This is a genomic window from Alteromonas sp. Cnat2-8, from assembly GCF_022348355.1.
Classification (GTDB): Bacteria; Pseudomonadota; Gammaproteobacteria; order Enterobacterales; family Alteromonadaceae; genus Alteromonas; species Alteromonas macleodii.
Genome location: NZ_JAKREX010000002.1, coordinates 57,672 through 519,044, shown reverse-complemented (window position 1 = coordinate 519,044; position 461,373 = coordinate 57,672). Strand labels below are relative to the sequence as shown.

The following is a 461,373-nucleotide window of genomic DNA, read 5'->3' as shown; positions in this document are numbered from 1 at the left end:
CCAAATCAATTGCAGCTATATGCGCTTTACAGGCCAAGATTGAATCTAGCTCATGCTGACATACTTTTGCGCCATAAGAACGCGACAAAATACCGATGAGATTAACTTTAACATCGTGATTTTTAGTTGCGCTTTTTACACCGTCTATCACGGCCTCAACCACACCTTGAGTTGGTAGCCCGTGACTTTCACCCATAAAATAAGGACTAAAACGCAGCTCTGTGTAGTCAATACCCTGCTTAGCTGCATCTTCTACATTCTCTATCGCTACCCTTTTGCAGGCGTCGAGACTACCTAACACCTTAACGCCCCAAGTAAGCTTATCTAAAAATGACACCAAATCGGGGGCGATTTCCATTACTTGAACATGGGGTCGCAAGCCCTCTAACGAATCAGCAGGCAAACAAATGTTAAATTGCTGACCAAGCTCCAGAATGGTTTGCAGACGTACATTGCCATCTAAATGACGATGTAAATCAAGTAATGGAAAGTTTTTATTTATCATGGAAATACGATGAGTTAAGGCGTAAGCCCTACTATACCACTTGGCGCTGTAAACCTCGCATTCTTGCAGAAAATAACTTTTTTATAGCGGGACAAAACAGTGCTTTTTTTGAAACAAAATTTGTTTTAAGTTCGCTCTTGGCATCTAACTTCACTCTATCGATGCTTTTCTTGATTACTTTTCATAATTTTCAGTAGCAACGAGCCAGTTGCTCGTTGGCGTGCGCCTTGTCAACAGGCTAAATACCACCAAAGAGCAACAGGCCTCTTCATTATCACCAAAAAACACTAACAGGAGCACAGTCATGTGCGGAAAATGTATAGAAGGCTGCTATTTAGCAGGCTGGCGTAATGGCGTGTATTCATTCGAACATATGCAAGAAGAACCCGATTTTATGGGGAAAGATGTAAAGGCAGCCCATGGCTTGGTGGAAGCGGTATGCTCATTAGGTTCTTCGCTCAATGAGCTCCACGCACTTGGATTAGCGGACTCGCCAATGATAGCTTGGGCAGGATGGATTTATTCGAGAAACGAATTGCACACCCAAATCGATTTAACACGGCATGACGACGTTCTTAAATATCAGAGGGCCTTACGTCATTCAAAAGAAAGTAAATGGGCTGAGATTAATGCCCTCTATCCGAACGTTGAGAAGTTTTTAGATAACCTAACGCTTCAAGACATTGCTAATACCCTCGATGAAGCGCTTCTCGATGAAATTGAGACATGCCTTCTTGCTCTTCATGGTAACGGGTATTACACCTTTGAATTCGTAGAGTCTATGTTCGCCGCCGAAGGGCTATTCCCCATTATTGAGCTAAGTGAAACTGCAAAGCCGTCACTGTTTGTTGACCATGCACTTGAAATATTCTTACTAACCGAACATCTTTTACACTATCGCCCATTTTCTTGGGCGCTTCGTGTGGCGTTAAGTGTTGACTTAACGTGCGATTTCGACAGCTATCATATGGCGTGGCGTCGATACACCGCTAACCGCGTGTTAAACACGCTTCTAATAAATCGCAATTTGAAAGGTGTGTACGCGTTAGCAAGTACACTTGAACTCAATACCGTTCACGCTATATGTCAGCGGAACGTAGCGAATAAACACTTACTTACTCAGCTATTAAGCGTCGTAAACAACTGTAAAGGCGACACTTATATTGAACCTAAACGTCTAGCCGCGCACATCACTTCATTGATCTCAGTGTAATTGCTTACTCCTTACAGTTTGAGATAGGGTGACTTGGTGAATGGTTAAGTACAGCTCGTTATGACAGTCAAATACGTGCGAATCTAACTTAATCATTATAAGACGCGATGAAATGTAGTGCTCGATATCATAAAGTTCTTTTGGCATGCCTTACCAAGAACAACGCCTTGGTAAGGCTATTCGCATCACATTTCTTCTTTAAGGGTTTTCGCAACCGCTAAAACTAAGTCTGCCGACGGGCGAACTTTGAAGTCTGGGTTAACATAGCTAAACAAAACCTGCCCTTTTTTATTGAGCATGAAGATGCTGGGTGCTGGTAAAACACTATTACCACTTTCATCTTTTGTTAAGTTAATGCCATAGGTTTTGTACTTTAACTCAGTCACAGTATCTAAATAGAATCCAACGCCGAACTCACGAATAGTGTCTAGTTTGTCGTCGGATAAAAGCGTAACCAAGAATTCTGTTTCAAGCTTTTGCTCTTGCAAGCGCTCTGGTGATTCAGGTGAAATGGCCAAAATCTGATAGCCCATATCCACCAAGTCTTTTTCAATATCTTTAAGCTGGGCAAGCTGCTCATTACAATACGGGCACCACCCGCCGCGATAAAAAAGTACAATGCTGGGCTTTTGCATGGTAAGCGCTTGTAAGCTTACCGGCGAGCCATCTGCCATTTTAAGCGTTGTTTTAGGCGCCACTTGACCATTAAGCAACGGCGTTACTGAATCTGCATCTTCTGCAATAGTCCCGCGATCCAAAGCATACGCATTTGATGCGCCTGCTATACAGCCGAACATTAACATCGCCATAGCCACTAGTCTCTTCATCAACCCTCTCCGTTATCATTTTTGTTTGTTTAGTTTTTGGTTATCCGCGCTTTGCGCGATGTCCAATATGACCGAGAAGCTTCACTAGAAATTTCGCGCTCCAATAAATAAACCGACAAATACTTGTAATGGGCGCTACTCACCTACAGCGAAATTTGCTTTTTACTGCTACTATAGCGCCAAAACTTGCTATGCCACTTTTTTACATAGCACACGGGGTTAACTTCAAGCCTCCTAAGAACAAAGCAGGAACACCATGGCTCTTAAAGCGACCATTTTTAAAGCTGACATATCCATAACGGATATGGATCGCAATTACTATAACGACCACAACCTTACTATTGCCCGTCACCCTTCTGAAAATGACGAGCGAATGATGCTGCGCGTGGTTGCGTTTATTGTTAATGCTCATGAACGCCTACAGTTTACCAAAGGACTGTCTGACGACGACGTTCCAGATTTATGGCAAAAGAGTTTTAGCGATGAAATAGAGCTGTGGATTGAGTTAGGCCAACCCTCTGAACAGCGCATCAAAAAGGGCTGCAATCAAAGCCAACAAATGATGATTTATTCCTACGCCGACAACAGCTTCGACGCGTGGTGGAAGAAAGAACATAACAAGCTACAAACCAAAAAGAACTTATCAGTTTTTACCTTGCCAGAGTCGCTTGCCGCTACTTTGGCCAATGCTGTTCATCGCTCTATGCAAATACAGGTTACTATTCAAGATGGGCAAATGTGGCTAACCATTGAAGGTGCAGATGTCACCGAGAGCGTTGAAGTGTCTATAGAGAAGCAGTTGTAATGAAAAAACTCTCTGCCGTTCAACTCAAACAGCAAGCACTGGTTTTTAGTGTAGCCGATAGCCTTGAAGCACAAGCGCTTGAAGAGTTAAAAGGTATGCAACAGTGTTGGTTTGACGTTCAGTATCACCAATTCCCCGGCTCTTTACTGCTTCGCTTTCAATTCGAAAATGAAGAAGCGGTGTCACACGCTGAGCCCGAGCTAAAGAAGTGGCAGCGAAAATTAAGCGCAGCGCTGCTTAAAAAAGGCGTTGTGTTAAAAGATATGCGTCGACATCTTATATTCACCACACAAGGCCCAGAAGCGTAGCCTTGTCCAAATTCGCTGTACAATACCTCAGCATTCTACATGCAGTTTTGCCAGGTAAATGTTTGGTTATAATCCTTTCATTTTTCGGTATAAAGTCTACTTACACTTTATCAGATAAGTAGGCTAGACTGGTCTCGTCGAATATTCAGCTTGCCGAATATGACAATAAAACGGCAAGCGTCTTGAACGTATACAATGGATATTTGAACACACCATGTTGACCGGCTTTGAAACAAGCCACTATCCCAGCAAAAGGAGCTTCACAATGAAAACTAAAGCAATGGCGTTAGCACTGTTACTGTCTTTAATGGGCTGTACTGAGTCTAGCGAAGAGACGAAAAGCGAAGTAAAAAAAGAGATGGAAAAAGCGGGCGAAGCGACAGCAGACGCCTATGACAGCGCAAAAGAAAGTGCTGCAGATTCATGGGATAAAACCAAAGACGCGAGCTCTGAAGCTTACGAAGAAGGTAAAGAAATGGCTTCTGATGCCTTTGATGACGGCAAAGAGATGGCTTCAGACGCATACGAAGATGGCAAGAAAATGGCCTCTGACGCATACGACGCAACGGCTGAGAAAGCAGGCGAATTTAAAGACGCCGCAGCGAAGAAAGCTTATGAAGCTTGCGTAAAAATGAAAGAGCAAATGGGCGGTGACGTTAGCGAGTGCGACGATTAATTTAATCTTCCAGCGAAAAACAAATTTGAAAGCGAACCTTCGGGTTCGCTTTTTTATTGCTGTTTAATCAAACAAAAGTGAATCATTCACGCTATTCACACCCGGCTAAAATAACAGCGTCTGGTGTTATAGTTAAAGGTGCGACCCTAAGCAACGTATTAATACCTAAAATATTGTTCCCTTTGGGAAGCACGGCCACTTCCACTGGCCCCACTTCGCACGTATTTCCTATACGAACCGAGTTTAATTGATACTGAGATATTTTAACGATCTTTCCATTTGCCATTCTGGCAGCAGAGGTTCTGGTGGCAAAAAGCTTTTGATTTCTTGTTAGCGCGTCGAACGTAGCTTGATTGAGGGTTAACAAGCTTGAACCCGTGTCTAATAGAAACGAAGCCTTTATGTTCGATTCTAGGGTCGCTTCTAGATACAGTGTTCCGCCTTTGCTTTGTGAAAGAGGGATATTTTGCTCTATCGCTGACACGGCAGATGTGCACGCTAACCAAAAAGTTAGCAGAACAAATAAGGGAATTTTAGATTTTACACTCACCGCACATACACCCTTTGTCGACTCTTTACATAGGTGTTGGTTGACAGCAAGATAAAGACCAAAGGGTAAATGATTGATTTTACCGAAACTCTACAATACCAGGCGGTGCCAAAGCACCATAATAGTGCACAAAACCATCCATTCCGCACCATCGTTAAACACTCCGTTTTCAACCCAGTAGCTTCTCTTTCAATCGTTCTCCATTCTCTTGATTACTCAAATTCTCTATATCCAATTAGGTGATAGTTATCACCTATCACCAATCGTCATTGTTTAGAACTTTTTCGCTCATACAATGTAGAAAGGTAAGTATGTCAACGAGAGGACACGACATGAAATTACGCTATGTATTGGGTTCATTAATTACGGCTGTTTCACTTGGTTTTTCTGCAAACGCAGCGCAAGCTATGACATCATCAACTGATGAAACGGTTGATGTACAAGTAGTTGATTATTCAGGAAAGCCTCCATTTAAACGCAAGATCGTAAGCTTATCGGTAAACGATGTAGCGCAATTGGAATCAGTAGGGCAAGAAGCTATTGAATACGTAGAAGTGAAAGAAGTCATCATGCGCGGTAAGCCACCGTACCGCAGAGTGACAACCATGATGCCTGTGTATGACGTTGCCCAACTTGAAATGCTAGAAGAGCAAACTGACACGCAAAAACGCGGCACTCGCCCGCCGTTCAAACGCCACTAACAGCGTTTTCTACTACCAACAAACTGCACCAAAGCGATTCACTTTTGCCTGAGTGAGTCGCATTTTTATTGTGCATACTTGTTTACGCCATTTTCTATTTCGATGTATATAACACGCCCTAGTTAGCACGTTTTTATTTTTAATAACCCGTCACTAACGATAGAGTAGTAAAAAAGCAGAAAAACGAGATTATAAATGCAGCCTCACGACCATTCTCCGCTCAGTGATTTTATTGAGTACCCTGAAGAGCAAATGCTTTCCCGAAGCGAAGATTTTTTAAAAACCATGCAGCGCCGCCACAGTATTCGTCACTTTAGTGACAAGCACGTTGATAAAGCGGTAATTGAAAACTGTATTTTGACTGCTGGCACGGCACCCAGTGGAGCGAATCATCAGCCTTGGCATTTCGCCGCCATTCAGTCGCCCGAAGTAAAACAACAAATACGCGAACAGGCTGAAGCGCATGAGCGCGGCTTTTATAATGGGCGTGCTGGGCAACAGTGGCTAGATGACCTAAAGCCGTTAGGCACTGACGCAAGTAAACCTTATCTGGAAACCGCGCCTTGGCTTATTGCCGTATTCAGTCAAAAGTTTGGAGAGACAGAAACGGGCGAAAAAAGCCAAAACTACTATGTGCACGAATCGGTGGGTATCGCAGTGGGTATGCTTATTACTTCACTCCACAACGCAGGTTTGGCAACCTTGACCCACACACCAAAGCCAATGAACTTTTTAACCGAAGTCTGTCAACGGCCTGATAACGAGCGTGCTTATATGCTTATTATTGCGGGCTATCCGGCAGATAACGCCACAATTCCTGCACACGCCATGCAAAAAAAGTCGCTTAGCGAAATTGCGAGCTTTCTTTAAATTTAAAAAGCGCGCAGTGCTTGAGCATATGAAGTAAACCAAATATTTAAAGCGGCATAACTAATAAAAGCTTTGTCATAGACATGAGATACGCAGCACTTATAATGCGCCCTCGTTATTAAGGGCTGCGACCTTTTCTTTACGAATTTCGGTCAACCACGTTTAACAGTCCCTCGGAGCTCGTATCCTCATGTCATCGCGTCACGCATTCTCTCCACAACTTCCTTTTTTACTGTTAAGTCTATTAACTGGCCTAACATCGTCGTTTGTTACGCCACTGATGAGCTATTTCCTCATTGATGAGATCAACGTTGAGCCTATTTATATAAGTATTTATATGGTGTCCGTTACGCTATCAGGGTTGGTGATCAGTCAGTACCTCGGGCACTTGGCAGACAAAGGTTTTAACGCAAATCGCCTTTACGGGCTAACCATGATTTGCGTGGGCATTGCCATGGTCGCTTTTATCTTTAGCAAACAGTTTTGGCATGTATTTCTTGCAGGCGTCTTATTTATGTCGGTGGGCGCTGGAGCCGTGTCTCAAATGTTGACCGTTTCGGGATTATGGGCAAAAAACCAAGACATCGACTTAGCCGCATTTAACTCAAAAGTTCGCGCGGCCATCTCTCTCGCTTGGGTGGTAGGCCCGCCGCTAGCATTTACGCTGGTTGCCAATTTTGGCTTCGCAGCGTCCTTCTCGGTGGCCATTGCATGCGTGATTGTTGCAACGCTGTTTGTGGTGAACGTTGTGCCGCCTCAAAAAGCCAATCAACAGTCTCTCAATACAACGCTTAAAGGCTCGCTATCACTGCCGTTTTGGCTTGTGGGGTTAGCCATACTTGCCGGAATGGCAGGCAATGTCATGTATTTATCATCCATGCCTTTGTACGTAATGAATGAACTGGGGTTGCCGGAAAATTTGCCTGGGCTAATGATGGGGGTTGTGGCCGCACTTGAAATACCTACTATGCTGCTAGCAGCAAAATTAGCGCGACGCTTCCCTCCTGCGGGTATCATGGCAGTGGCGTTTATTTTCGGCTGTTGCTTTTACGTTGGCGTGTACTTTTCTCAGTCGAGTTGGGAGTTATTGACCCTTCAAATATTGAACGCGCTGTTCTACGGTTTATATGCTGGTATTGGATTGACCTTGCTGCAACAACAAGCGCCTGATTTGACAGGTTTTACTTCAGCGTTTTATTCAAACGCCACTCGGGTGGGTATGATGCTAGGCACCATTGGCGCAGGCACCGTGGCTCAATTTTTTAGCTTCAGAGATGCCACTATTGGGTCGTTGTGCATTGCCATATTTGGCTTAAACGTAATGTTAGTGTTCATGTTTATAAAACGAGAAGCACGTTAAGTTTTATTCAAAGAAAACTAGCAGATCGCTAGTTAAGGCGTACCCCAGCAGCACTTCTATCGCTTCCTTTAATTTCTTCGCACTTTCTCACAATTGACAATTGTTACAATATAACATTACACTCACAAACAGTTAATTACCCTAAAAATTTAGGAACCGTATGAAAAAGCTCCTTATTTCAGCCACGATATCTTCTATACTTTTGACAACAGGCTGCACCGAACAGGCGTCAACAATGAATAAGACTGCTACAACGCAGACTGACTCAGTAAAAGCAGAGCAGACGAACCCTTTATTTATGACAAGTTCACTGACTTACGGCGCGCCGCAATTTGATTTGATAAAGGACGAGCATTTCATTCCTGCATTTAAAAAAGGAATGGAACAGCACTTACAAGAAGTAGAAAAAATAGCGTCTAACCCTGACGCCCCCACCTTTGATAATACGCTGCTAGCGCTTGAAAAAAGTGGAAGTTTACTCACCAGAACTAGCCGAGTATTTTTCAACTTAGTAGGAACAGATAGCTCGCCTGAACGCAGAGAGGTCCAAAAAATTCTAGCGCCAAAGCTGGCGGCTCACAGCGATACCATTAATTTAAATAGTGCGCTTTTTAAGCGTATTGAAACACTATACAACCAGCGCGACGCGTTGGAGTTAGATACTGAATCAACCCGACTACTCGAAGAGTATTACTCTGATTTTGTTCGCGCTGGCGCTAAACTCAATGAATCAGATAAACAGAAGATACGTGAAATAAACGAAGAACATTCAACGTTAACCACGCAGTTTTCTCAAAACCTATTGGCAGAGTCATCTGAAATTGCGGTGGTAGTAGATGACGTAGAGCAGCTGTCAGGGATGTCAGAGCGCCAAATAAAGGCCGCATCAGATGCTGCTAAAGCTGCTGATAAAGAAGGCAAGTATCTTCTAAGTATCACGAATACTACTCGTCAACCTATCCTTACTTCACTAGAAAATAGAGCACTTCGCCAGCAAGTGTGGGAAGCATCAGCATACCGAAACCAGTCTGGGGAATACGACAACACCAAAATTATTAGCCGATTGGCAGGACTGCGCGCACAAAAAGCAGCATTGCTTGGATTTGATAGCTGGGCGGCCTACAGCCTGGACAAACAAATGGCCGGTTCGCCAAGTGCTGTATACGACATGCTAGGCAGTATGGTGCCCGCTGTGCTTAAAAACGTTGAAAAAGAAGCCGCTGACATTAAAGCAATGATTGAAGCGGAAGGTAATAACTTCGAACTAAAACCTTGGGATTGGGCTTTCTACGCAGAAAAGGTAAGACAAGCTAAATACGAGCTAGATGAAAACGAGGTGAAACAATACTTCGAGTTTAATCGCGTGCTTGAAGATGGCGTGTTTTTCACCATGAATAAATTGTACGGAGTGCGCTTTAAGCTCCGTCCAGATTTGCCGGTTTACCACCCTGATGTAAAGGCTTACGAGCTGTTCGATGTAAATGGTGACAGTTTAGCGATTTTTTATGCCGACTACTTTTCTCGCAAAGGTAAACGCGGTGGAGCTTGGATGAGTTCGTTCGTAGGACAGTCGAAATTGCTCTCGCAAAAGCCTGTTGTGGTTAATGTAATGAACATAAACAAAGCGCCTGATGGCGAGCCTACATTAGTCAGTTACGATCATGTTACTACCATGTTCCATGAAATGGGCCACGGACTTCACGGCATGCTATCAGACGTGAATTACCCAACGTTGGCCGGCACATCTGTCTCGCGAGACTATGTGGAGTTCCCTTCTACCTTCGAAGAAGACTGGGCAGCCCACCCTGACGTTATTGCAAACTATGCCAAGCATTATGAAACTGGCGAGCCTATTCCAGAGGCTCTGCTGGAAAAGGTGATTCGTTCACGTACATTCAATATGGGTTATGACACATTGGAATATATGTCTGCAGCACTGCTTGATATGGAGTGGCATTCTATCTCTGCCGATCAGGCGCCTGAAGATATCCAAGCCTTTGAAGCCCAAGCTCTCGAGAAACATAATGTTGGCTTGTCTTATGTACCGCCTCGTTATAAGTCAGCATTCTTTGCACATTCAATGGGTGGCGGCTATTCCGCTGGCTACTATGCCTATATGTGGAGTGAAATTTTAGCCGCTGATGCCTTTGCCTATATGCAAGAACTCGGCGGATTAAAGTTAGAAAACGGTATGAAATATAGAAAGGAAATCTTATCTACCGGCAATTCTCGTCCCCCGATGGAGTCTTATAAAGCATTTCGAGGAAAAGCGCCAACAACAGATGCTCTGCTTATTCGCAGAGGGCTTAAAACCAAACTCGACTAACAGGAGGCCTCATGAATTCACCGGTAATACCGTCTAACTTCGTTGAATGGCAAAACTGTATTGTCCGCGATTGTGGCATAACGTTAGACAAAGCGTTTTTAGAATCACGGATAGCGGCGCTTTCGAACATGAAGGATCAGCATACAAAGCAATTTCTACGTTTGTATGGCGAGGCACACTTTAAGCATGTTTTAGGCTGGTTTCATCAAGCCTTAGTGGAGCTGAAATGAGTAAAACGTTGACTAAAGAAGCGCTTCTTGCCGCCAGTGAAGACGACTACATGAACGATGAGCAGCTTGAATTTTTTCAGGCATTGCTCAACGATTTAAAACAGCAAACCATGGCTCATATTGAAGAGATGAAGGCATCGTTAAGCCAACCTCCTGAGATAAACGATGAAGTTGATCGGGCGCAGTATGAAGAAGAATCCAGGCTTTCTCTTCGAATTTTGGACAGGGAGCGAAAGCTACTTCCTAAAATCGATAAGTCGTTGCGACGAATAAAAGACAAGTCTTTTGGATACTGCTTGGAGACCGGAGAACCCATTGGCATTCCTAGGTTACTGATAAGGCCGGTCTCTGAATATTGCGCCGATGTGAAAATGGTAAACGAAGGCAGAGAGCAGCATTATTACTCACAAAGAAAGTAATAATACTTTCGGCCCGATAGCTTTTGAGTGAATATTTAAGTGAAAATGTGAGTGTGCGGTTAACAAGGCGCACACTCGTCTTTTGGCAAGAATGGACTGAATGCGTCTCAGCTTTTTATCATTTTACATTGAAAGCTGAGAGTTATCCGTTTTGGCAACAGTATCGAACCTCCAGTTAAACCAAGACAGTGACCGTGGTGTTGTGTGGCTTTACTTATCGCTGCACTTCACGGTAACAATTACTTATTTAAATAAAGCTCCATCTGCACATCACATCTCGCGTAAGGCGATGACGCCCCCTTAATATGCTTAAACCCTATCTTTTCGTACAAACGTATTGCGGGCTTAAGTACCGAATTGCTCTCTAAATAAAGCCGCTTTAACCCCATCAGTTTCGCTCTTTCGACAATACTTTTACCTAACAGCAGCCCTACCCCTTTGCCTTGAGCTTTGGGAGACACCGCCATTTTGGCAAGTTCAAACATATCGTCAGCTTGTTTAATAAGTGCACAGCAGCCTATGGGTTCGCCCTTATCTAACGCGAACAATATCACACCCGACTGATTCAAAATGTAGCCTTCAGGGTCGTCGAGCGCTTTAAAGTCGGGCTCTTCCAATTCCCAATATTTACTTATCCATTCAACATTGAGCGATTTAAATGCCTCGCGATACTTTGGCGCATAATCGACTACCTTAATATCAGGCGAGTCACCGTCCACTCTTGCACTAATTGGGCGATATCGAAGGTGCCGTTCAACTACGCTCACCGCTTCCCATAAATCGATGCCCGTTTCATCTTTTAGTTCGCGCATAGCAGCGTCTATGGCATCGCACTGCTTTTCCATTTGGGGCACCATCGCTTTCGCTTTATCGTTTAAAGCCACCAGCGTAACCCGTGAGTCGTCGCTCGACTTGTAACTTTCAATTAGGTCGCGTGCTTTCATTTCTTTTACGATTTTACTCACCGACACGTGAGAATGATTTATCTCTTTAGCGATATTCACAACGGAATCAGCACCTTTTGACGCGAGCACATAAAATACGGGGAACCACTTTGGCTCTATCGCAAATCCAAATTTCGCATAAGTATTTTCTGCATCCTTTGACACCTGCGCGGCTAACTGACGTAAGGCAGTACCTAATGCAATATGCCCCAATTCATTAAATGACTTCACTTCACTAAACTCCGTAACCAGTTACGGATATAATTAATTGTAATTGGAAATAAGTCAAACAGATTATTTATTGATCATAAAAAATTGGGGTAGATTACTTCGCCTGGCACTGGCTACACCAATAAAGGCGCCGCCCGTTATACGTTTGGCGTTTTATTGTAGTGGCGCAGACTCTACAAGGCTGCTCTTCCCTGTCGAACACCATAAACCGCGTACCTTCAAAGTTAACGCCTTTTGCTTCAAGCACTTCGCGTAGTTCTGTGTACACGGTATAGCCACCGGTTTCATAGCTACGTTTGCATATTGCTAAGGTGTGATGTGCCAAGCTGCGTAGCTGCTCATCATCTAACTGAGAAGGTTTGAGTGAAGCATGAACACCTGCTGCAAACAATATTTCGCTGCGAAGGTAGTTGCCCAGCCCCGCCATAAAACGCTGATCCAAATACAAGCCGCTTAGTGCGCGGTTATAAAAAGCTTTTGAACGTAAACGTTCTAATACCATTTCTTCTGACACCGAATTGTTGAGTACGTCGGGCCCAACTCTTTGTAAAAAAGGGTGTTCATGAATAGTTTGTGTTGGCCAAATGCTAATGTCAGACGCACTATATAAAATAGCACTGTGTGTTTCGGTATGAAGCCCTACCCTTAGCTGGCGGGTAGTACCCGGTATTTCGTTGCGTTTACAGGTATGCCACACTCCATAGAGTTGATTGTGTGAATATATAGAGAGCCCATTGCTAAAATGGGTAATTAGCGCCTTGCCGCGAGTTTCCATGCGCAGCACTTTTTCGCCTTCTAACTGCTTAGCGTAGGGTTTAAGTTGAGCTAATCCAAACTCTACTTTTTCTAGGGGGATATCTTTTATCACCGCTTCAACTTTATCTGCAGCGCGACGAATCTCTGGGCCTTCAGGCATGTTGTCTCAAATACCTTTTATTTCGGTTACTGTTTACTGGTTACTTCGCAGCATTTTCAGCTTCTTTGCAGCTGAATCATAACGAATACAAAAAAGGTCTGTAGCCCTTTGATGTACTTTAAACCGAAGTTTGTACATCAAAGATCAACAGACCCTTTTATTAATCAAAATTTAGCTGAAATTGCCGTATTTAAACGCTGCGCTGATTAGCCCTTGTTTGGCACAATCAGGTATTTTTCACCGGTCTTTTTAGCGTTATAAAGCGCTACATTCTCAGGCTGTAGTGCCTCCTCAAGACTCAGTTCTTTGGTGTAAGACGATGCAAAGGTAGTGTTAATTTCCGTCGCCACTTTTTGATATAGCTCGCCTACACGCTTCTTATCAAGCTTGCCTAAGAAACGCATTAATAGCCAACCACCAATGCTCCACGTCATGCCGTAAGCGCGATTCAAAATAGTTGGCGAGAAATCTAAGCCACCATAGATATACACTTGTTTATTGCTGTCAGAGCCGTAAGTGTTGAAGCCTTTTGCATCTTTGCTGCCCGACGCTTCCATCATAGTAAGAATATCGCTAACTAGCTCACCGCCGCCAATGGCGTCAAACGCTAGTGTTGCACCCGTGCTGTCGATGGCTTGATAAAGTTCGGCTTTAAAATTCTCGCTACTTGAGTCGAGCACAATTTTCGCGCCGATCTCTTTAAGTATATCCACCTGCTTTTGGCTGCGAACAATATTTACAAGCTCAACGCCCTGCTCTAAACAAATCTTGTTCAGCATTTGCCCAAGGTTTGATGCCGCTGCGGTGTGCACTAGCGCTTTGTGCCCTTCCATACGCATTGTTTCAACCATACCTAGCGCGGTCAGTGGGTTAACGAATGACGATGCGGCTTGTTGTGGCGTTGTGCTTTCTAGATGAGGCAAACATGCCTGCATAGGCACACAGGCATACTCGGTATACGCTGCCCCAGTAAGAATAGATACGGTTTTGCCCATTAAAGCTTGTGCCTCCGGGCTATCACCCGCCTTAACAACCGTACCTGCACCTTCGTTTCCGATAGGCAGAGTCTGGTCTAAACGCGACTTAATACGATTTAACAAAGGCTTATGCACCGGCGCAACCAACGCACTTTTATCTGTATCGAAGGTCGCTTTATCTAGGCTTGCTGGACCAAACATAGGCCACATATCTGACGGGTTAATAGGAGATGCTTCCATACGCACAATCACTTCGTGCGGCTTCGGCTCTGGAACATCAACTTCTTTTAACGATACCTGAAGTTCACCTTCTGAGGTAATTAGCGTAAACAGTTGTTTTGATTTATTCATGTGATTATTTTGCCCTGAAAATTAAACGCTGAATGTATTGCTAAGCTAACACGCCGCAACTATCAGCAATATTTAAATTGCGAATACATATGCGTTTCGACCACTTATACACCCAAAAAAATGGGGTCAGAGTACATTTTTGCGAGTTTTTCCGCGTAGCAACCCCACGGCTACACCAAGTAATACAGCCACTCTCCTATCTCACATTACGCCACAGTCTTTATCAATAAAGTACTCTGACCCCATTACTTCAAGTTTTGAACTGCCCCTTCAGAAAAAATGGGGTCAGAGTACATTTTTTCCGAGTGTTTCTGCTTAGCAACCCAACGGCTACACCAAGTGATACCACCGCTCTCCTAATCACACATCACGCCATGAGCTTTATCAATAAAGTACTCTGACCCCATTACTTAGATGGGTTACACTGCTAAGCCTGTATCAAATTGCTATGATGAATTAAGAAATGAAAAAGTATTGTGCGTACGTCTTACTTGGGCTTGCTGTAATAAGCAATGCTGCGCTTGCTAAAGAGGCACCGTTGGTCTCGATTCCTACTCACGATGCATTTTTTAATGCGATAAAAGCCCACTGCGGTAAAGCATTTCAGGGCAAAGTTAGCAAAGACAATGTGGGTAATACGTTCGGTAATGCGAAGCTTGTTATGCACGTACGAAAGTGTACAGACTCGGAAATTCAAATTCCTTTTCACGTGGGAGATGATGCATCCCGCACTTGGATTCTAACGAAAACCGGCGCGGGTCTTATGCTGAAGCACGATCATAGAAATGAAGATGGCAGTTTTCATACTTCAACCATGTATGGCGGCCACACTGTAGATGAAGGGTTCCCCCAAGTGCAGTCGTTTCCTACAGATGTATATTCAAAAGCGTTATTTATAAAATCGGGAATTGCAGCATCAACGGATAACGTCTGGCAAATGATGATCTACCCTAGCCGCTTTAGCTATCGACTAATTCGCCCTGCCCGCGAAGTACAGGTAGATTTTGATCTCGAAAACCCCATAGCAACGCCAAGCGCCCCTTGGGGATACGAATAATGGGGTCAGAGTACATTTTCTAATTTAAGAGAGCCAAACAAGCCATTCATTTCATTCTTTCAGCTTGCCCGTTAGACCAGTTTTGATAGGTACAGGGTTGTAGCCTTTTCTCAATTCACTCATTTTAGTAGAGAGAATATAGAAAGGAATTTGGTGAAATTATGGCAAGGAAACCTCGTTTGGCTCCCGCAGGCTATCCTCAACACGTCATCCAAAGAGGTAACAATCGCTCAATATGCTTTAAGTGTGAAAGCGACTACATCGCCTATATTAGCTGGCTTAAAAAGTTCTCTGCAAAATTTGATGTAGGCATACATGCTTGGGTATTGATGACCAATCATGTTCATTTACTTTGCACTCCTAAGCTTGATAACCTTGGCGTAAGCAAAATGATGCAAGCGCTTGGCCGCATGTATGTGAGGTACTTTAACCACATATATGAGCGCTCTGGGACGTTGTGGGAAGGAAGGTTTCATTCCAGTCTGGTTTCTAACGACGAATATCTTCTCACGGTTTATAGATATATCGAGCTAAACCCTGTAAGAGCGAACATGGTCGAAAAGCCGGTTGAATATAAATGGTCAAGCTACAGAATAAATGCGTTAGGCACACCTTCGTCACTGCACAGTCCTCATCCTGTATACCTAAATTTAGGAGCTTCAGAAAACCAGCGTCTTGCCGCTTACCGCGCTCTGTTCGATGATGAACTTTCTGAAACTGTCATAGATAAAATTCAAAGCGGTACTCGAAGAGGACTAGTACTGGGAAGCGATACATTTAAACAGCAAATTGAAAGCCTGACTGGGCACCGCTTAAAACACGAAGCGTTGGGTAGGCCACCGCAAATCAGTGAGCAGTTAACCGCTGATTGCTCGGAAATAGCTTAATGTACTCTGACCCCTTTATTTTTAAAAACGTCGCGTTGGCTCAACTAGCTCAAACCTGCGAACACTTAACCACAAACTGTTTGGAAATAAGTTAATGTACTCTGACCCCATTTTTAAATCGCGACTTGGAAGCTTATTAATGTACTCTGACCCCAATATTTTGCAGCAGCTGTTTGGTTTTTCGGCGTTTCGCGAGGGACAGAAGGAGGCAGTGGAATCACTGCTTGGTGGAAATTCAACGCTAGCGATTTTTCCCACTGGCTCGGGCAAATCATTGTGCTATCAGTTTGTTGCTACGCAATTGCCACACTTGACCTTGGTTGTGTCGCCACTATTAGCGCTGATGAAAGACCAGCTGGAGTTTCTTCATAGCAAAGGCATTGCAGCGGCCAGTATCGACTCCACGCTAACGCCCGAGCAGAACAAGCAAGTGATGAACGACGTGCGGTCAGGCCAGTGTAAAATTCTGATGGTATCGGTGGAGCGCTTCAAGAACGAACGCTTTCGTCAGTTCATTGAGTCTGTTCAAGTAAGTATGCTAGTTGTCGATGAAGCACACTGTATCTCCGAGTGGGGCCACAACTTTCGCCCTGACTACTTAAAACTTCCGGCATATCAGAAAGAGCTTAATATTCCGTTAGTACTTCTGCTCACAGCTACTGCCACTAAAAAAGTAAAAGAAGATATGGCAGCGCGCTTTGATATTGCACCAGCCAATATTATTCAAACAGGGTTTTATCGACCCAACTTGAATTTGCATGTTCGCCCTGTACATGAACCATATAAAAACCAAGCCTTACTTGAAGAAATTCAAAAACAGCAAGGCGCGGGTATTGTTTATGTCACGCTTCAAAATAGCACAGAAGAAGTAGCCAGGTTCTTACAGCAACAAGGGTTTGCTGCAAAGGCTTACCACGCTGGTCTCGACAGTGATATAAGACAAGGTATCCAGCAAGATTTTATGCACAATAAGCTTCAAGTTGTTGTGGCTACCATTGCATTTGGCATGGGCATTGATAAGTCGGATATTCGCTTTGTTGTTCATTACGACTTACCAAAGTCTATTGAAAACTACAGCCAAGAAATTGGCCGGGGTGGACGAGACGGTAAAGCCGCAAACTGCACGGTATTAGCAAACCTTGACGGGTTAGTCACCATAGAGAACTTCGTTTATGGCGATACACCAGATAAAAGCGCCATTCAACGCGTAGTAGATGATATCAGCGCACAGGCCCCCGCTCACATAAATTCAGCGGCGAACAATGATTCACCTACCAACGGCGAAAACAATGTTTACCAGTGGGAAACGCAAATAAATAGCTTATCGAGTGCCAGCAACATACGACAGCTTCCGCTTAAAACCCTGCTGGTACAGCTCGAACTTGCCAACGTTATTCGCCCTTTGTATGCCTATTTTGCTGAATATAAATTTCGCTTCATTTCAGAGAAAACCACCATACTCGGCCTTTTCTCAGAAGAACGGGCTCGCTTTCTAGACGCCGTATTCACTCATTCAAATATGAAAAAGGTGTGGGGCATTGTAGATTTCGACAGTATTTATCAGCATTACGGCGCAGAGCGTGCCAGGGTGGTGGCCGCACTAGAGTATTTACATGAACACAATCATATTGAGCTTGCCTCACGCTTAATAACTGATGTATACCGCGTTGACTACGAAAAATTGCAAAATGCCTACTTAGCCAATAATCTGGCTCGCTATTTCGCTGAAAACGAGCGCAAAGAAATAGAACGTATCGCCGCGCTGGTAGGCTTCTTCGAACTTAATACTTGCTTAAGCTATAACTTATCGGCGTATTTTGACGATTCCCAAGCGCCCAATGAATGCGGGCACTGCAGTGTATGTCAGGGAAATGTGGCTAAGCTCAGCTATTCAAACCCAATTCCCACACCGAACCCAGACCAAATATCAGAGGCCATAGCAGCACTAAGAGCCCATTTGAGCGGAAAATTTGATGGCCCAATCACATCATCTATTTGCTGTCGTTTTCTAACTGGCATGACCATGCCTTTGTTCACTCGATTTAAAGTGAGACAAGTAAAGGGCTTTGGTTCTTGTGAAAACTGCCGATACGCTGATGTGAAAGCAATGGTAGATGCTATAAATCAGTGAACGTAGCAAATACCCTAAATCTAATTTATAGTGTTGAGTGAATCACAATTAGCAAGTGGTAAAGGAAAATATGACGCTAATTCAGGGACAAGAACATACTCCTAAGGGATCGCTAGTTGTAGTTGGCACTGGAATCAGTGTTGCGGGTCAAATGACGATAGCGACCAAAAGCCACATCGAAAATGCTGACATTGTGTACATGGGGATCATGAACAAAGTTGGTGAACACGTGGTCACCAATATAAACCCGAACAGTGTGTCTTTAGACGACCTTTATCAAGAAGGGAAATCTCGCGCTGTCACCTATGACCAAATGGCCGACCGCATCGTGCAGTCAGTTGTTGAAGGTAAGAAAGTATGCGTGGCTTTTTATGGTCACCCAGGCGTATTTGTTACGCCTTCTCATGAGGCTATTCGCAGAGTGCGGGAACTTGATCTAGATGCGCAAATGCTCCCCGGCGTGTCTGCAGAAGACTGCTTAATTGCGGATTTGGGAATAGATCCCTCTCGCTTTGGCTGTCAGTCTTATGAAGCCACTCAATTTTTGTTTCGCGATTACCGCATTGACCCTCACATGACGCAAATCATCTGGCAAATAGGTTTAGCCGGAGAAGCAACGCTAAGCGTGTTAGATGCTAGTCACAGTGGATCTGGGCTTGCCATGCTGGCTGACATTCTGGCCGAGCACTACCCAGAAAATCACGAGCTAATTATTTACGAGGCAGCCACCCTGCCCCTTTGCGAGCCCAAAATACAAAAAGTGTTGCTTCGCGAATTACAATTCGCCAAGCCAACATTAATTTCGACCCTAGTTGTACCCTCACTTGGCATGCCAGCATACCGTCAGGATCGTTTGGCAAAGCTAGGTTTAACTGAGCAGCAAGTTATTAACTTTAGATCTCCAAAAGTAAACTAAAAGGAAAAACGACATGGCAAAGAAAACAATTGTAGATTTCTTGGTTGAGCTAGACAGCAACAGCAAACTAATGGATGCGTATAAAAAGGACCCTGTGGGCACTGCAGAAAAGCACGGTTTATCTGGTGAAGATCTTCAGCTAATTAAGGATCAAGACTGGGACGAAGTAGCCAAACGCTTTGATGATACTAGCAAGGCTACCCGCGTAATTAGCTACTAGTCGTTATCTTTTTAAGCTAGCTGAAGTAGAAAGTGAAGCGCCGTTTGAAATGCATTTTCGCTATCGTTTGTTTTACGATGGCGCTTCCTACTTTTGCGTTTTTAAAAGAACCACTTAACACCACATCATCAGTCACTACGCTAGACGAACTGAAGCAGCGAATTCAAAACAATGATGAGTCTGTAGAAACCACATTCACCGAGCTAGGCTATTTCTTCGACGCCCACCCGAACGCTTTTCAGCAAGCCCGTTTATTCAATCTAAGAGCTTATAAGCACATACTTGAGCAAGACCTTGTTGCGGGGTACGAAACTCTGTTGGAAGCCCGCAAGCTTGCGAAAAAAGGCGGCAACACCATGGCGCTGGCAGAGTCTTTTCGCTTAGAAGGGCTAATTTTGGACTTGTCAGGAGAGCATGCTCGTGCACTCGAAGCGCTCAACAAATCCCTTGCTGCTTTCATTGAAGTAAATAGCGATAACGCCTTGCTTGTATATAGCGCTATGGGCAATGTGTACATGTCGCTGCAAAACTACGAAATGATGTTGCAGCTAGGTCAAAACTTCCTCGCCGCAGCTCAGCGTTTAAATGATAAAGAAAACAAAGCCATTGCTTACTTTTTCCAAGGTTACGCGCAAACGGAACTGGGCGACTATCAAGACGCTAAAATAAGCCTTCTGCTAGCAGAAGAATTGTTCAAAGAGGTGCACTACCCCTTTATTGGCATTGTTCATACCAAAATGGCTGAGCTACATATCGCCCAAGGCAATTTAACTGAAGCGCTGACCATGTTGAACCGCGCTGCGGAATCAGATCGCAAAGTTGGTTTTAAATACAACGAAGGGTCTAGACTACTGCGCTTGGTCGACATCTACATTAAACGCAATCAAATAGACTTGGCTATTAGCGAACTTGAAGGTGGATTAAAAAAAGACGCCATAAAGAACGACAAATCCGTGGTGCTAAGCATGTTGGAAAAGCTCATTTCACTCCTTGAATCAACCAACAATTTTGAAGCCGCGTTAGAATATTCAAAGCTATACACGAAAACTTATGAAGAAAGTTTTAATGAACAGCAATCAAGATTGTTAGCCCTTAACCGCGTGCGACTTTCTATTTCCGAAAAAGAAGAAACCATCAAGCTTCTAGAGAAAGACAACCAGCTAAAAGAGCAGCGTAACCTTATACAGAAAAAGCAAAACACGTTTCAGCTGTATTTCATCGGTTTTGTGATCCTTTCATTAGGCTTAGTCGTTGGCCTATGGCTTAGAACTCGCCAACAACGTAAGGCGCTCGATGCACTTACTCAAGACCTTCAGAAAGCAACAAAAGCAAAATCTGACTTTCTTGCACGCATGAGTCACGAAATTCGCACGCCGCTTAACGCCATTATCGGCCTGACCAAGCTTTCGCAGCGGGCTGCAGAAGATAAAGATCAACAAACGAACCTTATTCAGATAGAAGGCGCGTCGCAAACCCTACTAAGTATAATTAACGACATACTCGACTTCTCGAAAATAGAAGCGGGTAAGCTTGATATTGAATCGACGCAATTCAATTTAGACGCGCTAGTAAACCAAACTATTAGATTGCATTTAGGGCGCGCTGAGGAAAAGCACATAGAGCTTATTCAGCACATATCACGTGACGTACCGTTAAACCTTATCGGCGACCCGTTACGCATACAGCAAATTCTAAGCAATTTAGTCAGTAACGCTCTTAAGTTTACCGAGGATGGACTGATTTCGGTAAGCGTTAGATGCACGCATAATGTAGAAGACATTCAGCTTGAATTTGAAGTTAAAGACACAGGGATTGGGCTAAACAGCACGCAAAAGGCATTACTATTTCAACCATTTAACCAAGGTGATGAGTCTATATCTCGTCGATACGGCGGCACCGGCCTAGGCTTAGCAATATGTAAGCAGTTAGTCACATTAATGGGCGGAGAGATCTGGGTTGAGAGCCAGCTTGGAAAAGGCGCAAGCTTTCATTTTACCGTAACCGTTAAACAGGATGCTTCCCAACAAATTGTATCGCCGTCTAAGCAACTTTCGTTACTTAAGGTACTTATTGCTGATGACATTGGCGTGTCGCGCGACGCTATTATCGAGTCGCTATCAGTGGCTAACATTAAAGCAGATGTTGCGACCGGCGGTAAAGAAGCCGTAGCCAAAATGCGTGCTGCTGTGGGAAACAGTGCGCCTTACGACGTACTTATTTTAGATTGGAATATGCCTGACATTGATGGATTGGAAGTCGCAGCCATCATGAAACAGGAGTTTTCAATTAAGCCACCGAAGGTGATAATGCTGTATGCATTCGAGTCGCCTCATATGCGAGAGCAGGCTAACCAACTAGGTATTCGAACCTTCATTAAAAAGCCTTTTAGCACCAGTGAGCTTGTAGATAAGCTACAAGAGCTTTGCTTAAACGTGAACACTAGAACCCTACCAGCAGATGCTGCGCCTGTGCCTAATCTGCGCGGAACGAAGATCCTTTTCGCAGAAGACAATACACTTAATCAAAAAGTAACCCTTGGTCTGTTAAACGACACCCACGCAAATATTGAAGTGGTTAGCAACGGCTTTGAAGCCATAAAAGCCTTACGTGAAGATAACAGCTATGACGTGGTATTGATGGATATCCAAATGCCCGTTATGGACGGGTTAACAGCAGCTAGAAAAATCAGAGATGAGCTGAAATTAACTTTGCCGATTATTGCCATGACGGCTCACGCCATGCAGCAAGACATTGACAAGAGCCTGGCAGCGGGCATGGACGGCCACATCAACAAACCGGTTGACCCAAACCGCTTCTTTGACGTGCTTGTTGAAGTGCTAAATAAGGGAAAGTCGACGGCGACCACTGAAGTAACCGGCGAGGCGAGAATAGAGGCATCATCATTGACATCCATAGACAAGCCTAAAGCATTACAGGCGGTAATGGGTGATGATGAACTTTATAATGACCTACTAAATGATTTTCTGGAGCTAGAAGATGAGCTTAACGCGCTTAAACAAGCCATAGATAATCGTGATTTCCCTTCTATTGCGCGAAATGCGCATATTTTCACAACTGCTCTTCGGTACATCGGCGCTTATACGCTTGCGGAATTGGCAAGTTCAATAGAATTAACCATAAAGCGTAGCGAGCACAAAACAGCAGATAAATTCAGTAATCAATTAGAAGTGCTATACAACGCTTTATTAGAATTAAGAGAAAAAGTTAAGAAAAGGTAATTTAAAGGAAGGACGCAAAGAACGTTCATTTATTCTCGCACTATGAACGTTAGTCATCATTGTGGGCTTACACAATGAGATAATGAAACCGCGAACTGATTTTTTCCTTGTTTTTTAGCTTCATAAAGAGAATTATCCGCCTTTTGATAAGCAGATTCATACTGTGCGTAAAAATCGTTAATTGGTGCAACTCCAACGCTTACTGTAACTTGGATATTCACACCATTATCTAAATAAAAAGATTCGCTAGAAACGCTTTTTACCAACCTATCAGCTAACTTTTCTATTTTATCTTCAGAGCACACAAAAATTACGAACTCTTCTCCTCCTAATCTAGCGAGAACATCTCCGCTTCTAACCACACTTGATAAACGTGTGGAAACTTCCTGAAGGACTTTATCGCCATAAGAGTGTCCATAAGTATCGTTAATCTTCTTAAAGTCGTCGATATCTACAATGAGAAGAAAGCCACTGGCATTGTCTTTTATACTCATTGCAGCTTCAAAACCTCTGCGATTAAGTAATGCAGTAAGCGGATCATGATTCGCAGACGTTTCAGCCGCTTTTAAAGCTGATACTCGCTTTTTACTCAAAATTCCGGCTATCGTTAAAAGTGAAAAGAAAAACAATAGGTTTAATGCCAATATAATAGAAAGCATGATGGTATTAGCCGCGACTTCTTGATACTCAATGACGGCATCTGACACTGCTTCTACTGCAGAGGAAGAAAACAAGACAGCCAAGAAAGATAGCTTTTTCACTGATGCCCTTTTCGCTTAAGTAAATAAATAATTTCAATGAAAAAACAAGGAATACTAAAATAGACGACAGAGATTAACCCCACAGCTAAAACAGGCCCTGTAAGTAATATAGGTAATGATGAGAGCAACACGAGCTTTGCTGCTAGAAGATGCATCCACCCCATAACAAGCAACATTAATCCACAATAGCGAAATGGCAATTGCGTCATGTTACGGTGAAAAATCAGCAACCCAATAAGGAAAATGCTTAAAGAAATGGCAGCGTATACGTTTGCTGTAGTGTGTAAATTTGCTAATAGGTTACTAACCGTTAAATCACTGAAATTCCAAAATTCAGGCAATCGAGCTAGAGCAAAAAACTCTAGATTGGCGAAGAGGTTTATAAAATCTAAAACCGGGATGGATAGCTTGTCTTCATCGATATCCAGAAGAAATATAAGCCTAGCAACAAAGAAAATTGAGAAAACAGATAAGAGCAGAGTAGTGTAGTTTAGCTGCGGTGACAGCTTTGGAGAAAAAACGACTTGTGACATTCCGTGTTCTTTTGATAACTACGTCTAATTAAAGTCTGCCATATTCCATCTAAAAATCAATCTCGGAAATTGACAATGAAGATAACTAGCGCCCGCACAATAAATGCAGGCACAGTAGTATAAACATTGAGCCAACCGCTCCCGATTATTACTCGTCTGACTCTTGCGACGCATACTCATTTTTCATAAGCCACGCATACGCCGTTGTAAAAGCGGTTTCCTGAAACTGTTTTAAACCCGTGTCAGAAAATGGCACTGCAAGCGGATTTCTACGTAGTGATTCTTTAATATCCGTTGGGCTAAATACTACAACTTGAAGCCCTTCAATCAATTCAATGGCAGCCTCTAACTTGAAGCCAATTGCACTACCTGCAAATTTACCTTTGCTTTGGCGCTGACGAATTATCACTGCATCAATTTTGTAGTCTTCTACAAGTTTAGCGAAGGTGCTTTGGAAGCTCTTTAGCCCCTTCGCACTGGTATCGGCAAGCGTTAAACGGCGCGTACGGCAATCAGGCAAATGAAACAAGCCGTCAGCCAGCGACACCAAACTAACAATTGCTTCATTACCTTTTAAATCTACACCACAGACTTTCATATTTATTCCTAATTACGTTTGTCCGGCATTATAACGCGTTTCACAGTATTTGAGTCATTCAGTCGGTAAGCTTCAACCTATTAACAGATGTTTTAGCTTAGTACCGACTGAATTGTGTCTTTTGACAAGGGCTTCACGAAATGCTGATCGAACCCTGCCGCTTGGGAGTCCTCTACATATTTCTCTGAGCCCCACCCGCTTTGAGAATAAAACTTAACATTCTCTGATTCAGGTAAGGCTTTCAGCATTTTAACCAGCTCATAACCGTCAATATCTGGCATACCGATATCAAGAAATACGAAGTTAGGTTTAAACGCCTTGAATTCAGCGACAGCCTCTTTAGGAGAAGTAATACCTAAGGCAGTCACTCCCATGGATTCTGCTAATAAACAGTATGCATCGATAAGATCGGCATTGTCGTCAACGAACATAACTTTGGTTTGGCTTTGAATAGTCGGCTCAACTTCCTGATTGTCAGACTGTTCATAAGCCATTTTAGAAATGGGAAGTCTAACTTCAAAGGTACTTCCCCGGCCTAATCCTTCACTCATCACCGACACATCACCGTGATGCAGCATTACAAGTTTACTCACCAACGTAAGCCCTATTCCCAAACCGCCTTTAGTGTGTGTAGAGTGCGCCTCAATTTGGGTGAACATATTAAATACGTCTTTAAGCCTGTCTTCAGGTATCCCCATGCCGTTATCTTTAACAGCAACGACAACCATGACACCTTCCTCTCTGATATCTACAGTTATCCTTCCCTGCTCACTCGTATATTTAGCAGCGTTGTGAATAATGTTTGAGAATATCTGACTTAAACGCGCTTTATCGCCATAAACCGTCACATCTTTTTCAAGATAATTTACGGTTATATTATGCTTTTTCGCTTTTACCTGCTGGTCAACAATTTCAAGGGAATCTGACAGCACGTCTTGAATACTCAGTTTTTCAAACTCAAGCTTGACCTTACCTCGCGTAATACGCGATACATCCATCAAATCGTTGATAAGTTTTGACATGTATTCCGCTTGACGATTAATAATAGCCGTCACTCTTTTACGCGTTTTATCATCGTCAACCGTTTCTAAAATACTTGCGCCAGACATTATAGGCCCAAGCGGATTTCGCAATTCGTGAGCTAACGTGGCAAGAAATTCATTTCTGTAATTATCTTGTTTTTCAAGCTCTTGAATACTGATATGCATGCGTTCTTGCACATCAAGTGCATAAACAAGAAACATCCTGTTCAGGCGATTGGCAGTATCAACATCCGCCTTATCAAAACTTGTCGAGCGCCCTTTAATAGTGCGGGTATGGATTGTGAAAGAAGCTCTGGGTTTAAGCCGCTGAGCTTTTGGTGCATCTTCAGACTTTTCATCTTCAGCGCCTATCCACTTTTGGACGCGGTGGGTTTCCTTCCTGAACCAGGCGGTAAAGTATTGCTTCTTTTCAAACAGTGGAATAATCATTATGCCAGCAATACCGTACTGTCGTGCTTCTGGGTAATCGTCATAAAGCGCGTCGTTGGTATATGGGAATCCACCTTGGCTGCTTGCTTTGGAAAAGATTTCCTTGATGAGTTCTATCGGTAAAGTAGAACCGAGGGTAATGGTCTCGTACTGAGAATAATAAACAAACCCTGAACTATTAAGCGCTTCCAAAAATGCTTTTTCACCACTTTTAACTACGCGACTGATAGGATTTGCTGGACCTATTCTGTCTAGCATGGCATCAACTGCTTCGTCAGTTGCATACTTCTTATGCTTTGCAATTTCCTCTTCTTTCGCCAATAAATGCCAGCTAAACAGCTGACTCAGGTTTTCGCACTGAAGCCTAACATCTTGTGGAATATAACTAGGCTCGCGATGGTGGCAAGAAATTAGCCCGTAAAGCTCGCCGTCCGTTACTAAAGAGATCGAAAATGAAGCCCGCAAACCTTGGTTTCTAATGTATTGAAGATGAATAGGTGAAAAAGTTCGCAGCAGCGAGCGAGTGAGATCCAGCGGCTCTCTGCCTGACGCTTCAGTCGATGGAACTAGCCTTGCAGGAGGTAACTCAGTATCAGGGGTTAGTCTTACCCAGTTAGTTTTGTAAAGCGCTCTAGCCTGTGCAGGAATATCTGACGCAGGAAAGTACAAGTCTTGATATGAGTCCATATCATCGGCTTTAGCTTCTGCGATAACCTTCCCTGAGTAGTCATCATTGAATTTGTAAAGTACTACCCTGTCCATATTTGTGAGATACCGAATGGTCGAGACCATTTCTTGGGCCATCTCTCTTAGTGACGTCATTTCTTTAAAGCGCGGAGCAATAGACATAGCATAGAGTTTGATAAATTGCTCTGCGCTATAGGTATCTCTGAATTCGGTAGCGGGCTCTAGCTCAACAACATAGTTGTGACCGGAATCATAAACCACCGCCAAATAATCTATCGCCGCTCCTTCCTCTAACATCGAGGCTTTTAAGTGAAGCTTAATGGGCAGCCTAATCTTGGTTTTTGTAACCCTATCAAACGTTTCTTCAAGAAATGCCCGTTCATTCGTATCTGATGAGAGTATTTCTAAAAAGTGTTTACCAATAAGAGGCTCAGTGAACACTGACTCGCAGTTGTCACTGACAATCGAAATCTTCAAGTCCTTGTAATTAAACGCAATAAGAAAACCATAACTTTGTATACTTTCGGGAATATGTATTGGCTCGTCTTCGCAACGTTCAAAGTTAATGTTTTGGGGGGGCTGTGACATGAGGATCCTGAGGTTCGAATAGGTTAAATTATACTTTCGTCTAAAGAGCAACGTATCACATCGCTCAACGGGTTGATACTAAACTCCTCCATTGATTGCTCATGGCGTAAAGGTGCTCGCAGATACACCTAAACCATTTGCGAAACCGTCTTGTTCTTGCAATACACTTTTCCTTTGGGGTGTAAAAATGTGGCCCAACTTAGAAAAAGCGTCATTTAAAAGAAAAAGGCTTTAAAAAGTCACTCAAGAACAAGACCTGATGAAGCTATCGCAGCTTGAGAGCACTCATTCTCATCACTTATCGATGTGTATTTATGTGCCCTCAAAGCTTCTGTTTCAGTCTTATTCTGCTTACATGGCGTCTAGTTTAGTGAATTGAGTTTTATCAGCCTTCCGCCTTCTTTATCTTCAAGCACATAGATATTGCCCTTACTGTCTTGCTCAACCTCGCGTACTCGCTTACCCCATTCGTAGCGCTCTGCTTCTTCCACCTTCCAGTTGCCTTCATCGTCTTTATTAAATGCAACTCGAACCAGCGCTTTTGAAGACAAACCGCCTATAAAACCATTTCCCTTCCAGTCGCTAAACTTATCGCCTTTGTAAATAATAAAACCGGCAGGACTAATGGCAGGTACCCACGCCAATTCAGGCGACTTAAAGATGGGGTAGTCTTCGTGGTTAGGTATTTTCACGCCTGAGTAATGGTCGCCCTGCGACACTGCTGGGTAACCATAGTTGCGACCTCGTTCAATAATATTAAGTTCGTCGCCATGGCGCGGCCCCATTTCATGAGCCCATAAATTACCTTTCTCATCAAAATCGATGCCTAGCGGATTGCGGTGCCCTAACGTCCAGATTTGTTCTGTTACGTTGCCTTGACCATAAAACGGATTATCTTCAGGCACGCTACCGTCGTCGTTTAAGCGCAGCACCTTACCTAAATTCATCGCCATATTTTGTGCTGGCGTGAATTTCTGGCGCTCGCCCGAGGTGATAAATAAATGGCCATCAGGTGAAAACGCCATGCGGTGAGAGTAATGCCCATTCCCCGTCACCTTCGGCGACTGACGCCAAATTAGCTTTCTATCAGACAGCTTCGCACCACTATCAGATAAGGTAAGCGTGGCTCGCTCTATCACCGCACCGCTGAACGCATCGTCTTTTTCATCTCGTTCAATGTACGAAATATAAATGGTGTTATTCGACGCAAAGTCAGGGTGAATAATGACATCACCTAAACCGCCTTGCCCGCGCGCAGTAACACTTGGCACATTACTAACAGCAAAACGCTTCTGCTGGTTTTCATCAAGTAGCCATAGAGTGCCAGCTTTTTCCGTTACCAAGCTGTGCCCGTCTGGCAAAAATGTCATGGCCCAGGGGTTATCGAAGGACGCCTGAACATTACCCGTTACAGCAGTGCCCTTACTGCCCTTCATTTCAATTTGTTCAGATGTGTTCGACTGAGCAAAGGTAAAAAAAGAGGTGGCAAAAAGCGTAACCAATAGTGCGGCTTTCCGACGCTTGCTGGTTTTGTGCGTGCTTGTTGTTTGCATTAAGTTCTAGCCTTTTTGAGGGTTTGCGTACTGCTGGTTGCACGTTAAGACGTTAGTTGCACGTAAACGGGCGGGGCAAAGGGTTTCAGTTAGCATTGGTTACGTAGATTTAATTAAACAGGTTTATATTATCGACTTGGTTTCGCTATTCGTGTTTTTGAGTCGTGCTCGCTTTTCCTAAACTTTCTTTAATGCAGCGACACTTTACTTAAGTTCCGCCTATGTTATTTTCCAAGAAGTTTTAGCAACGAAGATAAGGAGGTGATCATATGTCTAGAGTTAAGGTATTTGAACAGGCAGCTATGAGTGAGGGTCGTTCTAGCTAACCCCTTTTACGCAATTGCTCTATAAGGCTGCCTAGTCAGCCCAGCTCGGAAAGCCGCATCACGTTGCTGATTGCGGCTTTTTTACTCCCTTTACAGAATTTAATTACACAAGGCTAAATTTCTCGTTAGTCGCGCGTCAACACGTGAAAACCTTTCTAATATTCATTAAAGCAAATCAAAAAGATGGTAAATTGGTTAAATCGTAGAAGCCGCGCTTAAAAACTACGTAAATTAAACGCTGTTACCTTTTCTAATAGAGTCACAAAATAAAAGTACGTTTAACGCGAGACAAGGTGACGAGCGTTGAGTTTTTGCCAAGGAGTAAAAAGTTGTTCAGGGTTGGACTATTCATTTTAATAACATTAGTGAAATTTGCTCATGCAAGTTCGAGTGACATCAATGAGCAGAATAATGTTTTGGCGTTTCACGCAGACAATGCATTTCTTACTGAAAGGGTAAATCTGCAAGGCAATCCCTATTCTACTTCTGTCGATACGGTACAAATGCTAGTTGATGAAATAGGGTATACAGATCCCGTGCTTCATGTTCCACTTGTGCGTTCTTTTGCGTATATGCAGCATGGCGAAAACATTTGCGTACTTAATAAAATAAAAGCACCTGAACGCGAAAAAAATCATCTTTACTCACTACCGCTTAGCTTTTTCCAGACACAGCGTTTTTACCAACTGGCTTCACTGCCACCAATAGAAAAAGAATTTTTGGATGAAAAAGGCCGAATACTAAGCATATCTCGCGTATTAGAAGCCTTTCCAGACTCTTTTATTGTGTTACCAGAAGAATACTCATTCGGTGAAAGGATAGACGACGATCTAAAGCAAGTTAATCGAGAGCAAATCCTTCGTATAGCAAATAATATTTATTACTCTCGCTTTATGGAAATGTTTTCAAAAGGAAAGTCTGATTTTGCACTCATTTTTCCAGCAACTTTATACAGAAGTTTTGGAGAGAACATGCCTATTAAAGTGCGCAGTTACTCTATTGCAGATAACCCTGACTATGTATCAGGCCACGTTATCTGCCCCAATACTCCTCAGGGTGCAGAGCACATAAAGCGTATAAACGCTGCAATAAAACGCATCTATTTAACACCTGAGTTTATAAATGCTCATACGCGCTATTTGCCCGCTCAAGACAAACAAGATTTGCGAACTATCATCGAGCAATCTATTGAAAAGTTAATGCTGTCCAATTAATGACCTGGTTATTTTTTGACAAGTTTGAGTGACTATGACAGCTTAGGTAAATTAAATTATAAAGAGAAACTCGCGCCTGATAGCGGGAAAGGGAATTTCAAATGTATCAAAAGCTTGCCTGTGTTTTTATCGGCGCCTTACTTGCTATTAGTCTTAGCTATCACGTAAACGCAAAAGTACGTGGCGAGGCCGTAGTTACAACAATAAAGTCAGAAGTTTTGAATGAGTCACGAGAACTGCTTATTCACTTACCTAATAACTATTCCCGCTACAAAGACACCACCTACCCAGTTTTATATTTGCTAGATGGACAGCGTAATTTTGCCCATACCGTAGGCACGCTTGATCTGCTAAATCAGTCTGGAATGGCGCAGGAAATGATTGTTATCGGTATTAACAACACCGAGCGCACGCGAGACTTCACACCAACCTATGATGAAAGCTACAACCAGTGGGGAATATCTGGTGGTGCCGACAACTTTTTAGACTTTCTAGAAAAAGAACTAAAGCCTTACGTAGGGGCAAACTATCGCACCAATAACTACGCGATTGTTTCTGGGCATTCATTAAGCGCCCTTTTTACCTTATACGCACTGCAAGAGCGGCCTGAACTGTTTCAAGCTTACTTCGCATTTAGCCCAAGTTTGTGGTGGCACGACGAAGTGATATTTCCAGAGGCAAAAGCGTTCTTTGCGTCAGATAGCGACCTTAACAAATATCTATACATAAATATGGGTAACGAAGATGGAAACATGCTAAGCGCATACGAACGTTACTCTGCACTGCTAAATAGCAGCGAACGAAAAGGGTTTACCTTTGACACGGAGCTAGACACATCTGAAAGCCACAATACGACTGCGCTTGCAGGTATGAGCTTGGCGCTTCAAAAGCAGCTAAATTCGTTACGCCCAACAGGTGCGATAATACAAGAAGGTATTCCTGCGGTAGAGCAATACTATAAAGACCTTTCTGCAAAATACGCTTTTGAAGCAAAGCCAGAATATAAAGCCGTAAACCACGCGGGTTATGCGGCGCTAAACAACCAAGACTTTGACTCTGCCATTGCAATTTTTAAGACAAATATAGCTCGCTTCCCCAACAAATCTGATGCCTACGACAGCCTGGCAGACGGTTATGAAGCTAACGGTGATTTAGCCATGGCGCTTGAAATGAGAGAGAAAGCACTAGCAATGAGCTATGAAGAAAATGTTGAAAATGGTGCTTTTAAAACGCGGTTGGCAAACTTGCGAAAGAAGATAGCGGAAGGTACAGGCGACTAGCTATCAAGTGCCTGAACTAGAAAATCGTCAGCATTGACCGAATAATAGTAGGAACGTACTCTGGTACGCTCACTCGTAATGGAATACACATAATGACATCAATCAAGCTCTTCTCCTCTTTAACACTTTCGTTTTGTTTAGCTTCGTTATTGGGCTGTACAGAGCCTGAAACCTTGCCCGCCTCCCCTTCTGCTGCCGCAGAATCAAAAGAAGCCAACCTTTTAAAAACTGGGCTAACTGAACGCATTCTAATTGAAGGGCAAGAGGTTGATTACCAATCTTTAGAGCAAAGACAAGCGCATTATGATGTGCCTGGGGTATCTGTTGCGTTTATGAGAAATGGGCAACTAGCTTGGACCATGCAAAGCGGCGTTAAAGATTTGACTTCTGAATTGGCTATTGATGAAAACACGGTATTCCAAGCAGGCAGTATTTCAAAACCCGCATTTGCGGCAGTATTGATGAAGTACCGCGAAGATAACCCACTAGATTTAGATGCAGATGTTAATACCTTACTCACCAGCTGGCAGTTGCCTGAACATGAATGGACAGGGCAAGACGCTGTTTCTTTACGCAGATTATTAAGCCACACGGCAGGCACCACAGTACATGGCTTTCCTGGTTACGCAGCGGGCGAACCCGTGCCTACTTTGCAGCAGGTGCTAGAAGGTGTATTTCCCGCCAATACCGATGCCGTTGTTGTTGATATTCAACCTGGCACGCAAATGCATTATTCCGGTGGCGGCACTACGCTTGCTCAACTCACCTTGCAAGACGTAGCTAACGAGCCCTTGCCAACCATGTCACAACGGCTTTTGTTTAAACCGTTAGGCATGACGCGCTCTGGCTTCGACCAGCCCATATCGAAAAAACTATCGAACAATATGGCTACGCCTTATGACGGCGACGGCGCGCCAATTAAGGGTGGCCCGCATACCTACGCTACGCTTGCAGCAGCCGGCATGTGGAGCACACCATCAGACATGTTAAAAATGGCAAACGGCTTGCGTAGCGCGTATTTAGGGAAGAAAACCGACTGGATATCGCAAGCCACCGCGCAAGAAATGTTAACCAACAATACGCCAAGTATTGAGCCACCTAATGTTGGCATCGGCTTTTTTATCAACATGAGTGACGATGGAGAAATTCTGGGCTTTGGCCACGGCGGCGCTGATGCTGGGTTTATGTCGCAGCTATACATTGAGCTAGATACCGGCAACGGCTACGCCATTATGACGAACGGCAACAACGGTAGGCAGTTAATAACTGAACTAGAAATACGGCTAAAAGAAGCGTTGAACGTTGGTTACTCGGAAGCTGAGGTTAGGAAGTTAGTACCCATAAACCAAGAGGAACTAAGCCAATACATTGGAACCTACGTGGTGACTAACCCTGTGAGTGTTGATGTGGTGCTAGAAAAAACAGCCAATGGATTTGTGCTTAACGCCTTACCTTATGTTGAAAACGAAAAATATTTTTATGAGGGTGGCGGACGATTTTTTGCTAAGAATGGGAGCAGTGTTCGTTTTGAGGGTGATGATGAAAGTGGGTTGGTTGAGGCGCTTGTGATGGATGGGGGGATTCGGGGTGTTAGGAAAGATTAGACTATAGGGAGAGAACAGATATATGACCCAAGTCTTTTTGTGCCAGTCAACGTCGTTGACGTATTTGGAGTCAGACGGCCGCTACGTACGTATTGCGGACCTTCAAGCTCTTAAGAATGTAAAGGCAACAAATCGTGCATAGCGGTCACGGGACTATTAGATTTTCTAGATAAAGAAAAATGCATTTTTCATTCTCAATTTTTCTAACGTAGTGGACTTTAATGAGTTCAGAGTGGTTCGACTAGTGTGAAGCATCTCAAATATTATTGAGATAAAAAGTTTAAAAAGTATCCTTAATATATCGAGCCCATCGAAATATCAGTTTCAACCAAATCATGCTTTCTCTGTCTCAATTCTCAATTCTCAATTCTCGGCAGAGTCACTTTATCAAAAACTTTGAAGTAGGAAAGTTTTGTCTGTTTTGATTGTTTAACTAATCGCTCAAGCTCTTTAATAACTTCATCAGTTTTAACAAAAATGTTTGGGCCCGATACCAATCGTTCGTCGAGTGATCTGTATAAATTATCCCAATGAATAGGTACAACCAAGCTAGCATTAACTTTTTCTATTGTTTGATTCCAATAGTGTTCCACGTTTTTGGGTTTGAGTAAGCCAATCCCCAAAAACACGATGTCTGCGTTTACTCCATCCAAGTCATCTTCAGAAATGTTCGCGCTTGGAATGATCAATATTTTTGGCGGCCTAGTTTTATCATCCGGCGTTTGACGCTGAGTATCGGTTTTTAAGGTAATGAGAAAACTGTAATTAGGAAAATCTTTAGTTAAGTCTTTATCTCGCTTAAAACAAGTAAAAATATTTTCGAACACATTAACTGGAAACTTTTTTTCGACGTGTGGTGTTTCGATTGCTGTTACTACAAAGTTCCCAACACCATAAGTTGCACCATCTTCTAATATTGAAAAGCAAGCTTGAGACTGGTTCTTTTCACAGTTTGAGAACTGACTTTTCCAATTTCTACTTATGTAATCTTTGCTCGCCTGCGTCCCAAATATTTCAGTGTGGGCATTTCTTTCATTCTTCGTACGTTTGTGGAAATAATCAAGAACAAATGGCGTATCTAAAATGTGATCAAAGTGAGCGTGACTTGTAAATAATGCATCTAAGTGAGGGAGACTCAATTTTTCCAACTGTCGTCGCACTTTTGATTTTTGTGTTTCCATGCCGTTTTTGCAGTAGCCTAACGGTGATTGTCGCGAAAAAAATCCATCTATCATAATATGCGACTGCCCATCGGTGATGGTAAGCGTAGACACTCCCATAAATCGAACGCCAATATTACTGTTATTATTACCGTATTTACCTTGGTAATAAGTGCCCTCCAGTGGAGACCATGTTGAACATCCACTTATAAGCGCTAGTAAAAAAGTAACGGTCAATATGCGGTTGATTTTTTTTTTCAAGCCTTAGCTCCAATAACAACTTAAAGACTATGTGCACGTACAATTCCACATGAGCCAATGAATACTGTCTGTAAGACAGCGAAGTGCGTGAATCACTTAGCAAATTCCTACAATGGATAAAGTCTTTTATAGATTGGCAACCGCAATCATCCGGTAGAGAAGCTCCTTTACATTATCATTCCAAATATCATTGTGCCCATCAATAACATCCCCGTTTGTCCAAATATTTAGTAAAGGATTGTTAAGCGTAGTTATTTCTCTAGATGTTAAAACCGTTCTGCCAAAAATTACTGGTACAACGTTAGTTCGGTCTACTCTATTACCTTCACAATCTAATCTCGACTGTTCATATTTACCATTATTATATAAGTGCAAGTCGTGGGTAATATATTTGCAATTGTGCCCTACGGCGTAACGATCCGTTTGGGAAGTTTTCAAGGGAATGTCAATACGCCCATCGGAAGTGCAATGCGTGGCTGATGTCTTGCCATGCGTTTCAAAAAATGCATTTACTCTTCTGCCAGTAGGAAACGCCCAGCGAACGGCTAAGTCAGCGCTTGAACTTACTATCACTAGCCTAGGCTTTTGTGTTGTGGGATAACTATTACACTTAGACTGCGCTAACTCAAACAAAGACGAATGCTTTATTCCTTCAAATGCAGGATTTAGTAATACAACCAAGTCTCCAAATCCATCCGCTTCTTCCTGTGCCCCCAGTACTCTGGACGAAATTAATCGTTCTTGTAAAATATGGCTAATTCCAGAATATAAAGCGGCAGCTCCAAAGCTGTGACCCACGGTCATTAGGTGGTGATTGTATTTATCATTTGGTGCAACAGCGGCTTCTAATTCTAGCATTAAGCTTGTCATTCCTTGAACGCCTATTTCATGTGCTGTCTTCTTCCTTTCCCAAAACGTGAAAGTGTTTATTAAGTTTTTTTTATCAAGTAAAGGGACTCTTACAGAGTCACCTCTCCACCCGATGTAAACCCCAATGACTTTTCTACTTTCTCCGAAAGTATCCGCTGCGGTGGAAAGCACCTCTCTAAAACTCCGAATATTACCGTCTTCTGGGTTTCCATCAGCATTGTGATGCCACCCATGTACAAAAATTAGAAGAAAAACGTTTTGTTTATTTGCTTCATTTTTTATGTCGTCAATGACTTTGTCTTTAGTTTTTCGTCGTCCCAACTTTTCTGAATTATGTAGATACCCTTGGTCGTCAAACTCAAAAAAGTTTAAATCATAAGTGTTATTTGATGAGGTTTTCGCTGTCGTAATAGCACTATCTGGACAATCATTAGAGCTTACGTACTCGCATTTGGAACTGGTGTCTATTCGATAAGGATCGATAGTCATACAAGAGCAAAGAATAAATATTGACGTGGTTAAGGTTAATAGAGCCTTCGCAGTTTCGTATGACTTTTTGAATTGATATCCATTCATAGTATTAATCCCTTAAATAAATTGATAGCAAAGCTCTTGTGTCTAATGCGATTATCACAGCCTGTTTATTTTTTATACACACATTGAGTGGTAATGTAAACTACTAGTGTTATTCCATGATTTTCCGCTTCGTTATTAAACGTGATTGATATACTGAGTAATGACTACTTTTTCATTTTGCGGAGACTACAATCTATCAACCGAAATCATTAAGGTTGTAAAAGAAAAACACCAATGCAATGGCTTATATTAAAGACCTATAAGCGTCCGATAATTGTCTAAAACGGACTTCTAAACACTAAAACTTGAAACAAAAAAGGCGAACCCCAAGGTTCGCCTTTTAAATCAATCAATCTCTAACAGCAAAGCTGCCAATCCAGCCTACTCCTCAACATAGCTCTCAATACTAGGGCAAGAACAGATCAGGTTACGGTCGCCGTAAACGTCATCAATACGGTTAACCGTTGGCCAGAACTTGTTTCTGTGTACTTCTGGTGCTGGATACGCCGCTAACATGCGGTCGTAGCTGCGGTTCCAGTCGCTGTCGCAGATATCCGCTAGTGTGTGCGGTGCATTGTGTAGCGGGTTGTCAGTGGCATCCCACTCACCGCTTTCTACTTTCGCAATTTCTTGGCGAATGCTAACCATGGCGTTGATGAAACGGTCTAGTTCGTACTTCGCTTCTGACTCGGTTGGCTCAATCATAAGCGTACCCGCTACTGGGAAGCTCATGGTTGGCGCGTGGAAACCGTAGTCATTTAGGCGCTTCGCAATGTCTAGCTCGGTTACACCGCTTGCTTCTTTAAGCGGACGAAGGTCAATAATACATTCGTGCGCTACGCGGCCGTTGTTGCCTTTGTAAAGCACTGGGAAGTGCCCTTCTAGCTTCTTAGCCACATAGTTAGCGTTAAGGATAGCTACTTCGGTTGCACGGCGAAGGCCTGCGCTACCCATCATTTTGATGTACATGTAGCTGATAGGCAGAATTGATGCACTGCCCCATGGCGCTGCCGATACCGCACCACAGTCTTTGCCTGCAGTTTCTACGTTAACAACCGTGTGGTTTGGTAGGAATGGCGCAAGGTGCGACTTAACACCAATTGGTCCCATACCTGGGCCACCGCCACCGTGTGGAATACAGAAGGTTTTGTGTAGGTTAAGGTGCGACACGTCTGAACCAATGAAGCCAGGCGACGTAATGCCCACCTGCGCGTTCATGTTCGCGCCGTCCATGTAAACCTGACCGCCGTATTGGTGAACAATGTCACAAATCTCGCGTACGGTTTCTTCATATACACCGTGAGTAGACGGGTATGTGATCATGGCGCACGATAGGTTATCGCCCACTTCTTCCGCTTTTTTGCGAAGGTCGTTAAGGTCTACGTTACCTTTACTATCACACGCAACTACTACCACTTTAAGGCTAACCATTTGCGCAGACGCTGGGTTAGTACCGTGGGCAGAGCTTGGAATTAAGCACACGTTTCTGTGACCTTCGCCACGGCTTTCGTGGTAACGCTGAATAGCCAATAGGCCTGCGTATTCACCTTGTGCACCTGAGTTAGGCTGCATTGAAAGCGCATCGTAACCTGTTACGTTAATTAGCCACTCGCTTAACTCGGCAATCATTTCTTGATAGCCCGCTGCTTGGTCTAGTGGTGCAAACGGGTGAAGCTGACCGAATTCAGCCCATGTTACAGGGATCATTTCAGCCGTTGCGTTTAGTTTCATGGTGCACGAGCCCAATGAAATCATTGAGTGGTTAAGCGCCAAGTCTTTGTTTTCAAGGCTCTTGATGTAGCGAAGCATCTCTGTTTCAGAGTGATACTTGTTAAACACTTCGTGCGTTAGGAAGTCGCTAGTACGTACTAAACCTTCAGGAATAGATTTTACGTCTTGCGTGGTTACTTCTGCATCCAGACCTTCCACTGTTAAGCCGTGCTCTTCACCAAGCAGTACGTCGAATAGCGCAACAATGTCTTCACGTGTGGTAGTTTCGTCTAGCGACACACCTACCGCACCGTCAAGGTCTGCGCGCAGGTTCATGCCTTTTGCATAGGCTTTCTCTAGTACATCTTCTTTGTTGCTTACCATTACGGTTAGCGTGTCGAAGTACGTGCTATGCTTAAGAGCTACACCTTTTTCTGCACCTTTCTGGTTTAAACCAGTAGCAAGAATGTCGGCGAAGCGGTGAATGCGCTCAGCAATAGTTTTAAGGCCTTGTGGGCCGTGGTACACCGCATAGAAGCTTGCCATGTTGGCTAGGAGCACCTGCGCTGTACAAATGTTCGAGTTCGCTTTTTCACGGCGAATGTGCTGTTCACGGGTTTGTAGCGCCATGCGAAGTGCTGGGCGTCCACGGGTGTCTTTACTTACACCAATAATACGGCCAGGTAGTGAACGCTTGTAGCTGTCGCGTGTAGCAAAGAATGCCGCGTGTGGGCCACCGTAGCCCATAGGTACACCAAAGCGCTGTGCACTACCAAGTGCAACGTCTGCACCTAGCTCACCAGGCGACTTAAGCATTACCAAGCTCATTAGGTCAGCGGCTACTGCCACAATGCCTTTTTTCTCTTGTACTGCTGCAATGATGTCGCTGATGTCTTTTACTTCACCGGTAGAGGTTGGGTATTGAAGTAGCGCACCGAATACGTCGTGTTCTGCTGCTTCTTCTACCGCACCTTTGATGATTTCAAAACCGAACATTTCAGCGCGGGTTTCTACCACGTCAACCGTTTGCGGGTGAACGTCGTTTGCAATAAAGAACGCATTCGCTTTTTTGTTCTTAGACACACGCTTAGCAAGGCCCATGGCTTCTGCTGCCGCTGTACCTTCATCAAGTAATGACGCAGATGCTAGCTCTAGGCCAGTTAGGTCAATGGTCACTTGTTGGAAGTTAAGAATGGCTTCCAAACGACCTTGCGCAATTTCTGGCTGGTAAGGCGTGTACGCTGTGTACCAACCTGGATTTTCTAGCACGTTGCGAAGAATAACGTTTGGTACGTGGGTATCGTAGTAACCCATACCAATGAAAGAACGGTTAATTTTGTTCTTTTGCGCAACGGCTTTAAGTTCACTTAATGCTTCAACTTCTGTCGCCCCTTCACCACATTTTAGTGGCTCTGGTAGCGCAATACCTGCCGGTACAGTTTGCTCAATTAAATCGTCTAGTGAGCTTGCACCAATAGCAGACAGCATTTCTTCAATTTCGCCTTTACCCGGGCCAATGTGACGGCGGATAAATGTATCTTTTTGCTCTAGTTGAGCCAATGTAGGGGAAGTATTCGACATAACGTTGTTAAGCACTCGTAATGGTTGCCGCAAGGGCGCGTTAAATCTTTAAGTTAAAAAGGGGCTGAATTATCTTCATGCCCCTTTTCAAATTATGGTTCTTTTAAAACTGCGTAACGAATTACTCTTCGTCGATGCTGTTTTCGTAGCCTTCAGCGTCTAGTAGACCTTCTACTTCTGCCGCATCGTCAGCTTTAATTTTGAATAGCCAACCGTCGCCGTATGGGTCAGAGTTAACTAGTTCTGGTGAATCTTCTAGGTCTTCGTTAATCGCTACAATTTCACCTGAAATTGGCGCGTAAACGTCAGACGCTGCTTTTACCGATTCAGCAACACATACGTCGTCGCCAGTGCTTACTGCGTCGCCAACATCTGGCAAATCAACGAAAACCATGTCGCCAAGTAAGCCTTGTGCGTGCTCAGAAATACCTACAGTGAAAACACCGTCACCTTCAGGGCGAACCCATTCGTGCGTAGCGGCATAGCGTAAATCAGTTGGGATGTTGCTCATAATCGTTCCTGTTATTCTCTGTTAACTTATAAAACACTTTTTCCATTGCGAACAAAGGAGGGCTTAACCACTTTTACTGTAACCCACTTTTTGCGCATTTCCACTTCTACCGTTTCACCAACATCACTTGGTACTCGTGCCATCGCAATTGAGTGACCTAGAGTTGGAGAGAACGTACCTGAAGTGATAACGCCTTCGCCGCTTTCTGTTTTCACTTTAAGACCGTGACGCAGCACGCCTTTTTCAGTCATCACCAAGCCTACTAGCTTGTCGGTACCCGCTTCGCGCTGCGCTTCTAGTGCTTTACGCCCTACGAAGTCACGTTCTGCCGGTTCCCATGTAATTGTCCAGCCCATGTTAGCCGCTAGTGGTGATACGGTTTCATCCATATCTTGGCCGTACAGGTTCATGCCTGCTTCTAGGCGAAGTGTGTCGCGAGCACCTAGGCCGCATGGCTTAACGCCCGCGTCTAGTAGTGCTTGCCAGAAGCTTTCCGCTTGCTCAGCTGGCACCATAATTTCGTAGCCTGCTTCACCGGTATAACCTGTGGTGGCGATGAACAAGTCTTCTGCTTGTACTCCAAAGAATGGCTTCATGCCCGCCACCGCTTCTTTTTGCGCTGCGCTGAACAAGGTGGCTGCTTTTTCTTTTGCGTTAGGGCCTTGAACGGCAATCATGGCAAATTCAGGGCGCTCGGTGATGGTTACGTCAAAGCCCTCTGCTTTGCTCATTAACCAGTTCATGTCTTTTTCGCGCGTTGCTGAATTAACTACTAGGCGATAGTTAGTTTCGTCGAAGTGATAAACAATAAGGTCGTCTACAACACCGCCTTCTTCGTTAAGCATGCCGCTGTATAGCGCTTTGCCTTTGTCTTTTAGTTTTGCCACATCGTTGGCTAGAAGGTACTGAAGATACGCTTTGGCTTGTGCGCCTTTTACGTCAACAATGGTCATGTGAGACACATCGAACATACCGGCGTCTTGACGCACAGCGTGATGCTCTTCAATTTGTGAACCATAGTTAATTGGCATATCCCAGCCGAAGAAATCGACCATTTTCGCACCGGCTTCTAGGTGCTTTGCGTGTAGGGCGGTGGTACTAGACATTCCACTTACTCTTTTTAATTTGAAAGGTAGAAAACGAAATTGAGTATAGTGAGCTAACGTTTATGCAACAAATTGGAAATTTTTATCAATACATTTAAAAAGCAAATGTATTAAACACTGAACATCAGAAATACAAATATTCAGTATAAGTTAAGACTTAGTGAGGACTCGTCAAATTACTGCAGCTACTTGTCTTTTCTTATACGACAGCGACGACTTAACCCGACAGCACCAGTTTTAATGCAGCAGCGCAGACCAACAACAAAAAATGCGCTGAAAAGCGCATTTCTTTAAACAGTTGAACCGTGAGCCACACGGTAAAACACTGGTATTTACCAGCGTTGTTTTTTACAGCCCAATACGGCGTAATAAGCAATAAAGCAGTAGCAAGGCAGCATAATCGCGTAGGCACTTTGACCACCTACTAGCTCACTAGCTCCGCCGTAAACCATGGGCAAAATGGCACCACCTGCAATACCCATAATAAGTAGTGCCGAACCTTGTGCAGTGTATTTACCTAAATTATTTAGCGCCAGCGGCCAAATTGCAGGCCACACCATGGCATTTGCCAAGCCAAGAAGCGCAATACACGTCACGCTGTTAGGTAAGAAAGGAAGCGATTGCACACCCGTCCATCCCCACAACACTTCAGAGATCCCAGTATCAGTGTTTGAGCTCATTAGAATGCATGTGGTAAAAACTACGCCCAATACCGCAGAGCTTAGTAGCGCCGTTTGCTGAGAAATAAATCGAGGAATACAAATAAGGCCTACTGCGTATCCAATAACCATAGCAATCATGGTAAATGACGTTAGCGTGGTCGCGTTTTCTACGCCAATTGAAGAGCCATACAACCCAATGGTGTCGCCAGCAATAACTTCTACCCCAACGTAGAAGAACAGGCTTATTGCGCCCAATACTAAGTGTGGGAAATGCAGGATCTTTTTATCTTTATTTGAGGAAAGCGATGCTTCCGCAGTTTCGCCTTCTGCTTGCTCATCATTAATGGCTGGCAATGCAAGGCGCATAAATACCAGAGCCAGTACGCCCAATGCGATGGCCATTGCAACATAAGGCTGAATAAGTGAGACAGACATATCATTAATTAGCGTGGCTTTTACCTCTTGTGGCATGGCGTTTAACGACTCTTGATTTACGTCAGGCAAACCACTTAACACTAAGCTGGTGAAAACGATAGGTGCCAGAACGCCAGCCGCTTTATTAAGCAGGCCCATAAAGGCAATGCGAGCGGCAGCGCTTTCTTCGTTACCCAGGCGAACAATAAACGGGTTTGATGCTGTTTGAAGTATGGTCAAACCGCTACCTACCACAAATTGTGCCAGCAAAAACACGGGGAACATGGCGCTCAGCGCGGCAGGTACAAACAACAAACATCCCACAGCGATAATGCTAAGCCCTAGGCTCATGCCCTTCTGGTAACCTGTTTTTTCGAGGATCTTTGCCATAGGTAGCGCCATGACTACATAAGCGATGTAAAAACAAAAGGCGATAAGCAACGCTTGCATTTCTGTTAGCTCGCACACCATTTGCAAAAACGGAATTAATGCCCCGTTTAACCATGTAATGAAGCCGAAAATGAAAAACAGTAAACCGATACTTAGAATAGGTACAAAGCGCCCCATTCCTGTTGCGTTGGGTACTTGCGACTGAGCTTGTGTTGTCATAGCAAAGATCTCTTATTTATTATTATGTTGTTAGTTAGCGCAAAGGCGTTTACTTCCGTTCTGCCACACTTCTAACAGAGTATTGTCGTTGTTTATCACTAAAAAGTTAGCGCGCTTTCCTACCTCTAGTTCACCTACCCTATCATGTATTTTGGTGAAGCGTGCTGGCGTTGCGCTTGCCATGGTACTGGCATGTTCTAATGCGATATTGATGTCGTTAATGCTGTTCGTTACTGCGCCGTGCATATCTAAACAGCTACCGGCTAACGTCCCGTCGGGCGTGGTTAACTTGTTACCTTGGCGCGTGATATGAGTATCGAAGAACGCGATGGTATCGTCGCTTGCGCCCACGTGGGCCATGGCGTCAGTCACTAGCATTAATTGATGCGGCCCTTTCACCTTATAAGCCAGCTCTACCGCTTTCGGGTGAATGTGATGATGGTCCACAATTATCCCGCACACGCTGTTGTTAAGTAGCGCCGCCCCCACCATTCCAGGCTCTCTGGAAGTCAGTGGCGACATGGCGTTATAAAGGTGGGTAAAGCCTGATGCCCCAGCGTCCAATGCATTCTGCACGGTTTCAAACGGTGCGTTTGAGTGCCCTAATGCAACAATAACTCCTTGCCCCACCAAATCTCGGATGATGTCGCAAGGCACGTTTTCAGGCGCAACGGTGATAAGAACTTGCCCAATATCTCTTCGGGTATAGGTTGCCAGTTCACGATCTGAAAGTGCGCGAATATAGCGTGGCAAGTGCACGCCTTTTTTCTCAACAGAAAGGTGCGGCCCTTCAAAATGAACCCCCTCAACGCTGGGATGCGCCTGTGCAATGGCCTCGCTTACTGCATCTGCCGCTTGCTCAATGGTGTCTATATCGTCGGTAATGAGCGTTGGAAACAATGTAGTAGTGCCGTATTTCAAGTGCGCTTCGGCCATCGCGTTTATGCTTTCAATCGTGGGAGTATGATTAAACATCGCGCCCCCACCACCATTTACCTGTGTGTCGATGTAGCCTGGAATAACTGCACCACGTATGCGCTCGTTGATAACTGACGTTGCGTCTTTCTTAAAATAAGAAAGAGGTGCAATGTCAACTATCACACCCTTTTCAATGCTCAGCACCTGATTATGCTGCCAGGCACCGTTCATCAGCACCTTTTCAGCCAGAATAATGGTCTTCATTGGGTTTTCGTTACCTTGTTTAATCCGGGTGGCGTATCTGGGTTCAAACCTAATTCAACGGCAATTTTCTCTATATCCAGATAGAAGCGTTGCATTAGTAAAAGTGCGTCCAGCCTTGGGTGTGGAGACGTTACTCCGCCTTGCAGATCAATACATTCACCGCCACGGGATCTCACATCTTGCACCATGTTTTGATGAAAAGGTGCGCTCTCATCTTCTATGTTTAACGAAATAAGCTTCAGCTTTTTCTCAACTAACGTCACTGGGCCATGGATGAACTCTGCACTGCTAAACGCTTCGGCATGTATACCCAATACTTCTTTTAATTTGAGCGCTACTTCTCGCCCAACCGCATAGCCAAAGCCACGCCCTAAAACAATGGTGTTTCGCGTATTTTCTAAATGGGCTTTTGTTAGCTGAGACGGCGCATTGATCACTGCCTCTAGCTGCGAAGGCATGGCTTTTAGCGCATTAAATAGCGAGGTATTTTCGCTCCAACGAGCACACAAATGAAGAAGCGCCGACAGCGTTGCTAAAAAGCTTTTGGTAGCCGCAACCGCCTTTTCTTCCCCGGCAGATAAAGGAATAACGGCATCAGCCAGCTCGGCTAATGGCGACGTTTCATCATTCACGAAGGCAACCGTAAATGCCCCGCCGTTTTTGGCCGACTCGGTTTGCTTTAGTATGTCTGGGCTGCGACCAGATTGAGAGATGATAAAAGCTACTGCCCCCTTCAAATTTAATTGGCGTTTGAATATGCCTGCTATTGAAAGGGCGGCACTGCACACTGGAATACCCATTTCGGTTTCAAAGAGATACTTTCCAAACACGCCGGCATGATCTGACGAACCGCGACCAATGATGTAAATTAAGTTAGGGTTTAATTGCTGTAATCTACCCGCTAACTGACTGATCGCTTCATCATTCTTATCTAACTGCTGTGCAATAACTGACGGAAACTCTCTGGCTTCTTTTGCCATTATAGATAAACTCATTTCTCACCTTCTTTGTGATTAAACGCGGCTTTTGCATGATAAATAGCACCTTGCTGCGGCGTAGCTTTGCAGGGTACTAAACGCGCTTTGATGGATTCTGAAAAATAGGCTGAATAAACATTGCTAAGCCCACCTATCATGGCTAAACAATGGTTGTGATCTGCAAGAAGTCGCTTTGCCATACGCTCAATGTAAACGGCACCCTCTTCAAAAAGTGCGGTAACCTTGTTTTGCTTTGTGTATAGCAAAGGCAGCATACGTTCTACCAAGGCGGCATAGTGATGGGTGTTAAATTCCGCACATTTCGCTACAATTTCTTGGGTACATGATGATTGCAGGGCGTTACACACTTCTGCTGCAAGTTCATCCTTTTCTTCCAACTCATCTAAACACAATAGCGTGTGCTGAACGGCCTTTAAGCCTAACCAAGCCCCACTGGCTTTGTCGCCGATAGGAAAACCGTGCCCACCAACATCTTGAAAAGATTCACCTTGCCACATGGTGCCCGATGAACCCGTACCAATAATTATCGCTGCTCCCGGGTTTCCGTTATGTGCGCCAACGCATGCGGCGTGTAAATCGCTTAACACGTGTAGCGAATGAAACGGGTGCTGCCATTGTTCAAACTGTTGCTTCGCAGACTCAATATTTGCACCAGCTAGACCGGCGCCCACCACGCACTGCGACAGCGAAATTTGCTCAGATGTGTTGGCGTTCCCCGCATTCGAAATAGCGATATTAATCGCATCTACTATCGACGCTTTAGCTAAATCGCTATCGCGCATAATATTGGCAGGGCCACTTACGCCCTCTCCCAAGACATTTCCGTCAACGTCTTCTAATCGTGCTCGGCACTTGGTGCCACCACCGTCTATGCCAATAAAAAATAAATCAGAGCTCATTTAAACATCTCAGTATAGATAAATGCATAGATGCACTTGGTAAAAACATGACAACGCTGTCATTTTAACCAATAAAAACAGGCGCTTACAGCTGCACCTGTCGACTCATTTGCTGTGTTCCCGCAATTCTAGCGCGAACAGTTACCATCCCCTTCACTTCAACAGGAGCGGTAAAGGTTTCCCACCTATTACCTGAAGTTAAGTACTCCATCGTAAGACCAGACACTGGCTTTATATGTAACATACCATTGTTAATTACCGCTGCTGGCGTAGGTACACGCACATTCACTCCCTGCTGCACTAGCGCGGGTGCATGGCGGTTAAATAACGCTAACTCAAACGCTCGCCAGTCGCTTGCCTGCTGGTTTACTAAAGCGCCTTTTTCATGAAGTGCTTTCGCGTTTTGTTGCCACGGTGCGTAGTGCCAGGCCCGTTCAGCCAAAGCCAATAGTCTGGGGAATACCATATATTCCACGGCATCTTGATTCACGGTGACTTCTGACCACAGCTGCCCCTGAATACCGATTACTGATGATGTGTCTGCCTCAGCAGATCTGCTGTAACTGTGGCCCATACGGTCGGTCCATAACTCGGCATGAAGCGGCAGCTGTTCGGGCATAAACGAAAATACTTTTTCGGTATCGGTTGCCCGTGAACCCCAGTAATAGCCGGGCTCATAAGGATTACTTTGGTAAGGAAAGTCGAAATAAAGCACATCTGGAAACGAAAGTACTACCGGAATATTTTCCTTGGCGAAATGCGATACTGTTTTCTCTCCTCCCGCAGCAAGAAGATGCCAAACGTTGGTATACGCGCTGCTGTTATCCAGTGTATTTACGGCTTTTTCCATGCCATCGCTCCAGCCACCAATTGCTATATTGTGCTTTTGCGCAATTTTCTGCACTTCGGTAACAAAAGCCGGCAGTATTTCATCTGCCTTTTGACTTTTCGCAGCGCATACAGGGGATTTCACCCAAGCACCGGCGGTTTCATCGGCGCCAACATGGAAGTGCGTCAACGGAACGTTGGCCTTTTCATGCAGTGATTTCACAGAAGTAAGTACTGTTTCGATAAAATGATAGCTGCTATCTAAACAGGGGTTTATGGTGTTATCTGAATAGAATTGAACGCTTTCATATTGGGTTTTATCTTCTTTATCTACCAACAAAAATTCATTTGCAGCCTCTGAGTTGCCCTCTGCCATAAGCCGCTTGTAGCGCGTATTCATAGAAACAATCGCTGCGCGGGCATGGCCAGGCATATCAAGCGACGGAATAACTTCAATACCGCGCGCGTGCGCCATTGTTAAAATATCAATGTAATCTTGCTGCGTAAGAAAGCCGTTACCTGTAGCACTTTTAAAAGGCCCGCTCCCTAGCTGAGGCAGCAAGCACTGTGTTTCAGACAAATCGTGGCATCGAAACGCACCAATTTCGGTAAGCTCGGGCAAAGCATCGATAGCTAATCTCCAGCCCTCGTCATCACTTAGGTGAAGGTGTAGCTTATTGAGCTTGTAGGTGAACATTTGGCGAACAACGGATTCAATCGCTGCCTTTCCTGGAAAGTGGCGAGCAATATCTAAGTGCATTCCGCGAAATTCGAATCGTGGCGAGTCTGCAATTTCGGTGATAGGAAAGCGGCCTTTCTGCGCATCAAATACTTGCATTAGCGTTAACAGACCGTAGTTAGCACCAATGTTATCGTTGGCAATTATCGTAGCGCTTTGCTCTGTTATGCTAAGCGCATAGCCTTCTTTTGAGTTTATTGTTGCAGCTTCATTTGCAAGGGCGTTCGCATTGTTAGCGCTGCGAATAATAACCTTAAGTGGTAAGCCTGTTTTCTGGTTAGTGAGGCCAAAATAGGCCATTTGCTCAATGGCTGGAGCAAGCATGTCTTGATCAGACTTATCTATATTAATGCCCGCGGCAGAAACAAATTTACCCGAATCATCTCTTCGACCTACGTTGGGAATAACACGGTTCTGGGCATCACCTGAAATTAGCGCTGAATCGCCCTTATTGTATAAATACGCGCTGTCCATAAGCGGTGTATTGTCGTTTTCAGTACGTTTGTACTGGGCTTGTTTGCTCCATAAGCCAGTGTGTTGATTGATTAGCAAATTACTTCCCGGCTCTTTCACACGGGTTGTGGAGGCAACCACCACCGGTGATAAAGCAGGGTAAGTTAAGTAATAGTTCGGCATTGCGTCCGAGCGAGAGGCGTGCCAAAAGGGCGCAGATAGCGTTACCTTAACTTGCTCACTTGCGCTCACCTTTTCTTCGAACGTAAGGCGGTGCAGGTCACCGTTTATATGCTCAATGCGAATTGCATTTTTTGAGTCATACCCGCGAATAGGCGCAATATGACTAAAGTAAAGTGACGTAGAGGCTTCAATGGGGGTTGCCATGGTTGCTATCGTAAGCTCTGACGAAAAGCAGTCGCCTTTTGGAATATGTACCCGGCACAAACTATCGTCCACATTACTTAATACTTCGTAATGTATATCGAGGCTTTCTCCTAGCGCATTCAAGCTGGCTTGCTGTAGCGAAGGCGTTTCAGCCATTGCCGAAGCGCTACCCACTAGTAGTAACGATAAGCTCAAGCACGCTTTGACAAAATTCGTCGAATTGCGGATCACGTCGCACATCCTTAAATCACAATTTCAGAGTAAAACAAGGGTAAAGCAAACGCCCTACCCTATGCTATGTGAAGATAGTGAACACACGAACTATCTTCACATACTAGCAACTAGAACTTCATGCTAGCGCCAATGAAGAAACGGCGTCCATTGGCACTTTGCGTTCCACCAAGTCGCTTACCGTCACTGCTTCGAACATAGTAGTTCTCCCAGATTTCGTCGGTAAGGTTAAGGGCTTCAGCTTTAAGTGTAATGGTTTCTGTCACGTTCCAGCTTACCTGCGCATCTAGCTGTGACTGTTCGTCGCGGTACTGATCGCCAATTTCAGCTTGGGCAATAAAGTACTCAGAGCGGTAGTTGTAGTTTAAGCGCGCGCTGTAAAGATCAGTTTCGTAGAACACACCTACGTTAAACGAGTCTTTTGACGTGTTCGGGAAGCTTACTGAGCGCGTTGCGATAGTAGCACCAATGATGTTGCCGTCATCGTCTGTAACGGCAACCGCTTCATCTACTTGTGCGTCGGCCACATCAGTGTAGGTATAGTTAGCGTAGCCACCGAAACCGTTGTCGAACACATGCTGAATTTGCATTTCGATACCGTCGATAGAGGTTGAACCACCATTCTCTGGCGTTCTTAGCTGATTGATTTGCTGACCATCAATTTCACGAGATACGGTTTTGGTAAAGATAAAGTCGTTAATATCTTTCTTGAACACTGTTACTGCGGCTACCGACGATTCGCTAAAATACCATTCTGCACCCACTTCAAATTGGTTAGCAGTTAGCGGGTTTAGCTGCGGGTTACCAGCAGAGCCAGAGCTAGTTTCAGGCGTTAAGTTTACCGCAGGTGCTAACTGAAACGGTGCTGGACGTGTAAGCACGCGTGCTGCCGCCATACGTAGTAACACATCTTCAGATAAGTCGTACGATAAGTTGATGCTTGGCAGCCATTCGTTGTAACCACCATCAAACGCTACCGCTTCGCCTGTTGTTAGGTCGTAACCGTTCGAAGTTGAATCGGTCTCAACGTAACGCATACCCACATTACCTCTGAAACCATCGCCACTAAATTTCGCCATGGCGTAAAGTGCAGTAATATCTTCTTCTATCTCAAATGAAGATTCATCTAAGAATTCATCGGTACGGCGGCAAAGTATAGTAGTGTCATCAGCACATTCGGCTACGCTATATAGCGCGGTGTACATACTGTCTTTGTCAGGGAAGAAATAGCTGGCAGCCACACCGTTGGTGTTGTCGTGAGACACGTTAATCATGTCGCCATTCCAAAACGATGACGCGGGCCCAAGGCTACCTTCACCCACCGGCGCTAAGTTGGCCAAGTCAGTTCTGTAGCGAGATTGCGCAAAGCTACGATCGCGACGCTTAATACCCGTTTTGATTTCGGTTACTGCACCCCAGTCTACTGAATGCTCGTAATCAAATTGGATATAGTTTTCTTTATCTTCCGTTGCATTTAGCTGGTCGAATATTCCTCCCAACCACATTTCATCCGTTGGGTTAGCTAGCCATGGGCTTGCCGTTGTAAAATCGATATACGGGTTGTCGCCACCTGGGTTGTAAAAATCGATGGCTGCACGCGGGTCGTTTGCGCTAGCCCAAAATTCAGTAAAGAAATCTCGGTTTTCGCCTTCACCCGTGGTTGTACCTAACTGGAAGTGCAACTTGCCATCACCCATAAGGTAGTGCCCCTCAATATCTACAATCTCGGTAGACATTTCAGAACCATCGCGGAAGATGTTGTCATACGCCATAAAGCGCGCCCACTCAGGGCGGTTATCTACGCCCATCATGCTAAGCGACTCTACTACGTTGTCGCTGCTCACCGTACCCGGACTGGTGTCTGTACCTGTGTACGCCACACCGCGAAACGGAATACCAATTAAGTTAGAGTTTACGTTGTCAGCTTTAAGCGTTGACGATAGATAGTGGACAGACACATCGAAGTCGTCGGTAGGTGCCCATTGGGCAGTAACATCAAAACCAACGCGCTCACGGTCTTGCTTAAACAACGCTGAGCCCATACCCCATGGAATAGCGCCTTTTTGTGAAGCGCCAACTGGTGCTTCAATAAGTGGGTCGATACGAGGAATGCTAGGGCCGAACCAGCCGAAGTCTTCGTTAGTTTCACGCTCTACCGTTCTTTCTTGATAAGAGCCTGAGAAAAGAATACCAAAGGTTTCGTCATCGTTTTTCCAGCTGTACAAACCAGATAGCGTTGGGTCGAGTGAATCGGCGATATCACCATACTGGCCTTCTACCGAGATTTGTCCAGAATTAGCGTCAAGGTCGAACGGCTTACGTGTTTTTAGAATTACCGTTCCGCCCAATGCGCCTTCATCAATGTCTGCCTGAGACGACTTGTACACTTCTAAACCCGCAATCATTTCCGACGCTAAAATTTCGAAGTTAAAGTTACGGGTTGCGTCTGATAACACAAACCACTGACCGGTTCCCACGGCTTGACCGTTCACTAGGGTCAAGTTTTGGTCTGGCTGAACGCCGCGTATAGTTACGCCTTGCCCTTCACCAAAATCGCGGTCGATGGTAATACCCGGAACACGGGCTAGTGTTTCTGCCACGTTTTTATCGGGGAACTTACCGATGTCTTCAGCAGTGATAGCGTCAACAATGGCGTTAGAAAAACGCTTGGCATTGATGTTGGCCTTTTGGCTTCCGCGGATCCCTGTGACTTCGATGATTTCAGTTTCACCTGCTTCCTGTGCTACCGCAATAGGTGCTGAAATACTTGTTAATGCGCCCATAGCTATGGCGAGGCGAACACTTCTTGTTAGTTTATGTTGTTGGTTTTTGAACATTGTATTTACCTTCTCTCAGCCAAAAATGACAACGCTGTCATTTATTGAAATAATAAAATGACAGGCGTTGTTGTGGGGTACAGCTTTTTGATGACAACGCTGTCATTGAATGTTAACTTACATGACGCAATGTAAGGCTGCAATTAATTTTTTAACAAAAAAGTAATACAAGCTTCTTAATTGTTGAAAATTAAACCAATTTTTAGAGTGAGATCGAATTTGGCTGCTACCATCAAAAGTGTTGCCGAAATGGCGGGTGTTTCGATAAAGACCGTTTCGCGCGTAATTAACAAGGAAGGCACAGTAAAACCCGACACCTTGCAACGTGTTGAAGAGGCGATAAAGGCCTTAAAGTACACGCCGAACAAGGCAGCGCGAGACTTAGCGAGCAAAGGAGCATCGGTACTGGGTTACGTATACGACAACCCCAACGCCTACTACATAATCGATATGCAAAAAGGCATATTGGATGTGTGTCGCAAAAACAATTTCGAATTGTTAATTCACCCGTGCGATGCAAGCTCTAAAAACATAGCGAAAGAACTGGTGGACATGGTAGACACTGCTCAATTGGCTGGCCTTATCCTTTCGCCTCCGCTATCAGAAATGCCCGAGGTATTATCGGAACTTGATCAAAACCAAATAAGTTATGTGCGTATTTTATCTGGAGACGGCCTCTTTCCATCGCCCCTCCCCTACGTGTTGGTGAACGACTTCAAAGCGGCATACGATATTACTCAGCACCTTATTGGCCAGGGTCACAAAAACATTGCGTTTATTGCCGGTGAAGAAATTCACAAATCCACCATTGAGCGTTTGAACGGCTACAAAGCGGCGTTAGAAAAAGCGGGTATTGCAATTGATGAGTCGTTAATTATCAAAGGCACCTACTCATTTGAAACTGGGGTAAAAAGCTCTGAAACGCTGCTTGCCATGTCGCCGCATCCTACCGCTGTATTTGCGTGTAACGATGAGATTGCAGCGGGTACGTTGTTTGGTGCACGAATGAAGGGGGTAGATGTTCCTCAAGAACTCGCAATCGCTGGGTTTGAGAACAGTCCCTTTTCCCGACAGACTTTTCCGCCGTTAACTACGGCATCTCAGCCAACTAATGAGATAGCGCAGCATGCTGCGGCGTCGTTAATTCAGTATTTACGAGCTAAGAAAGCCAAAGCTGCCCACGACAATCTTAACCATACTTTCATCCCGGAACTGGTAGTGCGCGCGTCAACCGAGAAACAGTAATGAACAAATTACCTCAAGAAATCGTGATTGTGGGTGGCGGAACAGCAGGCTGGATGACGGCGTGCTACTTGGCAAGAACCGCCGAGTTGATGGCCAATAACAGTAATGTACCTGTCCCCGCCCCTAAAATAACACTTCTTGAGTCAGCGGTTATCAGCGCCGTTGGCGTAGGCGAAGGTTCAACGCCTTATCTGCGCCACTTTTTTAAGTTTCTAGGAATAAGCGAAAGTGAGTGGATGCTGAAATGCAGCGCCACGTATAAGATGGGCATTAGCTTTGAGCGTTGGACTACAACGGCTGAATCAAAAACAACGCGCCCCCTGTTCACCGATTCAGACAGCTATTTTCACCCGTTCTTCTCTTCTTTAGATATTCCCACCGCGGATATGTACTTCAGCGCGGTAAATGAATACAGAAAAGGCGCTTCGCACGACATTAATCCATCGCACTACTTTACTGCTGCGCACATGGTAGAAAAAGGCATTACGCCCGACGCCATTTGTAGTTCTGCAAATATTGATTACGCCTATCATTTTGATGCAGGGCTTTTGGGGGACTTCTTAAAAGAATACGCGCTGAATAAAGGGGTGTCCCATCAAATAGGCACTGTGGCAAATGTAGAATGTCATGAGCACACTATTACCGCGCTAAAACTGGATGACGGAAGTACATTAAGCTCAGACTTTTTTATTGATTGCTCGGGGTTTCGTGGGCTTCTTGGCAAGCAAGCTCTGTCGCGAAGGTTTACAAGCTATGCCGACACCTTGTTTAACGATGCTGCCGTAGCCATTGCCAGCGACGCAACAGCATCACCAGAAACTTCATTACAAACCCGCTCTATTGCGCTTAGTCACGGCTGGCAGTGGCACATTCCTCTAACTAGTCGCACCGGCAACGGTTATGTATACAGTTCACAATTTTGCACTGAAGCCCAAGCAGAAGAAGAACTTAGACTTGCATTAGAACCAGACCAATCCCATCAGCAAGCCCGACATTTGAAAATGACCGTAGGCAGACTAGAAGAACACTGGAAAGGTAATTGTTTATGCATAGGGTTGTCTCAGGGCTTTATTGAGCCATTGGAAGCCACTGCACTTATGCTGGTGCAGTACGCACTGCATCACTTTATCGATTGCTGGCAAAGTAACAATCCGCGAAGAGAGGAGCGCTATAATTCTGAGATAAACCGAATGTTCGATGGTATTCGGGACTACATTGCTGCTCATTACTATTTAAATACGCGCGACGATTCTGCCTACTGGGTTGCCTGTCGCGAAGACTTAAAGGTGCCGGATACCCTTTCTTATTTGCTGAATGCGTGGGACAAAGGCGCCAGCTTTGAACAAGCGCTTAATGAAGTAGATAACAAACTGGTTTATTTGCGACCTTCTTGGTACTGCATTTTTGCGGGAATGAAGCGCTTTTCTAATAACTCAACGCCACTTGCACAGCCCAATATCCTTGCACTTCGCACTATGCAGCAATCGGTAGACGGCGCTTATCGAGTAAGGCAACCCTAACTTGGTTAGAACGCACAAACATATAAAATTACGCCTTTCGCCCGCTTACATTTAAAAATATAATAAAAGCAGGCAAATTCATTAGAAAGTGTAATTAACTATGAAGCAGCTTTCCCTTGATACCTTACGCACCTTCGTTAGCGTTATTGAGCTTGGTGGCTACGCTAAAGCAGGCGACTTTTTGGGTCGTTCTCAACCGGCAATAAGCCTACAAATTAAAAAGCTAGAGTCGCAGTTAGACCGCAAGCTATTTACCAAAGTAGGGCAACGGCATGTACCTAGCGCCGACGGCAATTGGCTGTACCCAAAGGCGAAAGAACTGCTAGAGCTTAACGATAACATCTTTCGCAGCTTAACCCCTGCCCCGCTTAGCGGTCGCTTGCGCCTTGGCATTCCCAATGAATTTGCTTCTACATTATTGCCGGGCCTAATTGGCGAATTTTCAAAGCGCTATCCCGATGTATCACTTGAAGTGACCTCGGCCTTAAGCCGTGATTTGCTGCATCCGTCGCAGCGCGATCATTTCGATTTAATTTTGGCGTTGGTGAATCCGGGTGAGCAGACAGAAGGCGAAGTAGTGTTAGAAGATGATGTAGTTTGGGTTGGCGACACGGCTCACCCGTTGGTTGGCAACAATATTCCTTTGGTGCTTGCTCCCGACGGTTGTATGTATCGAAGCCGCGTTATTGAACAGTTAAAGCAGCAAACCTTTGCATGGAAAATCAGCTATACCAATGCAGATTTAGGTGGATTGGTTGCCGCCATTCAACAGGGGCTAGGCGTGACAGCTCTAGCAAAATCTAGCTTACCGGCAAACCTTGTAGCGCTAAACCACCCGCACCTGCCCAAATTAGGCAAGGTGAATATTTGCCTGTTCAATCAAGATACACAGCACCCAGTGATCAGTAAAACCCTGGCCGAATTCTTTAAAGTGAGGCTAACCCAATAAAAAAAATGGGGTCAGAGTACTTTTTCTGCCCCACCGTTCTTATACAATTAGCTTTAGCCATCACTCGTGATGGTTTCGATAAGCTCGCCGAGTACAGTTTCGGCTTTGCTGGTTTCAACCTGACATGTACCTGCGTTCATGTGACCACCGCCGCCATACTTCAAGCACAACTCTCCCACATTGGTTTTTGAGCTACGATTAGTAATGGATTTACCAATAGCAAATACCACGTTTTGCTTTTTCAGCCCCCACATCTTGTGAATAGAGATATTGCAGTCGGGGTACATGGCATAAATAACAAACCGGTTTGTCGCGTAAATGGTTTCTTGGTCGGTTAAATCAAGCACTACTAGGTTGTCGTATACAGTAGAACACTTGGCAATTTGCGCCTTCGCCATTTCATTGTGCTCGTGATACAAACTCACGCGCTCGGCCACGTCTTCCATTTGCAGTATTTCTTCAATGCTGTGGTCTTTGCACGCATCTATTAGCTTCATCATTAGCTGATAGTTAGAGATTTTGAAATCTCTGAAACGACCAAGCCCAGTTCGCGCATCCATGATGAAATTCATGAGCACCCAATCTGTGGGCTCAAGGATTTCTTCTTCGCTAAACTGTGCAGAGTCTCCTTTATCTACTGCATCCATCATATCTACTGAGATATTAGGAAATTTATCTGCACCACCGTAATAGTCGTAAACAACGCGCGCCGCCGACGGCGCTTTCGGGTCAATGATGTGATTATCAATATCGCCTGAGTTACGCACTGTTTCGCTTAAGTGATGGTCGAAGGCAATATGGCAACCCGCAACGTAAGGCAGGTTAGTAGTGATATCATTCTCAGTAATATCAATTTTACCGTCTTGCATGTCTTTTGGATGAACAAACAAAATATCGTCAATTAAGTCTAAATCTTTCAATAAAACCGCACATACCAGTCCATCGAAATCACTTCGCGTAACCAATCTAAATTTTCTTTCAGGCATAGTTTATCCATCATTCACTTAGGTAATAATTTTAAGTGTAACAGCTAATAAAAATTTTGAGAGACAGGTTTATTAACTTCTTATTTAGCTTTTTAAATTCAGTAATTTACCCAGCGGTTTCGCCAAACTTTCTGGCGGTTCGGTAAAGTAAGCGGGGCCCGTTTCAGTCATATACAAACAGTCTTCTAAGCGCACACCAAATTCACCCGGAATATAGATACCTGGCTCATTAGAAAAGCACATGCCTTTTCTAAGTGGCGTATTTTCACCACGCACGAAGTTAACGCTCTCGTGTCCTTCCATGCCGATACCGTGACCTGTTCTGTGACTTAACCCAGGCAATGCATAGTCTTTGCTGTACCCCTTGCTAGCATAGTATTGACGCACTGCGTCGTCCACTTTGCCTGCTGGCTCACCAATTTTAGCTGCGGCAAATGCTACGTTCTGCCCTTCCCTTACTGTATGCCATACGTCCTGAACTTTCTGAGACGCTTTGCCAAATACCAAAGTACGGCTTATGTCGCTTTGGTAACCGTGCACGCTGCAACCGCTGTCTAGCAAGATCACCGAGCCTTCTTTGATAGTTTGTGCTGCGTTTGTGCCATGAGGATAAGCACTTGCATCGTTAAACAGCGCCAAACACCATGTACCGCTGCCGCCTAAGTGCTGCTGTGCGGTGTTCATCAAACTTTTTACATCCTGCTGACTCATGCCAAGCTTTAGGTTGCTAAAAACAAATTCGTAAGCACGTAAAGTAACTTCATTGGCCTTATGCATAAGTGCCAGTTCACTCGCAGTTTTATACATGCGACAACCAAGGGTAATTGGCTCGGCGGGAACGATATTAATGTTTGGCAGCGATCGGCTGACTCCGGTAACTACAAAGTAGCGTACGCTGCTTTCAAAGCCTATATTGCCGCTTGTTATACCGCGCGATTTTAAAATATTGGCTACAACATCAAACGGGCTTTCATGCTCTTGCCACACTCTTACATCATCGCCTATGGCTAACGACTCAAGCACACTTGGCTTTTCGAAAAATGGCGTTACCACCGCCATGTCACCTTTTTGAGGGATAACCAGCGCGGTCAAGCGCTCACTACGCCACCATTTAATCCCCGAAAAATAATCCATAGCTGCGCCAGGCTCGACCAGAATCGCCGCAATGTCTTGGGCTTTCATAAGCGACTGCGCTTTTTCAATACGCGCTTTGCGTTCTTCTACGGTAATCGGCTTCGCATTTGCGGTGATATCACTTAGCCCGCTTAAACCGTTAATGTCTGTTGCATTGGTTTGATTAATTGCAGCCATAGAAGCCACAGGAGCAAGCGCAAAGCTAGCGCCCGCTAATTTTAAGAAATGTCGCTTATCCATGTTCCCTTCCTGTCGTTTTAATTAAGGTTGTTTAGCACTTTTTTGTTTTATGAAAATAACATTCAGTTGATGTTGTACTAAAAACTTCAGTGTTTAATATTGTCATTACTTTACGCCCACATAACAAAGATTGCGGCAAGCCCAATAAGAAGTAAGCCAGCAATTTCGCGTTTTGTGACTGCATTTTTTAGCCAGTAATGTGAGAGTATCAAGGTAAGTAACACCTCTAACTGCCCAAGCGTTTTTACTAGCGCCACATGTTGCAATGCCATAGCGGTGAACCAACAAATTGAGCCCAAACAGCTTACCGTGCTAATCGCTAGCACCTGCTTTTTAGCGTTGGTTAGCTGTCTGAACACGAAGGGTTTAGTTAGCGCAATATAACCACTTAAACTTATCGTTTGTACACATAGCACCCATAACAACACCCAAGCAGCAGCCACTGTATGCTGAACATTTAGCATATGGCTAGCCTCGCGCACCAACAGTGATGTAAGCGCAAAACAGGTACCGCAAGCAAGACCTATTACCATGGTTTTCACACTAATCCCATGGAGCCGATTGCCACTGCTTAACACAAATACTGCTATTGCGCCTATTACTATGCCCGCCCACCCAAGGGGCGTTAAATAACTTCCGAAAAAGAGCATGCCTACAACGCCGGCCACCAAGGCCTCACTCTTCGCTAGACCTGCGCCAATGGCAAAATTCTTCTGCTTGAACAAAATCACCATTAAAGAAGTGGCCGCTATTTGAAGTAGCGAAGCACACAATATCACTGTAATAAAAGAGCCTGAGAACTCAGGCACTTGACTGGCGCTACTGCTGTAGAGAATGAGTAAATAGACGAGAGCTATTGGCGGAGCCAAAATAAAGCGAGAGAGCGTCACCCCAGAGGTGTTAACTGCACCGCTCAGCTTACTCTGAAGTGCATTGCGCACGGTTTGCATAACAACCGCGCCCAACGTAAATAAAATCCAACTCATTAGCGTCGCTTTACCTTGTTATATCGCTACCTACAGTTAAGCGTGAATTACTTTGCCTTTTTCACTTCCATTGCCTGTGTGCGCTTGTCTTTAAAATCAGAGTCACGTTTCCAGTATGGCCACACATCGCCTTGGGCGTAATAATTCAGCATAGAGCCGATAAGTGAGAGGTCTTGTTGCACACCACCTAATGTCCAGCTTGGAAGGTAGTCATCATCTGCTTTATGATAGCGTTTGGCGATGAAGCTAGGGTCGGTATCGCCTAAGCTCATGAACAAAATTGAGGGCACGCCCTGCTTAGCAAGCGCGAAGTGATCTGAGCGGAAGAACAGTCCATTTTGAGGTCTCGGATCCATTTTGACGTTTCGCCCTTGTAGCGCGGCAGCTGTTGCTAAATCGTCTTCAATAGATAAATAACCTTCGCCGTACTGCAAAATGTAATCAACATCATCGTTTACATTCATGCCGTCGATGTTTAAAAAAGCCACCATGTTCGATGTTGGTACCGGCGGGTTATTTGCAAAATAATCGGCACCGAGTAGCCCTGTTTCCTCTGCGGTAAAAGCACTAAACATTAGTGTACGCGCAAAGCCCTCTTCGCGTTTTGAAAGCGCATCTGCTAACGTAAGCACACCTGCTACGCCTGACGCGTTGTCTACCGCACCATTGTAAATAGTGGTTTGGCCGTTTTTCTCAACTTTGCCTAGGTGGTCCCAGTGAGCGTGAAGCATTACCCATTCTTCTGGCTTATCTGTACCTTCTAAAATGCCTGCAACATTTTGCGACTCGGCACGCTCAATAGTATTGGTGAAGCCCAATGATGCTTTTGTGTTTAGCGCGATGGGCATAAATCCTGGCTTTGAAGCTTTGTTTTTAAGCTCGCCATAGTCCAAACCCACTTTTTCAAATAGCTGTCTGGCGGCATTTAAATGAAGCCAACCCATTACACCGACTTGTGAAGCATTGTTGTTGTCGTCGACTAAACTGAATTTGGTATTGGAATTTGAGTTTTCGACTACGCCCCACCCGTAACCCGCAGGCATGGTTTCATGAATAATGAAAACCGCTTCTGCCCCCTGCCTGGCTGCTTCTTCGTACTTATATGTCCAACGACCGTAATAGGTCATTGCGTTGCCCTGAAAAAGCTCTGGATCTTTAGAAGCGAAACCCGGGTCGTTTACCAGCATTACAACGGTTTTTCCTTTTACATCCAGGCCTGCGTAATCATTCCAATTGTACTCTGGGGCATTAATGCCGTAACCCACAAAAACTACATCACTATTAGCAAGTGAGTAGTCATTAACAATGCGCTGAGTACGGGCTGTAAACTCGCTGCCTGCGCTAAAATCAAGCCCGCCTATCTTTAACGATGAAATGTTCTTAGGCATTATTTTGGCTAAGGGCACAGCTTGGGTGTAGCTATCGCCAAAGGCTGGCTTTAGCCCTAGCTTTTTGTATTGGGTTACCAAGTAATCGACTGTTTTCTCTTCACCTTTCGACAAAGGCCCTCGCCCTTCAAACTCATCGCTTGCCAGCGTTTTAACGTGCTGACGATAAACGTCCAAATTGATAGAGGCATTACTCAGCGTCATCTTTTTGCTTTTTGTTGTCGCCGACGCTTCAACCGAGGCTAAAGTGGAAACCACTGCGTCGGCATTCGCCGAACTAGTAATTAAAGTAGAAGTAAGTACGGAAGCGGCGCAGACAAAGGAAAAGGCGCGATAAGGTTTGCAAAGATAAGTAAGCATAAGCCATTGGTACAAATAAAAAAGGATACCGAAGAGTATCCTGTACCGCTGACTATCTCAACGCCGAAAAGACTAAACCACAAGAATGGGGTCAGAGTACATTTCTTTGCTTTTGGAGCGAGATAGATAATTAGAAAGCTTTGCCGCCTGTTTTCTATGATGTGTGAAAAAGTACACTTCCAAGCTTCAATAATGGGGTCAGAGTACATTTATTCGGTTTTGTAATAGGGAAAGCCAATAATGTACTCTGACCCCACTATTCGAGGGTGGCGAAAAAAGTACTCTGACCCCATTATTTAAATGTACTCTGACCCCATTTTTTTGGATTTAAAGGCCCATGGCGTGGCTGACGAAGGCGGTTTTAATGGTGCTGAGTTTGTCTGTGGCTGAAAGACCAATTCCTCTGACCAACTTTTTGAGGGGGTCGTCGCCGTCGAATAAGAATTTAAAGCCGTCCATTGCGGCAATCATTTTCGTGGCTTCTGTTTTACGGCTTCGTTCGTAGCTGCGTAAGTGCTTGTACAAACCTATGTCTTTACCCGACGCCTTTAAGCTGTTTAGGGTTTCAGCCAATGCGAGCGCATCTTGCATTCCCAAGTTAGCGCCCTGCCCTGCAAGCGGGTGAATGGTATGCGCTGCATCGCCTACCAGCACCACACCGTCTTTCGCCCACTGGCGTGCATAACGCATGGTCAACGGGAAAGCGGCGCGCTTAGTTTCAAGCGAAATAGTGCCAAGAACGCTATTACTAGCCGCAGTTAACGCATTACAGAACGCAGCGTCATCCAATGCCATTAATAAGTTCGCTTGCTCTGGCGTTTGCGACCATACAATAGAACATACATTTGGCTCAGACATAGGCAGTAGCGCGAGCGGTCCCGTGGGTGTGAACGCTTGTCTCGCCACATTATTATGCGGCTCTACCGTTTTGATATTAGCGACAATCGCCGTATGCTCGTAGTCTTTAAATGTAATTGGCAAGCCAGCTTGCTTTCTCACAAACGAATTTGCGCCATCGGCGCCTACTAATAACCTGCAGCTTAGCACGTCATCATTATCAAGCATCAGCATGGTTTGGTTTGGGCCAGCTAATACTCTATCAATACCCGCGGTAATCAACTCCACGTTAGGCTGCGCTTCCACAGATTTAGACAGTGCATTGACTAAAGCCTGATTCTCTACAATCACGCCAAGCGCATCACTGCCCATTTCATCGCATGAAAAGTGAATGTCGCCAAAACTGTCTTTGTCCCATACATGCATGTCGGTGTAAGGGTTGGCGCGATCTTGCTGCAAATGCGACCACACATCAAACTGTTGCAGCGCTTTAATATTGGCCTGGTTTATGGCACTCACTCTCGCCGTTGGCTTCTCGTCCAGAGTCTGATAACACACCGCTTTATCGACTATTGCTATGCTCAATTCACTGTGTTTAAGCGCCGCTGCAAGGGTTAGCCCTACAATTCCGCCGCCCACTATCGCTATATCAACATGCTGCATTGTTATCTCTTTTTCTTAGTGGTGTTTCGCCATAGCCCGTCGTGTGTTTAACAAACGCTTTTTTCGCCTGGGGCATCATGCTTAATGCCAATAACGACACATTGCGCCCAATTACTGTTGGAAAATACTGGTTTGAAAAGGTGCGAACTAGCGTATCTGTCAGGGCTATCGTGTTATCCCTGTCATTCTTACGCGAATTGGCGTAATTCTGAGTAATGCTAAAAGCGCCTGCATCGAAATTAGCTGATGCGATTGTATCGTTTTTCTCTTCGTATGAATCCTGCTCGCCGTGCTTTTCCGCTGACGCTTGCAGCACAGACACTAAAGTACTTAAGTCGCGTAAGCCTAGATTGAAGCCTTGCCCTGCAATAGGATGTAGCGCCTGTGCCGCATTGCCTACCACCACTGTGCGATGACTAGCAACTTGCTGGGCTTTAGTAAGCGCTAACGGGTAACTTGCCAACTCACTGACTCTCAGTACTTTGCCCTGTCGATAGCCAAATGCTTCCTGTAGGGCCTTGATAAATGCGCGTTGATTTAATGCCATTAACGACTTTGCGGCGTTAGTATCTACAGTCCATACAACTGAAAAGCCGTTTCCACTAGCCTTGATATCATCGATTTCACTGTCGAAAGGCAGGAACGCTAACGGGCCACTTTGGGTGAAACGCTCGTAAGCTCTGTTTTCATGAGGGAGCTGAGTGTGAACGTTAAAAACAATGGCCGTTTGATGATAATCATTGACTGTTTTTGAAATGCCTACCTGGTCAGCTAATCCTGAACGACCGCCATCTGCCAGTACCAGCAACTTTGTGGTAAGCGATTGCCCACTATCTAGCTGCACCTCTACAAAATTGCACTGCTGTTTTACGTTCGTTACCTTGGCAGGTGCGATATATTGGTAGCTTGAGGTTGCACCTGCCGCCAATCGCGTTAGTGCGCTTAAGCTCACCACCTGGCCAAACGCGTCAATGTGGTAGTCACTGCTTTGAAGGTTTAATAGCCCCAAGTGCCCTTTGTCGCTAACCTCAATATGCTTAATTTGAGGAGGTAACTCACCGTTGTGCTGCTTAGCTACATCATCAAGGTTTAGCCCCATGTGAGACAGTTCTTCAACAGTACGTCTTGCCAAGGCAATCACTCGGGTGTCGGTAAAAGGGTTAAAGTCGACTAAGCTTTTACTGGTTTGCTCTGGGTCAGCCGCATCAATTAGGGTGACAGATAAGCCAGAGCTGTTTGCAGGAAATACTTTCTCTGCGAGTGCTTTGGCTAATACAGTACCGACAATACCACCACCAATAATTACTACATCAATCGCTGCTGCCGATTCCACTGTTTTTATATTCCTGTCGTCCAGAGGCTCTAATTATTAAAAGCGTTAATTCTGAGATTTTTTTCTTTATATTAAAGGCTAGTTTTTAGCGTAATTTAAACTGGTAGTTTAAACCGGTAACTTAAACCAAAATTCCGTATTTCACACTTATCGCAGTTTTTCAAACCTTGGTAAACCTAGCAAATTTTGACAACTAGTCTCTGCTTTCAGCCATAAGTGCTTCAATCTCATCAATGTCTTTTGGCACGTCTGCGGTAAGAATATCGACACCCGTCGCAGTAATCACCACATCATCTTCAATTCTTACACCAATGCCTTTGTATTTTTCCGGCACGTTGCTGTCTTGGCTAATGTAAATGCCGGGCTCAACAGTGATCACCATGCCAGGCTTTAACGGACGGTCTTCACCGTCAATTTTATAGTTGCCTACATCATGCACATCTAGACCTAAATAGTGCCCTAAACCATGCATGTAAAACTGACGCCACGTTTCATTTTCAAGGTTTTCTGCCACACTACCTTCAAGAACGCCAAGGTCAACTAAACCTTGAGTAATAATTTCTACGCTATGTAACATGGCTTGTGACAAGGTAACGCCGGGCGCTAACATGTCTAACACGCTTTTTTGCGCTTTTAATACAACGGTGTAAATTTCGCGCTGAGCATGCGTGAACTTTCCATTTGCAGGAAACGTTCGCGTGATATCCGCAGCATAACCTTGATATTCAGCACCTGCATCGATCAAGATCAAGTCACCGTCATTTACCTGCGCGTTATTTTGCGTGTAATGCAAAATACACGCATTGTCGCCGCTTCCAACAATAGTGCTATAAGCAGGTGAACGGGCTCCCGCCATGGCAAATTCGTGGTGAATTTCAGCTTCTAGCTGGTACTCGTAACAACCAGGCGCGGCGAACTGCATAGCTCGCTTGTGCGCACGTGCGCTTATCTCACCCGCCGCTTTCATCATGGCCACTTCACACGCTGATTTGAATAAACGCATTTCGTGTAAAATAGGCTGTAAGTCGTGAATCGCCCTTGGTGCCAGTGATTCTTTAGGCGCATCGCGCAAGGTGTTTAGCGCTTCAGAAAATAACAGGTCATTGTCTTTCTTGTGACCCAACGAAAAGTACACATTGTCTTGACCTTGAATTGACGCTAACAGCGCTTCTTCAAGTTCTTGCAACTCAAACGCTTCATCTAGACTAAATCGGGCAAGTGCAGCTTCGGCTCCTAAGCGTTTGCCGTGCCAAATTTCTGCACTTTTGTCTTTCTCTTGTACCACCATTGCACGATAACTTTCACCGTAACGAGGGTGGTTAGACAATATCAACCAAGCATTAGGCTCTTCAAATCCTGTCAAATACCAAAAGTCGCTATCTTGCCTGAATGTATATTCGGTATCGCGACTTCGGGTTACCATACCTGCTGCTGGCACAATACACACACTATTCGGCTCGCACTGTGCAAGCAGTCGGTCCTGCCTGGCGATAAACTCTTGCGCACTAATCATAAAAGAGAAAACCCTAAAAAATCTCGTTAAAACGAATGGCGACTTACGGCCACTTTTAATATCTTCAGTTAATTACTAGTGTACGGATGGCGTGTCTTGTTGATCATCTAGAAGTGATTGGCCCAGTTCGCTGAAGCATAAAATTGCTGAAATTTTCACGTATTCTTCAACCTCTAACAGCGCCTTTTCAGACTCTTCGTCCGCGTCCATTGGCTCTTCCATACGTGAAATATCTGAAAAGTCTTCAAGTGCCTCTTTTACGTCGTCAGAACATTGCATAAGGTCTTGCTGGTGTAGACCAAACCCAAGCATGAAACCTTGCACCCAGTTTATTAGTGCAGCCCCGCGATCGTTGATAGGCGCTTGATCATCAGGAAGTAACAAATTGAGCGCGAATTCAGGCTCAAGAAGCTGCTGACAGGTTTGATTGAAAAGGCTATTTAAAAGGTGCTGGGTAGGGTCGCTAAACGCATCACCCTGATTAATGGTTTCACTTAACGCTTCTAGCCATTTTTGGTCGGTAAGCGACATGCCTCCGCAAAGCATACCGCACAGAATGCCATGCACTTCTGCAGCATCAACAATTACGCCTTGCTGAGACAATTTATTACTTACGCTATCGTAATCGAGCTGTTTTTCCACGAATTGTTCTCTTTTGTTTTGAATAGTTTGAGATACAGGCGCCACTTTTATAAAGCGTTTAATTACCGTCTATTTTGGCGGCGACTTACGTCACTGTCATCTCTTGATGGAGTTAATACTAGCAAAAATCAATGTGTAACGCCTCATTTTGCCCTGCCACTGCTCTAACTTTGAACAAACAGCAAAAGTACATTCAAGGTCTAATAACACTGTGTCGTACACACTTTACACAACGGTACTTAAACGTTGTTTACTCACTGTTCAAACGATATTTAATTTGCGGCTATTTAGCTAAATTCGTTGCCGGACGGCTAGCAACATCGTCAGAATTCATCTAAGATCGCTGGTGTTGGATACGGAATTCCTTTAGCAACAGCGTGACAACGTTCATTAGCCTTTAATGCCTGAATAGCTGATTGGTTATTATTGAGCTTCTCTTATATGCGTGTATAATTGCTGACCAATTGGTCAAGAAAAGTAATATTTTTTTACCGCTTTTATAATCACCACGCAAAATAGTTATAAAGCGCTTTAGGTGATCCTCTTCACTGGATCTCGCGTTTGTTATACCCTGTTGCGTTAATACAACAACAATGTTTCCTGGGATGTTTGCTAGTTCATTCATGTCCCTGGCCGATGCTTTAAACCAAGGAAGTTGAAACAGCTGCTATTGTGCAAGCTCGACGCGTATCGAGAAGCCTACGGCAATTGTGATACTTCCGCCCTGAACTTTTCGGTTCACGGGCGAAACATGGACAGCGGCATTCTGGGAAGCGCCCTCTTTCGACGGAAGAAGAAATGGCAATAATAAATTTTGGCTCTATAAATATTGACCACGTTTATCAGGTAGATCACTTTGTACAACCTGGTGAGACGTTGGCCTCTACCCATTATCAAACCTTATTAGGTGGTAAGGGTGCAAACCAGTCTATTGCTTTAGCGCAAGCAGGTGCAGACGTAAGACACGTCGGCAGCATTCACGAAAACGACGCTTCATTTAAACAAGCTCTTATTAAGAAGGGTGTTGATTGTCGTGGCGTAAAGTGCTCAGAAGTTCCTTCAGGTCACGCGATTATCCAAGTCACGCCTAGCGGTGAAAACGCCATTGTATTATTTGGTGGTGCTAACCAAACCATTACCGCAAAAACCGTAATGCAAGCGTTAGACGATACGCGTCCTTCAGATTGGGTACTAACCCAAAATGAAACAAGCAGCATTGAAGAAGTACTTCGCCAAGCGAAAGAAAAGCAGCTTAAAGTAGCCTTTAACCCAGCGCCTATGAGCGAGTCGGTTAAACAGCTTCCGTTAGACTGTGTAGATTTACTTATTGTAAATGAAACCGAAGCTGCTGCGATCACCGGTAAAGAAGAACTTGAAGATATTGTGACAGTGTTCAAAGAGCAGTGGTCACACAGCGAAGTTATTATTACACTGGGTAAAGCGGGTGTAATGATGCTGCGCAAAAACGATGTTGTAGAAGTAAAAGCATTCTCTGTAGACGCGGTAGATACCACCGCAGCCGGTGACACCTTTATCGGTTATTTCCTGTCTGCATACAGCAACCACACCGATGCTAAACAAGCATTGCGTCGCGGGTGTGCAGCTTCAGCCATTGCGGTAACACGCGAGGGCGCAGCACAGAGTATTCCAACACAAAAAGAAGTGGATCGTTTCTTAGCGAAACACGCCAACTAGCAAGACGCATTGAGATAAATTGATGGCACATAAGATCATATTAGATACGGATCCGGGGATTGATGATGCAATGGCGATCTTTTTCGCCTTTCAGTCTCCAGACATTGAAGTACTTGGCTTAACGACCGTTTACGGTAACGTTCCAGTAACAATGGCAGCGCAAAACGCACTAACACTTTGTGAAATTGCAGGTAAAGATATCCCTGTAACTAAAGGTGTTGGCATGCCATGGGTTGGCCCAGAGTCAACGTACGCACACTTCGTACACGGTGAGCACGGCTTCGGTCATATTAAACCTGAAGCGCCTAAAACCGAGCTTGACCCACGCAGCTCTGCGCAGTTTATCGTTGATATGGCACGTAAGTACCCTGGCGAAGTTACTATTGTTGCTATTGGCCCACTAGGTAACTTGGCCCTTGCGCTTCGTCTTGAGCCAGAACTTCCTAAGTTGGTAAAAGGCGTTAGCATAATGGGTGGTGCAGCGTTTGTACCAGGTAACGTTACGCCGGTAGCTGAAGCGAACATTTGGAACGATGCACATGCTGCAGAAATCGTTTTCGCAGCAGACTGGGAACTGACCATGTTTGGTTTGGACGTAACAAACTTCACGCCGTTCTCACCAGCCTTTGTTGAAAAGCTTGAAGAGAAAAACAATACCCTTGGTGGTTTTGTGAAAGAAAGCGCCCAGTTCTACATGGATTTCTACTCGCAAAACCGTGAAGATCGCGTGTGTTTCTTCCACGATGCATTCCCGATTGCTCACCTTCGCCACCCTGAGCTATTTGAACTAACTGAAGGTCACGTTCGCGTTGGAACAGGGACACTAGATAGAGGGCAAACTGTAGTTGCGCCTAAAGGTACAACACCGAGTCCACTATGGAATGAAGCAAATACCATAAAGGTAGCGACCAAAGTTGACCACAAAAAGCTGGAACAACTATTCATAGACACCTACGCTCTATGATATGTTTAAGGGATTGTTAATACACAATCCCTTTTTTATTTACAGCTAGGTTTAAACTCAACGGTTATGAAAGCGGCGCCCCTCCCTCAAAATGAAGATGAACGTCTTGCCGAACTGCTCAGCTACGACGTACTCGATACTGAAGCTGAACAACTCTTTGATGACCTTACAGCCCTGGCCTCTCAAATTTGTGAAACCCCTATTGCGCTTATCAGCCTCATTGATCCAAACCGCCAATGGTTTAAATCAAGAGTAGGTTTAGACGCAGAAGAAACATCACGAGACATCGCGTTTTGCTCACATGCTATTTTGCAAAGCGATGTGTTTGAAATACCTAACGCTAAGTTAGACCCCCGGTTTCACGATAACCCGCTGGTGACTGGCGCGCCTGATATTCGGTTTTACGCCGGCGCACCACTGATTACCCCGTCTGGCCATGCAATTGGCACGCTGTGCGCCATTGATAGCAAACCACGCAAGCTAACCGAAACACAAAAAGCCTCGCTCCAAACCTTAAGTAAATCGGTAGTAGCACATTTAGAGTTAAAGCGGAAAAACCGAGAGCTTGAGCGCACCAGTCAATTCAAGTCTGACTTTCTTTCTTACGTAAGCCACGAAATTAGAACACCGCTTAATGCCATTAATACGTTTAGTCAGTTGCTTGAAGGCGAAGCCCAAAAGTTAAATTTACCCTCGTCATTTACCACCCCGCTTTCTCATGTAAGCCAAAGCGGTGAAAGGCTTTTAGAAATAGTAAATTCTGTTTTAGATATAAAGCAGATAGAAGCGGGGAAAATGCGTGTGATGCCACGCGCGGTGAATACCAAAGACTTTTTCACCCACTTATTTTCGCTTACTAAGATCCGCGCTGAAGACAGCGGTATCGTATTTAGCACTAGTATTGATGACGCTGTGCCCGACTCGTTGTTTTTCGATGACACCAAATTTGGTCAAGTTGCGCTTAACTTGCTATCGAATGCGATTAAGTTCACTAATCACGGCAAGTCAGTAAAAGCGCAGGTAAAATACAAAAGCGGCAAGGTAATATTTAATGTCATTGATCAAGGCATTGGTATGAGCGATGACGATCAAAAGCGGCTTTTTACACCTTTCGAGCGAATGGAAAACGCCCGTCAGATAAGTGGAACCGGCTTAGGCTTGAATATATCGAAGCGCCTTGTCGAGCTCATGGACGGGTCTATTAAAGTTAGTAGTAAGTTGAATCACGGTACCCGAATAAGTGTGACCTTACCTGCCGACGCCCTAAGCGCAAACCAGTTCGTTGAGGCACAACCGCGTAGCTTTGTTGCCCAAGTAAACATAGATAACTCAGTAAATGTATTGGTAGTTGAAGATCACTATATAAACCAAGTGGTTATTCAAACTTTGTTTGAAAAACTGGGCGTGTCGCTTTCTGTAGTAAGCACTGGCGAGGAAGGCGTTGAATACGCCAAGTCTAATCCAGTCGACTTAGTTCTTATGGATCTTAATTTACCAGGTATTCAAGGCGATGAAGCAACAGTAAAAATAAAGGGGTTTAAGCCAAACTTACCTATTGTTGCATTGACGGCCGATGTCATTACCCAGCCTGAATATTTGCGAGAACAAGGTCTTGATGACGTACTCACTAAACCGATAGATAGTAGTGAATTGGTGCGTGTGCTCAATCACTATTTAGGGCATCCAGACCAATGATTCTATTTGTTTTATTTAGGTAGCTTTATCTAAGTAGTTTTACCACAGTAATTTTACCTGAGTCATCTTTACCTAGCCCAACAAACCTTTTTTAACAGCCGTGGTAGTATAAGCTAACTCAATTGTAAGACAGGAGAACTCCTCTACCATGTCCCCCTCATCTTCAGGAAGCGGTACTTCTAGATCGTTGACGTCTAACAAGGTTAATTCAACGGAAACGGCTTCAGCACCAGCTTTAGCAATGAAACTAACGCAGATTGCGCCGTCGCAATCCATACAAACAAGCGTTTCTAAAGAAGACATGCAGGCCCGCGCTCAGCTTAGAAAAAAGCTTCGCGAGGCACGCCGAGGGTTAACTAACCAGCAACATACGGACGCCGCTAAGCGTATTTCTTCACGACTACGTACACTGCCCTTTCTTGATAACAGCACGACCATAGCCGGATATTTGGTTAACGATGGCGAGGTCAATTTAACCTATTTTATCGAGTCTATTTGGCAGTCTTCACATGATAAAAAATTCGCTCTACCTGTATTACACCCCGTATGTAAAGGACATTTGTTATTTTTGTCTTATACCCAGCACTCTCAATTGGTGAAGAATAAGTACAACATTGAAGAGCCAGTATTGTCGTGTGAAAACGTCGTTCCTGTTAGGCAATGCGACGTTATTCTTATGCCGCTTGTAGGGTTTGATGTAAACGGCAATCGCCTGGGTATGGGGGGCGGCTACTACGACCGAACTTTGAGTTTTACCCAACGCGCGCCAGATTCACATTCATTTTCGGTTAGTAAAACGCCTAAGTTAGTGGGTATTGCCCACGACATTCAAGAAGTAGATGCTCTGCCCGTTGCACCATGGGATGTCCCCCTTGATGCCATCGTGACGCCCTCGCGCACACTGCAATTCACTAAACCGTGATAGTCATTATAACAAATTGAACATACGAACTTGTGGGTTCACGTGCGCTTATAAGTTACACTTGCGAACACAATAAGTCGGAGAATGACCATGGATCAGAACGCAAAAAAACAAGCCGTAGCCAAAGCAGCCATCGAATATGTTGAAGCAGACAGCATTGTCGGTGTGGGCACAGGTTCTACCGTAAATTTCTTTATTGAAGAACTCGGTAAAATTAAGCACAAAATTGAAGGTGCAGTATCAAGTTCAGAAGCCTCTACCGAGCGTTTAAAAGCCTTAGGCATTGAGGTATTCGAGTTAAACGAAGTCAGCAACCTATCGGTTTATATCGACGGTGCCGATGAAGTGACCGAACACAAGCATATGATTAAAGGCGGAGGCGCAGCACTCACTCGCGAGAAAATTGTAGCCGGTGCGGCGACCACGTTTGTGTGTATTGTTGATGAAAGTAAGCGCGTTCCTGTGTTGGGCTCGTTCCCCCTTCCCGTTGAAGTTATTCCCATGGCTCGTTCTTTCGTAGCACGAGAGCTAGTAAAACTTGGTGGCGATCCTGAATATAGACAAGGTGTTGTCACCGATAACGGCAACGTTATTTTAGATGTTCACAACCTTGAGATTCTGAATCCTCGTGAGCTAGAACAAAAAATAAACAACATACCTGGCGTGGTCACGAACGGCATTTTCGCACTACGAGGCGCGGACATAGTGCTAAGTGCTACAGATAGTGGTGTTGAAACCTTTAAGTGATAACTGAGTAAGACGTATAGTGCGGTGAAAAGCTATACAAAATACTACTTTCAACTTAACGCGTTTTCTGTTAGTTTCCGTTTAGACGTCTAGATGTCCTTGAAAGAAGTTCACTAAGCGTCTTAACTTTTACGTTAGTTAAGGCCAATTCCTTAATAACGAAAGCAATCAACGTAATTATAAAAGCTTGGTAGCAATAATGCCCAAGCAAGGCTTTCAGAGTTGCAAAGCGATGTCGTTGCAGCGCAGGTTATACGCAGCCTTATGTTTAATAATGGCAGGTTTCTGAGAGTCTTGGATTGGCGGTGCAAGCAAACCAAAATTACATCAGTGAGAGATAGCGAGTTCATGAGCAAAGTTTCATTAGAGAAGGATAAGATCCGAATTTTGTTGTTGGAAGGTGTTCACCAAAGTGCTTTGGAGACACTAAAAAGCAATGGGTATAGCAATATTGAATTTCTCAAGACCTCTCTTCCTGAAGACGAGTTAATTGAGAAAATTAAAGACGCCCACTTTGTTGGTATTCGCTCGCGTACTCAAATTACAGAGAAGGTAGTTGAAGCAGCACAAAAGCTTGTGGCCATCGGTTGTTTCTGTATTGGCACCAACCAAGTTGATCTTGAAGCCACCCAACGCCGCGGCATTCCCGTGTTTAACGCGCCATTTTCCAACACTCGTTCGGTTGCAGAACTTGTACTTGGCCAAATTATCCTTTTGCTTCGCCAGGTGCCGAGTAAAAATGCCAAGGCTCACCGCGGTGAGTGGGAAAAAACGGCAGTCGGCTCATATGAAGCCCGTGGTAAGACACTTGGTATCATTGGTTATGGTCATATAGGCACACAGCTGAGTATTCTTGCTGAACACCTAGGTATGCGCGTTCAATTTTTCGACATCGAAGACAAGCTTGTGCTAGGTAATTCTGCCCAAGTAAAATCGCTTGAAAAGCTGCTTAATACCTCTGACGTTGTTTCACTTCACGTTCCTGAAACACCACAAACTCAAGATATGATTGGTGAAAAAGAACTGTCTCAAATGAAGAAAGGCAGCATTTTGATTAACGCGTCTCGCGGTACTGTGGTAGATATCGATGCGCTTGCGAAGGCATTGGAAAGCGGCCAACTAAACGGCGCTGCTATTGATGTATTCCCGGTTGAGCCTAAATCTAATACTGAAGAATTCGAGTCGCCGCTTCGCGCGTTCGATAATGTCATTCTGACCCCGCATGTGGGCGGCAGCACGCAAGAAGCGCAAGAAAATATTGGTATTGAAGTGGCGGGTAAACTCGCGAAGTACAGCGATAACGGTTCAACGCTGTCAGCCGTTAACTTCCCTGAAGTGTCACTGCCAGAACATACTGGTCGTTCACGCCTACTTCACGTACACAAAAACCAGCCAGGTATTCTTACTCAGATTAACCAAGCGTTTGCAGAAAAAGGCATCAACATCGAAGCCCAGTACCTACAAACTAACGCAGAAATTGGTTATGTAGTAGTTGATGTTAAAGAAGACCGTGGTTATGAAGCACTTGCAGAGCTTCAGCAAATTGATGGCACAATTAAGACACGTATTCTTCACTAAGAAGAGTTGTTTTAAGACTAAATAAAAACGCTGCACAATGTGCAGCGTTTTTTTATGCCTGTGATTTTACTTCAATGCGTTGAAGTGCCCAGCCCTACTTCAGTGCGCTGAGCATATAAGGTAGGCTTAGAAGAAGTTGTAAACTAAGCTAACTGCAGTTTCTGTGTCTAGTTTTTCAACGTCGTCGTCAACATTGGTGTTGTGATCAAGTTTGAAAGAAAGACGCATTGAAAGGTTACCGCTGATTGTAGCTGTAAGTGCAGACTCAGCACGAGATTTCGTGTTGTCAGAACCCACTTCGGTACTTACTGTTTGCGTAAATTTAGCCGTATCAGAAATTTTCCAAGAATAAGCTGATGACGCACGAACGATTACGCTGTCAAGATCTTCGCCATCCTGAGTTTCGATGAATGAGTAACCAGGACCAATTGAATATTCAAGGGTGTGGCGCTTGTTCTCAAGTACTTTTTGGTTCCAACCCGCCGCAATAGTTGATTGGTAATTAAAGTTACTAAAGCGGTCGTCTTCATATGAAGCGAAGCCGAATAAACGGTTATCAGGATTTTCTAGTTTGTAGTTACCCTGGGCTGAACCAAAGAACTTCTGTGCAGAAGTAAACTCGATATCTTCTTGCTCGCCTGCATCATTTTCTTGTTGAACAGTTTCCTGTTTGTACAGACCTTTTAAAACGTAGTCGTTACTCCATTTTTCAAGCTCTTGGTGAGCCTGTATACCCGCACTGATTGACGTGGTTTCAGTGTTACCTGAAGTCGAAATAAAACCTAGTTCGCCTTCCATTGTAAAAGGCTTAACTTCATCGTCTTGAGCGAAAGCGGCTGGAGAAAGAGAAATTGCAACTAAAGATGCAAGCACTTGCTTTTTCATTGAACAATCCTATTGATTATCGGTCCATTCGTTGTACTCGATACCTTTTGAACTGCAAGGCGGTACAACACGAGTTTTTAAAGAGATCTGCTAGACAGTGCCGCGAGGCGGCAAGCACTGCAAACAATGGTGCGCAGTGTACATTTTCAAAGCTCTCAGTCAATGCGAACACGGTAAAAAGCCAAAGATAAGCCGTTAATTTACACTAATTGACTAAAAAAACTGATAGACCAGCGCCACGGAGGTCTCTGTGCTTAAGGCTGCAACATCTTCGGCGGTGTCTGTTTCATGGTTTAGTATGAAGGATAACTTCATCGCCAGTGAACCGAATACGTTGGCTGAAAGCGAAGTTTCTGACCGCGATTTCATATTTTCTTCACCCGCCTCAGTGCTAACAAACTGCCTTAACTTGGCGCCTGAGCTCCAGTGGTATTTGTATTCGGCGGACGCTCTTACAATGATGCCATCGTTGACTACGCTTTCATTATCTTCTTCAGCTTCAATAAAACTGTAGCCAGGACCAATGCTATAGCGAAACTCACTGTCTTCACTGCGCCAGAGGCGCTGAGACCAGCCTGCTGCCAGCGAAGCACGGTGATCGTAACCGGTAAATTGATCGTCTTCGTAATCACCGTACATAAAAAGACGGCGACCAGGCGTCATTAGTTTATAGTCGAACTGCGCGCTAGTGAAAAAGCGCTGGGCGCTGATGTCCCGCTCTGTTGTTGGCGTACCGCTTTCTTTATAGAGCAACTCTGCGAAGTAGATACTGCTCCAATTTTCTGTTTCATGGTCCGCATTGACCGCGGCTTTCACACTAGCAGCTGAGGTGTTTCCGGTGTTTACAAGTACACCTAGTTCACCGTCTAGCGTAAAACGAGGGATTTCGTCATCGGTGTCGGGCGTGAAGTCTGCGTGATAGAGGGTTTGTATAAGATCCCTCGCACTTGCGTGCACACACACGCAGCAACAAACAATGCCAACAACAATGCTTGGCCGGAAGATTTTTTTGAACATAATCTGATTTACGTTGAGCTTTATAGTTTTTAGATTACGTCTTAGTACGACGCTTGTTATACCAATCCTCTGGATGAGCTTTACTACATTTTGCTAATTATCAGTAAAGTAACGGAGTTGTTGCACCGAAAGCTCAGTGAATAAGCGACACAATTTTTGCCGTTTCTTGTTCGGCGTATTCAATTGAATTACTTATCACTTCCATGTTGAGACTTACTGTATTGGCTATCTCAGGGGTAAAAAGTTCAATGTCAGCGTAACTTTCTTTATTTAACTGACTTACCGTAATTCGATTTGCTAAACACAGGACGCAGATATCTACATCAGATTTATGTTTAGCTTCATCATTCATGAACGTTACCGGATAGTACAACCCAATAGGTAAGTGCCAATTTTCTAGTATGATACCGCTGCATTGAGCAAACGTAAAACCGAAATGCTCCAACTGATTAACGTGCGGTAACGCGTTCGTCTCAGCATTCAGGTATGACTGATAGCGTTTAGTTTCTTTCTTGGCCACTACCAGTTCACTTAAGTTTTGCAATATACCCATTACAAAGAAGCGTTCTGCTCCGCGCACGTTAAGTCTCATCGCAAGACTTTTGGCCACCATGCCGCAATACACTGATGCATACCAATGTTTGTCTAAATTTATTAACTTAGTATCAAAGCGTTTAAATGCGGTGCTGGCTGTTTCTGCAATTACCAAGTTATACAGGGCCTCGCCTCCAATCACACTGATTGCTTTGGCAACAGATTCTACTTGAGAAGGAAACCGAAACAGCGAGCTATTCGCCAGCCTTAGTACCTTCGCGGTAAGAGAGGGATCAGCACTTATAAGCTCGCCAATATCCTCGGCGCTGGAACGGGGATCGTCTAATGTTGAACGCAGGCGCACGCAAATATCCGGTAACGTAAATGATTTCGCGGCATACGAAACATACTTATCTAACGACATCTAGAAACTCTCAGTCTACTTTTTACAAACTCAAGGCCGCTTATTCTGAACTTGGCGGATCATCAAACAGCGTGAACTGCCCAATTGATTCCCCCAGCTCTTTTTGCTGTTGCTTGCGAGCGCGCGTCAGCACCGCTTTTTTGCGCCGAGCACAGGCGCTGATTATTTTACGTTTAGTTGCATCATCAACCTTAAGCCAGTACAGGCGCTCGTCGCGACTTCGATAGCACCCTTTACAGAAACCCCTTGGACCTGACTCACACACACCAATGCATGGGCTTGGAATTTCAAAAAACTCCAGCTGTTGGGATTGTGATTTTTGTTCCGTCATGTCAGTGGCATAACCTTCAAAAGGTGAAACGAATACCACTTAGGCTGCATTTTCAAGCAAGCAACAGTGGCCACGCTTTAGCTTTATCAATATAAATTAAAACGCATACTCCAACATCTAGCCACTAGACATTAGCAGTAAGGCATTCCAATCATCTAAGCCACGCTGCTTTAAAACTAAGCAATTCGACTCGCAGGCCTTTTCGATATGACAAAGCATAGCACGAAATACGGCCTGTTGACTGCTACACCATGTTCGAAAGCCTGATGCGCTAGTCGATAAGTGTGTATTCGATAGTAGAAACCACGCGCACTTTCTTTATATGTGGATGATGACTATCGCGACTAGAAATACTGAACTGCCCTTGGTTAGCGCGCTTAATTTTGCCCAACGTACTTTTTGAATCTTTGGCAAATTTTTCCGCAACCTCTCTCGCATTGAGCGTAGCTTCTTCAATCATTTCCGGCTTTACTTCGTTTAAGCGGGTAAATACATAGTCGGGCTGAGCGCGGTAGCTTTGGTCTGATAATACAATACCAGTTTTAATTAACTCCCCAATTTGTTGCATAAGCGCTCGCACCTTTTCAACATCATTTGAAAAGACAGTAACGGTTTGAATGGCACTGTAGCGAAATGGCGCTTTTTCACTACTTCCGTATTGTTGCGCCAATTTGTCATTTATTTCAGGCTTTCCAATAGTAATGCTTTCTGCTGAAATGCCCTTCTCTTCTAAAAAGCTAGCCACCTGAAGGCTATTCTTTTCAATATGTTCATACAGTTGAGGTAAGTCATTGCCCGCGTCGACAAATTGAATAGGCCAAATAACCTGATCAGCAATGTATTCTCGCTCTGACAATCCTTTTACGGTTACTACTCTATCCCACGTTTGCATATCGTTCATGGCAGAAGACACCTGAACACCAAGCAAAGACACAGCAACCACCATGCCCATCGCCATTACTATCGCCGCACCTATTTTCATTCGAATCTCCATTCTTTCTGTTTTCAACAGGATACAAGCGAATATAAGCTTTTCGGTTTCACAAAACGAGATAAAAGCTGACCAATGGTGGCAAAAAAAAGGCCACTCAAATGAGTGGCCTAAAGAGCCCCTTAAGAGGGCAACGCTTGGGTAGACGGGAGAGTTAACCTTTACGCTGTATCAGGTAATAAAATACCGGAGTTAAGATAAGTCCAAATACGGTAACACCAATCATGCCTGAGAATACTGCTACACCCATGGCCTGACGCATTTCAGAGCCGGCACCGGTTGATACCGCCATTGGCAGTACACCCATGATGAAAGCAATGGACGTCATTAGTATTGGACGAAGACGTAAGCGACTTGCTTCTTTAATAGCTGAAAGCGCGTCCATCCCCTTGTCTTGTAGCTCTTTTGCAAACTCGACAATAAGAATGGCGTTCTTCGTTGCAAGGCCAACCAGTACAATCAAACCTATTTGGGTAAAAATATTGTTGTCGCCGCCATAAACTTGCACACCAATAAGCGCGCTCAGCAAGGTCATGGGAACAATCAATATGATTGCCAGTGGCAAACGCAGGCTTTCGTATTGCGCGGCCAGTACCAAGAACACTAAAAGCACTACCAATGGAAATACAAACGCTGATGCATTACCCGCTAATATTTGCTGATAGGTGATCTCAGTCCACTCGTAAGTCATGCCAAGTGGTAACGTTTCAGCCAGTATTTCTTCAATAGCTGCCTTCGCTTGGTCAGACGAATAGCCTGGCGCTGCTGCACCGTTTATTTCAGCGGTGACGTATCCGTTATAGTGCATAACACGGTCAGGGCCTGCACTGTGCTCAATGTTCAAGAATGAGCCAAGCGGGATCATCTCACCTTGTGCATTACGCACTTTAAACTGCGTAATGTTCTCAATATCCTGACGGTATTGGGCATCAGCTTGTACATTTACTTGGTAAGTTCTACCGAACAAGTTGAAGTCGTTCACGTATAACGAACCTAAGTAGCCCTGCATGGTGGTAAACAAGGTATCGATGTTTACACCTTGGCTTACCGCTTTTTCACGGTCTACATCCACATCGAGCTGAGGTACAGCAACAGTGAAGCTGGTAAATGCATCGGTAAGCGCTGGGTGTGCCCACGCTTTGCCAATCACTTCTTGCGTTACGCGCTCAAGTTCTTCAAAGCCTAGGTTCCCTCTGTCTTCGACCTGTAAACGGAAACCACCAATCGTGCCTAACCCCATTACTGGTGGCGGCGGGAATATTGCCACAAAGGCACCTTTTATAGACCCAAAGTTCTGGTTAAGCTGTGCAGCAATAGCGCCACCAGATAGATCAGGCGTCGTTCTTTTATCAAAGTCAGTCAGCGTTGCAAACAACACGCCTGAGCTTGGACTATTGGTAAACCCGTTAATATTCAAGCCAGGGAATGCAATTGCATCTTCAACACCAGGGTGTTCCATAGCAATACGAGACATTTCACGGATCACTTCTTCAGTTCTGTCTAAGCTTGCTGCATTAGGCAGTTGAGCAAAGGCGACCAAATACTGCTTATCCTGCGGTGGAACGTAGCCTGTTGGTGTATTGGCAAACTGGAAGTACGTGAGTCCTAGCAGACCCGCGTAAAGCACCATGATGATACTGCTCTTGCGGATAAGCCCACCCACAGCACCAGTGTAGCGCTTTGAGTTGCGGTCAAAGAAACGGTTAAACGGTGAAAATACAAAGCGGCCAAACACTTTATCCATTAAACGGGTTAACCAATCATTCGCTTTACCGTGAGGTTTCAACAGTAATGCAGATAATGCAGGGCTAAGCGTTAACGAGTTAATTGCAGAAATTACCGTAGAGATAGTAATTGTTAGCGCAAACTGCTTATAGAACTGCCCGGTAAGACCGCTCATGAAAGCAGTAGGTACGAATACCGCAGCAAGTACCAATGTTGTGGCAATAATAGGACCGGTTACTTCTTTCATTGCCTGTACGGTGGCTTCAAACGGCGCTTTGCCTTCAGAGATATTACGCTCTACGTTTTCGACAACAACGATGGCGTCGTCTACTACAATACCGATTGCCAACACTAGACCAAACAGCGACAGTGCATTCAGCGAGAAGCCCATTAGCTGCATAAAGGCGAACGTTCCCACTAGTGAAATAGGCACTGCAACGAGTGGGATAATAGACGCACGCCATGTTTGTAAGAACAGTACAACAACAAGTACAACTAACAATACAGCTTCAAGAAGTGTACTAATTACCGCTTCAATCGAACCGCGAACAAATACGGTAGGATCGTAGGCAATTTCGTATTCAAGGCCTTCAGGGAACGCCTTAGACAGTTCCGCCATACGAGCGCGAACGTCATCTGAAATTTGGATTGCATTAGAGCCTGGTGCTTGGAAAACCGGAACCGCTGCCGCAGGGTTATTGTTAATAAGTGAACGCAGTGCATAAAACTCTGAACCTAGTTCGATACGCGCAACGTCTTTAAGACGGGTTATTTCACCATTCTCACCCGACTTAACAATAATATTTTCAAATTCGGCTTCATCTTTTAAACGGCCGCGCACATTGATAAGCAGCTGAAATTCGCTGGTACCCGTAGGCTGTGCACCTAGGCTACCTGCCGCCGCTTGCTGGTTTTGGTCGGCAATAGCTGCTGCCACATCACCAGGGTTTAACTGGAGCGCAGCCAGTTTGTTAGGCTCTAACCATACTCGCATGCTGAATTCACCAGCACCAAACAGGCGCACTTGCCCAACGCCATTGATTCGCGCTAGCTCGTCTTTAACAAACTGATCAGCATAGTTTGAAAGATACAGCATGTCATAACGATTATCAGGCGACGTTAAATGCACTACCATGGTTAAATCTGGTGACGATTTTTCAGTTACCACACCTAAGCGCTGCACTTCTTGAGGTAAACGCGGTGTCGCGCGATTTACACGGTTTTGTACCAGCGTTGTGGCTTCATCAGGATCAGTACCAATGGCAAACGTAATTGTTAGTGTCATACGGCCATCACTGGTTGCCTGTGATGACATATACAGCATGTTTTCAACACCGTTAATTTCTTGCTCTAGCGGCGTTGCAACTGTTTCCGCGATAACTTCTGGGTTTGCACCGGGATAATTCGCAGTTACCACCACGGTAGGCGGCACTACTTCTGGGTATTCAGTGATAGGCAGTTGCCAGACAGCAATTGCACCACCTATAAAAATAAGTAGGGAAAGCACGCCCGCAAAAATCGGGCGGCTAATGAAAAACTGCGAAATGTTCATTACTTAAGACCTGCTGTTGCTGTACCTGTGGCAAATGAACCACCAGATAAAACATCTTCATACTGCGCCATGTTTTGGGTTACTTGTGTTGCATTATCAACACGTGACTGCCAGCTAGATAAGTTTGCCAAAGCATCTTCATCACCCATAGGCACTTCGTTAGCAGCAACTTGGGCACCAGGGCGAACGCGCTGTAAGCCATCAACCACAATGGTGTCGTTTACATTCAAGCCGCTTGTGATGATGCGCATGCTACCCACTTTGTCGCCTAGCTTAACCGCACGGTATTCCACTTTACTTTCGTCGTTTACAACCAGTACAAACTTATTATTAAGATCTGTGCCGATAGCTTTTTCTTTAATAAGAATGCCCTGTTCATCGGTGTCACCTGCCAATTTTAAGTGTGCAAACAATCCCGGAATTAAACGACCTTCTTCGTTATTAAATACGGCACGAACGCGAAGTGTGCCGGTGCTACCGTTAACCTGGTTGTCGATGAAATCAATTTGACCCCAGTGGTTATAATCAGACTCGTTAGCAAGGCGCATCGCTACCGGCTGCTCGCTCACTGCTGTTGAAGCCGCTGATTTATCGGTTAGATAGTTTAGGTAGGTCTGCTCATCAATATCGAAATACGCATATAAACGGTCGGTCGATACGATGCGAGTCAACTCTGTTTGTCCTGCGGTAACAAAGTTACCTTCAGTAATGTTTGCGCGAGAAATACGTCCAGAAATAGGAGCTTCAACACGAGCAAAGCCTCGATTCAGGCGCGCTACTTCAAGTGCGGCTTGCGTTTGGTTTAAGCTTGCAAGCGCTTGGTTTTTCTCAGCTAAACGGGCATCAAGAACTTCTTCAGAAACCGCCTGGGTTTTACGAAGTTTAAAAGCACGGCTATAGTTTTGCTCAGCCAACTGAACGCGACTTTTGGCTTCTTCAAGCTGTGCAGTCAATCGATCAACTTCTGCTTTAAACGTGCGGTTATCAATTAAGAATAAGGTTTGCCCTTGTTCGACATATTCGCCTTCGTCAAATGCAACAAAGTCAATATAGCCCGACACGCGAGGGCGAAGCGCAACAATTTGCGGAGACTCTAAACGACCTGTAAAATTATCCCACTCGGTTAAACGCTGAGACACTACCGTTGCCACATCAACAGGAACACCAGCATTTGCGCCAGCGCTCATTGATTGACTTGGATCCTGCTCGTCACCACCGCATGCAGCGACAAGCGCAGTTAGGCTTACTATTGCCAATAAACGGGTAAAAGTTTTCATTGCAAGATTCTCTTAAAAATTAAACTAAAGTTTGATGCTGTGCATTATGCATCGCCACCAACAATAAAAATAATTATCTTTTTATATGCAACACATCACATGATGTTATATATTGAAGATCGGGCTGACAGAGACAACTGCTTTTAAAGATTTAGAAGAATGGTTTTGCAGAGAAAATGAGAATAACCGTATAAAAAGCGAGAGCTTAGGGAAATCAACGGTTACAGCGATATAGTGTACCAGTGTCGCTCGTCGCATTCATTTGGAAAATAAATGCTTTTAGCTATAACCTATAACTAAACTATGTCAGTTAAATTACATAGCCAAAAAAGAAGTAAACGGCAGCTTTTTTCATCGTTCGGTAGATGAAAGTAGATTGTCCGCAATAGACACCGGAGACAACCATGCGTCCACATGATTTAAATTTATTGATGATTTTTGATGCCATCATGACCGAAGGTGCAATTACCCGCGCAGCTGACAGGCTGTCGATGACGCAACCTGCGGTATCTAACGCACTCTCTCGTATGCGCACAGCCTGGAAAGATGAACTGTTCGTTAAAGACGGCCGTGGTATTCAACCTACCTCATTTGCTAAAAATTTATGGAGCCAGATTCAGGGCCCTTTAGGCGAGCTCGAAGTCGCCGTTAACCCAACTGACTTTAACCCTGCAACAGCTAAGCGTACCTTTCGTATAGCTGCAACTGACAGCATCGTTTCTATGGTGTGGGGGCCGCTCCGCAAAGTTATTGAGAATGAAGCGCCTGGTATTAACATCCATGCCATTCCTAATTACGACATGGAAACCGATAAAATACTCAAAGATGCTGAAGCAGAGCTCACTTTCTCTAAATATCAGGAGCCTGGCTCTGTTATTCGTGCCGAACATGTTCTCGACCCAAGCTGGGTTGTGGTAATGCGCCCCGATCATCCATTAGCAAAATCTCAATTGACCTTGGAAGACTTTGTTGCGGCTGACCACCTTCTAGTTTCTGTTACGGGTGATGTGACTGGCCCTACGGATCAGGTACTGGCGAATTTAGGCCTTAAACGCCGCGTGGCAATGTCAGTAAACCAGTTTTATAACGCTACACCATTACTAAAAGAGAGCAACCTTATTTGTGTAGCACCGTCTTTGGTAATGGAAAAAGAGATTTTCTCAGGGGAATTGGCCGTATTTGAAACACCAATAGAAATTGTCAGCTCTCCGCTATCTGTAATGTGGCACAAACGTCAGGATCAAGACGCGGGCTTACAGTGGCTTAGAGGTCTCGTAGTCAGATTTATTCGCGAGCGCGTACAACGTCATGAAATGCTGCTCTCTCAATGCTGTAGAAAAGCCTATTGCGCCGAAACGGTTAAACGCTTTATGGACCAGCGCAATATGGACTGTGAAGAATTTACGCCAGCGCATTTGAAAACACCCAGCAATGATGAAATGGAAGAAGAACGCGACACTGTAGTGGTTGGAAAAGAAACGGCTTAATACCAGTCTGCTTAGATAACTAACCACTCAGCGAGACTTAACATGTTCGTCATCGCGTCGTGTTACCGCAAGTAAAGTGCTTCTAAAACATTCAAAGCCCTAATAAAAAAACCGCTCAAAGAGCGGTTTTTTCGTAGTTCGAACAAAGAAGCTAATTTACTTCTTTTTCTTTGCTTTCGGGTTTGGCAGGTCAGTAATACTTCCTTCGAAGATTTCAGACGCAAGACCAATTGATTCGTTAAGCGTTGGGTGAGCGTGGATAGTCAATGCTACGTCTTCAGCGTCAGCACCCATCTCAATAGCTAGGCCGATTTCGCCAAGCATTTCGCCCGCGTTGGTACCTACCATAGCACCACCGATTACGCGGCCCGTTTCTTTTTCGAAAATCATCTTAGTCATACCGTTAGTTGCATCAGATGCAATTGCACGGCCTGAAGCAGCCCATGGGAACGTTGCTGTTTCATAGCTTACGCCCTGCTCTTTCGCTTCTTTTTCAGTTAGACCAACCCAAGCAACTTCTGGCTCAGTGTACGCTACTGAAGGAATAGCACGTGGGTCGAAGTAATGCTTCTGTCCAGCAATAACTTCTGCAGCAACGTGACCTTCGTGAACCGCTTTGTGCGCAAGCATTGGCTGACCTACAAGGTCACCGATTGCGAAGATGTGGTCAACGTTAGTACGCATTTGCTTATCAACGTTGATGAAGCCACGCTCGTCAACGTTTACGCCAGCTGCATCTGCGCCAACTAGCTTACCGTTTGGCTTACGACCAACAGCAACAAGTACTTTGTCGTAGCGCACTGGCTCAGCAGGTGCGTTCTTACCTTCAAATGTTACGTACAAGCCATCGTCTTTTGCTTCAACCGCAGTCACTTTGGTTTCAAGCATGATGTTAAACTTGTCTTTGTAGTCTTTCATGAACACTTTCATGATGTCTTTGTCAGCGGCTGGAATTAGCTGATCTAAGAATTCAACTACATCAATGTTCGAGCCAAGTGCTTCGTACACAGTACCCATTTCTAGACCGATGATACCACCGCCTAGTACTAGCATTTTCTCTGGAATGTCTTTCATTTCCAGTGCGCCAGTTGAGTCGATTACACGATCATCTTCTGGGATGAACGGTAGGCTTACTGGCTCAGAACCCGCAGCGATAATTGCTTTCTCGAAAGTAATAGTAGTAACGTCGTCACCATTTTTTACTTCTAGGGTGTTTGCGCCTGTAAATTTACCGAAGCCTTGTACATGCTTGGTTTTACGCATTTTAGACATACCGCTAAGGCCATTTGTCAATTGCTTAACAACGCCGTCTTTGTATTCGCGGATTTTATCTAAATCGATGGTAGGCTCGCCAAACGATACACCGTGGCTAGCAAGGTGCTTCGCTTCTTTCATCACTTTAGCAACGTGAAGAAGGGCTTTTGAAGGGATACAGCCAACGTTAAGACAAACACCACCAAGCGTGTCGCGAGAGTCTACGACAACTGTTTCAATACCTAAGTCAGCCGCACGGAATGCTGCTGAATAACCGCCAGGGCCGCCGCCCAGTACCACCAATTGCGTTTTAATTTCGCTCATTGTGAACCTCAATCCTGTTCTTGTAGGGTCATGCTATTACTTTTGTGTAATAGCATAACCTAAATGCCACCAAATGGGCTTATAAAATCGTCGAAAATGTTACTGATATTGTAAACTTTTTCGACCTTTTATTTAAAGTATGATTCTGCGTAAGTCAGTTAGGTTTGCAGCAACCTCAGTAGAGAATCTTGCACCTACCGCACCATCGATTACTCGGTGGTCGTATGACAGGCTTAGCGGCACCATTAAGCGCGGCTCAAACTCTTTACCATTCCACTTAGGCTTCATCTCAGACTTAGACACACCTAATATGGCGACTTCTGGTGCATTTACAATAGGCGTAAACGCCGTGCCACCAATACCACCTAGACTAGAGATAGTGAACGTTCCACCCTGCATGTCGGCCGCTTTAAGCTTGCCTTCACGGGCTTTCTTAGATGTTTCGATAAGTTCTTGAGACAGCTGCTCAATACCTTTCTTATTCACGTCACGAATAACAGGTACAACAAGGCCTCCCGGTGTTTCAACCGCAATACCAATGTTGATAAATTTCTTAATGATTAAGCTCTCGCCATCATCAGACAGTGATGAGTTGAATACTTCGTATTTCTCAAGCGCTTTCGCTACCGCTTTCATAACGAATACTAGTGGTGTGATCTTAAGACCAGACTTAATTTTCGCGTGGTAAGCGTTTTGCTCTTTACGGAATTCTTCAACTTCAGTGATATCTGCTTCGTCGAACTGCGTAACGTGCGGGATAGTCGCCCAGTTACGGTGTAAGAATGGTCCAGAGATCTTTTGAATTCGAGAAAGCTTTTGTTCTTCAATCTCACCAAACTTGCTGTGATCAACAGGTTTAACTGGCACGATTTGAAGTACGTTGTCGCCCACAGGCGCACTGCCTGAAGCTGCTGCTGTGCGAGGTTTCGCAAGCTCAGCTTTCACATAGGCTTGAACGTCTTCTTTCAAGATACGGTTTTTAGGGCCAGAGCCGTTAACTTGAGTGAGGTCTACACCAAACTCACGAGCAATACGGCGAACCGAAGGAGAAGCATGTGCTTTACCTGTATTCTTGGCTTCTGGCGCTGGAGGCACTGGAGAGCGACCTTGCGAGGCTTCCTGCTGTGACGCTTGTTGAGTCTCGTCTTGCTGTGAGTCTTGTTTAGTCTCTTCTTGCTTAGGCGCTTCAGCAGGCTTTTCAGCTGCACTTGAAGACGAACCACCGCTGGTCTCAAGCTTAACAACCAAGGTGCCTTGCTTAACTTTGTCACCCGCTTTGATAAAGACTTCTTTAATCGTACCTGCATGTGTTGAAGGCACATCCATGGTCGCTTTATCAGTTTCTAGCGTAATTAGGCCGTCTTCTTTTTCAACGGTATCGCCAGCTGATACAAGTACGTCGATAACGTCAACTTCACCGTCTTCACCAATGTCTGGTACAGCAACTTCGATAGTCTCGCTACTTGCAGACGCCGCTGGCGCTGATTCTTGCTTTGCACTTTCCTGTGCAGACGCTTCAGAAGAAGCATCGCTAGACGCCGATTCACTTGAAGACGAGCCTGAACCCGCTACTTCAAGCTTAATAACAACTGTGCCTTCTTTCACTTTATCGCCAGTACTGATGAATACTTCTTTCACCGTACCTGCGTGTGTTGAAGGAACATCCATGGTTGCTTTATCGGTTTCAAGAGTAATTAGCCCATCTTCTTTTTCGATGGTGTCGCCCACTGAAACCAATACGTCGATTACGTCTACTTCGTCGTCAGAACCGATATCCGGAACTGCAACTTCAATCACTTCGCTGCTGCCAGACGCAGCTGGCGCTGCTTCTGACTTGCTTTCGTCTTTTGGTGCTTCTTGCTTAGGTGCATCTTCTTTAGAAGATTCATCTGAAGCGTTTTCTTCAGACGCGCCTTCATCGGCACTGTCACCATTGGCAACTTTCATTTCACCAATCACATCGCCTTCTTTGATTTTATCGCCTACTGATACAGACAGGCTAACAATCTCACCTTCAAACGGTGCTGGGATGTCCATTGACGCCTTGTCACTTTCAACAGTAACAACGCCTTCATCAGCCTCAATGTTGTCGCCTACGGCAACACATAGCTCGATAACTTCAACTTCGTCACCGCCTACGTCGGGTACGATAATCTTTTGAATATCTGACATATGTAAAATACCTTATCTGGCTTACGCGTAAAGTGGGTTAAGTTTTTCAGCGTTAATTTCAAAACGCTTAATGGCTTCTGCTACCACTTTCTTCTCAACGTCACCGCGCTGAGCCAATTCGTAAAGTGATGCCACCACAATGTATGACGCATTAACTTCAAAGTGAGTACGCAAGTTTTCACGGCTATCGCTTCGACCGAAACCGTCTGTACCTAGGCAGCGGTATTCAGTTTCGATGAACGCACGTACTTGGTCTGAGTAGTTCTTCACATAGTCAGTGGCAGAAATCGCAGGACCTGCGTCTTTCGTAATTACCTGACCAATGTAAGGTACTTTTTGCTCAGCTTCTGGGTTTAGCATGTTCCAGCGTGCTACGTCTTGACCTTCACGTGCTAGCTCGTTGAACGAGGTCACTGAGTAAACGTCAGAAGATACGTTGTAGTCGTCACAAAGAATCTGTGCCGCTTTACGTACTTCGTTCAAGATAGTGCCTGAGCCCATCAACTGAACATTCAGCTTAGACTTGTCATTTTCAACGCGCTCTAGCTTGTAAATGCCTTTGATGATTTGCTCAGCAATATCATCGCCTTCAGGCATTTCTGGGTGTTGATAGTTTTCGTTCATCAACGTTAGGTAATAGAAAATATTCTCGTTATTACCGTACATGCGACGTAGACCGTCTTGAACGATAACTGCTACTTCGTAACCATACGTTGGGTCGTAAGTAATACAGTTAGGAATTAGGTTCGCTTGAACATGTGAGTGGCCGTCTTGGTGCTGTAGACCTTCACCGTTAAGTGTGGTTCTACCCGCAGTTGCGCCTAAAAGGAAACCACGCGCTTGGCTATCGCCTGCCGCCCATGCAAGGTCACCAACACGTTGGAAACCAAACATTGAGTAGTAAATGTAGAACGGAATAGTGGTAGCGTTACACGTTGAGTAAGACGTACCCGACGCAACCCACGATGCCATTGCACCTAGCTCGTTAATACCTTCTTGTAATACCTGACCTTTCTTATCTTCGCGATAGTAAGCGACTTGGTCGGCATCTTGCGGTACGTATTTCTGGCCTTCATTGGCGTAAATACCTACCTGACGGAACAAGCCTTCCATACCAAATGTTCGGGCTTCATCAGGAATAATTGGCACAATACGCTTACCAATTTTCTTATCTTTCAATAGCGCGTTAAGTACACGTACAAACGTCATGGTTGACGATACTTGACGGTCACCTGACCCTTTTAAGATAGCGTCGAATGCACTTAGCTCAGGAATTTCAAGCTGTTCTTCAGCCTGTTCACGGCGAGAAGGCAAGTAACCGCCTAGTGCTTCACGACGCTCGCGAAGGTACTTCATTTCTTCGCTGTCTTCGTCGAACTTGAAGTATGGCAGGTCAGCAATTTTCTCGTCTGCTACAGGAATATTGAAACGATCGCGGAACGCTTTGATTGAATCAACGTCCATTTTCTTAACGTTGTGCGCTACGTTTTGTGCTTCGCCTGATGCACCTAGACCGAAACCTTTAACCGTTTTAGCAAGGATTACCGTTGGACGACCTTTCGTATCAATGGCTTTTTGGTAAGCCGCGAATACTTTAACTGGATCGTGACCACCACGGTTCAAGCGCCAGATGTCGTCGTCAGACATGTTCGCTACAAGTGCCGCTGTTTCAGGATACTTGTTGAAGAAGTTTTCACGGGTGTACTTGCCGCCTTTGGCTTTACAGTTCTGGTATTCACCGTCTACCGTTTCACCCATAAGCTGAATTAGCTTGCCAGATTTATCACGAGCTAATAGCTCATCCCAGTAGCTACCCCAAATAACTTTCACAACTTCCCAGCCAGCGCCGCGGAATGTGCCTTCAAGTTCTTGGATAATTTTGCCGTTACCACGTACCGGGCCGTCTAGACGTTGAAGGTTACAGTTGATAACAAACGTTAGGTTGTCTAGGCCTTCACGAGAAGCAAGACCAATTGCACCCAAGCTTTCTGGCTCATCACACTCACCGTCACCCATGTAGCAGTAAACGCGCTGACCTGAACAGTCTTTGATACCACGGTTAGTTAGGTACTTAAGGAAGCGCGCTGTGTAGATAGCTTGAAGTGGACCAAGACCCATAGATACGGTTGGGAACTGCCAGTAGTCTTTCATCAAGTGAGGGTGTGGGTAAGACGACAGACCATCGCCAGCACACTCTTGACGGAAGTTGTTTAACTGCTCTTCAGTTAAGTTGCCTTCCATATATGAGCGCGCATAAATACCTGGAGAAATATGGCCCTGAGCGAAAATAAAGTCGCCGCCTTGGTTCTCGTTAGGCGCTTTGAAGAAGTGGTTAAAGCCAACATCGTAAAGCATAGCCGATGATGCGAAGCTACCAATGTGACCACCAAGCTCTAGGTCTTTCTTAGATGCACGCAATACAATCATCAATGCGTTCCAACGAATTGCCGCACGGATGCGCGCTTCGATGGTCAAGTCACCAGGCATTTTTGGCTCTTGCGCTGCTGGGATAGTATTGATGTAGGCAGTAGTTGCGTCATACGGTAGATGCGCTCCGCTGCGACGAGCTTTATCAATAAGTTTTTCGAGTAAATAGTGGGCGCGTTCTACGCCTTCCTCTTCTAAAACCGACTCAAGCGCATCAATCCACTCTTTAGTTTCTTGAGGATCTACATCTTGGTGCATCATATCAGACATGGTGCCATCCTATTTTTTGCTTATATAGAAAATCCTCCCTTAGCATTGCCTATACTCTTAAAGGCGCTAAAAGAAGGAAAACTAAATTACGTTGTACTCACAGTGACCCAATCTGGCTCACCTGCTTTTGCAGTGGCACAGGAAAAACCTGACCGGCCTCTGCGAATGAATAGCTATCTAGCCCTTATCTTATAAAAAGTCAGACTAGTAACTAAATCTCTAATCGTCGCAATGCGCGCTGTACGCGGGTATCGCGTTGATTAATGGTTAATAGCGTTTTTTCAATAAACGCCAAATGCGTATTACATGCCTGACGCGCAGCTTCAGGGTCGCGAGAAGCAATGGCTTCTACAATTTCACGACGCTGCTTAGCAATGTCTTCCACCGCTTCAGGGTGCGCTGCCAGCATGTCAAAGTTTCGTTCAATATTGTCCACCAGCATGCTTTGCATGGTGCTCATTACGTGCAACAACACCATATTGTGTGATGCTCTTGCCATAATGATATAAAACTGTCCTAGCGCCTCAGCTTGGGCACGCTTGCTTTCGTGCGCTTTAGGCGTAGGTACGTCGTTCAATGCTTGCTTCAATGCGTTGTAATCTTCAGGTTGACCACGAAGTGCCGCGTAGTACGCCGCCATCCCTTCAAGCGCATGACGAAATTCAAGCAAATCAAATTGAGTTTCAGGACGCTGGCTAACTAAGTCCATTAGGGGGTCTGTCATGGCAGAATTAAGGTTGCGATTAACAAACGTACCGCCGCCTTGCTTGCGTTCTACCAACCCACGTGCCTGTAAATTACCAATGGCTTCCCTAAGCGAAGGTCGCGATACATCAAATTCAAGCGCAAGCTCTCTCTCTGGCGGTAATTTCTGACCAGCCAATAACGTACCGTCGAGTATCATTGACTCGAGTTGCTCGGTAATCACATCAGAGAGTTTTTTTCGCTGCTGCCGCATGCGCGCTACGTATCCTTCTATTTAAACCGTGCTCTATAACAATAGCGACGTTATAAGAGCGGTGAATGTAAAAAATAATCGTGGAATATTTAATCACAAACACAATTGGTAATACCATTTTACCTATCTAGTTTAAGGCAGATCGATTTCGAGGTAAATACTCACAAGCATAGCAAAGCATTTACCTTTTGCTGGGTGTTAAGCTTTATTGTTGAATTTGTTAAGAAAAATCAGTAACCGTAAACTGGTCTGATGAGGAAGGGAGAATACGGTAATTGGGGCAAAGCGCCTGATCTACATACAATTAATAAATAGACCAAACGCCCTTCTAAGCCGAGTAGACTAGTAAATGTTAAAAATAATGACTATGCAAGACTGCCTACAAGCGTGAGCGCTGATGTTATTACAAGAAGAAAAATAACATTACGTTTTGCTAACTTTACAAGCACCTTCGGTTCTATTGCTGCATTTTCAGCCTGCAACTGCTGTTCATCAGGCGTTAGAATCTCAGCTTTCGAAGAAATTTGTGTAAGCACATCGTATGCAGGTACATCGAACTGAAGTGCATACTTAATCCACTCAGGCAACGCTCGTGAGAAATGTCCCATCATCAGCATGCCAAAAGCGGTAACGCGAACAGGGATATAATCAAGCGCAAACATCAATCTTCCCGCTGCGGCTTTTAAAGGGTGATTTGCATCACACAATGCCTCGGTTGTGCTTCGACTCAAGCTATAAAACAGCGCGCCGGGTGCACCAAAAGCAATAAACCACAGCATCACAGCGGCATAGTGTTGATAGTTAAGCCAGGTAAGGTGTTGGCCAAAAGTTTTGCCTTCTGTACCTGCACTTCCGTCACTGTCTGTTTGACTTGCACAATGCCCTAATTGGTCGGTGTACATACTGCACGCCTGAAGGTCACCTCGGTCTGCAGCATTCAAAAAACTCTTGTAGACGGCTCGCAATGCGGGGCAGCCAATACAGATGAACAAAATTATGCTTTGCTCTATAAACGTAAGAAATGCGTCGAGTACCCAGTATTCAATTGCTCCCAGCACTACTGCGGGAAGTAAAAGATAGAAATAAAGTGCTGTGGATGAGACCTTTTTACTCCCCTCCTCACCTTCATTTCCTTCTTGAAACTTAATCAACCCTTTATCTTGAAGAAAAGCACGATATTGAGCGGCATACTGTTCAATATGCCAATTAGGTGTTTTTGTTATCAACCGCTCGAGGCTGAGAACTAATAGCAAGCTCATTAACATCATAGGTATTGAGTTTCCTTTTTTCTGCAGTGCGGATTAGTTAAATTATTTAAACCCAGCAACGCGCATTCTATATCTTGCCCAATCGAAAGCTGCACCAGGGTCAGTTTTTCGCCCTGGTGCTATATCATTATGGCCTACGATACGCCCTAAAGTGATCCGAGGATAGTATCTCGTAATAAAATCAGTGAGTTCGCCAAGGGATTGGTACTGTGCATCGGTGTAAGGCAACGTATCAGTACCTTCAAGTTCAATGCCTATAGCATAGTCGTTACAGCGGCTGCGGCCTTGAAATGAAGACAGGCCCGCGTGCCATGCCCGCTGTTCAAAGGGCACAAATTGCTCTATTTCACCCGTTCGATAAATTACACAATGAGCAGAGACCCGTAACCCAGCAATTTCTCTATAGAAAGGATGTTCATCAGGATTGAGGGTGCCGGTAAACAATTGGCGAATGCCCGGCGTACCAAACTGTGAAGGAGGTAGTGAAATATTGTGAATCACTAACAGGCTAACGTCTGTGCTGTCAGGACGAGCATCATAATGCGGACTTTCTGTGTACTTTGCTTCGTTGTAAAGCACCATAGTATTTGCTTCGATAATTGATTTTCTGGGTAATAGCCTACATTGTATATGGATATAAGTGTATAGGGCTATACATTGCATTCTAGCAAGCTAATCAGCACGTTAGTCCTTTGCTTAAGAGATCACGCCGAGTATTTAGCGATACGAAAAGCGGTGCACCACTATTATAAGAAAGGTAGAAGCATGAATGAACAACAAGACCCGACAGCGTCAACGGGTAAATGGATGGTTGCGCTTGCTTGGATTTGCGGTTTTGGTCTACTGGTTTTTATTTTCTCAGATCTTCTAGAAAAACAAATTAACCCAAATAGCGAACCAACATCAGAGCGTATTGGTTCACAGACCGAAGTCCGACTTAAGCAAAATCGCCAAGGTCACTATGTGACAACAGGTTATATTAATGGTGAGGAAGTCGTATTTCTTGTTGATACGGGTGCAACTGACGTAGCCGTTCCCGCTCATTTGGCTAATAAGCTTCAACTCAAAGCTGGTCGAGAAGGGTTAGCCAGCACAGCTAACGGCGTTGTAAGAGTCGCCGAATCGACCATTGAAACTTTGCGCATTGGTGAAATTGTGGTGCGCGATGTAAAAGCAAACTTAAACCCCGGTATGCAAGATGACCATATATTGCTGGGAATGAGTGTTCTTCGCCAATTAGAGTTTACTCAGCGCGGAGAATGGTTAATATTGCGTACCCTTTAAATACACAGATAGCATAGATCATAGCGATGAAGATGACATCACCAGACATGCAAGCGATTCGAGAGCAAGTATCGAACGCGCTTATTGAAGATCTTGGCGGCGAATTAAATGCTGCAAACGACATTACGGCGAATCTGATAGATGAAAGCGTTAATGCAAAAGCCACTATTATTACGCGAGAGCCTTGCGTGGTTTGTGGAATCGCATGGGCAAACCAAGCATTTGCACTAATCGACGAGTCGGTATCGCTAACGTGGCATGTAAAAGATGGTGACAAGGTTGATGCCAACACCGTACTGGTTAGTTTGGAAGGCTCTGCTCGCGCGATATTGACGGCAGAACGTACGGCGCTTAACTTCCTACAAACCCTGTCGGCAACCGCCACTGTTACTGCCTTTTACGCTAAGTATTTAGATGGCTCCAACACCAAAATTCTCGATACCCGCAAAACGTTGCCAGGTTTGCGGCACGCGCAGAAATACGCGGTGCGTTGTGGTGGTGGTCAAAACCATCGTGTGGGTTTGTTCGATGCATTCTTAATTAAGGAAAACCACATATTTTCTTGCGGAAACATCGAAAAAGCCGTAAGCCGAGCGAAAACAATGATGCCGGGCAAGCCCGTTGAAGTAGAGGTAGAGAATTTAGCCGAGCTTGAACAAGCCCTTGGTGCAGGTGCCGACATTGTCATGCTGGATAATTTTTCTAACGAACAGATCCAACAGGCAGTAGCACTCAACAAAGGTCAATGTAAACTGGAAGTATCAGGAAACATTACTGATGAACGACTGGCTTCTCTCGCTAAGCTAGGCGTAGATTACATTTCATCTGGAGCTTTAACCAAACACGTTCAGGCCATTGATTTGTCGCTGCGCATTAATTTGTCATAGCAGAGCAAGAAAGATAAAGAGCCAAATTAAAAGCTGTAAAGGTGGATTTAACATTAGGTAAGCGAATGTGTTGCTTATCCCCTTGTACTTCCACCTTTATAACGCGGCTTCTTTGTTGCACGTGTTTTATTATAAAGCTACAGTGTTTCAGTGAAATTTACGTTATCGCAATTATCACTTCCCTATACTGTGGCTTTAATTACTGAGACCTTAATGATTGAGGTTGCACAGTGATTTTAAATCACCGAGTAGATGTATAATTTACAATACGATTACTCGTCATTCTGTTCAGTCATTTCTCGATAATGCTTTTTGTGTATAGATAGGCATACGCACTTAAGTCATTAACTTTTATACGAAAGTTCAAGTGATAAAGCCTGCCAAGGCGCGGCGAACCGTGTCATACTGAAAAAGCTAGACATAGGTATATTTGCCTATACTTGTCAGTAACAAATAAAATTCTATACTGAGTATCAAGTACCAGGGGCGTTAAATGGACGACTCGGGTATAAACGTCAATTTGAATTAGATTTAAACTTTACGTGTTATACACGTCCCGGAGAAAAACCATGATGAACATGAATACTAAAAACCAAAAAGGTTTCACCCTAATCGAACTAATGATTGTTGTTGCAATCATCGGTATCCTTGCAGCAATCGCACTTCCTGCTTACCAAAACTACACAGAGAAAGCTCGCTTTACAGAGGTTGTAAACGCTACAGCGGCAGCTAAATCTGCAGTTGAAGTTTGTGCGCAAACTGAGTCAGGCGCTGATGCGGCTGCTATACTAGACGCTTGTGACAGCAACGCGAAGGGCATAGCTGCAGTAGTAACCGCAGCAGATGGTGTGGTCGGTTTAGCTGTTGCTGACGGTGTGATCACTGCAACAAAGCCTACTGACTCATCTATTACTGGTGCCGGAACTTATGTAATGACTCCAACAGTAGACGTGGCGACTCGTCGTGTTACTTGGAATACTGTATGTACTCCTGCAACACTATGTTAATAAACCATGTTGTTACAAAAAAGGTCCAGTGAACGGGCCTTTTTTGTTATAAAAACGATAGAGGACTTATTTTGGCAAAAGCACTTATAACTTTTGTGTGGCAAGGGAAAGACCGCCGAGGTCAGTCAAGGAAAGGTGAAATATCCGCAGCCTCTTTATCAGAAGCAAAAAACCTACTTCGACGCCAAGGAATCTCAGCAAACAAAGTTAAAAAGCTATCTAAGCCTCTTTTTGGCGGAAGCCAGAAAATTACTGCTGCAGACATCTCTGTCATTTCTCGTCAAATCGCCACCATGCTCGCCGCCGGTGTTACCCTTATTCAATCGTTAGAAATGATTTCCCAAGGTCACGCCAATTCTTCAATGCGCAAACTTCTTGGCGAAATAACCGATGAGGTAAAAGCGGGTAATCCACTTTCATCAGCGCTTAGAAAGCACCCCCTTTATTTTGACGATTTATATTGCGATTTGGTTTACACCGGTGAGCAGTCGGGTGCACTTGAAACCATTTATGACCGCATTGCGACCTACAAAGAAAAGGCCGAAGCACTAAAATCAAAAATCAAAAAAGCGATGTTTTACCCTATCGCAGTTTTGGTTGTTGCTTTTATTGTTACGACCATCCTTCTTATATTTGTTGTGCCGCAGTTTGAAGAGATTTTCAGCAGCTTTGGCGCAGAACTCCCTGCCTTCACCCAGTTCGTATTGGCTATTTCACGGTTCGTCCAAGACTACGGTATTTTTATCGCCATAGGTATTGGCGGTGCTGGGTTTATGTTTATGCGCACCTATAAGCGAAGCCAGAAGCTACGTGACGCGGTGGACCGCAACATTTTAAAAATTCCCGTCATTGGCGAAATATTAAAAAAAGCCAGCATTGCGCGCTTTACCCGAACCCTAGCCACGACCTTCGCAGCAGGTGTGCCGCTTATTGGCGCACTAGAATCCGCTGCCGGAGCTTCGGGCAACGCAGTATACCGCGATGCCATTTTGTACATGCGTAAAGAAGTGGCAGGCGGTATGCCTATGCACGTTGCAATGCGCGCTACACAAGTATTCCCTGACATGGTGACGCAGATGATTGCCATTGGTGAGGAGTCGGGCGCGGTTGATGAAATGCTCAGCAAAATTGCCACCATATATGAAGCTGAAGTCGATGATATGGTAGACGGTTTAACTAGCCTACTTGAACCTATGATCATGGCCGTACTTGGCGTGGTAATCGGCGGCTTGATTGTGGCTATGTACCTCCCTATATTCCAGATGGGTAACGTGGTATAACGTGGCTCAGCACCAAAAGAACGAAAATCAACAATTATAAGAACCACATACCATGGACGCGATAATTACGCTTAGTCAGCTTTACCCTGCTGTATTCTATTCCCTAGTCTTTTTTGTAAGTTTAATGGTTGGCAGTTTCTTGAATGTGGTGATTTACCGCTTGCCTATTATGATGGAACGCAGCTGGCAGCAAGAGTACCAAAGCTATTTTAGCGAGGGTGAGCCGACACCTAATGATAAAAACTCATCAGCGAAAGAAGAAGTATTTAACCTTGTAAAACCAGACAGCACATGCCCTAGCTGCGGCCACAAAATTCGCGCATGGGAAAATGTTCCTGTTATTAGCTACCTGTTCCTTAATGGTAAATGCGCTAAGTGCAAAGTTGGAATATCAGTTCGATACCCGCTGGTTGAATTGTTTACTGCTTTAGCCTGTACGTTTGCGGCCTATCAATTTGGTGTCACATCGCAAGCACTATGGGCCGTATTGTTTACTTACATACTCGTTGCTCTGCTGTTTATTGACTTAGATAAGATGCTATTACCTGACCAGTTGACACTGCCTCTACTGTGGTTAGGGTTATTGTTGAGCACGCAACACATTTTTGTAGGCACCACCGACGCTATTATTGGCGCAGCGGCGGGTTATTTAAGTTTATGGTCTGTTTATTGGCTATTTAAACTTGCCACTGGCAAAGAAGGTATGGGCTATGGCGATTTCAAGCTGCTCGCCGCACTTGGCGCTTATACGGGCTGGCAAGGTTTGCCCATTATTATTTTGCTCTCTTCGTTTGTTGGTGCAATTGCAGGCATACTCATAATGGTGATTCAAAACAAAGGTAAGTCGCTGGCAATTCCTTTTGGTCCCTATCTCGCAGTGGCGGGTTGGCTGACACTGCTTTTTAAAGATGCCATTATTACCACCTATCTTGATTACGTACTTTAGTTAGAAGGTGCCGGCATTATGAATAAGCAGACTCCCTTTGTAGTAGGCCTTACTGGCGGGATAGGTAGCGGTAAATCTGCTGCCACTGATATTTTTGCGTCGTTAGGCATAGACATCGTGGATGCCGATGAGGTCGCAAGGGATGTGGTTGCCGTGGGCTCACAAGGGTTACTTCAAATAGCTGAGCATTTTGGCGAGCATATTTTGCTTGAAGACGGTAGCCTTGATCGCGCCACACTTCGAGAGAAGGTTTTTGCTAACCCAGATGAAAAAACCTGGCTGAACAGCCTTCTCCACCCGCTTATTCGTTCTCGCATGCAACAGCTAATCATGGAATCGACTTCCCCCTATTGCATCTTGTCTGTTCCACTATTGGTTGAAAACAAGCTTACTGAAATGTGTAACCACGTAGTAGTGGTTGACTGTCCTGAAGCGCTTCAGCTTGAACGCGCCTTAAAGCGAGATGGTAGCTCTGAAGCAACGATAAAAAGTATTATGGCGTCACAAGCTAGCCGTAAAGAACGGCTGAGCGCTGCAGACCATGTACTAGACAATAGCACCAGCCTAAACGCCCTCTCTTCGCAAGTTTCGGCCTTGCATGAACACTTACTTTTGCTATCTAAAGCGTGAAGTTGATAGACGGAGTTAACGCAAAAACACATCCCTAATAACTAAATTCACCATCTAAAAGCAGGGCGTTGCAGCCTTACGGATTGATTTTTTTGAAACTTTTTTGACCAATTAACGTCAAAGTAAAGATTTGGCGAACAAGTATACTTGGCTTAAACGCTTTGATGCTTTAGGCTTGTTGCCTTTCATTGTTCAGCTAAATTTTTAGCGACATTTCTCTAAGTCTATGTGTTTTAAGGGGTTCCATGGGTCACGCTGTTTTCGAATTTCCACTAAAGGAAAAAGTACGTAACTATTTACGTGTTGAGCAGCTGCTTGGACAACTTAAAATTACGGCTAAATCAGAACATACTCATCTGCAGCTGGTGTTCTTTGAACAGCTTTTCGAATTACTTGATCTCATTGAAAGACTTGATCTTCGCTCCGATCTTACCAAAGACCTCGAAGCCCATGAAAAGAACTTGGTGTATTGGTCTAAGCACCCGAAAATTGACAGCACCGCCTTAGAGCAAGCACTAAAAACCGTGCTTACCCTAAAACAAAAGCTAAAAACAGACCGCCGTTTTGGTAGTGCTTTGAAAGAAGATAAACTGCTAAGCGCAATCAGGCAGCGCTTTGCCATTCCAGGTGGCGCGTGCAGCTTCGATTTGCCCAATCTTCATTTTTGGTTACAACAACCCCTTGAACAACGCCTCGCTGAAATAGCGCAATGGCTTGAAACGTTAGCCTTACTCGATGATGCTATTGCTGTTAGCCTGTCGTTCATTCGCGAACGAGGTCAATTTGTCAACGTGGTTGCTGACAACGGTTTTTACCAAGGCGCTGCAGAAGATAAAAACGAGCTAATTCGCGTTAAATGTAGCGTTGATGAAGGGTATTACCCTACGCTTAGCGGCAATAAATACCGTTACGCACTCCGCTTCATGCTATTTTCTCCTCAAGAGGGCCAATCTGGCGCAGTGGAAAGCAGTATTCAGTTTCGTTTAGCTGCCTGTTAAACTTAAGACCTGTTGATGTTTGATGTACCGCAAAGATCAGCAGGCCCGAGTCTTTAATTTATTATTTCCCGTCTGCGGTGGTGATAGCAAATCGCAAACTTCGCCGTTTAGACGTATTTCACTGGAGTAAATAATGGAAGTGAAATGTCCTATTTGTGCCAAGCAGGTTGTTTGGGCACCAACAAGCGAATATCGCCCTTTTTGCAGTAAAAAATGCCAACTTATCGATTTAGGTGAATGGGCCGCTGAAGACAGAAAAATAGCCGGCAAGCCTGCAGAAGACGCAACGCCCAAGCATATCGATGTTGAAGAGATAGAGGCGATGCTAGCACAGCAATCAGATGACTTCTTTAAGCACTAATACGCGATGTCATTCCCACACAATTTGGCAAACATCAGTATTTAGGTAAATTCCACTAAGACGTATTCTCGTACAAAGCGCAGTGGTGTAGTATCGGTTTACTTGGTCTCCAAGTCGTAGGTAGATGCTCAGCAATCGAACGTATTAATTCGTCACAATATTAATCAATAGCTCGCTGCGCAGCCTTCCTCATCCTCAACCTATACAAAAAGGAACATGAATGTTTAATTCTATCGCGCTTGTTGGTGGTACTCATGGAAATGAAACCAGTGGTATACAGCTTATTCGAAACTGGCAACAGTTTGGGCTACCTTCGCGATTTAATGAGCTAAATGTTTCGTTAAGCATCGCCAATGAAGCGGCCATTGCGGCAAACGTTCGTTTCGTAGACGAAGACTTAAACCGTCAGTTTACCTTTGAACGTTTATCGAATAACAATTCTGCGAAAGAAGCTGAGCTTGCTAAGGCTCTTAACCAACAGTTAGGGCCTAAGGGTGATTCGAACACAGATTTTGTGATTGATATTCACAACACCACCAGCGAAATGGGTGCTACGCTTATCATTTTGGAAGCGGATGAATTTCATATTCAGCTGGCGCGATACGTAAAGCAACAAATGCCAGAAGCCAACATTTTGGTAGAAGACGAAAAGCCCTACCTTGAACATGGTTACCTGTGCACCACTGGTAAGAAAGGTGTAATGATAGAAGTGGGTGGGCAGCCACAGGGCGTGTTAAGAGAAGATGTTTACCTTCTAACACAAACCATGGCTGAAGCAATATTGGATTTTTGTGCCGCGTATAATAAAGGGCAAATTAATACTGACGCTTTGCCTGCCTGTGAAGCTTTTCGTTTAGGCGATAATGTGTCTTTTCCGTTAGATGCTAATGGAAAACGTACCGCCATGATCCATCATTCACTGCAAGATAACGATTTCAAACCTCTCATACCTGGGGCACCTGTATTTCGGACGTTTGACGGCAAAGATATCGTGTGGGAAAACGAAACTGAAACCTACCCGCACTTTATTAATGAAGCCGCTTATTTCAAACTGGATGTGGCATTTGCCACCGCTGAACGAATAATGCTTTAAGCGTAAGTTATCTTGTTATTTGACTTACCAGCAAGAGAATAACAAAAGCACAGTCAGAAAGGCTATTGGGCCCTGATGGGCCCTTAGCTAAAAGAGTTCTATTTTTGGCTCTCGCGCCTCTTCAAACTCATTTTTCTCTTCTGGTGAAGATTCATTGATGTCAAAGTGGATTTTACGCTGATCTTCCATAACGTATTTTTCAAACATTTCTTTCGTGCTTAAATTAAAAGACTCGTCAAAATGTTCGCGATTATTGATGTAAGACGAGAATTGTCCGAACAGGCTAACAATGGCATCTTGCTCTAACTTCACGTGTTCGGTGCGCTGGCGAATAATATCTTGGAATTGAATCTTGGCTATTGCACCACTCACTTTAGACGCCACTTCCGTCGCGCTTTGTGAAAAACATGCCAGCATTTTGGGATTAAGTTCTTCTAACACCCGATAGTGGCTCGTAATGTTTTCTAACGATTCAGAAAACCCCGTTAATAGTTCACACGTGTCGTTAGCACGCGTTGAATTAAGCATTTTCTCTCCCTGATGATGCGCGGCATCAAGAGCGGACTTTATACCTGATTCTATTTTTTCAGCCGCTTCTGAAGACTGGGAAGACAATATACGTACTTGTTCTGCTACTACCGCAAATCCCCTTCCGTATTCTCCAGCTCTAGCTGCCTCGATAGCCGCATTTAGCGCTAATAAGTTGGTTTGTGAAGCAATATTCTTAACCAGTTCCGTAAGTTCTTTGAGGTTCTCAACTTCACGCATTACCCCTTGAATCGCTTCTGTATCTGCAATTTGCTGTTCCCGCTGGGTGCTTATCATGGCTTTAATACTCGATAAGCGCTTTGCAGCCAGCTCAAACTCATCGGCGCTTTTTTCTTTGCAGCTAAGCGCGTTCTTCTGCCCTAACTCAACGTTATCTATACTGTCTTGAATGCTACTTTCAATTTCGTACAGCGCCTTCATCAATTCCATCGATGCATCTTCTGTGATGGCGCTTATGCCGTCCATTTGGCCTTTGAGGATGGCTACATATTCACTGACTTGAGCATGTGTTTCGTTGAGTTGATCAGAGGTTTCTTGTAAGTAACTCTCCTGTTTATTAAGACTGGCTTTGAATACGCTTGTTTGCCTATGCGAATACCATGTAATAAAACTCAAGAAACCCAGTATTGTGGCAACGGTACCTGCTTGCCCATTTAATAGCTGTGGCGATATATTCAACGAAATTGCCATGCTCAATATAGACACACCAACCAAACCGCTCCAAAGTAAAAGTGAGTCCTGAACTTTGTTCGTCTTATCCTTAAGCACTTTAAACTTCTCAGCGAGTACCAACTCATAATACTGCTTTGTTTTTTCAAGTACTTTCATAATCTAACCTTATGCAGTTGGCACCAACTGCTTTACTACACCTAATAACTGCTCTGGCTCAACAGGCTTAACAAGCCAACCTGTCGCGCCCGCCGCTTTCGCTTCTTCGCGACGACTCTGTTGTGATTCAGTGGTTAACATCAACATAGGGGTGAACCTGAACTTAGACTGCTGTTTCAACGTTTTAATAAGCTCTATGCCGTTCATACCAGGCATGTTTAAGTCTGTGATAATTAGTTTAGGATTGATTGATTCAAGGGCTGTCATAGCCGCTTCCGCACTCTCTGATTTTGTGACCGTATAGCCCGCTCGTTTTAATAACATTTCCATGCTCATTAACATGGTGGCCGAGTCATCTACTAAGTGTATTGCGCTCATTGCATTACCTCTCGTGTTAGCCAATTAATTGTTTACATAATTCAGTATAGTCATGTGCGCCACGACTGTTAGGAGCATAGGCAAATACAGGCTTATTCTCTGCAAATGCCTCGGCGAGTTTGATGCTCTTTCTAATGGGATTAAGCACTTTGCTTCGTCCATAGCGCCCGTACCAGTTACTTAACTCCTGTCTGTGCAGCTTTAGATTTTGTTCTACCATGACGGGTAAAATAGTGAGTTTGGTTGCTCTAAATTTTCGCTCTGCCATTGCATTTCTGCAGGCATTGAGCAGCTTCTGAACACCGTCACTTGCCAGTGGAAGGGGTGTTGCTGGAATAATAATGTCGGTCGCTGCCGATAGCGCAGCCATAAGCTGCGGGCTCAATGTTGGCGGTGTATCAATAAGAACAATATCGAAATGTTTTGTTACCGCTTCCGAGTCGCACCAGTTACGCAATACATCTAGCGTGATTTCTTCATTTGTATTCGCATTACAAGTATCAACATCGGTGGCATAAATGTTGTCAGCGCACTTCACAATAGAGGTAAAGAAGGTGTTGAGAGGCAGTTCTGTTATATCGCTTTGTTGTACGCACCCTAGTGCTTTTAAGCCATGCATAACATGACCTTGATTATCAAGATCCAACACAATGACCCGTTTATTCGCTTGTGCGAAGCCATAAGCGAGATTTACCACCGTGGTGGTTTTCGCCGTACCGCCTTTGCGATTAGCTACCGTGATCACTCTCATTCGAACCACACTTTACTCTGCTTGTTTTGCATCATTTCAGTCAGCCAATATAGTGCATCAGCTTCAGGCCACACGCTCACTTTTGGCTTCTTAGCTAGCAATACCTGGTACACAGCGGTATGTGCGCTGCCTAAGGCTTTTAAATTAACTTGTCGGGAAGTCTCTTCATTCAACCAAGCAAAGAGCGCTTCAGCTTCTTCTATTTCACAGTGCCCGGTCATGACCGCGACTTTCTTTTTGTAAGCTATAGGCATTTTGCTAATACCTCTTGAACGTTGATAATCAATAACACACGCCCGTCGCCAAGCAGCGCCGTTCCCGAGAAGTGAGCGTATCCGGCCAACACGCCTTCAAGGGGTTTTTGAATAACGTCAATCCCTTCGTGAAATTTATCAATGATTAATCCAAACTCTCCCTGAGGCGTTGATACCACAAGAATTGAATGCTCTTCCCTTTCTTCGGCTGCTTCGAAACCTAACGCTTCACGCAAGTCACAAAGAGGTATGAGCTTTTCGCGGATAACCAGTACGTGTTCGTTGCGAATACGCTGGATATCGGCAGTAGGCACTTTGACAGTCTCAACAACGGCATCCATTCCAACACCAAACATTTGATCATTCACTTCGAACATCATTACTCGGTTCACTGACATAGTTTGGGGCAGCAATAGTTTGAAAGTACTTCCTACTCCCACTTCGCTTTGCATTTCGATTGTGCCGCCGGCCTGGCTAACCATTGTTTTTACCGCATCCATTCCAACGCCGCGCCCAGATAAATCTGACACTTGCTCAGACGTTGAAAAACCAGCGGCAAAGATTAACTGTAGCGCTTCATTATCATCCAAGTTTTCAAGCTGCGTTTCGCTGATAACCCCTTTTTGAAATGCCAAAAGCTTTATTTTTTGAGGGTCAATGCCTTTACCATCATCGCGAATCTCTATGATTACGCTATCATCAAGCGGCGTTGCGATTAGGTCGATACGACCTACTTCAGGTTTTCCTGCTGCAAGTCGCTCTGCAGGAGACTCTATGCCGTGATCTATGCTATTTCTTAGCAAGTGAATAAGCGGTTCAGATAAGGATTCAATTAAATTTTTGTCAAACTCGGTATCTTCCCCCTGCATACACAACTCGATTTTTTTATCGAGCTTTCTGGCTAAATCCCGCACTAAGCGAGGGTAGCGTTGAAATACGTGGGAAACAGGCACCATACGAATCTGAAGCACTGCACTTTGGAGCGATTCTGTTAATCGGTTAACAATGGAAAAATGGGCTTTGATTTGCTTACTGAGCTTTCTACTGCCTCCCTCTTCTTCTGCCTGCTTTGCAAGATAAGGCAGAGAATTTTTGGCAACGGTTAGCTCGCCAACAATGTCCATTAAGTAATCTATTTTTGACTGGTCGACCTTGAGCATTTTCACCGCTTGGCGTTCAGCTTTTACAGGAGCAGCTGTGTCTTCTGTCGTTTCTAGTGCGTTAGCTGACTGTGTATTAGCTGGCTGTGTAGCCTCAGCTGTCACGTTATTCGACGTTTGTTGCGCTTGCTCGTCATTTGCTTGCGCTTGAATTGTTTCCTCATCTAACGCGTTACTAATGGCAACCGCCAGCGCGTCCTCATTTTCAAACTCAGCGCCCAGAATATTACCCACCAGCCCTGCGATAGAAGGAAACATGAACTCAGATTTATAGTTATCCGAATTTAGTAGCGTGAGCTGTTGTGTCAGCATTGCTCGTTCATGCAACGCTAAGTTTTTTGGCTTAGGCGCTTCTCTCTTCGAGTCGCCTGATTCGCTTGCCGAACTATTACTGACTTCAGGAGACGCATTCGTACTGGTGTCTTTACCTGAGCATCCATCCTCTCGAATCTCGTTATTAAGAAAACTCAAATCGTCGATTGAAGATAGCAGGCTCAGCACAGCCCTATTAGCGCTATCATCTTCGCTGTCGTCAAAGTTCAGTGAGGCAAGCAGTAGTCCAGCGCTAGCATGCACTTGCTCTATATCTGTGTTATTCAGGGCACTGTTTAAGGTTTCGTCGTCGATAGTCTCGACGCACTTTTGAATTTTACCGGTGCATGCAGCTTTTAAGGCTTGAGTGGAAAAACTAACGCAAGAGTACTGCCCCTCGTAATACGCCATATGCTGTTTAATTTCATCTTCGCCGGCAACGCCAAGCGCTTTGATTGAAGTGAAACAGTTATAGATATCTGCATCTTCGCCTAATTCGGGCATTTCAATATTAAACGCCTTTATTCCAGGTAAGGCTACGGTGACATTTATTGGGTCTTCTCCGCGAAAGAAGCAGCCTTCGTCGGGCGTGTACTGAATGAAATAGCAGTCTGGGCCAGTCGCTTTACAAAGTAGGTCTAAGTCGGCGTTTCTACCAAAATTGGCGATCAGTGCTATGTGCTCTTCGCTTAGCGTTTGCGGGTCGGCTATTGGGCTTTCGTTGTTAACGGTGGCGCTGCTTTCATCGACTTCACTCGATGCTGTCGGGTCGATAAAGTGTCTTAATTGAGCACTAAGCTGTGTCGATATTGGTTTCCATTGCTCTACATTCTGAGAACCTACTTCGAGCTCGTCGAACCATATTGAAATTTGGTCTAAGGCTTCAAGCAACAAATCGCCTATATCATCGCTGTAGGTAACCTCGTTAGACCTTACACTATCAAGCAAATCCTCTGCTGCGTGAGCCAAGCGAGTCAAAGGTTTAATATCAAATAAATCAGAAGAACCTTTAATGGTGTGCAGGTCGCGAAAAATTTTGTCCACACGCTCAGAAGCAGGGCCCGACGACTGAATTTCTAAAAGCTCTTGGCTCGCTGACTCTAAATTCTCGCGGGACTCGCCAATAAACACATCAAGTAATTCACTCATTGGCTTCCCCCCCAATCACTGCACTTACTACTGACTTCAACGTGTCTGCATCCACAGGCTTCGTCATGTAATAGTTTGCTCCACATTGATAAGCTCGCTCAGCATCTTGATTAGCCGACTCAGTACTTATCATGATAATGGGGACCGCACGTAGTGCCTCATTGAGCCGTATTTCCTTACATAGCCTATAACCGTCCATCTTTGGCATGTTCACATCAACAAGGAACAAGTCCACATTTGTACCTATAGCTTTCTCAAGCGCTTCTACGCCATTCTCCGCCTCTTCGATAATTCTGTCTGGCGAAGTCACCAGCATTTTGTGGAACATTCTTACCGTAGAGGCATCATCAACAATCATTACTGTTTTCATGTTATGCCCCTCCTGCAAGTGGCTTCTGGTAAGCAATCACATCACCGAATTTGCGTACTTTAAACATAGACGAAATACGGCTCATAGATTCGCTGTGCCCTAAAAAAATGTATCCACCTGGTTTCATCGCATCAAAGAGTACCTGCGCCGCCTTCTTACGCGATTCATCATCAAAATAAATGAGCAAGTTTCGGCAAAAAATGAGGTCAAAATGCCTAAACTGCTTCATATTATTTGCGGATAAAATATTCGCGAGCGTAAAGGATACGGACTCACGTATGTCATCACTAAGCTGGAATTGCCCATTGATTTCTTTGAAATATTTCTTCACCAGTGGGAGCGGAATGTTCTGAACAGAGCGCTTGGAATAAAGCCCTTTTTTTGCTGATGCCAGCACGTTGCTGTCAATATCAGAAGAGATGAGCTCTACATCTCTGTGCGCCAACCCTTTCCAATACTCGATAAGATATATCGCTATTGAGTAAGGCTCTTCGCCCGTACTCGAGGGTACTGACCAAATGCGTAAATCTTCTCCGGCAGGACGATAACCGTCTAACTCATCCATTATTTCTCTTGTCATCGCTTCAAATTGATATTCTTCGCGAAAGAAATACGTTTCGTTGACAGTCATTGAATTCACGAGGTTTTGAAATTCTTCACCTGACGCTTGGAATCGCATGTAAGTGAAGTAACCTTTAAAGCTCGTATGACCTGTAGCCTTCATGCGTTCATGGAGACGTTTGTCTACAAAATAGCGCTTCGAGTCTTCGAAGTGAATCCCGGTTTTTCGGTAAAACATAGAGCGAAACCGTTCGAAATCGGCAGCACCTATTTTGTCTAGTGCTACACTATTCATCGGCGTTTCTCACTTGATTACGAATTAGTGAAATAACAAACTGAATGTAGTTATGATTCGGAAATCGGCTTTCAACAGTTTGCAAAATATCCAAAGTAGACACATCAGCAATTTCAGCCAGTTTGTCCAGTGCAGTACCCACAACGTTTTCATTGTCGTCATTTAGAGCGAATTGGTGCAGCCAGTTCACTGCATCTATGTGAGCAACCGCACCTATAATGTCTACGCAGAAAATACGGGTGTCAGGATCCTCGTCGTGCATGAGTAAATTGACATTCGCAGCAAAAATATCAGGGTTTTGCTGCATAAGCTCAATAGCCCCATTTCGCAATTGCACGTGTTCGCTTTTAAGCATGGTAATAACCTGCGAGGCATGACTTTGAGTCATATCATGCTCGAGCGCGCTAAATAAGGCCTCGATCACTGTTGGGTCATCTTCTTGTGGCAATCGATATATAAAGGCGTCGTGCGCATCTTTTTGGCCACTCAAATCTCTTACTGCCCACCGGCGCACATCACTGTCGCTCGAGTTTAGGTCGCTAATGAGTTGCTCTTTCGTTCGAGGGTGTTCGCGCTTTTCCTCAAAGTCATCGGAAACATCGGCAATAGGTTCTACTTTCTTCTTGAGACCCATAATTACTTCTCCTCTTAACGACAAAGCGCATTCAATTTAGATGCGACTTTGGGACTATCTAGTACGAAGCTGGCGCAACCCGCTTCAATAAGCTCTTTCGGCATACCGAAGACAACTGAGGTCGCCTCACTCTCTGCGATCGTTGTCGCACCTTCTTTAAACGCTTTGCTCATAGCGGCAACACCATCACACCCCATTCCGGTCAGCTGTACGCACAGCATAGAAAGTGGCTTGTAGCAGTTAAGTGCGCTGTCTACCATACGATCCACACTTGGATGCCACAGAAAACTTGGGCTTGATGGCACAGGGCGCGCTGAGACTTCACCGCCGACTTTTGAGAAGGCAAGATCAGCATCCCCTTTTGCAAGATAAACATTGCCAGCCTTTATGGGCATCTTCGCATTCACCTCAACCACGTTGAGCGGACTGATTCCGTCCAAGCGCTTAGCCAGCGCACTGGTGAAAGAGGCTGGCATGTGCTGTGAAATAACGATAGGAACCGGAAATGCGGGGCTTAAGTTAGCTACCAGGTGTTCAAGCTTTTTGGGACCACCAGTGGAAACACCTACCAGCACGACTTCAAAGGGTACGCTCGTTTTGTGGCGAACAACTTTTTGTGTCACGACTGGGGGCGGTTTAATTGTAGGACGCTGTGGTTTGCCAGTTTTGGCTAGGGCGTGAATTTTGTTTATTAAAGGCGCCTCTAAATCTGAAATATCCCGCGAAACAGTGCCCCCTGTTTTTAACACAAAGTCACTTGCGCCAAGCGCGAGTGCCTCTAGGGTAATGGTGGCTCCCTTTTGCGTGAGCGAAGACACCATGATAATAGGACAAGGATAAAGTTTCTTGAGCATCGCCAGACACGTCATGCCATCCATTACCGGCATATTAATGTCCAGTGTTATACAGTCTGGCTCGAACTCTACAGCTTTAGTTAGCGCTTCTTCGCCGTTACGTGCTACTTGAACAATAAAGCCCTCTTTCTCGAAGAGTTGCGTGAACAGCTTTCGCATTAACGCGGAATCGTCGACGATAAGTACTTTTACTGTCATAAATAACCTCGAATATTAGCTAGCATTGCTCTTGAGCTTTAGATACCGCATTGTCATCGAGCAAGACTTTGGGCTCGATAATTTGAATAATGCGTTTTTCATCATTCAGCTTAATCAGGCGGTTTAAGAACTCAGATTGCATCTCAGAAAGAGAAGGCGCTTCTTCAATAGTCTGTCTAACGACGGTCTTCACTTCGGCAACACCATCAACGATGAACCCAGTACGCTGTTTATCTTTAGTAAGAACAACGATGCGCTGACGTTCTGACGTTTCGCTGCACGGCATACCTAAGCGGCTGCGCAAATCGATAACCGGCAACACCGTACCGCGAAGGTTAACAATGCCTTTCAGGTAATCTGGCGTACTCGGCACACTTTCAAGCTTTTCAGGTACTCGCGTAATCTCTTGCGTATCGTCAATGCTTACACCGTATTCTTGCCCATTAATCCAAAAGATGACGTATTGCTCGCAGTCATCTTCATCAATTGCTAAATCGTTGCCATCATTCATTTGAGACTCCTGCTGAATATCGGCATCAAGACTGGTTAAAGCGCTCATCAGCGCACGGCTGTAGATGTTAGAAAGGTTGATAATAGACACCAGACGTTTGCCGCCATCGCTGCGGTAGACCGCTTCAAGCAGCCCCGATTCCGCGCCGTCATTACATACCGAAGGAACAGATTCCAGTTCAGCTTCAGAAATAGACACCACATTACTGACTTTGGCTACCACAAAGCCAACGCTACCAAACTCGCTGTTTTGCGTTACTACAATGCGCGATGCTTCGTTAATTTCAGTGCGCATCATGCCAATGGAGTTCGACAAGTCGACAATGGGAATGATGCGGCCGCGCAGATTGACCAGCCCCAAAACAGAAGGTGCACTATCCGGAAGTTGCGATATCTCAGCGGGAACACGCACAATTTCTTCTACATCTTGAAGGTGAAATGCGAACTCTTGTTCCTCTAGTGAGAAGCACACTAACTGCTGTAAATTCTCGTCCTCTTGAGAGTCTTCAGGCGCATCGTTATCAATATGCTGCATTCCCGATAGCTGCATAGTATTGCCATCTTGCTTGATGACTGCCTGTGCTTTTGCAAGCGCAGAAACATCAAGGATTTGCTCTACAGGCTGGTCGCTTTGTTTAATGATGCCCTGCATATAGTCGTAGGCGATAGAATCCGTCATTGAAGTTTTATCGATAACAGCATCGCTGCTAACACTGTAGACGCGCAGTACTCTGTCTACCAGAAATCCTACGCTACCGAGCTCAGACTCCACTACAACTACGCGGGTAACGTCACTCTCTTGTGACTTCGCTCCAAGTAAGATTGTGCTTAAGTCATACACGGGCAATACGTTCCCACGTAAGTTTGCTAAGCCAATCATTTGTGCGGGACCAAGGGGGACAGACACCATAGTCGGTACGCGAATGATTTCGCCCACCGCAAGCATAGGAAAAGTGAAACGCTCCTCGTTGACCATGAAGGACACGAACTGTTGTTCACCACCTGACATTGGCTCAGTTTCGTTTGCGGTCTCGTTATTCGTATTTTCGTTACTCATGAGGCAAGCTCCTCTATTAGACACAAGCGCTATGGATTAGCCGTTTTGCATTTCGTCAGCCACTGAAGCAATTTCTTCAATGGACTTGGCCAACACTTCCATGCCTTTACTTTGCTGGTCTGCTGCGTTAAGTGCCTGCTGACAGTTACTGCTCGCTTGCTCATTTGCCGTCGCAATTTGCTCTAGTCCCCGCTGGGCCTGTGTAACACCCGCGGCAATTTCTTCACCCCGCTCTTTCATTGCCTGGTTATATTGCACAACTTCGTCGATATCAGTCGCAATTTGCTCGACATCTTGCGTAGTTTGCTTCGCTTTCATGACCTCTCTAGATGCACTTTCAGCAACATTAGTTAAGTCTGTTTTTACGCTCATTGTCTGGTCTTGAATGGCTTTGATGAGGTCTTTTATCTGCTCTACATTTTCAGCAGCTTCATCTGCTAGGCTTTGAATATCTGCAGACACAACCGCAAAACCTTTGCCATACTCACCTGCTCGCGCCGCTTCTACTGCGCCGTTTACTGCCAACATGCTGGTTTTCACTGATACCGTGGTAATAGTGTCGATAACCTTGTCTATTTGGCGCGTCATAACTTCCATCTCACTGATAGCACTAACATTTTCTTTGCTAGTTTCAAGCGCCAGATTTATGCCGCTAACCATTCCCTCAATCAGCGCACGGTTTTCTTTAAGTAATCCAGTAATAGCATTGCCTTTCTCTAACGCTACATCACACTGCGCAGAGGCTTTATCAACACCTTCTCTTAACAGGTCGATATTTCCGACGGCTTGGTCGACAGAGCTTGCTGCCTGCTGCGAACCGTTATTCACTTGAGTCAATGCCGTCATGATTTCACTTGATGAGCGATTGATTTCTTCAAGGGTTGCTGACAACTCTTCTGCAGAAGACGCCACTTCTTCTGCACTCTTGTTAATGTCTGTGCTGTTTTTCAGCTCTTCAGTAATTATTTCTAATGACTGCGCAGCCTGTTCAGCTTGAGACAAGGCCACGCTCTGCTCAGAAACATTAGACGACACTTCTTGGGCTGCGGTAGATTGCTCGTCGGCAGCACACGATATTGCTTCTGAACCAGTTTGAATTTCTTTAGCCGCTGCATCCATCGATTTGACTTGTGCCTGTAGTTCACCCGCACCGTCAGCAATGCTCTGCATGTCTGATTTTATGGTGATAAGTTGCTCGGTAACCGCTTGGCCTTTGGTCACTTCCTCAAGCGCCGCTTGCGATGATGATTTAACGGCATCAGAGACACTGTTAGATTGCTGTTGAATACGCTCTATCTGCTTAGCTATATCTGCAGCACTTTTGTCTGACACTTCTGCGAGCGCGCGAACCGTATCGGCGACTACAGCAAATCCCTTTCCGTGCTTACCAGCCCGTCCCGCTTCAATAGCAGCGTTAAGCGCTAGCAAGTTCGTCTGATCGGCAATGCGGGTCACTTGTTTGACAGCTTCGCCGATGTTTGATGCTTGTTGCTCTAACTCGCTCATCATGACCACTGAGCGTGATTGATGCTCAGATGCGGTTTTAACGCTGGTCATCATGGTGCTTAAATCACCGACAACGCGTTCAAGATAGGTTTGAAGCTCGTTGGTTTTGTCCATTGTCGAGCCTGCCAGTTCAAGCTGTGCAACAAGGCCACCTGAAATCTGAGTGATAGCCGCTAAGCTTTCTTGGCTTGCACTGCTCGATTCCTCGGCGCCTGCTGCAATTTCGTTAACTGCAGTGGATAACTGATCGGTTGCGCTTGAGGCCTGATTTATACCACTTGCTAATTCAGTCGTGGCGGAAGCAACGCGCTCTGCGGCTTGCTGCTGCCTCGCGAGTGTTCTTGCTTTGCGGCGCTCCTCTTCCGCTTCTTTACGCATCTTTGCATCAACTCGCACTGCTGGTGCGACTGTTTGTTCGGTAGATTTTTTGAGCGCCATAAGTAACCTCGATATGTGAATGGCTGTAAAAACACTATTCAAATATCGTTGAGAACCGGGCGCATTAATGTATTAAACGAAATACGTTTGTATGGAGAGGGGTACGTTGTTTCCGTAGAAACATAATTCAACGGCAAAATGGCGCAAATGTCGTAAATGACACTTTTTTACATATCAATATAAAATCAAAAACTTATATACGCGTGTTCTAGAAAGATGATGCTAGCGACTTTGTCAAAGTACAATAGTCTAATGCGCTTCTGAGGATTGAGATTAATTTTCAAAAAAATTACTGAGGAATTAGCAACTTATACTTAGGTATAAGAAAAAAGCGGCTGAACGCCGCTTCACTTTGTACGGTGGATAACGCAGAACTATTGTAAAGCGTTAATTATGGGAACGTTTGCTTTAGGAAAGTCAGAGGCGTTTAGTGACGTTACCTTGACCCACCGCGACTGTTGGCCTTCTTTGCCGTGCGGCTCGCCGGTAAAATCACACACGCGATGAACATCTAGTTTAACTTGCTTGTCGCCGTAATCATGGGTGATCACAATCACAGGCTCGCTGCGGTTCACAATAATCCCAACTTCTTCAGCAAGCTCTCGCTTCAGCGCCTGTAGAACGGTCTCACCGTCTTCTACTTTGCCGCCGGGAAATTCCCATTTTCCGCCCTGATGAACATTGTCAGGGCGAAGAGTAATGAATATTTCATCGCCGCGGGCGATAACGCCCACAGCAACATGTACTACTTTCATTACTTGAGCTTGCCGTGACACTGCTTATACTTTTTACCAGAGCCACAAGGACATGGGTCATTACGGCCCACTTTCGCACCTTCGCGAACTTGCGTACGTACTTTGTCACTTGCCTCTTCTGGCGTTGCGTTCGCTTCTTCGTGCTCGAAGTTCTTTGGCACATCGTCAGCTTGACGACGTTGTTCTTCTACTTTTTGCACGTCTTCTTCAGCTTGTACTTTTACACGCGCAAGAATAGTGATCACTTCAACTTTAAGCGCTTCTAACATTTGTGAGAACAAAGCAAACGACTCACGCTTGTATTCTTGCTTAGGATTTTTCTGCGCATAGCCGCGTAAATGAATACCCTGGCGCAGGTGATCCATTGCCGCCAAATGCTCTTTCCAATGGCTGTCTAGGTTTTGAAGCATTACCGCTTTTTCAAACTGGCGCAGTACCTGCTCGCCCACTACCGCTTCTTTCTGCTTATAAGCATCAACGACTTCGCCAAGAATACGCTCGCGAAGCTTCTCTTCGTAAAGTTTGTCGTCATTTTCAAGCCAAGTCTTGATTGGCAAGTCTACGGCGAAATCGGCACGCATGCGCTCTTCAAGTCCGCTTACATCCCACATTTCTTCTAGAGACTGTGGCGGAATGTACTCATCGACAACACTTGAAATAACGTCTTCACGAATAGCCGCGATAGTCTCGCTAATATCGCCTTCATCAAGAAGCTCATTGCGCTGCTCGTAGATGACTTTACGCTGATCGTTAGCCACATCATCGTATTCAAGCAACTGCTTACGAATGTCGAAGTTACGACCTTCTACTTTGCGCTGTGCATTCTCGATGGCGCGAGTTACCCACGGATGCTCAATGGCTTCACCGCGCTCCATACCTAAACGCTTCATCATGTTGCCCATTTTTTCAGAGGCAAAGATACGCATAAGTGCATCGTCTAATGACAGGTAGAAACGGCTTGAACCGGGGTCACCCTGACGGCCTGAACGACCGCGAAGCTGGTTATCAATACGGCGAGACTCGTGACGCTCTGTACCAATAATGTGTAAACCACCTGAGGCAAGCACAGCGTCATGGCTTTCTTTCCATTCGGCTTTGATCTTCTCGATTTGCGCTTCAGTTGGATTTTCAATCTTTTCTACTTCTGCCTGCCAGTTACCACCTAACACGATATCGGTACCACGACCTGCCATGTTAGTCGCAATCGTAACCGCGCCTGGCTTACCAGCCTGAGCGACGATATCTGCTTCGTGTTCGTGGAACTTAGCGTTAAGCACTTTATGAGGAATTTTCGACTTCTTAAGAATGCGAGAAATGAGTTCTGAATTCTCGATAGACACAGTACCCACAAGCGTAGGTTGACCGCGTTTAACGCACTCTTTAATGTCTTCAACAATGGCTTCGTATTTTTCTTCTGCCGTTAGGTAGATGAGGTCAGCCATATCTTTACGCTGCATAGGACGGTTTGTTGGGATAACTACCGTTTCTAAGCCGTAAATATGGTTAAATTCGAAGGCTTCTGTATCTGCTGTACCTGTCATACCCGCAAGCTTGTTATACAAGCGGAAATAATTCTGGAAGGTAATTGACGCAAGGGTTTGGTTTTCGTTTTGAATACGAACCCCTTCTTTCGCTTCTACAGCTTGGTGTAAACCTTCAGACCAGCGACGGCCTTCCATCGTACGACCCGTATGCTCGTCAACAATAACGATTTGGTCTTCTTTAACGATGTAGTCTACGTCTTTAGCAAACAACTTGTGTGCACGAAGCGCAGCGTTAATATGATGAAGCAGTGAAATATTACCTGCAGCAAACAGCGACTCGCCTTCAGGCAGCATGCCCTCTTGTTGAAGAATTTCCTCAACGTGAATTTGACCGCGCTCGGTAAGATGAATTTGTTTTGCCTTAAGGTCAATCGTGTAGTCACCATCGCCCTCTTGGCCTTCTTCATCCTCTTTTTCTTGCTGAACAAGTTTAGGAATAATGGTGTTGATGCGGCGATACAGCTCTGAGCTATCTTCGGCCTGACCAGAAATAATAAGTGGTGTACGGGCTTCGTCGATAAGAATTGAGTCAACCTCATCCACTACCGCATAGTTAAGCGGGCGCTGTACGCGGTCTTGTGGGCTAAATGCCATATTGTCACGAAGGTAGTCAAAACCAAATTCGTTGTTCGTACCATAGGTTACGTCAGCTTGATAAGCTTCACGCTTTTGCTGCGGCGACATACCAGGCACGTTACAGCCCACACGCATACCTAGGTAAGTAAATAACTGGTTACTCCACTCAGCATCACGACGAGCAAGGTAATCATTCACAGTAACAACGTGAACCCCTTTGCCAGACAAAGCATTAAGGTAAGTTGGCAAGGTAGCAGTTAGCGTCTTACCTTCACCCGTGCGCATTTCTGAAATTTTACCTTGGTGAAGTACTTGACCACCTAGCATCTGAACGTCGAAGTGACGCATGCCGTATACGCGTTTACTTGCTTCACGCACAGTAGCGAAGGCTTCTACAAGAATATCGTCAAGGGTTTCACCCTTTTCAATACGCGCTTTAAATTCGTCTGTCTTAGCCTTTAGCGCCTCATCGGAAAGCTTTTCAAATTCTGCTTCCAGTGCATTGATGGCATCTACGTTTTTGCGTAATTTTTTTAATAGTCGGTCGTTTCTACTACCGAATACTTTTCGAAGGATGCTTGAAAACATTAGCTTTATTATTCCACTACTTGTCGAGGCGCCGCACAATGTGCACAGCTAAATTAAACGTATAAAACACAACGGTAACCACGTTGTGTTTTGCGATGTTCTAAAATTATGCTTCTTCGTTTTAGATGACTTTTAATTAATAAAGGCACCGTCTACGAGAATTACCTGGCTGCTACCTATGCTACTTTTTGTAGACAAAAGGCAGAGGATCGACTTGTTTTCCGTTTCTTATTACTTCGTAGTGAACATGAACGCCCGTTGAGCGCCCCGTATTGCCCATTTTAGCGATAGGTTCCCCTTTGGTTACCACGTCGCCTATTGAGACAGTAAGGGTGTCGTTATGCCCATAGCGGGTAACAAAACCATCACCGTGATCAATTTCTACAAGTTGGCCATAGCCGTAGCGATCACCAGCCCAGGTCACAATACCTGCGGCAGTTGCCACTACGTTTTCCCCTGCCTTACCAGCGAAATCTAGCCCTTTGTGCATAGTTGGTTCGCCGGTAAACGGGTCGGCCCGCATACCATAATAAGAAGACAACCACCCTGACTCTATCGGACGACCAGATAATTGGCTCTGTTCGTGGATATGGTGACCCCTGACCAAACTTTCAAGCATAGACAACTGTTGAGACTTCAAATCGAGTGATTGCTCTAGTTTGGCTATTTCGTGAAGGATGGGATCGTCTTGAAGGTTATCCGGTATCGATACCGGTACGAAAGCGTCCAGGTCAGCCGCTGACATACCTAATTCTGTTGCGATTTGCTTACCTTTCTCGTCCAGCAATGTAGCCTGCGCAGATAACTCTGCGACGTGAGAAAGCAAAGCTTGTAATTTGACCGTTGTTTGCTGTTTTAACGCTTCAACGTCTTTTTGTCGTTCGTTGACTTCAGTCTGTGCCAAACGAACTCGTGCAATATCTTCCGATACCGATTCTGTTGAACGGCTCGACACTAGCATAAAAATAGACGAGAGCACGGTTGCGCTCACAAGCGTACGGACACTAATACTGTGCCTATAGCGTTTATTTTTACCAGCGAGTGTAATTGTTAGTTTCATACCACGAAGAAAATTGCTGTTTCACGCCACTCTTTTCATACCACTTCATACCACGATGAATGTGTTTTTAGCCAAAGGCGACAACCTTCGACCTATCGTTTTTATGTCACATGGGTGAAATTTATATTAATTATTCGGCTACTGTATCATTTATTTCAGTAATTGCCATACGAAAAAAAGCCGCCCGTAAGGCGGCTTTTTAAAATTCTTACGCTAATGCGGGCTGAGCATAACGAATTGGTGCTGTTTCCTGCGAGTCGTAGGTTACGAACTCCCAACACTCTTTTTGCGCAAGTACTGCATTTAATAGCTTGTTATTCAGACCATGGCCTGTTTTGTACGCACGCAATTCACCAATTAGACTATGGCCGCCAAGGTATAAGTCACCGATAGCATCCAAAATCTTATGCTTTAAGAACTCATCGTCATAGCGCAACCCTTCAGGGTTGAGTACGCGGAATTCGTCCAACGCCACTGCGTTTTCCATGCTGCCACCCAACGCTAGGTTGTTAGCATTCATGTACTCTAAGTCGCGCATAAAACCAAAAGTTCGTGCACGGCTAACTTCGCTTACATATGAGCATGAATCAAAATCCATCACCATATGCTGACGAGTTTGACTGATCACAGGATGATCAAAGTCAATTTGGAAATCAACGCGGAAACCGTCATAAGGCACTAATTCGGCCCACTTATCGCCATCTTCTACACGAACTGGCTTTTTAATACGAATAAATTGCTTAGGCGCGTTTAGCTCTTCGATACCGGCAGATTGAAGCAAGAATACGAACGGGCTAGCACTTCCGTCCATAATTGGCAGCTCGTTACTGTCTACTTCAACAATAATATTGTCGATACCTAAACCTGCAAGCGCAGACGCTAAGTGTTCTACCGTTTGGATAGTCACACCGTCTTCGTTATTCAGGCACGTACACAGCATGGTATTACCTACCGCATTCGCACGCGAAGGTATGTCAACATGTGGTTCAAGGTCAACACGCCTAAACACGATACCCGTGTTTGCTGGCGCAGGTCGGAGAGTCATTGTGACCTTTTCCCCTTTATGAAGCCCAATTCCGGTCTCTTGTACCGATTGCTTGATTGTACGTTGTCTAATCATCTGCTTAAGCTTTTACCTATTAAAAAAAGCGGGCGCGAATTATAGTGAGTTATTACTCACATGTCAAAAAACACCCGTTCTGACGGATTTAACTCTGTCAGATTACGTATTTAATCGACCTATCCACGCGAAATTTTTCACGTTGTATAAATACACCTTACTAGGTGAGACATCACAAACGCGAAATAATTCCCTTCCGTTTCAGGCAGCTAAATTAGTCTGCCTGCTTACGAAGAAATGCAGGAATATCTAAATATTCCAAATCATTTTCTGGCTGTGCACTGTCGTCGGCCTTCAGCGCCTGATTGCCCTCTGTACCGCCTACTGCAGAACGTGGTTCACTTGATTGCGTGTTACCGTATTCTTTTGCAGGCTGTGTTAGACGAGAGCCTTCAGAGCTTACTAGCGAAATGTCAGGCTTGCGCTCTGCGCCAATACCGGTTGCAACAACCGTTACGCGAAGCTCGTCTGTCATTTCCATATCGATCACTGTACCCACAACCACTGTGGCGTTCTCTGAGGCAAACGCTTTAACGGCGTTACCAACGGTCTCAAACTCGTCGATGGCGAAATCTGGACCCGCAGTGATATTCACAAGAATACCGCGCGCGCCTGACAAATCGATATCTTCAAGAAGCGGGCTGGCAATCGCGGCTTCAGCAGCTTCTTCAGCACGGTCTGGACCGCTTGCAGCGCCACTACCCATCATCGCTTTACCCATCTCAGACATAACGGTACGTACGTCTGCGAAGTCAACGTTGATTAGACCAGGACGGGTAATCAGTTCAGCAATACCTTGAACTGCACCACGTAATACGTCATTTGCAGCGCTAAACGCTTGAAGAAGCGGCGTGCCTGGCCCCATTACTTTTAACAACTTTTCATTAGGAATGGTAATTAGCGAGTCAACGTTGTTAGACAACTCAACAATGCCCTGTTCCGCAAACGAGGTGCGTTTCTTACCTTCAAATGGGAATGGCTTGGTAACTACCGCTACCGTAAGGATGCCCATTTCACGAGCAATCTTTGCCACTTCTGGCGCTGCGCCCGTTCCTGTACCACCCCCCATACCGGCAGTGATGAAAACCATATCTGCACCGTCTAGCGCCTGACGAATGGTTTCTCTGTCTTCTTGTGCTGCTTCTCGGCCAATGTTCGGATCAGCACCCGCACCTAACCCTTTTGTTACACTTGAGCCAATTTGAAGTGTAACGTCTGCACTTGAGCTGCGAAGCACCTGTGCATCGGTGTTAACTGCAATAAATTCTACGCCTTCAATGCTTTGAGACACCATGTGCTCAACGGCATTGCCGCCGCCGCCACCGACACCGATGACTTTGATTACGGCTTCTTCGCCGTGACTATCCATTAATTCGAACATACTTACTCTCCGGTTGTACGTCTTTTAAACACTACGCCAGGTCATTCCCTTAGGCTAATTGCTTCCTGCTAGCCTTGATGCCGTAGCTATAGCGCCCCCAAAATAAAATTAAAATTCACCTTTAAACCAGCTTTGCACTCGATGAAATAAGCTTTCACCGGTCTTCTGCGTACTGGACTTCTTATTGTCAGATTGTACTTTGCCATATTGCAGCAGTCCTACGACTGTCGCAAATCCAGCGTCATCAACATATTCGGACAAGCCTTTTACGTTGATGGGTTTGCCCACGCGCACGGGCATCTGGAAAAGTTCTTCGGCAAATTCCACGGCACCTTCCATCTTAGCGGTACCGCCTGTAAGCACAAGGCCTGCAGCGATTTGCTCTTCCAGACCGCTGGCACGAATTTCATCATGTACCAGCTCAAAAAGCTCTTGATAGCGAGGTTCAATCACCTCGGCTAACGTATGACGAGACATCACTCTAGCTGGGCGTCCGCCTACGCTAGGTACTTCAATGCTGTCTTCCATACTCACCATATCTTTCAATGCACAGGCGTAATTCACCTTAATTTCTTCTGCATTGCTAATAGGTGTTCTAAATATTTTAGCAATGTCGCTGGTAATTTGATTACCCGCAACCGGTATTACCGCCGTGTGACGAATAGCGCCATCGGTGTAGATAACCATATCCATAGTACCACCACCGATATCAACCACACATACGCCAAGCTCGCGCTCGTCGTCAGTCAGTACCGCATAACTTGATGCCAACGCTGAAAAGATCAGCTGATCGGCATTAAGTTCACAACGCTCAACACATTTCACCATGTTTTTCGCCATATCGTCGGCACAGGTAATAATGTGAGCATCCGCTTCCATTCTTACTCCCGACATGCCAATAGGGTTCTTAATCCCTTCCTGCACATCAATAGTAAATTCTTGTGGTAACACGTGTAGTAGACGACGTTCCGCTGCAATTGGCACACTGCGCGCTGCATGAATAACGTTATCTACGTCTTCTTGTGTTACTTCCTGATTGTTAATCGGTACCATGCCATTTTCATTTTGGCACTTAACGTGTCGTCCCGAGATAGACATAAAAACTGAAGACACTCGGCAATCTGCCATTAACTCCATCTCGTTTACTGCACGCTGGACCGATTTCACCACCAGGTTCAAATCGTTAACGCCGCCCTTATCCATGCCTTTCGATGCATGGGTGCCCACGCCAACAATACTGATTTGATCATCTTCTAGTAATTCACCCACAACAGCTTTTACTTGGCTGGTGCCGATATCTAGTCCTACAATCAAATTGCGTTCAGCAGGTTTTGACATGGTTTCCTTAACTCTCTTCATCTGTGGCGCTGTCGTCTTTCCATCCGACTGCTACGCCCGTGTCATAGCGAAGGTCGACGTATTTCACCGCCTTCTCTTGTTGCGCCAGAAGTGGATAAACATCAATAAAGCGTTGTAGCCTATCGATAAACTCCTGACGTCCTAAATTCAATTTAATGCCGTTTTTCAACTGCACTTGCCATGCAAATCGCTCGCTTAAGGACAGCTCGTCTAACGTCATATCCGTCGTCGCTATCAACGCGTGCATGGCGTTGTAGCCTTCAAGGGCGGTTTTTTCGCTGCCACCCGGGCCGTAAAGGCGCGGTAAGTCTAACTTCACGCCTTCGTCGTTAAACGTATCGCCATAAGGGTTTAACAACAAATCTTCATTCCATTGTGCAACCGGCTGCTGCTCAACCAAATAAATTTTTAACGTATTTGGCCACTTCTTTCTTACTGACGCGCGATAAACCCAAGGCTGCGCTTCAACAAGCTCAAATACTTCGTTGACGTCAAGCGCGAAAAAACTTCCAGGCTGCGCCTTGCGTATTAACCGCTCTAGCTTGGTAATATCGATGTGCTGATAATCACCAGAAAAATCGATAACCTGTACCGGCATTTGCTGTTCATCCTGCAAATACTGGTTTGCTTTAAGCCCACCAAACACTAATCCAGCAATAACAAACAGTAAGAAAGCGACGCCGCCCCACACTGCCGTTTTACTTTTGCCGCTCTTTGCAGAAGCGGGCTTACCTTGATTAGTGTTGGTATCAGCCACGTTTACGCCTTGTTTGCAACGTCATCAAAACTGGTAGAAAGAATACTTAATACCAGTTCATCAAAAGTTAATCCTGCAACTTTGGCTGCCTTAGGCACCAAACTTTTTTCTGTCATGCCAGGCACTGTGTTCGCCTCTAGCAAATAAAACTGCCTTTGGTTGTCCTGCATAACGTCAATTCTACCCCAGCCGCTGCCAGAAATAGCATCAAAAGCACGGGATGCTAGTTTTGCTAGCTGTGCTTCTTGCTCTTCAGACAAGCCGCTTGGGCAATAGTATTCTGTTGTATTATCCTGATATTTCGCAGCATAATCATAGAATGTATGTGGAGTAGACATGCGAATAGACGGCAACGCCTGTCCCTGCAATACAGAAACAGTGAATTCGGGGCCATCTATATACTGCTCTAACAGGACTTGATTATCGTATTTAAAGGCGTCCTGAATGGCAGTTTCGAGCTGTTTAGCGCTTGTCACTCTCGCCATGCCAATACTCGACCCTTCTCTGGCCGGTTTTACCATGACTTCATTCCCCAATTTATCCATTATAGCGCTGCACTTACCAGCTTCAAAGTGCCTTTTATCAGCAATTTCATATTTTGCAGTGGGTAAGCCTAAACTTTGCCACACTTGCTTAGTATGAATTTTGTCCATTGCCAGCGCAGAACCTAAAACTCGGCTTCCCGTGTAGGGGATTTTTAGGAACTGAAGGGCTCCTTGCATAGAGCCATCTTCACCACCGCGACCGTGCAGCATAATGAGCGCTCTATCGACGTTAAGGTCGATAAGGTCGGTCAGAGGTCGCTCTGCTGGGTCAAACGCAAACGCATCTACGCCTTGTCGTAACAATGCATTTAACACCGCATTGCCCGAATTAAGCGATACTTCCCGTTCGGCAGAGTCACCGCCGAGCAGCACAGCTACTTTGCCATACTCGTTCGGCGAGTGGGTTTTCTGTGAGTGAATACTTACTGAAGGTGTAAACATCTTATTCCCCTTCCTTTGCAAGTGTGATCGGCTCTAGCGCGTGACGAGCTAAGAGCTTAGCAATTTGTCCGATGTTGCCCGCCCCTTGTGTCATGACGATGTCGCCATCTTGCATGATATTCGCCAAAATAGCTGGTAAGGCGTCTTTGTCACCTACGTATACAGGCTCGATTTGACCACGCTGACGAATGGAGCGACACAACGCTTTACTGTCAGCGCCTTCAATAGGTTGTTCACTGGCTGCGTAAACATCCAGAAGCAACAAGGCATCAACGCTCGACAGTACTTCAACAAAGTCTTCGTAAAGGTCGCGGGTTCGCGTAAAGCGATGTGGTTGATAAACCATAACCAAGCGTTTATCAGGCCAGTTTGCACGAGCCGCAGCGATAGTCGCTCTTACTTCCGTTGGGTGGTGACCATAGTCATCCACCAAACACACCTCGCCCATACTGGTAGTAAACGTACCTAGCTGCTCGAAACGACGACCTATGCCGCCAAAACTAGCTAGTGCGCGAATGATAGCGTCGTCATCTACACCTTCATCCGTTGCTACGGCGATAGCGGCAAGCGCATTAAGCACATTGTGGTTACCGGTGAGGTTCAGCGTTATATCTAACGGTTCGCGTTCTGGGCGAATAACCGTAAAATTCGCTTTACCGAATGACAGTGAAACATTTTCTGCGCGATAGTCATTGTGAGATTCAAAACCGTAGGTCAGAATACTTCGGCCTATACGAGGGCGAATCTCTTGAATATTTGCATCGTCACCGCACACGATGGCCTGCCCGTAAAAGGGTAGGTTCGACAAGAAATCAACAAAGGTATCTTTCACCTTTGAGAAATCGCCACCATAAGTATCCATATGGTCGGCTTCAATATTGGTCACCACGGAAACCATCGGCTGCAAGTGAAGGAAGGACGCATCGCTCTCGTCAGCCTCTGCGATTAGATAACGGCTTTTACCCAAACGCGCATTCGTACCAGCACTATTAAGCAAACCGCCGATAACAAACGTAGGGTCATACTCCGCTTCTGCGAAAATCGTTGAAATTAAACTGGTTGTGGTCGTTTTGCCGTGGGTACCCGCCACCGCAATACCGTGGCGGAATCGCATCAATTCTGCCAGCATTTCTGCACGGCGAATAATTGGAATGCGCTTTTCACGAGCAACGATAATCTCTGGATTTTGCTCATTGATAGCGCTAGACACCACAATAACGTCCATGCCTTCAACATTTTCCGCACGGTGGCCTATTTTCACATCAGCACCTAATTCGCTTAAGCGCTGTGTCATTGGCCCTTCTTGAATGTCAGAGCCAGCAATAGCATAACCTTCGTTTAATAATACTTCGGCAATACCACCCATACCGGCACCGCCGATACCAATAAAGAATATATTTTTAACCCTGCGCATTTGCGGGCTTTCAAATGGGGTTTTAAAAACCATTAGTCCCCTACTCCTACCACGCTTTTAACGTGGCTTACTACATTTTCCGTGGCATGAGTGCTTGCACATGTTTTCGCAACAGCACCCATCTTTAAGCAGCCTTCAGGGTGTTGTAACCACTGACGCACCGCCTGCCCTAAATTTTCTTTTAATACAGATTGAGCAATCATCAGTGCCGCATTTTGCTTAACTAACGACTGCGCATTTTTTGTTTGGTGATCGTCTACCGCAAAAGGTAGCGGTACGAAAATCGCCGCGCGTCCGGCAGCTGCAACTTCACTTACCGTAAGCGCACCGGCTCTACAGACAACAAAGTCTGCCCATTCATAAGCTGCGGCCATGTCATCAATAAAATCACTGACATCGATTTTCGACATATCTGCGCCCACCGACGTGTAGGCTTTAATGACACCTTCACTGTTGCCTTTTCCACATTGGTGTTTGATTGATAAACCTTCTAGCACCCCGCAAGTCTCCGGCACGGTTTCATTGAGAATTTGTGCACCTAAACTGCCGCCTACAACAAGCATATTAAGACCTTGCTTATGCTCACTAGTGTTTTCAAAACGGCTTTCAAGCGTGTTTGCACGAAGGTCTGCGTCAATGTCTACAGGCTTGGGCTTCACCTGCCAAATTTCGTCACGAACAGGATTGCCCACAGTATGCACCTTAGTAGCGCCACCTGAAAATTGTTCTTTGGCATCGTCAAAGCCCAGAAGCACGCGACTTGCGAATTTACTAAGAAGCTTATTGGTCATGCCTGCCGCTGCATTTTGTTCATGCACAATAACGGGAATACCTAAGCTTTTTGCAGCAACCCCACCAGGGCCGCTAGCGTAACCGCCAAACCCAACAACGATATCAGGTTGAAGGCGCTTTATAATTCGTCTTGCAGAAAATAAGCTTTTAACTAACGCAACAGCACCTTGAAGACGTGCCGAAACACCTTTGCCACGAAGCCCTTTTACCGGAATAAAGTGAATAGGTATGTCGTGCTTAGGCACAACTTGCGCTTCCATCCGCTCGGCGGTGCCAAGCCAATGAATGTCCCAACCTTCATTTCGAAGCGCGTTTGCCACTGCAAGGCCAGGGAAAACATGCCCACCTGTACCGCCAGCCATAATTAAGCAACGCTTAGCCATTATCAGCCTCCTGCGATACCCGCGCGAGTATAGCTTTAATGCCGGCTTTTCCTTCATCTTCTGCACTTGATGTTTTGGCGCTAGGTTTAGCTTCAACCGTCGCTGTAGAAAAATCCGCTTCATCGGCCCCGCTCTCTACACTTGCCTCACCTTCAGCTTGTGACGCTTTAGTTTGCGACGCGCTTGTAGGAATAGGCTTTTTACGGCGGGCCTTGCTCTTTCCGGACTTGCTGTCGCCTCGGCCAATCGCCTGTACGCCATCAACCCGTAATTCAAAATCGATACGAAGTAATATGGCTACTGCTACTGACATGATGATAAGTGACGAGCCGCCGTAGCTAACTAACGGCAGTGTTAACCCTTTTGTTGGCAGAATACCTGCGCTTGCACCAATATTTACCGCCGTTTGGAAACTGAACCAGATGCCTATGCTGTAAGCCATGTAACCATCAAACGCTCGCCCTTTTTCAAGTGCCTTATTTCCAATGCTCAGTGCACGCAACACCATCCACAAAATAAGGCCGAGTACGGCAAGCACACCAACGAAACCTAGCTCTTCCGCTAGGATGGCCATAACGAAGTCAGTGTGTGCTTCGGGTAAGAATTCCAGTTTTTGCAAACTATTGCCTAGGCCTTGCCCAAACCAGTTACCGCGGCCATAGGCCATTAAAGACTGGGTTAGCTGATAACCAGCGCCAAACGGATCAGCCCAAGGGTCTAAAAAGGAGGTAACCCGTTTCATTCGGTATTCTTCAAACACGATAAGCGCTACAACCGCCAATATGCCTGCAAACACCAGTGCGAAGAACTGCCAAAGTCGTGCACCCGCTAAAAACAGCAAACCAATCGTGGTTGCAAACATCACAACGACGGTACCTAAGTCTGGCTGTAGCAGTAATAGCATCGCTAACGCAAAGAACACGACAAGGGGTTTAATAAATCCTTTTAGATTTTCGGTCACTTCTTCGTAGCGGCGAACCAGATAACCCGCCAAATAAGCAAAGAAAAAGAGCTTAGCAGGCTCGGCAGCTTGAATGGTTATAGGCCCAATCGCCAACCAACGGGTACTCCCGTTTACAGTTCTTCCCACTACCAGAACTGCTAACAATAGCGCGATGGCCGCGAGCAGAAGATAGGGATTGGTCATGCGCCAAAACTGCATGGGCAAATTCAGCACTACCATAGCGGCAACGATCGCCCCAACAATGTAAATACCGTGGCGAATAGCAAAATAGAAGGGGTTGTCGTGCAGCCTATCGGCCACCGGCATCGACGCCGAGGTGACGATAATAATGCCAATACTCATTAGCGCGAGCGCAATTAAGATAAGCGTCACGTCATAGGGGTGCGTTGCCGAAGGTTGTCCGTCATGCTTCGCGGCAAATAACGCGCTAAGTTTGGTAGAGGCAGCAATCATGATGTGGCCTCCACAGCGTCGTCGTTCTTACTGTGTAGATTAAGTAGGTCGTGTACATCTTGTTTAAACACGTCACCGCGATGCATATAGTTCTTAAACATATCTAAACTTGCACACGCAGGCGAAAGCAGCACAACATCACCAGGGGCAGCAAGTCTTGTTGCTGCTTTTACGGCGTCTTTCATCGTTGCCACACGAGTTGTATGCGCAAAACTCTTTTCAAACAGGTGTGCATCTTTGCCCAAAGCAAACACGTGCGATACATATTTAGTTAGATAAGGCGAGAGGCTGGCTATATCAGCGCCTTTAGCGTCACCACCTGCAATAAGAATGAGCTTCCCTTGTATAGTCGGGGCTAACCCTTCAAGGGCAGCTATAGTGGCGCCAATGTTGGTTGCTTTGGAGTCGTCGATATATCGGATGTCGTTTACACAGGCTATTTCCACACAACGATGTGGTGCAGCTTTAAAACTGTGTAGATGTTTAACCGCGAGCACTGGCGAAACACCTAGCTGTTGGCATATGCCTAATGCAGCCATGATGTTAAGCACGTTGTGCATGCCCGCCAAATGAATATCGCTAAGGGCAATAAGCTTTTCGCCTTTAAACGTTATATATAGACTTTGTTCATCGTCACGAGCCCTATCGTCACCGTCAAAAGACGCAATCGCAAACCCTGTGGTCGACTCTCCCAGTCCATATTCAACGATATTTTTTGACGCTAGCGACTCTTCATTAGACGCGGCATTAGATTCGCCATCAGATACTGCATTTGATGCAGCATTACCCTTAGCGTCAGCAATAATCTGCTCGTAAGGTGCTACAAACTCACCGTCTCGCCACACAACCGCAGATTTCGCGTTATCAAAAATGCGATGCTTGGCATCGATATAGGCTTCAAGGGTACCGTGACGGTCTAGGTGATCATCGGAAATATTAAGGACAGTAGCAGCTTCGAGCACCAAGCTAGACGTTGTTTCAAGTTGAAAACTTGATAACTCCATCACCACTACATCTGCATCACTTTGAAGCGCTTCAAGCACAGGGCGACCTACGTTACCCGCTTCAATACTTTTTACGCCGCAGTTTTTGAGCAGATGGTTCACTAATAAAGTAACCGTGGTTTTACCGTTAGAGCCGGTTATACCTACTACGCGCTTAGCTGGCGTAGCACCACTCGTGGAGGCATTTAAACGGGCGAACAATTCCACGTCGCCGATCACCTCAACACCACACTTTTGCGCTAAAGCCACTTGTTCAATATTCAGAGCAAGCCCCGGGCTTAACACCAAGGTGTCTACACCATCAAAGTAATCTTCGCTTAGAGCAGTGCAAGTGACCTTGTCTGCCATAAACGCTTGCATGTCGGTATCAAGATCAGAATCAGGGTCGGTAACTAGAGTAAAATTAGCACGGGTATCAAATGCTTTAACCGTTGCCTGCTTTTGCAACAAAAAGCGCACGCAAGCCTGACCTGTAACACCTAGGCCACCGACTACATAACTATGCTCACGTACGTTATACGACATTACGATTTATCTCTTTACCGCTTATCTAAGTTTGAGGGTAGCAAGACCCACCAACACCAAAATGATTGAAATGATCCAAAAACGCACTATTACGCGCGGCTCTGGCCAGCCCTTCAATTCATAGTGATGGTGAATAGGCGCCATACGAAAAATACGCTGGCCACGCAATTTGTAAGAACCTACCTGAAGGATGACCGACAGGGTTTCCATAACAAAAACACCACCCATGATGATTAACACGAGTTCTTGGCGCACTAATACAGCTAACACACCTAGTGTGCCGCCTAGCGCTAGTGAGCCAACGTCACCCATAAATACTTGTGCCGGATACGTGTTAAACCATAAAAAGCCTAAGCCTGCACCGACCATGGCGGTACACACAATCACCAGTTCGCTGGTAAGCGGAATATGAGGAATATTCAGGTATTCAGCAAAGTTCGCATTACCTGTCACATAGGCGAAAATGGCAAATGCGCCTGCCACCAATATAGTGGGCACAATGGCAAGCCCATCCAATCCATCGGTAAGGTTTACCGCGTTACTTGTGCCTACAATGGCAAAGTAGGTAATAATGATGAAGAACGCACCTAACTGCGGGAACACTTCTTTGAAGAAAGGCACCAGTAGTGAGGTTTCAGCGCTTATTGTTGCACTGCTGTATAAATAGAATGCGACGCCTAACGCAACCACAGATTGCCAGAAATATTTCCAACGGGCGATAAGCCCCTTCGAATCTTTGCGGATCACTTTTCTGTAGTCGTCAACAAACCCAATAATACCGTAAGCCACAACCACGGTAAGGGTTACCAACACATAACGGTTAGTCAGGTCAGCCCAAAGCAGGCCGCTTACTACAATTGCTGCGAGTATAAGTAACCCGCCCATAGTGGGTGTGCCTGATTTTGACAAATGGCTTTGCGGGCCATCGTCTCGTACAGTTTGACCAATTTGCATACGCTGCAAATAACGAATCATCTTAGGGCCAATAAGAATGGCAATAAGTAATGCGGTCAGCGTGCTTAAGATTGCACGAAGGGTAAGGTATGAAAATACGTTAAACCCTGAATCGAATTGTGTCAGCCAGTCGGCTAGCCAAATTAACATGCTATTCGCTCCCGACGGCTATCGTGCTTTCCCAGCGCAGAGGCCTCTACCGCCTCTACCACACGTTCCATTCTGGAACTGCGTGAACCTTTAACTAAAATTGAAATATCGCGCTGCTGCACTAACAAATCACTCTCCATTGCGGCCAACAAACTTTCAACATCGCTGAAATGGCCACCATTTTCATTAAACACAGCACTAGCTGATTGACTCAAAACACCCATGGTATACAGGTAATTAATTCCTTTTTGTTTAGCGTATTCCCCCACCTGCTCGTGGTAAAAACGCGCTTTTTCACCCAACTCTTTCATGTCGCCTAGAACAAGAACGCGGATACCTGAAAAGCTACTTAGCGTATCAATTGCCGCATTTACAGACGCCACGTTGGCGTTGTAGGTGTCATCTAACAGCCGAACCTGTTCGGTAAGCTGCTTTACATTCAAGCGGCCGCTAACTTGCTTCATGGCAAGTAAGCCGTCGCGCACGTTTTCTAGTGTGGCGCCAACTTGCAGCGTTAATGCCGCAGCGACAAGGGCATTCCCCACGTTGTGAACGCCAGGAATAGTAAGCTGAATAGACATATCTCCTTGCGGGCAAACCAAGTGGAATGCGGCGCACCCATCTAGCCCAATAGTGATATCTTCTGCTCTAAAATCAGCATCGTTTTTCTGCTGGGGCGAAAACGTTAGCGTTTTGGTCTGTTTAAGTTTGCCTTGCCAAAATTCAGAAAACTGGCTATCAACATTGACTACCGCCACGCCGTCACTGCCTAAGCCTTTAAAAATTTCACTTTTGGCGCGCGCTACACCTAGCAAACTTCCAAAGCCTTCTAGATGAGAAGCGGCGGCGTTTACGATAGTCGCGACGTCCGGCTTAACAAGGTTCGTGGTATAGGCGATTTCACCAATGTGATTTGCGCCTAACTCCATCACTGCATATTCATGCTGAGGTTCAAGACGTAGAAGGGTTAGCGGCACACCGATATCATTATTGAAGTTACCGTTTGTGGCTAATACATTTCCTCTTCGCTCCAAAATAGCGGCACACATTTCCTTTACGGTGGTTTTGCCACTGCTTCCGGTAATCGCAATTGTTTTGGGCGCCACATAAGCTTTTACTGCCGCACCTAACAGGCCAAGCGCTTCTTTGGTATCATCAACCATGATGACAGGTAACGTGGTTGCTACGTCTTCACTGGCAATAACCGCGCTTGCTCCCGCTTTTTCGGCCGTTGAGACAAAATCGTGGCCATTAAAATTCGGGCCTTTCAAGGCTAGATACACTGCGCCATCTTCAAGGGTGCGGGTATCGGTACTTATTGCAGACACTTCAACGTCAGCAGCGCCTTTCAATAATTTTCCATTAACCTTTTCGGCTATCCATGACAGCGTTGTTGTTATCATTTGCTGTACTCCTGTTGCAGTCGCGCCACAACTGCACGTTCGTTATAGTTAGTCTTTTTGTCACCGATAATTTGGTAATCTTCATGGCCTTTTCCGGCCACGATGATGATGTCGCTTTCATGCGCATGCTCAAGGCAATGACGAATAGCTTGCTCGCGATCGGGAATAGACACTGCCAGCTCACGGTTTTTCAAACCCGCAATGATATCCTCGGCGATAGATTCAGGGCTTTCACTGCGACTGTTATCTGTGGTGATCACAATAGCGTCAGCACCAACCTCGGCAGCCTGCCCCATTAACGGTCGCTTGCCTTTGTCTCTGTCCCCGCCGCAGCCAAACACACACCACACTTTGCCCGTTGTATGGAATTTGGCGCTTAACAGCACTTTCTCCAGAGCGTCTGGCGTATGCGCGTAGTCCACCACTAGGTTCGCCGCACCCGTTACAGGGAAAACTTCCATTCGCCCGGGTACAGACGTGATTGCATTTACCGCGTTAACCACGTCATCAAAACGCTCACCTTCAGCGAGTAACGTACCTATAGCACTCAATACATTACTGATATTGAACTTTCCGAATAGTGGCAGCGAAATAGCAGCGCTTCCCCACGAACTCACCAGTTCAAAGCTACATCCACCTGCATGATAAGAAGCATTTGTGGCGAAACAATGGCGACTTTGAGGATTGTTATGCTCTCGCAAGTACTCACTTTCACCGCTTCCATCCTGACCACTTTCGTCTATACCTGTCCAGATGCGTGTAATCGACTTATCTGCTGCACCATCCCACTTCTTACTTTCATTATCATTAGCGTTTAATACCACAGCCTTTAAACCTGGTTGCTGAAGCAGCAAGCGCTTGGCTTTGCCGTACTCTTCCATGGTGCCGTGATAATCGAGATGATCTCGAGTAAGGTTGGTGAAAACAGCGATATCGGTTTTTACTGTACCAAGCCGCCCTTGAACCAATGCGTGAGAACTTGCTTCGAAGGCCGTATGGCGCACTTCACTTTGCACAAAGTCTGCCAACAAATACTGCATACGTATGGCATCGGGCGTAGTGTTTGCTGCCGGCGTGTTCGACCACTGGGTTTCATCGCCTTCAAACACACTGCTCCCTAGAGTTCCGATGCTTGCACTACGTGTACCTAACGCATCCTTAAGCTGGGTAAGCAATTGAACTGTAGAGGTTTTTCCGTTTGTCCCTGTCACTGCTACCGTCGTCATTTTCTGAGCAGGGTAGTCGTAAAATGCAGCTGCTAATGCAGAGAGCATTTGTGGTAATTCATACAGCGAGATAATGACGCTGTGGTCACGCATTTCCATCTGACCATGGGCACTACTGTCTTCAGTTTGCGCCAGAATTACACGAGCCCCTAAACTTATTGCCTGGGGTATAAAATCTCGACCATCGCGTTCGTGGCCCTTAATTGCCAAGAACGCTAAGCGTGTATTCACTTCTCGGCTGTCTAGCGTTAAACCTTCAATGCGGATATCTGGGGCGTCTACACCAAATTTCGCCAATAAAGCTTTTATACTTTGAATAAAGGCACTAACTACCACTTTGACCTCCTTTCAATAAGCGGCTAGATGTAACCTGCTTGTCATCGGGCGTAACGTTTAACATGTGCAATGCGCCACCCATAATTGATGAAAAGACAGGTGCAGCGGTATCCCCCGCGTGATACAAATCACCGCCAGGTTCGTTGATCAATACAATAGTTACTAGCCTGGGGTCAGACACAGGTGCGATACCGGCGAAAATGTTGACGTACTCTTCGCCGTACCCGCCGGCCACCGCTTTTCGGCTTGTTCCTGTTTTTCCAGCAACGCGATAACCTGGTACCGACGCTTTTGTTGCTGTGCCGCCACGCTGGGTTACGCTTTCCATCATTTGAACAATAGCGTTAGCGTTTTCTTCGCTGATCACCCGCTCAGATTGAGCCTGCCATGAAGGTTGCTCTGGCGACTTGATGACATTAAGCGGTGTTTTAATACCGCCGTTCGCCAACGTTGCGTAAAGACGCCCCAACTGTGCAGTGGTAACCGAAATGCCGTATCCAAATGACAGCGTGGCTAGCTCAAATTCAGACCAGCGGCTGCGCTCATGAAAGATACCGCTACTCTCACCCGCCATATTAAGCCCGGTATCGCTCATTAAGCCCATATTGTAATAGGTATCCAGCAGGAACTGTTTAGGCACAGAAAGCGCCAGCTTCGACGTCCCCATATTTGAGGAATGCTGAATAATTTCTTCTAGCGTTAGTTCGCCGTAGTTGCGCGAATCTTTTACTAGGCTGCCGCCTAATCGCATCCATCCTGGATGAGTGTTTACTGAGTCTTCAGGCTCCACTTCACCGAACTCTAATGCAGTAAGGACGGCCAGCGGTTTTAGCGCCGAGCCTGGTTCGAACGCATCGGTAATAACCCTGTTACGCATTCTGTGCGCAGAAATATCGCTTCTGTCATTCGGATTGAATGACGGTGCATTCACCATGGCTAACACATCACCGCTTTTTACATCGATGACAATGGCGGAAGCCGAGCTTGATTGGTAATAAATCATGGCTTCTTTAATTTCTTTATAAGCAAGTGCCTGAATACGCTGATCAATAGTCAGCTGCAGGTCGCCAGCTTTTTCGCCTGATTTTGTTTCTAAGATCTCTACCTGACGGCCTTTCGCATCGCGGCGTATTTTACGAGAACCCGGCGTGCCCGTTAGCCACTCGTTATACATGCGTTCCAAGCCTTCAACGCCCGTGTCGTCAACATCGGTTACGCCGATTAACTGCGCTGAAACTTCACCTGTAGGATAGTAGCGGCGGCTTTCACGGCGAAGATAAATGCCTGGAATGTCCAGTTTATCAACGTACTCTGCCATGGCAGGCGACACCTGACGCTGCAAGTAAACAAAGCGGCGTTTGGGGTTTGCCACTTTTTCTTTGAGTTCATTGACGTCTTGGCGCAGTACATCTGCCAGCGCTTCCCAACGACGCTCTTCCTCGAAGCCGTTGTTTTCATGGATAACCTTAGGGTCTGCGTATATGGCCCGAACAGGCACACTCACCGCCAGCTCAACACCATTTCTATCGGTAATGAGCCCGCGATAGGTTGGCATATCACGGGTTCTTAGTGTGCGGTTGTCGCCCTGTTGTATTAGCTCGTCTGGCTCAATAACTTGAATATAGGCTGCACGGGCGGCGAGCACGCTGAAAACTAGCATAATAACAACAAGCACAACGACAAAGCGCCAGTGCACTAAGCTTGGCGTGACATTTTGTTTTGCACCGGTTTTTTTACGTTGGCGAGAAAGTGCTGTTGTACTCATTTTAACTTCACCACTACTTCATCGTCTGCGGTTGGACGGTACATTTCTAACTGTTTTTCAACCAGGTTTTCTATGCGGTTATGCTCGGTCAACGCGCGTTGCTCAAGCACGAGGTTACGCCACTCGACATCAAGCTCATCTTTCTCTTGCATAAGGTCTTCAAGGGCAATGACCTGCTGTCTGTTGTGATGACTGCTTAGTGTCACTGCCATGGCACTTGTGATAACCATTAAATACAACAAAACCCGCAACTTGTTGCGGGTCAAATCTGATACAATTATTAGCAGTAATTTAAAATTAGTGCTGGCCTTGTCTGGCGCGGCTTTGGTCATAACTTTTCTGCCACACGTAATACCGAACTGCGAGAGCGAACGTTGTTCGCAATCTCCTGTTCTGAAGGTTTTATCGCTTTGCCCAAGGCTTTTAACACTTTATCTGCATCTATTTCAGCCTGAGTAATCGGTAAGTTGTGCGGTACTGATTTCCCTTTACTTTGATCCTTAATGAAGCGTTTTACTAAACGGTCTTCAAGAGAGTGAAACGAAATAACGGCAAGACGTCCTTCTTTCGCCAACACCTGTGTCGCGGCTTTAAGGCCAACACGAAGTTGCTCAAGTTCCGCATTGATATAAATGCGAATACCTTGGAATGCACGGGTTGCCGGATGTTTAAACTTATCCTTTACAGGAACCGCTTCGTCGATAATTTTGGCTAGCTGAGCTGTGCGCGTAATGGGTGTTTCTTTTCGCGTGTTTACAATGGCATGGGCTATGCGTTTGCCGAACTTCTCTTCGCCAAACTCTTTAATAACCTGCGTAATGTCTTGTTCTTCGGCGTTAGCCAACCAGTCTGCAGCACTTTGTCCACGTGAGGTGTCCATACGCATATCCAGCGGGCCGTCACGAAGGAAGCTAAAACCACGCTCGGCATCATCTAGCTGAGGTGAAGACACCCCCAAATCCATAAGCACACCGTCAATCTTACCGGTTAGTCCCAGCGCTTCGATTTCTTCTGCCATATCACCAAATGGTGAGTGGATAATGCTAAAACGCTTATCATCGGCGAAACGTTCTGCCGCTTTGATTGCTTGCGGATCACGGTCAAAGGCGATGAGACGCCCGTGTTCGCCCAATGCATCCAAAATATGTGCTGAGTGCCCCCCACGGCCGAAAGTGGCGTCAATGTAGATACCGTTCGGTTTAATCGCTAGGGCTTCAATGCATTCATCAAGCAATACTGAAATATGTTTAAATTCGCTAGGCTGCGTCATAGAGAAAAGTCCTGTAATCGTTCGGTAAGTTCAAATTCGCCTTTGCGTTCGGTGTCTATATCAGCTTCAACTTGTTGTGCCCAAATATCGGCATCCCAAATTTCGAATTTGTTTAACTGACCAACTAACATGACTTCTTTTGAGAGTTTTGCGAAACTTCGCAGTGGAGTAGGTACAAGAATGCGCCCGCTTTTATCCATCTCACCTTCAGAAGCATAACCTAGTAGCAATCGCTGCAAGCGACGCTCGGCTGGGATCATGCTTGAAAGTTTAGAGAGTTTAAGCTCAATCTCTTCCCATTCGGGAAGTGGGTAAAGTAGCAAACAACTTTGTTGTGTATCGACTGTGCAGACCAGTTGTCCCTGACAATCATCCAGCAGCGACTGACGATACTTCGTCGGTATAGCCAGTCTGCCTTTTGTATCCAGATTGATTGCGTTAGCGCCGCGGAACATTCCCCTAGCCTTTTATTATTTGCTCTTGGTTTTCTTGTTTTTTGAGTACTAATCTGCAAAGTGATGATGATTTGATCCACAATTCGCCACATTTACCCACTGAGATACAGTTTAGGTATCAATGATCCCCACTGTCAAGTAGAAAAAAGGCGTGAAGGCCGCATAAACACTGGGTTTAAACTGGTTGGATATACAGTATTTTTAGGAAGTGTATGATTAGGCGTGTAAAAAAGATTAAAAAATATTCAGGTGAGAAAAAATAAAGGTGTAATTAATCGATGAACTGCTGTTTTTGACTGTAAATAAGCGGCGGGATCTCACGATTATGTTTAACCCTGTTTTAAGCGGTGTTGCGCGTATGCTGAGTCGTAATTCAAACAGCTGCGCCACATCAGCACGTTAAAAAACGAGTGAGTTAACACGACTAGTGCTAACTCACTGCATTTACATCAACGCGTGCTAACGCATAGCAATAATCAGGGAGTTCTTACTTAGAAACGATAGGATGCTGAAAGTGAAGCAACGTCACTGCTTTCTTCCCCATCAATATCCGTTTCATAGCTTGCTGATATTGAAAACTGTTCATTTACCCAGTAATCAAGCGCAACACCTGCGGTTTTTACATTATCGAACCCATCAGGTGCGTTGGTATAGCTGTAGCTTCCCTGAACGCTCAAACCTGGAGTGAAGAAATATCTGGCGCTGCCTGATAGAACGTCAATATCGTCTGCTACGTACTGAGCGGTAAAGTCCCAGCCTGTTCCCGCATTCCCTACCGTGGTATAACGTGTAAATACAAGTGGTGAAGTCTCATTCTCACTTTCGCTGTAATTATCTGTACCAGTATTAATGTCGTAAGTGGCACGCTGATAGATGACACCTGCACCAATTTGCCATTGACGGGATAAGTTAAATCCGACTTTTAAATCAATATTTGTGTAATCCTCTTCACTGAATTCGTCGTCAAATTTACTGTGAGCGCCTTCTATGGCAAGCATCCACGTATCGTCTAGGTAAAAAGTGCTGCCTAAATTAAATACGTCAATACCATCTAAATTGGCGTAACCACCAGATAAACTCGATACACGCTGAAGATAAGGGTTGATAAGGTAAGCGCCGCTGTTTCCGCTAACTTCTTCAAGGTAGCGCACATATCTTGCACCGTAGAGGTTGTCATCTACCCCTTCAAAATCGACAGCAGTTACCTGTACTTCGTTTTGTGTAGCTGCATGTGCTGCTGAGACTGTAAATACTGAAGCCGTGATAAGTGATAGTGCAGTTAGCGTAGTTTTTAGCTTATTAGTGTTAGTGTTCATGTCTTTTGTCCTTAAAAAATGTGTTGGGAACGAGGTGTAAGATAAGACATTAAAACTTAACGGTTTCTGAACGAAACATGACGAAGTCTGAACGTGAATTTTAGGTACAAAAAAACCCGCAACTTTGCGGGCTTTTAAACTTCAAAATGAGGGAGCGATTACGCGTTTGGCGCCGCTTCGGGTGCTGCTTCTTCTGCTTTAACCGCAGAAAGCTGCATGCTGCGAATTGGGTTTTCTGTGTCGTTAGAAAGCTCAACAAGGCGGTTTAGCTGACCAACAGACATCATTACTGCGTAGATAGCACCTAGGAAGCCTTGCTTGTGTAGCTCAAGCACCTGCTCTTCTGGCAACTCAAGAAGCTTCTTCTCGTTGATGCTCATCATGCCGGTAACATTGCGCTGTTTACCATCTTGGTAAGTAAGGCGAATTTGAATTGGATCAAGAAGGTCCAGTTCAACGACTTTCGCAACAAAACGCTGAGTTAGCATTTCGCTATTCGCAAGGTCTGCTAGGAATTTCTGACGGTTATCTAGGAACTCGCTTGCTTCACCAGCTTCGGTGAATAGCGCTTGGCCTTCGTCAGAAATAAGGTCAGAGTTTTCATCAATGTAAACGCCAAGCTTGTCGCCGTCTGGACGCACGTCGAATGGATAGCGAAGGATGTTCATTGGAACGTGAGGGCCTTTCCAGCTGTCGCCAGTTAGAAAAAGGTTTTGACCTTGTTCCATACCAAGCATAGTCACAACGTGGTGACGCTTTGATGTAGTGTCTTCAATGAACACTAGCGGCATTGTCGCAGCTAGTTGTGCAAATTCACGGATCGTTGCTGCTGCAAGGTGTGTATTTTTCGCAAAGCTGAAAGATGTATTTACCGCAACCTTTAGGTCTTTATGCTTTTCTTTATCTAGCGGTACAAAATTAATAGCCATATTTATTTCTCATACTTGTTAGCTGTGGCCCCGGCTTGATTATGTGAGAAGAGCGGGTGCCACTAAAAAATTACGTCGGCCGCGCTGATGCATAGTAGTCATCGATAATTGGCGGAGCGCTTGGGAGTATCCCGTATTCGCGCAATGAAGTCACGCAGTCTTCACCATAACAAGTTTTAAATTTTTATTGCAATGTAAACTTGAAGTAAACAAGCACAAGCGCTCTAAAAATGAGCAATATCGACTAATTTAGGGCTTAGCGAGAGCAATCTGGGGTAAATGCATAGCAAGTAAAAGCCTATTGTCGCAGTGCGCATTATCCTTTAGTCTCGTATTGCTATTAAGTTAGCGGTTGTTGACCTAAGCGATAAAAAAACAAAATAAGGATTTTCTATGAAGGGGCGCTTCCCACTCTCATCTTGCGCATTACTTATCTCTGCGCTTTTTGCTTCACACTATGTACTTGCTGAGACCTCTACTTACTCAGCATCTGAAAAAGCTATCAAGATCGCACAAGAAACTATTATTGTTGATGGACACATTGATGTTCCTTATCGCGTCAAGGAAAAGTGGGTTGATGTCACTAAAGCCACGCAGGACGGCGACTTTGACTACCCTCGTGCAGTATCTGGTGGTTTGAACGCCCCTTTTATGAGTATTTACGTGCCTGCTAGTTTAGACAACTCTCCAGAATCTACGCAGCTTGCCCATGAGCTCATCGATTCAGTAGAAGCCATTGTTGCCCGCGCACCTGATAAATTTGCCATTGCTAAAAGCCCTTCTGACGTAAAAGCCCAATTTGAAAAAGGGTTAATTTCACTGCCAATGGGCATGGAAAATGGTTCTCCTATTCAAGGTGACTTGGCGAATCTAACGGCTTTTTACGAGCGCGGGATTCGCTACATCACCCTTGCTCATAGTCAAGCTAACCACATTTCTGACTCTTCGTATGACCTGCGCAGAAAATGGAAAGGCCTTAGCCCGTTTGGCAAAACTTTAGTGGGCGAGATGAACAACATCGGCATCATGCTAGATATTTCCCATGTGTCTGACGACGCCTTTTATCAGGTTATTGAGTTAACAAAGGTGCCAGTCATAGCATCACATTCTTCACTGCGCCGCTTTACCCCTGGTTTTGAGCGCAACATGGACGACGAGATGATCAAAAAACTCGGCGAAAATGGCGGTGTTATTATGATTAACTTTGGTTCTAGTTTTGTATCTAAAGAGGCTGGCAAGTGGCGTAGTGGCCTTACTGCAGCGCGCAAAGCCTTGGTTGAAAAAGAAGGCGAAGACAGCCCTAAGCTAGAGAACTTTGAAGAGAATTATCGCAAAGAAGTGCCATACCCTTATTCAACCCTTGATGAAGTGCTTGACCATATCGATCACGTGGTAAAACTGATTGGTGTTGATCATGTAGGTATTGGTTCGGACTATGACGGTGTAGGTGACTCATTACCCATTGGCCTTAAAGACGTGGCGAGTTTTCCAAACTTAGTACAAGGATTGTTGGATAGAGGATACAGCCGTACCGACATCGAAAAGATATTGAGCGGAAACCTTTTGCGCGTATGGCAACAAGTTGAGGAATATGCGGAAGAGCATGCGGAAGATCACGCGGAAGGTTATTCGGAAGATCACGCGGCAGAGCACTAGTCGCGCAATGCTTTAAAAATGAAGCGTAGGGAAGCGTGTTATCGCTTCCCCATGCTTTATCTACTCTACTGCACTTTCAATTCTATTATTTTTTGCGTGACACAATTAAGTAAAACGCGCTTGGCAATACCAACAGCGTTAATACCAGTGCACTCGCCATACCGCCTACCATAGGCGCCGCAATTCGCTGCATCAACTCACTACCGGTTCCAGTGGCATAAAGCACAGGTAATAAGCCCACAATAATTGAAAGCGATGTCATCATTACAGGGCGAAGCCTTGCCGAGGCGGCATGGACAATAGCCGTTTTAACAAGCTCATCTTTTTTAATGTTGCCATTTTCTGTTGCGTGCTTAGTAAGTGCATCTGATACATATTGGTTTAGATAGACCAGCATGATAACGCCTATTTCTACCGCTACACCTGCTAAGGCAATAAACCCAACACCTACCGCCACCGACAGATTGAAGTTAAGAAGGTAAAGCAACCATACACTGCCCACCAGCGCCAACGGTAAGGTCGCGAGTATGAGTGCCACATCGCGAAGGCGTTTAAATGCCAGATAAAGCAAAAGGCAGATAATGGCTAACGTTAGCGGTATAACCACCGACAGTTTTGCTTTCGCGCGCTCAAGGTAAGCAAACTGCCCCGCCCACGTAATGGAGTATCCAGTGGGTAAATCAAGTTGCTCTGACAAATGACGTTTTGCGCTATCTACATAACCCCCTAAGTCAATACCCGTGGCTGAGTCTGACGAGATATCAATGTATACCCATCCGTTTAATCGGGCATTTTCACTTTTAATCCCAGCCGGCCCGTCGTCAATACGCACGGTCGCCACATCGCCAAGGGTAATGTGAACACCGCTTGGTGTGACGAAAGGCATGGATGCTAAAGATTCAGGCGTATCGCGGTAGTGCTGTAAAAAGCGCATGGCAATAGGAAAACGCTCACGCCCTTCCACTGATTGTGTAACCACTTTGCCGCCCACTGCCGAGCCTACAATACTGTGAACATCGTCTATCGTCATGCCGTAGCGCGCCGCCAACTGCCTGTCGATATCGATATAAACGTAACGGCCACCCACCACACGCTCAGCGTATACTGATGCTGTATTGGGCAGGTCTTTAAGCAGTATCTCAATATCCTTTCCTATGGCTTCAATGCCTGCTAGGTCAGGCCCCGCAATCTTGATCCCAACAGGGGTTTTTATCCCGGTTGCCAACATGTCGATACGGGTTTTAATTGGCATTACCCACGCATTGGTCAGCCCTGGAAATTGCACCAGAGCGTTAAGCTCTTCTTTGAGCTTTTCAGTGGTCATGCCCGCCCTCCACTGGGCTTTCGGTTTAAGCTGAATGAAGGTTTCAATCATCGTCAATGGTGCAGGGTCTGTGGCCGTATCTGCGCGTCCAATTTTCCCGAATACCGTTTCAACCTCGGGCAAGGTTGCAATAAGCTTGTCCGTCTGCTGTAAAAGCTCTCTGGCTTTACCCACTGAAATACCCGGATAGGTAGTAGGCATATACATCAAATCGCCTTCGTCCAGTTCGGGCATAAATTCGCTACCTAGTTGGTTTAACGGCCAGTACATGGAAAGCAATAAGCAAAATGCCCCCGCCAAGGTGAGCAGTGGGTAGTTAAGCAGCCGCGTTAGCAATGGCTGATACACACGTTCTAAAGCTCGATTTACCGGGTTCTGGGCTTCAGATCGTATTTTTCCGCGTACGAAATAACCCGCCAGCACAGGAACTAAAGTAATTGCCAGCGCCGCAGCTGCTGCCATGGCATAGGTTTTGGTAAAGGCAAGAGGCGCAAAAAGACGACCTTCTTGCGCTTCCAATGCAAAAACAGGAATAAAGGATACGGTTATAATTAGGAGCGCAAAGAATAAAGCTGGACCAACTTCGGTGGTCGACTTAATCACCAGTTCCCAACGTTTGGCTGCCGAAAGCTTTGCAGAAGTTGGTATAGATGTTTGCGACTGGGCACTCCCTGACCCAACCTGACTTGCTGAATCCCTTTGACTCGCTGAATCCCTTTGACTCGCTGAGGCTCCCTGACTTGATGAAACAGCATGCTGATGAATGTGCTTGTGTAAATTTTCAACCACAACAATAGCGCCATCCACCATTGCACCAATAGCGATAGCAATGCCACCTAAAGACATGATGTTGGCATTAAGTCCCTGCAGCTTCATTACGATAAACGCGGCGAGAATACCAATAGGCAAACTGATTAGCGCAACCATAGATGAACGTATGTGAAACAAGAAGATAGCGCATACCAAACCAACAACCAGCAATTCCTCAACTAGCTTATCGGTGAGGGTATCGACGGACTTATCAATAAGGGTGGAGCGGTCGTAAACGGGGACGATATTCACACCTTTCGGCAAGCTCGCTTTTAATGAATCCAGCTTAGCTTTGACCGCATCGATAGTGGCTTTTGCGTTTTCGCCATAGCGCATCACTATAATGCCACCCACGGTTTCGCCATTCCCGTTTAGTTCAGCAATACCGCGGCGCATCAACGGGCTTTCTACCACTTGTGCTACATCGTTAATCGTTATGCTAACGCCGTCCTTGATAACACCTGTGGGCAACGCCAGTATGTCGTCAATGTCCTGAATATAGCTTTGCGCACTAACCATGTACTCTGCCTCGGCCATTTCAATAACCGAAGCGCCTGACGCGCGGTTACCCCGTTTAAGGGCAATTTCTATCATGGATAGCTGAATGTTGTAGGCACGTAATTTTTCAGGGTCGACAATAACTTGGTATTGTTTAACCATCCCTCCAATAGACGCCACTTCAGATACGCCTTCAACTGACTGAAGCTCAAACTTCAAGAACCAGTCTTGCAACGCCCTTAACTCACCAGCATCTAGCGCATTTGGCTGACTAGCATCGTTTTCCAACGCATAAATGTAAACCCAACCTACCCCTGTCGCATCTGGACCTAGCTGGGGTGTCACGCCTTCTGGAAGTTGCGAAGACGCCTGGCTTAGGTATTCCAGAACGCGGCTTCGAGCCCAGTACATGTCTGTATCGTCATCAAAGATTATATATACGTAGGCATCGCCGAAGAATGAATACCCTCGCACCGTCTGTGCGCCAGGCACTGACATTAGCGCAGAGGTGAGAGGAAACGTCACCTGATCTTCCACCACTTGCGGCGACTGACCGGGATAGTTTACTTTCACTATGACCTGGACATCAGATAAATCAGGGATAGCATCAACGGGGGTGTTTTTCACCGCCCAGACACCCGCAATACTGAGCATAATAGCGCTCAGCAATACCAGTATTCTATTGTTTACCGACCAGCGAATTACCGATTCAATCATGGTGCATATGCTCCTTATGATTTATCGATTTTTGTTCTGCCGACTTGTGAACCAGTGACTCGTGAGCATCGCTTTGCTCTCCATCGCCCTTCAGGTTGCTCGTATCATGTTTATGATTGCTGTAACCTGAGTCATGCACCATGCCCTTGTCCATGGCATGTTCACTATGTTTACGCATATCGATAACCGTGAATTCTTCGCCAGTCACAAAGGTGAACATGATGTTGTCACCTTCTTTGAACTGAGATAAGTCAATATGCTTTGATACCGAAAATGACATTGTCGCAGGTCCCCTCCCCCATTTTTCAATCGGGCCGCGAGCGATCACTAACTTTGCGTTATTCGAAGCACCATTCTTTTCGGTGTCAGCTGGCAATTCAATTGCCTCAATAGTACCTGTTGTCGTGGCCTGATGATCGGGCGCTTTCATTCGCTCAAAGTCACTGCTTTTCGACGACTCTGAATCAATCAAAAATTGTGCTGATACCACCACATCATCCTCTGGCAGCAAGCCTTCGACGACTTCAAAATGTGTACTATCGCTTTGCCCCAGCGTTACCCGTACCGACTTAAAGTTGCCATCGCCATCACTGAGTACCACTTTTGCGCCCTCAGCCGTGCGAATAACGGCACTGCGAGGAACCAGTAACGCTGCCTTGCGTTGAGTAGGCTTTATTCCAACGTGGGCAAACATATTGGGCTTTAACGTGTGGTTGTTATTGTTTAGCGGTATGCGCACTTTCAGGGTTCGCGTTGTTTCCGACAAAGACGGATAAATATACTCTACGTGACTTTCCCATTTAGCATCGGACCCATGGTCCATTTCGTCGAGGGTAATCACAGCGCCATTATGAGGCGCTATGATTTGCGCGTACTTTTCAGGCACCTCTGCAATCACCCACACCGTATCTAGCTGTGCGATGCTCATCAAGGTTGTCCCGGGCTGAACGTAAAACCCCTCCCGAATATTCAGAGCTTCTACCACACCGCTTTGCGGCGCGTTAAATGTGACGGTTTGTGTTACTCGTCTAGTTTTTTGCAATGCTTCAATAACGCTCTTTGATAGCCCCAGTGTTCTTAGGCGCTCGGCTGCGCCCTGAATTAAACGTGCGTCTCCTCGCTTAAGGGCTAAAACGTATTCTTCTTGTGCGCTAACTAATTCTGGCGAATACAGGGTATAAAGTGCCTGTCCTTCTTCTACTTGCTCACCTTGAGATTTAATGAAAAGCCTGTCGACCCAACCTGATACTCTAGGGTGGATGTGCACAATGCTATCTTCATCGTAAGCAACGTTGCCCACCGCCGTTACGGTCTGTTGAAGTGCTCCAATGGTAACGGGCGCGACTTTAACACCTATATTGTGCTGTACATTTGGCGGAATCATTACGGTACCAGGCGTACGCTCATTACTTTTCGCAGATGTTGCGTCGTCATTGGCGTATACCGGCACCAAGTCCATTCCCATCGGTGACTTTCCCGGTTTGTCACGGCGATAGCTGTCATCCATAGGCGCTACCCAATATAAAGGGGCTTTATTATCAGTTTCGTCGCTGTGGGTGTTTACTCCGCTGTGGGCACTTTCACTATTTCCGTGTTTTGATGAATCAGACAACAATAGTGAGGCCAAGCCGAACGCTATCAGGCCGCCAAATAGCAGACCTACTAGCAAACCTTTTATTAGCGTGCTCTTTGTATCTGGCGCAGGGTGAGTTGAAGATGTCATATTAACTACTCTTTATTCGAAAAATGGGCGTGAGTGGGCAGGTACAAGTAAGCAAGTGACGCCAGTGTTCTGGCGCGCTCGATGTCGATTTTGAGTAAATCATCCTGCACTTGTACTTGCTTGAGGTTGGCATTGACAACATCACCGATATCACCTGTGTCTGTGGTGTAAGCTGTTAGCTCAGCTTCAGAAAGTTGCTGTGTTTCTCCAATTAACGCCGTTTCATAAAGCGCTTTGCGCTCACTTAGCGCTGACAAGCGTGATTTAAGCACCTCTGCATTCGCGGCAAGCTCGTTCACTTTCAAGCGGAAGTCCGTTTCAGACGCACTCATTTTGGAGGCCGCCGCGGCTATTGAAGCGTCTTGACGAGATTTATTGAAAAACGGAAGGTCTACTTGAACACCCAATGACACAAAATCAGCTCGGCTTGCGCCATTTTGCGCATCTTGTCTGTATCCATAACTTGCTTCAAATGCCCACTGAGACTTAGTTTGCTCTCGCGCTATGTTCACATTTTGCGCTTCTATCTGGGTCTGAATTTGAAGCAGCATAGCCTCAGGATGATGCTGTAGTATTGAAAAAGGCTCACTGTTCTCAATAACCGTTAAGAACGAAGAAAGGCTGAGGTTGCTGTCGTTTAAGATAGCATCGAGCTCGATACGCGTTGGATAAGAAGGCGTTGATTGAGCCAGCGGTGCGCTTACAGAGTCATCTAGCGGCGCACCAAACCATTTTGAAAGTGCCGATCTCGCTTCATTTTTTTGCTGGTAGGCCTGCACATATTTGTCGTCTAGTGACAACAATGCCAAGCGCACTTGCAGTATGTCTTGCTGGGCCGCTGCACCAACGCCTTGGCTGTATCTGGAGCCAGTAAAATCGAGTAGCTGTGTAAGCAATGATTTCTCTTTGTCCAATAATCCAATGCGACGTGTTGCATAGACCCAATCTAACCAGGTAAGGGTAACCTCACGTTTAAGCCACGCCTTTCTCGCTTGGCTCTCTACCGACATTTGATCAGCCATAACCTGATACTTTTGCTGGCTGTAGAGGTTTTCATCGCCTCGCGGTAACTGCTGCTTCAAACCAACTTTAAATTGCGTCATAGGCTCTTGGTCAAATGCGAAGCCGTCGGTAGGCAAGTTTTGTACAGAAGCTGAAACCTGAGGATTTGCCCAATATGATGACGCTTCAGCTTCTGCATTAAAGCGATCCTTTCGATGCGCATTCCCTTTAAGCAAAGGGTCGTATTGAATAGCTAACTGCAGCGCTTGTTCCAGGCTTAGGGTCTGCGCGACAACGGGCTTATTAGCCATCAAAAAAGAAGAAAGCACAAAAATTAAGGCGAACAAAGCGCTTACTTTACAAGGTCTGTTAGCGCTTTCGTTCACTTTTTTGGGTACCGAATAGTTGCTCATGTATAACATCACTTTTCAGGTGTAAGGCGTGTTGACGTTGCCCCGCTCTTCGCTAAATTCGACAAAGGGGATTAGCAAAAAGGCTTACCACGCGTTACATAGATAAAAGATTAGAGACATCTCAAAACGACAAGACGACGTCGTGACATAAAAACGTCTCTGCTGCGAAACAAATCCGCGAGATAGATCTATGCTGTGAAAAGTGACTTAGGTGGGCGAAACTGCCCGAAGTGAGGAGATGAGCGCTGCCCCAGTATAGGTGCAGTGGCAGCCATTCTGGCTACCGATATTTCGGTTTCAACGGTAGGCTGAATGAGCGCACTCGCGCTAAGATTAAAACAGTGATCGGCTGGGCAATTACATTCATCCTTGCAGCAAGACATGTCGCTCATCTGTGATGCTTTCACGCTATTCACGCCTGCATCGCTAACTTGGACGCCGTCGAACTGAGCGGGTTTGCTCTTGCTGTTTTTAGCACTTAAATCCGCATGTTGTGATGACGATTCTTGGTGCTGACAATGTGTATTAGCAGACTCAGGCATTCGAACCTGATGGTTAGCATGAGCAGCATCCGACTGCGCTGTCATCACCGACATTGAATGGGCATGCTCGTATGAATGTTCGATAGATACAGCGCTACCTGACGACACGAGAGCCACCATTAAAAACAGTGTAAGGATAAACGAACTTGCATTCGCCGACCTATACCGTTTGCGCGTTAACCTAATCCGAAACTTTCTCAAATACTGTACTCAAAATATTGCTGTCTATTGTGCAACGAAATAATAGCGTGATGTAACCAAGCAGTAAAGCTAGCCGTTAATGTCGCTAAGCTAGGGCCTGTTGACCTTTGTTGTACACCAGAGGTCAACAGGCCCCAGTAACTTATTCAAACTGAGACAGGTAATCTCGCAACATAAGGCCCATGGTTGAAAATAGCGGGTTTGCTTTAGGTACCGCACACTCTTCTTGCTGATTAACCATGCTTGCGTTGAAATTCATTTTATTGAGCAAGCTTGTATTCACAACTAAATCTGCATGGCACAACCCGTACGATTCATCGATAACGAAAAAGGTATTCGGACCTTTACTTGCGTCCATTAACTGCTCTATGCCGCGAATTGGCGTGGTTACATCAGCTTGAGAATGAGCGGCAAATAGCGGCACTTCAATTTGCTGTCCTTCCTCGACTTTGTCCCGAATGATGTTTATTAAATCCATCAATTCCAACCCTGCTAAACCTGCCACATTTGGATACTTATAAGGGTTGGGGCCATGAGTTTGATAGGTTCCATCAATAATTCTGGCTAAAAGTTTAATGCCCCAAATTCGAGACATACTTTCAGCATTATCAGACAGCGCCAGCGCGCCAGAAAATAGCATAAGACCATCAATATTATTTACTTCGTTTCCTGCACTATCCAGATAATGTTCAACCGCCAGCGCACCACCTGTAGAGAAGCCACCTACAAGCAAAGTATCACCCATGCTATCAGCCAATTTAATGACTTCATCAACATGCCCCTGCCAGCGCTCAGCTAAATCCCAGTCAGACATGTCATCGTCGGCATCTCGTTTACCATGCCCAGGCAAAAGCGGCACGACTACAGTGAAACCCTGTTCAAATAAGATGTTGGCGATTTCACGCATGAAGAAAGGTGAGTCGCTTAAGCCGTGGATAAGCACTGCCACCTTGCTGCTTGATTTGTTGGTCAGCATGAAAGGCGAATTGCCTTCATTGCGCAATACGTTGCTGCATACCGAAAAACGATTGAGTGCCGTTTCTCTACACGGCTGGGTTTGGCCCCACTCTTTTTCGTAAAATGCTTTGAACTGATTTTGAAGGTCTGAAAAACTTCTGCTTTTCATTTCGCTCGTATCGGGTATAGATAAATTTGCGGCTATAGCCATATTTACACCTAAAAGCGCAACAATACCTATGAGCATTTTTACAAAAAACTTCGATGACACTATTATTCTCCGCTACGGATAATTAATAAAAAACGGGAGCAGTTTACCATGCTCCCGTTTCTTGTGACGATTAATACGTATATTACGTTAGCTAAAGTAAACCTCTAGATCGTCAGAACCACCGATATGTTTACCACCGATAAAGACCTGCGGCACAGTTTCTCGACCGCTAATCGCCGTTAAGCTGGTTAGTGATGCATCTTTGCCCAACACTATTTCTTCGTACTCGTAGCCTTTTTCATCAAGCAGTTTTTTCGCTTTAGCACAGAAAGGACAACCCGGTTTTGTGATAATAGAAACAGGTGCGTTAGTTTGCTCCTCTGGCGCAATGTAAGCCAGCATGGTATCTGCATCCGACACCTCAAACGGGTCGCCAGCTACATCAGGTTCAATAAACATTTTGTCTACCACGCCATCTTTCACTAGCATCGAGTAACGCCAACTTCTTTTGCCGAAACCCAAATCCGCTTTATCGACTAGCATACCCATGCCATCGGTAAATTCTCCGTTACCGTCGGGAATAACGGTTATGTTAGCGGCTTCTTGATCTGCGGCCCATGCATTCATAACAAAAGTATCGTTTACCGATACACAAACAATCTCATCAATGCCGTGTTTCGCAAACTTTTTCGCTAAAGCGTTATAGCGAGGCAAGTGGGTAGAAGAACAGGTTGGTGTAAAAGCACCTGGAAGTGAGAACACCACGACATTTTTGCCAGAAAATAATTCATCTGTCGTTTTCGTTACCCACGTCTCACCTTCTCTGCACGGAAATGAAACGCTAGGTACTTTTTGGCCTTCTTTGGAAGTGAAGCGACTTTCTGACATAACAACCTCTTATCGGTAATCTCAATTATAAAGTAAGAAGACTAGAATGAGTTTTTGCACAAATCAATAGGTATTGCCTTACATTCGTTAATATCGATTTTGATGCTGAACCTAGCTGATAGCCTGCCTATGCTTTGAGTGGAGGTTAGGTACGGTCGTGACACCATTCACGACCCACCGTAACGCTCAGTATTTTAACATAAGCGATATTCGAGGGTTATCACCATGATTATTTTGGTTGGTGGAGAAAAAGGCGGTAGCGGAAAGAGCTGCCTGGCGCAAAACATTGCAGTGTATCTTCGCACTGAAAAAGGTGCCAAGGTGTTAATGGTCGACTGTGACCCGCAGCGAACGACCTCAGACTGGATCCAAGAGCGTAAAGCTAACCCTCGTCTCGCTGAAATTAACTGTGTTCAGTTATACGGTAAAATACGTAACGAATTACTTAGCCTGCGTCAGTATTACGATTACGTTGTAATAGACTGTGGTGGACAAGATAACCTAGCGCTTCGCTCGTCAATGGCGGTTGCTGACCATATACTGATTCCACTTAGACCCAAACGTCGCGATCTCAAAACGGTACCTCACATGGAAGATATTTTATCTACCTGTAAAATGGTTAACCCGAAAATGAACGCCGCGTTCGTTATCACACAGTGCCCTTCTCTACCTAGCCTGGCAAACCGTATTCTAGAGGCAAAAGAAGTGTGTCGCTCATTTGGTATTCCCGTCCTAAACTCTGTTACTTTTAGTAGAAACATGTATGACGATTCAGAAGAGTCAGGGCAGTCAGTTATTGAGAGTGAACCAGAAGGTAAAGCGGCCACAGAAATAAGAACCTTGTTTGAAGAGCTACTAGCTGGCAAAGTGGAGGATGCTTATGAGTTTACTCAACCTCAAAAAGTCGAAGCCGTTAGCTAAGCCCAATCTACGAACTGTAGAAGATTTTATCGACGATGCGCTGCTTTATGCCCAAGGTAAAGTGGATAAAAAGCAACCATCGGCGGCAAAAAACGATTTAAAAGACGTTCGTACAGAGCGCGTTGTGCCGATAAGAAAGCCTGTAAAATCAGAAGGTATGCGACATGCTACCTTCACGTTAACACCGCAATGTATTGAAAAACTTGCAAACATTGCCCAAAAGACAGGTAAAGCCAAGTCTGCACTGATTCGAGAGTGGATTGAAGATAACAGCATAAATTAGACTAAAGTATAAATCCAAATACGTATTTCATTCGTTTTATCCTTCACAATAATAATGTTGCCTTGGCGTTAGCCTACTGGGATACTCACCGACAGCATGTTCTGACAGCGTATAGGAGATACAATCGAATGGGCCGTGAAGGATTTAGCACAGTGCGCGTGCTGGTGTGTGCCCTGCTAATTGCTGTGCATGGCGCACAGGTAAAAACGGTAGAAGCGTTCGAGCTTTTCAATACCGAAATTGCTGATGTCGAAAACCTTTTAAATGCCAAGCAATATGCTGACGCCGATAGCAAGGCACTGTTGCTTTTAGAGCAAGCGCTACAACAGCAACAAATGTCTGCTGATACATTTTCTGCCCTCGGACTCTTACTTCAAAACGCATCGCGTTTTGAGGTGTCAAAAGCCATTTTTAATGCCGCCTTAGAGCGCTACACCACAGATGGTGAATTAAACAAAATGGCGTCAACGCTATTACAACTAGCCACCTCAGAAAGACACCTCTCAAATTATGCCATTGCACTGACTTATGTGCGTCGCGCTATGTCTATTGCTCAAATTGAGCGTAATGAATTACTTAAGGCTCAATTGAACCTTGAGCTAGGCATAATTCAACAAGAACAAGGCGAAATTGAAACCGCTTTGGAACCGTTAAAGCAAGCGCTACGTTACTTTCGTGAAAATAACATGGCCAGTGAAATGAGTGTTACGTTGCTGCGCATCGGTGAGATATACAGTTTGCTCAACCAAGCTACGTTGGCTCATACCTACTACCAAGACGCTTTCGACAGTATCGAGGAAACACAGGAGACCCGATTACTTGGTGTGATCAAAACTCGTATTGGTGCCCTGTCTCTCAAAACAGGCTCTGTAGACCAAGCGATAAGAGCAATTAACGAAGGTCTTGAACTCCTGCTATCCACCTCTGATGTAGGGGCCATAGCCGAAGCAAAAATGCTATTGGGAAGAGCACTGGTTGAAAACGGCGATACAGCTAAAGGGCGAGAGTTATTGCAAGAAGCCATGCAATTTGCCGATTCATCGGGTCAGGCAAAATTGGTCAAAGAAGGCAGACTCGCTTTAGCGCAAGCCTATATGAAAGAGCAGAGTTTCGAATTAGCCTTAGAAGAGGCCCGCACGGGTACCATTGACGCGAGAAAAAATAGAGACCTTAGAGGACAGCTTAGTTTTCTTTCGTTACAGCTAAGCGCCTTTGTATCACTAGGCGAATTCAAAAAAGCCCTAGATATTCAATCTGTTATGCAGCAGCTGCGTGAGGTACTACTTGATTCAGAAAACAAGTCTGCCATTGAAGGTCTGCAGGCTGAGATTGAGCTTGTGAGGCAATCTAGGACGTTGGAGAAACTGGAAGAGTCCAAGCAGCTGGCGTTAGCGCAAGCTGAGCGAGAAAACCTGCAGACAACTCTTTTTTGGAGTATATCATTAGCAGCGTTACTCTTGACGTTTTTAGTGTGGAGTCGCTACAAACAACGTCAGCAAACGATTATTTTGCGCCGAGAAGTACGCCAGCAAACACTCAATCTTCAAGAAAAAAATCAAGAACTGGAAAGAGCCTATAAAACGCTAGAAGAGGTAAGCCTGCGCGATCCGTTAACGGGTTTGTACAATAGGCACTACCTCGAATCGCAGCTTCCCGGTGAAATAAGGCGCAGCCAGTTCTCGGCAAAACAAAGCCCCAGTACAGGAAAGACGAAACAAGACTTACTTTGCTTACTTATTGATATCGACCACTTTAAGCGCATCAACGACGACTATGGGCATATTGCCGGCGATAAAGTGCTATCAGCGTTTGCCAATGTCCTCAAAGAGGTGTTCAGACAAACGGATTTAATTATTCGATGGGGAGGCGAGGAGTTTTTGGTGGTTTGTCGCCAATCTACTCGTGAAGAGCTCCCTGAGGTTGCCGAGCGCTGCCGAGAAATGGTCGCAAACACTCCTTTTGATATCGGCTTAGAAAAACCAATCAATATTACTTGTAGCATTGGCTTTTCGCTGCTTCCTCCAGATAGAGAGGAAGACTTTGATACCGCGTGGAAACGCACATTCGCCGTTATCGATTACGCGCTGTATGCCACCAAATTATCAGGGAGAAATGGATGGGTTGGCGTAATCGAAACGCTTAAAACTCCAAGGGAATACCCCACTCCACTAGATACGAAGTTTAATTTTCCTGGTTCGAGAATTGCCACATCGTTCAACAACGTGGCAAGTATCAAATGGCCGGAGACCCTCGAGAAATAGCAGTAGAGGAATAGAGATATGTACAGAGGAAGCTGCAGCTGCCAAGCAATTCAATATGAAATTGATCATATCGGAGAGCTTGACGCCGATGACGAAACGCTAAGCCATTCAGATACCAGTGAACTGCGCGTTACAATTGAAAAAGAGCAGCTGGTTATTGACTGTGCACCGTCAGCGCTAGCGGAACTACACGAGGCTAATAACGAAACCCACCACGTGTGTAACACTTGTGGGAGCGTTATCTTTGTTGAGCGTGGCTCTAACCAAGTGTCGGTTGAGGTGACCTTCAGCGGTCATGACGTCTTAGCAGAGTCTCACTGCCAGTTTGTCTTTTAGGTGGGTACACAAGGATAAAGGCGAACTGCGAGTTCGCCCAGATACCAACAGGTGAGAAGTACATTTCTCTCCTGTTTGGTAGTCATGTCTACCCTAGTCGCTATTTTTGATGTCTTCCATATGGTATTTATCAATGAGCGAATACAACGTGGGACGAGTGACGCCAAGTAATTCTGCCGTTTTCGACATATTCTTATCTGCTTTTTGATAGGCCCTGCGAATAGCTCGACTTTCAGCAATTTCTCGCACTTCACGCAGATTCAACGTTTCAGGCTCATCATGAGCATCTACAGGCATCAAGCCTAAATCGTCAGGTTGAATTACCGTACCTTCAGCCATAATAACCGCCGACTTTAGCTTGTTTTGCATTTCTCGAATGTTGCCCGGCCACTTATGGGCTAGCATGGCGTTAACTGCAGTTTCTGAAAAGCTCTTCGCTTTAGCTTTGAATTCTTCGCGATAAATATTCAAGAACGTACGTGCAAGTAAAATAATGTCTTGGTCTCGTTCACGTAAAGGAGGGATCATGATCGGCATTTCCCCCACACGGTAATATAAATCTTCCCTGAACGTTTCTTGCGCCACCATAGCCTGTAAATCGCGGTGCGTTGCACAAATTACGCGTATATCAACGGGAATTTCATTGCGTCCACCAACGCGCTCGATCACGCGCTCCTGCAAAAACCGAAGCATCTTAGCTTGCAGACCAATGGGCATATCACCAATCTCATCTAAAAACAGTGTTCCGCCTTGTGCTGTTTCTATCTTGCCGACGGTGGTTTTGTTCGCGCCAGTAAACGCCCCTTTTTCGTAACCGAACAACTCACTTTCTAGTAAGTTCTCTGGGATAGACGCACAGTTAATAGCAACAAAAGGTTTGTCTTTTCTAGGGCTGTGTTCGTGAATACTGCGCGCGAAAACTTCTTTACCTGTGCCACTTTCACCAAGTAACAGAGTGCTTATGTCGGTATTGGCAATTTTCTCAGCGCGACGTACCACTTTTTGAATAGCTTCGCTGTTACCCACTATTCTGGACATGCCAGAACGGGTGCGGGCAAGAATGCTATTCTCATGCTCTAACTTAGACAGGTTAAGCGCACGGTGCACCAATAATTTGATGGTATCTGAATCGATAGGCTTCTGATAAAAATCGTATGCCCCAAAATCGATTGCTTTTAATGCGTGTTGTTTATCGTTATTACCTGTAACAACGATAACTTTGGTTCTAGGCGCTAGCGCAATGATGTCGTGAAGAATACGCAAACCTTCCGACGCATTCGCTGGATCTGGCGGAAGCCCTAAATCTAGGGTAACAACCTTAGGTTCAAAACGACGGAGCTGGGCTATGGCAGATGTGTGATCGTCCGCAAAAACAACGTTGTAATCGGTAAGACTCCATTTAAGTTGCTTTTGGATACCTAAATCATCATCTACTACCAAAATGGTATCGGTCATTTCATCATCCTATTATTCTACTTCATCCATCGAAAGGGAGTGGATTTGATAATATCCACTTTTTAGTTATACACCCTATCCTATCGGAAAATACAGCGTAAAACAGCTACCGCGTCCAGGTTCACTTTGAACAGTTAGTTTGCCACCGATAGACTCGATATATGTTTTTGCATCATATGCACCAATCCCCATACCAGCATTGCCTTTCGTGGTATCAAATGGCTTGAATAGTCGCTCTTCAATAAACGCTTTATCCATACCTGACCCTGTATCTTCTATCAAAACTAGCTGCGTTTTGTTGTCAGAATTTCCAGTAATCACCACGTCGACTTCTCCGTCATCTGCGGTTGCCTGCTGAGCGTTGCTGATTAGGTGATAAAGCACGTTTGCCACCTTATCCTTATCAACCGTCACGGCCGTTTCTTTTAGCACATGAACTGTTGGTAGCGGACGTAAACCTGAACAGCGGTTGTTGACCACATCTTTGGCCAGCTCCGAAATCAAAAATTCTGAGTTTACACCTTCTTCAACGGCCTTCTTATCAGTCAGCTGCTTGAGCATTTTTTCCATTCTTGCCTTAGTATGCTCCAAGGTTTCGAAGGTGTCTTCGATAAATTCAGGGTTGTGTTTATGCTGTTGAGCATTGGCAAGAATAAGGTCGACTTGAGCTAGTACATTTTTTAAGTCATGTAAAACGAACGCAGACATTCGATTGAATGCCGCAAATTGGGCGTTTTCTGCTACCACTTGAGCGGCCTCGTGGTGCTGCATGTACGTGCCTACTTGCTCAGATACGGCGGTTAGATAGTCTTTCACTTCCCAATTTAAAGTGATTTTTTCATTGTCTCCTGACGCGAGAACAGCAAATCCCCACAGTTTACCCTCTTTTAAGAAAGGCACGAAGAGTTGGTAGCCCCATGCTTTTAGTGCCTCTCTATCTAGCTTTAACCCCTCGTAATCGAATGGTTTGACGAGGTAGGCGTCCGTATCAATGATCCAGCCATTTTTGTCGCTGTAACTTGCAAGCGTTTCCAACGTTGTACAGGTAGCGTTGTTTTCTTTCGAACCAGTTGACGATTCATTGTTATCTGTTAACGCAGTGTTTGTAATAGGTGATGCCTTAGCCACGCATTCATAGCCATTCTGCGTTACTTTAAACAGCAGACCTGACTCATATTGAATGGCGTTAAGCATTCCTGTTAGGCCAGCGTGGTAAACATCTGATGAGGTATCCCCTGCACGTGTTAACCACTGCGTTAATTTCACCCATTCAACGCGGTAGTCGAACTGATTCGCAAAGAAATGTTTAGTGATAAATACTTTTATCTTAGTGCGAAAGCCGTTGGACAAGAATACAGTGGCGAGCAATGCGAATGACATCACAACCAATATGATTTGAACCGTCGCTCCCCAGTTGCCTCCCATATAATTTATGGCGTAGCCGACAACAGCCATCACAAAAAGATAACCGCCCGCCACTAAGAGTAGAGAGCTGTGCAATACCACGTCCCGCGAGATAAAGATATCAATGCCCCAGTGATGAATTCGTCGAATCGATATGACGAGTAAGGGCATTAACAAGAAGTAAATATAGCCTCGTGCCGCTATGTAGCCAATTTCAACCTGGTTTACCATGGTAGCGTTTGCATAGGTAACGAACTCAAACAGGTTGGTTGCTCCCAGATAAATAATAATGGGTTTAAACGCCCACTGCTCACGCCCCGCCTGTCGATACACAACTTCCAGAAGAACAAGCACTTCTAATGACAGCACGATCAGTACAAGAAAGCTCCACGCGGGATTTACTACCAATAGATAAGGGGCTAGCAATGCTGCTAGTGCGGGGGCAATAATAATTAACGTTACAGGTCGTTTTAGAACGTCGAAGATATTACTAAAGCTGGTCTGTATACAGCCAGCCAAAAAGAGTAGCCATGCGAGCTGCTTAAGCACGTCAGCGCTGAGTAACCAGCTTAGCGAGATAGGTCCAAATAGCGAAGTGATTAAGGTTGTAGACCATAAAAAGGTGGCTGCGGTCGCCAACACCAATAAATGCTTGGCTACGCCGGGTTTGCGTACCGTTAACAACAGCAATAAAAGGGCTAAGTGCGCCAGACTATTTAACCCATAGCCTACATCTGAAATCATCCTTTTATCTCACCTTTATTATCATTATTTAGGAGATGAAATACAGGGAGGCGCATTGATGCAACGTCCCTGAAACCTTCGATATACAGCACATAACGTTTTCAGCTAGGTACGGTGCGCAGGCATCGCCCGCGCTATGATAAAAACTATCGTTTACGGATCACTAGTGAGCCAATTGAATACCCTGCACCGAAAGAGCAAAGTACTCCCACGTCACCGGCAACCAGGTCTTCATGGTTTAAACCAAACGCAATCACAGAACCCGCAGAAGCCGTGTTGGCATACTCGTCCAACACAATTGGCGCTTCGGTACGGTCAGCATCGCGACCTAACAGGCGTTTGCAAATCAAGGTGTTCATATTGATATTAGCTTGGTGAAGCCACCAACGCTTGACGCCTTCTGGCGTAATGTCGTGACTCGCTAAATGCGCTTCAATATGCGCTGCTGCCAATGGACACACTTCCTTGAAAACTTTGCGACCCGCTTGATGGAACAGCTTATCAGGTCCATACGGATCAACGTCTTCGGCACGTGTCATGTAACCAAAATTAGAACGAATATTGTTTGAGAATTTCGTCAATGCTTTGGTGCTTAGCACGTCGTACACGTGCTCACTTTTGGCGGTTTCAGCAAGCTCAAGCACCGTCGCCGTAGCCACATCGCCAAAAATAAAGTGACTGTCGCGATCAGCGTAGTTAATTTGCGGTGAGACCAACTCAGGGTTAATAACCAACACGCGAGTCGCATTTTTCGCGCTCAGCATTTCATAGGCGCGATGCATACCGAACGTTGCTGCAGAACAAGCAACTAGCATATCGAAACCAAACCCTTCAATATTAAGAGCTTCTTGTACTTCAATTGCAATCGCAGGATAAGCACGCTGGGTGTATGCACACGACACAATCACAGCATCAATTTCATCGGCCGTAACATTGGCGGATGCCAGAGCTAACTTGGCTGCTTCGACGGCAATTTCAGCTTGGTGAGAAAGTTCGTCATCTGCTCGAGGGGCAATCTTAGGCTTCATTCGAGTGATGTCTAGCGCACCCTCTTTTTGATAGATGTAGCGACTTTTAATTCCTGATGCTTTTTCGATGAACTCTGCACTTGAATAAGGCATTGCTGCTACATCACCTGATTCGATTTGCGCTTTATTTTCTTCGTTAAAAGCATCTACGTAAGCATTGTAGCTATCTACGAGCTCTTCGTTAGTTATACTGTCTTTAGGGTGCCATACACCCACACCACTAATCACAACTTGCTGAGACATAGGCATTCTCTATTATTTGATAGCACTACGGTGGTATTGAGCATTGCGTTACTCTGTGTCCTAAACGCATCTATACCAGTGCAATTGAGCCTAATCGTATTTACCTTTAAAAATACGACTGCGTTTTATGGGTTATAGCTTACCCTAATCCTTAAACGGTGTAACCATAGTGAACGCAAGGAAAGCTCTATTCCTCCGTTTAATACCAGCCCGCATAGATAATTACCCACTCAGCGAGACTTAAAATGTTCGTAACCGTGGCGTGTTTTCGCAGGTATAGTGGCTCTACATCAAGGTGACACAAAAAAGAGTAAGGAGACTTTAAACTCGGCCTTCGGGAAGGTCTGGCAAGCTACCAATAAAAAACCCCGCTTCAAAGCGGGGTTTCATGTAATCAATGCGGGAGCTTACAGCTGGTTGATTTGCCACACCGTTACTGTGCCGCTAACTTCGTTGCCTACAACAAGAAGAGGCACACCGCTTGGGCTGTCTTCAGCGCTAACAAAAACCAGGCTTTCTGGTGCTAAGTCACCAATGACATCGTCGCTTGTCAAACCTTCGGTTAGGTCACGGTTAATTACATATTCTGCAAATTGAACGTCATAAGGGTTAGTAACGTCGTATACGAAAATACCGCCCATGCGCTCTGTGCCGATAAACGCGTAAGTGCGATCGCCAACTTGACCCACGGTTAACGCTTCTGGCTCAGGACCTTTATTCTCCGAGCGCGAGTCGCTTGCATTTTCATCGTCACCATTGTTGAACTGCGCCCCATGAACCGACGCTGTAATACGTTCAAAATCATCACCCGAGTCATAAACCACTAAACCGTTTTGATCCCAGATTGTGAATGAACGTGCACCGTAAGCGTACGCTGCATCGTACTCTCCGTTTCCGTCAGCATCACCCATAGCTGAAGTTACACGTAAGTCGTCCGCTTCACCTGTCGCCTGTAGCATAGCTAATTCAGAGTTGGCGGCAGCGGTAAGATCTTCTACTTTAACTTCGTCTGTATAAGCTAGACAGCCATCATCTTCGTCAAAATCAACACCACCTGCAGCAGTACATGCCGCCTCATCAGCAGCGTCAAAGAAATACTCACGGGCATCGCCTTCGTTAGCGGTAAGAATGAAAGTCGCATCCTTCCACGTAAAATTAGCAATGGTATCAGGCTGGTATACACCATAAATACCTGTGTACTGACCAAAACTCACCGCATCATTTTCTTGGATATCAATATTAAGTCCAGCCCAAGACTTAGTTCCTAGGCCGACGACATCTACCGTTAACTCTTCCAAGTCAATAATCGCAAGGCCATTGTTTTCCTGAAGGCTAACGTATGCAACGTCGTTAGTAGCGGTGATGTATTCTGGTTCCAGATCTTTCGCTACCGTTGAGGTAATAGCTGTGCCGTTAATCGTGCGTCCTGCTGGGTTAGGAAACATCATTCCCTGCGCCATCAAATCTGCTTCAGTACCGTTTAGAGCAGTAAAGCCAACGGTCGTCCCCGTTTCTTCTGGCTCACCACTTGCTAGAATATTAATGACGCTAACAGATCCTTCAGGGTCAATGGTATAGTCATCAGAAGGCTCACCCTCGTTCGCTACCAACACTTTGCCACCATCTGGCGTAAAAGTGACCATATCCGGTAGTGCGCCAACCTCGACAGAATCCAAAAAGGCTGGAGCAGAACTGTCTAGCCCGTTGTAGAACAACACATAACCGTTATCAGTTTTAACGTCTGCAGGTACAGCTACAGCCATAAGGTCACCGCTAACCGCAATACTTGTTAAGCTACCTAAAGTCACACCATTTATATCGGCAGGCAGTGCGATAGTGGTAAGCGTTAGCGTAGTGGTGTTTATCGGATCAGCCATAGTAGCCGTGCTTACGCTAGAGGCATCAATAACTGCTATTGTATTCGTCTCGCCGTTTGTCGCGTAAATCGTATTGGTCTCAGCATGGTACTGAACAATTTCTGCGGCCGTTTGATTGCCTAAGAAAGCACGACCAACGATATCCATTGCAATGCCGATTGACGCATCGGTACCATCACTTCCGTCTGTCCCTGGGTCACCTTGTTCCCCTTGAGGTCCTTGAGCTCCTGTTTCGCCCTGCGCACCGTCGTCACCATCAAGGCCACATCCCGTGAGCGCCGCTGATACTAAAAATGCAAGTAACCCGTATTTAAACTTATTACGCACTGCCATTTGATTTCCTTTTTATTTGTATTTTTGTCGTACGTTATGAGGCTCGAGAAACCCAAGGATTTTTCCACCTTGTTCTCGCAAAGCGAAGGAAGAAAACAGGGATCCCTAACCTTAGTACACCAGAAATTTTATGTAACTTCTATGTATAAATTAGAATCAGTTTATGACACAAATATTAAATAGGCAAAAGCGCGTAACTTTTCTATAACAATAGATGGCACACACGCCGCTTTAAATATGGACAGCACGGAGCAGTAGGCTCAAAGTAATCACACTTCGTTCATGCAATTGTAAGCATATATTTCAAATATCCTAATGCGTGTAAGGAAAAACGGTTTAGCTTAACAGCGGAACACGCTTCGCTTTTTCAAAGGTATAGTTTTATTTATAAGCACTATCTGATACTAATATTGCCAAATAGACGTATAAACTGAATGGGATTGTGCTTTAGCGCGCAAAAGTGAGCGAAGCGAGAACATTCAGTGATAAAAAAGGATTAACCATGAAATTGAAATTCACAGCTTCGGCAGTTATTGCCGCAGCGCTTACTTTAACAGCCTGTGCAACATCTCCTACGGGTAGAAATCAAGTGTTGCTCTATTCTGAAACTCAGCTCGCGCAAATGGGTGATCAGGCATTCACGGGCATGAAAGAAGAATTAAAAATTTCGAATAAAGCGGTTCAAAATTCTTACGTAGAATGCGTTGCAAATGCCATCACTGCTCAAGTACCAGCCACGGTATTCAATGGTCAATGGGAAGTCGTTGTATTCGACGATGAACAAGTTAACGCATTTGCGCTACCCGGTGGAAAAATTGGTGTCTATACAGGCTTGCTCAACGTTGCAGAAAACCAGCATCAACTTGCTGCTGTCATTGGCCATGAAGTAGGTCATGTTATTGCAGAGCATGGTAATGAGAGAATGTCGCAGTCAACATTGATAAATATGGGCAGTCAGGCGGTAGGCCAAGTTTTAGCCGCGAATGAAGTGCCTCAGTCGGGTCCCATCATGGCTGCGATCGGATTAGGTGTTCAAGTCGGTGTCCAACTTCCTTTTAGCCGAACTCATGAATCTGAAGCCGATGTCATTGGTCTTCAGCTAATGGCAAAGTCTGGGTTTGACCCAAGACAATCTGTAAACTTGTGGCAAAACATGGACGCAGCAAGCGGCGGCAACCGCCCAATGGAACTTTTGTCGACTCACCCAGCACCTCAAACCAGAATTGATAATTTACAAGCGAACATGCCTAACGCCTATGCAGACTATCAAGCTACTGCTTACCGCCCGAACTGTCGCTAAAAGTAAGTAATACCATTTCGTATATGTCATTACCCGCTCAGCGAGAGTTAAAATGTTCGTAATCGCGGCGTGTTACGTCGCTCTTAATCTTAGGATAAAAAAAACGCTGCGAAATGCAGCGTTTTTTGTTTGAAACCAACGAAATTATTCGCTGTCTGCTTTGTGAAGATGTACATCCATTTGTGGGAATGGAATTGAAATACCCTCTTCATCAAAACGCAGTTTAACGTTTTCAGTGAAGTCGAATTTAACACCCCAGAAATCGGCAGAATTCACCCATGGACGAACAATAAAGTTCACGCTGCTGTCGGCCAGTTCAGATACTGCAATTTTAGGCGCTGGCTCTGCAAGAATACGCTCATCAGCCGCCACCATTTCTTCAAGAATTCTTTTCGCTTTAAGAAGGTCAGCGTCGTAACCAATACCAACAACCATGTCCACACGACGCGTGTCTCTTGCTGAATAGTTAGTGATGTTGCCACCGTAGATGTTGCCATTAGGAACAATAATTTCTTTATTGTCTGGTGTGTTCATTGTTGTGGTGAAAATACCAATCTTAACAATAGAACCAGCAGTACCTGCAGCTTCGACAAAGTCACCCGCTTTAAATGGTTTGAAAACTAGAAGCATTACGCCAGCTGCAAAGTTCTTAAGCGAGTCTTGCAATGACAAACCAATAGCTAAACCAGCAGCACCTAATATAGCAACTAATGACGTTGTATCTACGCCTAGCTGATCAAGCGAAGCGACAATAACAAACAGCATTAGAATGGCGCTAAGGATAGCTTCCAGGAAGTCCACTAGCATGTTGTCGTATTTAGACTTGGCCATTAGGCGTCTAAATACAGATAAAATGAATCCAACTACGATCCTACCTATTACATAAATCGCAATTGCCATCAGAATGTTAATCCCCCACGGGATGGCGTAATCGTTTATGTACCTTTCAACATCGCTTGCAGAAAAAAGCGAAAGTTTTTCTTCCATAATATGGTCCTTGTCATGGTTAGTTGATAATCGCTCAAATACGGTAGCAGCTATTTGATTTAAGACCAATATAATATGGGCTCAAACACAGTAAATTTGCTCTAAAGTCTAAGCTACATGGGTGTTTAAGAGCGTTAGTATTATACAAAAGTAGAGGAAATTTATTTGTTTTACTTTAGGATCTTCTGTCCTTTTCTGTACATTTTTGCCGCGGTTTGTTGGCCATCTAGGCAAGGCGGATGTTTGACGGTGTAGTGGTTCTAAATCGACAAGTTTCTATGCCGTATAGGTGGCACACAGGCGCTAGAATGAAAAAACAAAAAATGAACGCTTTTTATTCGCTTGTCACACGCTTGTCACTCAACAAGCGCATCCTTCATCACGAAGCTTAAATGCGCTTTGTGTTTCTTTTCCATTTTTTGGAAGTTACCGAGTTATAAGACATTTTTTTTGATGATTTTTTAGCCTCAAAGTTTTAGACTAAAGTCTCATGAAAGTTGACTGTTCACTACGCCTCATCAGTGTGTGTTGAGCAACTTCATGAAGGAGCTTTAGCAAACTATGTCACGTAAAGGATTAACGCATGTTGCTTCTCATAACCCTGTTTTCGGTGGTTTTGTGTTTATTTTTATATTCACTGCGCACCGATAAAGGAAAACATACTAAGTACGCAAGAGCGGACTACCGCCCAGCAGCCCAATCGAAGTCTTCATCCAACGTGTTGAAATCTACTTCGAGAAACTCTTCGCCTTCCGCGGCCTAGAGAGTGAGTCATGTGATTCTTAAATAGGCAGCATGCTGTCGTTTGCGTAAGTTTTTGCATATTTACTTACGCGATGTTGTCGACAGCATTGCAACCTGTATCCACACACGTATTATACGCGTTAAAACTACACATCTGATTTGCTATGCGTATACCAAGAGTTTATTACCCCAATCCAATCCCGTTAGAACAAGAGTTTGAGTTAACTGAAGACGCCGGTCATCACATCGCGACGGTACTGCGCATAAAGCCCAATCGCCCTATTGTGCTTTTTAATGGCGACGGCAATGAATACAGTGCGCAAATTATTAGCGTTCAAAGAAAAAAAGTGACGGTTGAAGCCGACGCTTGTTTATCGCTAGCGAAAGAATCCCCGCTTCATTTGCACTTAGGTCAAGGGGTATCTAAAGGCGATAGAATGGATACCGTGCTACAAAAAAGCGTGGAACTTGGCGTATCAGAAATAACGCCCGTCATCACTGAACGCTGTACGGTTAAACTCGACGAGTCGCGCTGGGAAAAGAAAATTCAGCAATGGCAGAAGATTATTATTGGCGCCTGTGAACAAAGCGGTCGCAACATTATTCCCGCGCTCAACGCCCCGGTTAGTCTTAATCAATGGTTGTCGTCTTCAACCAATACCACAAGATTAGTTCTCGCACCTGGCGCAGAGCAAAGCTTGGCAAGACAACCTTATAATGCTCAAGGCTTTCGTTTGCTTATTGGCCCTGAAGGTGGGTTATCTGAAACAGAAATTCATCAGGCAAACGAAAACGGCTATCAGTCAGTAAGTTTGGGCCCACGTATTTTGCGCACCGAGACAGCAGCGATTACAAGCCTAAGTATTCTTCAAGCTCAGCACGGCGACTTCTAAGTCAGTATTTTAGGCAGCTATATAGCAAGCATAGTGCTAGCTCAGTAACTTGAAGAATTCAGGTGTGCCCCCATATATGTTTACAATCAGCTGGGCCATCTGAGCCGGCATTTTATCAACATTCAAGGTGAAAACATTATGCAATATACCGTTGGCGTAATTATGGACCCCATCGCGAGCATTAAGCCACATAAAGATACAAGTTTTGCGATGATGCTTGAAGCTCAGCGCCGCGGTGCAAAGGTTGTATATTTTGAATTAAAAGACCTGTATTTAGACAATGGTAAGCCTATGGGTTTAGGTAAAACCGTATCGGTCAAGGATCAAGCTACAGATTTCTACACCATTGAAGACGAGTCGACCTTGCATTTAGGCGACATTGATGTGTTACTCATGCGCAAAGATCCACCCTTTGACAGCGAGTTTTTGTATGCGACTCAGGTGCTGTCGCTTGCGCAGGACGCGGGAGCGCTAGTTGTAAATAACCCTCAAGCGCTTCGCGACTACAACGAGAAGCTGTTTACGTCGTACTTCCCAGAACACATTCCCAATACCTTAGTCACGAACAACCAAGCGCTTATCCGTGAGTTTCACGCCAAGCACCAAGACATTATTTGCAAACCCTTAGACGGTATGGGTGGCGCGTCTATCTTTAGAGTGAAGCCTGATGGCAATAACTTAGGCGTTATTATTGAAACCCTAACCAAGTTAGGCACGCGCTACATGATGGTGCAAGAGTACCTTCCAGAGATTAAAGACGGCGACAAGCGCGTACTCATCGTTGATGGTGAAGTCATGCCGTACTGCTTAGCGCGACTGCCTACAAAAGGGGAAACCAGAGGTAACCTAGCCGCTGGCGGTACAGGACGCCCTCAGCCAATCTCAGATTCTGACCGCGCCCTAGCCGAAGCCATCGCTCCAACGCTCAAGGAAAATAACATTTTATTCGTAGGACTTGATGTTATTGGCAGCAAAATTACTGAAATAAACATTACTAGCCCAACTTGCGTAAGAGAAATAGAAGCAGCTTACGATGTTAATATAATGGGTGCGCTGTTTGACGCCATTGAAAAGCGCTTGGCCAGTAAATAAAGTAAGGTTGTATTGGTAACACAGTGCAGTTCGTATCGTAAAAAGCAAATATGAGTGGATAGAGCGCCTTTAGCTTCAATAGTGTAAAGGCCCTCACAGAGCAAAAGATAGTAGATAAAAGACAAACTATGACGGAATTAAAAAGCCTACAAAATCATTTTCTGGTCGCGATGCCTAGTTTGGACGATCCGTATTTTTCTCGCTCACTCATTTATATTTGTGAACACAACGCTGAAGGTGCTATGGGTATTGTAGTAAATCAACCCTCCACCATGAACGTGAAGCAGCTTCTTGAACAGACTGACAAAGAACTCACTGTGTCTGACGACAAAGCAGAGCAAATCGTGCTGGCTGGCGGTCCTGTAAGCCAAGAGCGAGGATTTGTGCTGCACTCGTCGCAAAGAGAGTGGGCATCTAGCTTAAAGCTTGCACCAGGGGTTATGGTGACCACCTCCAAGGACATTTTGACTGCTATTGCCAATGATGAAGGCCCTGAAGACGTTTTGATTGCTTTGGGGTACGCGGGCTGGACAGCCGGTCAGCTTGAGAAGGAAATGCAGGAAAACGCATGGCTCACCATCGAAGCTGACGAAGAAATTCTGTTTAACACGCCTATGCACAAGAAATGGCAAGCAACAGTAAATAAACTCGGTGTGGATGTATGGCAGCTAGCACCGGGAGCGGGACATGCCTGATATAGGAAATCGTACGGTACTTGCGTTTGATTTTGGTACCAAAAGCATTGGCGTGGCGGTAGGTCAGGAAATTACCGGTACGGCTTCCCCTCTTGCAGCGCTGAAGGCACGAGACGGTATTCCTGACTGGACGTTAATAGAAAAGCTTTACGAAGAATGGCAACCGCATATCGTGGTGGTGGGTTTACCGCTTAATATGGATGGTACTGAGCAGGAGATGACTCAACGCGCCCGCAAATTTGCAAACCGTCTACATGGGCGTTTTAAAGTGGCCGTTGACACCTGTGATGAGCGACTGACTACCACAGACGCTAAAGCCATGCTGTTTGAGTTAGGTGGCTATAAGAAACTGACTAAAGATAAGGTTGATAGTGTGTCGGCCTGTGTAATATTCGCTAGCTGGAGCGAGAGTCAGTACGAATAATTGTTAGGGCCTGTTGACCTTTGTATGCTGCTGGCTCTTGCTATTATTACTTTTCTGCCCCACACTGCCAGCAGACATCAAAAGCAGCGCCGTTTTGTTCACTGCACTCACCACAAATCCAGTCTTCACTAGATAATGCCTTATCGTTTGATTTCTGAATGAAGAGCTCAATAACTTTCGACGCTCTTGCATACCAGCTGTCGTCAACAAGCCACACTTCCTGCTGAGAATCTTGCCAAGGCAGCTCTCCGATTGCGCCACTGGCAAACTCATTTTTTACCATATAAGGAATAGATAAAGCATCAAGCTCGCTGCGAACCGCTTGAAGTTCAAAAGCGTCTTGTGAAGTGAAGAGTTTTTTCAATGGCTACCCTCTTGTTAAACACAAAAGCAGCCCGTGGGCTGCTCATCATGCGAGAAAAACGTGTCTCTCTACTGCTTTATTTCAGTAAGCGTTTCAAATGCAGCTCCCCCTAAAGGGATTTCAGCATAAAGCGAAAGCAATTAGTCATCCATATCAATAGATACATTTGACAGTGTACCTAAGCTAGAACCGTCGCTGGTATCAAGCTTGATCATTAAGCGCAAATCGTTGGGCGAGTCGGCGTGGTGCAGCGCTTGGTCCATATCAATCTTACCCGCTTTGTACAAATCATACAGCGCCATATCAAAGCTCTGCATGCCCTGCTCTTTGCCTTTTTTCATTGCTTCTTTTAACGCGCCTATTTCATTGCGCTGTATTAGGTCGCGCACTAGCGGCGAGTTTAGCAATATTTCTATTGCCGCAACCCTACCCTTGCCGTCTGGCGTAGGTACTAGTTGCTGCGCAACAATGGCGCGGATGTTTAAGCTTAAGTCAAAGCGCAACTTATCGTGCTGATCTTTCGGCGCTAAATGCATAATACGTTCAATAGCTTGGTTCGCGTTGTTAGCGTGCAGCGTAGCCACACACAAATGCCCTGTATCAGCAAACGACATGGCATATTCCATGGTTTCCATTGAACGAATTTCACCAATAAGAATGACATCAGGCGCCTGACGTAGCGAACTTTTAAGGGCGTCGTCGAAAGACTGAGTATCTATGCCCACCTCGCGCTGGGTAATAACACAGTTTTTATGCTCGTGCACAAATTCAATGGGGTCTTCAATAGTCAGTATATGCCCGTGCGAATTTTCATTTCTATGCCCAATAAGCGCAGCCAATGACGTGGACTTACCCGTGCCTGTTCCACCTACAAATAGAACAAGACCGCGTTTAGCCATAATAATTTCTTTTAATACTCGCGGCAGACCCAAATCATCAGCTTTCGGAATTTGAGTAACGATGCGGCGAATCACCATGCCCGCTTGGTCACGCTGCCAAAATGCAGAGCAGCGGAAACGACCAATGCCCTCTCGTACTATGGCGAAATTACATTCTTTGGTCGTGTGAAACTCATTCTGCTGTTTTTCAGTCATCGCTTCGTGAACTAGCGCCAGCGATGCCTCTTCCGAGGTCGCGCTTTCCGTCACTGGCGTAAGTTTGCCGTTAATTTTGGCACTTACCGGAAACCCCGCCGTTACGAATAAATCCGATGCGTTGGTATCGACCATTTTTTGTAGTAGTGAATCTAACATATTGGCCTCTAGAAACTGTTCATCGACTGTTTATCAACTGACTTTGCTGCGGCGTCTTGTTTGGTAATAACCCCCATCGCCACTAAGCGCTGAAGACACTGATCCATGGTTTGCATACCGTGAGCCTGACCCGTTTGAATAACCGAGTACATTTGCGGCACTTTATCTTCTCGAATAAGGTTACGAATAGCGGGGATCCCCACCATGATTTCATGAGCCGCAACTCGGCCCCCGCCTACTTTCTTAAGCAGTGTCTGTGAAATAACCGCACGCAATGATTCCGACAACATAGAACGCACCATGGCTTTTTCTTCTGCCGGGAAAACATCGATAATACGGTCAATGGTTTTTGGTGCAGAGTTGGTGTGAAGAGTGCCGAATACTAAATGGCCGGTTTCGGCAGCTGAAATGGCAAGGCGTATGGTTTCTAAGTCACGTAGCTCACCGACTAGAATTACGTCTGGGTCTTCACGAAGCGCCGAGCGCAGTGCGTTATTAAACGAGTGCGTATCGCGGTGTACTTCCCGCTGGTTTACCAAGCTAAGCTTGTTGTCGTGCACGAATTCGATAGGGTCTTCAATGGTAAGAATATGTTCACGCTTGTGGGTGTTGATATGGTCGACCATGGCCGCAAGCGTGGTACTTTTACCCGAGCCGGTGGCACCTGTCACAAGTACAATGCCAGTAGGCTGATTTATAATTTCCTTGAAAATTTCAGGCGCGCCAAGGTCGTCTAAGGTTAATACTTTACTGGGGATAGTACGTAATACTGCCGCGGCGCCTCGGTTTTGCACAAACGCGTTAACACGAAAGCGCGACAAGCCATTAACTTCGAAAGAAAAATCGGTTTCCAGGTTTTCTTCGTATTCTTTGCGCTGCATGTCATTCATAATCTCATAAACGAGACCATGTACTTGCTTGTGATCGAGGGCTGGCACATTCAGTTTACGCATTTCGCCATCTACACGAATTATTGGTGGTAGGCCCGCTGATAAGTGTAAATCTGAGGCGTTATTCTTAACACTGAAAGCCAAAAGTTCGGTAATATCCACAACCACTTCTCCAAAACAAGGTGAATAATGCAAACAATAGCAGAAAGACTAGATTCCGCACGAAAAGGAATAGACCAAGCCGCTACCAGTGCACATCGTCCACCAAATTCCGTTAAATTGCTAGCGGTTAGCAAAACAAAACCCGTATCAGATATTATGGAAGCGTATGAAGCCGGACAACGTATGTTCGGCGAAAATTACGTGCAGGAAGGTGTTGAAAAGGTTCAGGAACTTTCTCACTTAAGCGATATAGAGTGGCACATGATTGGTCCAATTCAGTCGAATAAAACCAAGGTAGTCGCCGAACACTTTGATTGGGTTCAGTCTGTAGACAGAGAAAAAATTGCCCGCCGCTTAAACGAACAGCGACCTGACTCAATGCCGCCGTTAAACGTGTGCATTCAGGTTAATATTGATGACGAAGAGAGTAAGTCAGGGGTAGCCCTAAGTGAATTAGATGCGCTAGTGGAGTTTATTAACTCTCAAAAGCACCTGACCTTGCGTGGACTAATGGCCATTCCCAAAGCAGATCCTAGTGAAGAACAACAGCGCGCCACACTGTCTAAGCTAAAAGAATTATTCGACCACTACCATACATCATTGAGCAATTTTGATACCCTATCCGTAGGAATGAGTAGTGATATGACAGAAGCGATTCAACACGGGTCGACTATGGTGCGCATCGGCACCGCTATTTTCGGTAAACGAAACTAGCGCGCTAACCCAACGGGTAGCGCTTCGCCTCGCTACACAGACTTAAACGCAACCAACAAATAGGATTTACATGCAACAGAAAAAATTAGCATTTATTGGCGCGGGTAACATGAGCCGCAGCATCATCAGTGGTCTTATCAAATCTGGGTACGCGAAAGAAAACATCCTTGCGGCAAACCCTTCCACACCAAAGTTAGACGGCCTGAAGGCCGAGTTTGGTATTCACACCACACAATCTAATGATGAAGCCTGCCAATTCGCTGATGCCATAGTCCTTGCGGTAAAACCACAAATAATGGGCGATATGTGCGGCGAGCTTCAGAAAAACAATGACCTTTCGGGCAAGTTGTTTATGAGCATTGCAGCTGGGCTGCCGGTAGCTAGATTGCAAGAAATGCTAGGTGGTGAATACCCTGTTGTTCGTATTATGCCAAACACCCCGAGCTTGTTAGGCAAAGGCATGTCTGGGATGTATGCCGACGACACGGTTTCTGAGTCAGACAGGCAATACGTTGACGATGTAATGAACAGCGTTGGCGAAACCGTTTGGGTAGATAAAGAAGAGGGTATTAACGGTGTTATCGCCGCAGCGGGCAGCAGCCCAGCTTATTTCTTCTTGTTCTTACAAAATATGCAGGAAGAAGCCATGAACATGGGCTTTGACAAAGCGCAATCTCGCTTAATGGTCCAACAAGCCATGTTAGGCGCAGCCGAAATGGTTTGTAACAACCCAGACCTTGAATTAAGCGAGCTTCGTGCCCAAGTTACGTCTAAGGGCGGCACTACCGCAGAAGCCGTTAACACTTTCATTAATGAAGGTTTAAAAGATATTGTCAGCAAGTCGATGCGCGCCGCCGTAGCACGTGCTGAAGAAATGGCAAAACAGCTATAACGTTTTAGGAAAAACACAACATGAATGCAACGGTATTTTTGGTTGATACCTTATTTAGCCTTTATTTGATGGTGGTTATTCTGCGCCTTTGGTTACAAATGGTTCAGGCAGATTTTTATAACCCACTCAGTCAATTTGTAGTAAAAGCAACCCACCCTATCGTGGGGCCGTTGCGCCGTATTATTCCGTCAATCGGCAGGTTCGACACCGCTACCTTTGTGTTAGCGGTAGCGGTATGCGCGCTTAAGCTAATAACCCTAGGGTTAATGTTTGGCGGTAGTCTAAACCCAGTCGGCATTGCGATTTTGTCAGTAATTGGGGTGATAAAAGAAACCCTGTCGTTAATGTTCTGGGTGTTGCTACTACGCGCTATTTTGAGCTGGGTGTCACAAGGTCAGTCTCCGGTTGACTATGTTCTGTATCAACTAACCGAGCCGTTTTTAGCGCCAATACGCAAAGTCATTCCACCATTGGGCGGGTTGGACTTATCAGTGCTTATTGCCATCATCGCATTACAGTTTTTACAGCTTCTGATCCAAGACACTTTCCCTATGTAACTAATGTCAGTTCAAGACACTGTTAGGGAAAGCATTGGTCTTGCAGTTTGGTTCATAGAGCAAAACAAGCTGTAATGGGTAAGAATTGAAAATAAGATGAAGGCAGAGGTAGTTTCTATCATGGGTAGAATAAATCAAATCAAAAAAGCTTACGTAGCACTTCTTGTGATGGCTATGTCATGCTTAAGCTTTTCCGCATTTGCCGAGCAGAAGCAAACGCTTGGTGAATGGGATGTTCACTATATGGTGGTGAGTACGCCATTTCTCACACCTGAAGTGGCGGCTAGCTACGGCATTGTGAGAAGTAAGTTTAATGCGCTGGTTAACATTTCGGTGTTAGACAAAGTCTCCGGTGAAGCGCAACGGGCAGATGTCACAGGTACGGCTAAGAATCTGTTAGGTAACTCGCGTAAGCTGACTTTCAAAAAGGTGGAAGAAGGTGATGCTATCTATTACCTTGCCGTGCTGCCATTTCGCGATCAGGAAACCTTTAGGTTTGAGATTGACGTTCAAAAAGATAGCAGCAAACAAACGCTGAAGTTTCAGCAAAAAATGTACGTTGACGAGTAATTTATAAGGCGAGCACTGCTTTAATAATGCCAACATCATAAGTAAGCGCTCACCTGTAACGCATTCATGCTTGTGATGAAAAGCACTGATTAACGAAGCGAGATATCCGTTAGCCCGGTATCTCGCTTTTTTATTATGTTAAAAATAGGGTAACTGCACTTTACCAATTGAATGTGGTGGTAAATAATCAAAGCAACTGGTCGGGCAAGTTAGTGTGATCGGATTATGTGTAATCATTAGCACTTAAATCATGAAAGACAGATGAGCACTGCGCCGCAGCAAAGAGCGACATGCACTAACTGCCTTCATAGCAAATAAAAAGAGAACAATTATGAATACGCCCTCGTCTCAGACAGCTACACCGCAGTCTGCCCACAATTCAGAACAACTCTCACCTTACTTCCCTAACTTATTAGCTCCGTTGGATTTGGGTTTTACTCAACTTCGCAACCGTACCCTAATGGGTTCAATGCATTTAGGTTTGGAAGAAGAGAAAGGCGGATTTGACAAACTTGCTGCGTTTTACGCTGAGCGAGCAAAAGGTGGTGCGGGGCTAATCGTAACAGGTGGTATTAGCCCGAACATTTCAGGTTGGGTAGCGCCCTTTGCTGGCAGAATGACCCGCTCTCGCCACGCGAAAAAGCACCGTGTTATTACCGACGCTGTGCATAAGGAAGACGGCAAAATTTGCATGCAAATTTTGCATTCAGGCCGTTACGGTTATCACCCACTTGCTGTTTCGGCTTCACCTATGAAGTCGCCTATTACCCCTTTTAAGCCTCGCGAACTGTCCTCACGTGGCGTAAGAAGCACAATTAAAGACTACGTAAAATGTGCAGCCCTTGCCCAGCAAGCAGGCTATGACGGCGTGGAAATTATGGGTTCTGAAGGCTACCTCATAAATCAGTTTTTCTGTGAGCGCACCAATCATAGAAATGATGAATGGGGTGGCAGCCTAGAAAATCGTGCTCGTCTGGCAATAGAAATAGTAAAAGGTGTACGCGAGAAAGTGGGCACTAACTTCATTATTATTTATCGCCTGTCTATGCTGGACTTAGTCGAAGGCGGCGCTAAGTGGGACGAGGTTGTATATTTAGCCAAAGAAATCGAAAAAGCAGGCGCTACGCTAATTAATACCGGCATAGGATGGCACGAAGCAAGGGTACCCACTATCTCCACATCCGTACCTCGCGCGGCGTTTACTTGGATAACCGAACGCATGAAAAAAGAGGTGTCTATCCCTCTTATTACCACTAACCGTATCAATACGCCTGAAGTTGCAGAATCGGTACTCGCACAAGGCCATGCTGATATGGTATCGATGGCGCGACCTTTCTTGGCTGACGCTCACTTTGTAGCGAAGGCTATGCGCAATGAGTCTAAGCTAATCAACACTTGTATTGCCTGTAACCAGGCTTGCCTAGACCATGCATTCGAACAAAAGCGTGCAAGTTGCTTGGTAAACCCGCAAGCGTGCTACGAGACCGAACTTACCTTTCCCCCTACTCACAATAAGAAAAAACTAGCGGTAGTAGGTGCAGGGCCTGCGGGTTTGGCGTTTTCCATGTATGCCGCAGAGCGCGGTCACGAGGTACATCTATTTGATAAAGCCAGTGAAATTGGCGGTCAATTTAATTACGCCAAGCAAGTGCCGGGTAAAGAAGAGTTTTACGAAACCCTACGCTACTTTGACAATCAGTTAGCTCGCGTGGGCGTTACGGTTCACCTTAACACCCAAGTAAACGTAGAGAACCTCTCAAACAAGGGGTTTGATGAAGTGGTGCTAGCCACCGGTATTAATCCTCGTACGCTTACAATTGAAGGGCACGACCACCCTAAAGTGATGAGTTATTTAGACGTATTGCGCGACCACAAGCCAGTAGGCAAGAAAGTGGCTATTGTTGGCGCCGGCGGCATTGGTTTTGATGTAGCGGAATTCCTGGTAGAACACGAAAATCTAGCCAAAGATAAAGAAAAGTGGCTAGCGCACTGGGGTATAGATAAAGATTATTCTGCTCCTGGCGCACTAAAAGAAAAAGCCATAGAGCCTTCTGAGCGGGAGGTGTATCTGCTACAACGTAAAACGTCTAAAGTGGGCAAAGGGCTGGGCAAAACTACGGGCTGGATCCACAGGCAATCATTGAAACACCACAATGTTCAAATGATAAATGGTGTGAGCTACGAGAAAGTAGATGATGAAGGCCTGCACGTGCTGATTAACGACACGCCCAAAGTATTGCCGGTCGATAACGTCATTGTATGTGCTGGTCAGGAGCCGTTTAAGCCTCTGCAACAACCTCTAGAAGAGGCAGGATTTACCGTGCACATTATCGGCGGTGCTGACGTAGCGGCTGAACTTGATGCTAAACGCGCTATTCGTCAGGGCGCTGAACTGGCAGCGCGAATTTAAAACTGATCGAACATGATAGCGTTGCCGTCCGGGTCTTTAACAATTAGATGCCCGGGGCCGCTATCGCCTTTCACAGGCACGTCTAAAGCGATGCCTTGTTCAACTAGATTTGCCTGAAGTGCCCTAACATCACTTGGGTTGAAGGTCATAATGTTATCTTCAAACATCCCTTCGAATAACCCAATCATGGTGGTGCCATTTTTCATCATTAACCATTTATCTTCCACCGAGCCGCATGAAGGCATGGCTTCAAAGCCCAAGGCCTCATAAAACGTCTTCGACTTGCTGATGTCTTTAACCGTTAAACTTAACGAAAATAGCCCTAACTCCACTTTATTCTCCCTTAAATTTCGTAACCATTGTTCACGTATACCAATCCGCATAGATAATTGCCCACTCAGAAGGCGCTGGCAAGTTTCCTAGCAAAGCGTGGGAATGCAGGAATGGCTGTTCCCTTTCAAATTCCCAGAATGAAGCTAGGAAGCTTGCCAGACCTTCCCGAAGGGCGAGTTTAAAATGTCCGTACTCTTTGTTGTGTCACCTTGGTGTAGTACCACTATACCTGCGGTAACACGCCGCGATAACGAACATTTTCAATCTCGCTGCGTGGGTAATAATCTATGCGGATTGGTATTATTACTCTAGTGAAGCTTTTGAACATTATCACTGCCATTAGTCGCAAAAAGAAAAAAGCCAGTAATACAGAATATTACTGGCTTTACGTCAAATATCGGCTTTTTACTGTTCTTAACCTAACGCTGATTACGCAGTAAAAAGTTTAAATAAAAATATTATTCCTTAACTTTTTTGACTAGCGATCCAGCGATCAATTTTCTGCTCAAGAATAGCAAGTGGAATGCCGCCCGTGTTTAACACTTGTGCGTGGAACTCACGGATATCGAAATCATCACCTAATGCCTTCTCCGCGCGCGCGCGCAATTCTTGAATTTTAAGCGCGCCCACTTTGTAAGATAGCGCTTGCGACGGGATCGCAATATAACGCTCTACCTCGGCAACAACTTCTGTGCGGGTCATGCCTGAGTTATCAAGCATAAAGTCGATGGCTTGTTCGCGGGTCCAACCTTTCGCGTGAATACCTGTGTCTACCACCAAACGCATGGCGCGCAACTGCTCATCTTGAAGCGTTCCATAACGATTCCATGGATCGTCAAAGAACCCCATTTCATACCCTAGCGTTTCAGAATACAGCGCCCAACCTTCACCGAAGGCTGGTAGGAAGCTAAAGCGCATGAATGAAGGTAGCGCTTCATTTTCTTGCGCTAGACTCACTTGGAAATGGTGACCTGGAGCGCCTTCGTGTAGATACAAGGTAACGTTGCCGGTGGTTAAGCGGCTAGGCAAATCGTAGGCATTAAAGTAGAAAGTACCTGGACGAGAGCCGTCTGGCGTGCCCGGCTGATATGATCCACCTGCACTGAATTGCTCGATAGCAGGGTCGTAGGGTTTGATTTCTAGCTCAGACTTCGGCAACAGTGAAAAATACTGATCAATTTTCTCATCAACTTCACGGCCAATATCGTAATAGCTCTGTGTTAGCGCTTCACGGCTTTCAGGCTTGAACTTAGGATCGGTACGTACATAGTCGAAGAATTCGTTTAATGTCCCTTCAAACTTCACTTCGTCCTTAATTTCAAGCATGTCATTTTTGATACGCTTAACTTCTTTTAAACCAAGGTTATGCAGTTCATCAGGCGTCATTGGTAGTGTCGTTGAACCTTCCACCATCAATTGATAAAGCTTTGCACCACCTTTCATATCGCTAAGGCCAATGCTTTCACGTGCAATAGGCAAATACTCATCGCGAAGGAAGTCGCGCATACGCGTGGTTGCATCGTAAATCTCTTGCGTCGCTTTCTCGTAGTCAGCGGTTAAACGGGCTTTTTCTTCGTCAGAGAAACTTTCTGGGAACATAGTAATTGGCCCCCAAAACTGTGACTCTTTAATTGGGATAGCCAGCTGAGTATCGAACTGCTTGATCACGCGATCGATTGTCAGCTTAGTTTCAAGAACACCGCTTTCCATGCCCTCGCGGAACTTTCCGATAGCGCGGTCAGAAATAGCAATGTAATCCTTATGGCGAGATAAGTTATTTTCGTAATCTTCTACTGTTTTAAATGGCGCTGCGCCCTTTCCGCTCGCGAAGGTCGGGTAGAAGGTGTGGAACCCACTGAAGTGATTAACAGGACGCACTTCCGTTAGCGCTTCAATCTCGTCGGTAGACATTTTTAGCGAGCGCTCTTCGTTGTATTTAAATACATCGTAGGCAAGCTTGTCGGTGTCGCTTAACTTACTGCGGTCGATTTGTTTAAGTTCAGATAAATTAAGCAAGGTTGCCGTTTTCCCGGCTAAAGCGTGGGAGTCGGTTAAGAAGTCGCCCATTCTATCTGCATAACGCATATCGCCACGAAAAATGGCCATAATTGGGTTTAGCTCAATATCACGCTGGTCAGCGGCGGCAAAAAGCGCAAAAAGCTTTTCGTGCTCTGACGCCTCTTTTGCAACTGAAGTACTTTTTGATGAACTCTGCATATTTGCATGATTGTGTTCATGTGCCACAGCTGAGCTTAGTCCCAGAGCCATGGTTACTGCACTACTTACAAGTAGTGTTTTGAATGCTTTCATTTTTTGTTCCCTTGTTATTTCTTCGCTGTTTTTGCTTATATTTCGCAAAAAAAAGCGCTGTCGTTATGTGTTTTCTTGATTCTATATACCGCGTGACAAGCGCATTTAAACCTAATAATGCGTACCTGACGCCAGATATCAGGCATACCGGCTGTACAATGCAATTCAACGTTTACTTAATTAGCCACATCTTCACACGGTATCTATTCATTTAAGGTTTTCAGGATGCACTGTTTATTCAGGCAAATGAGCCATCTCTTTTCGCCACGCCCTTTCATACGCTTCACGGCCTAACACGCGTTGAGCGTACGCGGCTACATTGTCTATTTTACCGTTCAAAGTAATATCTAATTTACTGCCCTTTGCCCACGCCAAAATATGACCGGCTATTATGTCGGCCATGGTAAACATGGTGCCGCATACAAATTCTTTATCGCCCAGCATAGAAGAAAAAACGGGCAACACGCGCTTAAACTCCCACACCGCTACATCACGCATATGTTCAAGCCTTTGCTCTTTAGGCAACGCAAAGGTGTGCTTTGCTAAATTCCAAATCGGTTGCTCTAACTCATTGGTAAGAAACAACATCATTTCTTCATATTTGGCTCGCTCGAAGCTACCAGGCTCTGGAATGAATTCATGCATGCCGTGACGTTCAGCTAAAAAAGTGACGATAGCCGCCGATTCCGTCAAGGTACCTTCTGGCGTCGAAAGCGCTGGGATTTTAGAGGCAGGACTGATGGCTTTATATTCTTCTGACAGGTGTTGCCCTTGTTTTAAGTCAACTAAGCTGTACTCAAAAGGTAAACCTAGCTCTTCCAGTGCCCATGCCACGCGAACCGAACGAGTTTTCGGATATCCGTAAAGTGTATACATACCTATGCCCTTGCTTATGTAATGTGAGCTAACTGTAAGTCGAATAGGAAAAAAGTGCTACTGCCATATTGTTACTGAGTTTTAACACTGTAACTTCTGTATGACAGTACCGCCTACTTATGGAGAGGCTCCATATCCAAAGACTATATAAAGAGGCTACCTTCAAAAAGAGTGAAAATAATAAGGAAAAGCCAAAAAGATAAGGTAATGGTCGGTAACTTTTTCACGTAACCAATATAATGATTTCCGTAAATGCCAGTAGCTATGCGCTAACACACAACTCGGTTGTCGCTTCAACGCCCTAGTATTCCTAGTCTTTCGTAGTATCCCTGAGTTATGCGCCACAATGGTTCACTTTATGCTCATCTCACTTCAATGCTTTTAACAAATTCGTTAATAATTGAGTGAAGGAGAACACGATGAAGAAACGTTTACTATCTACCTTAGCAGGTTCACTGACATTAATGTTAAGTGCGAGCAGTTTCGCAGGTCATCATGATAGTGATGGAAAAGAAGTGATAATGAATAACCTGGAAACAGGGATGAGCATGGGCTCAGTAGTGGTGAGCAGTTATGATGATGACGGTGTAGTATTTACGCCAAATCTGTCAGGGTTAACCCCGGGCATTCATGGTTTTCATGTTCATCAAAATGGTGATTGTTCACCAGCAATGAAAGATGGAAAAAAAGTGTTGGGCGGTGCAGCGGGCGGCCATTTCGATCCAGAAGATACCGGTAAACACCGTGCTCCTTGGTCTGAGAAGGGTCACGAGGGCGATCTACCCGTGCTTTATGTTGATGAAAATGGAAACGCAACCCAGCCTATCTTTGCACCAGAGCTTGAGTTAGATGATATTGAAGGCCGCGCCTTAATGATTCACGCAGGTGGCGACAATTACTCTGATTCACCTAAAAAGTTAGGTGGCGGTGGTGACCGCGTAGCATGTGGCGTAATTGGGAAATAAACTAACGCCACCTCATGTTATGCAATCAACATTTTATACAAAAAAGCGGCTTCTAAAGCCGCTTTTTTATACTTCACTTGATAAAAACAACTTGCCTGGTCTTGTCTAACAAAGCGAGTGTCTAACAAAGCGAGTCCTATCTTTCGATAAGGGTAGTAATAGCCTTTATCTCTTATTCAATATTCAATCGGTATTCCAATGTAATGTTGGCATTAAGAAGTTGAGATACAGGGCAATTTTCTTTTGCTTCCTGTGCAATTTTCTCAAACTCATCTTCGGTAATCCCTTCAACCTCAGCATCTAAGCTTAGTGCCGATTGAGTTATTTCAAAGCCGTCATCGTTTTTCTCTAAACTGATTTTTGCAGTGGTATTTAACTCGCCGTCATTGTATCCCGCATCTGAAAGCGCAAAAGAAAGTGCCATGGTGAAGCAACTCGCATGCGCCGCACCAATTAATTCCTCGGGGTTGGTTCCCTTTCCATCTTCAAACCGCGTGTTAAAACCATAAGGCTGGTTCGATAAAGCACCGGTTTGTGTAGAAATGCTCCCCTTTCCCTTTTTACCTAGCGGTTTGTAAACTGCACTACCTGATTTGACTATCGACATATCATCTTTCCTTTCATTTTAACTAAACGGTTTTCATGTAGTTGGATAAGATGCAAGTGCTCTGCCGATCATAAGAAATCGCTCTATCCCTTGTCATAGCGGCTTTACAGCCCCGTCTTTTAAATGGTGGAACCAAAGACAGTTCCCTTTTTGAAAGAAGACTACAGAGTGAGATGAAAATTTTACTTACCTCCTCCTAGTCTTTTTCAGTACCTATGCTTTCGCGCAAAGCCTCAAGCTTCGCAATGTGCGCTTAGAAAAAATGTACGCTTGTAAAACAAAAATGGAATTAACTCGCTGCACCGCGAAGAAATTAATTTCAGCTTAAACCGTTCTTTATTTGTTAACCGTATATCTTCGCAAACTGGGGCCTGAAGAATTAAACGCGAAGGTCGCTTCAACGTTAAACCAACACATAAAAGGTGAGTGATGAAATTAACACTTTCTGCAGTTTTAATTAGCACAGCGTTAAGCGCTTCGGTTTTTACGCCATCAACAAGTGCCGACGAGGCCATACTAGCTGGGGGCTGCTTTTGGTGCATGGAGTCTGATTTTGAAAAGCTAGAAGGGGTTACTGATGTGGTGTCGGGGTTCACTGGCGGGAGCGCGCCAAATCCGACTTATAATGGCAATCACAAGGGACACTTTGAGGCGGTAAAGATCACCTACGACGGCGATATGCTTTCTTATAATGATATTCTCGATCATTTTTGGGTAAACATTGACCCTTTCGATGACCGAGGTCAGTTTTGTGATAAGGGACCCAGTTACTTAAGCGCCATCTTTGTAGCAAACGAAAAAGAACGTGCTATAGCAGAAAAAACAAAAGCTGACGTGGTAGCCCAATTTCCCAATAAAAAGGTGGTAACGCCCATACTCGATGCTTCTACCTTTTATCCGATAAAAGGCGACGAAATTGGCCATCAAGATTTTTATAAAAAAAGTCCCGTTCGCTATAAGTTCTACCGATGGAACTGTGGGCGTGACCAGCGCTTGGAAGAAATTTGGGGCGAGAAAGCCTTGGGGAAGAATAAGTCTTAGCCCAGCAACTTAACATCTACGCCCAACGCTAAACCAAAGCGATACCAAAAGCCACACCAAAAGAAAGCACGCCGCAAAACACTGGCAGCCCTAAGCTTTTGAATTTGCGCCAAACAAGCACAGTGACAACAGTGCCTATTGCGGTTGCAATCCAACTCGCCGCTGACGGTGCTTTTGGAATAAGTGACGCTCCTAGCATAGCGGCAATCATCAACGGCCCTAACACGCTTAGCCACGTAGGTAAACGCGCCTCAGTATTATTGGCCTTGTGTTTATTAAAGTGACGCTGAGTCCACAGCAACGGGCCTACACGTAATGCATATGTCCCGATGGCCGCTACAACAATAGCTATCCAGATATCAACGTGCATGAGATTGCTTCCTTTCAACGTGCGAGGTAAGAAGATAAAAGGTTATCGCACCGCATAGTGCTGCCAGTGGAATTGCAGCGTTTTTAAAGGCGCTGAGAGCCAAAAAGAGAGCCGCCGTCATTGTAATGAGCAAGGTAGCGCTCCACAGTTTACTTGAGAATTTAGGCGCGAGTAGCACAAGGAAAAGTGCAGGTAAAGCAAAGGGCATCACGCTGTCTAATATTGGCCATTGTTGGGTAAGGGAGTCCCCTGCGATACCGCCAAGCGCTGTCCCTACGATCCAACTAAGCCACGCCACCATCGATACACCTTTAAACCAATCTACCTTTTTAGCATCGTCCATTAGCGGCAAGCGAGTATGGGCTAGCGCAAAAATCTGGTCAGTAAGGCCGTGCATTAAATAGGGCCAAGCTTTACTTTGCGGTAAATAAGGCACCAAGTTGGGCGCATAAACCACATGACGTACATTAACTAATAACGTCATACAAACCGCTAGCCAAAGTGGCGCACCTGATGCCACCATGGCTACCAAAAGAAACTGCGACGCGCCTGCGTAAATAAATATAGAAATTAGCGTGGCTTCCAGCGTAGAAAACCCGGCTTGAACTGCGATCACGCCAAATGAAATAGCTACAGGAATATAACCACCTAACAAAGGTAACCCGTCAATAACCCCTTGCTTAAGTCCGCTTTTTGATGAAAGTTGGCTCATTCCTTTGCCTCTTTATGATAAACGATTGTAATAAGACATGTCGCCCACTCGTCTCGCGTTTTGTATACGTGAGGCAAATCAGCGTTAAATGCTAGACATTGACCCGGATGCAGCCTTTGAGTATTTCCACTATTCCCAGCTTCTAGAGAGCCGCTAACAACGGTAATCGTTTCTTCTGTTCCTGTGGCGTGAGCTTCTGCCTCTCGAAAAGTATTGGGTGCAACCGACATCCAATAAGCATCAACGTTCGGGATACCTTGTCCTTGCTCAATTAAACGAACTTCTACCCCCTTTTCTCCAACGCTTGCGCTAAGAGGCTGAACTAGCTGACCGAAGGGAACGTCTAGTTGTTTAGCTAACCGCCAAATGGTGTCTAGCGTCGGGTTGCCGTTGCCCTGCTCTAATCTTGAAAGGTTAGATTTAGCGATACCTGCCCCTGCTGCCAATTGCGACAGCGAGACACCTTTGTCTTGCCTGAGTTTCTGCAAATGCCTTCCGAGGATGTTGAGCGTTGATTGATTCACACCTTACCAACTTAATGTTGTTCCATTTAAAGAACGTTCTATATATAGAACGCCTCAAAGTCAAGAAGTTTGTTTTAAATTGGGGGATAGATACGGCGTTGTGCTCACGCCACGACTGGAATACGTGACAAATGTTAAAAGATGACAAAGTGATGAACTAAAAGGTAACCAATATTTGTGCACAGAAAACAGTCACCTTCGATTTTCTTAAACGCCCATTCGACTTTCTAACGTAAAAGGTCCGACGTAATTTATTAACAAAAGCACTACATTTAAATCGCTGAATTGATTAAGAAACCTTATCAGTTACCGTTACTTGCTATCTGAGCGATGCTACGATCTCTTGCATTAAACGAATACGAAGAGCACGAACCTGTGGGCTGTTGATCATTGCTAAATATTATCGATGATAAGGGCGACTATTCGAAGAGAACCGGCAAACATTCCGTTGAGCCGGTTTTTGCGTTTCATCAAAGCGCTAGTCTGCTGAGTGTCTTTTATCTTTGATGACACACAGACATTGTAAAAATGCACAGCAAAGCTCAACAGACCCTCGCTAAAACAGCCACTAAGTACGTGATTGAACTCAATGAACAAAAGGACGTTTATGACGAATCAAACTGACAAGATTCTTTCTGACCAAGCCTCTTCAAAGCAGGCCTATTCAGAGCAGCACTCAGCGTTGGGTGAATACTCACTGGCCACTATAACCTTTTGGCTGGCTTTCGGAACCTTTGTGATTGGTTGCAGTGAATTTGCGGCAATGGGTTTATTACCTTACTTTGCAGAAGATTTTGGCATTACTGAAAATGTCGCAGGTCACGCAATTAGTGCTTATGCCATTGGTGTTGTAGTGGGCGCGCCGCTTATCACTATCTTTTTTTCCAGGCTTGCAAGACGCACCATGCTTATTTCAATGATGGTATTTTATGCTGGCGGAAACTTGCTAACAGCACTAGCGTGGTCAGAATGGACAATGAATATAGCGCGTTTTATTGCTGGCCTTCCTCATGGCGCTTACTTCGGCATTGCCATGCTCTTTGCTGCAGACATTGCCGGTAAAAATAAACGGGCGCAAGCGGTCAGTAACGTCATTTTAGGCTTGGCTATTGCCAATATTATTGGTGTGCCGTCAATTAGTGGTATTGGGCAAATGTTCGGATGGCGAACTGGCTTCTTTATTATTTCAGCCTTTGCGTTAGTTACTGCATTAATGGTTTGGAAAACCGCACCGTACCGCGGCCTTAATCCAGATGCCAAACCGCTAACCGAGCTTAAAGCTCTGAAAAACAAAGACGTGCTGCTGGTACTACTTATGGGCGCGATTGGCTTTGGTGGTATGTTCTCAGTTTATTCTTATTTCAGCGCCTCTTACCTCAATACAACCTCATCACCTGAGTGGGGAATCTCGGCCACATTGCTTATCTATGGCATAGGCGTAACCTTGGGCAATATTATTGCAGGCCGCTATTCTGAAGGCAGGCTACTGACGTCAGCGATTACGTTTCAGGTTTTACTGGGCCTATCAGCTGCAGCTTACGCTGCGTCGATGGGGAATCCATACTTAATGGCAGCATCACTGTTTTTCATTGGTATCGGTGGTGGCATGGTGGTGCCGTTGCAAACAAGGCTTATGGACGTCGCTGGCGAGGCTCAGACTTTAGCCGGTGCCATGAACCATGCGGCTTTTAACACCGCTAATGCACTTGGCCCTTGGTTGGCAGGAATGACACTGTCAGCGGGTTATGGCTATACATCAACGGGTTGGGTAGGCCTAGCGCTTGCCGGTGGTGGTGTACTGGTGTGGCTGGCCATTGTTATGACTGCTCGCAATACTCAAGTACAAACAGCAACCGTATCTGGTTAAATGAAGGTTGAGCGCTGACAACCTTCGTTGTCAGCGCTTGTCAATTATATTCCCTCGGTATTACTCGGCGTCGTTTTCACGCTCAGAGTTATTGCGAGAAGCACTTCCCCATACATCTTCGGGAATGTCTCTTTTGGGCGCTGGCGCACTAGCTATCGCTTCAGCCTGCTTCTTCTCTTGATTTGACCACTTAACACGAATTTTCTTACCGTCGATAGTTTTGGCGTTAAGTTTTTCAATGGCTTTATCGGTTTCTTCTTGCGTGCTCATTTCTACGAAACCAAAGCCTTTCGATAAGCCAGAAGCCTCATCCATCACCAAGTCGCACGACACTATGGTGCCAAACTCGAAAAACAAGTCTTCAAGATTCTCCTGAGTAAATGTTTTAGGTAAATTGCGAACTAATATGCTCAAATTTATGTCCTACTTTTAAGGTGATTATGGATGAACGGGTGTTATTAACTTTCCTGGTTACGCAGAAACACAAGTTCCGTTGATGAACTTTGTTCTTCGCTAAACACATAGCCATCTACGTCGAAGTTTTTCAGACCTTCTACGTCTTCTACACGGTTTTCAAGAATATAACGCGCCATTAAACCACGGGCTTTCTTCGCGAAGAAACTGATAATTTTATACTGACCATTCTTGCAGTCTTTAAATGTTGGCGTAATGATCATGCCATCTAAAGATTTTTTCTTCACTGCTTTAAAGTACTCATTTGAAGCAAGGTTGATCAACACATTGTCACCCTGTTCTTCTAATGCCTTATTTAGCATATAAGTAATGCGATCATCCCAAAACGCATACAGGTCTTTACCTTCAGGGTTTGCTAATTTAGTGCCCATTTCTAAACGATAGGCCTGCATTAAGTCTAGAGGACGAAGCAATCCGTATAGGCCAGACAAAATTCGAAGATGTTTTTGCGCATATTCTACCGTTTCGCTATCAAGCGAGTAAGCATCTAACCCAGTATACACATCACCATTAAACGCATACATTGCTTGGCGTGCATTATCGGGCGAAAATGGCGTAGAAAACTCAACAAAACGGTTGGCGTTCAACGTTGCTAACTTGTCGCTTATCTTCATCAGCGATGATAAGTCAGCAGGCGATAAGGTGCGGCAAACTTCCATCAAACGTTCAGTGTCTTCAAGCATGGCAGGCTGAGTGAACTGGCTCACAGGAATTTCGCTTTCAAAATCTAAATTTTTTGCTGGGGATACTACAACTAACATTTCGACTCCTTAGGTTTTCAACAACATTGTACCACCTGATACGCTTCAAAAAGCAAAATGGCATAAGAAAGACGTAAATTGGCTTAACAGAGAAATCCGATTAGCCATTTTGTCGCTATTCAATGTATGAATTGTCACACGGGTTTGATATAAATAGCGTTACAAATAATTATTCAAACAATAATTGAGATACACCCTCCGTGAACGTACCTCAATTACCAAAGCGCTGCATGTACCAGTACTTATTAAAGAACTAAGAACTGGTAAAAATGAACGTAAGCGCGAAGCCCTACACACGCGCAAGCGAACCGTTTTATTCAACTGGCTTTTCCAGCGAGTTGTCCAAATTTATTTTGATAAAGAACAGAGAGAATTATGAGCAATCAGTTAGCTTCATTACGTGATATCACTACCGTTGTTGCCGACACGGGCGACATCGATGCCATTAAAAAGTATCAACCAGTCGATGCCACAACTAACCCGTCGCTACTTTTAAAAGCGGCTGGTCTTCCTCAATATGCAAGCCTAATTGATGATGCAGTAGCATGGGCAAAACTTCAGTCAAACGACGCTGACCAGCAGCTTACTGATGCAGCAGACAAACTAGCGGTAGCGATTGGTAAAGAAATCTCTGCCACTATTCCTGGGCGAATCTCAACTGAAGTAGACGCTCGCCTATCGTTCGACACTGCCGCCACTATCGAAAAAGCGGAACGTTTGGTTCAGCTATATGAAGATGCGGGTATCGATAAGTCACGCATTCTTATTAAAATTGCGTCTACTTGGGAAGGTATTCAGGCAGCAGAAGAGCTAGAGAAGAAAGGCATTCAGTGTAACTTAACGCTTCTATTTAGCTTCGCCCAAGCACAAGCTTGTGCAGAGGCCGGTGTTTATCTTATCTCTCCATTCGTAGGGCGCATTTTAGACTGGTACAAAAAAGCGACCGGTACTGAGTCTTACGCACCAGATGAAGATCCAGGCGTAGTATCTGTAACTAAAATTTATAACTACTACAAAGACCACGGCTACAATACCGTAGTGATGGGCGCAAGCTTCCGTAACATTGGTGAAATTCAAGCGTTGGCAGGTTGTGATCGTCTAACCATTAGCCCAGCACTGCTAGAAGAACTGGCAAACGAGCCTGGCGATCTAGAGGTTAAACTTAAAGACAACGGCGCTACAAAAACACCAGGTGACCGCTTAACAGAAAGCGAATTCCGCTGGGCAATGAACGAAGATGCAATGGCAACCGAAAAGCTATCTGAAGGCATCCGCAACTTCGCCGCAGATCAGGAAAAACTTGAAACCATGCTTCGCGAAAAACTAAGCGCGTAAGGGCTATTGAAACAATGAGTGTTTTAACTTCTCTTCCTGAATGGAAAAAACTGTCTGAACTTGCTGCAACGGTAAAAGATGCGCACATGCGCGACTGGTTTGCACAAGATGCAAATCGCGCGAACAAGATGCAGCTTGAAGCCTGCGGTATTTTTCTTGATTACTCGAAAAACCGTGTAAATGATGACGCGCTTAAAGGACTTTTCGACCTTGCCCGAGCCTGCAAACTAGAAACCCTTCGCAACGCGATGTTTTCTGGTGAGCAGATTAACTCAACAGAAGGTCGCGCTGTGCTTCACACCGCACTTCGTAATTTCTCAGACCGTAAAGTACTGGTAGATGGCGAAGACGTAATGCCTGAAGTGCATGCTACGCTTGCAAAAATTGAAGCGTTTACCGCATCGGTTCACAGCGGTGAACACAAAGGTTATACCGGCAAGCCTATCAAGCACATTGTGGCAATTGGTATTGGTGGTTCGTTCCTTGGTCCTAAGATTATGACCGAGGCACTTAAGCCGCATACAGTCGATGCTGTGAAGGTTCACTTTGTTGCCAACGTTGATGGTTGCCACATTCACGATGTACTATCTAGCGTAGATTTTGAAGAAACTTTGGTGGTCATGTCGTCAAAGTCTTTCTCTACCCAAGAGACGCTTCAAAATACACTTACGGCTAAAGACTGGTTCTTAAAGTCTGGCGGTACACAAGAAGATATTGCTAAACACTTTGTAGCCGTGTCTTCAAACGTTAAAGCAGCCACCGATTTTGGTATTAGCGCCGACAATATTTTCCCTATGTGGGATTGGGTAGGCGGTCGTTACTCACTGTGGTCTGCCATTGGCCTGCCTATCTCGCTAGCCCTTGGGTTTGAAAACTTCAAAGGCTTACTTGAAGGTGCGTTTGACATGGACACCCATTTCACAACCGCACCGCTAGAAGAAAACATGCCTGTTCTACTTGCACTGTTAGGCGTATGGTACAGAAACTTTTTCGATGCACAGTCTCATGTGTTGCTGCCTTATTACCACTATCTTCGCGGCTTACCAGCTTACGTACAGCAGTTAGATATGGAAAGTAATGGTAAAGAAGTGACGCAAGAAGGTGAGCACGTAGATTACCCTACTGGCCCAATTATTTGGGGCAGTGAAGGTACAAACGGCCAGCATAGCTTCCATCAGCTTATTCACCAAGGCTCTGGCGTTATCCCAGCAGATTTCATGTTGCCACTTAACGTTCCTAACCAGGACGACACGCATCACGCTATGCTTGCGTCTAACTGTTTTGGTCAAACCCAGGCACTAATGCAGGGTAAAACCTTTGAAGAGTGTTATGCAGACCTTGACGGTAAAGGCCTAGACGACGCTGAACGCAAACGCTTGGCCGCTCATAAAACCATGCCTGGCAACAAGCCTAGCAATACTTTCTTGTTTGATAGCCTTACGCCTAAAACACTTGGCGCGCTGGTTGCAATGTATGAACATAAGGTATTCGTTCAGGGTGTTATCTGGAACCTTAACTCATTCGACCAATGGGGCGTAGAGTTAGGTAAAGTACTAGGAAACCAAGTACTTGCAGGCATTCAAGGTGAGGCAGACAAAGATAATTTCGACGCTTCAACACAACAATTGATTGCCAAATTCAGAGCAGCGAATGCACCAAAATAAGGAATGCGAGGTGATTTAAAATCACCCAATTGGTGCAAATAACAAACTGAACGGCTAGCTTTTTCGAAAGCTAGCCGTTTTTTGTTGCGGTTTTCATCGACAATACGACAGACATTTTTGATATCCGTAACACTGTACAATTGATTACTAACAAAACAAATAGGATCAATTACATACAGTTATTGTTCACGCTTTAAACACACTGGACATTTCCTTACCGTTGTCATCATATCGTCACAATTTGTTAATAAAAGGTAAATTAAACTATTTTATTTTAGTGGCGGCTGTGATACAAAATTGTACAGAGGGAATTAAAAACAAAAACTCTGTATTAGTTGTAGTGGTATAAAAAGGAGATCCCAGTGGATAAATCAGATCTATTTGCCATGTTAGACATCGAAGCAAGCCCAGCAAAAACCAAAAGCAAAAAACGTAAGTGGAGAGAAATCGAAGCGCTACAAGATCGCTACAAATTAGAAAAAGAACTGGCCGAACTCGACTGTGGTTTCGAGTACGAGCTAGAGACACTGGAAAGATAAAACGAAGGCCGCCTGTTACACAGGCGGCCTTTTTACTTTCTAGCGTGCTGTAAATGCTTCACTTGCAAGCATGGTGTCTCTTCGCTGGCTCTATGTAATAGCGTATTAGCTAAGGAATATGCTCTGTGCCTAATTGCGGCCAGACCGCATAACATGTCTCATAGCTATTTAGGCATTTATCTAGTGAGTCATTGATAGGCCCTGAATAAGGCAACCACACTTGCTGTGTGGCTAGCTGCTATTTATGCCAGTACTATACCTGCCAATTAATGGGTTCTTTGCCCTTAGCAATAAGGTATTCGTTTGTTTGGCTGAAGTGTTTGCAACCTAAAAAGCCTCTGTGTGCTGAGAGTGGCGACGGATGAGGCGCATGTAAAACGTGGTGTTTTTGACGGTTAATGTGCTTACCTTTCTTTTGCGCATGGCTTCCCCACAGAAGAAACACAACGTTTTGGCAGTGCTCATTGACTACATCGATAACCTTATCGGTGAAGATTTCCCATCCCCATTTCGCGTGGCTATGTGCTTTGCCCTGCTCAACGGTCAATACAGTATTAAGTAGCAATACGCCCTGCTCCGCCCACGACGTCAGCGTGCCGTGATTAGGCTCGGTGAAACCATCAATGTCAGACAACAGCTCTTTGTACATATTTTTAAGCGATGGCGGTGTTTTAACGCCAGCTTTTACTGAAAAACAAAGTCCATGGGCTTGATTAGGACCGTGGTACGGATCTTGACCTAAGATCACGACTTTTACTTCGTCTAGCGGCGTGTATTTAAGCGCATTGAATACGTCAGACTGAGGCGGGTAGATAACGCTTCCCGCTTCACGAGCGTGCTTCACGCGCTCAAGCAACGTAACAAAATAGTCTTTTTGCTTTTCATCACTAAGCGCGCTTTGCCATGTTGTAGCCGAGGGTGTCATTATTTAAGCAAATCCATCATATGCTGCTTAAGTGCATCGTAAGACGCTGGCAAGTCTACCGCTAAGCTGTCTTCGCCTGCTACATCGGCCAACGCTTTCGGTAAGCTGATTGGATTACCTAGCACGTTTTCAACGGTTTCTCTGAACTTAGCCGGGTGCGCTGTTCCTAAGAACAAACCAATTTCGCCGTCTTCTAAGTCATGACTTACTGCGCGATAGGCAATCGCGGCATGTGGCTCGCTGGTATAGCCTTGTTGCGCTAATTGACGCATAGCAAGCTGCGTATATTCTTCGTCAACCATCTCACCTTTAAGACACGCTTTATCGATATAGCCGCGCTCAATAAGCGCCTCTATTCGCGGCCAGTTATTAGGCTGACTCACATCCATTGCGTTAGACATGGTCGCAACCGTCGCCTTAGGTTCCCACTCGCCGGTTTTAAGGTAGCGAGGTACCGTGTCGTTTAAGTTAGTTGCTGCGATAAAACGCTTTATAGGTAAACCTAACGATTTAGCAATCATGCCAGCCGTAAGGTTACCAAAGTTACCGCTAGGTACTGAAATAACGAGTTGGTCTCGTTTCTCTTTTGGCAACTGACTTACTGCTTCAAAGTAATAGCAAACCTGCGCTAGTAAACGGCTGATGTTGATTGAGTTTGCTGAGTTCAGGTGAAGGCCTTCACGTACGTCAGGGTCGTCAAACGCGGTTTTTACTAGTGATTGGCATGCGTCAAAGTCTGACTCAACAGCAACGGTATGAATGTTACCGCCTAGCGTAGTGAATAGCTTTTCCTGCAGCGCGCTAATCTTGCCCTTTGGAAACAAAATAACCACGTTAATATTGTCGATGCCGTGAAATGCATGTGCGACCGCTGCGCCGGTATCACCTGAAGTCGCTGTTAGAATGGTAACTGGCTTCCCTTCGCTAATACGCGACAGGGTTTGCGCCATAAAGCGGCCGCCAAAATCTTTAAACGCCAGCGTTGGGCCATGGAAAAGCTCTAAGCAATATACGTTATCGTTGACCTGCTCAACTGGTGCACCAAAAGCAAATGCGGTCTGAACAATTTCTTCTAGCTCGCCATTATTCAGCTCATCGCCGATAAGGGCGCGAAGTACTTCAATACTGCGCTCTACAAACGGCTTTTCCAACAATTCGTCAATATTGTCTAGGGTAGGAATATGCTCTGGAAAATAAAGCCCTTGGTTTTTACCTAAGCCCCGCTTAACGGCTTCAGCAAAATTTGCTGTGTCCGATGAATCTTTTAAATTTACCAATTCCACTTGCTGTTACCTTTTTATGTGGGCAAGTACTCTGCCCTTTTAATCTTTTAAAAAATTATTGTGCTTTTAGGAAATCATTTGCCTTTAAGAAACTATGTACCTTAAAAAGCTATGTACCTTAAGAAACAATGGTGCCTTGGCTTGGTATTTGGCACACATGGCTAAAGCCATCTTCATTTTGAATATAGTTCTCTGTTAAATAGGCGGCGACTTTTTCCGCCTGCGCTTTACTTGGACACACGGCAAAAACCGTAGGTCCCGAGCCAGAAATACCAAAAGCGAGCGCACCCGCTTGCTCACTAAACGCACGAGCGTCATCAAAGCCAGGCAGTAGCGATTTTCTGTAAGGTTCGGCTATAACATCGTTCATTACCGATGCTGCCAAATCAAAGTTACCTACATGTAAGGCATGTACAAACACACCTAGCTGTCGACCAAAGGTTAGTGCCTTCGCCATTTCCACCTGTTTAGGCAAGATATCGCGAGCAGCCGCCGTTGATACGCTAATGCCTGAATAACAGACGGCATAGTACCATTCGTCGTTTAAAGGCAACGACAGTGTGACCGGCGCATCGCTACCTGTCATTAACGTCATACCACCTAAGTAACAGGGAGCAACATTATCATAGTGAATACTACCGCTTATTTGGCCTTCTAATTCGCCCATCATTATAAGCAGAGTATCTTCATCGAACGGGGTGTCGAAGTAAGCATTTAGCGCTGCAAACGCTGCCACTATAGAGCTTGCGCTTGAACCCAACCCGCTGCCTATTGGAAGGTTTTTATGAAGCGTAAGCGCAACAGGAGAGGTTGTTTTTCCAGCCTTTTCCATTTGCTCACAGAAATAGTGATAGCACTTAGTTACAATATTACTGTCTGCATCGCCCGGGAGTTTGTGAGCGAAGCGCCCCACCGTTTCTAATGAAAATGACTCAGCCGCCTTTATTTCAACTTCATCACCTAGCTTAGTGCCATCAACAGGCGCAAGCGCTGCGCCCAGTACGTCAAAGCCTAAGCTCACATTTCCTATTGATGCCGGCGCGAAGGCCGTGAATGCTTTCATATTATTACTCTTACTTCGCTTGTGGCGTACTCTTTATATTAGCGCTTCAAATTAGCTCAATAAATTAGCGCTTTAAATCGATGCCACAACATTACTGGCCTAAGTCACACCTTCGAATATCTTACTTTAGCCGCCTATCTACGCTAAGCAAGCTAAGCGTTATTTAGCCCTTAGTGCGCCATTTGCTTCCACGGCATAGTACGCAGAATGTCAGCAAACACACCTGCAGCCGTTACCGTACCACCTGCACCATAACCTCTAATTACATAAGGGATTGGGCTATAGTAGTCACTGTTAATCGCCAGCGCGTTTTCACCGTCTTTTACCTGCGAAAGAGGGTTACTTGCCGGTACAGCCTGAATGCTTACTTTGCATTTTCCGTCTTCAATGCTGCCGATATAACGAAGTACTTTACCTTCTGCTTTAGCCGCTTCAACCTTTTCACCAAACGACGCATCTAACTCTGGCAGCTGCTGCATAAACTCGTCAATTGAACAATCTTCGGCAAAACCTTTTGGCAGTACAGACTCAATTTCAATGTCAGATAGTTCTAACGCTAAATCAGCTTCACGAGCCATGATAAGCAGCTTGCGCGCTACGTCCATGCCGCTTAAGTCATCGCGCGGATCAGGCTCTGTGAAGCCGTTGTCTTTGGCTGTTTGTGTCGCTTGCGACAGGCTCATGCCCTCTTCAAGTTTGCCAAATACATAAGACAAACTGCCCGATAGAATTCCTTCAAAGCAGTGTAAGGTGTCGCCGGCGCTGAATAGCTTTTGCAAGTTATCAATAACCGGTAGCCCTGCGCCGACAGTGGTTTCGTAAAGGTACTGACGATTTGTCGATTGCGCGGTCTTGCGAAGCTTGCGGTAGTAAGACATAGCGCTCGTATTCGCCTTTTTATTTGGCGTTACCACGTGAAAACCGCTTTCCATCATATCTACATATTGCTCTGCAATCGCTTCGTGACTAGTACAGTCAACAATCACCGGGTTTACCAGACTATTGTCGTTAGCGAACTGATGCAGGCGCTCTACGCTTAATCCTTCGCTTGCCGATTCAAGTGCCGCTTTCCAGTCACCGCTTAAATCAATACCTTGACTGTTTAACAGCAGTTTCCGGCTATTTGCAATGCCATAAACTCTCAGCTGAACATTGCGTTTTAACAATGCAGGCTGTTGTTTTTCAATTTGACCTAGCAGTTCGGTTCCCACATTGCCACACCCTACTAGGAATACGTCGATGGTATGGCGGTCAGAGAAAAAATTCTGGTGAATGACTTTTACCGCTTTCTTAGCACGCTTACTTTCAATTACCGTTGAAATAGAGCGCTCTGAAGAGCCTTGAGCAATAGCTACGTTGTTTACCCGCGCTTGGGCAAGCGAGTTAAAGAAACGCGCTGCCAAGCCTTTGGTTTGACGCATACCGTCACCAACCAAAGTAACAATGGCTAGGTCATGACGCACTTCAATGGGGTCTAGCAATTGATTTTGAAGCTCTAGCGCGAATGCATCTTCAAGAAGCGTTAACGCTCGACTGGCGTCTTTGCTTTGGATACAGAAACTGATTGAGTATTCTGAAGAAGACTGGGTAATAAGGCTTATTGAAATATTGGCGTTCGACATCACCTCAAACACACGACTTGCCATACCAACCATGCCTTTAAGGCCAGGGCCTGCAACGTTAAACATGGTGACGTTATCAAGCTGTGAAATACCTTTAACTGACGTCCACACCTCGCTTTTTTCATTGCTGATTAGCGTACCTGGCGCAGCTGGGTTTAGTGTGTTTCTGATCAAACAAGGGATGTGGTGTTGGGCAATAGGACCGATAGTTTTCGGATGAAGTACCTTGGCACCGAAATAAGACAGCTCCATCGCTTCTTGATAGGTAAGCTTGTCTAACAGCACTGCCCCTTCAACTTGGTTCGGGTCAGCGTTATAAACACCATCTACGTCTGTCCAAATTTCACAGCAATTTGCGTCTATACACGCCGCTAAAATGGCCGCTGAATAGTCTGAGCCGTTACGCCCAAGCGTGACTTTGTCGCCCGCTTCGTTAGCAGCAACAAACCCCGGCATGACCAGAAATTCACTGCCGTCAGTAGGCACATCTGAAAAGCGCGCTTTACTAAGCGACACATCGGCAATGCTGTCTAGGTAATCGCCTTCGGCCAGCACATACTTAACCGGGTCAATAACGCGATTAGCGATACCTTTAGCAGATAGCATAGCGCTAAAAAGCGTCACCGAGATGTACTCTCCAATACTTAGAATACCGGCAGCGACATTATCAGGTGCAACACCAAGCAGCTTAATACCTTCAAGGTGCTGTTTTAGTACTGAAAGGTGACTATTAATGAATTCTACCACGCTTGCATGTGCAAACCCGTCGAGTTCTTCGTTTAGGTTGTTGGCGATGCCGGTAACCGTGTCGTTCAACTTATTGAATAATGGCTGGAAATCTTCACCCGCGGCTGCTTGTTCACATAGTAGTGAAAGCGCGTTCGTTACCCCCTTTGGGGCAGAGAGTACAACCGCAGCACCGTCGGTTTGGTGGGTCGCCGTGCTAATCTCCATAACGCGCATGTATCGCGGTGCATCGGCTAGAGAAGAACCCCCAAACTTTAAGACTTTCATATGCTGCTCCTTAAGGTTACGCATGCTAAAACGTGTGTAAAAAAAAGCCCGCTCTGTGTTAGGCGGGCTTTCGTTGTCTTTTGCTTACTTGCACTAGTCAGCGACCGCCCTTTTTAAGGTGGTAATTAACATAATGGTGGTGCGAGTAAGTAGAATCTTTTTCATACAAGCAATTTGCCGTATAGACGTCTATATGTCAACCGCAGTTTTCACCACACTGTGTTGCAAAAAGTGCAACACTCTACACGGAATATTGCTTATTAAGGCACACAAGGCTTACTTTGTTTGTTTTCCTAGCGATCATCCATGATATTTTGGGCAAGGAAATCAACCAGTAAACGAATCTTTGGCGCAACATTTCTATTGGAAGGAAATACTGCCCAAATAGCTTCTTGCTTGTCTTTATATTCTGGTAATACCTCTACCAATTCGCCACGTGCCAATGCTTCACGCACATAAAACCCAGGTAGCTGGGTAAGCCCCAATCCTGCCAAAGCAGCGCTACAGAGTGCGTTGCCACTGTTGTATCGCACACGTCCTTGCACTGGCAACGTTTGCACTTCTTTATTTACAACGAACCTCCAGTTGGGTTGGGAGCCTACCAACAAAGTATGTTCCTTAAGCTCTTGTAGAGATTTTGGCATCGAGTGTTGAGAAAAATAGTCTTTGCTACCGCATACAAACAAATGACGTGTAGCCAGCTTTTTAGCAACAAGTGTCGAGTCTTCTAATTTGCCAATGCGTATGGCAAGGTCGAGGCCTTGCTCCACAATATCGAGCTTTTCGTTTGAGAACGTGCATTGCACGCTAATGCCAGCGTACTTTTGCATAAAGGTATTGAGCAAAGGCGCGATAAAGGCTTCGCCAAACGCTACGGGAGCGGTAAGTTTAATTAGCCCTTGCGGCGATGCTTGCAGTGCGCTCACCGCTAGCTGGGCATCTTCGAGCGCCTTTAATGCAGGCATTGCCTGCTGAAAATACTGCGTGCCCGCTTCAGTAAGTGAAACACTTCGCGTAGTGCGCTGTAATAATTTAACGCCTAGCTGCTTTTCAAGTGATGCGACTTTACGGCTTATCTGCGCCACTGACGTGTCGAGCTTGTTCGCAGCTCCGGTAAAATTGCCAACGTCAGCTACGGCACAAAACTCAGCTATGCCTTCTAGATATTTCATTATCGCCACTCGTTAGTTTAGCGTTGTTCAACACAGCGCTGGTTTATTTAAGTACATTCTATTTGGCTAAATCAATTATTACAATTATGAAAAAGTGATTTACTAAAACTGTATTTATCATTAGTAATCCGTCTCCTATACTTTGGCCTATAAAACATCATCAAATATTTATGATTAAGGAGTCATTACATGGCGTCATTCAAAGATTCGTTGCAAGAAGGTCAAACGCACATTAAGTCAAAAGCTGCGGTGGCTTGGGGCCCGGGTGAGCCGTTAAAGATGGAAGAAGTTGACGTAGAGCTTCCTAAGAAAGGCGAAGTACTTGTACGCATCGTTGCAACTGGCGTATGCCACACTGATGCATTTACGCTGTCCGGTGATGATCCTGAAGGCGTATTCCCTTCAATTCTAGGCCACGAAGGTGGTGGTATTGTTGAAATGGTGGGCGAAGGTGTAACCAGCGTAGAAGTTGGTGATCACGTTATTCCTCTTTACACCGCAGAATGTGGCGAATGTAAGTTCTGTAAGTCAGGCAAAACTAACCTTTGCCAAGCAGTGCGCGAAACACAAGGTAAAGGCTTAATGCCAGACGGCACAAGCCGCTTCTCTAAAGATGGTGAGCCAATTTATCATTACATGGGCTGCTCAACGTTTTCTGAATACACGGTTTTACCAGAAATATCGCTAGCAAAAGTAAACAAAACGGCCCCGTTAGAAGAAGTATGCTTACTTGGCTGTGGTGTGACAACCGGTATGGGCGCCGTGCTTAAAACGGCGAAAGTACAAGAAGGCGACACGGTTGCTATCTTTGGGTTAGGTGGTATCGGTCTATCTGCCATTATTGGTGCACGCATGGCAGGCGCCGGCCGCATTATTGGTATTGATATTAATGAAAGTAAGTTTGACCTAGCAAAACAGCTTGGTGCAACTGACGTGGTAAACCCTCAGAATTTCGATAAGCCTATTCAGGAAGTGATTGTTGAAATGACTGACGGCGGTGTTGACTACTCGTTTGAATGTATCGGCAACGTCAACGTGATGCGTTCTGCACTTGAGTGCTGTCACAAGGGTTGGGGCGAATCTGTGATCATTGGTGTAGCTGGTGCAGGACAAGAAATTTCAACGCGCCCATTCCAGTTAGTGACAGGTCGTGTATGGCGCGGCTCTGCATTTGGCGGTGTTAAAGGTCGTTCAGAGCTACCAGGTATTGTAGAGCAATACTTAAATGGTGACTTTGGTCTTCAAGAGTTTATCACTCACACCATGGGTCTTGGTGACATTAACAATGCCTTTGATTTAATGCATAAAGGTGAAAGTATCCGCTCTGTTGTGCATATGGATAAATAATTTAAGCCTTAGCTCGGAACACGTTAGGAGAAGCTCTGCTTCTCCTTTTATCGATTACAATATCCCCTGCTCTAACGCCTTGAGCACTGCCCTCGTTCTATCTCGTACACCAAGCTTAGCCATGACTGAAGAAACTTGGTTCTTAATGGTGCCTGTTGATTTGAACATCGCATCTGCAATTTCTTTATTACTGTAACCCGCAGCGATCAAACGGAGAATTTCGACTTCTTTCTCAGTAAGTGGCTCTGGATTTTCAAACGACTCAAATTCTACGTTCAGTCCTTTCAAGCCTTGCAACACTTTTTCGGTTACCGCGGGCTGAATCAGCGTTTTGCCATTTTTTATTTGTGTAATAGTGTCAACCAGGGTTTCTAGCGATACATCTTTAAGCAGGTACCCTTTTGCACCAGCCCGCATAGCGCCGTTTACCAGCTCGTGATCATCAAACGTAGTAAGCATTAGCACTGGCGTACTAATCCCTTTATCACTCAGTGCAAGCAAAGTATCGATACCCGATAATTTGGGCATGCGAATATCCATTAATATCACATCACAGTTTAAAGCGTTTTCACTATCAATGAGCTGCTGACCATTTTCGTATTCGCCAACAACTTCAACGCTATCATCAAGCCCTAAAAGTGATTTGATGCCTTCCCTTACCAGCATTTGATCTTCAACTAATATAAGGCGTGTTTTCATTCGCCCTCCGGTATGTGAATTGCGATGCGAAAACCCTGCTCGGTTCGCTGCCAGCTGATAGTTCCATTTAGCTCATGAACCCGTTCCTGCATTCCTTTTAGACCATTGCCTGCCACCACACGACTTGAAGTGTCAGATTCGCTTGATCGCTCTTCCTTTCGAACCCCTACTGCAAAAGCGCCTTCTGAATGGCTACATGGTGCTTTGTCGAAGAACTGTATGCTACTTGGCTGCTCATCACTGAGTTTCTCATCTGCAGCATGCGGCACCATACTGTCGTGCATTAGTAGGTTGTAAGCGCCGTTGTGTTGCGTCAGTGATAGGGAAAAATAATGCGCCTGTGTATGGCGTATCACGTTAGTTAGCGCCTCCTGCATACTTCGCAAAAGGCAATCGGCAATTCGCACGTTGGTTAACATTAAATTGTCGTCAATGTGCAGATTTACCATCGGCCTAGGCAAATCTTTAATTAGTGCGTTTACTGCTAATGAAAAATTAATAGCCGCATTTTCCCGAATGTCAGAAATCGCTTCTCTAACATCAGAGAGCAAAAGCTTAGCGATACTGTGGGACTGCTCAACGTGTTGCTTTATGGCTTGCGATTCAGTGCTCTCTAATAAATCCGCCTTTCTAGACGCGACTTGAAGGTTGATAGTAAGCGCCGTCAAATGATGCCCTAAAACATCATGAATGTTTCGCGCTATACGCAGGCGTTCATCTTGAGTAAGCGCCTGCTTCATTAGTTGCTGAGTACTTAATAATTGTCTATTAAGCGCGTCAGCTTCTTCACGCGCTTTCGATTCTTTAATGGCCGTGTTTGACATGATCATGGCAAATAAATTGAATGTCCAAAACAGCGCTCCAGTCAAGACAGCTTGCTGCTCTTGCCACACCCACCCTTGGATGAGGATGGTGGGCAAAGCCAATGGTATTGAAAGCACGACGCACTTTTTCCAATTAACATAGTAAGGAAGAATGGCGGACCAAATAACAATGAAGATGGCAAGGTAGGCATAGGGAAGCAAAAACTGGCACAGTACCGCTAATAGAAACATCGCCCATAACGTTGGCAGCCTTAACGAAGGCATACTGTGGTCATGCCTACTGACAATCACAAAAGTCGCAGCTAGCATACAAAAAATAGTAATGGCGGAGAAGGTTCGCCAATGCATGAATGAGTATTGAAGATACAAGAAGTAAAGTGCGGAGCCGCTTACAAACAACCACGTAATGCATGCAGACGCGCGCTCAATATCGATGCTCACCCGCCAGTGAGCAGGGATTGAGATTTTCATTCGTTTCTGACTACCTATATCTTTTCGTTCTTATAGCGCTACTTTGACAAAAAATACGGTTCAATGCATAGGCCATAAGTCACTTTTTATTTCATGACTTCTGGCACTATTGTCAATCTCGTGAAGTTATCACTATAAGCCTACAATTTTGTTCATTGCCAAAGGAAAGCAAGATGCAAACAATTCATGGCTTTATAGTAGCGCTTCACGTTTTAACGGGTGCATTGTCACTTTTACTATTTTGGGTGCCTAGTTTTACGAGAAAGGGCGGAAAAGCCCACAAGCAATTTGGTGGTTACTACATAAAAGCGATGCTATTTACGTCTATTAGTGGCGTTGTCAGCTCTACAATGGTGTTGTTTATTCCGCTAGTCATCTACCCAACAATGCCCGAGCACTTTGAGTCTGTTGCTTATTTCACTGCGTACCTTAGAGGTCAATATATCTTTTTGCTGATGTTAAGCCTATTGGTGTGGAACAACGTAAGACATTCTGTAGCGGTGCTTAAAGTGAAGCAAAATCTTGAGCAGCTGCGCACAATTGAATATTTATGGCTACCCGTACTGCTTTTTGTCGTCGCTTCCATTGCGTTGTATCAGGGTATTACGTACGGCATCACGCTAACTTGTATCTTTGCCCCTATTGCACTGTTAAATGCCATTGGTATTGTGCGCTATGTTCATCAAAAAGACATCGTTGCAGGTTCGTGGGTAACTGAGCACATTGGGCATATCATTGGCTCTGGTATTGGTGCATATACCGCATTTTTTGCCTTTGGAGGACGCGCATTATTCGAAGGCTCGCCGTTACTACAACTTGTCAGTTGGGTTCTACCTGCCCTTATAGGCGTTCCTTTTTCAATCTGGCTTAGCTGTAAATACAATCCCAAATTATCTGGTCGTAATACGCCTTCTTTAAAACCTAAGGTAGTGAAAAGTTAAACTTAAAAGTGATATAGAAAAATTCAATTCAGCAGTAGTTATCAATGCCACGGTTAGGGCCTGTTTACTTAACGGTGGCATTGCCACTTGGACAACAAGCCATCAAATGTGTAACGTAAGAAATGGCAATAACGCCACCATAAACCAGTGTCAACATCGAGCGCTAAATTATGAAAAAGCACCAATCAGCAGCACTTAAAATATTGAAAGATACACTGTCATTTCAAACGTCTAAGCGTAGTCTCGCTGTTAGTGCGGCCTGTATTGGTTTAGGGCTAGGTTTAAGTGCAAATGCGAACGCATATCATGAAGACAATTCAACACCGCAAACCAGTGACCAAGCGCAAATGAATACCAAACCGACACTTGAAACGCTCACCAACTACCAAGAAAACGCGCCATATATGTTCTCTTCGGGCTTACCCGATGCCTCTCACCTTTCTTTACTAAAAGAAAAAGGGGTGACGCACGTTGTAGATTTGATCCCAGGGGATAGAACCAGTGAAATCTCAACTACCTCAGAATTAGGACTCGATTACTTTAATGTGCCCGTGGATTGGGAAGGTCCCACATTAGCCAACTTTTTAAATTACGCTGCATTTATGCAAACCGTCGATATCAAAAAAGACAAGGTACTCACGCACTGTAAACTGAATTGGCGAGGCGCTGCTTTTACGTATCTATACAGAATTAACGTACTTGGTGAAAATGAACAAGCCGCCCAAAAAGACCTTATGGCTATTTGGCATCCGAATCCAACATGGTTCGCCTTCATGAACGAGGTAATTGCCCACTACAATGAGGTAAACGGTAAAGAAGTAGCGATGTCGTTCGAGGCTGCCGCTCCTGAAAACCACTAAATTTCTGGCTTACCGAGAATAATAGCGGTCTAAGACCCTCTCGTCCCTACCAAACATATATGAAATTTCAGATTTATTATTGACACATACGGAATTTCATATACGATACATCACATACGAAATTTCATATGTGATGTAATTTATGTCGACTTGTTCTGATTCTGCGCAGCTACAGCCTTTAACATTTTTCAAATGCTTGTCGGAAGACACCCGCTTAAAGACGCTGCTTATGCTCAGTCAAAAAGGTGAGCTATGCGTGTGCGACCTTACTGATGCGCTTCAATTAAGCCAGCCCAAAATTTCACGCCATCTCGCTGACTTACGAAAGTGCGGTTTAGTTCTCGATACTCGTAAGGGCAAATGGGTGTATTACCAGCTCCATCCTGACCTACCCGCTTGGGCGCTGGAGGTCATTAAGAACACCGCTATTCACAACAATGAATATATTAGCGAGGCGTTAGCGAATTTGTCCTGCGAGAATTGCTAGATTCCAAACTTTCTGAATGGCACAAAGACCGCTGCAAAAATGCACAGCAAAGGTCAACAGGCCCTGGTGTTAATTGCAGCTTAATACGTCGCCAAGTATCTGTTTTTTCGAAGTCTTATTCTATTTATTACAGCTACCCACAGTAGCCTCGACCATTAAACAAGGTTTTATATGAAGATTTTATATATTTGTACGCACAACCGTTGCCGCAGCATTCTTTGCGAGGCCATCACTAACGCCTCGAACGGCAATGTTGAAGCACGTAGTGCTGGCAGCCAGCCTGTAGGGGAAGTACACCCTCTTTCTCTTAAGTACCTTGCAGAGCGCGGGTTTAGTACAGACGGCCTTCAAAGCCAGTCGTGGGATGAATTTGAAGATTACGATGCTGATCTTGTTGTCACCGTTTGTGATTCAGCGGCGGGTGAGTCATGCCCTGTTTATTTCGGTAAATCTCTTAAGGTGCACTGGGGCTTAGAAGACCCGTCTAAGTTAGAAGGTAGCGAACAAGAGAAAGCAGAGGCATTCAACAACACTATCGATATTATTGAAAAGCGTGTAGCGGCATTAGCAGAGCTTGCTGAGAAAAACTTAGATAAAACAGCGCTTAAAGAGGCACTATCAAAATTAGGAGCCCAGTAATGGGTAACAGTAAATCAATGAGCCAAGATATATCAAGCAACCAAGAAAGCTCAACAGCACAAAGCCCATCTGATAACGCGGTAATGGCGCAAATGCACAAGCCAATTATGGCTAACTTTGCATCAAGGTTCTCAGATCACAAGCCGCGTATTTTGCTACTTTACGGCTCGCTCAGAGAACGCTCGTACAGCCGCCTAGTAATTGAAGAGTCGGCAAGATTGCTTGAGTACTTTGGTGCTGAAGCCAAAATCTTTGACCCTCGTGGATTGCCGCAGCCAGATACTGAAGATGACTCACACCCAAAAGTGAAAGAACTGCGTGAGCTTATGATGTGGTCTGAAGGGCAAATTTGGTGTTCACCAGAGCGCCACGGCAGCATGACTGGCATTATGAAAAGCATGATTGACTGGGTACCGCTTAGCCTTGGCGGCGTTCGACCAACCCAAGGTAAAACGTTGGCGATTATGCAGGTTTCCGGCGGTTCACAATCGTTCAATGCGGTAAACCAAATGCGCATTTTAGGTCGCTGGATGCGCATGCTAACCATCCCTAATCAGTCTTCTGTGGCAAAAGCCTTTCTAGAATTTGAAGACGATGGTCGCATGAAGCCGTCACCTTACTACAACCGCATTGTGGACGTAGTTGAAGAGTTGGTGAAATTTACTTTGCTCACCCGCGACAACAAAGACTTTCTCGTTGACCGCTATTCTGAGCGCGTTGAAAGCGCAGAAGAAGTGAGTAAGCGTGTTAATCAAAAATCGTTGTAAAGTAAGACAAAGGTGAATCAGAATGGGTTTCTTTGAACGTTATTTATCAGTGTGGGTTGGCCTTTGCATTGTTGCAGGGGTGGGCCTAGGCTATGCCATGCCGGATGTCTTTGCGTCTATTGCGGCGCTTGAATATGCGCACGTAAACCTGATAGTGGCAGTACTTATTTGGCTAATGATTTACCCAATGATGGTACAAATAGACTTTGGCTCAATTAAAGACGTTGGTAAAAAGCCGAAAGGCCTTGTACTGACCTTGGTGATTAACTGGCTGATAAAGCCCTTCACTATGGCACTATTGGGTTGGCTATTTTTTAAGGGCATTTTTGCCGACTGGGTAGATCCGCAAACGGCCACTGAGTACATTGCAGGCATGATCCTACTGGGCGTCGCTCCATGTACAGCGATGGTATTTGTGTGGAGTCACCTTACCAAAGGGGATGCTAACTACACGTTAGTCCAGGTATCAATTAATGACTTGATTATGGTCGTTGCCTTTGCACCGCTTACCGCCATGCTGCTGGGCGTAACAGATATAACCGTACCATGGGATACCCTGCTGCTTTCTGTTGCACTGTATGTTGTATTGCCATTGGTCGCGGGTTATATCACGCGCCGTCACTTGGAAAATAAAGGCAATAACGCACAAGGAAATGGCGCTGTTGACGCATTGGTTAGCAAGTTCAAACCCTTTTCAGTTATCGGCCTGCTACTCACTATTGTTATTTTGTTTGGTCTTCAGGCCGAAACTATTTTATCGCAGCCGCAAGACATCGTGCTTATCGCGATACCACTACTAATACAAACTTACGGTATTTTTGCCATTGCTTACTTTGCGGCAAAACGTATGAAACTGCCGCATAATGTTGCAGCACCGGCATGTATGATTGGTACGTCTAACTTTTTTGAATTGGCGGTAGCCGTCGCTATTTCGCTATTTGGTTTACACAGCGGCGCAGCACTTGCCACTGTGGTGGGTGTATTAGTTGAAGTGCCCGTTATGCTTTCGCTAGTGTGGTTTGCGAACAAAACGCGCCACTGGTTTGACTAAGCGCATATGAAAAAGGGCGAACCGCAGTTCGCCCCTTTTCATCAATTTTTCTCATCAACCTTTATCAACGCTTTTTACAACGCTCTTTATAAGTCGTTAAAATCTTAAACCGCAATCGCTGGTTTGTAAGTATCGGGAAGAATAAAGCCAAAGCGCTGCAAAACTGACGTTAGTACGTCCCGTTTTATCGGCTTTTCTATAAAGCCCAGTGCACCTAAAGACATCACTTTTTCTTGCATCATTGGCTGAATATCGCCAGACACGACGATAACAAACGTTTCTAGCTGACGGCGTTTTATTTCACTCAACACACTGATACCACCAAGAACAGGCATGGTCAGGTCCAGTAAAACCAAATCTATTGTGTGATGAGCCAATACTTCCAACGCGTCCATACCATTTGACACTTCGTAAATAGTTTCAGCAAAGCCATCTGGCAAATTGCTTCTCGCCATTTTTCGCGCCAGCGCCGAGTCATCACAAATAAGAATATTAAAACCCATCAAATACAAACTTATAATTGGTTATTAATCCGCCAACAGAATACATTAAACGAAAGTATAATAAAACAAAAAAGTGTCTGATAATTGGTAACTTAATCGCTATCTGCGCCAAACTTCACTCTTCAAGCTATCTATTTTGTGGTAGATATAGCGAGTAACAAAATAAGGAACACACGACCATGCAAGAGTTAGCTACTAGCCAAGATAAGAGTTTGGTAAGAAAAGTTGCCTATCAAATTTTGTCTCATTTCGATAAGAGTTATCGATGGTTCACCCGCATCACTCGTGGCGCTCAAGAAAGGTTCGAAAAGGGAAATTGGAAAGAAACTCAGCTTGCCTCTAAAGAGCGAATAACCATTTACGAGCAAAGCCTGTCAGACGCTGTCGCCGAAATTTATCAGCTAACTCAAGTACATCAAAAAGACGACGCTTTCTGGCAAGAGCTTAAGAAAGTATTTGCTTTACAGCTAGAAGGCCACCCGCAGTTTGAGCTAGCCGAAACCTTTTACAACTCTGTAATTGGCCGCTTGTTTAAACATAGAAAAATCGATAACGATATGATGTTTGTCTTGCCCAGCCGCTGTTTCTTACCCGGGCAAGACAGAGACAAAGTGATTAACAGCTTCGACACCACCACCACGGTGCGTGAAATGTACGAGTCAATTTTTAAGATATATCGATACAACATTCCGTTTGAAAACTTCGAGCGAGACCTACAGAACCTTGAAAGCGCGCTTCGCGCTCGGTTGAACAAGGAACAGCTAGCCAGCGTTCAAGCTGTGGAAATCCTTAAGCCTACGTTTTTTAGAGGAAAAGCCGCTTACCTGATTGGACGAATTTGCATGCCCGACGAAACGCTTCCGTTTGTTATCGCCATGCGACGCTATAACGAACCCCATATGTTTGTGGATGCGCTGTTAACTGATCGCAAAGACTTAAGCGTTATTTTCGGTTTTGCTCGCAGCTACTTTATGGCTGACACTCAAAATCCTGCGGAAGTTGCCGCCTTTCTTCAAGAGCTTCTCCCCAATAAAAAGCACTTTGAGCTGTATATGGCAATGGGACACTACAAGCACGGTAAAACAGTGTTTTATCGCAACTTCTTGCAGCACATGGACGAGTCAGACGACAAATTTGAGGCTGCACCCGGTATCCGCGGCTTGGTCATGATGGTTTTTCATCTGCCCTCTTATGGCGTGGTGTTTAAGATCATTAAAGACGAGTTTGCAGAGAGTAAAAAAATCACGCGTGAACACGTTAAAGAATGCTATAAGTTAGTGAAAATGTCTGACCGTGTGGGTCGAATGGCAGATACCCACGAGTACGTAAACTTCAGGTTTCCGCTAGACAGAATTGAGCCTGAGTTAATTGATGAACTCAAAGAGACGTGTGCATCGAGCCTAGAATTCACTGAATCTGAACTCATCATTAAACACATGTACATTGAACGGAAAATGACGCCGCTTAATCTGTATCTACAAGAAGAAACAGATGAAGAGAAAATTACCCGTGCACTAGATGAGCTTGGACTGTGCATTAAGCAAATTGCCATGGCCAACATATTTCCTGGCGACATGCTACATAAAAACTTCGGTATTACCCGTCATGGCCGTGTTATTTTCTACGACTATGATGAAATTTGTTTAATGAATGAGCGCAATTTTAGATCCCTGCCGAAATCTGACGATCCTTATGCTATTGATACGCTCTCGGTAGCGCCTAACGACGTATTCCCCGAGCAGTTTGAGCACTTCATTGTAGGTAAACGCAAGTTCAAAGATATACTTAAATCGTTGCACGGTGATTTGATGACCCCTGAATATTGGCACGAAGTTCAGGAAAAATGTGCACGAGGCGATGTTCAACACTTCACGCCTTACAACGCCAGCATGCGTTTTGACAGAGGCTAACTAAGTTAAGTGTTTGATAAAGATGCACGTTGACCGGGGCCCCAGTGTAGTTCAATAGTGTAGAGCAAGCCAAAGCACTGTGCATGCGCCCTCTAGGGCACTAGACACCTGAACAAATTGTCGCTACATGCGAAAAAGCTTAAAAGTGATCGTTTCGTTACTTAACACTCGTAAAAGCATGTGAAAGCGATACTGCTTTGCGACTGCTTGATTTTGCTTGCTGACGATTAATCGCCACATAATGGCGACAGCAACGCCAAACAAGTGTGTGAATGTTGATAAACAAAAGAAGCGTAATAATGAGAGTGCTACTTGTAGAAGATGATCCAAAGGTTGCCTCGCACATTGCAAATGGACTATTGGGTGAAGGGCATGAATGTATTACTGTAGGTGATGGAACATCAGGCTACCAACAGGCGTCAAGTAACGAATTAGACGCCGTAATTCTGGATGTGATGCTGCCCGAACTCGACGGTTTTTCTGTTTTAGAAAAACTTCGCGAAGAAGGCAACACAACGCCCGTTTTATTACTGAGTGCAAAAAGTCAGGTTGAAGACAAGGTCAAAGGCCTTCGCACAGGCGCTAATGATTATTTAACTAAGCCTTTTGCCTTTGAAGAGTTACTTGCTCGCGTTGAGGGCCTTGCAGGTCGTAACAAAGAAGGTGAAGACAAGACGCTGATAAAAGTAGGCGACCTCACTCTAGACCTGGTTAACCGCAAAGTATTGCGCGGCGATCAAGAGATCGACCTGCAGTCTAAAGAATTTCAATTGCTTGAATGCCTGCTCCGTCACAAGGGTAAAGTCGTGACGCGAAGCATGCTGCTTGAGCAGGTTTGGAACTATCATTTTGACCCGCAAACGAATGTGATAGATGTTCACATTAGCCGCTTGCGTCAAAAAGTGGATAAGGCGTTTAATGTCCCGCTTATAGAGACTGTGCGAGGCACAGGATATCGAATAGCGGATGGGCTTGCATGATAGCAATACGCGACTTTACGCGTAGTTCAAGTTTTCGCGTAGGCGTATTGCTCACTACTCTAGCTTGTATTGCCATTGTTTTAATTGTTTATTTTTGGCGATTAACGAGCAGCGACTTGTTTATTTCGGAATCGAATGCTGCCGTTAATGCCAAAACAAACGCGCTTATTACTCTCTATGAAAACCTCGGTATTGAGGCGGTTAAGTTAGCGATAGCCAAAGACAATGGCCAACATTCGCCAAATGGCTCAACAATCACCTCAGCGTCCGACCACCTACGTTCATTTGTTGCACTGAGTAAAGATGAACAAGTAGTGGCTGGCAATTTGTCGTCAATTCCCCTTGTTCTTGAGCGCCACAAAAGCGCCAGTTTTGCTACCGCAGAAATAGTTATTACCCGCCCCAATAGCACAACGAGAAAAACGCTGCGCCAAGCACTTATGAGAGAAGTAACCCTTGGCGATCACGTGCTTTACGTTGGTCGCGGCATTGACGATTTATACAGCGCACAGTGGTTTGGTAAAACGTTCAGCTGGATCATTGTGGTGTTGCTTTGTACCTTGAGTGTGCTGAGCTTCGCTATAGCCGTTTACGTGGTTAATCGAATTAACCGCATGTCGCAAACGGCAGATAAGATTATCAAAACGGGTAACCTGCAAGAGCGTTTAGAAATTGACAGTAATTGGGACGACCTGAGCAGTTTGTCATTTGTGTTTAATCAAATGCTCGATACTATCGAGAGTTCAGTCAACAATATAAAGTCAGTGACCGATAGCATCGCCCATGACCTTCGCACTCCATTATCTCGACTTCGCAACACGCTAGAAAAAATCGAAGACACTCAACTAAGGGAAGATACAACACAAGAAGCCGATAACCTGCTTAATATGTTTAACAGCTTGTTACGCATAAGTGGGCTTGAAACCACCAATAAGAAAGAAGGCTTTTGTTCCACTGACGTACGCGCCATCGTAGAGGACGTGGTTGACCTGTATCACCCCCTTGCAGAAGAGCGCGACATTACCCTATCGAGCGAGCTCGATGCAGTTACAATGCTTGCCGATCCCAACCTGCTATTTCAAGCTGTAGCTAACGTGTTAGACAACGCCATAAAGTACTCTAACGAAAAAAGTGTGGTCACCGTACAGCTCTCTACCACAGCAAGTCATATAGTGATTGCCGTGAACGATGCGGGAATTGGCGTGGGTGAACATGAAATTGTGAATCTGGAGCGCCGATTTTATCGGGCAGACGGCAGTAGAACCAGTAAGGGAAATGGGTTGGGCTTATCGCTCGTGTCTGCCATTGTGAAGCTACACGACGGCCACATTTGGTTTATTCACGACCCGCTAGTTAAAGGGCACGGGTTAGGTGTGGTATTTACGTTTAAGCGTTAAACTTTGGACTATTGCTTTTGTCGACAAAAAATAAAAAAACGCTGACGCTTTTTTCTTAGCATCAGCGTTTTTATCCTACATTTTCAACGTTGTGATTTGTGCCAGTCGCTTACGCTAACAGCGACTTCACGTACGCTTTAATCTCTTCATCTTGACCGTGGTCAAATAGACACTGCTGGAAACGCTCTCCAGATACGGCTGTTTTAACCAGTTCAACGTCCATTTTTTTCAGTGAATCGACGTAGCTCTCTGGAGCCAACGCACGTTTCAAATCTGCGAGAATACCAGCGTTTCGTACTTGAGGTTCTTTACGTTCAACGGGATAGCCCGCGCCACGCTCGCCTGTTAACGCTTTCTCAAAGATATAACGCGCATTAAGTTCAGCGCCCCATCCAAAGCCTTTTGCAAAAGGTAACGCTAACGCATTTCCATTGTTAACTTGGTTAAACAAAAATGCATCTGAAGGGTCGATACAATAACCGCAAAATACGCCTGGATGAGCATTCAACGACATCATAGCCCCTTGACCCGTACCACAGCCTGAAATCACAAAATCGACAGCTTTCGAGTTGAGTAGAATAGCTCCCATTATGCCTAAGTGCACATAGGTAAGATGGTGATCAGTTTCGCTGTTCATACCCACATTGAATACAGCGTGTCCCAGTGAGTCCGCCACGCTTGTGAGCTCATTTAATATTACCGGATTCTTAGCCGCCTGACTGTTTTCCATCATCAATGCAACTTTCATGAACGCTCCTAAGCAAAGAAAAATAAAGAATTAAACGCTTACATTAGCATGGAACGAAATGCCACCTCACGGGTAATGCCAAAGTAAATGTCGATTAGTTTCAAATGTGAAACGAAAACGGAAATATATAAAGATGGAGGGCCGACGAGTAACAAGTCACTGACCAGTAAATCTACTGGCCAGCATTTTTCAAAAAACGAGGTTAATGGCGTATTAGTCTGTTTGTTTTTGCATAAATATGGTGACTTCTGCCATCACAATACCAAACTTACGAATATACGAACGGTTCATCATAGCACTGTCGTCAAATGCCCAAAACCAATCGTCAAACGTCACCGAATAGCTAGTGTCATCCACCGGCAAATCCATCTCATAATGAAAGTTAAATGCGTTGCCAAAGCTTGTGCCTTTGGCTGGACCATCAATGTCACTCGCGCGACCCACATAGCTATTATCACTCTGCTTTACGATGGTCCAAGTACGGGACGTTGGACCGTCGCCCACACCGTAATTAAAGGATTCATCAAGGGTTAACGTATCGCCATCTACTGAACCATCGATGTCTACTACGAACCTTTGCACCACCTCGCCCGAGCGGTTCTGAACAATGCCCCAGGCTTTAACGTTCCCATCAAAAAATTGCTCAATATCGAAAACAGGCGATACAGACCTGTAGTCTTCACCATCGACTGAAACAGAGCATCCGGATAGCCCTGCCACCGTTAAAGCGGCAATTCCGATTCCTAAAACAAACTTCACCGTATTCTTTATCACTTTCGCAACCTTAATCAATTGACGAGATAGACTTGGCGTAATGCTAATAAAGCGTTGCCCTTATCCGTTTCCCAATAACTTCTTTCTAAATTTTGGCTCAGACGTTTTATCGCTTAGCCAGATATCAAAAAAACGCTGTGTAAATACTTTGTCTTCAATTTCATCAGCCTTTTCACCGTTCACGTAAAACACACTCGTGCCATCTTTCGTAGCGATACCGGTAATGACGTCGCCCTCGCTGACGTCAGGAAATATACTATTCATTAGGGAAAGCCACTTGTCTGAATCATCAGCCGATAGGTCTCCTTGCTTTTTCATTTCATCAATAGAACGCTGGGCAATTTTCTTGCCTTCCAAGTCTCGCTGGTACGTTAACTTTAGTGCAAAGGGGGGCTGGTTGGCGTATTCACCTTCAGGCGCATAAAGCTCACCGGTATACACATCCCAAAAGTAGTAAGAGAACATGCCTTTTCCAACGAGCTTTGCATTGGGAACATAATTACTGATGTACTTAACATCTGGCTCTTGCGCAACCGCATTCTTTGACATGATTAGCCCGCTTGTTGATATCGAAACAAAAAGCATGATGGAAAACATCTTCGCAGCCATGCTAGCGCTATACATCGAATATCCCCACACACCACTGGCACTTTCTGGGCGCATTGGTAAGGATTTAGCTCTCAACTGGCGAAATAGGCCATACATTTTGATAACCATAACTATGCTCTTATTAGCGTAATAAACATTACAGGTCTTTTATTGTATTTCTATCTGGTTATACTCTTGCCTTCACACATTTGATCAACTGACACTAGGCTCTCGTTGTGCTTCCCCTTGATGCATTTAAATCGTCATTAACCCTGCCCTCACCGCTAATCCCATTTAAGCCAAATTGGGAAGGTGCCAGCAAGGTATCGCTATTTGTTAAGCGTGATGATGCTATTCACCCTGTAATGTCAGGTAATAAATGGCGAAAGCTAAGTCATGCGCTCACCAGCCCGTTGCCAAAAACGATAGTGAGTTTCGGCGGCGGTTTTTCTAACCACCTGCATGCACTAGGCTTTGTTTGTTATAAATTGGGCATTCCTTTTAACGCCGTTATTCGCGGTGACTACAGCGCTGCACCTACACCCATGATTGAGGATTTGAAAAGTTGGGGCACCCGTATCGACTATGTAGACCGAGTCACTTACAAAAAGCGAAACGATAGCGCATATCTACTTCATCTTAAGCAGCAGCAACCTGACGCGATGATCATTCCTGAGGGCGGAAGCCAAGCACAAGCGCTTCAAGGGATAAAGGACATGGTTGATGAAATCGACATAGACTTTGATTTTATTGTCGCTCCTGTCGCTAGTGGAGCCACTTTGGCGGGAATAGTCAGTGCATTAAATAAACGTAATGAAAATAATGCGAAAGACACTCTCCATCACACTGGTTGCAACGCTGTCGGTGTTGGCGTGCTGAAGGGTGAAGACTACTTAGAAGGATTAGTCGAACAATTTCTTCCAGCCTCGCTTGGGCGATCAAATTGGCATATTGAACACAACTACCACTTCGGTGGTTACGCCAAAGCGCCAAATGAGCTTCAAACCTTCTGCAACGATTTTAATAATACTTTCGATTTTGATATCGAGCCTGTTTATTCCGGCAAAGCCTTTTGGGCAGTTAAAGATATGCTGGCCAAAGGTATGTTTGAAGACGGGTCACGCATTGTTGTACTGCACACAGGCGGCTTGCAAGGCGCAAGATAAACCCCTTTTATAACAGAGTGTTGCGATCACTACCTTTCGGTGTTACAACTATCCCTGTGAGCTTGCTCACAATTCTTTTAAACACTAAACAACGATAACAACAAGAAGTTTGTCGCAGGATGCGGCATAACATTAGCGCTTGCTACCTGCAGACTTCATCAAGGAATGATTATGAAAGATATTTTCTTCTTCGACTCAATGTTAACCCCTAAGATTATCACTTTCGTGTACTGGCTATTGCTTTTAGGATCTGTGGTAAGTGGCGTAACGACGATGTTTGTAGGGTACGACGCGAGTTTTGTATACGGCCTATTTATTATCGTGTCTGGCTGTATTGGCGCAAGAATCTGGTGCGAACTGCTTATCGTACTTTTCAAAATTCACAGCAACCTTCAGAAAATTGCTAGTAAAGAATAGTGCCATACCAAGGCTAGCGCTTCTCTAGGTAGCGCTAGCAATCCATCTAGTACTTTGATTGTGTAAGACCATTAGTATCAATCTGCGACAGGATAGCCAAACAACCTCTTTAACTTTGCTTTTATCCCTTTTGCGTGCTGAAGCTGTTCACGAAGCACACCTATTTGACTAAAGTTAGCGCTAAGAGGATTGTCCTTAGGCATTTTTCCTATAATGCCGTACTTTATCGTTATCGTTTTGTCTTCTTTAGCGAAAGTGCCGAATAACTTATCCCATATAATAAGTACGCCACCGTAATTCTTATCGATGTATGGTTTATTCGTTGCGTGATGAATACGGTGATGCGTAGGCGTGTTGAAGATACGCTCTACCCAGCCTAGGTTTCCAATTGTCTGAGTGTGTACAAAAAACTGATAAGCCAGATTGATAGCGACAATGGCAAAAACCAGACTTGGCGAAAAACCAATAAGAATCATTGGTACCCAGAACAGCCACATGCCGACAAAAGGGTACAAAACGCTTTGTCTGAAGGCCGTTGTGAAATTCATTTTTGTCGAGCTGTGATGTACCACATGCGCTAGCCAAAACCAGTGTATGTTGTGTGAAGCACGATGAAACCAGTAGTATAAAAAGTCTTGAAGGATAAAACCTGCAAAAAGTGACAGTGCACTAAGCTCTATTTTAAATAGTGAAAACTGGTGTAACCAAATAAAAAAAGGCATTAGTAGAAGCAAGACCAATGCATCAGAGCTCTGATGCAATAGTGCAAGTAAGGCATTGTTTACACTGTCTTTTACATTGTAAAACTGTCGCGCTTTCTTAAATTCAACAAAAACACACAGTAGAAATACGGGGCTTAACCCTAGCAAAATAAGTTCAACGGGGATCAAAGCGTGCTCCTAACTTATCTAGACATTTCTCAATATCGTTTTGCAACAGGCGCGTCAGTAACCAGTTTGGTATATACCAAGGCGCCCGACAGGTAATGCGATAAGAAACGTTTGTTGAATTTTCCTGCTGCGTGAACGCAATAACGCCCCTGTGAGCTTTGACTGGAAAGTCATCAACCACTCTATATTCAATGCCGTTGGTATCTGCGTGAATAATCTCTTCTTTAAAACGTACACTAAGAATAGTGACTTCTCTTACGCAGCCCTTTCCGCCGCTAATCTCATTATCATTTTCTGCTTTCAATACCTTAAACGACGCGTTGAAAAAATCGCTTAAATTCTGGTGATCAAGCAGCGTATCGCGCAGTTCTTTGGGCGTTGCAGCAATATTTTTTTGGTAGTAAACGTCAACCATCTACGTTATTTCCTTTTTTGACGGCTCCTAGCATAAATTGACATTTCTATTTTATCTTGCGTTAATGCGACAGTGTTTTTGTTATTTTGCGACAAGCATATGCCATCAGTTTCCTCAGCCTATATCCAAAGTACGGTGAGCTATTTAGTTAGCTTAGGCGTTAATGCCGACAATGTTTCGTTAACTACCCAAAAGCATGACTCACTGTCTGGCTCTTCACGTGTTGATATGGATGTATACGTTGAGCTGTTAAACCAAGGGGTCGCATTAACCAACAATTCGTTATTTGGTTTTGAATTAGGTAAACATATTCAGGCGAAAGATTACGGGGTGCTGGGTTACCTTGTTGAAAGCTGCGAAAACTTGGTTCAAGCCATAAATGCGCTTACCCGCTTTGACGCTTTAGTTGCTGACATCGGCACCACCAGCGTGTTTTTCGAACCTGACAATACCCGCGTTGAGTGGGTACCCAAAAGCGCCGATTGCAAGCAGATGGTATTGCGCAACACCACAGCCTGGGTAGCAACCGTCTACAAGATATTAGGTTCTGCCTGTAAACTGAATGCCGTCACCTTTACGTTTCCTTTGAGCGATTCGGAAAAAGCCATGCTAGCGATGTGGTTCAATTGTGAGGTGGTTGATAACGCCAACACCAACGCCATTATTTTTCCTCAGCACCTTTTACATATTCCATTTACCAGCGAGAACAAAGCGATGTTTAGTGCGCTTGTAAAAGTATCCGAAGAAGAACTAATGGCGAGCAAAGGCGGCGACCGTGTTCAATTTGCCAATAGCCAGTTCTACGCCAATCAGCATGAAGACATAAGTCATAGAGTCGTTGCGCTTTTAAAAGCCAATCCAACCTTAAAAGGCTGCGATCAGCAACGCGTAGCCAATGCACTTTTTATCAGTCCGCGCACCTTACAGCGAAAATTGAAGCAAAGTGGCACTAGTTTTCAACAAATTCTCAATAGCGAACGCAAAGCCCGCTTAGATGATTTGCTGAAACATCACTCCATCGCTGATACCGCAGATTTATTGGGGTTTCAGGAACAATCATCATTTACCCACGCCTTTAAAAAATGGTACTCAACAACACCACTGAAATACCAAAAACAACTTTTAGCGCCTTAAAGCTAATGTCCACTTCCTTATCGCCGAACTATTAAGTCGCGTTGAAAAACAACCGATAAAAAGCAATCGCTCTAGGATTAGTCTCTTAATCTTTTAGTATGAAATGGTAATGTTTAGCTATCGCAATAGTGATTATTAAACTAATGTGACGTAGTAAGCGTAGGTATTAGCAAGTGTCCAGCAACGCTAACTCACAGGAGATGCGCTATGATCGACCGTCCAGTTACATTGCCAACGCCATTAAACGTACTCGTGTCGAAGTCACTAAGCTTATGTGAGCTTATGTTACCCGTATGCGATGTGTTTTACCCCTTTGCGGCCATCTATGAAAACGGCCGAGTAGGTTGTATTTTCAACGACGAAACACAAGGTCAAAAGCGAGAGTCACAGCTTATCGAGCAGCTTCAATGGCGAATTATCGATACCACCACCGACACAAACAGCTACAGCGTATTGGTTTATGCTGCGGCGGTTAATACCCAAGACAGTAAAACCCTCGACGCCATTGCCATAGCCACTGCTACACCAAATCATGAAGAGCGTTTGATTCTTTACCCTTATTACAAAGTTGATGATAAGGTAGTCATATCGCCACCAATTGATACGGTTACCCGCTGAAATTCGAGCGACTTTATATTTTAAACCGAGCAGAATTGCAGACACGTTATTAATTTTAAGAACAAGTCTGCTTTCGTATCAGCTCAAACTTCTATTGAACGACGTATCTCGGCGTAGACCATAAACGGTCAATAATGAGGCCTTTGAAAGGTAGGCCGCTAGTAGGTGTGCAATACCTTTTACATTCGTTGTTACGATTAAAATTTTTTGTACTGTCATGGGCTGTCTTTGCTTGCCAAATCCCATTGGTCTGCTAGCATTCAGCCCAAAATTCATTAGCAAAATTAGGGATTAGTTATTATGTCTCGCGTTTTAATTATTGGTGCTGGCGGTGTTGCGTCGGTAACTGTGAAAAAATGTGCACGTTTACCGCAACATTTCGACGAAATTTACTTAGCAAGCCGCACGGTATCTAAGTGTGAAGCGCTACAGCAAGAAGTAGGTGCAGATCGCGTTAAGGGTGTTTTCGCTGTTGATGCCGACAACGCAAAAGAAGTGGAAGCACTTATCAACGAAGTAAAGCCAGACCTAGTAATCAACCTTGCGTTGCCATATCAAGACCTTCCAATCATGGATGCATGTCTTGCAACTAATACTGATTACCTAGACACCGCCAATTACGAGCCTAAAGACGAAGCGAAGTTTGAATACTCGTGGCAGTGGGCTTACCAAGACAAGTTTAAAGACGCGGGCATTATGGCCCTTCTTGGCAGTGGCTTTGATCCAGGTGTAACTAACGTTTACACAGCATATGCAGCTAAGCATTACTTCGACGAAATCCACTATCTTGATATCGTAGACTGTAATGGCGGCGATCACGGCCAGGCTTTCGCGACTAACTTCAACCCTGAAATCAACATTCGTGAGATTACCCAACGCGGTCGCTATTGGGAAAACGGCGAGTGGAAAGAAACCGATCCGTTAAGCGTACGTGAAGATCTGGACTATCAAAACATTGGTGTTCGCGCATCTTACCTGATGTTCCACGAAGAGCTAGAGTCTATTGTTAAGCACTTCCCTACTCTTAAGCGTGCACGCTTCTGGATGACCTTTGGCGATGCTTACCTTAACCACCTGCGTGTACTTGAAGGTATTGGTATGACTAGCATTGAGCCAGTTGAATTCCAAGGCCAGAAGATTGTACCACTAGAGTTCTTGAAAGCAGTACTTCCTAACCCAGGCTCACTTGCTGAAGGTTATAGCGGTATGACGTGCATTGGCACTTACATCACAGGTATTAAAGATGGCAAAGAAAAAACTATCTTTATCTATAACAACTGTGACCACGCGAAATGTAACGAAGAGGTAGGCGCGCAAGCAGTATCTTACACCACAGGTGTTCCTGCGATGATTGGCGCAGCGCTTATGCTTAACGGCACATGGAAAGAAGCAGGTGTCTGGAACATGGAACAATTCGATCCAGACCCATTCATGGATATGCTTAACGAGCATGGTCTGCCATGGCACGTACTCGAATGTGAAGGTAGCCCTTTCACTAAATAATTGAAATATCGGGGCGCTTAATTCAAGCGCCCTTTTTTATTAACGCCACTATTTAAATCTAGATCAGATTACTGGAATGTAGGATACAGAGTAGTTTTGAGCTACGACCTGTAATGTAATACATTAGGCGTTTGATAAATGTTGAAAGCCGTTTTATTTTTTGGAGCTTTATCCCATTGACCGATTTAACTCAACGTACTGATATTCCCTCTCCTTGCTACGTGCTGGAAGAAGCAAAATTAATTAAAAACCTTGAGCTGATGAAACGGGTTCAAGACGAATCTGGCGCGCGTATTATCTTGGCGCTTAAAGGCTTTTCTATGTGGTCTTGCTTCGACATCATCAAACAGTACTTACACGGAGCAACGGCCAGTTCGGTTTGGGAAGCGAAACTTGCTGCAGAGATGGGTAAAGAAGTTCACGCATATTCTCCTGCGTACAAGGTTAATGACGCAAAGGAATTGGCGGGTCTTGTTAATCACCTGTCTTTTAATAGTTTGACCCAGTGGAACGCGCATAAAGACGTGCTAGCAGGCGTGTCGTTAGGCCTTCGCATAAACCCTGAGCATCAAGAAGCAGATACACCACTGTACGACCCAGCTGCACCAGGTTCGCGCTTAGGCATACGCGCTAGTGAGCTAGAAGGCGTAGACTTATCGGGTATTGAAGGTTTTCACTGCCACAACCTTTGTGAGTGTGATTCTTTTGCTACTGCACGCACGCTTGAGGCCATTGAAAAGCGTTTTGGCAAATGGCTTGGTCAATTAAAGTGGTTAAACCTAGGTGGCGGACACCTGATGACCCGTGAAGGGTATGATGTTGATCACCTCATCAACACACTAAAAGACTTTAAAGCCCGTTACCCACATCTAGACGTAATTCTTGAACCAGGGTCTGCGGTAGCATGGCAGACAGGGCCATTAATTTGCGAAGTGGTTGATATGGTAGAAAATGACGGTGATATCGCTATTCTAGACATTTCAGCTACTGCACATATGCCAGATGTGCTGGAAATGCCTTATCGACCTACAATTTTGGGCGCGGGTATGCCTAATGAAAAAGCATATAATGTGAAGCTAGGTGGCAATTCGTGCCTTGCAGGCGATGTCATTGATACCTACTCATTCGATGCGCCGCTTAAGACCGGCGATCGATTACAGTTTGAGGATATGATGCATTACACCATGGTAAAAACCACGTTCTTCAACGGTGTAGAACATCCTGCTATCGGCATTCTGCGTTCTAACGGCGACTTTGAGCTGGTTCGCGAATTCAGCTACGAAGACTTTAAAGGTCGTTTGTCTTAATTAGCTTTTTTGTAATTGGCTAATTGTTAATGAGCCTTTTTACGGGCAAGCTGTTTGATTAAACAAACAGCTTGCTAATTTACACGGCTCACACAGTAAATTCCCTACTATCTGATTCACCTTAATCAATGAACCCCTCATTTTTCTCAGGTTAATATTAAACCCAAATATGAGTTAATAGTCACCAGAGAAGACTGATGCGAACACTAAGTAGTTTTAGATAACTACTTAAGAAAATAACGCCCTCTTCATCAGCTTAAAATTCACCTTCCAATTTGTCTTAATTTTATGCTTTAGCGCGCTTTTTCTACTGACTTTGGGATCTTCAACGTTTGCAATAACGTCTTCAAGGGCTGCAGGGTGTAAATTAAAATCTTCAACCCTTTCTTTGGGAACATTTCCATAGCCCTTATATTCATTCACCTTGTTTTCAAAATGAATAATCGACATCCACATTCGCTTTCCTCTGACAGGCGTCAGTTCTTTTACACCACTCCAATATCCGTGCCTTTCTTGACACCAGATGGTTTTAAAATCTTCACTTTTTTCAATTAAACTCATAAACGGATTATGCACATGTGAGTGCAGGCCTAGCCTTACACGAGGCGCTACCTGCAGCGTATATCCGTCAACAAAGTCAATTGCCATAAAAGATTGCTCTGAAAATTGATTCTGTACTTCTTTAACGAAGTCTTGGTGAAGGCTATCATCGTTATCAAGCCTCGTCGTAATAAGAAAGGGGGCTGTTAATCTGGACGCTATTTCTTTTTTTATAGACGGGTAAAAGTTTTCCATTCCGTCTGCGTAAATAGGGATAAAATTGGAGAATTTTGAAGCTAGCTCGTTTATTTTTTCGCGATAAATTTCTGGTGTATTCGTATCGAAAAATACTAGCCATTCAAAGTTTTTTACCGTTTGAGATTTTATAGACGAATAACAGTACTGCTCAAACAGCTTCAATCTGTTTTCCATCCAGCTATCAGTTAAAACTTTGGATTGAGATTTGGTCTCATCCCAACCTTTTTTTCGAAGATTAAAGCGCGTTAATATGAAATGCTGAAACATGATAATGCCGTTGAATATAAGAAAATGAATTTACAAAGAAAAAGAATGCAAAAGGAATATTGAAATAATACCAATAAAAACTATTCTTTTACGAAATTTTTTCTTTTTCTTTGTTAACTAAGACCCACAAAACGTTAATTCGCTCACATTATTTCCTGAAAAAGGAAAAACTGAATTGATTTCAGGTCAGAGCGAGGCCTTAGCATTCAAGTAAACAACGTAGGAATTCATCGCGCATTGATTTTTATGGCGGCGCGATGGGGTTACTGGCTATACAACTCCACTTCCCGACGCCGCCTCAGATTTGTCTATCTCACCTTCAGCCAACACTTCATCATCTAACTCAATTTTAAATGACGTTCCTGCTTTTCCATGCAGGCTATAACGAAAGCCGTACATTTCGCCTTCATTAAGAGAAACTTCCGCAAAGGTTTTAGGGTGGATTAAGTCGTAAACACCTGAGTCGTTAGCTTGAGAAAATATATCAACTAACCATTTTCCTTCTGACATGGTGATTTTGAGTGTTTTTGTCATATGAGCCTCCATAAACCTCAGTCCTTTTTGAACTGGGCAGTTGACGTGAATTACACTCCTTTGTATTTATTCCAAGGCCCTTAAGATCAACAACGTGTTTACGCTTTTGCGTCTAGCCCAGCTTGATAAAGCGCATTCTTTTTCAAGTCATAGTGAGTGGCGACCACCGCCGCGGCTTTTTTAAGCGGCATGTGCTCACACAAAACACTTAGCAACGACATTGCCTCACTAGGTATGGCCTGGTCACTTACCTTCGCGGGGCCAATCATGACGACGAATTCGCCTTTCTGGTGCGCAACATCCGCATTGAGATAATCAATTACATCTTGCGCGCTGCCACTCACGTAGGTTTCGAAGGTTTTGGATAGCTCTTTCGCTACAACAATCTGGCGTTCGCCTAAAACGCGCTGTATATCAGTAACGGTGTCTAAAATTCGTCGTGGGGCTTCATAGTAAACTGTGGTGAACGTTCGATCTATTAGCGCTGACAACACGCTTTCACGTGCCTGCACTTTAACCGGTAGGAATCCTTCAAAAATAAACTTGTCTGTCGGCAGTCCCGACGCGCTTAATGCTGTAATTGCAGCACATGGGCCCGGCAGAGCGCTAACTGGAATACCTTGCTCACGGCACTTGCGTACCAAAACAAAGCCCGGGTCGCTGATTAACGGCGTTCCAGCATCACTTATTAATGCTACCGACTCGCCGCCCTTTAAACGCTCACAAAGCATTGCTGTGCGCTTATCTTCGTTATGCTCGTGCAGAGAAAGAGTTTTCGTTCCAATGCTAAAGTGCTGTAAGAGTCGAGCGCTGTGACGGGTGTCCTCGGCAGCGATCCAGCTTACTTCACTTAATACGCGTATTGCTCTGGCACTTATGTCGTCTAAATTACCGATAGGTGTTGGAACAATATATAAGGTGGCGGTGTCTGTCATAACAGTGATTAAGTCTTACGTTAATTTTGAAGAATATGCGATAAGTGTATCACGCCATTAGTCCAGATTATGCTGGCAAGCGTAGATTTTCACACTGGTTAAGATAAACTTGGCCTATAACGATGTAAAAGGAATGAAACTGTGCGTCATATTGGACAAGCTGGAAAAATCTTTACGCTATCAGCCGTCGCTTCTGTATTGGTGCTAACGGGCTGTGGAAGTACACCTAAAACCCAGTCAAAGCCTGTGGTAGTGGAACCTACCCCAATTGAAACCACACAGGTTGAAGATAACGTCACACCTGAGCACAAACTCCTTGAAGCAAAAAAAGTATGGGAGCGCACCCGCAACAAAGAACAGCGCGATACGCTGTTGCTGCAAGCGGCTGACCTGTACCTTCAAAATCAACAGCCCGTTTTGGCTCAGCAAGTGCTATATGAGGTAAAAGAAGACGGTATTTCAGGTGTAAATCAATCTTATTACTCCCTTCTGGTAACCAAAGCCTATGCGGGAATGCCTGATGCCTCGGCAGAAGAATTGCTGGCTATGTTGGATGGCGTAACCGGTACAGGCGAAACCGCATTCCAAAAAGCGGAGCTTCAAACCCAGCTCTTCACGCAGCAAGGCAACCTGGCTGCGGCAGCGAATAGCGTATTAAAGACCAATCTTACTGACGATGAAAAAGTGCAACAAGTTTGGCAGTGGATTACCTCCATTCCTGCATCGTCACTAGATTCAGTAGGCAGTGCTTATCCCGACCTGTCTCCTTTCATTACTCTTCGCGAACTAACCGAAGAAAACGCGTCGTCACCGGAAAAATTAGCCAAAAGCCTGCAGCAATTTAAGCAGGTTTATCGCGGTCATGTATTAGAAAACGCTTTGCCTGAAAACGTAATTGAAGCAACCCAGCTTACCGATGCTGGCGCCAACGATATTGCGGTTTTACTACCACTTTCTGGCAGGTTAGCTCGCACAGGACAAGTCGTTAAAAATGGCATCATGGCGGCTTATTACACCGATGTTGAAAAGCGCCAAGATGAACACCTTCTACCTCGTCTTCGTTTTATCGACACCAACGAAGTAGATACACAGCATTTACTCAGCGAAATTGGCGATACCAAGTTCATCATTGGCCCTCTTTTAAAAGACACTGTTGAACGTTTAATTCCCAGTTTGCCGCTTGGTGTGAACGTACTTGCATTAAACAGGCCTGACGAATTGCCATACAATGCGTCTGCTAAAGGGTTGGCAACAGGATCGTCAAATCCGGCGGTAGCCGATGATGCTCTTGCCTCTGGTACAGGTCTCGCAGGTGATGACACACAAAATGAACTCCACTCATTAGGCTTGCCTACCTCGTTGAATTATTACGGGCTAGCACCAGAAGATGAAGCAAAGCAGCTTGCTGAATTTATCTTTAATAAAGGATATCGTGCGCCTATCGTTATTGCCGCACAAAGCAGTCTGTACCAGCGAATGGACGACACCTTTAAAAAGCACTGGCGAATACTCAACAATCAGGAAAACAAGCAGCGCGCCAACATAACGTCGGTATCGTTTAACGACAGTAATTCACTTCGAGAGGGAATTACACAGGCGCTAGATGTGGCGCAAAGCAACGAGCGTATCAATCAAATTGAGTACATGACAAATGATGAAGTGTACAACATGCCTCGCAGTAGGCGTGATATTGATGCCATTGTTGCATTTGCCTCACCTCAAGACACAGAACTGCTTAACCCCATTATCGAAGCGAGCTTAAACCCATACGATGGCAAACAAGTCCCCGTGTATGCCACCTCTCGTTCAATGGATTACGACAGCGGGAAAAACCAATGGCGTGACCTGCAGAATGTGCACTTTATCGACATGCCTTGGTTAATGCCTTCACATAGTTGGCAACCTCTTCAGCAGGAGGTTGAACAGGCTTGGCAAAATCAAAATACTATGCAAAAACGTTTATTTGCGTTCGGTTTTGATGCCTATCAGTTGTTGCCTCAGCTAGGCATGCTTAACACGCTGAAGTATCTTTCACACGAAGGGTTAACGGGTACACTTTCCCTTAATCAACAAGGTGAAGTAATACGCAAACAGCCTCAGGCAATTATTCGTAACGAAAAAGTTCAAATGCTTTCGGAGTAAAATTATGTCAACACTGCAAGGGAGTGCAGCAGAAGACAAGGCCTGTAAATATCTGATGGAACAAGGCCTTATACTTCGATGTCGAAATTACCACACTCGGCGTGGCGAGCTCGACATTGTAATGCAAGACGGCAGCACCATAGTGTGCGTTGAAGTTAAATACCGAAGACGAAATCAGTTTGGCTGTGCTCTAGATTTTGTGACTGCCAAAAAGCTCCAGCGAATTCAGGCTGCGTTTGATTTCTATTTGTTAGATAATGGCTTAAATCCAGCGTCTACTTCTCTGCGAATAGACGTTGTTGCCATAGACGGAGACAACCTTCAGTGGTTGAAGAACGTGGGCTAAAGACTGACAATATCCAGCTTTTAAACTGATGTTCCCCAAAGAGGACTAGAAGCGTGCGCCAACGATGAGCGCGGCCGATATTGATGAAAATGTCTTTATGTCAGAAGTATTCCGTTTGTTTTATCTTATGATTTGCAACCCTTCATCGGTTTGATGAAAGTTTCTTAGGTTCCCACAAATAATGAGTCATCCCAACAACAAGGTTTCGTCCAGCAGCGTTGATAACCAAGAAATAGAGCTAATAGTCGGCAACTCCAGCTCTAATTTTTCTGGCGTAACGTCTACGATGCTGCAAGTAACATCGCTACAGAAGCATATGATTAATTTGCGGATAATGGGCAAGCATTTTGTTCCAGACCCATCAATGACTATTACTTTTTGGGAGGTCGCCAAAATGTGTCGACGCCCGCTTAGTAATGGTAAGTGGCGAATTTTTCATGCACGTCGCGTTGACGAGATGATTCAGGGTGTGATCCTCAAATACGTGTTTCGCGCCAAGATAAAGCTTGTATTTAGCTCTGCCGCTCAGCGAAAGCGTTCGGCTTCTACGGTGTGGTTAAGCAATAAAATGGATGCGGTTATTGCAATGAGTAATCGCTCTGCAAAATATCTAAATAAGCCCCCCGCCAAGATAAATCTACACGGTGTGCAAATAGACAACTACACGCCAGCAGAAAACAAGCAAGAAGCTTGGCAAGCATTAGGCTACGGCGGCAAGTACGGCATTGGTATTCTGGGCAGAGTTAGAGAGCAAAAAGGCGTTCATCTATTTGTTGAAGCGTGCATCAAAGTATTGCCCAAATACCCTGACGTGAACGCAGTAGTTGTAGGTGCCATATCCTCGAGTAACCAAGAATTTGTAAACGAGCTTAAAGAAAAAATTTCTAAAGCCGGGTTAACTGACCGAATTGTTTTCACCGGTGAATTGCCGTTTGAGCAAATTCCTAGAATCTTCAGTGCACTGTCATTAGTAAGTGCACTTAGCTATAACGAAGGGTTTGGATTAACTGTACCTGAAGCCATGAGTGCTGGAGCTGCGGTATTAGCTACTCAGGCGGGCGCATGGGAAGACATCATCAGGCCAGGCGTTGATGGGTATATTGTACCTACCAAAGATCAGCAAGCTGTCACAGAAAAGATGGATTTGCTGCTTTCGGATATGGACAAACTTGCAGAAATGGGCAAAGCCGGGCGCGAACACGTTGTGAAAAATTTTAAAGTTGAAGATGAAGCAAGAAACTTGGTTGAGTTTTTTCGCACGCTTCAATAGAAAATGCGGGTTGATTATCGCGAGCGATAAACGTTAGGCCTTTTTCTCTCGCGCTGAGGCCACAGTTTAAACCTCTGACTTTCAGATACTGGCCATTACAAAAATCAAGGCGCTGTAATGCAGCGCAAAAAATTTCACTAAATGGTCTGCCATTTGGTGAAAACAAAGAGATGACACATGATTGAACAGATAAAAGCGAATTTTACCGAGAGCATACAAACCAAAATAGCGGCATCGGAAATATTGCCAGAGCATATTGAGAAAGCGGCGTACATGATCGTTGAAGCCTTAATTAGAGGTAATAAAGTACTGAGCTGTGGTAATGGCGGGTCTGCAGGTGATGCGCAACATTTTGCTTCCAACATGCTCAATCGCTACGAGCGCGACCGTCCCAGCTTACCGGCAATCGCATTAAGCACAGACACCTCAACCCTGACGTCTATTGCGAATGACTATAACTTCGAAGAAATATTTGCGAAGCAAGTACGGGCGCTCGGCCAACCCGGAGATATACTGTTGGCTATTTCAACCAGCGGTAACTCTCGTAACGTCATAGCAGCGATGGAAGCGGCATTATCTCGCGATATGACCATTGTCGCGCTTACTGGCAAAGACGGCGGTGAAATGGCGGGCTTCTTAAGTGAACATGATGTTGAAATTCGCGTACCGTCAAACCGCACTTCGCGTATTCAAGAAGTTCATTTACTGGTAATTCACAATTTATGTGAATGCATTGACGACAGCTTATTCCCTGCCGATCACGGCGACGAGTAGTAAAGAGGACACAAGTGAAAAATTTGGGACTACTGGGTTCTTTATTAGCCCTAATTCTTACATTGCAAGGGTGTGTAGTGGCCGTTGGAGCTGCAGGCGCTATGGCTGCAAAAGTGGCTAATGACAGACGTACTGTGGGCACGCAGCTTGATGACCAAAATGCCGATGCTGCGGTGTCGTATCAATGGTCGAAAAGCGATGCGCTTAAAGAGCAGGCTAACCTGCAAGTGGATGTTTATAACGGTGTAGCGTTGCTAACCGGGCAAGCGCCAAACCAAGGCTTAGTTGACGAAGCTGTGCGCCGCGCCCAAGAAGTAAGCTATATCAAAAAAATTCACAACCAAATTAGAATTGGCGAGGCGATAGGTGCAGGCACACAAGCCAACGACCTGTGGTTAGCGTCAAAAGTGCGTACTAAAATTGTGGCAGACGAACGAGTGCCTGCTCTACAAGTTAAGGTAGTGGTTCAAGATTCAGAAGTATTCCTGATGGGTCGGTTAACCAATTTAGAAGCCACAGCCGCTGTAGATATTGCTCGTAATATTACGGGTGTCGCGCGCGTAGTTAGAGCCTTTGAAATTGTTCAATAGAGAGTTCGCCACTGCCCTTTTGGTTGCAGGGGCACTCTTTATGGAAATTTTAGACGCCACGGTTATCACCACGGCGTTACCTGTTATTGCTGCCGACTTCAATGTGCCGGCAGCCCACCTATCTATTGGTGTATCGGCATACTTAGTAGCCGTAACACTCTTTATTCCATTGAGTGGTTACGCAGCCGATAAATTTGGCGCACGCACTATATTTGTAGCAGCGATTGCCGTATTCACTTTTGCCTCGGTGCTTTGTGGCCTGAGTACTAGCTTATTCGAATTTACCTTATCTCGCATTCTTCAAGGTTTAGGCGGGGCAATGATGGTTCCCGTGGGAAGATTAGTGGTTCTGCGGGACTTGCCAAAGGAAAAGCTGGTAAAAACCGTGGCCATTATAACCTGGCCTGCGTTAAGCGCACCGCTACTAGGTCCTGTGCTAGGCGGTTACATCGCCACTCATTTCAGCTGGCAGTGGATTTTTTATATGAATATTCCACTGGGCATAATCGCTATCATCGCGTCACTGTATCTCCTTAAAAACATTAAAGGCAATGTAGGTAAATTCGATATTAAAGGCTTTTTGCTCACCGGTATCGGCTTTGCGCTATTTATGGCGGGGATCGAGTTTTTAGCGAGTACCAGCGACAAGCTTATTCGACCACTTGGCATCATCGCTATTGGCTTAGTACTCATGGTATTGGCAGTCAAACACGTAAAAACGGCCAAGAATCCACTATTTTCTTTCGATGCGATGCAACACAAAACCTTCCGGCTTACTGTGTTTGGCGGCTCTGTTATGCGTGTCGCACTTGGCAGTGCACCGTTTCTTGTACCACTCATGCTCCAGCTTGGATTAGGTTACTCACCTGTAGAAGCCGGCTCACTGTTGCTGTGGCTGTTTGCTGGAAACTTAGCGATAAAGCCAGCGACAACGTGGATCATGAATACCTTCGGCTTCAAACGCGTGCTTGTAGTAAACGGCGTGCTCATCGCCCTTGGTTTTGTGGCGCTCGCGATGATAAATCACTCCACATCGTCATTTACTATTGCCGTTATTTTATTTGTTAACGGTATTACTCGCTCAATGCACTTAACGCTAATAAACACCATTGCTTTTGCCGACGTCCCCCCCAATAAAATGCGAGACGCAAACACGCTAGGCGCCATTTTAATGCAAATGAACCGCGGTCTTGGCATTACCCTTTCTGCGCTTGCTATCGCTGCTGCAGCATTCATTCTTGGACAAAGTGCCAATATGCCAAACCTACAAACGTTTACGCTATCTATGATGTTTATGGCCGCAGTAGCACTTGTCAGCATTTACGATAGCTTAATGCTGTCGAAGGAAGATGGCGATTCAGTGTTAAACAAACGAAAAGCGAAAAAAGCACGACAGACTTAGTTAATAGGCTTCATTAAGTGAACTGATGACAATTGTCATACGCGATTGGTGACGTTTGTGACTAACGCAATCTGAGGTACCTCGGCATACTTTACCTATAGACATTACTACATCAGGTAAAGCTCATGGAACAAGTATCTCACGCTTCATCAATAACTCCCGTTCAAAATGCTTCCATCCCATTGGAACAGCAGCGGGAAGATTTTAAAAAGAACCGATTCATTGCCATGCCGCTGGCAGGCACTGTTGTTTGGGCTCTACTTGGTATCAGCGCTCCCTTTGTATCTGAATTAACCATAACCTGGTTGCTGTATATCGGCACAGGTGCCATCTTCTACCTCGGTGCAGGTCTCTCCTACCTCACCGGTGAGCGATTTTTTGCCAAAAAGCCGGCAAAGAACAGTTTTGACCGTCTTTTCTTCGTTGGCATAATCATGAGCCTAATGGTATTTGCCATTGCGCTTCCCGTTGCAGCCATCGACCACACCACCGTTCCATTGAGTATTGGCATTCTCGCAGGCCTGATGTGGATGCCTTTATCATGGGCTATCGAACACTGGATAGGCTACTTTCACACGCTAACCAGAACCTTCGGCATTGTCGCCGCCTGGTACTTGTTTCCCGATGCAAGGGTAGAGGCAATATCGGCTGTGATTGTCGCTGTCTACATTGTGTCATTAATTACCCTTGAACGTCGTTTTCAATCAATCAAATCTAACTAATTTCACTTTAATTAAGAAGGAATGCACTATGACTTATTTACTTTTGGCAGTTGCAGTTATCACCGAAGTTACCGCTACCATGCTGCTTAAAATGTCGAACGGATGGGAGAAGTGGGCTTTTGGGTACGGCGCTATCTTTTTCTACGCGATATCTGGAATGCTGTTTGCCATGGTCTTAAAGAATATGGGAATTGGGGTCGCCTACGCCATTTGGTCGGGCATGGGAATCGCACTTATCACCGCTGCTTCGGTGGTATTTTGGAAACAAACTTTCGACATTTATGCCGTGCTGGGTATTATGTTGATTATCTCTGGTACGCTGCTAATTACTAGCAAGTCTGCCGTTGTATTTCAGTAGGGACGAAGTACTCACAATGCTCAGCAATAAAAGCATACAAGATAGTAACAGCGCGGTGCCTGCCGTCAAAAACGAGAGCACCGCGCCTGACATGCCCCTTTTGGCAAGTGGACGGAAAAAGCGCTGGTCTCACGGAAGCTTGTTTTTTTCACTGTTCTTTTTTGTTCCGCTTATTATTTCCCGTCCTCTTCCCATCGAAACATGGGTGCTTCAAACCCTAGGATACCTTAGCTTTGTCATTCTTTACATTAAAGCCATAAACCAGCCTGTTAAAACACTGCCCACTTATTTGCTACTCATGTTTCTACTTTCGGTAGCATGCAGCTTTCAAAACCCTGGTGGCGCAACCATTATCGGCTTTATTGCTTTTATCGTAGGTTATTACAATTCGCTCAAGACAGGCATAATGAGCATAGGCGTGATGATGCTGGTACTCGTGTCACTGCACATTACCGTATTTAATAACGCACATTTTCTTTTAAGTGCTTCGTTGCTCAACAGCTTAGTGCTATTCGGGTTTGGTGTTATGGAGCGCAAAGAAACACTCCATAGTCTGAAAGAAAGCCAGCAGGCCGAAGCGCTACGAGTATTGTCTGCGATCGCTGAACGTGAGCGAATAGGCAGAGACTTACATGATGTTGCGGGTCACGCACTCAGCTCTATTTCGTTAAAGGCACAACTGGCCGATAAACTTATAAGCAAAGATAAGATTGAAGACGCGCATCGCGAGGTAAAAGCGCTGGCACAGCTTTCTCAAGCGCTACTGAGTGATATTCGTCAAGCAGTGTCAGATATCAAGCAGCTTTCTCTTAGCGATGAAATAGCAAAAGACAAATCACTGTTAGAAGAAAACGGCTTTAATGTTACAACCGATATTGAAGGCGGCGCTGAAGCACGTTTAAGCGCTAAACAAGAAAGCCAGCTTGCGCTTATTATCAAAGAGCTGACAACCAATACCTTGCGCTATTCAAACGGTAACGCGGTATCCCTTGGTCTTGAAGTTAATGAGCAAACCGTGAAAATGACCTATAAAGATCATGGCGTAGTTGAGAACACCGCATCAATTAAAGAAGGAAACGGATTAATGGGAATTAGAGAACGCGCGGCTTCTATTCATGCGGATGTGGACATTTCTTTCCTTCCTCACCCTATTGTCAGGGTTCAGCTTACTACCGAGCAAGCTTTGTCACATAAGGCTTCCCTATGAACTCAAAAGCGCCAACTACTATTTTGATTGTTGAAGATCAGTCGCTGGTTCGCGATGCCATTGCCATGCTTCTGTCATTAGAAGACGACTTAACCATTGTTGAAAAGTGCAGTAATGGAAAGGAAGCCATTGATTATTTAAATGATAACCCTGCACCACACATTATTTTGAGCGATATTGAAATGCCGCTGGTTTCAGGGCTAGATCTAGCCGCCCACATTGCAAAGCAAAGTCTCAATACCAAGGTGGTGTTAATGACTACCTTTTCTAAACCAGGCTACATCAAGCGTGCATTAAGTTTAGGGGTTAAGGGTTTTATATTGAAAGAGTCTGACAGCGACTACCTGATAGATGCCATTCACAAAGTCTCTGCGGGAGAAAAGGTAATTTCGACTGAGCTCGCCATCATGGCTCTTGACGACAACAATCCACTGTCGCAAAAAGAAATGTCCGCACTAAAACTTGCTTCAGAAGGGCTTAAAACCCAAGGCATTGCTCAATCGCTGTTTTTATCTGAAGGTACGGTAAGAAACTACCTCTCAGAGGCTATTTCAAAGCTCGATGCGACCAACCGCGTAGATGCTGCTCGCATAGCTAAACAAAAAGGTTGGCTCTAATAAAGGCTTAAAACCACGTCGTAGCAATTGCTGTAGACGTCGGTATATTTAGCTTTTCAGACAAACCGGTAAGCACGCGTTCGGGACCGTATACGATACCTTGCTGTTTAGCGGTCCATACGCAGGTTAAAATACTCGTACCTTTGCGTAATTCACACTGCCACTTAGCGGTCGTTTCAGCGAGCCGTTCATAGTCATCTTCTATTTCCCAACCTCCGTCTACATGGTCTACGATAAGTTGTTCAAATTGAGCGAACGGAATAGGTTGAATGATTACCCATTCGTTTTTCTTAAACTTTTTTTCTAACCGCGATTTTTTAAAACTGGTAAACAATCCCACGCTCCATCTCCGTATGATTGAAAGGCCCTACTTACTACAAAAGCACGTCTTCTATTTCGACACCGTTCCCATAATCTGCCCTGAAGGTGTTGGACAAGAACACGATGTTCCAACCATTTCACTATTTGACGTTGGGCACGCGCCATACTCACCGTTTCCGCTATAACGACATTGGTTACCAAATTCAGGTTTAGCAACTGCAACCTTGCCGTTTTTCTTCGCGTTTATATCTTCATCGTCGGGTAAATACACCGTGTAGGTACACCCTGACAAAAGCATATTAACAACAAGAAAACCAATACCGTAAAGTGCTTTCACTTTCATAAATAGTTGCTGGGCATTTTTAGAACAGTTTTAAAACTATGCTAATAATGAAGATAAAACAAGAAAAAATAAGCAAAAAAAAGCCAGTCTTTAGACTGGCTTTATAATTGTAACTCGTTGTAGCTATTAGAATTCAGTTGAGAATCTAACACCAAACTCGCTTGCGTCGTTGCTTAGAATTTGCAGGATGTAGTCACCTGTATTCAAGCGTGCATTGTCGTAACGCTCATCAAAAATATTGCGACCGTAAAGTGCAACAGTATACGCATCATTCGCTGGCGTATAAGCGATGTCGAAGTTAACAAGCTCACGGCTATCAAGTTTAGTCATACGCTCAGGTGCTGAAGTAGGCTCACCATACATTTCTGCACGATATGAGTAATCTGCACGTACGCGAATTGAATCACCACCATCAAGCTCAAAGGTATACTGCGGACCAATTGCAAGGGTTAGGTCTGGAGTAAGTGGCGCTACAGGATTGAATCCATCTTGCTCTTCAACATCAACATCCATATAACCAACGCTGGTCATCATGCTGAAGTTGCCATAGGTAAACGTAGCATCAGCTTCAACACCACGAGATGTTTGCTCTACCACAAGGTTTGCGGTGTCGAAGCCACCTTCGCTCACGCGACTTACTTGGTAAGGAAGATCTTCAAACTCAGTGTTAAATACTGCAACGCTAATGTCGAAGTAATCATTCACACGACCTTTAATACCTACTTCATAGTTAGTAGCAGTAATATTGTCAGACGCCGTAAAACAGTTATTTGCGCGAACCGCCGCTTGAGCGCCTTCGATATCATCAAAGCCACCTGCACCGAAGAACTCACCAATTAGGCAGTAAGGACGTGCTGGGAATTGACCCGACTGGTAGCCAGACTGAATTGTCGCATAGCCTGTCATGCCATTTTCAAATGTGTAGTTAGTGGCGAGTTCCCACGTCACTTCGTCCCAATCATTTGAATCATAGATAGTACCAAGTGCTGAAAATACGTTCGCTGATGCTTCTTTTTCATCTTTCGTGTAACGAAGGCCACCAGAAAGGCTAAGCTCATCAGTTAAGTCACGGCGAACGTTAACGTAAACCGCTTTTGAAGTGGTTTCTTGATCAAGTTCTAGCAGGTTAGCCCCACCGTCAAAACTAGAGTCGTCACCTTGACGGTTGCTACCTTCTTCATTGAAGTAGTAAACACCAGCAACAAAGTCAGTGTATTCGTTGATATAGCCGTTAAGCTGAAGTTCGATTGATGTTTGATCGGCTTCGCCACGCTCAGGGAACTGATCTAACGAGTAAATTGTACCGTCATCATCAAGACCTGCTTTGTACTTAGATGTACGCTGGCTTGCAACAACCTTTGCAGTGTAGTCTTCGTTAATGTCCCACTCAGTAGTGAGTGAAAGACCACGCGCTTCGTTCGACACGCCAGTTACTGCTTCAGTACCTGTTGCATTGTCGTAGATATCAGCGCCTTCAGGTGTCACATCTGTGTTACGTAACGGTACGCCAACACCATTCTGACCACCGAAGTAGCGATCTGAACCCACTTCATCAATTAGCACAGTGTAAGGACGCAGACCGCCGTCACCATTGTTAGCATCTGCAGTTAATACCATGCGGAAGTCATTTGATGGCTCCCACTTAAGAGAAACGCGGCCAGAAACATCTTCAGTCTCACCAACATCGTACTCGGCGTTAGGCACGTTGATGAACTCACCAAGACCATCGCGCTTGTTAAATGACAGGTTCATGTTAAACGCTACGGTTTCTGAAAGACCGTGGTTAACAAAAAGATCAGCTTTAACGCGACCACGTGTACCAAATTCAGTGTTGATTTTGGTTACATCACCTTGGTCTGGCTCTTTTGTGATGATGTTAATTGCACCACCAATCGAGTTACGACCATATAGCGTACCTTGAGGGCCACGAAGTACCTCAATACGCTCAATATTATTTAGGCTCCAGTTTTGACCAACCTGACGGCCCAGATAAACACCGTCTACATAAACACTCACACCCGGATCGGTTGTGATTAGGTGATCTTGAAGACCAATACCACGAATAAATGGGTTTACAGACGATGTGTGGCCGGCAGAGAAACCAGTAACATTTAGGTTTGGAACGAATTTACCAACGTCAGTCAGGTCAGTAATACCTTGGTCAGCTAACTTGTCGCCATCGAAGGCGCTAATAGCAATTGGAACTTCATAGATAACTTGAGGGCGTTTTGTTGCGGTAACGGTAATGGCTTCAAATTGTTGCTCTTCAGTTGCTTCTGCTTCTTGGGCAACGGCAATATTTGAAATTGCTGGAACGGTCATCGCTACTGCTAGTGCGACAGGTGAAAGCTTACTGGCGAGTGCCTTAGACACGTCAGTATTGGTTTTCATGGTATAACCCCTTTGCGTGAGTGTTAGGTGTAATAATATTTTTAGGCCGCTTCAAGTTCTTCTTTGGAACTTTGAAAGACTAAACTCACTAATTTAAGAGGCGCACATAACCTTGTGCTTATACTGGATTACAGGCAATAAAAAAGTAAGTCGCAATAAAACATTACAAACTTACTTTCAATGAAACTCTGCTTTAAAAGTAGAACTTACTTTTCCAGCCCTCTAAAATTCAGTACGAAGAATTTAGGCTTGAAGACTGGAACGATATGTTACCGTTAGATTACGATCTTGCAAAGTAAAATGTTACACTTTTACTAAAATAAGACTTCAAAATTAGACTAATTGGTTAGGTTAAGCATCAAACAAAAAGCATGTATAAATCCCATAAAAACAATTAGATACCATAAAGATAATTTACTCTATCTCTTCACAACACCTAAGCGAATAAAGTAAAGAAGACCTAGACCAAATGGACAAACTTTAAACAAATCACCATTGGCTTGAATCATTCTTTAGCTCAGAACCTCTGTATGTAACTTTCGTTACCAAATTCCCTCCTCCATCCGGGCAGTAGCTATCAATATGGTTGCGCAAGGTTCGCTTAATAGACGTAAGCTGACACATGGCTCTGTTTGCGTATCGCATTAAACCATTGCACAACTGTCAACACAGGCCTCTAAACAAGACTATCAGACTAATATCTTACTCTCGTTGTCGACAATCCAAACCTTTTAAGGTTGAAAAAACGCCAAAATGGGCATATATTGTCGACATTAGTCATTTTAAGATTCTATACAGTGTTAGTAAAAAGCGAACAAGCCATCACCAATGCCGACCGCACTTTCTTTCAATTAAGAAAGGATATTGTTGAGGGTATCATTCCAGCAGGCAGTAAGCTGAGTGAAATGGAATTGTCGACAAAGTATGAAGTCAGTCGCGCCGTTATTCGTGAAGCCATCAATCGTCTCGCTACCTGTCACTTGGTGGAACGTAAAGCTAACGTGGGTGCCCGTGTGGTTGCACTGTCCCCCGAAGGCCTTATTCAGCTATACCAAGTGCGCGAAGCATTAGAGGGTATGGCCGCCCGCTTGGCTGCACGCTACATGAGCGATGAAGAAATTGCCGACATGCAGGCGTTGCTTGATAGCCACTTCGATAAAGTAAAAGACGGTCAAAGCTATTATCAAGAAGCCGGCGATGTAGACTTTCACTACAGAATTGTAACCGGCAGTAAAAACGATCATCTCATCAGCGTACTTGTAGACGGGCTTTACCATCTTGTTCGTATGTATCGCGTACAGCTCGGTATGGCTGGCCCTCGCGTAAGTACCGCGTTTGATGAACACAGACACATCGTTAACGCTATTGCCAATCGCGACGAGGAACTGGCTGAAATGCTAATGCGTCGCCATATTCTTTATTCAAAAAATAATATTGAGAAGAAGCTTAATCATGGTTAACACCACTCAGTCTTCTTCATACCTAATTCACCTCTACCCTACTTTCAAATAAGCGAGTGATTATCATGAGTGCAGGAAAGAAATTCAGAACCGCATTAGAGAACAACAAACCGCTACAAATTGTCGGCACCATTAACGCCTATACTGCAATGATGGCAAAGGCTATTGGGCACCAAGCGATTTATCTATCAGGTGGCGGCGTAGCGAATGCGTCTTACGGCCTACCGGACTTAGGCATGACGTCACTTAATGATGTGATTGCAGACGTTCAGCGCATTACCAGCGCGTGCGATCTTCCGCTCATGGTAGACATCGACACCGGTTGGGGCGGCGCATTTAACATTGCCAAAACTATTCGCGACATGGAAAAAGCAGGCGCGGCGGCAGTTCATATGGAAGACCAGGTTGCGCAAAAGCGCTGTGGTCACCGTCCTAACAAAGAAATTGTTAGCACAGAAGAAATGGTAGACCGCATAAAAGCTGCAGTTGACGCCAGAACTGACCCAGACTTTTTCATTATGGCGCGCACCGACGCGTTCGCACAAGAAGGTTTAGACAAAGCCATTGAACGTGCAAAAGCCTATGTTGCAGCGGGAGCTGACGGCATATTCGCCGAAGCAGTGCAAACCGAAGAACATTACCGTGCATTTGCTGAAGCGCTAGACGTTCCGATCCTTGCCAATATCACTGAGTTCGGCAAAACCGAACTATGGAATAAAGAAGAGCTTGGTGAATGGGGTGCCGACATGGTGCTTTACCCACTAAGTGCATTCCGTGCGATGAATAAAGCAGCAGAAATGGTTTACAAATCTATACTTGAAAACGGCGACCAAAAAGCCGTTGTCGACAGCATGCAGACACGCATGGAACTGTACGATTATCTTGGCTACCACGAGTACGAGCAAAAACTAGATGCTCTATTCGCAGAAGGTAAAAACTAACACGAATACGAAACAGCAGGAAGCGAGTGAGGTGCGAGGCACCATTGAAGTTGAAACGGTACACAGCGCGTTACCACGCCGTGAACCCATCCATGGGGGCTCCGTTTCGGCATCCATGCCTCAAAGGGGTAACGCCCTGTGCACCGCCCCCACTCTCTCGGTGCCTCGCACTCCACTCGCCTGATGAGTTCAATATAGTTTTTATTTCTAAATTTTAAAAAAAGTACCTTACAAATTTTACAAGACCGGAGACAACAAGATGGCTAAACAGTTAAGTGGCGCGGGTTTACGCGGCCAAGTTGCAGGTAAAACAGCATTATCAACCGTAGGTAAATCAGGTTCTGGTTTAACGTATCGTGGCTACGACGTAAAAGACTTAGCGCAAAACTGTCAATTTGAAGAAGTGGCGTATCTTATTCTTAAGGGCAAGCTACCTAATCAGTCTGAGCTAGACGCTTATAAAACAAAACTTCGCGGCATGCGCGGCCTTCCATCAGCACTTAAAGAAGTGCTAGAGCGCATTCCAAAAAATGCCCACCCAATGGACGTACTTCGCACGGGCTGTTCAATGCTAGGTAACCTTGAAATGGAAACCAGCTTCGACCAGCAACAAGATGTTACGGATCGCATGTTAGCTTGCTTCCCAAGTATCATTTGTTACTGGTACCGCTTCTCGCACGACGGCGTGCGCGTAGACGTTGAAACCGATGACGACTCAATTGGAGGTCACTTCCTTCATATGCTTCATGGCGAAAAGCCACGTGAACTTCATGAACAGGTTATGCATGTATCGTTAATTCTTTATGCAGAGCATGAATTTAACGCGTCTACCTTCACTGCACGTGTTTGCGCTTCAACCTTATCTGATATGCATTCTTGTGTAACGGGTGCTATCGGCTCACTTCGCGGCCCGCTTCACGGTGGTGCTAACGAAGCCGCCATGGAAATGATCGAGGGCTTTACCTCTGCTGATGACGCAGAAGAAAAAATGATGGGCATGCTTGAGCGCAAAGAAAAGATCATGGGCTTTGGCCATGCTATTTACTCAGACTCTGACCCGCGTAATGAGATCATTAAGCAATGGTCTGAAAAACTCGCTGCCGATGTGGGCGACGACGTACTTTACCCTGTGTCTGTTCGCTGTGAAGAAGTGATGTGGCGCGAGAAGAAGCTTTTCTGTAACGCCGATTTCTTCCACGCCTCTGCGTATAACTTCATGGGTATTCCTACACCGCTATTTACGCCAATCTTCGTAATGTCTCGTCTAACTGGTTGGGCGGCACACGTTATGGAACAGCGCGCTGACAACCGTATTATTCGTCCGTCAGCAGAATATACCGGCGAAGAACTACGCCCAGTGCCAGCTATTAGCGAACGCGCTTAAGATTAAGGTTGGGGTTTTATGAATATTGATTACCGTAAACCGCTTCCTAACGCGGGTATCGATTTTTTCGATACCCGTGAAGCGGTAGATGCTATTGAGCCTGGCGCCTACGCCAAGCTGCCTTACACCTCACGTGTACTGGCTGAGAACTTGGTGCGCAAATGCGCCCCTGAAATGCTTACCGACTCACTTAAACAGCTTATTTATCGCAAGCGCGACTTGGACTTTCCGTGGTTTCCTGCTCGCGTAGTGTGTCATGACATTTTGGGTCAAACGGCACTGGTAGACTTAGCGGGGCTTCGCGATGCTATTGCCGCAAAAGGCGGCGATCCGGCGAAGGTTAACCCAGTAGTTCCAACACAGTTGATTGTGGATCACTCATTAGCTGTAGAGCATGCTGGTTTTGAGAAAGACGCGTTTGAAAAAAACCGTGCAATTGAAGACAGACGTAACGACGACCGTTTCCACTTTATCAACTGGACAAAAACGGCATTTAAGAACGTGGATGTTATCCCCCCGGGTAACGGCATTATGCACCAAATTAACTTAGAGCGTATGTCGCCGGTTATTCAAGCTCGCGATGGCGTAGCCTTCCCTGACACGTTAGTAGGCACCGACAGCCACACACCGCACGTTGATGCACTTGGTGTAATTGCAGTAGGCGTTGGCGGCCTTGAAGCGGAAAGCGTTATGCTGGGCCGTGCATCTTACATGCGTCTGCCAGACATTGTAGGTGTTGAGCTAACGGGTAAACCACAGCCAGGCATTACTGCGACCGACATCGTACTAGCACTAACTGAGTTCTTACGTAAAGAGCGCGTAGTATCTGCGTATTTGGAATTTTACGGCGAAGGAGCGTCGCACCTGACGCTTGGCGACCGCGCAACCATTTCGAACATGACACCGGAATACGGCGCCACTGCAGCCATGTTCTACATTGACCAGCAAACTATTGATTACTTACGCCTAACAGGACGTGAGGAAAAGCAAATTGCGCTAGTTGAGCAATATGCTAAGCACACAGGTTTATGGGCTGATGATTTAGAAACTGCCGAGTATGAGCGGGTGCTTACGTTCGACCTTTCTGCTGTTGGCCGTAACATGGCTGGCCCTTCTAACCCACACGCACGTTTACCTACCAGCGATTTAGAAAGTCGCGGTATAGCAGCGAAGTGGACCGAGGAGGAAGGCAAAATGCCTGATGGCGCGGTTATTATCGCGGCTATCACAAGTTGTACCAATACATCTAACCCACGCAATGTAATTGCTGCAGGCTTACTTGCTCGAAATGCCAACGCGCGCGGTTTAACCCGTAAGCCGTGGGTTAAGAGCTCACTAGCACCAGGCTCTAAGGCCGTTAAGCTGTATCTTGAAGAAGCTAACCTGATGAGCGAGCTGGAAGATTTAGGCTTTGGCGTGGTTGCCTTTGCGTGTACTACCTGTAACGGTATGAGCGGCGCGCTAGACCCTAAAATTCAGCAAGAGATCATCGACCGCGATCTTTACTCAACAGCAGTATTGTCGGGTAACCGTAACTTCGACGGCCGTATTCACCCTTACGCAAAACAAGCATTCTTAGCATCGCCACCACTGGTTGTAGCTTACGCCATCGCCGGTACCGTGCGCTTTGATATTGAAAAAGACGTATTGGGCACCGACAAAGAAGGCAACCCAGTAACGCTTAAAGACATTTGGCCAAGCGACGAAGAAATTGACGCTATTGTAGCGAAATCGGTGAAGCCAGAGCACTTCAGAAAAGTGTACGAGCCAATGTTCGACCTTAGCGTTGACTACGGAAAAGACATTAACCCGCTTTATGACTGGCGTGAAATGAGCACCTATATTCGCCGCCCACCCTATTGGGAAGGCGCGATGGATGCCGAGCGCACCATGAAAGGTATGCGTCCGCTTGCTATTTTGGGTGACAACATCACCACCGATCACTTATCGCCGTCTAATGCTATTTTAGCCAGCAGTGCCGCAGGTGAATACCTGCATAAAATGGGCTTACCGGAAGAAGACTTTAACTCGTATGCCACACACCGTGGTGACCACTTAACCGCACAGCGCGCTACCCTTGCAAACCCGAAAGTGTTCAACGAGATGGTGCTTGAAAACGGTGAAGTGAAGCAAGGTTCACTGGCGCGCGTTGAGCCAGAAGGACAAGTTATGCGCATGTGGGAAGCTATTGAAACCTACATGAACCGCAGACAGCCGCTGATTATTGTAGCCGGCGCTGACTACGGTCAGGGCTCGTCACGTGACTGGGCAGCTAAAGGCGTACGTCTTGCCGGTGTTGAAGTCATTGTGGCTGAAGGTTTCGAACGTATTCACCGTACTAATCTTATTGGTATGGGCGTATTACCCCTTGAGTTTAAGCCGGGCACTACGCGTAAAACCCTTGAGCTAGATGGCACAGAAACGTACGACGTAAGCGGCGAACCGTCACCAGGTGCAACGCTAACACTGGTAGTGAACCGTCAAAACGGCGAGCAATTAGAAGTACCGGTAACCTGTCGCTTAGACACAGCAGAAGAAGTCTCTATTTACAGCGCAGGCGGGGTATTACAGCGCTTCGCCAAGGACTTCTTAGAAGCTGAAGCTAGCTGATTGTGATAGGAAGACCTTTCAGTGGGAGGAGGTGAATCAGTTACAGGGCACGCCGTGAATACGTCCCTATAGGCTCCCAACTCGCATACTTGCGAGTTGAAGGCCCTGAAACTAATCCACCTCCTTCGTAGCTAGTATCAGCTAGTTTGTTTGGAAGCTGTTTGTGATTTGAAACCCTCCAGCCGCAAGGATGCGGCTGGGGAGCGCACATGGATGTGTTCACAGCGTGTTTCAAATCACGAACAACCTTACTTCTCTCCAGATAAAATGGTTTTTAGTTTAAGAGTGCGTTGAGGCACGGTTGAAACCTTCGGGGCGCATGGACGCGCCCCGAGAGCCTACAAGGATGTATTTGCGGCGTGTTTCAACTGTGCCTCAACGCACTCATACCGACGAAAGGAAAAAACATGACAAAGTATGCGCCACAACTTCGAGTACCGGCTACCTACATGCGTGGCGGTACCAGTAAGGGTGTGTTTTTCAATTTAACCGATTTGCCAGAAGCCGCGCAAAAGCCAGGTCCGGCGCGCGATGCCCTGCTTCTGCGCGTAATTGGCAGCCCCGATCCTTACGGTAAACAAACCGACGGTATGGGCGGTGCTACATCAAGTACCAGCAAAACCGTTATCTTAAGCAAAAGTGAACGTGAAGGTTACGATGTCGACTACCTATTTGGTCAAGTAGCCATAGACAAGCCATTCGTAGACTGGAGTGGAAACTGCGGAAACCTAACGGCAGCCGTAGGCGCATTTGCGATAACCAATGGGCTAGTGGATAGAAGTAAAATACCAGAAAACGGCATTGCCACCGTCAACATTTGGCAAGCCAATATCAACAAAGCCATTATCGCTAAGGTGCCAATGACTAACGGGGAAGTACAGGAAACTGGCGATTTTGAACTAGACGGTGTCACCTTCCCTGCCGCAGAAGTAGAAGTAGCCTTTGTTGACCCAGCTGACGGTGAAGGGGCAATCTTCCCGACAGGACGATTAGTCGACACACTTGAAGTCCCAGGCGTAGGCTCACTTCAGGCGACCATGATAAACGCGGGTATTCCAACTATTTTCATCAACGCAGAAGATATTGGCTACACAGGCACTGAACTGCAGGATGATATAAACAGCGACTCCGAGGCGCTGTCCAAGTTCGAAGCAATTCGTGCACACGGCGCGGTTCAGATGGGGCTCATCAATGATGTGGGTGAAGCTGCAAACAGGCAGCACACACCAAAAGTCGCGTTCGTTGCACCTCCAAGAGGTTACCAAGCTTCCAGTGGCAAAGATATTTTGGGTTCGGACATTGATGTATTGGTTCGCGCACTGTCTATGGGGAAACTTCATCATGCTATGATGGGCACGGCAGCAGTCGCGATCGCAGCGGCTGCGGCGATACCCGGCACTCTTGTAAATATCGCAGCTGGCGGCGACGAAAGAGACTCGGTTACTTTTGGGCATCCATCTGGAACGCTTAGAGTAGGAGCAAGAGCTACGTTTGAAGACGACAAGTGGCAAATTAAGCAAGCTGTAATGAGCAGAAGCGCACGTATTTTGATGGAAGGCTCCGTGCGTGTTCCCGCTGAACAAAGTTAGTACAACGCAATGTTATATAAGAATAAAATTATTTAGACATAAGTATAAAACGCCCTCTCTTTGAGGGCTTTTTTGTCTATAATTGGTTATTATCGAAGCCTAAGTGCCGAGAGTAGATCACATGTATAAAGTTCTTGTAGTAGAAGACAGTCTCACTGTCCGAAAGATTGTAAACAAACTTATTGAGGATAATCCTCACTTTACGTGTGATCTGTGCGAAGATCTTGCGGAAGCTAAAAGTGCCCTCGAGAGTGACACCGAATACTTGGCAGCCATCGTCGACTTAAACCTTCCCGACGCGCCCAACGGCGAGAGCGTTGAGCTTGCACTTTCCTACAACGTTCCAACAATCGTACTTACTGGGAATTTCGACGAATTTACCCGTGCTCAGTTACTCGATCAGGGCGTACTGGATTACATCACAAAAGAGTCTCGCTATTCATACCTTCAAGTGTCTAAACTTGTAGACCGCTTAAGAAAGAACCTCACTACCAAAGTATTGGTAGTGGAAGATTCTAGAACGAGCCGAAATCACATTTGCTCATTACTTCGCAAATTCCAATTTCAGGTACATGAAGCGAACGATGGCTTAGAAGCGTTGGAAGAGCTTGATAATCACCGCGATATTAAAATGGTTATTGCCGATCACCGTATGCCCAACATGGACGGCTATGAACTGGTTAAAGCAATACGCCACGAAAAACGCATGCAAGACTTGGTATTTATCGGTTTATCGGCAAACGGCGATAGCGTGTTGACCTCGAAATTCATTAAAAGCGGCGCCAATGACTTCCTGTCCAAACCGTTTTATCACGAAGAATTCTACTGCAGAATTATGCAAAACCTTGAATCACAAGAAATGATTCAAACCATTAGAAATTCAGCAAACTTAGACCCGCTAACCAAGGTATACAATCGCCGTTTTCTCTACGAAAAAGCAGAGGAGTTATTTGCCAATAAAGCGTCGAGAAAGGATGTCATTGTGTCTATGATCGATGCTGACAACTTCAAAAGTGTAAACGATACCTACGGCCATAAAACGGGTGACATGTTATTGCAGGAATTTGCAGCATTGTTAAAAGATTACTTCCCCGACGATCTTATTGTGCGCTATGGGGGTGAAGAATTTACGGTGGTATCAGTAAGGCCGCCTAAAGTGTATCTATCTGCGCTTTCAGCGTTTATGGATGCAGTGCGCTCTACTATTTTTACCAATCACAAGTTCAATATCACGTGCAGTATCGGCGTATGTACCGAGGAACACAAGTGCTTGGAGTCGCAGTTAGAAGTGGCTGATGCGCGCTTATACGAAGCTAAGCACGCGGGCAAAGATCAGATTATTCTGAGAGACTCAGTCGCCAAAACAGTAGAGGCCTAAATCACTGAGTCTACTGCAGCCAACGCGGCATTAAGTAGCAAACCACGACCAATAAGCAAAAATAGCCAAGCAATAGGGTGGCAATCGGCTTATCAATCAGTAAGCGTCGTTGACCAGAGGTGGTGATCGTCGCTGTATCGTTTTCATCATTAGCTGACAAAACAGACAAGATAATAGCGGGTATCACTGTGCTCGCGAACCCCGTTACATTCCACCAAAACCAAAACACGTCCTCGACAAAAAATGCGAACGACAAATTAGTCAGCACGCCACACATCAGGCCGGTATTGACCTGTGTGGCATTTATCTTCTTCGTTAGCATGCCAAGTAGAAACACAGCCAAGACAGGACCAAAAAAAACAGAGCCCACTTTGTTCACCGCTTCTATTACGGTAGGCGCTATATCGCCAGCATTGAGCGAAAGCAGCAAAATAATCCCTCCCCAAAGCAAGCCCGCAAACTTAGCATGATTCAGGTAGCCTTCAGGTTTTGCGCGTTTCCGAGTGAGTTTGAAATAATCTTCAAGCGAAACAGCGGCAAGAGAGTTTATTGCTGAGCTCAGTGATGACATGGCTGCCGCAAGAATAGCGACCACAAGCAAGCCGATAAGCCCATGAGGTAAATAATTAAGAATAAAGACCGGCATAAGCCAGTCCGGATTATCTTTAGGAATTTGCGATAGCAAGTTGGTGTCGTTAAACGCTAGTGTGCCGACCACCAAGCCTGCTAAACAATATAGAAGTGTTATAGGGAACCTAAAAATGCCATTGGCTAACATCATCTTTTTAAGATCGCTTTCCGATTTCGCTGACAATGCCCTCTGTGCTTCTGATTGATCACAACCGTAGTATGAGGCGTAAAGGATCACGCCACCTAGCACCATAGGAAAAAAGCCGAAGCCGTCACCATCAAAACCCAGAGATGAAAAATTAAGGGTAGAGACCCGCTCGCTTGGAAGTAACTGTAAAAAGTGCTCCCAACCGCCTAATGCGTTAAGACCAAAAGCAATGCAGATAGCTGTGCCCAAAACGATGACAACCATTTGTACCGCGTCACCATATACAACTGCTTTCATGCCTCCTTGTAAGGAGTACAAAACGGTAATCACACCAATGAGTAATATTGCCTGCGTGGATGAAACCTGCATGGTTCCTTGCAATATAATGGATAGCGCGTAAACCATTATGCCGGTAGCGAAGGCCCTGCTAAATTGAAATACAACACTGATACAAATACGGGTAGAGGTAGAGAAACGTCGCTCAAGATAGTCATAAATACTCACCACACCGCTTCGGTATAATGTAGGCAACACGGTGCTAATGAGTAAAAGCATGGCTAACGGAACTGCTAGTTCATAAGAGAGCCAAATCAGCCCTCCACCCTCACGGAAGCCGACAAATGCAGGAGCGGAAATGAAACTGACCGCCGAGAGTTGCGTCGCCATCACTGAAAGTAACAGCGGTTTCCAACTTAAGCTTCTTCCAGCTAGAAAATAATCTTTCTTTGACTGCTGTCCACGCAAGCTAAAGCCGATGACGAGTAAAGTGATGAGGTAAATCGCGATGACACTGTAATCAAGAATATCCATATAGACGCAAGGTTAAGCAACTAAATACCTACCATTACATAAACTCGGTCTATTTGCATAAAAAACGTATAAAAAAGCAGCGTTCATAGAAATAGTGTACGTTACATCCAAGACCTTCTGGTTGACTCCACCTCGAATAGCACACTATCTGCTAGTTTATTAACGTAGTCTTCTGGTAGAAACGGCACAGTCACCGCCCCCGAAGCCATTACAAACTTAACGGTGGCCTGTTTTCTTCGCTTCATAAACACGCTTTGCTTAACGATAACTTGCTGCGCTTTATAAGGCTCAAAGCATTGATAGTCGATGCCTATTCTACCTCGCCTTATATAAACGTACTTACTGTCGTAGGCTATACCCCATCGCCACCACCTAAGCGTGAGTAACAGCGATACCGCACTAAAGACAACGAGTGAACCTAGCATAATATCTAGATGGGACGACACAGCGCCTATGGTGAAAAAGATCGCCAATGGCAATGTCCAACCCGCAAACAACCAAAAAGTAATGAATCGCTTGCTAATGGGATGATATTCTTGGCCTCGCAAGTCGCATTCAGGCATTACTTCTTGACTAAGCGCGAAGGCTTCATCTTCGGTTACCGATGGCACAATAAGCTTATTTGGCGACATCAGTTCTTGCATTTGCTGCCCAGCCGTTGAGTTCTGCTCAAAATACAAATTCACCCGCTTTAGTATTTTATCCAGCCAGTCTTGCTTCGCCGTAATCATTTGGATGCGTGAAGCTCGCATGCTGACTTCCAGTTTATTAAGCAAGCCGCTGCGACGGATATAGCGATCACCTGTTCGTGAAAGTGTGTAGCCGTAAAAAGTGAAAAGCGCGCCACCAACACTCAGCAGTGCCACTAACGCCATAAGCATCATGAGAATGACAAAGGCATACAATCCAAATTGCCACCACGCAACCGTTTGTTCACCAACCAGCTGATTAAGCTGCAAGCCTTTATCGGCTAACCACTCTGAAACCAGACCGAACACATCGTCATAGAAAGGCGCCGCAGCACCCAGTATGATCCACACGCGATTGTTGGTGATGCCGTGAATAATAATGTCTTTCACGGACCGTCGATTTAATACTTCTTCATTTGAATGGGAAGAATCTACCGCTTTAGCGCGTGGTCGTGGCGTGGGAAAAGACGAAGTCTGCTCGTCGGATAAATCTTCATTTGGCAAACAATCCAGGTCACCCTCATCGTGCAGCGCTTTTTCATACAACACCTGCTTTTTTAGCGCTTCAGCATAATCTTCAGGAACCGCTACAATTTTAGCTTCTTCTTTCCCACTTCCTGCGGTATCAAGCACCACTAGCGCGTACCCAAAAGGTCGGTAATAAAAAGGGCGTTCTATCTTAACGTTTTGAATACGCCACAAGGGCAAGTTGGTATAGCGGCGTTGAAACACGCCATGATGAATCTCAACGTGCTGGTTGTGCACGCGAAACTTGTACATTAAAAAGCTTATTACGCCGCTGACACTGGTAGATAGAAAGAGGATTCCAGCACCGATTAGTACTTCAGGCGACAGCAGGTTATCCCAAATATTGAACGATATGGCTAAGGCGGGAATGGTATAAATAAGCACTTGAGCCGAGTTGGTAAAATTGCGAATAGTAAAGTACAAAATAGAAATTAGAGAGAGGCGCTGCCACTCATCACCCGTTTCTACTTTAAGTTTCGGTTCTTCCATATTAGCATCTTGCCCATGGGACTTGAGCGCAGTATCTTCTTTCAGCTCTTTTGACTGATTAAGTGTAGGCGCTTGGTGTGAGGGCGTTTCTGATACCGTCATTAGCGTGCACCTATATCTTTATGAGCAAGAATGAACTCACGCAACTGCTCTGCCCTTTCAATGCTTAACCCAGGTATCTCAAACGTGTGCATTTCACCACCAGCCGAAAACACCTGAAGTGAGGCAAGACCCGCCCACCTGTCCAATGGACCGCGATTAACCTCTACATGCTGAACACGCAAAATAGGTTGGCACGAAAGTTTTCTAAAAATTAGCCCTGACTGCTTACTGATGTCTTGCTCTCGAATCGCATAAAATATGCGTACATCAGCAAAAAAGTGGTACAGCGCCCATAGAGAGCCTACAGCGACGATACCAGCAACAACATACGGGTAGGCTTGCAGCAGTCCTTCTGGCAATGACCAAAAGCTTTGGAATCGTAACGCAGAAGCAATACCGATTAGCACTAAGGCTATCAATCCAATGGAGAGGATATTTAGTGTCCGGTACTTTTTGGATATAGGAAGTAATGCGAGCGTTTGAAGTGAGGGAATTTCCTCAACACTGAGCTGATTATTTGAAAACACGGTTTCTTGTTGTGCGCTAATTGTCATCGCATTAATTCCTTTTACCACTGTATAAATAAGATCAGCCTGCCGCTTTTTTTAAGGAGAGGCTTAGCTACTTAGCAACGCTGCTCTGAACGCTTTCTCTAGCGCAGTTTTTATAACAAAAAAGAGGGCAAGCCCTCTTTTTTACGTTTCCTATTAAAGAGCGCGTTATGCTAACTAGTCATCAACCTGCTGTTCATTCAGCCAATCGTGTAGTGCCTTCATGTCGTGCTGAACCGCCATTTGTAGCTCTTCCACCCAATCATGCACGTTCTCCCACCATGTAGGGTGGTCGCCCTGTTGAATTTGATTAGCAATACGCTGTACACGAGCCAAACCAACAGAGCCAGCGGCGCCTTTAATTTTGTGAGCCTGTGAGCACACTTCTGACTTTTCGTCCGCACTTAAGCTTAGCTGCAGTATTTCCATGTATTCAGGCATTTTTTCTTGGAATACTTTAACGCTAGCGCGCACCATTTCATCCCCTATGGTATCAACTAACATCTGTAACAAGTCCATATCTAAAATGTTACTTAATGTTTTGTTAGGTTCGGGGCGCTCTACTTCGCCATCAATTTCAAGCGGTGCAGGTGGTGCATGGAACAGCTCGTTAAACACCTCGATAACGCGAGATTTTTTAATCGGCTTCGCAATAACGTCATCCATACCGTTTTCTAAGTATTCATCACGCTTTTTAATGACGTTTGCCGTTAGCGCCACGATAGGCGTTTGCATAACCAGATCTTCTTCAATAATCGTACTTGCCACATCGAATCCTGTCATGTCAGGCAATTGAATATCAAGCAAGATAAGGTCGTATTGGTTTTCCCTGACTTTGTCTATGGCTTCTTGACCGGTCATTGCTACATCGACTTTCTGGCCAAGCTTCTCGAGCAAGGCTTTAGCGACCATTACGTTCAATTCAATATCTTCTACTAACAAGATATTGAGCCCTGTCACTTGAAGCTGCGCGACTTTCATCGGGCTATTAGAAATTTGAACAGGCAACACAATTTCAAAACGGGTGCCTTTACCCACTTTACTTGAAACGTGAATTTCACCTTTCATCAAGTCGACCATTTGCTTACAAATTGCCAATCCAATACCGGTACCTGTGGCCGATTGGTGGTCAGGGTGATCAACCTGATAGTACATGGCAAAAATCTTATCAATTTCGCTTTCAGGAATACCTACGCCCGTGTCTTCAATCACAAATGTCACATACGCCTTATCACCATCAGGTTTCGTCGATGAAACCGTTAAACTTACGTGACCTTTTTGTGTGAACTTCACTGCGTTAAACAGGATGTTCCATAATATCTGACGAAGGCGCGTACCATCTATTTCAACAAGACGGGGAAGCGGCTCGTTAATTGTCGTTTTAAGCTCTAGCTGTTTGTCGGCTGCAAGTAGACGAATAATGCTGCTAAGTTCTTCGGTAAAGTCTTTCAACGATATGGTTTTTAGACTCAGCTCAAGCTTATCTCTGTCTAACTTATCAAGGTCGATAATATCGTTAAAAATATTACCTAATGTTATAGCGCTGGCGTATATCGTACTTACCCAGTTAAATTGTTCTTCACTCAACTCGGTATCACGCAGCATACGGCTTAAGCCCACAATACCGTTTAGCGGTGTGCGTAGCTCATGACTTATGGTTGCGATAAAGCGAGTTTTGTCGGTACTTGCTTTTGCAGCAGCATTTTCAGCCTGCTTACGCTCAGTCATGTCTCGACCGAACGACAACAAGCCAAGGCGATTACCGTCTTTATCGAAGAAAGGTACACGCTTCATTTCGAAGTAACGACGACGTCCATCAGCAAAGCGAAGCCACAGCTCTTCTGTGATACTGGCGTTGGTTTCTAGAACTTCGTGATCACTCGCTACAATTTGGCGGGCAAGCTCTTCCTCATATACGTCTTTTGGCGTTAAGCCAAGCAGCTCTTGCTCGGTTTTGCCCGTCATAAGCTCCGCTATACGGTTACAACCAGCAAACCTGCCTTCTTCATTTCGGTAATATATTAAGTCTGGTGAGGCATCGATGATTGAACGTAACAAGGTTGATAAGCGGCGTGCTTGTGCTTCTTGTTCTGATTTATCCTGAATTTCTTTTTCTAAGTCTTTAAACAGCGCCTCACGCTCTTCTTGTGCTTGCTTGCGCTGCTCTATCTCGTGATTAAGCTGTCTGATGTTGCTTTGAAGTTCGCGGTTAAGAAAGACATCTTCTTCACGCAAACTTTCCAACTGGCTTACCACTTCCTTTAAGTTGGTACGTGAGTTTTCTAATTGCTTGATTAACTCACTAAAGAAATAAAGTACCCAAGGCGCAGATAACATGGTCAGTACTACAGCACTGATGAAGTCATCGGGCTGAACCTGGCTTCCCATGCTCACGCGAATTACGTATGAGCCCCCTAGCGTAAACACAAGCGAAAGAACAACAAACAATATGCTGAGCTTTAGAGTGCCAAAACGCTGAACAAATTGGGCAAAGCGAATTGCCCAAGAATCGTTTGGTGAATCTGAATGCATGTACGTCTAATTTAAGCTTATTTTGCGGTTATCCTATCAGGCTTTCCTCTTTTCGGGAATGCGGTTTGTCAAAGCATAACTCTGTGGCCCTGCTCAGAATTAGGATTTGAAAGGCGACTTTTCAGTAATTTCATTAATGTATTTGGTATTCACCCATCCCACCTTCGTGTAAGACACTTTCGCCCACTCCCCTCGCTTTTCCAGTATTTTTAGCACTTCGCCCTTATTCAAACCGTTCTCGACAGTTGGGTACGAAACATCTGGCCCTTTTCTCACATTCAGCGAATTGGCACTTACATTGGCCACCCGCTTTACAGGGCTAGCGAGATCCCGCTGAATTTGATCATGCGCCTCTCGCTGTGAATTCGAATCACTTGACTCAGTTGCCCACCTTTCACTATCACTTTGCAAAACAGCGGCTTTGAGTCTTTGAAGGGGAAAAGCGGGGCCAGGATCGACCTTTCGTGACGGCGCTATTTCTTCGTGCCCGACGATAGTAGAGATGTTGTAGTGACTACACAACGCTTTACACAGCGATAGCGTCCTAACAATTTGTATGTCGGTGTACTTGTGCCAATAGCCCATAGACTGTTGGTTAATGTGCTGGGCAGCTAATACTTCATTCTCGCCAAAAATTTCGCCAAACCAACTTTCAAAGGTGCCGTCTCCTCTAGCCTTAAGCTGGCCGGCATTGTCTAATTCAATGCCGATAGAGTACTGATTCAAGCCACTACGCCCTTCGTAATAACTTTCTCCTGCGTGCCACGCTATTTTATTAGTCGGAAGCATTTGAACAATGTCACCATTGCGTCCAACGGCAAAGTGAGCTGACACACCGCTATCGGCATTGGTCAAGACATTCACCGAAGATGAAAGGCTACTACCGGCGGTAAAATGAATAACAATAGTATCGGGAGATCCAGATTGAAAACGCCCAGATGTGTTAGGAGAAAGCCTGAAGGTGATATTGTCGCCAGTTAGAATATGATCATCTATACTAAATAAAGGCAGTGGTGAAGCATGTAGTGTATTCATACAATAATCCTTATTGTCTTAACAGCACGCCACCACAGTGAATTTTTATTCTTCGCCTTCCACATAAGCGTACACTCAATTCACACACAGGGCTCTCTATCAACATCCTTCAGCGCACCACGAGCCTTACCTGTGGTTAATTTTCAACCAATATAGCAAACTACTTATATTAGTGGAACCATAGCTTTACAAATTAATAAAAATACACCGCAAACCGCTATTGACAACATAAAACATCAATTTCAAAGCATATTTATTCATTAATAAAACGCAAATGAGAAGTAATATCATTTATAAGGGGTGAGTTATTCACTTTGCAATACTGATAACATTTTTGTTACAAACATAAATGACGACACGTAAGCAGCTGATTAATATATATTTAATTATATTTATACTAATTCACTATAAAGCTTATACTTTTAGCGTTTGATTTTAGTTTTTAATGTGGGTATTTTGTACGGCCCGCATCGCAATAATGCATAAAAATGCGGAAACGACTGGAATCCTCTAATAATAAAATAACGACAAGAAAGGCGCACGCCGCGAGCAATACCGCTCGCAGGCATAAAAGACGTCTAATAATGTTGTGATACGCAAACCTAGGCGCATCTACACGCAACGCATACCTTGCCCAGTCAAAAGGTTGAAGGAGTTAAGAGATGAGTTTATATAATCCCAATGATTCCCGGGACAACTGTGGGTTTGGCTTAATCGCTCACACTCATGGGGAAGCCAGTCATGAATTGGTAACTACTGCAATACACGGTCTTGACCGTATGCAGCATCGTGGCGGTATCGCCGCCGACGGGAAAACCGGTGACGGCTGTGGTTTATTACTACAGAAACCGGATGCGTTCTTCCATGCAATCGCCGAAGAAAATGGCTGGAAACTCAGCAAAAAATACGGCGTGGGCATGATTTTCTTAAGTCAGGACCCGGTACTTGCGCAAGCCGCGCGTGAAGTACTTAATGAAGAACTAGAAAAAGAAACACTTTCAGTAGTGGGTTGGCGCGAAGTGCCTGTCGACCACTCAGTACTGGGTGAATTAGCGCTAACGGGTGTTCCACAAATTGAACAGGTATTTGTGAACGCGCCAGCAGGCTGGAGAAAACGCGACCTTGAGCGTCGTTTGTATATGATCCGCCGCCGCGCTGAAAAACGTCTTGAGAAAGATCCCGATTTTTACGTAGCTTGTTTGTCGGGCTTGGTAACGATCTACAAAGGCTTGGTAATGCCAAAAGATTTACCCGCCTTTTATCACGACCTTGCCGATGAGCGTATGCAAAGCGCAATTTGCGTTTTCCACCAACGCTTTTCAACAAATACTCTACCACGCTGGCCGCTTGCTCAGCCTTTCCGCTTCCTTGCGCACAACGGTGAGATTAACACCATTAAAGGAAACCGCGACTGGGCCATGGCACGTGCTGCTAAATTCGCAACGCCACTTATTCCAGATCTTAAAGATGCAGCCCCTTTCGTTAATACTGAAGGATCAGACTCATCCTCGCTGGATAACATGCTGGAGCTATTCTTAGCCGGCGGTATGGATTTATTCCGTGCTATGCGGTTACTTGTTCCACCCGCCTATCAAAACAACAAGACCATGGACGATGATCTTCGTGCATTTTACGAGTTCAACTCTATGCACATGGAACCATGGGACGGCCCAGCGGGTATCGTTTTAACTAACGGTCGCCACGTTGCCTGTAACCTTGATAGAAATGGTCTACGTCCTGCTCGTTACGTTATTACTAAGAACGGTTTCATTACCCTAGCCTCAGAAGTAGGTATCTGGGATTACGAGCAAGCTGACGTAATTGAAAAAGGCCGTGTAGGCCCAGGTGAAATGCTTGCTGTAGACACATACACAGGCAAAATCTGGCGCTCTACTGAAATTGATGAAGACTTAAAAGCACGTCACCCTTATAAAGAGTGGCTAGATAAGCATATTCGTCGACTTACACCAATTGAAAAGCTTGATGCGTCATTAATTGGTAAACGCGTGTTTGACGACGATGCCATGGCGGTGTACCACAAGCTACACGCCTACAGCTATGAAGAAATTCAACAAGTTGTAAAAGTACTTGCGAAAGACGGTCAAGAAGCCGTTGGCTCTATGGGTGATGACACGCCAATGGCGGTTATGTCATCTCGTCAGCGTACGGTTTACGACTACTTCCGTCAGCAATTTGCACAGGTAACTAACCCGCCAATCGACCCGCTACGTGAAAACCACGTTATGTCGTTGGCAACCTGTATTGGCCGCGAGCAAAACGTATTTAGCGAAACCTCAGGTTACGCCGACCGCGTATTGTTCGACTCGCCAGTACTAATGTATACCGACCTTAAACAATTGCGCGAATTTAACCCAGACAACTACTACTCAGAAGTCGTCGAGCTTCAGTATGCGCCGCAAGAAGGTTTGAAGAAAGCCATCGAGCGCGTTTGTAACGAAGTAGAAATGCTGGTTAAAAACAAGCGTGCTGCATTCGTTATTCTGTCTGACAGAAACATTAAACAAAATCGCTTGGTTATCCCTGCTGCAATGGCAGTTGGTGCGGTACAACGCCGCTTAGTTGAAAAGTCATTGCGCTGCGATGCTAACGTTGTTGTTGAGACAGCAAGTGCCCGCGATCCACACCATTTCGCGGTGTTGATTGGCTTAGGTGCCACTGCGGTTTACCCATTCCTAGCATATGAAACTATTGAGCAGCTTTGTGAAAAAGGCGAGCTAGATATTTCTCCTATGCAGGCCACGTTGAACTACCGTAAGGGTATCAACAAAGGCTTGTACAAGATCATGTCGAAAATGGGTATTAGCACTGTTGCTAGCTACCGTAGCTCTAAACTGTTTGAAGCAGTGGGTATTAACAACGAAGTGATGAAGTTATGCTTTAAAGGTGTGACCTCACGCATTCAAGGTGCGGGCTTCGATGATTTCCAGCAAGATCTTATCAACCTAAACCGTATTGCTTGGCTTAAGCGTAAATCTGTCGATCACGGCGGCTTGCTTAAATACGTGCACGGTGGCGAATATCACGCCTATAACCCAGACGTAGTCAGTACGCTTCAAAAGGCTGTGGTGTCTGGTAACTACGACGACTACCAGCAATATGCGAAGCTTGTTAACGAACGTGCGCCTGCGCACATTCGCGACTTGCTAGCAATAAACCCTGATTGCGACCCTATTGATATTAGCGAAGTAGAAGCACCGGAAAACTTATTCCCACGCTTTGATACTGCGGCAATGTCAATTGGTGCACTAAGCCCTGAAGCGCATGAAGCGCTAGCTATTGCCATGAACCGCCTGGGCGGTCAGTCTAACTCTGGGGAAGGTGGCGAACACCCTTCTCGCTTTGGAACTGAAAAGAACTCTAAAATTAAGCAGGTGGCTTCAGGTCGCTTTGGTGTAACGCCTCACTATTTGGTTAACGCAAACGTTATTCAAATTAAAGTGGCGCAGGGTGCAAAACCGGGTGAAGGCGGTCAGCTTCCCGGCGATAAGGTAAATAAATACATCGCACAGCTACGTTTCTCTGTGCCGGGTGTAACCCTTATTTCACCACCTCCACACCACGATATTTACTCAATTGAAGATTTGGCACAGCTAATTTTCGATTTGAAACAGGTTAATCCAACGGCACTTATATCCGTTAAGCTAGTATCTGAGCCGGGTGTTGGCACCATTGCAACAGGTGTAGCGAAAGCCTATGCCGACCTTATCACCGTTTCAGGTTACGACGGCGGTACAGGTGCAAGCCCGCTAACATCAGTTAAGTATGCGGGTAGCCCATTTGAGCTTGGTTTATCTGAAACTCAGCAAGCGCTTATTGAAAACGGCTTACGTCACAAAGTACGCGTTCAAACCGACGGTGGTTTGAAAACAGGCTTAGACGTAGTAAAAGCCGGTATTTTAGGCGCTGAGAGCTTTGGTTTTGGTACAGGTCCAATGGTGGCTTTAGGCTGTAAATATCTACGTATTTGCCACTTGAACAACTGTGCGACCGGTGTTGCAACGCAGGATCAAAAACTGCGTGACGACCACTTCATTGGCTTACCTGATATGGTAATGAACTACTTCAAGTTTATTGCTCAAGAAGTGCGTGAAATCATGGCGTCTATGGGTATTGCTAAGTTCGACGACCTTGTTGGTCGCACAGAACTACTTAAAGTTTTAGATGGCATTACCGCTAAGCAAAACCGTTTAGATTTGTCTCCGTTGCTAGCGCAGCCTAAAGCAGGCGACCATACGCGCTTATTCTGCTCACAAACGACCAACGCACCTATCGATAAAGGTGAATTGAACGCGCAGATGCTTAAAGACGGCCAGCAAGCGGTTGTTGAAGGTAAATCTATTACCCTTAAATACCCAATCCGCAATACGGATCGCTCTGTCGGCGCATTGCTATCAGGTGAAATCGCTAAACACCACGGTAACCACGACTTTGAAGATACACCTATCAAAGTTGAACTTACCGGTACAGCGGGTCAGAGCTTCGGTGTGTGGAACGCTGGCGGCCTGCATATGCACCTTGAAGGTGATGCCAATGATTATGTAGGTAAAGGGATGACCGGCGGTAAGCTTGTTATTCACCCACCTCGCAATATCTCTTACGACGCCCACGACAGCGCCATTATGGGTAACACCTGCCTTTACGGTGCAACAGGCGGTAAGCTGTTTGCTGCTGGCCGTGCTGGCGAGCGCTTTGGCGTACGTAACTCTGGTGCTATTGCGGTAGTTGAAGGCATTGGCGATAACGGCTGTGAATATATGACAGGCGGTATTGTGGCTGTACTTGGTCCGGTTGGTGTTAACTTCGGTGCAGGTATGACTGGTGGTTTTGCTTATCTTATGGATGATGGCGACGACCTTGATAACCGTGTAAATGCCGAACTGGTCGATGTAATGCCAATTGAAGATAAAGCGATTCTTGCTGAGCACTTACGTGGCTTAATTAATCAGCATTACGAAGAAACAGGAAGCGAGCACTCGTTGTCGTTGCTTACTGATTTCGCCGCAACGCTGAAACGCTTCAAGCTTATTAAGCCAAAAACCAGTGATGTGAAAAACTTGCTTGGTCACATCAGTCGTTCAAGTGCTGAATTACGCATTCAGGCTCAGTAGGAGGATTTAGTTTATGGCAAAGAACGTATATCAATTTGTCGATGTTGAACGTATCGATCCGCCGAAAAAGCCGATCATGGTACGTAAACAAGAGTTCGCGGAAATTTATCAACCGCTGAGCCAATCTCAAACCGAAGGCCAAGCAGATCGCTGCTTGGACTGCGGTAACCCATACTGTGAATGGAAGTGTCCTGTACACAACTATATTCCACAATGGTTAAGCCTGGCGAACGAAGGCCGTATTTTGGAAGCTGCGGAACTCTCTCATAAAACCAACAGTTTGCCGGAAGTATGCGGTCGCGTATGTCCACAGGACAGACTGTGCGAAGGTGCATGTACGCTGAATGATGATTTTGGCGCAGTGACCATTGGTAGTATTGAAAAATACATTACCGATACAGCATTCAAAATGGGCTGGCGCCCAGATATGTCTGACGTGGTATGGACCGATAAGAAAGTGGCGATTGTAGGTGCAGGCCCAGCTGGTCTTGCATGTGCTGATATTCTGGTTCGTAACGGCGTTAAACCTGTTGTTTACGACAAATACGAAGAAATTGGTGGCCTACTTACATTTGGTATCCCGTCTTTTAAATTAGAGAAAGACGTGATCAAGCTACGCCGCCAAATCTTTACTGAGATGGGTGTTGAGTTCGTACTTAACACTGAAATTGGTAAAGACATACAGTTCCAGGATTTGCTTGATAAATACGATGCTGTTTTCTTAGGCATGGGTACGTACAAGTCGATGCAAGGTGGTTTCGATAACGAAGAAGTTGAAGGCGTTCACGAAGCCTTACCTTTCCTTATCGCCAACACCAATCGCGTAATGGGCCTTGAAAAAGATCCTGCTGATTACATTGATATGAAAGGCAAGCGCGTAGTAGTACTAGGTGGTGGTGATACCACGATGGACTGTGTTCGTACGTCAATTCGCCAAGGCGCTGCCCAAGTTACCTGTGCATACCGCCGTGACGAAGAAAGCATGCCAGGCTCTCGCCGCGAAGTTGTTAATGCGAAAGAAGAAGGGGTTGAGTTTAAATTCAATCTTCAGCCGCTAGACATTGCAGTAGATGAAAACGGTAAGGCATGTGGTGTTAAGCTGGTTAAAACCGAAATGGGGCCACCGGATGCCAATGGTCGCCGCCGCCCTGTTGAAGTGGAAGGTTCAGAGCACGTACTAGAAGCAGACGCGGTAATTATCGCCTTCGGCTTCCAGCCCAGCCCTGCGCCATGGTTTGCTGACTTCGGCATTATGCTTGATGAAAAAGGTCGCGTACGCGCGCCATCTGCTGGCAAATTTGCTTACCAGACCTCTCACCCGCAAGTCTTTGCCGGTGGCGATATGGTACGTGGTAGTGACTTGGTTGTTACTGCTATCGACGAAGGCCGTAAAGCCGCAGAAGGGATTATGGACTATATTGGCGTTTAACCTTCGCTAACTAAGGCCTATTGTCCATTCACGAAAAGCTCGATAGTTCTGCTATCGAGCTTTTTTTATTTAAAACGAAAGAGATACGATTTACATTAGATAGAATAATTGAATAAAGAGATGACATCATGAGATTGCGGACATGGCTACTTTACGGGTTATTTTTAGTTTCCGTTTCATATTGCGCCCAGGCAGAGGAAAGTAACGCACTTACCACTCGCTCGGCTAAAGCAGTGTTCGCAGACTACTTGGAATATCTCACGCTACCCAACGTTGCAACGCAATCAGCAACTGATATAGAAAAGGTTGCGCGTTGGACGGCAACGAAATACAGCGAGTATGGTTTTAATACTCAGCTGCTGGAAAACAACGGCATGCCGATGCTGTATGCTGATTACATGCTAGCTGGGAAAAATGCCCCTACCCTGCTTTTTTATGCACATATGGATGGTCAACCGGTTAACGCTGAGTTGTGGGAACAAGACAGCCCTTGGCAGCCCGTTCTAAAAATCGAAGAAAATGACAGCTGGGTTGAAAAACCACTCTCTTTACTCGATAAAGACTATGACCCTAATTGGCGTATTTTTGCGCGCTCGGCATCTGACGACAAAGCCCCAATTATGATGTTACTAGCAGCCATAAACTCACTTTCGACGAATAAGGTGACGCCATCAGTTAATATCAAAGTGCTCCTTGATTCAAACGAGGAAGGTGGCTCTCCTACCCTCGCAAAAGTGATAGAAAAAAACAAAGCGCAGCTTTCTGCAGATGCCGTAGTAATGTTAGACGGTCCCATGCATCCATCCAACGCTTCTACCGTGGTTTTCGGTCATCGCGGTGCGACACTGGTTAAGCTCACTGTTTTCGGACCAAACTCTGATAGCCATAGTGGGCACTTTGGCAACTACATTCAAAACCCCGCTTTTATGCTCTCAACACTTTTAGCAGGAATGAAAAATGAAAATGGCAAGGTGACTATTCCTAATTATTACGGAGACGCTCCTTTGTCAGAAGAAACAAAACAGGTGCTTCGAGACATTCCTATTGATGAAACTGCACTATTGGCACGCCTTGGGGTAGCAAAGTCAGAGTCTGTAGGTGGCAACTACTATGAATCCATTAGTCTTCCGTCTTTAAATATCAATGGATTGAGCGCTGCAAGCACAACAGCAGTAAGGACAATCATTCCGGCTAGCGCTACAGCGTCCATCGATATTAGAACTACAAAAGAGGCTCACTCGTCCAGACAAGTTAAGCTGTTAAAAGACTATATAACAGCTAAGGGATATCACATTGTGGACGAATTGCCATCAAAAGAAACCCGTCTAAAGCATGAAAAACTCATTCTTATAGAAGTTAGCTCCGGCACTGCAGCACTACAAACGTCCCTCGATGAGCCAGTTGGTCTATGGGCGCAAAAGGCACTAGAGTCTGTAAGCGATGAGAAGGTTGTAGTTATTCCAATGATGGGGGGTACTGTTCCAACCGCACCGCTAGTAAACAGTATAGAGAAGCCGGTAATTCTTATTCCATTAGTCAATGCTGATAACAATCAACACGCCCCTAATGAAAACTTACGTATAGGGAACTTTTACAGTGGAACAAATGCGCTGTATCAATTACTGACCACGCCTTATGACCAGTAATAGAGTTGTAGTGATGAAGTGATGCTTTAAACCAAAACCTATACGGAAAACCTCACTAATATACGTTAATAGACCAAGGTTTAGTTGAAGCGCGAGAGTTACGACTCTACTATCGTTTAAGCAATTAAAGACATCGCACATCGGGTGAAGAATCTATCTATGCAGCATTTAAACATTAAGAAACTTACATTTTGTCTAACACTGGCGATAGCAGCGAGCAATGCCAGCTTAGCTGATACCATTGCTGTTGACGCTTCATTAAATGCGCAAGTTAACAACCAAACTAAGAAACAAAGCGTCAACTCTTCACCTAGTAAGCCAAGCATCATGTCTTGCCCTTCTGATTTTCAGCAAGTTAAGATTTCTGATGATGCAAGACAATGCCAAGCATTTGACGAAAGCAAGACAGCAGTAATGGTTTACCACTCTCCTCGCTCCCCGAGTGAATTACTGAATGTTTACCAAACGGCGCACCCCGCTTTAAAAACTCACACGCCTGTTAGCGGCCGCACGTTGTTATCCTCAGAAGATAAAGGGGTCAGAGTAATAATCAGCCCAGATAATACTGGCTCTCAAGTGGATATTCTTGTTACATCCACAACGAAATAAGCCCTTTTAGCAAGACAACTACGAAATCTACTCATGTTGGCATCTGCTTTGCAAAATCATCAATAACTACTCCACGGTAACAGTTAGTGTCATTTTTATGACGCTCAAACTGCAAACGGAGCCCAAGCTTTTTTCGATATAAACACTTTAGCGGGCTTCTTTATTACGCATTCCGTGGGCTTTAACTATTGATATTTGCGAGGGTTACGATGGAATTGGCAATTATTCTAATGATGTTACTTATTGTCGTTGCACTGGGTGCCATAAAGTTGTCAGACGGCGGTGTCGCATTTCCATTTAGGCGAAAGCCGCAATTGTTCACCCCCGTTGAGCACTCTTTTTTAAACCTTATCGAACAGGCTATGGGAAGAGAGTTTCGCATAGTGTGCCGTGTGCGTCTTAACGATTTAGTGGCGGTTCGCCAGTCTGCAAATAAAAAGACGGCAAGCCAAGCCATCAGCAGAGCTTCTAGCAGACAGCTCGACTTTGTATTAGTAGATAAACACGACATGAGTCCTGTTCTTGCTATCGACTTAGTTCATAGCCAAGGCAAAGATGGTTATAAATCACAAAAAGACTGGTTTGTAACCGGAGCACTTGATGCTGCCGGCCTTCCTCATGCAAGAATTAAAGTGAAATCTGGTTATACCGTTGACGATATTCGCGAGTGTTTGGAAAACAAACTCATTCCATATCGCCGTTTACAGCAAAAAATGGCACAGCTGCCAACGCATAATCCAGAGCCACCAAAGCGCCCGACTCGCCCAGTGCGTTCAAGCAGACCAGCTGCAGCTTAAGACATAAGCCCACTTCCCCTGGCCTTTGTTGCTTTGCTATTTTCTTACTCTCAAATAGCGGTAACAGAGGCATTTTTCTGTCAGTTTCTCTATTTTCCTTATACAATTAACGCTTTCAACAGCGTATTCACGCGTTAAACTCCCTCAACACCGTCGGTAAAGTTATGAAAAAAATTGGTATTTTAGGTGCAATGGACGAAGAAGTTGCGCTACTTAAAGCGTCACTTTGGAATGTAAAAGAAACCCAGTGGAAGCACCTGACGTTTTACGAAGGTACACTTAACGACATAGAAGTGGTGCTAGTAAAATGCGGTATTGGTAAAGTGGCTGCAGCAATTGCTACTACTGTACTTATCGAACAGTACGCCCCTGATGCTGTTGTCAATACTGGTTCTGCCGGAGGTTTCGACAAGAATCTAAACATCGGTGATTTAGTGATCGCCAGTCACGTTATTCACCATGATGCCGATTTAACCCATTTTGGCTACAAGCTCGGTCAATGCGCAGGTATGCCTGAAGATTTCCGTTGCGATACAAGGTTAATGGAAGCCGCTCGTAGTGCTGCCACGGGCATTACGTCGCTTCAGTCGACAACAGGTTTAATCTGTACGGGCGATGCGTTTATCGGTAGCGACGAAGCTGTAGCAGAACTGCGTGAAAACTTCCCAGACATGAAAGCGGTTGAGATGGAAGGTGCAGCTATAGGTCAAACTTGCCATATGCTCGACACGCCTTTCCTTGTCATTCGTTCATTGTCGGATATTGCAGGAAAAACGTCGTCAGTGAGCTTTAAAGAGTATCTAGACACTGCCGCTAAACACTCAGCACAATTAGTTATGGCAATGATTAAGGCCCTCGCAAAATAAGATGACAGAGGTAATTAGCGACCCGCAATACCAGTCGCTATTCGTACTTTGGCTGGCTATCGCCGTTGACGCATTATGGCGCTGGCCCCAAAGTACTCATCCATTAACGCTCATGCGCTACCTCGTTCAGCAAATGGGGCGCAAAGTGGTGCCCTCTCGCGAATACGGTAGGTCTCAGCACTATATTTCAGGCTCATTAGCCGCCCTAGTTCTTCTTGCGCCATTGGTAGTATGTGTTGCCATCTTGGTGTACATGGCCCAATACCCCGTATTCTTTGAGGCGATTATTCTTGTCGCACTGCTCGACTACGGTTACCAGCGTCAACAGTACAAAAAAGTGCTGGCGAGTGTGGGAAGAAATAAAAAATCCCTCGCACGTGAAATGGCGCAAACCATTACTGCACGTCAATGCGATTCACTTTCCGATATAGGAATTGCCAAAGCCGCGATAGAATCGCTATGGCTGAAGTTTCTTTATCTTTATTGCGGCGTCATTTTCTACTTTGTAGTGGCAGGCCCCATAGGCGCACTCATTTATCGATTGCTTTTGCTCACATCTTGGCAGTGGCATTACCGAACCCCTGCAATGACTTTCTTTGCCAAACCCGTACGCAATCTTGTTTACTTACTTAATATGCCGCCCGCGGTCATTGGTGGTCTAGCAACACTACTGGTCAGCCATCCTATTAAAGGGTTTCGCGCCATAAAGCGCTCCCCAGTGAAAGATAAAACGTCGCTACTGCTTGCGCTTATGGGCGGTGTGCTTGATATTAAACTCGGCGGCCCAGCAATTTATGCCAACAAGAAGATTCGATACACCCGCGTGGGAGGCGCTAACGAGGTAAAGTACTCTCACATGTTGACAGCCAAAAATACGGTTACTCATGCCATGATTGCGGTTAGCGCCTTCGCATCGTTAGCTATGCTGGCAATGGCCGTAGCCTAATGAAAACAGCAGTTATGATGAAAACCATTTTTTTTGTAATTTTAAGCTATTTACCTCTTCTCACATTTGCTAACTCAGAATCAGATGCCGAGACAAAGCACCTAGCTCATTCAGATCAATTTGCTTCTGCCGATGTTGCACCAAGCTCGGAATCAAGCGCCTTATCAAATTCCGTCGAGCTAAAGATAGTCAGCCTTGCGCCCCACCTTACCGAATGGGCATTTAGTTTGGGCTTAGGCCCTAACCTTGTAGGTGTAAGCGACTATAGCGACTATCCTGACGCCGCGAAAAATATTAAGCGGGTGGCGGATTTTCAAGGTGCCGATATCGCTACCATTGTGGCGTTAGAACCTGATTTAATTCTTGCATGGGATGGAGGCAATAAGCCGCAAGATATCCATAAGCTTTCCTCGATGGGTCTAAACGTATTTAGCAGTAAGGTCGAAAATATCACTGATATAGCCAGCGAAATTAAAAGGCTTGGGGCACTTACAAATACGCAAAAGCAGGCAACCCAGCTCTCCAATGATTTTCTCAACGAACTAGCCGAACTTCGAAGTAAATACGCCAAATCCTCGCTTATACCAGTATTTTATTATTCGTGGACTGCTCCACTTATGACCATCGGTCCCAACGCGTGGGGTAACCAACTGCTGAATGTGTGTGGTGCTCAAACATTATTTGCAGACAGTCCTGTAGACTATCCTCAAGTCGCATTAAAAGATGTACTCACTCGCCAACCTCATGCACTCATTGCGGCATCTAAAAGTACGCATTCAGAACTTGAGGTATTCTGGCGTGATCATCGCTCTTTCCTCAAATCCCCCTTAATTGTTGTGGATCCAGACGTCACCAGTCGGTTTTCATTGCGATTAATAAATGAACTAAAAGTACTCTGTAAAGGTATTAAAGAACGCGCATAAGCGTTATACTTAAGTCTAGACCTGCTGGGCTGTTTTCAATTGATACACACCGACTTGGCCCAATTTAAGCGCCTTTGTGTAACAGAATAAGAGCAGGTTCTAATCTTCTATAAAAAGGTAAGAGTTTTTATTCATGCGGATTGTTGTTGCGGGTTTTCTAGTTGTTATCAGTGTTGCATTGTTTGTGTCGCTTCAGTGCACAGCGAAAGCGACCGCGCAAGCCTCTGTTGCCGCATCACCATATCTTATCGAGCGAGTTGCGAACAACGACTGGCTCCTTATTGATGTTCGCTCTCCGCAAGAATTCGCCGATGGTCACATTCCTGGAGCAGTAAATATGCCCCATGAAAATATCAATGACTACCTTAGCGAATTAGAAGGCCACAAAAACAAGCCTATTATCATTTATTGTCGTTCAGGCAGAAGAGCCAAACTGGCAATGAAAGTATTGGAAGAACTCGATTTTTCTGAAGTCATGCATTTAGAAGGCGATATGTTAGGCTGGAGTGCCGCTGGCATGACAGTTGACCGAATGTAGACTCAATATTCCGCCTTCTCCTTCGTATTAGTCTTTGGCACTAAAGATGTTGTAAGTTCAACCTCTTGGCTGATTACTGTGTGTAACTGAGCCCCTGTGATACACTCTTTTTACTCGACGATTGTATGAAACACCCATGAAAATAGATATTGCTACTCCGGCCATGTTATTTCCGGCGATTTCTTTATTGCTTCTAGCCTATACCAATCGCTTTTTGACGCTTGCAACTATTATCCGAAACTTTTCAAAAGAAGAGAGAGATGAGAATACTCAAGCACAAATAAAAAACCTTCGATTACGTATTCAACTTATTAAGCGAATGCAAATAGCAGGTGTGGGTAGTTTTTTTCTTTGTGTAGTATCCATGCTAGCGATATACCTCACCTATCAACAGGTAGGAAACTGGGTGTTTGCTGCAAGTTTAGTATCACTTCTGTATTCACTTTGGATGTCAGTAAGAGAAATATTGATATCAGTTGAAGCCTTGGATGTGCACCTTGACGGGATGAAAAACGCCCCGCGTAAAGAAAAAGTATGAAGCCCACAAATCATTTGAGCCACATAATTCAAAGTGATATCAGCTACGAGTCTCTAGCGCCTGAGTTTTTTGCAGGGGTGATTGCTCTTGGCAATCACGTGCACGGAGATAACTACCTAACCAATGAGCTACTTGCTGATTACTATGCAAAGAGCTTTGTTGGCAATACTAATGCTAGCTGGGTAGCCCTATACAAACAAAAAGTTGTTGGTTTCAGGCTCACCTTTGCGCATACGCAATGGGAAGCAGATGAGTGGTGCAGCCCTTCCCTTTGGCCAGTAGATCCAAATACCGTATGCTATTTCAAATGTAATACGGTAGACCCCGCAATGCAGGGCTGTGGAATTGGCAGCAGACTATTAAGTAAATCGATTGAATGTGCGCAAACTCAAGGCGCAGAAGCGGGTTTAGCACATATTTGGTTGGCAAGTCCGGGCAACAGCGCATTTAAGTACTTCACTAAAAATGGGGGGCAGCTTATAAAGAAGCACCCTAATAAGTGGCGCTACGCATCTATTCATGAAGGCTACGATTGCCCTGTATGCGAGGGTTATTGCGAGTGTGAAGGTGCGGAAATGCTACTTCAATTTCAAGCCCCATAAGTACGACACAGTTAATAACGTTTTCATTCTATGACCTACGATCCTCTTATTTCACGCGGCGTTTCTTCAATGTTACCCGCGGCAAACAGCTACTGGCATGCCACACATAAACCACCGACAATGCCGCCTTTAAACAAAAAGGTAAACACTGAGTACCTCGTCATTGGTGGTGGTTATACCGGTCTTTCAGCTGCCATCACACTTGCTCAAGCTAAACAAGAAGTCACGCTACTTGATGCGAATTCACCGGGATTTGGCTGTGCGGGCCGTAACGGGGGCTTTATCCTCTCGGGTAGCGGCCGATTAAGCTTAAGCGCCATAGAGGACAAGTGGGGTCGTGACACCGCCAAAGCTATGCAGGGCGAGTTTGATGGCGCGGTACACCTGCTTAAACAACGTATTGCAGACTTTGATATGCAGGTCGATTTGGTAGAAGGACCCTATTTAAAACTGGCGCATAACCCAAAGCAAGCCGAACTACTCTGTGCCAGTGCTAAGCATCTTGAGTCACACTTCAATGTACCGAGCTCTCCACTTAGTGAAAAAGACCTTACTGCGCGCTTTGATATTGAAGGGGCGTATGGTGGCGTTGAGCTAAAGGGTGCATGCTTACACCCACTAAAATTAGTAAGCGAATATGCAAGAGTAGCAAAGGAGCTTGGAGCAACGCTTTTTTACGACTCGCCAGCCATTCGCATTGAAAAGCACAAGACCGGATATGTTGTCGCAACACCAAGCGGGTCAGTTTCGGCCAAACACATACTCATTGCTACTAATGCTTATACCCCTAAGCGCTTTCATGACAGCGTAGACAATAAGCAATTTCCTGTTCAATCGAGCATTTTTGTCACTGCGCCATTGAGTAGCGAACAGCGTGCAAAGTCTGGCCTAACCGCACCAATGAGCTTCATGGATACGCGGATGATGAAGTATTACTACCGTGTGCTGCCAGATGGCAGATTATTATTCGGCGGTCGTGGTGCCGTAAAAGGTAAAGATGCAGATAACGCGTCAGAGAAACAGCGCTTGTACCGCGCTATGGTGAAAAGCTTCCCTTCACTTAGCGGTATAGCCATGGATTACTTTTGGAGTGGTTGGGTAAGTGTATCGTTAGACAGCATGCCGCGGATTTTTATCGACAATGAGGTTAGCGGCAACAATTCTAACCGCTCTAGCGGTAATATCGGTTACGCCATGGGGTATTGCGGTTCGGGCGTATCTTTTGCCGCATTTGCAGGGCAGCGACTCGCTCAACGTATGATGGGTAGCAATGACGTCGATTTATCGCTTCCCCTTTATCGTTCTCCTTTGAAAACCTACCCCTTTGCAAAAGCAAGAAGGCTGGCACTGCATGGCTTGTACCAATGGGCGAAAATAGCAGAACGCTAGTAATGGTTATAATTTACGATTCACCTTAATGTTAAGCATTGCATACTGTCTATAAATTAGGCTATTTTAGATATCTATTCTTTGACGGAGTCACCTCATGTCATATATCGATGCCTTTGCTGTAGCCGTTCCCACTGAAAATAAAGCGTTATACATTGAGCACGCCAAACTCGCCGGCGATATTTTTAAAGAGTATGGTGCGACTAAAATACTTGAAGCTTGGGGTGACGATGTCCCTGAAGGGGAAGTCACGTCTTTCCCGATGGCTGTTAAAGCCAAAGAAAATGAAACCGTGGTGTTTTCCATTGCATTTTGGCCTTCAAAAGAAGTACGAGATACTGCATGGAAAAAGGTGATGGAAGATCCCAGAATGCAGGAAAACGAAAACCCCATGCCTTTCGACGGTAAGCGCCTTATTTATGGGGGCTTCGTACCAATGCTGGAATTATAAGACTATTAGTTTCAGCTATTTTATATCGTCTATTTTCTTTAGCGCCGACGGCAAGTCGGCGGCTAACTTTTTGTACCGGCGGTATACAATAAAAACGACCACACTGTTTATCAAAAGCTGTGTTCCCCACAGTGTGAAGGCATTAAACATCAGTACATTAAAAACGGCGAGTGCCAGCAATCCACACCACAAAGCTAAGCATCCATAGAGGCTGATTTTCCAGTAATGTAATTGTTGTTTTAATTGGTTTTGTTTAAACGCCAACATTGACTGAACGTCTAACGTCTGGACCTTCCACTGTTTTTGCCTTACCCAATATCCCCATGCCCCGAAGGCGGCGGGAATAGGTGTAAGTACCATGAAAAGCAAAAATTGATATGTGCTAAGTGGCTCGAACAACACCAAAGTTAAACACCACACAGAAACCGCTAGCCCGAGCACCAAATCAACGGCACCTTTTAGTTTAAGTTTAAATCTTGCGCTCTTGGTTTCTTTAATCAGTGAATCTGTATCTACTGAAGGGGTTGCATCCTTGTAGGCACTTTGCCACTGAGCGAGTTGCTTATCTAATTCGTTCATTTGCGTGCTGTTCTCGGCCATACTTAATTTTTCTTCGCTCAAGGCTCTTTTATTATCGCTCAGGGCTTTTTTATCTTCGCTCAAGGCTTTTTTGTTATCGCTCAAGGCTGTTGCTCCATTATCTGCGTTAGCTGTTGGCGGGCGCGGCTTACCCGCTTAGCGACGGCAGTCTCTTTAATACCTAACATATTAGCTATTTCCAGCTGACTGAAACCTTCTAAAAGCAATGCCAGTACCTGTCTGTACTTTATTTCTAGCTGACGTAAGCCTGTCATGAGATCCATCGCATTTTCTTGTAACGTGGCATCCCGAGATAAGCTGGCGCTGGTTGTGTGAGAAGAATCGAACTCGCCGTCATGGGTACACTCTTTACGCCGCTGCTCTTTAATCACGTGATCGACCGCCTTGTTGTGCGCTACTTTGGCCACAAACGTTTTCACACTTGCCTCACCGCGAAAGCCACTATCACTGCCTTTTGAAGCTCCTTCAAAAGCGCGCCAAACCGCCAGTGACATTTCTTGTATCAGCTCATCTTGAAGTGATTTATTAGCCTCAAATGTTGCCGCAATACGCGCCATGAGCGGCGCGTATTCACTAAGCAGTTTTTCTATTTGAATGGTTTCTTTCACTGCATTTCCATTTTTATTATTTTTTAATTCCACGCTTTAAGTGAGCAGTTGAATTACGCTTCCTAGCTGATTAGCGAAATAAGCGCTGATAGGCAACAAAGCACATACATGAAACAATAGGGCCAAACACTAATCCCGACAATGCGAAAGTATAGGGCGCAAGTGCAACTGTTAAGAAAATCAGGGCACCTATTATCAACATCGGCTTATAAGCGCCCACTACTGCAGCAATACTATTTGTAAAAGATGCTGGGATTGAGCGATGTTTTAAAATAAGCAACATAGGTACAAATAAAAGCAGTAAATTTATTGGTGTTGCCGAGCCCATCATTAGCCCGACCTTCCAAGCGGGTACATCTACTACAACACCATTTGCTAACGCCGCCACTGAATCTGCGCCCATTAACATAGCGCCAATTTGAAATTGGATCCATGCGATCACTGGCCCGGTGCAACTCCACAAAGCGACATTTGTCCATGAGCGCAGGGTACCGCCCGACAATCTCAGCTTGTTATTCTCTGCTAAGTTGGCAATGGCCAACCACATTACGGTAGCCAGAAGCGGACCTACCCATTTCGATATGCCTAAGCCAATTGGCCCTGCAAGCGCTTGAATGAGCCCCGCGGCAAATAAAGTAACAAAAGAAAGCCCCAATAATTTGAAAGGTGCTTTTATAAAAAGCTGCCCCCCCTCTTTCAGCCATGTGAACGCTTCCTTCGCAGGAAGGCTCTTGTTAGCTTGATGGTATGTTGCACGAGTTGAAGTTACCGTTGTCATGTTTTTATCCTTTGCATTGCGTAAGCGTTAGTATTGAGTTTCACTGTTTTTTCATCCCAGCCTGCTACGCGTTAACTGCTTATCGTACAGTTGGGTTCATTGATTGATTTTTCCCCTATAGACGATAGCGATTGCAAAATCCTGACAAACTTTTTCAAAAAAAAGTAAGAAAAATAAAAAAACGTTTAACGACAATTACTTATAAACGTTAAAGCCAATATCCCCCACTTTCAAATTTGGCTTGATGCTTAACTTTGTATGAGTAGTTAGGGCCTTCTAAAAAAATAATCGCCCTACTATCCACTAGTACTTATATTTCAGGCAAAAAAAAGCCCGCTTAACTAAGCGGGCTTTCAAAAACTATCAGAAAAACATTAGGCTAGCGTAATACGCGCAAACTTGCGTTTACCCACCTGATACACATTTTCACCTTTTTCGGTGATTACTAAGCGGGTGTCTTCCACTTTATCGCCGTTAATTTTAACTGCGCCTTGCTTAATCATGCGCATAGCATCTGAAGTCGAACCTACAAGGTTAGCTTCTTTCAATAAATTACCAATGGCAATACCTTCATCGCTCAATACAATTTCAAGCTCGGGCATGTCGTCAGGAATAGCGTTTTTCTGGAAACGTTGAATAAAGTCCTGATGCGCGCCTTCTGCCGCTGCGTCGTCATGGAAGCGTGCAATAATTTCTTTCGCCAGCATGATTTTAATATCACGTGGGTTTTCACCGTTAGCAACGCGAGTTTTAAGCTCAGCAATCTCTTCTAGCGGTCGGAAGCTTAGAAGGTCATAGTAACGCCACATCAAATCATCAGAAATAGACATCACTTTACCAAACATATCGTTTGGCGCATCTGTAATACCAATGTAGTTGTTCAAAGACTTAGACATCTTCTGAACGCCGTCTAGACCTTCTAGAAGCGGAACCATTACAATAGATTGCTGCTTTTGGCCTTGCTCTTTTTGAAGCTCACGACCCATTAGCAAGTTAAAGCGCTGATCAGTACCACCTAATTCAACGTCTGACTCTAGCGCAACAGAATCCCAACCTTGCACTAACGGATACAGAAACTCGTGAATAGCAATTGGCTGACCGTTGTTATAACGCTTTTTAAAGTCGTCACGCTCAAGCATACGTGCAACGGTCTGACTAGCCGCAAGTTTGATCATGCCTGCTGCGCCAAGGCCATCCATCCACTCTGAGTTAAAACGTATTTCCGTTTTATCTTCATCAAGGATCTTGAACACCTGTTCTTGATACGTTTTCGCGTTCTCTAATACCTGTTCTTTACTTAAAGGCTTGCGTGTTACATTTTTACCTGTAGGATCGCCAATTAGGCCAGTAAAATCGCCAATAAGAAAAACAACTTTGTGGCCTAGTTGCTGGAATGTACGCAACTTGTTGATCAACACAGTGTGACCAAGATGCAGATCAGGCGCAGTTGGATCAAAACCCGCTTTGATAGTAAGGGTTTTGCCGGATTTTAGTTTTTCAATTAAATCCTCTTCGGGGAGTATTTCATCAACGCCCCGTTTAATCTCAGCTAGCGCTGTTTGCCAATCTTTCATTTGTACGTCACACTCTTAAAAAAACTGTATATTCAATATTGGCGGGCATTTTACGCGTACAACGGAACCATTAAAAGGTTTGCGCGTCAAAAAACGGATTACAAACAGTCATGTTGTTAAACCCAACAGCTTTTAACGTGGAAATAGAGTGCTGAATTAACGTGGACTGTATTCAGTAAACTCAAGAAATAGTCTTCATGATAAGAGCTATTGGGTGTAACAATTTGCGCTAACAATATAATGAGAAAAGTTGCATTTTTAAGCAACGTATGTGAAATAGTGTTGTGCACATAACATTTCTCAGGTGGGCAGTAGTATGAGAAAGAAATTAGACGCTTCTAAAGCGCTCAATTTATTTAAAAAATTACCGAAACAGCACAGAACTGGGTTAGCAGTAGCTAGCTTATTTCTGGGTGGGCTTATTCTTTTTCCAAGTGAACCAGTAGAAGCCAGTCGCCATCAAGAAGCACACATTCTGGATGCGGGTGTCCGCTATCCGGTGGAGCTTCATATTGCGCCGTCAACCAACGTATTTTCTGGTGAAGAAGAATCTTCATGGCAGACGTACAAGGTGCGCAGTGGCGATACATTAGCAAAGCTATTTAAGCGTGCTGGCTTCACTTCGCGTGACGTATATAACGTAACGCAGGCAGGAGAGCTAACAAAAACGCTGGTTACTTTATTGCCCGGCGATGAACTATCGTTTAAAGCGAATAAAGACGGCAGCTTCGGCGAGCTAAAGTACAAATTGTCTTCGACTGAAACCCTGTTTGTACGTCCAGAATCGTCGGATGAGAACAGCGCCTTAACCGCTGAGCTTGAAAAGCGAGATGTAGACATTCGCTACAACTTCGCCCAAGGTGAAATTCACTCAAGCTTTTGGAACGCCGCCAGTGATGCAGGCTTAACCAGCAACCAAATTATGAATTTGGCGGGTATTTTCGGCTGGGATATCGACTTCGCCATTGAGATCCGTTCTGGCGATACGTTCAACGTAGTATTCGAAGAGCAATACATCGACGGTGAATTTGTCGGTTACGGCGACATCGTTGCAGCGGAGTTTACCAACCAAGGCGAGCATTTTAGCGCTATTCTTCACGAAGATGGCACATACTACACGCCTGAAGGGCGCAGTATGCGTAAGAGCTTCTTACGTGCGCCGGTGAATTTTAGATATGTAAGCTCTAACTTCACAAAAGCTCGCTTCCACCCCGTGCAAAAGCGTTGGAAAGCGCACCGCGGTACAGATTACGTTGCTGCGGTTGGTACGCCAATTATGGCTGCGGGTGACGGTAAGGTAATTAAAGCCGGATACGATAAATATAACGGTCACCATGTTTTCATTCAGCATGGCGAGAAATACACAACCAAATATCTTCACTTTAAAAAGCGTGCAGTGAAAGTGGGAGATACGGTTAAACAAGGCCAAACCGTGGGCTATTTAGGTAGTTCAGGTATGGTTACTGGCGCCCATCTTCACTATGAGTTTTTAGTGGATGGTGTTCACCGAAACCCACGAACGGTAGAACTACCGAAGGCGCTTCCTATTGCTAAGGAAGAGAAAGAAAGGTTTATGGAAATTGCCGCAATACGCCAAGAGCAGCTAGATAATAACAAGCGCATTATGCTTGCAATGAAATAGCGACGACTAAATGGCAAAATATATTGGCCTGATGTCAGGTACTAGCATGGACGGCGTCGACGCCGTCCTGTGCGACATCTCGCAAACGTCTTGCACCACCCTCGCCGCCCATTCAATTCCTTATTCTGCCGAATTACTTACTGCACTCAATGCACTTTGTAGTGAAGGTCCTGATGAACTTAACAGTTTGGCCATCGCTGATAGACTGGTTGCTGAAACCTTTGCAAAGGTCACCTTAGCGCTGCTTGAGAAAAACAACCTACATCCTTCGGATATTACGGCTATTGGCTCGCACGGCCAAACCGTACGTCATCATCCGAATTCCGATGTATTGTCAGCACACTTTGCAGAATCATCCATACGCGGCTTCACCTGTCAAATAGGCGATCCTAATACCATCGCTGTTCTTACCGGCATTGATGTTATTGCCGACTTTAGGCGCAAAGATATTGCCCTTGGTGGTCAAGGAGCTCCCTTAGTGCCCGCTTTTCACAATGCAGTATTTGCCAGTGATGATAAACACCGAGCACTCGTTAACATTGGCGGTATAGCAAACGTTTCACTGCTTGCGCCAAAACAAGATGCTTCGCCACCTAAAGGGTTTGATACCGGACCCGGTAACACCTTGATGGATCAGTGGATAAGTCTTCATTTAAATAAAAGCTTTGATAAAGATGGAGCATGGGCTGCGTCAGGGCATTGTCACTCAGGTCTGTTAGACAGGCTCTTACTGGATGATTACTTCGCTTTGCCTGCGCCTAAAAGTACTGGCAGAGAGTATTTCAATATTAATTGGTTAAGCAATGCGCTCGCCGATTACTTCCCTTCTAGTGCAGAGCTGCAAAGCGAAGAAAAGAACAATAATTTAGCCCCTAAAGACGTGCAAGCATCCTTACTTTCGCTAACAGGTAGCACTATCGCTCAGGAAATTGTGAAGCATTTTCCTAAAACAAATAAAGAAGGCGCAAAAAGCGAAGTTATAGTGTGTGGCGGTGGCGCTTTCAATAAAGCATTAATGCATAACTTGAGCAATGCTTTAAGTGATTATGTAGTAACAGACAGCCATGCTCTGGGCATCCATCCACAGCACGTTGAAGGCGCAGCATTTGCGTGGTTTGCACATGCGTATATGAATGATATTCCAGGCAACGTGCCTGAAGTCACAGGGGCTTCGAAAGCCACGGTACTCGGAGCGTTATATAAAAAAGCATAAGGGCGACAGGCTATCACCCTCAAACGCTTTATTGGTTCTGTTTATAAAAGCAACGTCACCACCTTAACTTGCCGTAACAAACATATTCGCCATTACCAATACCAACGCGTAACCCACGCTATACGCTGCAAGAAGAAGCAACACGAACTTGCCGTATTTGGCGAACGTCAGGCCCTTAACCTTACTCATGGTAACAATACCTGCTGATGAGCCAATAATAAGTAACGAGCCCCCCACACCTACTGCATACGTGAACGCCATCCACTCAGCTGTCGACATGGCAATGTCCGCTTTTAACAACGCAGCTGTTAATGGCACATTATCTATCATGGAAGACAACACCCCCATCACAAAGTTGGCCCCTGTTGAAGGCATTACGCTATATACATGTAAAAGTGCGCCCAATGCGTCAATGTGATCGAGCATACCGACAAGCAGCAACACCCCAAGGAAAAACAGAAGCGTGTCGAATTCTATTAGGCGAATATAGTCCAAGATAGGATCATCATATTTTTCTTCTCCCATAAAGGTTGCCACTAGAAACATAACCGCCATACCCGCTAAAAACGAAAGCATAGGTGGAATAGCAAAAAGCACATTGGCAATTAACGTCAGTACAATAGTGGACAGAAATATTCCCGCAATTACGTAATCAACCGGCCTAAGTTCATGACGTGTTTTTTTTATTTTAACTTCCCCCTTCATACCTATACTCAACAGTAACGCTAGAAATAGTACTGCTGTGAGTGAAGGAATAATGAGTAAGAGCAGCTGAGTTATAGTGACCTTATCATCCAAGAAAATCATAAGAGTGGTGACATCCCCGGTTATTAGCGACACGCCCCCAGAGTTCACCGCAAATACCACTAGCACGGCAAATCGCATGGTTTGGTTAAAGGGCAAACCCAAGGATAAAACCATGGCAATAGACACCAAGGTCGCTGTGATGTTGTCAGCTAGCGAGGAGAAGCAAAAACTAAAAATAGCGGTAAAGAATATGAGTTTTTTGAGGGTTATTTTTTGCGGCATGATAATGTTTAACATGTTTTCAATCATGCCTTTGCGGTTAAGGTAAGCAACGAAAGTCATTGCCGCTACAAGGAATAACCAGAGGGTGGATATTTCACTTATGTTTTCTATGAGGTGTTCATTGAGCTCTGCTAGGTGAGGGCCCCTATTCGCATCTATGAAAAGAAGGATCCATGCGAATGTTCCGAAAAATAATGTGGTTTTGGCCTTATTCACGTGAAGCACTTCTTCAAATACCACACCCAATAATGCCATTACCGCTATGCCAATGAGCACATAGTCCAGCATACGTTTTACTCCCAAATTGTCAGGGGTGAATTATACGATTGCTGTTCATGCTTTAGCAGGTGTTCTGCGCTATACAAGGGGAAAAATCAGTTATATTCAACATGCACTAAACTGATGAAAATACGGTGAAAAAATGCTGTTAACTAATTGAGTGCATTCCTCAAAAAAGTGGAATACATAACGTATTCAATATACAAAAAAGGCCAGTGATAGAATCACTGGCCCGTACACGTTTCTGAAGAAATACTATTTAGCTATTCCCATTTCCATCTTTTTAAGGGCATCTGCGTCTATTTCGGACTGAGGCTTAGCGCTGCTCTTTTTGGCGCGCATGTCGAAGTAGCCATAGCCACCTACTAGCAAGAAGCAAATAGCTGGAACAATATATGACACAACAACACCTGCGCTATCAATAATGGCGGCTTGGAACAGCGGCATAATAGCTCCACCAAGAATGGCCATTACAAGGCCTGCTGCGCCTAGCTTAGTGTCTTCCCCCAGACCTTCAAGCGCAATGCCGTAAATCGTTGGAAACATGAGTGACAAACAGGCAGAGATAGATACCAATGCGATTACGCCTGCTAAATTAGGAGACTGTGTCATGAAGATACATAGCGCCATGGCAATCAGTGACATGATCATTAGCAGTCTAGCTGGATAGAGGTACTGCATAACCCACGTCATCACGAAGCGAGAAATTAGAAATACAATCATGCTGTATTGTAAAATTTCACCACCACTCACTTCGTTGCCACCTGTCGCTTTCATTGCATATTGGATGGTGAAGGTCCACACGCACGTTTGTGCTCCGACATTAAAAAACTGAGCCAAAACGCCAAACCGATAATGCTTGTTGGCTACTAACCGCTTAAGCGAAGCGCCCAACTTAACGTCTTCCACACTAGACTCAACCGATTCTTGAATTGGCGCTTTGATCAGGAAGATTGCAACCCAAACCAAAACGAGTACACATGCCATACCTACATAAGGAAGCATTACCGCATCAAGCTCAGCCCCTATCACGTTTTTAAGCTCGCTTACCGACATGGCGGCACGCTCTTGTGCGGATGCCTGATTCAGGTTTGGCAATATAAGTGTTGCAGCCAAAAACACACCTAAATTAGTACCAACGGGATTAAATGCTTGAGCTAGATTTAAACGGCGTGTCGCACTTTTTTGATTTCCCATCGCCATGACGTAAGGGTTCGCCGACGTTTCCAGAATGGATAATCCACCAGCCAATACAAAAAGTGCAGCAAGGAAAAAACCGTAAGTCATGGTTTGACTGGCTGGATAAAACAGAAATGCCCCCGCGGCCGCGCAGCCCAGTCCGGTCAATACACCTGTTTTATAAGAAAAGCGCTTGTTGATAAAAGCAGCAGGAATGGCTAAGCAAAAATACGCGCCATAATAGGCAAATTGAACCAATGCCGATTGCAAAGACGACATGGTAAATATTTTACTAAATACCTTTACCAAAGGGTCTGTCATGTTCGCAGCCACACCCCATGCAGCAAAGCAAATCGTTAACAATACAAAGGGAATCAATGTGTCTTTGGAAACCAAAGGGGCGTTGTTTTTCATGAGAACGGCCTTTCGCTTGTAAAAAATTAGTTAACCAATTTAAGCATTGCTCTTTACCTCTGTCAATAAATCAATTTGATTTACTTATTTCAAATTGCGTTAAAAATTAGACTTTATATGTAGACGACCGTTAACAGACAATGCGTGACTGTTATTAAACGGATAAAAGCACCTTTGAAAATTTCTTAATAGACAATGACATAACCTAGATAGCACGCCTCACTGAACGCTTTCTACTCACCTTGAAATATCGCCATCGCATCCCCCAACTATTAACGAAAAACACACAAATGTAGCAAAAGAAATAAATAAACAAGGTTGATTTAATAACAAAGGTTAGTTAGATTTCGTTCAAAACAAGCATATGTTAACGCGTTGTAACGTTAGCTAACTCTGATTTATCTCGCGTCAACAAGGAGTTAGCAACAAATGCGTAGATGTCATCAGTCACACGCTTATAACAAGCTGCGGTTGATAAACATTTTTAATTGAGAGAATAATGATGAAAACACCTACAGTTACCCGTCGCTTTTCTGGATGTAAGACAGGCTTGCAAACAGCGCTCCTCGCAAGCACCGCCATTGTTGCCGCCACTGCGTCAGCATCACAAAGTAAGTTTCAAGACGCGTTTGACTTTCAAGCAAGTTATACGGGTGAGTCAGCCACCAATATTGACGGTGGTGAACGCAGAGGCAGTGCCTATGCTGGTCAGCTCTTTGTAGGTGGGGAATTAGATTTAAATACGCTAGCGGGCTGGAAAGACACCAAAATTCATATTGCCATGACAAACCGACACGGCAAAAACTTAGCCGAGCACTACATTGGTAACAGTACGTCCGTACAAGAAATCTTTGGCGGCCAAAATACCCGTCTTGCACGGTTTACGATTTCTTCCTCGTTTTTAGATGGCGATTTAGAACTGGAAGGTGGCCGTACAGTAGCGAATATCAGTTTTTTAGGCTCTGAACTTTGTCAGTACTTTCAAACCAATGCTGCTTGTGGGAACCCAACCTTTGTATTTAGAACCAGTAACTTTACTTGGTGGCCGGTTTCGAGTTGGGGTGGCCATGCGAAATACTGGCTTTCGCCAAAAACATACTTTCATACCGGCATCTATGAAGATAACACCAGTCATCAAGACTTAGGCGATCACGGCTTCGATTGGGCGACTAATGAGGCTACAGGTGTTGTTGTGCCCTTCACTCTGGGATATCAAACTACGTGGGACAATGACGAACTTCCAAGACGCTACGAAATTGGCGGTTGGTACGATGGCGCAGACTACACCGACCCCGTCTTTGATGAGGAGGGCAACTATGCGGCGCAGTCAGGCAATGATTACGCTGTTAGAAACGGTCGCTCGGGTATATTCGCACGTTTTGAACAAACTGTTACTCGTCCTAACCCACTAACGAAAGAAGGGTTAACACTATTCGGCGCCGTGCTAACCGGTACATCGGGCGAGCTGATTGAAGACTACTATATAAAAGCGGGCTTTGTATTGCGAGGCACACTGGCCTCACGCCCTGACGATACCATTGGCTTCGTATTTACCCGTCAACAGTACAGTGACGAAGCGCTAGAGGATCAGCGTATATTAAGAAGCATAAACGGCGGGGTTGGTACACCAGCAAGCAGCCAAACCATGTTAGAGCTAAGTTATGGTTATCAACTCAATAACCACGTAAGAATTCAGCCGAACGTTCACTACATTATCAACCCCGACCAATTCGCACAGCGCGACAGAGCCATGGCACTTGATGATGCGATTGTTCTGGGCCTTAGGTTCGACGTAAACCTAGCGGCTTTGATACTTTAAATCTCCCTGCAATACACTTTACAGCGCCTTCGGGCGCTTTTTTTCAAACCGATGCCATTCCCTGCCGTTGTGTTTAATTAGTTTCAAGGACAACTTTCCACAAATCCAACTTCTCGCTATCTCTGTATTCACTACTATCTTATAGCGTTTTGAGCACCAATACGCTTAGCGCTTCAACATCAATCTATTCTACGTTGAATAAGGAATAAGAATGACAGACTCAGTACTTTTTAGCTCGTTTGATTGGGCAGAGAATACATTGCAAAACCGCATGGTATTAGCCCCTATGACGAGAGGTAGAGCTGGCGCCGACCGCATACCCAATAAAATTATGGGCGATCACTATGTACAACGCGCAGATGCAGGGCTCATTATTACTGAAGCAACGGCCATTTCAGAAGAAGGCATAGGCTGGGTTGATACCCCTGGAATTTATACCGACAAAATGGTCGAGGGCTGGCGCTCGGTGGTCAATAGAGTGCACGAGGCAGGGGGAAAAATCGTTTTGCAGCTCTGGCATACTGGACGCGCATCACACAGCGATTTCCACAATGGAAATTTGCCCCTGTCTGCATCAGCAATAAAAATTGAAGGGGACGAAATTCACACGCCTAAAGGCAAGAAGCCCTACGAAGTGCCGAAGGCGATGACCTTTGACGATATAAAACGCACAGTGCAAGACTACAAAAAAGCGGCCGTTAACGCCAAGGCAGCCGGATTCGACGGTGTGGAAGTTCATGCTGCAAATGGCTATCTCATCAATCAATTTTTGGATAGCCGCAGCAATCAGCGCACCGATAATTATGGTGGTAGTGTCGATAACCGCTACCGCTTTTTGGCCGAGGTGATGGACGCAGTGTTGAGCGTGTGGGATAAAGAGCACGTTGGCGTGAGATTATCGCCAAACGGTGTATTTAACGATATGGGGGCCGATGATTTTCGTGAAACCTTTACCTTTGTTGCCCAACAGCTAAACAAATTGGAGATAGGTTATTTACACGTAATGGATGGCTTGGCCTTTGGCTTCCATGAACGAGGCGAAGCCATGACCCTTGCTGAATTTAGAGCACTATTCGACGGTATGGTCATTGGAAACTGTGGCTACACCAAAGAAGAAGCCGAGAAACGTTTATCTGATGGCGATGGTGACATGATTGCGTTTGGAAGACCTTGGATCACGAATCCAGATCTTCCGACACGATTTAAGCATAATTACCCTCTCGAGTCCTTTGACGATCCATCGTCGTGGTACGGAGGTGGTGTTGAAGGCTACAACGATTTTGAAACCTACCGCGAGAAGAGTGGGAAGGACGCGATGACTTCGCTGACCTGATTGTCTTTGGGCAGAGCCTAGCGCTCTGCCCTTTTCAAAAGCGTTATTTGAAATAACACGATGCGTAATGCTAACGCGTTCTCACTATTTAAATATGGCCTTAGTTAAACGACTTTTTCTTAGCGGCTAATACGGCAAGTTTTTCTAGGCACGACATCCACGCGTAGTTGTGCTGATCGCACTCTTGCTTATTGAGAAAGCCTTGCTGAATGAGAACCAACCTTACATTCCCCTCTTCAGTCTTTTCGAAGTGAATGTCCACTGATGTCATCACCGACTCTTCCATATCATCTTCCCACGCCCAAGAGAACGACAGCTGCTCGTTCGCTAAAATAGTCACGTACTCACCAGTCAATGACATTTCAATACCGCTGGGATCCATCATCTTTATGCGATAGCGACCGCCTTCCTTGAAATCACTCATGATTTGTGTGACCGAACAATCGCCCGGCGCAAACCACTCACTAAGATATTCAGGCTCGTGAAATGCTGCAAAAACAAAGGGCAATGATGCATCTAGCGTTACATCAATTTTAAACTCGTGCATAAGGCTGCCTTAGATATTCTTTGACGTTAAAGATCTGTGTCTATCTTACCTTATAACAAAAGTTAGGCGCTCTAGCGTCATTTACCTTTGCTATAAATAAAAAAATCCCGAGCCCGCGTAAGGAAAGGCCCGGGAGAAGGAGAACATCCTCAATATTTTTTATCGACAGCTCAAAGCAACTTCTTGAGCTAAAAAATGAACCTATGCACCTTTCATCAGTGAATCCATACTGGCCTTGCTGCCAAAGTGCTGTGAACTTACTCTTTCACTTACCGACAAATACAGATTGTCGATGTCGGCATTTGCCATAAACTTCTCACAAAATCCTGGAGCATGAGGCTCGATAAAATGTTTGGCGGCTAGCATAAAGTGGGCAATGAGCTGTTTAACGTTGTCGGTACCCATGGCAATACGCATAGTGGTCAGTTCTATCCCTGCTTTCTTCTGCTCGTCTGAGCTGAGCTCAGAGTGAGAGGTCAGCGCCGGGCATAAAATTATCGTATTATTCTGGCCAATACTCACTTGGTGGCTGAATGCAGGCTCTAGGGCATCGAAGAACCGCACAAATACATCGCGAGGCAGGTTTGCCGGCGCCATATCAACCGTGAATAAAGTACACGGCCAGCCGTGTGTATGCTGCTTTTCACGCAAACCGGCATTACTGTGTTCAGGCAGTGCGTGACAGTTAACGCGAATTTGATCGTGGGCATTCAAAAATGCAGTAAACACTTGCGTATTGATGACCTTGGTCATCATCCGCTGCTCTAAGGTCTTCATGCCGTTTAATACGTCAAAGGCCTTTTCAGAGTCTAAGAACGCACCTTTGATGTAGTACACATCCCAAAACATGGTCTGTGACCAATCAACACCATTTGCTGAACTGCCTTTTGGCTGGAACATACGGTGCCCTTCGCCAATAACTACGCCTGCTGTGGTAGCACCGCTACCACACAAATCTTTGGTGTAGCTGTGAATGACATAGTCGGGTCGCGCAGCTTTGTTTTTATGCTGAAGTGGCTGGTGCAGTACAGGTGTAGCAAGGGTGGAGTCCAACATTACCAACGCATCTTGTGCATGCGCTAATTCACAGATCCCAGGCACATCCAATACGTAACCATGTGGGTTACAAGGCGACTCTAAATACACGTGCATTTTCGCACCATTGCTTAAACGCGACGCATGTTCAGTTTTAGTTTGCTGCATGAACTCTGCAAAGCTCTGTGCGTCATAACCGTCAAACCACGCAATCTGTATGTCCATTCGGTTGCTGCGGGCGAAATAATCATGAAGTAGCTGGTACACTCCGCCGTACACGTTCCTCGAAACAATCAGTACATCGCCATGACTAAGAACATTTGATAAACACGCGTCAATGGCAGCCATGCCCGAGTTGAAGTTCCAGGCTAGATATTCGGCAGCGTAAGGACCCGCTTCCATATCCACAATGGCGTTAGCAAGTGAAATATTCGTTGGGTTTAACAGACGTGAATAAATTTGGTGAGTAAATTCTTTGCCTTGAAACGCGTCGTCGACCCATTCAGTACAGGCATAAACATAAGTCGCTGTTCTTACCACCACGGGTGTTGCAGAAAAAAGTGCCGTGACATTGTCGAACAGTGGATAGTGCCCTTGCGAGCCATTGCCACTCGACAAACTTTGGTACGTGGCACGGAATGGGTTTTGCAACGTATCCAGTATCTTCGCAATTTGAAAAGAGAGAAACTTTTTAGCGTTGAAATAAGCCAGTCTGTCTTCTTTATCAAGTCCTTGTAGCGTATTACTCGTAATATCCCATAGCTGCATAACGCTTGCTTGAGCACCATATAAGTGATGAGCGGTGTTGGCGAGTGCCCTACCGTAGTCGCTCTCAGCATTTATACCGAAATGAGATAATTGTTCCTCAACTAAAGCCTGCGTTGTTTCGGCTTGGGTCGTGTTACGCTTAGGTGAAAGCACCTTAGCGTGCGTTACATCAACATCTGTTGAGTTTTGGAATTTGTTTTCTGACTGCATAGCGATTCCGTTGCAAATTGACTTCAGGTGCATGTACATGACACCAACACTGTTTACAAAAATGTAAAACTTAAATCACATTTTTAGAACAATTGGCATTACGATTGTGCAGTCAGACAGAGGAAAGAAAAGTTTACTTTAGGAGTGTTAAGCAAATGACAGCAAGGAGTTCAAAGAGGATTGAACTGACTATTTTAAGCGATGAGGCGAATGATATTGCCGAAGCGATTCGCCAAAGAATAGCAGATAATAACGACTTCATAGGCGCTGATGGCCACCCGCTTTTAACGCTTAAACAAATTGCTCAATGCCCTGAAGATGTAAATTCAGAAGCCGTTACGGTACTGCTTGCAGACCCCGACCTTGCGTCTCGAATTATTGATACATGTTCAGCACTCACCTGGTGTCAGTCTACCTGGGCAGGCAATGCTCCCCTTCTAAATGCCGATAAGAAGAACTACATACTTACCGGACTAAAGGGAATTTTCGGTAAACTCATGAGAGAGTATGTTTTTGCTTACTTGCTTGGGCATGCCAGAAACGTAAAGGCTTTTGAGCAAAACCAGCGTGCCGCTCAGCCAATTTGGGAAGCATCAAAGCGAATGCCGCTAAATGGACAAACGCTTGGCATTGCTGGACTGGGCAGTATTGGGCAAGCATTGGTCCCCGTTGCTCACGCATTGGGTATGAGCGTTGTGGGTTTAACCCGAAGCGGGCAAGCAGTGGAAGGTGCCGATGCTGTTTATACACCCAACACTATCGAAGCATTTGCCAGAGCATGTGACCACGTGGTGAATTTAATGCCCGACACGCCATCTACGCAAAACATGCTTTCTCACGAATTCTTTAGTGCGCTGAAACCCCATAGTGTATTTATTAACGCAGGGCGAGGCAGTGCGGTTGACGACGATGCGCTCTTGCAAGCTTTAGACAACGGCGCATTGGCCCATGCAGTATTGGACGTCTTTCGTAACGAGCCTCTCGACCCAGCTCATTCGTTTTGGCAGCACCCTAGTATTTCAGTAACCGCTCACACTGCAGCGGAATCACAGCCAAGCGACGTAGCCGACGTGTTTTTAGAGAATGCGCTGCGTTACATCAACGGTGAATCGCTTAATTACCAGTTTGATTTTGCAAAGGGCTATTAGTGTTTAAATAGCCCTTCTCGTCATCCATTCAAGGCTAAAATACAGCCTGTCTGTAGCTGGTTACGCTGACGCTTAAATTCTAGGGTCAGTTGCCGTTATCTCAATGCGATCATGGTGCTTTTCATGAAACGATAACAGCTGAGGATAATCCTTCATGCTGTGTAGCTCACGGAAAAGTACCCAGTCAATCATGCTGTACAAACAGATTTCGGGATAAGTCCAACCACTAAATCCACCCGCATCAAGCTGGTTTGACAGCGCATCTAACACAGCTTCAATTCGCTCGTTTTGAAGACGGTAATACATTTTGTCTTCGCTAATATCAAAGTCTGAACGTTTCAGCAGCATAAGCTGAACAAAGGAGTCGTTAGCTGCATCAATCAGGGTCAGTTGATTCTCTTCTTCCCAACTTAACCCTTCGTGATCAAGCTTATCGGCAAGGTAGTTATAAATAATGCGAGAGTCGAAAATCATTTGGCCGTCATGTTCAAGACAAGGCACTTTAAGCGTAGGGTTGCGAGAGGCGAGCAACTCGCGATCTTCACCTGAAAAAATTTGAAGATTAAGAAATTCATGTTCTGTAGACGCAAGTACGATGCGAATGCGGCGCACGTAGGGAGAAGTGGTGGAGCCATATAATTTCATAAACGCTGTCCTAAACCGTAGTCGTTCTATGAAATCAGTGTAGCCGGAATTTGAAAATAAAAGGAAGTGTTGAGAACAAGACAACCGACAGGCATACAAAATGATGCGATGTATGCCTATCGTTTAACATCAAGCGCTCAAAGCTGAACGTTCAACGCTTAAAAAGCATAGTAGTGTATAGCTTAAGCCCTTAAACGCTAAAGCTTGCACCACAGCCACAAGTCGTCGTGGCATTTGGGTTTTGAACTAAAAACCGTGAACCTTCCAGACCATCTACATAATCGACAATGCCACCGACCAAGTATTGTAAGCTCATCGGGTCGACAACCATAGTTACGCTGTCTTTTTCAATGGTCATATCGCCTTCGTTCACCTTCTCATCAAACGTGAAACCATATTGGAAGCCAGAACAACCACCACCTGTTACGTATACACGTAATTTCAAATCAGGATTTTCTTCTTCTGAAACAAGGGCTTTCACTTTCGCTGCTGCAGCGTCTGAAAACTCAATTGGCAACGCCGTTTCTACAGACATACCCACCTCTACATTAACCTCGTGCTTTCGCACTTTGTGCTTGGTCGCAATTATCTAATACTTGCGGATAGTTAGCAATTATTGGGGCAAAACTTAACGATTCAAGTTACTGCACATTAACGGCATTTCTGTTAAGTGACACGTTGAGATAGAAAAGTTAAGTAAACTAGTTAACACTAACAGATAGAAAATAGCAGTGTGGTCAACGTAACTAAAATATTGACGATACACGAATAAAGGGGCGGCATATGAGTACAACCGACAACTCCCAGTTACCTTCTTCTACCCCAGTGCTGTTTGACGATTTCGGACAGTCTCGCTTTACGAGCAAAGAAGAATACAAAGACGCGTTAGTAAAACAGCAAGAAAAACTCTTTCACGTTCAGCAATCTTACTTTCATCAGAAAAAACGAGCACTCATTGTGTTTGAAGGATGGGATGCGTCAGGGAAAGGCGGCGCTATAAGGCGTATAACAGAGAAATTGGACCCTCGTGGCGTGAGTGTATTTCCTGTGGCAAAGCCCGCAAAAGAAGACCAAGACAAACACTTTCTCTATCGCTTTTGGCAACACATCCCCTCCCCTGGCACACTTAAAATATTTGACCGCTCACACTACGGAAGAGTGCTTGTAGAAAGAGTAGATAAGTTGGTTGATGAAGAGGTATGGCAGCGCGGTTATGAAGAAATAAACGCATTTGAGAAAACGCTCAGTGACAGCGGGGTTCGTATTATCAAACTCTTTATGCATATTTCGTCAAGCGAGCAGCGCGAGCGGTTTGAAGAGCGGCTGCACAATCCTTTCAAGCGCTGGAAGTTAACCGAAGAAGACTTGCATAACCGCAAGATGCGAAACGCCTACGTAGAAGCTACAAATGACATGTTCAAGCACACCCACACGCGTTATGCGCCATGGCATGTAATTAACGGCGAGTTTAAGTGGCAAGCAAGGGTTAACGTACTTGATGCCGTTATCGACAAACTCAGTGAAGGCGTAGATATCTCTCCGCCTCCACTTGATGAGCGTTTAATCGCGCTAGCCTCCAAACAACTAGATGTCGATGAAGATCTAATGAGCGACTAAGGTGAAAGAACGCTGGCAGGCAGCCATAACTAATAAAGCGATTAAGCCTTAGTTATTGCTGTCTGGCAAAGTCACGTTCAATTCAAGTACGCTGCAATCATCGTTATTGTCTAGCTGTACTGATACTTGATCGTCAGCAATCGTCACGTATTTGCGAATTACCTGAATAATTTCCTGCTGCATCATTGGCAAGTAATCAGGCTCTGTCCGCTTTTTACGTTCGTGCGCAACAATGATTTGTAACCGCTCTTTGGCGACCGCTGCGGTGCTTGGCTTTTGCTTCTTTTTGAGCAGGTCGAAAATTCCCATTACTTCCCTCCTAGCAGACGCTTAAAGAACCCTTTCTTCTCTGCTTCTAGGAAGCGATGTGGAACAGTTTCGCCTAGCAGACGTTTTACAGCGTCAGCATAAGCTTGTCCTGCATTAGCTTCTTCGTCAAGAATAACCGGCTGACCTTGGTTAGATGCTTTCAGCACCGATTCAGATTCTGGAATAACACCCAATAGTGGAATCGCCAAAATTTCTTCAACGTCTGCAACACTTAGCATTTCAGCACTTTCAACACGACTTGGGTTGTATCGGGTTAATAAAAGGTGTTCTTTAACCGGTTCGCCCTTTTCTGCGCGCATCGATTTACTTTGAAGAATACCCAAAATACGATCTGAATCACGTACAGACGATACTTCAGGGTTAGTAACCACAATGGCTTCATCAGCGAAATACAACGCCATCTGTGCGCCTTGCTCAATCCCCGCTGGCGAATCACAGATAATAAACTCAAAGTCTTTCTTAAGCTCATCTAATACGGCCTGCACACCATCAACGGTAAGCGCGTCTTTATCGCGAGTTTGTGATGCCGGAAGAATGAAAAGGTTTTCCGTTCTTTTGTCTTTAATTAGTGCCTGTTTAAGTGAGGCCTCTTTATTAATGACGTTTACAAAATCGTAAACAACGCGGCGTTCACATCCCATGATAAGGTCAAGGTTTCGCAAGCCCACATCGAAGTCGATCACTACCGTTTTATGGCCTGCTAACGCAAGTCCCGTACTTATTGCTGCACTCGATGTAGTTTTGCCTACACCACCTTTTCCTGAGGTTACTACGATAATCTTTGCCATCTATTCTTTCCTATTAGTGCGTACAAAGCATTAAGCCAACGGCTCTATACGTAATGTTTCGTCTTCTAAATATACTTGTGCAGGTTTCTTCCAACATTCACCTTTCACGGTTTCGTGCATAATGAATTGCCCCGCAATTGAAATAAGTTCCGCGTCCAACGACTGGCAAAATACACGGGCTCCCGTATTGCCTTTTACGCCTGCCAACGCGCGGCCGCGCAGGGTGCCGTAAACATGAATATTACCATCGGCAAGCAGCTCAGCCCCCTCGCTTACAGAAGCCGTTACCACCAAGTCTCCGCCTTCGGCATAGACTTGCTGACCAGAACGTACCGGTCGGTTAATTACTTTGGCAGGTTTGAGCGTGGTTGTGGCTGCAGGAGCCGGTTCACTTTTTGGCGGCGCAGAAACGGTTTGATCTTGTTGTGCGGTTTGAGAAGGGTTTTCGCCGCTTCCGTTATTGTTTTCACTACCATTCGCTTTGTGCGAACGAAGGGCGCTGTCTGTAAATTTGCTTTGGCTTACATCGGCTAACCCCAAATCATTGATGGTAGGCTTCAGCTCTGCCACCTCACCTTTCACGGCCATGGGCTGCAATTGCAGTCGACGACATAGCGCCACCAGCAGCTCGAACTCTGTAGCAGATAAAGGCTTTATCAAATGTAAAATCAGTGAGGAACGGGTAAAGAACTGCGGCGCGCTCGCGACCTTCTGAGATAACTGAGCTTCAAAATTATCTGGCTCAAAATCTATTACTTCTAACACAATACTGGTGAGCGTAGTGCCCTTCATGCGAAAGCAAGTTTCTGTCATTTTTTCTTCCCGAAAAGGCGTCACTTTCCTCATAGCAATTAGCCATGACAATAAGCAAAACCTATTAGCGCTAGTGTCTGTTGCTGTCTTACGCAGCTATACAATTTATTTATTGTGTCACTGTATCAAAAATCCCGTTCGCATACAGCAACTGTATACCGGTTAAAACACGTTTTACTCTGATAATAGACCCAGAATAAGCCAAGAACGTGCCAATCGTTGAGTGGTTTTTAATCAAGTCTGAATTGTAAACGCACTAGGTGAGCCATATTGATTTTCATCCGCCTCTTTCAAAACAAAAAAAGTGCGATCGTAGATCGCACTTTTTCTTCATATTGGTTTTCTCACGGCGTTTAAGGCGTGGTAAGTTTTTTCGGGTCTAGTAGTGATTCTAGCTCGCCTCTGGGGATATCTGTCATGGCTTCGGCCACATCTATAACGGGCTTGTTTTCTTTGTAAGCGGCTTTTGCGATTTCCGAGGCTTTTGCATAGCCAATGACAGGATTAAGTGCAGTGACAAGTACAGGGTTTCTGTAAAGCGCAGCTTCAATGTTGTCTTGATTCACAGTAAAGCCCTCGATCGCCTGCTCGCCGATTAGCGTCGCACTGTTGGTCATTAGCGACAGACTTGAAAGCAAATTGCTGGCAATCATTGGTAGCATTACATTTAACTCAAAATTCCCAGACTGCCCACCTACGGTAATGGCCGTATCGTTACCTATTACCTGTGCTGAAGCCATCGCTACTGCTTCTGGAATAACCGGGTTTACCTTGCCGGGCATAATCGATGAACCTGGCTGCAGCGCAGGCAGCGCAATCTCACCTAAACCGGCTAAAGGCCCAGAATTCATCCAGCGCAAGTCATTAGCAATTTTCATAAGGGTGACGGCTAAACTTTTTGTCGCACCGGAAAGCGTCACAGCTGTGTCTTGAGAGCCAATCAATGCAAAGAAATTGTCAGCGGGCTTAAACCCAATGTCGGTCAGATCCCCTAGTGTATCTGAAAATGTCGTAGCAAAATTTGCATGGGCGTTTACACCTGTTCCCACCGCAGTGCCCCCTTGGGCAAGGGTTTGAATAGCTGGCTGCACAGCACGTAGGTTTTTTAGCTGCTGCTTAAGCTGAGATGCCCATGCCAGTAAACTTTGATCCATGCCCACAGGCATAGCATCCATAAGGTGAGTGCGCCCCGTTTTACAAAATTGCGCTACCGACTTTGCCTTAACTTCAATAATACTAACCAAACCTTCAATGGCCGGTATAAGCTCATTTGACAATACAATAGCTGCGCTAACGTGAATGGTGGTAGGAATGACGTCATTTGAACTTTGCCCGTAATTCACATGATCATTAGGATGAACCTCTTCGCTAGAATAACGAGAGGCTAAGCGAGCAATGACCTCGTTGGCGTTCATGTTTGTGCTGGTGCCTGAACCAGTCTGAAATATATCAACGGGAAAATGCTGCATCACATCATCAAGTGCCAACAGCTCATCACAGGCTTTAACTATCGCTTGGCCGCGATCTTTATCCAGCACTTTGAGTTTCATGTTGGCTTGTGCTGCGGCTTTTTTTACTGTAATCAACGCGCGTACGAAGGCTTCGGGCATGCGCTGCCCGCTTACAGGGAAGTTTTGAATGGCACGCTGAGTTTGCGCGCCGTAGAGTGCATTTTCGGGGACCTGTAGCTCGCCCATACTGTCGCGTTCTGTGCGTGTTGCTGTCATGACTCGTATCCTTGTGTTGATATAGCTAGTTTTTCGGCGTGGTTGCCACGTTTTTATCAGAATCCTATTAGGGCTAATGGCATTAGAAAACTAGGCCCTGGTAAGTGAATTATAAAAAATGGTGCACTAGCGCTTGCAGACCTTTGCTGTGCATCAAAGATCAACAGGCTCTCTGGTGTTCATGTCTATTTTTATTCTCGCAAGCGCAATTCGATCACTCTCGTTACACGCGTAGCGCTCAGCTTTAAGTAACGGCTTGTACAAATGCTCTAAACAACTATGCCGCCATTGCTGACTGACCTGCGGATCGCACAGGGTTTCATAAAGCACCTCAACCGCATTTTTATAGATAGAAAATTTGTCTCTATTACTTGGCAATAAGTTGGCAACGAAAGTTACGCCATCGAGATAGTTTCTTAAAAGCGTTGAGTTCAGCTCATTGTCGTTGTATCCAAATCGAACGTGTTGAACTGCATTTCGTATCGAAGACATGTGCATCCCTTGTGCGTGAAAAAACAAAAAAGCTCGATAAACATAAATAAGCTTTCTTTATATACCACCCAATATAAATGATAATCGTTAGCATTTACAATGATCCAGTGCTATTCTTTTTCGTAAAGAAAATTGAATCTTCCAATTCCACCGATAGGTGAAGTTAACCAAAATTCAAAGGACATTATTTATGATCAAGAAGTTACTTGGTGGCACAGCCCTTTTTCTTATGGCCTCTGGTGCATTTGCTAACGAATGCGAAGTGACTGTGGAATCAAACGACGCCATGCAATTCAATACGTCGAACGTTGTTATCCCGGCGAGTTGTAGCGAGTTTACCGTGACTTTGAAGCACACAGGTCAGTTACCTAAACAAGCCATGGGCCATAACTGGGTGATGACAACAAAAGCCAACGGACAAGCAGTGGCAACAGACGGTATGAGTGCGGGTTTAGACAACAATTACGTTAAGCCAGACGATGAGCGCGTAATTGGCGCGACTGACATTATTGGCGGCGGTGAACAAACTTCAACGACCTTTTCTGTTGAAGGGTTAAGCAAAGATGAAGAATACATGTTTTTCTGCTCGTTCCCTGGTCACATCGGCATCATGAAAGGCACAGTTACGCTTTCGAGCTAAGGCGTTGCGAAAACTAGGCGTGCTTAACTAGGCACGCCTTAAACATGGATAACAATAGGTCGAGGGTGTAGTTGTAATGGATACGGCGTCTCACACATCAAAAAGCGCTAAGGCGGTGGTCCGGTATAAACACTTACCTTCTTTTACTAGCGCCCTATTAAAAAACGTTTTTTTTCCTCACTTAACCAATAAACGGCTGTTGATGCCGCTGTTTATAGCCATTCTTCTTACTTATAACAGCACCCGTGCGGTTACTTTATCGGTGTTGTCAGATGCATTTTTTCAAGTGGCAGCGTTTGTATATGCATCGCTTGCGCTTTATTACGTCGCCACGTTGCGCGTTTCGGCCGAAGCCATTGGTAATTATATGAAAGCGCACCCTGTGCATGAGGTAGGATTATCTGCTCTACTTGGTGCTCTGCCAGGCTGCGGTGGTGCTATCATCGTTGTCACTCAGTACACGCGAGGTGTGACAAGCTTTGGAGCCGTGGTAGCAGTGCTAACCAGCACTATGGGCGATGCCGCATTTCTGTTACTCGCCCAAGCACCGTTAGATGCCTTAACCGTAATGGCCGTCAGCGTCTCGGTGGGTGCAATGACGGGGCTAGTGGTCAATAAATTTCATAATTACCAAGCTCCTGAAGCCGATGGTGCGCTCCAACAATCGCAAAACTGTGATAAACCCAAAACAGTAAGCCACAAAGCCATATCACTTTCTAAAGTATTCTGGATGATTGCGAGCTTACCCTCGTTGGCGATTGCGCTTGGTTTGGCCTTTCAACTTCCCGTACACAGTTACCTTGCTATCAGTGAAAGTACACTAACGCTGATTGGTGCCGCGTTATGTATTTCGAGCCTTGGACTATGGTCTTTGTGTGGTTCGGGAAGCGGATACGCTTCGATTACGAAAGAGGATTTAATTCCGCCTCCGCCTAAATGGCAAGAGAAAGCCGCACTAGACACACAGTTTGTATTGGCATGGGTAGTACTCGCGTTTCTTATGTTCGAGCTGTCTGTTGTCTGGTTTGGGCTAGACATTACAGGGCTGCTTCAATCCATGGGCCCCGGCTTAGTTGGCCTGGCGATCATCATCGGGTTCTTACCTGGTTGCGGTCCGCAGATATTGGTAACCAGCTTATACCTTAATGGCGCAGTTCCGTTTTCAGCACAACTTGGCAATGCAATAAGTAATGACGGCGACGCGTTGTTTCCCGCCATTGCGCTCTCACCCAAAGCAGCGCTTATTGCCACAGTGTACTCTGCTATTCCTGCATTTCTTGTGGGTTATGGCTACTGGTATTTGTTTGAATAAAGCTTTCGATGCGTTAAAAGGTTGAATTAACGGATAGGCTAGCGCTGCCCCACAGCGATTACTCTATTTCGACAGAAAGCGCTTCATTCCACGGCACGCTTATCTCATAGTTGCCTTTACGGGTTTTGTATTGATAGACCGTTGTAGAAAAACTAATGGTTTCGGGATTTATATCTTCCTCAATAGTGAGAGTTACGTTAACGGCTTGGAAAAAGCGAAAGCGATATTTGATATCTTCTGCCAGCAGGCTCGATTCGCCCGATTTCAGCGTGATCACTTCACCGTTTCGCTGACCGACTACGGCAATATCTAAACTGCCATTTATCACTGCTTTTTGCTGTTTAGACTGCAGCAGAACCAACCTAAGTTGATAGGTATTGTCACTTAACTTAAAAACTTCTACCCCTTCAATGGCAAAACCTTCGTCGGTTTTCTCAGGCGCCACGACGCGTTCATAGAAACTCAGTAATTCTTGTTGTGCCTCTAGTTCTTTTTTCTGTTCGCTTAACGTATTGGTAATGCTCTCCGTCTCGAGCGTGGCAAGCTCCATGGCGACTTCCAGCTGATTCACTTTGGTAGTAAGCGCATGGTTTTCTTCAGACAAAATAGCAATAGTTTCTTGCTGAGCCTGTACTTTCTTGCTGTCGCCTTCGTCAATAATTCGCGCTAGCTTATAGCCGAACCCAACCATGGCAAACATAATAAGCGCCACTAACAGTGTCCACTTGTAGTTGCCTAAAACTTCTTTTAACTGATCTGTCGTCATGATATCTACATCAACAAAAAACACCGTGCGCTAAGGCGCTCTAAACATTATGAATTTTAGGTGTTTATGGTAAGCTTCTTTTTACGTTAATCTACTGTACCACAACATGCGCTTGCAGGCTTTAAGAGAGGAAGTAGCTCATCCACGCACATCCATTCAGTTGTGCATGCTGGGCATTGTAGGGGGAACCTGCGCGGCGCTTATCATTATACTGTTTCGGCTGTGCGTAGAATGGCTACAAGAAACAGGCGTTTCGTCGCTTCAGTCGGTGCTTACCTATGACTGGTTGGTTTGGCTTATCATGCCATTTATCAGTGTAGGGTTAATTCTATTTATCGCCTTTCTTACGGGCTTCAAGCACTACCGTTTAGGTATTCCCTTCGTTATTCATCGAGTGAAGTACTATTACGGTCATATTCCATTTAGAACCACCATTAACCAGTTCTTTGGGGGCATGCTAGCCCTGGCCGGCGGTTTCGTTGTCGGTCGAGAAGGCCCTTCCGTTCATTTAGGCGCGTCAGGCAGTAGTTTCTTAGGGCAATGGCTTCGCTTGCCCTACAACAGTATTCGAATACTTGCAGGCTGCGGCATTGCGGCAGGGATCTCCGCATCCTTCAACACCCCGTTTGCTGCCGTAATATTCGTGATGGAAGTGGTACTTAGGGAATACAAAATACATATTTTTGTTCCTGTCATGCTGGCTGCTGCCTGTGGCTCGGTGCTCACTCGCATTGTATTTGGAGAAGTAAACGAGCTTTCGTTTTTATCGTTTAATGCATTTAGCCAGTGGATGTATTTTTACTTGGTGCTGCTAGGCATTCTGTTGGGCATGCTGGCCGTTTTATTCAATAGCCAGCTTATGCGGGTGATGACGTGGTTCAGGCCGGTTTCCATGGTGTGGCGTTTAATACTTGCTGCGCTAATTACCGGTACCATTGGTATGTTTATACCTGAAGCCCTTGGCGCCAACTTTATCGATGTTGAGCACTTATTTGATAGCTCCCCCGGCGCGCTGCTGTTGGTTTCTACTTTGGTGTTTAAAGTTATCTTGGCGGTATTTGCTATTGGCCTCGGTATTCCAGGAGGGATCATTGGCCCAGTGATGGTTATTGGCATGCTCGCTGGCGCCGTACTTTTATTGCCACTGTCGTACTTTATTGACGTACCCGAATTTACCAACAGCTTCGCCCTGTTAGGCATAGCAGGCATGTTGACCGCAGTATTGCACGCGCCTCTTGCAGCGCTTTCCGCGGTTATGGAACTATCGTACAGCCCGCAAATTATTCTACCAGCCATGTTGGTAATTGTGCCTGCTTACGTGACTTCTACGCAGTTCTTTGGCAACCGCTCTATTTTCATACGCCAGCTTGATTATCAAAATCTCCCTTACGCTATCTCGTCTATTCGTGAAGCACTTGAGAAAACGGGCGTACTTGCAGCGATGAATACTGAGTACAAGCTATTTCACGATGCGCCAGAGCAAGCGTTAATTAACTACTTAGAAAGCGATCCAACAAAAATTGTCATTCAGAAGTTAAAATTTGAAATAGATGTGCAGTATAAGCTGGTCCAATACAATGTGAGTTTGGAACACGATGCAACAGCGTTAAACTATTACGAAATGGAAGGTATTAGCGCGCAGTCTACGCTGCACGAAGTATACGAACACCTTAAAAACTCGCGCTCTGGCGCAGTTTATATTTACGATCAGGAGCTAAACGATATTATTGGCGTAGTAACGTGGAATATCTTACAAAGCTTCTTACAAAAGGCTCATTATTAGTATGTACATTTTATGGTTTAAAGCGCTGCACATCTTTTTCATGCTGGCTTGGATGGCAGGACTTTTCTATTTACCGCGACTTTTCGTGTATCACGCGACAACGAAATCTCAAGTGGTAAAAGACGAATTTAAGGTCATGGAGCGCCGCCTGTGGTTCTTTGTTACTCCATTCGCCTTGTTAACTCTGGCATTCGGCGTTGCGCTTATTGTCAGCTATGGTGGAACTTGGTTTAAAATGTCGGGGTGGCTTCATATAAAGTTGCTGCTGCTTCTTGCTATTTACGGCTATCACTTCTATTTGTTTAAGTTAATGAAGCAATTTGCACGCGACGAAAATAGACACTCTCCGCGCTTTTATCGCTTTTTAAATGAAGCGCCGGTGCTTATCATTCTCGCCATCGTTTGCCTGGCTGTGGTAAAACCTTTATAAAAGTTTCAGCCAAACTAAATAGTAAAGGCGCACGTACAAAGTATTGAAAAGTCAGTACTCAAGGAACCAGTACTGCTGTGTAGTGTGAGAAGTAATTTTAAGCTTGTTGTTGAGAGTGTTGTAAGCATTGCACATAGTCGCCCAGAACCTGCTGTTTCTCGGGTTTAACGAATTGTTTTTATCGGAATGCTATACATGGATGACAGTAATCAACACCTCAAGCATTTGCTCAAACAGACAGACATTGCCTTTAAGGCGCTTATGAGGGAGCCTGCTTCACGGCTTCTTAACGAGCAATACGAAAAGGCGAAGCTTGAACTAGACAGCTATACCGCTTCGCTTAAACACACGTTGAATCAACGGCATCAACAACAAAGACAGCGCTAATTTTGAATTGGCGTTGTTTGTTTTTTGCTTCTCCTGCAGCTCCCAGTTATCAAATTTGCCCCTAGGTTATTTTGTTAAAGGTTTCAAATTGATTGGGTAACGCGGCTGCTAGCTCCCCTGACAACTTGGTGTAATCTGCCAGCACCGAAGGAAGCTGTTTAACAAGCATATTTATATTACTTTCAAGCTGAGCAGCTTGTTTGTCGTTTCTGTAAGACAAGGCTAATTCAATATTAGCAAGCGTTGAAAAAAGCTTTAAACATCGAGACAGACGAGCTTCTGCGGGTTCTTTTTCCTCAGGCTCTTTACTGTCACAGTTTTCCTTATTCGCCTTACTTTTTTCTAGATGCTTCTCCCAATGGTTCCACGCATTTTGCCACACAGGTTCTAATTGCTTGTGCACGTGTAAAAGTCCGTTTAGCCAGCTTTCGAGCTCTTTCGAAGGCCTCGTCGCTCCTTGCACCTCTATCGCAACGATTAATTCATTAGGCATGGGCGACTTTTCCTGACGCATAAAATCCAAATGCGCCCGCAGGCCATTCATTAATGTATCAGCAAGCTTATCTACATCTTTGTCTACAAGGTGGCTGTCACTAGACTGTATGAGCCACGGCATCCACTCTTCGGGCATGGGAATTTCTGGTGCGGAGGCAACGGCAAAGATCATTCCATCTACGTAATAAGCATCCGGAAGCACATTTTCGAAACTGGGAAGCGAAACAATATCGCTGATTGTGTTTATTGGAAACCCATCTTTCACCATTACAATCCTATTTTAATTTGCGTTCTCTTTTATGAAACGGTAGTCTGCGCGGCCACTTTGTAGAGGGCATGTTTTGTAACCTTTTATCTACCCAAAATAATGGGAAATAAGGTAAAGAGTAAACAACAAACTTCTACACTGGGTACGCGACAATAGGTTTAAAACCAATCTGTTACTGTATTGGTTTAGCGGTACTGTTGCGTGCTCGCCTACCTATTGTCATGATAGCAAAACTTAACTAAGAGTCGTTGCAATGGCAAAAGATAAATCAGGATACATCATCGCGGCCGCCTTTATTGGCCCTGGAACAGTAACTACGGCAAGTCTGGCAGGTGCAAACTTTGGCTTTCACCTAGTATGGGCGCTCCTTTTCTCCATATTCGCAACCATAGTATTGCAAGACATGGCTGCGCGTTTAGGTGTGGCCAGCGGCCAAGGCCTAGCCAGTGCAATGAAAAACATGGCTTACAAGCCATGGCTAAAGAATCTTTTTATCGTGCTTATTGTCAGTGCTATCGGCATTGGCAACGCAGCCTATGAATCGGGCAACCTAACCGGCGCTGCAATCGGGCTAGACGCATTTATCAGTATAGGCATTGGCCCCTGGGCCAGTATTTTGGGCACGATCGCTATAGTTTTACTCTGGTCGGGCAGCTACAAGTGGATAGAGACAGTACTGGTTTATCTCGTCTTTATTATGGCTGGCGTATTTCTTATCACGCTGTTGGTAGCCAAACCTGATATCGCCGCGATGTTTAGTCAGTTAATGTCTCCGCGGCTGGACGCTGACGCCATTACCACGGTGCTGGCGCTTATTGGTACCACCATCGTGCCTTACAACTTGTTTCTTCACGCGAGCCTAGTTGCAAAATCATCGAAAGGCCAAGATAAACAAGACGCGGTCGTTGCGTGCCGAAACCAGTCTGCTAGAGCTATTAGTATGGGTGGGCTTATTACGCTTATCGTAATGGCAACAGCAATGATGGCGTTCTTCAATCAAGCTGCCACTATGGACGCTTCAAACATGGGCGAACAGCTTAAACCGGTTTTAGGTGACAAAGCTCAGTGGTTCTTTGCACTAGGGTTATTCGCCGCAGGCTTAACCAGTGCTATCACTGCGCCGCTAGCAGCCGCTTATGCGGTAACAGGAGCACTAGGGCTTTCTGACGATATGCAAAGCAAGAGCTTTAAAGCGGTATGGTTTATCATCATTGTAGTGGGTGTCAGCGTTGCAGCACTTGGCTTTAAGCCCCTACCCGCCATCCTGTTTGCTCAAGCGACTAATGCTCTTTTACTGCCAATTATTGCCATATTTCTATTGGTCGTTATGAATAAAAGCACCGCACTGGGGGAGTTTAGAAACACATGGAAAAGTAACCTGGCAGGCTTTCTAGTAGTGGGTACTGTGATTGGTTTAGGCCTGTATAAACTAATCGGCGTATTTAGCTAGCTGCAAAAATGGGGTCAGAGTAATTTTCTCCCTTTGTATGTCGTTGTAGTGTGCACTCGCAGATAGCAATGAAATTACGTGACTAACAAACTTACTGCATATGAGAAGGGCCAAAGTAATACTTTGGCCCTTTTTAATAGAAAGCGTAGCTGCAAAAAGTACTCTGACCCCATTTTGGGGCTGAAAAAGTACTCTGACCCCTATTTTTAGCTGGCGAGGCGTTGCAGAATATCTTGAAGCATCGCTTTACTGCAGCCAAAGTTAATTCTGAAATGATCCGCCTTGTGAAAATCGATGCCTGGTGACGGGCCTACGCCTTTCTCTTCGGCCCACTGCTGGACGTTCTCTACACCTAGTCCACTGGCGTCTACCCACGCAAGGAACGTCGCATCGGCTTTGAGCATTTTAAGCCCGTCAATGCTGTTTACTGTGTTAAACACCATATCTCTGTTTTCACGCAAGTAGGTAAGTTGCTGCTGATGCCACTCGTCACATTGAGTGAATGCTGCTTCTGTAGCCGCTAAGCCCAATACAGTAACCCAAGGTACGATGCCCGCTGCGGCATTGGTAAATGCCTGACGCAGTTGGCGATTAGGGATGATGGCAAAAGACGTTCCCAAACCAGCAATATTAAATGTTTTACTGGCAGCCATTAGCGTAACGCTATTCTCAGCAAGGTTCGACTCGCGGCCCGCCGGTATGTGCTGTTTGCCTTCTTCTAGAATAAGGTCGCAGTGGATTTCATCAGAACATAGCTTAACGTTGTTCGCGTTACAGATCTCAGCAATGCGATCTAATTCAGCTTTAGTAAGCACCGAACCTACCGGGTTCATTGGGTTACAAAGAATAAACAGCTTACATTTAGGATCAGCCGCTTCTCTTTCTAATGCTTCAAAATCTAACGTATAGCGCGCACCTTCAACACTCGAGATAGTTTCAGAACTTGTGCCGTCGTCATTTTGCACTACCGTGCCTATATCTACCCGTTCGAGACCATTTAGTTTTGGGGCAGCCAGTAGAGGCGGATAATTAGGTGTTTGAATAAGTACTTTATCACCGGGTTCACAATAGGCTTTACACGCTACGTTAAACGCTGGCACAACGCCTGGTGTCCACACTAGCCACTCGGGTTGAATTTCCCAATTATGCTTATCTTTAAGCCATCTCACTACAGCCTGAATAGCGCCTTCGTGATGTGCAGGCAGTATGTAACCCATGTTGCCATGCTCAACCTGACCCGAAATGGCGTCTAGAATTGGCTGCGCGCAACGAAACTCAGTATCGGCAACCCACGCAGGAATGATGTCTTTCCCTTTGTACTTTTGCCATTTAAACGAAAATGTGTCTTTTCTGGGAGGGGTATTATCGAATAAGGCGCTCACATTACATCCTGTTGCATAAAAACTTATGCCAACAGTGTAGAATTTTAGCGCCTCATAAACTAGGGGCGTGAGATGAATTAACCCGAATTTTCTATATCGAAATGTACTTTAATAGAGATAAATTAACACGTTAAAGCCAAAGGTAAATTGCGCTTTGCTGTCCTAACCTGTTTTACATTGTCATCGTTAACCACGAAGTAGATCTTTGGCCCGCATGCACACCTTTAGCGTGCGATGCATAAAATGAAATACAACCTACAGGCTTAGCTGGCCTGCGACACCGCCTCTCTCGATTTTTGAACTAGCTCTTCCATATTGAGTGGCTTAGCAAGGAAACCGGTAACCTGAAGCTTACGCGCTTCTATCACTAACTCTTTGTTAGGGTCTGCAGTAATGAGTAAAAATGGAACGTCCAAACCCGAAGACTGGCAGGTTTTTAGAAGACTTAGTCCATCATAATCCGGCATTACTTGGTCACTGATGATCAAGCTGATAGATTCTGCGGTTTGTTGCAGCAAAAAATCCCTTGCAAATTTACTACGTGTAAATGGATACACGGTGGCGTCTAACTGCGTTTCCAACGCGTCAGTGATAAGGTCAAGCGTGATAGGATCATCTTCAACTACTGCTACAGAAAACACTACCCTTCCCCTTTTTGTTAGGTCATTAGCCGTAAATATTACAACGACTTAGCTCACGTGTTAAGACGTCAGTCAATTGTACCAATCCGCATAGATAAATGCTCGCTGGGTATTGATCTATGCGGACTGATATTTTCAAGGATAGAATCTCTGAACGCTTTTGACCACTAACCTTTGGTCGATATTTAAACTTTTTCTAACGTTTTAGTGATAATGCTAGAAAGCAGCTTTTCTGATGGGAAGTGACGGTGTGTAAGTTGAGACACGATTTGAACGATTGCAGGCCAAACTCATCGGCAAAATGGAAAAAAATGCCAGCTGACGCTGGCATTTTCAAAATCAATGTAAGTCTTAGAAGCTATTAAGACTTAGGTGCACGTGATGCACGCTTACGCTCGTTTTCTGTAAGAAGCTTCTTACGAATACGGATAGATTCAGGCGTTACTTCTACTAGTTCGTCGTCATCGATGAACTCAAGCGCTTGCTCAAGTGACATTCTGATAGGCGGAACAAGTGTTTGCGCTTCATCAGTTCCTGATGCACGAACGTTAGTAAGCTGCTTACCTTTAAGCGCGTTAACAGTAAGGTCGTTGTCACGGCTGTGAATACCGATAACCATACCTTCGTACACTTCAACACCGTGACCGATGAATAGGCGACCGCGTTCTTGAAGGTTAAACAGGGCGTTAGTTAGTGCTTTACCGTTTGCATTAGCGATTAGAACACCGTTCTTACGCTTACCAATGATACCGCCTTTGTACGGACCATAGTGATCGAACGTGTGATATAGCAAGCCAGAACCCGACGTTAACGTCATGAACTCTGTTTGAAAACCAATTAGGCCACGGCTTGGAATGATAAAGTCGATACGTACACGACCTTTACCATCTGGAGACATGTCAGTCATTTCTGCTTTACGCAGACCAAGCTGTTCCATGATTGAACCCTGGTGCTGTTCTTCACAGTCAATAGTCAAGGTTTCGTATGGTTCTTGCGTTGCGCCGTCAACTTCTTTCAGAATTACTTCTGGACGCGACACTGCAAGCTCATAACCTTCACGACGCATGTTTTCGATAAGAATACCTAGGTGAAGTTCACCACGACCAGATACGCGGAACTTGTCCGGATCAGGCATTTCTTCAACGCGCAGTGCAACGTTGTGTACTAGTTCGTCTTTAAGGCGCTCTAGAATGTTACGTGACGTTACATACTTACCTTCTTTACCTGCAAACGGCGAGGTGTTTACCTGGAACGTCATGGTTACTGTAGGCTCGTCAACCGTAAGTGGAGGAAGTGCTTCTACAGTGTTGATGTCACAAATGGTGTCAGAGATCTTAAGTTCGCCAAGACCTGTGATTGCAATGATGTCGCCCGCGTGAGCAGATTCAACTTCGTGACGAGCAAGGCCAAGGTAGCCGTAAACTAAGCCAACTTTGCCGTTGCGCTTTTTGCCATCAGCAGTAACGACCGTTACTTGTTGGTTTGGCTTAACAGAACCACGCTTAACACGACCTACGCCGATAACACCCACGTATGAGTTGTAGTCAAGCTGAGAAATCTGCATTTGGAATGCGCCGTCGATATCTGCATCAGGAGGAGAAACTTGGTCAACGATAGTTTGGAACAATGCCGTCATATCGTCTTCTTTAGTATCTGCATCTAGTGATGCCCAACCGTTAAGTGCAGACGCATAAACAACTTGGAAGTCTAGCTGTTCGTCAGTTGCACCTAGGTTGTCGAATAGGTCGAAAACTTGATCCATAACCCAATCAGGACGCGCACCAGGCTTGTCGATTTTGTTAATAACAACAATTGGCTTAAGACCTTGAGCAAATGCCTTTTGCGTAACGAAACGGGTTTGTGGCATCGGGCCTTCTTGTGCATCTACAAGTAGAAGTACAGAGTCAGCCATCGACATTACACGCTCTACTTCACCACCGAAGTCAGCGTGTCCTGGAGTGTCTACGATGTTGATACGGTAGTCGTTCCAGTTAATCGCTGTGTTCTTAGCTAGGATGGTAATGCCACGTTCTTTCTCGATGTCGTTCGAGTCCATTACGCGCTCTTCTTGCTCGCCTCGAGATTCAAGGGTGCCAGACTGCTGTAACAGTTTGTCTACCAGGGTGGTCTTACCGTGGTCAACGTGGGCGATGATTGCGATGTTACGCAATTTATTAATATCAGTGGTATTCATGCTTATATAGAGCCTGTGTAAATCAACGTCTACTTCAATTCAGTGGAAAGGAGTATGCGTTAGATTTGTTGCAAAAAAATGCAGATAGAAAAATTTGCGCGGATTGTACAGAAAAACCACGACGTTTGCGCATCTTTTTTTTGATGGAAACGAGTTTTATTGGTTTTCAAACACTTGTTCAACAAATAACCAGCCCCGTTGCACCTAATTGATCATATTTGGTGGCTATACGCTACAAAGTAATCTAGGCTGATTGACGTACAAATGAGCATAAAACGCCATATTGGTGCAACATTGCACCAATATAATGCAATTTAATTCAAACGGAAGTGATAGATGCCCGTCTATGCCACAGAAATCGGTATACATATAGATGGCATGATAATCGCTTTCACTTTTGCCACTGTTGGAGTGAAGCTGATCATTCCGCATTTTTACATTAAACCTGGAGGACACGATGTCAGTAGAAAAGGCATTAGAGCTGATTAAAGAAAGTGAAGCGAAGTTTGTAGATTTACGTTTTACCGATACAAAGGGTAAAGAACAACACGTATCTATTCCTGCGAGCGTTGTTGATGAAGAGTTTTTCGAAGAAGGTAAAATGTTCGATGGTTCTTCTATCGCTGGCTGGAAAGGCATCAACGAATCAGACATGGTTCTTCTTCCAGACGCAACAAGCTGCGTAGTTGACCCTTTCGCTGAAGAGACACAAGTAAACATCCGTTGTGACATCGTTGAACCTTCAACAATGGAAGGTTATGAGCGTGACCCTCGTTCAGTTGCTCGTCGTGCAGAAGAATTCCTAAAATCAACTGGCATCGGTGACACATGTTTCTTCGGCCCAGAGCCAGAGTTTTTCCTTTTTGATGACGTACGCTTCCACACTGACATGGCGGGTTCTTTCTACAAGATTGACTCTTCTGAAGCAAAGTGGAACTCTGGCGAAGAGTTTGAAGGCGGCAACATGGCACACCGCCCTGGCGTTAAAGGCGGTTACTTCCCAGTACCACCAGTGGACTCTGCTCACGATATCCGTGCTGCAATGTGTCTAGTTATGGAAGAGATGGGCCTTGTTATCGAAGCGCACCACCACGAAGTAGCAACTGCTGGCCAAAACGAAATTGCTTGCCAATTCAATACGCTAGTTAAGAAAGCTGACGAAATTCAAGTTTACAAGTATGTTGTTCACAACGTTGCACACGCATACGGTCAAACAGCTACCTTTATGCCTAAGCCGCTTGTTGGCGATAATGGTTCTGGTATGCACTGTCACCAATCTATCTCTAAAGATGGCGTAAACATCTTTGCAGGTGACAAGTACGCAGGTCTTTCTGAGGAAGCACTTTACTACATTGGTGGTATCATCAAGCACGCGCGCGCAATCAACGCGTTTGCTAACGCTTCTACTAACTCATACAAGCGTCTAGTTCCTGGATTCGAAGCACCGGTAATGCTTGCATACTCTGCACGTAACCGTTCTGCATCTATTCGTATTCCTCACGTAACTAGCGATAAAGCACGTCGTATTGAAGTACGTTTCCCTGACCCAACAGCTAACCCATACCTAGCGTTCACTGCTATGCTTATGGCGGGTATCGACGGTATTAAGAACAAGATCCACCCTGGCGATTCAATGGATAAAGACTTGTACGACCTACCTCCAGAAGAAGCTGCTGAAATTCCAACAGTTGCAAGCTCGCTAGAAATGGCACTTGAAGCTCTTGATAACGACCGTGACTTCCTTAAAGCTGGTGGCGTTATGACTGACGACATGATTGATGCATACATCGATCTTAAGTCTGAAGAAGTAACGAAACTTAACATGACTACTCACCCTGTTGAGTTCGACATGTACTACAGCGTGTAATTTCGCACTGTATAGCAATTTATACTAAAGCCCGCTCTGCGGGCTTTTTTTATGCGTACGATTTATCTACTATGTTTTTATAGCTATGCTAATAAATACTCTTTCATGCTGTATCAACTGCGCACAGGGCTTTGCCCGCTTGCATCTGCATACAACTAGAAAGGTTATCCATAAGCCAAACATAGCAAGCTATATGAATTAGCCAGCTAGCCAAAACCACATTGATTAGGTAACGACACGTGCACTACATGACGCGACACATTTGCTTAATTTCGCTATTACTAAGTAGCGGCAATGGCTTACTGCCTGTGCAAGCGGAAATGCTGAGCCAAGAAAGTACCCAGCAAGAAGCACAAGAAAGCGAAACCGGACAAAGCAGCAATGCAACATCAGCCGCAGCTACCTCTCCAATGACCATATACAAGGTGGTAGGTAAAGACGGCTCTGTGACTTACACCGACAAGCCGCAGCAAAACGCAGAACCCTTAGCGTTCGATGTAAAAACGCAAAACGTAGTAACCGCGGCAAAGGTTACCCCACCTCCCCCTGCGAAGCCGGCTGCCCCCATGCCCAACTATCGCGTAGTCATTAAGTCACCTGCACCAGAAGCGACAATTCGCAATAACTTGGGTGAATTCACTATCTCTGCCGCACAACCTGGTGCACCCAAAGCGCCAATCTACCGATTAATCTTTGACGACGCCCCATTAGCTAGCAATAGTTCAGGCGTCTTTAAGCTTTCTGGTATCCATCGTGGGGCACATACTTATAAAGTTGAACTCACTAACAATACGGGCAAGACTCTTGCATCGTCTCCATTACAAACCCTTTACCTGCATCAGGCATCGGCGTTAATTAATAACTAATAGCGTGCAACCATTGTTATGTATGCGCACCATAGAGGTTCAGTGAACATTTCTTCTTGAGCTCTTTATTCGCGCAACGCATCATTGCAAGCTACAATGCACAATTATGGTGCAAAGGAGACGAGCTCGGATGCATTCCACCGAGTTAGAAACACAACAGCTAATCAATAGCCTAAATACCGCACTGGTAATGGTAGACAACAAACTTACGATTGTTTATGCCAACCACGCTGGTGAAGCTTTGTTTGAGACTGGATTAAAACAACTTATTGGGCATCCACTTCAAGATTTTTTCTTGCCGGGCACAATAGAAACCACCCGACTTAAAGCTGCCATCAGAAAGGGGGAAGATTTCACCGAAAACGAAATTAAGTTGGCTTTTCGAGATAACCGCTATGTATCTGCCGACCTAACCGTTACCAACTTGCACTTCGAAGACGGCCCACGACTGCTATTTGAAGTTAAAAAGATTGACCAGCAAAAGCGAATTTCTCGAGAAACTTTACAAAACGCGCAACATTACGCAGCACGGGAATTGGTTCGCGGCCTTGCACACGAAATCAAAAATCCTCTTGGTGGTATTCGCGGTGCAGCACAGCTATTAGAAAAAGAGCTGATTGACGAGCATAAAGAATTTACAAGCATGATCATTGAGCAGTCTGATCGTCTACGAAACTTAGTTGATCGATTGCTTGGACCTAATTCACTACCTCGATTTGAAGAAAGCAACGTGCATCAAGCGCTTGAAAAAATACGCAGCTTAATGCGCTTTGACTCAGACAATCCCATTACCATAGTTCGCGACTATGACCCCAGCATTCCACCGCTTATGTTAGACCCTGACATGATTCAGCAAGCGGTGCTCAATATTGTGCGCAACAGCGTTCAGGCATTAACCGAGAGCCAAACCCCCAACCCACAAATTAGGTTAATTACGCGAATAGAGCGCCAAATGACAATTCAAACGAAGCGTCACGCGCTGGTAGCTAAAATAAAAATTATTGATAACGGCCCGGGTATTCCGGCTGAAGTAAAAGACACACTTTTCTACCCCATGGTCACAAGCAAGCAAAATGGCTCTGGGTTGGGTTTGTCTATTTCACAGACCCTTATAAACCACCACGGCGGCAAAATAGATGTAGATAGCTACCCTGGTCACACTGAGTTCGTAATTTACATACCAATAGATCGTAAGGAGACAGACGATGACGAATGAGTCTGTGTGGATTGTCGATGATGACAGTTCTATTCGTTGGGTGCTGCAAAAGGCCTTACAAGCAGCAGATATCAGCTGCTTAAGTTTTGAAAACCCTGAAGATTTATTGCTTCAACTTCAAAGCGGCCAAGCCCCTGAAGTCATCATTTCAGACATAAGAATGCCACAAATGGACGGCATGACGTTACTGAACGAAGTGCATGCCTCGCACCCTATGCTCCCCGTTATCATTATGACGGCGCATTCGGATTTAGACAGCGCAGTTAACGCATATCAAAAAGGCGCCTTTGAATATTTGCCAAAGCCATTTGATATCGACGAGGCAGTAACCTTAACCCAGCGGGCGCTGGCACATGCCAGAGAGCAGTCCACCGTATCAAAAGCGCAAGTTGAAGACGTAGTAACGGAAATTATTGGCGAAGCACCTGCCATGCAGGAAGTGTTTCGTGCCATAGGTCGCTTGTCTCGCTCTTCAATTAGCGTGCTAATTAACGGGCAATCAGGAACGGGTAAAGAACTTGTGGCGCACGCCCTTCATAGGCACAGCCCAAGAGCAAGTAAACCTTTCATCGCCCTTAATATGGCCGCCATTCCTGCCGACCTTGTAGAATCAGAACTATTTGGCCATGAGAAGGGCGCGTTTACCGGAGCCCAGGCAGCTCGCCAAGGCCGCTTCGAACAAGCCGACGGCGGAACATTGTTCTTAGATGAAATAGGCGATATGCCGTTAGATGTACAAACCCGCCTTTTACGTGTGCTTGCAGACGGCCAGTTTTATCGTGTCGGTGGCCATCAATCAGTGAGTGTGGACGTACGCATCATCGCTGCAACTCACCAGAATTTAGAACAAAGGGTTGCTGAAGGTAAGTTTAGGGAAGATTTGTTCCACCGCTTAAACGTTATCCGAGTGCACCTTCCTTCACTTAACGAGCGCCGCGAAGATATTCCATTACTAACCCGTCATTTCTTGCGCCGAGCAGCCAAAGAACTTGATGTAGAAGCTAAAAGCATATCGAAAGACGCTGAGCGCGTAATGTCTCAGCTACCATGGCCTGGAAACGTAAGGCAGCTAGAAAACGTGTGTCGCTGGTTAACGGTAATGGCGAGTGGTCAAGAAGTGCTGCCCAGCGATCTGCCACCGGAAATTCACAGCGATAGCAGTATTGAAAAACCTAGCGCTGAATCGGGTGAATGGCCAGATTTGTTGGCAAGCTGGACCGATAAACAGCTTCGCGACGGCCATCACAACATTCTTAACGACGCGATGCTGACGTTTGAGCGTATTATGCTTGAGCGAGCACTTCAGCACACTCATGGCCACAAACAAGATGCGGCTAAACGCTTGGGTTGGGGAAGAAATACCCTAACAAGAAAGTTAAAAGAATTAGGCGTGAACTAACCCTAGTGATTACGCCGTAAGCTAGCAGGGAACTCACTGCTAGCTTATGAGCGGCTTGCGACCTAATGTCCTTTCGTCAGTAGCGCCGTCATTCCCTGATTGAAATGCCTTACCCACTTCATACTAAACTGGCCTTTGGCGCTTCGATTTATTTCTATCACCGCCTCTTTTTTAGAAAGTACGTTATCTTCATTGTGCGCTCTTGGGTGTGTCATTGCATCGTAGGTATCAACAATGGCTAATAACTTCGCACCTTCACAGATATCGTCTTCTTTTAGCCCCAATGGATAACCTGTTCCATCAGTGCGTTCATGGTGCTGCATCACAATTTTGCGCGCCATATCCCATTGGTCTAGGTGCTCTAACAAACGGGCACTTTTATACACATGAGAGCGCATAAGATTAAATTCGATATCGCTTAGCGCATCGCCTTTGTGCAGAAGCTTCAATGGCATGAAGGCCATTCCGAAGTCATGTACATAGCTGGCTACGGCAAGCTGATCTTCGTCGATAGGGTTTTCGGCCACATCGTTAATATACATAGCGAGTTTGGCAATGCGATCACCACGACCAGACCAGTAGTTAGAGCGGCGTTCAATGGTTTGCATTAAGTCGCGGAAAAATAGAATATCTTGCTTCTTTTCACTACTAATATCTTTAGGGATACCTGTAGCCGCTAACGTAGGGGGCTTTATCTGAACGTTTTGTGGGTCGTCTTCATCCGCAACAATATCTAACGCTGGGTTAAGTAATAAGACCGCTTCGGTAAGGCGTTTTTCATGCTCAGCAGTATTTTCAGGTGTCACACGACCGATAGCTAAAACCAGCTGATTGTGAAGATTGTCATCGTACTCGGCTTTGCCATTGGCCATTACAGCCTCTACAAAGGCTTTTACTCTGTCCATAGTAAGCAATACCAAGTCACTCATAGTACTTGTGTACGCCACCTGCCCTTTGCGCAAATAATCTAGCAAGTCTTCTACATGCTGCAAAAGCGGGATCATGGGAGAGAAGTTAACCAGGCCTAAATCACCTTTAATGGTGTGGATTGAGCGAAACAGAGCACGCTGCAATTCGTTGTCTTCCGGACGAAGCTCTAGTTCAATCAAGGTTTGTTCACTTGATTCATAGAGTTCGTTTATTTCCTCCATAAGGTCAGCAAGAATATCTTCTTCTAGGTCGTCTGGAGTAAATGTCTGCATATAGTGGTTACCGAGTTAGGTTCGATTGCGCTTTTTATTATTGTAATTGGGTATCGGCAAAATTTCCTCATACTAAAGGTGAGAAACATAGCCACTTTTCCAACTTATTGCTCAACTATACCTTCCGCACTGTAAAAACTCATCGGACAAGTGTACGCTGAAACTTCATCTATACTGCGCGCGTCAATTGTATCTAGGAGTTGTTTTGATCGCTTTATTCCGCATTCCGGCGCTTTTTATCGCTTTTTTACTCATTAACATCGTTCTGCTAATTGTTTGTATCGCACGACCTTTTCACAAAGATAACGTGCATATTGCGGGTAGTATGTATTCACTTATGGCTAAGGTCGTAGGTCTCAAAATTATTATAAAGAAAGATCCTGCGGTTAAAATAAACGAGCCCTACGTTTACATCGCCAATCATCAAAACAGTTTCGACGTTATCACTATCTGTAAAGCTGCACTGCCTGGCGTGGTAACCATTGGCAAAAAGAGCTTAAAGTGGATCCCTATTTTCGGCCAAATCTATTGGTTGTCGGGCAATATCATGATTGATAGAAAGAATTCCGGTAAAGCCCGTAATACACTCGACATTGCTGCAAAACGCATTGCGAAAAAGAAAACGTCGGTATGGCTATTCCCAGAAGGTACACGAAGCTATGGCAGAGGCATATTACCTTTCAAACAAGGTGCGTTTCGCCTAGCTAAGACCACCAACGAACCGGTTGTCATGGTAACCGCCAGCAATTTGCACAATAAAGTAAAATGGAACCGTTGGAATAACGGCATTGTGCTTATTGATATAGCTGCCCCTCAGGCTTTGAGCGAAGACAAGACAATTAAAGAGTGGATGGTGCATTTTAACGATGAAATGAAACAAAAGTTTGATGCGCTTAATACACAGGTCGATGAACTGGAAAAAAGCAGGTAAACTTGCGTCAAAATTGCTAACGAGTGTTTATTATGACCCAGTTCGATGAAAGAGAAGAGTGGTACGAGTTTAACCAAGAAACTATTGATGCCCTTCTAGAAGACGGCAGCCAAGCCGATGCCGACTATACCATTGAGCACCACTTCGCCAGCACTGACTTCGACGTGCTAGAAAAGGCAGCTGTTGATGCGTTTAAAGCTGGTTTTGAAGTCACCGACGCAGAAGAGCTTATTCTTGATGATGGCGAAACCATTTTCTGCTTCGACGCGGTTGCAGAGCGAAAGCTAGATATTGAAAAACTTAATGCGGACTCTGACACCTTGCTTAAAATTGCCGACAAGCATGATGTAACCTACGACGGTTGGGGTACTTACTTCGAGCCGCGTGAAGAAGGTGAATACGAAGAAGAAGATCACTACTTCGACGACTGATCTCTAAGGCACCCTCACCGTTTTAACTGAGAAGGCGTTAAGTTACCCTTCAGCTTTTGTTCATCTTTTTCCGTCAACAATGACACTGTCATTATCGATTGGAAAAGGATGGACAGATGAAAAAGCTACTTTTCTCACTTACTACATATTCTGCTATTGCAACATTACAGCTTGCGCTTATGTCACCTGTGCATGCCAGTACCGAAAATAGCGCACAAAACAAAAACGTTACCTCTAACGAATACCGTTACAACAAACCATTTGTTGCAGCTGAATCGCTGCTGCCTAAAACCTCAGGTGCATTGACAAGCGAAGAAACAATCTCTCAATCTGTTGATGACGTTGAGACTGATCAACAGTCCCTTGCCAAGGCGGGTAAGCATCAACAGCATTTAGCCGTGAGTAAGTCCTCTAGCGATATCGTAGTCAGCAGTATTAATGAGTTTTGGATTTATGAAAGCTGGGTAACGCTTGAGCAAGACATTGATTACGATGGTTATCACTCTACGTTTTCGATTGAGTTTGACGCCGACACCATTTTCACTCGCGCGCCAGTATACGCGGTCTTGTATTTGGGCAAAAACGACGTGTACGAGTCTATTCACGTGTCGTCTGAATTTTACATTTACTCAGAAGACTCAACAGATACCTTTACCATTGAAAGCACATTAGTTTCTGGCTATCCGCCCGGTGAGTACGACATTCTATTAGAGCTTTATGATGCAGATACCGAAATGCTTGTGGCGTATACCGATGCCTATGATGACAGTGCACTCGCCTATCTTCCCCTTGAAAGTGAAAATAATGAATATGTGGTTGAAGATACGGTAGTCATAGTAGAAGAGCATGGCGGAGCATGGTCTTTACTCCCACTGTGTCTATTAGGTGGCATTGTACTTGTTAGACGAACTGTTAGACGCCGACACTGCTAACTATCTTGGAAAGTTAATCAGCTAAAAGCTGCATGCACCTGCAGCTTTTGGCTATTTTTTATACTAAAGTCTATTATATAATATAAACCTTCTTTTCCAATTAACGTTGATTCGCTAATGTACCAAGGAAAACAGTACATACTGACGCTTTCAATTGGTGTAGTGCAATGAGCATCGACAATGTTAACTTGTTCAATCTATTAGAAAATACGCAAATTGGCGTAGTCATTCACAATGCTACTGGCGTTGTAGAGTATGCCAATCCCGCTGCGTTAACGCTACTTCGATTGAGTATAGATAAACTTAAAGAGAAAAGCTTAGACGTGGACTCCTGGGAGTTCATTGACAAGCAAAACAGAAAAGTACCTTACCACGAACTTCCCATTGCCCAGGTGCTTGCTACTAGCACCGCTATAAATAACCGAATATTGGGAACGATAAATAAAGATACCGATAAAATAACGTGGTTTAATGTCAACGCATATCCCGAAAAGTACAAGGTCAATGGCAGTTCACCGTCTTTTGTAGTGGTTTATTTCACTGATATCACGGCAAAGATTAGTGATTTCTCTTACAAAGATATTGTTCAACATTCACAAGATATGATTTTGGTAACGGAAGCTCAGAATATCGATGCCCCGCTTTCTCCTAAAATCATCTATGCAAATGAAGCATTGTGTAAACATACTGAATATAGTCTTGAGGAGTTATTGGGTGAGACACCTCGCATTTTTCAAGGTGCCCTAACCGACAAAGCCTCTACGCTGCGTATTCGGCAGTCACTTATTGATCAACGCCCATGTACCGAAACACTTTTAAATTATACGAAGTCTGGCACACCTTTCTGGGTTCAAATGAACATATTCCCGCTTACCAATGAATTTGGTGAAGTAACCCACTTTGCAGCTGTTCAGCGTAACGTTAGCGAAATGAAGTTCCAATCTGAACAGCTAGATAAGCGCAATTCAGAACTTAAGAAAATAAAGCAGAACTTAGAAAGCTTGGTTAACCATCGAACCAGCGAGCTTCGTTCAGCCAATCATAAATTAGAGAAACTGGCATATTATGACGCGCTTACGAACATTCCAAATAGACGGGCATTTCTAGACGCATTTGCAAAGTCTTTAAACTTCGCAAAACGCAATGGACATGCAATGTTGATTGGCATCGCCGATGTAGATCACTTTAAGGCTATTAATGATAGTTATGGCCACGGATTTGGCGATGACGTATTAACCATCGTTGCTCAGACAATGCAGCAATTTTTTCGTCAAGAAGATGCCATTGGGCGCATAGGTGGCGAAGAGTTTGCGTTCTGTATGGTACTAACAAGTCCAGTCTCCCCTCGCCAACTATTAGACAGGTTTCGCGAGAAAGTCAGCATTCTCCATGAAACCCATCCTCCGTTGAAAGGAAGACAAGTTACCCTTAGTTTGGGAGCGGTATATGTAAGCGACTTAAAAGAGGCAAGCATAAAGCAACTACTTTGCGATGCAGATGAAGCCCTTTATAGAGCCAAAAATAAAGGTCGCAATACCATAGAGTGCGAATGTTATGACGATATCGATAACGAAGGGTTAGAAACCTGTGAAGATGGTAGAGCTGGCACAGAGTATCATTCTAAACCTCATCATGTTACGTAAAAGCTAATATTGATTCGTGGTAACGCTACATGAGCATATTGTTCACTACGGCTCACCTTTAATAACCTAAATCGTTAGCTTATCAGCTCAGCATCGATTTGGCTGTCCAGCCACGTTGCTCAGTTTTCTCCCCCGTCAGGCGGCTCAATACCTTCAACCTCTACTACCACTTTTTCTACCAGCTTCACTCTTCCCTGCTTCACTAGCGCTTGTCTTAATACATACTCTATTTGCGCATTTACACTGCGCAAGTCATCGGCAGCCCATCGCTCCATGGCGGCAAGTACATTTTCATTTATCCTAAGTGGATACGCTTTTTTCTTTGCCAAAATTACAAACCTTATGTGCCGCAGTGCATTGCTGCGGCACTACAATTGCAAACTTAAATTAAAAAAACGAGCTAGTAGATTGTACCTGTATTAATAACCGGTTGCGTCGACTTATCACCACACAGCACAACTAATAAATTACTGATCATCGTCGCCTTACGCTCTTCATCAAGCTCTACTACACCCTTTTCATTTAATCGCTGAAGTGCCATTTCTACGGTTCCCACAGCACCATCTACAATTTGCTTCCGGGCAGCCACAATAGCTGATGCTTGTTGACGCTGAAGCATGGCACTTGCGATTTCTTGCGCGTAGGCAAGGTGGCTGATACGAGACTCCAAAATTGTGATCCCAGCTTTCGCAAGGCGAGCTTGGATCTCTTCTTGTAAACGCGCTGATATCTCTATTGGGTGGCTACGAAGTGCGACTTCCGCTTGCTCGTCGTCACGAGGATCGTAAGGAAAGCTACTTGCCATATTGCGGATCGCGGACTCACTTTGAATTCGCACAAAACTTTCGTAATCGTCTACGTCAAACATTGCTTCAGCAGTATCGCTCACTTTCCACACGACAATAGAGGCGATTTCAATGGGGTTTCCTTGATTGTCGTTAACTTTAATTCTGGCACTTTCAAAGTTTCTTATGCGCAAAGAAATATTAGCTCTACGGAACAAAGGAATTGTCCAGCGCAATCCAACATCAGAGACAGTACCTACATAGCTGCCGAAAAACGTCATGACCTTAGCTTGGTTGGGTTGCACCATGAAATAGCCCAACCACAAACTTCCCACTAAAACGCTTAGAATTACACCAGCTTCGGGGTTACCCGACACTGCATAGAAAAACGTAGCAACCTGTGCGACTAGCAAAACACAGATCATCAAATAACCGTTTACCGAAAACCCTTTCTTTTCTTTCATACCACTCACCTTTGATATCATTTTGATATCTTTATAATACAAAATTTAACTACTCGCTAATTTTGATGTGTTACCAAATATGTCAAAGCAACATTTTATTTTTAACTATGGGGTAACATTTTTTGGTAACTCTATGAAATAGATGCCAGAATAATGGAGGGTCATCGTTTACTATGGACGTACGTTAATGCCTTCAAACTCAGATAAAAACGTCGCTTCTTCTTTCCAGCGCCGTACCTTGTTAAAGGGCGGTCTCGCCTTTGGTCTTACTGCGGGCATTACCCCTTTTTCAATCGGAAAAGAAAAACCGACGCTGCGCGTATTAGGCACCCATGTCACGCTTCAGGAAGCCATTCGTCAGCGCGCCATGGAAGACTTAGGCATTAATATTGAGTTCGAGCCAGGTGGCAGTGCAACCGTTCTTCAAAAGGCGTCGATGACCCCCTCGTCATTCGACCTTTATGAGCAGTGGTCTAATAGCATTAATGTATTGTGGCGCGCTCATGCTATTCAGCCCATAGAGAAGAAACGCCTTCAGTATTGGGAAGAAATAAACGATTTAAGCAAAACCGGAAAGCTTACCGAGAACGCGCGAATGGGCGCTGGCGACGCACCGCATAAAATTATTAATGTTCAGGACGACGGCACACTAGGCGCCAACCATACTGACACAATTAGTTTTTTACCTTATGTGCACAATGTTGACTCTTTTGGCTATGACACATCAAAGTTACCCAACGAACTGCAAGGGCAAGAAGAAAGCTGGGGCTGGCTTTTAGACAGTCGCTATTCAGGAAAAGTGGGCATAGTTAACGACCCCACTATCGGACTTTTCGATTTAGCACTTGCCGCACAAGCTAAAGGGTTCATTCAATTCCAAGACATCGGTGCCATGACCGAGTATGAACTTGATGATTTGTTTAGCTTACTTATAGAGTTGACTCAGTTAAACCATTTCAATGGATTCTGGACCTCGGTCCCTGAGTCTGTTGAGTTCATGAAAAGTGGACGGGTTGCAATCGAAAGCATGTTCTCGCCTGCGGTCTCTGCGCTGAACGGTCAAGATATTCCGGTTACGTTTGCAGCACCGAAAGAAGGCTACCGCGGATGGCACGGTGTAATGTGCATGTCCTCTGCCACACAAGGTAGAATAAAGGACGTGGCTTATGAGTATATGAATTGGTGGCTGTCGGGGTGGCCTGGCGCATTTATTGCCAGACAAGGCTACTATATTTCCAACCCTAAACGTTCAGCTCAATATCTTTCAGACGCCGAATGGAATTACTGGTACAAAGGGCAAGTAGCATCAGAGCCGCTAAAAGGGCCCGACGGAAATATTAGTGTTAGACAAGGCGCCCAGCGCACTGGTGGGAGTTATGAAGAGCGTTTTAGTAATGTTGCCGTATGGAATACCGTTATGCCAACCTACGAATACAGTTTGCAGAAGTGGTACGAATTCATCACTGCATAATGTTGCGTTAAGTAAAAAACCATAACGTTAATGGAATAAGGCTTTTTTAGTTCACATGTTATCGTCAATTCGAATTCAGCTTATCACCGTGCTACTCGCTCTTATAGCGCTTATATTGGCACAGGGGTTTATTGCTAGAGAAAACCAAGAAGTCCTAAACAAAGGCGTGGCATCAGCGTCAAAGGCAGTAGTTGATGTTGCACTTGTTAAGGAACTTGAACGGGATGTAGTGGACTTACAGCGCAACGTGCTCATATTCAAAGAGAACGCGAGCAAATCAGCCATTACTCGCTTCAGTCGACTCATGGTGACTATTAACACCAAACTCGACAAGTTAGCCCTGGTAGACGAAGACAAGGAAATACAGGAAGACAACCATATCCTTTCAAGAATGAAGGAGCACCTTAACGCCTATCAGGAGAATTTTACCCAAGTTGTCGATGCGCGCTCTGAAAGAGATAACCTTATAGCAAGAGGCACCCTATCTGATATTACGTTACTGGAAAAGATACTGAGTGACGCTAAAACAAACGGAGATATCTCTGCTGCCTCTGAAGAACAGGCAAAGACGCTTCTTATTCGGGCAGAAAATGCGATGCTGAAATATCTGATGAAACCCGACATGGGTTTTATTCGAGCATTCAACGAAGCCGCAGATTCACTACGAAAATTAACGCTAACGAAAAATACATCCCTTCAGGAAAGAGTGGAGCGATTGTCGGAAAAAATTAAAGCCGATTTCGTTAAGCTAACCCAGATAACCCAAGGTAATTTATTCTTGGTTAACGTAGTGATGGCGGGTTCTGCCAATGAATTCCTCTATTTGAGCGGTGAGCTAGCCAAAAAAGTAACCTCAGACTCTGAAATCGCGACTCAACGCACCTACACACTGGCTGAAAGTACGCAGCGTAACGGAGAATTATTTTCTCTTTTTGCCATTCTACTCGCCCTCTCAGCCGCGCTGTTTGCCATGTTTCGAATATTGGGCCCTATTCGTTCTATCACTCAAGTTTTCAATAAACTTGCCCAAGGCGTACAAATTTCCAATATTCCTGGCAGCAGTCGAAAAGATGAGATTGGCAAGCTAGCAAAAGCGGCGCTTGTTTTTAGTGATAAAAACCGAGAGACAGAAAAACTGCTAGATGAAGCAAGAACCATGAACTCTCAGCTTGAAAGCTTAAATAAAGCGATTACTGAGGCGAAAATAAAAGCGGAGCAAGCAACCGCGTCAAAGAGTATGTTTTTAGCCAATATGAGTCATGAAATCCGCACGCCGATGAATGGCATTATCGGGCTAATAGAACTGGCGCAACAGCAAGAGCTGTCCACTACTGTTAAAGGGTATCTCGACAAGGCAGCGTATTCTGGGCAAATATTACTGAGCGTAATTAACGATATTCTCGACTTCTCAAAAATTGAAGCGGGTAAATTGAAGATTGAGGAAGTGAGCTTTTCTTTGCATTCACTGTTTGACAACCTCATTGCAGTTATTGCACTACGCGCAAAAGAAAAGAACTTATCGGTGCACTTTACGGTAAATCCAAAGATACCTCCGCAAGTAATTGGCGACCCACTGCGTATTGCCCAAATAATTATGAACATAGGCAACAATGCTGTGAAGTTCACCGAGCAAGGGCGTATAGATATTGAGTTTGATGGCAGCCTGAATGAAAAAGGGAACGTGTTAAACCTTACCATGCGAATCACCGATTCCGGCATAGGTATGAGTGCAGCCCAGCTAGATAGAATATTTAAGCCTTTCACTCAAGCAGACGGTTCAACCAATAGAAAATACGGCGGTACCGGCCTAGGCCTTGCGATTGTAAGCCAGCTTACTGAACTTATGAACGGCCGCCTTGATGCCACTTCTACTATGGGAAAAGGCAGTACGTTTGAAGTTGAACTGCCGCTGAAAGCATTTAAAAACCAACCTGGCGTGCTTGAACAAACACCCCAGCTACCTGTTGATAGCCTTTATGTTACTGAAGCAGCATTGCTGCCTGCGGCTTATTGCAACCAGATACAGCTGCCAACTAAATCAACGCTATCAATAGAAGATGCCAAAAATACCGCCGCTTTACCTGAACATATCATTGTAGATATCCATGAGTTCAGTGAATTCAGACAGAATATTGCTTGGTTAAACGCCTTATTAGAAAAAGGGAAGTCGGTAGGCCTAGTGATGGAAAGTGCAGGCAGCGCGCTACAGGCTAAATATGACACGCTATGGAAAGGCCCACTTATCATGCATCCATTCACACCTGCGCAATTTGAGCGTTTTGTTCATCAGGTGATATCTAAAGATGCAAGTTATGACGGACATCATTTCAGTGAAGAAGCGGAAGCAACATCACTAGAAGGCCACGTGCTTTTAGTAGAAGACAATAATATAAATCAACTCGTCACCGGAGAAATGCTTACCAATCTTGGGCTTACTTTCGATATTGCAGAAGACGGCAAGCAAGCCGTGCAAAAAGTAGAAAATGCCCCGCAGTACGACCTAATATTGATGGATGTACAAATGCCGGTGATGGACGGTTATGAGGCAACCAAACAACTCCGCGAAAAAGGCTTTACTGGCGTACCTATTATCGGCCTTTCGGCTAATGCAATGAAGGAAGATAAACAAAGCGCGATAGACGCGGGTATGAACGACTACCTCACTAAGCCAATAAAGCAAAAATCATTGATAGGCATGTTAAAACAGTACTTAGGCAAACAGCTCTAAACGCCAACGTAAAGATAGGTTCGTATACCAATTCGCATAAATAATTGCCCGCTCAGTAGGCGCTGGCAAGCTTCATAGCGAAGTGTGAGAATGCAGGAACGGCTTTCGAACAAACCCGCTATGTTTAGGGCCGGTTTAATCGCGAATAAAAAAGGGCCACCTTTCGGCAACCCTTCTAATTTGTATCGATACCCCCCGTTCTAGGGGCTGCACTTAAAGCGCTTTAATGGTCTCGAACTGCTCTTTAAGTTTGGCTAGGGCTTTTTCACCCTCTTTCAACTTAGCGCGTTCCTTTTCAATTACTGCTTCTGGCGCATTACTTACGAACTTCTCGTTACCCAACTTGCCACGAGTACGAGATACGTCTTTCTCGATTTTCTCCATGGCTTTAGTAATACGGGCAAGCTCTGCGTCTTTGTCGATAAGCCCAGCCATTGGGATAAGAATTTCCATCTCGCCCACTAGCGCTGTCGCACTGGCTGGCGCTTCTTCACCGTCTTTCAAAATAGTTACGGTTTCAAGCTTAGAAAGCTTATCTAGGAATGCCTTAGCCGCATCAAGACGACGCGCGTCTTCGTCGCTTACGTTTTTAAGTAGCGCATTTAGCGGTTTGTTTGGTGAGATATCCATTTCACCACGGATATTACGAATACCCACGATAAACTTCTTCACCCACTCGATATCGGCAAGTACTTTGTCGTCTTGTTTCGCTGCATCAACTTCAGGGAATGCCTGAACCATAATGCTTGCGCTCTCTTCCACCTTAAGCGCACTTAGTGGCACAACGCGCTGCCAAATTGTGTCGGTGATAAATGGCATTAGCGGATGCAACAAGCGAAGCAGGCTTTCAAGCACGTTGATAAGGGTATGACGTGTACCGCGCTTTTCAGCCTCGGTGCTGGCGTCATTATTAAGCACTGGCTTAGTAAGCTCTAGATACCAGTCACAGAACTGGTTCCAGGTGAACTCGTAAACGGTTTGCGCCGCAATGTCGAAACGATAGTCTTCAAGCGCTTTTTCAAACTCAACCAGCGTTTGTTGGAACTTCGCCCAAATCCAGCGATCGGCCATGCTAAGCACCATTTCACCACCGTCGCGACCTGTATCGTGCTCTTCTGTGTTCATCAATACGAAACGCGATGCATTCCAAATTTTGTTACAGAAGTTGCGGTAGCCTTCAACACGGGCCATATCAAAGTTGATATCGCGGCTGGTTGACGCCATAGCGGCAAAGGTAAAGCGCAATGCGTCTGTACCGTAGGCCTGAATACCATCAGGGAACTGTTTACGGGTACGCTTGGCAATCTTTTCAGCAAGCTGAGGCTGCATCATGCCCGCGGTGCGTTTAGTGACTAGCGACTCAATATCAATACCGTCAATCAAGTCGATTGGGTCAAGCACGTTGCCCTTCGACTTTGACATTTTATCGCCGTTCTCATCGCGGATAAGACCAGTAATGTAGATGTCTTTAAACGGAATTTTGCCCGTGAACTTCTTGGTCATCATTATCATTCTGGCAACCCAGAAGAAGATGATGTCAAAGCCTGTAACTAGCACTGAAGACGGTACAAAGGTTTCTAGATCTGGCGTTTCTTCTGGCCAGCCCATGGTGGCGAACGGCCATAGTGCACTTGAGAACCAGGTATCTAGTACATCGTCGTCTTGAGAAAGGGTTACGTCACTGCCAAGGCCGTGCTTTTCGCGCACTTCTTCTTCGGTGCGGCCAACAAAAACGTTACCGTTTTCGTCGTACCACGCCGGAATGCGGTGTCCCCACCACAGCTGACGTGAAATACACCAGTCTTGAATGTTGTGCATCCACTGGTAGTAAGTCTTGTTCCAGTTCTCTGGCACAAAACGAATTTCGCCGCTTTCAACCGCTTCAATTGCAGGTTTAGCAAGAGACTCAACGGCTACATACCACTGGTCAGTTAGGTACGGTTCAATTACCGCACCTGTTCTGTCGCCACGTGGAACTTTAAGCTTGTGCGGCTCAATCTTAACCAATGCGCCTTGTGCGTCTAAATCAGCAACAATTTGCTTACGGGCGTCGAAGCGATCTAAACCACGATACGCTTCTGGCGCTTCGTCGTTAATTTTCGCATCGTCGGTAAGAATGTTGATCATAGGCAAGTTATGACGCTTACCCATATCGTAGTCGTTGAAGTCGTGAGCAGGCGTAATTTTCACGCAGCCTGTACCGAATTCTTGATCGACATAGTCATCGGCGATAACCGGAATTAAACGGCCAGTAATCGGTAGCTTAATCTCTTTGCCGATAAAGCCTTGGTAACGCTCGTCATCTGGGTGTACCGCAACGGCAGTGTCACCTAGCATAGTTTCAGGACGCGTTGTCGCAACCACTAGCTCACCGCTACCATCTGCAAGTGGGTAGCGCATGTGCCACATGTGGCCGTCTTCTTCTTCGTTCAGTACTTCAAGATCAGATACTGCAGTGTGAAGCACTGGATCCCAGTTAACCAAACGCTTACCGCGGTAAATAAGGCCTTCTTCGTGTAGCTTAACGAACACTTCAGTTACGGCTTTGGACAAGTCTTCGTCCATGGTGAACACTTCACGAGACCAGTCAGGAGACGTACCTAGACGGCGCATTTGACCGGTGATCGTTCCGCCGCTGTGCTCTTTCCATTCCCATACTTTCTTGATGAAGTCTTCGCGACCTAAATCGTGGCGCGTCTTGCCTTGTGCGTTAAGTTGGCGTTCTACCACCATTTGGGTAGCAATACCGGCGTGGTCAGTACCCACTTGCCATAGCGTATTGTCGCCCTTCATGCGGTGATAACGGGTTAAGGCGTCCATAATGGTTTGCTGGAAACCATGGCCCATGTGAAGGCTACCGGTAACGTTTGGTGGCGGAAGCAAAATACAATAAGGGTCGCCGCTACCTGAAGCTTTAAATAAACCCGCCTCTTCCCATGACTTGTAGCATTGCTGCTCGATGGACTGCGGTTCGAAGGTTTTATCCATTACACACTCTCAAATTGAAGCTAAACGCGAATGACTTATGCAGATTTGAACTGCATGTTGCATCCAGCTTGCTGATAGTTTTTGTATCTTACCCGCGCGGCCTGTTTGGCGTTCTCGTCCTCGGGTACAAAATCGATGATTTGACGATGCTGGTTGGGTGAAGGCACCATACCGGAACCCACATTAACCACCATTTGTCGTCTGGCTACCTGCTCTGGCCGCCAACAAATTTCCACCGGCGTTCCCGATTGTGGCCCTTCACCATAAAGATTATGAGGCACAAAGCGGTCGGCCGGCAGTTGCCATAACAATTCATCAACTTCTTCAGCTTGCGACTGTGTGTCACACAGAACGCTAATTTTCTGCTTATTAGCAAACGCTGAGGCAATGACTTCACTAGCGCGACCTGCCACGCCATTGTCACTGCTGGTAAGTTGATAAAATATCACTTGTGGCATGAATGATTAGTCCTCTAGCTTGATATCAGCGCGGTTCATTAGGAACTGAGACAGCATAGGCACTGGACGGCCTGTTGCGCCTTTGTTCTTACCACTGCGCCATGCCGTACCGGCAATATCAAGGTGAGCCCAGTTGTATTTCTTAGTGAAGCGCGACAAGAAACAACCCGCCGTAATTGACCCTGCTGGGCGACCACCTAGGTTCGTCATGTCGGCAAACGGGCTTTCAAGCTGCTCTTGGTAATCGTCCCATAGCGGTAAACGCCATGCGCGATCTGAGCTTTGCTCTGACGCATTAAGTAGTTCATGAGCAAGCGGGTTGTGCGTGCTCATTACAGCTGTTGCATGGTGACCAAGTGCGATAATCGCTGCGCCAGTTAGCGTGGCTACGTCAATCACTAGCTCTGGGTCGAAGCGCTCTACATAGGTTAGCGCGTCGCACAATACTAAACGGCCTTCGGCATCAGTGTTTAGCACTTCAACGGTTTGACCCGACATAGTCGTTAGAATGTCACCCGGACGGTACGCTTTGCCATCTGGCATGTTTTCACAGCCTGCCAATACACCAATAACGTTAATTGGCAGATTCAGCGCCGCGATAGTGTGCATAGTACCAAGTACGCCGGCAGCACCACCCATGTCGTACTTCATTTCATCCATGGCTTCGCCTGGCTTAATTGAAATGCCGCCTGAATCGAACGTAAGGCCTTTACCTACGAGTACAATTGGGGCTTGATCAGCTGGGCCACCGCGGTGATGCATAATACTCATCATGCTTTCGTTGTCTGAACCACGACCTACAGCCAAATACGCTTGCATACCAAGCTCAGCCATTTGGGTTTCATCAACGACTTCAGCGGTTACGCTGTCGTACTGGCTGGCAAGCTCTTGCGCCTGCTGCCACAGGTACGCTGGGTTACAGATGTTTGGCGGCATGTTAGCCACGTCTTTGGTCACTTTCGCACCGCGAGCAACCGCTAAACCGTGCTCAACTGCACGCTCACCCACCGTAAGTTCACGGCGTGTAGGTACGTTAAATACAATTTTACGCAGTGGGCGACGTGGTTCGCCTTTCTTGGTTTTAAGCTGCATAAAGGTGTAAAGCGTGTCTTCAGTTGCTTCTACTGCCTGACGTACTTTCCAGTAGGTATCACGACCTTTAACGTGAAGTTCGGTAAGGAAACATACCGCTTCCATTGAGCCTGTTTCATTCAATGTTTGTATGGTTTTGGCAATAATGTTTTTGTACTGACGCTCGTCTAATTCGCGCTCTTTACCACAACCGACTAGAAGCACGCGCTCGCTTAGTACATTTGGCACGTTGTGTAGCAACAACATTTGGCCGGCTTTACCTTCAAGGTCGCCACGGCGTAACAAGTTGCTGATATAACCTTCACTGATTTCGTCTAGTTGTTCAGCCACTGCCGTTAGGCGGCGCGGCTCGAAGACACCCACAACAATACATGCGCTGCGTTGTTTTTCAGGACTGCCACTTTTTACACTAAACTCCACGATATCACCTCGCTTTTCGTCGTTTATGGTTTGCACGATGACTAAAATCACGTAACGTTTCGCGCTGCTTTATGTTTTAATACGCAGCATAACTTTTTAGTTCGCTGCAATTCACGCTTAAAGACCTATTGAATATAGGTTAAATTTGCGTCAAAACACCATGCAAACGGTTTATGATTGCAGGCAAAACTTGTAAAAACGGTAAGTTTAAACAAAATTGTGCTTTCTTTCACTAAAATTCCTAATTTTCCGGAAGGGCTGAGATGCTGATATTCCGCTATTTACTTAAGGAAACGCTGAAATCTCAGTTAGCGATTTTCTTTATCCTAATGGCAATTTTTGTCACCTTACGATTTGTGCGCGTTTTGGGCGACGCCTCAGACGGTGATATTCCCGCTGGGCTAGTGCTTGGCTTTCTAGGTTTATATGCCCCTATCCTCTCTTCATTAGTGCTGCCTATCAGCGCCTATTTGGGCATTATGCTGGCACATGGCAGGCTGTATGTAGACAGTGAAATGACCGTAATGCGGGCCTGCGGCATCAGTGAATGGTACGTTACGCGGGTAATGCTGTTCTTATCTGTACTTATCATGATAGTCACAGGCGCGATCACCCTTTATTTCGCGCCATTGGCTGCAGAGAACGAATATCAGCTGCGAGAAAAAGCCAGAAATGAGGCGGGAATATCGGCGCTAATGCCAGGTAGATTCCAGCAAACCGGCAACGAAAAAGCGGTTATTTTTGTGCACGATGTAGACAACAACGATAAGCTACAACGTGTGTTTTTATCGCAAAATCAAACAGACGATAGCGAAGGCGACGTGCGCGTTGTGTATGCGCAAACTGGTGAAGTGGCTAATAACCCTGACGGCACGCGAAACCTTGTACTGAAAGAAGGAGTACAGTACGAAGGAAAGCAATCTGAAAAGGCTTTCCGCAAAGTAGAATTTGACGAATACCAAATTCAGATTGCCGACAAACCCGCCGACGAAACTCGTCGTAAGGTAAGCGTACTGCCTACTAACGAACTGTGGGAAGACGACAGTATTGAAGCCAGAGCCGAGCTTCAGTGGCGTATTGCCATCCCGCTTTCCATTCCGTTTTTAGTACTAATTGCTGTGCCGCTAAGCGCAGTCGACCCGCGTCAGGGGCGCTTTGGTAAAATGTTCCCTGCCATCCTGCTTTACTTGGGATACTTCTTGCTGCTACTGGCAAGTAGACGAGTGTTAGAAGACGGCAAAATGCCACCTCAACTTGGCTTATGGTGGGTGCATACCATCATGCTGATCATTGGTGTTATGTTGATTGTGCGAGACAGAAAAACCGGCACAGAGCTGCGCGCTTGGATATTGGGGAAAAAGTAGATGTTTAAGATCCTCGATTTATATATCGCCCGTACGCTGTTAGGCACTATTACCGTTACGCTTAGTGTACTTATTGGCTTAAGCGCGCTTATTAAATTTGTAGAACAGCTGCGAAAAATTGGCGAAGGCGACTATGACATGCTGGTCGCTTTTATCTACGTATTGCTAAGCTTGCCTCGCGACTTAGAGCAGTTCTTCCCAATGGCAACATTGCTGGGCGGCCTTATTGGTATGGGCGTACTGGCTAGCAATAGCGAATTGGTAGTGATGCAGGCCGCAGGTATGAGCCGCTGGAACATCATAAACTCAGCCATGAAGTCGACCCTTGTAATGATCTTATTAGTGATGGCCGTTGGCGAGTGGGTAACCCCGTACAGTGAAACCAAGGCAAAACAGATAAGAACTGAAGCCATTTCAGGCGGTAGTTTATTTTCTTCCGATAAGCTGGTGTGGGCAAAAGATGGCGACCGATTTGTAAGCATAGGTCAGGTGTTAAGCCAAGACTCTCTCAAAGATGTGAGCATATTTAGCTTTAACCCTGACTTGTCGCTAGAGAGCATTACTCACGCTAAAAATGGGGCCTTCGACGGCGACGGTTGGTGGCTAAGCGACGTTGAAGTAACCAAGTTTACTGAAACGAATGTTACGGTAGATGAAAATAACCGCATGCGTTGGAATTCAACACTGACACCAGACAAATTAGGCATTGTTGCGGTTAAGCCAGAGGCTTTATCTATTACTGGGCTGCTGGATTACGTGAACTACCTAGAAAATAACGATCAAGACCCTTCTCGTTATCAACTCGCCTTGTGGCGCAAGGTATTCCAACCTATTTCGGTAGGCGTAATGCTGTTAATGGCATTGTCGTTCATCTTTGGCCCGCTGCGTAGCGTTACAATGGGCGCTCGCGTGATCATGGGCGTACTGACAGGCTTCGGTTTCTTTATTCTTAACGAAGTATTTGGGCCAGTGAGTTTAGTCTATCAGCTGCCACCATTCCTTGGCGCCTTACTGCCTAGCTTACTGTTTGCGGCCATTGCAGGGGTAATGTTGAGGCGTTGATCAAGCTATCAGCATTCATCTAATTCAATAGTCAAAACTAATTAAAAAAGAGGCCATACAGCCTCTTTTTTTGCGATTTTTTAGCGCCTTACAACGCATCTTTACCAGCTCTTGTGGTCGTTCGCTTCTTTGGTCAATTTCAGCACTTCGGTTTTTGCCAGTCGATCTTGCAATGATTGTTTATTTTTAAAATCAAACAAAACAAGTAAGGTGCCTAAACCACCTAACGATGCTATTAGGCGAATGAACAATCGCGGCCAGGTCATTGGTTCTTCAACCGTGCTATAAATTCGTAAACGCCATGCACGCATGCCTAGGGTTTGCCCACCTCTTCTCCAGAACCACAAGAAAAACCCAGCTATCCACAAACCCACCCACGTTTGAATAAGCAGTTTATAACCGAAAGAAGCCTGAATAAGATCGGCAGGTTCAGCATAGCCTTGCAGGTCAAGGGCACCGTTTTTCAGCATGACCACCAGCGTTACGATCATGACCATGGCCGCACACATCCCTACGGCAGTAGCCACGAGCGTGTCGTAAATCATTGCCAACAAACGCCTAACGAATCCAGCTCGCTCAAGCGATGAACTGTCTGATTCTGAGTTGGGCGTGTTTTTATCATCCTTCGTTTTTAGAGGATTTGATGATGGGGACTTCTTCTTGGCTTTTCTGTCGTGTCTCGCCACGGGCTTCTCTTCACTTCATTAACAACAGCGTTTATTTTGACACAAGCGCCACAACGCTTAAACAACATAAGCCTTAGTTAACGGCATTTAATAGCGCAATAAGCAAAGAAAAATGATTTCCACCTTTTTGCATCCATTAACCATCATTAATCGTTATTGGTATTACAAACGGATAATGGACGTAAATACGGTGACAGCAAAAATTCTGGTAACAACACTTATCGCTAGCTCATTTTCGCTTGGTATGGGCGCTGCAATGGCGTTAGACGACCCCGAAGGTGATATTGAGCATATTCGAGTACGTGGTGACTCATCTGTAAAAGACGGAGAGTTTATCTCGGCTTCGCAGGGATGGGTGTCTGGTGACACCTTGATTGAACGCCCAATGTTGCGCGCCGGTGAAATACTCGAATTCATCCCGGGCATGATGGTGACCCAACACAGCGGTTCGGGAAAAGCCAACCAGTACTTCCTGCGCGGTTTTAACCTCGACCATGGCACGGATTTTACGGTGAGTGTAGACGGTATGCCGGTGAACATGCGAAGCCACGGACATGGCCAAGGCTACAGTGATCTTAACTTTATTATCCCCGAATTTATCGACAATCTAAGTTACTTCAAAGGCACCTATTATGCCAACATCGGCGATTTTTCTAGCGCTGGCGGGGCGTTCTTCAATTTAAGAGATTCACTTGAGCAAAAACAGTTGTTCTTAGGTTTAGGAGAATATGGGTTCAAGCGCGCTGTTGCATTAAATCACTTTGAAGCAGGAGAGAGCCGCGTTGTTACAGCGCTGGAATATCAAACCTATGACGGCCCGTGGACTGACGTTGACGAAGATGTAAAAAAGAAAAACGCCCATATTCGTTATATTACGCCTTTGTTAGACGGACAACTCGCCATTACAGGAATGGCCTACGATAATAGCTGGAACGGTGCTGACCAAGTACCTGAGCGCGCTATTGAAAGCGGCTTAATAGACCGTCTTGGCTCTATCGACACCCAAGTTGGCGGCGATTCGTCTCGCTATAGTCTCTCCGCAAACTATACGAGTGATACATGGAATGCCTCACTGTATGCCATAGATACAACGCTGAGCCTTTTTTCCAACTTTACTTACTTCCTTGATAGCCCTACGACTGGCGATCAATTCGAACAGGCCGACGACCGAAAAATTTACGGTGGTGAAATATTCACTACCCTTCCCATGGCGCTTACGGATGGAAGCAGTATTACCTTAGGCGGCCAGTGGCGTTTCGACGATATTGAAAACGTGGGTTTGTATCGCACCCAAAACTTAACCCGCTTTGGCACTATTCGAGAAGACGAAATAGACAGCAACAGCTATGCACTTTTTGCTCAATCAAACATCGTATTAAGCGACGCACTAAGCCTGTCATTAGGTGGTCGATACGATTACTTAGATGTGGACGTTACCAGCAGTCTTGGTGCTAATTCAGGAAGCGAAAGTGACGGTTTATTTACCCTTAAAGCAGGCTTGAAGTACAGTGTATCAGACCAACTCACCGCATTTGCCAACATTGGGCAGGGCTTTCACTCTAACGATGCGCGAGGAGCAACAATTAGCATAGACCCGGTAAGTGGTGACGCTACCGAAGCAGCTCCCTTATTGGTAAAGAGCCTTGGCTATGAAGCGGGCGTTAACTATACCGATAACAAAACCTATAACCTGTCTGCTGCCCTGTGGCGCCTAGAGCTTGATAGCGAGCTGGTATATGTTGGTGATGCAGGCTTTACTGAAGCCAGTCGCCCCTCCGAGAGACACGGCATTGAAGTGAGTGCCTACTACTGGATAAGCCATCACCTAACAACAGACATTGAAGCTGCGTGGACCAAGGCACGATTTAGCGACAGCGTTGAAGGCGAAGGCCGTCACATTGATGGCACCGTGCCAGGTGTGGTGAGTGTAGGGCTGACCTACTATCAAAGAAGTAATCAACTAGGGTTCAGCTATACTCTACGAGGCCGCTACCTAAGCTCTCGCACAGTAGAAAGTTTCGATGAAATTTCACCGCCATCAACATTCTTAATTAATGCTCAAGTTGCCTATCGCCAGCCAACTTGGGACGTAACGCTAGAAGTACTCAATGCCCTAGACAGTGACGATCACGATATTGATTATTTTTACGCATCTAGGCTGCCTGGAGAGCCAGAGGAAGGGATTGAGGATTTGCATTATCACCCTGTAGAGCCAAGAAATGTTCGCCTTACCTTTTCAATAAAGTATTAATACATAAACGCTTTACTGTTTGGGGGGCTGTCTATTGATTAGGTAACCATTCAGGCAGTTGTATATAAAACATGCTACTTTAAGAAGTAGCCGCCAAATAGTTAGAGCAATAAACAAATGGCCGCACTACAACGATAAAAATAGGAGCAACAATGGAACACGAAACTCTGTTTCCTCTGCTGTGTAAAACCGCAGACGGCGACAAAAAAGCGTTCGCAGAGCTTTATAAGATAACAAGTCCACAGCTCTACGCTGTTGCTTTGAGGCTTTTGAAACGCCCTGAACTCGCTGACGAAGCCACACAAGACGCCTATATAAAAATTTGGCATAACGCCGGTAATTATCAACGAGGCAAAGGTACGGTACTTACCTGGATGGTCAGTATAGCTCGCTATCGTGCGCTCGATTTAATCCGCTATCACAACGTAAGAAATGAAGTCGAATTAAATGATGACGCACCGTCAGGTATGGAAACCACACAATCAATAAAGTTAGAGGCAGAGCAAGCAAAGTTGGCCTCTTGTTTAGATGAACTTGATGGACCGCAGCGTCAGGCTATCCATTTAGCCTATGTGAATGGTATGTCGCATCAAGAGGTGGTAACTCACTTGGCGTCACCACTTGGAACCATTAAAAGCTGGATAAGACGAGGCTTGCAAAGCTTGCAGAGGTGCCTATCACTATGAATTATTTAAAAGAAGAGCGATTAAACGCCCTCGCCGCTGAGTATGTAGTTGGAACGCTGCGCGGCAAAGCGCGTACGCGCTATCAAAAGTTAATGATGCAGTATCAGGCTGTTAGTGATGCAACCGCACAATGGGAGCAATACCTTACTGGATTTGCTGAAACCTTGCCTCCGGTGACACCACCTGACAGCGTGTGGGAGAGCATACAAGTGAAGCTTGGCCACAAAGCGGCCAATGATACAGAGTTTGTCGGTCAGACTACTAATAGTATACCCAGTAGCGACAATGTAGTTGATCTTGAAAAAGAAAAGCAGAAACGCTGGAAGAACTTATCGTTCATATCCACAGCTGCTGCATTGGTGCTAGCCGTATTGCTTTTCATGATGCAACCTGTGCCTACCCCAGAGGTTTCCCATATTGCCGTGGTCAATAATGCTGATAACACGCCATTGTGGGTGATAGAAGTTTCTGACACGACGATGAATGTTAAGGTAACCGATGCATTTGTGGCGTTAGCAGACAAAGACTATGAGCTTTGGATGGTGCCGGCAAACGGTGAAGCACCAATTTCTCTCGGCTTAATGCCTGAAGTTAATGGCGACACGCGCGCGACACCAGATATCTTGCTAGATCAAAGTATCGCGGCGTTAGCAGTAAGCTTAGAAGCGCCAGGCGGCTCGGTAACGGGCGCACCAACGGAAGTGCTATATATAGCGCCGATTGTTTCCGTGTAATTTTACGCACTAAGCGGCACACCAAAAGGCCACGAAACGTGGCCTTTTACTTTTTATAAAAAATTTATTTTAATTTTTTAAACATTTTTGCATCTAAGGTGAAACCTCAGTCGTTTGGTCTCTTGAACTCATAAAAAAACAGAGAGACTCGACATGATCCAATTCAAACGCAAAACTTTGTCACTGGCTGTCGCCGTGACATGTGCAGCCGTAACTGCTGGCGCAATAGCGTCAAGTCACCGAGAAGCACCGAATATCACTCGCCACCCAGCGTTAGATAGCACCGACTTTTATGCTTTCAATAGCTATGAACAAGGCCGTGAAGATTATGTGACTTTCATAGCAAACTATATTCCACTGCAAGATGCTTATGGTGGCCCTAACTACTTTGCAATGGACCCAAATGCGCACTACGCCATTCATATTGATAGCGATGGCGACGCGGTTGAAGACTTAAGCTTTGTTTTTAAGTTTAACAATATGCTTGCTGCCGATAACGAAGGTATCGCCTTGCCTATAGGCCCTGAAGGCGAACAGAAAATGGTGAAAGTACCGCTTAAAAATGTAGGCGGTATCAGCGCAGACGATTCAAGCGCAGCAAACTTCTCGGAAATGTACAGCCTTACTATGGTGAGTGGCGACATGCAGACAGGCACGCGCACTACTCTCACTCCTTCCATGGGCGATATGTTTAAAAAGCCGCTTGATTACATTGGTAATAAAACCTTTACCAGTGAAGCGGAATACGCACGTTATGCTGAAAGCTTCATTTATTCGTTCAGTATCCCTGGGTGTGATGACATGGCCAAAGTGTTTGTTGGTCAGCGTAAAGACCCCTTCGTTGTTAACTTAGGCAAAACATTCGACTTGGTAAATTATGTACCTGTTGAGGGCGACAGCGCACCGGGCGCAGGCGATGGTGAAGGTTTTCCTGGCGGTATAACGCAAAGTGCCATGAATGATGACTTAGCCGATAAAAACGTGACAGCGTTATCTATTGAAGTACCCAAGGCGTGTGTTACCGGTGAAGGTAATGGCGTAATTGGTAGCTGGACCACGGCAAGCTTGCCGCAAGCGCGTATCCTAAACCCAGATGCTACTTTTGCGAAACCTGAGACTAATGGTGGCGCGATGACTCAAGTGTCTCGTTTAGGTAGCCCGCTAGTAAATGAGCTTGTTATCGGTATTGGCGATAAAGACAAATTCTCTACTTCTCACCCAAGTGCAGACGGTCAATTCGCTGATTATGTAACCCACCCTTCTTTGCCAGAACTACTGAACATTCTGTTTAAAGATGCAGTGAATACTACGCTGGGTACGGATATTGAGACCCTTGCGCCGACTAACTTCCCGCGTATGGACTTAGTAACAGCGTTTCTTACAGGTTTCCCAGGCGTTAACCAGCAAGCAACTGTAACAGCATCAGAAATGCTGCGCCTAAACACTGGGATCCCAGCAACACCAGCCGAATCACAGTCAGCATTTGGTGTGGCAGGCGATGACTTAGCGGGTTTCCCTAACGGTCGCCGCCCAGGTGATGACGTTGTTGATATTGCCCTTCGCGTTGTTATGGGCCGTTTGTGTTATCCCATCCCGGTAGCAGGTGAAGATACAGACCTTGGCCTTTGTACACCAGAGGACGCCAGCGTAGGTAATGTACCTTTCACTGATGGTGCACCTGTAGATGCAAGCATGATTGATTCATCGTTTCCTTACCTAAAAACACCACTTGCTGGCTCTGAATAAGGAGATCCATCATGTCTATGAAGATTAGGTTATTTAACAAGAATCCAAATGCACCCGCGTTTGTTAGGTCGGCTCAAGCCCCTTTGCAGAAACATAAGTTGTGGGTCATTTCTGGATTGGTGCTAGCGCTAACTGGTTGTTTCGATAGTGATGACGATAACGATTATCAAGCGCCAGAAGAAAATGCAGCGCCCGTAGCCGTTGATGAAATGCTAACGACACAAGCAGATATTGCGTTTGATGGCACGTTGACAGCAACCGATGCCGATGGTGATGCACTTACCTTCGGGCTTGGTGAAAACGGTACGTTAGGTAATGCAGAAGTTAATGCTGATGGCAGCTTTACCTACACACCTAACGCTCAGGTAACAGGTAGCGATAGCTTCACATTCACCGTTTCTGACGGCGTAAATCCAGAAGTTACCGCTACTGTTAGCGTTACGATTGAGGCACAGCAGGTATCGTTCTCTAGCTATACCCGTGACGCCTTTAATCAAGCACCAACCGATGAACCGCTGCCAATTAACGGGCGCGAGTTCACCCAAGATGCTGACGACACCACGTTCGATGATTTATTGATTGGTCAATAACGAACGGTCAGTACACAGTGTCAACCGTAAAGCCAAGGACGGCTTTTTTAAAGGAAGTTCTGATGAAGTTGATGAGAAGCAGTACTCTCATACTCTCTATAATGAGCGTATTGTCAGCCCTAACAGTCTGTTCGGTATCTGCTCAGGCTGAAAAACTCAATTATGATACCGTCATCGCAACGTGGCAGCCTCAACAGCTATCCATAGCAAGTATCGACGAAGCGGAAAAAATTTTAACTTCAAGTAGATACCTTCAAGCAAAAGGTGATGAAAGAGAGCGTATTGTTAGGTTCACGAACATAATGCGACAAAAATTCGATTCATTGAACGCGGGTCAAAAGGAGCGTTTAGTTGTTTTAGAAGCTCGACTACTTCAAGGCATTCATAAGTTCGAACAAGCCAAGCAACACCTTAATCAAATAGCCCGCTTTCGCTCTCCAGCTGCACAGTTATTGTTGGCAGACATAAACGTTCAGCAAGGTAACGCTAAAGAGGCGAAAGAAAACTGCGAAAAGCTGGTAGGGCAAACAAGTTTTTTAATCGCTTTCACGTGTATGGTTAACGCTGATTTTTCACAAAATAAAGACGTAAAATTTTTGAAAAAGCTTAGTGCTTTTGAGGCCTACACGAGTACAGTGAGGCCTGCGGAGCGCCAGTGGTTTTATGAAGTACTTGCAGACATGTCGCTTCAACTTGGTAACGCTGAAGCCGCGCTTGAGCATTTGTCACAAACAGAATTCGAAAAGCTACCTATAAGCGCAATGTTAGTTTGGGCCGACGCACATTTTGCGTTGAATAACTATAAGGCAGTGAGTTCTGGGTTTAGCAACTCCGTACCCGATATGTTGACAGCCGACGATGGCTTGCTACTTAAATGGACGATTGCCGAACGAGCGCAAGGTATTGTGCGCTCTGAAGTGCAAACTCAACTTGCTAAGAACATGGAAATTCGAGTGTGGCGAGAAGACAGTTCTCACGCCGCACAGGTCGCCACTTACTTTTTAGAGATTGAACCTGATTACCCACTGGCGCTTAAATTTGCCGAAATCAACTGGCAATACGCACAGTCATTAGATGACAAAAACCTCCTAGAGCGCGCTCGACAGGCTAATGAAGTATCGACCAATGCTTAATGTTCTCCCCCCCTTCAGTAAACGAGTCATGATTAAATTTATCACATTTTTCATCTTCGCCGCCTTCAGCGTTTTCACGCATTCACACGAACTGAGTAACGGCTACTTAACGCTTAAAAACGATTCAAATAACACTTTGTCTGGCGAGCTTTTGCTAAAGCCTGAAGATATAGGGCAAGCAGCAGGGCTAGATAGCAATAATGACGGTAATTTGACCTGGGGTGAAGTCAACAGAAACCACACCATGGCGAACGACTATATCCAAAACCACCTAGTGATTCGAGGTAGCGAAACGCGATGTACGGTTAATATTGCTCCCCCTTCTATAAGAGATATATCTGCAGAGTCATTACTGGTATTCCCGCTGTCGGTGAATTGCGTATATGTAAACGAAGTATCGATACAATACACTGGCATAGTTAGCGATTTTCCCACCCACAAGCTCCTCACAACGGTAACGTTAAACGATCACACAAGTGTTTATGTACTAAGCGATGAACGCTCTTTTATCACTGCTACTGCTACAGGAAACAGCTGGATTTCGCAGTTTGGGGAGATGGTTTATCAGGGAGTTTGGCACATTTTCATTGGGCTAGACCATATACTGTTTTTGGTTGCTACGTTGCTCACCGTTAATCTTTACAGGGAAAATAAGAGCTGGGTGAAAGAGCAAAGCAAAAGGCACATTATAAAAAGTACGGTGATATTGGTAAGCACGTTTACGTTAGCGCACTCGATTACATTAACTGCCACAGCACTGGATTTTATTACGCTAGATAGCCGTATTGTTGAGCTAGGCATTGCTATATCAGTGGCTATAACTGCGCTTAACAATGTGTACCCTATCATCATGCGTTTAGGATTTATTACCTTTGGGTTCGGCCTACTCCATGGAATGGGATTTGCGAGCGTGTTTGGCGACCTTAACGCCCAGTCGGGCAGCTTGGTAATGAATGTATTCGCTTTTAATATAGGGGTAGAGCTGGGCCAACTTGCCATAGTTACGCTGCTATTGCCCTTACTCATCTTACTTAGAAACGTAAGGTTATATTCAAAAGCCATAATGCCAATTGCATCGTCAGCAATCGCGGTAGTAGCGATTAATTGGACGCTTCAGCGTTGGTAAAAGTGTGCGTTCTGTTGATTAATAAGAAATAGATAAAGCAAAATACGCTTTTGAACAATCTTTCGGCACTTAATCACAAAAAGCTTAAAAAGTTGTTGTATAGGCGCGCCGCATCGCTATAATGCCATGCATCAACACCACGTTGATAACCATACACAATGCCAGTGTGATGGAATTGGTAGACATGACGGATTCAAAATCCGTTGCTAGCGATAGCGTGGCGGTTCAAGTCCGCCCACTGGTACCATCTTCTTCTTTTAGAAGTAGATACTGAAACCGACTTTTGAGTCGGTTTTTATTTTTTGATTTCACTAGTTTCAATGAATGATAATTTATCAAACTCATCTCATAACTGAACCCAAGTTTTAAGTCCCTTTAGCTTTTTCGTTTGCATGCTCCTTTTGGCTCAGATATCTACCTTCTAGGACAAATGCTAATTTTAAGAGCAGTATTATTAGCGCATTGAATAAATGTAGTTGGAGTATTAGTGTACACCACTTCTACAAAGTCACACATGCATAACTTCATGTCTAAAAAAGCCAAATTGGGAGTAAAGCCGTTTTTTTATCATTAAAGGCTGAACTTAAAAAGAGTAACATTCTGAGGTTGCTCTAAGCTGTCCAGATATCTTACGGGTAGCTTCATTACTAGCCTTTTTCACGGCTTGTACATATATACTTTTTGCATTAACTGGGGTTTCCTTGCTGTTGCCCACCAAGCTAATAACAGTGCTTACCGAACCATCTAAACTAAAAATAGGTGCACTTACAACATTAATGTCTGGCAAGAAATCTTCTTTAAAACAACACAAGTTGCTTTTTTTTATTTCTTCTAGCAATTCGTAGAACATCGCTTTTTTTATAGGCTTACCCATGTAGCGTGGCATAGGTGCAGGGGAATCGTAGTAGTGTTCAACTAGCGTCTTGCATCGCAGTTTAGGTAGGTGGGATAAGAAAATACGCCCAGCGGCAGAGGTAAACGGCGACAGCTCTGAGCCCAAACGGATATTCACCGCCAAAAAGTGACTGGAGTCTAACCACTTTATCACTAGCGGTACATCACCATTCCAAATGGTTACAGTAATGGTTTTATCTAATTCTTGGTGAAGCTTATCTGCATATTCAAAGGCCACCTGAACGGGGTTTGAATGTTTTAGTGCCGACATACCTAAGCGAATACTGCTGTTTGAAAGCATGTATTTGGCATTGTCTAATTGCGACACATAACCAAGCTTGGTCAAGCTAACCAAGTATTTGTGAAGTCGACTGGGGCTCATTTCTGCCAGCTCAGATAACTTAGTTAGCGAGATAGGGCCGCTGTGCTCAGAGATTAACTCTAAAACCTCAAGCCCTAGTTCTAGAGAGCCAATACCCTTTCGGGTTGCAATTGCTTTGTCGTCATCCATTGTGTTGCTGCCTCTTCATCCAAGTGGGCGTCATGCTACCCCAGCTTCTCACCGCATTACAGCGTAATTAAACCGCAAGATTGGTTTCAATAAATGCGCGATTTTCCTCAAGGGCTTGCGAGTCACCGTAAAATTGCACTTTCCCTTTCACAATAAGAATGTGCTGATCGCACAGCGTCTGCAATACCTTAATGTTTTTATCCACAATAATGGTCGACACACCGGTTTCTTTAATTTTGCGAATAACATCCCAAATTTCTCTGCGAATAAGTGGTGCTAAGCCTTCTGTGGCTTCATCGAGTATCAGTAAATCTGGGTTGGTCAAAAGCGCCCTACCTATAGCTAGCATTTGCTGCTCACCGCCAGAGAGTTGAGTGCCTTTATTGGTTAAGCGCTCTTTTAAACGAGGGAACACCTCAAGCACCTTCGCATAAGTCCAATGCGCTTCACCTCGCGAGTTTTTTCGCGCGGCCATTTGTAAGTGCTCTTTCACAGTTAAGTTGTGAAACATGCCCCGTCCTTCTGGCACATAGGCAATATCGTTGCGCATGCGTTTCCACGTGGGAAGAGCACCAATTTCTTTGCCCTTGTACAAAACAGCGCCACTACGCGGCTTTACGATACCCAAAATAGATTTCAATGTTGTGGACTTACCCATGCCGTTGCGACCCATAATACTTACGGTCTGCCCTTTTTTAATGGCAAAAGATATTCCGTGCAGAATATGGCTTTCTCCGTATAAGGTATGAATGCCTTTTACCTCTAGAATGTTGTCTGTCACGTTAAAATACCTCGTCATCGTTGCCTAGATAGGCTTCTTGAACTAAAGGGTTTGCTCGAATGTTATCTACCACATCGGTGATCAAATGCTGCCCGTCCACCATCACGGTCATTAGGTCAGATAGCTCAAAAACGGCATCCATATCGTGCTCTACCAGCACAATGCAGTAGCGCTTTTTCAGCGACTTAAGCAGGTCAATAATGATAAGCGACTCTTCATGGCCCATACCCGCCATTGGTTCATCAAGTAAAAGTACTTGGGGGGCGGTCGCCAATACCATGGCAATTTCTAGCTGACGCTGCTCACCATAACTAATGGCGCTGGCTTTGATATTGGCTTGCTTCAATAGCCCTACCTGTTCAAGGGCATCTTGGGCAATCGCAGTTACATGCTTACTTGAATGCTTCGACTTAAACATATTAAAGCTGCTACCCACTCGTTGCTGGGCGGCAATGCAACAGTTTTCCAAGCATGTGGCATCTTTGAAAATATTGGTTTTCTGAAAACTTCGCCCTATTCCTTTGCGGCAGAACTGATAACTTTTCAGGCCCGTAATATTTTCACCTCGATACAAAATCACACCCTTAGTTGCCGGATACGTACCGCACAATATATTCAGCAGGGTGCTTTTTCCCGCGCCATTAGGGCCCACAATACTATGCAGCGATTTGTCGTAAAACTTAATATTAAATTCGTTGAGCGCTTTTAATCCGCCCCAGTGCTTTGAAAGGTTTTCAGCTTGTAAGATACATTCACTCATTTGCGTTTCCCTCCGACTAACTGCTCAATTAGCCCGGCAATACCACTTTTTAGTAGCAGTACCATTAAGATGATGAGCGAGCCCATCCAAAACATCCAATACTGGGTCATGTGTTCAATGCCGTAGTGCAAGCTCTCATAAACGAATACACCTAGAATTGCCCCAAAAATAGTGCCTAGACCACCTAAAATAGCCATTACTAATGCAGAAGCAGAGACTTCCCAACCCATCATGGTTGGATTAACAAAACCGTATTGAAGCGAGAACAAGTAGCCTGCGTAAGCGGCAAGTGATGAAGACAATACATACGACACTAAACGGAAGTGAAAGATGTTGTAGCCAAGTGCAGTGGCACGCTCAGGGTTTTCTTTTATTGCGTCAATCACACGCCCAAACCGAGAATGCAAACTAACTTTACAAAACACGTAGCAGTTAAATAGCGATAGCAAGCACAGGTAATAGAAGTGGTTCTCGTTATCTAAATCTAAGAAATTTAAACCAAAAATGCTGGTTTCGGGTTTTAGATAAATAAATAACCCGTCTAAGCCGCCGTATTCCGTTGAGTCGGCAAAGAAATAGAATGTCATTTGCGCCAATGCCAGCGTTATCATGATCATATAAATACCGCTAGTTCTTAGCACAATTAAGCCAACAATAAGTGCAATAGCACCACTAGCGGCCATGACATAAAAGGTATACAACCAAAAGTTAACCACTTCGTATTCGGGGAGCATAATGGCAAATAAGTATCCGCCTAAGCCGTAGAACATGGCGTGACCAAGGGTGATAAGGCCAGTTCTTCCCACCAAGTAGTCCAAAGACATAACAAAAATAGACAAAATCAGCATGGTGGAGATTTTGTTTACGTAAAACGTGTTCTCATTGAAAAATAAGGGGATACCCAAGGCAATAAAGAAAAACGCAAAAATAAATACTTTTTCAGCTTTGCTAGAAAATACAGACATCGTACAACCTTAACTTTTGAAAAGCCCTTGTGGTTTAAAAATAAGGATAAGTGCCATTAGCAAGTAAATTGTCATACTCGACATGCCGGGCAACAGCACAGATGCGAACGTATCAACAATGCCTACTAGCAAGGCCGCCACAAAAGCCCCTTTTATTGAGCCCATTCCCCCAATCACCACCACAACAAAGCATGAAATGAGTACGCGTTCGCCCATACCAGGTACTAAACTCACCACAGGCGCAGAAACAATACCGGCCAAGGCAGATAAGGTAACGCCAACGGCGAAAACGACGGTAAATAATGTGCCGATATTCACGCCCAAGTTCTCAACCATTTCTCGGTTAGACTCACCGGCGCGGATCATCATGCCAAGCTTAGTATTGTTGATGACGTAATACATGCCTATGGCAATACCCACACACAATACCGACAGGAACAAGCGATAAACCGGATATTCAACGATATCGGTAACTTGAATAGACGATGACAGCAGCTCAGGTACATCAACCCCCAGAGGGTCGTTACCCCAAATGAAGCTTTGTGCCGCGTTAAAAATAAAGATTAAACCAACCGTTAGCAGTACCTGATCAAGGTGGTCGCGCTTGTATAAATGCACTATTAGAAAGCGCTCAATAATTACGCCTATGACCATAGCAATACTGCAAGCAATGACCACAGCTAACCAAAAGCTGTCTGTCATGGCGGCAAAGTAATACACCAAATAAGCGCCAATCATATACATAGAGCCATGAGCAAGGTTCAAGATACCCATAACGCCAAAAACTAATGTGAGACCTGATGCAACCAAAAACAGTAACAGCCCATACTGAATACCGTTTAGTAATTGCACGAGGAAAAGCGACATTTCCATTTTTATACCTCTATGGGGAAGCCCGTGGGCTTCCCTACTTGCAATAACTTATAAACGACAACCACGTGCTGGGTCATTCAGGTTCGCTGCAGCGGTTTTAACCACCACGTTTTCTCCGTTCTCAACCTTTCTTAAATAGATGTTTTGAATTGGATTGTGCGCCTTAGAGAAATGGAAGCTGCCGCGCGGGCTATCAATTTCAATACCTTCCATTGCCTTTATCAGAGCTTTTTTGTCAGCGGTATTACCCTTGGTTGCTTCCACGGCTTGAATAATCAATTGACCGGCGTCATACCCTTGAACGGCGTATAAGTCAGCAGGCTTGTTGTACAATGACAAATACTCGGCTCTGAACGCTTTGTTCTTAGGGTTATCCAAGGTGTCGGCATAGTGTAGTGTGGTGAATAGGCCGTCAGCGGCTTCACCTTGCGCTTCAATGGTGCCTTCGGTTAGGAAACCAGAACCGATAAGTGGAATTTTGCTTTTAAGCCCCATGGCATCGTAGTCTTTAACAAACTTAACCGAGCCACCACCGGCAAAGAACACAAATACAGCATCAGGCTTTATTGAGGCAATTTCAGTTAGGTAAGACTGAAACTCTGTTTTTGGAAACGGTACGAAAATTTCCTTAACCACTTCGCCACCAGCTGCTTCAAATGATTCTGAAAACGCGGCAAGCGACTCTTTACCAAACCCGTAGTTCCAGCTTAGTGTCACCACCTTTTTATAGCCCATTTCAATGGCTTGGTTACCCATTGGATAAGCAGTTTGCCAAGACGAAAACGACGTGCGGAACACATTCGGCTGACAGAATGCTCCTGTTGCAGCGTTAGCACCTGCATTGGGAATGATCATGATAGAGTCTTTGTTTCTAACCGATTTGATCATGCCCATTGCTACCCCTGAGTGAACTGGGCCAATAATGAAATCGGCATCGTCTTTATCGGTCATTGCAGAGGTTAACTCTGGAGCGCGTGCTGGCTTTGCTTCAGTGTCGCTAATGATGAATTCAACAGGGCGACCGGCAATAGTATTGCCCTTTTCTTTTAGGGCTTGTTTCAGGCCGTTAGTAGCAGCCTCACCCAACCCAGCATAAACACCACTGTATGGCAGCATTACGCCAATTTTTATGGGCGATTCGTCGGCATGTGCAGACATACCTGACAACACACTTGTCGCCATCACACTACTGGCCAAGACGACTTTTCTGAGCGTTTTATTTTTAAATATCATGGTAAGTTACTCGTATTGTGGTAGGTGAATGTTAAAAAGCGTATTTCGCCATTGCTTGAACGCGGCTCATATCGCCGTCGAAACCGTCAACAGTTTCACGCTTTGCGTAGGTATATTCCAAGCCAACCGATAGCGGCTTAGTAATGTTGTAGATGTAGTTAATGCGCGTGCTGTAAACGTCATGTGTGCGCGAGCCCACCATGCCTTCGACGGTGTCTACATCTAATGAAGAGAAGATAAGATTGGTACGAGCGCTTTCGCTCCACAAGTGGCGATAAGCTACAGTAACCGCGGTTGCATCAATGGCATCAAAGTTACCTTCATCGTCTAGGAAGGCACCATTGGCAGCATTTACGCCAACATAACGACCTAAGCCCGAACCACTAGCTACTTGAATGCGAATATCATCGCCATTGCTCAAGTTAATGCGCGATGAAAGCGATAGTGCAATACCCGTGTCTGAGTAATCTTCGCCTTGTGTTTCATAAGCAAGCTGACGCAAGATACCGCCCACTTTCACATGACCCCAGCTGGCTTTCATCGTATAAGTACCAATGAGATCAGGTACAGAATTGTCATCTGTCGTAATTTGCGCGGTAGTGGTAGTGCCAACGGTTGTCTCAGGGTTTTCCAGCGCCACTTCAAAACCGTTATTTGAATAACGAATTTGTGGTTGACGAGTAAAAGCCACACCGTCTGTTGTACCAATAAAATCTACTGATTCAACCAAAGCGCCTAGGTCCATGATAGTTGACCAAGTTTGACCAATTAGCCAGTTGTTGTATTTCAAGTAAGCATGTCGCATACGTGGCGTATAGGAGTTGCTCACTCGCTCATCACCACCAGATGTCAATAGAAAGTCAAATTCAAACACACCGGTTATGACGTCTTCACCGTCTACTGGCGTATTGGTAGTAAATCTGAAACGAGACTGTTTCGCGTGCGCATCAAATCGGCCACCTAGCCCATCGTCTGTGGCGCCCGTTTGTACCAAAGACGGTACGTAAATATCACGTCCAGGGCCAACACCTTCACCGTTTGAGTAGTCGCTATACATTGCGTCAACTTTGATATAACCAGAGAATTTCACCTCGGTGTCAGCTAGGTTCGCTGCCTCTGCGCCATTAGCAAGCGCTAAACCAACCGATAGTGACGAGGCAAGTAGGGGCTTGATGAGTGTTTTTTGTTTTAAAGTATTCATTCAGTTCTCCGTTGTAAATGTGCCAAGCATGTGTGTGATAAACAGAAACAACTGACGTTAAGGCAACCCATCTTTGTAAATTTTGTGTTATGCAATTGTTTCTAAACAGGGAACTTACTGTGAAGATAAATCACAAACCAATACCAAATGAGTGGCTCGCAATACTTAACGGGTATGGCTTTGCGGTATATAGGTTGAACAACAATGCATTGAAAAACATATAAACCATTGTTATTAATTGATAATTACAAGCAGATTTGGAAGAGCATTGATAGCTCTTATAGACAAAAATTACACGCCACAACTTGTTCATTATTTATAAATTAATTCACCAATAATTAAAAATGAGCAAACATAAAGGAAAAAAAAATAAATAAAAAACCCGCCATTAGGCGGGTCCAAATTGCTTGGGAGCGGTGTTACTTTTGTTGCTGGTGTTACTTTTTAAGATAGCGCTGAACAACAATGATAGTGCCGCCAATGACTAGCCCCCAAAACGCGGAGGAAAGCCCTAATAACGACAAATCCGATGCGGTAATAAGAAAGGTACACAACGCCGCTTCTCGATCTGCAGGTTGGCTTAATGCTGTAGAAAGTGACCCTTCCAGCGCCCCCAAAAGTGCAATACCGGCCACCATTGCGATAAACGCAGCAGGAAACGCTTGAATCACACTCACTAGCGCGGCACTAAATAGCCCAAACATAATGTACCACAGCATGGCGACAGCAGGGCCAAAATAGCGTTTTTTAGGGTCGGGGTTGGCATCTGGGCCAGTGCAAATGGCAGCGGTTATTGCAGATAAATTCACCCCATGACATGCCGTTGGCGCAAACAAGATACTCATAAGCCCACTACCTGCAACAATCTGATTTGACGGTGGTGAATACTTGTCTTGCTTTAGTATGGCGATACCAGTAATAAATTGGCCGCTCACAGCAACTAGCATAAGCGGTATTGAAATACTAAATAATGCAGTGAGTGAGAAGCTAGGCATGTACCAATTGGGTGTTGATATTTGCCAGTCAACTTGTTGAAATGACAAGTCATAGTTTAAGGCCAGTACCCCTACCCCAATAGCAACGGTAAGCATGATGGCGTAACGCGGCAGCAAGTGACGCAATAAAATATAGCCTGCGAACATCACTAGCCCCAGTAAAGGCGCTTGTGTCATTTTAGAGAAGAGATCCAGAGAGAAGTTAACCAGTATTCCTGCCAACAATGCCGCAGCTAAGGCCAAAGGCAATCGGTTCACTAGTCGCTCAAATGCCCCTGTTACTCCCAATAACAACAAAATGCCACCAGACATAATGTACGCGCCTATCACATCGCTCCACGGCATACCCGGCACTAAGGTGACGAGCAAGGCAGAACCCGGTGCATTCCATGCAAAAAGCAAGGGCATGCGATAGCGCAAGCTAAACCAACCACATAGTAAACCGCTAGCAATAGACATCCCCCAAATCCAAGAAGTCAGTACCTCACTGCTCAAATTCGCCGATTCGGCAACTTGAAACAAGATAACCAGTGGACCTGCATAGCCCATTGTCGAAGCAAGGATCCCCGCTACTGCGGCAGACAACGACCAGTCTTTTAACGGTGGAAAAGAAATGAAAGTAGGCTGATTTTGCATAAGTCACTCCATTGGTTGCCGTGCTACCCGCAAGAAATTGCCTGCGAATAGCACAGCTTGGGAACGCGGTTTACTTAAACTACATATTTCCGTTTGAGATGCGTGTAGTAGGTATAACAGAACGAGTAAACAGTGATGTTACACGCTTTGTAAATTAAGCGTTTTCAACAACGTTAGGTTGTACATCGCTTATATGTTTTGCGCTACTGGCGCGATGTTGGTGAAAATAAAATATCCCCATGGCAAGCGCACAAATAATGCCTGGAATAGCAAACACCATGAAATTAAGGTGTAGTTCAAGCTGTTCTGACAATAAATAGCCACCCAGTAAGGGTCCTACGATAGCGCCGTTTCTGCCAATCCCCGATGCCCAACCAAGGCCGGTAGAACGAATGTGTAACGGATAGTACTGCGCTGCACAGGCATATAAGAGTATTTGACTACCTATTGTTGCAGCACCCGCCACAGCAATAGCCAAATAGCGCACAAAGCTTGGTATATCTAAGCCCATAAGGGTGATTGATACCGCAGCAGCAATAAAGAAGAAGGTGAGTACTTTAGGCAAATTAGAACGATCGCCAAGCCACCCGCCATAAATAGCACCAGCAATAGCACCAACGTTAAGCACTAGTAAGAATTGTAAACTAGACCCCAACGAGAACCCTGCATTATTCATCAGTTTAGGTAACCAAGACGTTAATGCGTATACCATCAGTAAGCAGCAAAAGAACGCACACCACAACAAAATAGAAGGCAACGCATTTTGACCGTTAAAGAGTTGCTTAACGCCAAAATGGCTTGGTGCTACTACACTATCGTCTTCCTCGCCCTTGAGAGGCACATCTGTATTTGAAGGTGCAATTCGCGAGATGATTTTCTTGGCGGTGTCTCTTTTTCCCTGACGAATGAGAAACGCCAGTGATTCAGGTAGAAAGGCAAGAATTAAAGGAAGTAACACGAGGGGTAAAATAGCCACATAGAAAACCGATTGCCACCCCCACTGTGGAATCATTTGCATGCCTAACCAAGCCGCCATCATACCACCGACAGAATAGCCACTAAACATAATGGCCACCAGAGTTCCGCGCATTTTTTTAGGCGAATACTCGTTCATAAGCGCAACTACATTAGGCATAACTCCACCAATGCCTAGCCCGGCAATAAAGCGGCATATACCAAACTCGGTCACATTGGACGCAAAAGCATTGATGAAGGTAAAACCACTAAACAGTGCAATACAGATAGCAATAGACAAGCGACGCCCGATGCGATCTGCCAATTGTCCAAAAACAATTGCCCCAATCATCATTCCAAATAACGCATAGCTACCCAACGCGCCTGCCTGTACAGGTGTTAATGACCACTGTTCCATTAATACAGGTAGCACTACGCCGTACACAACTAAGTCGTAGCCGTCGAATATAATAATCAGTGCGCACAGCAGTAACGTGCGCAAATGAAAGCGGTTAAATTTTGCATTGTTTATTAATGCGGTTAATGCATTACTCATAACTCTTTTCTCATAAAGAAAGCCGCTTAAAAGCGGCTTTTTATTCTTGTTTTTTACCCACAATCTCCACCAGCAACAGGCAAAATAGTTCCTGTAATATAGCTGGCTTCATCTGAAGCTAAATACAAAATGGCAGATGCCTGTTCATCTAGGGTGCCGTAACGAGACATAAAACTGGTATCAATGGTCTGATCGACAATTTGCTGATACCAAATTTTTTCCTGCTCACTTTGTGTAGACTCGTTGCGCGGAATAATGCGCTGAGGCGCGTCGGTTCCACCTGGTGCCGTGGCATTCACACGAATATTGTGCTGCGCGTACTCAAAGGCAAGTGACACTGTCAGTGCATTCACGCCCCCTTTTGCCGCGGCATAAGGCGCGCGGTTTACACCACGAGTTGCAACCGAAGACACGTTCACTATGGCGCCTTTTCCGTTGTCTAACATGGCCGGTAATACTGCGCGACAACACCACAACGTGGGGAACAACGAGCGACGAACTTCTTTTTCAATTTCGTCAGCTTGATAATGCTCGTAGGGTTTGGCCCAAATGGTCCCCCCCACATTATTGATAAGCTTATCGATTCGCCCAAAATGCGCCGATGCCGTATTCATAGCATTAAGCGCACCTTCATAGGTTTCTAAATCAGCCTCTACAGCAATAACATCCGCACCGTTTTCATTGAGTGACTGGGCAATCTGTTGAACATGCGCTGAGCGGTCAACCAATACCAACTTAGCTCCCTCAATAGAGGCTCGTTGTGCAACGCGAAGGCCAATGCCTTGCGCTGCGCCAGTAACTACGATGACCTGCTCATCGAAGCGCAAACTCATGCGGCTTCCTCTTTAGGCTGGCTGGGGTTAAATTTTTCGTAGTGGAACGAATATGGATTTGTGCCCGCATCTTTAAAGTATTGACGCACGGCATCAACCATCGGCGGAGGTCCACATAAATATGCATCGGCATCAGCAAGTGCAAATGGAACACTTTCCATATGATCAGTAACAAAACCCAACTTCTCATGTGCGCTATCTGGGTTAACGACGACAGTGGCGTAGCTAAAGTTGTCTAATGCCTCGGCATATTCTTGTAAGGCTTCAAGCTTCACCAAGTCATCCACATTAGTCACACCGTAGAGTAAATACACAGGTTGACTTGTTGGAGCCTGCACAAGCGACGCAAGCATAGAAAGAATAGGTGCAAGCCCTGTTCCGCCTGCTAGCATAAGTACTGGGCGCTCTACTGCGCGCAAGTAAAAGCTACCTAGTGGACCGGTTACGGGAAGCACATCTCCAGCACTTGCGTCTTTGCTCAAGTAAGTACTCATTAGGCCATTAGGCACATTGCGGATAAGGAAGCTTGCATCTTTGCTTCCCGGGCAAGAGCTAAATGAATACGCTCGGGTCTCATCTGAGTTTGGCAGCCCCAAGTTAATATATTGACCAGGCAAGAAATCAAGTGGCGCAGACAAAGCGACATTTAATTCAATGGTGGTATCTGACAATGCATTTACACTGGTAATGGTGCTTGTAATGCTTTGCGGGCCTGATGCGCAGAGTGAAGAGGATGCAGGAATAGAAATCACCACATCTGATTGAGGTTGCATCTGACAGGTAAGAATTAGCCCATCAGCAGCTTCATCGTCGGTTAACGCTTCATCGATATATTCATCACCTAATTCGTAAGTACCTTGCTTGCAGCTACCTTTACAGGTTCCACAAACACCATCAGAGCAGTCCATTGGCAGTTTCACTTGATGGCGATAGGCGGCGTCGAGTACTGTCTCGCCATCATTACACTCGATAACACGCGTTACACCGTCTTCGAAATTAAGAGCTACTTTGAAAGACATAATAATTCTCCGCCTTTACAGGTGATATACATCAATAACCTGATTGATGTAATCATTATTCAAAATCACTTTTTTACGCGTAATAACTGGCGTTTCGCCACTGATATCCAACGAACAAAACACAGTTCCAAAAAAGTGTGATGTCTCGCGATAGCGATGGCTTAGCGTATTGAAGTTGTAGCGGATTTCCGCTGTTGTCTCGTCTTGGTTCAGTACTTCTAAATTACTACATTGATGCGTGGTTCTCGGCTCAGGCATACTCGCGCCAGAACGCTCAGTCTTGATGCGGTATACTCTGTCTTCCAAACCATTGCGATTGGGGTAATAAATGAGTGAAATTTCTTTATGAGGATCGTTGGTTAATTGATCATCATCATCCCATGCTGGCATCCAATATTCGCACTTTGGGTGATAACACATTAGCCAGTCATCCCATTGACGGTCGTCAAGTAACCGCGCCTCGCGAAATACAAAGGTCTGAATTTCGTGATAAGTCATAGCTTCCACCTCTTAATCTTTTTGTATAACTGGAATATGACTGGCTCTTTCTAGCTCAATCGCATTTAACATTTCTTCAATCCAGTGTTTGTGGTGATGAACATATAACCCTTCGTCTTCTGGTTTGACACCTGAAGCTATAGTGTCCATACCAACGCCTTTGGCATAGTCGTCTGGGCCTTCCATCCAATGAGCAGCACCGCGACTCATATCATTCCATCGCATATCACGCGCTTCGTAGCCCTGCTGACAACCTCTGAACTCTTCTAGATCATCCGGTGTTCCCATGCCAGATACGTTAAAGAAATCTTCATATTGACGAAGGCGCTTTTGACGATTTTCAGCAGATTCACTCTTAGGCGCGAAGCAGTAAATAGACACTTCCGTCTTATTCACAGAAATAGGTCGAAGTACGCGAATTTGCGTTGAAAATTGGTCCATCACGTAAACGTTAGGGTACAAACACAAATTGCGCGTTTGATTCACAATGGTGTCAGCTCTTGCCTCACCAACTTCTTGTTTTAGGCGTCCAAGTTGATTATAGATAGGACGTGCTGCTGGATTTGTTAAACGAGTCCATAACATCATATGACCGTTTTCAAAAGAATAGAAACCACCTTCGCCCGACCAGCTTTTTGCATCAACCGCTTCAGTCCCGCCGTCCTCATAGTTGCGGTGACTCATCGTTGATAAGTAGTTCCAGTGAACGGTTCCAACATGATAGCCATCGGCGCCGTTTTCAGCAGTTAGCTTCCAGTTTCCTTCGTAGGTGTACGTTGAAGTACCACGAATCACTTCGATACCTTCTGGGTCTTGATCCACAATGTTGTCGATAACCTTCGTGGTTTCACCTAAATATTGCTCCAACGGAAATACATCGGCATTCAAACTACCGAACAAAAAGCCGCGATAGGATTCGAAACGTGCAATGTGCTTAAGGTCATGAGAGCCATCTGTGTTGAACGACTCAGGGTAACCACCTTTCTTCTGATCACGCGCTTTTAAAAGCTTGCCTGAGTTGTTAAATGTCCAACCGTGGAAGGGGCAAGTAAAAGACGTTTTGTTACCGCGCTTACGACGACACAGTGTGGCACCGCGGTGCGAGCACGTATTTAAAATGGCATTTAGGTCGCCGTCTTTGTTGCGCGTAATAACAACCGGCTGGCGACCAATTGTAGTAGTGTAATAGTCACCGATTTCGGGAATTTGGCTTTCATGTGCCAAAAATACCCAGTTGCCTTCAAAGATGTGTTTAATTTCTAAGTCAAACAAGTCTTTGTCGGTAAAGATCCCACGGTCACAGCGATAATGCCCCGTCTCTTCATCGGCCTCAACGGCACCACGGATCTTCTGTTCTAGTTGATTCAATGTTGCTGACATAATTTATCTCCCGAAGTTAGCAGGCTTACGCCTGCTCCACAGTTGCACGGGCACGAGCATGCTTGTCTTGCTTCTCGTCGTTCTTCGTTGCCATTAATGTGATGTTGAATTCCACATCAAGGTAGTTGTCTTTGAAGCCCATGGCTTCAATTTGCTCTGGCTCAGATACACTTTTTGCTTCAACAACCAATTCGTCACGCGTTGCGAAAGCAAAATCGTCATAGGTGTATTCATCACCGGCTAAGTTAATTTGCGTAGTAAGGTGCTTAAAGCCGTCTTTGGCTACAAAGTAGTGAATATGTGCTGGGCGATTACCATGACGGCCAAGGCTTTCTAGCACTTTCATCGTTGAACCACCTGGAGGGCAACCGTAGCCGCTAGGTACAATACTGCGTGCGCGATAACAGCCTTGCTCATCAGCTATGATGCGGCGACGTAAATTAAACGGAGTTTGAGAAGGATCAAAATGTGAGTAAGCACCTTTCACGTCTGCATGCCAGATATCAACGACTGCGCCTGCAATCGGGTTGCCTTCTTCATCAACAACCTGACCGTGTAGCCACATTTCTTGGCCAGGAGACTGACCATCATCCATTCTTGCTTCGCCTTCACTTGTAGGCGCGCCTTCGACATACAACGGACCTTCAATAGTACGTGGAGTACCGCCTAGCTCACCAATAGCAGCGTCTTTGGCGTCTTCACGAACATCAAGAAAATGATCAAAACCTAAACCTGGAGCAAGCAGCACGGCTTCGCCATTAGCACCTAATTCATTTAGGTAGTTAACGCCTTGCCAAAACTCTTCTTGTGTAATGTCGAGGTCTTCAATCATCTTAAACACGTCAGTTAGCAAGCGGTGCATAATTTCTTTAGTGCGAGGATTGCCTTTGTCGTTGTCTAGGCCAGCGGCACGCTTAAGTAACGTTTGAACATGTTCAGTTTGTAAAGTATTGATAGTAGTCATAGTCTTAGTCTCCGCGCTGCAATGCAGCGAGTTTTTGCCTGTTAGTCTTTTATTTGATTGATGAAGGGTGCTGACACAAAGGCGTCACACTCATCGTCATAAAGGGATACAGCGGTAAGCCCATTAGTACGTCGTGTAAATGCTGGTTATCCTTCACCTCAAATATGCTCACATTGGCGTATTGACCAGCCACTCGCCAAAGGTGTACCCAAATGCCTTCTTCCTGCAGTCCTTCGGCATAGTTTTTTTCTTTCAACTTAATTGCATTAAATTCTTCTTCGCTCAGATGTGCTGGCGGTATCACAGTCATTTCAACTTTGAATAACATATTTGCTCCTTACTTCGCCTTGCGGGTGTATTGGCGTAATTTGTCCTCATCGATTTCGAGCCCTAGCCCGGCTGTCGTAGGAACTTCAACGCCAAAGTTGTGATAATTTAGAGGGGATTTAACGATGTCATCGCACTGCAGAAGTGGGCCAAACATCTCTGTTCCAAATTCAATAACAGGTAGAGTCGACCATGCATGTAACGCGGCAGTGGTACCCACAGTGCCTTCGAGCAGCGTACCGCCATATAGCCCAATACCTGCCGCGTTGCACACAGCAGCCACATCAAGTGCACCAAACAGTCCGCCTGCTTTGCCTATCTTAAGGGCCACTGAGCCTGTGAAGCCTTGCTGAGCCAACAAAAGGGTATCTGTGCTATCAGCAATAGATTCATCAGCCAAAATGCCGATGTTAAATTTCTTAGACAGACGGACAAGGCTGGCAAAATCTTTTGCAGGAGTCGGTTGCTCTACTAAATCAATACCGGCTTCTTGTAGTGCAGCCATACCATAAGTAGCTTGAGACTCGCTCCACGCTTGATTAACATCAACCCGAATGCTTACGTCATCGCCTAACGCTGCTTTGATCTTGCCCACATGCGCTACATCGTCACGTACCGAACGAGAGCCGATTTTCAGTTTGAAAATGTTATGGCGCTTTTCGGCTACCAGGCCTTTCGCTTCTTCAATGTCTTTTTCGGTATTGCCTGAGGCCAATACCCAAAGACAAGACAAATGATTATTGCAAGAACCACCGAGTAAGGTTGAAACTGGCACGCCAAGTTGTTTACCAAGTAAATCAAGCAGGGCCGTTTGCACCGCAGACTTGGCAATAGGGTTGCCTCTAAAAGCAAGTTGTAACTTGTTAATTAATGCTTTAGGGCTGGCAACTGACTGTCCAATCAAATAAGGTGCTAAATAAGTATCAATGTTGGTTTTGATACTTTCTGGGCTCTCAGCGCCGTACGCAAGACCACCTATTGTTGTACCTTCGCCAATACCTTCAAGGCCGTTGTCGTCGGTAATTCTTACGATAACCATCGACTGAACCGCCATAGATGTCATGGACAATTTGTGTGGTCGTATCGTAGGAATATCGACAATGTAAGTTTGAATTTGTGATATCATGAAAATGTTAATTTTGTGTTGCCAGTAAATGTCTGCGTGTAACCTACAAATATTTTTTGTTAACAACCAATATTGATTTAGTTAGTATCGATACCTAGGAGGTATGGTGGAGTTAAGGCATTTACGCTACTTTTGTGCGGTAGCGGAAGAAAAGAACATGACCAGAGCGGCCGAAAAGATATTCATGGCCCAGCCACCTTTAACAAGACAAATCAAACAGTTAGAGGAAGAGATTGGCGTTCAACTCATTCAGCGAGAAGCCCGTGGCATTACCCTAACCCCCGCTGGCGAATACTTCTGGAAACAGGCTCAACTCATACTTGAAAAGTTAGCTTCATGTGTTGAAGAAAGTCGGCGAATTGATGCAGGAAAAAAGCGAATTTTCAGAATTGGCTTTGTTCCATCCATTTTTTACGGGCAACTTCCTCAGCTTGTTAGGCGATTAAGACAGCAGCACAAAGTGGATGTTGAACTGCACGAAATGAAAACTGGTGAACAAATAGAAGCTCTCAAGTCAGGTAAAATTGATATGGGTTTTGGTCGGGTTGTGATGCCATCACTAGAAGCCGATGTGACACAGAAGTTGTTGTTCAGCGAGCCTATCCTTGCCGCTCTACCTATCCATCATCCACTTGCTAATGACGATGTTGATATGGCAGAGCTCGCAACACTGCCGTTAATTACTTACCCAGGTGGTAAGCCTCCAACGTTCGCTAACATCTGTTTGGATCTGTTTGCCAGTCGCGGGTTGAGAGTCAGAGTTGCCCAACAAGTTAATGATATAGGTACTGCACTGGGTCTTGTTGCCTCAGATATGGGCTTCACCCTTGTGCCTGAACAAGTGATGCGCATGAATAGAGATGGTGTAGCGTTTGTTCGGCTTAAAGACGACGGCATAAACAGCCCGGTGTTTCTCAGTAAACGTGAGGAAGCCGAAGATGACATTATGGCTGCGGCCATGGTGATATTAGATGAGTTGGTGCAAAACCGAATAGAAGGTCGCTACCCCTAAAAGGGGTTAGCGCAGATCTTGTTTTATTTGTTCAGCAGCATGCTTAAGTACTGGAATACAATGCTCGGTGATGGTCTCTAAGCTCACCCTTAATGCATTGGTACTTAAGTTCATCGCCCCCAGCAATTCACCTTTGCCACTAAATACAGGTACAGCAACCGAGCGCAACCCTGCTTCAAGCTCTTGATCAACAATACTAAAACCTTGTTGCTTAACCTTAATCAGTTCCTGTTCTAACGCCTGTGCAGTGGTAATACTCTTCTCAGTGTGTGGGTGTAACTGTGCTTCATTCACCCATGCTGTTAACTCTGAAGCGTCAAGATGTGCTGCAAGTACTCGTCCCATTGACGTATACGGTGCAGGCAGTCGAGTGCCCGTTGTTATGTTAATCGACATAAGACGATGTGATGCCGGAGAACGCGCCACGTACACAACTGACTGTCCATCTAACTTCCCAAGAGACGCCGACTCCCCTAATTCTGCGGTAATCGATTTAAGATAATGCTCAACCACTGCTATATAACCATTGCTGCTGGTATAAGCTTGCCCTAACGACAGCACTTTAGGTGCCAAGGCGAAGAGTCGCCCCTCGCGACGGATATAGCCAAGAGAATGCAATGTAAGCAAAAACCGACGGGCTTTAGCCCTATCAATTCCCATTTTTTCAGCTACTTGCGATAAGGTCATCTCTTTGTTTTGACCATCAAACGCCCCTAACACCTCTAGTCCGGTAGCAAGCGCGCTTATGTAATCGCGATGGGTTGACGGTATTTTTTCTTCACTCATGCACTTTGTCTCTTGTTGGTTCTTGCGAATTATTTCTTATTGTTTAACGAAGTGCCAGTTCTCTTATGAATTCAGCAACATAAATTGGTTTGACTGATCGTCCTAGCAATTTTTTAACATTTATTACTTGACCTAAACAATCAAAATTATTAATTTGTTCGCATTATGAATCAACATTCGTATTACGAACTTTTATTATGACACTATTTACAACACTTTCAAAAGCTATTGAAGATGGCGTTAAGAACGGCGACATCGTTGCATTAGAGGGATTTACTCACCTTATTCCTTTCGCCGCAGGGCATGAAATTATTCGCCAAGGACGCCGCAATCTCACATTGGTAAGAATGACCCCTGATCTTATCTACGATCAGCTAGTCGGTGCTGGGTGTGTGAGCAAACTTGTGTTTTCATGGGGAGGAAACCCAGGTGTAGGTTCTTTACACCGCGTACGTGACGCCATTGAGCACGGCTATCCGGCTCCGCTTGAAATTGAAGAGCACAGTCACGCAGCAATGGCGAATGCTTATGAAGCGGGCGCATCGGGCTTACCCATGGCGGTATTCAGAGGTTATGTAGGTAGTGATCTGCAGCACGTGAACCCCAACATCAAAACCGTTACTTGCCCATTTACTGGCGAAGCGCTTGCAGCGGTGCCATCTATTAAACCCGATGTGGGCATAGTCCATGCGCAAAAAGCAGACCGCGCAGGAAACGTACTCATTGAAGGTATTTTGGGGGTTCAAAAGGAAGTTGTGCTCTCTTCTCGCTACAGCATCGTCACCGTCGAAGAAATTGTGGACGACTTGGAAGCAAGTCCAAATAGCTGTGTACTTCCCGCTTGGACTATCAACGCCATTGCCACCGTACCGTTTGGCGCTAAACCGTCTTATACACATGGTTACTACCCGCGCGACAACAGTTACTACAAGAGGTGGGACAGCATAAGCCGAGAGCGCGAGCCATTTTTAAAGTGGCTAGATGAAGAAGTATTTCAAGCAGGAGAATAATCATGACCGAACAATATACTTCAGACGAAATGATGACGATTACCGCTGCCCGTGCCCTGAATAACAATTCGACTTGTTTTGTGGGCATTGGCTTACCAAGTGCTGCAGCGAACCTAGCACGCCTTACTCATGCCCCTGACATAACACTTATTTACGAGTCAGGTACCATAGAAACCAAACCGCAGGTTCTGCCCTTATCTATTGGTGATGGCGAACTTTGCGAGTCGGCACTTACCACCGTTTCGGTTCCCGAAATGTTCCGTTATTGGCTGCAAGGTGGTCATATTGATGTGGGCTTCCTTGGCACCGCACAAGTAGACCGATACGGCAACATTAACACCACAGTTATCGCTGCATCGCACAAAGACAGTGGCCCTGATGGCGCCCATAGTTATGCCAACCCTAAAGTTCGCCTTCCTGGCGGTGGCGGAGCACCAGAAATTTCAACCAATGCCAAAGAAGTGATCATCACCGTAAGGCATTCAAAGCGCACTTTTGTTAAAAATGTCGACTTCATTACCACATTGGGTTTTGGTCGAGACGGTCAAGGCCGCAAAGGCAAATCTACGCTGGGTAAAGGCCCAACTTTGGTGATTTCTGACCTTTGTATATTAAAGCCAGAAGATGAAACCAACGAACTTATTGTAGTGAGTTTGCACCCAGGCGTTACAAAGCAACAGGTAATTGATGCCAGTGGCTGGGACATTCGCTTTGCTGACACACTTCAAACCACTGACGAACCCACCAGCAGCGAAATCGAAGTATTAAGAGAACTAAAGCGCGTTACTGAAGCGGCGCACAGCCAAACGGAGACTGCGTAATGAACGTTTATTTATGTAACCCCAACCGCTCTGCCATTGGACGTTATGCTGGTGGGCTAGCCAACATTCGCCCTGATGATTTGCTTGCACAAGTTATTCGTACAGTACTGGCGCAGTGCCCTCAACTACCAGCAGAAAGCATTGATGATGCGTTTTTCGGCTGTGCCAACCAAGCCGGTGAAGACAACCGAAACGTTGCTAGAATGGCCACGTTACTTGCAGGCGTGCCATTTTCGGTACCAGCCACCACAATTAATCGTTTGTGTGGCTCTGGTATGGATGCCATTGGCCTTGCTTACCGTTCTATTGCAGCAGGTGAAGCAGACCTTATTCTTGCTGGCGGCGTTGAGTCTATGTCGCGAGCTCCATTTGTGATGGGCAAAGCCCAAAGCGGATTTGACCGCTCACAAATACTTGAAGATACCACCATGGGTTGGCGCTTCATTAACCCTGCGTTAAAGCAGCAGTACGGCACTGAAACCATGCCTGAGACTGCAGAAAATGTAGCAGCGAAATTCTCGATTAGCCGAGAAGCACAAGACAACTTTGCGTATCAATCTCAGCAAAAAGCGGCTGCAGCCCAAGCGTCTGGCCGTTTTGCTAAAGAAATAACTCCTGTGACCTTTCAGCCTAGAAGAGGCGATGCCATCGTCATCGACAAAGATGAACACATACGCCCTCAAACTACATTAGAGGCATTGGCAAAACTAAAAGCTCCGTTTCGTGAAAATGGCTCGGTTACCGCAGGTAATGCATCGGGCATTAACGATGGCGCATCTGCCATGCTTGTAGCAAGTGAAGCAGCCGTTGAACGCTATAACTTAACGCCTGTTGCTCAAATTAAAGGGATGGCTACCGCTGGCGTTGAACCCACTATCATGGGTATAGGCCCAGTACCTGCAATTAATAAATTGCTTGCAAAACAAAAGTTGACCCTAGACGATATTGGCACTATTGAACTTAATGAAGCATTTGCAGCGCAAGCATTAGCCTGTATGCAGGAACTTGGACTTAGTGCAGATGATCCAAGAGTGAACCCCAATGGCGGCGCCATCGCACTTGGCCATCCACTCGGTATGTCGGGGACACGCCTGCTGCATACCGCCGCATTACAATTTGAACAAACCTCGGCCGATTATGCACTATGCAGTATGTGTATTGGTGTTGGCCAAGGTATAGCGACACTGCTAAAACGCATTTAGGAACTCAACATGGCGACAATTTCAGAGCAAGGTATTCACTACCAGTTCATTGAGACTAAGCACAAACCTGTTTTAGTGCTAGCTCACCCATTGGGTATGAATATGCGTGTATGGGACTACTTGGTACCAGACTTAATGGTGAACTTCAGTATTTTGCGGTATGACCTACCTGGACATGGTGACAGTGTAGCGTTCCCCGCCAATACGAAAAGCCTTGGCGAATCACAGTTAGTTGACGACTTATTAACCCTATGTAGCTCTCTAGGTATAGATAAGTTTCATTTCATGGGCACGTCAATTGGCGGAATGTTGGGGCAACAGCTATTAATTTCCCATCCAGAACGCTTGTTAAGCACCATGTTAACTAATACTGGTATGAAAATAGGTTCCACTGAAGCATGGCTGGAGCGCCAGAAAAATGTGACTCAGCAAGGGCTTGAAACCCTCGCAGCCAGCTTAGTTCCAAGATGGTTTAGCCCGATTAGTACTAAACGTTTCCCCACGTTACTGTCTCAATGGGAAGGATCACTCGCGAACGTTGACGATCACTCTTACGGTTTATTGTGTGCGTGGTTAGGCGAAAGAGACACACATACACAGCTTAAACCTAATGGTGCACCTATTTTGCTTATTGCAGGTGAAGATGATGTCGCTACACCCACTTCATCATTACAAGCATTGGGAGAAACCCTTAGTGCACCTGTGACTGAATTAAAACAAACTGGACATGTACCTTCTGTTGAAGCTTGTCGCGAGTTTACTTCTTTGATAAAGGAGCACTTTTCAAAGAGAGATATCTAATGCTTTTAAATGTTTGGAACAGAGCGCGCGGCTAGTAACTAAAGAGCAATGTAAATTAGAAAATCTTATATTGAGAGTTTGCCCTGTGTATAACCGTGCACCGAACAAAGGTATACGTTGAGGTACGCAATTTAGCCCTAGTTCTATTCGTAATATTACGGGTATGGAGTAACTTTGATTCAAAAATTAAATTTCTTCTGCTAAATAGCCTACTCGAACAACTACTACTCCAGTGCAGTTCCCTCTATTAGCATAGTTATTCTTTAGTTAGCGATTCATGTCTCACGATTTTTTACGCTACTTGTTATCGAAATGTCGTTAAAAAAGTATAGGCGCGTTTATTCGGAGCTCATCTTTGTCTAGATCGTAAGGGACTACGTGTAAAAGTAAACCTGGTTTAAATTCAAATGATGGAAGAGATTCAAGAAAATTTTCATTTTTAGGATAAATAAGCACTAGAGAGCCCTGCCCTTTGAGATACTTCTCACCGTAAGCGAATAACTGATACATATCTGATTGTGCTAGATAATATTTGTCTTTCGATGTATTAAGATTTTCGTTAATTATCTTCCACTTAGTATCAGCAATAACAGCTATCTCACCATTGTCATAAATAGCGATATCTGGGCGCAAGTTGAACCAATTCTGTCCATTATGGCTTGTGAGTGACTCTCCTTTTATTTGGCCTTTTACTGAGAACCGACTCGGTAATAATTTGCTTAGTTTCTTCTCTACATATCGCTCAAACAAGACTTCCATAGGAAACAAAAATGATACCCCCTCCGTATTGCCAGACATGGTAAGCGGAGACTCGTTGAAAAGTATTAATTTGCACCAGGATTCTAAATTTCGATAGTGAGTTAGATTTCTGTCCTTCGACCAACGCTTAAAATCTTCATTGTGGTTATTTGATTTATTCACACCATCAAAGGCAAAGATAAGTTCTCTCGCTAGACGCTGATTTTGTGAACTTCTTGTCCATCTCGAAACAGTATTAACAGCAGACAAAATAAGCCTGTTTTCAGCTCTATTAACAGAAAAAGTATCGTAGGAAATTTGAAAGATATGATCTCTTCCAGGCCGTTGTCGCATCTGTTTGACTGTGTTCAACCGTCCTTTCAAAAAGCTTCTTTGAGCATCAACACGTTGATATTCACTACGCAAACCTTTTTTTAGTAGAAGAGAAACCTGTGACAAAAACTGTGAAATCAGCACTTCAATTAATGGCTGATTTACCACTTGAAGATGGGCATTATTGAATTGCTCTAGCTTTAAGTTTTCAACAGCTGCCAACATTTTCAGTAGCGTTTTTCTTGAGGCCTCTATTGACGTTTGGTCACTGTAGATTTTCGGCAGAATCTCTATACGTGTACCGCACGGAGTGTCAAGTACACCGACAAAGTTAACAACTTGCAACGCGAGCTTCTTACCCATTCGCTTTACACGAACAAGCTCTCTACCAGCTATGCTTAAGCCGTTACTCATCAACCAATTAAACGCCGAAGTCGATACTTCTGCATGATCAGGTATAGCGTTGTTACCGGCTTCTACCAGTAATCCATATTCCTTAACCTGAACAAAAGATTTAACGTGGTTCATAACACGCTATATAGGCATCTGGATTGGTCAAAGCATAATCATTTCTTACAAACGCTTGCACCCCATTGGGCTCCCACTCACTTCCCATTAGTTCTGCAATTTCGCTCGTAGAATATTTCTCGATAATGAATCTATTATCGCTTTCAGCTTTATTACTTGCGGCTTTGAGATGGTCTCCTAACACTTGCCCAACCCTTTCCCAGTCTTCAAAGAAATACTCTTCCAATAGAGGCAAGATTTGAAGTTCAAATATTTCCCCTAACTTCTCAATAGTCGGCTCACTAATAAGAGGAAGAAAGAAACTGTGTCCTATAGTGTGCTCGCGATCGAACAACAATTCGATTCGTTGATTAATTGCTTTAGCTAGGCGCGAAATATCAATTCCCTGAATTTTGGGGATTGATTTTAGTAGCTCATAGTCAGGCATCATTTCAACAAATTCAAACCGCCGCCGAAGTGCAATGTCTACCTGAGCTAACGACTTGTCAGCTGTATTCATTGTTCCGAGTAGATAGAGGTTTGAAGGCACACTAAATGGCTTTTTGGTATACGGAAGAGTCACAGATAAAGCATCTGGTTCACCTGCTCTTTTACTCGGCTTAATCAAAGTAATTAACTCACCAAAAATGTTGGCTATATTCCCTCGATTAATTTCGTCGATAATCAGTACCCTATTGTCACTGGACACCCGATCACCAAAAGAAAGTCCATTATCAATAATGTAAGCAACTAGTTGAGCCAATAAATTGCTGTAACCATTAACTAGGTATTTCTCTAAGTTCATTTCTACTTTGTCGAATAACGTCTTATTTTTTATGTCTTCAGTAGTACTTTTACCATTTTTCACCAAGTCAACGAGCTCATTAATAATACTCATTGGTAACGGTAACCGAGAGCCATTAGGTTTCTTAAACTCAATGACTTCACTACTTATCGACGTAACTGCGTACCCAGAGATGTTCGATCCAACCGCTAAACTACCTTTTGCTTCGCCCCCGGTCAGTAAAGCCTGTAGTTTTGTTAAATCCAGAGTTGGTGGCTTTAAACTATAAATAGTTTGCTGCGAAAGATTTTTACTGAATAGCTCACTTGTTGGTAGAGACGGGGAATAAACTTTTAACCATCGAACTTTTCTTAGCTGGCAATAGTGACCAGTTTCATTTTCTTCGAAGTAATATTCACTAGTCACTTCAGCTATGGCTCTAAACTTTTGGTTTCCATCTGAAACAATGACTAAATCGCCAACATTCATATGGTTTTTAAAGTAGTTGATAGAAGTTACGTTGTAATCGTAGCTTTCGTTTCTATCGTAAAGCCAGCATCACGGTATAGTTTAGTAATCTCTTTTCTGGAATCTGCTCCCGAAAAGTCTATCGTACCGCCATAACCTAAAGCGATATAATTATGTTCAATACAATGATCATAAACATATGCATCCTCACCTTGGGTGTTGCCTAAGGACATTTTCCAAACGTTCCGACTTGAGACATCGATAGAGAGATCACTCTCTTCAGTCACAACACGCGACGACGCAGCATCGCACATTTGCTTAAAAATACCTTCTTCTATGTCATAGCTTATTTTGCCATTTTCATCGGTATTAGCTTTGATGCCTTCAACAAAATCTTCGTAGCTAAAGCTCTGGTGAAAAGTAACAAAATTTATTCGATTAGATTTTACAAGCTCATCAAATCGCTGTTTTAAAGCAGCTCTGTTTTTTATATTTGTGGCCCAGAACTTTGGTTCAATGATCTCAATTGCTTTGCTTATTGTGGAATAAGTTTTTCCCGTTCCTGGTGGCCCATAAAGAATTGTATTAAGCGCTGCGGAAGATTTACTTGTTTGATAATGCTTTTCGTCATCAACGTCATCGTCATCGTCAAGGAGTAACATTGCTTTATGCTGCTTATACACGTCAAAGCCATATTCGATAACGTTTTTGCTTCCACGCTCAGCCATCAGTAATCGATATGCTTCTGGAAAAGTTGCTTTGGGTTTATTACTTATCTGTCGTAACGATTCAAGTTTGAATATATTTAAGAGGGCTGGGGTTCCCTGATTTTGATAAAGAAAAGCAACTTTCCATTTGAGTGTATCCCCCAAATCAATATTATCAATACCTTCAAGATCATCAGCCCCTACTAGTCGAATAATATCGATTAATTTAGCTTTTACGTTTTCAAAAGCGTCTTCTTCTGAATTACCAAACCGGCTAACCCAAGAATAAAGCTCTCCATGAGAGATGTGCTTCCTGTTACCTTTGGGCGGTTGTTTTCGCTTATAAATTCCAAATTTAGAAGCATCACCTCCTCTGATCGATCCTAATTCACGCGTTTTATGCTCTAACCAATAGGCAAAAGTGTCATAATTATCTACATCAATATATTCTTCTAACGTCAACTGGTTAATCTTTTCAACTGGCCAGCGCTCGAGGAATTGGTTTAGTAGGCTTTTTTGTTCTTCTAATGAAATTTCCATTACTGAGAAAAGTCCCTATTTTAATTGCAACATACTAACTTCGTTTCTTTGAACATAGCAATGCAGTGCTTTCAGCTTATTCTATTGCAAGCTACTTTTTAATCTATATACAGCCGCATTTCTTATATCCAGCTTCCCATTCTTTAAAGCGTTGTTCTAGAACTTTTTCGGCTCTCTCTTCTATGGCTAAAGGATCCAGTCTTATGATCACCCTTAAATCTCTCAATCTCCTTAAACGAATGACTCTTTGTTATTTAACGCAGTAGTACTATAACGGCAACCCACTTTCTTTAATCACTTAACCAATTGATTCAAAATAAATTTATACAATATTCCGTTAGTCCCCAACATAGTTACCAAAACACCACTAGTTGTTTAAAGTTTAAAGGTCACTAAAATAAACTACCAGTAAGCAATAAGCTTTATTCAATTTTTTTGGAGTTCTGAGATGACCACAACAAAGACAGGCAATGTACTAATTATTAATGCACACCAGTATTACCCTTTCTCGGAAGGCAAGCTAAACGCATCTTTCGTCGATAAAGCAGTAACGCTGCTTGAAGCTAAAGGCTATAACACTCGCGTAGTGACAATGGCCGAAGAACACAACGTTGAAGAACAGTTGGCCCATCATCAGTGGGCTGACATCGTTCTTCTACAGGCACCAATCAATTGGATGGGTGTGCCATGGTCATTCAAAAAATACATGGACGAAGTTTACACTGCGGGCATGGGTGGCGCCTTATGTGCTGGCGATGGTCGCGTTGCCGAATCACCGAAGAAAAACTACGGCACAGGCGGTACGCTTACCAATGTTAAATACATGATGTCTTTAACCTTCAATGCACCAGAAGAGTCATTCAACGACAACGAAGAGTTTTTTGAGGGTAAATCTGTAGACGATTTACTGTTTCCAATGCATATGAATTTTAAGTTCTTTGGCATGAAGCCAATGGAAACTTTCGCAAGCTTTGACGTGATGAAAAACGCCGATGTGGAAAACGATTTCAAACGTTTTGAAGCTCACATTCACAAGCATTTTTAAGGAATTATCATGAGTACTGAATACACCAATAAGTTACATGCGGGTTCTGCTTTTCCAGATATTTCGGCAAAGCTGTTAAATGGCGACACTAAAAAGTTAGCGACACCTGAGAACGGTCTTGACTGGAAAATGGTGGTAATTTACCGAGGGCAACATTGCCCACTTTGCACTCGATACCTCAATCAACTTGAAAGTGTTAGGGGTCACCTTGCCGAAACTAGCGTAGACCTTATTGCAGTGTCTGGCGACAGTAAAGCGCAGCTGGAAAGTCACCTGCCTAGGTTGGACATTAACTTTCCTATTGCGTACGGCTTAACGGTGGAGCAAATGGAGGAATTAGGCGTTTATATCTCTGATCCAAGGTCGCCTCAAGAAACTGATCACCCGTTTTCTGAACCCGCGCTGTTTGTTGTGAACAATGAAGGTAGTGTGCACGTCGCTGATATTTCTAACAACCCATTTGTTAGACCTGAGTTAGAGACATTAGTAAGTGGTTTGGGCTGGATTCGTAATCCTGATAACAACTACCCTATTCGCGGTATGCACAAATAAGCGCACTTATGAAGTTAGTGTCAGGGCTACTTGGCACTAACTTTATTATCTCGGCGCATACGCTTACTTATATTTACCCTTTCCCACCAGCAGACCAATTTAGAAACAATCTTTATTTGATTTTTATAGCGTAAACATTATATTAACGCTCGTCGAAAATTCGACATTCAAAATCAGAAAGGGAAATATAATGAAAAAAATAATTGGACTAGCTGCTGCAAGCCTTATTCTTACCTCAGGTTGTGCCACCATTCTTACCGAAGAAACACACAAAATAAACGTTACAACAACTAGCGGTGAAACGACTACAGTTACTGTTGACGGCATGTCTCAAACAGTGCCTGGCGTGGTTACTGTTAAGAAAGAGAACAAAGATAAAGTGCTAGTTGCTGACGATGCAAAATGTACCGACGTTAACCTGAACAAAGAAGTTGAATCTGCGTTTTTCATCAACATTCTTAGTGGCGGTGTATTCGGTTCATCTACCGATTACGGCTCAGACAAAATGTGGAAATACCAAGATTCAGTAAGCGTACCTTGTAAATAAGTTATGTTTACACGAATTCTAAAAGGAAGCATTCTTGCTTCCTTTTTTTTGATTTTCGCAGCTAATTCCACGGCCAGTGACGTTACTCAAACTAGCTACTCGAAAGTTGATAGCACAACGTTACAGCAAATAGCTAACAACCCATTGTGGCACCTATTGTTACAACTAAAAAATGGGAAGCCAATAACTAACGACACCTCTATTTATATATCAAAGTCGTTCGTCAGCCCGTTAGCCGAAGCGCAAGCTACCGTTGACCTTTTTCAGCGTAATACCCAAAATATTTGCAACTACCCTGCCCGTTTACGGTTGCTCAAGCGCTTCATACCCGAATTTGAATCTATTACCCCTACCGAGCACTGCGCAGAATATCGCAAATTTGTAGAAAGTGTTCCGGCCGATAGTATCATGCTAATTTACGCCTCAGAAAATGTTACATCTGCTAGCTCTATGATGGGGCATATTATGCTTCGTCTAGATGGAACTAACGATAAAGGCATTCCCGTTAAGCACGGTATTACGTTTTTTACAGAATTAGACTCTTTAAACGTTCCTCACATCATGTACGAAACATTGATGACAGGAAAAGAAGGCGTATTTAAGGTTGCTCCTTACCAAGAATTTGAGCAGTTTTATCTCTATGAAGAGCAAAGAAACATTTGGCGATATACGCTAGATTTCAACGAACAACAGCGCCACTTTGTGCAAGACTACATATGGGAATTGGGACAGCAGAGCCCCGCTTATTTTTTTCATATATTCAACTGTGCGACCGTAACTCAGTTGTTGGTAAATATTGCTCGTCCTGCTCATCTAAATCAGGTTGCAAGCTGGCTAACCCCTCTTGATGTTGTTAAGTTTGCACAAGCAAACTCTCTCGTTGCTTCAACCCAATTCGTACCTTCAAATAAGTGGGAAATAACGACGTTAGAAGAAAGCATCGGGAGTAAACGCGCGTCTGCCATATCTTCGCATTTAGCTCGCGCTCAGCTAGATTCATTATCACTTTCGTTTGTTGAAACCAAATACGCACTGGCGCTTAATCAGTACTTTAGGTCAGCACAAACAATTTCAGAACAGAAATATCAAAAGAACTCCGCTGAAATTGCAGCGTTTGACGCTAAATATAAACACCTTTCTTTAGACGTGTCTGAGCTCCCCGTTCCTTCCTCTCGCCAGCAAGAGGGTTATGTTGCTGCCGGTTTCACTCATCAAGACAGCCGTTCGTTCATGGCGTTTCGTGCTTTTCCTGTTGCAAGAAGGCTAGCCGACGATAACAGGAGCATGATTGGTGAAACCGAGCTTATCTTGGCCGACGTTGAGTTCAGAGTTGGCTTAGAGCAAAGCAACTTAGGTGATATCTATGTGGACAAGGCCATGCTTTACCAAATGGTGTCGCGGGTACCTGTTACACAAAATATAAGCAACTGGTCATCATCATTTAACATTGGAATAAATCGCGTGCTAACCGGCGAGCGAAAACGCAAACTTATTGTGCAATCGGAGTTTGGTTTAGGTTTTACACGTGAAGTAATGCAAGGTTTAGGGGTGTATAGCGACATCATTGTGGGTGCAGGCGCTAACAAGCACGAAGCATTTGTGTACGCCAAACCCGTTATTGGGCTATATGCATATACAAAACTGAATAGTAAATTGGCGGTTAACTTAAGTAGGACCTACAACCAATATGGAAGTGATGAGCCAATCGATGCAGTATCGTTTAGCTTGCACCAATATGGTTTCGAAAACATCGCGTTAGATTTTGAAGTGAATATACAGAAAGTTGCCGATGAATATGAATCTAGTGCAGCTTTTATGTTGGGTTATCGGTTTTAACATTTTTTTGGGGCTTTCGAAACGTAACATCTAAAGAGGGTTCTAAAAATGAAAAGTGTCAGTGGGGTGTAAAACTAAATTAAGACAACTTAAATGACAGCATCGAATTCACGTATTGGTATCTTTTGGATTTACCATGAAAGGCTAATATCTAGGTCTATATTATTGTCGAAAGCAAAGTACAGTAGTCTGGGTATTGCCGACACATGTTTTAGCCATATAAGTGTTTGGGAAACCGAGAAAGCTTACCTTCCAGAATTTCCTACACTTATGAATTCTGAGTATCAGATGTTCCCTCGTGGACGAGTTCTCTTTGAGAAGAGATGTGCTACGTTTAAAATTTTTGCTGATAGCACTATTATTAAAAATAAGTGCAGTAGAAAACTCATTATCGACACTTTTTCATTACAGGACGAAAAATGTAAATGGAAAAGAGATACTCACTATGCGGTCTTTTGAATCGCCTACTAGTGACTTTTATCTAACCTTTCAAACGCATAATCAATTTACCGGATACATTAACTCCTTTCGTTAGGTTGCAATAAGTATTCGCGAGCGAGGTGAAAGCACTTATGAAAATGGTGTTTTCTGTGAGTTACTTGATAACTAAACAAATAAAACCGATCAATATGGAAGAGACCTGAGCATGGAAGACAACCTACTCGTAAACTTAAGAAAGTATCGACCTAGAGATAAATCAGATCCATTAGAGAACTTTTTAACAGAGGCATTTGCGCACTTATTGAAAAATAGCAGCGAGGTTATGGTAGCTCTCTTAGAGGAGATTAATTCAAAATCAGCGCTCCCAAAAGCTTTCAATGCCAGTAGTTATGAGGTCTCGACGCAAGATAACTTTGACGGAAAGTTTCCTGACATGCTTGTTAAGTGGGACGACGTGGTAATAGTTTTCGAGCATAAAGTCTATTCTGAGTTGAGTAACTCTCAGCTCGATAATTACAGAGCCTATGCTGAAGAACATTTCAATTATCATTACGTTGTTCTTATAACTGCACGAGAGTATCAACATAAACAAAACCCCGACTGCGCTATTTGTTGGCATGATATTCACGAACTATTGGGTAAAATTAAGCCTTTAAAAAATGAAACAGCCAAATGGTACTTGGAGTCCTTCAAAGGGCTTCTTCAAGCAGAGGGATTGGGTAAGATATCTCCTATCAATCAATTGGCTATTACGCATTACCTTGAAGCTAAACAGCTAGAAGAACAAATGCGTTCGCTAATCAAGCAAGCCTCTCTTGAACATATCCGTTGGCCTTTAGCCCAATTTTTGGCACCTACTGTAAAAGATCGACTTTCCGCTGTTGAGCGTCGAATTGGAATAGAGTTTTGTAGTTTTGGAAATGAGCAGAAGCTTGATTGGAAGCCAGGTATTTTCTGCGGCTTTTTGGCTGATGGTGCTGACCATAAATTTGAACACATAACGGGCAAACACATGCACGTCGGATTAATCTTCGACTTTCAAAAATCGTTACATAACTCGCTCCAATCAAGCACTACTTTTAAAGGGCTTAGAAGCGAGATCGCAGAAAGAATTAACGAGTTAAATGCATCGAACGTTAGTTATTCGCCCCATGATAATAAGTGGAAAGTGATTGATAATTTGAGCGCTGATACAAATGCCGAAGTAAACCTTTATCACCCTTTCGCTGTTTTGATGCGCATGGATGCTTTTTTCTCTGAGTTACATGATTCTCCAGAGCAGCTTAATGAATTTATTCGTTCAATTAGTTTATTACAGGAGCTGCTTCTATCTTGTCCGAATTTCCAACCTTTCCTTGCAGAATTGAGTAAAAGTAAAGACGGATGATGTCTACTTTTTGAAAACAGATACTAAAGCAGGCCTATAGGCCTGCGTTCCTGACAAGGCTTCAAAAGCTAAAGCATTAATGGATGAAATGTGAAACCCGAAAGAGCGTCATAAATTCCAGAGGTAGAAAATTAAACACCACACAAAACTGTTTAAATATACAGTGCATTAATTTATCCTATTGAAGTGCTCTTCAATAGGATTTTTTATGCTCTCTCATTCTGAATTAAACCCGCAGCAGCAAGAAGCCGTGAATTACGGGTTGAGTTCCGTAGGAGTGGGCGAAACGGAGCTGAGCGATGAAACGCACCACCCGCTGTTAATTATTGCAGGCGCTGGTACAGGTAAAACTAACACCCTCGCCCACAAAACGGCACAGTTAATATTGCATGGTGTTGCGCCAGAGCGAATTTTACTGATGACGTTTGCGCGAAGGGCTTCGTCGGAATTAAGTTCACGGGCGAACCGCATAATAGAGCGAACCTTACGTGAGAAACAAAAGGCGTATCATCCGGTCACACTTCCTTGGATGGGCACTTTTCATTCAATCGCATCGCGACTGCTACGAGAGCACGCTTCACTCATCGGTTTAGATCCCGACTTTACGGTTATGGATCGTAACGACAGCGCGGATATGCTTGACTTGCTTCGCCACGAACTTGGCTTTAGCGGGGTAAATCGACGCTTTCCTAAAAAGAAAACGTGTTTGGACATTTACTCTCGTTGTGTGAACGCGCAAGCACCGCTTATCGACATACTCGATACTCATTTCCCCTATTGTAGCGAGTGGGAAGAAGAGCTGAACACGCTGTTTGCTCACTACGCGAAAACTAAAATTGAACAAGTGAGTTTAGACTATGACGACTTACTGCTTTACTGTTTTCACATGGCGCAGGTCGACGCTATTGCTCAAAAAGTAAGAGAGCAATTCGACAATGTGTTGGTAGACGAGTATCAGGACACCAACGTTCTTCAAGCTGGCATTCTAAAAGGTTTCTTCCCTACTGGTGAAGGTCTTACCGTTGTAGGCGATGACGCCCAATCAATTTATTCATTTCGCTCGGCCACGGTGGACAATATCCTTAACTTCCCCGACGCATTTTCCTTGCCTGGCAAAGTGATAACGCTACAACAGAATTATCGGTCACATCCGAACATATTGAACTTGTCTAATACCCTTCTTTCAGAAAGTGATGAAGGCTATAAGGTATCGTTGTTCAGCGAGCGTAAAAGCGGCCCTATGCCTAAGTGGGTAACCGTTGAAAACGACATGTTCCAAGCAGAGTATATTGTTGAGCGAGTTTTAGCAGCTCGTGAAGAAGGGGTCGATTTAAAACAACAGGCGGTGTTGTTTCGTTCAAGTTATCACAGCGATCGTCTAGAGCTTGAACTTACTCGACGTAATATCCCTTTCGTTAAACACGGTGGCCTTAAATTCCTAGAGGCTTCTCACGTAAAAGACATGCTTTGCATTTTACGTTGGGCAGATAACCCTAAACATAAAATATCAGCCTTTCGAGTGCTTAAGTTATTGCCTGGCATAGGTCCAAAGATAGCTGAGAGAGTGTTTAACGATTTAGAAAAGCACGACTTTGCATTGGGTAAATTGCGTAGCTTCGCACTTTCAGAGTCCGCGAAGCCTTCATTTCTTTCTCTTGTTGATTTGCTAGATAACGTGCACCACAACAACATTCCATGGACCGAGCAAACAAGCGCCATTGCAGAGTTTTACAAAGATTTGTTGGAAGCTAATTATGACGATCATTTCACACGTTTCGGCGATATTGAACAGCTCACAATGATCTCTGGGCAGTATTCATCGAGAGAGCGATTTTTAACTGAACTCACACTAGATCCACCGCAGAGCACAGGTGATCTGGCGGGCAAACCTTTGCTTGATGACGACTTTCTTATCTTGTCGACGGTGCATAGCGCTAAAGGGCAAGAGTGGAAGCATGTGTTCGTACTGAATGTTGCCGATGGCAATTTTCCCAACGAGTACGCAGCGGGCGATAAACGCGCTCTCGAAGAAGAGCGACGTTTGCTTTACGTAGCCATAACACGAGCGAAAGATGAACTAAGCTTGATTCAGCCTCTGAAATATTGGGTGCCAGAGCAACAAAAGTTTGGTGACAAGCATGTATACGGTGCCAAGAGCCGTTTCTTTACCGATGCTGTTTGCGCTTGCATGGAACCCATTGCTTACCCTAAGCGCACTGCTTCAGCCAGTGAAAAGAAGATAGCTAAAGGCGCTATAGCCGATATAAAGAAAAATATTCTTGGGATGTGGAACAATACCAGTCCGCATAGATAACTCTCCCCTCAGCGAGAGTTAAAATGTTCATAATCAAGGCGTGTTACCGCAGGTAGAGTGGTTCTACATCAAAGTGACACAATAAAGAGTACGGACATTTAAAGAAAAATGACGCGCCCCGTCATAACACTGAAATAAACTCCCTGTAGCGTGAAGTATTCAGTGAAAGAGTCTTCAACGGCTCAGCTTCAAAAACGCTAAATGCTCCAATACGAGTTTTCATGAAGAAATTGAAACGCTATCAATATGAAAGATATGCCATTCTCTGCCAACTCGCCTACCCTGATGCCGACGAGCAATACCAAAAAATCTTAGATCCTTTTTATGAACGCCAGCTAGTCGATAAGTACGGCAGAATGAGCGTAAGAATCTTGTGGGTCGAGAATAAAAAAGAGGTCATTATTGTTTTTCGCGGATCATTGGGGGTAAGAGATTGGCTAGCGAATTTATTCTTCATCCCAAACAAACTCAATCAGTTAAACAGAAAATTCTGGGTCCACTGGGGGTTTGCGCGGCTATTGGCTCAACCTATGTATTCCAGCACTAAGACATCTAATGAAGCATTACCACTGAGAGAGCTACTTGTAAAAGTGCTTGAACCACTTAGGCAGCAAGGCAAGCGCTTTACATTCATTGGCCATTCGTCCGGCGGCGCAGTAGCGGTATTAATGGCTGATTACTTTGAGCGTTTATACGCAAAGTCAGTAAAAAGGGTAGTGACTTTCGGACAGCCCGCAGTGGGCACGCGCTCTTGGTATAAGCACTACACGCTACACCATAGAACGTATCGCATTTGCTGCGATTTAGATGTAATAACCTTTATGCCGCCCTTCCCTTTTTACTTCTGGCACGTTGGCAAGATGCTGTGGCTGCACGATGATAAAATTTACGAAAACACGCCTACCCATAAACGCTTTTTGATGTCGCTTCACAGCTGGTTGTTACGCCCAATTACCTATCACTACATGCGAAAGTATATCCGCAACAAGTCGCTTTTCGATGAGCATTAGAACGATCATTTTCGACCTACAGTGCGTAACTTAAAGGTACTTGATTATTCAATCCCGCACAGTACTGCGTAAGAGGTAGGCTTAAAGAAATGTCTTCACTGTCAATCAAACGAGCAAAAGCGGCACTCAAGAACGCGTTTATCGGCGACGCGTTGGCTATGCCGGTACATTGGTATTACAACCCAGCAGATATTTATAAGGCATTTCCGTTAGGGATAGAGCAATTTGAGGATGCGCCATCGTTTCATCCGTCTTCAATAATGTCGCTACATTCCACGCAGCACGGTGGGCGCGCGAATAAGGCATCTGCAAATCAAAAAGAGATAGTGGGCGACGTTATTCTCAAAGGTAAAAGGCAGTATTGGGGTAAGAACAACATTCATTACCATCATGGTATGAAAGCGGGAGAAAATACACTCAATGCACATTGCGCGCGTATCGTTTTATCATGCGCACTTAAAGGGTATGACGAAAACGAGTTTTTAACTCAATATATTAGCTTTATGCGCGCTGATGAACCCAAACACCCTGACACATACGCTGAGTCTTATCACAGAGGTTTTTTTGCAAACTTAGAACAAGGTACACCAGCACACAAATGTGGGGCGCTTACACATGATACGGCTTCAATAGGCGCTTTTGTGTCGGTAACACCTCTAGCGGTAGTAGAAGCAAGCAAAAGCACAGCCCTTGAGGACATCAAACGTCTGTGTCGTAGTCACCTTTATTTAACTCACCCGGATGAGTCTTTAGCATCGGTGTGCGATTTCTATGTTGAGTTAATCTACAAATTAGTGCATCGCGAAGGTGAATCACCCAAGGCCATTTTAGAAGATATTGCCCGTAAATCTGCGCACATGAATTTGGCTGCGATTGCGGCAAAAAACAAAAGCGATATCGAGATTGTTGGGCGTATGTATTCGCCAGCGTGTTATATCTCAGACGCGTGGCCCGCCGTTTTGTACTTCGCTTACCGTTATGCTGATACGCATAAGAAGGCGTTGATTGCGAACACCAACGTGGGGGGCGACAACGTGCACCGCAGTTTTGTATTGGGGGCCATAATGGGGCTAATTCAGGCGACAGAAATATCCCAATGGTTTAGTGAATTAGCTGACAAAAAGGACTTGGAAGCGCTAATTAACCTTCTTGATGAACGGTAACTAAGACACAAAAGTCTGGTAAACCCAGTCGCAAAATGAGCAAATGGCATTCACTGTCCGGTAGCGTATTCGCGCAAAAGCGCCTTACAACGCAACCGTTTCCCCTATTCTCGCCGCCTTAAATATAGCGTTCACAATGCGGATATCGGCCAGACCTTCATTGCCAGTCACCATAGGTTGTTGTCCATTTAATATGGCCAGTGCATCGTTATCCATTTGCAGCGTTTGCTGCATACCGTTTATAGGAGCCAGCGTTTTTCCATCAGACGTGGTGCCCGTTACCCCGCTGTAGCTCTGCATGGGTTTAAGTTGATACCAGCCCTTTTCACAATCAGCTTTAAAATGGTTAAACCCTTTCACTACACTGGTACCGCAATCGGCCACTAGTCCGTCGCCAAAATCCATCGTAAACAAGGTCGTTTCATCAACCTCAGTAAACTTCTCTGGAAAGCGCTGTGGTGGATGACTTCCCGTTACCGCTAATGGCTCACGGCCCGTTAAAAAGCGCGCGCCGTTTATCGCGTAAACGCCCATATCATAGAGTGCACCGCCGCCCATGTGCTTTTTCATTCGCCAGTTGTCAGGCGCTCTTCCTTGTCCTGCATAACCAGCGAAGCTCGATACCGCGGTCAAGTTTCCATACGGCTTAGTTTCAAGATACTGATGAAAAGTGCGAGTATTGGGTTCGTGCTGCATGCGATAGCCTATCGACAACTGCACGCCATTTTTGTTACACGCATCTATGATAGCTTGGCATTCCTCGCTATCCATGGCCATTGGCTTTTCACACCACACATGCTTTCCGGTATTTGCGGCTTGTACCGCAAAGTCCTTGTGTGTGCCAGTAGGCGTTACAACGTAAATAACGTCAATATCGTCATTATTCGCAATATCTGCCATGGTGCTGTACGTGTACACATTACTGTCTTTAATGCCGTACTTTTGCTGCCACTGCGGGATCTTACTCTCGCTCCCCGTGATTATCCCCCGTAATTCACAGTGTTTAGTGTCCTGTAAGGCAGGGGCGAGTAAATTTGTGCTGTAATTGCCCAACCCTAACAGCGCCACGCCTATTTTCTTTTTCGAAGGCTGTGCCATTAAATAAGGACTGTGCGCAACCAGCAAACCTGAACCTGCCAATTGAAGGAAGTGACGACGAGTAATGCGGGGCATTAGTACTCTCCATTAAGAAATTAATCCGTGCATGGTTTTAGTAGTACCTTTCTTACTCAGAAAGATCACAACACCGTTGCGATATTATCGAATGTGTTACCTGTAACACCATCGAAGGTTTATAGCTGACAACCAATACAGCTTTAAAGCCCTATGGCGCATCGTGCCGTTTGGTAACGCGAAACGATTTACAACAAAATCAGACGAAAAGCAGCTCACTTTTATCGACAACATAATTTACTGTTTGCGCTTTGCTCGCCAAGCTTCTGCCACGATAGGTTCAAGGTCGCTCAAATCCAAAGGTTTAACAAGGTGATGGTCAAATCCAGCTTCTTTCGAACGCTGGATGTGCGATGGTTGTCCCCACCCCGTTTGCGCCACAAATACAGCGTCAGCTAACGCACGATTTTGACGAAGTGCCGTACATAATTCGTAACCATTCATACCCGGCATGCCGATATCCAACAACACTAAATCGGGCGTGAAAGACGCGACAGCCTTTAATGCGGATGGCCCATCTTCCACTACTTGAACCTGACACCCTTTTGCCTCCAATATCCATCCCATGGTAATAGCGGCATCTTGATTATCATCGGCAATTAAAACGTTGAGCTTTTCAGCGGTAGCGTCTACTACGTCATCGGCCTTTTCCGGTTTACTGGCTAATTTGGGTACTTTACTTAAAACGGGTAAGGTAACGATAAACGTTGTGCCTTTATCAACGCCATCGCTTTGCACATTTACCGTTCCATCGTGCAATTCAGTGAGTTTCTTCACTAGAGTAAGGCCAATCCCCAACCCGCCTTGAGAACGTTCAAGGGCACCATCTACCTGAGTAAACATATCGAAAACCGATCTTAGTTTGTCTGCTGGAATGCCCTCTCCATTGTCTTTAACTGCAATGGTTACCTTACCGTCGCAAGTACTAATGCAGACCTCAATATTGCCACCCGGTGGAGTGTACTTTGCAGCATTGTTGATAATATTCGAGAAAATCTGCGACAACCGGATAAGGTCTCCGTTTACCCAAACAGGCTCTGCTACTTTTTCCACCAGCAGCGTATGCTGTTTTTCATCAATCAGGGGCTGAATAGTCTCAATCGCCGTACCCAGAATCTCACACAAGTTCACAGGTTTTCGATGAATTCGAATTTTCCCTCGGGTAATTCGTGACACATCCATAAGGTCATCAACAAGCCGTATCATTTGCGTTACTTGTCGTTCGACTCGACCGAATGCCTCACTCTTCTGATTTTGGCTGTAGTCGTCTGACTGCAGAATTTCCAACGCATTGCGAATTGGTGCAAGCGGATTACGTAATTCATGTGCCAACGTAGCAAGGAACTCATCTTTGCGACGATCAGCCTCTTGAAGCGCGTCTATCGCATTTCGTTCTCTCGTGGTGTCTACACCTACTCCCGGAAAACGTTCCGGCTCACCAGAGCTGTTATAAATGACGCGTCCTCTAAATGAAGCCCAGCGGACAGTGCCGTCTTTTTGTAAGATACGGTATTCTTCATCAAATAGGGTGCGGTTATTAATACTTTCGCAAATAGCAGCCTCACACGCTGCTAAATCGTCTGGGTGGATATATTGTTTGGGCACTTCAATGGCTACACCGTTTTCAGCCTCATCGCTACTGAGGTTAAAGAGTTCTCCCAAACGCTCATCTGCCGTGAACAAGTTTTGCTTAATATCCCAATCCCAAATACCAAAGCTGTGTGATGCTTCCAGTGCTAAGCGTCTGCGAGACTCTGCTCGCTTAGCCATTTCTTCAGCGTGTTTACGCTCAGTAACATCTCGCGTCGAACCAGCAATGGCTTCAACGTTTCCGTCTTCACCAATAACAGGAACAAATATGTAGTCATATATACGGCGACCATGAGTACCGGTAAAAGGAACGTCACTACGAATAGGTTGCTTTGTCTCAATTACCTGTCGAATCTCCTGCATGTGCATATCTGCATGCCAAGGTTCATACCCAAGCTCTAAACATGTTTTGCCAATCGCTTCATCCCAACTCAGCCCCCACATTTGCAGTAACGCGTCGTTGGCATACGTAAAATGCCCCTCAAGGTCGAAGATATAAAGCAAATCGGGCGTATTCGACAGAGCCGTTTCGTAAAGCCTGCGCTGTTTATTAAAAGACTCAATGTTCTCTAGTAACGCCGACTCCGCAACCCGTCGAGCGCGATTTTCGTTGTTGCGCTCAATAATGATTGCAGCGGTTTTAGACAGTGCATTAATGACGTCAATGTCATCGGGTAATGGGGTAAATCGCTCGCGATGAAATAGACAGAAAGTGCCCAATACCGTGCGACTTTCTGCAGATAAAATGGGACGACACCAAAATGATTGAAGTCCTAATGCCTGAGTGGAGAGACTAAAATCACTCGAATCAGTTTGGGCGTTGATGTGAATATTCACCTCATCACGAGTTTGACAACACTTTCCTAACGGCGTTAGTTCATCGATTGTAATATTCTTGAAGTACCGCCTAGTTTCTTCTGGCATCGACGGTGCAGCCGCGCTAATGAGTGATAACCCGTCTTCAGATACCAAGGATATTCCACTTACAGCTTGAAAATCTGTCACCTTCTCTACTGCATTGACTAAAACGGTCAACACATCTTCTAGTGTAGCGCCAGATAACGCGAGTCTCATGGCGTCTCTTTGAGACTGAGAAATGATCTGTAGCCTGCGCTTCATAGAGAAGTCATGAAACGAAAACCCCACTACACCTGCCGCAACGGGGAAAATGGTGAGCTTGAACCAGGCGTGGTCAATACCAAACCGAATTTCTGTTGTCTTACCGGGTTCCTGTTTTATTGCCAGTTCAAACTGCTGAGTAATATTCGGTACTTGCGACTGAGGAAACAAACTAAACACCGAGCTGTCAAAGAGATCAGATTTGTCTAATCCACAGATGGAACGGGCCTGATGGTTAGCGTAAATAACATTGCCTTTAACATCGGCAAATATCACCGCATCAGTTATATTTTCTATAAGAGCTTGAAAGGGGATGTCGTCGGTAAAAGAAGATGAAGCCTTACTTATTGGCTCAGACATAATTCGCTCAAATAATGTAGAAAAAATTATACTAAAGTAGAAATCACTATTTAGCTAACGATTTACGTTAAGCAGTACAAAGCGACTTCTCTAGCGGTGCGGTAAGTGAACTTAAATGATTAAATTTTCGTAACACTTACGCTGTTACAAGTAAAAGCTCTACCAAGATCACTTTCTACCAAGGCTAAGACATGGACAACGCTGGCTCGAATCAAGATAAAGGGAACGGGAAGTATGCTGGGAAGTTCCCCAAAATAGCCCAACAAACCAGACTGCTAAATATTCTTGTGATTTTTGCTGTCATTTATACGTTGTACCTTGCCAAATCTTTACTTGTTCCTCTTTTCTTTTCCGCCTTTGTTGCTCTGCTTTTGAGCCCTCTTGTTGCATTCGCACGCAAGTTATTCATACCTCGTACCCTGTCAGCAGGAGCCCTGATTGTCTTGCTGGTCGCGCCGTTTACATTTTTAGGTATAGAGCTTGCTGAGCCGGCAGAACGCTGGATGCAATCTCTCCCCAAAATTGCTGCCGAGATATCCAAAGAAATTGAAGAGATAAGCAGCAACATCGACGCTTATGCAACGCCTCCAGCTGAACCCGTTGAAAAAGAACGTTCATTCTTTAGCTGGTTTGGTGACGATGAAAAGTCACCTGAACTTTCTCCATCACAAGACAACACAAACTCTGTGACGGACAAAATTAAACAAAGCGGAATAGATATTGGGCTCACACTCTTCAGTAACGCGCCATTTTTACTGGCACAGGTGCTCGCCTGTATCGTTTTAATTTTCTTCTTGTTGGTTTTTGGGCCCAACCTATTCAATGTTTTTGTAAGAGACTTCCCCATTGTTACCAACAAGCGACGAACGCTGGTATTGGTAGATCAAATTCAACGGGAGCTGTCTTCGTATATCGTCACCATCAGCATCATAAACTCTTGCTTAGGGCTAGCTACAGCAGGCGTGTTTTACTATTTAGGAATAGACGATGCGTTACTTTGGGGAGCACTGGTTGCGCTGATGAACTTTGTCCCCTACTTGGGTGGTGTGGCGAGCTGCGTGGTATTGCTGGTAGTTGGGCTTGTGCAGTTTGGGCTTACCAGCAGTGCGTTTCTGCCTGCGGGTCTGTTTTTAGTATTGAATATTATTGAATCACAGCTCATCACGCCTGCGGTGCTAGGAAGAAGTATGCAGCTTAACCCACTAATAATCATAATTTGGATAGCAATAACGGGTTGGCTATGGGGTGTGGTAGGCGTTTTACTCGCCGTGCCTATTCTAATGTGTTTTAAGATCATACTCGAGAATCTGGGCGTATTTGATCACTGGATAAGACTTCTCGAGTCAAAATAATTTCACTCTCTTCGCCCCATCAACCACGTTGCATGGATAGCAGCGTGTGCGGACTTTTACCTAGAATCTAGGCACAAAGCACGATAGTCCTCTTCAAATAAAAGACGAAATGCATATTTTAAAGGAACATATCCTGCCTTTTTAAAATGAAAATAGTTATCATATTCGTTGTCTTTTGATTTTTGGAGCTCCCATGAATTTGCTTAAAAGTGCCTTGGCCGTGATGATCGGCCTGTCGTGTGCAGGCGCGCCTGTATATGCACAGACAGAAAAAAATAATAATAATGATGACATTGAGCATATTACTGTTGATGCATCTCAGGTTGAATTACGAGATAGCTTTGCAGGAGGCCAAGTATCTCGCGGTGGTCGTGCGGGTATTTTAGGTAATCTAGACATGATGGACTCTCCATTTGCAAGCACCAACTTTACCGCAGACATCATAAGGGAACAGCAAGCAAGAAGTATCGCCGATGTATTGCAAAACGATCCGGTGGTTCGTGTGGCAAAAGGCTTCGGTAATTTTCAAGAACTTTACGTAATGCGCGGGTTTCCCGTTTATTCTGACGATATGACTTACAACGGATTGTACGGTGTTTTACCTCGCCAATATGTTGCTGCAGAGTTGTCAGAACGCGTTGAGGTTTTCCGTGGCGCCAGTGCATTTCTAAACGGCGCAGCACCGGGCGGGAGCGGCTTAGGTGGCTCGGTAAATATAGTGCCCAAGCGCGCGGGCGATGACCCATTAAACCGTGTAACGCTTGGATACGAGTCTCAAGGACATTGGTATGGCGCAGCAGATGTAAGCCGCAGATTTGGCGACGACAGTCAAAGTACCGGCGTAAGAGCTAACTTTGTACAACGAGGCGGCGAAACAAGTATCGATAACCAAGATCGTGAATTGAGCGTTGCTGCTATTGGCATTGATCACGATAGCGATAACTTCCGTCTTTCTTTGGATTTGGGCTACCAAGACCATCAGGTTGACTCACCACGCCCTGCAGTCACTCCTGGCAGTGCAATTCCAGAAGCGCCTGACAGCGACACCAATTTTGCCCAAGAATGGACTTACACTAACGAGCGTCAATTTTTCGGAGCGGTTCGTGGAGAGTACGATTTTACCGACAACATCACTGCGTGGGCGGCGTATGGTTTCAGATCGGGTGAAGAAGATAATGTGTTTGCTAACCCTAGACAGGCAGAAGCAAATGGCGATTTTTCCGCTTACCGTTTTGATAATGTTAGAAATGATGAAATTCGCTCAGGTGAAGTGGGCCTAAATATCGAATTCAAAACCGCAAGCGTTGGACACACGATCATTACGTCTGCATCAACGTTTTCTTTAGAATCTGAAAATGCCTATGCGTTTTCTGATTTTAGCGGCTTTGCTGGAAATATTTATAACCCGGTAACGGCAACCATGCCCGATGCTGACTTCTTTATTGGTGGCGACCTTAGCAACCCACTAATCACAGAAAAAACAGACCTTTCAAGTTTTGCTCTTGCAGACATGATTTCGTTTAACGATGGAAAAGTTCTATTAACCCTTGGTGGCCGTGTACAAAACATTGAAACCCGCACCTTTGATTACAATACAGGTGATGAGTTGTCAGGCTACGACGAATCTCAATTAACGCCGGTTGTGGGCATTGTTTATAAATCGTCAGAACAGGTGTCTTATTACGCCAACTATATCGAGGGACTGCTTCCTGGTGAGGTAGCGCCTGCATCAAGCGGTGGTGAACCAATTGAAAACGCGGGTGAAGTTTTTGACCCATACAGCGCCGAGCAAATAGAAGTAGGTGTGAAATATGATGCTGGCCAATACGGTGGTTCATTGAGTGTTTTCAACACCTCAAAGCAAAGCTCAATTGTTGAAGACAATGTTTTCAGTACCGATGGTGAACAGCAAAACCAAGGACTTGAGTTAAGCGTATTTGGCATGCCAACTTCAAATCTACGTGTTTTGGGCGGATTCACTTGGCTCGATGCGGAAATGACGAAAACTCAAGACGGTACGCTAGATGGCAAAACGGCCATTGGTGTTCCTGATTTACAAGCAAACATTAATCTTGAGTGGGATGTTGATGCCCTTCCAGGGCTTACTGTCGATGCACGTGCGGCCTATACGTCGAAACAATATGCCAGTGCCGACAATAGCCTTGAAGTCGATGCATCTAATCGTTTCGATCTAGGCGTTCGTTACAGCTTCCTTGCAGGAATGACCGACATCACACTTCGCGCTCGTGTAGATAACGTCTTTGACAATAATTACTGGGCGTCGGTAGGCGGCTTCCCTGGCTCAAACTACCTTGTATTAAGTGAACCTCGGACATTCAGACTGTCTGCTTCATTCAATTTTTAACGGGTTAAGTTATGCTACTGTCAATCGCTGCCTTTTTAGGCAGCGCATTGGCGATAGGTTTGTTTTACCGCGCTTGGCAAAGCACACAGATCGCCTTTAAACGTATAGCTAAACTCTCGGCATTGTTGTTAATGCTGGCGAGTTTAAGCCTTTGGGTTACAGAGTACGGCCCTGAATTAGGTACCTGCTACGCAGTGGTCGCTTTCTCGTTACAAGCATGGAGTTGGATTTATCTCGCCCGACAACGAATAAGTAAAGATATAAAACGCGTCGATTTACCGTTCGCATCTGGATTGACTACCCCGTCTACCGCCATTGCTTTTAACGCTCTCGTAAAACTACTTGGCAGTGTGTTTTTAAGTGCTATTTGCGCCATGTTAGTTACCGTAGTGTGGACAACAGCGCTTAGCATGAGCAAAGTAAACCAGATTGCACTGGGAATTTACACCATGCCTCTATTATGGGGATGTGGCGCATACTGGCTGTGTGCAGACAGTAAACTATGGCGCCCGGTTGGGGTGTTGAGTGTACTAAGCGCGTTAAGTTACTTCTACTTGTATAGTATATAAAATGAGTATTTCTATTTCTCCCAGCGCAAATAAAAGCGCCTTAAAAAGTCACGCTTGGTTAGGACTAGCCGTTAGTGTGTTGATGTATTGGGTGTGCTTTTCAGGCACTTTATCTGTTTTCTCTCAAGAACTTCTGCGGTGGGAACAACCCCATATTGCAGATAATCTAGATTACACCCCTGGCAGCATTCAAAATGCTTATGAACGCTTTCTCACAATGAAAGAGGGTCAAACACAGGGAAACATTGTCATTCGCTTGCCTACGCACGATTTGCCACGCGCACGCATTAGTGCAGACGGTGAGTATTGGAATATTTCTCCAACCGGCGAATTAAGTGAACCATCCACAACTCCTATTACTGATTTGATCGTTGATTTACACACCGCCCTGCATCTACCTGAAGACATCGGAATGATGGCCGTCAGTGTATTGGGTGCTATTTTGAGTGCATTGATTATCTCTGGCATTGTTGCTCACAGACGTATTTTTAAAGATGCCTTCCGCTTGCGAACAGGCAACAACGAGCAGCTTACACAAGGCGACTTACACAATAGAATGAGCGTGTGGGGCTTGCCATTTCACTTGATGATTGCGCTAACCGGCGTTTATTTTGGTTTAGCGTCGTTTTTAACGTCCATTTATGCCGATACCTTATATGAAGGAAACAAGCTTGATCTGTTTGCCGACATCTATGGTTCATCAATTCAGCTTGAACACCAGCCAGCCATTGCGAATATAGAAAAAGCGCTGACCGACATAATGAAAATGGAGCCCAATACCCAGCCCATTTTTGTTACTTTGGAAAATGCGACCAAAGACAATCAGTATATTCTGCTCGGCTCGCAGCACTTGGATAAGCTCATTTATTCAGAGCAATATCGCTTTAATGCCAGTGGACAATATATCGATAAAGTCGGCTATTCAGATGGTGATGCAGGCCAACAAGCGATATTTTCTGTATATCGCATACACTTCGGCCACTTTGGTCCAGAAGCAATGAAGATATTCTTCGGATTAATGGGGTTCGCGTTAACCATTATTTCTGTCACCGGCATAAATTTGTGGCTGGCAAAACGCGCTAAGCAAGATGCCTTAAACCAGCTTTGGCTGGGTTTTGTGTGGGGCACGCCTATCGCATTTATTTGGGCTGCATTGTTAGAGTTAACGCTGGCGCTGCCCACAAAACCTGTTTTCTGGGTAACATTGACAGCTATTCTTATCGCTTCACTAATGCAAAAAGTGCTTATGAAAACTCACTTGGTGCTGTTGAATTGTCTCGCCGCCTTGTTAGTTGTATTGGCCATTACTCACTTTGCTGTTCACTACCCTAGTTCGTTAGTCATGAACTCGCTCATTATAGACAGCGCGTTTATCGTTTTTGCCCTGTGCGTATGGCGATACCTGTACTCGCGATTAAAGAAAGGCTGGAATGTATAGGCACATTGGTTCTAATGGGAACTGATGGAATTGAGGTAAAGTGAACATGCTTACTTATACCAATCCGGTATGCGGATTGGTATTGTTGTCAGCGTGGTCAACAGTAAAAAGCCTTCCATTTGGAAGGCTTTTTCTTTCTAAAGTATGTTAAGAAACGCCACCAGCGCATTTATTTCATCATCGCTTAAATTAAGTGGCTGTATAAGCGGGGTCGTTTTGGGATAGTGCGGATCCATTGCGTTCTTTCTATTCGGTTTTGGCCTAAAGCCTCCCGCATTGTATTGTTCAATCATGGGTCTGAATTGCACAAACAGCCCGTTGTGCATCCAAGGGCTAGTTTTAGAAACACCCAATAGTGATGGAGTTCTAAACTTCCCAATGTCCTGTACATTTTGAGTGAACTCACTTCTTCCCAAGTCCTCAAAAGACAAGCCGTAACGGTGAAACCCTGTAACGTGGAAATCATTATCGCTAAGCAGTGCGCCTTCGTGACATGTCATGCATTTCGCTTTCGTTCTAAAAAGGTGTAATCCTTCTAGCTGAGATTCAGAAAGCATAGCTTGTGCTTTTTTAGGCGCTTCTTGAGCCAAAGCAATAAAGCGTTGATACTTCGAGTCTGGCGGTGGGATTGTACGTTCAAACGCAACCAGAGCCATCGCTAACATCGCTGATGTGATGTGCTCTTTTCCGTAGGCTTCGTCAAACGCTGCTTTATAGTCTGTCGAAGTATTTAAGCGCTTTAGTGTTTCTTCCAATGGCAAATCCATTTCTATTGGATTTTCTATTGGCTTTAACGCTTGCTCAGTGGCAGTTTGCGCCCGACCATCCCAAAAAAAGCTTTGCCAGTGGTCAATACCAAAAATAGCCGGGGTATTGCGATTGCCTATCTGCTCTCTCACTCCTTTAGCACTGCGCAAGCCATCTTGGAATGACAGCGACTTTACATGACAACTTGCACAGCTCACCGTATTGTCTCGTGACAAAATAGGGTCGTTAAAGAGTTTTTCACCTAGCTTTATTTGTTGCTTAGTCGCCAAAGAGCCAATTGGCGTTAGCGGCGACAAAGCGAGTGGCGCATGGCCATCAGCGGTTATCGCTGCTGGCCATTCGTCAATAGGCGCGGCATACCATTCTCGCAATGCGTCGCCAGCAACCGCTGTTGTTACCAGAAAGCTGCAAGCAGTGGCGAATAACCTGATTAGTGCCATTGATAACCCACTTCAAACCAAATTGAACGACCGGTCTCTATACCCGAAGTGCCTGAGGTAACGGAATAAGTTCGAGCGTCAAAGAGGTTTTGAACATCCACTCTAAACCGCAGAGCATGATCGCCTACTACTTCAGGTACCCAAGTAGCAGACGCATTAACCAAAAAGCGACTTGGAACGTTCACTAGCTGATAAACAGGAACATTAAGTACCTCTTCACCATCACAAATAGAACAAATACGCAAAAGCTGTCCGCTAGACTGCACATCGTCAGTAGCAACATAATCGTCAAATGCCTGGCGATAGGAGCCTGTTACGCTGGTTGTGAAGGTGTCGGTCCATCCTGTTGTCCAACCCACATTAAATGCCAACGGCTGTGAAAACTCAGTTTTAGCAAGGCTTAAATTGTTGAGCGTCGTTTCGACATAGGTATAGCCGGTCTCTTCATCTCCGCTGCGTAAGAAGATAAGCTCATCAATAGGCGCAACATCTACGTCTTCTTCGTCGAAACTGACTTCTTCACTTATTTGGTAGGTGGTATTAAACCAAAAACTGCTGGTATTAAATTGCCAAGCCCACGAGAGCGAAATACGGTCGTTTTGGCCTTTACCATTATTAGTTTGCGTACGGTAGTAATAGCCGTCCTCAGGGTTATAAACGGGGTCACCGCTCACGGAAATCTGATCACGACGCCAGCGTTTCACATACTCAATGGCATAGTTCCCCCAGTCAGTAGCTTGCTTCCAACCAAGTACAATTTCATCGTTATAAGGCGTATCCAGGTTTTCAAAACGATAGCGATAATCGCTTCCACCAGATAAAGGCGACCAACCTTGAAGGTCGCCATTTAAGGAAATGCTTCGGCGTTCCAGCTGATAAGGCAGCTGTGCTTCTCGCACTGCGTAAGAAAGTAGGTTGGTATCGTAATAACGGTTCGCACCAAAAGTAATGAGCTTATCGCCATCGCCGAATAACCGGTAACCGCCGCTAATACGGGGGGCAATGTTTACATTCTGTAGAAAGTCATCGTAATCCGCACGCAGCGCTGCGTTTAGTGTTACGTCGCCCAAGTCCATGCTGTCGGTAACGTGAAACGAAACATTTTGCACATTTACGTCGATGTATTCTTCAGGATACACGCTTCTCAATGCAAAATACTGAGGGGACGCAGTCACAATATTTGAATACGCCAATACGTGATCAGGATTGGTAAAATCTAAAGGCTCTCCAAGCTGTTCCTCTAATTCTTCTATGGTCATTGACGTCGTTAAAGCTACGCAGTCGAACACCGCCCCGTTACAGTTCAGGTTACTCACCCCAGTGATCGGTGAGTTGTAAACGTAGGTATCGTAATACCGCTGTCGCTCCAGCGACTCATTATTATATTGAAACCCAGCTTTTATGCTGTGTTCAATATCCAACCAGTTAAACGCGTTAAACCTGACTAAATTATCGAAAAAGAGCGCTTGCTGAGTTTTGTCCAAGTCGCCGTATCCACCTTGGTTCGACACAGCGGCTTCTTGCGTGGGATCTCCTATTCCCCACTCCCTTCCAATAGCTTTAGCCCAAGGATAGTAGTGAGGGTTTGCGGAGCGCGAATTGTAACTCTCTGCGAAGCTAAGCGTTGACTCAAGCGCGAAACTATCAAAACCGTGCTCAACTTTAACGCTACTACTGAATCCGCCGCCTTCAATTTCAAAGTCGCTGTCAATTGCATTGGCTATGATGTCGTTGCTTGTATACGGCGAATAGTTAGCCGTTAACGTGAGCTTATCTACCCATAGATTTCGTTGGGTAAGTTTAACCAGTACGTTGGCGTTTTCGCGCTCAGTAGCAACCGGTTGATTTAGGCTTAACTTTGATATTTCACTGGTGGTGTAATTTGCTGAAACCAGCAAGTGGTAGTATTCGTTCAGCGCTTTGGCAAAATTAACGTTTAATATCTGCTTCTCAAAGGCAGGCTCATCAGGTGCCTCTTCATTGGTTTCGGTCACATCTTCAGCTAAAAAGGTTTTATAGCTATTCCAATCGCTTCGAGAAGTGCGATAGTTAAAACCAAATTCGGTTTCTTTATAGCTTTCGCGCGTTTCTACATCTACCACGCCGCCGCTGAAACTGCCGTATTGGGCAGGCACATTGTTGGTGTAAACCGTAATGCTATCTATAATTTGTTGATTAATGTTGAAGGTTTGCGTTGTACCTTCAACATCATTTATAAGCGTGTCATTTGAACGGTAAGAGCTTGGATCTTGGCGACTGTTAAAGTTCATACCGTCAAGGAAGAAACCGGTTTGCCATGCTTCAGCGCCCATAATTGACACCCGCTGTGCCTGAATCTCTCCTTGTTCAGACGCGTCATATTGCTCAGACCCAAGCACCACACCCGGCAATAGTCCGAGTAATTCGGTAAAGTCTCCGCCCGTGCGCGGCGTATACTCAATGAAGTTTCTATCTAGCGTAAAGCGCCCTTCAACTTCTGGCACTTGCAAGCCAATAAAACGACCTTCAACTAAGATACGTTCAATTTTTTTGGCATTCTCGTTTTCTTCCACACACGCCAATCGTTCAGCATCGGTCATCCTGTTCAATGCGTCTTCAGAAATGCAAACATCACTCGTAGGAGCAACTACATCTTGCTGCTGTTGGGCATTAGCAAACGTTGCGTTGGCTAATAACGACAACAGCAGCCCGCTAGGGGCTGCATATTTCATTAAAAATTACCTTATGCTTAATCTTTGTCTAGAGGGTTTAGATCGTTAGGATCTTCAATGCCGTCGTTATCAGCGTCGTTGTCTGTACTAAGTCCAGACTCAGAGATAGCGTCTTCGGTCGCATTTAATAAGAAAAAGTTGGGAAGACCATCATTGTCAGTATCTACGTTGGCTATTGCCGATGCTGGGAAGTCATCTTGGGTCGCCATTGTTTCCGCTATAACTGCAAATAAGGCTTCGCTATCCGCAGTGGTGTAGATTTCGTTAACAGATAACGACTGCGCGTCTTCGTAATTACCTAACCATGCATATTGCTCAATGAATGATTCGTAAAAATCGACGTTTTCGCTGTCTGCAAACTCAGATGTTGCTGCCAGTAAGCTTTCTAGTAAAGCAGCGCCTGTAGCTTTGATACTGCTGATAGCTTGAGCATATTCTTCATTTAGACCAGCATGCTTTTTAGTGGCAAGTAGCAGGTTGTCAATATTTAAAAAAGCGTTGCTGTCATCTGGTTCGAAAACCGCTTCAAGCTCACCAAGAATATCGTCTACCGCATCAACCTTGTCTTCTATTGTGGCCGCGTTAGATACCGCTTCTACAGCCTGGTCGGCGATGGTAGAGAACATAGAGGCCGCCGTTTCAAGCTCGCCTAGCGACGCAAATGCATTGGCAATATAGATTCTGGATTCGAACAAGCTGCTAAGATCTTCATCGTCTCCTGCAAGGACTTCTACATTGGCTCGAGCTACGCTTATGGCACTTTGCATACCTTCTTCGTTACCCAGTGCACGCTGGATAAAAGCGGCATTGATAAACGCATTCATTTTTTGGAGCTCTGAGGCTTGGCTATCTTCGCCAAAGTACAAAGCCACTATATCTAAACACTTACCATAGAGAGTATTTCGCGTCTCATTGTCACCGCCAAATTCCGCGTAAAGCTCGACGAAACGACTACAGCCATAGTTTTCCACCAGTTTATCTACGTTGTAACCAACGTCATCAAAATAAGCCTGGGTGGATAGCACGTCGATAGCCGCTGTTGTCATTTGTCGAGCTTCAGCATTCAGGCCTGAATAGTGTAAAAACCACGCTGCACGCTTATCAAGAAAACCAGCATCATCCTGTTCTACTAGGGCTTCAACCACGTATTCGGTGTCAGTGTAGGTCACAGTAAAGGTATGGGTAAGCGCTTCAATAAGCGGGGTAAAGTCTTCACCGTTAAATGCGCGGCTTACAATGCTGTAAGCATAGTGATCGCGATACGCTTTCTTAGTGTCTAAATCTGTTGAGCCCTCTTCCTCTTCTACTAACATTAGCGGTAAATTACCAATAGCAGTCTCGGTAGAGTTTGCCGCAATATAATCTGGATAAAGAGCAGCGAAGGGGCCAGTCAGGTTACCCAGTCCCGTTGGGTAGCGACTTAACGTTTCTTCTGCATAGTCAGCCACATCAACGCGATAAGCATCGTCATAGTCAGCGGTCACATACATTGATATACCGCGTGCTAATGAGGTTTTTGCTCTGTGCGTCAGCTCTGCTTTCTGTTCATCGCTGCCGATTAGGCTAGCGGCATATGCGTAGCGCGTCGCTTCGACTAGCAGTAACGTACGACTAGTAAAATTGTTGTTTCCCCTTACCGTATTAAAGCTTGTGGTATCCGCAATGTGAATTGCGTAGTCTAACGCGGTAATGACTGATTCGTAGTTTAAATCAGACTGCTGCGTAGCGTAGGCTTCTACACGGCTCGCCAATAAGTCTGTAGCTAAAACGCCAAATTTTCCGTGTGCGCTGGTACGCGCTTGGGTCAAATCAGACAATTCTTCGGCGTAGGCTCGGGTGATGTTTAATACAACTACTGCAGAATCAAAGTCATCGGCGTCGATATAATCTTCAACAAGCTTTCGATAAAAGGTGGCATCACTTGTACTTAAGTTATCTAAACCAAGCTCGGCAATATACGCATTTTTCTGAACGACGGCTTCGGTTCTGAAAATTTTTGCAGTGTCACTTTCCCCAATTCTTTCCAGTTCGTTAGCACTTAAGCGCAGCGCTTCAGCTTTACCTGAACGGGTGATGACCTTCTCATTGATAGTTTGTAAACTTAAGTCTGCAAAGCCTGCTACTGCATAGCCAACGGCAATATTGATGTAGGCATCTTCTGCCACTTCGGCGTCAGTAATGACAAAAACATCGTTCGTACCATCCCTTACCACCATATTTTCGGCGTTTGTAATATGTGAATGAGACGAAGCGTAATAATAAGTAAGTTTGTCCTCATTACTCACATACGAGGCACCTAAATCGATAGTACCAAGCACTGGCTCACCGATGCCATCTGACACACTCACTACAAAGCTGTCGTCAACCGTGGCAAGTTCGTTCGCGACAAAAGTAAACGCCCCGGTTGCGCTATCAATGTCTACTACACCTTGTTCAGGTTGGGCATTCACGGTAAACGTCAATGTATCCCCATCAACGTCTGTGGCCTCGATAATTCCGGTTGTTTCGCCGTTACTACCGACAACTAGCGATGAGGTCTGAATGACAGGTAAATCGTTTACATTTGTAACCGTAAAAGAAATCGATGCACTTACTGACTCGATACTGTCTGATACTGTGATGCTTGCCGTGTCTTCACCAAAGAAGTCGGCACTAGGGGTGTAAACAAAACTACCGTCTTGGCTTACGGTTAAGCTTCCATTAGAGGGGCTTGTACCCACTGAAAACCCTAGCGTGTCACCGTCTGAATCTGACGCCACAACCGTTCCGGTTGCGGTATTATCTTCAAGCGTAGTTATTGATAAACTAGCTTGGCTTAAGCTTGGCGCGTTATTGCCTCCACTTCCACCGCCGCATGCAGTTAACGCTAAAACAGACGTAGTCAAACACGCCAGTTTTACGTTAATTCTTCGTCTATTTTCTTTGTTTTGAACGAACTCAAGTGCCATGTATGCCAACTCCAAGCAAAAAGGGAGCGCATACTAATAAATAATGCAAATGATATCAATTCTCATTTGCTAAAAGTTCAAATCTTTACATTTCTTTATTGAAGAATTAAAAGCGGGAAACGAGGATTGTTTCCAGGCTGCCAAGGAGATGATATAAACTTGATGTTATTTACCCCCATTTTTTCTAGCAGTGCCGGAGTAGCCGTCCACCCTCTTGCCTTTTGTTCAACCGCTGCTTTAATTAGGTCTTTCGATAGCCCTATAGTAAGCAGTGCATGGTCGGTAGAAATACGTTCAAAAAACCGCTTTTCTCGGGCAACAGATCTTTGTGTGATGTCATCGTAATGTTGTCGAAGTTCTTGCCATTTTTTGCTTTTCTCTTCGCCCTCGAAATGCCTTACCATGGCGTCAATATCGCTGTCTCGCCAATAGGCTGAAGCCGCATCTCCATGCCAACCCAGTACCGCTTTTTCTCCAAGCCACTTGTTTTTACCCGCGGTGAATACGTAGTTTGCGCAAGAAGAAAAGCAAAATGTGCTCACTTTTACATCCAGGCTGTGTTCAAGAACAAACTCTCCTAAGTCCATTCCTAAATCTACATTGCCGCCACCACTGGTAATTGCCAAAGTAGTAGGTTTCACCTCTGCCTGTTTAAACAGTTCGAATGCATTTTCGTTGTTTTCTTTTGAGATCCCACCTTGGTAAACAAGAGTCTTTTCGTCCAAAAATACTTTGGCATGAAGGCCAAAACTCGTCGCTAGTAAAACAGGAAAAATCAAAAAAGACACGTTTAAAAACAGTGGACGATGCGAAACTCGCTCAAAGAACATGATGAACCTTTAAAAAGATGGAAAGAGAAAAGTAGCAATGAAAAAGGACTAGATAACCTTGCTCTGCAGGAGCTTAACAAGACATACAAACGCTAGAAATGTTCGCGATTCTCGTAATAATCGTTACCGTTGAGATCTTCAAATAAAACGGTTATGTCCTTATCTTCTCCTACGAAGGGGCGAAGCGCAGTATCGATAACGTGAGCCACTGCAGTTTTGACATCCTGCCCGCGATCAAACCACAAAACTTCTACAAACGGATAAGCCGAAGAGGCTCCACCGGCCACAATGAACTGGCTCGCAATGTGCTCTACTGTGAAATGATCGTTAGGGGTGTCGGTCAGTTTGGCAAACTGTTCAACGATTGAACCTGCAACCTCTTCTAACGCTGATTGCTCGATACCTCTTACGCGAATGTGCGGCATTTTTTGTCCTTTAATAACTCTTTAGTTTGTGTACCGGAATTTTCTAAACGGCATCATACCACGCTTTAAAAGCGTCTAGACTGAGGATTCGCCTTTAGTACGCGATGAATACCATACTATTCGGTAAAAGGGTAAAACGTTCTCACGGCAAATTAAGAATTATACCGAAACAGAATCTCGCACCACCACTTCACGCCATAAATGAGAACACTCTTCCACAAACTTTTTGTGAATAGGATGAAGCTGGTACTCATCTTGCGCTTCAACACTTTCAAATAGCATAAGTTCAGACACGTCAAACGAGTTATCTATCACGTCACGCTTTAGTGTATTGGCAGGCACACCAATGTGAAGCGAGTGAACTTGTGGGATAGCGCGCAACGATTGCAAACCAGCAATGAGCTTTTGCTTATCTTCTGTTGACGTTGGATCTTTCAGCCAGAAGTAAACCATATGAAGGATAGGTGGTAACTCAGCGTTTGTGGTGCGGGACGAATGCGCCATAGCGGGCAATGCAGATAGCGAAGCAAACGCTCCTGCGGTTGCTAAAAATTGTCGTCTTTTTGTATCTGCCATAATAGAGCCTGCTTACCTTAGCTGTAGATTTCTGTCATAAACATTGAACATGCTGATGTTTCTACAATGACATTGGATCTCAATTGAAGCAATAGGAACCCGTTCATCTTCGCGTAAACACACACTTGTGAGCTCTGTCTTTCACTGCGAAATAGATCTGAACTCAATTAGCAAGGCAAGAAAGCGCCAGGAATTTAATATTCTGCATGTTGGCAAGCAACTTGAAAGATACCTAAAGAAACTGAATTTTAAACATGTAAACAACGAGATTTTGACGCTATGCGCTTACCTACCAAACAGCTTATCAATAAAATTGAAAACTTATCTAATGGTCTAACGCCAGAGCAGCTAGCAAGCTTCCTCGATATTATTGACGCTATGACGGCATTGGTTGAAGAAGCTGGAGAGTTAAAAGGCGATAGCGACAACAAAAATGCTAGCCTCAGTACTGAGCTATCCGTACTCCACTAAGACTGGCCTTTTTAGGATTACCGCTCTGAGGTAACAACGGTGCTGCTATACCAAGCTGAATACCAGTATCAACACCAAGAACGATAAATATTCGTTTTTGCTCATTTGTAGTTCGTTTATGTTCGTTTTATGATGCTTTCCTAGTAAATGTACATGGGAAGCTGCGTCAGAATTAGCACCTAACGGCCTGTTAGTTGAATGAACGGTTAATGCACTATTGCGCCACATAAAACGGTTTCAGCTTTCATTCTTCATAACATAGCTCTGTCGCTTCTTTTTCTGATCAATGCGTTGTACTGGTTAAAGATTAAAAGGAAGAATTATGTTACCTCTCACGGAACCAACGCTTTTCCGCCAGTGTGTTGCTGAATTCATAGGCACGGCAATTCTGATATTCTTCGGTGTTGGTGCCGTTGCAGCATTGGTATTAACAGGCGCCTCGTTCGGTCAATGGGAAATCAGTATTGTCTGGGGGTTTGGCGTCGCTGTTGCCATTTATTGTACTGCTGGCGTTTCCGGTGCACATATCAATCCAGCGGTAACTATTGCGCTTGCGCTTTTTCACGGTTTTGAAAAGCACAAAGTTGCCCCCTTCATTCTTTCCCAGTTTTTGGGGGCATTCGCTGCTGCTGCACTTATCTACGGGTTGTATCATCAACTTTTTATAGATTATGAACTCACTCATAACCTCTCGCGCGATAGTGTAGACGCTCTCACAACAGCAAGCATTTTCTCTACTTTTCCCCACAAAGCCCTTTCATTTTGGGGAGCCTTTGGCGTTGAGTTCGTTATCACTGCCGTTTTGATGTTCGCAATACTGGCATTGGGAGATGAAAATAACGGCGCATCCCGTGGAGCCATGAATCCGCTACTAATTGGTATTGTCATTGCTGTCATTGGCTCTTCTTTAGGGCCGTTGACCGGTTTTGCCATGAACCCAGCTCGCGATTTTGGTCCTAAGCTCTTTTCCTATATTGCAGGATGGGAGTATGCGCTTGATGGGGCGAAAGACATCCCCTACTTTATTGTGCCTATTGTAGCGCCTATATGTGGAGCATGCTTTGGCGCTTGGCTGTACCCTGTATTAATAGGTCATTCCCTTTCGCCAGAAAGTCGCGCTTGCACTATTCCAAACGATTGCGAAACTTCCGCTGTTACACAAACTTCTGAAGCGAGTGTTGATAGAGGGTAAGCTAACTATTGATATACGAGCGGCGATGGCCTATTTTACGCCGCGGTTGAACTTACAAAGAAGCATAGCGTGTGTTTTATTTAATAGCAGTAACTGTCCTGTGGGCATTTTCCTTTTCGCTCATAGGCGAGTTTTTGGCGGGCTCAGTAGACAGTTATTTTGCTGTTTTGACACGCATTGTGCTCGCCACACTTGTCTTCCTTCCTTTCCTTAGGCCAGCATTATTGAACCTTAAACAAAAGGTGATTCTGGCCAGTTTAGGTGCTGTGCAATTAGGGCTGATGTACATCTTCTTCTATCACGCATTTTTGTTTTTAAGCGTGCCAGAAGTGTTGCTTTTCACCATTTTCACGCCGCTTTATGTCGCCATTTTGAACGACGCCCTGTTTAAGCGGTTTACCCCGTTTTATTTATTGTGCGCACTTATTGCCACCGCAGGTGCAGCCATAATTCGCTTTGAAGGCGTGACTGATAACTACTGGTTTGGTTTTGCCATTGTTCAGGGTGCTAATCTTTCCTTTGCACTAGGACAAGTGGGTTATAAAAAGCTGACCTCGACTTTTACAGCTCAAGTACCCTATCACAACGTATTCGCGTGGTTTTATTTAGGCGCACTGGCTGTTGCCTTACCTGCGTTCTTCCTATTTGGCAACCCAAGCCAACTACCGCAGAACACCGAGCAATGGGGAGTGCTACTGTGGTTGGGTATTGTGGCGTCGGGGCTTGGTTATTACTTTTGGAACCAAGGCGCGCTTAAAGTATCTGGAGGTACATTAGCCATAATGAATAACGCACTTATACCGGCAGGGCTTGTGGTTAATTTACTGCTTTGGCAAAAAGACACCGATTTTACACGCCTGTTTCTTGGCGGTGCCATCATTGCTATTGCACTTTGGATGTCTCATCAATACGCCAAGAAACAGATTTAAGCCTCAAAAAGGCCAAAGCTACGCAGGACTATACTCACTCACCATGGTGTAGTCTTTGCGCGGCCCGATGACCTGCCACGTAGAGCGCCACACAGGCCACGCTGTGAAGTCATAGCGCACCACGTAATTATCGTCGCCGCACAAGTGCTCAGCGTTTGGATTGGTCGAACTGAAAGAATGAAAATAACGTTCATCGTCGAACAACACTTCAAATAAACCAGTTTGAGGCTGCTGCCAGAAATACCGACGTTCTGCGGGCATTACGCTTTCGTTAGGCGCAGTTACTTCGCCTTTTTCGTAATACGCCAAGCCGCTTTTTTCTTTTTGTACGCTGCCTTCCAGCCAGCTAAATTCAGCCTCGCCAGAAAAGGTAAATACATCGCCATTTCGCTGGATGATTTTGCGCGTTAGCGTCCATCGTCCAGCAAAATCGTCCAAGGTATGAGGATAATTAACTGTCATTGCGCCGCCCTTACCAAAAATAGGTAACAGTGGCAGAATATTGGTCGCCGCGCCCCGGCGTTCCTGGGATTTCTTCAAAGCGCTCATCCCACAAGTTATCGACTGCCAATACCAGGCTTAACCCTTCAACCTGAGCAGGTGAATATGTGAAAGTGACATGTGAGAAAAACGCAGAGTCACCGCCGTTTCTAAGCGCATTGGTTTCTTGTTTCCGCCACTCGTTGTCAATGCGCACTTCAACCGTATCGGTTGCAAACCACACCAACCCAAGGGTGGCGCGATGCGGCGGATAGTTAAGCGCGTAAAAGCTCGCGTCTACCTCATCAATTCGATAGTCTTCAGACTTATCTAAATAGGTGTAGCTGGCCACCACATCTGCGCTCTCAAAGCGTTTAATGGCAATCACCTCAACACCTAAGGTTTCGATATCGACTGGGTTTGCACTGCGTGCTGAAGTAGCGTCGAAGCTATACGTCCAATCTGTCAGCTCGTTATCCCAGCGATAGAATACGGCGGTATCAACTTTGAAAGACGTTTTATCAAATGACGCCCCAAACTCTAAGTTTTTGCTGACTTCTCGCTGTAACTGGTTGTTACTTCTAAACAGACCGCTTGTGGTGCTGCCGCCTACAGCAGTGTAGCCAGCCACCTGCGTCGCCTCTGCATACGAAAGATAGAGTGTACGCGAGGCATTGCTCCCTGCTTGGGTAAGCCAGCTAATATCGCCCACAAAAGACAGTCGGTCGTCGTCGCGATTTGTATCGTCAAACGCCCCACCTAAACGAACGGTAAGCAATTCATTGCTGTTCAACTGAGTTCGATACTCGGGCACTACGCTTATTTTGTAGTATTCGCGAGAGGTGAAATTGTTCTCTAGCGTGGTTGAGGTGATGTCGTCTGCAGTAAGCTGTGCTGCGTAGTTGATACTAAATTCTTGCGAAACATTATGAGTACCGGAAAACGCCAATGACTTCACTTTGGTTTCGTGAAACGCCTGAAACGCTTCAGGATTTTCACGTGAAAATACGTAATGGTCGTCATTCTCTCTGTAGTAAGCAGAAACCTCAAAGGTATTTTTCATGCTCTCTTCGCCGTAGCGCTGTTTGTGATTTAGCATGACCAAACGGGTTTGAATGTCTTCTGTCTCGTTTACATTAAAAGGCGTGTACAAGTTAGGCCAGCCAAAAAACTTTTGCTGAAAGCCATAAAACACGTCGGTTTGTGAGTCATTACTTGCCAGCTGAATACGCCCTGACGCGCGTTCGAAATTATGATCGCCATTAGCAATAGTGCCATCACTTTCAGAGCGAGAATACTCTCCTTCAACGCCAACAGACCAACCGGGTAAATCACTAAGCGCGTGCTTTACTGCACCGTGTACACGCTGCAAATTGAAGTTGTTATTACCTATTCCCACTGACACACTGCCTGCTGTTTGGATGGGACGCCAGCCGTAAGACACCGTACCTACAGAGCTATTTACGCCGTAAAGCGCGTTATCGACGCCCGTGAAAATACTCGGCTTCGTCAACATTTCTGGCGCAATAGGAATCTCGGCGAAATAGTGCCCCGTTTGCGGGTCGATCAGCGTTGCGCTTCCTATGCGAAAACCCGTGTTTTCGAATATACCGCCGCGAATAGTCACGTCAGCCTGCGCTTCTGCCATGTTTCTTGATTGCAAATCGACTCGCGGATCGTACTCTAAGTTAGATATAGGTGAATTAAACGTCCCTACCGGCTCGTTGTTCGCCGTCGCCGCCCCTTCAATCGTAATTTTTTCTACGCCTTTTTCGTTGCTGTCCACGCCAGAGTTAGCGTTTGATGAATCAACACTTTCAGCGGCCATGGCGGCAAAAGGTAAAGTACAAAAGAGTAAAGATAGGGTTGTGTGACGCATTCAGTGTCCTAGTTAAAAATTTAGGTTCAGCCTGCAGGCAAGAGTAATAAAAACGCGAAGTGTATAGCATTAGTAGACCGAGGAAAACGCTGCGCAGGTCAGTTTAGACCAGTAAGTTTATTTTTACTCACAGCTCTGCACATTTCCATTTATCAATATAAACAGCCTGTATGTATCTGTAGCAGCCCGCATTAATCATCAATCTCACCTTATTGTTTGCTTACCTTTCTTGCTAAAAGAAACGAGATAACATAACATTCGCGACCTCTACAAAACCTGCCAAAGACACGTAATACCTTGCTTATGCCTGACCTTAAAACACCGTTTATATTTTCTTTAGTTGCATTATCAGTAAGCGCCGCTGCGCAAAGTGATGAAAGCTCCCTTCAAGGTGCTCATGATGAACTTGAACACATTGAGGTAAAAAGACACTTTCAGCCATACCGTGGTAATGTACCGCTAATCGACACCCCACAAGCAATCGACCGAATTACTGCTGATACCTTAGCGAATGAAGGGATCACGCGCTTCATCGATGCGCTAGATTTTGCGCCCACCATTGTTAGACAAAACAACTCTGGCGGCATGTTCGATAGCTTTGCGATCCGAGGTTTTTCTGGCGATGAAAATAACCCATCGGGTTATTTAATAAACGGCTTCAACGTGCGTGGCTATAGCGGTAATAGAAGCACGGTTAACGTTCAAACCATAGAAGTAATGAAGGGGCCGGGTTCAGCCTTATATGGTCAAGGTGAACCTGGCGGTACCATTAACGTTATTACCAAAAAACCTCAGTTCGAAGAGCAAGGCTACATCCAGGGTACCGTAGGTAATTTTGATAAAAAACAAGTAGAGTTCGATTACACGAACGGCATTAATTCAGACATGGCGTATCGCGTTAACGGTTCATACGAAGACTCTGATACTTATCGCGATAACGTGTTTTTCAAGAATTTGAACCTTAACCCTTCATTCATTTGGAACATTTCTGATCACACTAGCTTAAGCTATCAGATGGAAATACTGGATCAGGAAAAGCCGCTTGATCGCGGTGTGTTCATAGTAAATAACGACTTTGACGCCGTAGATGCCGAAGACTTTTATGGTGATGTTAGAGACGGAGCGCATGAAGTTGAAGCCTTCGGACATCAGCTAGTGTTAAATCACGAGTTGAATCACAACTGGCATTTACTCAGTGGCTTCGCCTACAGAGACTCTTCTTTTGAAGGGCAGTCTTCAGATACTGAACTGTCAGAAGGCCGTCAGCTTTTGTATACCGACCCATCTATACTTTCAAGGCAACGCAGAACCCGTGACTATCAAGCGCAAGACTTATCACTACGCTTTGAATTAAGTGGCGTGGTGGACGTGGCAGGCTTCGTAAATAACGTCTTGTTTGGTTTGGACTATTACAACTACCACATCGATACAGACTATCGTCGTTTGCGCACTGCGTGGGGGGCGGGTGATACCACTTATAGCATCGACCCTGAAAATCCAGACTACACTATTTTCAGACCTGACGTTACGCCCACTACACTCACGGCTGAAAAGCAAAAAGGGTTAGGTTTCTACGCACAAGATGTTATAGAACTTAGCGAAGCAACCAAGCTTTTAGTTGGCTTTCGCGTGGACAAATTCGAGCAAGACATTCTTAATAAGTTAAGCAATGAAGGGCAAGAACAAGACCAAACGGAAGTGACGCCACGCTTTGGTTTCGTGTATGAAATCAATGATTCTGTAAGCCTTTACACTAGTTATGCAGAAGGTTTCAGACCCAACTCCGGACTTGACTCTGACCGCAACGCGTTTGACCCTGAAGAGACCACCTCTTTTGAGGTAGGAGCTAAGTGGGAAAACATTGCTGATATGTTTTCTGGTAGCGTCGCTATTTTTGATGCTGAAAAGACCAACATGCTTACCGCTGAACCTAACACTGGCTTTTCAGCTACGCTCGGTGAAGTTGAAAGCCAAGGGGTAGAATTTCAGTTAACCACTGACCTTACTTCAGACATTCGCCTTGATATGGCATACGCATACATAGATGCTAAAACCGCTAACGAAGTCAATAACTTGGATTGGGGCGTGCCTATAGCTAAAGGGTCGCGATTAATCAATATCGCCAAGCATTCGGGGTATATCTCGCTTAACCATTTCACCAGCGTATTTGAAAAAGAAGCGTTCTTTGGTGTGACCATGCGTTACGTGGGCGATCGCTTAGGACAAACCACCGATCCAACATTCATTTTGCCGTCTTATACCCTTGTGAACTTAGCAGGGTCGGTGAATATCAGCGATGCACTTTCTATGAGATTTGACGTGAATAATCTGTTCGACAGAGATTATTTTGAGAACTCATACCATCAGCTTTGGACCATGCCGGGCTCTCCGACTAACTACACAGTAAGCGTTAAGTACCAGTTCTAGTAATAAAATCAAACAAGCCGGTGGCTTCGATGTTCCGGCTTGTTTGGTATACATTTCTATTCGCCGTTTTGCACTGGCATTTTCCCTGAGTCACGGTTTTCCCACCCGTGTCCGTTGAACGGGTCTACACCTAGCTGCTGCATAATGTAGGGGAAGTCAACGTTAACCCAGTTATCTACAATTTTACCGTCTACCACTTTCCAAAAATCCATATAGCGAATTTCGACTTTTTTACCAGTAGGCTCTATTCCCATAAAGGTCCCAGTGTGAACCGCTTCTTGGCGACCAAACGCAGCGCACCACTCACCTTGTGTGACGCGAGCTTCATCTATACAAACTTTATCAGAAAACGCAGCCTGAAACGGTCGCTGCCAGTTGTCTTGAAACTCTTTTAACCCTTGTTTGAAGCCGCAACCTGCATTGCCCATCCAGCGAAAGTTCTCGCTGAAGAAACGGCCCATATTGTCGATATCATGATCATTTAATCCATCGACCATAGCGTCAATGGTATCAATGGTTTCCTGCGTTTTTGACAAGTCGTTGTCTTTTGTAAGAATGCCTTGTTCTGGACGTGAACCTTTCATCTCATATCTCCCCAAAAAGTGTTGAGTACTGCATATTAAAAGCTCTGTTTAAAGAATGCGTAATTAGGGTTTTGAAACAGAGCGTAAAGTAGATATTCAGCGCTAAGAACCAAAACTGGGCTCATCACCCTAGTGATTGCCCAGTTTGCTCAGCGTTTAAAATAGCGCACTGCGCTACACGTGTTAATCGAACTTGTACTGTAAGCTTACGCCGTATGTACGCGGGTTATTCCAGTTTGCCTGAATGGAGTTGATAGGCAGCCCATTAAGCACTTGAGACTGAACCACTGCACGAGTAAGCACTTCTTCATCCGTCAGGTTATTTGCAAAGAAATCGACGTTTAAGTTTTCATTTACTTCCCAAGAAATGCGAGCCGTTACCATGGCGTGAGCATCTACTTTTGTTTCAGGAATATTGATATCAAACGCGTAGTGATCGTCAACAAAGTTCACATGAAGATAAGGCGTTAAGTAACCGCCATTTGGCAATGAGTACTCATACCTTGCACTTAGGCCCAGCGTATAATCTGGCGACATAGCTGGAGAGTAACCCGCAAAGCTAAACTGGCTATTTGGATCGTTTATATCCTGACGGCCATCAACATTGCCTAACCCAAGTAATGGCTGAAGTTGAGAATTACCTACAGCAAAGTCGTCAGCGAACTCGGCGTTAAGAAGCGCCAAGGTTGCATTTAACGTTAACTCGCTTAGTGGGCGCCATTCCAAATCAGCTTCTAACCCGTAGGTGTCAACCTGACCACCGTTTTCATAGTATTCAAAGGTTGTACTAACGCCAGTAGAAACGCACTGTGCCACGGTTAACTCAGTTGTTGTGTCGTTACACGATACTGCAAACAGCTGCGCTTTCACGTCATCGTATTGGTTTGCAAAAGCAGAAACGTTAAACCGAACGGTGTTATCGAATAAAAAGCTCTTCAAACCAATTTCGTAAGAAATAACTTCTTCATTGTCGTATAGCGGATCGGCACCACGCGCTACCACCCTCGCGTCGTTAGCACCACCAGTACGATAACCTGTTGCTGCACTGGCATAGACCATCATGTCTTTTGCAACATCTAGCTCGTAAGCTAATTTCCACAATACCGCTGAGTCGTCCCAATCGGGAATTGAATCGCCTGTAAATGTCTTTTCGTCTTTGTTGTAGCGAAGGCCAACCAACAAGCGGTTGCTGTCGTTAAGTTGATAACGAGCTTGGCCAAATACGGCTACAGAGTCGACTTCATGCGGGTCGTGATTTGGATTTCCCCACGAAGGAACCGTAATAGAATCTGGCTCACCGTTACCGGTTGTATCCTCACGCCACAGCCATTCCCAATCCGCTTCTTGCGAGAACAAATAAACGCCTGCTATCCAAGAAAACGGGCTATCGCTTTCAACAGATGACAACTGTAGTTCGGTAGAAAACGCTTTTTGATCGTCCTGACGTCCAAAGCCCCCAACAAAGTCTAAGCCACCATCGCTGTAGTCGTTATCGTAGAATTGCTCGCCTGACAGTTCAGAATAATTGGTGGTCCACTTTGCGTTTGCCCAGTCCATCGCCCAGTCGAGGGTCAAGGTTGCCGACCATGCTTCTTGGTTATCGAAAGACACCGCATTTCTGTATACATCGTATGGGCCTTCATCATCTCGCTCTGCATCAGCTGGCTGATAAATGTGGCCAGGTGTTACCGTAGCAACAGGGTTGTAAACGCCCGACCCCGGTGAGGTTTCAGAAATTTGATATCCCGCAATTTGTTGGTAACCCCAAATTGCTTCTGAGTTTGCGTCTTTCTTACTGTAATCAAGGCGAAGCAATGCAGTAACATCGTCTGAGAATTCGTATTTAGTCGTGTTACGTAAGTAGAATTGGTTTTTCTCACGTAAATCGTCTGACGAGCCCGGCAAGAAATGGTTTTCGATCATGCCGTCATGACGGTCGTGACTCATGACAAAGCGCGTAGCGGCCTTATCACTAAGCGGCAGGTTTAGAATAGCTTCATAGGCCGAACGGTCATAGCTACCATGAGTAAGTTTCACAGAACCACTGGTATAGCCAAGTTCAGGCTGCTTTGAAATAACGTTGATACTACCTGCAAATGTATTTCTTCCATACAGTGTTCCCTGCGGCCCGCGCAGTACTTCAATGCGCTCAATATCAACGTAAGCCCCTAAGCCACCGGTGGTCGTTGGCACATAAATACCATCCTGGAAAATACCAACAACTTGTTCAGCAATACCTGTACCGGCCACGCCAACTTCGTTGGTACGAGCACCACGCATAGCGGGACGAACTTCACCACCTGAGCTGCCTATTCTTAATCCGGAAACAACGTTTTCAAGACCACTAATATTTTCAATGCCGTTACGCAAAATATCATCTGCACCTAACGCGCTCACAGAAGACGATACTTCCTGCAAATCTTGAGATTGTCGGTTTGCTGTTACTTCAATACGTTCAACGCCCGCTGCTTTAGCTTCGCTGTCAGGGGTTTCTTGTTGGGCGCTAGCGCAAAAACTAACGCTGATTAGAAGTGCACTTTGAATAGCGCGGGAGAGGTATGTTGTATGGTACTTTCGTTGGTCTTGCTTCATCGTGATAGTTCCCGGATTAATAAAACCTTATCTGCAGTAACCTGTTAGTGCCCTGCGTTTATCAAGCCTTTGATGACCCTGCCTGTGACAACATCATACTAGGTTGTTTAATTCTTGGTCTAAACAAACATACAACTCAATTTACTTCGAAGTCAATAAAAATGTTCAAAGATTGTTAATTCATGAATTTTAATTTTTTGTTTAAATACATTAAGAACAAATAAATGCATGTAACAAAAGGCTTTATTTATAAACAATGAGCTTTAGCAATGACAGCAAAAAACAAGATTTCGAAGTATAAATATAGACTTCAAGTCAAAAATGACTGGTAGGATCTGCATAGAAAAATGGCACTCGAATGGATAGAAACCGAATGCTGATGCATGAGTTAAGCATTAGTGAAAAAAGGTAAGAAAGTGCACTTGAGATAGCTTGGGTTATCAGAAAGCCCACCTAGCAAAAACGGACGTTTTGCTAGGTAGCTTCGAGGGGAAATGACGTCAGTCAGTACACCAATTTCAGGTATAAAGCCTTTGGTATTGTTCGATTAACTGTAGGTGGTAGTGCGCGATAAGATATCTAACCCTTGCTGTTTTAACCAATAAGGCACATCCATCAACACCCAGTTTTCCAGTAATTTATCCCCTTTGCGATAGTACACATCAACCACTCGCATGTCGGCACGAATACCCGACGCCGGCATGCCGAACAAGCCGCCACCAGCCGTATTCGATAGGTTCGGCCAGCCAAAGAAACAGGCAAAACTGCCTTCACTAAAGCGCGCCACATGACCATTAAACACTTTATCTTTCAAACCTTTACGAAAAGGAAATTGATGTTGCTGCTGGTAACGCTCGATGGTGTATGTAGCCCCTATTCCCGCTGGCCCGTACCACACCATATCTTCGCTCCAGCATTTGGCGAGAAGTTCTGGTGGACAGTTGTCGTTACCCGATTTATTCAAAGAATCTAGGTCTCTTACCATTTCTTCAACCAGCTCAATGGTCTTTTTAGACTCCTTAGGATCTTGCTCTTCAAACAGTAAACCGTTGTGATCACATGGCCCTGGATAAACAAACGTATGGCCAGTTTCTACGGGCAAAGGATTAAGCCCAACTTGCTGCATTAGTGCAATTAAGTCGAAGAAAATAGCGTGGCTAACTATCTTATTTTCACGTACTTCAAAAAACTCGGCATACCGTAAAAAAGCCAGTTTCCCCGTACTTCTAATACCAAGAAAAGGCTTGTCGAACAGTCCAGCAAAGTGACCCATCGACATAACCCACTTGCCTTCGCCGGCACTGTTATCTCCCGCCATGAATACGTCCTCACGGCGCTTCATACGCGTAAAACTCTGTTTTAACGGCTCCCACAACTCTTTCACTAATTCTGCTGGAGTCGAACATTTATCAAACGGATAGCAGGCATAAATCTTTGCATTTTCATAAACATACGATTTCACTACGCCTTTAACATCACTTGCCTCACCTTTGTCAAAAGCGGCTTGATAGGATCTGACAACGGCTTTTTCGCTATTAAAACTCATGACTTACGCCTCTTTGTTTAAAAAATTGTTAATACTGGCCTGAAATAATTAATGACTTCGAAGTCATTATGTATTAGGTTGAATATTATTGTAAATAGAAAGCGCGCTTATTAAGCAGGCAGAGTAAAGAATATGACTGAAAATTTTGGCGTTTTAAACTGGTCTATCTTAGGCGGGTACATCATTGCGAATCTGTTGCTAGGTTTGGTGATTGGTAAAAATATAAAAAATTCCGACGATTTTTATCTCGGTCAAAAACAAACTCCGTGGTGGGCAATAGGTATTTCGGTTATTGCCACTTACGTTAGCGCCATGACGTTTCTTGGGGCACCAGCCTGGGCTTATTCAGAGGGGCTATCTGTTATAGCACTTCATTTGAACTACCCTCTCGTCATCATGGCTGTAATCATATTCTTTTTCCCATTCTTCTATAACGCAGGTGTAGCGTCCATCTACGATTACCAAGAACGGCGTTTCGGCAAGCGTGCCCGCGCCATGGTATCCAGCATTTTTATGCTAAGCCAAATCATGAGCTCAGCAGCTATTCTTTATGCTACCTCTCTTGTGTTGTCGTTCATTACTGGCGTACCTGTAGTGTGGTCTATCGTTATAGTTACTGCCATAGCGCTTATCTACACCATGATGGGCGGCATTACTGCCGTAATTTGGACTGACGTTATTCAGTCAGTGATCTTATTTGTGGGCGCGGGCATTATTATGTACGCCCTGCTTGAAAGCGGCGACACTTCACTATCTTCATCAATGAGCGAGCTTAAAGCTCAGGGTAAATTAAACCCACTTAATTGGGACTTCGACTTTACTGAAGAAACTACAGTGTGGAGCGGCATTATTGCTATGACGCTGTACCACATCACCGTTTACGGCACCAACCAAATGATGGTGCAGCGAACGCTGGCTGCCAAGAATATTGGTGACGCCAAGAAATCCTATTTATTAATGGGTTTCTGCGCGTTCTTCATCTACTTCTTCTTCATTGTACTTGGCGTGTTGTTCTACGACTTTTATCAAGGCAAAACCTTCGAAAACAGCAACACAATCATTTTGCAGTTCGCAACCGATTACGGCTTGCCGGGTTTAATGGGCATTATTGCAGCCGCGGTTATGGCCGCTTCCATGTCTAGCCTAGACTCCTCATTTAACTCGCTATCGACAGTGGCAACTATCGATTTCTACATCAAATACTTCAAGAAAGACGCGTCGGACGCCCATTACCTTAAGGCTTCACGTATTTTTACCTTGTTCTTCGCTGTACTTATTATTTTTCCAGCAATTGGCTACCACCTATTCAGCGAAGGCTCAATTTTAGAAATTTTGTCTAAAGTAGGCTCCTATTTTGTAGGTGCGCAAATGGGCATGTTCTTCTTAGGGTTCTTCTCTAAGCAAACAACCGAAAATGGCCTGATCATTGGCACCTTAAGCGGCTTTATTGTTGTGACTTTAGTGGCCTTAAATACAGATATCGCGTGGCCTTGGTACTGCATCATAGGTGCAAGTGCCAACATTGTGGTGTCTATGATTGCTAGTCGCCTTATCGATGGCGTTCAAACCGAATACAACGCTTATACCATTAAAGGGCAGCAGCAACACTTCGCGCGCGAAGGTCTCGATGAGAAAGAGCAAGGATGGTATCGCGTACCCGGCCGCGTAGATCCAATCAACTACATATTGTTTGGGTTCTTCTTACTCACACTCGTGTTCTTATTTTCAATTCAATTTATGTTTTAAAAGCCAAACTCAGCGCTTTTGAGGGAGATTCTATGAGCGAAACATCCATAGCAAAAACGGTGTATTGGCAGCCTCTGCATGACATGCTGGACCCTGCACGAAGTAAAACGCAAACCTTAGCGGGTTTCGATGAAGAGTTTGTCGACTTAGCAGACTATATTTTGCGCATAACCCATCGTATTTGGGAGCAGAAAAACATTGGCGCTTGCTACGATTATTATGCTGACTACTGCCCGGTACATACGCTTGGCGGTTATGCCGACAGTGTTGATGTGGTGGTTCAAAATACGTTAAAAACCATTGCCGCCTTCCCTGACAGGTCGCTTATAGGTGAAGACGTTATTTACCGTGAAGAAGCCAACGATGTGTATTATTCGTCGCACCGTATCACCAGTATTATGACCAATAAAGGCCCCTCTGAATTTGGCGCGCCAACAGGCAAAACCGGGCGTGTAACCACCATTGCAGACTGCATGTGCAGAGACAATAAGATTTTTTACGAATGGCTAATGCGAGACAATAGCTTTCTTATCGCTCAGCTTGGTATTGAGCTAGACGATGCTGCAGCGTTTCAAGCCAAGTTTCCTGTTTCAAGCACGTTTACCCAATGGCTAAATGAAGAGTACGCACGAACATGTGCTAACGAGGCATCGCGCTGGGAAGCATTGCCAGAACAAGACAAGCCGTGGGGCGACTTTGCCAAATCATGGGCCGACCAAATCTTCAATAAGCGCATGTTCAATAAGCTCTCTGACTTTTATAAACCTAATGCGTCAGTGCAGTGGCCGGGCGGACGCCAAGCCACTGGCAATGCAGCTATTGGCGGCATGTTCATTAAGTACTTGGCCAGTTGCCCAGACGCCAACATGGTAGTAGATCACATTTGCGTTACCCATTACGACGACAATCGCGTGAACATTGCGCTTAGGTGGGGACTGGCAGGTCATTACAATGCTACACAAAGCAAATATGCGCAGTTTAATCAGCAACCCCATTACATTTTAGGTGCAACTCATTTTGAGATTGAAGACGGTGTAATAGCCAAGGAGTTTACGGTGTTTGACGAAGTAGCAGCGTTGGCAAACCTTATGCGCAAACTACCACAAGCGACGGAGGCATAAGCATGTTAAGCACAATTCAGCAGTTGCTAGAAAAACAAGACACACAAACACTTACCGCTGCCTTGCTTCATTCAAGCCGCTGGCTTTTAGGAGAAAGACTGCACTACGGGCCAATTCAGCAACGGGGTTTAATGGCTAATTGGCTTGATATTACAACGCATTTTGAGACCGTTGAATTATGCGCGAAGGTGCAAAGTGGTGATGTTGAAGCAGGTGTATTTTGTCTTTCATCAGCATCGACCACCACATACTTTATTGCACAATGCGAACATCGCAATGGCGCTATCAAGCAATTGCTTCAATGGGTAGACAGTGCTTCACTTGCGGCACACTACAATACAAAAGAAGCCCCTGGCTATGACAACTCGATGTCGCTACCTTTTTGGCCCGAGCCAGACCCATTACAGCTGAGCGAATTTGACCCTCAACTTCATCTTAAGACAACCCATGCGGGCATTAACGATGTGGTTGCAAGTAACACTAGCGATAAGAGCAAGGCGCTACTGTCGCAATGGTGGCAAGTGTGGCAAGGCTTCGACACGGCTGGCATCAAAGAACTATACAGTGACGCTACCCATATTAGCGTAAATAGCCAAGTGTTAAACAAAGAAGGTTCCCCTTCTGTCTCGTCTTGGCTGACTCAACTTGAGGGAAAGTTACACCGCCGCTACTGCCAGTTGGAACAAGTAATAACTGATGAAAGTAACGCGCTAGTTAGATGGCGAATAGATGCAGACCTGAAGACTGATAACGGCCTAATACGCGTGCGCCTGCCCTTAGCAACCATGCTTACGTTTAAAGAGAATAAGATTGTGAGCGAGTACTGGGTAGTTGATTCTATCGCGTTTGAAAAACGCTTTGGTGCCCCCCTTCCCTTCTAACCACCCTTTTTAAGCTAACGTATCAGCTTCCAGTCACTAAAATTTGATACGTTAGAATTTTGCGCCTCTCCGTGTGTAGAGGCGTTTTTTTTGGCTTTCTATTAGTGGTGATTAGAGGTTGAGGGGTTAGTTTTTTTGTGGATGCTTTAGTTTTAAGGGACGGCTGTTGGCAAGGAGCGGATATTCAGAAAATTTCCTTGAACTTCGGTCCTGGTCTCAGATTCCTATATGGAAAACATTCATAAAAACGTAAAAAGTGATAATAAGTGATCTGAGGCTATAGCCCCTTGTATTACTGCTGATGACCGTTCAGTCAAGCGGACATCAACAAATTAATAATGCATTTAGACAAATTAGACTCTCCGATTACCGCCAATACTTGTCGAGCCCAGCAGGTTTTCGAACCCGCACAAACCTCAAGCTTTGACGACTACACCATCCAACGATGGTTTTGACTTTGATGCATAAGTTGCAAAACATGCGAGAGCTTGAGCATACAATATGTTGAGGCAAGAACTTCCACAAATCTCATTTCGAATTTTAGGATCACAGTTCAGTTCACTGAATTACCTTGGCGAAAACTCATTTCATATTTTCTTCAAAACACCTATTAGGAAAACCTACCAGAATCAAATACGGCTGCCATTGTACCTAGCCTGTAGCGTTAATGTTTCTTATGCTCCGTCCTTAATCAGCGATGGCACGTTGATGGCAGCCAGCAATGCCCTGGCAGATAGTTATCCATTAGCCAGCACGGGCCGTGGTGAGCTTCTGCCCTTTTGAGCAAGAAAGTCGCGTTCGCAGTGAGTAAAAGCGCTATTACAATAGGGGTACCCCCCTATTTAGCATTATTTATTATTAATGTTTAATAAAGTGTACGAAATGTTAGCATCTCATTAACATTTATATAGCAAGCTGCAAATTTCTACGTTAAATAAACGACTTTTCTTAAGCTTAAGTTAACGATTGAAGGTCTTGACCTGAAACGGAGAATTTATGACAAAAAGCAACCATGCAGAACAAATAGAGACGATTACCTCCTCACAGAAACATGATCAATCCGGTAGTGATGACGAACACATTGTCGGGTTGGAAAGCACCGGACGAAGAAAGTTTATTGGTTACATGCTTAAGGGGTCGAGTTTTGCTGTTGCGTTACATATAACTAGCGGAGCTATACGTCCTCAGGATGCCAACGCCCGGTTGTTAGGAATACCGGAACTTGCAGATGAACTGGATTTAACAGATCTGTTGCTTATCTCCGGTGACCCTTTCTACTACGATTATTTAATTAAGATAACGAGTGATAACCGTGTCCGTTTTGAGCTTCCAAGAATGGAAGTAGGGCAAGGTATATTAACTGCTGCAATGATGATTCTTGCCGAAGAGCTGGACGTTGAAATGTCCTCAATTGATGCGACCTTATCTCCGGCAGAGATCAGACGAGCGACTGGTCAAATAACAGGAGGCTCTCACGCGGTAACCTCTCTTTGGGACCCGTTGCGCAAGGTCGCGGCAGCGCTGTTACACAAGATAAAATTGTCAGCCGCAGTGCATTTCGGGATTTCTGTGAACGAAATTAATACAGAAAATGGCTTTGCAATTGATAACAATGGCAGCCGCATTGCTTACTCTGAGCTCACCGCAGGTGTTGAGGGACGCAACGATGCAGCTCGACTGGCGAAGCCTAAAGACCCGTCTCAATACAAAATTATCGGTACGCCGCAAAAGCGCGCTGACGCGCGCGATATTGTTACCGGCAAACTAGATTTCGCGATGGATCTCGACATACCAGACGCGATGCCCACTGTGGTCGCTAGGCCACCCAGCTTAGGTGGTCGCGTGATCACGTTTGACGATTCTGAGGCAATAGGCCTGCCCGGCGTCCTTGCCATCAAAGAAGTTCCGTTGGATGTTGATGCAAATTCCTCTGGCGTGGCCGTTGTTGCGCGCTCCTTTGGCGAAGCATTTCGTGCGCGTGATGCACTTAATATTTCATGGAGTGTGGGTGCTGCCGAACATCTATCTGACGCCGAGGTCATTGAGCAGTTACGTGCGATAAACCTGCCAACCTTACCTAAAATTCCTCTGGCTACCGATTCGGTTGGCGGCGAGTTCATCTTTCCTTATTTGGCACATGCCCCTATGGAAACCATGACAGCAGTTGCCGATGCAACCGGCTCAAAGATCAGGGTATGGACTGGCGCCAAGACGCCACTTGCAGCACAAGCAAAAATTGCGCGTGACCTTGGAGTCTTACCCACTGACGTCGAGGTGAATGTAATTCAGAGCGGCGGCTCATTTGGCCGTCGCTTATTTTTTGATGCAGCAGTTGAAGGCGCGCGTATTTCACAAATTGTAAACCGCCCCATCAAACTTATGTTTACTCGACAGGACGACACAAAGTTTGGCCGCGCACGACCGCTCAGCTTGCACAACGTAAAAGCGACTTACACTAGAGGTTTTTTAATTGGCAAAAAAGTGTTGTCGTTTGACCATCGCGCTGCGACCGCTGAATTGGATCTCGAACATGGCTTTGGCGACGGTATTACTGCATTGGGAGGAGAATTAGCTCCCGCTGCTTTCAGCCAGACAGTCTGGCACTCAACGCAACTAGTGCAATATAAGTTTGGTGTAACTTCCTTGCTGCTAAACGAAAAAAAATTCGTTGTACCAACCTCCTCTTGGCGCGGCATCTACTCCGGCACAGCTGCCGTCGCAAACGAGATAGTTGTTGACGAATTGGCACGCGCAATGAACGAGGACGAATGCCAGTTCAGATTACAAATGCTGGATGATGAGCGCTCCAAAGCCGTTCTGCGGAAAGTTTCTCAAGAGGGCAATTGGGGAAGGAGAATGAAAAAAGGACGGGCCCAGGGCCTCGGGTTACATAAAGAGTATAAGTCTCGAGCCGCAGTGCTTGTTGAATTACAAACGTTCAAAAATCCGGAGAAAGAAAGTAAAGTCACTAAGATTGTTGTTGCGCTGGATGTGAACCGAGTATTGAATCCAACCGGCCTTGAGGCACAAGTTATCAGTGCGGCAACCGATGCCATTACCTACATGATTCGCACCAGTTTACACCTCGACAATGGCGCAATACGCGAGAGCAGTTATGGCGATTTTGAGATTGCTCGAATGCGCAACACGCCACCGGATATTGAAGTGCACTTTATGCCGCCTAACGGAGAAACACCGGGAGGTGCAGGCGAGTTGGTAGTGCCTGCGGCGGCAGCGGCGATAGCCAACGCATTTGCCAGAGCGACGGGTATTGCACCACGTCGTTTTCCACTTCGTGACTTCTATCCAGAGGGTTAATTCATGCCACAAATTACATTTAACGTTAACAATAACCCGGTTTCTATCGACGCTGAAAACGATGATGAGCTTCTGTATCTCTTGCGTGATCGACTTGGTATTACTGGCCCAAAATATGGTTGCGGTGTTGGGGTGTGTGGCGCTTGCACTATCTTTAAAGACGGGGAACTAGCCCGCCCATGCATTGTTCCGATGGAAGAAGTGGAGGGTGCATCGCTAACCACTATTGAAGGACTTGCGGTCGATGATATTCTGCATCCGGTGCAAGAAGCATGGATAAACGAAGATGTCGCTCAGTGTGGGTTTTGTCAGGCGGGACAAATTTTAACCGCCGTCAAACTCTTGGAGTCTAATCCCAATCCCAACGATGATGACATTGATGATGCTATGAGCGACAACATCTGCCGCTGTGGTACCTATCATAGGATTCGAAAAGCCATTAAACATGCTGCAGCTTTGATTCAGCAGACGACATAAGAGGCTAATTTTGGGGAAATGGGTTGGTCTGAGAAGAACACCTTAATTTATATAAGCTCAGATCTAATCTGAGTATTTCGCCTATAGGGTTGGCAGTCTTATAGGCTGCTTAAAGCGAATTGCAGGAATTTCACCTGCTTCTAATTGGAGGGCTGCTCTACGAACACACCTGCCATTCAAATACTTACAAATAGAAAACAGGGACTAGAGTATTCACTCCATCAAATCATAGGCACTTCAAAGACAGCCAAGTATCTATCACTGCACCTTTACCGATAGCATTGAGACAAGAGCCACACAAAAAATCGCAACGTTCATTAAAAAAGCAGCCAAAAGGCTGCCCCAATCAAAACAAAAAAGTACAACTCCGTCTTTTTACGCCTTATCAAACGTCTCGCGCAGTGCTTTGGCGCCACTTAACATAAAACCGTGGTCAGAACCTAATAAGAATAGAGAAACACCTTTTTCTTTCCAGTAGGCCAGCTCTTCTAAATTACCCACGAACATACCCGTAGCCTTTCCTGCCCTGTGGCTTACTTCAACTAAGTGCTCAACCGCTTGTTTAACTTTTGGGGCGTCTGCACTGGTTTCGCCAAGTGCTACGGTTAAATCCATTCGACCTATAAACAAGCAATCGACACCGTCAACGTGTGCAATGGCTTCTATGTTGTCAATTGCGTCTAAATCTTCAAGCTGGGCAATAATACTAACGTTTTTGCCCGCCTCTAAATTTTCACTCAGTGGCTTTGTTGTGTAGCCTGCAAATCGGCTTGAACCTGCATAGCCTCTTCCGCCTGCACCGTAGTGGCAATGTCTGACGATAGCACTTAACTGTTCCGCCGTTTTCACATGTGGCACAACCACACCGTCTGCGCCCATATCCAGCACATTTAGCAGTGTTTCTGGGGCATCGTTTGGTGTTCTTACTAGAACAGGCATGTTCCCTGCCCTTGCCGCAAGAATGCAGGTGTCTAAATCCTGTCTTGAAAATGGTGCATGCTCAGCATCTAAACACAATACATCCATGCTAGCGTGCGCCAATACTTCAATTACATTGTAATGGGGCGTTTTTATGAACGTACCCAAAAGGCTTTGCTTGTTTTTAAGCGCTTGTTTAAGCATGTGCTGCACCTCCGAAAAAATTATACAAATGCAGGTTCACTTGTGCGCTTTGCTCAAGCATTGCAAAATGACCCGCTTCTTCAACCAGAACCAATTCGCTATTTGCCGCCAGGTTATGCATTCTTTGCTGTTCTGACGGCGGGCAAAGCACATCATTGCAACCGCCAATTATCAGTATTGGATGTGCGCAATTAGCTAACAGTTCGCTAGCGTCCGGGCGTGTTGCAAGAATTTCGAGCTGGGCTTTATAACGCTCAATTCCCGTATCCTGCGCCATCTGAGCAATTAGTTTCATTAATGCTTCATTGGGTTTATGTAGATATACATTGCTAAACTGATCGTGAATAAGCGTGTCTAAACCATGCGAAACGGCATAGTTTAGATGCTCGCTTCTGGCTGATCGCCCTTGGGGTTTGTCTGCATGTGCATTGCTGTCTAGCAATGCTATTTTTTCAATTCGCTCGGGAACGCGCGCTAAAAGTTCAAACGCCACCATACCGCCCATTGAAAAGGCGCAAATGCTGAATGGCTCGCCTTCATCAAAAAGGCGTAACGCGTGACTGGCAACATCGCTCAGGTTGTCATGCTGGTCATACTCTAAGGTAATGCACTGATGACCAGCATTGGTTAAGGTCGTTATTTGGCTGGTAAAAACGTTTCCGTTACAAAGGGTTCCGGGTATAAATAATAGTTTACTCATTATCTCTTGGCGCAGCGGCCACTGAGTTTCCTTCAATGAGCTTGCCCGGCCAGTAACGTGTCTCTGGCGGTATATCAGGGCTCTCAATTAAGTTAACCAGGGTTTCTACTGCTGCTTTTGTCATAAAATAGGTTGGCTGACTTACGGTAGTCAGCTGGTAGCTGTGCCACGATGAAGCACTGATACCATCAAACCCAACAACTGAAATATCTTCAGGTACCCGCAAATTCAGGTTTTCCCGTATTTCGTCAATGGCACCAATTGCCATTGTGTCGTTGGCACAAATAATTGCAGTAGGAAGCGCATTTTTCTCGGCATAAGCACTTAAGCACTCTCTCGCCGAGTCATAGCTGTAGTCGCCATAAACCACGTTGGTGTCGGTAAACCCATGAGATAATAAGGCATTCCTTGCTCCACTTAACCTTGCGCGGGCCACATCAGAATCTTTTGGGCCAGCCATAATTAAGAAGTGCTGGTGATGATGGTTAACTAGAATATCCACCAACATGCGAAGGCCTTGGTCATGGTTACAACATACCGAGCTTACACTGTGATCAGGAAGCTCACGGTTGTACAACACCACTGGAATATTGTGTTTAGCAAACTGCGTGACACTGTCGGGTTCGAAGTGCGCTGTAAGCGCGACTACGCCGTCGACCTGGTATGCTAATATTTGCTCAATAACCGTTTCTAGCTGCTCTGCGTCATCAAGTGTAAATAACAGCACCCGCTTGTTTTTCTCAGCGATGTGTTTATTTAGCTGTGCCAATACTTCGGGGAAGTTCACATTAGCTCGCGATGAAATAATTACCGCAATCATGCCCGTGCTTTGGTTTATCAACATGCGTGCAATGGCGTTAGGTTTGTAGCCTAACTCCTCTGCGGCTTTTAGCACTTTTTCACGGGTTTTCTTAGATACGCTAACGCCCGGGCGATATACCCGCGACACTGCCGACTGAGAGACTCCTGCTGCATGGGCAACGTCATATGACGTCACCCTATTTTTTTTATTCAATTATTTTTTTCCGTAACGACGTAATCGAATGTCAGCCTGTTCTTTGTGACCTGCAAAACCTTCAATTGCACATAAACGTGAACAATACTCGCCAACCATCACTGAGGCTTCTTCCGTAACACGCTGGTATGTACAGGTTTTTAAGAATTTACCAACCCATAGACCTCCAGTATAACGACCTGCGCCCTTCGTGGGTAGAGTGTGGTTTGTACCAATACATTTGTCGCCGTAAGACACATTGGTTTCAGGGCCTAAAAACAGTGCACCGAAGTTACGCATGTTCTTTTGAAAGTACGGCACGTCTTTCGTCATAATTTGAACGTGCTCAAATGCTAGGTCGTTAGCGACCTCTAACATTTCATCATAGGTGTCGCATACAATGACTTCACCGTAATCTCGCCATGCGACAGAGGCCACATCTGCAGTAGGTAAAATAGTTAACTGGCGCTCTACTTCGGCCATGGTATCTTTACCCAGTTGCTCGCTGTTGGTAAGCAACACGGCCGGAGAATTAAGCCCATGCTCAGCCTGCCCTAGCAAATCCGCCGCACATAATTCGCCATCAACACTGTCGTCAGCAATGACTAACGTTTCTGTTGGACCCGCAAAAAGATCAATACCGATGCGCCCGAACAATTGGCGTTTTGCTTCGGCCACAAAGGCATTGCCCGGCCCAACAATCATACTTACCGGTTCAATAGTATCAGTGCCCACAGCCATAGCGGCAATCGCCTGTACACCACCAAAGGTATATATTTCATCAGCACCGGCTAAGTCCATGGCTACAATTACCGCTGGTGCGGGTTTACCCTGAAACGGAGGAGTAGCAGCAATAACCCGTTTCACACCAGCCACCTTTGCCGTAACAATGCTCATGTGTGCTGAAGCCACCAGCGGATACTTACCACCGGGTACATAACAACCCACACTATCTACCGGAATATTTTTGTGGCCAAGCACTACACCGGGCAGCGTTTCAACTTCAACGTCTTTCATTGACTCACGCTGAATGGTCGCAAAGTTTCGAACTTGTTCCTGCGCCCATTTGATATCGCTAATCTCTTGTTCGGTTAACTGCTCATAACATGCGTCAATTTCTTCACGACTCAACCTAAAAGACTCCGGAGTCCATTTATCAAACTGACCAGAATATTGCGAAACAGCTTCGTCTCCACGTCTTTCAATATCGCTAATTATATTTTCAACTATCTCTTTAACTTTCTGATTATCAATTGCTTTTTCTTCAGCCTGCTTGCCTTGCTTCAAGTACTTGATCACGGTCTATTCCTCTACAAAGGTGAATGAGATGTTACATTAATCGAACAAATATTTATCTTGATCTTCACCAAAAATTACATAAGAATGACTTCGAATGCAATTATTATTTTGAGGTGACATGTGGCTTTCTCTCAAGACCTATTAAAAGACAAGACAATTTTGGTTACAGGTGCGGGTAAAGGCATTGGTAAAGCGTGTGCTTTATTGGCTGACATATGTGGTGCAAATGTTATTGCTGTGGCGCGTACCGAGAGTGACCTTGTGGCGCTTAAGAATGAGAGTTCAGAAAGGCTAAGCTTTTGGGTGGGAGATGTTCAAGATAAGGCGCTTTATGAAAAGATCCAAGCACTTCCCCTCCTCCATGGGTTAATCAATAACGCCGGAACGAACCGCGTTGCGCCGATGCAAGAACAGAGCGATGAGAATATTGACGATATTTTGAATTTAAATATTCGCTCTGCATACAAAGTTGCGCAGGCCGCTATTACGCCAATGCTTAAAAGTCAGGCTCCATCCATTGTTCACATGTCATCACAAATGGGCTTTGTGGGCTCTCCTGGCCGCACGCTTTATTGCTTAAGCAAACACGCAATTGAAGGCTTAACGAAAGCCATGGCTGTGGAACTGGCGCCGAATAATATTCGCGTCAATAGCGTAGCGCCAACATTTATTAAAACACCAATGACTGAGCCGATGCTTCAAGAACCAGCGTTTGCTGAAATGGTGATGAACAACATTCCCTTACAACGCTTAGGCAGCGTCGAAGACGTTGCTAACGCGTGCATATTTCTACTTAGTGAATTGTCTATGACCACCACGGGTAGTTGTCTTAAAGTCGATGGCGGTTGGACCGCCCATTAAATACGAGGTATCACTGTGTCAGTATTATCCGAGCGTTTAGTCCGCTATGAAGAATTAATCCCATGCCGCAACGCGTTTATCGATACGCGCTCGCCAGGCAGTGATCAAAAAGAGAACTTCACCATAATTGGTCCAGGTGTCGCCGAAAACCCTGACCAGCACGTTCACATTGCTATTCCGCACGGCTTTAACATTGGCGGAGCTCGTCAGCCTCCCGGCTGCCTTAACTCGCAGCATAGCCACCTAACCGAAGAAGTATTTGTTGTGTCTCAAGGTAGCTGGCACTTTACTACTGGCGTTGAAGGCAACGATGCCGTAGTGCGTATGGAAGAAGGCGATATTATTTCTATTCCTATGGATTTGTTTCGCGGTTTTGAAAATGTAGGCGACGGCACGGGATACCTTTACGCAGTATTGGGACAAGACGATCCAGGTCGTGTACTTTGGGCTCCTCAAGTTTTTGATATGGCCAGCGACTACGGGCTTGTCTTGCTCGAAAACGGTGGTTTAGTTGATACTACTCTGGGACAAAAAATTCCTGAAGGCGTTGCGCCTATGCCAAAAACATCGGCAGAACAAATAGCGCAACACCGCGTAATTGATGATGAAGCGTTAGAGCAGTGCGTGGTGCGTTTAGCTGATTTCCCGTTTAGCAACAACACGGCATTAACCCAAGGAACCGACGTTTTAGAAGCACCGCTTATCGGCCCTGCAAGTGCCGATGAAAAGCTTGGTGAAACAAAGCTAAACTGGTCTCATGGATTCTGCGTTCGCGCCCTTAAATTCAAGCCGGGTGCTTTTATTACTGCGCACAAACGCTTCGAGGAAGAAGTAGTATATGTGCAAGAAGGCAGCATCAAAATGCTTGTTGACGGCGAAGCGCTCATTCTTAATAAAGGAGATACATTTACCACACCTATTGGCGCAGCTCGCAGTTTTGCGCAGCAAGGTGATGAGGTAGCATTAATTTATGTGACCCGACGCGGTGACACAGCCAAAGCCCCAGAATTTATTGATTAGAGGCAAATACGATGTCTACTTTTTCAAATATAGCACTGAAAAAAGCGTTTCTTCCTTTTCGAGAAGCACAGTACGACTTTGACCTCGAAAAGCTAAAAACGCTGGGCGATACCCTTTTTTCACAGGATGCCGCCATTAAGTTTTGTGTGCCTTTTGATGACATGACAGGCCACCGCGAAATGCTAGATAAGGTGTATGCGCCACTGCTGGAGTCTGTCCCCGATCTTGAGCGCCGCGATACCATAATTATGGTTGGCGAGGACGACAAAAAATTGCGCTGGTTAGGTTGCTGTGGTTACTACACTGGGCGTCTTGAAAAGCCCTGGTTAGACATCCCTGCGACTGGTGATCAAATTCACATGCGCTTTCATGAGTTCTATCGTTTTGAAGGCGACACCATAGTGGAAGTTCAAGCCATTTGGGACTTGCCTGAAGTCATGATGCAAGCAAAGTGCTGGCCGTTTAGTCCAAGCTTAGGTACCGAGTGGCATGTGCCGGGGCCAACAACCCAAGACGGAATACACTTGCTTGAAGAAGACAAGTCGCTTACCGCACAGAGCCATCAGCTTGTACTTGATATGCTAAATAGTTTAGGGAAATACGCCGAAGGCGGTGTTGCTGCCATGAACCTAGACAAATACTGGCATCCTAAATCAAACTGGTATGGCCCATCTGGTATTGGTACCGGACGCGGTATTCAAGGCTTTCGCAATACCCATCAGGAAGCGTTTTTAAACGGTATGCCTAACCGCGTGGGCGACCCCGCAAACGGCCATTTGTTCTCCGAAAACAATTATGTGGGGTTCACTGGCTGGCCTGGCATGAGCATGACCATTTCAGGCGATGGCTGGCTTGGTATCGTGCCAAACGATAAGTCTATCACCATGCGTAGTTTAGATTTTTGGCGCAATGAGAACGGCATGATACGCGAAAACTGGGTGCTAATAGACTTACTTCACGTTTACCGTCAACTTGGTGTTGATGTATTCGCCCGAGTTAAACAGTTGACCCGTAACAAGTATCGATAACTCCCGTTAAAGATGCTTTTTGCCCCGTATTACTACTACGTAATACGGGGCTTTTTTATGGTTACCTCAATCCTATAAACTCTCTAAATCAAACGCGCCTTGCTTTGAGAGCTTTTGGTTCAATGGCTTCACTTCTTCACCAAACAAGGTTTCTAGCTGCACTTTGTACTGCTGCCACTTTGACTCTAAGTCTTCCAACCGTTTTAGTGCACCAGCTTGTGCAGGCGCGCCCGTTCTGTCAAAGTTATCCATCAAGAAACGTACTTGTCTGTCGAGCATATTCGGCCAGTTAATGTCATCTTCAAAAGTTTGATGTTTGGGCTGAATAACCAGCGCTTCCCAGTCGTCGATTGCACTAACAATGCGCTCGATTGAAGCCGACACATCGCTTGCCAGCATTACGTTATCTTCAGACACACCGTTTAATTGCGCTCTAACATCACGGGCTTTTTGCAGGTGAGCAAACAAATCATTGAGTAAAGTTTCTGTAGCCTGAATGCTCTTTTCAACCACTTGAAGTTGCGCTTTATCTGCTTCTTCTCTTGGGTCTGGAAGTACTTTAAACGCGCGGGTTTGTGCCTGTTCACCCACTGTGATTTTCGCTTTGTAGTCTCCAGGCATAACTCGGGCGCCGTTCCAACCACCAAACAGTTTCACATTCTCGATGCAGTTCAACGGCTCACGTCGAAGATCCCATACAAATTCGTTGTAACCCGCTTTTGTTGCAGGGTGTTTAAATTTAACAGGGCTGCGAACGTCTTCGTTACCCTTCGCGCACTTCTCAAATGCACCCGGTGCAGATGACAGTGTGCGAACCAGCTCGTTATCGGCATTAAATATATCAATGCGTAGCGTTTGCTCTTCTTCTAACGCGTCTTTCAGGTAATAACGGAAGGTAGCGCCACGTGGTGGGTTTTTCGCTTGAGGCTGGTCAGTCATGCCACCGCCAGATAGCAAGCGAATGCCATCTACGGGTTCAAATTGAAACAGCGCTTCGCCATCTAGCGACTTATGCACTTCGCGTAATGGTGCTATGTCGTCTAATATCCAAAAGCCTCGCCCTTGGGTCGCTACGACTAGATCATCACCTTTAACCTGCATATCGGTGATCGCCACAGGCGGAAGGTTTAAGTCTAATTCTTGCCAGTGTTTACCGTCGTCGAAACTAATAAACATACCGCTTTCTGTGCCCGCAAACAGCATACCTTCGCGCTCTGTGTCTTCACGCACTACACGAACAAAGGCGTCCTCTGGTAGGCCTTCGTCAATACGCTTCCAGCGCTTACCGTAGTTGTCGGTTTTGTAAATGTAAGGCGTGTAATCATTTAATTTATAGCCTGCTACCGCAACGTAAGCTCTGCCTTGTGCGTGAGGGCTAAGTTCTATGGCATTGACCTGCGCTTCCTTTTTATGAGGGGTGATATCTTTCCAGTTTTTGCCTTCATCACGGGTTATATGCAGCTTACCGTCATCGGCTCCAATCCAAAGCTCGCCTTTGTTAACTGCCGATTCGGCAATATAGAAAACCGTGTTGTAGTATTCAGCGCCAGCTTGTTCATTGGTGATCGGCCCGCCATTCAGCCCTTGCTTTTCAGGCTCGTTACGGGTTAAGTCTGGGCTAATTTCTTGCCAGTTCACACCGCGATCTGTGGTTTTTAAGATCATCTGCGTGCCATAGTACACGGTGTCGGGATCATGCTTTGACACTACCACTGGGGCATTCCAGTTGGTGCGATACTTTTGATCACGTGCGTTTCGGCCAAACACATATTCAGGGTAAGGCATAATGGGCCGCGTAAGCCCAGTATCGCGGTTGTACTCAGTTAACGTTCCATTGATGGTAGTGGCGTAAATCAGTGTTGGATCATCAGGGTTAAACGCAATATGCGCGCTTTCACCACCGCCCACGGCAAACTGATCTTCTATTCCCATGCCGTCACCCCAAGTTTGAGAGGGCGTTGCCATGGTAGAATTATCTTGCTGTCCGCCATACACATAGTAAGGGTTTAAGTTGTCGGTAATAACGCGGTAAAACTGCGCCGTTGGCTGGTTGTAAATGCTTGACCAGGATTCACCGCCGTCGAAGGTAACGGTAGCGCCACCGTCATTAGCGTTGATCATGTTTAAGCTATTTTCAGGGTTTATCCACATATCGTGGGTATCGCCATGGGGTAACGAAACCGTCTCAAAGGTTTTGCCGCCATCAATAGATTTGTGCAACTGCACATTCATTACATAAAGGGTGTTTTCGTCGTTTGGGTCAACTTTGATGTGGTTGTAGTACCACGCACGAGCTTTAAGAATATTGTCGCCGTTCATTAGCGACCACGACTTACCCGCATCGTCACTGCGATATACACCGCCTTCTTCAGCCTCGACAATAGCATACAGGCGCTTCGGGTTAGACGCGGCAATATCTACACCGACTTTACCGATAAGCGTAGGCAGTCCTTTTTCTAATTTTTCCCAGCTTTCACCGCCATCTGTTGACTTATAAAGGCCACCGCCCTCACCGCCCGATTTAATAAACCAAGGCGTTCTGCCGTGATGCCACATGCTGGCATAAAGAATTCTGGGGTTAGATGGATCTATTGCTAAGTCAGCGGCGCCGGTATCGGCGTTCACTTTTAACACATGCTGCCATGTTTCACCGCCGTCTATCGTTTTGAATATACCGCGCGCTTCATTAGGCCCCCAAATATTGCCCTGTACTGCAGCCCAAGCTATATCGGGATTGGTGGGGTGTATACGAATTTTGGGGATTTGACCGCGTTTATCTAAACCCACCAGCTTCCAGGTTTCACCGCCGTCTGTAGATTTATAAACACCTTTTCCGTGGCTAGTGGTTACGCCTCGAATAGGGCCTTCACCAGTCCCTACGTAAATAACGTTAGGATCTGAAGGAGCAACCGCGATAGCGCCAATACTACCTACTTTAAATGTTTTGTCGGATATGGCTTTCCACGATAAACCCGCGTTTTCGGTTTTCCAAACACCGCCACCTGCGGTGCCCATAAAATAAAGGTTGGTATTACCTTCAACCCCGGTAACCGCCACCGAACGCCCACCGCGGTAAGGTCCAATAAATCGATACTCCATTTTATCGAAAAGCTCAGGGTTAACGGTATCTTCAAGTGCGAATGCAGAATGCGAGAAACTAGAAAGCGCGCTTACGCAAATAGCAAGCGCAGCCACCATTTTCCCAGAAACCAGTCTCTGTGAAACCATAGAAAGTGCCTTGTAGTGTTTTTATTTTTAATAAGAAGAATTTCTTATACTGCGTTGTTGAGGGCGTTATGGCAAAAGTTTTTGGTATAGAAAAAGCACTTGTTTATGAAAAATAGTGATGTAAACAATCAATTTCCCATGAGGGAAATTCTGCATAGGACATTGTCTTATAGAGCGGCTTACTTATCTGAGCTATAGATAGAAAAAGACTAATAAAAGCAGATAATTAAGAAGCTTCAAATGGACTATTACGTTTATATATTGTTTGATACAAAAACCAATGACGTTTTCTACGTAGGAAAAGGCAAAGGTTTTAGAATTGATCATCATGAAAATGATGCTATCGAGAGTGAAAAAACTGAAAAGATTAAAGCCTTACAAAAGGACAGCCGATTCGGTAAACGAATTGTAGGGCGCTACGCAACTGAAAACGAAGCCCATGCGGTTGAAACTGTACTCATTAAATGGGTATACGGCTTTGATAACCTTACGAACAAAGTGCATGGCCGTTACTCGGCGTTAATACGTACGATGGGTGATTACGAGAACATTCCAGGTATTGACGTGGAGTACACGCCGAATCTCAATGACGGTTCGTTCACTAAAGCTCAGCAAGAAAAGTTTGTGAAAAACAATATTGAAGCCAAGCTTGAGTCAATCAAAGAAAATATCGAGCCTCTGCTTGAGGATACTGAATATTCAGTCAGTGAGATTGTCGGTAAGTCGCCTTCTGACACTGGTTTATGGATAAATAATCCTTCGATGGACGTATCTATAAGACTCAAGCTACCACTAGCGGGAAGAACAATTAGCCCAGAATTCGTAAGTACGAATACAGATAAAGAATCGAAGGCGCGCTTTACAGAGGCCATGGCCCCACTAAAAATAAATAATGGGAGCGTAGGCAGCTACATTGGATTACAGAATTATCTTGAGCGAGCTGGGATTAAAAAAGATATTGAGGTACGCCCAGGAGCTGATGATATTGATGAGATCTTCAATGTCGTAACATTCATGATGGAACAACTTCAAACGAAATATAGTTAGGCGATTGAATAGCCAGGTCCATAGGTTTAATTTGTATGGACCTGAACTAATTCTTTGCTTTCTCTTTAAAAATAATCCCTTAACACGCACTCGCTATTGGAAAGTCTAGCGACAATTCGGTCGCCAAAACCGGGGAAGAACTCGATGGTAATTGAAACGCCTTCTCCTCGGCTTTCCATAGGAAAACCGCTTAACCACGTTAAGTAGGTCTCTACCTCGCTTTCTGTTAGCACCATTGACTTATTCAATTCATCTTTTGTTGATTGAAGCGTTTCTTTGTCAACATCGCTGCTGCTTACCCTTTGTTGTTTAGGCTCTACAGTGTTAGCTGAATTCGTATGCGGTTGTGTTTTCATGGTGCTTCCTTCAACTCATTCTTACCAGACTAAATGTTTCTTTGTCATCAATACGCAGATTAAACAAAGAACTGGGCTGCCTGAATAAGCCGTTGTCTTAGCGAGTTAACGATTTCATTGTTCATCCCTTTCCTCAGCCCGTACAATAGAGGCACTTCGTTGTTGCAGCGCCAGTGTTTCTGGCTCGCACGGTGTAATTCGACAACTCATTGCTAAAAGAGACTTTTTTATGAGAATTCTACTTTCCATTGCCCTCGCTACCATTCTTGCAGGTTGCGCTACTCTCTCTCAACTGGCGGTTTACACTGTATCTAATGCCGAGTTAGAACAAGTACTTGATAGCCAAGTGAGTAAGCTGCAAAAGCAAACGTCACTTGCTGGTATTCCTCTTTATTTAGACGTGGAAGATATGACAGCAACCATAGGCCCAGATGGCAGAGACGTGGTTCAGCTAGGCGCTATTGCCACGGCGCGTATTAGTGCATTTGGGTTGAACTACCCTGCAAAAGTAAGTCTTGCTTTGGAAGGCACGCCTTATTACGACAGTGAAGAAAAAGCGATTTTTGTGCGCTCATTGTCTCTACTTGATAGCACAATTGATGCTGGCGGCTTTAAGGGTAATTTAGCCCCTGTAAGTGGCGAATTCATGCAGCTCATCAACGGCTATTTAGCCAATAACCCTGTTTATCGCCTAGATCCTGCGAACAAAGCGGTAAGCATGCTTTCAACGGTACCTTTACAGCTAACTGTAGAGCAAGGGCAGCTTGCACTTCGACCTAAACAATAATCATTGAAAAAACGTATGATGTGTCGAGATTGTTAATGGTAAAAGGTGCAAAAGTAACCTGAGCCTCGATGCTCGCAAACAGATTTTCCCATTCAGTGAAATAGGCAGGCATAGTGACAGAACGTATCAAAACACTAGATGAATTCGCAAAGCACGTAGATTACTCTTTGCTGAATACCCTTACCCCAGACCCGCAGTCGACGTGCGATGGTGACGACCATGACCCACGCCAAGTGTTCTCAGGTCACTATGTGCCAGTTACTCCGACCCCATTAACTGCACCGACGTACGTTGCTCATAGCGAAACGCTGTTTGCCGAATTAGGCTTAGACGATAGCTTGGCAACATCTAAAGATTTCACCCAGCTGTTCTCAGGGGACATGTCGGATGTACCTGCACCAATGACCCCCTTCGGTTGGGCAACCGGCTACGCACTTTCAATTTACGGTACGGAGTACACACAGCAGTGCCCGTTTAGAACAGGTAACGGCTACGGCGACGGCAGAGCAATTTCTATCGTTGAAGCAGTATTAAACGGCAAGCGTTGGGAAATGCAGTTAAAAGGTGCGGGTCGCACGCCTTATTGTCGCGGCGCAGACGGGCGCGCCGTATTGCGCTCAAGCGTGCGCGAATTTTTAGTGCAAGAACACATGCATGCGCTTGGCATTCCGACCTCACGTTCGCTGAGCTTGTTTATGTCTGAATCAGACACGGTAGACAGGCCGTGGTATCGCGAAGGGTCTCATTCCTATGAACCTGAAGTGATGGTAGAAAATATAACGGCTATTTCTACCCGCGTGGCGCCCTCCTTTTTGCGCGTAGGCCAAATAGAGCTTTTTGCTAGGCGAGCTCGCTGTAACGAACACAGCGAAGCGTTAAACGAACTAGAAGCCATTGTTAAGCACCTTATTGAGCGAGAGTACTCAAGTGAAATTGACACAACCACGTTGTTTGAAGAGCAAGTGGTAACGCTGGCTGCACTATTTCGAGACCGGCTAACGCGTCTTGTTTCTGGTTGGGTTCGCGTCGGTTATTGCCAGGGCAATTTTAATAGCGATAACTGCGCCGCAGGAGGCTTTACGCTGGATTATGGACCATTCGGCTTTTGTGAATTTTTTGAAGCAGACTACCAACCTTGGACAGGCGGCGGTCGTCACTTCTCGTTTTTAAACCAGCCCATTGCTGCGCAAAAGAACTTTGATATGTTCTGTCGCTCACTGATGCCGCTACTTGAAGGCAACAGTGAACAGCTCTCTAAGCTTAACGAGATCAACGACGGTTTTTCTGGCGTGATGGAACGCGCCATGGAGAGTATGTGGGCAACAAAGCTTGGCATTGCCAGCTACAACCACGACTTGCTGATTAAGCTGCTGCAATTAATGCTGCGCACAGGCGTGGACTACAATCTGTTTTTCCGAGAGCTATCGTCAATGCCTGAAGATATGGCGAGCTTGACGAAAAGCTTTTACTACCCGCCTAAAGCAGAGATCATGACAGAATGGGAAGCATGGCTACAAACGTGGCGTGAGCGCATTGAAAAGGACGCCGAAGCACAAGGTGATGTTACAAACGCTATTGCTGCTACCGCAGAGAATATGCGCAAAGCAAACCCTAAATTCACATGGCGCGAATGGTTAATTGTGCCTGCTTATAAAGCCGCAGAGAAAGGTGACTTTACGCCAATTCACGAACTTCAGAAGATACTTACTGCGCCTTATGATGAGCAATCAATAGAGGTAGAGAATAAGTACTACCAGCTGCGCCCACTTGAATTTTTCAGTGCTGGCGGAGTCGCGCACTACAGCTGCTCTTCGTAATAGCACTTTGAAAAACGTAAAAGGCTTGATAGCGTGAACTCAGTATTCACGCATCGCCTTTACAAATAATGAAAACGCAGGGGAATATTCAGCTCGATTGGGGTAATACAAATAGTAGCCGGGAAATTCATCACACCAATCATCGAGTACACGCTGAAGGTATCCAGCTTCTATATCTTGCTTAACCATATCTTCAGGTAGATAAGCGATACCAAACCCTTTCAATGCTGCGTCCCGAATAAAGAATGACTTGTTGACCGTTAACTGGCCCTCTACGCGTACGTTGACCTCCCTGCCTTCTTTTTCAAAATCCCAAACCAATAACCTTCCATAGGTCGGCAACCTTAAATTTATACATTTATGCGCGGACAAATCTTTTGGGCTTTGCGGAATACCGTGCTTTTCAAAATATTCTGGTGACGCAACAACCGACATTCTTAAAGGAGGAGAAATACTGACGGCAATCATATCTTTAGCCAAGCTTTCCCCTAAACGTACGCCAGCATCGAACTTGTCGGCAACGATATCTGTAAGTGAGTAGTCGACCGACATTTCAATATTTATGTCTGGGTATGCCTCCATGAATTTCACAATTTTGGGCCACAACACATTGCGAGCCGCATGTTCAGCAGAGGAAATTCGAATGGTGCCAGACGGGCTGTCTTTTAGCGCATTTAGCGAGTCGAGTTCGTTTTCAATGTCCTGCAGCCTTGGAGAAACAGACGTGTAGAGCTTACGACCAATTTCTGTCAGCGACACACTTCGCGTTGTGCGGGTAAGTAAACGTAAGCCTAACCGCTCTTCCATCCCTTTTATCGTATGACTTAAGGCCGACTGGGAAACGGAAAGCCGTGCTGCAGCTCGAGTAAAACTCTCTTCCTCAGCTACAGCCACGAAGGCAATCAGGTCATTCAAACGTGTTTTCATATGTAGTACGCCACTTCAAGCGCTCCTTTAACCCACAACATTAACTTTATCTTTATTAGACACACCATCGGGAGGGTTAGTAACGACGCGATCCGTTTCATTTAGCCCTTGTGCTATTTCCACAGTTCTCCCCAAATCTCTGGACAGTGAAATAGGCTTTATGATTATCTCGTTCTCTTCATTGACTGTAGCGACCAAAAGCCCTTGTGCATTAAAGATCAGTGCACTTGCAGGTATGGTGATGACAGGTGCAGGGCTCTCTAACGTTACTCTGATTTTCGCATAGCCTCCGGGCATCAATAAGCCCTCTTGATTACTTGCACTAAACTCTACGCGCGATGTGCCGCTAAGCGGGTTAACCGTTGAAGTGCGGCGCACAGCCTCTGCTACGAAAACTCTATCATCATATTCCGGAACAATAAGGTTTGCAGACGACCCCAACTCAACTACAGCGGCATATTTTTGTGGGATCTCCGCAAAGACTCTTAGCTTATCCGCTGAAACTATTCTGAATAAAGGCGGCATATCGCTTGAGCCAGCGTTAACTAAATCACCCACGTCCAAATTTCTCGCCACGATAGTGCCAGAAAAAGGAGCAATGACACGAGCAAGCTGCTTTTGCACCTTCCACTGCTGCAAACTTGCCTGTGCAGCTTTTACTGCCGATTGCGCAGCCAAATGCTCACTTCGCTTTTGCTCTACGTCTTGCTGGCTGACTACCTGTGTTTCAGCTAACCCTAACCACCGGTTTAACGTGCTTTGTGCCAGTGAAGCTTCAACCTTGCGGCGTTCTAACTCAGCATTTGCCTGATACATTTGCTGGTCGATATCCGGCGTCTCCAGTTCAGCAAGCACAGCCCCTTTTTCAACACGACTGCCTATATCAAAGTACCAATTGCTAACATACCCATCAACTCTGGCGAATATCGCTGTCGCTTGTTGAGCTTCCAATCTTGCTGGCAGTTCAATGACTTTACTTGTTTGCTCAACCGCAGGCGTTACTACTGCGACAGTAGGTATTTGCCGCTGCTCTGTCCATGCTTTGACTTCTTCACTATGAGCTTGCCGGTATAGCGTCCCTTCTACCACGATAGCTACTACCAAAAGGGTAATTCCTACAGCGAAAATTTTCACCTTTTGGGTGTTATTGATGGTTGCGTTAGACATTAGCGTCTCCTGTCGAAGGTTGAACATAGTTTTTGTGGAGCAAACTAAACAAAACGGGAACAAAGAAAAGCGTGGCCAAGGTCGCTACTAATAGGCCACCTATTACGGCTCTACCCAATGGGGCGTTTTGTTCTCCGCCTTCCCCTAAGCCTATCGCCATAGGCAACATGCCTATAATCATTGCCGAGGCTGTCATCAAAACGGGGCGCAATCGGGCGAAACCAGCAGCGATGGCAGCTTCACGAGCGCAGCCCAATTCACGGATTTTTTCACGAGCAAAACTGATAACTAGCACACTATTGGCGGTTGCCACGCCCATACACATGATTGCGCCAGTAAGTGCAGGTACACTGAACGTGGTTTTAGTGGCAAAAAGCATCCATAAAATTCCAGCTATCGCAAAAGGCAAAGCACAAATAATGACAAACGGATCTCGCCAAGACTGAAAATTGATAACAATGACAAAATAGATAAGACCAACCGCGCCTAACAGCCCCCATAGCAAACCGTTATACGCTTGGTTCATGGTGGCTACTTGCCCTTCAAGTTCAACGGTAGCCCCTTTCGGCTTACTTTCGGCCAAAGAATCAATCACTGAGCGAATATCCTCGCTAACTGCACCTAAGTCTCGCCCTTGCGTTGTTGCAAATATTTGAACCATAGGTCGAATGTTGTATTCCGACACAACACCGCTAATATTCGAGCGAGACAAACTTGCTACAGTACTCAACGTTATTGGAATGTCGCTGGCATTACTGGATGGCTGACTCAGCTGCAAGTTCTCTAGGGCGGACAAAGAGTCCAGTGCTCTCTGAGGTGTTTGCATAACAATGGGATAGCTCACTCCATTTTCAGGATTCAACCAAAACGTGGGCGCAACTTGCGCTGAACCCGACAAATTCACCACTAACGATTGACTAATATCACGCTGAGTTAGGCCGCCATAGGCCGCTTGGGTTCTATCTACCTCTATGTCTAACGACGGTGACTGTCGACTTTGCTGCACTCTTACGTCAGCAATTCCTGGTATCGCTCTTAACGCTTTAATTAGCGTGTTGGCGTAGTCGAAGTTGGCATCAAGGTCGTTCCCTCTAATCTGAATATCAATTGGCGATGGCGCACCAAAATTCAGGACCTGACTGACCATATCAGCGGGCAAGAACGAAAACGTCATATCGGGGAAGCGCTCAGGCAACACTTCGCGCAGGCGTTTAATATAAACGTCTGTTGGCGCGTGATCTTGTGCGAGTGAAATTTGTATGTCGCCGTCTTGCGAACCTATCATTCCATTGTTCGCATAAATGGTATTCATGCTTGAAATATACGTCCCCACGTTGTCCACCATAGCCGCCAGCTCATGCTCTGGAATGACTTCCCTTATCACCTTTTGTATGTCGCCGAAACGCGCAGCGGTCTCCTCAACACGCAAGCCAACAGGTGCTCTGGCATGAATGGATATTTGACCGCTATCAACGGTAGGGAAGAAATTTCGGCCAATAAACGGCATTAAGGCAAATGACACAATGGCAAAGCTAAGAAAACCCGCTAGGAATAATTTTCGACTCGCAATGGCTTTCGTAAGCACTTGCGAATAGCTATGTTGAAACGATTTGAAACCTTGTTCAAAGCGCTTGTGCCCCTTACTTAACCATAACGCCATTCCAGTTGGCGTGCGCACAGAATGATTGTTGTTTTCTACCAGAAGGTATTTGGCGAGTGTTGGAATGAGCGTTCGAGAAAGAAGAAAAGAAAACAGCATGGACAACATTACAGCTTCAGCCATTGGAACGAAGAGGTACTTCGGAATTCCCTGTAGAAAATACATAGGTACAAATACAATACATATACACAAAAGCGAAACAAAAGCAGGAGTTGCTATTTGCTGCGCTCCATCAATGATGGCGCTAACAACATCTTTCCCTTCTTCCAAATGAGCATTGATGCTTTCAATCGTAACGGTAGCCTCATCAACCAAAATACCTACTGCAAGAGCCAGCCCCCCTAGCGTCATAATATTTAACGTATGACCAAGAGCAGACATGACTGTCAGTGCTCCGAGGATAGAGAGCGGGATTGATACCGTCACAATGAGGGTTGAGCGCCAACTACCTAGGAACAGCAATATCATCAACGAGGTTAACAGTGCGGCAATAATACCCTCGAGTAGAACCGCGTTAACCGCGTTTTTCACGAAGAGAGATTGATCGCCAATTTGTTTAACTTCTAGCGTGTCAGGCATGGAGGGTTTAACTTCCTCTAAACGACGCTTAATGCCCTCTATGACATCTAATGTTGAGGTATTTCCATTTTTAAAGATGCTCATCAGCACCGAGCGACCGCCGTCTACGTGCACAATATTCGTTTGCACAGCGCTGCCGTCATACACGTCAGCAACTTCGCGAATATAGATAATGGTGCCATCTACTACGCGTATCGGTAAGTCTCCAATCTCCTCAATGGTTTTAGGAGCGTTATTTATTTGAATGGTATATTCATACTCACCAATCTTCTGCGTGCCAGCAGGAATAATGACGTTCTGCTCTGCCAGCGCATTTGCCACGTCTTGACCTGACAACCCCCTCGCCTGCAACGCGTCGGGGTCGAGGTCTATTTGAATTTGTCGTGACTTTCCACCAAACGGCCAAGGAATAGCCGTTCCCTGAACAGTGACAAGACGAGAGCGCAGCTGATTCATTGCTAAATCAGCTAGCTGTTGCTCGGTTAGCCCCTTCCCTGACAATGCCAGCTGAAGCACTGGTACAGTAGACGCACTGTAATTCATAATAAGCGGAGGCTGTGTTCCTGAAGGCATTTGACGAACCATGGTCTGCGCCACGGCCGTCACTTGTGCATTTGCCATATTAATGTCGACAGTGGGATGAAAATAAACTTTCACCACACCAAAACCGTTGTATGACGTCGCCTCCAGATGCTCAATATTATTAACCGTGCTGGTCAACGCCCTTTGAAATGGCGTGGTTATGCGCCCCGCCATTTCATCCGGAGGCAAACCTCGATATTGCCAAGCGATGGCGATGATAGGAATGTCTACATTAGGAAAGATATCCTTGGGCGTTTTTGCTGCCGTTATAGCTCCTAAAATCACGATTAATAGCGCCAACACCACGAAGGTGTACGGCTTATTCAGTGCAACTCTAACCAATGCGAGCATGGTTTTTCCTTAACAAAAAGTGACTAAGACAATGTCGACATATCAATTACAAACCGATACTTAACGTCACCTTTCGCTAGGCGTTCAAACGCTTGATTAACCTCTGATGCCTTAATTAATTCAATATCTGCAGTAATGTTGTGTTTATCGCAAAAGCCTAACATTTCTTGTGTTTCAGCAATTCCGCCAATGTTTGATCCGGAAAAGCTTCGGCGCCCCATAACGATATTAAAGGCACCTATTTCTAGCGGTTCTGGCGGTAACCCCACCAATACAACGCTGCCGTCAATGGCGAGTAAGTTCAAATACTCGTTCACGTCATGTTTGGCTGAAACCGTGTCAATGATAAGGTCTACTTTTGATGCGTATTCGGCCATTTTGACCTTGTCTGTCGAGACCACTGCGTCGTGTGCTCCCAGTCGTTTTGCATCAGCTGCTTTATTTTGTGATGTAGTAAAAACAATAACTTCAGCGCCCATTGCTTTGGCCATTTTTATCGCCATATGCCCTAAACCACCAAGACCGACAACACCAACTTTCTTGCCCTTGCCTGCGTTCCAGTGTCGCAACGGTGAATACACCGTAATACCTGCGCATAGCAATGGCGCAGCTGCCGCGAGGTCAAGTGATTCAGGCATTTTTAGTGTGTAAGCCTCTTTACACACATAGCTTTTTGAGAATCCACCGAACGTTTGGCCGCCTGAATATTTATCTGCCGAGTTAAACGAAAACGTTACGCCTTGCTCGCAGAATTGTTCTAACTTGCCATCACACGATGCGCAGCTGCCACACGAATCTACAATACATCCCACCGCAGCGAGATCACCTACTTTGAATTTGGTCACATCACTGCCAATTGCTGTGACTTTGCCTACGATTTCATGACCCGGTACCATTGGATATTGAGACATACCGAAGTCGTTTTGCATCTGATGGAGATCAGAGTGGCAAATCCCGCAATAGAGAACGTCAAACTGCACGTCGTCTGGCATAAGTTCTCGGCGAGAGATAGTAAGGGGACTTAACGTTGTTCCCGCTTTTTCTGCTACAAGTGCTTTTATTTCTGAAGCCATAACGCTCTCCGTAATCATCACTAGCCCCTGTGGCTAGTGCTCTAACTAAGTCATTTACAGATTACTCTGAGAGCGTCAGCTAATTAATTCGTTAAATACGCAAAGACTAATTAGTTTAATTCATGAATATCATTTATTTTCGAGAACAGAATCAGGATTTCGCACGCCGACTAGCGCTATAGCGTCTAGCTGGGTGCGAAATTCTGCTAATTCTTGTTGGCTAAATCTAACGTTCAATGCGCCCTGGTTTTCTCTTATATGATGTAATTTAGTGCTACCAGGGATTGGCACGATGAAGTCTCCCTGAGAAAGTACCCAAGCAAGTGAAAATTGAGCTGGCGTTAAGTTTCGTTCCGCTCCCCAGCTTCTCACTAGACCGAGGATTTTACGGTTATTAGCTAGTGCTTCAGGAGTAAAATAAGGCACTGACGATAGTCTTGATTCATCAGAAAATCGGCTGTATTCGTTAAACTTATCTGCCAAATAACCTCGGCACACAGCCCCCCAAGGAACAAAGCCAATGCCTAGCTCTTTGCAGGTGTCTAGTACCTGATTTTCCATCGCTCTTTCAATAATTGAATACTCGCTTTGCACGGCGCTTACAGGGAATTCCTTGTGAGCTCTACGGATCGTATCGGGCGATACCTCTGACAGCCCAAAGTGTCGGGCTTTCCCTTCTTTAACAAGTTCACTCACTGTGCCTGCAACGTCTTCAATGGGCACGTTTGGATCTGCTCTGTGAAGGTAGAGCAAATCGATACGATCAGTTTGCAGTCGGGATAACATCCCCTCCACAGCCTTTCTGACGGAGGCAGGCCTGGCGTCTCTTCCACTTCGCTGACTGTTGGAAAAATCAAAACCGAACTTACTGGCCAGGATCACGTTGTTTCTAATGGGCTTTAATGCTTCCCCCACCAAAGTTTCATTGGTAAAAGGGCCGTAAACTTCCGCTGTATCAAAAAAAGTAACGCCTTCATCGAAAGCGCCTCGAATTACAGGCTCCATTTCAGCAACGCTTCTCGGCGGGTTGTAGCTACCACTGCTCATGCTCATACACCCTAAACCTAATGGCGAAACTTCTAGCTCTCCAAGCTTTCGCGCTATGCGTTGATAAGCGCTTGAATGAACAGCCGATGGTGATTTAGCAATAGCGGACTCGTGAATTCCAGTGGCCATTCCTGCGCCAACCAGCGCAGATGCTTTAATGAAATAACGACGTCCCATAGCTGTAGCTGACTCGTCTTTTGCGTGTTGGTCTTTTTCAATCGACATAAAACCTTCCAAATTGAATTGCATAAACTAGGAAATAGAAAAATGGATGACATCAAACGCTTTTGGAGTTTTTTTGACTCAGATAGATAGCACGGTGCCTGTTGAAGGTAGGCTAATTTACTGGCGTAGAGCTGCGTCAAATGACTGTTTAACCCTACCGAGTCTTACAGGTACACACTATTGAAATTAATCGCTAAGAAAGATGAATTTTATTAATAAATGAGATGTTGAAGGTGTTGGTTGAGCTCACAAAGACTTGCTAGAAAACAGTCCTTGCGAGCTAAATGATGACGCTTTTCGCTCAGCAAAATCGGTTGGGGAGATTACTTCAAATATACGGTTTTACCGGTTTTGGCACTTTCTCTAGCCGCATCAAGAATTTCTACTACCACCATATTGTTTTCCAGCGCAGATAGGTCATAAGGTGATATAGAAATTTCCTCGTTGATGAGTGCTTTGAAATAGTGGAAAGGGTCGTTATATGGCGCAGCTCGTTCAGGCAGGGTAAGTGTTGTTTCTTCAAAGTCGTCGTACCCTTTCGCAATGCGCATTCGGTAGTTATGACGATTGTCGGCATATACTGCGCCTGTCTCACCGTAAATTTCCATATCCTTGCGCCCTATTGGCCAGTTCCAAGAACCTTGCACAATGGCATTGGCGTTTTCATAGCCTAGAATAATGATAGATTCGTCATCTACCTGAGGGTTGTTTTCTGCTTGAAGCTGTTGAGTGATTGCCGTTACGCTCTGCGGCTTTTTCCCTTCCATCAGCCAAGTCATAAGGTTTGCACCATAGCAACCGAAGTCGACAATCGCGCCGCCTCCGTTTTGCTTCGGATCAACAAGCCAGTCTAAAAACTCACTGTTAATGCCAAGTTTCGCTGGCCCCTTATGACCATCGCGTACTATGACTTTGCGAATGTCGCCAACTTCGTCATTCTTTATTGCTTCATACGCTTTATGATTGGTGGGATACCACGTGGTTTCATAGTTGGTGAGTAGATGAATGTTGTGCTTTGTGGCGAGGGCTTCCATTTCCGATGCGTGTTCCATATTAATCGCAAGGGGCTTCTCAACCATAACGTGAACGCCGCGCGGCGCCGCCTTTTGCACGACTTCTAAATGCTCGTAAATGGTACCAAACGCAGCGACCGCCTGAACGTCTTGTTCAGCGAACATGGCGTCCATCGAATCATACACTTTGTCCATGGAGTAGTTGTGCTGCGTGGCATAACGCTGAGCCAGATCTTTGTTTTGCTCAACAATGCCAACAATCTCAAATTGGCCTTGCTTTTCGCTTTCGAAAATCCAATGAACATGGGTGTGGGTTAACCCAACCACACCTATTTTTAGCTTATCCGAAGCGTGTGCACTGCCAAAAGACAACGCAACCAATAGCGCGCTTAAAAACCTGCCCACCGTTCTTCTCATCTTTATTCCTTTAAATGTTTTTTAGACGCTACTAAAGCGCGTCAATCGATTCGCTAGGCTCAGTAAACCACACAGGGCCATCTTCGGTCATATAAAAGTGATCTTCTAAGCGAATACCGAACTCGTTTGGTACTACGATCATAGGTTCGTTACTAAAACACATACCAGATGCTAGCGGGTGAGGATTGTCTTTCACCAAATAAGGCCATTCGTGAATATCCATACCGATGCCGTGCCCGGTTCGATGGGGCAAACCTGGTAAGTTATAGTCTGGTCCTAAGCCATCTTTAGCTAAGCTGTCTCGCGCGGCTTTATCAACATCGCCACAGGGAACACCAACTTTTGCAGCGTTAAATGCAGCAAGCTGCGCGCGCTTTTCGCTTTCCCATAATGCTCGTTGCTTATCGGTTGGCTCACCAAAACAATAGGTTCTTGTGATATCAGAGAGGTAGCCATGCACCTTACAGCCAGTATCAATCAATACTAAGTCGTTCTTCTTTAGTACTTGAGGGTCTTTAACGCCGTGGGGAAACGAGGTGGCTTTTCCAAAAAGTACAATGCAAAAATAGTTACCAGCGGCCCCCACTTTCTTATGTGCATCGTTAATAAATGCTTCAACTTCTGTCGTGGTAATACCTTCATAAAGCATACTGGCAGTCGCTTTGTGCACAGCTAGGGTCATGTCCATAGCGCGTTGAATAAGCGCGAGTTCACTTTCAGATTTGTGCATGCGACAGTGTGCTGTTACCTCTGCACCATTGATAATTTGCCAAGATTGGCCAAGCATCTTGTTCAAACCATCTACGATAAAAAACTGGGTCGACTCATCCACACCCAGTTTATCGCCTCCAGCGGTGTTCAGTTTTTCTAGCATAGCTATGACAAGCGCATATGGGCTCTCGTGCTCTTGCCAGCCAATTATGTCGCCTTCCACTAATTTGCGTTCGTTTAAAGAGTCGATTTCAAAGGTAGGAGCTAGATATACAAGGTCACCTTTTGCAGGCAAGAGCGCACCGACTAAACGCTCACTGGCGTACCACTGCATACCTGTAAAATACGCTAAGTTAGTACCAGCGTTTAAGTAGAGCGCACCAATGCCATTTTCCTGCATATAATGCTGCGCCTTGGCAATGCGGGCGTTGTATTCAGAGAGTTCTATGGGGCGAAGGTCGCCTGTCATGTTGACAAGGCTATCTAAAGCCTGTTGTGGTGTTTTTGTGCCTATTATTTTGCCCATTTTTTTCCCTACACTGGCGCAAGGCTGATTGTCTATTGAAGTGCTTATCAGCCCGCCTTAACTATGAATTTATTAAAACGGGCTCACTGTACAACATTCAATAGGAATGTCGAGATAAGCAGAGGTGGCTAGACCTTTTGTACTGCGTACTAAAAGATAAACACTCTCTTATGATTCGCAGCGCTTTAAAGCGCACTTTTCCACGCGGCTTCTGGCAACAAGTACAAGCCTTTTTCGCTTTTTGCACCTTCATTCACGATATAGCCGATGCCCGCAGCCATGACAGCCAAAGTTACGTCAAAGGCATTAATGCTGTCACCATAGCCCGCAGTTAAGTTAAACATAGAGCCATCGGCTAGAAGATACAGTGTTTTATCGCCCAGTTTATAGGCATTTACATAAGGCATTGGCTCACTGTGAGTAGCATTGTTTTTAAGGTAAGGCACATCAATTTCTTGGGCTACATGGCCTACGTTTAAAATAAACGTTCCGTCTTTCATGTTGTCTAGATGACTCGAATTCACCACGCCATACGCGCCAGTTGCAGTGGCAATAACATCAGCCTGGCTAGCGGCCTCATTTAAATCGACCACTGACCAGCCGTCGTATTTCGCTTGAAGTGCTCTTGCTGGATCAAGTTCTGCCACTTGAACCTGTGCCCCAAACGCTTTAGCCGAGGCAGCAACGCCCTGCCCTACCAAACCATAACCAATAACAACCACTACTTTTTCGTGCAAGGTTAAATGAGTGGTTTGGAAGAAAGTTTGCCATGCGCTTAAGCCCACCATGTGCCTGTTGTGAAGCCCTTCTTTTACCGGCAAATCATCCCAGTTAAAAATTGGGTAGTTTGGCGCCATACCATTTAAACGGTTAATGCCAGAGCCCGTTGCTTCTAAGCTCGATACAATGCTCGGTACTGGTTTACTTGCTTTTATATTTTCGTGAAGTCGAGTTGTCAGATCAGCGCCCATTTCACACAAATGGGTAGGTTGCCACGCCAGCGCTTTATCGAATGACTCAGACCAGTCAGCCTCGCTCATATCACGCCATGCATGGGCCGTTGCGCCTTTATCAACAAGGTAAGACACCACGTCATCTTGCACTGTAGTGGGGTTACACGTGGTAAGAAAAATGTCGCATCCTCGTGAAAGTAGCCCTTCAACCAAAGGCGCCATTTTCAAATCTAAATGCATGTTGCAAGCAAGTTTAACGTTCGACAGATCGGGAAGTGATGCAATGGCATTACGAGTGCGCGGCATATGAAGGCTAGCCCACGCCAACTCTGCTTGAAAATCTTGGTACATGAAAAGGATACTCTGAGAAAATGAAAAGCAGAATCATACGTGAGAATGCTGTATTTATAAATCAGCTAGATACTTTCCTGAATTTCTCCTCTCGGTTATTTTCTCTTATTCTGAATCTTCCTCCCAAACCACCACTTTGTTTCGACCTTTTGCTTTCGCTAGGTACAAGGCTTGGTCTGACTGTTTAATGAGAACATTGACATTCTCTTCGCCTGGCGAGGTTCCTGCCACACCTATACTTACTGTCACTCGTATGAATTTGTTAATGTCGTGGGTGAAAAGGTGTACGCGGAGATTCTCGGCAATTTGCTTGGCGTAATGCACCCGAGTATTGGGCAAAAATACCAAAAACTCTTCGCCGCCCCAGCGAAAGGTAATGTCAGAGCCCCTAACTTGCCCTTTAATTTCTTCAGCGACTTTTTTCAGCACCTTGTCACCCATGTCGTGACCATATTTATCGTTGATACCTTTAAACCAATCAATATCAATGAGCATAACCGACATGAACTTATTACTGCGCTTTCCCATCTCCCAAATAGGATAAACCAAGTCTTCAAAAGCTCGCCGATTATAAAGCGACGTAAGTGGATCGAGCCTTGCGTCACGCTCGGCGTTTCTGCGCGCTTGCTGTACTTGTTTGTAGTTAAATGCCAGTGAGATAGATAGTAAAGACATTTCCAACACCATGCCGATTTCAATGCCTCTAAATGCCCATTTCGAGTATGGAATAAGCCCCCATGTGGCTAGACTCGACACCATCGCACCGCCGGTTCCGCATAAAATGGCTGGAAGGAAAAATTTAGCTAATGTGTCGCCATTACGGTAGGCAAAAATTCCTATCAACAACATCCAAATCGCTATTGTTGTTAAAACGGCAAGCTGCGACATCACCGCGAAAGAGCGACTTCCAATCAACACAATGATGACAGCGAGTGCGCCCAATGCGCCATAAATATACTTCCTACACCGATAGAGCTTTGGTAGATAGAGTTGGGTATTAAGAAACTCGATGGTGAATCTTACCGCACTGAACAAATACAAAAACATTAGCGCGGGCAAAAGCCACTGTTGAAGGAATATCGATTCTGACCAAAGCCACCAGAAACCATGACCGGTATAAGTGAAGTTAAATAGCAAAAACGAGAGAAGGTATAAGGAATAAAGCAGGTAGCGCCGTTCTTTGAGATAGGAGTATAGAACCAAGTTGTAGACCAATAAAATAACGAGTGCGCCGTACAACGCGCCATAAAAATACGCATTTTCCGTTGTCTTGTTTTTGGCAACTACTGGTGGCCCTACGTATATGGGGATCGTCATAGGATCTTCAGAGGAAAATCGAAAAACCACCAGCGTTTCAGGCTGGGTAAATCGATAGAATACAGAAGGCATTCGCGCGTTTTCAAAGCGAGCACTATGCACCTGATTATCACCAAGTTTTACATGACGCTTTCTTTGACCGTTTTCGAAAAAATAGAGGTCGATATCGTCTAGCCACGCATTATCTATTTCTATTTTCAGAGGAAGAAAAGGTACGTTTATTGTGCTATTTTTAGCAATACGAGTAACAAGAACACCATATGTATCTAATTCAACAGCTAACACACCCCAAACCGTGTTACCAGTGAACCCATAACTAACGCGCCCTTTAGTATTTTTTATCAGTGTATTCTGCTGATATTTAGTCAGGATGTCTTCAGCAGTAAGCTGACTACCTTCCTCGTAATACATCCACAGCTTGTCGTTAACTAACTGCATTTTATCTAAAGACGCAGTACTTTTAGCGTAAGCGTGAGAGAGCCCGCCCCACAAGCAATTAACTATTACAAAACCAATAAATAAAAGAAGTGCTTTCATACATCAATTCTTTTGAATAGGGGCTTTTAAACACAGGGCAAGCTTTTGTATCGGCAACCCTTTCTTATATAAATATTAAGTTACGCTTATCAAAACCGTTTGTGAATAGGTTAAATTCATCAATATTCTACAAATGCGTTTTTATGTTGTTTCGTTTCCACATGTAAAGGCTTACGTATCTTTTATGCTTAGTTTTATTACCAGCACGCTAATTCCTGTTTTGATCCTTCTGTTAATGGGATGGCTATTTTTTCGCATTAAATGGCTCAATGAAGGGTTTATAGAAGCTGGATCTAAACTGGTATTTAACGTTGCGCTCCCTGCGCTATTATTTTTATCGATAGCGCGAGCAGACTTTTCTAAAGCCGCCAACCTATCGCTGATAGGCGTTGGAGTTATGGGCACGCTCATTGTTTTTGCCGCTCTGATGATTACCTCTCATCTGACCGTACATCCGTACAAAGCCAGAGGTGTGGTTGTACAAGGCGGTTTCAGAGCCAATATGGGCATTATTGGCCTTGCTTATTGTGCCAATACCTATGGGCAAGAAGGGCTTGCTGTAGCCTCGGTCTATATGGGGTGTATTACTATATTGTTTAACGTATTGTCTGTCTTTGTTCTTAATTTTTATCAAGGCACGTCGCGTTCTTTGTTGGGTCAAGTTACTGGCATGGCGAAAAACCCGCTAATTCTTTCCATTGCTTCGGCACTACCCTTTTCCTATTTCGAATGGCAGCTTCCAAGTACACTGATAAAAACAGGGGAGTATTTCGCCCAACTCACACTACCGCTAGCACTTATCTGTACAGGAGCTTCACTACAGTTTCGCTCCTTTTCAAACGACTGGTTAAATATAACAATAAGTACAATAAGTAAGTGTGCCATCTATCCAATGGTCTTAGTTTCTATGGCCTATTTATTTGAGTTTAGGGGAATGGAGTTAGGCATTGTTCTTCTCATGGCTATTTCTCCCACTGCTGCTGCAAGTTATGTCATGGTAAGAAATCTAGGAGGAGACTACCGCTTAGCGGCTAGCATAATCGCGATAAGCACTTTATTGTCTCTACCTATCACTGCGCTTGCTTTTGGCTTACTCCATAAATATCAACTCGTTTAATTGAAAACCACGTACTTTTTCTTTATTCGTGCAAGATAATCACTTACTAACCCCAAATGTCTTATCTTTTTATCGCTACTAAATGAAATAAAATCATATACATCGCTGAGTTAATGTACATCATCGTGTTTCAGCGATTGGTATTAGCTAGCGAACGCGATACATGCCATAGTGTTTGTACGTATTCATGTTATTTCAACCGAGCTTCGTTTATGTATAGTTATGTTAAAACTGCGCTGGCTTACGGCATCATTTTCTTATTTTCTTGGCCTTCTGTTGTAACAGCACAAGAAGACTTGTCCTTTGATATGCGCCTTACTACGATGCCTTATCCGTTTGAAGTAAACCTATTTGAGTTAGCTTCCCAAGGACAACAGCTCGAAATGGCCTACATGTATTTACCCCCAAAAAAGGGAAAAACTGTAGTAACACTCTTTCATGGTAAAAATTTCAACGGCGCGTATTGGAAAACTACCGCTCAGCTATTACAAAGCCACGGCTTCGGCGTACTTATACCCGATCAAATAGGGTTTGGAAAATCATCAAAACCCACTCAATATCAGTACAGCTTTGCGACTCTAGCGAACAATACTCGGCAATTACTAAGTTCTCTAGGCATTGAAAAAAGCATTATTGTGGGTCATTCAATGGGCGGAATGCTCGCTACGCGATTTGCTTTACTCTATCCTGATACCAGTGAAAAATTGGTGTTAATTAACCCAATTGGTCTCGAAAATTATCTTCTTTATCAATCGTATACCGACATTGAAAAAGTTTATCAAAGTGAGCTAAAAAAGACCCCAGAAATGATAGTCAACTATCAAACAAAAAACTATTACGATGGCACTTGGAATGACGCATTTGCGCAACACGCCAAATTTCTGCAAGGCTGGATAAATGGGCCTGATTGGACAACGTTAGCCAGAGTAAATGCGCTAACTTACGACATGATTTTCACTCAGCCCGTTGTAGAAGAGTTTAACGCCTTAACGCTTCCTACTGCGCTCATATTGGGCACACGTGATCGCACTGCGCCTGGTAGAGCAAACAAACGAGAAGGGGTTTCTAGAGAATTAGGTCGCTATGACAAGCTAGGTGGCGAAGTTAAATTACGAAATAACAATATTAATGTAATTGAACTAGAAGGATTGGGACATTTACCCCATATTGAAGATTTTGAAAGTTTTGCACCTGTTTTCCTAAAAACTATTGCCTTTACACACATGGAGCAGAAAAACTAAATGCCCCCGTTAAGCAGGCAAATAGATTATTAAAGAAATATTTAATAATCAGAGTATTAGCTAAAATTAAAAGCGCCGGGTAACTCGACGTTAACCCGGCGAAAAAGGCGTAACAGACGTCGCCCTAATCTGCTTCGATCTCACCCTCTTCAATGGCCACAACGCGACGTGCTTCAACGTAGGTTTTAATAGCCCAAAGTGTCTCTTGGTCTAAGATAGGATCGGTTTGACCTTCAGGAATACCGCCAAGTGCAGGCATGCCTTTCGCCGAGCCAAAACGCAAGCGCTCAACGAACCATTCGTCGTCTTCAAAACTTTCTGGGTCGAGTTCTCGAAGGTCTGGGTTTATTCCACCAGACTGCGCGTGCAAGCCGTGACAACCTGCACAGTTATTTGCATAAGCTGACTCACCAAACTTGATGACCTTCGTTTTGGTTTCTTCATCAATGCTTCGATATGGGTTTTCAAACACCCAGCCATTTTCAGACTCATCGCCATCAGTGATTGGCGGCATAGCTGAGCTATCTGCTCCTTGAGGGATAACATTTCCATGTGCAAGCACGTGGCCAGACAAGCCAGTTACCACGAGTGCCGCAAACAACATCGATATTTTTGTTTTCATAATTCATACATCCTCAAAAGACTATGAATTAAGTATACGTACGAGGAAATAAGGGGTAACTCTACTTTGGTTTTGAAAGGCTCCTCCTTTGGTAGGAGGCCACAATGATAGCCACTGAATTCGCAAGCTTTACAATTGCTGCTTCAACGTTAGTGCTAAAGTCAGAGTCGAAATAACGCCCATAAGAATGACGAAGACTTACCTTGCCAACAGGTAAATGAATAGGTGAAGAAAAAAAGGCCAGCGCACCTAGGCGCTGGCCATGTATTAATCACTGTTTACTGCTCATCTAAGGTTAGTTTTTTGCCACCTGCTGATAGCGCTTGGGCAATTTAAACGTCCACACGGTGCCGCCTTGGTTGAAGTGCTTCACGCGTTTTGCAACTTCACCGCCCCATAATGGCACTGCGCCACCCCATCCTGATAGTACAGAGATGTACTGCTCACCATCCATCTCCCATGTCACTGGAGAGCCAACAATACCTGAGCCAGTTTGGAACTTGTAAACCATTTCGCCAGTTTTGTCGTCAAAGGCCATCAGATAACCTTCAGGGTTACCGGTCCAAACCAGACCACCACCTGTAGTTAACACGCCGCCCCAAAGTGGAGAGAAGTTGTTATAGCGCCAAACGGTTTTACCTGTTTTAGGGTCAATCGCTTTAAGTACGCCGATAAAGTCCTCATTCACTGATTTAATGGTGAAACCAGCACCTAAGTACGCTGCACCTTTCTTGTAAGAGGTAGGCTCGTTCCAGATATCCATTTCCCATTCGTTTGAAGGCACATAGAAGAGTTCAGTATCCTTGGAATAGGCCATTGGCATCCAGTTTTTACCACCTAAGAACGCAGGGCGAGCGACAACCTGTGCACCTTGTTTACCATCAGCTGATTGCGCTGGGCTTCCTGGGCGATTTTCTTCAATGTAGATAGGTCGACCTTTTTCATCCAGTCCCTTTGCCCAGTTTAATTTATCAACAAACGGGAAGCCGCGGATAAAGTCACCGTTTTCGCGGTTAAGGACGTAGAAAAAGCCGTTTCTGTCGGCGGTTGCCGCCGCTTTCACTGTCTTGCCGTTTTCCTGGTAATCAAACGAGATAAGCTCGTTTACGCCATCGAAGTCCCAGCCATCGTGTGGTGTGGTTTGGAAGTGCCACACAATTTTGCCTGTATTAGGGTCGATAGCTAAGCGCGACGACGAGAAGTAGTTATCGCCCGGACGTAGGTGAGAGTTCCACGGTGCAGGGTTACCCGTACCGAAAAATAGCAAGCCTGTATCTGAGTCGTAAGTACCGCCTAGCCACGTTGCTGCACCACCGGTTTTCCATAAATCAGCAGGCCATGTTTTACCTGGCGCGCCACCTGAGATTCCATTCTCGGTTTTCTTACCGTCTTTCCATAAGTACCCCATGTGCCCTTCAACGGTAGGTCTAACCCATAGCTGTTTGCCAGACTTCGCGTCGTAAGCATACACTTTACCGACGATCCCGAACTCACCACCGGAAATCCCTGTAATGACTTTTCCGTCAACTACGATAGGCGCTGCAGTAATGGCGTAGCCCGCTCGATAGTCTTCAACCTTTTTCTTCCAAACGGTTTTGCCCGTGTCTTTATCCAGTGCTACTAACTTGGCGTCCAAGGTGCCAAATATGACCAGGTTATCGTAAAGCGCAACGCCACGGTTTATCACGTCACAGCAAGGCATAATGCCGTCGGGCAAACGCGCCTCATACTGCCATAGCTCTTCACCAGTTCTCGCATCGATGGCCCACACACGAGAGTAAGATCCGGTTACATACATCACACCATCTTTTACCAGAGGTTGCGATTCTTGACCCCGCTGCTTTTCACCACCTAATGAAAACGCCCACACAGGACGTACTTCTTCTACTGTATCGCGGTTAATGGCGGTGAGCGGGCTGTAGCGCTGAGCTTTCAAGCCCATTCCATACGTCACTACGTCGTCAGTGGTAACGTGGTCATTTTGAATATCTTTGTCGGTGACAACAGCATGGACAGGAGTTAACGCACTTGCACAAACCAGCATAGATAGGGCAAGTTTTTTAATTGGCATATTATTATTCATAACGGTTCCTAGTTGCATGTAGGCCATAAATGGTCTGTTTCAGACTATTCGTTAGGATTAGCATAGCTAGGGGGGATGTTGATGCCTATGCAACAGCGGAGTGATTTGACTCCTCCTTTAGGAGGAGGAATGAAGGGCTATTTTCCCTTTTGTTTAACACCTTTACGCTTTCACGTCTTTTTAAACTAATGCGTGACTGATAACGGCGCTAGAGGTGAGAAGGCAATTGGCCATAGAGTTATTGCCTAATGTACTATCGCTCTGAACGCTATTGGTCACATGCTTTTATACTGAATTATCTTATTCTGAACTTTCATTCCCCGCAAAATAAGGCGGCATCTCGTAAATAGTTTTGTATTTCTCAAATAACCGTTGCATATCACCCTCTACCACCATTCGCGTAATTACATCACCAATTTCATAGCCTAGTGCGCGATAATTAGTATGAACAGCAAGTCCTATGTCCCACTTTTGCTTTCCGATGAGCGGAAACGCGTTGCTTGCAAGGCGATATTGCTCATTATCAACAAACTGACTGAGGTAGGATATTTGCGAGCGCAATCCCATTACCGCTTCGACGGTTCCTGCTTTCATTGCGTCAAACGCTTCTGCGTTTGAGCCATAGTGCGATGTTTTTTCTCGCAATCGGCCGCCAAACGCTGACGTTAAGTAAAAGTGGGGAATGCTGTCTATTTCCGCACCAATCGTGTGATACTGAAACATGCCCATGGTTTCCACTTCGGGCAAGGTGTGCGTGTTGTGAATGATTTGCCAGCTTTCACGCTGATAAGGGGCAAGCATATGAACAAGCTCATTAACCAATAAGCCCACGTCGTCACGTTTTTGAGAAAAACTGGGGTCGTAAGGCGCGCGCATCATCACATCGGCCTTAATGCGGTGGATAATATGGCCCTTCCATAAGTAATTTCTGAAATCGTCTTCTGTCGTTTCACCTGGTGTCATCCATATCAGTTCTAGCTCAACACCAAGGGCGCTCGCGATTTCACGGGCGATATCAATATCAATTCCAGTGGGGCTGTCGTTTTCAATAAATGAAAATGGAGGATAGTCGGTGTACACCGCAATTCTAATTAAACCGCTGTCTTTAATATCGTCTAACGATCTTGCTTCCCCGAACGCAGAAAGCGCAGAACCCGTTATCAGGCAGAGTAAAATGAAAATAACTCGAAAAGGTTTAACTAACTGCACAGCTTACCCACTTATTCAATCGAACTTCTTAAGCATACTAAGGGGTTAGCGTGATTTTACTAATGCTACTTTAGCGCCATAGCATTCCTCCTTTAGGAGGATGTTCTTCGGGAAAATTGCCATATACCCTTATGTCAGACAAACAGATATCAGCAAAAGCATGCAGCTGAGCTCGGGGTGGTATATGGCAAAGGGTGTAAAAAGCACGGTTGAAAGACGATTAACCGGTAAGCGTTATCAAAAGTGTGTAGCGTCACTTTTTTGCTGCGTTCTGTTGTCGTTTTTAAACAGCGCGCTCGCGTTTAATGAAGCGCAACCTTCACATGCTCAACAAGCTGCACCACAGGCCTCTTTTGCCACTATTGTGGTCATTTACATAAAAGTTGCAGGCACATCTCCACCAGGCACACCAGACTATTTAAAGTCCCCCAGCAATGAGGGGACAGCTGGCGCAAGTGTGGCGATAGAGGATGCCAATATCACGGGAAAATTTCTTGGTTATCAGTTTGAGTTAACTGAAATCAGTGTGCCTTCTATCGGCGAACTACAAGCTTCTTTAGCTAAAACACACCAGCACTCTAGATCAAGTGCTAACGCAAATCACAAAGAAATAAGCAGCAATCAGCAAGGCAACATTGCACCCGTTGTACTACTGGACATGCGAAGCAGTGATAAGGTAAAGGCTGCCTCAATTGAGCAGTTGATTGCCACTATACAACGCACGCTTCCTAATGCCGTATTTTTTAACGTAGCTAATAGCGATGATTTGCTGAGACAAAATTCATGTCGCCTGCCCTTGTTTCATACAAACCCCAGTTATCAGATGAAAGCCGACGCGCTAGCCCAGTGGTTTCGCACTAAGCGTATTGACGAGATATTTGCAGTTTACGGAAAAACCGCTGACGATGCTGCATACCTAGCCGCGTTTAAACGCAGCGCTAAAAAATTTAAGCTTTCACTTGTTGAAACTAAACAGTGGCAGGACAGTTTTGATTTACGCAGGGCTGCCTTTGCTGAAATTCCTCAATTTACGCGAACAAGAGAAACCTATCAGGCCGTTTTTACCGCCGATAGCGCGGCGCAATTCGCGTATAGCCTACCCTTTAACACCTATTATCCCGTACCTGTGGTAGGCGCTGCCGGCCTAAAAGCACTAGGTTGGCACTTTACCCACGAACAATGGGGCGCCCGTCAGCTTCAAAGCCGTTTTAACGACGGGTTTAACAGACACATGAATGAAGTCGACTTCGCCGCGTATCTTGCGGTAACGGCGGTGGCAAATGCTGCGCAGCAAGGAAGCGATTTAACGCAGCAGGGAATACTTAAAACCTTGCTTAGCGACCACTACACGCTGGGTGCCTATAAAGGCCGCCCTCTTTCTATTCGCCCCTACACCCACCAATTTCGTCAGCCTATTGCGCTGGCCCACGAAGACGCATTGGTGACTCATGCGCCCCTTGAAGGCTTTTTGCACCAAACCAACGAACTGGACACATTAGGCGCAACACACACTACCTGTAAGGACAAGTTATGAGCTATCGCTTTGCACTCTTGCTTGGCAGTTTAATGGCAAGCTTTGCCTTTGCACTTCCCCAAGCCTTTGCACTTCCTCAAGCGTATGTCACTAACGAAAAAGACAACACGCTATCTGTCATTGATATGACGACATTTGATGTGGTTGAAACTATCGAGGTTGGAGAGCGACCCCGAGGGTTTATTTTAAGTGCAGACCAGTCCCACGCGTATATCTGTGCCTCTGATGCTGATCGCATTCAAATTATGGATTTGTCTACCCATTCCATAGTGGGCGATCTTCCCTCAGGTGCAGATCCTGAAACCATAGCATTACATCCTAACGGCACCACTATTTACACAGCTAATGAAGACGATGCCCTTCTTACTGTTATCGACATTCCAACGGCTCAGGTCATTTCTCAGATAGATGTGGGCGTAGAGCCTGAGGGGCTGGCAGTGAGTCACGACGGCAGCATGATGGTAGTCACATCAGAAACCACTAACATGGTGCACTGGATAGATACCCAAACGCACGAAAATATTGCGAATAGCTTGGTTGATGCAAGACCCAGAGATGCTCACTTTACCAGAGATGACAAGTACCTTTGGGTAAGCTCGGAAATAGGTGGCACCGTCAGTATTTTCGATACTGCTACAAAGCAAAAAGTGAAGACCCTTTCCTTTGCCATTAAAGGCGTTTATCGCGACAAGGTTCAGCCAGTGGGTATTGTGCTTATGAAAGATAAGCCCTACGCCTTCGTGGCGCTTGGCCCAGCGAATCGCATAGCGGTCATCAATACCGATACCTTTGAAGTGGAAGACTACATTTTGGTTGGGCGACGAGTGTGGCAATTAGCGTTTAACCAAGATCAGTCTTTATTGCTGACCACTAACGGTGTAAGCGGTGATGTTTCTGTCATCAATACTCACACGTTAAACGTAGAGCATACGGTAAAAGTGGGGCGTTACCCTTGGGGCGTGGCGGTTAAATGGAAATAGCGGTTCAAGCGGTTTCACATCAGTACGGCGGCCACCACGCGCTGGACAATATAAATCTTTGCCTAAAACCAGGCTTAACCATGCTGCTTGGGCCAAATGGCGCAGGCAAAAGTACCTTATTTGCGCTTATTACGGGCCTTCAAAAACTCACGCAAGGCAGCATTACCTTTGATGGTGCTACCCTGTCTCAATCTCGCACAAGTATTATGGCGAAAATGGGCGTGGTATTTCAGCAAAGTACCTTAGATATCGACTTATCAGTAAAACAAAATTTGTCCTACTTTGCTTCGCTCCACGGCATAAGTACCACTAGCTCGCTATCTCATATTCAAGGCCTGCTCGACGAGCTCGATCTTACGAGTAAGCTCAACACAAAAGTTCGCAACTTAAATGGCGGGCACAGACGTCGGGTCGAGTTAGCTCGCTGCCTTATTCACAAGCCATCCTTGCTGCTATTAGACGAGCCTACCGTTGGCTTAGACATAGAATCCCGTCATCTTATTTTGCGGGTAGTACAAGCACTCGCTCATTCGCAAAACGTAAGTGTACTGTGGGCCACGCATTTATTTGAAGAAGTGAAGCACAACAACAACTTGATAGTCTTATCAAAAGGACGAGTGTTAGCCCACAACCAATGTGAAGCCTTGTTAGCCAAGTATCATCAACAAGATATTGAGCACCTTTGGCAGCATTTGATGCAGGAAGGCTCCTGATGTATTGGCGCTGTTTTGTGGGCGTACTTACCCGAGAGATGCTGAAGTTCTGGCAGCAACGTACACGCCTGTTAAGTGCATTGGTGCGCCCGCTGCTTTGGCTATTTGTTTTTGCCGCAGGGTTTCGTTCGGCCCTCGGTCTTTCAATGACCGAGCCTTACGAGAGTTATATTTTGTACGAAGAGTACATTGTACCTGGGCTTGCCGCCATGATTGTGCTTTTTAATAGTATGCAAAGTTCACTGTCCATGGTGTACGACAGAGAAATGGGCAGCATGAAAGTACTGCTGTTAAGCCCGGTTCCCCGCCCTTTTCTGCTAGGCAGTAAGCTTATAGCCAACACCTTGGTAAGCGCTATTCAGGTGTACATCTTCTTTGCCTTTGCGCTTTTACTAGATGTACGCCTATCTGCGTTGGGATACGTTTATGCGTTGCCTGTTATTGCACTACTGTCATTGTTTTTAGGTTCGTTAGGATTATTACTAGCAAACTATATTAAGCAGCTAGAGAACTTTGCCGGGGTCATGAACTTTGTCATTTTCCCATTGTTCTTTCTATCAAGCGCCCTATACCCGCTTTGGAAAATGCGTGAGGCCAGCGAATGGCTGTATCAGATTTGCGCCTTTAACCCCTTTAGTAGCGGCGTAGAATTACTGCGATTTGCGCTCTATGAAAAACTCGAACACAACGCGCTTGCCGTTGTACTTTGTCTTACGGCTATCACTTTTATTTTCGCTGTGAGAAGCTTTCGCCCCAAAGCCTCAAAAGGGCGCTTCTCGTGATAAAAGCAAACTTAACCTGGTCTAATGAAAGCAATAAAATTGAAACGTTAGACGATAGTGACTGCTTACTAATTTTAACTACATCCACGTTGTTGGCGAGCCAACTCTTTCACTTTTCAACACCCGCTAAGACATACATTGAGCAGATTTTTGACGATGAAGGTTTTGCAGGAAATAAAGGCCAATGTGTATTCGTACAAGGCCTTAAGGCGTTTAAAACAAGTTACATCCCAGACATTGAAAACAGCGGAAAAAACAAAATTAGCCAACAATTAGCTGAAGTAAAACGGGTGCTGTTTTATGGTGTCGATTTTGCGCTTTTTGAAGCGTCAGATGCACCCAACGTCTCTAGCCGTGCCTCGACTTTATCTAAAACTAATGACCCTTCCATGGTTAACCGCTCAAGCTACGCTAGCGATTCAAACTCCGCGTTTTATTCGAAAATCACTAGTGAATTGAAGCAAACTAACGCGCCAGCATTTCGCTACTTAGAACAGCAGTTCGATGCATTGTTTAAAAAGCTTAAAAGCGTGTCGGTAACCTTGGAAAAACTGTCGTTTATGGCGCTTTCTACCACTGAAACAGCAAGCAGTGACCCTGTTAACACCATTGCAAGCCACTCACCATTTCTGAGTGCGCTACTTAGAAGCTATTTCAAGCACGGTTATCACTTTAAGGGCTATAAGACGAATAATCGTTCGGTTTCTAGCAGTCGAGCCCGCGATGGCAACAACAACGCAACTAGTGTTGAAAAAAACGCAGCAACTAATGAAGCAATTAACCAAGCAACTGATATTAGAGGCACGCTGTCTCTTGCATTAGATGCCAAGCATTTTAATAAAGCGCAAAAGCGTCTCGTTTCACACACTATCCGCTATGAATCAGCCCTTAATGACGCGATGACGTGGGCTAAAGATCTCGCCCACATGCCAGCCAACTTATGTACGCCAGATTATCTGGCCGAACAAGCTCTGCATCTGGCGCAAACCTTTAATACGGTGTCTTGCGATATCCTCAATGAAAGTGCGCTAAAGCAGTTAGGCATGAACGGGTATTTAGCGGTAAATGCAGGTTCACAGTTTGCTGCCACCATGCCTATTCTTCGCTATACAGCCAAAGGTTTAGAGAATTCACCGCCAGTAGTGTTAATTGGCAAAGGTGTAACCTTTGACAGCGGCGGCATAACGTTAAAACGCAGCCCTGATATGCGCCATATGATTTACGACATGGCAGGCGCTGGCTGCGTATTGGGCGTCATTCAGGCGGTTGCCACACTGGGGTTAAATATAAATATTATTGGTATTGTGGCGAGCGCCGATAATGCAATTGATGGCAAAGCCTATCGCCCAGGTGACATTATTACTATGCACTCAGGAAAAACCGTGGAAGTCATGAGCACCGATGCAGAAGGGCGTATGCTTATGGCCGATGCAATCAGCTACGCGAAACAGTTCTCCCCCTCGGTTATTATTGATATTGCAACCTTAACCGGCGCGGCTATTAGCGCACTGGGGTACAAAGCCACTGCGCTTTTTAGCAACGCTCCAGCGCTTGAAAGTGCGTTAGTTGAAGCGGGTGAACAGGCTAACGACAGGTGCTGGCCTTTCCCACTGTGGCCAGAATATCAAGACGCCATCACCTCTCAACATGCGGATATGATGAATACGGGTATAAACTCTCCCGGTGCTATTTCGGCAGGCTGCTTTCTCTCTCGCTTTGCTGACGGCACGCCGTGGGCTCACCTCGATGTAGCAGGAACCGCTTTTACCTACACCAAATCGTTATCGGCGACCGGCCGCCCTATTCCTTTGCTGTTATCTTACTTAAGCAGCTGCGCAATCAAAAATAATCAATAAATCATCAAAATTCATGACAGTTCTCCTCCCTTAGGAGGATATCTGTTAACACATATTCAACATATACTCAGTCATGCGTTTAATCATAAAGAAGAGGAACAATTATGTGGACTAAACCCCAATACACAGAAATGCGCCTTGGTTTTGAAGTAACTCTTTACATCAATAACCGCTAGGCAACGCCCTCTGGGATGATGAACAAAAAGGCTGCCGATGCAGCCTTTTTTTACTTGTAGTATGGAGTTGTTATGCACGTATTGATTCTTGGTGCTGCCGCCGGGGGTGGATTTCCGCAATGGAACTGCCACTGCCCCAATTGTAAGGGTTTACGCGAAGGTAAAATAAAGGCGAAAGGCAGAACACAGTCGAGCATTGCTGTCAGTAGCGATGGTAAAAATTGGGTTCTCATTAATGCCTCCCCCGATTTAAGGGAGCAGATAAATAGCCATCCGCAGCTGTGGCCCGACGCCCATGTGTCTCGCGGCACACGCATAAGCGCAATTGTGCTTACCGACAGTCAAATAGACCATACTACAGGCCTGCTAACATTGCGCGAAGGCTTACCCCTTCCCGTTTATTGTACCGATGTTGTGGCCGAAGACCTAACCACCAGCTTCCCGCTTTTTACCGTATTAAAACACTGGCACGGCGGACTACAGCAGCATTCAATTAATACCGATTATCATCAACGCTTTGTACCAAAGGGGGCAGAAGGCCTGACTTTCCAACCCGTGGTATTAGAGTCTAATGCGCCCCCTTACTCGACGTATCGCGACAACATTGTGCCGGGCAACAATATCGGCCTGAAGATAACTGACGACACCACGGGCAACGTGCTTTTTTACGCGCCGGGATGTATGCAGGCAAACGACACAGTAAAACAGGTGATGCGCGAATCCCACTGCGTGCTATTTGACGGTACGCTGTGGGCCAATGAAGAAATGATAGATCACGGCTTTAGCAACAAGCTGGGCACTGATATGGGACACATGCCGGTTAATGGAAAGGGCGGAGCCATTGCGCTGCTAAATGAATTTAACGTTAAGCGTAAAGTACTAATTCATATCAACAACACAAATCGCGTGCTTGACGAAGATTCCAGTGCTTATCACAGCCTGTGTGAGCAAGGCATTGAATTGGCTTACGACGGTATGGAAATTGAGGTGTAGTAATGACAGAACACGCATGGTCTAGACAAGAATTCGAACAAAAACTGAGAGAAAAAGGCGCTTACTACCATATTCATCACCCCTTTCATAAACGTATGAATGAAGGACACTGCAGCGTTGATGAAATTCAGGGCTGGGTGGCCAACCGACTGTATTATCAAATGGCGATACCGGTTAAAGACGCGGCAATTTTAGCGAATTGCGAAGATCAATCGGTTCGCAGAACCTGGATCCAACGAATAATCGATCATGATGGACGGGAAGGTGAAGACGGACTGGGCGGCATAGAAGCCTGGTTGCGGTTGGGCGAAGCGGTAGGCTTGAACCGCAGTGAATTACTTGATGAAACCCACCTGTTACCAGCGGTTAAGTTTGCAGTAAATGCCTATGTGAATTTTGCCCGCCGCGCGTCGTGGGAAGAGGCTGCCTGCTCATCGTTAACTGAAATGTTTGCCCCTGAAATACATCAAAGCCGATTAGATACCTGGCCTAGGCACTATACATGGATTGATAGTGAAGGCTTTACCTACTTTCAAATGCGGTTAAGCCAGGCGCGCCGTGATGTAGAGCATGGCCTGCAGATTACCCTTGACCACTTTGTTACCCGACAACAGCAAGAACATGCGCTCAATATACTGCAGTTCAAAATTGATATTTTGTGGAGCATTGCTGATGCCATTTGCTTTGCCTATGAATATAAGAGAAAGCCGTTTGATGGTATTGCCGACCAGCGGGTGTGCCATAAAGGGAGGTTTTAATGATGTCGAATTTACAATCGCAAACCGAACACCACTTAGATGCTGATAGCGTCGGTGCTGATAACGTGGAAGATAACATTGAAAATAGCAGCAGTCACAACAACGAGGGCGGCCGCACAAGAGACAAAACAGCTTCTTTAAATCCGCTTTTTCGCATGCAGTACGAGAAAGCTCAGGGTTGTTATGTTTTGTTGTTCCCCGAAGGAATGATCAAACTTAATCCTTCTGCGGCAGAAATTCTTAAGCGAGTAGATGGCAGCAATACGGAAAATGCCATTTGTGCTGAGCTTCGCCAAGCGTTCCCTGATGCACCTGAAGATTTAGAAGAAGATGTTCATGCATTTCTGGTCCATGCCGAGCAAAAGAAGTGGATCCGCTATGACGAATAATACAGACGTTGATTTACAAACCGACGAACCAAATAGCATAACGCCTCCGCTATGGCTCCTAGCCGAAATTACTTATCAGTGCCCATTGCATTGCCCCTATTGCTCAAACCCAGTAAACATGGAAGAAACATTTAATGAGCTCTCTACTGAGCATTGGGAGCGTGTGCTGCGTGAAGCGCGGGAAATGGGCGCCGTGCAATTGGGCTTTTCTGGCGGAGAGCCATTGCTTCGAAAAGACTTAGAGCACTTGGTCGCTTATGCGCGGGCTTTGGGTTTTTACACCAACTTGATCACCTCTGGCATTGGCATGACAGAAAAACGTATTGCCAAACTCAAAGAAGCCGGCCTTGACCACATTCAGCTGAGCTTTCAGGCAGCCAATGCTGAAGTCAACGACTTAATAGGCAACAAGCGTCACTCATTTGAACAAAAACTTAAAATTGCGAAGTTGGTAAAACAATACAACTATCCTATGGTGCTTAACTTCTGCATTACCGCGCAGAACATTCACGAAATAGAAGACGTGATGGCGCTCAGCGAGCAGCTGAACGCTGATTTTGTCGAGCTAGCTACCGTGCAGTATTACGGCTGGGCCTATGAAAATAGAGACCATCTTTTACCTACCTCACAGCAGCTACAGGAAGCTGAAGCCGCAGTGAACCGCTACCGAGCGCAGCAAAACGGTAAAGGGCCAACCTTCATATTTGTGTCGCCCGACTACTACGAATCTCGCCCTAAGGCGTGCATGAATGGCTGGGGCACAACGTTTTTAACCGTAACGCCAGATGGCAGTGCCCTTCCGTGTCACAGTGCAAAGATATTGCCCCTTCGTTTTCCTAATGTGAAAGAACGCTCGTTGCACGATATTTGGCACCAAGACTTTAGCTTTAATCATTTCCGTGGCGATAGTTGGATGCCGTCGCCCTGTAGGGACTGCGATGAAAAAGATAAAGACTTTGGCGGCTGCCGATGTCAGGCCTACCTGCTAACAGGTGATATGTATAAGACGGATCCGGTTTGCAGCAAGTCGCCCGATCACCATTTGATGAAAGGCATTACCGATAAAGCAGGTACTGCACCGTCGAAGGCACTACAGTATCGGAAGGTGGAAAAGCCGATTCCCATTCTAGAAGTAAGTGCTACGAGGTAAGTACTAGGAAATAAATGGGCTGCGATAAGTACGAAACAAAAAGAGATACCGTTAAACCGCAATGATAAAAGTGTATGTCTGAATTTCATTTCATTGATGCCGGCTCTGGGTCAAAAGTACATAGCGTTGTTTTTGCGCTAAAAACCCCTGCAGCAGGCCACACTGGGTTGTCTCATTTAGCTGAGCACATGAGCTTTCGACGCTCTCACCCATACCCTGCTGCCCACGAGCTTTTTACGGCCAATACACTTCTGCCTGTTACTATTAACGCTACCACACTCGCCGAGTACACCTTCTTTTTCGCTTCATCTGAAAAAGCGAACGTGCTGCTTGATGCTGTAAATTACCTGTACTGTGGCCTGCTTAACCGGGATTACGGTACCGATGAGGTTATCTTAGAGCGTGACGGGGTTATTTTTAACGAGCTCGCCATGCTAGAGACAAACAGCGACTATGCATTAAACGCCGCTATTCGATTAACCGATACCAATAAAAATGCCTATCAACACGCGGGTGGTTTTACACAAACCATAGGCAGCAACAGCATTCAAGCGCTTCAAGACTACAAACGCCAGTGGTATCAGCCAAGCAATATCACCACGCTGGTTTATAGTAATTCAGCCCACTTTTTTGAGCAGTGCAAGGAGGTTGTTACAGCCGTGAGCGAAGAAATAGCCCTGAGCGCGCAAACAGCCCTGAGCGCAATGAAAGCGCAGAGCGTGGAAACAGCCCTGAGCGCGGAAACAGCCTTGAGCGAAGAATCAACACTGAACAGAAGCGCCTCTCTGAGTCAGCACGCATCTCAACGTGAACACTCACATTTAGACAAAGAAGCCTCTCTTGATGCACAAACAATAAAAGGCGAAAACGAATCAATAAGGCATGTATTAACCTGGTGGTTTCCTCAGTGCTTTTTAAATGGTTTACTACAGCAAGAAGCAACACTTAGCACCGTAGCAGGCCTTAAAAACACTTTATTTATCGACCCCGAAATCAATCAACAAGGCAATTTTGCAATTCGCCTCGTCACAAACGAAGCGATGAAGGAAGTAGCAAGCGAGCTTTCGATAGAAGCACTTCCAAAGCTTTCACAAAATCTGACACACAAGCTCGTGAGCGATGATAATGATAAAAGGCTGCGACAACTAAAACATGTGGTATCCGCGTGTCTTGCCTCATTTGATATTAGACCTTCAAAGCCAATGCCAGACACTGATAAACACGCAGATGGTGTGGGGGCGGCTATTCGCTATTTTGCGCAACTAACAGATGCGTTGGATTCGAACAAGTGTACCGCCAAAGATTGTGCCACCAAAAGCGCTTATTTGGCGAGTGCTAATAAGGTATCGCTCTCCTATTTGCGGCCTCTACCTTCACCTGAAAAGTCAATCGCTCGCGAGCGGATTAAAAAGGCACGTAAGGGATTTTCCGCGCAAGCCAGCGCTTCCAATAGCGACCAGTCACTTTTAGTGCCGCGTCTTACCTCTAAATACCGACATTTTATTGCGTTAGAGCACTTGCCTGCACTTCCACGTTTATTGCAGCCACTCGCCAACAATACCACCAATTTGAAACGCTTTAACGCTGAACACATTGCTTTGCATTTAACGCCGTTTTCCACTCCATCGCCCTCAATAACTCTAGAGTCGGCTTCTCAAAACCCTGCTTCTGGTTATTTGGCCTCGCACTGGGTGTATCGCATCGCGTTCTATCAACAGTCAAGACTACAAGCGGTACTGGCACACCACCTTTTCTGGCAACCAAGAACCTCGGGGGAATGCTACGCACTGGGCGCTGCAACCTATGAAAATAACCTTTTTCTATTTGGTGCCAGCGACACAAATATCACAGAGCGTGAAAACTGGTGTCATAAGGTTTTATCGATTCTCTCGTAGGGAATTCGGGAAAAAACACTGCTACCAATTTATGATACTTCCTCCCACTTAAGGAGGATATTTTTAGGGAATGGTTAAGGCAATACTGAAAGTATAAATAATAACGAAGCAGTCAAGACCATGCCTACGCGAATTTCTACTAAAAGCTCTAGCCAAAACGTTGCACAATCCCCAACACATCAACTTGCCCGTTCACCATTTGCTCTTGCGATTATTGCAAGCGCTGTAACCTATGCGTTTAGCTCTGCTGCAGAAGCTAACGATGCAATGGACCACTACGAGGTTATAGAGGTACAGGGAGCGACACCGCTTAGTGCCAACAGCAATAACTCTGCTGTATTTGGTAACGTTCAGACACTCACTCAAGACGATATTGAAGGGAGCGTCAACCGTTCACTACCGGAGCTACTCAAAACTCAGTTGGCAAGCGTGAACCTAAACGATGTTCAAAACAATCCGTTCCAACCCGATCTGCAATACCGCGGGTTTACTGCCTCTCCGCTGCTTGGCCTACCTCAGGGCATTTCGGTGTACTTGAACGGCGGTCGGGTTAATGAAGCGTTTGGCGATACTGTGCATTGGGACCTAATGCCTCTAGATGCTATAGATACCGTTTCTTTGTACTCTGGTTCAAACCCTCTGTTTGGCCAAAACACGCTAGGCGGCGCCCTTGCGCTAAGAACGAAAACAGGGTTTAGCTTCAACGCCAACGAAATAGATTTACAGGCTGGACAATTCGGCCAGAAAGCCGCGTCTGTGGAATCGGGTGGTCATAACGATCACTGGGCGTATTATGTAAACCTGAATCACTATGAGGAAGATGGCTGGCGCGACTATTCGCCATCTGAAGTGCAGCAAGTATTTACATCGCTTGCCTATAAAAGTGACAAAATGCATCTCGACATGAACCTCTTTATGGCCGATAACGAGTTACTCGGGAATGGTGCGTCACCTATTGAACTGCTGGATATTGAAGGCAGAGAAGCGGTCTACACCCACCCCGATCAGACCAACAACGAACTTACGCACGTTAATATAACCGGTGATTTCGTTTTAACTGACACCTTATCCTTAACCGCCAATATGTTTTATCGCGACACACAAACTCAATCAATCAACGGCGATGACAGTGATTTTGGTGCCTGCCAGTTCGCTGATGGACGCGTAACACTGTGTGAATTTGAAGATGATGACGACGATGATGATGATGCTCCGCATGATGGTGATGGCGACGACGATGATGACGATGATGATTTGCCTGTTGTAGGAGAAGGCGACGATATAGAAGCGGTTGAATTTATTGGCTTTGATGACGACACCGCGCTTGCCGAAATATCAGATGTGGACGCAGATGAACTTGATGGAACATACAACACGGGTCGCACAGACGCCAAAGCTACTGGGTTATCTTTTCAGCTAGCAAAACAATATGCCTTAAGCGGCTTCAGTTCAGAATTAATTGTTGGTGCCAGCTACACCAAAGGAGATGTTAACTACGCCGCTGATACTACATTTGGTATTTTGGAAAACGAATCTGCACAAGACTCACGCACCGTTTTACCCATCGACGGGCTCATGGCACAAGAAGCCAGGGTTAGATTAGATGTAGACACCACCGCATGGTCGCTATTTTTCATGAATAGTACACAGCTCTCTTCAGCCGTATCACTCAATCTTGGTGGACGTTTTAACCGAGACCATATTGTTATGGAAGACCTGATTGATGACGGTGAAGGTTCATTGGACGGCAATCACCGTTTTACCCAATTTAACCCAGCGGTAGGTGTAGACATTACTATTGATGAGCAAAGCCAGTTGAATCTTGCAATCAGCCAGTCTTCAAGAACGCCAAGCCCAGCAGAGTTAAGCTGTGCAGATGAAGACGACCCGTGCCGCTTACCGAACGGTTTTGTGGCCGATCCTCCTCTTGATCAGGTGGTCACCCAAACTATTGAAGCGAACTACACCACACGCATTGATAACATCGACCTGATGCTAAATGTTTTTCACAGTAGAAGTAAGGATGACATTATCTTCCAACAAGCAGGCTCTGTTGCCTCTCGCGGATACTTTATTAACGTTGATGAAACCCAGCGTCAGGGCGTTGAATTCAGCGTAGGCTCAACGTGGGAAAAACTAACCTACCGGTTAAACTACAACTATCTTAACGCAACCTACGAATCGACATTCACGTCGTTTAGCCCCTTTAACCCTCAGGGTCCAGACAGACTCGTAACACCAGGTGACAAAATTCCAGGCCAGCCAGAGCATCTAGTCAAGCTCTATGCAGATTACGCCTTAACGGATAAAGCGCGTTTGGGGGCAGAAGTTATTTCAGCATCTAGTCAGTACTTTAGGGGCGATGAGGCTAACGAAAATGAAAAGATTGACGGATACGTTATTGCAAACATTTATGCATCGTACCGTTTCAACGACACATTTACCGCATCGCTACATGTGAACAATGTGTTCGACAAAGACTATGAAACCTTTGGCACGTATGGCGAGGCTGATGAGGTATTAGAAGACATTTATCCCGACGTAGAAGGTGCAGAGTTCGTGGGCCCCGCACAACCGCGAATGGTCAGTGTAAATCTAAAAGCGAGATTCTAATCAGATAGCAGTTGTTACCACACGCGCTTTTATCCACACAAAAGCTGAACAAAAATCAAAAAAACGCGACTTACTTTTTCACAGTAGTCGCGTTTTTTATGATTTTTACATTTAATTTTCCCGCTACTAAAGAAGGAGATTAACACGCCTTACGGCCGATGGTTCAAAATTCAATAGAACCTATTATCAATTTACTGGACACCGAAAGTATTAAAACCAGTCAAAAATAAAAACAAAAAGCCACTGTAATTAATCAACACTACCAAAATTGGGACAGTAAAATGAAAAAGAATACATTTACAAAAACCTGTTTATCTATTGCCATTTTAAGCACAGTCAGTAGCCATAGTTTTGCCCAAGACGAGCCCTATTCATGGAATATCTCTGGATGGATAAATGAAGGCTTAACCTATTACGACGACGGTGTAGGTAGTGATGTGGCACAACTTTCAGACAACGGTACAACGCTAGGCAGCCGTATTACGCTTTCAGGAAATTATAAACTGGAAGAACAAGGCATGGACGTGGGCTTTGAGGTCATTATTGAACCTCTTTCAGGCGCACCGAACTACGCCGGTGGTGGCCATCAAACCCCGCTTTTGTTTGCCAATCAGGATAACTTAGACACCTTCAACGGCGGCGACATAGGCCTGTTGGGCAGTAGCCTCTACTTTGGTGGCGACTGGGGTAAAATCACCATTGGTTTACAAAGCCTTCCCACCGATAACATTGCCGTTCTAGCTGATCCTTCTGGCACAATCTGGTCGGGAATTTCTCCATTATTTAGAGCAAATGGCTTCTTTATTCGAGGCGTAGAAGAAGGTTCAACCAATGTCGCGTGGGGTCAATTTGCTCAGTGCTTAGCTACGCCTGGCTTGGGTATTGGTATTGACTGTAACGGCATATATCGCAACGGTGTGCGCTACGATCTCCCTCAAATGGGCAACGTGAGTATTGCAGTAGGTTATGCAAACGACGAAATTTACGATATTGCGGTTAAGTATGCGGCTGAGCACGAAGGCTTCAAAACTAACCTTCATGCTGGTTACTCAGTGAATAAAGATGGCGGTAGCAATGTTGGGGGCAACAGTTCAACTACGCTACAACTGCAAGCAGGGCTCATGCATATTGAGTCAGGTGTATTTGGGGTAGCCACTTATCAGATGGAAGAGGCTGACGACGCGATTGTTGGGTCGGGTGACGATACGGATGCCTATTACTTTAAAGCAGGCATTAGAAAACAGTTTAATCGCTTTGGTGATTCTGCTTTCTATGCTGAATATGCCAGTTATAACGACCAATACGGCATGGCTCATTTAGATGGCGTTACCGGTTCAGAGCTTAGTCAGTGGGGCGTTGCAGCAGAACAATATTTTGGATCGCGCTTCTTGGTGTACGCGAAATACGAAAACCTAAGTTTAGATATTGATGGTTCAGAATCTGCGCAAGGAATTTATAACAGCGCAGAAGACTTAACCCTAATTCAACTAGGTGGCACTGTGTTCTTTTAATTGAGAATTAAAAATCAGTCATATTTTAACATTGAACTTATATCTAATTACTCTGAAATTTAAAAATTACTCGATTCATTTAATTAATGATAAAAAACTGATTAATTTTACACTTAAATAAGAAATTAAAATTAAGCTAAAAGATATGACATAAAAAAGCGAGATTCACTCTCGCTTTTCCTATTGAAAAAGGAAAGATCATGAAAAATATATCTCTATTTTCATTACGTTCAGCTCAACCCATTCTGTTAGCCCTACTCTTCATAACGACAGTACATATCGCAGACGCACAGGTCATATTTCAGGAGGACAAAAACAACTTTATTCGCCTTGTTGAAAAGCAAAACGAAACAGACAGTGACATGCGTGCCAACCAGCACCCCTTTACGCTGCAAGAGCAGGATGTATCCGCCATACTTAGCGCTATTCAGGTGGTTAAGAACAAAAATACGTCAACACCGCTTTTTTCCAACGAACAAGTTACGTTACTTGCCGCCTATCTGCCTGAGGCGCTGCGAACAGCGACTGCTCAGCAAGACGTAATTTTTGCCCTTAGTAAAGAGAAGCGCTATTTGGCAGGCCTTAAAACCCAAACGTATTACGTTGCAGGCAGTATTTTCGTTGCAGACGACCAGCTCAATATTCTTATTGGCGAGTTCGATAAAGTAGCCAATAAAGCCTACGAAATGGCTTATGATCCTACTTCTCAGGGCTTGGTAAAATACGACTTTGATTTTGGTAACCGGAAACAAGCAAAGTTCTCATTCGATTCCCCACTCTCTTTTTCCGCACCTGGTATAGAACTAAAAACGAAAAGTCGCTTCGATTGGGTGGTCGCACCGACTCAGCTGGCATTTGAAGCACCTTTAGAAAAGGAAACACTTTCCCCAGCGAATAGGGAAAACACTCCCAGTAAGAAAGACGTAGCTGGCTCGGCCCCCTTACCAGCAGAGAACGATATCGTTGCTCGTTTTAAACGGTTAGACGCACTAAAAAAGGCAAACCTAATTAGCGAAACAGAATACGCCGAAAAAAGAAGGCAGTTACTTGACGAGTTATAGAACGAAAGTCCCGTCAGTACTGGTCTTACGTGCTTTTTTATTATAAGCCATTGGTCTTATTAGGCCTGATTTAATGTTATATTAATGTTAACATTGTAAACACGTGAAGTGACTGTTTAGCTTTTAATATTTCGGGGAACTTGGTCACTTTGAAGCGTTTCATTTACGCCATAATTTTGTCTTACTACAAGGCTTATGTGTGAATAAAACGCCAGCCCAAATAAGTCACAAGGCCAGCGGCAAATGTCGCTTTTTTAGCTGAGGGAAAGACCATGCACCGTATCTTGATAATTGACGACCACCCTATTTTTCGTCACGCAATGATTACTATCTTAGGGAAAAAGTTTCCCGACTCAGAAACCCTCGAAGCCAATTCAATTTCTGAAGCGTTAACGTTGCTAGAGCAAGACGCGAAGTTCGACTTAATCATGCTTGATTTAAATATGCCGGAAACCTGTGGCCTAAACGGACTTTTAGAAATTCGAAACCAACACCCTAACGTACCTGTAGTGATTATTTCCGCTGAAACGGAAAAGCAAAATATACTGCAAACCATTTCTTATGGTGCCGTTGGCTTTATTTCAAAAAGCAGCAAGATTGAAGAAATCGCCACATCTATCGAGAGTATTTTTGAAGGGAACGTGTGTTTACCATCAGAGATATTGAGAACGCCGTCTACCAGAACACGCATGACCAATGACAACGGTATTTCGCCGGAGCAAATTCGTTCATTAACACGAAAAGAGCTGACCGTACTGAAATATCTAACTCAAGGGTTAGCCAATAAAGTTATTGCCTACGAGCTTAATATTTCTGAAACCACGGTTAAGTCTCACGTCTCATCTATTCTTAAAAAATTAGGCGCCAGCAACCGAGTAAAGGTTGTGGCCAGTGCCGCGAATATCGACTTTAACCAGTACGTATTTAATTAAGATCTGTTGATCTTTGCTGTGCACCGAAGATTAATAGGTCTTAGACACGTTTACTTTTAGCCATTCAAACTTGAGACTAGCGCCGCCTTCAGCACCGCGGAGTTAACAGGTTTGTGCAGCAGCTGAATGTCGGTGCCTTCAAGTTCATTCGCTAATGCTTTTGAGTGATTAGCGGTGCAAATCATAATGGGCATTGAAGGCGCGATTTTTCTTACGCGTTTCGCAATGTCTAAACCGGTTTCTTCTTCATCTAGGTGGTAATCGACAATAAGCATGTCGCACTCGTCAAAACTGCCATTATTTACAGCACTGCATTGTTCAAAACCTGAGAAAGTGTCTACTTCCATGTCCCAGTTTGCGAACAACGTTTGCATAGCAATGCGCATATTCGCATCGTTATCAATGTGCCATATATGCTTATCCAAAACGTAATCTGGTAACGATGGCTCCAAAGTATAAAGATAGTCTTGTTCCTGACTCGTATCACACACTTCGGTAATAGGAATGGTCACCGTGAAACATGCGCCTACGCCCTCTTTCGAGCGCACTCGAATATCGTGCTCTAGCAACTTACTCATTTTATCTACAATGTATAATCCCAGACCCAAACTGTAAGAGTAGTTAAAATCGTTTTCTAATCTGGAAAACTCTTTAAAAATAACTTTCTGATCGTCTTCGCTTATACCCACACCTTGATCATAGATGCTAATTTCTAGGTTCTCATTCACCTTTCGTGCTGCCAGTAACACCTTGCCGTTGGCACCGTATTTCATTGCATTTATTAATAAATTTCGCAATATTCGAGAAAGTAAGTTCACGTCTGTCACCACGAAGGCTTCTTTCAAGCGATAGCGAAAATCTACACTGTAGTCTTTACTGATATGCGTAAACTCTTCGGCTAGCTGCATAAGTAACGGCAATACATTTTCTTGCTGCTTATCGGGCTGTAACACCCCAGCGTCCAGTTTGGATGTTTCAATAAGCGTGCGAATAAGGCCATGTAAATCAGACAGTGAATTATCGAGGGCGGCAACAATGGGGCTGGATGAACTATCCACTTGATCTTTCAATGTTTCGTTGAACAAGATGGCAGCGCTAAGGGGCTGCATAAGATCGTGGCTAATAGCAGCCAAAAATTTGCTCTTTGAATCAATCGCTTCTTGAAGGGCGATGTTGGCGTGATTGAGTTCACGGGTACGCTTTTCTACATTCGATTCTAATTGGTCTTTAGCCGCTTTAAGCTGGAGTTGGCTTTCTACCTGCTGCGACACGTCTGTTGCCAAGACAAAGTGCCCGGTGATATCGCCAGATTCATTGAAATGAGGCAAATAAACTTTCTGTAAAAAGCCAACGTCGCCATGAGCATTTTTTTCTTTGCTTTGAAAGCTCACCACTTCGCCTTGGTTAACACGGCGCAAGTACTGAATAAGATTGGGGTAAACCTCTTTCAGATGGCTTCGGTCCATAGGCATATCATTAATGTCTTGCTCACTAACGCCATACCAATCGCGATAACCTTTATTGGTGTATTGAAACTTTTTATCGGTACCAATGTAAGCAATAAGCGCCGGTACATTATCGGTTATCATGCGGATCCAGCTTTCGTTTTGCTTCAGCGTTTCTGCGTAGTGATGCTGCGATGTAACATTGGTGAACGTGCACAGCGTATTGCCGTCGGGCAGTGTAGTGATGTTGCGTTCAACCACCAATTGCTCGTGTATAATCTGGGTACTTGGCCCCACCGGGTTTAGGTTGAGCCCGCTCCAGTGACGGTTATTTTGAAGGGCATAAATATTCTTACTGTTTACCAGTACGTGCTGGGGCACGTTTGACTGGGTCAAAAACGTGTTATTCCAAAACGCAATGCCACCTTCTTTATCAATGAGCAATATTCCAACATCAATATTATCGATAAGGCTTTGCAACAGCTTGTTTTTCTCTTTAATGACTTGCTCGTAACGATTCGATTCAAGCAGTTTTACTTCAGTGATGTCGTTAAACAGAATAACGTTCCCGCCTTCTTGCGTGGGTCGATTGGTCAGCTGATACCATCGCCGGTTCGACAACTGATAGATCATCCTGCCTTCGACATCAGCAGGCAGGGCACGGCGAATAACCCCGGAATGCTTGGCAGCTTGGGTGATATCGTAATAGTTATCGCCAATTTTAGGGGTAATGGAAAGGTCATCCCAAACAGTTTCAAAGTGCCGATTAAAGAAGATGATCCCGCCCAGTCTATCTAGCAACACCATCGCCTGATTAGTGCTTTCAATGGCGTCGTGTAAACGCTGTTTAACCTGATGGGTTTCTTCGTGAGCCCGCACCAGTTCGGCGTTTGACTGCTCCAGCTTTTGCAGTACTGACTGCAGTTCTTCGGTTTTCTGACTCACTTTTTCAGAAAGTTGAACCGAATGTTCGAAGGCGCGGTAGCTGTGATGATTAAAACCGCCCTCTTCCATGCGATACATCAGCGCTGCGTTTATTTTCTCAAGCTTTTCGTTTTCACGCCGTTGCTCGTAAAGGGCCTTTTGGAGCGCTTCCACGTCGGTAAATTGATTATTGGGCTGCAAAATACACCCCCGTAAACGTTTGGTTCAAGTGAACCGAGTGAATATGCTCGCCATAGGCATTGAAGCCCGCGACATTGTACCTTTGCTGTAGCCGTCTTATTTCGTGGTCGTTTTTGCCCTGTTGAATTTCGAGCCTTCGCAAAAAGCAATCGCAAGCATAGACAAATTCGGGCTCGCCAAGCTGAGCGCGCAGCTTGTCTAGTTTACTTTCTAATGCTTCAATGCAGTCACCCAGCTGAACAAATGTAAGAATAATGCCAATATCTACCGCGCAGTAAAAGGTAATGGCGTTAGTGGCCAAATCTACTTTTTGAATAGAGCGGATGAAATATTTGCCACCTACCATCACTGCAAGGGGAAACATGGAAAACACATCCGGCGTTAAGTCTTCAGCTTTCATTCCCAATAAACTGGCGTAATACTGCGCAGCAGGTTCACCGTTTATTTCATACACGGTTCGCGATTCAGGGTCGGCGTGGGTGACCACCAGCTTCGATACGGGAGAGTTAATGTGATCAATGGAGAACACGGTGAAGGGCTTTCCCGTGCCAACAAGCAGCAGTACTGCTGCGTCTCGATGAAATTCACCGTTGTAAAACACATAGGTGGCTTCAAGCTTTAAATCGTCGCCAGCGCTACCGCCTAAGTGTGGAATATTGCCAAATGCGGTCGCAAAGGTTTCTAGAAAATGTTCCTCATGGCGGGTAAGTCCATCGAGCACAGAAATAACGAAGTGCTGCTCTGTATCGTAACGACGCTCCCTCCCCTGTAAGGCTCGGCGCAAACCACTAGCAATATCGTGGGCTTCATCAAAGTTTACTTCGCCTAAATTAGGCACCAATGCTGTGGCAATAGAAAATTCGTTTTTCAAAAACGCGACGGCCAAAAGTTTTTCTGTTCCGTACCCATTTTTATTAAACTCTCCAGCACTGGTGCAGCCAACAATATTCACGTGCGGAAAACGTGCGGAGATTTCCTTTGCTACGGTGTCTAAGTCAAACAGCGTGCTGGTATGAAAGAGTAATAGCTCTATTTCATCGCACTTAACGTTGGCTAAAATCTCATTGGCCACATCACGGCAGGCTTCTTTAGCACCGTATAAACTAGAATGGTTGTCATCGTTAACCTTGCTATTAGCAGGTTGACTAAGTGCGGACAGGATTGAGGTTTTTGACACGCGTTGGCACCTTTTTCTTTTTATATTTATCGATTTTGCACAAGTCAGGGTTATCTAACGTAACCACACACTCAAGGCACTGAATACATTCAGCATAGTCAATGCTGCCGTCTTGTTCTATAGCATCAATAC

General features: G+C 45.1%; 386 protein-coding genes, 1 tRNA gene and 1 other RNA gene (2 of these 388 running past the window's edge). 185 read left to right on the top strand and 203 right to left on the bottom strand.

Annotation, left to right across the window (positions count from 1 at the left end; translation table 11 throughout):
* On the bottom strand, positions 1-505 hold the 5' portion of the coding sequence (add, locus tag MHN00_RS06445; protein ID WP_239300684.1) for an adenosine deaminase. Its footprint begins 491 nt before the window's first position; the window shows 505 of its 996 coding nt (coding positions 1-505); the start codon lies at positions 503-505; its stop codon lies beyond the left edge, outside the window.
* A 304-nt stretch (positions 506-809) separates the two neighbouring features.
* Here add and MHN00_RS06440 point away from each other — a divergent pair, with 304 nt between their 5' ends.
* Positions 810-1,718, top strand: coding sequence for a hypothetical protein (locus MHN00_RS06440; protein ID WP_239300683.1), 909 nt, complete (start codon positions 810-812; stop codon positions 1,716-1,718).
* Between the two features lie 185 nt (positions 1,719-1,903).
* Here the strand turns inward: MHN00_RS06440 and MHN00_RS06435 are convergent, their stop codons facing one another.
* The gene (locus tag MHN00_RS06435) at positions 1,904-2,545 is read right to left on the bottom strand and encodes a peroxiredoxin-like family protein (RefSeq protein ID WP_239300682.1); all 642 of its coding nucleotides are present in this window, start codon (positions 2,543-2,545) and stop codon (positions 1,904-1,906) included.
* Positions 2,546-2,801: 256 nt separating this feature from the next.
* On the opposite strand from MHN00_RS06435, the gene MHN00_RS06430 reads away from it, so the two are divergent.
* From MHN00_RS06430 to MHN00_RS06420, 3 genes are all read left to right on the top strand, one after another.
* The gene (locus MHN00_RS06430) at positions 2,802-3,350 is read left to right on the top strand and encodes a YaeQ family protein (protein ID WP_039232321.1); all 549 of its coding nucleotides are present in this window, start codon (positions 2,802-2,804) and stop codon (positions 3,348-3,350) included.
* Complete coding sequence (locus tag MHN00_RS06425) at positions 3,350-3,658, top strand: hypothetical protein (protein ID WP_239300681.1); 309 nt, start codon at positions 3,350-3,352, stop codon at positions 3,656-3,658. The genes MHN00_RS06430 and MHN00_RS06425 overlap by 1 nt, the downstream gene beginning before the upstream one ends.
* Before the next feature lie 265 nt (positions 3,659-3,923).
* The gene (locus MHN00_RS06420) at positions 3,924-4,334 is read left to right on the top strand and encodes a late embryogenesis abundant protein (RefSeq protein WP_039228102.1); all 411 of its coding nucleotides are present in this window, start codon (positions 3,924-3,926) and stop codon (positions 4,332-4,334) included.
* Between the two features lie 91 nt (positions 4,335-4,425).
* Here MHN00_RS06420 and MHN00_RS06415 read toward each other — a convergent pair whose 3' ends face one another.
* On the bottom strand, positions 4,426-4,884 hold the full coding sequence (locus MHN00_RS06415; protein ID WP_239300680.1) for a retropepsin-like aspartic protease: 459 nt from the start codon (positions 4,882-4,884) through the stop codon (positions 4,426-4,428).
* A 332-nt stretch (positions 4,885-5,216) separates the two neighbouring features.
* Between MHN00_RS06415 and MHN00_RS06410 the strand changes: the two genes are divergently transcribed.
* The 6 genes from MHN00_RS06410 to MHN00_RS06385 all read left to right on the top strand — a co-directional run bounded on the left by MHN00_RS06410 (position 5,217) and on the right by MHN00_RS06385 (position 10,790).
* Positions 5,217-5,585, top strand: a complete 369-nt coding sequence (locus MHN00_RS06410) for a hypothetical protein (protein WP_014977175.1) — start codon at positions 5,217-5,219, stop codon at positions 5,583-5,585.
* A gap of 195 nt (positions 5,586-5,780) precedes the next feature.
* Entirely contained in the window at positions 5,781-6,455 is a 675-nt protein-coding gene (locus MHN00_RS06405) for a nitroreductase family protein (protein WP_014950337.1), read from the top strand.
* 190 nt (positions 6,456-6,645) lie between these two features.
* A complete protein-coding gene (locus MHN00_RS06400) occupies positions 6,646-7,815 on the top strand; it encodes a sugar efflux transporter (protein ID WP_075176945.1) in 1,170 nt (389 codons plus the stop codon).
* Positions 7,816-7,975: 160 nt separating this feature from the next.
* Positions 7,976-10,141: a M3 family metallopeptidase gene (locus tag MHN00_RS06395; protein WP_239300679.1), complete on the top strand. Its 2,166-nt coding sequence runs from the start codon at positions 7,976-7,978 to the stop codon at positions 10,139-10,141.
* Between the two features lie 11 nt (positions 10,142-10,152).
* On the top strand, positions 10,153-10,371 hold the full coding sequence (locus tag MHN00_RS06390) for a hypothetical protein (RefSeq protein WP_239300678.1): 219 nt from the start codon (positions 10,153-10,155) through the stop codon (positions 10,369-10,371).
* The gene (locus MHN00_RS06385; protein WP_039228088.1) at positions 10,368-10,790 is read left to right on the top strand and encodes a TraR/DksA C4-type zinc finger protein; all 423 of its coding nucleotides are present in this window, start codon (positions 10,368-10,370) and stop codon (positions 10,788-10,790) included. Before MHN00_RS06390 ends, MHN00_RS06385 begins: the two co-directional genes overlap by 4 nt.
* A gap of 239 nt (positions 10,791-11,029) precedes the next feature.
* On the opposite strand, the gene MHN00_RS06380 is transcribed toward MHN00_RS06385, so the two are convergent.
* The 3 genes from MHN00_RS06380 to MHN00_RS06370 form a co-directional block, all read right to left on the bottom strand.
* Positions 11,030-11,965: a helix-turn-helix domain-containing GNAT family N-acetyltransferase gene (locus MHN00_RS06380; RefSeq protein WP_239300677.1), complete on the bottom strand. Its 936-nt coding sequence runs from the start codon at positions 11,963-11,965 to the stop codon at positions 11,030-11,032.
* Positions 11,966-12,059: 94 nt separating this feature from the next.
* The gene (gene nei / locus MHN00_RS06375) at positions 12,060-12,881 is read right to left on the bottom strand and encodes an endonuclease VIII (RefSeq protein WP_239300676.1); all 822 of its coding nucleotides are present in this window, start codon (positions 12,879-12,881) and stop codon (positions 12,060-12,062) included.
* Between the two features lie 206 nt (positions 12,882-13,087).
* A complete protein-coding gene (locus MHN00_RS06370; protein ID WP_239300674.1) occupies positions 13,088-14,209 on the bottom strand; it encodes a zinc-binding dehydrogenase in 1,122 nt (373 codons plus the stop codon).
* Between the two features lie 463 nt (positions 14,210-14,672).
* Here MHN00_RS06370 and MHN00_RS06365 point away from each other — a divergent pair, with 463 nt between their 5' ends.
* The 6 genes from MHN00_RS06365 to MHN00_RS06340 all read left to right on the top strand — a co-directional run bounded on the left by MHN00_RS06365 (position 14,673) and on the right by MHN00_RS06340 (position 22,659).
* Positions 14,673-15,266, top strand: coding sequence for a hypothetical protein (locus MHN00_RS06365; RefSeq protein WP_239300672.1), 594 nt, complete (start codon positions 14,673-14,675; stop codon positions 15,264-15,266).
* A gap of 161 nt (positions 15,267-15,427) precedes the next feature.
* On the top strand, positions 15,428-16,153 hold the full coding sequence (locus tag MHN00_RS06360) for a transposase (protein WP_239300670.1): 726 nt from the start codon (positions 15,428-15,430) through the stop codon (positions 16,151-16,153).
* 139 nt (positions 16,154-16,292) lie between these two features.
* Positions 16,293-18,284, top strand: a complete 1,992-nt coding sequence (locus MHN00_RS06355) for an ATP-dependent DNA helicase RecQ (RefSeq protein WP_239300853.1) — start codon at positions 16,293-16,295, stop codon at positions 18,282-18,284.
* A gap of 70 nt (positions 18,285-18,354) precedes the next feature.
* A complete protein-coding gene (locus tag MHN00_RS06350) occupies positions 18,355-19,200 on the top strand; it encodes an SAM-dependent methyltransferase (protein WP_239300668.1) in 846 nt (281 codons plus the stop codon).
* Positions 19,201-19,213: 13 nt separating this feature from the next.
* Positions 19,214-19,420 (top strand): hypothetical protein, encoded by a 207-nt coding sequence (locus MHN00_RS06345; protein ID WP_239300666.1) that lies wholly within the window; start codon positions 19,214-19,216, stop codon positions 19,418-19,420.
* A gap of 77 nt (positions 19,421-19,497) precedes the next feature.
* Positions 19,498-22,659: a response regulator gene (locus MHN00_RS06340; protein WP_239300664.1), complete on the top strand. Its 3,162-nt coding sequence runs from the start codon at positions 19,498-19,500 to the stop codon at positions 22,657-22,659.
* A 56-nt stretch (positions 22,660-22,715) separates the two neighbouring features.
* Here the strand turns inward: MHN00_RS06340 and MHN00_RS06335 are convergent, their stop codons facing one another.
* From MHN00_RS06335 to MHN00_RS06315, 5 genes are all read right to left on the bottom strand, one after another.
* The gene (locus MHN00_RS06335) at positions 22,716-23,420 is read right to left on the bottom strand and encodes a GGDEF domain-containing protein (RefSeq protein ID WP_239300663.1); all 705 of its coding nucleotides are present in this window, start codon (positions 23,418-23,420) and stop codon (positions 22,716-22,718) included.
* Positions 23,417-23,953 carry a hypothetical protein gene (locus tag MHN00_RS06330; protein ID WP_239300662.1) on the bottom strand — a complete coding sequence of 179 codons (537 nt, stop codon included), beginning with the start codon at positions 23,951-23,953 and terminating at the stop codon, positions 23,417-23,419. Before MHN00_RS06330 ends, MHN00_RS06335 begins: the two co-directional genes overlap by 4 nt.
* A 148-nt stretch (positions 23,954-24,101) precedes the next feature.
* Entirely contained in the window at positions 24,102-24,551 is a 450-nt protein-coding gene (locus MHN00_RS06325; RefSeq protein ID WP_014950351.1) for a DUF3010 family protein, read from the bottom strand.
* A gap of 92 nt (positions 24,552-24,643) precedes the next feature.
* Positions 24,644-27,298 (bottom strand): ATP-binding protein, encoded by a 2,655-nt coding sequence (locus tag MHN00_RS06320; protein ID WP_239300661.1) that lies wholly within the window; start codon positions 27,296-27,298, stop codon positions 24,644-24,646.
* A 362-nt stretch (positions 27,299-27,660) separates the two neighbouring features.
* Positions 27,661-28,851 carry a PQQ-dependent sugar dehydrogenase gene (locus MHN00_RS06315; protein WP_239300660.1) on the bottom strand — a complete coding sequence of 397 codons (1,191 nt, stop codon included), beginning with the start codon at positions 28,849-28,851 and terminating at the stop codon, positions 27,661-27,663.
* A gap of 655 nt (positions 28,852-29,506) precedes the next feature.
* On the opposite strand from MHN00_RS06315, the gene MHN00_RS06310 reads away from it, so the two are divergent.
* The 3 genes from MHN00_RS06310 to MHN00_RS06300 all read left to right on the top strand — a co-directional run bounded on the left by MHN00_RS06310 (position 29,507) and on the right by MHN00_RS06300 (position 33,275).
* On the top strand, positions 29,507-30,391 hold the full coding sequence (locus MHN00_RS06310; protein ID WP_239300659.1) for a hypothetical protein: 885 nt from the start codon (positions 29,507-29,509) through the stop codon (positions 30,389-30,391).
* A gap of 101 nt (positions 30,392-30,492) precedes the next feature.
* Positions 30,493-31,671 (top strand): alpha/beta hydrolase-fold protein, encoded by a 1,179-nt coding sequence (locus MHN00_RS06305; protein ID WP_239300658.1) that lies wholly within the window; start codon positions 30,493-30,495, stop codon positions 31,669-31,671.
* Positions 31,672-31,763: 92 nt separating this feature from the next.
* A complete protein-coding gene (locus MHN00_RS06300; RefSeq protein ID WP_239300657.1) occupies positions 31,764-33,275 on the top strand; it encodes a serine hydrolase domain-containing protein in 1,512 nt (503 codons plus the stop codon).
* A gap of 356 nt (positions 33,276-33,631) precedes the next feature.
* On the opposite strand, the gene MHN00_RS06295 is transcribed toward MHN00_RS06300, so the two are convergent.
* The 11 genes from MHN00_RS06295 to MHN00_RS06245 all read right to left on the bottom strand — a co-directional run bounded on the left by MHN00_RS06295 (position 33,632) and on the right by MHN00_RS06245 (position 51,289).
* Positions 33,632-34,696, bottom strand: coding sequence for an MBL fold metallo-hydrolase (locus tag MHN00_RS06295; RefSeq protein ID WP_239300656.1), 1,065 nt, complete (start codon positions 34,694-34,696; stop codon positions 33,632-33,634).
* 126 nt (positions 34,697-34,822) lie between these two features.
* Positions 34,823-36,142, bottom strand: coding sequence for a hypothetical protein (locus tag MHN00_RS06290; protein WP_239300655.1), 1,320 nt, complete (start codon positions 36,140-36,142; stop codon positions 34,823-34,825).
* Positions 36,143-36,523: 381 nt separating this feature from the next.
* Positions 36,524-39,433, bottom strand: coding sequence for an aminomethyl-transferring glycine dehydrogenase (gene gcvP, locus MHN00_RS06285; protein ID WP_239300653.1), 2,910 nt, complete (start codon positions 39,431-39,433; stop codon positions 36,524-36,526).
* Between the two features lie 121 nt (positions 39,434-39,554).
* A complete protein-coding gene (gcvH, locus tag MHN00_RS06280; RefSeq protein ID WP_014950360.1) occupies positions 39,555-39,944 on the bottom strand; it encodes a glycine cleavage system protein GcvH in 390 nt (129 codons plus the stop codon).
* Between the two features lie 26 nt (positions 39,945-39,970).
* Positions 39,971-41,050: a glycine cleavage system aminomethyltransferase GcvT gene (gene gcvT / locus MHN00_RS06275; RefSeq protein WP_136782051.1), complete on the bottom strand. Its 1,080-nt coding sequence runs from the start codon at positions 41,048-41,050 to the stop codon at positions 39,971-39,973.
* 332 nt (positions 41,051-41,382) lie between these two features.
* Entirely contained in the window at positions 41,383-42,735 is a 1,353-nt protein-coding gene (locus MHN00_RS06270) for a sugar MFS transporter (protein ID WP_239300651.1), read from the bottom strand.
* A 30-nt stretch (positions 42,736-42,765) separates the two neighbouring features.
* Positions 42,766-43,917: an N-acetylglucosamine-6-phosphate deacetylase gene (gene nagA / locus MHN00_RS06265; RefSeq protein ID WP_239300650.1), complete on the bottom strand. Its 1,152-nt coding sequence runs from the start codon at positions 43,915-43,917 to the stop codon at positions 42,766-42,768.
* Positions 43,914-44,912 carry an SIS domain-containing protein gene (locus MHN00_RS06260; protein ID WP_239300649.1) on the bottom strand — a complete coding sequence of 333 codons (999 nt, stop codon included), beginning with the start codon at positions 44,910-44,912 and terminating at the stop codon, positions 43,914-43,916. Before MHN00_RS06260 ends, nagA begins: the two co-directional genes overlap by 4 nt.
* Positions 44,909-45,814 (bottom strand): BadF/BadG/BcrA/BcrD ATPase family protein, encoded by a 906-nt coding sequence (locus tag MHN00_RS06255; protein ID WP_239300648.1) that lies wholly within the window; start codon positions 45,812-45,814, stop codon positions 44,909-44,911. The genes MHN00_RS06260 and MHN00_RS06255 overlap by 4 nt, the downstream gene beginning before the upstream one ends.
* Before the next feature lie 85 nt (positions 45,815-45,899).
* Positions 45,900-48,461 (bottom strand): family 20 glycosylhydrolase, encoded by a 2,562-nt coding sequence (locus MHN00_RS06250; protein WP_239300647.1) that lies wholly within the window; start codon positions 48,459-48,461, stop codon positions 45,900-45,902.
* Positions 48,462-48,562: 101 nt separating this feature from the next.
* Positions 48,563-51,289 (bottom strand): TonB-dependent receptor, encoded by a 2,727-nt coding sequence (locus MHN00_RS06245; protein ID WP_101565541.1) that lies wholly within the window; start codon positions 51,287-51,289, stop codon positions 48,563-48,565.
* A 219-nt stretch (positions 51,290-51,508) separates the two neighbouring features.
* Between MHN00_RS06245 and MHN00_RS06240 the strand changes: the two genes are divergently transcribed.
* The 3 genes from MHN00_RS06240 to MHN00_RS06230 all read left to right on the top strand — a co-directional run bounded on the left by MHN00_RS06240 (position 51,509) and on the right by MHN00_RS06230 (position 55,003).
* Positions 51,509-52,534, top strand: coding sequence for a LacI family DNA-binding transcriptional regulator (locus MHN00_RS06240; protein ID WP_239300646.1), 1,026 nt, complete (start codon positions 51,509-51,511; stop codon positions 52,532-52,534).
* Complete coding sequence (locus tag MHN00_RS06235; protein ID WP_239300645.1) at positions 52,534-54,054, top strand: tryptophan halogenase family protein; 1,521 nt, start codon at positions 52,534-52,536, stop codon at positions 54,052-54,054. The genes MHN00_RS06240 and MHN00_RS06235 overlap by 1 nt, the downstream gene beginning before the upstream one ends.
* 100 nt (positions 54,055-54,154) lie before the next feature.
* Positions 54,155-55,003 carry a LysR family transcriptional regulator gene (locus MHN00_RS06230; RefSeq protein ID WP_014950370.1) on the top strand — a complete coding sequence of 283 codons (849 nt, stop codon included), beginning with the start codon at positions 54,155-54,157 and terminating at the stop codon, positions 55,001-55,003.
* Positions 55,004-55,056: 53 nt separating this feature from the next.
* Here the strand turns inward: MHN00_RS06230 and MHN00_RS06225 are convergent, their stop codons facing one another.
* The 8 genes from MHN00_RS06225 to MHN00_RS06190 form a co-directional block, all read right to left on the bottom strand.
* A complete protein-coding gene (locus MHN00_RS06225; RefSeq protein WP_039228034.1) occupies positions 55,057-55,989 on the bottom strand; it encodes an exopolyphosphatase in 933 nt (310 codons plus the stop codon).
* 84 nt (positions 55,990-56,073) lie between these two features.
* The gene (locus tag MHN00_RS06220; RefSeq protein ID WP_101565546.1) at positions 56,074-57,363 is read right to left on the bottom strand and encodes a Xaa-Pro peptidase family protein; all 1,290 of its coding nucleotides are present in this window, start codon (positions 57,361-57,363) and stop codon (positions 56,074-56,076) included.
* 110 nt (positions 57,364-57,473) lie between these two features.
* Positions 57,474-58,349 carry an EamA family transporter gene (locus MHN00_RS06215; protein WP_039228032.1) on the bottom strand — a complete coding sequence of 292 codons (876 nt, stop codon included), beginning with the start codon at positions 58,347-58,349 and terminating at the stop codon, positions 57,474-57,476.
* Positions 58,350-58,396: 47 nt separating this feature from the next.
* On the bottom strand, positions 58,397-59,941 hold the full coding sequence (locus tag MHN00_RS06210; protein WP_239300851.1) for a M28 family metallopeptidase: 1,545 nt from the start codon (positions 59,939-59,941) through the stop codon (positions 58,397-58,399).
* Between the two features lie 483 nt (positions 59,942-60,424).
* Positions 60,425-61,597 (bottom strand): FAD-dependent monooxygenase, encoded by a 1,173-nt coding sequence (locus MHN00_RS06205; protein ID WP_239300644.1) that lies wholly within the window; start codon positions 61,595-61,597, stop codon positions 60,425-60,427.
* Positions 61,584-62,930 carry an FAD-dependent monooxygenase gene (locus MHN00_RS06200; protein WP_239300643.1) on the bottom strand — a complete coding sequence of 449 codons (1,347 nt, stop codon included), beginning with the start codon at positions 62,928-62,930 and terminating at the stop codon, positions 61,584-61,586. The genes MHN00_RS06205 and MHN00_RS06200 overlap by 14 nt, the downstream gene beginning before the upstream one ends.
* A gap of 193 nt (positions 62,931-63,123) precedes the next feature.
* Positions 63,124-64,443: a Xaa-Pro aminopeptidase gene (gene pepP, locus MHN00_RS06195; protein ID WP_075176917.1), complete on the bottom strand. Its 1,320-nt coding sequence runs from the start codon at positions 64,441-64,443 to the stop codon at positions 63,124-63,126.
* A gap of 75 nt (positions 64,444-64,518) precedes the next feature.
* Positions 64,519-65,085 carry a UPF0149 family protein gene (locus tag MHN00_RS06190; protein WP_039228193.1) on the bottom strand — a complete coding sequence of 189 codons (567 nt, stop codon included), beginning with the start codon at positions 65,083-65,085 and terminating at the stop codon, positions 64,519-64,521.
* A 594-nt stretch (positions 65,086-65,679) separates the two neighbouring features.
* Here MHN00_RS06190 and ssrS point away from each other — a divergent pair.
* The 7 genes from ssrS (at position 65,680) to serA (ending at position 72,686) form a co-directional block, all read left to right on the top strand.
* A non-coding RNA gene (gene ssrS, locus MHN00_RS06185) (6S RNA) lies at positions 65,680-65,862 on the top strand.
* 21 nt (positions 65,863-65,883) lie between these two features.
* Positions 65,884-66,780 carry a ribokinase gene (locus MHN00_RS06180; protein WP_014950380.1) on the top strand — a complete coding sequence of 299 codons (897 nt, stop codon included), beginning with the start codon at positions 65,884-65,886 and terminating at the stop codon, positions 66,778-66,780.
* A 22-nt stretch (positions 66,781-66,802) separates the two neighbouring features.
* Positions 66,803-67,744 carry a nucleoside hydrolase gene (locus MHN00_RS06175; protein ID WP_014977204.1) on the top strand — a complete coding sequence of 314 codons (942 nt, stop codon included), beginning with the start codon at positions 66,803-66,805 and terminating at the stop codon, positions 67,742-67,744.
* Between the two features lie 66 nt (positions 67,745-67,810).
* Positions 67,811-69,439, top strand: coding sequence for an ATP-binding protein (locus tag MHN00_RS06165; RefSeq protein ID WP_075176916.1), 1,629 nt, complete (start codon positions 67,811-67,813; stop codon positions 69,437-69,439).
* 148 nt (positions 69,440-69,587) lie between these two features.
* Positions 69,588-70,361 (top strand): 5-formyltetrahydrofolate cyclo-ligase, encoded by a 774-nt coding sequence (locus tag MHN00_RS06160; protein WP_239300641.1) that lies wholly within the window; start codon positions 69,588-69,590, stop codon positions 70,359-70,361.
* A gap of 90 nt (positions 70,362-70,451) precedes the next feature.
* Positions 70,452-71,108, top strand: a complete 657-nt coding sequence (gene rpiA, locus MHN00_RS06155; protein WP_014950385.1) for a ribose-5-phosphate isomerase RpiA — start codon at positions 70,452-70,454, stop codon at positions 71,106-71,108.
* Between the two features lie 348 nt (positions 71,109-71,456).
* Positions 71,457-72,686, top strand: coding sequence for a phosphoglycerate dehydrogenase (gene serA / locus MHN00_RS06150; protein WP_014980012.1), 1,230 nt, complete (start codon positions 71,457-71,459; stop codon positions 72,684-72,686).
* A gap of 126 nt (positions 72,687-72,812) precedes the next feature.
* Here the strand turns inward: serA and MHN00_RS06145 are convergent, their stop codons facing one another.
* The 7 genes from MHN00_RS06145 to MHN00_RS06115 form a co-directional block, all read right to left on the bottom strand.
* The gene (locus MHN00_RS06145) at positions 72,813-73,571 is read right to left on the bottom strand and encodes a DUF481 domain-containing protein (protein WP_014950387.1); all 759 of its coding nucleotides are present in this window, start codon (positions 73,569-73,571) and stop codon (positions 72,813-72,815) included.
* 213 nt (positions 73,572-73,784) lie between these two features.
* Entirely contained in the window at positions 73,785-74,588 is an 804-nt protein-coding gene (locus MHN00_RS06140; RefSeq protein WP_014950388.1) for a DUF481 domain-containing protein, read from the bottom strand.
* 133 nt (positions 74,589-74,721) lie between these two features.
* Positions 74,722-75,546 carry an HDOD domain-containing protein gene (locus MHN00_RS06135; RefSeq protein WP_239300639.1) on the bottom strand — a complete coding sequence of 275 codons (825 nt, stop codon included), beginning with the start codon at positions 75,544-75,546 and terminating at the stop codon, positions 74,722-74,724.
* A gap of 40 nt (positions 75,547-75,586) precedes the next feature.
* Complete coding sequence (locus MHN00_RS06130; protein ID WP_039228189.1) at positions 75,587-75,877, bottom strand: DUF1289 domain-containing protein; 291 nt, start codon at positions 75,875-75,877, stop codon at positions 75,587-75,589.
* A gap of 271 nt (positions 75,878-76,148) precedes the next feature.
* A complete protein-coding gene (locus MHN00_RS06125) occupies positions 76,149-76,859 on the bottom strand; it encodes an SIMPL domain-containing protein (protein WP_014977212.1) in 711 nt (236 codons plus the stop codon).
* A gap of 163 nt (positions 76,860-77,022) precedes the next feature.
* Positions 77,023-80,145: a multidrug efflux RND transporter permease subunit gene (locus tag MHN00_RS06120; protein ID WP_239300637.1), complete on the bottom strand. Its 3,123-nt coding sequence runs from the start codon at positions 80,143-80,145 to the stop codon at positions 77,023-77,025.
* Positions 80,145-81,422, bottom strand: coding sequence for an efflux RND transporter periplasmic adaptor subunit (locus MHN00_RS06115; RefSeq protein WP_014950392.1), 1,278 nt, complete (start codon positions 81,420-81,422; stop codon positions 80,145-80,147). The genes MHN00_RS06120 and MHN00_RS06115 overlap by 1 nt, the downstream gene beginning before the upstream one ends.
* A 404-nt stretch (positions 81,423-81,826) precedes the next feature.
* Between MHN00_RS06115 and MHN00_RS06110 the strand changes: the two genes are divergently transcribed.
* The gene (locus MHN00_RS06110; protein WP_239300636.1) at positions 81,827-82,909 is read left to right on the top strand and encodes a LysR family transcriptional regulator; all 1,083 of its coding nucleotides are present in this window, start codon (positions 81,827-81,829) and stop codon (positions 82,907-82,909) included.
* A 156-nt stretch (positions 82,910-83,065) separates the two neighbouring features.
* Here the strand turns inward: MHN00_RS06110 and lpdA are convergent, their stop codons facing one another.
* The 6 genes from lpdA to ampD form a co-directional block, all read right to left on the bottom strand.
* A complete protein-coding gene (gene lpdA / locus MHN00_RS06105) occupies positions 83,066-84,487 on the bottom strand; it encodes a dihydrolipoyl dehydrogenase (RefSeq protein ID WP_239300635.1) in 1,422 nt (473 codons plus the stop codon).
* Between the two features lie 132 nt (positions 84,488-84,619).
* On the bottom strand, positions 84,620-86,659 hold the full coding sequence (gene aceF / locus MHN00_RS06100) for a pyruvate dehydrogenase complex dihydrolipoyllysine-residue acetyltransferase (protein WP_239300634.1): 2,040 nt from the start codon (positions 86,657-86,659) through the stop codon (positions 84,620-84,622).
* A gap of 21 nt (positions 86,660-86,680) precedes the next feature.
* A complete protein-coding gene (aceE, locus tag MHN00_RS06095; protein ID WP_039232184.1) occupies positions 86,681-89,356 on the bottom strand; it encodes a pyruvate dehydrogenase (acetyl-transferring), homodimeric type in 2,676 nt (891 codons plus the stop codon).
* Positions 89,357-89,567: 211 nt separating this feature from the next.
* Positions 89,568-90,314, bottom strand: a complete 747-nt coding sequence (pdhR, locus tag MHN00_RS06090; RefSeq protein ID WP_014950397.1) for a pyruvate dehydrogenase complex transcriptional repressor PdhR — start codon at positions 90,312-90,314, stop codon at positions 89,568-89,570.
* A gap of 365 nt (positions 90,315-90,679) precedes the next feature.
* Positions 90,680-91,582 carry a beta-lactamase regulator AmpE gene (ampE, locus tag MHN00_RS06085; protein ID WP_239300633.1) on the bottom strand — a complete coding sequence of 301 codons (903 nt, stop codon included), beginning with the start codon at positions 91,580-91,582 and terminating at the stop codon, positions 90,680-90,682.
* Between the two features lie 42 nt (positions 91,583-91,624).
* Positions 91,625-92,164: a 1,6-anhydro-N-acetylmuramyl-L-alanine amidase AmpD gene (gene ampD, locus MHN00_RS06080; RefSeq protein WP_239300632.1), complete on the bottom strand. Its 540-nt coding sequence runs from the start codon at positions 92,162-92,164 to the stop codon at positions 91,625-91,627.
* Between the two features lie 183 nt (positions 92,165-92,347).
* On the opposite strand from ampD, the gene MHN00_RS06075 reads away from it, so the two are divergent.
* The 9 genes from MHN00_RS06075 to MHN00_RS06035 all read left to right on the top strand — a co-directional run bounded on the left by MHN00_RS06075 (position 92,348) and on the right by MHN00_RS06035 (position 100,068).
* Complete coding sequence (locus MHN00_RS06075; RefSeq protein ID WP_014977216.1) at positions 92,348-92,866, top strand: TIGR02281 family clan AA aspartic protease; 519 nt, start codon at positions 92,348-92,350, stop codon at positions 92,864-92,866.
* A gap of 32 nt (positions 92,867-92,898) precedes the next feature.
* Positions 92,899-93,753 carry a carboxylating nicotinate-nucleotide diphosphorylase gene (nadC, locus tag MHN00_RS06070; protein WP_239300849.1) on the top strand — a complete coding sequence of 285 codons (855 nt, stop codon included), beginning with the start codon at positions 92,899-92,901 and terminating at the stop codon, positions 93,751-93,753.
* 569 nt (positions 93,754-94,322) lie between these two features.
* Positions 94,323-94,760 (top strand): prepilin-type N-terminal cleavage/methylation domain-containing protein, encoded by a 438-nt coding sequence (locus MHN00_RS06065; RefSeq protein ID WP_039227996.1) that lies wholly within the window; start codon positions 94,323-94,325, stop codon positions 94,758-94,760.
* Positions 94,761-94,831: 71 nt separating this feature from the next.
* Complete coding sequence (locus MHN00_RS06060) at positions 94,832-96,040, top strand: type II secretion system F family protein (protein ID WP_275444190.1); 1,209 nt, start codon at positions 94,832-94,834, stop codon at positions 96,038-96,040.
* A gap of 52 nt (positions 96,041-96,092) precedes the next feature.
* Positions 96,093-96,986 carry an A24 family peptidase gene (locus MHN00_RS06055; protein ID WP_239300631.1) on the top strand — a complete coding sequence of 298 codons (894 nt, stop codon included), beginning with the start codon at positions 96,093-96,095 and terminating at the stop codon, positions 96,984-96,986.
* 18 nt (positions 96,987-97,004) lie between these two features.
* A complete protein-coding gene (gene coaE, locus MHN00_RS06050) occupies positions 97,005-97,616 on the top strand; it encodes a dephospho-CoA kinase (RefSeq protein ID WP_239300630.1) in 612 nt (203 codons plus the stop codon).
* 245 nt (positions 97,617-97,861) lie between these two features.
* Positions 97,862-98,614: a cell division protein ZapD gene (gene zapD, locus MHN00_RS06045; protein WP_039227984.1), complete on the top strand. Its 753-nt coding sequence runs from the start codon at positions 97,862-97,864 to the stop codon at positions 98,612-98,614.
* 133 nt (positions 98,615-98,747) lie between these two features.
* Positions 98,748-98,975 carry a DNA gyrase inhibitor YacG gene (gene yacG / locus MHN00_RS06040; protein WP_014950407.1) on the top strand — a complete coding sequence of 76 codons (228 nt, stop codon included), beginning with the start codon at positions 98,748-98,750 and terminating at the stop codon, positions 98,973-98,975.
* 220 nt (positions 98,976-99,195) lie between these two features.
* Positions 99,196-100,068 carry an aspartoacylase gene (locus MHN00_RS06035; protein ID WP_239300629.1) on the top strand — a complete coding sequence of 291 codons (873 nt, stop codon included), beginning with the start codon at positions 99,196-99,198 and terminating at the stop codon, positions 100,066-100,068.
* Between the two features lie 87 nt (positions 100,069-100,155).
* Here MHN00_RS06035 and MHN00_RS06030 read toward each other — a convergent pair whose 3' ends face one another.
* The 32 genes from MHN00_RS06030 to MHN00_RS05875 all read right to left on the bottom strand — a co-directional run bounded on the left by MHN00_RS06030 (position 100,156) and on the right by MHN00_RS05875 (position 137,337).
* Positions 100,156-101,445, bottom strand: a complete 1,290-nt coding sequence (locus tag MHN00_RS06030; protein WP_239300627.1) for a methyl-accepting chemotaxis protein — start codon at positions 101,443-101,445, stop codon at positions 100,156-100,158.
* A 9-nt stretch (positions 101,446-101,454) separates the two neighbouring features.
* Positions 101,455-101,823: a response regulator gene (locus tag MHN00_RS06025; RefSeq protein WP_239300625.1), complete on the bottom strand. Its 369-nt coding sequence runs from the start codon at positions 101,821-101,823 to the stop codon at positions 101,455-101,457.
* 16 nt (positions 101,824-101,839) lie between these two features.
* On the bottom strand, positions 101,840-102,574 hold the full coding sequence (locus tag MHN00_RS06020; protein ID WP_101565582.1) for a ParA family protein: 735 nt from the start codon (positions 102,572-102,574) through the stop codon (positions 101,840-101,842).
* The gene (locus tag MHN00_RS06015) at positions 102,571-102,828 is read right to left on the bottom strand and encodes a hypothetical protein (RefSeq protein WP_014980031.1); all 258 of its coding nucleotides are present in this window, start codon (positions 102,826-102,828) and stop codon (positions 102,571-102,573) included. The genes MHN00_RS06020 and MHN00_RS06015 overlap by 4 nt, the downstream gene beginning before the upstream one ends.
* A complete protein-coding gene (locus MHN00_RS06010; RefSeq protein ID WP_239300623.1) occupies positions 102,819-105,449 on the bottom strand; it encodes a chemotaxis protein CheA in 2,631 nt (876 codons plus the stop codon). The genes MHN00_RS06015 and MHN00_RS06010 overlap by 10 nt, the downstream gene beginning before the upstream one ends.
* A complete protein-coding gene (locus MHN00_RS06005; protein ID WP_014950414.1) occupies positions 105,442-105,819 on the bottom strand; it encodes a response regulator in 378 nt (125 codons plus the stop codon). Before MHN00_RS06005 ends, MHN00_RS06010 begins: the two co-directional genes overlap by 8 nt.
* A 1-nt stretch (position 105,820) precedes the next feature.
* Positions 105,821-106,675 carry a protein-glutamate O-methyltransferase CheR gene (locus MHN00_RS06000; protein WP_014980034.1) on the bottom strand — a complete coding sequence of 285 codons (855 nt, stop codon included), beginning with the start codon at positions 106,673-106,675 and terminating at the stop codon, positions 105,821-105,823.
* The gene (locus tag MHN00_RS05995; RefSeq protein WP_014950416.1) at positions 106,668-107,309 is read right to left on the bottom strand and encodes a HEAT repeat domain-containing protein; all 642 of its coding nucleotides are present in this window, start codon (positions 107,307-107,309) and stop codon (positions 106,668-106,670) included. Before MHN00_RS05995 ends, MHN00_RS06000 begins: the two co-directional genes overlap by 8 nt.
* A gap of 14 nt (positions 107,310-107,323) precedes the next feature.
* Positions 107,324-108,361: a chemotaxis protein CheB gene (locus MHN00_RS05990; RefSeq protein WP_156086805.1), complete on the bottom strand. Its 1,038-nt coding sequence runs from the start codon at positions 108,359-108,361 to the stop codon at positions 107,324-107,326.
* A gap of 19 nt (positions 108,362-108,380) precedes the next feature.
* On the bottom strand, positions 108,381-109,928 hold the full coding sequence (locus tag MHN00_RS05985) for a chemotaxis protein CheW (protein WP_039227966.1): 1,548 nt from the start codon (positions 109,926-109,928) through the stop codon (positions 108,381-108,383).
* A gap of 36 nt (positions 109,929-109,964) precedes the next feature.
* A complete protein-coding gene (locus MHN00_RS05980; protein ID WP_039227964.1) occupies positions 109,965-111,872 on the bottom strand; it encodes a methyl-accepting chemotaxis protein in 1,908 nt (635 codons plus the stop codon).
* 374 nt (positions 111,873-112,246) lie between these two features.
* Entirely contained in the window at positions 112,247-112,627 is a 381-nt protein-coding gene (gene mutT / locus MHN00_RS05975; RefSeq protein WP_239300622.1) for an 8-oxo-dGTP diphosphatase MutT, read from the bottom strand.
* Positions 112,627-115,335 carry a preprotein translocase subunit SecA gene (gene secA / locus MHN00_RS05970; protein WP_014980040.1) on the bottom strand — a complete coding sequence of 903 codons (2,709 nt, stop codon included), beginning with the start codon at positions 115,333-115,335 and terminating at the stop codon, positions 112,627-112,629. Before secA ends, mutT begins: the two co-directional genes overlap by 1 nt.
* Positions 115,336-115,516: 181 nt before the next feature.
* Positions 115,517-116,395, bottom strand: a complete 879-nt coding sequence (locus tag MHN00_RS05965) for a M23 family metallopeptidase (RefSeq protein WP_014950422.1) — start codon at positions 116,393-116,395, stop codon at positions 115,517-115,519.
* Positions 116,396-116,603: 208 nt separating this feature from the next.
* Positions 116,604-117,515: a UDP-3-O-acyl-N-acetylglucosamine deacetylase gene (lpxC, locus tag MHN00_RS05960; RefSeq protein WP_014980041.1), complete on the bottom strand. Its 912-nt coding sequence runs from the start codon at positions 117,513-117,515 to the stop codon at positions 116,604-116,606.
* Between the two features lie 214 nt (positions 117,516-117,729).
* A complete protein-coding gene (gene ftsZ, locus MHN00_RS05955; RefSeq protein ID WP_014980042.1) occupies positions 117,730-118,896 on the bottom strand; it encodes a cell division protein FtsZ in 1,167 nt (388 codons plus the stop codon).
* Between the two features lie 108 nt (positions 118,897-119,004).
* On the bottom strand, positions 119,005-120,234 hold the full coding sequence (gene ftsA / locus MHN00_RS05950; protein ID WP_014980043.1) for a cell division protein FtsA: 1,230 nt from the start codon (positions 120,232-120,234) through the stop codon (positions 119,005-119,007).
* 7 nt (positions 120,235-120,241) lie between these two features.
* On the bottom strand, positions 120,242-121,012 hold the full coding sequence (locus MHN00_RS05945) for a cell division protein FtsQ/DivIB (RefSeq protein ID WP_014977223.1): 771 nt from the start codon (positions 121,010-121,012) through the stop codon (positions 120,242-120,244).
* 2 nt (positions 121,013-121,014) lie between these two features.
* Complete coding sequence (locus MHN00_RS05940; RefSeq protein WP_014950427.1) at positions 121,015-121,998, bottom strand: D-alanine--D-alanine ligase; 984 nt, start codon at positions 121,996-121,998, stop codon at positions 121,015-121,017.
* A 1-nt stretch (position 121,999) separates the two neighbouring features.
* The gene (gene murC / locus MHN00_RS05935; protein WP_239300621.1) at positions 122,000-123,445 is read right to left on the bottom strand and encodes a UDP-N-acetylmuramate--L-alanine ligase; all 1,446 of its coding nucleotides are present in this window, start codon (positions 123,443-123,445) and stop codon (positions 122,000-122,002) included.
* Entirely contained in the window at positions 123,445-124,587 is a 1,143-nt protein-coding gene (murG, locus tag MHN00_RS05930; protein ID WP_239300620.1) for an undecaprenyldiphospho-muramoylpentapeptide beta-N-acetylglucosaminyltransferase, read from the bottom strand. The genes murC and murG overlap by 1 nt, the downstream gene beginning before the upstream one ends.
* Positions 124,580-126,004 carry a cell division protein FtsW gene (ftsW, locus tag MHN00_RS05925; RefSeq protein ID WP_239300619.1) on the bottom strand — a complete coding sequence of 475 codons (1,425 nt, stop codon included), beginning with the start codon at positions 126,002-126,004 and terminating at the stop codon, positions 124,580-124,582. Before ftsW ends, murG begins: the two co-directional genes overlap by 8 nt.
* Positions 126,001-127,533 (bottom strand): UDP-N-acetylmuramoyl-L-alanine--D-glutamate ligase, encoded by a 1,533-nt coding sequence (murD, locus tag MHN00_RS05920; protein WP_239300618.1) that lies wholly within the window; start codon positions 127,531-127,533, stop codon positions 126,001-126,003. Before murD ends, ftsW begins: the two co-directional genes overlap by 4 nt.
* Before the next feature lie 21 nt (positions 127,534-127,554).
* Complete coding sequence (mraY, locus tag MHN00_RS05915; protein WP_014950432.1) at positions 127,555-128,637, bottom strand: phospho-N-acetylmuramoyl-pentapeptide-transferase; 1,083 nt, start codon at positions 128,635-128,637, stop codon at positions 127,555-127,557.
* Complete coding sequence (gene murF / locus MHN00_RS05910; RefSeq protein ID WP_239300617.1) at positions 128,631-130,040, bottom strand: UDP-N-acetylmuramoyl-tripeptide--D-alanyl-D-alanine ligase; 1,410 nt, start codon at positions 130,038-130,040, stop codon at positions 128,631-128,633. The genes mraY and murF overlap by 7 nt, the downstream gene beginning before the upstream one ends.
* Positions 130,037-131,602, bottom strand: a complete 1,566-nt coding sequence (locus MHN00_RS05905; protein WP_239300616.1) for a UDP-N-acetylmuramoyl-L-alanyl-D-glutamate--2,6-diaminopimelate ligase — start codon at positions 131,600-131,602, stop codon at positions 130,037-130,039. The genes murF and MHN00_RS05905 overlap by 4 nt, the downstream gene beginning before the upstream one ends.
* Positions 131,592-133,367, bottom strand: a complete 1,776-nt coding sequence (locus MHN00_RS05900; RefSeq protein WP_014977227.1) for a peptidoglycan glycosyltransferase FtsI — start codon at positions 133,365-133,367, stop codon at positions 131,592-131,594. Before MHN00_RS05900 ends, MHN00_RS05905 begins: the two co-directional genes overlap by 11 nt.
* Positions 133,364-133,699 (bottom strand): cell division protein FtsL, encoded by a 336-nt coding sequence (gene ftsL, locus MHN00_RS05895; RefSeq protein WP_014950436.1) that lies wholly within the window; start codon positions 133,697-133,699, stop codon positions 133,364-133,366. The genes MHN00_RS05900 and ftsL overlap by 4 nt, the downstream gene beginning before the upstream one ends.
* Positions 133,696-134,637: a 16S rRNA (cytosine(1402)-N(4))-methyltransferase RsmH gene (gene rsmH, locus MHN00_RS05890; protein ID WP_014950437.1), complete on the bottom strand. Its 942-nt coding sequence runs from the start codon at positions 134,635-134,637 to the stop codon at positions 133,696-133,698. Before rsmH ends, ftsL begins: the two co-directional genes overlap by 4 nt.
* Positions 134,634-135,092 (bottom strand): division/cell wall cluster transcriptional repressor MraZ, encoded by a 459-nt coding sequence (gene mraZ / locus MHN00_RS05885; RefSeq protein WP_012519465.1) that lies wholly within the window; start codon positions 135,090-135,092, stop codon positions 134,634-134,636. Before mraZ ends, rsmH begins: the two co-directional genes overlap by 4 nt.
* 491 nt (positions 135,093-135,583) lie before the next feature.
* Positions 135,584-136,408: a putative porin gene (locus MHN00_RS05880; protein ID WP_239300615.1), complete on the bottom strand. Its 825-nt coding sequence runs from the start codon at positions 136,406-136,408 to the stop codon at positions 135,584-135,586.
* Positions 136,409-136,566: 158 nt separating this feature from the next.
* Complete coding sequence (locus MHN00_RS05875; RefSeq protein ID WP_014950439.1) at positions 136,567-137,337, bottom strand: SapC family protein; 771 nt, start codon at positions 137,335-137,337, stop codon at positions 136,567-136,569.
* A 393-nt stretch (positions 137,338-137,730) separates the two neighbouring features.
* Here MHN00_RS05875 and MHN00_RS05870 point away from each other — a divergent pair, with 393 nt between their 5' ends.
* Complete coding sequence (locus MHN00_RS05870; RefSeq protein ID WP_239300614.1) at positions 137,731-138,993, top strand: dipeptidase; 1,263 nt, start codon at positions 137,731-137,733, stop codon at positions 138,991-138,993.
* A gap of 85 nt (positions 138,994-139,078) precedes the next feature.
* Here the strand turns inward: MHN00_RS05870 and MHN00_RS05865 are convergent, their stop codons facing one another.
* From MHN00_RS05865 to MHN00_RS05840, 6 genes are all read right to left on the bottom strand, one after another.
* Complete coding sequence (locus tag MHN00_RS05865; protein ID WP_239300613.1) at positions 139,079-142,342, bottom strand: efflux RND transporter permease subunit; 3,264 nt, start codon at positions 142,340-142,342, stop codon at positions 139,079-139,081.
* Complete coding sequence (locus tag MHN00_RS05860) at positions 142,335-144,065, bottom strand: efflux RND transporter periplasmic adaptor subunit (RefSeq protein ID WP_239300611.1); 1,731 nt, start codon at positions 144,063-144,065, stop codon at positions 142,335-142,337. The genes MHN00_RS05865 and MHN00_RS05860 overlap by 8 nt, the downstream gene beginning before the upstream one ends.
* Positions 144,066-144,070: 5 nt before the next feature.
* A complete protein-coding gene (locus MHN00_RS05855; protein ID WP_239300609.1) occupies positions 144,071-145,480 on the bottom strand; it encodes a TolC family protein in 1,410 nt (469 codons plus the stop codon).
* Between the two features lie 188 nt (positions 145,481-145,668).
* On the bottom strand, positions 145,669-146,130 hold the full coding sequence (locus tag MHN00_RS05850; protein WP_239300607.1) for a hypothetical protein: 462 nt from the start codon (positions 146,128-146,130) through the stop codon (positions 145,669-145,671).
* A gap of 235 nt (positions 146,131-146,365) precedes the next feature.
* Entirely contained in the window at positions 146,366-147,454 is a 1,089-nt protein-coding gene (locus tag MHN00_RS05845; protein ID WP_187289714.1) for an alpha/beta fold hydrolase, read from the bottom strand.
* Between the two features lie 84 nt (positions 147,455-147,538).
* The gene (locus MHN00_RS05840; RefSeq protein WP_014950446.1) at positions 147,539-148,279 is read right to left on the bottom strand and encodes a glutathione peroxidase; all 741 of its coding nucleotides are present in this window, start codon (positions 148,277-148,279) and stop codon (positions 147,539-147,541) included.
* A 225-nt stretch (positions 148,280-148,504) separates the two neighbouring features.
* Here MHN00_RS05840 and MHN00_RS05835 point away from each other — a divergent pair, with 225 nt between their 5' ends.
* The 4 genes from MHN00_RS05835 (at position 148,505) to MHN00_RS05820 (ending at position 152,080) form a co-directional block, all read left to right on the top strand.
* On the top strand, positions 148,505-149,200 hold the full coding sequence (locus MHN00_RS05835; RefSeq protein WP_014950447.1) for an AAA family ATPase: 696 nt from the start codon (positions 148,505-148,507) through the stop codon (positions 149,198-149,200).
* Complete coding sequence (locus tag MHN00_RS05830) at positions 149,160-149,483, top strand: hypothetical protein (protein ID WP_039227929.1); 324 nt, start codon at positions 149,160-149,162, stop codon at positions 149,481-149,483. Before MHN00_RS05835 ends, MHN00_RS05830 begins: the two co-directional genes overlap by 41 nt.
* Positions 149,484-149,611: 128 nt before the next feature.
* Positions 149,612-151,744 carry a GGDEF domain-containing protein gene (locus tag MHN00_RS05825; RefSeq protein ID WP_069944775.1) on the top strand — a complete coding sequence of 711 codons (2,133 nt, stop codon included), beginning with the start codon at positions 149,612-149,614 and terminating at the stop codon, positions 151,742-151,744.
* A gap of 18 nt (positions 151,745-151,762) precedes the next feature.
* Positions 151,763-152,080, top strand: a complete 318-nt coding sequence (locus tag MHN00_RS05820) for an ADP-ribosylglycohydrolase (RefSeq protein WP_239300606.1) — start codon at positions 151,763-151,765, stop codon at positions 152,078-152,080.
* A gap of 93 nt (positions 152,081-152,173) precedes the next feature.
* On the opposite strand, the gene prsR is transcribed toward MHN00_RS05820, so the two are convergent.
* The 4 genes from prsR to MHN00_RS05800 all read right to left on the bottom strand — a co-directional run bounded on the left by prsR (position 152,174) and on the right by MHN00_RS05800 (position 159,164).
* A complete protein-coding gene (gene prsR, locus MHN00_RS05815) occupies positions 152,174-153,535 on the bottom strand; it encodes a PEP-CTERM-box response regulator transcription factor (protein WP_014950451.1) in 1,362 nt (453 codons plus the stop codon).
* 75 nt (positions 153,536-153,610) lie between these two features.
* Positions 153,611-155,683, bottom strand: coding sequence for an XrtA/PEP-CTERM system histidine kinase PrsK (gene prsK / locus MHN00_RS05810; protein WP_049586045.1), 2,073 nt, complete (start codon positions 155,681-155,683; stop codon positions 153,611-153,613).
* 146 nt (positions 155,684-155,829) lie between these two features.
* Positions 155,830-156,954 carry a beta-ketoacyl-ACP synthase III gene (locus tag MHN00_RS05805; RefSeq protein WP_014977238.1) on the bottom strand — a complete coding sequence of 375 codons (1,125 nt, stop codon included), beginning with the start codon at positions 156,952-156,954 and terminating at the stop codon, positions 155,830-155,832.
* 407 nt (positions 156,955-157,361) lie between these two features.
* Complete coding sequence (locus tag MHN00_RS05800; RefSeq protein ID WP_014950455.1) at positions 157,362-159,164, bottom strand: choice-of-anchor I family protein; 1,803 nt, start codon at positions 159,162-159,164, stop codon at positions 157,362-157,364.
* Between the two features lie 502 nt (positions 159,165-159,666).
* Here MHN00_RS05800 and MHN00_RS05795 point away from each other — a divergent pair.
* Positions 159,667-160,464 carry a M48 family metallopeptidase gene (locus tag MHN00_RS05795; RefSeq protein WP_014950456.1) on the top strand — a complete coding sequence of 266 codons (798 nt, stop codon included), beginning with the start codon at positions 159,667-159,669 and terminating at the stop codon, positions 160,462-160,464.
* A gap of 144 nt (positions 160,465-160,608) precedes the next feature.
* Here MHN00_RS05795 and MHN00_RS05790 read toward each other — a convergent pair whose 3' ends face one another.
* On the bottom strand, positions 160,609-161,451 hold the full coding sequence (locus tag MHN00_RS05790; RefSeq protein ID WP_014950457.1) for a mechanosensitive ion channel domain-containing protein: 843 nt from the start codon (positions 161,449-161,451) through the stop codon (positions 160,609-160,611).
* 908 nt (positions 161,452-162,359) lie between these two features.
* Between MHN00_RS05790 and MHN00_RS05785 the strand changes: the two genes are divergently transcribed.
* The 4 genes from MHN00_RS05785 to ruvX all read left to right on the top strand — a co-directional run bounded on the left by MHN00_RS05785 (position 162,360) and on the right by ruvX (position 165,299).
* Positions 162,360-163,088 (top strand): 16S rRNA (uracil(1498)-N(3))-methyltransferase, encoded by a 729-nt coding sequence (locus tag MHN00_RS05785; protein WP_014980069.1) that lies wholly within the window; start codon positions 162,360-162,362, stop codon positions 163,086-163,088.
* 138 nt (positions 163,089-163,226) lie between these two features.
* Complete coding sequence (gene gshB, locus MHN00_RS05780; RefSeq protein WP_014950459.1) at positions 163,227-164,180, top strand: glutathione synthase; 954 nt, start codon at positions 163,227-163,229, stop codon at positions 164,178-164,180.
* 128 nt (positions 164,181-164,308) lie between these two features.
* Entirely contained in the window at positions 164,309-164,875 is a 567-nt protein-coding gene (locus MHN00_RS05775) for a YqgE/AlgH family protein (protein ID WP_014950460.1), read from the top strand.
* Complete coding sequence (gene ruvX, locus MHN00_RS05770) at positions 164,868-165,299, top strand: Holliday junction resolvase RuvX (protein WP_014980071.1); 432 nt, start codon at positions 164,868-164,870, stop codon at positions 165,297-165,299. Before MHN00_RS05775 ends, ruvX begins: the two co-directional genes overlap by 8 nt.
* Positions 165,300-165,345: 46 nt before the next feature.
* Here the strand turns inward: ruvX and MHN00_RS05765 are convergent, their stop codons facing one another.
* From MHN00_RS05765 to MHN00_RS05755, 3 genes are all read right to left on the bottom strand, one after another.
* On the bottom strand, positions 165,346-165,663 hold the full coding sequence (locus tag MHN00_RS05765; RefSeq protein ID WP_049586039.1) for a DUF2007 domain-containing protein: 318 nt from the start codon (positions 165,661-165,663) through the stop codon (positions 165,346-165,348).
* 140 nt (positions 165,664-165,803) lie between these two features.
* Complete coding sequence (locus MHN00_RS05760) at positions 165,804-166,916, bottom strand: PilT/PilU family type 4a pilus ATPase (protein WP_014977241.1); 1,113 nt, start codon at positions 166,914-166,916, stop codon at positions 165,804-165,806.
* 8 nt (positions 166,917-166,924) lie between these two features.
* A complete protein-coding gene (locus tag MHN00_RS05755; RefSeq protein WP_014950464.1) occupies positions 166,925-167,968 on the bottom strand; it encodes a type IV pilus twitching motility protein PilT in 1,044 nt (347 codons plus the stop codon).
* Between the two features lie 27 nt (positions 167,969-167,995).
* Between MHN00_RS05755 and MHN00_RS05750 the strand changes: the two genes are divergently transcribed.
* The 5 genes from MHN00_RS05750 (at position 167,996) to MHN00_RS05730 (ending at position 173,111) form a co-directional block, all read left to right on the top strand.
* Complete coding sequence (locus MHN00_RS05750; RefSeq protein WP_039227916.1) at positions 167,996-168,682, top strand: YggS family pyridoxal phosphate-dependent enzyme; 687 nt, start codon at positions 167,996-167,998, stop codon at positions 168,680-168,682.
* Positions 168,683-168,752: 70 nt separating this feature from the next.
* Positions 168,753-169,574 carry a pyrroline-5-carboxylate reductase gene (proC, locus tag MHN00_RS05745; RefSeq protein WP_014950466.1) on the top strand — a complete coding sequence of 274 codons (822 nt, stop codon included), beginning with the start codon at positions 168,753-168,755 and terminating at the stop codon, positions 169,572-169,574.
* Between the two features lie 20 nt (positions 169,575-169,594).
* Entirely contained in the window at positions 169,595-170,131 is a 537-nt protein-coding gene (locus MHN00_RS05740) for a YggT family protein (protein ID WP_014950467.1), read from the top strand.
* 96 nt (positions 170,132-170,227) lie between these two features.
* A complete protein-coding gene (locus MHN00_RS05735; RefSeq protein WP_239300605.1) occupies positions 170,228-170,701 on the top strand; it encodes a DUF4426 domain-containing protein in 474 nt (157 codons plus the stop codon).
* 331 nt (positions 170,702-171,032) lie between these two features.
* The gene (locus tag MHN00_RS05730; RefSeq protein ID WP_239300604.1) at positions 171,033-173,111 is read left to right on the top strand and encodes an NADPH-dependent 2,4-dienoyl-CoA reductase; all 2,079 of its coding nucleotides are present in this window, start codon (positions 171,033-171,035) and stop codon (positions 173,109-173,111) included.
* On the opposite strand, the gene MHN00_RS05725 is transcribed toward MHN00_RS05730, so the two are convergent.
* The 3 genes from MHN00_RS05725 to MHN00_RS05715 form a co-directional block, all read right to left on the bottom strand.
* Positions 173,108-173,443 carry a VOC family protein gene (locus MHN00_RS05725; RefSeq protein WP_014950470.1) on the bottom strand — a complete coding sequence of 112 codons (336 nt, stop codon included), beginning with the start codon at positions 173,441-173,443 and terminating at the stop codon, positions 173,108-173,110. The two genes, MHN00_RS05730 and MHN00_RS05725, sit on opposite strands and share 4 nt — an antisense overlap.
* A gap of 466 nt (positions 173,444-173,909) precedes the next feature.
* Complete coding sequence (locus tag MHN00_RS05720; RefSeq protein WP_239300603.1) at positions 173,910-175,754, bottom strand: DUF885 domain-containing protein; 1,845 nt, start codon at positions 175,752-175,754, stop codon at positions 173,910-173,912.
* Between the two features lie 234 nt (positions 175,755-175,988).
* Positions 175,989-176,630 (bottom strand): glutathione S-transferase family protein, encoded by a 642-nt coding sequence (locus MHN00_RS05715; protein ID WP_239300602.1) that lies wholly within the window; start codon positions 176,628-176,630, stop codon positions 175,989-175,991.
* A gap of 419 nt (positions 176,631-177,049) precedes the next feature.
* Here MHN00_RS05715 and sodC point away from each other — a divergent pair, with 419 nt between their 5' ends.
* Positions 177,050-177,595, top strand: coding sequence for a superoxide dismutase family protein (gene sodC, locus MHN00_RS05710; protein ID WP_014950473.1), 546 nt, complete (start codon positions 177,050-177,052; stop codon positions 177,593-177,595).
* A gap of 172 nt (positions 177,596-177,767) precedes the next feature.
* Here sodC and MHN00_RS05705 read toward each other — a convergent pair whose 3' ends face one another.
* Positions 177,768-178,202 (bottom strand): OsmC family protein, encoded by a 435-nt coding sequence (locus tag MHN00_RS05705; protein ID WP_061486425.1) that lies wholly within the window; start codon positions 178,200-178,202, stop codon positions 177,768-177,770.
* A 429-nt stretch (positions 178,203-178,631) separates the two neighbouring features.
* Here MHN00_RS05705 and msrA point away from each other — a divergent pair, with 429 nt between their 5' ends.
* The gene (msrA, locus tag MHN00_RS05700; RefSeq protein WP_239300601.1) at positions 178,632-179,243 is read left to right on the top strand and encodes a peptide-methionine (S)-S-oxide reductase MsrA; all 612 of its coding nucleotides are present in this window, start codon (positions 178,632-178,634) and stop codon (positions 179,241-179,243) included.
* A 28-nt stretch (positions 179,244-179,271) separates the two neighbouring features.
* Here msrA and MHN00_RS05695 read toward each other — a convergent pair whose 3' ends face one another.
* The 3 genes from MHN00_RS05695 to MHN00_RS05685 are packed head-to-tail and all read right to left on the bottom strand — an operon-like array spanning position 179,272 to position 180,813.
* Entirely contained in the window at positions 179,272-179,613 is a 342-nt protein-coding gene (locus tag MHN00_RS05695; protein WP_131137618.1) for an AzlD domain-containing protein, read from the bottom strand.
* Entirely contained in the window at positions 179,603-180,325 is a 723-nt protein-coding gene (locus tag MHN00_RS05690; RefSeq protein ID WP_239300600.1) for an AzlC family ABC transporter permease, read from the bottom strand. Before MHN00_RS05690 ends, MHN00_RS05695 begins: the two co-directional genes overlap by 11 nt.
* Positions 180,322-180,813: an XRE family transcriptional regulator gene (locus tag MHN00_RS05685; protein ID WP_239300599.1), complete on the bottom strand. Its 492-nt coding sequence runs from the start codon at positions 180,811-180,813 to the stop codon at positions 180,322-180,324. The genes MHN00_RS05690 and MHN00_RS05685 overlap by 4 nt, the downstream gene beginning before the upstream one ends.
* A 643-nt stretch (positions 180,814-181,456) precedes the next feature.
* Here MHN00_RS05685 and MHN00_RS05680 point away from each other — a divergent pair.
* Positions 181,457-182,716 carry an MFS transporter gene (locus MHN00_RS05680; protein WP_239300597.1) on the top strand — a complete coding sequence of 420 codons (1,260 nt, stop codon included), beginning with the start codon at positions 181,457-181,459 and terminating at the stop codon, positions 182,714-182,716.
* A 60-nt stretch (positions 182,717-182,776) separates the two neighbouring features.
* Here MHN00_RS05680 and MHN00_RS05675 read toward each other — a convergent pair whose 3' ends face one another.
* Both MHN00_RS05675 and yaaA read right to left on the bottom strand, forming a co-directional pair.
* On the bottom strand, positions 182,777-183,130 hold the full coding sequence (locus MHN00_RS05675; RefSeq protein WP_239300595.1) for an RNA-binding protein: 354 nt from the start codon (positions 183,128-183,130) through the stop codon (positions 182,777-182,779).
* Between the two features lie 44 nt (positions 183,131-183,174).
* A complete protein-coding gene (gene yaaA / locus MHN00_RS05670; RefSeq protein WP_239300593.1) occupies positions 183,175-183,951 on the bottom strand; it encodes a peroxide stress protein YaaA in 777 nt (258 codons plus the stop codon).
* 375 nt (positions 183,952-184,326) lie between these two features.
* Here yaaA and tal point away from each other — a divergent pair, with 375 nt between their 5' ends.
* The 3 genes from tal to MHN00_RS05655 all read left to right on the top strand — a co-directional run bounded on the left by tal (position 184,327) and on the right by MHN00_RS05655 (position 187,489).
* Positions 184,327-185,286, top strand: coding sequence for a transaldolase (gene tal, locus MHN00_RS05665; protein WP_039226298.1), 960 nt, complete (start codon positions 184,327-184,329; stop codon positions 185,284-185,286).
* A gap of 14 nt (positions 185,287-185,300) precedes the next feature.
* Positions 185,301-186,950, top strand: coding sequence for a glucose-6-phosphate isomerase (gene pgi, locus MHN00_RS05660; protein WP_239300591.1), 1,650 nt, complete (start codon positions 185,301-185,303; stop codon positions 186,948-186,950).
* A gap of 362 nt (positions 186,951-187,312) precedes the next feature.
* Positions 187,313-187,489 (top strand): DUF3545 family protein, encoded by a 177-nt coding sequence (locus tag MHN00_RS05655; protein WP_012519516.1) that lies wholly within the window; start codon positions 187,313-187,315, stop codon positions 187,487-187,489.
* A gap of 253 nt (positions 187,490-187,742) precedes the next feature.
* On the opposite strand, the gene ung is transcribed toward MHN00_RS05655, so the two are convergent.
* From ung to MHN00_RS05630, 5 genes are all read right to left on the bottom strand, one after another.
* On the bottom strand, positions 187,743-188,414 hold the full coding sequence (gene ung / locus MHN00_RS05650) for a uracil-DNA glycosylase (protein WP_239300589.1): 672 nt from the start codon (positions 188,412-188,414) through the stop codon (positions 187,743-187,745).
* Positions 188,414-189,697, bottom strand: a complete 1,284-nt coding sequence (thrC, locus tag MHN00_RS05645; protein WP_039232045.1) for a threonine synthase — start codon at positions 189,695-189,697, stop codon at positions 188,414-188,416. The genes ung and thrC overlap by 1 nt, the downstream gene beginning before the upstream one ends.
* A gap of 118 nt (positions 189,698-189,815) precedes the next feature.
* Positions 189,816-190,760: a homoserine kinase gene (thrB, locus tag MHN00_RS05640; protein WP_069944805.1), complete on the bottom strand. Its 945-nt coding sequence runs from the start codon at positions 190,758-190,760 to the stop codon at positions 189,816-189,818.
* Between the two features lie 170 nt (positions 190,761-190,930).
* Positions 190,931-193,396, bottom strand: coding sequence for a bifunctional aspartate kinase/homoserine dehydrogenase I (gene thrA, locus MHN00_RS05635; protein ID WP_239300587.1), 2,466 nt, complete (start codon positions 193,394-193,396; stop codon positions 190,931-190,933).
* A gap of 293 nt (positions 193,397-193,689) precedes the next feature.
* Positions 193,690-194,568, bottom strand: coding sequence for a LysR substrate-binding domain-containing protein (locus MHN00_RS05630; RefSeq protein WP_239300585.1), 879 nt, complete (start codon positions 194,566-194,568; stop codon positions 193,690-193,692).
* A 189-nt stretch (positions 194,569-194,757) separates the two neighbouring features.
* Between MHN00_RS05630 and MHN00_RS05625 the strand changes: the two genes are divergently transcribed.
* Positions 194,758-195,915 (top strand): S-(hydroxymethyl)glutathione dehydrogenase/class III alcohol dehydrogenase, encoded by a 1,158-nt coding sequence (locus MHN00_RS05625; protein WP_039226285.1) that lies wholly within the window; start codon positions 194,758-194,760, stop codon positions 195,913-195,915.
* Positions 195,916-195,969: 54 nt separating this feature from the next.
* Here the strand turns inward: MHN00_RS05625 and MHN00_RS05620 are convergent, their stop codons facing one another.
* Together MHN00_RS05620 and MHN00_RS05615 are read right to left on the bottom strand one after the other, a co-directional pair.
* Positions 195,970-196,614 (bottom strand): response regulator transcription factor, encoded by a 645-nt coding sequence (locus MHN00_RS05620; RefSeq protein WP_239300584.1) that lies wholly within the window; start codon positions 196,612-196,614, stop codon positions 195,970-195,972.
* The gene (locus tag MHN00_RS05615; protein ID WP_239300583.1) at positions 196,611-197,909 is read right to left on the bottom strand and encodes a histidine kinase; all 1,299 of its coding nucleotides are present in this window, start codon (positions 197,907-197,909) and stop codon (positions 196,611-196,613) included. Before MHN00_RS05615 ends, MHN00_RS05620 begins: the two co-directional genes overlap by 4 nt.
* 173 nt (positions 197,910-198,082) lie before the next feature.
* On the opposite strand from MHN00_RS05615, the gene MHN00_RS05610 reads away from it, so the two are divergent.
* From MHN00_RS05610 to arsB, 6 genes are all read left to right on the top strand, one after another.
* Positions 198,083-198,850 carry a hypothetical protein gene (locus tag MHN00_RS05610; protein ID WP_239300582.1) on the top strand — a complete coding sequence of 256 codons (768 nt, stop codon included), beginning with the start codon at positions 198,083-198,085 and terminating at the stop codon, positions 198,848-198,850.
* Positions 198,851-199,020: 170 nt separating this feature from the next.
* Complete coding sequence (locus MHN00_RS05605; protein WP_239300581.1) at positions 199,021-199,710, top strand: hypothetical protein; 690 nt, start codon at positions 199,021-199,023, stop codon at positions 199,708-199,710.
* 142 nt (positions 199,711-199,852) lie between these two features.
* Positions 199,853-200,197 (top strand): metalloregulator ArsR/SmtB family transcription factor, encoded by a 345-nt coding sequence (locus MHN00_RS05600; RefSeq protein ID WP_049586017.1) that lies wholly within the window; start codon positions 199,853-199,855, stop codon positions 200,195-200,197.
* A 171-nt stretch (positions 200,198-200,368) separates the two neighbouring features.
* A complete protein-coding gene (locus tag MHN00_RS05595; RefSeq protein ID WP_049586016.1) occupies positions 200,369-200,836 on the top strand; it encodes an arsenate reductase ArsC in 468 nt (155 codons plus the stop codon).
* Positions 200,836-201,603, top strand: coding sequence for an arsenical resistance protein ArsH (gene arsH, locus MHN00_RS05590; RefSeq protein WP_014950498.1), 768 nt, complete (start codon positions 200,836-200,838; stop codon positions 201,601-201,603). Before MHN00_RS05595 ends, arsH begins: the two co-directional genes overlap by 1 nt.
* A 22-nt stretch (positions 201,604-201,625) precedes the next feature.
* On the top strand, positions 201,626-202,654 hold the full coding sequence (gene arsB, locus MHN00_RS05585) for an ACR3 family arsenite efflux transporter (protein ID WP_239300580.1): 1,029 nt from the start codon (positions 201,626-201,628) through the stop codon (positions 202,652-202,654).
* Between the two features lie 104 nt (positions 202,655-202,758).
* Here arsB and MHN00_RS05580 read toward each other — a convergent pair whose 3' ends face one another.
* Positions 202,759-203,157, bottom strand: coding sequence for a response regulator (locus MHN00_RS05580; RefSeq protein ID WP_014950500.1), 399 nt, complete (start codon positions 203,155-203,157; stop codon positions 202,759-202,761).
* Positions 203,158-203,336: 179 nt separating this feature from the next.
* Here MHN00_RS05580 and aceK point away from each other — a divergent pair, with 179 nt between their 5' ends.
* From aceK to MHN00_RS05565, 3 genes are all read left to right on the top strand, one after another.
* Positions 203,337-205,067, top strand: a complete 1,731-nt coding sequence (aceK, locus tag MHN00_RS05575; protein WP_014950501.1) for a bifunctional isocitrate dehydrogenase kinase/phosphatase — start codon at positions 203,337-203,339, stop codon at positions 205,065-205,067.
* Positions 205,068-205,366: 299 nt separating this feature from the next.
* On the top strand, positions 205,367-206,047 hold the full coding sequence (locus MHN00_RS05570; RefSeq protein ID WP_239300579.1) for a response regulator transcription factor: 681 nt from the start codon (positions 205,367-205,369) through the stop codon (positions 206,045-206,047).
* The gene (locus tag MHN00_RS05565) at positions 206,044-207,444 is read left to right on the top strand and encodes a HAMP domain-containing sensor histidine kinase (RefSeq protein ID WP_239300578.1); all 1,401 of its coding nucleotides are present in this window, start codon (positions 206,044-206,046) and stop codon (positions 207,442-207,444) included. The genes MHN00_RS05570 and MHN00_RS05565 overlap by 4 nt, the downstream gene beginning before the upstream one ends.
* 109 nt (positions 207,445-207,553) lie before the next feature.
* Here MHN00_RS05565 and MHN00_RS05560 read toward each other — a convergent pair whose 3' ends face one another.
* The 3 genes from MHN00_RS05560 to MHN00_RS05550 form a co-directional block, all read right to left on the bottom strand.
* The gene (locus MHN00_RS05560) at positions 207,554-208,192 is read right to left on the bottom strand and encodes an RpiB/LacA/LacB family sugar-phosphate isomerase (protein ID WP_039226261.1); all 639 of its coding nucleotides are present in this window, start codon (positions 208,190-208,192) and stop codon (positions 207,554-207,556) included.
* Between the two features lie 213 nt (positions 208,193-208,405).
* Positions 208,406-208,966: a DUF3833 domain-containing protein gene (locus MHN00_RS05555; RefSeq protein ID WP_239300577.1), complete on the bottom strand. Its 561-nt coding sequence runs from the start codon at positions 208,964-208,966 to the stop codon at positions 208,406-208,408.
* Positions 208,967-209,026: 60 nt separating this feature from the next.
* Positions 209,027-209,683: a chalcone isomerase family protein gene (locus tag MHN00_RS05550; RefSeq protein WP_239300575.1), complete on the bottom strand. Its 657-nt coding sequence runs from the start codon at positions 209,681-209,683 to the stop codon at positions 209,027-209,029.
* A gap of 107 nt (positions 209,684-209,790) precedes the next feature.
* Here MHN00_RS05550 and MHN00_RS05545 point away from each other — a divergent pair, with 107 nt between their 5' ends.
* Together MHN00_RS05545 and MHN00_RS05540 are read left to right on the top strand one after the other, a co-directional pair.
* Complete coding sequence (locus tag MHN00_RS05545) at positions 209,791-210,720, top strand: pyridoxal-phosphate dependent enzyme (RefSeq protein ID WP_069944816.1); 930 nt, start codon at positions 209,791-209,793, stop codon at positions 210,718-210,720.
* Between the two features lie 171 nt (positions 210,721-210,891).
* On the top strand, positions 210,892-211,137 hold the full coding sequence (locus MHN00_RS05540; RefSeq protein WP_014950508.1) for a DUF4282 domain-containing protein: 246 nt from the start codon (positions 210,892-210,894) through the stop codon (positions 211,135-211,137).
* Positions 211,138-211,214: 77 nt separating this feature from the next.
* Here the strand turns inward: MHN00_RS05540 and MHN00_RS05535 are convergent, their stop codons facing one another.
* Together MHN00_RS05535 and MHN00_RS05530 are read right to left on the bottom strand one after the other, a co-directional pair.
* The gene (locus tag MHN00_RS05535) at positions 211,215-212,027 is read right to left on the bottom strand and encodes a sterol desaturase family protein (RefSeq protein ID WP_239300573.1); all 813 of its coding nucleotides are present in this window, start codon (positions 212,025-212,027) and stop codon (positions 211,215-211,217) included.
* Positions 212,014-212,442, bottom strand: a complete 429-nt coding sequence (locus MHN00_RS05530) for an SRPBCC family protein (RefSeq protein WP_239300571.1) — start codon at positions 212,440-212,442, stop codon at positions 212,014-212,016. The genes MHN00_RS05535 and MHN00_RS05530 overlap by 14 nt, the downstream gene beginning before the upstream one ends.
* Before the next feature lie 99 nt (positions 212,443-212,541).
* Here MHN00_RS05530 and MHN00_RS05525 point away from each other — a divergent pair, with 99 nt between their 5' ends.
* From MHN00_RS05525 to nspC, 4 genes are all read left to right on the top strand, one after another.
* A complete protein-coding gene (locus tag MHN00_RS05525; protein WP_239300569.1) occupies positions 212,542-213,576 on the top strand; it encodes an AraC family transcriptional regulator in 1,035 nt (344 codons plus the stop codon).
* Positions 213,577-213,783: 207 nt separating this feature from the next.
* A complete protein-coding gene (locus MHN00_RS05520) occupies positions 213,784-214,194 on the top strand; it encodes a hypothetical protein (protein WP_039226244.1) in 411 nt (136 codons plus the stop codon).
* 300 nt (positions 214,195-214,494) lie between these two features.
* Positions 214,495-215,697 (top strand): saccharopine dehydrogenase family protein, encoded by a 1,203-nt coding sequence (locus tag MHN00_RS05515; RefSeq protein ID WP_014950514.1) that lies wholly within the window; start codon positions 214,495-214,497, stop codon positions 215,695-215,697.
* A 176-nt stretch (positions 215,698-215,873) separates the two neighbouring features.
* Positions 215,874-217,004, top strand: coding sequence for a carboxynorspermidine decarboxylase (nspC, locus tag MHN00_RS05510; protein ID WP_239300567.1), 1,131 nt, complete (start codon positions 215,874-215,876; stop codon positions 217,002-217,004).
* Between the two features lie 228 nt (positions 217,005-217,232).
* Here nspC and MHN00_RS05505 read toward each other — a convergent pair whose 3' ends face one another.
* From MHN00_RS05505 to rsmI, 3 genes are all read right to left on the bottom strand, one after another.
* Positions 217,233-218,069: a glycosyltransferase gene (locus MHN00_RS05505; protein ID WP_014950516.1), complete on the bottom strand. Its 837-nt coding sequence runs from the start codon at positions 218,067-218,069 to the stop codon at positions 217,233-217,235.
* 270 nt (positions 218,070-218,339) lie between these two features.
* Positions 218,340-218,603 carry a hypothetical protein gene (locus tag MHN00_RS05500; protein ID WP_239300565.1) on the bottom strand — a complete coding sequence of 88 codons (264 nt, stop codon included), beginning with the start codon at positions 218,601-218,603 and terminating at the stop codon, positions 218,340-218,342.
* A 98-nt stretch (positions 218,604-218,701) separates the two neighbouring features.
* A complete protein-coding gene (rsmI, locus tag MHN00_RS05495; protein WP_014950518.1) occupies positions 218,702-219,538 on the bottom strand; it encodes a 16S rRNA (cytidine(1402)-2'-O)-methyltransferase in 837 nt (278 codons plus the stop codon).
* Positions 219,539-219,679: 141 nt separating this feature from the next.
* On the opposite strand from rsmI, the gene MHN00_RS05490 reads away from it, so the two are divergent.
* The 10 genes from MHN00_RS05490 (at position 219,680) to MHN00_RS05445 (ending at position 228,966) form a co-directional block, all read left to right on the top strand.
* Positions 219,680-221,680, top strand: coding sequence for a penicillin-binding protein activator (locus MHN00_RS05490; RefSeq protein ID WP_239300564.1), 2,001 nt, complete (start codon positions 219,680-219,682; stop codon positions 221,678-221,680).
* A 4-nt stretch (positions 221,681-221,684) separates the two neighbouring features.
* Positions 221,685-222,026: a YraN family protein gene (locus MHN00_RS05485; protein WP_239300563.1), complete on the top strand. Its 342-nt coding sequence runs from the start codon at positions 221,685-221,687 to the stop codon at positions 222,024-222,026.
* Between the two features lie 181 nt (positions 222,027-222,207).
* Positions 222,208-223,296 (top strand): glycosyltransferase family 4 protein, encoded by a 1,089-nt coding sequence (locus tag MHN00_RS05480; protein ID WP_014977256.1) that lies wholly within the window; start codon positions 222,208-222,210, stop codon positions 223,294-223,296.
* Positions 223,297-223,473: 177 nt separating this feature from the next.
* Positions 223,474-224,070: a phosphoheptose isomerase gene (locus tag MHN00_RS05475; protein ID WP_014950522.1), complete on the top strand. Its 597-nt coding sequence runs from the start codon at positions 223,474-223,476 to the stop codon at positions 224,068-224,070.
* A 14-nt stretch (positions 224,071-224,084) separates the two neighbouring features.
* Positions 224,085-224,660: a BON domain-containing protein gene (locus tag MHN00_RS05470; protein ID WP_014950523.1), complete on the top strand. Its 576-nt coding sequence runs from the start codon at positions 224,085-224,087 to the stop codon at positions 224,658-224,660.
* A gap of 19 nt (positions 224,661-224,679) precedes the next feature.
* Entirely contained in the window at positions 224,680-226,062 is a 1,383-nt protein-coding gene (locus MHN00_RS05465; protein WP_331284381.1) for an MFS transporter, read from the top strand.
* 125 nt (positions 226,063-226,187) lie between these two features.
* Entirely contained in the window at positions 226,188-226,784 is a 597-nt protein-coding gene (locus MHN00_RS05460) for a hypothetical protein (RefSeq protein ID WP_239300562.1), read from the top strand.
* Positions 226,785-226,812: 28 nt separating this feature from the next.
* Entirely contained in the window at positions 226,813-227,142 is a 330-nt protein-coding gene (locus tag MHN00_RS05455) for an SMR family transporter (protein WP_014950526.1), read from the top strand.
* Between the two features lie 16 nt (positions 227,143-227,158).
* Positions 227,159-228,349: a histidine kinase gene (locus tag MHN00_RS05450; RefSeq protein ID WP_239300561.1), complete on the top strand. Its 1,191-nt coding sequence runs from the start codon at positions 227,159-227,161 to the stop codon at positions 228,347-228,349.
* Complete coding sequence (locus tag MHN00_RS05445) at positions 228,346-228,966, top strand: response regulator transcription factor (RefSeq protein ID WP_049589067.1); 621 nt, start codon at positions 228,346-228,348, stop codon at positions 228,964-228,966. Before MHN00_RS05450 ends, MHN00_RS05445 begins: the two co-directional genes overlap by 4 nt.
* Positions 228,967-228,973: 7 nt before the next feature.
* Here the strand turns inward: MHN00_RS05445 and MHN00_RS05440 are convergent, their stop codons facing one another.
* From MHN00_RS05440 to MHN00_RS05430, 3 genes are all read right to left on the bottom strand, one after another.
* Complete coding sequence (locus MHN00_RS05440) at positions 228,974-229,306, bottom strand: hypothetical protein (protein ID WP_014950529.1); 333 nt, start codon at positions 229,304-229,306, stop codon at positions 228,974-228,976.
* 51 nt (positions 229,307-229,357) lie between these two features.
* Complete coding sequence (locus MHN00_RS05435) at positions 229,358-229,630, bottom strand: hypothetical protein (protein ID WP_039226219.1); 273 nt, start codon at positions 229,628-229,630, stop codon at positions 229,358-229,360.
* 126 nt (positions 229,631-229,756) lie between these two features.
* On the bottom strand, positions 229,757-232,021 hold the full coding sequence (locus MHN00_RS05430) for a TonB-dependent receptor (protein WP_014950531.1): 2,265 nt from the start codon (positions 232,019-232,021) through the stop codon (positions 229,757-229,759).
* Between the two features lie 797 nt (positions 232,022-232,818).
* On the opposite strand from MHN00_RS05430, the gene MHN00_RS05425 reads away from it, so the two are divergent.
* The 6 genes from MHN00_RS05425 to MHN00_RS05400 all read left to right on the top strand — a co-directional run bounded on the left by MHN00_RS05425 (position 232,819) and on the right by MHN00_RS05400 (position 241,383).
* Positions 232,819-233,481 (top strand): GntR family transcriptional regulator, encoded by a 663-nt coding sequence (locus tag MHN00_RS05425; RefSeq protein WP_014977261.1) that lies wholly within the window; start codon positions 232,819-232,821, stop codon positions 233,479-233,481.
* A gap of 65 nt (positions 233,482-233,546) precedes the next feature.
* On the top strand, positions 233,547-234,422 hold the full coding sequence (gene prpB / locus MHN00_RS05420) for a methylisocitrate lyase (protein ID WP_014950533.1): 876 nt from the start codon (positions 233,547-233,549) through the stop codon (positions 234,420-234,422).
* Positions 234,423-234,681: 259 nt separating this feature from the next.
* Positions 234,682-235,806: a 2-methylcitrate synthase gene (gene prpC, locus MHN00_RS05415; RefSeq protein ID WP_239258501.1), complete on the top strand. Its 1,125-nt coding sequence runs from the start codon at positions 234,682-234,684 to the stop codon at positions 235,804-235,806.
* Between the two features lie 18 nt (positions 235,807-235,824).
* Complete coding sequence (acnD, locus tag MHN00_RS05410; RefSeq protein WP_061095773.1) at positions 235,825-238,416, top strand: Fe/S-dependent 2-methylisocitrate dehydratase AcnD; 2,592 nt, start codon at positions 235,825-235,827, stop codon at positions 238,414-238,416.
* 407 nt (positions 238,417-238,823) lie between these two features.
* Positions 238,824-240,005 carry a 2-methylaconitate cis-trans isomerase PrpF gene (gene prpF, locus MHN00_RS05405; RefSeq protein WP_039218897.1) on the top strand — a complete coding sequence of 394 codons (1,182 nt, stop codon included), beginning with the start codon at positions 238,824-238,826 and terminating at the stop codon, positions 240,003-240,005.
* Positions 240,006-240,126: 121 nt separating this feature from the next.
* A complete protein-coding gene (locus MHN00_RS05400; protein WP_014950537.1) occupies positions 240,127-241,383 on the top strand; it encodes a response regulator in 1,257 nt (418 codons plus the stop codon).
* Positions 241,384-241,393: 10 nt separating this feature from the next.
* Here the strand turns inward: MHN00_RS05400 and MHN00_RS05395 are convergent, their stop codons facing one another.
* The 5 genes from MHN00_RS05395 to MHN00_RS05375 all read right to left on the bottom strand — a co-directional run bounded on the left by MHN00_RS05395 (position 241,394) and on the right by MHN00_RS05375 (position 248,897).
* Positions 241,394-242,971, bottom strand: coding sequence for a sodium/solute symporter (locus MHN00_RS05395; protein WP_239300560.1), 1,578 nt, complete (start codon positions 242,969-242,971; stop codon positions 241,394-241,396).
* A 101-nt stretch (positions 242,972-243,072) separates the two neighbouring features.
* Positions 243,073-244,779 carry a PH domain-containing protein gene (locus tag MHN00_RS05390; protein ID WP_239300559.1) on the bottom strand — a complete coding sequence of 569 codons (1,707 nt, stop codon included), beginning with the start codon at positions 244,777-244,779 and terminating at the stop codon, positions 243,073-243,075.
* Positions 244,779-245,333 carry a PH domain-containing protein gene (locus tag MHN00_RS05385; RefSeq protein WP_061486464.1) on the bottom strand — a complete coding sequence of 185 codons (555 nt, stop codon included), beginning with the start codon at positions 245,331-245,333 and terminating at the stop codon, positions 244,779-244,781. Before MHN00_RS05385 ends, MHN00_RS05390 begins: the two co-directional genes overlap by 1 nt.
* 174 nt (positions 245,334-245,507) lie before the next feature.
* Positions 245,508-247,862: an aerobic respiration two-component sensor histidine kinase ArcB gene (gene arcB / locus MHN00_RS05380; protein ID WP_014950541.1), complete on the bottom strand. Its 2,355-nt coding sequence runs from the start codon at positions 247,860-247,862 to the stop codon at positions 245,508-245,510.
* A gap of 99 nt (positions 247,863-247,961) precedes the next feature.
* Positions 247,962-248,897 (bottom strand): N-acetylmuramoyl-L-alanine amidase, encoded by a 936-nt coding sequence (locus tag MHN00_RS05375; RefSeq protein WP_239300558.1) that lies wholly within the window; start codon positions 248,895-248,897, stop codon positions 247,962-247,964.
* Between the two features lie 662 nt (positions 248,898-249,559).
* Between MHN00_RS05375 and gltB the strand changes: the two genes are divergently transcribed.
* The 13 genes from gltB (at position 249,560) to MHN00_RS05310 (ending at position 264,760) form a co-directional block, all read left to right on the top strand.
* The gene (gene gltB, locus MHN00_RS05370) at positions 249,560-254,026 is read left to right on the top strand and encodes a glutamate synthase large subunit (protein ID WP_075176848.1); all 4,467 of its coding nucleotides are present in this window, start codon (positions 249,560-249,562) and stop codon (positions 254,024-254,026) included.
* Between the two features lie 13 nt (positions 254,027-254,039).
* Positions 254,040-255,455, top strand: a complete 1,416-nt coding sequence (locus MHN00_RS05365; protein WP_014950544.1) for an FAD-dependent oxidoreductase — start codon at positions 254,040-254,042, stop codon at positions 255,453-255,455.
* 128 nt (positions 255,456-255,583) lie between these two features.
* Positions 255,584-257,101 (top strand): M20/M25/M40 family metallo-hydrolase, encoded by a 1,518-nt coding sequence (locus MHN00_RS05360; RefSeq protein ID WP_239300556.1) that lies wholly within the window; start codon positions 255,584-255,586, stop codon positions 257,099-257,101.
* 159 nt (positions 257,102-257,260) lie between these two features.
* Positions 257,261-257,710 carry a hypothetical protein gene (locus MHN00_RS05355; protein WP_014980147.1) on the top strand — a complete coding sequence of 150 codons (450 nt, stop codon included), beginning with the start codon at positions 257,261-257,263 and terminating at the stop codon, positions 257,708-257,710.
* Positions 257,711-257,919: 209 nt separating this feature from the next.
* Entirely contained in the window at positions 257,920-258,507 is a 588-nt protein-coding gene (locus MHN00_RS05350; protein ID WP_014950547.1) for a DUF2726 domain-containing protein, read from the top strand.
* 164 nt (positions 258,508-258,671) lie between these two features.
* The gene (locus MHN00_RS05345; protein WP_014950548.1) at positions 258,672-259,373 is read left to right on the top strand and encodes a 5'-methylthioadenosine/adenosylhomocysteine nucleosidase; all 702 of its coding nucleotides are present in this window, start codon (positions 258,672-258,674) and stop codon (positions 259,371-259,373) included.
* Position 259,374: 1 nt separating this feature from the next.
* Positions 259,375-260,319, top strand: a complete 945-nt coding sequence (locus MHN00_RS05340) for a cobalamin biosynthesis protein (RefSeq protein ID WP_061095782.1) — start codon at positions 259,375-259,377, stop codon at positions 260,317-260,319.
* A complete protein-coding gene (locus tag MHN00_RS05335; protein ID WP_239300554.1) occupies positions 260,319-261,242 on the top strand; it encodes a cobalamin-binding protein in 924 nt (307 codons plus the stop codon). Before MHN00_RS05340 ends, MHN00_RS05335 begins: the two co-directional genes overlap by 1 nt.
* Positions 261,243-261,375: 133 nt before the next feature.
* Entirely contained in the window at positions 261,376-261,780 is a 405-nt protein-coding gene (locus MHN00_RS05330) for a rhodanese-like domain-containing protein (RefSeq protein WP_014950551.1), read from the top strand.
* Positions 261,781-261,916: 136 nt separating this feature from the next.
* Positions 261,917-262,318 (top strand): DUF2721 domain-containing protein, encoded by a 402-nt coding sequence (locus MHN00_RS05325; protein ID WP_014950552.1) that lies wholly within the window; start codon positions 261,917-261,919, stop codon positions 262,316-262,318.
* Positions 262,315-262,920: a GNAT family N-acetyltransferase gene (locus MHN00_RS05320; protein ID WP_014950553.1), complete on the top strand. Its 606-nt coding sequence runs from the start codon at positions 262,315-262,317 to the stop codon at positions 262,918-262,920. The genes MHN00_RS05325 and MHN00_RS05320 overlap by 4 nt, the downstream gene beginning before the upstream one ends.
* Before the next feature lie 30 nt (positions 262,921-262,950).
* Positions 262,951-264,309 (top strand): FAD-dependent oxidoreductase, encoded by a 1,359-nt coding sequence (locus MHN00_RS05315; RefSeq protein WP_239300553.1) that lies wholly within the window; start codon positions 262,951-262,953, stop codon positions 264,307-264,309.
* Between the two features lie 97 nt (positions 264,310-264,406).
* On the top strand, positions 264,407-264,760 hold the full coding sequence (locus MHN00_RS05310) for a DUF1428 domain-containing protein (RefSeq protein ID WP_014950555.1): 354 nt from the start codon (positions 264,407-264,409) through the stop codon (positions 264,758-264,760).
* A gap of 15 nt (positions 264,761-264,775) precedes the next feature.
* Here the strand turns inward: MHN00_RS05310 and MHN00_RS05305 are convergent, their stop codons facing one another.
* The 4 genes from MHN00_RS05305 to tyrS form a co-directional block, all read right to left on the bottom strand.
* On the bottom strand, positions 264,776-265,444 hold the full coding sequence (locus MHN00_RS05305; protein WP_239300552.1) for a hypothetical protein: 669 nt from the start codon (positions 265,442-265,444) through the stop codon (positions 264,776-264,778).
* On the bottom strand, positions 265,441-265,968 hold the full coding sequence (locus MHN00_RS05300) for an RNA polymerase sigma factor (protein ID WP_239300551.1): 528 nt from the start codon (positions 265,966-265,968) through the stop codon (positions 265,441-265,443). Before MHN00_RS05300 ends, MHN00_RS05305 begins: the two co-directional genes overlap by 4 nt.
* 70 nt (positions 265,969-266,038) lie before the next feature.
* Positions 266,039-266,746: a hypothetical protein gene (locus MHN00_RS05295; RefSeq protein WP_239300550.1), complete on the bottom strand. Its 708-nt coding sequence runs from the start codon at positions 266,744-266,746 to the stop codon at positions 266,039-266,041.
* 374 nt (positions 266,747-267,120) lie between these two features.
* Positions 267,121-268,320, bottom strand: coding sequence for a tyrosine--tRNA ligase (gene tyrS, locus MHN00_RS05290; protein WP_101565695.1), 1,200 nt, complete (start codon positions 268,318-268,320; stop codon positions 267,121-267,123).
* A gap of 316 nt (positions 268,321-268,636) precedes the next feature.
* On the opposite strand from tyrS, the gene MHN00_RS05285 reads away from it, so the two are divergent.
* Together MHN00_RS05285 and MHN00_RS05280 are read left to right on the top strand one after the other, a co-directional pair.
* A complete protein-coding gene (locus tag MHN00_RS05285) occupies positions 268,637-269,962 on the top strand; it encodes a peptidoglycan DD-metalloendopeptidase family protein (RefSeq protein ID WP_014950560.1) in 1,326 nt (441 codons plus the stop codon).
* A gap of 10 nt (positions 269,963-269,972) precedes the next feature.
* Positions 269,973-271,175, top strand: a complete 1,203-nt coding sequence (locus MHN00_RS05280; RefSeq protein WP_075176841.1) for an anhydro-N-acetylmuramic acid kinase — start codon at positions 269,973-269,975, stop codon at positions 271,173-271,175.
* 63 nt (positions 271,176-271,238) lie between these two features.
* Here the strand turns inward: MHN00_RS05280 and MHN00_RS05275 are convergent, their stop codons facing one another.
* Together MHN00_RS05275 and fucP are read right to left on the bottom strand one after the other, a co-directional pair.
* Positions 271,239-272,492, bottom strand: coding sequence for an SLC13 family permease (locus MHN00_RS05275; RefSeq protein WP_014950562.1), 1,254 nt, complete (start codon positions 272,490-272,492; stop codon positions 271,239-271,241).
* Positions 272,493-272,738: 246 nt separating this feature from the next.
* Positions 272,739-274,076 carry an L-fucose:H+ symporter permease gene (fucP, locus tag MHN00_RS05270; RefSeq protein ID WP_049588118.1) on the bottom strand — a complete coding sequence of 446 codons (1,338 nt, stop codon included), beginning with the start codon at positions 274,074-274,076 and terminating at the stop codon, positions 272,739-272,741.
* A 499-nt stretch (positions 274,077-274,575) separates the two neighbouring features.
* On the opposite strand from fucP, the gene MHN00_RS05265 reads away from it, so the two are divergent.
* Both MHN00_RS05265 and MHN00_RS05260 read left to right on the top strand, forming a co-directional pair.
* On the top strand, positions 274,576-275,895 hold the full coding sequence (locus MHN00_RS05265; RefSeq protein ID WP_239300549.1) for a carbohydrate porin: 1,320 nt from the start codon (positions 274,576-274,578) through the stop codon (positions 275,893-275,895).
* A 211-nt stretch (positions 275,896-276,106) separates the two neighbouring features.
* On the top strand, positions 276,107-277,228 hold the full coding sequence (locus tag MHN00_RS05260; RefSeq protein ID WP_239300548.1) for an alkene reductase: 1,122 nt from the start codon (positions 276,107-276,109) through the stop codon (positions 277,226-277,228).
* A 100-nt stretch (positions 277,229-277,328) separates the two neighbouring features.
* Here MHN00_RS05260 and MHN00_RS05255 read toward each other — a convergent pair whose 3' ends face one another.
* Entirely contained in the window at positions 277,329-277,775 is a 447-nt protein-coding gene (locus MHN00_RS05255) for an SRPBCC domain-containing protein (protein WP_014950566.1), read from the bottom strand.
* 201 nt (positions 277,776-277,976) lie between these two features.
* Positions 277,977-279,788 (bottom strand): PLP-dependent transferase, encoded by a 1,812-nt coding sequence (locus MHN00_RS05250; protein WP_171337875.1) that lies wholly within the window; start codon positions 279,786-279,788, stop codon positions 277,977-277,979.
* A gap of 155 nt (positions 279,789-279,943) precedes the next feature.
* Here MHN00_RS05250 and MHN00_RS05245 point away from each other — a divergent pair, with 155 nt between their 5' ends.
* Entirely contained in the window at positions 279,944-280,936 is a 993-nt protein-coding gene (locus MHN00_RS05245; RefSeq protein ID WP_239300547.1) for a D-2-hydroxyacid dehydrogenase, read from the top strand.
* Positions 280,937-281,008: 72 nt separating this feature from the next.
* On the opposite strand, the gene MHN00_RS05240 is transcribed toward MHN00_RS05245, so the two are convergent.
* Positions 281,009-281,581, bottom strand: coding sequence for a glutathione S-transferase family protein (locus MHN00_RS05240; protein WP_168534298.1), 573 nt, complete (start codon positions 281,579-281,581; stop codon positions 281,009-281,011).
* 190 nt (positions 281,582-281,771) lie between these two features.
* Complete coding sequence (gene erpA / locus MHN00_RS05235) at positions 281,772-282,116, bottom strand: iron-sulfur cluster insertion protein ErpA (RefSeq protein ID WP_014950570.1); 345 nt, start codon at positions 282,114-282,116, stop codon at positions 281,772-281,774.
* Positions 282,117-282,364: 248 nt separating this feature from the next.
* On the opposite strand from erpA, the gene MHN00_RS05230 reads away from it, so the two are divergent.
* A complete protein-coding gene (locus tag MHN00_RS05230; RefSeq protein WP_168534300.1) occupies positions 282,365-283,198 on the top strand; it encodes a polyphosphate kinase in 834 nt (277 codons plus the stop codon).
* A gap of 48 nt (positions 283,199-283,246) precedes the next feature.
* On the opposite strand, the gene minE is transcribed toward MHN00_RS05230, so the two are convergent.
* The 5 genes from minE to MHN00_RS05205 form a co-directional block, all read right to left on the bottom strand.
* Positions 283,247-283,507, bottom strand: a complete 261-nt coding sequence (gene minE, locus MHN00_RS05225; RefSeq protein WP_014950572.1) for a cell division topological specificity factor MinE — start codon at positions 283,505-283,507, stop codon at positions 283,247-283,249.
* Positions 283,507-284,316, bottom strand: a complete 810-nt coding sequence (gene minD / locus MHN00_RS05220; RefSeq protein ID WP_014977272.1) for a septum site-determining protein MinD — start codon at positions 284,314-284,316, stop codon at positions 283,507-283,509. Before minD ends, minE begins: the two co-directional genes overlap by 1 nt.
* 30 nt (positions 284,317-284,346) lie before the next feature.
* Positions 284,347-285,129: a septum site-determining protein MinC gene (gene minC, locus MHN00_RS05215; protein WP_239300546.1), complete on the bottom strand. Its 783-nt coding sequence runs from the start codon at positions 285,127-285,129 to the stop codon at positions 284,347-284,349.
* A gap of 353 nt (positions 285,130-285,482) precedes the next feature.
* A complete protein-coding gene (locus tag MHN00_RS05210; RefSeq protein WP_239300545.1) occupies positions 285,483-286,856 on the bottom strand; it encodes a class II fumarate hydratase in 1,374 nt (457 codons plus the stop codon).
* Positions 286,857-287,009: 153 nt separating this feature from the next.
* Positions 287,010-287,348: a hypothetical protein gene (locus tag MHN00_RS05205; RefSeq protein ID WP_239300544.1), complete on the bottom strand. Its 339-nt coding sequence runs from the start codon at positions 287,346-287,348 to the stop codon at positions 287,010-287,012.
* A 190-nt stretch (positions 287,349-287,538) separates the two neighbouring features.
* On the opposite strand from MHN00_RS05205, the gene azu reads away from it, so the two are divergent.
* A complete protein-coding gene (gene azu, locus MHN00_RS05200; RefSeq protein ID WP_014950577.1) occupies positions 287,539-287,988 on the top strand; it encodes an azurin in 450 nt (149 codons plus the stop codon).
* 76 nt (positions 287,989-288,064) lie between these two features.
* Positions 288,065-289,300 carry a putative manganese transporter gene (locus MHN00_RS05195; protein ID WP_343213209.1) on the top strand — a complete coding sequence of 412 codons (1,236 nt, stop codon included), beginning with the start codon at positions 288,065-288,067 and terminating at the stop codon, positions 289,298-289,300.
* Between the two features lie 58 nt (positions 289,301-289,358).
* Here the strand turns inward: MHN00_RS05195 and MHN00_RS05190 are convergent, their stop codons facing one another.
* The gene (locus tag MHN00_RS05190; RefSeq protein WP_239300542.1) at positions 289,359-290,066 is read right to left on the bottom strand and encodes a DUF6776 family protein; all 708 of its coding nucleotides are present in this window, start codon (positions 290,064-290,066) and stop codon (positions 289,359-289,361) included.
* 106 nt (positions 290,067-290,172) lie between these two features.
* Here MHN00_RS05190 and MHN00_RS05185 point away from each other — a divergent pair, with 106 nt between their 5' ends.
* From MHN00_RS05185 to MHN00_RS05175, 3 genes are all read left to right on the top strand, one after another.
* On the top strand, positions 290,173-291,849 hold the full coding sequence (locus MHN00_RS05185) for a chloride channel protein (RefSeq protein WP_039235311.1): 1,677 nt from the start codon (positions 290,173-290,175) through the stop codon (positions 291,847-291,849).
* A 1-nt stretch (position 291,850) separates the two neighbouring features.
* Positions 291,851-292,279: a CopD family protein gene (locus MHN00_RS05180; RefSeq protein ID WP_014950581.1), complete on the top strand. Its 429-nt coding sequence runs from the start codon at positions 291,851-291,853 to the stop codon at positions 292,277-292,279.
* 195 nt (positions 292,280-292,474) lie between these two features.
* Positions 292,475-292,666, top strand: a complete 192-nt coding sequence (locus tag MHN00_RS05175; protein ID WP_014950582.1) for a hypothetical protein — start codon at positions 292,475-292,477, stop codon at positions 292,664-292,666.
* Positions 292,667-292,727: 61 nt separating this feature from the next.
* Here MHN00_RS05175 and MHN00_RS05170 read toward each other — a convergent pair whose 3' ends face one another.
* A complete protein-coding gene (locus tag MHN00_RS05170) occupies positions 292,728-293,429 on the bottom strand; it encodes a UPF0149 family protein (RefSeq protein ID WP_239300541.1) in 702 nt (233 codons plus the stop codon).
* A gap of 253 nt (positions 293,430-293,682) precedes the next feature.
* Here MHN00_RS05170 and MHN00_RS05165 point away from each other — a divergent pair, with 253 nt between their 5' ends.
* Positions 293,683-294,879 carry an Nramp family divalent metal transporter gene (locus MHN00_RS05165; RefSeq protein WP_014950584.1) on the top strand — a complete coding sequence of 399 codons (1,197 nt, stop codon included), beginning with the start codon at positions 293,683-293,685 and terminating at the stop codon, positions 294,877-294,879.
* Positions 294,880-295,085: 206 nt separating this feature from the next.
* On the opposite strand, the gene MHN00_RS05160 is transcribed toward MHN00_RS05165, so the two are convergent.
* From MHN00_RS05160 to typA, 3 genes are all read right to left on the bottom strand, one after another.
* Entirely contained in the window at positions 295,086-296,261 is a 1,176-nt protein-coding gene (locus MHN00_RS05160) for a PatB family C-S lyase (RefSeq protein WP_014950585.1), read from the bottom strand.
* Between the two features lie 263 nt (positions 296,262-296,524).
* The gene (locus MHN00_RS05155; protein ID WP_014950586.1) at positions 296,525-296,902 is read right to left on the bottom strand and encodes a response regulator; all 378 of its coding nucleotides are present in this window, start codon (positions 296,900-296,902) and stop codon (positions 296,525-296,527) included.
* Positions 296,903-297,263: 361 nt separating this feature from the next.
* Entirely contained in the window at positions 297,264-299,096 is a 1,833-nt protein-coding gene (gene typA, locus MHN00_RS05150; protein ID WP_014950587.1) for a translational GTPase TypA, read from the bottom strand.
* Between the two features lie 457 nt (positions 299,097-299,553).
* Here typA and glnA point away from each other — a divergent pair, with 457 nt between their 5' ends.
* The 4 genes from glnA to glnG all read left to right on the top strand — a co-directional run bounded on the left by glnA (position 299,554) and on the right by glnG (position 304,444).
* A complete protein-coding gene (glnA, locus tag MHN00_RS05145; RefSeq protein WP_014950588.1) occupies positions 299,554-300,963 on the top strand; it encodes a glutamate--ammonia ligase in 1,410 nt (469 codons plus the stop codon).
* 248 nt (positions 300,964-301,211) lie between these two features.
* On the top strand, positions 301,212-301,829 hold the full coding sequence (locus MHN00_RS05140) for a DUF4124 domain-containing protein (RefSeq protein ID WP_239300540.1): 618 nt from the start codon (positions 301,212-301,214) through the stop codon (positions 301,827-301,829).
* A 130-nt stretch (positions 301,830-301,959) separates the two neighbouring features.
* Positions 301,960-303,045 (top strand): nitrogen regulation protein NR(II), encoded by a 1,086-nt coding sequence (gene glnL / locus MHN00_RS05135; protein ID WP_014950590.1) that lies wholly within the window; start codon positions 301,960-301,962, stop codon positions 303,043-303,045.
* Positions 303,035-304,444, top strand: coding sequence for a nitrogen regulation protein NR(I) (glnG, locus tag MHN00_RS05130; RefSeq protein ID WP_014977284.1), 1,410 nt, complete (start codon positions 303,035-303,037; stop codon positions 304,442-304,444). The genes glnL and glnG overlap by 11 nt, the downstream gene beginning before the upstream one ends.
* Before the next feature lie 62 nt (positions 304,445-304,506).
* Here the strand turns inward: glnG and MHN00_RS05125 are convergent, their stop codons facing one another.
* Entirely contained in the window at positions 304,507-305,646 is a 1,140-nt protein-coding gene (locus tag MHN00_RS05125; RefSeq protein WP_075176830.1) for an HD domain-containing phosphohydrolase, read from the bottom strand.
* A gap of 205 nt (positions 305,647-305,851) precedes the next feature.
* On the opposite strand from MHN00_RS05125, the gene MHN00_RS05120 reads away from it, so the two are divergent.
* The 4 genes from MHN00_RS05120 to MHN00_RS05105 all read left to right on the top strand — a co-directional run bounded on the left by MHN00_RS05120 (position 305,852) and on the right by MHN00_RS05105 (position 309,583).
* Entirely contained in the window at positions 305,852-306,577 is a 726-nt protein-coding gene (locus tag MHN00_RS05120; protein ID WP_014950593.1) for a 1-acylglycerol-3-phosphate O-acyltransferase, read from the top strand.
* A 32-nt stretch (positions 306,578-306,609) separates the two neighbouring features.
* Positions 306,610-307,008 carry a ribonuclease E inhibitor RraB gene (gene rraB, locus MHN00_RS05115; protein WP_014950594.1) on the top strand — a complete coding sequence of 133 codons (399 nt, stop codon included), beginning with the start codon at positions 306,610-306,612 and terminating at the stop codon, positions 307,006-307,008.
* Between the two features lie 116 nt (positions 307,009-307,124).
* Complete coding sequence (locus tag MHN00_RS05110) at positions 307,125-307,940, top strand: choice-of-anchor H family protein (protein ID WP_069944837.1); 816 nt, start codon at positions 307,125-307,127, stop codon at positions 307,938-307,940.
* Positions 307,941-308,107: 167 nt separating this feature from the next.
* Complete coding sequence (locus MHN00_RS05105; protein WP_239300539.1) at positions 308,108-309,583, top strand: sensor domain-containing diguanylate cyclase; 1,476 nt, start codon at positions 308,108-308,110, stop codon at positions 309,581-309,583.
* Between the two features lie 119 nt (positions 309,584-309,702).
* Here MHN00_RS05105 and MHN00_RS05100 read toward each other — a convergent pair whose 3' ends face one another.
* Both MHN00_RS05100 and MHN00_RS05095 read right to left on the bottom strand, forming a co-directional pair.
* On the bottom strand, positions 309,703-309,912 hold the full coding sequence (locus MHN00_RS05100; RefSeq protein ID WP_014950597.1) for a hypothetical protein: 210 nt from the start codon (positions 309,910-309,912) through the stop codon (positions 309,703-309,705).
* Between the two features lie 71 nt (positions 309,913-309,983).
* On the bottom strand, positions 309,984-310,832 hold the full coding sequence (locus MHN00_RS05095; RefSeq protein ID WP_014950598.1) for an SPFH domain-containing protein: 849 nt from the start codon (positions 310,830-310,832) through the stop codon (positions 309,984-309,986).
* A 187-nt stretch (positions 310,833-311,019) separates the two neighbouring features.
* Here MHN00_RS05095 and MHN00_RS05090 point away from each other — a divergent pair, with 187 nt between their 5' ends.
* Together MHN00_RS05090 and MHN00_RS05085 are read left to right on the top strand one after the other, a co-directional pair.
* Entirely contained in the window at positions 311,020-312,303 is a 1,284-nt protein-coding gene (locus MHN00_RS05090; protein ID WP_239300538.1) for an extracellular solute-binding protein, read from the top strand.
* A gap of 55 nt (positions 312,304-312,358) precedes the next feature.
* Positions 312,359-315,031: an ATP-binding protein gene (locus tag MHN00_RS05085; protein WP_239300537.1), complete on the top strand. Its 2,673-nt coding sequence runs from the start codon at positions 312,359-312,361 to the stop codon at positions 315,029-315,031.
* A gap of 213 nt (positions 315,032-315,244) precedes the next feature.
* Here MHN00_RS05085 and MHN00_RS05080 read toward each other — a convergent pair whose 3' ends face one another.
* The 3 genes from MHN00_RS05080 to pepA are packed head-to-tail and all read right to left on the bottom strand — an operon-like array spanning position 315,245 to position 319,989.
* Complete coding sequence (locus tag MHN00_RS05080; RefSeq protein WP_239300536.1) at positions 315,245-318,019, bottom strand: valine--tRNA ligase; 2,775 nt, start codon at positions 318,017-318,019, stop codon at positions 315,245-315,247.
* Between the two features lie 35 nt (positions 318,020-318,054).
* On the bottom strand, positions 318,055-318,477 hold the full coding sequence (locus MHN00_RS05075; protein ID WP_239300535.1) for a DNA polymerase III subunit chi: 423 nt from the start codon (positions 318,475-318,477) through the stop codon (positions 318,055-318,057).
* 6 nt (positions 318,478-318,483) lie between these two features.
* On the bottom strand, positions 318,484-319,989 hold the full coding sequence (gene pepA / locus MHN00_RS05070) for a leucyl aminopeptidase (RefSeq protein ID WP_014950602.1): 1,506 nt from the start codon (positions 319,987-319,989) through the stop codon (positions 318,484-318,486).
* 263 nt (positions 319,990-320,252) lie between these two features.
* Between pepA and lptF the strand changes: the two genes are divergently transcribed.
* Both lptF and lptG read left to right on the top strand, forming a co-directional pair.
* Positions 320,253-321,353 (top strand): LPS export ABC transporter permease LptF, encoded by a 1,101-nt coding sequence (gene lptF / locus MHN00_RS05065; RefSeq protein ID WP_014950603.1) that lies wholly within the window; start codon positions 320,253-320,255, stop codon positions 321,351-321,353.
* Positions 321,354-322,415: an LPS export ABC transporter permease LptG gene (lptG, locus tag MHN00_RS05060; RefSeq protein WP_014977294.1), complete on the top strand. Its 1,062-nt coding sequence runs from the start codon at positions 321,354-321,356 to the stop codon at positions 322,413-322,415.
* A gap of 101 nt (positions 322,416-322,516) precedes the next feature.
* Here the strand turns inward: lptG and MHN00_RS05055 are convergent, their stop codons facing one another.
* Entirely contained in the window at positions 322,517-323,101 is a 585-nt protein-coding gene (locus MHN00_RS05055) for an RDD family protein (RefSeq protein ID WP_081334023.1), read from the bottom strand.
* 175 nt (positions 323,102-323,276) lie between these two features.
* Here MHN00_RS05055 and MHN00_RS05050 point away from each other — a divergent pair, with 175 nt between their 5' ends.
* From MHN00_RS05050 to MHN00_RS05015, 8 genes are all read left to right on the top strand, one after another.
* On the top strand, positions 323,277-325,352 hold the full coding sequence (locus tag MHN00_RS05050) for a TonB-dependent receptor (protein ID WP_343213210.1): 2,076 nt from the start codon (positions 323,277-323,279) through the stop codon (positions 325,350-325,352).
* Positions 325,353-325,504: 152 nt separating this feature from the next.
* Positions 325,505-326,038, top strand: coding sequence for a sigma-70 family RNA polymerase sigma factor (locus tag MHN00_RS05045; RefSeq protein WP_014977297.1), 534 nt, complete (start codon positions 325,505-325,507; stop codon positions 326,036-326,038).
* Positions 326,035-326,772, top strand: coding sequence for an anti-sigma factor (locus MHN00_RS05040; protein ID WP_239300533.1), 738 nt, complete (start codon positions 326,035-326,037; stop codon positions 326,770-326,772). Before MHN00_RS05045 ends, MHN00_RS05040 begins: the two co-directional genes overlap by 4 nt.
* A gap of 153 nt (positions 326,773-326,925) precedes the next feature.
* The gene (locus MHN00_RS05035) at positions 326,926-328,518 is read left to right on the top strand and encodes a DUF4331 domain-containing protein (protein ID WP_239300532.1); all 1,593 of its coding nucleotides are present in this window, start codon (positions 326,926-326,928) and stop codon (positions 328,516-328,518) included.
* 11 nt (positions 328,519-328,529) lie between these two features.
* Positions 328,530-329,108 carry an Ig-like domain-containing protein gene (locus MHN00_RS05030; RefSeq protein WP_239300530.1) on the top strand — a complete coding sequence of 193 codons (579 nt, stop codon included), beginning with the start codon at positions 328,530-328,532 and terminating at the stop codon, positions 329,106-329,108.
* Between the two features lie 62 nt (positions 329,109-329,170).
* Positions 329,171-330,241, top strand: a complete 1,071-nt coding sequence (locus MHN00_RS05025) for a hypothetical protein (protein WP_239300528.1) — start codon at positions 329,171-329,173, stop codon at positions 330,239-330,241.
* 28 nt (positions 330,242-330,269) lie between these two features.
* Positions 330,270-331,367, top strand: coding sequence for a HupE/UreJ family protein (locus MHN00_RS05020; protein ID WP_239300526.1), 1,098 nt, complete (start codon positions 330,270-330,272; stop codon positions 331,365-331,367).
* Positions 331,368-331,527: 160 nt separating this feature from the next.
* Positions 331,528-331,614: transfer RNA gene (locus MHN00_RS05015), tRNA-Leu, on the top strand.
* Positions 331,615-331,950: 336 nt separating this feature from the next.
* Here the strand turns inward: MHN00_RS05015 and MHN00_RS05010 are convergent.
* The 16 genes from MHN00_RS05010 to MHN00_RS04935 all read right to left on the bottom strand — a co-directional run bounded on the left by MHN00_RS05010 (position 331,951) and on the right by MHN00_RS04935 (position 347,873).
* The gene (locus MHN00_RS05010; protein ID WP_014977303.1) at positions 331,951-332,772 is read right to left on the bottom strand and encodes a helix-turn-helix domain-containing protein; all 822 of its coding nucleotides are present in this window, start codon (positions 332,770-332,772) and stop codon (positions 331,951-331,953) included.
* Between the two features lie 67 nt (positions 332,773-332,839).
* The gene (locus MHN00_RS05005; protein ID WP_014977304.1) at positions 332,840-333,553 is read right to left on the bottom strand and encodes an ABC transporter ATP-binding protein; all 714 of its coding nucleotides are present in this window, start codon (positions 333,551-333,553) and stop codon (positions 332,840-332,842) included.
* Position 333,554: 1 nt separating this feature from the next.
* On the bottom strand, positions 333,555-334,313 hold the full coding sequence (locus MHN00_RS05000; RefSeq protein WP_014977305.1) for an ABC transporter ATP-binding protein: 759 nt from the start codon (positions 334,311-334,313) through the stop codon (positions 333,555-333,557).
* Positions 334,310-335,278 (bottom strand): branched-chain amino acid ABC transporter permease, encoded by a 969-nt coding sequence (locus MHN00_RS04995; RefSeq protein WP_014977306.1) that lies wholly within the window; start codon positions 335,276-335,278, stop codon positions 334,310-334,312. Before MHN00_RS04995 ends, MHN00_RS05000 begins: the two co-directional genes overlap by 4 nt.
* 9 nt (positions 335,279-335,287) lie before the next feature.
* On the bottom strand, positions 335,288-336,151 hold the full coding sequence (locus MHN00_RS04990) for a branched-chain amino acid ABC transporter permease (protein ID WP_239300524.1): 864 nt from the start codon (positions 336,149-336,151) through the stop codon (positions 335,288-335,290).
* 48 nt (positions 336,152-336,199) lie between these two features.
* Positions 336,200-337,384, bottom strand: coding sequence for an ABC transporter substrate-binding protein (locus tag MHN00_RS04985; RefSeq protein ID WP_014977308.1), 1,185 nt, complete (start codon positions 337,382-337,384; stop codon positions 336,200-336,202).
* Between the two features lie 31 nt (positions 337,385-337,415).
* Positions 337,416-338,585, bottom strand: a complete 1,170-nt coding sequence (locus MHN00_RS04980; protein ID WP_014977309.1) for a DcaP family trimeric outer membrane transporter — start codon at positions 338,583-338,585, stop codon at positions 337,416-337,418.
* Between the two features lie 437 nt (positions 338,586-339,022).
* Entirely contained in the window at positions 339,023-340,216 is a 1,194-nt protein-coding gene (locus MHN00_RS04975) for a benzoate/H(+) symporter BenE family transporter (protein ID WP_014977310.1), read from the bottom strand.
* 154 nt (positions 340,217-340,370) lie between these two features.
* Positions 340,371-341,726, bottom strand: a complete 1,356-nt coding sequence (locus tag MHN00_RS04970) for an MFS transporter (protein ID WP_239300522.1) — start codon at positions 341,724-341,726, stop codon at positions 340,371-340,373.
* Positions 341,727-341,779: 53 nt separating this feature from the next.
* Complete coding sequence (locus MHN00_RS04965) at positions 341,780-342,559, bottom strand: 1,6-dihydroxycyclohexa-2,4-diene-1-carboxylate dehydrogenase (RefSeq protein WP_014977312.1); 780 nt, start codon at positions 342,557-342,559, stop codon at positions 341,780-341,782.
* The gene (gene benC, locus MHN00_RS04960) at positions 342,556-343,578 is read right to left on the bottom strand and encodes a benzoate 1,2-dioxygenase electron transfer component BenC (protein ID WP_014977313.1); all 1,023 of its coding nucleotides are present in this window, start codon (positions 343,576-343,578) and stop codon (positions 342,556-342,558) included. Before benC ends, MHN00_RS04965 begins: the two co-directional genes overlap by 4 nt.
* Before the next feature lie 15 nt (positions 343,579-343,593).
* Positions 343,594-344,076 (bottom strand): benzoate 1,2-dioxygenase small subunit, encoded by a 483-nt coding sequence (gene benB, locus MHN00_RS04955; protein WP_014977314.1) that lies wholly within the window; start codon positions 344,074-344,076, stop codon positions 343,594-343,596.
* 12 nt (positions 344,077-344,088) lie between these two features.
* Entirely contained in the window at positions 344,089-345,456 is a 1,368-nt protein-coding gene (locus tag MHN00_RS04950; protein WP_014977315.1) for a Rieske 2Fe-2S domain-containing protein, read from the bottom strand.
* A 25-nt stretch (positions 345,457-345,481) separates the two neighbouring features.
* Positions 345,482-346,420 carry a catechol 1,2-dioxygenase gene (gene catA, locus MHN00_RS04945; protein WP_014977316.1) on the bottom strand — a complete coding sequence of 313 codons (939 nt, stop codon included), beginning with the start codon at positions 346,418-346,420 and terminating at the stop codon, positions 345,482-345,484.
* Positions 346,421-346,469: 49 nt separating this feature from the next.
* Complete coding sequence (locus MHN00_RS04940) at positions 346,470-346,748, bottom strand: muconolactone Delta-isomerase family protein (protein ID WP_014977317.1); 279 nt, start codon at positions 346,746-346,748, stop codon at positions 346,470-346,472.
* A 9-nt stretch (positions 346,749-346,757) separates the two neighbouring features.
* Complete coding sequence (locus MHN00_RS04935; protein WP_044583903.1) at positions 346,758-347,873, bottom strand: muconate/chloromuconate family cycloisomerase; 1,116 nt, start codon at positions 347,871-347,873, stop codon at positions 346,758-346,760.
* A gap of 103 nt (positions 347,874-347,976) precedes the next feature.
* Between MHN00_RS04935 and MHN00_RS04930 the strand changes: the two genes are divergently transcribed.
* Positions 347,977-348,885 (top strand): LysR family transcriptional regulator, encoded by a 909-nt coding sequence (locus MHN00_RS04930; RefSeq protein ID WP_273071977.1) that lies wholly within the window; start codon positions 347,977-347,979, stop codon positions 348,883-348,885.
* 6 nt (positions 348,886-348,891) lie between these two features.
* On the opposite strand, the gene MHN00_RS04925 is transcribed toward MHN00_RS04930, so the two are convergent.
* Complete coding sequence (locus MHN00_RS04925; protein WP_014977320.1) at positions 348,892-349,671, bottom strand: IclR family transcriptional regulator C-terminal domain-containing protein; 780 nt, start codon at positions 349,669-349,671, stop codon at positions 348,892-348,894.
* A 197-nt stretch (positions 349,672-349,868) separates the two neighbouring features.
* On the opposite strand from MHN00_RS04925, the gene MHN00_RS04920 reads away from it, so the two are divergent.
* Genes MHN00_RS04920 through MHN00_RS04905 form a run of 4 tightly spaced genes read left to right on the top strand, consistent with a single transcriptional unit; the run spans position 349,869 to position 353,505 of the window.
* Positions 349,869-350,681 carry a CoA-transferase gene (locus MHN00_RS04920; protein WP_239300518.1) on the top strand — a complete coding sequence of 271 codons (813 nt, stop codon included), beginning with the start codon at positions 349,869-349,871 and terminating at the stop codon, positions 350,679-350,681.
* Positions 350,682-350,683: 2 nt separating this feature from the next.
* Entirely contained in the window at positions 350,684-351,502 is an 819-nt protein-coding gene (locus MHN00_RS04915; protein WP_014977322.1) for a CoA-transferase subunit beta, read from the top strand.
* Complete coding sequence (gene pcaF, locus MHN00_RS04910; protein ID WP_239300516.1) at positions 351,502-352,704, top strand: 3-oxoadipyl-CoA thiolase; 1,203 nt, start codon at positions 351,502-351,504, stop codon at positions 352,702-352,704. Before MHN00_RS04915 ends, pcaF begins: the two co-directional genes overlap by 1 nt.
* Positions 352,705-352,713: 9 nt before the next feature.
* Positions 352,714-353,505: an alpha/beta fold hydrolase gene (locus MHN00_RS04905; RefSeq protein ID WP_239300514.1), complete on the top strand. Its 792-nt coding sequence runs from the start codon at positions 352,714-352,716 to the stop codon at positions 353,503-353,505.
* A 318-nt stretch (positions 353,506-353,823) separates the two neighbouring features.
* On the opposite strand, the gene MHN00_RS04900 is transcribed toward MHN00_RS04905, so the two are convergent.
* From MHN00_RS04900 to MHN00_RS04890, 3 genes are read right to left on the bottom strand one after another with little or no spacing between them, the layout of a single operon-like run.
* On the bottom strand, positions 353,824-355,104 hold the full coding sequence (locus MHN00_RS04900; protein ID WP_239300512.1) for an McrC family protein: 1,281 nt from the start codon (positions 355,102-355,104) through the stop codon (positions 353,824-353,826).
* The gene (locus tag MHN00_RS04895) at positions 355,091-356,356 is read right to left on the bottom strand and encodes an AAA family ATPase (RefSeq protein ID WP_239300510.1); all 1,266 of its coding nucleotides are present in this window, start codon (positions 356,354-356,356) and stop codon (positions 355,091-355,093) included. The genes MHN00_RS04900 and MHN00_RS04895 overlap by 14 nt, the downstream gene beginning before the upstream one ends.
* A 26-nt stretch (positions 356,357-356,382) precedes the next feature.
* A complete protein-coding gene (locus MHN00_RS04890) occupies positions 356,383-357,582 on the bottom strand; it encodes a hypothetical protein (protein WP_239300508.1) in 1,200 nt (399 codons plus the stop codon).
* 448 nt (positions 357,583-358,030) lie between these two features.
* Here MHN00_RS04890 and MHN00_RS04885 point away from each other — a divergent pair, with 448 nt between their 5' ends.
* From MHN00_RS04885 to MHN00_RS04850, 8 genes are all read left to right on the top strand, one after another.
* Positions 358,031-358,627 carry an NAD(P)H-dependent oxidoreductase gene (locus MHN00_RS04885; protein WP_039226100.1) on the top strand — a complete coding sequence of 199 codons (597 nt, stop codon included), beginning with the start codon at positions 358,031-358,033 and terminating at the stop codon, positions 358,625-358,627.
* Between the two features lie 9 nt (positions 358,628-358,636).
* Entirely contained in the window at positions 358,637-359,179 is a 543-nt protein-coding gene (locus tag MHN00_RS04880; protein WP_239300506.1) for a redoxin domain-containing protein, read from the top strand.
* A gap of 190 nt (positions 359,180-359,369) precedes the next feature.
* Positions 359,370-359,726 carry a hypothetical protein gene (locus MHN00_RS04875; RefSeq protein WP_014950617.1) on the top strand — a complete coding sequence of 119 codons (357 nt, stop codon included), beginning with the start codon at positions 359,370-359,372 and terminating at the stop codon, positions 359,724-359,726.
* A gap of 3 nt (positions 359,727-359,729) precedes the next feature.
* A complete protein-coding gene (locus tag MHN00_RS04870; RefSeq protein WP_239300504.1) occupies positions 359,730-361,562 on the top strand; it encodes a DUF4105 domain-containing protein in 1,833 nt (610 codons plus the stop codon).
* Between the two features lie 646 nt (positions 361,563-362,208).
* Positions 362,209-363,390, top strand: a complete 1,182-nt coding sequence (locus tag MHN00_RS04865; RefSeq protein ID WP_239300502.1) for a PD-(D/E)XK nuclease family protein — start codon at positions 362,209-362,211, stop codon at positions 363,388-363,390.
* A gap of 208 nt (positions 363,391-363,598) precedes the next feature.
* Positions 363,599-365,704, top strand: a complete 2,106-nt coding sequence (locus MHN00_RS04860) for an ATP-dependent helicase (RefSeq protein ID WP_239300500.1) — start codon at positions 363,599-363,601, stop codon at positions 365,702-365,704.
* A gap of 221 nt (positions 365,705-365,925) precedes the next feature.
* Positions 365,926-366,714, top strand: coding sequence for a lipase (locus MHN00_RS04855; protein WP_014950619.1), 789 nt, complete (start codon positions 365,926-365,928; stop codon positions 366,712-366,714).
* Between the two features lie 89 nt (positions 366,715-366,803).
* Entirely contained in the window at positions 366,804-367,877 is a 1,074-nt protein-coding gene (locus MHN00_RS04850; protein WP_239300498.1) for an ADP-ribosylglycohydrolase family protein, read from the top strand.
* Positions 367,878-367,961: 84 nt separating this feature from the next.
* On the opposite strand, the gene MHN00_RS04845 is transcribed toward MHN00_RS04850, so the two are convergent.
* Both MHN00_RS04845 and MHN00_RS04840 read right to left on the bottom strand, forming a co-directional pair.
* The gene (locus tag MHN00_RS04845; RefSeq protein WP_239300496.1) at positions 367,962-369,050 is read right to left on the bottom strand and encodes a Gfo/Idh/MocA family oxidoreductase; all 1,089 of its coding nucleotides are present in this window, start codon (positions 369,048-369,050) and stop codon (positions 367,962-367,964) included.
* A gap of 237 nt (positions 369,051-369,287) precedes the next feature.
* Positions 369,288-372,119 carry a PAS domain S-box protein gene (locus MHN00_RS04840; RefSeq protein WP_239300494.1) on the bottom strand — a complete coding sequence of 944 codons (2,832 nt, stop codon included), beginning with the start codon at positions 372,117-372,119 and terminating at the stop codon, positions 369,288-369,290.
* Positions 372,120-372,310: 191 nt separating this feature from the next.
* Here MHN00_RS04840 and MHN00_RS04835 point away from each other — a divergent pair, with 191 nt between their 5' ends.
* From MHN00_RS04835 to MHN00_RS04820, 4 genes are all read left to right on the top strand, one after another.
* Positions 372,311-373,471 carry an AI-2E family transporter gene (locus MHN00_RS04835; RefSeq protein WP_156086911.1) on the top strand — a complete coding sequence of 387 codons (1,161 nt, stop codon included), beginning with the start codon at positions 372,311-372,313 and terminating at the stop codon, positions 373,469-373,471.
* A gap of 193 nt (positions 373,472-373,664) precedes the next feature.
* Positions 373,665-375,836 (top strand): TonB-dependent siderophore receptor, encoded by a 2,172-nt coding sequence (locus MHN00_RS04830; RefSeq protein ID WP_014950624.1) that lies wholly within the window; start codon positions 373,665-373,667, stop codon positions 375,834-375,836.
* An 11-nt stretch (positions 375,837-375,847) separates the two neighbouring features.
* On the top strand, positions 375,848-376,405 hold the full coding sequence (locus MHN00_RS04825) for a hypothetical protein (protein ID WP_069944889.1): 558 nt from the start codon (positions 375,848-375,850) through the stop codon (positions 376,403-376,405).
* 1 nt (position 376,406) lies between these two features.
* The gene (locus MHN00_RS04820) at positions 376,407-377,843 is read left to right on the top strand and encodes a PepSY-associated TM helix domain-containing protein (RefSeq protein WP_239300492.1); all 1,437 of its coding nucleotides are present in this window, start codon (positions 376,407-376,409) and stop codon (positions 377,841-377,843) included.
* Between the two features lie 137 nt (positions 377,844-377,980).
* On the opposite strand, the gene MHN00_RS04815 is transcribed toward MHN00_RS04820, so the two are convergent.
* The 6 genes from MHN00_RS04815 to MHN00_RS04790 all read right to left on the bottom strand — a co-directional run bounded on the left by MHN00_RS04815 (position 377,981) and on the right by MHN00_RS04790 (position 386,541).
* Positions 377,981-379,051 (bottom strand): cytochrome c peroxidase, encoded by a 1,071-nt coding sequence (locus MHN00_RS04815; protein WP_239300490.1) that lies wholly within the window; start codon positions 379,049-379,051, stop codon positions 377,981-377,983.
* Positions 379,042-381,762 (bottom strand): TonB-dependent receptor plug domain-containing protein, encoded by a 2,721-nt coding sequence (locus MHN00_RS04810; protein ID WP_239300488.1) that lies wholly within the window; start codon positions 381,760-381,762, stop codon positions 379,042-379,044. The genes MHN00_RS04815 and MHN00_RS04810 overlap by 10 nt, the downstream gene beginning before the upstream one ends.
* A 17-nt stretch (positions 381,763-381,779) precedes the next feature.
* The gene (locus MHN00_RS04805; RefSeq protein WP_239300487.1) at positions 381,780-384,710 is read right to left on the bottom strand and encodes a cadherin-like domain-containing protein; all 2,931 of its coding nucleotides are present in this window, start codon (positions 384,708-384,710) and stop codon (positions 381,780-381,782) included.
* Between the two features lie 95 nt (positions 384,711-384,805).
* Complete coding sequence (locus MHN00_RS04800) at positions 384,806-385,498, bottom strand: hypothetical protein (protein ID WP_239300485.1); 693 nt, start codon at positions 385,496-385,498, stop codon at positions 384,806-384,808.
* A 134-nt stretch (positions 385,499-385,632) separates the two neighbouring features.
* Complete coding sequence (locus MHN00_RS04795) at positions 385,633-385,965, bottom strand: DUF1904 family protein (protein ID WP_110288129.1); 333 nt, start codon at positions 385,963-385,965, stop codon at positions 385,633-385,635.
* A gap of 159 nt (positions 385,966-386,124) precedes the next feature.
* Positions 386,125-386,541: a Dabb family protein gene (locus tag MHN00_RS04790; RefSeq protein ID WP_110288128.1), complete on the bottom strand. Its 417-nt coding sequence runs from the start codon at positions 386,539-386,541 to the stop codon at positions 386,125-386,127.
* A gap of 279 nt (positions 386,542-386,820) precedes the next feature.
* Between MHN00_RS04790 and MHN00_RS04785 the strand changes: the two genes are divergently transcribed.
* From MHN00_RS04785 to MHN00_RS04775, 3 genes are all read left to right on the top strand, one after another.
* A complete protein-coding gene (locus tag MHN00_RS04785) occupies positions 386,821-387,012 on the top strand; it encodes a hypothetical protein (protein ID WP_014950632.1) in 192 nt (63 codons plus the stop codon).
* A 322-nt stretch (positions 387,013-387,334) separates the two neighbouring features.
* Positions 387,335-388,204 carry an MIP/aquaporin family protein gene (locus tag MHN00_RS04780; protein WP_110288127.1) on the top strand — a complete coding sequence of 290 codons (870 nt, stop codon included), beginning with the start codon at positions 387,335-387,337 and terminating at the stop codon, positions 388,202-388,204.
* 71 nt (positions 388,205-388,275) lie between these two features.
* Positions 388,276-389,133, top strand: a complete 858-nt coding sequence (locus tag MHN00_RS04775) for an EamA family transporter (RefSeq protein ID WP_239300483.1) — start codon at positions 388,276-388,278, stop codon at positions 389,131-389,133.
* Positions 389,134-389,151: 18 nt separating this feature from the next.
* Here MHN00_RS04775 and MHN00_RS04770 read toward each other — a convergent pair whose 3' ends face one another.
* The gene (locus tag MHN00_RS04770; protein ID WP_239300481.1) at positions 389,152-389,595 is read right to left on the bottom strand and encodes a DUF6314 family protein; all 444 of its coding nucleotides are present in this window, start codon (positions 389,593-389,595) and stop codon (positions 389,152-389,154) included.
* 10 nt (positions 389,596-389,605) lie between these two features.
* Positions 389,606-391,492: a TonB-dependent receptor gene (locus MHN00_RS04765; protein WP_239300479.1), complete on the bottom strand. Its 1,887-nt coding sequence runs from the start codon at positions 391,490-391,492 to the stop codon at positions 389,606-389,608.
* Positions 391,493-391,795: 303 nt separating this feature from the next.
* On the opposite strand from MHN00_RS04765, the gene MHN00_RS04760 reads away from it, so the two are divergent.
* A complete protein-coding gene (locus tag MHN00_RS04760; RefSeq protein WP_239300477.1) occupies positions 391,796-393,919 on the top strand; it encodes a TonB-dependent siderophore receptor in 2,124 nt (707 codons plus the stop codon).
* Between the two features lie 56 nt (positions 393,920-393,975).
* On the opposite strand, the gene MHN00_RS04755 is transcribed toward MHN00_RS04760, so the two are convergent.
* The 3 genes from MHN00_RS04755 to MHN00_RS04745 form a co-directional block, all read right to left on the bottom strand.
* The gene (locus tag MHN00_RS04755) at positions 393,976-394,503 is read right to left on the bottom strand and encodes an ester cyclase (protein WP_025256356.1); all 528 of its coding nucleotides are present in this window, start codon (positions 394,501-394,503) and stop codon (positions 393,976-393,978) included.
* Between the two features lie 183 nt (positions 394,504-394,686).
* Positions 394,687-397,095, bottom strand: coding sequence for a TonB-dependent receptor (locus MHN00_RS04750; RefSeq protein WP_239300475.1), 2,409 nt, complete (start codon positions 397,093-397,095; stop codon positions 394,687-394,689).
* Between the two features lie 547 nt (positions 397,096-397,642).
* On the bottom strand, positions 397,643-398,641 hold the full coding sequence (locus tag MHN00_RS04745) for an ester cyclase (RefSeq protein ID WP_239300473.1): 999 nt from the start codon (positions 398,639-398,641) through the stop codon (positions 397,643-397,645).
* Positions 398,642-398,773: 132 nt separating this feature from the next.
* Between MHN00_RS04745 and MHN00_RS04740 the strand changes: the two genes are divergently transcribed.
* From MHN00_RS04740 to MHN00_RS04720, 5 genes are all read left to right on the top strand, one after another.
* Positions 398,774-400,387 (top strand): sodium:solute symporter, encoded by a 1,614-nt coding sequence (locus tag MHN00_RS04740; RefSeq protein ID WP_101565774.1) that lies wholly within the window; start codon positions 398,774-398,776, stop codon positions 400,385-400,387.
* 32 nt (positions 400,388-400,419) lie between these two features.
* Positions 400,420-401,508 carry a nuclear transport factor 2 family protein gene (locus MHN00_RS04735; RefSeq protein ID WP_039226041.1) on the top strand — a complete coding sequence of 363 codons (1,089 nt, stop codon included), beginning with the start codon at positions 400,420-400,422 and terminating at the stop codon, positions 401,506-401,508.
* A 2-nt stretch (positions 401,509-401,510) separates the two neighbouring features.
* On the top strand, positions 401,511-402,389 hold the full coding sequence (locus MHN00_RS04730) for a nuclear transport factor 2 family protein (protein WP_069944896.1): 879 nt from the start codon (positions 401,511-401,513) through the stop codon (positions 402,387-402,389).
* A 996-nt stretch (positions 402,390-403,385) separates the two neighbouring features.
* Positions 403,386-405,707 carry a molybdopterin cofactor-binding domain-containing protein gene (locus tag MHN00_RS04725; protein ID WP_239300471.1) on the top strand — a complete coding sequence of 774 codons (2,322 nt, stop codon included), beginning with the start codon at positions 403,386-403,388 and terminating at the stop codon, positions 405,705-405,707.
* A 3-nt stretch (positions 405,708-405,710) separates the two neighbouring features.
* On the top strand, positions 405,711-406,184 hold the full coding sequence (locus MHN00_RS04720) for a (2Fe-2S)-binding protein (RefSeq protein ID WP_014950646.1): 474 nt from the start codon (positions 405,711-405,713) through the stop codon (positions 406,182-406,184).
* A 375-nt stretch (positions 406,185-406,559) separates the two neighbouring features.
* On the opposite strand, the gene MHN00_RS04715 is transcribed toward MHN00_RS04720, so the two are convergent.
* Genes MHN00_RS04715 through hisD form a run of 4 tightly spaced genes read right to left on the bottom strand, consistent with a single transcriptional unit; the run spans position 406,560 to position 410,299 of the window.
* Entirely contained in the window at positions 406,560-407,306 is a 747-nt protein-coding gene (locus MHN00_RS04715) for an aldolase/citrate lyase family protein (RefSeq protein ID WP_239300469.1), read from the bottom strand.
* Positions 407,299-408,006, bottom strand: coding sequence for an alpha/beta hydrolase (locus MHN00_RS04710; protein WP_239300467.1), 708 nt, complete (start codon positions 408,004-408,006; stop codon positions 407,299-407,301). The genes MHN00_RS04715 and MHN00_RS04710 overlap by 8 nt, the downstream gene beginning before the upstream one ends.
* The gene (locus MHN00_RS04705; protein ID WP_014950649.1) at positions 407,999-409,021 is read right to left on the bottom strand and encodes a LacI family DNA-binding transcriptional regulator; all 1,023 of its coding nucleotides are present in this window, start codon (positions 409,019-409,021) and stop codon (positions 407,999-408,001) included. Before MHN00_RS04705 ends, MHN00_RS04710 begins: the two co-directional genes overlap by 8 nt.
* Positions 409,022-410,299, bottom strand: coding sequence for a histidinol dehydrogenase (gene hisD / locus MHN00_RS04700; protein ID WP_239300465.1), 1,278 nt, complete (start codon positions 410,297-410,299; stop codon positions 409,022-409,024).
* A 120-nt stretch (positions 410,300-410,419) separates the two neighbouring features.
* Here hisD and MHN00_RS04695 point away from each other — a divergent pair, with 120 nt between their 5' ends.
* From MHN00_RS04695 to MHN00_RS04685, 3 genes are read left to right on the top strand one after another with little or no spacing between them, the layout of a single operon-like run.
* Positions 410,420-411,160 carry an SDR family NAD(P)-dependent oxidoreductase gene (locus tag MHN00_RS04695; RefSeq protein ID WP_075176755.1) on the top strand — a complete coding sequence of 247 codons (741 nt, stop codon included), beginning with the start codon at positions 410,420-410,422 and terminating at the stop codon, positions 411,158-411,160.
* A 15-nt stretch (positions 411,161-411,175) separates the two neighbouring features.
* Positions 411,176-412,180: a cupin domain-containing protein gene (locus MHN00_RS04690; RefSeq protein ID WP_239300463.1), complete on the top strand. Its 1,005-nt coding sequence runs from the start codon at positions 411,176-411,178 to the stop codon at positions 412,178-412,180.
* 11 nt (positions 412,181-412,191) lie between these two features.
* Positions 412,192-413,208 carry an ester cyclase gene (locus tag MHN00_RS04685; RefSeq protein ID WP_239300461.1) on the top strand — a complete coding sequence of 339 codons (1,017 nt, stop codon included), beginning with the start codon at positions 412,192-412,194 and terminating at the stop codon, positions 413,206-413,208.
* Positions 413,209-413,280: 72 nt separating this feature from the next.
* On the opposite strand, the gene MHN00_RS04680 is transcribed toward MHN00_RS04685, so the two are convergent.
* Positions 413,281-416,436 carry a glycosyl hydrolase gene (locus MHN00_RS04680; RefSeq protein ID WP_239300459.1) on the bottom strand — a complete coding sequence of 1,052 codons (3,156 nt, stop codon included), beginning with the start codon at positions 416,434-416,436 and terminating at the stop codon, positions 413,281-413,283.
* Between the two features lie 240 nt (positions 416,437-416,676).
* On the opposite strand from MHN00_RS04680, the gene MHN00_RS04675 reads away from it, so the two are divergent.
* On the top strand, positions 416,677-417,483 hold the full coding sequence (locus MHN00_RS04675) for a GIY-YIG nuclease family protein (protein ID WP_101565791.1): 807 nt from the start codon (positions 416,677-416,679) through the stop codon (positions 417,481-417,483).
* 65 nt (positions 417,484-417,548) lie between these two features.
* Here the strand turns inward: MHN00_RS04675 and MHN00_RS04670 are convergent, their stop codons facing one another.
* A complete protein-coding gene (locus tag MHN00_RS04670; RefSeq protein WP_239300458.1) occupies positions 417,549-417,839 on the bottom strand; it encodes a hypothetical protein in 291 nt (96 codons plus the stop codon).
* 229 nt (positions 417,840-418,068) lie between these two features.
* Here MHN00_RS04670 and MHN00_RS04665 point away from each other — a divergent pair, with 229 nt between their 5' ends.
* Complete coding sequence (locus MHN00_RS04665) at positions 418,069-418,626, top strand: DUF1439 domain-containing protein (RefSeq protein WP_239300456.1); 558 nt, start codon at positions 418,069-418,071, stop codon at positions 418,624-418,626.
* A 113-nt stretch (positions 418,627-418,739) separates the two neighbouring features.
* Positions 418,740-420,443: a protein adenylyltransferase SelO family protein gene (locus tag MHN00_RS04660; protein ID WP_239300454.1), complete on the top strand. Its 1,704-nt coding sequence runs from the start codon at positions 418,740-418,742 to the stop codon at positions 420,441-420,443.
* Positions 420,444-420,482: 39 nt separating this feature from the next.
* Here MHN00_RS04660 and MHN00_RS04655 read toward each other — a convergent pair whose 3' ends face one another.
* The 9 genes from MHN00_RS04655 to MHN00_RS04615 all read right to left on the bottom strand — a co-directional run bounded on the left by MHN00_RS04655 (position 420,483) and on the right by MHN00_RS04615 (position 433,879).
* Positions 420,483-421,370 carry a LysR family transcriptional regulator gene (locus tag MHN00_RS04655; protein ID WP_039226007.1) on the bottom strand — a complete coding sequence of 296 codons (888 nt, stop codon included), beginning with the start codon at positions 421,368-421,370 and terminating at the stop codon, positions 420,483-420,485.
* Between the two features lie 27 nt (positions 421,371-421,397).
* The gene (locus tag MHN00_RS04650) at positions 421,398-422,537 is read right to left on the bottom strand and encodes an efflux RND transporter periplasmic adaptor subunit (RefSeq protein ID WP_239300452.1); all 1,140 of its coding nucleotides are present in this window, start codon (positions 422,535-422,537) and stop codon (positions 421,398-421,400) included.
* Positions 422,530-425,709 (bottom strand): efflux RND transporter permease subunit, encoded by a 3,180-nt coding sequence (locus MHN00_RS04645; protein WP_239300451.1) that lies wholly within the window; start codon positions 425,707-425,709, stop codon positions 422,530-422,532. The genes MHN00_RS04650 and MHN00_RS04645 overlap by 8 nt, the downstream gene beginning before the upstream one ends.
* A 23-nt stretch (positions 425,710-425,732) precedes the next feature.
* A complete protein-coding gene (locus MHN00_RS04640; RefSeq protein WP_069944916.1) occupies positions 425,733-426,782 on the bottom strand; it encodes an NAD(P)-dependent alcohol dehydrogenase in 1,050 nt (349 codons plus the stop codon).
* Positions 426,783-426,911: 129 nt separating this feature from the next.
* Complete coding sequence (locus MHN00_RS04635; RefSeq protein WP_239300449.1) at positions 426,912-428,054, bottom strand: aldo/keto reductase; 1,143 nt, start codon at positions 428,052-428,054, stop codon at positions 426,912-426,914.
* A 323-nt stretch (positions 428,055-428,377) separates the two neighbouring features.
* A complete protein-coding gene (locus MHN00_RS04630) occupies positions 428,378-429,484 on the bottom strand; it encodes a Gfo/Idh/MocA family oxidoreductase (RefSeq protein ID WP_039226003.1) in 1,107 nt (368 codons plus the stop codon).
* Between the two features lie 31 nt (positions 429,485-429,515).
* Positions 429,516-430,721, bottom strand: a complete 1,206-nt coding sequence (locus MHN00_RS04625) for a Xaa-Pro peptidase family protein (protein ID WP_039226002.1) — start codon at positions 430,719-430,721, stop codon at positions 429,516-429,518.
* Positions 430,722-430,906: 185 nt separating this feature from the next.
* Positions 430,907-432,025, bottom strand: coding sequence for an adenosylhomocysteinase (locus MHN00_RS04620; RefSeq protein WP_239300447.1), 1,119 nt, complete (start codon positions 432,023-432,025; stop codon positions 430,907-430,909).
* Positions 432,026-432,130: 105 nt separating this feature from the next.
* Complete coding sequence (locus MHN00_RS04615; protein ID WP_110288121.1) at positions 432,131-433,879, bottom strand: diguanylate cyclase; 1,749 nt, start codon at positions 433,877-433,879, stop codon at positions 432,131-432,133.
* Positions 433,880-434,063: 184 nt separating this feature from the next.
* Between MHN00_RS04615 and MHN00_RS04610 the strand changes: the two genes are divergently transcribed.
* Both MHN00_RS04610 and MHN00_RS04605 read left to right on the top strand, forming a co-directional pair.
* Entirely contained in the window at positions 434,064-434,996 is a 933-nt protein-coding gene (locus MHN00_RS04610) for an AEC family transporter (protein WP_044583767.1), read from the top strand.
* A gap of 212 nt (positions 434,997-435,208) precedes the next feature.
* The gene (locus tag MHN00_RS04605; protein ID WP_239300445.1) at positions 435,209-436,237 is read left to right on the top strand and encodes an alpha/beta hydrolase; all 1,029 of its coding nucleotides are present in this window, start codon (positions 435,209-435,211) and stop codon (positions 436,235-436,237) included.
* A gap of 124 nt (positions 436,238-436,361) precedes the next feature.
* Here the strand turns inward: MHN00_RS04605 and pedF are convergent, their stop codons facing one another.
* From pedF to MHN00_RS04590, 3 genes are all read right to left on the bottom strand, one after another.
* A complete protein-coding gene (pedF, locus tag MHN00_RS04600; RefSeq protein WP_239300443.1) occupies positions 436,362-436,859 on the bottom strand; it encodes a cytochrome c-550 PedF in 498 nt (165 codons plus the stop codon).
* Between the two features lie 295 nt (positions 436,860-437,154).
* The gene (locus tag MHN00_RS04595) at positions 437,155-438,942 is read right to left on the bottom strand and encodes a PQQ-dependent methanol/ethanol family dehydrogenase (protein ID WP_014977357.1); all 1,788 of its coding nucleotides are present in this window, start codon (positions 438,940-438,942) and stop codon (positions 437,155-437,157) included.
* 300 nt (positions 438,943-439,242) lie between these two features.
* Positions 439,243-440,151: an ABC transporter substrate-binding protein gene (locus tag MHN00_RS04590; protein WP_239300441.1), complete on the bottom strand. Its 909-nt coding sequence runs from the start codon at positions 440,149-440,151 to the stop codon at positions 439,243-439,245.
* Positions 440,152-440,335: 184 nt separating this feature from the next.
* Here MHN00_RS04590 and MHN00_RS04585 point away from each other — a divergent pair, with 184 nt between their 5' ends.
* From MHN00_RS04585 to MHN00_RS04520, 14 genes are all read left to right on the top strand, one after another.
* Positions 440,336-441,685, top strand: coding sequence for a hypothetical protein (locus MHN00_RS04585; RefSeq protein WP_239300439.1), 1,350 nt, complete (start codon positions 440,336-440,338; stop codon positions 441,683-441,685).
* Complete coding sequence (locus MHN00_RS04580) at positions 441,682-442,665, top strand: PQQ-dependent catabolism-associated beta-propeller protein (RefSeq protein WP_239300437.1); 984 nt, start codon at positions 441,682-441,684, stop codon at positions 442,663-442,665. The genes MHN00_RS04585 and MHN00_RS04580 overlap by 4 nt, the downstream gene beginning before the upstream one ends.
* Entirely contained in the window at positions 442,656-443,378 is a 723-nt protein-coding gene (locus tag MHN00_RS04575; protein WP_239300435.1) for an ATP-binding cassette domain-containing protein, read from the top strand. Before MHN00_RS04580 ends, MHN00_RS04575 begins: the two co-directional genes overlap by 10 nt.
* Positions 443,378-444,160: an ABC transporter permease gene (locus tag MHN00_RS04570; RefSeq protein WP_015068005.1), complete on the top strand. Its 783-nt coding sequence runs from the start codon at positions 443,378-443,380 to the stop codon at positions 444,158-444,160. Before MHN00_RS04575 ends, MHN00_RS04570 begins: the two co-directional genes overlap by 1 nt.
* Positions 444,157-446,016 carry a leucyl aminopeptidase gene (locus MHN00_RS04565; RefSeq protein ID WP_239300433.1) on the top strand — a complete coding sequence of 620 codons (1,860 nt, stop codon included), beginning with the start codon at positions 444,157-444,159 and terminating at the stop codon, positions 446,014-446,016. Before MHN00_RS04570 ends, MHN00_RS04565 begins: the two co-directional genes overlap by 4 nt.
* A gap of 248 nt (positions 446,017-446,264) precedes the next feature.
* The gene (gene pqqB, locus MHN00_RS04560) at positions 446,265-447,185 is read left to right on the top strand and encodes a pyrroloquinoline quinone biosynthesis protein PqqB (protein WP_039225988.1); all 921 of its coding nucleotides are present in this window, start codon (positions 446,265-446,267) and stop codon (positions 447,183-447,185) included.
* 2 nt (positions 447,186-447,187) lie between these two features.
* A complete protein-coding gene (pqqC, locus tag MHN00_RS04555; protein ID WP_014977366.1) occupies positions 447,188-447,943 on the top strand; it encodes a pyrroloquinoline-quinone synthase PqqC in 756 nt (251 codons plus the stop codon).
* Positions 447,943-448,332: a pyrroloquinoline quinone biosynthesis peptide chaperone PqqD gene (gene pqqD, locus MHN00_RS04550; protein ID WP_014999502.1), complete on the top strand. Its 390-nt coding sequence runs from the start codon at positions 447,943-447,945 to the stop codon at positions 448,330-448,332. Before pqqC ends, pqqD begins: the two co-directional genes overlap by 1 nt.
* Positions 448,322-449,482 (top strand): pyrroloquinoline quinone biosynthesis protein PqqE, encoded by a 1,161-nt coding sequence (gene pqqE / locus MHN00_RS04545; protein ID WP_187447316.1) that lies wholly within the window; start codon positions 448,322-448,324, stop codon positions 449,480-449,482. Before pqqD ends, pqqE begins: the two co-directional genes overlap by 11 nt.
* Positions 449,483-449,556: 74 nt before the next feature.
* Positions 449,557-451,377, top strand: coding sequence for an insulinase family protein (locus MHN00_RS04540; protein WP_239300431.1), 1,821 nt, complete (start codon positions 449,557-449,559; stop codon positions 451,375-451,377).
* 120 nt (positions 451,378-451,497) lie between these two features.
* Positions 451,498-453,990, top strand: a complete 2,493-nt coding sequence (locus tag MHN00_RS04535) for a TonB-dependent receptor (RefSeq protein ID WP_239300429.1) — start codon at positions 451,498-451,500, stop codon at positions 453,988-453,990.
* Positions 453,991-454,271: 281 nt separating this feature from the next.
* On the top strand, positions 454,272-455,501 hold the full coding sequence (locus MHN00_RS04530) for a porin (RefSeq protein WP_014980250.1): 1,230 nt from the start codon (positions 454,272-454,274) through the stop codon (positions 455,499-455,501).
* 200 nt (positions 455,502-455,701) lie between these two features.
* Positions 455,702-456,562: a hypothetical protein gene (locus MHN00_RS04525; protein ID WP_239300427.1), complete on the top strand. Its 861-nt coding sequence runs from the start codon at positions 455,702-455,704 to the stop codon at positions 456,560-456,562.
* Between the two features lie 272 nt (positions 456,563-456,834).
* The gene (locus tag MHN00_RS04520; RefSeq protein ID WP_014950680.1) at positions 456,835-457,494 is read left to right on the top strand and encodes a response regulator transcription factor; all 660 of its coding nucleotides are present in this window, start codon (positions 456,835-456,837) and stop codon (positions 457,492-457,494) included.
* 56 nt (positions 457,495-457,550) lie between these two features.
* Here the strand turns inward: MHN00_RS04520 and MHN00_RS04515 are convergent, their stop codons facing one another.
* The 3 genes in view from MHN00_RS04515 to MHN00_RS04505 are tightly spaced (each overlapping or abutting the next) and all read right to left on the bottom strand, a layout consistent with a single transcriptional unit that may run on beyond the window.
* Entirely contained in the window at positions 457,551-460,064 is a 2,514-nt protein-coding gene (locus MHN00_RS04515) for an ATP-binding protein (protein ID WP_156086929.1), read from the bottom strand.
* The gene (gene nosP, locus MHN00_RS04510) at positions 460,051-461,241 is read right to left on the bottom strand and encodes a nitric oxide-sensing protein NosP (RefSeq protein WP_014980253.1); all 1,191 of its coding nucleotides are present in this window, start codon (positions 461,239-461,241) and stop codon (positions 460,051-460,053) included. The genes MHN00_RS04515 and nosP overlap by 14 nt, the downstream gene beginning before the upstream one ends.
* A protein-coding gene (locus MHN00_RS04505; RefSeq protein ID WP_239300425.1) for a 4Fe-4S binding protein crosses the window boundary here: on the bottom strand, positions 461,210-461,373 show its 3' portion. Its footprint extends 1,933 nt past the window's final position; only the last 164 of its 2,097 coding nucleotides appear in the window; its start codon lies beyond the right edge, outside the window; the stop codon is at positions 461,210-461,212. The genes nosP and MHN00_RS04505 overlap by 32 nt, the downstream gene beginning before the upstream one ends.

Coding starts and splice junctions, on each gene's coding strand:
- MHN00_RS06120 (WP_239300637.1), bottom strand. CDS start 80,145: ATGAACATTTCGCAGTTTTTCATTAGCCGCCCGATTTTTGCGGGCGTG.
- MHN00_RS05080 (WP_239300536.1), bottom strand. CDS start 318,019: ATGGATAAAACCTTCGAACCGCAGTCCATCGAGCAGCAATGCTACAAG.
- MHN00_RS04795 (WP_110288129.1), bottom strand. CDS start 385,965: ATGCCGCACATTCGCGTAAGAGGTATCGAGCAATCAGCGTTAGAAGAG.
- zapD (WP_039227984.1), top strand. CDS start 97,862: ATGGGTCACGCTGTTTTCGAATTTCCACTAAAGGAAAAAGTACGTAAC.
- MHN00_RS04820 (WP_239300492.1), top strand. CDS start 376,407: ATGAGTATTTCTATTTCTCCCAGCGCAAATAAAAGCGCCTTAAAAAGT.
- MHN00_RS04950 (WP_014977315.1), bottom strand. CDS start 345,456: ATGTCAGCAACATTGAATCAACTAGAACAGAAGATCCGTGGTGCCGTT.
- MHN00_RS05485 (WP_239300563.1), top strand. CDS start 221,685: ATGTCAACACTGCAAGGGAGTGCAGCAGAAGACAAGGCCTGTAAATAT.
- MHN00_RS05360 (WP_239300556.1), top strand. CDS start 255,584: ATGAGATTGCGGACATGGCTACTTTACGGGTTATTTTTAGTTTCCGTT.
- pqqB (WP_039225988.1), top strand. CDS start 446,265: ATGCACGTATTGATTCTTGGTGCTGCCGCCGGGGGTGGATTTCCGCAA.
- arcB (WP_014950541.1), bottom strand. CDS start 247,862: ATGCATTCAGATTCACCAAACGATTCTTGGGCAATTCGCTTTGCCCAA.
- MHN00_RS04535 (WP_239300429.1), top strand. CDS start 451,498: ATGCCTACGCGAATTTCTACTAAAAGCTCTAGCCAAAACGTTGCACAA.
- MHN00_RS06345 (WP_239300666.1), top strand. CDS start 19,214: ATGGCAAAGAAAACAATTGTAGATTTCTTGGTTGAGCTAGACAGCAAC.
- MHN00_RS06230 (WP_014950370.1), top strand. CDS start 54,155: ATGAAGCAGCTTTCCCTTGATACCTTACGCACCTTCGTTAGCGTTATT.
- MHN00_RS04830 (WP_014950624.1), top strand. CDS start 373,665: ATGAATTTGCTTAAAAGTGCCTTGGCCGTGATGATCGGCCTGTCGTGT.
- pepP (WP_075176917.1), bottom strand. CDS start 64,443: ATGATTAGTGCGCAAGAGTTTATCGCCAGGCAGGACCGACTGCTTGCA.
- MHN00_RS06235 (WP_239300645.1), top strand. CDS start 52,534: ATGAACAAATTACCTCAAGAAATCGTGATTGTGGGTGGCGGAACAGCA.
- MHN00_RS05260 (WP_239300548.1), top strand. CDS start 276,107: ATGACAGACTCAGTACTTTTTAGCTCGTTTGATTGGGCAGAGAATACA.
- MHN00_RS05175 (WP_014950582.1), top strand. CDS start 292,475: ATGGATGACAGTAATCAACACCTCAAGCATTTGCTCAAACAGACAGAC.
- MHN00_RS06385 (WP_039228088.1), top strand. CDS start 10,368: ATGAGTAAAACGTTGACTAAAGAAGCGCTTCTTGCCGCCAGTGAAGAC.
- MHN00_RS04915 (WP_014977322.1), top strand. CDS start 350,684: ATGACCGAACAATATACTTCAGACGAAATGATGACGATTACCGCTGCC.
- pedF (WP_239300443.1), bottom strand. CDS start 436,859: ATGAAAACAAAAATATCGATGTTGTTTGCGGCACTCGTGGTAACTGGC.
- MHN00_RS05195 (WP_343213209.1), top strand. CDS start 288,065: ATGGATACGGCGTCTCACACATCAAAAAGCGCTAAGGCGGTGGTCCGG.
- MHN00_RS05265 (WP_239300549.1), top strand. CDS start 274,576: ATGATGAAAACACCTACAGTTACCCGTCGCTTTTCTGGATGTAAGACA.
- arsB (WP_239300580.1), top strand. CDS start 201,626: ATGGGTTTCTTTGAACGTTATTTATCAGTGTGGGTTGGCCTTTGCATT.
- pqqD (WP_014999502.1), top strand. CDS start 447,943: ATGATGTCGAATTTACAATCGCAAACCGAACACCACTTAGATGCTGAT.
- MHN00_RS05205 (WP_239300544.1), bottom strand. CDS start 287,348: ATGTCTTCGATACGAAATGCAGTTCAACACGTTCGATTTGGATACAAC.
- MHN00_RS05480 (WP_014977256.1), top strand. CDS start 222,208: ATGAGTCATCCCAACAACAAGGTTTCGTCCAGCAGCGTTGATAACCAA.
- MHN00_RS05595 (WP_049586016.1), top strand. CDS start 200,369: ATGAAGATTTTATATATTTGTACGCACAACCGTTGCCGCAGCATTCTT.
- MHN00_RS06125 (WP_014977212.1), bottom strand. CDS start 76,859: ATGAAAATAGGTGCGGCGATAGTAATGGCGATGGGCATGGTGGTTGCT.
- azu (WP_014950577.1), top strand. CDS start 287,539: ATGATCAAGAAGTTACTTGGTGGCACAGCCCTTTTTCTTATGGCCTCT.
- MHN00_RS04595 (WP_014977357.1), bottom strand. CDS start 438,942: ATGAATAATAATATGCCAATTAAAAAACTTGCCCTATCTATGCTGGTT.
- MHN00_RS05315 (WP_239300553.1), top strand. CDS start 262,951: ATGACCTACGATCCTCTTATTTCACGCGGCGTTTCTTCAATGTTACCC.
- MHN00_RS05255 (WP_014950566.1), bottom strand. CDS start 277,775: ATGCACGAGTTTAAAATTGATGTAACGCTAGATGCATCATTGCCCTTT.
- MHN00_RS05075 (WP_239300535.1), bottom strand. CDS start 318,477: ATGCCACAAGTGATATTTTATCAACTTACCAGCAGTGACAATGGCGTG.
- MHN00_RS05560 (WP_039226261.1), bottom strand. CDS start 208,192: ATGAAAGTTGCATTGATGATGGAAAACAGTCAGGCGGCTAAGAATCCG.
- prpF (WP_039218897.1), top strand. CDS start 238,824: ATGACAAAGTATGCGCCACAACTTCGAGTACCGGCTACCTACATGCGT.
- MHN00_RS05830 (WP_039227929.1), top strand. CDS start 149,160: ATGAGTTTACTCAACCTCAAAAAGTCGAAGCCGTTAGCTAAGCCCAAT.
- MHN00_RS04750 (WP_239300475.1), bottom strand. CDS start 397,095: ATGAAGCAAGACCAACGAAAGTACCATACAACATACCTCTCCCGCGCT.
- MHN00_RS04645 (WP_239300451.1), bottom strand. CDS start 425,709: ATGCTCGCATTGGTTAGAGTTGCACTGAATAAGCCGTACACCTTCGTG.
- MHN00_RS04715 (WP_239300469.1), bottom strand. CDS start 407,306: ATGCTTAAACAAGCGCTTAAAAACAAGCAAAGCCTTTTGGGTACGTTC.
- MHN00_RS05095 (WP_014950598.1), bottom strand. CDS start 310,832: ATGAAAGAAAAGAAAGGGTTTTCGGTAAACGGTTATTTGATGATCTGT.
- MHN00_RS05500 (WP_239300565.1), bottom strand. CDS start 218,603: ATGACAAAAACACTCAAAATCACCATGTCAGAAGGAAAATGGTTAGTT.
- MHN00_RS06245 (WP_101565541.1), bottom strand. CDS start 51,289: ATGTTCAAAAACCAACAACATAAACTAACAAGAAGTGTTCGCCTCGCC.
- MHN00_RS04840 (WP_239300494.1), bottom strand. CDS start 372,119: ATGTCTGAGCCAATAAGTAAGGCTTCATCTTCTTTTACCGACGACATC.
- MHN00_RS05400 (WP_014950537.1), top strand. CDS start 240,127: ATGTATAAAGTTCTTGTAGTAGAAGACAGTCTCACTGTCCGAAAGATT.
- MHN00_RS05800 (WP_014950455.1), bottom strand. CDS start 159,164: ATGGCAGTGCGTAATAAGTTTAAATACGGGTTACTTGCATTTTTAGTA.
- minC (WP_239300546.1), bottom strand. CDS start 285,129: ATGACAGAAACTTGCTTTCGCATGAAGGGCACTACGCTCACCAGTATT.
- MHN00_RS06025 (WP_239300625.1), bottom strand. CDS start 101,823: ATGAGCGCAATACACTTAGTAGATGACTCGGCCACCATGTTAATGAGC.
- MHN00_RS05105 (WP_239300539.1), top strand. CDS start 308,108: ATGAGCATCGACAATGTTAACTTGTTCAATCTATTAGAAAATACGCAA.
- tyrS (WP_101565695.1), bottom strand. CDS start 268,320: ATGAAAGATTGGCAAACAGCGCTAGCTGAGATTAAACGGGGCGTTGAT.
- MHN00_RS04925 (WP_014977320.1), bottom strand. CDS start 349,671: ATGAGTGAAGAAAAAATACCGTCAACCCATCGCGATTACATAAGCGCG.
- MHN00_RS05715 (WP_239300602.1), bottom strand. CDS start 176,630: ATGTATACACTTTACGGATATCCGAAAACTCGTTCGGTTCGCGTGGCA.
- MHN00_RS05295 (WP_239300550.1), bottom strand. CDS start 266,746: ATGACAACGGTAACTTCAACTCGTGCAACATACCATCAAGCTAACAAG.
- MHN00_RS06140 (WP_014950388.1), bottom strand. CDS start 74,588: ATGTTCAAAAAAATCTTCCGGCCAAGCATTGTTGTTGGCATTGTTTGT.
- ruvX (WP_014980071.1), top strand. CDS start 164,868: ATGCCTGATATAGGAAATCGTACGGTACTTGCGTTTGATTTTGGTACC.
- MHN00_RS04785 (WP_014950632.1), top strand. CDS start 386,821: ATGCGCTTACCTACCAAACAGCTTATCAATAAAATTGAAAACTTATCT.
- MHN00_RS04730 (WP_069944896.1), top strand. CDS start 401,511: ATGTTAAGCACAATTCAGCAGTTGCTAGAAAAACAAGACACACAAACA.
- pcaF (WP_239300516.1), top strand. CDS start 351,502: ATGAACGTTTATTTATGTAACCCCAACCGCTCTGCCATTGGACGTTAT.
- murG (WP_239300620.1), bottom strand. CDS start 124,587: ATGGCTAAGCGTTGCTTAATTATGGCTGGCGGTACAGGTGGGCATGTT.
- MHN00_RS06325 (WP_014950351.1), bottom strand. CDS start 24,551: ATGAAAGTCTGTGGTGTAGATTTAAAAGGTAATGAAGCAATTGTTAGT.
- MHN00_RS05525 (WP_239300569.1), top strand. CDS start 212,542: ATGCCATCAGTTTCCTCAGCCTATATCCAAAGTACGGTGAGCTATTTA.
- MHN00_RS06315 (WP_239300660.1), bottom strand. CDS start 28,851: ATGCAAACAACAAGCACGCACAAAACCAGCAAGCGTCGGAAAGCCGCA.
- MHN00_RS05865 (WP_239300613.1), bottom strand. CDS start 142,342: ATGATTGAATCGGTAATTCGCTGGTCGGTAAACAATAGAATACTGGTA.
- MHN00_RS05695 (WP_131137618.1), bottom strand. CDS start 179,613: ATGCACGTTGATATCTGGATAGCTATTGTTGTAGCGGCCATCGGGACA.
- MHN00_RS06210 (WP_239300851.1), bottom strand. CDS start 59,941: ATGACGCTGAGTAATGCCTCTATCAATTTGGACGTTTATCGTCAGCAC.
- MHN00_RS04710 (WP_239300467.1), bottom strand. CDS start 408,006: ATGAGTAAACTATTATTTATACCCGGAACCCTTTGTAACGGAAACGTT.
- MHN00_RS04850 (WP_239300498.1), top strand. CDS start 366,804: ATGTCTTCACTGTCAATCAAACGAGCAAAAGCGGCACTCAAGAACGCG.
- MHN00_RS05840 (WP_014950446.1), bottom strand. CDS start 148,279: ATGTCAGAAAGTCGCTTCACTTCCAAAGAAGGCCAAAAAGTACCTAGC.
- MHN00_RS04790 (WP_110288128.1), bottom strand. CDS start 386,541: ATGGCAGATACAAAAAGACGACAATTTTTAGCAACCGCAGGAGCGTTT.
- typA (WP_014950587.1), bottom strand. CDS start 299,096: ATGAATACCACTGATATTAATAAATTGCGTAACATCGCAATCATCGCC.
- MHN00_RS06165 (WP_075176916.1), top strand. CDS start 67,811: ATGAAAGCGGCGCCCCTCCCTCAAAATGAAGATGAACGTCTTGCCGAA.
- MHN00_RS04980 (WP_014977309.1), bottom strand. CDS start 338,585: ATGAATACTTTAAAACAAAAAACACTCATCAAGCCCCTACTTGCCTCG.
- MHN00_RS05900 (WP_014977227.1), bottom strand. CDS start 133,367: ATGAGTACAACAGCACTTTCTCGCCAACGTAAAAAAACCGGTGCAAAA.
- murD (WP_239300618.1), bottom strand. CDS start 127,533: ATGTCGTATAACGTACGTGAGCATAGTTATGTAGTCGGTGGCCTAGGT.
- MHN00_RS05620 (WP_239300584.1), bottom strand. CDS start 196,614: ATGAAAACACGCCTTATATTAGTTGAAGATCAAATGCTGGTAAGGGAA.
- MHN00_RS04890 (WP_239300508.1), bottom strand. CDS start 357,582: ATGGAAATTTCATTAGAAGAACAAAAAAGCCTACTAAACCAATTCCTC.
- MHN00_RS05110 (WP_069944837.1), top strand. CDS start 307,125: ATGAAAAAGCTACTTTTCTCACTTACTACATATTCTGCTATTGCAACA.
- MHN00_RS05855 (WP_239300609.1), bottom strand. CDS start 145,480: ATGAGCAACTATTCGGTACCCAAAAAAGTGAACGAAAGCGCTAACAGA.
- MHN00_RS05785 (WP_014980069.1), top strand. CDS start 162,360: ATGCGTATACCAAGAGTTTATTACCCCAATCCAATCCCGTTAGAACAA.
- MHN00_RS05325 (WP_014950552.1), top strand. CDS start 261,917: ATGAAAATAGATATTGCTACTCCGGCCATGTTATTTCCGGCGATTTCT.
- MHN00_RS05600 (WP_049586017.1), top strand. CDS start 199,853: ATGTCGACTTGTTCTGATTCTGCGCAGCTACAGCCTTTAACATTTTTC.
- MHN00_RS05090 (WP_239300538.1), top strand. CDS start 311,020: ATGCCTTCAAACTCAGATAAAAACGTCGCTTCTTCTTTCCAGCGCCGT.
- MHN00_RS05985 (WP_039227966.1), bottom strand. CDS start 109,928: ATGAGTAACGAAAATACGAATAACGAGACCGCAAACGAAACTGAGCCA.
- MHN00_RS06425 (WP_239300681.1), top strand. CDS start 3,350: ATGAAAAAACTCTCTGCCGTTCAACTCAAACAGCAAGCACTGGTTTTT.
- lpxC (WP_014980041.1), bottom strand. CDS start 117,515: ATGATTAGACAACGTACAATCAAGCAATCGGTACAAGAGACCGGAATT.
- gltB (WP_075176848.1), top strand. CDS start 249,560: ATGAGTTTATATAATCCCAATGATTCCCGGGACAACTGTGGGTTTGGC.
- benC (WP_014977313.1), bottom strand. CDS start 343,578: ATGTCTTTCAAAGTAGCTCTTAATTTCGAAGACGGTGTAACGCGTGTT.
- pqqE (WP_187447316.1), top strand. CDS start 448,322: ATGACGAATAATACAGACGTTGATTTACAAACCGACGAACCAAATAGC.
- MHN00_RS04860 (WP_239300500.1), top strand. CDS start 363,599: ATGCTCTCTCATTCTGAATTAAACCCGCAGCAGCAAGAAGCCGTGAAT.
- MHN00_RS06000 (WP_014980034.1), bottom strand. CDS start 106,675: ATGAATAGTGTAGCACTAGACAAAATAGGTGCTGCCGATTTCGAACGG.
- MHN00_RS05180 (WP_014950581.1), top strand. CDS start 291,851: ATGTACATTTTATGGTTTAAAGCGCTGCACATCTTTTTCATGCTGGCT.
- MHN00_RS04725 (WP_239300471.1), top strand. CDS start 403,386: ATGACAAAAAGCAACCATGCAGAACAAATAGAGACGATTACCTCCTCA.
- MHN00_RS05025 (WP_239300528.1), top strand. CDS start 329,171: ATGAAGTTGATGAGAAGCAGTACTCTCATACTCTCTATAATGAGCGTA.
- MHN00_RS05705 (WP_061486425.1), bottom strand. CDS start 178,202: ATGTCGATAGTCAAATCAGGTAGTGCAGTTTACAAACCGCTAGGTAAA.
- MHN00_RS05245 (WP_239300547.1), top strand. CDS start 279,944: ATGACAGCAAGGAGTTCAAAGAGGATTGAACTGACTATTTTAAGCGAT.
- glnA (WP_014950588.1), top strand. CDS start 299,554: ATGTCAGTAGAAAAGGCATTAGAGCTGATTAAAGAAAGTGAAGCGAAG.
- pgi (WP_239300591.1), top strand. CDS start 185,301: ATGAGTGTTTTAACTTCTCTTCCTGAATGGAAAAAACTGTCTGAACTT.
- MHN00_RS05010 (WP_014977303.1), bottom strand. CDS start 332,772: ATGGATGACGACAAAGCAATTGCAACCCGAAAGGGTATTGGCTCTCTA.
- MHN00_RS05690 (WP_239300600.1), bottom strand. CDS start 180,325: ATGAGCCAACTTTCATCAAAAAGCGGACTTAAGCAAGGGGTTATTGAC.
- MHN00_RS05330 (WP_014950551.1), top strand. CDS start 261,376: ATGCGGATTGTTGTTGCGGGTTTTCTAGTTGTTATCAGTGTTGCATTG.
- MHN00_RS04570 (WP_015068005.1), top strand. CDS start 443,378: ATGTATTGGCGCTGTTTTGTGGGCGTACTTACCCGAGAGATGCTGAAG.
- MHN00_RS05825 (WP_069944775.1), top strand. CDS start 149,612: ATGGGCCGTGAAGGATTTAGCACAGTGCGCGTGCTGGTGTGTGCCCTG.
- MHN00_RS04865 (WP_239300502.1), top strand. CDS start 362,209: ATGGAAGACAACCTACTCGTAAACTTAAGAAAGTATCGACCTAGAGAT.
- MHN00_RS06340 (WP_239300664.1), top strand. CDS start 19,498: ATGGCGCTTCCTACTTTTGCGTTTTTAAAAGAACCACTTAACACCACA.
- mutT (WP_239300622.1), bottom strand. CDS start 112,627: ATGAAAGTAGTACATGTTGCTGTGGGCGTTATCGCCCGCGGCGATGAA.
- MHN00_RS04520 (WP_014950680.1), top strand. CDS start 456,835: ATGCACCGTATCTTGATAATTGACGACCACCCTATTTTTCGTCACGCA.
- MHN00_RS05335 (WP_239300554.1), top strand. CDS start 260,319: ATGAAAACAGCAGTTATGATGAAAACCATTTTTTTTGTAATTTTAAGC.
- MHN00_RS06260 (WP_239300649.1), bottom strand. CDS start 44,912: ATGAGTTTATCTATAATGGCAAAAGAAGCCAGAGAGTTTCCGTCAGTT.
- MHN00_RS04810 (WP_239300488.1), bottom strand. CDS start 381,762: ATGAAATATGCAGCCCCTAGCGGGCTGCTGTTGTCGTTATTAGCCAAC.
- MHN00_RS06130 (WP_039228189.1), bottom strand. CDS start 75,877: ATGACGGAACAAAAATCACAATCCCAACAGCTGGAGTTTTTTGAAATT.
- MHN00_RS04580 (WP_239300437.1), top strand. CDS start 441,682: ATGAGCTATCGCTTTGCACTCTTGCTTGGCAGTTTAATGGCAAGCTTT.
- MHN00_RS05450 (WP_239300561.1), top strand. CDS start 227,159: ATGCTCAGCAATAAAAGCATACAAGATAGTAACAGCGCGGTGCCTGCC.
- MHN00_RS04605 (WP_239300445.1), top strand. CDS start 435,209: ATGTATAGTTATGTTAAAACTGCGCTGGCTTACGGCATCATTTTCTTA.
- yaaA (WP_239300593.1), bottom strand. CDS start 183,951: ATGTTAGTTGTAGTATCCCCAGCAAAAAATTTAGATTTTGAAAGCGAA.
- gcvP (WP_239300653.1), bottom strand. CDS start 39,433: ATGTCGAATACTTCCCCTACATTGGCTCAACTAGAGCAAAAAGATACA.
- MHN00_RS04670 (WP_239300458.1), bottom strand. CDS start 417,839: ATGAAAACACAACCGCATACGAATTCAGCTAACACTGTAGAGCCTAAA.
- glnG (WP_014977284.1), top strand. CDS start 303,035: ATGACGAATGAGTCTGTGTGGATTGTCGATGATGACAGTTCTATTCGT.
- MHN00_RS04745 (WP_239300473.1), bottom strand. CDS start 398,641: ATGAGTTTTAATAGCGAAAAAGCCGTTGTCAGATCCTATCAAGCCGCT.
- nagA (WP_239300650.1), bottom strand. CDS start 43,917: ATGAAGACCATTATTCTGGCTGAAAAGGTGCTGATGAACGGTGCCTGG.
- MHN00_RS05035 (WP_239300532.1), top strand. CDS start 326,926: ATGATCCAATTCAAACGCAAAACTTTGTCACTGGCTGTCGCCGTGACA.
- rraB (WP_014950594.1), top strand. CDS start 306,610: ATGACCCAGTTCGATGAAAGAGAAGAGTGGTACGAGTTTAACCAAGAA.
- ftsW (WP_239300619.1), bottom strand. CDS start 126,004: ATGATTGCTGCCTCTACCAAACTTAGCGCGTTATTTGCCGCGAAGCAT.
- MHN00_RS04575 (WP_239300435.1), top strand. CDS start 442,656: ATGGAAATAGCGGTTCAAGCGGTTTCACATCAGTACGGCGGCCACCAC.
- MHN00_RS06220 (WP_101565546.1), bottom strand. CDS start 57,363: ATGGATAAGCGACATTTCTTAAAATTAGCGGGCGCTAGCTTTGCGCTT.
- catA (WP_014977316.1), bottom strand. CDS start 346,420: ATGACTACTATCAATACTTTACAAACTGAACATGTTCAAACGTTACTT.
- MHN00_RS05880 (WP_239300615.1), bottom strand. CDS start 136,408: ATGAACACTAACACTAATAAGCTAAAAACTACGCTAACTGCACTATCA.
- MHN00_RS06175 (WP_014977204.1), top strand. CDS start 66,803: ATGGCACATAAGATCATATTAGATACGGATCCGGGGATTGATGATGCA.
- MHN00_RS04965 (WP_014977312.1), bottom strand. CDS start 342,559: ATGAGTTTGCGCTTCGATGAGCAGGTCATCGTAGTTACTGGCGCAGCG.
- MHN00_RS05570 (WP_239300579.1), top strand. CDS start 205,367: ATGAGAGTGCTACTTGTAGAAGATGATCCAAAGGTTGCCTCGCACATT.
- MHN00_RS04540 (WP_239300431.1), top strand. CDS start 449,557: ATGTCTGAATTTCATTTCATTGATGCCGGCTCTGGGTCAAAAGTACAT.
- MHN00_RS05630 (WP_239300585.1), bottom strand. CDS start 194,568: ATGAAATATCTAGAAGGCATAGCTGAGTTTTGTGCCGTAGCTGACGTT.
- MHN00_RS05760 (WP_014977241.1), bottom strand. CDS start 166,916: ATGTTAGATTCACTACTACAAAAAATGGTCGATACCAACGCATCGGAT.
- MHN00_RS05050 (WP_343213210.1), top strand. CDS start 323,277: ATGGACGTAAATACGGTGACAGCAAAAATTCTGGTAACAACACTTATC.
- MHN00_RS05310 (WP_014950555.1), top strand. CDS start 264,407: ATGTCATATATCGATGCCTTTGCTGTAGCCGTTCCCACTGAAAATAAA.
- murC (WP_239300621.1), bottom strand. CDS start 123,445: ATGGTTTTTAAAACCCCATTTGAAAGCCCGCAAATGCGCAGGGTTAAA.
- ampD (WP_239300632.1), bottom strand. CDS start 92,164: ATGGTGCTTTACAACGAAGCAAAGTACACAGAAAGTCCGCATTATGAT.
- MHN00_RS05730 (WP_239300604.1), top strand. CDS start 171,033: ATGAATACGCCCTCGTCTCAGACAGCTACACCGCAGTCTGCCCACAAT.
- MHN00_RS05395 (WP_239300560.1), bottom strand. CDS start 242,971: ATGGATATTCTTGATTACAGTGTCATCGCGATTTACCTCATCACTTTA.
- MHN00_RS05460 (WP_239300562.1), top strand. CDS start 226,188: ATGGAACAAGTATCTCACGCTTCATCAATAACTCCCGTTCAAAATGCT.
- nei (WP_239300676.1), bottom strand. CDS start 12,881: ATGCCTGAAGGCCCAGAGATTCGTCGCGCTGCAGATAAAGTTGAAGCG.
- MHN00_RS05345 (WP_014950548.1), top strand. CDS start 258,672: ATGAAAAAAATTGGTATTTTAGGTGCAATGGACGAAGAAGTTGCGCTA.
- MHN00_RS04990 (WP_239300524.1), bottom strand. CDS start 336,151: ATGGAAATGTCGCTTTTCCTCGTGCAATTACTAAACGGTATTCAGTAT.
- MHN00_RS05720 (WP_239300603.1), bottom strand. CDS start 175,754: ATGAAAGCATTCAAAACACTACTTGTAAGTAGTGCAGTAACCATGGCT.
- MHN00_RS05860 (WP_239300611.1), bottom strand. CDS start 144,065: ATGACATCTTCAACTCACCCTGCGCCAGATACAAAGAGCACGCTAATA.
- MHN00_RS06225 (WP_039228034.1), bottom strand. CDS start 55,989: ATGCCTGAAAGAAAATTTAGATTGGTTACGCGAAGTGATTTCGATGGA.
- MHN00_RS06110 (WP_239300636.1), top strand. CDS start 81,827: ATGCGTCCACATGATTTAAATTTATTGATGATTTTTGATGCCATCATG.
- MHN00_RS06035 (WP_239300629.1), top strand. CDS start 99,196: ATGTTTAATTCTATCGCGCTTGTTGGTGGTACTCATGGAAATGAAACC.
- MHN00_RS05435 (WP_039226219.1), bottom strand. CDS start 229,630: ATGAAAGTGAAAGCACTTTACGGTATTGGTTTTCTTGTTGTTAATATG.
- MHN00_RS05875 (WP_014950439.1), bottom strand. CDS start 137,337: ATGGCTATTAATTTTGTACCGCTAGATAAAGAAAAGCATAAAGACCTA.
- aceF (WP_239300634.1), bottom strand. CDS start 86,659: ATGTCAGATATTCAAAAGATTATCGTACCCGACGTAGGCGGTGACGAA.
- MHN00_RS05365 (WP_014950544.1), top strand. CDS start 254,040: ATGGCAAAGAACGTATATCAATTTGTCGATGTTGAACGTATCGATCCG.
- MHN00_RS05965 (WP_014950422.1), bottom strand. CDS start 116,395: ATGAAACTAACAATTACACTCGCTGGTAAAAATAAACGCTATAGGCAC.
- aceE (WP_039232184.1), bottom strand. CDS start 89,356: ATGTCTGATATGATGCACCAAGATGTAGATCCTCAAGAAACTAAAGAG.
- MHN00_RS05350 (WP_014950547.1), top strand. CDS start 257,920: ATGGAATTGGCAATTATTCTAATGATGTTACTTATTGTCGTTGCACTG.
- MHN00_RS05140 (WP_239300540.1), top strand. CDS start 301,212: ATGACGCGACACATTTGCTTAATTTCGCTATTACTAAGTAGCGGCAAT.
- MHN00_RS05475 (WP_014950522.1), top strand. CDS start 223,474: ATGATTGAACAGATAAAAGCGAATTTTACCGAGAGCATACAAACCAAA.
- MHN00_RS05280 (WP_075176841.1), top strand. CDS start 269,973: ATGGCAAAATATATTGGCCTGATGTCAGGTACTAGCATGGACGGCGTC.
- lpdA (WP_239300635.1), bottom strand. CDS start 84,487: ATGAGCGAAATTAAAACGCAATTGGTGGTACTGGGCGGCGGCCCTGGC.
- pqqC (WP_014977366.1), top strand. CDS start 447,188: ATGACAGAACACGCATGGTCTAGACAAGAATTCGAACAAAAACTGAGA.
- MHN00_RS05170 (WP_239300541.1), bottom strand. CDS start 293,429: ATGGTGAAAGATGGGTTTCCAATAAACACAATCAGCGATATTGTTTCG.
- gshB (WP_014950459.1), top strand. CDS start 163,227: ATGCAATATACCGTTGGCGTAATTATGGACCCCATCGCGAGCATTAAG.
- MHN00_RS04635 (WP_239300449.1), bottom strand. CDS start 428,054: ATGTCGATTGAAAAAGACCAACACGCAAAAGACGAGTCAGCTACAGCT.
- MHN00_RS06405 (WP_014950337.1), top strand. CDS start 5,781: ATGCAGCCTCACGACCATTCTCCGCTCAGTGATTTTATTGAGTACCCT.
- MHN00_RS04630 (WP_039226003.1), bottom strand. CDS start 429,484: ATGAGAAGAACGGTGGGCAGGTTTTTAAGCGCGCTATTGGTTGCGTTG.
- MHN00_RS05375 (WP_239300558.1), bottom strand. CDS start 248,897: ATGAATACACTACATGCTTCACCACTGCCTTTATTTAGTATAGATGAT.
- proC (WP_014950466.1), top strand. CDS start 168,753: ATGCAACAGAAAAAATTAGCATTTATTGGCGCGGGTAACATGAGCCGC.
- MHN00_RS06250 (WP_239300647.1), bottom strand. CDS start 48,461: ATGTGCGACGTGATCCGCAATTCGACGAATTTTGTCAAAGCGTGCTTG.
- MHN00_RS04680 (WP_239300459.1), bottom strand. CDS start 416,436: ATGGTTTCACAGAGACTGGTTTCTGGGAAAATGGTGGCTGCGCTTGCT.
- MHN00_RS06115 (WP_014950392.1), bottom strand. CDS start 81,422: ATGAAAACTTTTACCCGTTTATTGGCAATAGTAAGCCTAACTGCGCTT.
- yacG (WP_014950407.1), top strand. CDS start 98,748: ATGGAAGTGAAATGTCCTATTTGTGCCAAGCAGGTTGTTTGGGCACCA.
- thrB (WP_069944805.1), bottom strand. CDS start 190,760: ATGAAAGCATTCACGGCCTTCGCGCCGGCATCAATAGGAAATGTGAGC.
- MHN00_RS06160 (WP_239300641.1), top strand. CDS start 69,588: ATGTCCCCCTCATCTTCAGGAAGCGGTACTTCTAGATCGTTGACGTCT.
- MHN00_RS06390 (WP_239300678.1), top strand. CDS start 10,153: ATGAATTCACCGGTAATACCGTCTAACTTCGTTGAATGGCAAAACTGT.
- MHN00_RS04665 (WP_239300456.1), top strand. CDS start 418,069: ATGAGAATTCTACTTTCCATTGCCCTCGCTACCATTCTTGCAGGTTGC.
- MHN00_RS04780 (WP_110288127.1), top strand. CDS start 387,335: ATGTTACCTCTCACGGAACCAACGCTTTTCCGCCAGTGTGTTGCTGAA.
- MHN00_RS05565 (WP_239300578.1), top strand. CDS start 206,044: ATGATAGCAATACGCGACTTTACGCGTAGTTCAAGTTTTCGCGTAGGC.
- MHN00_RS04615 (WP_110288121.1), bottom strand. CDS start 433,879: ATGAAAGCACTTCTTTTATTTATTGGTTTTGTAATAGTTAATTGCTTG.
- benB (WP_014977314.1), bottom strand. CDS start 344,076: ATGACTTATCACGAAATTCAGACCTTTGTATTTCGCGAGGCGCGGTTA.
- MHN00_RS06135 (WP_239300639.1), bottom strand. CDS start 75,546: ATGTCGTTAGATAAGTATGTTTCGTATGCCGCGAAATCATTTACGTTA.
- MHN00_RS05230 (WP_168534300.1), top strand. CDS start 282,365: ATGAGTACAACCGACAACTCCCAGTTACCTTCTTCTACCCCAGTGCTG.
- MHN00_RS04805 (WP_239300487.1), bottom strand. CDS start 384,710: ATGGCACTTGAGTTCGTTCAAAACAAAGAAAATAGACGAAGAATTAAC.
- MHN00_RS05390 (WP_239300559.1), bottom strand. CDS start 244,779: ATGACGGTATCAGAAACGCCCTCACACCAAGCGCCTACACTTAATCAG.
- MHN00_RS05580 (WP_014950500.1), bottom strand. CDS start 203,157: ATGGGTTTTAATATTCTTATTTGTGATGACTCGGCGCTGGCGCGAAAA.
- MHN00_RS04720 (WP_014950646.1), top strand. CDS start 405,711: ATGCCACAAATTACATTTAACGTTAACAATAACCCGGTTTCTATCGAC.
- secA (WP_014980040.1), bottom strand. CDS start 115,335: ATGTTTTCAAGCATCCTTCGAAAAGTATTCGGTAGTAGAAACGACCGA.
- ftsA (WP_014980043.1), bottom strand. CDS start 120,234: ATGTCAAAACCTGCTGAACGCAATTTGATTGTAGGACTAGATATCGGC.
- MHN00_RS05550 (WP_239300575.1), bottom strand. CDS start 209,683: ATGGTTATCAAAATGTATGGCCTATTTCGCCAGTTGAGAGCTAAATCC.
- MHN00_RS05990 (WP_156086805.1), bottom strand. CDS start 108,361: ATGACAGTAAAAGTACTTATCGTCGACGATTCCGCGTTAATGCGAAAG.
- MHN00_RS05980 (WP_039227964.1), bottom strand. CDS start 111,872: ATGGCGCTCAAAAAATCTACCGAACAAACAGTCGCACCAGCAGTGCGA.
- MHN00_RS04880 (WP_239300506.1), top strand. CDS start 358,637: ATGAGTACTGAATACACCAATAAGTTACATGCGGGTTCTGCTTTTCCA.
- MHN00_RS04760 (WP_239300477.1), top strand. CDS start 391,796: ATGCCTGACCTTAAAACACCGTTTATATTTTCTTTAGTTGCATTATCA.
- MHN00_RS05680 (WP_239300597.1), top strand. CDS start 181,457: ATGACGAATCAAACTGACAAGATTCTTTCTGACCAAGCCTCTTCAAAG.
- MHN00_RS06330 (WP_239300662.1), bottom strand. CDS start 23,953: ATGTCACAAGTCGTTTTTTCTCCAAAGCTGTCACCGCAGCTAAACTAC.
- MHN00_RS04640 (WP_069944916.1), bottom strand. CDS start 426,782: ATGGCTTCAGAAATAAAAGCACTTGTAGCAGAAAAAGCGGGAACAACG.
- MHN00_RS06180 (WP_014950380.1), top strand. CDS start 65,884: ATGGCAATAATAAATTTTGGCTCTATAAATATTGACCACGTTTATCAG.
- MHN00_RS06350 (WP_239300668.1), top strand. CDS start 18,355: ATGACGCTAATTCAGGGACAAGAACATACTCCTAAGGGATCGCTAGTT.
- aceK (WP_014950501.1), top strand. CDS start 203,337: ATGCAAGAGTTAGCTACTAGCCAAGATAAGAGTTTGGTAAGAAAAGTT.
- MHN00_RS05165 (WP_014950584.1), top strand. CDS start 293,683: ATGGCAAAAGATAAATCAGGATACATCATCGCGGCCGCCTTTATTGGC.
- MHN00_RS06300 (WP_239300657.1), top strand. CDS start 31,764: ATGACATCAATCAAGCTCTTCTCCTCTTTAACACTTTCGTTTTGTTTA.
- MHN00_RS04585 (WP_239300439.1), top strand. CDS start 440,336: ATGGCAAAGGGTGTAAAAAGCACGGTTGAAAGACGATTAACCGGTAAG.
- MHN00_RS04825 (WP_069944889.1), top strand. CDS start 375,848: ATGCTACTGTCAATCGCTGCCTTTTTAGGCAGCGCATTGGCGATAGGT.
- MHN00_RS06370 (WP_239300674.1), bottom strand. CDS start 14,209: ATGAATAAATCAAAACAACTGTTTACGCTAATTACCTCAGAAGGTGAA.
- mraZ (WP_012519465.1), bottom strand. CDS start 135,092: ATGTTCCGCGGCGCTAACGCAATCAATCTGGATACAAAAGGCAGACTG.
- MHN00_RS05355 (WP_014980147.1), top strand. CDS start 257,261: ATGCAGCATTTAAACATTAAGAAACTTACATTTTGTCTAACACTGGCG.
- MHN00_RS04625 (WP_039226002.1), bottom strand. CDS start 430,721: ATGGGCAAAATAATAGGCACAAAAACACCACAACAGGCTTTAGATAGC.
- MHN00_RS05795 (WP_014950456.1), top strand. CDS start 159,667: ATGAAATTGAAATTCACAGCTTCGGCAGTTATTGCCGCAGCGCTTACT.
- MHN00_RS05185 (WP_039235311.1), top strand. CDS start 290,173: ATGCGCTTGCAGGCTTTAAGAGAGGAAGTAGCTCATCCACGCACATCC.
- MHN00_RS05445 (WP_049589067.1), top strand. CDS start 228,346: ATGAACTCAAAAGCGCCAACTACTATTTTGATTGTTGAAGATCAGTCG.
- MHN00_RS04685 (WP_239300461.1), top strand. CDS start 412,192: ATGTCTACTTTTTCAAATATAGCACTGAAAAAAGCGTTTCTTCCTTTT.
- msrA (WP_239300601.1), top strand. CDS start 178,632: ATGAAATTAACACTTTCTGCAGTTTTAATTAGCACAGCGTTAAGCGCT.
- MHN00_RS05740 (WP_014950467.1), top strand. CDS start 169,595: ATGAATGCAACGGTATTTTTGGTTGATACCTTATTTAGCCTTTATTTG.
- prpC (WP_239258501.1), top strand. CDS start 234,682: ATGGCTAAACAGTTAAGTGGCGCGGGTTTACGCGGCCAAGTTGCAGGT.
- MHN00_RS06145 (WP_014950387.1), bottom strand. CDS start 73,571: ATGAAAAAGCAAGTGCTTGCATCTTTAGTTGCAATTTCTCTTTCTCCA.
- gcvT (WP_136782051.1), bottom strand. CDS start 41,050: ATGTCTAGTACCACCGCCCTACACGCAAAGCACCTAGAAGCCGGTGCG.
- MHN00_RS04655 (WP_039226007.1), bottom strand. CDS start 421,370: ATGAAAACACGTTTGAATGACCTGATTGCCTTCGTGGCTGTAGCTGAG.
- tal (WP_039226298.1), top strand. CDS start 184,327: ATGAGCAATCAGTTAGCTTCATTACGTGATATCACTACCGTTGTTGCC.
- prpB (WP_014950533.1), top strand. CDS start 233,547: ATGAGTGCAGGAAAGAAATTCAGAACCGCATTAGAGAACAACAAACCG.
- MHN00_RS06320 (WP_239300661.1), bottom strand. CDS start 27,298: ATGTCACAGCCCCCCCAAAACATTAACTTTGAACGTTGCGAAGACGAG.
- MHN00_RS05515 (WP_014950514.1), top strand. CDS start 214,495: ATGTCTCGCGTTTTAATTATTGGTGCTGGCGGTGTTGCGTCGGTAACT.
- pdhR (WP_014950397.1), bottom strand. CDS start 90,314: ATGCGGCAGCAGCGAAAAAAACTCTCTGATGTGATTACCGAGCAACTC.
- MHN00_RS05020 (WP_239300526.1), top strand. CDS start 330,270: ATGATTAAATTTATCACATTTTTCATCTTCGCCGCCTTCAGCGTTTTC.
- ftsZ (WP_014980042.1), bottom strand. CDS start 118,896: ATGTTCGAATTAATGGATAGTCACGGCGAAGAAGCCGTAATCAAAGTC.
- MHN00_RS04650 (WP_239300452.1), bottom strand. CDS start 422,537: ATGTCTAACGCAACCATCAATAACACCCAAAAGGTGAAAATTTTCGCT.
- MHN00_RS05320 (WP_014950553.1), top strand. CDS start 262,315: ATGAAGCCCACAAATCATTTGAGCCACATAATTCAAAGTGATATCAGC.
- coaE (WP_239300630.1), top strand. CDS start 97,005: ATGAATAAGCAGACTCCCTTTGTAGTAGGCCTTACTGGCGGGATAGGT.
- MHN00_RS06030 (WP_239300627.1), bottom strand. CDS start 101,445: ATGAAAGTACTTGAAAAAACAAAGCAGTATTATGAGTTGGTACTCGCT.
- MHN00_RS05505 (WP_014950516.1), bottom strand. CDS start 218,069: ATGTTTCAGCATTTCATATTAACGCGCTTTAATCTTCGAAAAAAAGGT.
- MHN00_RS04765 (WP_239300479.1), bottom strand. CDS start 391,492: ATGCGTCACACAACCCTATCTTTACTCTTTTGTACTTTACCTTTTGCC.
- MHN00_RS04835 (WP_156086911.1), top strand. CDS start 372,311: ATGGACAACGCTGGCTCGAATCAAGATAAAGGGAACGGGAAGTATGCT.
- MHN00_RS04755 (WP_025256356.1), bottom strand. CDS start 394,503: ATGAAAGGTTCACGTCCAGAACAAGGCATTCTTACAAAAGACAACGAC.
- MHN00_RS06205 (WP_239300644.1), bottom strand. CDS start 61,597: ATGCAGCATGTTGATATAGCGATAGTGGGCGGCGGAATTGTAGGGCTA.
- MHN00_RS04675 (WP_101565791.1), top strand. CDS start 416,677: ATGGACTATTACGTTTATATATTGTTTGATACAAAAACCAATGACGTT.
- MHN00_RS05340 (WP_061095782.1), top strand. CDS start 259,375: ATGACAGAGGTAATTAGCGACCCGCAATACCAGTCGCTATTCGTACTT.
- MHN00_RS05805 (WP_014977238.1), bottom strand. CDS start 156,954: ATGTCTCAGCAAGTTGTGATTAGTGGTGTGGGTGTATGGCACCCTAAA.
- MHN00_RS05030 (WP_239300530.1), top strand. CDS start 328,530: ATGTCTATGAAGATTAGGTTATTTAACAAGAATCCAAATGCACCCGCG.
- MHN00_RS06430 (WP_039232321.1), top strand. CDS start 2,802: ATGGCTCTTAAAGCGACCATTTTTAAAGCTGACATATCCATAACGGAT.
- MHN00_RS05625 (WP_039226285.1), top strand. CDS start 194,758: ATGGCGTCATTCAAAGATTCGTTGCAAGAAGGTCAAACGCACATTAAG.
- MHN00_RS05820 (WP_239300606.1), top strand. CDS start 151,763: ATGTACAGAGGAAGCTGCAGCTGCCAAGCAATTCAATATGAAATTGAT.
- MHN00_RS04770 (WP_239300481.1), bottom strand. CDS start 389,595: ATGACAGTTAATTATCCTCATACCTTGGACGATTTTGCTGGACGATGG.
- MHN00_RS04975 (WP_014977310.1), bottom strand. CDS start 340,216: ATGCAAAATCAGCCTACTTTCATTTCTTTTCCACCGTTAAAAGACTGG.
- MHN00_RS05210 (WP_239300545.1), bottom strand. CDS start 286,856: ATGACAGCAACACGCACAGAACGCGACAGTATGGGCGAGCTACAGGTC.
- murF (WP_239300617.1), bottom strand. CDS start 130,040: ATGATAACAACAACGCTGTCATGGATAGCCGAAAAGGTTAATGGAAAA.
- MHN00_RS05605 (WP_239300581.1), top strand. CDS start 199,021: ATGAAAAAGCACCAATCAGCAGCACTTAAAATATTGAAAGATACACTG.
- MHN00_RS05190 (WP_239300542.1), bottom strand. CDS start 290,066: ATGACGACAGATCAGTTAAAAGAAGTTTTAGGCAACTACAAGTGGACA.
- MHN00_RS04885 (WP_039226100.1), top strand. CDS start 358,031: ATGACCACAACAAAGACAGGCAATGTACTAATTATTAATGCACACCAG.
- MHN00_RS06365 (WP_239300672.1), top strand. CDS start 14,673: ATGAAAAAGTATTGTGCGTACGTCTTACTTGGGCTTGCTGTAATAAGC.
- MHN00_RS04970 (WP_239300522.1), bottom strand. CDS start 341,726: ATGAGTAATGCATTAACCGCATTAATAAACAATGCAAAATTTAACCGC.
- MHN00_RS05540 (WP_014950508.1), top strand. CDS start 210,892: ATGAAAGATATTTTCTTCTTCGACTCAATGTTAACCCCTAAGATTATC.
- MHN00_RS05520 (WP_039226244.1), top strand. CDS start 213,784: ATGATCGACCGTCCAGTTACATTGCCAACGCCATTAAACGTACTCGTG.
- MHN00_RS04530 (WP_014980250.1), top strand. CDS start 454,272: ATGAAAAAGAATACATTTACAAAAACCTGTTTATCTATTGCCATTTTA.
- MHN00_RS05085 (WP_239300537.1), top strand. CDS start 312,359: ATGTTATCGTCAATTCGAATTCAGCTTATCACCGTGCTACTCGCTCTT.
- serA (WP_014980012.1), top strand. CDS start 71,457: ATGAGCAAAGTTTCATTAGAGAAGGATAAGATCCGAATTTTGTTGTTG.
- MHN00_RS05125 (WP_075176830.1), bottom strand. CDS start 305,646: ATGCAGACATTTACTCCAGACGACCTAGAAGAAGATATTCTTGCTGAC.
- MHN00_RS06400 (WP_075176945.1), top strand. CDS start 6,646: ATGTCATCGCGTCACGCATTCTCTCCACAACTTCCTTTTTTACTGTTA.
- erpA (WP_014950570.1), bottom strand. CDS start 282,116: ATGTCTGTAGAAACGGCGTTGCCAATTGAGTTTTCAGACGCTGCAGCA.
- MHN00_RS06410 (WP_014977175.1), top strand. CDS start 5,217: ATGAAATTACGCTATGTATTGGGTTCATTAATTACGGCTGTTTCACTT.
- MHN00_RS06010 (WP_239300623.1), bottom strand. CDS start 105,449: ATGAGTGAATTACTTGATGTGTTTATTGGCGAGTCCCGCGAGAATTTA.
- MHN00_RS04900 (WP_239300512.1), bottom strand. CDS start 355,104: ATGAACCACGTTAAATCTTTTGTTCAGGTTAAGGAATATGGATTACTG.
- MHN00_RS05790 (WP_014950457.1), bottom strand. CDS start 161,451: ATGGAAGAAAAACTTTCGCTTTTTTCTGCAAGCGATGTTGAAAGGTAC.
- MHN00_RS04905 (WP_239300514.1), top strand. CDS start 352,714: ATGGCGACAATTTCAGAGCAAGGTATTCACTACCAGTTCATTGAGACT.
- MHN00_RS04870 (WP_239300504.1), top strand. CDS start 359,730: ATGTTTACACGAATTCTAAAAGGAAGCATTCTTGCTTCCTTTTTTTTG.
- MHN00_RS06005 (WP_014950414.1), bottom strand. CDS start 105,819: ATGAAAACAGTAATGATTGTTGATGATGCCTCTACGGTAAGAATGTTC.
- MHN00_RS05940 (WP_014950427.1), bottom strand. CDS start 121,998: ATGTTTACACCTTCAGTAAGTATTCACTCACAGAAAACCCACTCGCCG.
- acnD (WP_061095773.1), top strand. CDS start 235,825: ATGAATATTGATTACCGTAAACCGCTTCCTAACGCGGGTATCGATTTT.
- MHN00_RS04875 (WP_014950617.1), top strand. CDS start 359,370: ATGAAAAAAATAATTGGACTAGCTGCTGCAAGCCTTATTCTTACCTCA.
- MHN00_RS05430 (WP_014950531.1), bottom strand. CDS start 232,021: ATGAAAACCAATACTGACGTGTCTAAGGCACTCGCCAGTAAGCTTTCA.
- MHN00_RS05240 (WP_168534298.1), bottom strand. CDS start 281,581: ATGAAATTATATGGCTCCACCACTTCTCCCTACGTGCGCCGCATTCGC.
- MHN00_RS05615 (WP_239300583.1), bottom strand. CDS start 197,909: ATGAAAATCTCAATCCCTGCTCACTGGCGGGTGAGCATCGATATTGAG.
- MHN00_RS06290 (WP_239300655.1), bottom strand. CDS start 36,142: ATGAATGGATATCAATTCAAAAAGTCATACGAAACTGCGAAGGCTCTA.
- MHN00_RS05995 (WP_014950416.1), bottom strand. CDS start 107,309: ATGGGTCTCAAGAAGAAAGTAGAACCTATTGCCGATGTTTCCGATGAC.
- MHN00_RS06020 (WP_101565582.1), bottom strand. CDS start 102,574: ATGAGAGTGATCACGGTAGCTAATCGCAAAGGCGGTACGGCGAAAACC.
- sodC (WP_014950473.1), top strand. CDS start 177,050: ATGAAGAAACGTTTACTATCTACCTTAGCAGGTTCACTGACATTAATG.
- MHN00_RS04815 (WP_239300490.1), bottom strand. CDS start 379,051: ATGGCACTAATCAGGTTATTCGCCACTGCTTGCAGCTTTCTGGTAACA.
- MHN00_RS05285 (WP_014950560.1), top strand. CDS start 268,637: ATGAGAAAGAAATTAGACGCTTCTAAAGCGCTCAATTTATTTAAAAAA.
- ftsL (WP_014950436.1), bottom strand. CDS start 133,699: ATGACCAAAGCCGCGCCAGACAAGGCCAGCACTAATTTTAAATTACTG.
- rsmH (WP_014950437.1), bottom strand. CDS start 134,637: ATGACGCAGCCTAGCGAATTTAAACATATTTCAGTATTGCTTGATGAA.
- MHN00_RS06355 (WP_239300853.1), top strand. CDS start 16,293: ATGTACTCTGACCCCAATATTTTGCAGCAGCTGTTTGGTTTTTCGGCG.
- lptG (WP_014977294.1), top strand. CDS start 321,354: ATGTTTAAGATCCTCGATTTATATATCGCCCGTACGCTGTTAGGCACT.
- MHN00_RS04855 (WP_014950619.1), top strand. CDS start 365,926: ATGAAGAAATTGAAACGCTATCAATATGAAAGATATGCCATTCTCTGC.
- MHN00_RS05045 (WP_014977297.1), top strand. CDS start 325,505: ATGGAACACGAAACTCTGTTTCCTCTGCTGTGTAAAACCGCAGACGGC.
- MHN00_RS06215 (WP_039228032.1), bottom strand. CDS start 58,349: ATGAGTTGGATTTTATTTACGTTGGGCGCGGTTGTTATGCAAACCGTG.
- MHN00_RS05775 (WP_014950460.1), top strand. CDS start 164,309: ATGACGGAATTAAAAAGCCTACAAAATCATTTTCTGGTCGCGATGCCT.
- MHN00_RS04845 (WP_239300496.1), bottom strand. CDS start 369,050: ATGCCCCGCATTACTCGTCGTCACTTCCTTCAATTGGCAGGTTCAGGT.
- MHN00_RS05870 (WP_239300614.1), top strand. CDS start 137,731: ATGAAGGGGCGCTTCCCACTCTCATCTTGCGCATTACTTATCTCTGCG.
- MHN00_RS06055 (WP_239300631.1), top strand. CDS start 96,093: ATGGACGCGATAATTACGCTTAGTCAGCTTTACCCTGCTGTATTCTAT.
- MHN00_RS05610 (WP_239300582.1), top strand. CDS start 198,083: ATGCAAACAATTCATGGCTTTATAGTAGCGCTTCACGTTTTAACGGGT.
- glnL (WP_014950590.1), top strand. CDS start 301,960: ATGCATTCCACCGAGTTAGAAACACAACAGCTAATCAATAGCCTAAAT.
- MHN00_RS05275 (WP_014950562.1), bottom strand. CDS start 272,492: ATGCTGGACTATGTGCTCATTGGCATAGCGGTAATGGCATTATTGGGT.
- MHN00_RS05750 (WP_039227916.1), top strand. CDS start 167,996: ATGCAAACAATAGCAGAAAGACTAGATTCCGCACGAAAAGGAATAGAC.
- MHN00_RS04920 (WP_239300518.1), top strand. CDS start 349,869: ATGACACTATTTACAACACTTTCAAAAGCTATTGAAGATGGCGTTAAG.
- MHN00_RS06255 (WP_239300648.1), bottom strand. CDS start 45,814: ATGAGCTCTGATTTATTTTTTATTGGCATAGACGGTGGTGGCACCAAG.
- rsmI (WP_014950518.1), bottom strand. CDS start 219,538: ATGACAGACACCGCCACCTTATATATTGTTCCAACACCTATCGGTAAT.
- rpiA (WP_014950385.1), top strand. CDS start 70,452: ATGGATCAGAACGCAAAAAAACAAGCCGTAGCCAAAGCAGCCATCGAA.
- nadC (WP_239300849.1), top strand. CDS start 92,899: ATGACATCACCAGACATGCAAGCGATTCGAGAGCAAGTATCGAACGCG.
- MHN00_RS06305 (WP_239300658.1), top strand. CDS start 30,493: ATGTATCAAAAGCTTGCCTGTGTTTTTATCGGCGCCTTACTTGCTATT.
- MHN00_RS06270 (WP_239300651.1), bottom strand. CDS start 42,735: ATGACAACACAAGCTCAGTCGCAAGTACCCAACGCAACAGGAATGGGG.
- ung (WP_239300589.1), bottom strand. CDS start 188,414: ATGACACCCTCGGCTACAACATGGCAAAGCGCGCTTAGTGATGAAAAG.
- lptF (WP_014950603.1), top strand. CDS start 320,253: ATGCTGATATTCCGCTATTTACTTAAGGAAACGCTGAAATCTCAGTTA.
- arsH (WP_014950498.1), top strand. CDS start 200,836: ATGGGTAACAGTAAATCAATGAGCCAAGATATATCAAGCAACCAAGAA.
- MHN00_RS05040 (WP_239300533.1), top strand. CDS start 326,035: ATGAATTATTTAAAAGAAGAGCGATTAAACGCCCTCGCCGCTGAGTAT.
- MHN00_RS04735 (WP_039226041.1), top strand. CDS start 400,420: ATGAGCGAAACATCCATAGCAAAAACGGTGTATTGGCAGCCTCTGCAT.
- MHN00_RS04895 (WP_239300510.1), bottom strand. CDS start 356,356: ATGAATGTTGGCGATTTAGTCATTGTTTCAGATGGAAACCAAAAGTTT.
- mraY (WP_014950432.1), bottom strand. CDS start 128,637: ATGTTAATTTGGCTAGCCGACTGGCTGACACAATTCGATTCAGGGTTT.
- prsK (WP_049586045.1), bottom strand. CDS start 155,683: ATGATTTCAGATGTAGGCTATGGGTTAAATAGTCTGGCGCACTTAGCC.
- gcvH (WP_014950360.1), bottom strand. CDS start 39,944: ATGAGCAACATCCCAACTGATTTACGCTATGCCGCTACGCACGAATGG.
- MHN00_RS06360 (WP_239300670.1), top strand. CDS start 15,428: ATGGCAAGGAAACCTCGTTTGGCTCCCGCAGGCTATCCTCAACACGTC.
- MHN00_RS04995 (WP_014977306.1), bottom strand. CDS start 335,278: ATGTCTGTATTTTCTAGCAAAGCTGAAAAAGTATTTATTTTTGCGTTT.
- MHN00_RS04985 (WP_014977308.1), bottom strand. CDS start 337,384: ATGATATTTAAAAATAAAACGCTCAGAAAAGTCGTCTTGGCCAGTAGT.
- MHN00_RS04525 (WP_239300427.1), top strand. CDS start 455,702: ATGAAAAATATATCTCTATTTTCATTACGTTCAGCTCAACCCATTCTG.
- MHN00_RS06065 (WP_039227996.1), top strand. CDS start 94,323: ATGATGAACATGAATACTAAAAACCAAAAAGGTTTCACCCTAATCGAA.
- MHN00_RS06435 (WP_239300682.1), bottom strand. CDS start 2,545: ATGAAGAGACTAGTGGCTATGGCGATGTTAATGTTCGGCTGTATAGCA.
- MHN00_RS05835 (WP_014950447.1), top strand. CDS start 148,505: ATGATTATTTTGGTTGGTGGAGAAAAAGGCGGTAGCGGAAAGAGCTGC.
- minD (WP_014977272.1), bottom strand. CDS start 284,316: ATGGCAAAGATTATCGTAGTAACCTCAGGAAAAGGTGGTGTAGGCAAA.
- thrA (WP_239300587.1), bottom strand. CDS start 193,396: ATGAAAGTCTTAAAGTTTGGGGGTTCTTCTCTAGCCGATGCACCGCGA.
- fucP (WP_049588118.1), bottom strand. CDS start 274,076: ATGAAAAACAACGCCCCTTTGGTTTCCAAAGACACATTGATTCCCTTT.
- MHN00_RS05385 (WP_061486464.1), bottom strand. CDS start 245,333: ATGACAATTAGCGCACAACAAGAAACCGTGTTTTCAAATAATCAGCTC.
- MHN00_RS04930 (WP_273071977.1), top strand. CDS start 347,977: ATGGTGGAGTTAAGGCATTTACGCTACTTTTGTGCGGTAGCGGAAGAA.
- MHN00_RS04940 (WP_014977317.1), bottom strand. CDS start 346,748: ATGTTATTCAAAGTTGAAATGACTGTGATACCGCCAGCACATCTGAGC.
- MHN00_RS05530 (WP_239300571.1), bottom strand. CDS start 212,442: ATGGTTGACGTTTACTACCAAAAAAATATTGCTGCAACGCCCAAAGAA.
- MHN00_RS05455 (WP_014950526.1), top strand. CDS start 226,813: ATGACTTATTTACTTTTGGCAGTTGCAGTTATCACCGAAGTTACCGCT.
- MHN00_RS04620 (WP_239300447.1), bottom strand. CDS start 432,025: ATGTACCAAGATTTTCAAGCAGAGTTGGCGTGGGCTAGCCTTCATATG.
- MHN00_RS04740 (WP_101565774.1), top strand. CDS start 398,774: ATGACTGAAAATTTTGGCGTTTTAAACTGGTCTATCTTAGGCGGGTAC.
- prsR (WP_014950451.1), bottom strand. CDS start 153,535: ATGACCGATACCATTTTGGTAGTAGATGATGATTTAGGTATCCAAAAG.
- MHN00_RS05250 (WP_171337875.1), bottom strand. CDS start 279,788: ATGCAGTCAGAAAACAAATTCCAAAACTCAACAGATGTTGATGTAACG.
- MHN00_RS05000 (WP_014977305.1), bottom strand. CDS start 334,313: ATGAGTGAATGTATCTTACAAGCTGAAAACCTTTCAAAGCACTGGGGC.
- MHN00_RS06420 (WP_039228102.1), top strand. CDS start 3,924: ATGAAAACTAAAGCAATGGCGTTAGCACTGTTACTGTCTTTAATGGGC.
- MHN00_RS05735 (WP_239300605.1), top strand. CDS start 170,228: ATGAAGGCAGAGGTAGTTTCTATCATGGGTAGAATAAATCAAATCAAA.
- MHN00_RS04610 (WP_044583767.1), top strand. CDS start 434,064: ATGCTTAGTTTTATTACCAGCACGCTAATTCCTGTTTTGATCCTTCTG.
- MHN00_RS06015 (WP_014980031.1), bottom strand. CDS start 102,828: ATGCCTATAGCTTACAAAAAGAAAGTCGCGGTCATGACCGGGCACTGT.
- ampE (WP_239300633.1), bottom strand. CDS start 91,582: ATGATGTTAATGAGCTTGCTATTAGTTCTCAGCCTCGAGCGGTTGATA.
- MHN00_RS06075 (WP_014977216.1), top strand. CDS start 92,348: ATGAATGAACAACAAGACCCGACAGCGTCAACGGGTAAATGGATGGTT.
- MHN00_RS06395 (WP_239300679.1), top strand. CDS start 7,976: ATGAAAAAGCTCCTTATTTCAGCCACGATATCTTCTATACTTTTGACA.
- MHN00_RS04935 (WP_044583903.1), bottom strand. CDS start 347,873: ATGATATCACAAATTCAAACTTACATTGTCGATATTCCTACGATACGA.
- MHN00_RS06440 (WP_239300683.1), top strand. CDS start 810: ATGTGCGGAAAATGTATAGAAGGCTGCTATTTAGCAGGCTGGCGTAAT.
- minE (WP_014950572.1), bottom strand. CDS start 283,507: ATGGGAATTTTCGACCTGCTCAAAAAGAAGCAAAAGCCAAGCACCGCA.